A 461373-nucleotide genomic window follows, 5' to 3' on the forward strand; every position below is an offset into this window, starting at 1 on the left:
CTCGGCGAAGGGGAGCTGCGCGTCGCGGCCCTCCTGGAGGACATGCAGCGCCGCCGGGAACTTCCTGGAGTGCTCTGGCGCGACCCGCTCATCGGCAGCCGGGCCGGCGGCGTAGCCGACCCTCAGACCAGCGGGCAGATGCTCGGCCCAGACATCGACACCCTGCCGTACGTGAACCGGGCCTTCCTGCCGCAGGATCCCTACCGCGCCGCGCCCACCCCTGCTGACCGCCGCCTCGCCGCGAGCCGCGGAAGCGACTGGCTGACGGCCGGCGCCGCCCACGGGCACCTCGAGGCGAACATCGTCGGCAGCCGCGGCTGCCCGTACAACTGCACCTTCTGCGGGGCCGCCTTCAGCGCCAACCCCGATGTGAAGATCCGAGTCCGCTCCCCCAGGAACATCATCGGCGAGCTGGACTCCCTGCATGACCAGTACGGCGTGACCGCGTTCCGTTTCGTCGATGACCTGTTCCTCGGAGCGAAGCGGGTCATCGACGATCAGATGGCGGCCTTCACCCAGCACCGGATCGGCGAGCGGTACGTGTGGGACGCCACCGGCCGCATCAACGTCCTCGACCGCTGCACGGACCAGGAGCTGGGGACTCTCGTCGCCAACGGGCTGCGGGAGGTCGCCCTGGGGATCGAGTCCGGCAGCGACCGCATCCTCACCGCCATGGACAAGCGGATCGACGCCGAGATGACCGAACGCGTCGCCCGCCGCCTCGTTGCCCACGGCATCGGCGTGAAAGGCTACTTCATTCTCGGATTCCCCGGCGAGTCCCAAGAAGACCTCGACGCCACGGTCCGGCACATCCGCAACCTGTGGGCCATCGCCGACCAGCACCCCGGCGACATCCGGGCCAGCGTCTTCGAGTTCCGGCCCTACCCCGGCACCCCGGTATGGCAGACCCTCATCAAGAACGGCTACAACCCGGACGAACTCCTCGCCTACGGCGACGTGGACCTCACCCAGGACGGTGCCGACGAGTCCATGCGGCAGCGCGATGAATTCAACTTCTCCGTCGGTATCCAGTTCGGCGGGGTACCCCTCGACGTCGTACGCGGCACGCTCGCGCTGCTGACACGCGAACAGCACGAACGGAACCACAGCGGGCAGGAGGCCGCTGCATGACGGGCGAGCGTACGGGCTTCTTCGTCACCATCGACGGGCCCAGCGGCGTCGGGAAATCCACCACGGTCGCCGATCTGAACCGTCACCTCACACGGCAGGGCGTCGCTGCCCGGATGACCACCCAGCCGTCCGCCAGCGACCTGGGCCGATTCCTCCGCACGAACGCCGACCACCTCCACGGCCTGGCCCTGGCATGCCTGGTCGCGGCAAACCGGTACGAGCACATCGACACTGAAATCACCGCCGCGCTCCGCGCGGGTGAACTTCTCGTCTGCGACCGCTATGTGGCGTCCACGCTCGTTCTCCAGCAATTGGACGGGGTGCCGCTGGACTTCCTCATAGCCCTCAACCAGCATGCCGTGAAGCCAGACCTCGCCGTGATCCTCACGGCCACGCCCGGCCTGATCGCGGACCGCATCACCGAACGCGGGATCACCCACCGCTTCCACCGTGACCCCACCGCCCCAGGCCGGGAAGTCGAGCTCTACCGCGACGCCGCGGCGTTCCTCACGTCCTGGGGCGTCAACGTTCTCGTACTCGACACCAGCGCTGCCACACCATCGGAGGTGGCGAGCCGAATCGCCGACGCGATCCCACCGCTGCCACTACCGTCGGTGGCCTCAACCACCAACCCAACCCCCCAGGAAACATGAGCGAACAACCGGCACAGCCCATCATCGACACCCACGTCATCATCCGTGACGGCGACAAGATCCTCTTCTCTCAGCGGGGCGGCCCCTACGGCTACGGCCGATGGCACATGCCTTCGGGCAAACTCGACCACGGCGAAACACTGCCCACCGGTGCAGCCCGCGAACTGTTCGAGGAGACCGGCCTCACCGTTGACCCCGCCCACCTGCGTCTCGTGCACGTCGTGCACCACCGGCAGCACCAGCACGAGCGGATCGGTTTCTTCTTCGAGGCCACCGAGTGGGAGGGAGAACCCGTCAACAAGGAACCGGAGAAGTGCCTTGCACTCCAATGGTTCACCGTGCACGAGCTACCCGAGGACATCATCGAGTACCCGGCCGCCGGCCTTCACGGCTACCTGAACGGCACGGGCCCGCTGACCGAACACGGATGGCAGTAGATGTGGTGGCCGATGGCTGATGTGCTCCGGGCCGTTCACGAGGGGCGGTTCCTCCTCCCCGTTGGGCCGTTCGCTCTGCTCCTGGCAGATCACCGCCCCACAGATGGCTGACGTATCACCCTCAACATGTTCCTGCACCCCTCGCTTCGGCAGGGGCCTTCACTTCAGCTATTTCGGTGGCAGGGCAGGAGCGTGCTCTGGCGTCGGGCCGGTGCCCTCCGGCCGCCCCCGCGTCACAGAGCCTTGAGCCCCGCGGTCGTCGCCCTCGCCAGCGCCGCCAGGTAGCCCTTCGGCAGTTTCGGGTTGCGGATGATCACCGAGCGCCAGTACAGCGGGCCCGAGATCAGGTCGAGGGCCAGGTCGTGGTCGATGCCGGGGCGCACCTCGCCCCGCTCCTGTGCCGCCGTGACGATGCCCTTGGCGACCCCGTCCTGGCCCTCCCGCAGCGCCTTTCGCAGGGCCTCGGCGATGTCGGGGTTGCGGGCCGCCTCGGCCTGGAGGTCGGGGAGGATCTGCGAGGCGACGGGGTGGCGCAGGGCGCGTGAGGTGACCTCATAGAGCAGGCGGAGGTCGCCCTCGAGGGTGCCGGTGTCCGGTGCGGGCAGGCCCTGCACGGCGAGGGCGGAGACCAGGTCCAGGACCAGGTGCAGTTTGGAGCGCCAGCGGCGGTACACCGCGGTCTTGCCGACGCCCGCGCGGCGCGCGATGCCCTCGATGGACATCCGCGCGTAGCCGACGGCCGCGAGTTCCTCGAAGACGGCCGCCCGGATCGCCTCCGTCACGTCCTCGCGCAGTACGGCCGCCCCGGCGGGAGCCCTGCGGCGCGGACGCGGCTGGGGCTCCTCGGCGTTCGTCGTCATGCGGCCCAGCATAGGGCGTGACGACGATACGGACCCGTTCTGACGACAGTACGTACACCGATCCGGCACAGACAGGCATGGGCAGCCGCGGATCGAGTCCGGCCCGGACCTGGGCAGGACCTGGGCAGGACCTGGGCCGCCACGACGAAACGGTTGCGTTCCGACGCACATTCGCCCTACGCTCACGTTGCGACGATACGGTGCCGTCCCGACGTAGGTGAACGTGCGAAGACGCGCGGGGAAACACCGGGCGGGATCCGGCACCGCACCACCCCACCGTCATCCCACCCCACCCCACCCCCACCCCCACCCCCTAGCGAAAGCAGCGGATGTGAGTCAGGTCCTCCACACACCGCCTCCCGCACCGGTCCCCCCGGCCGCCGAGGACGACCTCCCGGCCCTCGCCGCCCGCCACGGCCTCACGGTCAGCGGCGCCCGCCCCACCCTGCCCGGCTACGTCCGCGAGCTGTGGGCGCGCCGGCACTTCATCCTCGCCTTCTCCCGGGCGAAGCTGACCGCGCAGTACAGCCAGGCGAAGCTGGGCCAGCTGTGGCAGGTGGCCACCCCGCTGCTGAACGCGGTCGTGTACTTCTTCATCTTCGGTCTGCTGCTGGGGGCCCGCAAAGGCATCCCCGGCGACATCTACGTGCCGTTCCTGGTGACCGGCGTGTTCGTGTTCACCTTCACGCAGAGCTCGGTGCTGGCGGGCGTGCGCGCCATCTCCGGCAACCTCGGCCTGGTACGGGCCCTGCACTTCCCGCGGGCCGCGCTGCCCGTCTCCTTCGCGCTGCAGCAGCTCCAGCAGCTGCTGTTCTCGATGATCGTCCTGGTCGTCGTGGTGATGGCGTTCGGCAGCATGCCCGCCCTGTCCTGGCTGCTGGTGCTGCCCGCGCTGCTGCTCCAGTTCGTCTTCAACACCGGACTCGCGCTGATCTTCGCCCGCCTGGGCAGCAGGACCCCCGACCTGGCCCAGCTGATGCCGTTCGTGCTGCGCACCTGGATGTACGCCTCGGGCGTCATGTTCAGCATCTCGGCCAGGCTCGCGGACAAGAACGTCCCCGGCTGGCTCGCCGACGTCCTGCAGTGGAACCCGGCCGCGGTCTACATGGACCTGGTCCGCTTCGCGATGATCGACGGCTACGGCTCCTCGTACCTGCCCCCGCACGTGTGGGCCTTCGCGGTGGGCTGGGCCCTGCTGGCCGGCGTGATCGGCTTCGTCTACTTCTGGAAGGCTGAGGAGACCTACGGCCGTGGCTGACAACACCGACGAGAAGATCCCCACCGTCATCGCCGACGGCGTCGACATCGTCTACCGGGTCAACGGCACCGGCGCCGGACGCGGCTCCGCCACCGCGGCCCTCAACCGCATCGTGCGCCGCCGCAAGACCGAGAAGGTGTCCGGCGTGCGCACGGTGCACGCGGTGCGCAACGTTTCCTTCGTCGCCCACCGGGGTGAGGCCATCGGCCTGATCGGCACCAACGGCTCCGGCAAGTCGACCCTGCTCAAGGCCGTCGCCGGACTGCTCCCGGTGGAGAACGGCCGGATCTACACCGACGGCCAGCCCTCCCTGCTCGGCGTCAACGCCGCCCTGATGAACGACCTGACGGGCGAGCGCAACGTCATGCTGGGCGGGCTCGCGATGGGCATGTCCCGCGGACAGGTCCAGGAGCGCTACCAGGAGATCGTCGACTTCTCCGGCATCAACGAGAAGGGCGACTTCATCACCCTGCCGATGCGCACCTACTCCTCCGGCATGGCCGCCCGACTGCGCTTCTCCATCGCCGCCGCGAAGGACCACGACGTCCTCCTCGTCGACGAGGCGCTGGCCACCGGCGACCGCTCCTTCCAGAAGCGCTCCGAGAGCCGCATCCGCGAGCTGCGCAAGCACGCCGGGACGGTGTTCCTGGTCAGCCACAGCAACAAGTCGATCCGCGACACCTGCGACCGCGTCCTGTGGCTGGAGCGCGGCGAGCTGCGCATGGACGGCCCGACGGACGAGGTGCTCAAGGAGTACGAGAAGTTCACCGGCGGCCCGGACAAGGCCCGCAAGCCGAAACCGAAGGCCGAGCCGAAACCCGCCCCGAAGCCGGACCCCGAACCCGGGCAGCCCGAAGCGAGGCCCCGAACCGATCCCGCGACCGGGCCCGAGCCCGCGACCGCTCCGAAGCCCGCCTGAGACCGGCACCGCAACGCCGCAGGGGCGCCCCGGACCGTGTGTCCGGGGCGCCCCTGCGGGTTGTGGGCCGTGCGCGTGCGCGCGGTGCCTTACGAGTGCGAGCGCAGCAGCGTCCGCATGGTCCGCATGGCCACCGACAGGTTCGCCAGGTCGAAGGTGTCCGAGCTCTGGATCTCGTCCAGGGTGGTGCGGGCCCGGCCGATGATGGCCTCGTTCTTCGCCTCCCACACCTTGAACCGCTGCTCCGGTGTCGACGTGCCGTTGCCCGCCGCCAGCACCTCGGCCGTGAGCGCCGCGTGCGCCGCGTACAGGTCCTCGCGGATCGCCGCGCGGGCCATGGACTGCCAGCGGTCGGCGCGGGGCAGGTCGCTGATCCTGTGCATCAGCTGGGTGATACGCAGCCGGTCGGCGAGGTCGTAGTACGCCTCGGCGACGTCCAGCGGCTCCTTGCCCGTGCGGTCGGCCACCGAGACGATGTCGATCGCCGCGAACACGGAGGAGAACCCGGCCACGCGGGTGGCGAGTTCCGCCGGGACACCGACGCCCGTCAGCTCGTCGTGGACCTTCTGGAACCACTCCAGGTCCGCGCCGCGCAGCAGCTTCGGCAGCTGCGACCAGACCAGCTCGACACGCTCGGCGAAGAACGTCACCGTCTCCTCGAGCTCCAGCGGCTGCGGCCGGTTGTTCAGCAGCCAGCGCGTGCCACGCTCCACCAGCCGGCGCGAGTGCAGCCTGATCCGGGTCTGGACGTCCGCCGCCACCTTGGTGTCGAGCTCCTCGACCCCGTCCCACACCGTGGCGGACCGGAAGATCGCGCGGGCCGCGGTCTGGGCCCGGACGATCTCCTCCAGCGACGCTCCGGTCTCCTCCCGCATCCGGTGCAGATACGTCGTACCGCCCGTGTTGACCGTGTCGTTGACCAGGACGGTCGTGGTGATCTCGCGGCGCAGCGGGTGTGCGTCGATCCGGTCGGGGAACTGCTCGCGCAGCGGGGCCGGGAAGTACGAGTGCAGCAGCCCCTTGAGGTACGGGTCGTCGGGCAGTGAGGTGCGCAGCAGCTCGTCGGCGACCGTGATCTTCGTGTACGCCATCAGGACGGCCGTCTCCGGGCCGGTCAGGCCCTGCCCGGCGCTCAGCCGCTCACGGATCTGGCGGTCGGTGGGCAGGAACTCCAGGGCCCGGTCGAGGTGGCCCTCGCGCACCAGGTACTTCATGAAGCGCTGCTGGGCGTGGAGCATGTCCTTGGACTGGGCCAGGGCGTTGGCGATCGCGGTGTTCTGCGCGTAGTTGGTGCGCAGCACCAGCCGGCCGATCTCGTCGGTCATCGAGGCGAGCAGCTTGTTGCGCTGCTTGACCGTCATGTCGCCGTTGGCGACCAGGGTGTTGAGCAGGACCTTGATGTTCACCTCGTGGTCGGAGGTGTCCACGCCGGCGCTGTTGTCGATGGCGTCGGTGTTGATCCGGCTGCCGTGCAGCGCGACCTCGATCCGGCCGAGCTGGGTCATGCCCAGGTTGCCGCCCTCGCCGACGACGTCGGCCCGCAGGTCCTTGCCGTCGACGCGGATGGGGTCGTTGGCCTTGTCGCCGACGTCGGCGTTGGACTCGCTCGACGCCTTGACGTACGTGCCGATGCCGCCGTTCCACAGCAGGTCCACCGGCGCCGTGAGGATCGCCTTCATCAGGTCCGTCGGGGTCATCTTGGTGACGCCGGAGTCGAGGCCGAGGGCCTCGCGGATCTGGGCGTTGACCGGGACGGACTTGGCGGTGCGCGGGAACACGCCGCCGCCGGCCGACAACAGGTCGGTGTTGTAGTCCGCCCAGGAACTGCGCGGCAGTTCGAACAGGCGGCGGCGCTCGGCGTGACCGGCGGCCGCGTCCGGGGTCGGGTCGATGAAGATGTGCCGGTGGTCGAAGGCGGCGACCAGACGGATGTGCTTGCTCAGCAGCATGCCGTTGCCGAACACGTCGCCGGACATGTCGCCGATGCCGACGACCGTGAAGTCCTGGGTCTGGGTGTCCACCCCCAGCTCCCGGAAGTGCCGCTTGACGGACTCCCAGGCGCCACGGGCGGTGATGCCCATGCCCTTGTGGTCGTATCCGGCGCTGCCGCCGGAGGCGAAGGCGTCACCGAGCCAGAAGTCGTAGGACTGGGCGACCTCGTTGGCCGTGTCCGAGAACCTGGCGGTGCCCTTGTCCGCCGCGACGACGAGATAGGTGTCGTCCCCGTCGTGCCGGACGACGTCGGCCGGGGGCACGACCTCGCCGGCCACCATGTTGTCGGTGATGTCGAGCAGCGCCGAGATGAACGTCTTGTACGCGGCGATACCCTCGGCCATCCAGGCGTCCCGGTCCACGGACGGGTCCGGCAGCTGCTTGGCGACGAAGCCGCCCTTGGCGCCGACCGGCACGATGACGGTGTTCTTCACCATCTGTGCCTTGACCAGGCCGAGGATCTCGGTGCGGAAGTCCTCCCGGCGGTCCGACCAGCGCAGGCCGCCGCGCGCGACCTTGCCGAACCGCAGGTGCACGCCCTCGACCCGCGGCGAGTACACCCAGATCTCGAACGCCGGCCGGGGCGCGGGCAGGTCGGGCATGGCCTGCGGGTCGAACTTCATGGAGACGTAGTCGTGCGGGCGGCCGCCGCTCGCCTCCTGGAAGAAGTTGGTGCGCAGCGTCGCCTTGATCACCGTGAGGAAGGAGCGCAGGATGCGGTCCTCGTCGAGCGAGACGACTTCGTCGAGGGCGGCGTCGAGCTCCTCCAGCAGGGCGTCCACCAGCTCGAAGCCGGCGCCCTGCCGCTCCGGCGACATCCGCGCCTCGAACAGGGAGACGAGCAGCCGGGTGGTGTGGACGTTGTTGCGGAGGGTGTCCTCCATGTAGTCCTGGCTGAAGGTGGAGCCCGCCTGACGCAGGTACTTGGCGTAGGCGCGCAGCACCACCGCCTGACGCCAGGTCAGCCCGGCCCCCAGCACCAGGGCGTTGAAGCCATCGTTCTCCGCCTTGCCGGTCCAGGTCGCCGCGAAGGCCTCCTGGAACCGCTCACGGGCGTCGTCGCCGAGGTGGTCGGCGACGACGGCGGCCTTGGGCAGCCGCAGTCCGAAGTCGTAGACCCAGGCCACGCTGCGGTCGGCGCGGCGCAGCTCGTAGGGCCGCTCGTCGACGACCTCGACACCCAGCCGCTGGAGCACGGGCAGCACGGCGGAGAGGGAGACGGCCTCGCCCTTGCGGTAGATCTTGAAGCGGCGCACCTCGGGGGCCGCGCCCACCGGCTCGTACAGGCTGAGCTCGAAGTTCTTCTCGTCGTCGAGCTGTTCGAGCCGGACCAGGTCGGCGACGGCGCTGCGCGGGGTGTGGTCGGCCTTGTACCCCTCGGTGAAGGAGCCCGCGTAGCGGCGCAGCAGTTCGGCGGCGCGTTCCTCGCCCAGTTCGGCGGTGAGCGCCTCGCCGAAGCCGTCGGCCCAGGAGCGGGCGGCCTCGACCAGCCGGGCCTCGATGCGCTCCCGGTCCTGGTCGGACAGCTGCGGCAGCTCGGTGCCCTGCGGGACGCGGACCACGAAGTGCAGCCGGGAGAGGATCGACTCGGTGTTCCAGGCGGTGAAGTCGACGCTGATGCCGTCGAGCTCCTCCTTGAGGATGTCGATGATCCTCAGCCGCACACCGGTGGTGTACCGGTCGCGGGGAAGGTAGACGAGGGCGGAGTAGTAGCGCCCGTACTCGTCCTGGCGCAGGTAGAGCCGCAGGCGGCGGCGCTCCTGGAGGTAGAGCACCGAGGTGGCGATGGCCCGGAGCTCGTCGGACGGGGTCTGGAAGAGCTCGTCGCGCGGGTAGGTCTCCAGGATCTGCAGCAGGTCGCGTCCGTCGTGGCTGTGCGGCGAGAAGCCGGCGCGCTCGAGGACCTCCTCGACCTTGCGGCGGATCACCGGGACCCGGCGGACGGACTCGGTGTAGGCGGCGGACGAGAACAGGCCGAGGAAGCGGCGCTCGCCGACGACATTGCCGTCCGCGTCGAACTTCTTGACGCCGATGTAGTCCAGGTACGACGGCCGGTGCACGGTGGCCCGGCTGTTGGCCTTGGTCAGGACGAGCAGCTTGTGCTCGCGCGCCTTGGCGCGGGCGTCGGCGGGCAGCCGTTCGAAGGACGGGCTGACCGGGTGGTCCTCGTCGGTGGCGTGGTGCGGGTCGGAGCGCAGTATGCCGAGACCGGTGCCGGGGACGGCGGCCAGCGAGTCGTCGTCGCGCAGCTGGTACTCGCGGTAGCCGAGGAAGGTGAAGTGGTCGTCGGCGAGCCAGCGCAGCAGCTCACGGGCCTCCTCGACCTGCTGCCCCGGCACATCCCCGGGGACGGGCTCGTCGGGCAGTCCTTCGGCCAGTTCGGTGGCGGCCTGCCGCATCTTGCCCCAGTCCTCGACGGCCTCACGGACGTCGGACAGGACGCGCAGCAGGTCGGCGGTGATCTGCTTGAGGTCGCCGCGGTCGCTCTCACGGTCGGTCTCGACGTGGATCCAGGACTCGACGTGGGCGTCGTGCGGGAGTTCGCCCCCGGCGGGCTCGGCGGACACCTCGACCAGCTTGCCGGTGAGGTCGCGGCGCACCACCACCTGCGGGTGGATCACGACGTGGATGCCGCGGCCCTGCCGGGTCAGCTCATTGGTGACGGAATCCACGAGGAAGGGCATGTCATCGGTGACCACCTCGATGACGGAGTGGCTGCACGTCCAGCCGTTCTCCTCGACGGTCGGGGTGTGGACCCGGACGTTGGCCGTGCCCTGGGGACGGTTCTCGGCCAGCCGGAGGTGCGAGAAGGCGGCTCCGAAGACGTCGACCGGGTCGCGGCCGACAAGGTCCTCCGGGGCGGTGTGCAGGTAGTAGCGCTGGAGGAACGCAAGCACGGTGTCCCGGTCGGGCATGCCCTTGTCCATCGTCCCGGTCGGCAGTTTCCCGCCGACCGGGCTGTTCTCAGCTACCCGGGCGGCCTTTTCGAGCAGCTCGGCCTTTGCTTCGTCCAGCTTGGTCTGCATTGTCCTCTGGCTCCTGTCGCGCGCCATTGCGTGACGTAGAAGGAAGTGCGGTCTCTGCGCCCGCGGTGCGGTGGCAGGACGCGGGGTGTCCGCTCCGTACCGACGTTATGCCGCAGGATGAGACGAGCGGGGGCTTCTCTGCCCATTCCGACGCGCCCGACGGGTGTGACGCTGCTCTCCGCGACGCCCGTACCCGGGGAATGCCGCGCGCCTCGGGGACCCTCCGGGTCCCGTCCCGCCCGCGAGGACCAGCGAGCGCCGCCCGGTCACGGATGTCGTCCGTGCTCTCCGGGCGCACAACGGGGACGACGAGGCCCCCGCAAGCTATCGCGCTGATCACGCCACCCAGGCTATCCCCCCTCGAGGGGGGCCCGTCATGAGCCGGATGTGTACAAAAGACGGGGTGGAACTTTGACGTTATACACAATGCGCGTGCAGCGACACCCGGTCACCCACCGTCCGTTTCCCGCCCATCGTCCGCCCTTCGCCGTGGCACCCGCCGCCCGGCTCAGGCCGGGCGGCTCAGGCCGGGCGGCTCAGGCCGGGCGGCTCAGGCCGCCAGGCGTTCCGCTTCCTCGACGGCCTGAGCCAGCGTGTCCACCACCGGCACCCCCACCGCTTCGAGGCTGGCTCTGCTGTGCGAGCCGCCGGTGTAGAGCACGGCTGACGCCCCCACGTGCCGCGCGGCCAGCGCGTCGTCGGCGGCGTCCCCGATCACCACCGTGCGGGCCGGGTCCACGCCGGTCAGCGCGTCGAGGTGCCGCACCATGTGCTCCGACTTGCCGCCACCGGACGGACCGGTCCGCCCGTCGACGCGCAGGAAGTGGGACTCGATGCCGAAACCCCGGACCAGGGGCACGAGGTCCTCGTGCCCGTACATGCTGAGGATCGACTGGCTGCGCCCCGCCGACGACCATCCGGCCAGCAGCTCCGCCACTCCCTCGGCGAGCGCGCACCGCACCCGGTGCTCGGTGTAGTACCGGTGGAAGGTCGCGTCCATCAGCTCCCACTCGGCCTCGGTGGGCATCCGTCCCAGCAGCCGCTCGTAGAACTTCGGCACCGGCACGCAGTACAGCTCCCGGTACCGCGCCGGAGTGAGCGGCTCCAGGCCGAGCTCGGCGAAGGACGCGTTCGTCGCCCCGATGACCGCGTCGACGTCGTGGAACAGCGTGCCGTTCCAGTCCCAGACGATGTGCGCGTCCCTGTGCATCCCCATGGGAAAAAAGTACCCGCCACCACTGACAACCGGGAGAACACCGGGTCGGCGCCGCACCCGACGGCCGGGAACGCGACATCGGCACCGGGCCCCGCCCCGGTCAGGTCAGGTCAGGTCAGGTCAGGTCAGGAGACCTCAGACCGTCGGCTCCAGCAGGTTCGGGATCTCCTGCGTGGCGTACCACAGCAGTTCGTGGTCCTCCGCCCTGTCCACGACGGACTGTGCGCCGTCGTCCCCGCCGTCCGCCGCGGGCAGCGCCTGCGCGGCCGACGCCACGTCCGGCTCCGCGTCCGCCGCGTCCACGTGCACCGCCGCCGCCCGAGACAGCCGCACGGTCCCGTCGACCCATAGCGCACCGGGGCCGGCCGGATCGGCCGAGACCGCCCCGTCGGGTACGTCCACGGCGACCACGACCCGGCGCCGCGGGGCACCGGCGTCCGCCGCCAGCAGCCGCAGCGAGGCCAGCGCGGCAAAGCCCAGCGCCGCGTACTCCTGGTCCTCGGCGAACTCGGAGGGGTACCACTCGCGCAACGCGGGCGTCACACCGTAGCCGGGGAGCCGCCCCGCGCCCAGTTCTCCCGTCCGGTACGCCTCGGCGAGACCGGAGAGGGTCAGGGGGACGTAGACGCGCATGTCGGCAGCTTTGACGCGCATGTCGGCCGCTTTCGTGGTCGGAGGTCCGCCGGGCATCGGGGAGCACCTCGAGGGGGTGGCCGCATCCGGCCGGGTGAGCCTTCAGGGTACGTGCGGCGTCCCCCATCGGGTTCCTGCCCACCCCCTTGACTGCGTCCACCCTGAGCCCGGAATTCACCCGGTACGCCCGCTCCGGGACAGGGCCGACCGGCCGCCATTCACTCGGATAAGTGAATCCTCCCGCCGCCCCGACACGGTTCACGGCGCCTTGCCGTCGCCCTCCGCCGCCCCGTACAAGATCCCCAACCACGAAGTTACCGCCTGGTATCGCCCCGGTCCCCCGGCCGGCGGCGACGCCCGGCCCGTCGAACGGGGTCACATGAACAAGGTCATGACCAGGGCTCAGCACCGCACCGGTACGCGTCCCCCCGGCCGCCGCGACACGCGCCGCCCGACCGGCACCACCCCTCCCCGCATCCCCGCGGGTGGCACCGCCCCCGCCACCCCGCCGCCGGGCGAGGGCCCTCCCTCCCTCTCGCCCCGCGCCGCCTCCACCCGCCCCACCGACAACCGCCCGTCGTCCTTCGCCCCGACAACCCCGGCGGTGCCCGGACGTCCTCGTCCGCTACCGCTGCCGCTGTCCGCCGAACCCGCGCGGGAAGCCTCCGTACGCGCCGCGAGGGCCGTCCCCGCCCGAGCCCCGCGTTCCACCGCGCCCCGGCCGCCGCACCTCACCGTCGTCCCCGCACCGCTCACCGCCCCCGCGCCGCTCATCCGTCCCGCATCTGCTCCGGCCGTCCCCCGGGTGCCCGCTCAGGCCCCCCGCCGGCCCGTTCCGCAGCCCCGCCCCACCGACCACTTCGCCGAGCTGCTCCTCGCCGTCCTGAGCGGTCAGCGGCCCGTCCACTCCATGCTCCGGCACACCGCGGGCCGCGCCTACGACGAGCTGGCGGACCTCGCCGAGCGCGGTCCGCTGCGCACCCGCGGCACCCGCCCGGTCGTGCGCGACATCGGCTACTACGTCCCCCGCGAGGGTGCCCTCGAGGTGTTCGCCCGGATCGGCGCGGGCGACAGGCTGCGGGCCATGGCCTTCCGTCTGGAACAGGGCCACGACCTGCGCTGGCGCTGCACCGCCGTGGAACTGGGCGGCCCCCGCCCACCCCACCCGCACGACCGCTGAGCCCCGCACCCCGCCACCGGGCCCGTACGTACAACCCCTACCGGCCTGTATGTCCCTACCGGCCTGTATGTCCCTGTCCGGGCCCTGTACGTCCCTACCGGCCCGCACGCCCTCACCCGGCCCGCACGCCCTCACCCGGCCCGCACGCCCTCACCCGGCCCGTACACCCCTACCGGCCCGTACGTCCCTACCGGCCCGTACACCCCTACCGGCCCGCACATCCCCACCCGGCCTGCATCCCTACCCGGCCTGCATCCCTACCGGCCCGCACATCCCACCGGGTCCCGTACGACGCCCGAGGGCCGGGCACCCCTGGGGTGCCCGGCCCTCGGCCCGTCTCCGTCGGCAGCTCACCGCTGCCGGCGGGACCGCGGTCACTTCTTGCGGCGACGTCCGCCCCGCGTCTGCTTGCGGCGCTCGGCGCGCGTGAGGCCGTCGGCCTCGGAGCGCACCGGCTCGTCCTCGGCGAACTCCCCCTCGACGGTGCCGCCCTCGCCGTCCACCGTCGGCGCGGAGAAGTGCAGGTTCCGCCGCTGCGGGGCGTCGAGCCCCTTGGCGCGGATCTCCGGCCGGGCACCCGCCTGCGCGGGCACCGCGTCCTGCGGGGCCTTGTCCAGCGACGGCGCCGCCTCCTCGACCGGGACCTCCTCGACCTGCTGCTCGACCTGGACCTCCAGGTTGAACAGGTAGCCGACGGACTCCTCCTTGATGCCGTCCATCATCGCGGTGAACATGTCGAAACCCTCACGCTGGTACTCGACCAGAGGGTCCTTCTGCGCCATCGCGCGCAGACCGATGCCCTCCTGGAGGTAGTCCATCTCGTAGAGGTGCTCACGCCACTTGCGGTCCAGGACCGACAGCACGACGCGGCGCTCCAGCTCACGCATGATCTCCGAGCCGAGCTGCGCCTCACGCTGCTCGTACTGCTCGCGGATGTCGCTCTTGACGGTGTCGCCGATGTACTCGGCCGTCAGCCCGGCCCGGTCGCCGGCCTCCTCCTCCAGCTCCTCGACGGTGATCCTGGTGGGGTAGAGCTGCTTGAAGGCGCCCCACAGCCGGTCCAGGTCCCAGTCCTCGGGGAAACCCTCGGCCGTCTCCGCCTGGACGTAGGCGTCGATGGTGTCGTCCATGAAGTGGTGGATCTGCTCCTGGAGGTCCTCGCCCTCCAGGACGCGGCGCCGCTCGCCGTAGATGACCTCGCGCTGACGGTTGAGGACCTCGTCGTACTTCAGGACGTTCTTACGGGTCTCGAAGTTCTGCGTCTCGACCTGCGACTGGGCCGACGCGATCGCGCGCGTGACCATCTTGTTCTCGATCGGCACGTCGTCCGGGACGTTCGCCATGGACATCACGCGCTCGACCATCTGGGCCTTGAACAGGCGCATCAGGTCATCGCCGAGCGACAGGTAGAAGCGGGACTCACCGGGGTCGCCCTGACGGCCGGAACGGCCGCGCAGCTGGTTGTCGATCCGCCGCGACTCGTGCCGCTCGGTGCCGAGCACGTAGAGCCCGCCGATCCGCTCGACCTCGTCCTTCTCGGCCTTGACCGCGTCCTCGGCCCGCACGAGCGCCTCCGGAAGGGCGTGCGCCCATTCCTCGATGTGCTCCTCGGGGTCGAGGCCACGCTGGCGCAGCTCCGCCTCGGCGAGGTCCTCGGGATTGCCGCCCAGTTTGATGTCCGTACCACGGCCGGCCATGTTGGTCGCCACGGTGACGGCGCCCCTGCGGCCGGCCTGGGCGACGATCGTCGCCTCACGGTCGTGGTGCTTGGCGTTCAGCACCTCGTGCTGGATGCCGCGCTTGCTGAGCTGCTGCGAGAGGTACTCCGACTTCTCCACCGAGGTGGTGCCGACCAGGATCGGCTGGCCCTTGCCGTGCTTCTCCTCGATGTCGTCGACGACGGCCTCGAACTTGGCGACCTCGGTGCGGTAGATCAGGTCCGCCTGGTCCTTGCGGACCATGGGCCGGTTGGTCGGGATGGGCACCACACCGAGCTTGTAGATCTGGTGGAACTCGGCGGCCTCGGTCATCGCCGTACCGGTCATGCCGGACAGACCGGGCTGTTCCTTGTCGTTGTGGTCGCGGCGCTTGTAGAGGCGGAAGAAGTTCTGGAGGGTGATGGTGGCGAGCGTCTGGTTCTCGTCCTTGATCGGCACCCCCTCCTTCGCCTCGATCGCCTGGTGCATGCCCTCGTTGTAGCGGCGGCCCGCGAGGATACGGCCGGTGTGCTCATCGACGATCATGACCTCGTCGTCGATGAGCACGTAGTCCTTGTCGTTCTTGAAGAGCTCCTTGGCCTTGATGGCGTTGTTCAGGTAGCCCACCAGCGGGGTGTTGACCGACTCGTAGAGGTTGTCGATGCCCAGCCAGTCCTCGACCTTGGCGACCCCGGACTCGTGGATGGCGACCGTGCGCTTCTTCTCGTCGACCTCGTAGTCGCCGGTCTCCTCGATGCCCTTGAGGGGGTTGCCGGGCTCTCCGCGCTTGAGGCGCTTGACCAGCTTGGCGAAGTCGCCGTACCACTTGGTGGCCTGGTCGGCCGGACCGGAGATGATCAGCGGCGTACGGGCCTCGTCGACGAGGATGGAGTCGACCTCGTCGACGATGGCGAAGTTGTGGCCGCGCTGGACCAGCTCGTCCTTGGACCACGCCATGTTGTCGCGCAGGTAGTCGAAGCCGAACTCGTTGTTCGTGCCGTAGGTGATGTCGCAGCCGTACTGCTCGCGGCGCTGGGCCGGCGTCATGTTGGCCAGGATGCAGCCGACGTCCAGGCCGAGGAACTTGTGGACGCGGCCCATCATCTCGGAGTCGCGCTCGGCCAGGTAGTCGTTGACCGTGATGATGTGGACGCCCTTGTCCGACAGGGCGTTCAGATAGGCGGGCAGGGTGCCGACGAGGGTCTTGCCCTCACCGGTCTTCATCTCCGCCACGTATCCCATGTGCAGGGCGGCGCCGCCCATGATCTGCACGTCGTAGTGCCGCTGGCCCAGGACGCGCTTGGCGGCCTCACGGACGGTGGCGAAGGCCTCGGGGAGCAGGTCGTCCAGGCTCTCACCGTCGGCGTACCGCTGCTTGTACTCATCAGTGAGGGCCCGCAGCTCGGCGTCGGAGAGGTCGATGAAGTCCTCTTCGATGGAGTTGACCTGGCCCGCGATGCGGTGCAGCTTGCGCAGGATCTTGCCTTCGCCTGCACGCATGATCTTGGAGAGGACGGACACGGGGGGTGGTCTCCTTGCCGGTCGGGCCTGGGACGGTCGGTTTCCATATTCATTGCTGAGCAACGGCCATCGTATGCGAGGACCCCACCGCGCCGGGAGGCCTGCCGTGACCGTGGCCGCGCACAGCGTCATATCTGTTTCACGGCCGCTTTCGAAGGAACAACGCGCGTGTCCCGCGGATGGTGCCGCTCCATCGCCGGATTGCGCGAAGAGTGACCCTTTCCTCACGTACGGCAAAGAGTTGGCGCCGATTCTCCTCCGTGAGCAGAATCGGCCGATGGACCCCGCCGCCCTCACCACCGACCGTCTTCTGCTGCGCGCAGTCGGCCCCCAGGACACCGACGCCGTGTACGCCGCCTGCCAGGATCCCGGCATCCAGCGCTGGACCACGGTTCCCTCCCCGTACCTTCCCGAGCACGCGCGGGGCTTCACGGAACAGATGTGTCCGGACGGCTGGACGAGCGGTTCGATGTTCACCTTCGGCGCCTTCCTCCCCTCCGGGGAGCTCACCGGCATGCTCGGCATCACCATGCGGTCCCTGGGAGTGGGCGAGATCGGCTACTGGGGCACCAAGAAGCACCGCGGCAACGGCTACATCACCGAGGCCTCCGTCGCCGTCTCCCGCTGGGCCTTCACGAAGATGTCGATCGACCGTGTGGAATGGCGCGCCGAGGTCGGCAACCGGGCCTCCCGCGCGGTGGCGGAACGGGCGGGCTTCGTCATCGAGGGCACCCTGCGCTCCTCGCTCAACAACAAGGGGGTGCTGCGCGACTGCTGGATCGGCTCCCTGCTCCCCTCCGACCTGGGCCTCCCGTCGACGGCTCCCTACCTGCCCGCCAAGGAGTGACGCCCTCCGGGCCGGCCCCCGGGCCGCTCCGGGCCGCTCCGGGCCGCTTCGGGCCGCTCCGGGCCGCTCCGGGCCGCTTCGGACCAGTCTCCAGGTCGCTCCGGTGCGGCTCTTGGAGCGCTCCGGTCCGGCCTCCCGGTCGGTTCCCGGACTTCCCCGGTCCGGCCTTCCGGACGGCCCTCGACCCCGATCAGGGGCGGCGAGGGGCGACTCGGGCGTCCCCGGACCGGTGCCCGCCCGGGGCCCGGTGCCGCTGCCCGGCGGATCGTTGCGGAGCCCCCGTCCGGACGAGCCGTCCGGACGGGCACCGCCGGCCGTCTCCGGCCGTGATCCGCCGGACAGCCCCGGCCCCCGCCGCCCCGGCCGTTGTCAGTGCCGCCCTCTATCGTGCGGACGTATGACGACCCTCCCTCGTCCTTCCACGGACCTCTCTGCAGCCGAGGCCCGCCGCATCGCCCTGCGGGCCCAGGGCTTCCTGGGCGCCCCCGACCGCCGCTCCGGCGTCCGGGGGGTTCTGCGTCATCTGGGTGCGGTGCAGCTCGACACCATCTCCGTCCTCGCCCGCTCCCACGAACTGATCCCCTACGCCCGTCTCGGCGCCGTCGGCCGGGCGACGGTCGAGGACGCGTACTGGAAGGCCGGGGCCGAGCCGCCGCGCGCGTTCGAGTACTGGTCGCACGCGGCCTGCCTGCTGCCGATCGAGGAGTGGCCGCACTTCGCCTTCCGCCGCCGCGCCTACCGCTCCCGCCCGCACTGGCACCACGATCTGCCCGACGGCGCCTACGACCAGGTCGTCAAGCAGCTCCGTGCCCAGGGCCCGCTCACGGCAACCGACCTTGGCGGCGCGAAGCGCACCAGCGAGTGGTGGGACTGGTCCGGCGCCAAGGTCGCCGTCGAGCGGGCCCTGATGTACGGCGAGGTGGTGTGCGTCGAGCGCCGGGGCTGGAAGCGGGTCTACGACCTCGCCGAGCGCGCGATCCCGGATGCCCTGCTGCACGACGAGCTGGACGATGCCGAGTGCCTGCGCCGTCTGGTGCGTCTGGCCGGCAGGTCACTCGGCGTCGGCACCCACGCGGACCTCGCCGACTACCACCGGCTCAAGGGGGAGCAGGTCGACGCGGTGATCGCCGACTCGGGCCTGGTGCCGGTCGCGGTCGAAGGCTGGTCCAAGCCGGCCTGGGCCGATCCGGAAGCCCTCGCCACGCCCCCGCGGGGACGCCACCGTACGACGCTGCTGTCTCCGTTCGACTCCCTGGTCTGGGAGCGGGCGCGCACCGAGCGGATCTTCGGCTTCACCCACCGCCTGGAGGCCTACGTGCCGAAGCCGAAGCGGGTGCACGGCTACTTCGCGATGCCCGTACTCGCCGGGGGCCGGCTCGTCGGCCGCGTCGACCCGGCCCGCGAGGGCCGCACCCTGGTGGCGAAGCAGATCACGCTGGACGGCCCCAAGGCGCTCCCCGCCGTCGCGCAGGCCCTGGTCGAGGCCGCGAGCTGGGTGGACTGCACGGACGTCCGCGTGGAGCGGGTCGACGCACCGGAGCTGCGCGAGCCGCTCACCGCTGAGCTGTCCCGCGCCCTCGCCTGACACCGCTCAGCGGATCTCGAGGATCTTCTCCCGCATCGCGTAGACCACCGCCTCCATCCTGGAGTGCAGCTGCAGCTTCTCCAGGATGTTGCGCACATGGTTCTTCACGGTGTTCTCGGAGATGAACAGCTCCTTGGCGATGTCCCGGTTGTTCATCCCCGTGGCGACGAGCTTGAGGACTTCGAGTTCACGGTCCGTCAGCCGGGGCGCGGGCACAAGCCGGCGCTCGTCGGTGCGCTGGATCATCGACTTGAACTCGGTGAGCAGCTTCGACGCCATGGACGGACTGATCTGCGACTGTCCGTCGGCCACCGCCCGGATGGCGGTGGCCACCTCGTCCGTGGAGATCTCCTTGAGGAGGTAACCGGTCGCGCCCGCCTTGATGGCGTCGTAGAGGTCGGCTTCCTCGTCGCTGATCGTCAGCATGATGATTTTCGCACTGGGGGCCACCTCCTTGATGGAGGTGCACGCCTCGATACCGCCCCTCTTGGGCATCCGCACATCCATCAGGACGATGTCCGGCAGCAGGTCGGCGGCCTTCTCCACCGCTTCCGCGCCGTCCCCCGCCTCGCCGACGACCTGGATGTCCTCCTCGGCCGCGAGCACGATCTCCAGGCCGCGGCGGAACAGCGCGTGGTCGTCCACCACGAGGACCCTGATCGGCTCCCGGTCCGGCTCCTTCACCGGCTCCCCGTACCTGGAGCCCGCGTCCGGCCCCATGCCGGTGCCGTCGTGGCCGGAGTCCTCTCCACGCATCGGTCCGAAGCTGTCCGCCATCGTTCCTCCCCCTGAAGGCTGTGGCCTGTGGTTCTGAGCCATCGCCAACGCAAGGCAACTGCCCACCGTTTGGGCCGTTGCCGCCATGATTCCATGCCCGGACGGCACCGGGGTGACAGCGCAGGGTGCGAAGCGGTCGCACAGCGGTGCCCCTGGGGGCGCACATGCGCGCACCAGGGGCACCGGTCCAACTGTGACCCGGCTCGGTCAGCCGCCGAGCGTTCCGCCCGCCTCGGGGGCATGCGGCTGCGTGACCATGGTGTCCGTGCTGAGGTGGATCACGCCGTAGTCGTAGGCGTGCCGTCGGTAGACGACACTGGGTTCCTTGGTCTCGGAGTCGACGAACAGATAGAAGTCGTGCCCGACCAGCTCCATCTCGTAGAGCGCCTGGTCCAGGGTCATGGGGGCAGCCACGTGGGTCTTCTCGCGGACGATGAGGGGCCCTTCGCCCTGCACCTCCAGCGAGCCGATCTTCTTGGTGGGGACGGCTTCCGAATTCCCTTCGGAGAGCTGTGCCCCCGTCCCGTTGAGTGTCGCCGCGTCGGGGACGTGGTCGGGGACCTCCGCTGCCGAGATCCTGCGCGCTCCGCGCCGCGAGTAACGCTTGTCGTGCTGCTTGCGCAGCCGGGCGTCCAGCTTCTCCGCTGCCAGGTCGAGCGCCGCGTACGGGTCACCCGCCGCCGCCTCTGCCCGGATCACCGGACCGCGGGAGTGGAGCGTGATCTCCACTCGGGCGCTGCGGTCGGCCTGTCGGGGGTTGGGCTCCTTGGACACCTCGACGTCCAGGCTGATCACCTTGCCGTCGAGCTTCTGGATCTTCTCCAGCTTCAGCTTCTCGGCCACGTGCTTCCGGAACCGCTCGGGCACCTCGGTCTTGCGGCCCTTGACGACGATGTCCACGCAGAACTCCGTTCCCGGATCACTCCGCCTCGGTGCGGAGCGTCTCCCTTTTGCACCAGGCTCCGGCCAGCCCCGGAACCTCGGACTCGGTGACTTCCGCCTCCTCCCCCATGGGCGAGATCTCCGGCCCACCGGCCCGGGTGATTATAAAAAACCCGCAGCACGGCATTCGGATTCAAGAGGTGTGGCCTGCGGCTTTCCCTCATGACCGAACATATCTCGCCCGGACGGATGTCGTCACCCTCTCCTACCGCGTACCTCCGTTCAGGTGAATTTACACTCTCACTACCTGCAACGATGCAAGTTCCCCATCAGTTCCGGTTTATTTCGAAAGAATCCGGTGAAGTCGCAACAACCGCAGCGCACTTCACGTCAATGGGCCGGTCGGCCCTGTCCGTACCCGTCGTACCCACTGACCGGCCGGGCCTCCGGCCCGCCCTCACGTGATCCGGTCTGTTTTGTTGTTCCCCTCTCCTTTCCCACCTTCCACCCCTGTACACGAGCGCGGGCGCCGAAATACTCGAATCGGCCCTGAGATCCGCTTGTGCCCGCACCTGCGCACCCACTTCCGTGCGTACCTCCGTACGGACCTCCGTACAGAGGTACGTACCCGTCCGCGGGCGCGGCCCGGCAGACATCGGGTGGTCCACCGCGTCCGCGGCCCACAGTGCGGTCCGCACCGCCCGCGCGGCCTCCGCCAGCGACGCCCCCGTGGTCATCAGGTCGTCCACGAGAACGACCTGCCCACCGCGCAACAACCGGCCACAGCCCGGCGCCACCGCCAGCGCGCCGGCGAGATTGGCCAGCCTCTGCCGGGCGTCGAGTCCCGACTGGTCGGCCACGTTCCGCCGCTGCCGCAGCGCGGGAAGCACCGAAGCGGGTACCCCTTGCCGCCGCAGCACACCCGCCGCCGCCCGGGCGATCCGCAGGGCCGGGTCATGGCCACGGGCCCGTACGGCCCGCCGCGCGGACGGCACGGGCACCAGCAGCACCGCGCCGCGGTCACCGTGGACCGGCCCCACAGGCCCACCCGGGCCCGGCCGCGCCGCCTCACGCAGCCCCGCACCCACCGCTCCCGCCAGGGCTTCGCCCAGCGGCCGGGTCAGGGCCAGGGCGCCGCGCTCCTTGTGGGCCAGCAGCACGGCGCGCACCTCGTCCGCATACCGGGCCGCGGCATGTGTCACCGGCAGACCGTCAGGCTCCGGCTCCGGCCGCACCCGACGAGGCGCGGCACCGCTCAACGCCGTACGGCACCGGGCGCACAGCACCGCACGGGGCCTGCCGCATCCACCGCACTCGGCCGGAAGCACCAGGTCGGAAAAGTCCTGCCACCAACCCCGCATGACCCCACTGTGCCAAGGCCCACCGCACCCGGCCACCCCTGTGGAAAACTCCACCCGGCACACCCGGCCGGCGCGTGCTCACCCCGGATAGACCGGCGCGGTCCCTTCCGTCACCTTCTGCCACTGGGCCCCCGACGGCAGCCGGACGATCCCGTCCACCGAGTGCGCCACCAGTGGCATCTGTTCGTCGGCGGACGCGGTGACCGCCTCGACTCCGGTCAGGGCGGCGGGCTGCGGAACCTCCGGTACGGAGCCGTCGACCTCGACGTACCGCATCTGCTCCACGCCTCCCTCCTCGCGCCCGACCACGACGAGCCGGCTGTCGCCGGTCCACGACATGGCGGTGACCTTCTCCAGCTCGGGCGTCGCGGGCCGCATCTGCAACACGGTGACGGTGGGCCGCGCGCCGGTCTTCTCGGCCGGCCCGGCCGGTCCCTCCCGGCCGTTCGTCCCGCTCCGCTCGATCCGTCCGATCATCAGGGAGCGCCGGTCGCCCTTCTCCACGACGAGCGCGATCCTGACCCCGTCGGCGGCCACCCGGACCGCCTGGATACGCCCGTCCAGGCCCGGAGTGCGCACCTCCAGCGGTTCGCCCGCACCGTCCTCGAGCAGGAACAGCCGCGGATCGGCGGGGTCGCGGTCGGCCGCCCACAGGCCGCCCTGCGCGTCCCAGCTGGGCGCGGTCAGCCGGTCGTCCTCGGACTTGCCCCGACTGCTCAGCACGGGCTCCCCGAGCGAACCGCCCGGCACGATCGATCCGACGTACAGCTTCCCCCCGTCGAACGCGACCCCGGCCGCCGTGCGTTCGTCCCGCGAGACGGCCACCGACCGCAGCGGGGTCCCGCCCTCGCCGAGCGCCCCGGGCACCGGGTACGGCTGGGTACCGTTGCCGCCGGCGGCAATCCGTACCAGCCCGTGCTCCTCGTCGAGGAAGTACAGGTAGTCGGGGCTGCTCAGCGAGCCCCGGTCGGCCACGGTCCCGGTGGTCTCCTGGCTCAGCGAGCACAGCTGCTTCCCGTCGGCCCGCAGCTCGACCTCCTCCACGGCGGGGCTGAGGTTGCGCAGCGTGAACAGCAGTTGGGCGGCCATCTCCTTGCACTGCCTGATGCCGGTGCCGGCCGCCTTGTCGTTGAGCGACACGGTCAGCTTGCCGCGGTCGTCCGCCGTCAGCGGTCCGGCGTCCTCGTGCAGCGCCACGCCCTCGGGAAAGCTCGACCTGACGACCGGGTCCAGCCAGGCCGTGGGACCGCCCAGGAGGGAACGCACCATCTGGGTGGTGGGCTCCACATGACTGCGGACGTACACCGGGTCGGCGACCGCCATCGGAGGCCCGTCCGCGGCGGCCCCCACGGCGCTGGAGGCAAAGTAGTACTTGCTGACGGACATGTAGTTGCGTTGAAAGTCCGACTTTCCCATGACGACGCCCTGCGGCACCCTGTCGATGCGCCACTGTCCGCTCTTCGCGTCCTGCGTGAGATGCACGAGCTTGTTGTACGGCCCGGTGGCGGACGCGTACGCCTGCCGCGCGTCCACGGTGGCGACCTTCTCGCCGGTCAGGGTGAAGGAGACCTCACCGGAATCCTCCCGGCCCGGCGGGTCCGCCTGCGTGCCCGGACCGTCCGCCAGCACCGTGGTGGACAGCTCGGGCCGCCATGCCTCCGCCGCCTCGGCGGTCAGATACTGGCGCGCCGTCCTGTAGTCCGGATCGTCACTCGTCAGCGCCTCGAGGAAGCCCTGCAGGATCTGTGGGGGCGACGCGTCCTTGCTCGGCGGCATCGCGAACACCCGCACCTGCGCGTCCTGCCGGGGCGTGGACTCCACGCCCCGCAGATCCCCGCTGTCGGGCATCGAGGCACACCCGGCCAGCAGCACCGCACCGCTGGTGGCGTACGCGATCATCCGTGCCGGCGTCCTTCGGCCGCGTCCTGCGCGCTCACCGCCCACGTGAAGTCCCCCCCTGCCCGTCCCCGAAGCCGTCGAGCCCTTCCAGACCGTCCACATCGTCCAGCTCATCCAGTTCGTCCACGTCCCCGGCAGTCCCACCGCCACCGGCATCGATCTCCGCGCCCGCGTCCGCACCCGCGTCGGCGGGCGCCGCGTCCCCGGCTGCCGGTCCCGCCGGCTCCTCCCGGGGTGTCGCGCCCGCGGCCGGCCGCGACACCACGCGCGCGCCGTTGCCGGGCAGCGCCGTCGGGTCGGCCGTGGGTGTCACGGCGGGCGACAGCGGGCCGAGCCGATCGCGGGCCGCGTGGGCCGAGCCCTGGGTGTCCGCGGGCGGCGCGGGCAAGGTGGCCCGCTTCTCGCCGTCCCCGCCGCCGCGCGACGCGCCGGCGTCCTCGAGTCCGCGGTTGCGCCGCGAGTCCCTGGGCTCCAGCGGTATCGGAGAGCCCCTCAGCGGCTCGTCCGCCGTCCGGGGCAGGGTCAGCCGGAACTGCGAGCCGCCGCCCGGCTCGCCCCATGCCTGGAGCCAGCCGCCGTGCAGTCGCGCGTCCTCCAGGGCGATGGACAGCCCCAGCCCGGTGCCGCCCGTGGTCCGCGCGCGTGCCGGGTCCGCCCGCCAGAAGCGGCTGAAGACCCGGGTCGCCTCACCGGGCTTGAGTCCGACGCCGTAGTCCCGCACCGCGATCGCGACCGCCCCGCCCGCCACGGCGAGCTTGACGACGACGTCCTTGCCGTCGCCGTGCTCCACGGCGTTGACGACGAGGTTGCGCAGGACGCGCTCCACCCGCCGGGCATCGACTTCAGCGATGACGGGCTGCTGGTCGCCGACCACCTTGATCTGCGTGCCCTTGCGCTCGGCGAGCGGTTCGGCCCCGCTGACCACGCGCCGTACGACGGCCCGCAGGTCGACCGGCTCCGCCTCCAGGGCGGCCGCGCCCGCGTCGAAGCGGCTGATCTCCAGCAGGTCCGAGAGCAGCGACTCGAACCGGTCGATCTGGTCGGCGAGCAGTTCGGCCGACCGCGCGGTCACCGGGTCGAAGTCCTCACGCGCCTCATGGATGACCTCCGCCGCCATCCGTACGGTCGTCAGCGGTGTCCGCAGTTCGTGGGATACGTCCGACACGAACCGGCGCTGCATCCGCGACAGGTCCTCGAGCTGGTTGATCTTCAGCTGCAGGTTCTGCGCCATTTTGTTGAAGGCCTCGCCGAGCCGCGCGATGTCGTCCTCGCCGGTGACCTTCATCCGTTCCTGGAGCCGCCCGGCGGACAGCCGCTCCGCGATACCGGCCGCCATCCGCACCGGTGTCACGACCTGTCGCACCACGAGCCAGGCGATGGCCCCGAGGAGGACGACGACGAACAGACCGGCGGTCGCCAGCGTGCCCTTGACCAGGCTCAGCGACTTCTCCTCCTGCGTCAGCGGGAAGAGGTAGTACAGCTGGTACGGATCACCGTTGGGGTCGTTGACCTGTTTGCCGATGACCAGGCCGGGCTGGGAGTCGGCGCCGTTGCTGTAGACGATCCGCGTGTACCGCTGCGCGGCCCCGGTGCCGATGTCGATCCGGTCCCGCAGATTGCCGGGTACGCTCTCCGCCGGATCGACGTGCCCCGAGGCCCGCGGACCGCGCCCGCCGCCGCTCTCGTCGCCCATGGGCAGGGTGACCACGTCGAAGGCGCCCTGGCCACCGCTGGAGAGCGACTCCACGAGGTCGCTCATCCACTGGATGACGCTCTGCGAGGACCGACCGTCCACCGTGGACGTGTCCTCGCCGGTGCCGCTCGCGGCCTCGTCGGCCTTCTGCTTGGCCACCGCGAACCCACCGGTGGCCTGACTCTGGGACGCCTTCACCTTGGCGTCCAGCAGGCCGTTGCGCACCTGGCCGATGACGACGAAGCCCAGCAGCAGGACCACGCCCAGCGACATCAGCAGCGTGGTGACGACGACCTTGAGCTGGATGTTGCGCCGCCACAGCCGCATGACGGGCAGCAGTGGCCGGCGCACCCAGCGCATGAGCAGGCGGATGACCGGGCTGCCCTGGACTCCGCCCTGGAGCAGCCCGCCCTCCCTGGGACGCCCCCAGCGCAAACGTCCCGGGGTACGGCCCTGGGACGTCCGGCCGACAGGCCGCTCCGGTCGGTCCCCGGACCGGCCGGAGCCCGAAGCGGCACTGTCCCCGGACATGTCAGCTCGGTCCTGCCTTGTAGCCGACGCCACGGACGGTCACCACGATCTCCGGCTTCTCCGGATCCTTCTCGACCTTGGAGCGCAACCGCTGGACATGGACGTTCACCAGCCGGGTGTCGGCCGCGTGGCGGTACCCCCAGACCTGCTCGAGGAGCACCTCACGCGTGAACACCTGCCAGGGCTTGCGGGCCAGCGCGACCAGCAGGTCGAACTCGAGCGGGGTCAGCGCGATCGACTGCCCCTCCCGCTTCACGGAGTGCCCGGCCACGTCGATCACCAGGTCGCCGATGGCGAGCTGTTCCGGCGTCGGCTCCTCCGACCTGCGCAGCCGCGCCCGGATGCGGGCGACCAGCTCCTTCGGCTTGAACGGCTTGACCATGTAGTCGTCGGCACCCGACTCCAGGCCCACCACGACATCGACAGTGTCGCTCTTCGCCGTGAGCATCACGATCGGCACCCCGGACTCCGCCCTGATCAGGCGGCACACCTCGATGCCGTCCCGGCCCGGCAGCATCAGATCCAGCAGCACCAGATCGGGCTTGGCCTCACGGAAGGCGGCCAGCGCCTTGTCACCGTCGGCTACGAAAAACGGCTCAAAACCTTCACCACGCAGCACAATGCCGAGCATCTCGGCCAGTGCGGTGTCGTCGTCGACGACAAGGACTCGTCCCTTCATAAACGACATCATCCCATTAGCTATTCGTGACCTGGCGTGACCTGGCACACAGTGTGGCCAGGGACTCTGCCGTCACGGGTGAGACGGCACCTTCCTCCGTGACGATCGCCGTGACCAGTTCCGGTGGTGTCACGTCGAACGCCGGGTTGTACGCCTGGGTCCCCAGGGGTGCCACAAGAATCCCGCCTCCCGCTTCGGTTCCGGCCATCGACACCTGCGGTGCCGTGACCTCGGTCACTTCATGGCCGGGGCGCTGCTCGACCTCGATGGACGCCCCGTCCGGTGTGCGGAGATCAACCGTCGTCACCGGTGCCACCACTATGAACGGCACGTGGTGGTACCGCGCGAGCACGGCGAGCGGATAACTCCCCACCTTGTTCGCCACCGAGCCGTCGGCCGCGATGCGGTCCGCCCCTATCAGTACCGCGTCCACCTCGCCCGCCGCGAACAGCGATCCCGCCGCACTGTCGGTGAGCAGCGTGTACGCCATGCCGCTGCGGGCGGCCTCGTATGCCGTCAGGCGAGCACCTTGCAGCAACGGGCGCGTTTCGTCCACCCACAGCCGCCTGAGCCGGCCCGCCCGGTGGGCGGTCAGCGCCACCGCGAACGCCGTGCCCTCACCGCCCGACACCAGCGAGCCGGTGTTGCAGTGGGTGAGGATCCGGTGCCCGCCGCCGGGCATCAGTTCGTCCAGCAGCGCCAGCCCGTGCCGGGCCATCCGGGCGCTGGCCTCGGCGTCCTCCCGGTGCAGCTGCCGTGCCGCGGCCAGCGCGGCCCCGGCCGCTTCCCGGAGATCTCCGCCGCGGGCGAGAACACCCCGGTGGGCATTCAGGGCCCGGCGCACCCCCACCCCGAGGTTCACCGCGGTGGGCCGGGCACCCTCCAGCGCGGCGGCCGCGTCGTCCACGTCGAAGCCCCGCACGGCGGCGAGGGCGACGCCGTACGCCCCGGCGATACCCAGCAGTGGCGCACCGCGCACGGCGAGTGAGCGGATCGCCTCCACGAGCGCGGGGGCGTCCGTGCAGACGAGTTCGACCTCCTCGGCCGGCAGCCTGGTCTGGTCGAGCAGCACCAGAACGGGTCCTTCCGGTGGCTCCTCCCAGCGGATCACCGGGATGTCGGTCGGCCGCTGGTGGTCGCCGCTGTGTGCGTACTGATCAGCCATGCGGCCAGTCTGCCCCCTGGAACGCCGACAATTGAAGGCACAGTCCTCACCTCGGCCGGTCCGACAGGTCCGTTGGGGAACACCCCATGACACGATGGCTGCGAACCTGCCGCCGCGACCGCGGACGGGCACCGTGAAGGAGCGACGATGAACGACACTCCGGGCTGGGCTTCGCCCGGATCCGCCCCCTCCGAAGGGCAGGGGCCCGGCACGTCCGGGTCTGCCGAGCCCGCAGAGCGCCCGAACGCCGAGCAGCCCGCCCCACAGGGTCAGGGCTGGTCGAAGGAGCAACCGCCGAGCCAGTGGTCCGCGCCCACCGGCCGGCCCGGCCCCACGGGCCCTGCGGACCCCTCCCAGGCTCCCCCGCCCCCACCGCCCACACCGGGCTGGGGCACCCCGCCCCCCGGCGGGCCCGGTTACGGCGGCGATTACGGCGGACCCGGCTACGGCGGACCCGGGGGATACGGCGGCGGTTACGGCAGTCCCGGCGGATACGGGTCCTGGGGAGGAGGCTGGGGCGGGCCCCCGCCCGCGGCCAAGCCCGGCGTGATCCCGCTCCGCCCGCTCGGCGTGGGCGAGATCCTCGACGGCGCGGTCTCCACCATGCGCGCCCACTGGCGCACGGTCCTCGGCATCTCGCTGACCGTCGCCGTCCTCACCGAGATCATCGTCGTCCTCGTCCAGGGATTCTTCCTGGACAGCCCCAGCTCCGCGGCCCTCAGCGACCCGTCCGCCAGCTTCGACGAGCTGACCGCCGCCATGGGCGACTCCCTGATCAACAGCGGGATCGTCTATGTCGTCACCTTGATCGGCACCATCGCCGCCACCGCCCTGCTCACCACCGTCACCAGCCGCGCCGTACTCGGCACGTCGGTCACCACCGCCGAAGCCTGGCGCGACGCCCGCCCCCAGATCCTGAGGCTGTTCGGCCTGATCTTCCTGCTGATGCTCATCACCACGTTCGTCGTCGCGGTGGGCGCGCTGCCGGGCATCGTCATGGCCGCCACCGTCGGCGGCGCGGGCGCGGTGGTGCTCACCGTTCTGGGCATCCTCGGCGCCGGCCTCGTCGCCCTGTGGCTGATGATCCGCTACTCGCTGGCCTCCGCGACGCTGATGCTGGAGAAGCAGGGCGTCCTGAAGGCACTGAGCCGGTCCGCGAAACTGGTGCGCGGCTCCTGGTGGCGGATCTTCGGCATCCAGCTGCTCGCGATGATCATCGCGGGCTTCGTCGCGTCGATCATCGTCATCCCCTTCACCGTGATCGCCATGACCGTCACCGACGGCGGCGTCACCGGTTTCCTCAACAGCGCCGGCGGCGACATCGGCTGGACGTTCCTCATCATCACCGGTGTCGGCGCGGTCGTCGGGGCCATGATCACGTACCCGATCCAGGCCGGCGTCACGGTGCTCCTCTACGTCGACCAGCGCATCCGCCGCGAGGCCCTCGACCTCGAACTGGGCCGCGCCGCCGGCGTCCAGGGCTACGGGCCCGGCACCGTCCCGGGGAGCTGACCGGGTGCACACCGCGGGGGGAGTGCTCACCATGCCCGTATCGGCGCAGACGCCGGCCGAAGCCGCCGGCAGCGCGGTCCGGGCGCTGCTGCGCGGTGACGGCGAGCCGCCCGTCACCATCCCGCGTGACCCCGCGCGGGAGGCGGCCCGGCGCGAACTGTCCAAGCAGATGTACCACGAGAACGACCCCAGCTGGTTCCAGCGGGCCCTGAACGCCTTCTGGGAATGGGTCGGCAAACTGTTCGACGCCGCCTCCACCGCGGCGCCCGGCGGTACGCTCGGGCTGATCGTCATCGTCGCCGCCGTGCTCGCCGTGCTGGGAGCCCTGTGGTGGCGCCTGGGGACCCCGCGCCGCGGGCCGGCCTCCGCTCCCGCCCTGTTCGACGACCGCCCCCGCAGCGCCGCCGAACACCGCACGGCCGCCGAGGCGCACGCCGTCCAGGGCCACTGGAACCAGGCCGTCCAGGAACGCATGCGTGCCGTGGTCCGTGCCCTGGAGGAACGCGCTCTGCTCGACATCCACCCCGGCCGCACCGCCGACGAGGCCGCCGCGGAAGCCGGCCGCGCCCTGCCCGCCCACACCGGCGGGCTGCACACCGCGGCCCGGAGCTTCGACGACGTGACATACGGCGGCCGCACCGCGACCGAAGAGTCGTACCGGCAGATCACCGAACTCGACCGCGACCTGGAACGGACCAAACCCCGGCTCCCGAGCACCGCCGCCGGTAACCGGAACCACGGCGACAGCACCACGGACGACAACACCCGCCAGGGAGCCGCCGGATGATGACCGAGGTACCGCTCCCCTCCACCTCGGCCTCGCCCACCGCACGCCAGGTGTGGGCCCGCTCCCGAGGTGTCGTCCTCGCACTCGCGCTGCTGGTCGTGGCGGCCGTCGTCATCGCCGTGGTCCGCTCCGACACCCACCACGGCGAACTCGACCCGCGCTCCGCCGACCCCCTCGGCAGCCGCGCGGTCGCCGAACTCCTGGCCGACCGCGGTGTGGACACACGCGTGGTCACCACCCTGGAAGAGGCGTCCGCCGCCGCGAAACCCGACACGACCCTCCTGGTCGCCGTCCCCGACCTCCTGACGCACCGCCAGCAGTCGCGACTGCACTCCACGTTCACCGACTCCGGCGGCCGCACCGTCCTGGTCTCCGCCGGCAGTACGTCCGTCGACCGGCTCGCCCCGGGCGTCGTCGCCGACCCGGCCACCAGCTTCGGCTCCACCCTCGACCCGGTCTGCACCCTGCCCGCCGCCCGCAGCGCGGGCGCCGCCGACACGGGCGGTATCCGCTACACCACCACCCACCTCGACGCCGACAAGTGCTACCCCAGCGAGCGCCTGGCCACCCTCGTACGCGTCCCGGCGGCCTCCGGAGCCGGCGACACGGTCCTCCTCGGCGCCCCCGACATCCTCCTCAACGACCGCCTCGACGAGCACGGCAACGCCTCGCTCGCCCTCCAGCTCCTCGGCTCCCGCCCCCATCTGGTCTGGTACCTCCCCTCACTCGCCGACACCTCCGCCGCCTCCGAAGAAGGCGAACGCGGCCTCTTCGACCTGCTCCCCTCCGGCTGGATCTGGGGCACCGCGCAGCTCTTCGTCGCGGCAGTCCTGGCCGCCCTGTGGCGGGCACGCCGGCTCGGTCCGCTCGTGCCCGAAAGGCTCCCCGTCGCGATCCGCGCCTCCGAAACCGTCGAAGGCCGCGCCCGCCTCTACCGCAAGGCGAACGCCCGCGACCGCGCGGCCACCGCTCTGCGCTCCACCACCCGCACCCGCCTCGCCCCCCTCGTAGGCGTCCCCGCGTCCCAGGCGCACACGCCCGAGGCCCTGCTTCCCGCCCTGTCCGCCCATCCCCACGGCGACGGGCAGTCGTCCCTGCACGATCTCCTGTTCGGCCCGCCACCCGGCGACGACACAGCCCTGACAGCCCTCGCCGACCGACTCGACGCCCTCGAAAGAGAGGTACGCCGTCCATGATGGACCCGACCACTGACAACGCCGCGCACACCGGGGACCCGGCCGCCGCCCGTGCCTCCCTGGAAGCATTGCGCGCCGAGATCGCCAAAGCCGTGGTCGGCCAGGACCCCGCTGTCACCGGCCTCGCCGTCGCCCTGCTGTGCCGCGGGCACGTCCTCCTCGAAGGCGTCCCCGGTGTCGCCAAGACCCTGCTCGTCCGCACCCTCGCCGCCGCTCTGGACCTCGACACCAAGCGCGTCCAGTTCACCCCCGACCTGATGCCGAGCGACGTCACCGGCTCCCTGGTCTACGACGCCCGCACCTCCGAGTTCTCCTTCCAGCCCGGCCCGGTCTTCACCAACCTCCTCCTCGCGGACGAGATCAACCGCACGCCCCCGAAGACCCAGGCGTCCCTTCTGGAGGCCATGGAGGAGCGCCAGGTCACCGTGGACGGCACCCCCCGTCCCCTCCCCGACCCCTTCCTGGTCGCCGCCACCCAGAACCCCGTGGAGTACGAGGGCACCTACCCCCTCCCCGAAGCCCAGCTCGACCGCTTCCTCCTCAAACTCACGATCCCGCTGCCCTCCCGGCAGGACGAGATCGACGTCCTCACCCGCCACGCCGAAGGCTTCAATCCCCAGGACCTGCGCGCCGCCGGTGTACGCCCCGTCGCGACCGCCGCCGACCTGGAAACGGCCCGCGCCGCAGTGGCGAAGACGACGGTCTCCTCCGAGATCACCGCCTACGTCGTCGACATCTGCCGCGCCACACGCGAGTCGCCGTCCCTCTCCCTCGGCGCCTCCCCCCGGGGAGCCACCGCCCTCCTGTCCACCGCCCGCGCCTGGGCCTGGCTGACGGGACGCGACTACGTCATCCCCGACGATGTGAAGGCCCTCGCTCTCCCCACTCTCCGCCACCGCGTACAGCTCCGGCCGGAGGCCGAGATGGAGGGCGTCACGACCGACTCGGTCATCAACGCGATCCTCACCCACGTCCCCGTCCCCCGCTGATGGCCCTCACCGGACGCGCCGCCCTCCTGGCGGCACTCGGCTCTCTCCCCGTCGGCCTCTGGGAACCGGGCTGGACGGGCCTCCTCGCCGTCAACGCCCCCCTGGCGGTGGCCTGTGCCTGCGACTTCGCCCTGGCCGCCCCCGTGCGCCGGCTCGGCCTCAGCCGCTCCGGCGACACCTCGGTACGCCTGGGCGACACCGCCGACATCACCCTGACGGTCACCAACACGTCCCGTCGCCCGCTCCGGGCCCGTATCCGTGACGCCTGGCCCCCCAGCAGCTGGCAGCCCGGCACCGAGGTGGCGGCCTCCCGCCACCGTCTCACGGTCCCCGCGGGCGAGCGCCGACGCATCACCACCCGGCTGCGGCCGACCCGCCGAGGCGACCGCCGGGCCGACCGCGTCACCGTCCGGTCCTACGGTCCGCTCGGCCTGTTCGCCCGCCAGGGCGCCCACGACATCCCCTGGACGGTCCGTGTGCTGCCGCCGTTCACCAGCCGCAAGCACCTGCCGTCCAAGCTGGCCCGCCTGCGCGAACTGGACGGCCGCACCAGCGTCCTCACCCGCGGCGAGGGCACGGAGTTCGACAGCCTGCGCGCCTACGTCCCCGGCGACGACACCCGTTCCATCGACTGGCGTGCCACGGCCCGCCAGTCCGCCGTAGCGGTTCGCACCTGGCGCCCCGAGCGCGACCGGCACATCCTGCTGGTCCTCGACACCGGCCGCACCTCCGCGGGCCGGGTCGGCGACGTCCCCCGACTGGACGCCTCCATGGACGCGGCGCTGCTCCTCGCAGCCCTCGCCTCCCGGGCCGGCGACCGCGTCGACCTCCTCGCCCACGACCGCCGCCTCCGCGCCCTCGTACAGGGCCGTTCGGCAGGCGATGTCCTTCCCTCCCTGGTCAATGCCATGGCCGCCCTCGAACCGGAGCTCGTCGAGACCGATGCCCGAAGCCTCACGGCCACGGCCCTGCGCACAGCCCCTCGCCGCTCCCTGATCGTCCTGTTCACGACGCTCGACGCGGCGCCCATCGAGGAGGGCCTGCTTCCCGTGCTGCCCCAGCTCACCCAGCGACACACGGTCCTACTCGCCTCGGTCGCCGACCCGCACCTGGCCCAGATGTCCAAGGCCCGCGGAAACCCCGACGCGGTGTACGAGGCAGCGGCAGCGGCCCAGGCCCAGACCGAACGTGACCGCACCTCGGAACAGCTCCGCCGCCACGGCGTCACGGTCGTCGAAGCGGCCCCGGACGACCTGGCACCGGCCCTGGCAGACGCCTACCTCGCCCTGAAGACAGCGGGACGCCTCTGAGGGAAGACAAAACAGAAAGGAAAAGGAAAGGGACCCAAGGGTCCTATGAACGCAGGAAAGCCCCGTGCCGGTGGCACGGGGCTTTCCCATTCAAGAATTGTTCGGCGGCGTCCTACTCTCCCACAGGGTCCCCCCTGCAGTACCATCGGCGCAATAAGGCTTAGCTTCCGGGTTCGGAATGTAACCGGGCGTTTCCCCTACGCTATGACCACCGAAACACTATGAAACAGACAACAACCGCACCACGCCAAGTACGTGGGGTCGTTCGTGGTTTCAGAACCAACACAGTGGACGCGAGCAACTGAGGACAAGCCCTCGGCCTATTAGTACCGGTCAACTCCACACGTTACCGTGCTTCCATATCCGGCCTATCAACCCAGTCGTCTACTGGGAGCCTTACCCCATCAAGTGGGTGGGAGTCCTCATCTCGAAGCAGGCTTCCCGCTTAGATGCTTTCAGCGGTTATCCCTCCCGAACGTAGCCAACCAGCCATGCCCTTGGCAGGACAACTGGCACACCAGAGGTTCGTCCGTCCCGGTCCTCTCGTACTAGGGACAGCCCTTCTCAAGACTCCTGCGCGCGCAGCGGATAGGGACCGAACTGTCTCACGACGTTCTAAACCCAGCTCGCGTACCGCTTTAATGGGCGAACAGCCCAACCCTTGGGACCGACTCCAGCCCCAGGATGCGACGAGCCGACATCGAGGTGCCAAACCATCCCGTCGATATGGACTCTTGGGGAAGATCAGCCTGTTATCCCCGGGGTACCTTTTATCCGTTGAGCGACGGCGCTTCCACAAGCCACCGCCGGATCACTAGTCCCGACTTTCGTCCCTGCTCGACCCGTCGGTCTCACAGTCAAGCTCCCTTGTGCACTTACACTCAACACCTGATTACCAACCAGGCTGAGGGAACCTTTGGGCGCCTCCGTTACTCTTTAGGAGGCAACCGCCCCAGTTAAACTACCCATCAGACACTGTCCCTGATCCGGATCACGGACCCAGGTTAGACATCCAGCACGACCAGACTGGTATTTCAACGACGACTCCCCCACCACTGGCGTGATGGGTTCACAGTCTCCCAGCTATCCTACACAAGCCGAACCGAACACCAATATCAAACTGTAGTAAAGGTCCCGGGGTCTTTCCGTCCTGCTGCGCGAAACGAGCATCTTTACTCGTAGTGCAATTTCACCGGGCCTATGGTTGAGACAGTCGAGAAGTCGTTACGCCATTCGTGCAGGTCGGAACTTACCCGACAAGGAATTTCGCTACCTTAGGATGGTTATAGTTACCACCGCCGTTTACTGGCGCTTAAGTTCTCAGCCTCGCCACCCCGAAGAGTGACTAACCGGTCCCCTTAACGTTCCAGCACCGGGCAGGCGTCAGTCCGTATACATCGCCTTACGGCTTCGCACGGACCTGTGTTTTTAGTAAACAGTCGCTTCTCGCTGGTCTCTGCGGCCACACCCAGCTCACCGAGTAAATCGGATCACCGGACATGGCCCCCCTTCTCCCGAAGTTACGGGGGCATTTTGCCGAGTTCCTTAACCATAGTTCACCCGAACGCCTCGGTATTCTCTACCTGACTACCTGAGTCGGTTTAGGGTACGGGCCGCCATGAAACTCGCTAGAGGCTTTTCTCGACAGCATAGGATCATCCACTTCGCCACAATCGGCTCGGCATCGGGTCTCACCCCCATGTCATCCGGATTTACCTGGATGACGGGCTACACCCTTACCCCGGGACTACCACCGCCCGGGCTGGACTACCTTCCTGCGTCACCCCATCACTCACCTACTACAAGTCTGGTCCGCCGGCTCCACCACTTTCCTTTCCCCGAAGGGTCCGGAACGGCTTCACGGGCTTAGCATCGCCTGATTCAATGTTTGACGCTTCACAGCGGGTACCGGAATATCAACCGGTTATCCATCGACTACGCCTGTCGGCCTCGCCTTAGGTCCCGACTTACCCTGGGCAGATCAGCTTGACCCAGGAACCCTTAGTCAATCGGCGCACACGTTTCTCACGTGTGTATCGCTACTCATGCCTGCATTCTCACTCGTCAACCGTCCACCACTGCCTTCCGGCGCGGCTTCACCCGGCAGACGACGCTCCCCTACCCATCACAGCGGGCGTTGGCCCTATAGCTGCAATGACACGACTTCGGCGGTACGCTTGAGCCCCGCTACATTGTCGGCGCGGAATCACTAGACCAGTGAGCTATTACGCACTCTTTCAAGGGTGGCTGCTTCTAAGCCAACCTCCTGGTTGTCTGTGCGACTCCACATCCTTTTCCACTTAGCGTACGCTTGGGGGCCTTAGTCGATGCTCTGGGCTGTTTCCCTCTCGACCATGGAGCTTATCCCCCACAGTCTCACTGCCGCGCTCTCACTTACCGGCATTCGGAGTTTGGCTAAGGTCAGTAACCCGGTAGGGCCCATCGCCTATCCAGTGCTCTACCTCCGGCAAGAAACACGCGACGCTGCACCTAAATGCATTTCGGGGAGAACCAGCTATCACGGAGTTTGATTGGCCTTTCACCCCTAACCACAGGTCATCCCCCAGGTTTTCAACCCTGGTGGGTTCGGTCCTCCACGAAGTCTTACCTCCGCTTCAACCTGCCCATGGCTAGATCACTCCGCTTCGGGTCTTGAGCATGCTACTGAGACGCCCTGTTCGGACTCGCTTTCGCTACGGCTTCCCCACCCGGGTTAACCTCGCAACACACCGCAAACTCGCAGGCTCATTCTTCAAAAGGCACGCAGTCACGAGAATGAGGCAAGCCTCATTCCGACGCTCCCACGGCTTGTAGGCACACGGTTTCAGGTACTATTTCACTCCGCTCCCGCGGTACTTTTCACCATTCCCTCACGGTACTATCCGCTATCGGTCACCAGGGAATATTTAGGCTTGGCGGGTGGTCCCGCCGGATTCACACGGGATTTCTCGGGCCCCGTGCTACTTGGGTGTCTCTCAAACGAGCCGTTGACGTTTCGGCTACGGGGGTCTTACCCTCTGCGCCGGACCTTTCGCATGTCCTTCGCCTACATCAACGGTTTCTGACTCGTCTCATGGCCGGCAGACCATGAAGAGAGATCCCACAACCCCGTAGGCGCAACCCCTGCCGGGTCTTGCACGCCTACGGTTTGGCCTCATCCGGTTTCGCTCGCCACTACTCCCGGAATCACGGTTGTTTTCTCTTCCTGCGGGTACTGAGATGTTTCACTTCCCCGCGTTCCCTCCGCATACCCTATGTGTTCAGGTATGGGTGACAGCCCATGACGACTGCCGGGTTTCCCCATTCGGACACCCCCGGATCAAAGTCTGGTTGACGACTCCCCGGGGACTATCGTGGCCTCCCACGTCCTTCATCGGTTCCTGGTGCCAAGGCATCCACCGTGCGCCCTTAAAAACTTGGCCACAGATGCTCGCGTCCACTGTGCAGTTCTCAAACAACGACCGACCACCCGTCACACACCGCTTGCGCGGTGCTGTACCGGGGTCGGCATCGAGGAGCGGGCCTTGCGGCCGTGCCCTCAGACACCCAACAGCGTGCCCGGCACCCCCTGGCGTCTCCTCCGCCGTTCCACGCCCCGAAGGGGCAGTACTGGAAGGAGAAGACGAGCGGGAGTGCCGAAATAATCAACGTTCCACCCATGAGCTGACCACCGCCGGACGGATGCCGGCGTAGTGGCTCTGGCCGCCTTGCGGCAGCTAGATGCTCCTTAGAAAGGAGGTGATCCAGCCGCACCTTCCGGTACGGCTACCTTGTTACGACTTCGTCCCAATCGCCAGTCCCACCTTCGACGGCTCCCTCCCCGCAAGGGGGTTGGGCCACCGGCTTCGGGTGTTACCGACTTTCGTGACGTGACGGGCGGTGTGTACAAGGCCCGGGAACGTATTCACCGCAGCAATGCTGATCTGCGATTACTAGCAACTCCGACTTCATGGGGTCGAGTTGCAGACCCCAATCCGAACTGAGACCGGCTTTTTGAGATTCGCTCCACCTTGCGGTATCGCAGCTCATTGTACCGGCCATTGTAGCACGTGTGCAGCCCAAGACATAAGGGGCATGATGACTTGACGTCGTCCCCACCTTCCTCCGAGTTGACCCCGGCGGTCTTCTGTGAGTCCCCATCACCCCCGAAGGGGCATGCTGGCAACACAGAACAAGGGTTGCGCTCGTTGCGGGACTTAACCCAACATCTCACGACACGAGCTGACGACAGCCATGCACCACCTGTACACCGACCACAAGGGGGCGCCTGTCTCCAGACGTTTCCGGTGTATGTCAAGCCTTGGTAAGGTTCTTCGCGTTGCGTCGAATTAAGCCACATGCTCCGCTGCTTGTGCGGGCCCCCGTCAATTCCTTTGAGTTTTAGCCTTGCGGCCGTACTCCCCAGGCGGGGAACTTAATGCGTTAGCTGCGGCACCGACGACGTGGAATGTCGCCAACACCTAGTTCCCACCGTTTACGGCGTGGACTACCAGGGTATCTAATCCTGTTCGCTCCCCACGCTTTCGCTCCTCAGCGTCAGTATCGGCCCAGAGATCCGCCTTCGCCACCGGTGTTCCTCCTGATATCTGCGCATTTCACCGCTACACCAGGAATTCCGATCTCCCCTACCGAACTCTAGCCTGCCCGTATCGACTGCAGACCCGGGGTTAAGCCCCGGGCTTTCACAACCGACGCGACAAGCCGCCTACGAGCTCTTTACGCCCAATAATTCCGGACAACGCTCGCGCCCTACGTATTACCGCGGCTGCTGGCACGTAGTTAGCCGGCGCTTCTTCTGCAGGTACCGTCACTTTCGCTTCTTCCCTGCTGAAAGAGGTTTACAACCCGAAGGCCGTCATCCCTCACGCGGCGTCGCTGCATCAGGCTTTCGCCCATTGTGCAATATTCCCCACTGCTGCCTCCCGTAGGAGTCTGGGCCGTGTCTCAGTCCCAGTGTGGCCGGTCGCCCTCTCAGGCCGGCTACCCGTCGTCGCCTTGGTGAGCCGTTACCTCACCAACAAGCTGATAGGCCGCGGGCTCATCCCTCACCGCCGGAGCTTTCAACCCCCGTCCATGCGGACGCGGATATTATCCGGTATTAGACCCCGTTTCCAGGGCTTGTCCCGAAGTGAGGGGCAGATTGCCCACGTGTTACTCACCCGTTCGCCACTAATCCCCACCGAAGTGGTTCATCGTTCGACTTGCATGTGTTAAGCACGCCGCCAGCGTTCGTCCTGAGCCAGGATCAAACTCTCCGTGAATGCTTTCCCGGCGGTGTCCGGTTAAGGACTGCCGGAAGAACACACACGAGAGCGGAACGGTCGGGCGGAATAGGCCCGGCCGTTCACAGCGTCCTCGCTGTGTTTTTTTCAAAGGAACCTCGCCCCGGCCGTGGGCCGGGAACGGGGTATCAACATAATCTGGCGTTGATTTTTGGCACGCTGTTGAGTTCTCAAGGAACGGACGCTTCCTTTGTACTCACCCTCTCGGGCTTTCCTCCGGGCGCTTCCCTTCGGTCTTGCGTTTCCGACTCTATCAGATCTTTGTGATCCGGTTTCCTCGGGGTTTCGCCTTCCGGGTTTCCGCTTTTCGCGTTTCCCTTTCCGGCGGCTCCGACTTTATCAGAAGTTTCGCACCGAACTTGCCGGTCGAATTTTTCCGATTTATCGGGAGGGGCTTCGTCGAAATCTGGGATCTCGAGAAGTAGTCAGATGTTCACGGTTGCCGTTGCGGGTCAGAACCCAGCTCCAGGCAACTGTTCAAATCTACCTCCCCACTCGGTCCGTGTCAACGGTTCCTGTGGGGCGAAGAGGAGACTAGCAGCTGAACGGAGCTCCACGCACATCAGGCCGCCGTCGGCACGGCGGTGCTGCGTTCGGCCGTCTCCAGGTCACCGGTCTCACCGGCCCTGGCCGCGCGTCCGCCCAGGACATAGACGTAGGCCAGGAAGGCCAGCTCCGCGACGACTCCGATGGTGATCCGGGCCCAGGTGGGGAGGCCGGACGGGGTGACGAAGCCTTCGATCGCACCGGAGACGAAGAGGACCAGTGCGAGGCCGATCGCCATGGCCAGTGCTGCCCGGCCTTCCTCCGCGAGAGCCCTGCGCCGCGGGCGTGGCCCGGGGTCGATGAGGGTCCACCCGAGGCGCAGGCCCGTGCCGGCTGCGACGAAGACCGCGGTCAGTTCGAGGAGGCCGTGGGGCAGGACCAGGCCGAGGAAGGTGTCCAGCCGGCCCGCGGAAGCCATCAGTCCGAAGCCGACGCCAAGGTTGAGCATGTTCGTGAAGAGGATCCAGATGACCGGCAGGCCCAGGAAGACGCCCAGGATCAGGCAGAGGGCGGCGGCCCACGCGTTGTTCGTCCAGACCTGGGCGGCGAACGAGGCCGCGGGGTTGCTGGAGTAGTACGTCTCGTACTGGCCGCCGGGGCGGGTGAGCTCGCGCAGCTCGGCAGGTGCGGCGATGGACGCCTGGACCTCGGGGTGGGTGCCGATCCACCAGCCGAGGAGAGCCGCGACGGCGGTGGACAGGAGTGCGGTGGGCACCCACCAGTGACGGGCCCGGTACACGGCGGCCGGGAAGCTGTGCGAGAGGAAGTGCGTGACGTCCCGCCAGGACGCGCGCCGTGCCCCTGTCACAGCGCCCCGCGCGCGGGCCACCAGCTGGCTGAGTCTGCCGGTCAGCTGGGGGTCGGGGGCCGCGGACCGGATCAGCGAGAGGTGGGTGGCCGTGCGTTGGTAGAGGAGGACGAGTTCGTCGGCCTCGGAGCCGGTCAGCCGGCGCCGTCGCCGCAGCAGGGCGTCGAGGCGGTCCCACTCCGCGCGGTGGGCGGAGACGAAGACGTCGAGGTCCATCGGTGTGTCTGCTCCTCGGCTGTTCGTCGGCTCCCGCCACGAGCTCTTCGGTCGTACGGAACGGCCGACTCGGCGGTACGGGATGATCGGCTGGTCGTACTGCGGTGCGATGCGCCATCAGCTTGGCAGACTGGCGGTGTTCCGGGCAGGGCAGGGGAAGGGCGTGCGAACGTGAGTGAGCTGGTGACGGGCGAGGCTGTGGCGTTGGAGCTGCGCCCCGCGAAGCTGCCCAGCAGGGCGCTGGCCGTGCTGCTCGATCTGGTCGCGGCGGTGACGGTCTATGTCGTGGTGACCATCGCACTGGTGGCTGCCACCGCTTCGCTGGACCAGGCGGCCCGGACGGCGATCTCCCTCACGGTCTTTCTGCTGTTGCTGGTGGGCGTGCCGATGGCGGTCGAGACGCTCAGCCATGGACGGTCGCTCGGGAAGATGGCGTGCGGGCTGCGGGTGGTGCGGGACGACGGTGGGCCGATCCGTTTCCGGCACGCGCTGGTGCGGGGCCTGATAGGTGTGATCGAGATCCTGATGACGATGGGCGTCGTCGCGTGCATCGCCTCGCTCGTGTCGTCGCGGGGGCGGCGGCTCGGAGACGTCTTCGCCGGGACCCTCGTCGTTCGGGAGAGACTGCCGGTCGGTCCCGTGAATTCGGTACCGCCGCCTCCGCCCTGGCTGGCCGGCCGGTTCTCGGGGCTCGATCTGTCCGCGGTGCCGGACGGACTGTGGCTCGCCGTGCGCCAGTACCTGACGCGGATGCGGCAGCTGGACCCGCAGGCGGGCCACGCGATGGCGGAGCGGCTGGCGGCGGACCTGGCGGACCGGACGGGGGCACCGGTACCGCAGGGCGTGCCGGCGGCTGCGTACCTGGCGGCGGTGGTGCAGGAGCGGCAGGCCCGGGACGCTCGGCGTGCCTTCGGGCACGGTACGAGTGGAGCGGGGGCCATGGCCGGCGGGTTGGTCGGCACCTCCGGACCGGCAGGTGCGTACGCTCCGCCGCCCGTCCGTCAGCCGGTTCCCCCGACCGCGTACCCCTCCATTCCCGCTGCCCCCTCCCACCCCACCGGTTCTTCGAGTCCTTCTGTTCCCTCTGCGCCCGGCGTTCCCGCCCCGCCCGCCGCGCCCGTGTCTCCCCCTCCGGCGGCCGAGGGCCCGTCGACCGGGTTCGTGCCGCCGGCGTAGGGCGCGTTCGGGGCGGTCGCCGGGGTTGTCGGTCAGCCGAGGGCCGAGGGGGGTGACTCGAGGTCCTCGAGTTCGATGCCGGGGGCCGCGAGGACCACGTCCCCGGAGAGGTGCACGGTGTGCTGCTCGCCGGTGTCCAGGGCTGTGACCTGGTATTCGTCCACGGTCAGAGGTCCGTTGTCAGTGGTGTGTGCTTCTCTTTCCACCAAGGTCCAGGACTGGTCCACGGTGAGCGGGGCGAGCACCGGATCCGTGAAGGCGACGAGCCGTACGCGGGTGGCCGGGGCGGAGGGGGTGAGGCGCAGGAGACGGGCGGTGGCGATGAGGAACGCGGGTGAGGAGCCGGTGAAGGCGTGGGCGCGCACATTGCCTTCGGTGGCGTGGGTTCCGGTGGGGTCGGTACGGACCCAGGTGACGCCGTCGAGGGCGGCGCCGCGGACCTGCCAGCTCGCGGCGTGCAGTTCGAGTCGGATGGGGCGGCCGAGTTCGTCGAGGGCGAGGTCGACCGAGCCCAGGTGATCGCCGGACGGGGCGGTGAGCCGGGAGACGTAGCGCCAGCCGGAGGGGCCGGGGGCGCATTGGAAGTGCTCTTCGGCGAGGGGGGTGTGATCGTGCGGATCGTGGAGCGAATAGCGGCCGCGGGGCATGGGGGTCCTGGGTCTTGACGGGCCGGCCCGGTCACTGGCCGGACAACGGGACAGGCCCCCGGCACGGGGGTGCGGGGGCCTGTCCCGGAGGGTCCTGCCGTCGGGGAGCGCGCCGGTTCACGGGCGTGCTCCCCTCGGCGGGAGTCTCGGCCCGGTGGGCGTCGACTCCTCGGGCGTCGGCTCAGTAGCGGTAGTGGTCCGACTTGTACGGGCCCTCGACCGTCACACCGATGTACGCGGCCTGCTCGGGGCGGAGGGTGGTCAGCTTCACGCCGAGTGCGTCGAGGTGCAGCCGGGCGACCTTCTCGTCCAGGTGCTTGGGCAGCACGTAGACGCCGGTCGGGTACTCGTCGGGCTTGGTGAACAGCTCGATCTGGGCCAGGGTCTGGTCCGCGAAGGAGTTGGACATCACGAACGACGGGTGGCCGGTGGCGTTGCCCAGGTTCAGCAGGCGGCCCTCGGAAAGAACGATGAGGACCTTGCCGTCGGGGTACGTCCAGGTGTGGACCTGCGGCTTGACCTCGTCCTTGACGATGCCGGGGGTCCCGGCGAGCCCGGCCATGTCGATCTCGTTGTCGAAGTGGCCGATGTTGCCGACGATGGCCTGGTGCTTCATCTTGGCCATGTCGGCGGCCATGATGATGTCCTTGTTGCCGGTCGTGGTGACGAAGATGTCGGCCTTGTCGACGACCTCGTCCAGCGTCGTGACCTGGTAGCCGTCCATCGCCGCCTGCAGCGCGCAGATCGGGTCGATCTCGGTGATGATCACGCGGGCGCCCTGGCCGCGCAGGGATTCCGCACAGCCCTTGCCGACGTCGCCGTAGCCGCAGACGACGGCGGTCTTGCCGCCGATCAGCGTGTCGGTGGCGCGGTTGAGGCCGTCGATCAGGGAGTGGCGGCAGCCGTACTTGTTGTCGAACTTCGACTTGGTGACGGCGTCGTTCACGTTGATCGCCGGGAACAGCAGGGTGCCGTCGCGGTGCATCTCGTACAGGCGGTGGACGCCGGTCGTCGTCTCCTCGGTCACGCCGCGGATCTCGGACGCCAGCTGGGTCCACTTCTGCGGGCTCTCGCTCACCGTGCGGGTGAGGAGTTCGAGGATGACGCGGTGCTCGTCGGACTCGGCGGTGTCGACCGAGGGGACCTTTCCGTCCTTCTCGTACTCGACGCCCTTGTGGACCAGGAGGGTGGCGTCACCGCCGTCGTCCAGGATCATGTTCGGGCCGCCGGTGGGGGTGCCGGGCCAGGTCAGCGCCTGCTCGGTGCACCACCAGTACTCCTCCAGCGTCTCGCCCTTCCAGGCGAAGACCGGGATGCCCTGCGGGTTCTCGGGCGTGCCGTCGGGGCCGACGGCGATGGCGGCCGCGGCGTGGTCCTGGGTGGAGAAGATGTTGCAGGACGCCCAGCGGACCTGAGCGCCGAGGGCGGTCAGGGTCTCGATGAGGACGGCGGTCTGCACGGTCATGTGCAGGGAGCCGGTGACACGGGCGCCGGCCAGGGGCTGGGCCTCGGCGTACTCCTTGCGGATCGCCATCAGGCCGGGCATCTCGTGCTCGGCGAGGGTGATCTCCTTGCGGCCGAAGGCGGCCAGGGAGAGATCGGCGACCTTGAAGTCCTGTCGGTTGTCGACAGTCGTCATGAAGAGCTGCTCCTCGGGATGTGGGTCGAGGTGGGTACGGCTGTTCTGCGCGGCGGCGGGCACAAGGGTGCCCTGGGAGGGCATGGACATGCCCTCGTGCGCGCAGCGCAGTCCGTCGGAGGCCCTCTCTCCCTCGGCCGGTCCGCAGGGGGACCGCCCGACCGCCATCAGCAGCGACGTCTGGCTCCGTCCCAAGCTACACCGACGGGCCCGGCCGCCCCCAGCCTGTCGCCGAACACATCGGGCCGAACACGGAGAGCAAGGAAACGGAGAGCAGGGAAACGGAGGGCAGGGAAACGGAGGGCACTGGACGGCGGTGAAACGCGACGACCACCGGGGCCGCGGTGGTCGTCACCGGTCGGTGGTCGTGGCCGGTCGGTGGTCGTGGCCGATCACAGGGTGCGCCGGCCGGTGGGGCCGGGCGGCTGCGGGCTCAGTGTTCCGTCAGGGCCGGGCCGCCCGGGGTGGCTGCGGCGTCGGCACCCTTGGCGGCCTCGGACTCGCGGTAGATGTCGGGCTCCAGGTAGATCACGCGGGCGATCGGCACGGCCTCGCGAATGCGGGACTCGGCGGCGTCGATGGCGGCGGCGATCTCCGTGGCCGTGCCGTCGTGGCGTACGGCGATCTTCGCGGCGACCAGCAGTTCCTCGGGACCGATGTGGAGGGTGCGCATGTGGATGATGCGGGTGACGGTGTCGCCGTCCACGGCGGCGGCCTCGATCTTGCGGGTCTCCTCGGCGCCCGCGGCCTCGCCGAGCAGGAGCGACTTCGTCTCGAGCGCGAGGACCACGGCGATCAGGATCAGCAGGACGCCGATGCAGAGGGTGCCGATGCCGTCCCAGACGCTGTCGCCGGTGAGGAGGGCCATGCCGACGCCGCCCAGGGCGAGGACGAGGCCGACGAGGGCGCCGAGGTCCTCCAGGAGGACGACCGGCAGCTCGGGGGCCTTGGCGTGGCGGACGAACTCCTTCCAGGAGCGGTCGCCGCGCACCGCGTTGGACTCCTTGATGGCGGTGCGGAAGGAGAAGGTCTCGGCGATGATCGCGAAGACCAGCACACCGACCGGCCAGTACCAGTGCGTCAGCTCGTGCGGGTTCTTGATCTTCTCGTAGCCCTCGTAGAGGGCGAACAGGCCGCCGACGGAGAACAGCACGATGGAGACGAGGAAGGCGTAGATGTAGCGCTCGCGGCCGTAGCCGAAGGGGTGTTGCGGGGTGGCCTGCCGCTGGGCCCGCTTGCCGCCGACCAGCAGCAGGGCCTGGTTGCCGGAGTCGGCGACGGAGTGCACGGATTCGGCGAGCATCGACGAGGAGCCGCTGAAGAGGAACGCCACGAACTTCGCTACCGCGATCGCTGCGTTGGCGACGAGTGCCGCAACGATCGCCTTTGTTCCGCCTGACGCGCTCATGTGTCCGCGTTGTCCCTTCGTACGCCGTTCACGGGCCCGGGCGGGCGCCTTGGTGCGCCGCCCGGGTGTTGTCCGTGCTGTAGCGGGGGGACATTGTTGCAGCCCGATCGGGCTGCGGGGGGTCGGATCGTCGTCGTCCGGCGGTCAGGCGACGACCGTCGCCCTGAACAGGGTTCCGGTACCGGACACTTCGGCCTTTTCGCCGGCGGGGACGAACACGGAGGTGCCCGGGGACAGTTCGTGCTCGCCCGCGCGTACGGAGCCGGCCGTGCAGAGCAGGATCTGGGGGGTGGCCAGGGTGAGGTCGTGGGCGGTGGTGCCGGCGGGCAGGACGTAGCGGGAGAGCCGGAACTCGTCGGTGGGGGTGTCGTAGAGCTCCTCGCCGTCCGGTGCGGCCTCCGGGCGCAGCACGCCCGGGTCGCGGGACTCGAAGCGGACGATGCGCAGGAGTTCGGGGACGTCGACGTGCTTGGGGGTCAGTCCGCAGCGCAGGACGTTGTCGGAGTTGGCCATGATCTCGACGCCGAGGCCGTTCAGGTAGGCGTGCGGGACGCCGGCGCCGAGGTAGAGGGCCTCGCCGGGCTGGAGCCGGACGTGGTTGAGGAGCATGGCGGCGATGACGCCGGGGTCGCCCGGGTAGTGGTGGGCGATGTCGGCGTACGGGGCGTGGTCGCCGCCGAGGCGGTCGCAGGCGGCGGCCGCCTCGGTGACGGTGCGGGCCATCTCGTCGCGGTCGGCGGTGAGGATCGCGGTGAGGACCTCGCGCAGGGCCGCTTCCTCGGGCCGGGCGTGCAGCAGGTCGACGTACGGCTTGAGGGAGTCCACGCCGAGGGCGTCGAGCAGTTCGGCGGCGCGCAGCGGGTCGCGGAAGCCGCAGAGGCCGTCGAAGTCGGTGAGGGCGCAGACCAGTTCGGGCTTGTGGTTGGCGTCCCTGTAGGTGCGGTGCGCGGCGTCGGCGGGGACGCCACGTCGTTCCTCGTCCGCGTAGCCGGCCTTCGCCTGCTCCAGGTCGGGGTGGACCTGGAGGGACAGCGGCCCGCCGGCGGCGAGGAGCTTGAGGAGGAAGGGCAGGCGCGGACCGAACTTCGCGACCGAGGCCGCGCCGAGTTCCCGCTCCGGGTCGGCGGCGATGACCTCGGCGAGGGTGCCCCGGCCGGTGCCCGAGGGCGCGCCGGGGTGGGCGCCCATCCACATCTCCGCCTGCGGCTCGCCGGTCGGTTCGACGCCGAGCAGCTCGGCGATGGCGGTGGTGGAACCCCAGGCGTAGGGGCGGATGGTGTTGTCGAGGCGATCCATCGGACCTCTTTCGAGGAAACCACCGGCTGCGGCCGGTGGGGGAATCGAATCCCTGGTGTGCGTCTCTGGTGTCCCGCGAGGGATCGGTTCGGGCTGGACCGCAGCCCTCGGGTCGGAAGCCCCCTTCCTTCGGGAGGGGAGCAAAGTCACGGGGTTCTCTCTGGATGTCCTTCGGCAGGTTCTCGTACGGAGGGCGGGCCGCCCGGGTCAGGCCGTCCACCTCTGAACGTCCGGGCGGGCCGCCCGGCAGGCCGCCCCGGGTCAGGCCGTCCCCGGGCAACCCGTCCCGGACATGATCAGGCTCTCGAGGTGAGCGCCAGGTAAACGGCGGCGAAATCCGTGACGGCGATCAGCTCGGCGAGGGTCTCCAGTTCACCGCCCTCCTCCGGTTCGAGTTCGCTGATCGGTGTGTCGTGGCCGAGGGCCAGCTCACGGGCGGCCGGGGCGGCGGTGAGGCCGCCGACCGGGCGGTCGCGGAGCAGCACCACGCGCGCGTGCAGGGCGGGGGCCTCCTCCACGCGGTCGCGGAAGAAGTCGTCCGGGTCGGCGCGGCCGGCGAGCGGGCCTGCCAGCAGGGTGCCGTGCGCGCTGAGCGCTTCGGGGAGTTCGGCGACGACGGCGGGAGTACCGGACAGTTCCGCGAGCGCGGCGGCGAAGCGGCGGCCCGCGGGGCCGGCCGAGGTGCCCTCGGTCCACACCACGGGCAGCGCGTCGGCGAGTTCGGACGCCAGGGTCTTGGCGGGGTTGCTGTAGGTGGCAATGGCCGGGCCGCAGCGTTCCGCGATGCGGTCGAGGCGGTCGGCGACCTTCTCCAGGACGTCCGGCGGGGCGGTGAGCAGGCCGGCGCGGTCCAGGATCGCGAGCAGTGGGGTGAGCAGCGCCCACAGAACTCCGGGGGCGGAGGCGGCGAGGGGTTCGTCCTGGTCGTGGGACATGGTCGCCATGGGGACGAACAGGCCGTGGGAGCCGTTGACCGCGTCGGCGAGCGGGGACCGGGCGGGGGCCACGGCGACGACGGTGCAGCCGCGGCGATAGGCCTGTTCGGTGAGCAGGGACAGGCCCGGCTCGGTGCCGTCCGGGGTGGCGATCAGGAGCAGGTCCACGGAACCGGTCCAGCCCGGCAGCTCCCAGCGCAGCGCGCCCGCGGCAGGTGCCACGCCGGTGGGCGCGAGCCGGGTGACGGGGCTGCCCGCGCCGGCGAGCGTGCCGAGGAGGTCGGCGGTCTGGGTGGCGGCCGCGCCGGGGCCCGCGATGAGGACGGCACGGGGACGGCCGTCGGGTTTGAGGTCGTGGACACCGGCTTCGGCCACATGCCGCGCGGCGGTACGGACACGGGCGCCCGCTTCGGCGGCGCCGCGGAGCAGCCCGCGGCGGTCGGCCTCGGCGAGGCCCTCCGGTGAGTCGAGCAGCGATTCGTCGAGCATGGGGCGGCTGCCTCCGATCGGCGGGGCGTCGTACGCGGAGCGTCTTACGCGGGGCGTCGGTACGCGAAGCGTCGTACGCGGGGCGGCGGGTCGCTGGTGCGCAGGGTCGCCGGGTCGTCGGTCAGGCGGGGTGACGGGCCTCGTCGACGAGGAGAACGGGGATGCCGTCGCGGACCGGGTACGCCAGGCCGCACTCCTGGCCGGTGCAGATCAGCTCGTTGTCCTGCTCCTCGAGGGAGGAGTGGCAGGCCGGGCAGGCGAGGATCTCCAGGAGGCCGGTTTCCAGCGGCATGGGGTGGGTTCCCTTCGGGGCGGGCGTATGCGGATGTGCCTGGTCAGGGTACCGCCGGTGGGGGCGTGGCGGGCGAGCAGCGGGTGTCGGGTCCGACGGGCCGGTCCGGCGGGGCGCGCGGTGGCCGTCGGCGTAACGACCTCACCCGCGACAGCGAGCGGGCTCCCGACGCCCTGCGGCTTCGCCTCCGGCGTCGTCGTCGGTCGCGATGGCTCCGCCATCACTCCCTCCTCCGCCCTGGAGGCGAAGCCGCATGACGCCGCTCGCCGATCCACTCCCCATCACGGGTGAGGTCGTAAGCCCTGGGCACGGCGTGGCGGTGCGCGCGACGGGCCGGTCCGCCCCGGCCGACGCACTCCATCGCACTCCGACGCACGGGGGGACGGGGGCGGGGGCGGGGGACGGCCGCAGGTCACACGCGGACCGGTCCTCGCGGCACCCGACGCCGGCGGGCGCGGGCGCCGTTGCGGGGTGCCGTACAGGCCGCTCAGCCGGCCGCGAGCGGTTCAGCCGGCGCGAGCGGATCAGCCTCGGATGACGGCCAGGGCCTCGTCGCGGATCCTGGTCATGGTGGCCCGGTCCCGGGCCTCCGCGTTCAGGCGGAGGAGGGGTTCCGTGTTGGAGGGGCGGACGTTGAACCACCAGTCGGCGGCGGTGACGGTGAGACCGTCCAGTTCGTCCAGGGTGATGCCGTCGCGGCCCTCGTAGGCGGCCCTGATCGCGGCGAGGCGGGCCGTCTGGTCGTCGACCGTGGAGTTGATCTCACCGGAGCCCACGTAGCGGTCGTACTGGTCGACCAGGGCGGACAGGGTGCCCTGCTGGCCGCCGAGGGCGGCGAGGACGTGCAGGGCGGCCAGCATGCCCGTGTCGGCGTTCCAGAAGTCGCGGAAGTAGTAGTGCGCCGAGTGCTCGCCGCCGAAGATCGCGCCGCTGGTGGCCATCTCGGCCTTGATGAAGGAGTGGCCCACGCGGGTGCGTACCGGTGTGCCGCCGTTCTCCTCGACGACCTCCGGCACCGACCAGGAGGTGATCAGGTTGTGGATGATCGTGCCCTTGCCGCCGTTGCGGGCGAGTTCGCGGCAGGCGACCAGGGCGGTGATCACGGACGGGGAGACCGGCTCGCCGCGCTCGTCGACGACGAAGCAGCGGTCGGCGTCGCCGTCGAAGGCGAGGCCGAGGTCGGCGCCCTCCTCGCGGACCCGCTGCTGCAGGTCGACGAGGTTGGCCGGGTCGAGCGGGTTGGCCTCGTGGTTGGGGAAGGTGCCGTCGAGTTCGAAGTACATCGGGACGACGGTGAGCGGCAGACCGGCCAGGACGGTGGGGACGGTGTGCCCGCCCATGCCGTTGCCCGCGTCGACGACGGCCTTCAAGGGCCGGACGGAGGTCAGGTCGACGAGGGAGCGCAGGTGTGCCGCGTAGTCGTCCAGCGTTTCGCGGCGGGTGACGGTTCCCGCCGTGGCGGCCGGCTCGGGGGCGCCCGACTCGCTCCACTTCTCGACGAGTTCGCGGATCTCCGTCAGGCCCGTGTCCTGGCCGACGGGCGCGGCGCCCGCGCGGCACAGCTTGATGCCGTTGTACCGGGCCGGGTTGTGCGAGGCGGTGAACATCGCGCCGGGCAGGTCCAGGGCGCCGGAGGCGTAGTAGAGCTGGTCCGTGGAACAGAGGCCGATCTCGGTCACGTCGACGCCCTGGGCCGCGGCGCCGCGGGCGAAGGCGCCCGACAGGCCGGGCGAGGAGGGCCGCATGTCGTGCCCGGTGACGATGGCGCTCGCCCCGGTCACGCGCGCGAAGGCGGCGCCGAAGAGCTCGGCCAGGGGCTCGTCCCACTGGTCGGGGACGACCCCGCGTACGTCGTACGCCTTGACGATCTGTGACAGATCAACAGCCACGGCCAGCCCTTCCGGAGGTCCTGTCGGTCACCACAAACTACCCGCAGAGGATGACACTCCGCTGCGGGCAGTCCCGTGGTGACCGGCCGGTTCGTGTCCGGTAGGCGGCCGCCTCGTGCCCGGTGGGCGGCTGGGCTCGCGCCCGGTGGGCGGCTGGGCTCGCGCCCGGTGGGCGGCTGGGCTCGCGCCCGGTGGGCGGCTGGGCTCGCGCCCGGTGGGCGGCTGGGCTCGCGCCCGGTGATGACCGGCCGCCTCGTGCCCGGTGGTGGACAGCCGGGCACGAGCCGGACGGTGGTGGACAGCCGGGCTCGCGGACGCCGCCTCGGGTCAGGGCAGCATCCACCCGAGTACGAAGGTGCTCTGTCCCACCACGATCAGGCACATGACGAGGAGCAGGCCGAGGCTCCAGGACAGCACCTTGCGCAGCAGGTCTCCTTCCTTGCCCGCCAGTCCGACGGCGGCGCAGGCGATGGTGAGGTTCTGCGGCGAGATCATCTTGCCGAGGACACCGCCCGAGCTGTTCGCGGCCGCCAGCAGCTCGGGCGACAGTCCGGACTCCCTCGCGGCGGTCACCTGGAGGGCGCCGAAGAGCGCGTTGGCCGAGGTGTCCGACCCGGTGACGGCGACGCCGAACCAGCCGAGGACGGGTGACAGGAAGGCGAGTCCGGCACCGGCGGCGGCCACGGAGTAGCCGATCGTCGCCGCCTGGCCGGAGAGGTTCATGACGTAGGCGAGCGCCAGTACCGAGGTCACCGTGAGGATCGCGAACCGCAGTTCGTACACGGTCGCGAGCCATTCCCTGACCGCCACGCGCGCGTGCAGGCCGAGCACGAACGCGGTGGCCACGCCGGCGAACAGGACGAGGGTGCCGCCGGTGGAGACGATGGGCCAGGTGAACACGTTGGCGCCGACCGGATCGCCGTTCGGCGCGGCGACGTCGAGGAGGGGCCAGTCGAACTTCCGGGTCGCCCCGGCCAGCCATTCCTTGATCGCCGGGATCTGCGCGACGGAGAAGATCACCACGATCAGCGCGTACGGGGCGTACGCCCGCACGACCTCGCGGCGCGGGTCGTCCTCGTCCAGTTCCTCGCTGCGGGCACCGGTCAGCACGGAGGTGCGTACGGCCTCGGAGGCGGGCACGCGCGAGTGCGGTACGGCGACCAGGGCGGCCGCACCGGCCATGGCCGCGGCGATGTCCGCGAGTTGCGCGGAGACGTAGTTGGAGGCGACGAACTGGGCGACGGCGAAGGCGACTCCGCAGGCCACCGCGGGAATCCAGGTGTCCCGCAGCCCGCGCCGCCCGTCCACCAGCCAGACCAGCACCAGCGGCACCACGAGGGCGAGCAGCGGGGTCTGGCGGCCGACGACGGACGCCACCGAGTCCAGCGGCAGGCCGGTCACCTGGGCGAGCGTGACGACCGGCGTGCCCATGGCCCCGAACGCCACCGGCGCGGTGTTGGCGACGAGCGCGACGACGGCGGCCCGGACCGGGTCGAAGCCGAGGGCCACGAGCATCACGGCGGAGATCGCGACGGGAGCCCCGAATCCGGCGAGCGCCTCCAGCAGTGCCCCGAAGCAGAAGGCGACGACCAGGGCCTGGATCCGCGGGTCGTCGGAGAGCCGTCCGAAGGAGCGGCGCAGGATGTCGAAGTGCTGGGTGCGGACCGTCATCCGGTACACCCACAGTGCGTTGACGACGATCCACATGATGGGGAAGAGGCCGAAGACGGCTCCCTGGACGGCGCTGGAGAGTGTCTGGTCCAGAGGCATGCGGTAGGCCAGGCAGGCCACCAGTACGGCACCCGATAAGCCGATCAGGCCCGCCAGGTGCGCTTTCATGCGCAGGCCGCCGAGCAGGACGAGGACGATCACGAGGGGCAGCGCCGCCACGAGGGCGGACAGACCGAGTGAGCCGGCGACGGGTTCCAGTTCCTGAACGTACACGGACGCGCCTCCTGGATTCCGCGATGCGGAAGAAGAATCTCGCTACGTCCTCGGAATGGTCGTGTCCTCGACAAGTGCGCGTCAATGGGCGTGCGGCACCTTACTCACGGGGCAGGTGGGGCGAGAGGGAGCAAGGGCCGGTGAACACGGACGACCGGCACAAGAGATCGACACGGACGACCGGCACGGACATGCGAACGGACGCACACGCGAAGACCGTTCAGGGCTCGGGCGTCAGGGCTGGAGCGCGGCTGCCGACGTCAGTTGTCGGGAGAGCGGAGCACGCGCAGGTGGCCGCGGCGCGCGACCTCCATCGGGTCCGCACCGCGCCCCGCACCGCCGGCCGACCGCTCCTGGGGGCGGGCCGCTTCACGCACCGCGTCCGCGAGCGCCTCGAGGTCGTCCCCGCTGGGCCGTGCCGGGGCCGAACTGTCGAGCAGACGGACGACCTCCCAGCCGCGCGGCGCGGTGAGGCGCTCGGAGTGCTCGGCACACAGGTCGTAGCAGTGGGGTTCGGCGTGGGTCGCGAGCGGGCCGAGGACCGCGGTCGAGTCCGCGTAGACGTACGTCAGCGTCGCAACGGCGGGACGGCCGCAAGCGGTGCGCGAACAGCGACGTACAGGGCTCACGATGTTGGACGGTACCGCACTCTTGAGCGGGCCGCGACGACTCCCCTCCTGCGCATTCCCCCGTGTCGTGGCCGGAAAGACCTCCTGCGTCCCTGTCGGCGCACCCTGTTCGACCTGCTCCGACGCCCGCGTTCGGAACGTGCACCGCCTTCCCTTCGGTCATCACTTGGTACAAAAACCGCCAAATACCTTGAGATCACCGGACCATGAAAGATATGGAATCGCGCCGAACCTTGGCCGGAACGGTCATGCGACGACATGCCGATCCGGACGGCCCGCCACCGTGCCCCGACGCCGTACGGAGCGGCGTCCCGGTGCCGTGCGGGAGCCGTCGTCCGGAGCCGGCGTCCGGAGCGGCGGGGAGCAGGATGCCGGGCCCGTGCGAGGCCGAGGCCCGGAAGCCGTGTGGGGGCCGGGCGCGTCGGACCGGCGGAGACTACGCTTCACCGTGATGGACACCCCTGTGACGCCCCGTGCCGCCGACCGCGGGCCCCGCCGTCGTGATCGCCACGGCCGGGGCATGCGCGGGCCGATCGCGCCGCCCCAGGTGCCGCTGGCCGCCAGCCGCGCGGAGACGTTCGCGGATCTGGTGCAGGATTCCGTGGAGCGGCTGGAGCGTCGGTGGCCGCAGCTGACCGACATCGACTTCCTCGTGCTGGAGGTCCCGCGCCTGGACGCGCCCGGAACGGGGTGGAGCGACGAGGCGGTGCCGCTGGGCGGCGCCGTGCCGGCCCACGAGGGACAGCCCGCGCGGGTCGTGGTCTACCGCCGGCCGGTGGAGATCCGCACCAAGGGACGCGACGAGCGGGCGGCGCTGGTCCACGAGGTCGTCGTGGAGCAGGTCGCCGAACTGCTCGGGCTGACGCCGGAGACCGTGGATCCCCGGTACGGCGAGGACTGATACGACGAGGCCCGGTACGACGAGGCCCGGTACGACGAGCACTGACACACCGGGGCCCGAGCGGCTGCCCCGGCGCCCGCCCAGGGTGAGCCCCCGTACGGGCGCCGGCGGTTCCAGCTCCCACCGGTTCCTACTTCTGCAGGACCGACAGGTCCTCCTTCGCCTGCGGTACCGCCACCATGCCCCGGTCGTCGGTAAGGGTCTGGACGGTGAAGGCGGGAACGCCGTCGTCCGGGGCGGTGAGGGTCCGGGAGGCGTAGACGGGGGCGTCGTCCGACTCGGGCTCGACCGTCAGCGCGTACGTGCCCTCGACGTCGTCCGGGACCGGGACCTCGATGTTCTGGGTGGTGCCCGCCTTGATCGTGTACGTCTCGGTCGCCGGCGTACCGCCCTCGCTGCCCGCGGACACCGTGACCTTGACCTTGGCGGCGCCCTCGGGCGCGGTCACGGCGAGGGTGCTGCCCTTGGCCGTGTTGTCGACGGACGTCGCCCGCAGGCCTACCTCCCGGGCCGCCGGGACGAAGGCCGACTCCTGATTGTCGCCCTTGCCGCGCAACACCCGGACGGCCGCCACGACGGGCACCGAGCGGTCCGTCGGCGTAAGGAGCAGGGAGCCCGCCTCGCCGCGCGTGACGTCACCGAGGTCGACGGCGGTCGTCATCCCGCCCTTCACATGCACCGTCTCGTTGCCGGCCGGTGTGATCGGCCCGGAGGGCGACGCGAGCTGCACCTTCAGGTCGGCGTCGACATTGCCGGGGGTGAAGACGACCAGGCGTACGGCGGTGGCGTCCTCGGGGATGCCGGGCAGGACCAGGCTGCCCGCCGGATCGGCCGACGCGGCCAGCCAGTCACCGCCGAGCGAGTTGTCCAGGGCCTGCACGGCCGCCCCGACCCGCCCGCTTCGGACGACGACGTGGACCGTCACATCGGTCTGCTCCTCGTCGGTGAGCGTGGACAGCAGCACCGGTTCGGAGGAGTGCGGCCCGACCGTGATGCCCTCCCCCACCTCGGTCTCGAGTACGCCGTCCTTGCCGTAGACCTCGATGTCCACGACGGCGGCGGAGTCGTCGGGGTTGGTCAGGTGGACGTAGTCGGTGCGCTCGGTCGCGGTACTCGCACCCGGGAACCAGAATTCCGTGTCCGGGGCGGTGCAGGTGACGCCCTGGAGGCCCCGGCCGGTGCCCGCGGCGACCTCGGTGGTCTGCTGCACGGTCCAGCCGGGAGCGAAGCGGCCCTCGGCGGTGCCGAGGAGCGCGGGTTCCTCGCCCCCGGAGGTCTCCGCGGTGACCGGCTCGCCCGGTTCCTTCTTGTGCTCCAGCACCGGCTTCTCGAGCTTCTCGGGCTTCTCGGACTCGGCGGCCTTCTCCTCACCGCCGTCCTTCCCGCTCTCCTTCTCGCCGTCCTCGCCGTCCTTCGTGCTCTCTTCCGCGGGCTGCCCCGCGGTGGCCGACCGGAGTTCGGCGCTGCCCTCGCCCTCCGTGCCCTTCGTGACGGGCGTGAAGGACGTGTACGTCGTCTCGGCGAGGTCGGAGCTGCTGGGCGTCGGACACAGCAGGCTCGAGCGTTCCACGGGCAGGCGGGCCGCCGCCGTCGCGACGCCGCCGTCCGCGGCCGTGGGGTCCGGCGCGGTCAGGACGGCGAAGCCGGTGACGGCGGCGAGTGCGGTGGTTCCCGCGATCAGGGACAGGGTGGTGCGGTTCACTGCTGACTCCCGTCGGGACGCTCACTGCCCGGCTGGGGGCGGTGCTGCTGCTCGGGGTCGTACGACGCGTCGTAGCCCTGTGCGTAGGTCTGGTCGTAGCCGTCGTAACCCTCGTAGCCCTGTCCGTACGCCGACGGGTCGTACGTCGCCGGGTCGTACTGCGGCTGCTGGGGCGTGCCGTCGTAGGCGTACGGGTCGTACTGGCCGCCCTGGTCGTACTGGCCATCCTGACCGCCCTGGCTGCCCTGGTACGGCTGTCCGTAGCCGTCCGTCGCGTACTGCTGTTGTTGCTGCTCCTGCTGCGACGGCTGCTGCTGTCCCTGCGGGTACGAGGGGGCGGCGGTGTAGGTGCCGTCGTACTCGGGGTTCGGGTTCGGGTTCGGAGCCGGAGCCGGAGCCGGGTAGCTCGACGCGTCCCATTCGTCGTAGGGCCGCTGCTGCGGGACGGCCACGGGCTCCGGCGGGGCGTCGAACCCGTCGGCCGCGCCGCCGTCCGTGCCCTCGGCCGCGCCGCCGTCCGTGCCCTCGGCCACGTCGCCGTCCGCACCCCGGTCCGTGCCCGCCTCCTCGGCGGCCGCGGCGGCCGCGGTTTCCGCCTCCGCCTCGGCCTGGGCCCGCAGGCGGCGGGCGCGGCGGCCGTCGCCGGCGAGTGCCTCGGCGGGGACGGCCTCTTCCTCGGGCAGGTCGTCGTCGATGTCGCGGCGCCGGCCGGGGAGCGCGAGCACGACGAGGACGACGGCGAGCAGCCCTTGCGCCCACAGCCAGGCGGTGTGGGTGAACGGCTCCTCGTAGGTGACGGCCAGTTGTCCGCCGGTGGCGGGGAGCTGGAAGCCCTGGGCCCAGCCGTCGACCGTGGTGCGGGTCAGCGGCTTGCCGTCGAGGGTGGCGGTCCAGCCGTCGGCCGTGGCGTCGGCCAGGCGCAGGACGCGCCCCTCGGCGCCGTCGGGGATCTCGGTACTGATCTCTACGGGTCCGGCGGCCACGGCCTGCGGCTCGCCCTCGCCGCCCTTGGCGGGGACGATGGTCGCGCGGGCCACGTTCTGGTCGACGCGCCACAGCGCGCCGCCCGCCTGCTGACTGAGCCTGGTCAGGCCGGGTGTGGCGTCCAGGACGCGGGTGACGTCGCGGGGCGCGCCCGGGTGGACGAGGACGTAGCGCACCGCGAATCCGCCGAGCTGGTCGGCCTGGTCGGCGCCGGAGCCGGCGACGAGGTTGGCGACGACCTTGTCGAGCCCGGTGTTCACGCCGGACGAGGCGGTGATCTCGGCGTCGCCCATGCGGGCACCGGAGCCGCGGACCAGCACGTAGTCGACGCGGGCGACGGAGTCGCTGTCCAGGACGAGGGTGCGGGCCTGGTCGCGGGTGCCGCTCTCCTCGGCGACGAACGCGGGCACCTGCACGGGATCGCGCCGCTCGAGCGGTCCGTCGGCGCCGCGGAGCACCCAGCCGGCGGCGGCCAGCAGGGGGCCGACCGCGCAGGCGAGGGCGATCAGCACGGCGACCGGCTGACGCCATCCGAAGCTCTGCTCGGCGACCCGCGAACGCGCACCGTCGGCGCCGAGCACGGCCGCGGCCAGCAGGGCGATGCCGTAGACGAGCGTCGCGGGCCCGGCCCAGGTGGAGCCGTTGGACAGGACCGCGAAGACGAGTCCGGCCAGGGCGGCCGCCCAGGCGGCGCGGATGGCGAGCAGACGCTCGGAGCGGAGCAGGGCCGCGAGGGCGGCGAGCACGATGCCGATGAGCACCGGCCCGCCGACCGCGCCGGGGCCGCCGGGGCTCGCGCCGAGCAGGTCGAGGGCGGAGGCGGCGGACGCGCCGTACTCCAGGCCCGCCTCCTGGAAGAAGCCGAACGGGAGCAGCGACAGCGACCAGGGGGCGAGGACCAGCAGCGGGGTGCCGAGCTGGGCCAGGAAGCGGAGCCCGTACGCCGGGAGGTCGGACCTGCGCAGGGCGAGGACGCCGAGGCCGAGGACCAGGGCGATGGGCCAGACGATCGGGGTGAACGCGGTGGCGAGGGTGAGCAGCAGCGCGTACGCCCAGGTCGCGCGCCAGCTGCCGCGGACGCCGGGGTCGTTGGTGAGCCCGCCGGCGGCGATGCCCGCGCGGGCGATCAGCGGCAGCAGGACGGCGAGGACCGCGGTGCCGATCCGGCCGCCGGCGAGGGCGCCGGTGACGGCGGGCAGGAAGGCGTAGGCGACGGCGGCCCAGGCGCGCAGCAGCCGGGACTCGACGAGCGGGCGGGAGGCGAAGTACGCGCTGAGGCCGGCCAGCGGCACCGAGCCGATGAGCAGGACCGTGACGGTGAGCCCGGTCGAACCGAGCATCAGGGTGGCCAGGGACGCCACGAGGGCGAGGTAGGGCGGTGCGGAGCCGGTGCCGCCGGCGCCCACCGCGTGCCAGGTGTCCGTGTACCGCGCCCACAGCTCACCGGAGCCTGCGGGGGCGGGCAGCAGGGCGCCGCCCGAGAGCGCGCCGCTGCCGAGGAGGGTGCGGCAGGCCGCGAGGGAGACGAGCAGCAGGAGCAGGAAGAGCACCGGGCCGGGTTTGCGGGCGATCCGCTTGAGCCGGACGAACTGCTCGACCTCGATGAAGTCGGCGTCGTCCCCGCCGGGTCCGGACTCGACGGCGCCGCCGTGCCGTCCGGCGCCGGTGGTGGCCTCGGGGTCGGAGCGGCCGACGAGGTCGCCCGCAACCTGTTCGACGGTGACGCGGATGGTCGCGCCGGGGGGCGGGAACAGTGCCCGCAGTTCGTCCTTGTCGATCTGTGGGCTGCCGCGGCGGCGGCGTCCGGCGAGGATGCGCTCGGGCCGCAGCAGGGTGCCCACGAGGCCGCGTATCTCGTCGACGGCCTGCCCCGGGACCTTGCCGACGAGATAGGCGAAGGTCCGCAGCACGGTGCCGAGGACGAGCCGCAGCAGTACCCAGGGCAGTGCGGCGGTACGGGTGTTGACGAGCAGGGTGTGGGCGGCGCCCGCCTTGTCCACCTTGTGCGGGGAGGCGGCGGTGCGGCCCACGCAGTCGACGGCGCGGCGCTCGCGGGAGGCGGCCTCGGCGTGCCGTACGACCGCGTCGGGGGCGACGAGGACCCGGTGGCCCGCCGTGTGTGCGCGCCAGCACAGGTCGACGTCGTCCCGCATCAGGGGCAGGTGCCGGTCGAATCCGCCGAGTTCGTCGAAGACGTCGCGGCGGATCAGCATGCCGGCGGTGGACACCGACAGGACGGACCGGACCTGGTCGTGCTGGCCCTGGTCCTGTTCGCGGCGGTCCAGGCCGGTCCAGCGGCGACCGGAGTTGGCGATGGAGACGCCGACCTCCAGCAGCTGCCGGCGGTCGTACCAGCCGCGGAGCTTGGGGCCGACGACGGCGACGTCGTCACGGCCGAGTTCGTGCTCGTTCTCCACGACGCCCAGCAGCCGGGCCAGCGCGTCGGGTTCGGGGGCGCAGTCGTCGTGCAGCAGCCACAGCCACTGCACCGGCTCTCCGTGCGGGAGGTCGGGCAGGTCGTACGCGTCGTCGTGCCAGCTGCGCGTGACCGGGTCCCAGCCGCTGGGCCGCTTCAGGTAGGGCAGGTCGTCCGGGGTGAGGTGCGGCGCCGCACGATGGCACTCCTCGACGGCCTGCCCGAAGCCGGTGCGCCGGGCGAGGTGCAGGACATGGTCGTCGCCGAGGGCTTCGGCGACCAGCAGGGCGGAATCGTCCGCGCTGCCGGTGTCGGCTCCCATGGCGAACTGGACGGGGCGTTCCTGGCCGAGTAGCCCGGCGAGCGCGTCGGGCAGCCAGCGGGCTCCGTCATGGGAGACGAGGACCGCGGTCACCACATGACGCGGGAACTCTGGTGCGGCAGCGGCGTCTTGACGGGCTGCCGGGTGACTGTGCACGGACATCGAGGTACGGGCCCCGGTTCAGTGGACTGTGGGGGACGCCCGTGCCCGGTGGGGGCGGCGTGGCGTCTCGGACGAGCAACCACACTATCGGCTGGACAACAAGGCGGTCCGCCGCCTGTGGACAACCCGTACCCGACGGACCGTAAGCACATATACCGGACCCACACGCATGACCGGGATGTGCGGCACATGCGCGGACAAGGCGCGCATGTGCCGCACACGGACGCATGGACGTCACGAGCAAGGCGCGCGTGCGGATGGACGCGTGCGAAGCGCCGGCTCTCGGACGGAGACCCCCTTCAGGCGGCGGCCTCCTCCAAGCGGCGGCCTTCTTCAGACTGCGGCCTTCTTCAGTCGGCGGCGCTCCCGCTCGGACAGGCCGCCCCAGATGCCGAAGCGTTCGTCGTTGGCGAGGGCGTATTCGAGGCACTCGGAGCGGACCTCACAGGAGAGGCAGACCTTCTTGGCCTCCCGGGTGGAACCACCCTTCTCGGGAAAGAAGGACTCGGGGTCGGTCTGGGCGCACAGCGCGCGCTCCTGCCAGCCGATTTCCTCGTCCGCGTCGTCGACCAGCAGTTGCTGCACCAGCTCCGTCATGTGCGCCCCTCGTCCGTCTTTCGCGTCCCCGTGATGCTGCCGTTACCGATCCCGGCCGAACGACACGAGTGAAATTACAAGTGTGCTGATCCGGGCGAGTCAAGCCGAGATCTGCTATTGGCTCCCTTATTCACTCTGCGGAACCAAGCCCAAGCCGAAAGTGTTCAAATCGCCATAAACGTTGACACCCGGGCGAGTCGCACGGGAGGCCCTCCCCGCGCAGACCGTTCACGGAGTGAGACGCCCGGTCGATCGATCCCGTTGACGCACCAACGCCACAGCGACCCGGATCACATTCGGATCACAGGAACGCAACGGCACTTGTGCTCTCGACCATGTGCGCCTTGTGTCCCTGGAATCACGTGAGCAAACCTTTCGCCCCGCAGTGAACCGGATGGGGTGAACCGTGCCCATAATCCGTGGGTCGAGTTGACACTGAAGGCATGAGCCGCTGTCCTTATGGGCATGCTCGCGAACTTGGCACTCACCTCGACCCGCTCCGCCGGGTACCTCGGTGCTGCCCGCGCTCGCTGTAGCTGTCGCTGTTCCGGTTGTTGAGCCCAACGCGCTCCTGCCCTTCGGGTCACCCTCGACCCGCCTCCTATTTCCTCCGCTCTCATCAGGGCGCTTCCCGCCGCCGTCCGTGACCCGGACACCCGCGGCACCTCGTCCCGGCAGGCCGGCTCCCCGCACGGTCCCGCTCGACGGCCTCCCCCTTGCTCCCCCTGTTTCCCGACCGCTTCTCCGCCGAGGAACCACCGCATCCATGAACAGCGACAGTGACCTCCAGATCGCCGGCGACATCCTCGAAGTACCGCACCTCCTGCAGACTCCGCGCGAGCACCCGGCCACCGTGTCCGAGTTCGTCGGCCTGGCCCGTTCCCTCGCCGCCGACCGGTCCCGGTGGGAGCACCTGGTGCGGTACGACGCGAGCAGCCGCTGGTACCACCGGCTCCTCTCGGCCCCCCGGGCTCTCGGCTCCGCCCGAGCGGAGGAGACTCCGGTCGGCTACGAGGTGTGGCTGCTGTCCTGGGTGCCCGGCCAGGGCAGCGGACTGCACGACCACGGCCGCTCCTCCGGTGTCCTGACCGTCCTGGACGGCGTCCTCACCGAGCGCACCGAACGCGGCACCCGCACGCTGACACCGGGCACGGAGCAGGTGTTCGCGCCGGGCTACGCACACGAGGTCGTCAATGCCACGCTGGAGCCGGCGGTCAGCCTGCACGTGTACTACCCGGGCCTGACCGAGATGCCGATGCACCCGGCCGCCCCGCACTGCGAGGCGCGGACGGAGCCCCGGACGCCGACCGCCTGACCCACTCCCCTGCGCGTCCCTTGCCCGGCCGCGTGCGTGACCTCTGCCTGACCCCGTCCACGACCCCGTGTGTGACCGGGCCACCCGACACGGTGCCGCGGCCCGCCCTGCGGCTGACAGACTGTTTCCCATGCGCATTGTGGTTCTGGCAGGCGGCATCGGCGGTGCCCGTTTCCTTCGCGGTCTGAAGCGGGCCGTGCCGGACGCGGACATCACGGTCATCGGCAACACCGGGGACGACATCCACCTCTTCGGACTGAAGGTCTGCCCGGACCTCGACACGGTGATGTACACCCTCGGCGGCGGCATCGACGAGGAGCGGGGCTGGGGGCGGACCGACGAGAGCTTCCGGCTCAAGGAGGAGCTCGCGGCGTACGGCGTCGGCCCGGGGTGGTTCGGGCTCGGCGACCGGGACTTCGCCACGCACATCGTGCGGACGCAGATGCTCGCCGCCGGCTATCCGCTGAGCGCGGTGACGGAGGCCCTCTGCGACCGCTGGCAGCCGGGCGTCCGGCTGATCCCGATGACCGACGACCGCGTGGAGACGCATGTCGCCGTCACCCTGCCCGACGGCGACCCGGCGGCGGGGTCCGGGGCGGGATCCGGGGCCGGGGAGACCCCGCCGGGCTCCGCGGCGGGCTCCGGTGTCCGCAAGGTGATCCACTTCCAGGAGTACTGGGTGCGGCTGCGGGCGTCGGTACCGGCCGAGGCCGTGGTGCCGGTCGGCGCGGAGCAGGCGAAGCCGGCGCCGGGTGTGCTGGAGGCGATCGCCGCCGCCGACGTGATCCTCTTCCCGCCGTCCAACCCGGTCGTCTCCATCGGCACGATCCTCGCCGTCCCCGGCATCCGGGAGGCGATCGCCGAGGCGGGCGTGCCGGTGGTCGGCCTGTCGCCGATCGTCGGCGACGCGCCCGTGCGCGGCATGGCCGACAAGGTGCTCGCGGCGGTCGGCGTCGAATCCACGGCGTGGGCGGTGGCCGAACACTACGGCTCGGGTCTGCTGGACGGCTGGCTGGTCGACACGGTCGACGCGACCGGTGTGGAGCGCATCGAGGAGGCGGGGATCCGCTGCCGGGCCGTGCCCCTGATGATGACCGACGTCGACGCCACCGCGCGGATGGCCCGGGAGGCGCTCGCGCTCGCGGAGGAGGTGCGGACGGTTTGAACGGCACGCGTGTGCACGACGACGGCGTACCCGCGGGTGGCGCGGCGTCCGACGGATACCGGGTGTGGGCCGTCGCGGGGCTGCCCGAGGTCCGGCGGGGGGACGACCTCGCGAAACTGATCGCGGCCGCGGAGCCGGGGCTGGCCGACGGGGACGTGCTGCTCGTCACCTCGAAGATCGTCTCCAAGGCGGAGGGCCGGATGCTGGAGGCCTCCGACCGGGAGGCCGCCATCGACGCGGAGACGGTACGGGTGGTGGCCCGGCGCGGCCCCCTGCGCATCGTCGAGAACCGGCAGGGCCTCGTCATGGCCGCGGCCGGGGTCGATGCCTCCAACACGCCCCCCGGCACGGTGCTGCTGCTCCCCGAGGATCCGGACGCGTCCGCGCGGGCGATCCGCGAGGGTCTGCGGGACGCCCTCGGCGTCACGGTCGGCGTACTCGTCACCGACACCTTCGGACGTCCCTGGCGGGCGGGTCTGACGGACGTCGCGATCGGCGCCGCGGGCGTCCACGTCCTGGACGACCTGCGCGGTGGGACGGACGCGTACGGCAATCCGCTGAGCGCCACCGTGGTCGCCACCGCCGACGAACTCGCCGCCGCGGGCGACCTGGTCAAGGGCAAGGCCGCAGGCCTGCCGGTGGCCGTCGTGCGCGGACTGTCCGCCCTGGTGGCGGCCGACGACGAGTACGACGAGCACGGCGGGGGCGCCCGGGCCCTGGTCCGCGACTCCCGCGACGACATGTTCCGCCTCGGCACGTCGGAGGCGGTACGGCAGGCGGTGACCCAGCGCCGCACGGTACGGGCCTTCACCGACGAGCCGGTCGACCCGGGGGCGGTGCGCCGCGCGGTGGCCGCGGCCGTGACGGCTCCGGCGCCGCACCACACCACCCCGTGGCGCTTCGTCCTGCTGGAGTCGCGGGAGTCCCGGACCCGGCTGCTCGACGCGATGCGGGACGCCTGGATCGCGGACCTGCGCCGGGACGGCAAGTCGGAGGAGTCCGTCGCCAAGCGGGTGCGCCGCGGCGACGTCCTGCGCAACGCGCCCTGCCTGGTCGTGCCCTGCCTGGTCATGGAGGGCTCGCACACCTACGGGGACGCCCGGCGGGACGGCGCGGAGCGGGAGATGTTCGTGGTCGCGACGGGTGCCGGCGTGCAGAACTTCCTGGTCGCGCTGGCCGGGGAGCGGCTGGGCTCGGCGTGGGTGTCGTCGACGATGTTCTGCCGGGACGTGGTCCGCGAGGTCCTGGACCTGCCCGCGGGCTGGGACCCGATGGGTGCGGTGGCGGTGGGCCACCCCGCCGGGGAACCGCGGCCGCGGCCGGAGCGGGACGCGGCCGCGTTCATCGCCGTGCGATGAGCCGGACAGTGACGAACCCGACAGTGACGAACCGGACAGCGGTGACCGGCCGGCGGTGAACCGGACAACCGTGAACCTGACAGCGGTGAACCGGACAGCGGTGAGCCGGAACGGACGCGCGGGGCGCCTACCCTCGTAGGAGCCTCGCCTTCCCCTACCTCCGCGCCGCTCACCCGCTTCCGCCCCTATCCCCGGGACCCCTCCGTGGCAGGACGTTTCGCTCCCCGACCCACCCCTCGACCCACCTCCCGGCCCGCTTCCCGCCCTGCTCGTACGACCGTGCGAGGCGGGCGGGCCGCCGACCCGGCGGAGGTGCCGCGGCAGGCACCGGCCCCGGCCGCCCCGTCGTCGGTCCGAACGTGGGTGCCGGACGGGCCGCTGGACCTCGGGCTGGTGCTCGGGCCGTTGCGGCGCGGGTCCGGGGACCCGACGTTTCGCGCGCTGCCTGACGGTTCCGTGTGGCGGACGAGCCTGACACCCGCCGGGCCGGGAACGCTGCGGGTGACGCGGCACGGCGGCGAGGTACGGGGCGAGGCGTGGGGAGCGGGGGCCGGGTGGTTCCTGGACCGGCTGCCGGACCTGCTCGGTGCCGCCGACGATCCGGCGGCGTTCGTCCCCCGGCACAAGCTGCTGGCGCTCACCCGGCACAAGCGGCCGGGACTGCGGCTGGCCCGGACCGGGCTGGTGCTGGAGTCGTTGATCCCGTCGGTCCTGGAGCAGAAGGTCACCACCGGTGAGGCGTACCGGGCGTGGCGGCTGCTGGTACGGAAGTACGGGGAGCCGGCCCCCGGGCCGGCTCCCGATCGGATGGCGGTCATGCCGTCGCCCAGGACCTGGGCGCTGATCCCCTCCTGGGAGTGGCACCGGGCCGGTGTCGACGACAAGCGGGCGTCCGCGGTGCTGCGGGCGGTGCGGGTCGCGGCGCGGCTGGAGGAGGCGGCGGGGATGGCCCCGGCGGCGGCGCGGGCACGGCTGGAGCTGGTGTCGGGCATCGGGCCGTGGACGTCGGCGGAGACGGTGCAGCGCAGTCATGGCGCGCCGGACGAGGTGACCACGGGGGATCTGCACCTGCCGGGCATCGTGGGGTGGGCGCTGGCCGGGGACCGTTACGCGGACGACGCGGCGATGCTGGACCTGCTGGAGCCGTATGCCGGTCAGCGGCACCGGGCCGCGCGGTTGATCCTGCTGAGCGGCAGAACGCCGGCGCGGCGGGCGCCGAAGATGCCGCGCTGGGACGTCGGACGGCTGTGAGGCCCGTGCCCTCCCGCCGTCCGCCTCCTCAGCCTCCAGGCCCCCAGCCGCCAGGCCCTCCCGCCGTCCGACTCCTCAGCCTCCGGGCCCCCAGCCGTTGGGCCCTTCCAGCCGTCCGAGTCCCTCCAGCCGCCAGGCCCCTCAGCCGCCAGGCCCTCCCGCCGTCCGAGCCCTCAGCCGTCCGAGCGCGCACCGGGTCTGTGGGCGGCCCGGTTTCGCACGGTCACTCGTCCGAGGAGAACCGCACCGACCCCGCCGGGATCCGCGCGTCGCACCAGACCCTGACCCCGTCCCGGAGTTCGTTGCGGGCGCCGACGACCGCGCCGTCGCCTATCACCGTCCCGGTGAGGACCGACCGCTCCCCCACCCGCGCGCGTGTGCCGATCAGCGAGTCGGTGACGACCGCGCCGGGTTCGATGACCGCACCCGGCAGGATCGTGCTGCCGAAGACGCGCGCGCCCTCCGCCACGAACGCGCCCTCGCCCACCACGGTCCCGCCCGCCAGCTTGGCGTCCGGTGCCACTCTCGCCGTCGGCAGGACCAGCCGGTCGCCGCAGCGTCCCGGGACCGCCGGGGACGGGGCACGGCCCAGCACCAGGTCCGCGGAGCCCCGTACGAAGGCCGCCGGGGTGCCGAGGTCCAGCCAGTACGTGGAGTCGACCAGGCCCTGAAGGTGGGCTCCGGCCGACAGCAGGTCCGGGAACGTCTCCCGCTCCACCGACACCGGCCGGCCCGTCGGGATCGTGTCGATGACGGAGCGGCGGAAGACGTACGCCCCCGCGTTGATCTGGTCGGTGACGATCTCCTCGGGTGCCTGGGGTTTCTCCAGGAACGCCAGGACGCGGCCCGTGTCGTCGGTGGGGACCAGGCCGTACGCCCTGGGGTCCGTCACCTTCGTCAGGTGCAGCGAGACGTCCGCGCCCGTCGTGCGATGGGTGCGCACCAGCGCCTGGATGTCCAGGCCCGTGAGGATGTCGCCGTTGAAGATCAGCACCGGTTCGTCCGGGCCGGAGTGCAGCCGGGAGGCGACGTTGCGGATGGCGCCGCCCGTGCCGAGTGGCTCCTCCTCCGTCACGTACTCGATGTGCAGCCCCAGCGACGAGCCGTCGCCGAAGTACGGTTCGAAGACCTCGGCCAGATAGGACGTGGCCAGGACGATGTGCTCGACGCCGGCCGCTCTGGCTCTCGCCAGTTGGTGCGTGAGGAAGGGCACCCCGGCCGCCCGGACCATGGGCTTCGGGGTGTGCACCGTGAGCGGGCGCAACCGGGTGCCCTTGCCGCCGACCAGGAGAATCGCTTCTGTCACCTGTCGTCTCTGCTTCCTGCCGGGACCGGCCGAACTGTTTTTCGGCCGGTCGGTGTATGCAGACCGTCGCACAGCGGTTCCGACGGCGGTGCCTCCGGCAGGAAGGAACGCGGCCCGGTGGTCCGCCCCCTCAGCGGCCCTGGTAACCGGCCGCCGCGGAGCGGGCGGTGCCGAGCTTGTCGTAGAGCTTCCCCCCTGGGCACAGGGTGTTGAACCCGTCCCGGTGACCGGAGATCACGTTCAGTCGTACCTTCGTGCCTTTTTCGTAGAGATTGCCACCACCGGACGTCAGGTATGTCTTCGCGCTCGGATCCATACCGTGCAGCCCGAGCTTCCACGCGGTGAGCTGGGCGACACCCGTCACCGCGACGGCAGGCGGATTCGTGGAGTCGAAGGTGCCGAGAACCGCCACGCCCATGGTGTTGCTGTTGAACCCCAGAGTGTGGGCGCCCAGCACCGGGTTGGCCACTCCCCCGGCACGCCCCTCGTAGATCTTGCCGCACTTGTCGACGAGGAAGTTGTAGCCGATGTCCCGCCAGCCCATGCTTCCCGTGTGGTAGCGGTAGATACCGCGGATGACCGAAGGAGCCTGCTCGCACGTGTAGTTGTTGCCGGTAGCGGTGTGGTGCACGAAGGCCGCGCCCACCTTGTCGGTGTACACAAAGCTCTTCTCCCGCAGGCTCTCGTCCGCACCCCATCCGCTGCGCGTGACGATGCCGGGGCGCGGTCCGATGTACGGCTCCGCCTGCGGCTTCCCGCCGCTGTTCGCCTCCTGCCCGGCCGCCTCGGCGCCGCGCAGAACGTGGTACTCCTCCTCCGTCTCCGCCCGGGTCAGCGCCGGGATCTCGGTGGCGCCCAAGGGGACGAGCTGGGCGTTGGCAGCGGAGGCGGCGGTCGCCTCGGCGCTCATCACACCGGTACGGGGAGCGTCCGCCGGGGTGCCCGCGGAGCCGTCGGCGGGTTCGCGACCGGGGTCCTCATCAGTGTTTCCGTCGGTGCTTTCGTCGGTGCTTTCGTCAGGGCTTCCGCCGGGGCCCTCGGCAGTGCCGCTCCCGGGCGGAGCGCCCTCCCCCGGGTCGACGAGTTCGAGGCGCATCCCGGACGGCAGCAGCGAGGTGGCCTCCTCGGCCTCTTTCCCGGCGCCTTCCTCGGCGGTGGAACCCGGGGACTCGGAACCCGCCTTCGGCTCCGGCTCCGAGTCGGGTCCGGCTTCCGCCCGGACCCGGATCTCCACACCGTCCGACGCGCCCACCCACAGCGGTGCGGTGGCGCCGCGGACCCGGCCCGAGGTGCGTTCGGCGGTCTCGGGGTCGGCCGCGTGGTCGGCGTTGTGGGTCTCGACGTCCTGCCAGCCGGACCAGGCTCCGCTGTCCGCCGCGCGGGCGCGGACCTGGACCTGGCCGTGGAGTTCGGCGGTGGGGTCGTCCCAGATGACGCCGACGAGGGAGAAGTGCCGTACGGACTGCGGGGTGAGGCCGAACACGGCGGCACCGGAGGCGCGGTCGGGGTCGAGGGGCCGCAGGGGCAGCGACTGGGTGCTGCCGGGGGTACCGGATCCGGTCGTCACCGCTGCGCGGGTGGCCGCCGGCACCGTCCCGCCCGGTCCCGCGGCCGCCGCGACGGCGGACGGGGCGAGGGGCAGGGCGAGTGCGGCCGCACAGGTGACGCCGATGGAGGAAGCGAGAGTTCTACGCATGCCCCTGAGCTTGGACATAGTCATACAAATCTGTCCATCGGGGAATTGACGAGCTGTCGGGATCCGTTCCCCCGAACCGGTGCTCCGTGCACTCGGTGCCCGCGGCCGTGCCCGCGTACGCTTGCGCGGGTGAACGCCACCGACCGCACCCCCGCCGACCTGCTGGGTTCCGCTCTCGCCGCGGACCCGGGACGCCCCCTGGTGACCTTCTACGACGACGCCACGGGCGAACGCGTCGAATTGTCCGTGGCCACCTTCGCCAATTGGGTGGCCAAGACCGCGAACCTGCTTCAGGACGAACTGGCCGCCGAGCCCGGTGACCGTGTGGCGCTACTGCTGCCCGCGCACTGGCAGACGGCCGTGTGGCTGCTGGCGTGCGCGTCGGTGGGCGTGGTCGCGGACGTGTCCGGCGACCCGGCGGCGGCCGAGGTCGTGGTGAGCGGGCCGGACGCGCTGGAGAGGGCGCGGGCCTGCTCGGGCGCACGGATCGCGCTGGCCCTCAGGCCGCTCGGCGGACGGTTCCCACAGCCTCCTGAGGGCTTCGCCGACTACGCCGTGGAGGTCCCGGGACAGGGCGACCGGTTCGCACCGTACGTGCCGGTCGACCCCGAGGCCCCGGCCCTGATCGTGGCGGGCCGGGAGTTCACCGGGGCCGAGGTGGTGCAGCGGGCCCGCGCGGAGGCGACGGAACTCGGACTGACCGGGCCGGCGTCGCGCATCCTGTCGGGGCTGTCGTACGACACCTGGGAGGGGCTCCGCGCAGGCCTGTACGGGCCGCTGGCGACCGGCGGCTCGGTGGTGCTGTGCCGGAACCTGGACCGGATCGGGGACGACGCCCTGGACAAGCGGGTGGAGAGCGAACGGGTCACCGTCATCGCCCGCTGACGGCCTGCCCGTCCCACCGCCACACACCCGCACCCACACCCACACCCACACCCACCGACGGAACCGGAACCGAAACGGGACCGGGCCGGGCCGGGCCGATCGCCCGAACCGAGCCCGCCGGACCGTCCCCCGTCCGGCACATCCCCTCCCCCGTTCGGCTCAGCAGCATCCGCCGCCGCCGCGCATCCGGGTCATCGTCGTATCAGCGGCGTGCCCGGCACGCGGCAGGCGGCGCCTGCCGGGCACGCCTGGCACCGCACGCCCTGATGCCCGTACGCCGTCCCGTATCTCCCTACGCCGTCCCGCGGTTCCGCGTGCCGCCGCAAGCCGTCCCGTACGCAGTGAGGGGGTGGACCCGGTCGTGAACGACACCGCAGGCGCGCCCCCCGCGGGCGGGGGCATCCTCGGGCCGGGGGCGGGAGCCTCGGCGAGCGGGGCGGGGCTGCCGCGGCGCAGACGGCGGCGATGGATGACCGGCGCCGGGCTCGGTGTCGCGGCACTGCTCGTCGTGACCGCCGGGGCCGGGCGGGCGGTGTACGTGAAGCTCGAGGGGAACCTCACCGCGGACGAGGCGGCCGCGGCCGAGCTCGCGCGGTTCGAGAGGGAGCGGCCCACGGCGCTGGTCGAGGAGGCCCGGAACATCCTGCTGATCGGCTCGGACTCGCGGTCCGGGAACGAGAACGGCCGTTACGGCCGGGACCCGGGGACGGAACGGTCCGACACCGTGATCCTGCTGCACCTGCCGGCGGGCCGGGGCAGCGCCACCGCGGTGTCCCTGCCCCGGGATCTGATGGTGGACGTGCCGGGCTGTCTGCGCCGGGACGGCACCCGCGCCGAGCCCGTGTTCACGATGTTCAACCAGGCATTCGAGCAGGGCGGCTCCGCCTGCGCCATCCGTACCGTGGAGAAACTCACCGGCATTCGCGTGGACCATCACATCGTCGTGGACTTCCACGGTTTCAAGGAGATGGTCGAGGCGGTCGACGGCGTCGAGGTGTGTCTGCGTGAACCCATTGACGACAAGGCGGCCGAACTGAAGCTGCCCGCGGGCCGGGTGACACTGAACGGGGAACAGGCCCTCGGCTATGTCCGCGCCCGCAAGTCTCTCGGTGACGGCAGCGATACGCACCGTATGGAACGTCAGCAGCGGTTCCTCGGAGCGCTCGTCAACAAGGTGAGCGGCAATGACGTTCTGCTGAATCCGGCCAAGCTGTATCCCGTTCTGCACGCGGCCACTTCGGCACTGACGACCGACCCGAAATTGGCGAGTCTGCGTGGTTTGTACGAACTCGCCCGCGGTCTCCGCGACATCCCCGCGGAACACGTGCAATTCCTCACCGCACCCCGGGAGCCGTACGCGAAAGACGCCAATCGGGACCAGCTTTCGCAGCCCGCGGCGGAGGAGCTGTTCGAGCGGCTGCACAGGGACGCGCCGGTCACAGTCACCCGAAGCACGGCGCGGAGTTCCGTCACGGAATCCGAGCCCGGCGCCCCACCCGGTAATTCGGACATTGCCGCCACGGAGAGTGACGAAAGGGTCACTCGGAATGAATCCGGGGAGCAGGCGGAGGAAGCCGCCGAAGCGGCTTCTCCCGCACCGACGTTCTCCGGAAACACAGCCGCCGAGGAGGCCTGCACGTAAAGCCGGCCCTCGGATGCCCCCGGATGACTCCCAGAGCTGAAGTCATGTCAACAGATATGAGCGAATTGCCCAGTTATATGGATGTGGAATACGCCACGGGCGTCGCCGAAGGCCGTTCCGTGCCGTTAGTGTGAGCGCTCCCGGTGCGCGCGTTCCTTGAGATTCACCCTGCAGTCGCGCACTGTGTGACCGACCGAGCGCCTGGGAGGGGAAAGGCGCCGCGTGGCACCGACGGAGGATTCAAACGACCGTGGACGCGCAAGGCCGTGGACGGGGCAACGACATCGACCCCGCAGACCAGTGGGTACTCAATCCGGACACCGGCGATTACGAGCTGCGACTGAACCATTCCGCACCGCAGCAGCCGATCCCCTCTCCCCGTGGACCCCGTGCCTCCGGCGCGGCTCCGGGGGGCGCGAATCCGGGCGGCGCGGCTCCGGGCAAAGGTTCCGGTGCCGACGCACCGCGCGGTCGTACCGGTGCTCCCGGGCGTACGGCGGAGCGGCCCGCCGGCCGCAGGGCGTCCGAGCGTGGGACACCTGAACGCGGGACACCCGAGCCTGGGACGCCTGAACGTGGGACACCCGAGCGTGAAGGGCCGCCGCGCAGACGCCGGGACGCACCCGAGGAACCGTCGGCGGGCCGGCGCGGACGCCGGCCGGTGAAGAAGAAGTCGAAGGCGAAGAAGGCCTTGCTGTGGACCGGCGGGACGATGGCGTTCGTGGTGCTCGCCACCGCCGTGGGCGGTTATCTGTATCTGGAGCACCTCAACCGCAACATCGACTCGATCCCCGACGACGGCGCGAGCACCGGTGGCTTCCAGAAGGACAGGGCCATCAACATCCTGCTGATCGGCACCGACAAGCGCACCGGCGCGGGCAACGAGGGCTACGGCGACAAGGGCAGCGCCGGGCACGCCGACACCACGCTCCTGCTGCACGTCTCCAAGGACCGCACGAACGCGACCGCGCTCAGCATCCCGCGCGACCTGATCGTCGACATCCCCGACTGCCCCACGACGATGGAGGACGGGACGGAGAAGACGATCCCGGGCTCCAGGGGCCGCTTCAACACCAGCCTCGGCCAGAGCGAGCGCACGCCGAGCTGCACCATGCGGACGGTCACCGAGCTGACCGGGATCACGCCGGACAACTTCATGGTGGCCGACTTCAACGCGATCAAGACGCTGACCACGGCGGTCGGCGGGGTCGACATCTGTGTCGCCAAGGACGTCGACGACCCGGACTCCAAGCTCCAGCTGACCGCCGGCCCCCACACCATCGAGGGCGAGGAGGCTCTGGCGTTCGTCCGCACTCGGCACGCGTGGGGCAACCAGGGCGACCTCGACCGCATCAAGGTGCAGCAGCAGTTCCTCGGCGCGCTGATGCGGCAGTTGAAGTCCAACGACACGCTCACCAGCCCGACGAAGATGGTCAAGCTCGCGGAGGCGGGTACCGAGGCGCTCACGGTCGACTCCCAGCTGGACAGCATCAACAAGCTGAAGGACCTCGGTCTGGAGCTGGGCAAACTCAACGTCAAGAACCTGGCGTTCATCACGCTGCCGGTGAAGGACAACCCCGTGGAGACGGTGAAGGCGACCGTCGTCGTGAATGACTCCCAGGCGCCGGAGATATTCGACCTGCTCAAGAACGACGTGTCGTTCACCGAGGTCAAGCAGCAGAAGAAGGAGGAGAAGGCCGCCGTCGCCGCCCGTCTCAAGGGCACCAAGGCACCGGCCTCGGACGTCCGGGTGCAGGTCCTCAACGGCGGCGGCCCGTCGGGCAGTGCCCAGGACACCGTCACCTGGCTCCAGCTCGACGAAGGCGTCAGCAAGTCGGAGAACGCCGGCAACGCCGACGAGACGCTCAAGAAGACCACCCTCGAGTACGCGCCCGACCAGGCCGACCAGGCCCGCCGCCTCGCCGACATCATGGGCCTGTCCGGCTCGGGAATGAAACCCGGTGAGAGCGTCACCAACTCACAGGGGCTGCCCACGATGACGCTGACCCTCGGCAAGGACTTCAAGGGTGCGGGCATCTCCCTCACCCCTCCGTCCAAGGCATCGGACGACATCAAGGAGTCCACGTCCACGGCGGACAAGGTCGAGTGCGCGCAGTGACGCGACGCGCGTCGCGCGGTGCGGCGCGGCGCGGTGCGGCGCCTTGCCGTGCCTTGCGGTGCGCGGGCGAAGCCTCCGCGGATACGCCGGGTGACCCGACGGGCAGGCCCGTCGGGTGCCCTGCGGGGCGTGTGACGGACCCGTACGCGGGGCGCCCGGACGGCGCGAGCCCTGCGGAGAACGGCGGCTCCATGCCGCCACTTCCCCACCCAATAAGGCGGTTTACCCCTTTTTGTGGACGAGGAATTCGTCACTGGGGCCCCGTCCCGCTCAGGTCGGCGGCTAGTGTGAACGCTCCAGTGCCCCGGCCGCGAGGACCGTTCTGGCGTCGCGGGCACGGTGGTGACCAGCACGCGCGGACACCCTCCGGAGGGGGGAGGGTGCCGTGTGGCCCCGACGGAGGATCGGACGAGCGTGGACGCGCAGAGCCGTGGGCGGGCGGACAATGTCGACCCCGCAGACCAATGGGTACTCAATCCGGCCACCGGTGAATACGAACTGCGACTGGGCCCTTCCGCACCGCAGTCGTATGTCCCCGGTCCCCGCAGAGGCTCCCCGTACACCGCGAACCACCCTGCCGGTCCCGGCGGCATGGGCCACCCGTACGGTGCCGTGCCCGGCGGCCCCACGCGGGCACCCGGCCGCGAGGTCCCGCCGCCGCGGCGGGACGGCGCCCCCGAGCCGCCACCCGGACGGCGCTCGGGCCGGTCGGGGCAGCGGAAGCCGAAGGCGAGGAAGGCCCTGCTGTGGACCGGCGGGACGATGGCGTTCGTGGTGCTCGCCACCGGCACGGCCGGCTACGTCTATCTGCGGCATCTCGAGGGCAACGTCAACACGACCGACGTCGGCGACGCGGGCTCGGGCGACTTCAGCAAGGACGAGGCCTTCAACATCCTCGTCCTCGGCACCGACAAGCGCACCGGCTCGGGCAACGACGGCTACGGGGACGCGGGCAGCGTGGGGCATGCCGACACCACGATCCTGCTGCACGTCTCCAAGGACCGCACGAACGCCACCGCGCTCAGCATCCCGCGCGACCTGATAGTCGACATCCCCGACTGTCCGACGAAACTGGAGGACGGGACGGAGAAGGTGATCCCGGGGCTGCCGGGCGCCCGCTTCAACCGGAGCCTCGGGGAGGGCGGCCGGGATCCGGGCTGCACGATGCGCACGGTGGAGGAGGTCACCGGCATCAAGCCCGACCACTTCATGATGGCCGACTTCAACGCGGTCAAGACCCTCACCTCGGCCGTCGACGGCGTCGATGTGTGCGTGGAACACGCGGTGAACGACAAGCAGTCGAAGCTGGAGCTGCCCGTGGGCACCTCGAAGGTGGCGGGCGAACAGGCCCTCGCCTTCGTCCGGACCCGGCACAGTTTCGGCAACGAGGGCGACCTCGACCGGATCAAGGTGCAGCAGCACTTCCTGGCCTCGCTGATGCGCAAGATGTCCTCCGGCGACACCCTCACCAGCCCCACGAAACTGGTGAAACTGGCCGAGGCCGCCACCAACGCGCTGACCGTGGACACCGGCATCGGCAACGTGAGCACGCTCAAGGACGTCGCCCTGGAGCTGAAGAAGGTACCGCCGAAGAACATCTCGTTCACCACGGTGCCGGTACGCGACAACCCCGCGGAGAAGGTGAAGGCCACCGTCGTCGTGGACGAGTCCAAGGCGCCGCGGCTGTTCGACGCGATCGTCGGCGACGTGTCGCTGACCGAGGTCGAGAAGAAGCGGGACAAGAAGAAGAAGGCCGCCGTCGCCGCCCGCCTGGAGGGCGCCAAGGCACCGGCCTCCGAGGTCCGGGTGCAGGTCTACAACGGCGGTGCCCCGGCCGGCAGTGCGCAGCAGATGCTCCGCCGACTCCAGGTCGAGGAGGGCGTCAGCAAGTCGGAGAACGCCGGCAACGCCGACAAGACGCTCAAGAAGACCACCCTCGAGTACGCGCCCGACCAGGCCGACCAGGCCCGCCGCCTCGCCGGCATCCTGGGCCTGTCCGGCTCGGGGATGAAACCCGGCGAGAGCGTCACCAACTCGCAGGGGCTGCCCGCGATGACGCTGACCCTCGGCGAGGACTTCACGGGTGCCGGCTCGCAGCTCGGCGGCTCCGCGGCAGGGCCCTTGGACGTGGAGAAGTCCACGGCCGACAAGGTCGAATGCGCGAGCTGAGGCTCGACCGGGCCGTGTTCGGGGACTCCTCAAAAGTTGTTGCCGTGGAATTGCGTTCCCAGGGCAACTGACAGGCCTGTCGTGCGTCTAACAAGAGCAGGACAGGCCAGTTCCATGAGGCGAGGAGTACCAAGGGGTGGCGAGGGCGACGGAAGTGACGCAGAGCGCCGCGCGGAAGACGCTCCGCGACGACCGGCGTGACGCGGGCCCGGACGACGCCCTCTCCGGCGTCCCGGACGACGACGGCGGGAACGCGGCGGGCGGTGATGACAGCGGCGGCATACCCGCGTCGGACGGTGACGACGACGGCATACCCGCGTCCGGCGATGGCGTGCCCGCCCCCGGTGGAGGCGGCCGTCGCCCGCGACGCCGGATGCTCAAGTGGGTCGCCGCGGTCCTCGCGCTACTCCTCCTCGGCGCGGCCGGGGCCGGCTACGTCTACTACCGGCACCTGAACGGCAACATCAAGCAGAACCCCCTGAACCTGGGGGACAACAAGGTCGCCGAGCCCACACCGAACGCCGCCGGGCAGACCCCGCTGAACATCCTGCTGATCGGCTCCGACGCCCGGGACAGCAAGGAGAACCAGGACCTCGGCGGCGCCCGCGAGACGTTCGGCGCGACACCGCTGGCCGATGTGCAGATGCTGCTGCACCTGTCCGCCGACCGGACCAACATGTCCGTGATCAGCATGCCCCGGGACACCCTCATCCAGATCCCGAAGTGCACCGACCCCGAGGACGGGACGGTGTACGAGGCGAGCAACGGGCGGACGCTGACCAACCAGAGCCTCGGGCACGGCGGTCCGGGCTGCACCGTGGCCACCTGGCAGGAGCTCACCGGCATCCACATCGACCACTTCATCATGGTCGACTTCGCCGGTGTGGTCGCCATGGCCGACGCCGTCGGCGGCGTCCCCGTGTGCGTGGACGCCAACATCCTCTCGCGCGACAGCCGGGGCCACGGCTCCGGGCTGAAGCTGCCCGAGGGCACCCACCCGGTCAAGGGCGAGCAGGCCCTGCAGTGGCTGCGTACGCGCTACGGCTTCGAGGACGGCAGCGACCTCGCCCGCGCCAAGGCCCAGCACATGTACATGAACTCGCTGGCCCGCGAGCTGCGCGAGAACGCCGGCCTGAGCAACCCCAACACGCTGCGCAGGCTGGCCGAGGAGGCCACCCGGGCGCTCACCGTCGACCCCGGCCTCGACACCGTCAAGAAGCTGTACGACCTCAGCAAGGAGCTGGGCGGGGTGGATCCGGCGCGCATCACCATGACCACGATGCCCAACCGGTACGTGGGTGCCCGGGTGGAGCCGACCGAGGACGCCGAGCAGCTGTTCCGGCTGGTCCGCGAGGACATCGCGCTGGACGGCAAGGACGAGAGGTCGGCACAGGCCGGGGCGGCGGCCGCGGAAGCGGCGCGGGAGGCCTCGGCCGCCGAACCGACCGACGCCGACGACAGGATCGCGGTCCAGGTCGTCAACGGCACCCGCACCGACACCCTCGGCGCGACGTCCGGCCGCGCGAGCGCCGTGGCCGGGCTGCTTCAGGAGAAGGGGTTCACGGGCGCGACCGCCGACACCGCCGGCTCCCTGAGCGAGCAGCTGACGCTGGTGCGCTACCCGAGCGCCGACCTGAGGGGCAACGCCCTGCGGGTCGCCGAGTCGCTGGGCGTTCCGGAGAGTTCGGTGCGCCAGTCCACCGGCGTCTCCGGTGTCACGCTCGTCGTCGGCGCCGACTGGCGTGAGGGGACGGCGTACAAGGCGCCCGAACAGGATTACACGATGCCCGAGTCGGTCAAGGCCAAGGCCCTCAACGGGGCGGACGACTCCGCATGCATGGAAGTCAACCCGAACTACACCTGGTCCTGACCACGATCACGTCACGCGTGGCGGAACGGGCTCCGACCGCCGCCTGCCCCTGCCCGACCTCGTCGAACCGGGCCGGGGCGGGCTGGGTCGGGCCGGGTCGATGAGGTCGGGCCGGACCCGTGAGGAGTCGGCGACGAGGCTCCGCTTCCCCTGGAACGCGCAGGTCGGAGCAGAGGTGGTTCGTCCTGTGGTGGTCATGGGGCGAGGGGCGTAGGACTGAAGGGCGGGGGCCGGTCCGCGGCCCCCGTCGTTTCCCTGGGAGGAATCATGACCCAGCAGTCTGCCGCCGCGACCCCCATGAGCAAGGAGATGCAGGACTGCGTCCAGGCGTGCATGGCCTGCCACAGCATGTGCGAGGAGACCATGAGCTCCTGTCTGCGGATGGGCGGCCGGGCCCCCGCGCAGGTCATGGGAGCCCTCATGGACTGCGCCGACATGACCCGCATGTGCGCCGACATGACGATGCGCCGCTCGCCGCTGGCCGCCGAGATGTGCGCGATGTGTGCCCAGGCCTGTGACCTGTGCGCCGAGGCGTGCATGTCCATGCCGGACGACGCGCAGATGATGCGTTGCGCGGAGTCCTGTCGCCGCTGCGCCGAGTCCTGCCGTGCCATGGCGGGCGCCACGATGTGACGCGCCGGATACCGGATACCGGATACGGTCGGGGGCACCCCGCGGGGTGCCCCCGGTCCTTCTCCCGCCCGCCCCGCCCGTCCGGCGCCGGTGTCGGCTCCGTGGGGCTCAGTTGCCCTTGACGGTGACCTTCTCGTCGTTGTTCAGCTGGTTCACCAGCTGCTTGACCTTCGCCTTGTCCCAGAGCAGGTTGCCGCCCGAGGAACCCGCGAGGGGCATGTTCAGGGAGGTGCCGTCACCGCCGCTGACGCCCTTCATCGCCCAGAACATGCCGGCCAGGTCGAACAGGCCCATGTCCTCGTCGACGATCAGCGAGTCCAGACCCGCGCCCATGGTCGGGTACAGCTTGAACGGGTTCAGGACCGTGCCCGGCGTCGCCACCTGACTCGCGAGGGCGGAGAGGAACTTCTGCTGGTTCTTCGTACGGTCCAGGTCGGAACCGGGCAGCGCGTACCGGGTGCGGACGAAGGCGAGGGCCTCCTCGCCGTTCAGCGTCTGCTTGCCCTTCTCGAAGTCGGCGCCGGACTTGGTGTCCTTGATGTCCTGCGGGATGTCCATCTCCACGCCGCCGACCGCGTCCACGATGTTCGCGAAGCCGGCGAAGCCGATCTCCACGTAGTGGTCGATGTGCAGGCCGGTGTTGAACTCGACCGTGCGGACCAGGAGTTCGGGCCCGTCCTCGGCGTAGGCGGCGTTCAGCTTCACCTGCCGGCCCGTGCCCTGGAACGTCTTGCCGGACTCGGAGCCCTTGAAGGTGGGTATCTCCACGTTCGAGTCGCGGGGCAGCGAGATCAGGGTGGGGCCGTTGCCGCCGGTGTGCAGGATCATCATGGAGTCCGTGCGCTTGCCCTCGGCGGACCCGGTGCGCAGCTTCTTCTTCTGCTCGTCGGTCAGCCCGGCCCGGCTGTCGGAGCCGACGATCAGGTAGTTGGTGCCCTCGCCCGCCTCCGGCCGGTCGAGCACGATGGACAGGTCGACCTCGCGGTTGAGCTTCGAGTCGGCCCAGAAGTAGGTGCCCACAGTCGTCACGATCAGCACGGCCGCGACCGTGATCGACGTCACCTTGATCCGGCGGCGCCAGTCCGGCGCGGGACGCGGGTAGCGGCCGTCGTCGCCCGGACCACCCGGACCGCCGGGACCGCCCGGACCACCTGGGCCGCCGCCCGGGGAGCCGTAGACCTGGCCCGTGTTGTAGTCGTCGTAGCCGCCGCCGTTCACGTACGACGGCTGCTGCGGCACCGAGCCGCCGTAGGCTCCCTGGCCGGGCGGGACCCCCGGACCGCGGCGGACCTGGCGCATGACGCGGGCGCTCTCGGGCTGTGCGCTCGCGCTCCCGCGTCCGTAGCGGGGGCCGCGGTTGTCGTTGGGCCGTGCCTCGGGCCATTCAGTCATGCGCAACAGTGTGCAGGTCCGGGCCGTGCGCCGTACCAGTCCTGGGGAAATAGGAGCAGCGCTGTTGCGAAGCTGACACAAATTCCCCGGCTGCCACCTCGGCATAAGGTGGAGGCCATGACAGATCAGGCTCCGGCCCCACTCACGGAGAGTCCCGACAGTCCAGACATCCCGGGCAAGCCCGTCTCGGCATCACGGACGACCCTCAGCCACATCATGACCCACAGCGACACCAATCTCCTGGGCACGGTGCACGGCGGCGTGATCATGAAACTCGTCGACGACGCGGCGGGCGCGGTCGCCGGACGGCACTCCGGCGGCCCCGCCGTCACCGCCTCGATGGACGAGATGGCCTTCCTCGAACCGGTCCGTGTCGGCGACCTGGTCCATGTGAAGGCACAGGTCAACTGGACCGGCCGGACGTCCATGGAGGTCGGCGTGCGGGTCCTGGCCGAGCGCTGGAACGAGTCCGCCCCGGCCACCCAGGTCGGCTCGGCGTATCTCGTCTTCGCGGCCGTCGACGCGGACGGCAAGCCGCGCCGCGTGCCGCCGGTGATATCGGAGAGCGAGCGGGACCGGCGCCGCAACCAGGAGGCCCAGATCCGCCGCACCCACCGCCTGGCCCGCCGCCGGGCGATCATGGAGCTGCGCGAGAAGCGTGCCGCGGACGGGATCGAGGACTGACAGACCCAGGACCGACAGACCCAGGACCGACAGCAAGAGCTTCCACCCGGCGCCCCTCGCGGCCCCGGCAGCCCCCGCGGTCCCCACGGCCGCCACCGGGCCCACCGGTCCCCACGGCCGCCACCGGGCCCACCGGGCCAGGATCCTTCCTCCGGATCGTGCCGGACCCCGTGAGCCCGGCACGATCCGAACATCGGGCCCCTGGCCCCGGGCCCTACGAGCAGCCCACCTCGTCGCCCCGCACCACCCCGAACTCGTCCTTCCCGGGGTCCTCGGCCCGGACCTTGCGGACCTTCTCGAAGTCGGTGCCGGCGATCACCCTCAGCGTGGCGCCCTGGCCCTTGACCGCGCGCAGTTCGCTGCCCGGCAGGGCGGCGGCGAGGGACTTCGCGGAGCGGTCCCAGCGGGGGTCGTAGGCGACGACGGTCCGCCGCACGGAGCGGTCCGCCGCGTTGACCGGAACCCGGGTGGTGCGGAAACCGGTGGCCGCGAGGGCCGCGTCCACGCGGCGGCCGAGGCCCTTCGCCTCCGTGCCGTTCTCGACCTGGACACGGATCTGCCGGGGGTCCACCGGCACGCGCCGGGCCGCGCCGGGCGACGGACGCGTGGAGAGCGGCTTGTCCTCGCGCAGCGCCTCGAAGATGTCCTCGGACTTCCCGGGGTCCCACTTCAACGTCGATCCGATGCCCTTGACCATGTGTCCCGTCTTCTCGAGCGGCACGGTGGTGAACTCGGAGGAGGCGGGCGAGAAATTCCGCATCGCCCGCCCCAGGTCCAGCAGTTCGCCGGTGCCGAAGCCCTTGTCGGCGCGGACCGAGCCGAGCACGGCACGGGTCACGTCCCGGAACTTCATCGGGTTCAGCAGAATCCCGGAGGACGTGGCCCGGTCCAGCAGGGCGGCCATGAAGTGCTGCTGCCGTTTCATCCGGCCGAGGTCGGCGGCGCCGTCGATGTGCCGGGCGCGCACGTACTGCAGGGCCTCGCCGCCCTCCAGGGTGTGCCGGCCCGCCGGCAGGTCGAGGCCGGTGTGACTGTCCTTCAGCGGTTCGGTGGTGCACAGTTCGACGCCGCCGACCACGTCCACGGCCTTCATGAAGCTGGTGAAATCGAGCTCCAGGTAGTGGTCGATCTTCACCCGGGTCATCTTCTCCACCGTGCGCACGGTCAACTGCGGTCCGCCCTCCGCATACGCCGCGTTGAGCTTGACGGGATGCCCCTCGTGTTCCTCGCCGCTCACCTGGTCGGTGTGCGCGGGCGTCATGGCGTACGAGTCGCGTGGCAGGCTGACGACGCCGGCGCGCTCCCGGTCCTCGGAGATGTGCACGATCATGATCGTGTCGGTGCAGTTGCAGGGCGCCCCGCCGAGCCGGTACTTCCGCCGCGCCTGAGCGTCGATCTTCTCGCGGCCGTCCGTGCCGACGAGCAGGATGTTCATGCCGTGGCCCGCCTCGGGGCGGTTCTTCATGTCCCGGAACGGGTCGACCCGGTCGATTCCCGCGTCGAGGCTGCTGACCACCGCGTGCCCGATCCCGGCCGAGGCGAGCACCAGGACCGACAGCGTGGTCACCGCCCGCGGGCCCCAGCGCGGTCTACGGCGTCCCGGTGGGCGCGGTCCGCCCTCCCGTGGGGGCTGAGGTCGGCGCTGCGGCGCGGTGCGGGGCCGGGGAGGCCGTGACGACGCGGGCAAGAGGGACACCTCCGGGCGAGGGCCGTGCAAGGGGACGCGAGAGGGGAGTGGGCGGACGGACACAGGGTCATGTCGCGCCGTACAGGTTCATACAGGGACATACATGGTCGTAAGCGAAATCGTGAGCACCGTAGGCCGATACGATCTGCGGCCCGGCGCAGCCGCACCCGGCACGCGCGTCGCTGTCCCCCGTTCGCGGTAACGTGAGGCCCCTATGAACGCCAATCCCGACGTGCGGCTCCCCGCCGTTTCCGTGATCATGCCCGTGCTCAACGAGGAGCGGCATCTGCGTGGCGCCGTCCACGCGATCCTCGCCCAGGAGTACGCCGGCGAGATGGAGGTCGTGATCGCCCTCGGTCCCTCCACGGACCGCACGGACGAGATCGCCGCCGAACTCGTGGCCGAGGACTCCCGGGTGCACACCGTGCCCAACCCGACCGGCCGCACCCCGGCCGCCCTCAACGCGGCGATCGGGGCCTCGCGCCATCCGGTCGTGGTCCGTGTCGACGGGCACGGAATCCTTTCGCCGGGCTACATCGCCACCGCGGTACGGCTCCTGGAGGAGACCGGCGCGCAGAACGTCGGCGGCATCATGCACGCCGAGGGCGAGAACGACTGGGAGCACGCGGTCGCCGCCGCGATGACGTCCCGGATAGGCGTCGGCAACGCCGCCTTCCACACCGGCGGCGCCGCGGCTCCCGCCGAGACCGTCTACCTCGGGGTGTTCCGGCGCGAGGCGCTGGAGCGGCAGGGCGGCTACAACGTGGAGTTCATCCGCGCCCAGGACTGGGAGCTGAACTTCCGTATCCGCGAGGCCGGCGGGCTGATCTGGTTCTCGCCGGAGCTGAAGGTGTCGTACCGGCCCCGGCCGAGCCTGCGGGCGCTGGCCAAGCAGTACAAGGACTACGGCCGTTGGCGGCACGTCGTCGCCCGCTACCACTCGGGTTCCATCAACCTGCGCTATCTGGCCCCGCCGGCCGCGGTGTGCGCGATCGTGGCCGGGATCCTGGTCGGCGGTCTGCTCACCCCGTGGGGTCTCGTCGTGCCCGGCGGCTACCTCGCGGCGATCGTGCTCGGCTCGATACCCGCGGGCAAGGGTCTGCCGCTGAAGGCACGGCTGCAGATCCCGGTGGCGCTGGCCACCATGCACATGTCGTGGGGCTGGGGCTTCCTGACCAGCCCGCGCTCGCTCGCGAAGAAGGTCATCGCCTCCCGCCGCCCCGCGGTCCCCGCGGACGCGACCACGGACGCGGACGCCGGCACCCCGGCCTCCTGACCCGCGCTCAGCAGCGCGCCAGGCCCCTCCCGGACGCGAAAAGACCGATGGGCGCCCGAGTACACGTACTCGGGCGCCCATCGGCTGTCCGCGCGCCAGGGGTCGGGGCTACGGAAGGTTCCTGGCCATCACGATCCGCTGAACTTGGTTCGTGCCCTCATAGATCTGGGTGATCTTCGCGTCGCGCATCATGCGCTCGACCGGGTAGTCGCGGGTGTAGCCGTAGCCGCCGAGGAGCTGGACGGCGTCGGTGGTGACCTCCATGGCGACGTCGGAGGCGAAGCACTTGGCGGCGGCACCCTGGAAGGTGAGGTCGGCGTCGCCGCGCTCGGACTTGGCGGCGGCGGCGTAGGTGAGCTGGCGGGCGGCCTCGACCTTCATGGCCATGTCGGCGAGCATGAACTGGATGCCCTGGAAGTCGGCGATCGGCTTGCCGAACTGCTTGCGCTCCTTGACGTAGCCCTTGGCGTAGTCGAGGGCGCCCTGGGCGATGCCGAGGGCCTGGGCGGCGATGGTGACGCGGGTGTGGTCGAGGGTCTGCATCGCGGTGGCGAAGCCGGTGCCCTCCTCGCCGATCATGCGGTCCGCCGGGATGCGGACGTTGTCCAGGTAGACCTCGCGGGTCGGGGAGCCCTTGATGCCGAGCTTCCTCTCGGGGGCGCCGAAGGAGACGCCCTCGTCGGACTTCTCGACGACGAAGGCGGAGATGCCCTTGGAGCGCTTGGTGGGGTCGGTGACCGCCATGACCGTGTAGTACTCGGACTCGCCGGCGTTGGTGATCCAGCGCTTCACACCGTTGAGGACGTAGTGGTCGCCGTCGCGGACCGCCTTGGTCTTCATGCCGGCCGCGTCGGAACCGGCGTCCGGCTCGGAGAGGCAGTACGAGAACATCCCGTCGCCCTTGGCGAGCGGGGTCAGGTACTTCTCCTTCAGCGCCTCGGAGCCGGAGAGGATCACCGGGAGGGAGCCGAGCTTGTTCACGGCGGGGATGAGGGAGGAGGACGCGCAGACGCGGGCCACTTCCTCGATCACGATGACGGTGGCGAGCGCGTCGGCGCCCGCGCCGCCGTACGCCTCGGGCACGTGGACGGCGTGCAGGTCGTTCGCGAGGAGCGCCTCGAGCGCCTCCTGCGGGAAGCGGGCCTCCTCGTCCACCGCCGCGGCGTACGGCGCGATCTTCGCCTCGGCCAGCGAGCGGACGGCGTCACGGAGCATGTCGTGCTCCTCGGACGGGCGGTACAGGTCGAAATCAGCCGATCCGGCCACGGTCTCTCACTCCAAAGACGACGAGGTGCGACGAGGTGCAACGCTCTGAATGATGCTCCGACGATGCTAACTACTGTTAAGTAACTCCTATTTTAGAACTCCTGCTCCCGCCGCCGTGCGTGAGTTTGGTGACAACGGAACGGCTGTGAGGCCGCAATGGACGGGAACGAGCGGGATCGCCCCGTGCGGCGTGCCCGAGGGCCCCGGATATGCTCAGCCCGCACTGGCTTCCGCATACCCCTGGAGCACGCATGGCCCTCAAGATCACCGTGATCGGCACCGGCTATCTCGGTGCGACCCACGCGGCGGCCATGGCGGAGCTCGGGTTCGAGGTGCTGGGCCTCGACGTCGTACCGGAGAAGATCGACATGCTCCGGCGGGGCGAGGTCCCGATGTACGAACCGGGGCTCGAGGAACTGCTGCGCCGGCACGTGGCGGGCATCGAGGGGTCCACCGGCCGACTCCGGTTCACCATGGACTGGGCGGAGGCCGGAGAGTTCGGCGACGTCCACTTCGTCTGCGTGAACACTCCGCAGCGGCACGGCGAGTACGCCTGCGACATGTCGTACGTCGACTCCGCGATCGCCTCGCTGGCCCCGCACCTCACCGGCCCCGCGCTGGTCGTCGGCAAGTCGACCGTGCCCGTGGGCTCGGCCGACCGGCTGGCCGCCTACCTGGCCGAGCACGCGCCGGCCGGCGAGGAAGCCGAGCTGGCCTGGAACCCGGAGTTCCTGCGCGAGGGCTTCGCCGTCCAGGACACGCTGCGCCCGGACCGGGTCGTGGTGGGGGTCAGGAGCGAGCGGGCCGAGAAGCTGCTGCGGGAGGTGTACGCGACGCCGGTCGCCGAGGGCACCCCGTTCGTGGTGACCGACTTCCCGACCGCGGAGCTGGTGAAGACCTCCGCGAACTCCTTCCTCGCCACCAAGATCTCCTTCATCAACGCCATGGCCGAGCTGTGCGAGGCCACGGGCGGGGACGTGGCCAGGCTGGCCGAGGCCATCGGGTACGACGACCGGATCGGCCCGAAGTTCCTGCGCGCCGGGATCGGCTTCGGCGGCGGGTGCCTGCCGAAGGACATCCGGGCGTTCATGGCGCGCGCCGGCGAGCTGGGCGCGGACCAGGCGCTGACGTTCCTGCGGGAGATCGACTCGATCAACATGCGCCAGCGCGGCCGGATGGTGGAGCTGACCCGGCAGGCGCTCGGCGGCGGGGCCTTCCTGGGCAAGCGGGTCGCGGTGCTGGGCGCCTCCTTCAAGCCGGACTCCGATGACGTACGGGACTCGCCGGCGTTGAACGTCGCGGGCCAGATACACCTCCAGGGCGGCCAGGTCACCGTGTACGACCCGAAGGGCATGGACAACGCCCGGCGCATCTTCCCCACCCTCGGGTACGCGGACTCCGCGCTCGACGCGGTGCGGGGCGCCGACGTGGTGCTGCACCTGACGGAGTGGCGGGAGTTCCGCGAGCTGGACCCGACGGCACTGGGCGAGGTCGCGGCCCAGCGGCTGGTCCTGGACGGGCGCAACGCGCTCGACGCCGAGGTCTGGCGCCGGGCCGGCTGGCGCTACCGCGCGATGGGACGTCCCACCGCCTGACAGGCTCCGCGAACGCGGGCACCGGGTGAGGCCGATCGGCGGGTGACGCCGGTTCGGCCGAGGCTCAGTCGGCCGAACCGGCGTCTGCCTGCATTCTGCACCACGGTGCGGGTCCGGTGAGGCAGCTGTGACGCCTACGACCGTCTCGGCTGCGGCTGCGGCACCGCCGCCCGCTCCGGTTCCTGCCGCGTCCCGGCCTGCTGCGTCCCGGCCCACTCCCGCTGCGGCTGCGGCTGCGGCTGCGGCTGCGGCTGCGGCTGCTTCGAGCGGTAGCGGCGCATCTTGGCGCGGGCTCCGCACACCTGCATGGAGCACCAGCGGCCGCGTCCCGCGGGGCTGCGGTCGTAGTACGCCCAGTGGCAGTCGGCGGCCTCGCAGGCCTTCAACCTGCTCCACGTACCCGCCGCGACCGCTTCCGCCACGGCCGCCGCGACCCGGGAGAGCAGAGGTCCCCGGTCGACCGGTGCGAGGGCGGCGGAGCCGTCCGCCGGGTCGACGGTGACCACCAGGGGGGCCTGTACGAGCAGCGTGCCGAGCGGGACGACCACGCGGTGCGGCGGATGGCCGGCGTGGGCGAGCAGGGCCGCGCGCAGCGCCTCGCGCAGGGCGCGCGCCGACTCGACGCCGGCCGTGTCGCCCGCCTCGTCGCCGGCCTCGTCATCCGCCGTGAGCCCGAAGCGGGCGCGGCCGTCCGCCGTGTCCAGCGTGTCGGCGCCCGTCTCCAGGTCGAGCGTGTTGACCAGGTCCTGGACCAGGGCCAGCCCTGCGGGTGCGGCCGATCTCTCACTCATGTCCGGACGGTACCTCTCACGTCCCCGTGCGTTTTCCCCTTGCGACGTTACCCCCTATGCGAAAGTATGCGGTAACGGTTACTGGTTACCCGCCTTTACGGGTAACCAGGGAATTCGAGGAGGAATTCATGTCTGTTGCCAAGGTGGGCGCCGTCGTCCTGGACTGCGCCGATCCGCGCGCGCTGGCCGGTTTCTACGCCGAGCTGGTCGGCGGCACGATCAAGGGCGAGGGCGACTGGGTGGACCTCCAGCTGCCCGGCGGACCGGCGCTCGCGTTCCAGGAGGCCCCCGGACACGTACCGCCGCGCTGGCCGGCGCCGGACCACTCGCAGCAGTTCCACCTGGACCTGACCGTCGAGGACCTGGACGCCGCCGAGAAGGAGGTGCTGGCACTCGGCGCGAAGCCGCTGGAGACGGAGGACCGCTCGCGGACCTTCCGGGTTTACGCGGACCCGGCGGGGCACCCCTTCTGTCTCTGCGCCTGCTGACCCGCGCCTGCTGACACCGGGAGGACCCATGGCCGCCGTGGCCCGTCTGCGCTCCGTCGTCCTCGACTGCCCCGAACCGCGCGAACTGGCCCGCTTCTACGCGGCCGTCGGGGGCGGCATGCCCGAGGAGGAGGACCCGGACCGGGTGGTGCTCCAGATCCCCGCGGGGCCCCACCTGGCCTTCCAGCGGGCGCCCGGGTACGGCCCGCCCGACTGGCCGCGGGCCGGCCACGGCTCGCAGCAGTTCCACCTCGACTTCGACGCGGGCGGCACCTGGGAGGAGGTCGACGAGGCCGAGCAGAAGGTGCTGGCGCTGGGGGCGCGGCTGCTGGACCGGGAGGACGGCGAGCGCAAGGACTTCCGGGTGTACGCCGATCCGGCAGGGCATCCGTTCTGCCTCTGCCGGATCGAGCAGCCGTAGCGTCGGCCCGTCTCAGCCGTACCGTCGGCCCGTCTCAGCCATTGCCGTTGCCGCTGCCGTCGAGGGATTCCAGGGTCGCGTTCGACGGGGCGGTGGTCGCCCGGAGCTCGCGGGCGGTGTCCTCGGCGGCGCCCAGCACCCGTACCGCGTTCTGCCAGGTCAGCTTGGCCAGATCGGTCCTGGACCAGCCGCGGTCGTGCAGTTCGGCGATGAGGTTCGGGTAGCCGGAGACGTCGCGCAGGCCGTCGGGGGTGAAGGCGGTGCCGTCGTAGTCGCCGCCGATGCCGAGGTGGTCGATGCCGGCGACCTCGCGCATGTGGTCCAGATGGTCGGCCACCGTGGACACGGTGGCGACCGGGCGCGGGCGGGCCTCCTCGAAGGCGGCGTGCACCTTCATCGCCTCCGCGGTGGTGTCCAGGTGGTGGAAACCGTGGGCGCGCATGTTGTCGTCGGCCTCGTTCGTCCAGTCGACGGCCGCCTGGAGCACGAACTTCGGTACGAACGTCACCATCGCGACACCGCCGTTGGCGGGCAGCCGTTCCAGCACGTCGTCCGGGATGTTGCGGGGGTGGTCGCAGACCGCGCGGGCCGAGGAGTGGGAGAAGATCACCGGCGCGGCCGTGGTGTCCAGCGCGTCCCGCATCGTCGTGGCGGCGACGTGCGAGAGGTCGACCAGCATGCCGAGCCGGTTCATCTCCCGGACCACCTCGCGGCCGAACGCCGACAGGCCGCCCACGCCGGGCTCGTCCGTCGCCGAGTCCGCCCAGGCCACGTTGTAGTTGTGGGTGAGGGTCAGGTAGCGCACCCCGAGCTCGTACAACCCGCGCAGGGTGCCGAGGGAGTTGGCGATGGAGTGGCCGCCCTCCGCTCCCATCAGGGAGGCGATACGGCCCTGTGCGCGTGCCGCCTCCATGTCGGCGGCGGTCAGCGCGGGCGCCAGGTCCTCGGGATGGCGGGCCAGCAGCCGGCGTACGCAGTCGATCTGCTCGAGGGTGGCCGGCACCGCGTCGGGCAGGTCCGCGCGGACGTACACCGACCAGAACTGCGCGCCGACGCCGCCGGCGCGCAGCCGCGGGATGTCGGTGTGCAGGTGGGCCGACTGGTCGGCGGTGATGTCCCGGGCGCCGAGGTCGTAGCGGACCTGCTCGCGCAGCGCCCACGGCAGGTCGTTGTGCCCGTCGACCACGGGGAACTCGGCCAGCAGCGCGCGGGCGGCCTCGAGGGACGCGGATTCGGAAGACGTCACGGGACTCACTTCCCGAAGCCGAAGCCGTTGCCGGAGCCTTCGGTCCTGGCGCGCAGCCGTTTGCCCTTCTCCGTGGCCTGGTCGTTCAGCTCCTGCTGGAACTCCCGCATCCGGCCCAGGAGCTCGTCGTCATGGGCGGCGAGCATGCGGACGGCGAGCAGTCCCGCGTTGCGGGCGCCCGCCACCGAGACGGTGGCGACCGGAACACCGGCCGGCATCTGCACGATGGAGAGCAGGCTGTCCATGCCGTCGAGGTGCTTCAGCGGCACGGGGACGCCGATGACGGGCAGCGGGGTGACCGAGGCGAGCATGCCGGGCAGATGCGCGGCGCCGCCCGCACCCGCGATGATCACCTTCAGCCCGCGGTCCGCGGCCTGCTCGCCGTACGCGATCATCTCGCGGGGCATGCGGTGCGCGGAGACGACGTCGACCTCGTGGCCGATCTCGAACTCGTCGAGGGCCTTGGCGGCGGCCTCCATGACGGGCCAGTCGGAGTCCGATCCCATGACGATGCCGACTACGGGGCTGGGGCTCATTCGGTGATCGTGCCTCTCAGGTAGCCGGCTGCGTGACGGGCGCGTTCCAGCACGTCGTCCAGGTCGTCGCCGTAGGTGTTGACGTGGCCCACCTTGCGGCCGGGCTTCACGTCCTTGCCGTACATGTGGATCTTCAGCCGGGGGTCGCGGGCCATGCAGTGCAGGTACGCGGAGTACATGTCGGGGTAGTCGCCGCCCAGGACGTTGACCATCACCGTCCACGGGGCGCGCGGGCGGGGGTCGCCGAGCGGGAGGTCGAGGACGGCGCGGACGTGGTTGGCGAACTGCGACGTGATCGCGCCGTCCATGGTCCAGTGGCCGGAGTTGTGCGGGCGCATGGCGAGCTCGTTGACGAGGATGCGGCCGTCGCGGGTCTGGAACAGCTCCACGGCGAGATGGCCGACGACGCCGAGTTCCTTGGCGATGTTGAGCGCCATCTCCTCCGCGCGCAGGGCGAGGTTCTCGTCGAGGCCGGGCGCGGGTGCGATGACCGTGTCGCAGACGCCGTTCACCTGCCGCGATTCGACGACCGGGTAGGCGACGGCCTGGCCGTGCGGGGAGCGGACCACGTTGGCGGCCAGCTCGCGCACGAAGTCGACCTTCTCCTCGGCCAGCACCGGGACCCCGGCCCGGAACGGCTCGGCGGCCTCCTCGGCGGAGCCGACGACCCACACGCCCTTGCCGTCGTAACCGCCGCGGACGGTCTTGAGGACGACCGGGAAGCCGCCCGCCCGTCGCCCGCCACCACCCTTGCCGGCGGGCACGTCGTGCCCGCCCCTCTCGAGCTCTGCCGCGAAGGCGGCCACGTCCGCGGGATCCGCGACGATGCGGTGCCGCGGACAGGGCACGCCGATCGCGTCGAGCCGGGCGCGCATCACGCCCTTGTCCTGGGCGTGCACCAGCGCCTCGGGGCCGGGGCGGACGGGGATGCCGTCCGCCTCCAGGGCCCGGAGGTGCTCGGTGGGCACGTGCTCGTGGTCGAAGGTGATCACGTCGCAGCCGCGGGCGAACGCGCGCAGCGTGTCCAGGTCGCGGTAGTCGCCGACGACGACATCGCCGACGACCTGCGCCGCGGAATCCTGCGGAGTGTCACTGAGGAGCTTGAACCTGATGCCGAGCGGGATGCCCGCCTCGTGTGTCATACGAGCGAGCTGGCCCCCGCCGACCATGCCGACTACCGGGAACGTCACTCCCCCAGGGTATCGGTCGAGCCATGGTGGCCGATTCCACGGCTGTTCCCGGCCTGCCCTCGACCGTTCCCGGACGGGTGTGCGACCCGGAGGTCCATTCGCGGGGAGATCGCGCGGACGGGTGGTTAGCATGGTCTGGTTGACGCCACCTCGGCGTCGCCTCGACGCCACTCCACGGACGGGGGCCGGCACGACCATGGGACGCGGTTCCTCGGGGTCTTCGACGGGCACCCCGGCCCCGCGCGGCTCCGTGCGGCAGCGCCTCGACCGGCTCGTCGGTGAAGCCGTGAAGTTCGGCGCGGTCGGCGGGGTGGGGCTGCTGGTCAATCTCCTCGTGTTCAACCTGGTCCGGCAGGTGACCGAGCTTCCGGTGGTGCGGGCGAGTGTCATCGCGACCGTCGTCGCGATCGTCTGCAACTACCTGGGGTTCCGCTACTTCACGTACCGGGACCGCGACAAGTCCGGACGCACCAAGGAGATGTCGCTGTTCCTGCTGTTCAGCGCGATCGGCCTGGTGATCGAGAACGGCCTGCTGTACACGGCGACCTACGGGTTCGGCTGGGACAGCCCGCTGCAGAGCAACATCTTCAAGTTCCTCGGCATCGGGGTCGCCACCCTGTTCCGGTTCTGGTCCTACCGCACGTGGGTGTTCCGTGCGCTGCCGGGGGCCGTGGCGGCGGGTGTGCCGGCGGCGGGTCCCGTCGCGGAGGGCGGGCGCGGGCCCGCGGGACCGCCCTCCCGGCAGCACGTGCCGTAGGCGCCGGGTCCCGGGCCTGGGCCGGCACCGGTACGTACGCCCTCGCACTCCCTGTTCACCACACCGCTCACGGCCCTGTTCACGGCCCCGTTCACCGCACCGTCTGGCGGTTGTCGTCCCGGGTTTTCTGCGGCGGCGTGCGGGACAGGAACAGGCCGAAGACCGCGGGCTCGGCCTGAAGCATCTCCAGCCGGCCACCGTCGGCCTCCGCGAGGTCGCGGGCGACCGCGAGGCCGATGCCGGTGGAGTTGTGGCCGCTGATCGCACGCTCGAAAATGCGGGCGCCCAGGTCGGCGGGGACTCCCGGGCCCTCGTCCGTGACCTCGATGACAGCCTGGTTCCCGGTGACCCGGGTGCGCAGGGCGACCGTGCCGCCCCCGTGCATGAGCGAGTTCTCGATCAATGCGGCCAGTACCTGGGCGACCGCACCCGGCGTCCCGACTGCGCGCAGATGCCTCTTGCCGGAGGTGACGATCGCGCGGCCGGCGCTGCGGTAGGCGGGGCGCCACTCCGCGAGCTGCTGCTGGATCACCTCGTCGAGGTCGAAGGTGACGGCCGAGCCGGTCCGCGGGTCGCGGGAGTTGGTCAGCAGCCGCTCCACCACGTCCGTCAGGCGCTCCACCTGCGCCAGCGCGATCGTCGCCTCCTCCTTCACCGTCTCGGGGTCGTCGGTGAGGGTGATCTCCTCGAGCCGCATGGACAGCGCGGTGAGCGGGGTGCGCAGCTGGTGGGAGGCGTCGGCGGCCAGCCGCCGTTCGGCGGTCAGCATGCGGCCGATGCGCTCGGCGGAGGAGTCCAGCACATCCGCGACCCGGTCCAGCTCGGGAACGCCGTATCGCCGGTGGCGGGGGCGCGGGTCGCCCGAGCCGAGGCGCTCGGCGGTCTCCGCGAGGTCGGTCAGCGGGGAGGCGAGCCGGTTGGCCTGGCGGACCGCCAGCAGTACCGCCGCGATCACCGCCAGCAGCGCCACCAGTCCGATGATCAGCAGGGTGCGGCCGACCTCACGGGTCACCGAGGAGCGCGGCTCCTGGACGGTGACCGTCTCGCCCTCCTCGCCGGACGCCGAGGCGCTGATGACATCGCCCTCCGGCCTGTCGCCGATCTCGATGGGCGCCCTGCCGGGCAGGCGTACGACGACGTAGCGGTCCTCGGCGACCTGGTCCCTGAGGACCGCCGCGGTGACCTTCTCCTCGACGAGCAGCCTGCTGTCGACGATGCTGGCGAGCCGTACCGCCTCGGACTCGACCCGTTCCCTGGCGCTTTCGGTGATCGTGCGGGTCTCCACGATCACCAGGGAGACGCCGAACACGGCGATCACGACGAGCACCACGGCGAGCGTGGACTGGATCAGTCGGCGGCGCATGTCCTCATATCCGAACCGGAATCACGATGTACGGGTGGGGGGGTCAGCTCTTCTCGAAGCGGAACCCCACGCCTCGTACGGTCGCGATGTAGCGGGGGTTGGCCGCGTCGTCGCCGAGCTTCTTGCGCAGCCAGGAGATGTGCATGTCGAGGGTCTTGGTGGAGGACCACCAGGTGGTGTCCCAGACCTCGCGCATCAGCTGATCGCGGGTGACGACCCGGCCCGCGTCCCGCACCAGGACCCGCAGCAGGTCGAACTCCTTGGCGGTGAGCTGGAGTTCCTCCTCGCCCATCCACGCCCGGTGCGACTCGACGTCGATGCGCACCCCGTGCGTCGCGGGCGGCTGCTGCGGTTCGGTGGCACCGCGCCGCAGCAGGGCCCGTACCCGGGCGAGCAGTTCGGCGAGGCGGAACGGCTTGGTGACGTAGTCGTCGGCGCCGGCGTCCAGACCGACCACGGTGTCGACCTCGTCGGCGCGCGCGGTGAGGATCAGGATCGGGACCGTGTGACCGTCGGAACGCAGCCGGCGGGCGACCTCCAGACCGTCCATGCCCGGCAGCCCGAGGTCCAGCACCACCAGGTCGACGCCGCCCTGCAGGCCTGCGTCGAGCGCGCTGGGTCCGTCCTCACGCACCTCCACCTCGTAGCCCTCCCGACGCAGGGCGCGGGCCAGCGGCTCCGAGATGGACGCGTCGTCCTCGGCGAGCAGTACACGGGTCATGGACTGATGGTAGTCCCGCACGGACGCGGCCCGGGGTGTGATCACCGGCACCGGTTCCTACCCGGCACACACCGGATTCTCACGTCCGGGGTCCGGGGTCCGGGGGGCCGTGCCTGAGGTGGGGGGGTGCGACTCCGGAGAAAACCTTCGATCGGGTGATCGCGGTTCCCCCGGAGCCTGTGATCCCTGTCTCAAGTCCTTCCATATCGGGCACTGTCCTGCCGTATGGTGAACCAACGCCTGTTGCACCACGGGGGCCTTTGGCGCATTTGACGCCGAAGGTCTCTTTCGTGTGCGGGCCGGTTTCCCGCCGGCCTGTCCCGGCCGGCCTCGCCGGCCCCGTAAGGAATGACCTGTGGCCGGGCCTCGGCGCGCATGGACGCGCGTAGAGGCGTGGATCCCGGTGGTCACCGTCCGCCGCTCCGTGATCCGGAGCGGATTCCCCAGGGGCGTGGGGCTGGACGGCAGGGCCTGCCGGTGCCGGCCAACCCCCCACCGGGCGCGTACGCACTGACAGGACGCGTCCCGACCAGCAAGGAACGACCATGGCGTCCAGCCTGACGAAGGACTCGGTCTCACCCGGCACCCCCGGTTCCGAGAAAACCTTCTTCGGCCACCCTCGCGGACTGGCCACACTCTTCATGACCGAGATGTGGGAGCGCTTCTCCTACTACGGCATGAGGGCCCTGCTCCCGCTGTACCTCGTCGCCCCTGGTGGCATGGGGATGAACGCCGGTACCGCGACGGCCGTCTACTCGGTGTACCTGTCGCTGGTGTACCTGCTCACGATGCCGGGCGGCTGGTTCGGCGACCGTGTGCTGGGCCCGCGCAAGACCGTCGCCCTCGCCGGCGCGATCATCATGTTCGGCCACCTGACCCTGGCCCTGCCTTCCGCCGGCACCTTCTACGCCGGTCTCGGCCTGGTCGCGCTCGGCTCCGGTCTACTGAAGGCCAACATCTCCACGATGGTCGGCCAGTTGTACGACGGTCCTGACGACCCGCGTCGCGACGGCGGCTTCACCATCTTCTACATGGGCATCAACCTCGGTGCCTTCTTCTCGCCGCTGATCATCGGCACCGTCGGTGAGGGCGTCAACTGGCATCTGGGCTTCGCGCTCGCCGCGGTCGGCATGGGGCTCGGTGTGCTCCAGTTCCTGCTGGGCAGCCGTCACCTCGCCGCGCACTCCAGCGTCGTGCCCAAGCCGCTGTCCGCCGCCGAGAAGTCCGCCACGCTGCGCAAGTCCGCCCTCTGGGCCGGCATCGCCGTCGTCGCGTACGCCGTCGTCGGCTTCTCGGGGAACTACACGCTGAACTGGATCCTGGTCCCGCTGACGCTGCTCGGCTTGATCATTCCGGTGCTGGTGCTGGTGCGGATCAAGCGCGACCGGGACCTGGACCGGGACGAGCAGTCGAAGATGTCCGCGTACATCTGGTTCTTCGTGGCCGCGGCCGTGTTCTGGATGATCTACGACCAGGGCGGTTCCACCCTGGCGCTCTTCGCCGACGCCTCGGCCGACAACAGCGTCTTCGGCTGGGAGTTCCCGGTCTCCTGGTACCAGTCGGTCAACCCGGTCCTGATCATGGCGCTGGCCCCGGTCTTCGCCTGGTTCTGGCTGGCGCTGAACCGGCGCGGCAAGGAGCCCAGCACGATCGTGAAGTTCGGCTCCGGTCTGGTGCTGGTCGGCGCGTCCTTCTTCCTGTTCCTCGCCCCGCTGTCGATCGCCGAGGGTGGTCACAAGGCGGCGGCGGCGTGGCTGGTGGCGATCTACTTCACGCAGACCGTCGGTGAGCTGCTGCTCTCCCCGGTCGGCCTGTCGGTCACCACGAAGATGGCGCCCGCGAAGTACGCCTCGCAGATGATGGGCGTCTGGTTCCTGGCCGTCACCGCCGGTACCGCCACGACCGGCCTGCTCTCCACCGCCGGCGTCGACCTGAACGGGTCGGGCGTGGTCGCGATGGAGGCGACCCTCGCCGTGGTCGCCGGTGTCGCGGTGTGGATGTACCGCAGCAAGGTCAAGGCGCTGATGGGCGAAGTCCGCTGACATCGTGCGCATGACGCCGTGAGTCCGTGACCCGGTCGGCTCGCCGCCGTCGCGGCCGCACTCACGGACCGGAGGGCCCCGCTTCCGTACGTACGCGCTGCTGTACGTACGGAAGCGGGGCCCTCCGGGCATTCTCGCGGCGGACACGGGTGGGCTCGCCGTGCGCACGGGCGGGGTGCGGAGCCCGCACCGGCGTCGGCTCCGATCGCGGGGCCCGAGGCCACCGGCGCCGGTCCCCTGGGGTGTACGCGGTACGCGGTACGCGGTCCGCGGTACGCGGTCCGCGGCCGCGCACACCGCGCACGGCCGGCGGCCCCGCGCGGAGCACGGCAACCGGTACGACCAGGAGGACCATGGCCCGCAAGAGGGTCCCTCTCCGGGGACGGGGCTCGGTCCAGGGGCGGGGCTCGGTCCGGGACCGGTTCCTCCCGCTGCGGGCCGTGGACGCCGTGGGACGTGGACACCGTGGGACGTTCCGGCCTGGAGGACGGGGCCCTCCACGAGGACGTACCGGTGTCACCGGCGCTACGTTCCCTGACGCCACATCGGATCCGACGGCCGGTCAAGGTGCGCCGGGGCGCGAGGAAGGAAAGACACGGTGCGCACCGGATCTCTCACGATCCGGTGCACGTGCGGTGGATGCGCGCTGCGCACGGTGGGTGCGCGCCGAGTGGAGTCGGGGAAGTCGGGGGTTCCGCCGGTCAGGCGGGCGCCCCGAGCTCCGCCCACACCGTCTTGCCCGCGACGCCCGGGGCACGGACGACGCCCCAGTCCAGGCAGAGCCGCTGGACGATGAACATGCCGTGCCCACCGGGCCGGCCCGCCCGGTGCGGGGTACGCGGTGCCGGCTGACCGGCGCCCCGGTCGGTGACCTCGAGCCGGATCACCTTGTTGTCGCAGACAATGCCCAACTGGTCCGGTCCCTCGGCGTGCAGGCAGGCGTTGGTGACCAGTTCGGACACGACGAGCAGGACGTCCTCGGCGGCGGCTCTCCGGTCGGCGGTGGCGGCGGGCAGCCAGCCCCACGCCTGCAGCGCCTGGCGGGTGAAGTCACGGGCGAGGGGAACGACGCCGCTCTGGTCCTCGAAGCTCAGCCGGCGGACCTGACGCCCTCCCGGTGAACCCGAGGGCCCCGACGCCTCCGACGGCCCCGTCGACGCGGACGCCACTGCGGACTGCGCCCCGGACGGCGGCACGGCCACGTCTCCCTGGGGCGCGCTCGCCGTCGGCGCGCCGCCCCCGGGCACCCCGGAAACGCCGCTGGGCTCCGGACCGCGGTCGCCCGGCGGGTAGGGCCGGGTGGTGCTCATCAGCGCTTCACCTCACCGATTCACCAGTTCACCATTTCAAAAAAATCCGTACTCATTCGGTCACGCCGTGGGGGTCGTCCGGTTCCCGGCATCCCCTTGAGCGTGGCAGCGGACACATTCCGCTTGTCTCCTGCCCGAGGCGGCCGAGGCAACACCCCCGCGTTCGCACAAGAAAGGCGTAACGATCCGGGAACAGCTCGAAAGAGGGTCCGCGGAAAGAACCGCGGGGCGACACAGCGCTCGGCGCAGCGGAAGGGGAGCGCCCGCCCCCCGGGCCCGCCGCGGGGTGGCGTCGCCTGCCCACACGGTCATCCGGAACCGTCGGTCAGAGCCGCCTCGAGGCTGTCATGGAGAGTGAATACCGCTTCCGCCCCGGTGATCTCGAACACACGCGCGACCACGGGCTGCATTCCCGCGAGATGCACTCCGCCCCCGGCGGCGTCGGCCTTCAGCCTGGCGCCGAGCAGCACGTTGAGCCCGGTGGAGTCACAGAACTCCAAGCCGGAGCAGTCGATGACAAGCCGCTTGAATCCCTTGGCGAGGCAGCTCTCCAGTGGCTCGCGCAACAGGTCGGCGGTGTGGTGATCCAACTCACCCGCCGGAGTCACGACGGCACTGGGGCCCTCTTCTCGCACCTCGACCAGAAGCCGGCCCGACTGTGCGCTGCCGACCGTCCCGCGGTCCATGCCGCCTCTCTCTCCCACCAGTCATGGCTACTACTGACGCTGTCGAACGTTACGCCTTCCGCGCTCACTTCGACAGCCGAACAATCAGCGGTAAATGGACATATGCCATCAGAGCTCACTTGCGGTGGGCTTGCGAAAACGGGTAGGGCTAGTAAGGACACGTACTCGACACGGCCGGCTTTGGAGGCGCCGCACACCGCAGTGCACGAAACGGCATCGGCAGCCATACGCCGAGAACGATGGAGGACATCATGTCACCCCGGCTCGACGCATCGCGTACCCAGAAAGCGACGTCGACACTCCCTCCGGAACATCTGGCTCCCATCGAGCAGGACGATGTGGGTGTGGTCCCGGACGACGATCTACTCGCCGGACTCCCGGAGATCCCCCCTTTTGACGAGGTGGGCCCGGTCGACGCGCGGGCGCTGTCCAAGACCCTCTTCGAGCGGCTGGAGTCGCTGGAGGAAGGCACCCACGAGTACGCGTACGTACGCAACACGCTCGTCGAACTGAACCTGGCCCTGGTCAAGTTCGCCGCCTCCCGCTTCCGCTCGCGCAGCGAGCCGATGGAAGACATCATCCAGGTCGGCACCATCGGTCTGATCAAGGCGATCGACCGCTTCGAGCTTTCGCGCGGTGTGGAGTTCCCCACCTTCGCGATGCCGACCATCATCGGTGAGATCAAGCGCTTCTTCCGGGACACCTCGTGGTCCGTGCGCGTACCGCGCCGGCTGCAGGAGCTGCGGCTCGACCTGGCCAAGGCCGGCGACGAGCTGGCCCAGCTGCTGGACCGGTCCCCGACGGTGGGCGAACTGGCCGAGCGTCTGGGCATCTCCAGGGACGAGGTCGTCGAGGGCATGGCGGCGTCGAACGCCTACACCGCTTCCTCGCTCGACGCCCAGCCGGAGGAGGACGACGCCGAGGGCTCGCTGTCGGACCGGATCGGTTACGAGGACCACGGCCTCGAAGGCATCGAGTACGTCGAGTCGTTGAAGCCGCTGATCGCCGAACTGCCGCCGCGCGACCGGAAGATCCTCTCGCTGCGCTTCGTGGCCTGCATGACCCAGTCCGAGATCGGTGAGGAACTGGGCATTTCACAGATGCATGTGTCACGGCTGCTGTCACGGACGCTGGTGCGGCTGCGCAAGGGGCTCACCATCGAGGAATGACGGACGCCCGCGTCCCGCGCCCTTCGCTCCGTCCCCCTGACGAACCGCACTCGGCGCCTCGCACGCCGCGCCCCGTACTCCGCCGACGCCGGAGGCCCTTCCCGGGCCCCGGGTTCCGGCCGAGCGCGGGGCGCACCGCGTTACCCGGGGTCACCCCTTTCCCCGCGGGCCTCCTTCCTCCACTATGGGCACGCCCAGACCGGCTGGTATGTCAGGACGACGGGTCCGACGGCCCGGGGCTAGGAGGCGGTGCATGGCTCGGGGCGACGGAGCCGTCGACGACGACGGGATCGGCGGCGGACACCCAGGTGCGCACACGGATGCGTCCGACATCCGGCTGACCGAGATGCTGCGCGCCGACACCTCGGCCGCGTACGCGGCACTTCAGGAACTCCGTGCCCGGCACGGCCCGCCCGTGCTCGCCTACGCCCGCCGGTGCACCACAGGCGATTCCAGCGCGCGTCAACTCGCCGCGCAGGCCTTCACCCACGCCGCCCGCGAGAGCGCCCGCGGCACCGATCCCGGTGGCCCCCTGCGCCATCAACTCCTGCTGCTGACCGTCCGGGTGGCGGCGACCTGGGCCGCCGACGGGCGGGCCGGCGGCCTGGACGCCGGACTGCACCTCGTGCTCAGCTCGTCCGGCCCCGACGGCCCGGTCCCGTCCATGCTCGCCGCGTTCCGGACACTGCCGTACCGGGCACAGGGCCTCATCTGGTACGGGATCGTGGACCAGGAGCCCGCGGACCGTACCGCGACGCTTCTCGGCCTCACCCGTCAGGACGTGGCCTACGACACCCCGTCCGCACTGCAGTCGCTGGGCCAGGCCTGTCTGCGGTCCCGGCTGGCCGCCTCGGACGACCCCCGGTGCGCCGACTTCCGCCGGCTCATCGAGGAGTCGGTACGGCCCGGCGGCCCCCGCGACAGCGCCGACCTGCACACCCACATGGCTCACTGCGGGCACTGCACCGCGGCGTACGAGGAACTGTGCGCCCTGCGGGACGAGCCGCGCACCACCCTGGCCGAGGGGCTGCTGCCGTGGGCGGGCACGGCGTACACCGCCCCCGCACCGGCACCGGCCGGGCCGTCCGCCGGCCCCGGCAGCGCGGTCGGGACGTGGCCGGTGTCCCGGCGCCTGGTGCTGGCCTCGACGGCACTCGGCGTGGCCGTGGTGCCGCTGCTGCTCCTGCTGTGGTCACCGGACGACACGCCGGCCGGGCACCCCTCGGAGTCGGTCCCCACCGTGGCGGTCCCGCCGCCGGTGACCGTGACGGCCGCGCCCTCGCCGTCCCCCACCGCGTCCGCGACGCGGTCCCCCTCACCGTCCCCTTCGAAGACTCCGGGGACCAGGGAGCCCAGCCCTTCCCACCCGCCACGCCCCACGCCGTCCCCCACACCCGTACATCCGCCGCCGGGCGGCACGTACGCGCAGGTGGTGAGTCTGGCATCGGGCCTGTGCCTGGACATCGACGGCGACCTGGAGAACCGCACGGACGTCGTCACGGCGGCCTGCGACTCCTCCCGCTCCCAGCGGTGGCGGGTCGACACGGAGCGCGGTGTGCTGCGGTCCTACGCCGACTCCGACTACTGCCTGGACAGCCGCGGCGCGGTGGGCCGGGGCGTCGGCATCTGGGAGTGCGACTCGGTGGACGGGCGCAATGGGCAGAACCTGCGCTTCGCCGTCGACGCCCGTGGGGTGATCCGCCCGGCCATCGCACCGGACCACGCGGTGTCGGCGTCCGGGGACGGCTCGGTGTCCCTGGGCAGGGAGGCGGGGCGGGCGGACCAGCGGTGGCGGGCCGGGGTGTGATCCTGCCGGTCAGAGCACGCGGACGCCGCGCCGCCACACTCCCGTGACCAGGGGGACGCCGGGGCGGTAGGCCAGGTGGACGTGGCTCGGTGCGTCGAGGAGGACGAGGTCGGCGCGGGCGCCGGGGGTGAGATGGCCGATGTCGGTGCGGCGCAGGGCCGCCGCACCGCCCGCGGTGGCCGACCAGAGCGCCTCGTCGGGCGTCATGCCCATGTCCCGCACGGCGAGCGCGATACAGAACGGCACCGAGGACGTGAAGGACGACCCCGGGTTGCAGTCCGTGGACAGCGCGACGGTGACGCCCGCGTCGAGCAGCCTGCGGGCGTCGGGCCAGGCGGCCCGGGTGGAGAACTCGGCGCCCGGCAGCAGGGTCGCGACCGTACGGCTGTCGGCCAGGGCGTCGACGTCCTGGTCGGTGAGGTGGGTGCAGTGGTCCGCGCTGGCCGCGTCGAGTTCGACGGCGAGCTGCACGCCGGGGCCGTGGGTGAGCTGGTTGGCGTGGATGCGCGGGTGCAGGCCCTTGGCCCGGCCCGCGGTGAGAACGGCGCGCGCCTGGTCGCCGTCGAAGGCTCCCCGCTCGCAGAAGACGTCGATCCAGCGGGCGTGCGGCGCACACGCGTCCAGCATCTCTCCGGTGACCAGGTCCACGTAGCCGGCCGGGTCGTCGGCGTACTCGGGGGCGACGACGTGGGCGCCGAGGTAGGTGACCTCGTCGGTGTGGCGGGCGGCCAGCCGCAGGGCGCGGGCCTCGTCCTCGGGGGTCAGGCCGTAGCCGGACTTGGTTTCGATGGTCGTGGTGCCCTGGCGCAGCGCCTCGGTGAGGAAACGGGTCAGGTTCGCCTCGAGTTCCGCGTCGCTCGCGGCCCGGGTGGCGGCGACGGTGGTGCGGATACCGCCCGCACTGTAGGGGCGGCCGGACATCCGGGCGTTGAACTCGTCGGTGCGGTCGCCCGCGAAGACCAGATGGGAGTGCGAGTCGACGAAGCCCGGGATCACCGTCCGGCCCGCGGCGTCGACCCGGTTGTCAGTGGCGGGTGCTTTGCTTGATTCACCGGCCCACACGATGCGGTCGCCGTCGATGACGACGGCCGCGTCCCGGACCTGCCCGAGCGGAGACGTATCACCGAGGGAGGGATCGTTGGTGATCAGCGTGGCGATGTTGACGATGGCGGTGCTGCTCATGGCGTCGCTGCTCACAACTTCCTCGTGGGTGGCGGGGGCGGGCGCGGTGTTGCGGCGGCCGGCGCTGTGCCGGCCGGCGTTCAGGTCCTCAGCGCCTCGACAGCGCGCGCGAGGGCGTGCGGCACATCGGGTACGAGGGTGTGCGCCCCGTCGCGTACGACATGTCGCCCCGCCACGATCGTGTGCCGTACGTCGGCCGCCGTCGCGGCGAATACGGCGGTCTCGGCGCCGAGCCGGTGCGGTGGCCCCGCTGTTCTGACCGACTCCAGTGTGAGGGTGGTCAGGTCGGCGAGGGCGCCGGGTTCGATGGTGCCCGCCCGGTCCCAGCCGAGGGCGGCGTGACCGCCGGCGGTAGCCGCCCGCAGCAGTGCGTTCGCCGTCCAGTGGCCGCGGGTGCGGGTACGCAGGCGCTCGTTCAGCTCCAGGGCGCGCGCCTCCTCCAACAGGTCGATGACGGCGTGGCTGTCCGAACCGAGGGAGAGCGGGGAGCCCCGGCGCTGGAGGGTGGCCGCGGGACCGATGCCGTCGGCCAGGTCGCGTTCCGTGGTGGGGCACATACAGGTGCCGGTGCCACTGCCGCCGATGAGCGCGATGTCCTGACCGGTGAGGTGCGTGTTGTGGATGCCGGTGGTGCGCGGTCCGAGCACACCGTGGTCGGCGAGAAGGCGGGCCGGGGTGCGGCCGTACGCCTCCTGGCATGCCTCGTTCTCGGCGGTCTGCTCCGACAGATGCACATGCAGTGGGGCCCGCCGCTCCTCTGCCCAGCGCACCACGGTCTCCAGCTCCCGGGCGGGCACGGCCCGTACGGAGTGGATGGTGGCACCGATCCGCGCGTGATCCCGTTCTTTGAGATCTGAACAGCGTTCGGCCCAGGCCTCGGCGGTGCCGTCGGAGAAGCGGCGCTGGTGAGCGGTGGGCGGCTCTCCGAAGCCGGCGGACAGGTAGGCGGTGTCGAGGAGGGTGATGCGGACACCGGCCTCGGCGGCGGCCGCGATGAGTGCCTCCCCCATGGCGTTGGGCTCGGTGTACGGGGTGCCGCCGGGGGCGTGGTGCAGGTAGTGGAACTCGCCGACGGCCGTGATGCCGGCGAGCGCCATCTCCGCGTACACGGCACGGGCGAGCCGGTGGTAGGTCTCGGGGGTCAGCCGGTCGGCGACCGAGTACATCACCTCGCGCCAGGTCCAGAAGGTGCCGGCACCGACCTGGACGGTGCCGCGCAGTGCGCGGTGGAAAGCGTGCGAGTGGGCGTTGGCCAGCCCGGGGAGGGTCAGCCCGCGCAGGATCTCCGCCCCGGGAGGCGGGACGGGGACGTCCGTGGTGACGGCGGTGATGCGGCCGTCACCACCGCCGTGGCCGTCGCCGTCACCACGGACACCGACGGCCACGGTCACGCCCGGCTCGACCCGGTCGCCGAGCCAGGCGTGCTCCAGCCAGAACGTCCGCCCGGAGGCCGCGGCGGGCACAGAGGGCGCAGTGGCCGTGGCGGGCACAGGGGGCGCAGTGGCCGTGGTGGTCCGGCCGGCCGTTGCGCTCGTTGTGGTGGTGCTGCCCTGTGTCACCTGTACACCAGTCCCTCCAGTACGTCGGCGAGTGCGGCCACCCCGGCCAGGCAGTCGTCCTCGGCCGCGTACTCGGCCGGGGAGTGTGAGACGCCCGTGGGGTTGCGCACGAACAGCATGGCGGTCGGAATGCTCGCGGAGAGGATCCCGGCGTCGTGTCCGGCCCCCGTGCCGAGGACGGGGACCCGGCCCGGTGCCGGGCCGGGTTCTTCGTCCCGGCGCAGGATGCGGGCGAGTTCGTCGCGCAGGGCGTGGTCGAAGTCGACGACGGGTGTGTGGGACTCCCGGACCACGTCCAGGTCCACGCCGTGGGCGGCGGCGTGGTCGCGGGCCGCTTTCTCCACCCCGGCGACCACGGTGTCCAGGCTCGTCCGGTCGGCGGCGCGGGAGTCGAGCCAGCCGCGCACCAGGGAGGGGATGGCGTTGACGCCGTTCGGCTCGACGGCGATCTTGCCGAAGGTGGCGACCGCACCGGCGAGTTCGGCCTCGCGGCGGGCGGCGAGGACGGTCTCGGCATACGGCAGCATGGGGTCACGTCGGTCGGCGAGACGGGTGGTGCCGGCGTGGTTGGCCTCGCCGCGGAAGTCGAACCGCCAGCGGCCGTGCGGCCAGATGGCACCGGCGATGCCGATCCGGTCGCCGGACAGGGCGAGGGCGCGGCCCTGTTCGACGTGCAGTTCGACGAAGGCGCCGATGCGGGCGAGCCGTTCGGGGTCGGCGCCGATGGCGTCGGGGTCGTGTCCGGCGGCCTCCATCGCCCGGGGCAGGGTGATCCCGTCGCCGTCGGTGAGGCGGTGTGCCCGGTCGCGGGTGAGCTGTCCGGCGGTGAGCCGCGATCCGACGCAGGCGAGTCCGAAGCGGGCGCCCTCCTCGTCGCCGAAGTTGACGATGCCGAGGGGACGGCCGAGCGGCGTTCCTCTACGGCGCAGTTCGTCGAGGGCGGCGAAGGCGGAAACCACTCCGAGGGGGCCGTCGAACGCTCCGCCGTCCGGCACGGAGTCCAGATGGGACCCGGTGACGACGGCGTCCCCGTCGGCGGGGTCCCCGAGCCAGGCCCACTGGTTCCCGTTCCGGTCCACGTCGAGCCGCAGTCCCCGCAGTGCGGCCTGCCCGGCGAACCAGGCCCGGCATTCGGCGTCGGCGCCGGTCCAGGCATAACGCCGGTAGCCGCCGGAGCCGGGATGGCGGCCGAGAGGGAGCAGGTCACGCCACATCGCCTGGAAGGTGGGAGGCGTGCAGGTCCCGGTCACGCGTCCTCACCCTCGCGCCCCCCGCGCTCCCCATGCCCCTCAGCCCTCTCAGATCCCTTGGGCTCCTCGGACCCCTCGGGCCCCTCACGCATGGGTACCCGTACGCCCCGCTCCGCCGCGACCGAGTCCGCGAGGTCGTAGCCGGCGTCCACGTGGCGGATGACGCCCATCCCGGGGTCGTTGGTCAGGACCCGCCGGATCTTCTCGCCGGCGAGCGCGGTGCCGTCGGCGACCGTCACCTGGCCCGCGTGCAGGGAGCGGCCCATGCCGACGCCGCCGCCGTGGTGGACGGACACCCAGGAGGCCCCGGACGCCACGTTCACCATGGCGTTGAGCAGCGGCCAGTCGGCGATCGCGTCGGACCCGTCGAGCATGCCCTCGGTCTCGCGGTACGGGGAGGCCACGGAGCCGCAGTCGAGGTGGTCGCGGCCGATGACGACGGGGGCCGACAGTTCCCCGGAGGCGACCATGTCGTTGAACCGCTCGCCGGCCCTGTCCCGCTCACCGTGTCCGAGCCAGCAGATGCGCGCGGGCAGGCCCTGGAAGCGGACCCGTTCCCGGGCCAGGCGCATCCAGCGGGCGAGGGACGCGTTCTGCGGGGACTCGGCCTCGGGGAAGAGGTCGAGGACGGCCCGGTCGGTCTTCGCGATGTCGGCGGGGTCGCCGGACAGGGCGGCCCAGCGGAAGGGGCCCCTGCCCTCGCAGAACAACGGGCGGATATAGGCGGGCACGAAGCCGGGAAAGGCGAAGGCCCGGTCGTATCCGGCGAGTTGCGCCTCACCGCGGAGGGAGTTGCCGTAGTCGAAGACCTCGGCCCCGGCGTCCATGAAGCCGACCATCGCCTCGACGTGCCGGGCCATGGACTCCCGGGCGCGGGCGGTGAAACCGGCCGGGTCCTCGGCGGCGGCGTCGGCCATGTCCTCGAAGGCGATTCCGGCCGGCAGGTAGGCCAGCGGGTCGTGGGCGGAGGTCTGGTCCGTGACGATGTCGACGGGGGCGTCCATGGCCAGCAGCCGCGGGACCACGTCGGCGGCGTTGCCGAGGACGCCGATGGACAGCGGGCGGCGGGCGTCACGGGCCTCGGTGGCCAGGCGGAGGGCGTGGTCGAGGGAGTCGGCCCGCACATCCAGGTAGCGGTGCTCGATGCGGCGGTCGATGGCGCGCGGATCGCAGTCGACGCAGATCGCGACGCCGTCGTTCATGGTGACGGCGAGCGGCTGGGCGCCGCCCATGCCGCCGAGTCCCGCGGTCAGGGTGACGGTCCCGGCAAGGGTGCCGCCGAACTTCTTCGCGGCGACGGCGGCGAACGTCTCGTAGGTGCCCTGGAGGATGCCCTGGGTGCCGATGTAGATCCAGGAGCCGGCGGTCATCTGCCCGTACATGGTCAGGCCGAGGGCCTCCAGGCGGCGGAACTCCTCCCAGTTGGCCCAGTCGCCGACGAGGTTGGAGTTGGCGATGAGGACACGCGGGGCCCATTCGTGGGTCTGCATGACGCCGACGGGGCGGCCGGACTGGACGAGCATCGTCTCGTCCTGCTTGAGGGTCCTCAGGGTGCGGACCATGGCGTCGAAGGAGCGCCAGTCGCGGGCCGCCTTGCCGGAGCCTCCGTAGACGACGAGCTGGTCGGGGTGCTCGGCGACCTCCGGGTCGAGGTTGTTCTGCAGCATGCGCAGGGCCGCTTCCTGGGGCCAGCCCAGGGTGCTCAGATCCGTTCCGCGCGGGGCGCGGACGGGGCCGCGGGGCGGCGCGGCGGGCCCGGTACGGGCCCGGTGGGAGGAGACGGGCGGGCGGGGTCCTGACATGGTCTGCCTCCTGGTGGCGAGCTCCCGCACTTACTACAGATATTCACACTTTCGCAGCCTGAATAGAGTCAGTCAATGCATGCGGCCGTGTCGGCGCGGAGTGCCGGACGGTGCTCGGCTGGAGACACGGGCGCCGACGCGGGTACAGGCATGGCATGGGAACTGAAACGGGAGACGACGGCGGGGCGCGGGAGACGGGTCACGGCGAGGACGACGGGCGGACAGCGGGAACGAGGCGGGCGGCCCGGCGGGACGCGGCGGTGCGGGCCGCCGTGGCACAGGGACTGCTCGGCCCCGGTCATCCCCTGGTGGCGCTGCTCGACGTCACGGGCATCCGGGAGTCGGCGGCCGAGCTGCGGGAGGCCTTCGCGGCGGTGACACCGTCCGGCACCCCCGTGCTGCACGCCTTCGCGGTGAAGGCGACCCCGCTGGTACCGGTGCTGCGGCTGCTGCACACGGAGGGCATCGGGGCCGAGGTCGCCAGCCGCGGCGAGCTGGCACTGGCACGGGCGGCGGGGGTGCCACCGAAGCACATCGTGCTGGACTCACCCGCCAAGACACCGGCCGAGCTGCGGGAGGCACTGGCGCTGGGCATCGCCGTCAACGCGGACAATCCGCAGGAGCTGGCACGTATCGACGCCCTGATGGCCGGCTCCCTGGCGCGGTCGGCCGGTCTCCCCTCCCCCCTCGGCATCCGGGTGAACCCGCAGGTCGGCGGGGGCACCATCGAGGCGCTGTCCACCGCCACGGCGACCTCGAAGTTCGGTGTGGCGCTGCGCGACGAGGGGGCGCGGGAATGGGTCGTACGGGCGTACCTCGACCGGCCGTGGCTGACCCGGCTGCACACGCACACCGGCTCCCAGGGCATCGCCCTGCCCCTGATGGCGAAGGGCGTGGCTCAGACGTACGCGCTGGCCGAGGAGATCAACCGGCGCGCGGGGCGGCAGCAGGTCGACACCGTCGACATCGGCGGCGGGCTGCCGGTCGACTTCACCTCCGACACGGCCGACCCGACGTACACGCGGTACGCGCGGCTGCTGAAGGAGACGGTACCCGGACTGTTCGACGGGCGGTACGGGCTGGTCACCGAGTTCGGGCGGTCACTGCTGGCGAAGCACGGCACGGTCGTCGCCCGGGTGGAGTACGCCAAGAGCGCCGGCGGACGGGCGGTCGCGGTGACGCACGCGGGCGTGCAGGTGGCGACGCGCACGGTGTACACGCCGGCCGCGTGGCCGCTCAGGATCGCCGCGTACGACGCCGCGGGGCGGCCCAAGGGAGGGCCGGCGGTGATGCAGGACGTGGCGGGGCCGGCCTGTTTCGCGGGCGACCTGCTCGCCCGCGAGATTCCGCTGCCGCTGCTGGAGCAGGACGACCACGTGGCGGCGCTGGACACCGGCGCGTACGCCTTCGCCCACCACTACGGGTACAACTCGCTCCCCCGCCCGGCCGTCCACGGCTTCATCGCACACCGCTCGAACGGCGCGGGCGACGGGGGCGACGGGGGCGACGGTGTCACCTTCGCGCTGGTGCGCCCGGCTCAGACCGCCGAGGAGATCGTGGCCGAATCGGGCGGCGCCCAAGCCGACGCCCTGATCCCGTGACCGACCGACCTTGATCGACCCCGCCCGCTCTCCGACCGACTCCGCTCGCCCCATGACCGATCCCGCTCGGCCCGACGCGGGCCGAGCAGACCGGGTCGGAGCGGACCGAACCGGACTGGACCGGAGTGAGGTGGGACAGGGCGAGGCGTGGCGGACCGGAGCAGGGCGGACCGGAGTGAGGTGGGGCAGGGCGAGGCGTGGCGGACCGGAGCGGGTCGGACCGGGCCTGACCCGTATCAGCCACGGTCTCACCAGGCCCGGTCAGGCCCTGCCAAGCCCGGCCCGGTCAGATCAGACCCGGCCCGGTCAGACCCGGTCAGGTCAGGGCCGAGGCCCGGCGGCGGGCGCCGCCCGGGGTCGCGTCGCCTGCCGCGATGCCGGTGGTCCGGTAGCCCTTGACCGCCTTGCCGGCCGGGCTGCTCGCACCGCCGCTCAACCAGTCGACGCGGACCCACAGCAGGGCCTCGCCGGCCTCCTCCAGGCGACCGATCCAGGACGCCTTCAGCCACAGGCCCACACCGCACCCGGCGAGCAGCAGACCACCCGCCGCGGGGACCGCGAACGCGCTGCCCAGGGCGGCGAGGAAGCCGAGCAGCAGCCACCAGCGGTGCCGACGGCGCCAGTTGCGCATGCTGACCGCCCGGTCCTGGAGCACGTCGTGCTTGCCCGCCCGCACCGCCGGCCGGGCCAGCTCGCGGTACCGCCCACGCCGTACGTACGCCACCACGGCGAGGGCCATGAGGAACAGCGCGGCACCGGCCGACACACCGATCCTGCGGCCGGTCAGTCCCGGCACCAGCACGCCGATGCCCGCCGCGAACACCCCCAGCCACCACAGCGGCGCGGCCCCGGCCCGTACGACCACGGCCACCCGAGCCAGCCCCTGTCCTCCGCGTCCTGCGCGCATCACGTCCAGCCTCCCGTCCCACTTCAGTGGAGCGTCCGTAGGGTCCGGGACGCAGATTATTGAATCCTCCCCTTCCTGAAGGGAAGGGGATTCCTGGCTCAGGCAGCCTCCCGGAGCAGCGCTCCGGGAGGTCTTGTGCCCTCGGCACCAGCCGGGTGGAGACCAGCCCGGACGAGCATGACGCGTGCGGAGTTCTTGTCCCGTGGGGCCACGGTTCCGCAGGCGGTGCAGGTATAGACGCGCTCACCCAGCGGCTGGGGGTCCCCCCACGCCTTGAAGGCAGTGGGGGAGCGTGCTTGGCTCTCGCATCGCAGTGCGCGCAGTCCATCGTGGTGTGCGCGGGGTGGACGAGACGGATGTCCCGTCCGTGCTTGCGGCCCATCTCGATCAGGGCGGTCTTGGTGGCGCCGATGGCGGCGTCGGCTGCCTTGCGGGCCATGGTGGTCTGGGCCAAAAACTTCGGGCGGAAGTCCTCGACCGCGATGACGTCGTGGTCGCGGACGACCCTTTTGGCCCACTTGCGCCCGGTGTCCGCACGCTGCCTCGCGACCTTCCTGTGGGCCTTCGCGCGCAGTTTTCGCGCCTCGCGATAGCCCTTCGATGCGGGCTCGCCCTTCTTCGGCCTGCGGCGGGCCATCATCCGGTCGTAGCGGGCCAGCCTGGTCCGGGCCTTCCTGCCGTGCTCGGCATGCGGCAGGTCGTGCGCGTCGGACGTGGTGGTCGCGGTCTCCTGCACGCCCCAGTCGATGCCCAGGACACGGCCGGTCTCCGGCAGGGGCTGGAGCTGGGCGGGGACGACGAACGAGCAGTACCAGTGCCCGAGGCCGTCCCGGTACAGGCGTACCGAGGACGGCTCGGCCGGCAGTTCCCGCGACCAGACCACCGTCAGGACGACGCCGCCCGCCAGGTGCAGCCGGCCGTCCTTCAACCGGAACCCGCGTTTGGTGTAGTTGAGGGTCGCCAGTGCCTCGCGTCTGGTCTTCCACTTCGGCATCCCGGCCCGGCGCGCCATGGGCAGGCGCTCCCTGATGTCCTTGTGCGCCTTGGCGCGGGAGCGGCCGAAGTCGCGGATGACCTGCTGCTGGGGAACCGACGAGCCCTCACGCAGCCACGGCGTACGGGCGCGGGCCTCGGTCAGCATCCTGTCGAGCCGGGCCGGGCCGCACGTGGCTTTCCGGCCGGTGGACTTGTTGTGCAGGTGCACGGCCCTGGACTTGGCGACGCATTCGTTCCACACCCAGCGGCACCGGTCCCACTCCGCCGCCAGGACGGTGCGGGCAGCGCACGACACGCGCAACCGGTAGGTGTACCGGGCATGCCCGGCCCCCGCATCCGCCCTCACCTGCACCATCTCGCCCCCTCACGGCCCCGCCCGGGGACACTCCGTCATCCCGAACCCTGCGAAGACCGTACGTACGACAGCCGCACAGACACACCCCGACCCCGCAGCCACCACCCCCACCAGCGACCACGGGCACACACGTTCGTATCACCTCGGCGACAGCGACACGGGGGCGCCGCGCCCGGACCGGATGCGGCGACGCTCCGCTTCGCGACACCGGATGCGATTCCTCCCCGCAAAAAAAGGTGACTCGAGGTGAGAGAAATCTGAGATACCACGCAAGGAACGGCACCCCGCCCCGCCGCCCCGGGTCCTGGCGTCATTCCACGAACAGGCCGCGCGTCGCCGCCTTCGTGTCGAACTCCTCCAGACGGGCCTGGGCGCCGGGCAGGCCGTCGCACATCGCCTCCAGCAGCACCCGGCCCAGCAGCATCGGCGCGCACGCCGTGTCGAAGGCGAGCCCGGTGCCGACGGCGGCGGGCAGCAGCAGGTCGGAGACCTTGGCGACCGGCGCAAAGGCGGAGTCGGCGACGGTGACCACGGTCAGTCCCGTCTCCTTGGCATGGGTGAGGGCGTCGACGACCTCCCGGGGATGCCGGGGCAGCGCGAAGCAGAGCAGCGCTGTGGCGCCGGCCGCGGCAGCGGCGTCGACGCGGTCGTGGAGCATGGTGCCGCCCTCGTTGAGCAGCCGTACGTCGGGGTGGACCTTGGCGGCGAAGTAGGCGAAGCCGTGGGCCTGTGCCGCCGCCGCGCGCAGCCCGAGCACGGGCAACGGCCGGCTGCCCGCGAGGATCCGCCCAGCCCGCCGCACGGGCTCCGGATCGGCGAGCACCTCGGCCAGGTGCCGCAGATTCTCGATCTCGGCCTCGACGGCCTGCTGGTACTCGTTGTACGACCCGGCGTCCGGCGCCGGCGGTCCGGAGGGTACGACCTCGCGCAGATGCCGTCGCATGGCCGGATAGCCGTCGAAGCCGAGGGCGACCGCGAACCGGGTCACGGAGGGCTGGCTGACCCCGGCCAGGTCGGCCAGTTCCACACTGGAGAGGAACGGCACGTCGGCCGCGCGCCGCACCATGCTGTGCGCGATGCGCCGCTGCGTCGGCGTCAGCCGGTGCCCCTCGAACAGCGCCTGCAGGCGCGCGGCAGGCCCCTCGGTGACACTCATGACGCGGCTCCCCCTCGACCTGATCACACGGCACTGATCACACAACCCTGATCACACGACCCTGATCGCATGGCGCCGGCCGCACGGCTGTCCACCCGGCCCATTCACCGACCGCGCTTCCTGCATGCCGTTATACAGGCGAACACCGGGCGCGCACGACCGGGACCGGGCAGGCCCCCGGCCGACAAGGGGGGCTATCCCCAGTGCAATGGGCGGCCGGGCTGCCTACCGTGGTCCGCATGACCGGAATGGATGCGCGGGACGCCGATCTGAAGAAGGAACTCAACGCCACCCTGCAGACCCGCAGGGAACTGGGCGACGAGTACGAGTCCGCGCTGGTCGACTCGTTCCTGGAGAAGGTCGACCAGCGCATCGACGGCGCGGTGGAGCGCCGGGTACGCCGACAGCTCGCCGAGCAGCAGATGACGGTGGCCCGGGACTCCCGGTCACCGAAGGCCACGGACACCTGGGGCGAGCGCTTCGGCTTCGGGATCGTCTCCCTGGTCCTGGCGATACCGCTGTCCGCCATCGGTGGTGGCGTGGCCCATCTGCCCGGCCTGCTGGTCGCCTGGCTGGGCATCGTCGGTGTGAACGCCGTCCAGGCGGCCCGCATCAACCCGGGCCTGTTCGGCCGCCACAGGCAGCAGCGGCAGGACGACGCCTGGGAGGACTGAGCACGAGGACTGAGTACGGAGGGCTGAACGCGGGAGGCCGGACCCGGAGGTCCGGACGCGGGAGGCCCGGCCGGGATCAACGCGGGGACCACCGCACCCCCGTTGCCGGGGGGCGGGACGACGGTGGTCCCCGCGTAGCGACGCGGGCCGGTCGGACCGGGCTGCGCGCCTGGCGTCCATGGAGGTCCGGGAGCCGCTCCGGAGGTCCTGTGACGCCGTTCCCTGTCGGCCGGGAAGGGGAGAGCCTCCCTCAGTGCTGAACACCTGGGAGGTACTCCCACCTGCCCCGCCGACAACGACCAATCTGCCGGACCGGTGTTAAGCGAGTGCTGCGCGCACGTGACACCCGCGTACCACTTCCGCGAAGTCCATGAAGATCACGTCACGGCCCGGCCCGGCTCCCGGCGCTCACGGCCTGCCCACCCGCCGTCGGCGGGCGTCAGCCGTCCGTCACGTCCCTCCCGCCACCCGCCCGCCACTTCCCACCGGTCAGTTCCCGCCGGTCAGTTCCCGCCCTTGGCGAGGAAGGAGAGCAGGTCCTGGCGGCTGACGACACCGGTCGGCTTGCCCTCGACCAGGACGATCGCCGCGTCGGCCTTGCCCAGCACGGCCATCAGGTCCGCGACCGGCTCACCGGAGCCGACCTGCGGCAGCGGAGCGGACATGTGCTTCTCCAGCGGGTCACCGAGCGAGGCCCTCTTGCTGAACAGCGCGTCCAGCAGTTCCCTTTCCACCACGGAGCCGACGACCTCGGCGGCCATCACGTCCGGGTGGCCGGCGCCCGGCTTGACGACCGGCATCTGCGACACGCCGTACTCGCGCAGCACCTCGATGGCCTCTCCGACCGTCTCGTCGGGGTGCATGTGCACGAGGGACGGGATGTGGCCGTGCTCCTTGTGGTCGAGGACGGCGCTGACGCGCGCGCTGGGGCCGGCGTCCTCGAGGAAGCCGTAGTCGGCCATCCACTCGTCGTTGAAGATCTTGCTGAGGTAGCCGCGTCCGCTGTCCGGGAGCAGCACCACCACGACGTCGTCCTCGCTGAGCCGCTCGGCCACCCGCAGCGCCGCGACCACGGCCATGCCGCAGGATCCTCCGACGAGCAGGCCCTCCTCCTTGGCGAGGCGCCGGGTCATCTGGAAGGAGTCCTTGTCGGACACGGGGACGATCTCGTCCGCGACGGTCCGGTCGTAGGCGGTCGGCCAGAAGTCCTCGCCGACGCCCTCCACCAGGTAGGGCCGTCCGGAGCCGCCGGAGTAGACGGAGCCCTCGGGGTCGGCGCCGATGACCTGGACGCGGCCGTCGCTGGCGTCCTTGAGGTAGCGCCCGGTCCCGGAGATGGTGCCGCCGGTGCCGACCCCGGCCACGAAGTGGGTGATCTTCCCCTCGGTCTGCTCCCACAGTTCCGGGCCGGTGGACTCGTAGTGGCTGAGCGGGTTGTTGGGGTTGGAGTACTGGTCCGGCTTCCAGGCCCCCGGCGTCTCACGGACCAGCCGGTCGGAGACGTTGTAGTACGAGTCGGGGTGCTCGGGGTCCACCGCGGTCGGGCAGACGACCACTTCGGCCCCGTACGCCCGCAGCACGCTGATCTTGTCCATGGAGACCTTGTCGGGGCACACGAAGATGCACTTGTACCCCTTCTGCTGGGCCACGATGGCCAGGCCGACGCCGGTGTTGCCGCTGGTCGGCTCGACGATGGTGCCGCCCGGCTGCAGCTCTCCGCTCTTCTCCGCCGCCTCGATCATGCGCAGGGCGATGCGGTCCTTCACCGAGCCGCCGGGGTTGAAGTACTCCACCTTGGCCAGGACGGTCGCCCCGATACCGTGGGTGACGTTGTTGAGCCTCACGAGCGGGGTGTTGCCGACGAGACTGATCATCGAGTCGTGGAATTGCACCGTTGTCTCCGGATGCTGCAAAAGATGTGGTTGACGTAGTGATGCCAGCGTAGAGCCTGCTCCGGGTACTGGGCCTGAGCCCGGCCCCCGGCGCCGTTCCTCCCGGATCGTTCACTCACCGCGAAGATTGGATCACGGTCCGTACGGGGCAAGCACTTGGTGTACGGCTGTGAGGCCTTACGGACGGCTGTGAGGTCGTACTGCTGTGCGGCCGCGAGGCGGTACCGCTGTACGGCTCGGAGGAGGTGGCGGCGAGGCATGACGAGGATGTCGAGGGCGAGGGTGGCCCGGCGGATCGCGGCCGGCGCCGCGTACGGCGGGGGCGGCATCGGCCTGGCCGGTGCGGCCGGCGTCGGGCTGCTGCTGGCCGAGGCCCGGCTGGCGCGACGCCGCGTGGGCAACGGCAGGAGCCCGCACGTACCGACCGCGGACGGCCTGTACGGCGCCGCCTACACGGTGCCCGGGCAGCCGGCGCTGCGGCTGACGATGCTGGGCGACTCCACGGCCGTCGGCCAGGGCGTGCACCGGGCCGGCCAGACCCCGGGCGCGCTGCTGGCCTCGGGGGTCGCGGCGGTCGCGGAGCGGCCGGTGGGGCTGAGCACGGTGGCGGTGCCCGGGGCCCGCTCCGACGATCTGGACCGGCAGGTGACGCGGGCCCTCGCGGATCCGTCCCGGGTGCCCGACATCTGCGTGATCATGATCGGCGCGAACGACGTCACGCACCGCGTGTCGCCCGCGCTCTCCGTCCGCCACCTGTCCGCGGCGGTGCGCCGGCTGCGTACGGCGGGGGCGGAGGTCGTCGTGGGCACCTGCCCCGACCTGGGCACGCTCGAACCGGTTCAGCAGCCCTTGCGCTGGCTGGCCCGGCGGGCTTCTCGGCAACTGGCGGCGGCCCAGACGATCGGCGCGGTCGAGCAGGGCGGGCGCACGGTGTCGCTGGGCGACCTGCTCGGCCCCGAGTTCGCCGCACATCCCCGTGAGCTCTTCGGCCCCGACAGCTACCACCCCTCCGTCGAGGGGTACGCCACGGCGGCCATGGCCGTCCTGCCGACGGTCTGCGCCGCCCTCGGTCTGTGGCCGGCCCAGGACGAGCGTCCCGACGCGGCGCGCCGCGAGGGCTTCCTCCCCGTCGCCCGAGCCGCGGCCGAGGCCGCCTCGGAGGCGGGCACCGAGGTCACCGCGGCCATGCCCACGGGCCCGAGGGGCCCCTGGGCCCTGCTCAAGCGCCGGAAGCGCCGCCGGGTGCGGGAGCCGGAGCCGCAGGCCGCGGAGTCCGGGGAGTCCCAGGCCCAAGCAAGCGCTTAGTAAGATGCGGCCAGTGTCACATCGCGCGCCCCGTGACCCCGCCACTACGTCCGGGTAACTTCCCAAGCAGCCCTGCCCGACCAACCGGTACGCCCTCCCGTCGCCCGACCACCACCCCGCGACGGGGCGCTGCGCGCCGCCCCTTCCCTCAGGAGCCGTAATGCCCGAAGCCGTGATCGTCTCCGCCGCCCGTTCCCCCATCGGCCGCGCCTTCAAGGGTTCCCTGAAGGATGTGCGCCCGGACGACCTGACCGCCTCGATCATCCAGGCCGCCCTCGCCAAGGTCCCCGAGCTGGACCCCAGGGACATCGACGACCTGATGCTCGGCTGCGGCCTCCCCGGCGGCGAGCAGGGCAACAACCTCGGCCGCGTCGTCGCCGTACAGATGGGGATGGACCACCTCCCCGGCTGCACCGTCACGCGCTACTGCTCCTCCTCCCTGCAGACCTCCCGCATGGCGCTGCACGCCATCAAGGCCGGCGAGGGCGACGTCTTCATCTCGGCCGGCGTCGAGACGGTCTCCCGGTTCACGAAGGGCAACTCCGACAGCCTGCCCGACACCCGCAACCCGTTCTTCGCCGAGGCCGAGGCCCGTACCGCCGCCGTCGCGGAGCAGGAGGGCACCACCTGGCACGACCCGCGCGAGGACGGCCTCGTCCCGGACGCCTACATCGCGATGGGCCAGACCGCCGAGAACCTCGCACGCGCCAAGGGCATCACCCGCCAGGACATGGACGAGTTCGGCGTCCGCTCGCAGAACCTGGCCGAGGAAGCCGTCAAGAACGGCTTCTGGGAGCGCGAGATCACCCCGGTGACGCTGCCCGACGGCACGGTCGTCACCAAGGACGACGGCCCGCGCGCCGGCGTCACCCTGGAGGGCGTCTCCGGCCTCAAGCCCGTCTTCCGCCCCGACGGCCTGGTCACCGCCGCCAACTGCTGCCCGCTCAACGACGGCGCCGCCGCACTCGTCGTCATGAGCGACACCAAGGCCCGCGAGCTGGGCCTGACCCCGCTCGCCCGGATCGTCTCCACCGGCGTGTCCGGCCTCTCTCCGGAGATCATGGGCCTCGGTCCGGTCGAGGCCTCCCGGCAGGCGCTGCGCCGCGCCGGCCTCACCATCGACGACATCGACCTGGCCGAGATCAACGAGGCGTTCGCCGCGCAGGTCATCCCCTCCTACCGCGAGCTCGGCATCCCGCTGGAGAAGCTGAACGTCAACGGCGGCGCCATCGCCGTCGGCCACCCCTTCGGCATGACCGGCGCCCGCATCACCGCCACGCTCATCAACTCCCTCCAGTTCCACGACAAGCAGTTCGGTCTGGAGACGATGTGCGTCGGCGGCGGCCAGGGCATGGCCATGGTCATCGAGCGCCTCAGCTGACTCCCTCGGCCGGACGCCGTCGCGATGCCGGGAAGCAGCCGGGAAGCAGCCGGGACGTAACCGGCAAGTAGCCGGAGCGGCACGGTCGGTGAAGCTGTGGCCCGGAACCCTTGCACCGCCGGGGTTCCGGGCCGTTCCGTGATCCAATCTCCCCCAGGATGTGACCTATCTCCCTCGCTTCGGAGATTCGCGCAGGTCAGGGCCCCACCTCCCCCCGGAATGGAAACCACACTCTGTCCGTTTCGTGACGTTACGCACTGACAGATGGTTAGTCCACCCTTCAAGCTGATGTAGGAAGTCGGGGGTCGACTTTGAACCGGGAGTACGTCAGTGAGCGCCATGCCGATCGCCCTGTTGGTCACCACGGCCGCAACCGGCGCCGTGGGCGTCGCCGTTCTGCGCAGCATTCTGGTGCTGCGCCGACAGGTCGCGGCCCTGCACGCCGAGCTGGTCAAGGACCGTGCCGCCGCCACGCGCGCGCTCCTGCCCGCCGCCCGCTCCGCCCACACGGACGAGATACGCGCGGCCGTGGCCGAGGCTCTCGCGGAGGAACGGGAACGGGAACTCGCCGAGGCGCGGGCGTTCTGGGCCGCCCAGGAGGCCCGTGACATCTCCGACGCGCCGTCCCTGCTGGGTCTGGCCGACAGCGAGCTGTTCATGCCGCGGCAGACCGATTTCGTGGGTCTGGAACCGATGGCCGACCCGGTGGCCGACACCGACGAGTACGCCTCCAAGGACTTCGTCCAGGGCGGTACGCCCACGGAGTCCCCGGAGCTGGCCGCGGCCCGCCGCCGGCACCCCTCTCACCCGGACTTCGTCCCGAACCCGTCACCGGTCGCGAACGACCACGAGCGCACCGTCTCCACGTTGGAGGAGCTGGCCTCCTCCGAGGTGGAGCTGACCGACGTCCGCCCCGGCCCGCTGGGCACCCTGGACGTCTACGTCTTCGCCGACGGCACGACGCTGTGCATGACTCCGGGGCACCGGGAGACCGCGGAGCGGCTGGCCGCGGCCCTGCGGGAGGGCCGGGCCCCGTTCCTGCTGGGTGGTTCCGGCGTCTCGGGCGCGTACACGCTGACCTTCGCCTGCGGCGAGGAGAACGTCTACATCCTGGCGGACCGCGTCATCGCGTCCCTCTGAGCCTTCCGCCCGAATCCTTCAGCCCGAAGCTTTCCCGCGGCCCTTCCGGGCGGTCCTTCCGCGCAGCCCTTCCAGGCGGTCCTTCCGGGCGGCCCTTCCGCGCGCCGGGCGTGTTCCTACACTCCGGCGCGTTTCTGCGCCTCCTCCACGAGCTGTAGCGCTTCTGCGACCTCTTCCTCGTTCTCCAGTACGAGTGCCAGGTCACGGCCGGCGACGGTGATCTGGTCGGCGGCGGCGAACATGCCCGCGTCGGGCATCTCGCGGGGCTCGGTGCCCGGCTCCTCCAGACGCTGGGTCCACACCGCCAGTTCCCTGGCCAGGGCGAGTGCCTCGGCGGCGGCTCCCCGTTGCAGCCTGCTCTGCGGCGCGGCCCGCAGGCGGTCGGCGAAATGATCCACGGCACGGGTGAGGGGCGTCGTATCAACCACGCGGTGAGCGTACGCGGCACGACGGGGCTGTTGCCAACGGACGAACGGTCGGGCACGGTGACCTGAAGGACCGGCTCACCCCCCTGCGCTGGAGGCCCGATGTCCCAATTCCTCTCCGAGGAGACCCATCGCAACATGCTCGCCCGCATCCCGCACTGCACCGGTCGTGAGGTCTCCGACTGGCTGCGCGCCGTCGAGGAGGAAGGCCCCTCCCTCTTCCGCTTCGAGGAGAGGGTCAGCCGGCTCCGCCACGAGTACGACCTGGCGTACGGCCACGCCAAGGCGATCATCCACGAGTACGACCTGAGAAGGGCCGCGCGCAACCCGCGCTGAGCCCGCGCCCCGCCCACGACGGCGGCCCACCACCCACTCCCGTCCACCACACCACCCGCCCTGCCCGCAGCACGGCGAAGGGCCCCGGGTGAACCCGGGGCCCTTGCGTGTGTCCGCGTGGATCGGACGCGTCGATCACCGACGCGCCGACCGGTCGCTAATCGCTGCTGCTGAAGATCGCGATGAGCCTCAGGAACTCCAGGTAGAGCCAGACCAGCGTCAGCGTGAGGCCGAAGGCGGCGAGCCAGGCCTCCTCGCGCGGGGCACCGTAGGCGAGGCCGTCCTCGACCTGCTTGAAGTCCAGGGCGAGGAAGCAGGCACCGAGGATGATGCCGATGACACCGAAGAGGATGCCGAGCGGACCGCTGCGGAAGCCGAGACCGTCACCGCCGCCGAGCACCGCGAACAGCATGTTCACGGCCATCAGCATGATGAAGCCGAGCGCGGCCGCCATCACGAAGCCGTAGAAACGGCGGTTGACGCGGATCCAGCCCGCCTTGTACGCCACCAGCACACCGACGAAGACCGCCATGGTGCCGAGCACGGCCTGCATGGCCGCACCATCGGCGATGCGGTTGTCGACGACACTGGAGATGACGCCGAGGAACACACCCTCGAACGCGGCGTACGTCAGGATCAGCGCGGGCGCGGCCTTGCGCTTGAAGGACTGCACGAGCCCCAGGACCATGGCGATCAGCGCGGCGCCGATGCCGATGCCGATGGACTGGGGAAGGTTGGTGTCGTCCACGGGCAGCAGGGCCCAGGCGAGCGCGGCGAAGACGATGAGTACGCCGAGCGTGGTGCCCGTGCGCATGACGACGTCGTCGATGGTCATCCGGCCGGCAGCGGCGGGCGCCTGCGGCGGCGCGCCGTGCTGCACGTCCTGCTGGCCGTACGGCTTCTGCGCGTAGGGGTTCTGCGCGTACGGGTTGCCGGTGGGCTGCGCGTACGGGTTGCCCTGCGTGGCGACAGCGGGACCCCCGGCCTGCGGCGCGGTGCTGAAGCCCGCGTAGCCGTTGTCGCGGCTGAACCCCCGTCGCGAGAAGACCGGGTTTCTGCTCCTCATTTCACTCCTCCATGGCCACACAACGCGGCCTTGGGCTCAAGAGTAATAGGTAGGCAAAGGAATGACCCCCCTGCCTGAGAAGGATCTTTCCCTCGTCGTGCTGCACAACACGCTACGCGGCCATGCGATTCCCCTCACCGCGGGGGACCGGACCATGACCTACCTGGGACCTGTCCGGAACCGGCCGGAGATCACCCCCAGCCGCCCTCGCTCCCGACGGCGTCCTCGCCGGCGCCTCGCCCGGCGCCTTCCTCGCCGCCCTCCTCGACGATCACATGCCGGCCGGAGACGTCGAGGACCGGTCCCGGTACCGGAATCCGCACGGGCGCCGCGCCGCTCCGGCCCTTTCCGTGGTCGCCCAGCACCAGCGCGGATCCCCAGCCCCACAGTCCGCCGTCGGTGTCGATGGCCAGGCCGGTGAAATCGAAGGACGCGATACGGCGAATCGGGGGAAGTCCGCGCACCCGGACCGGCTTCACCGGCTCCCTCACGAGAACGTCCCGGCCGTCCGGGAAGGGCTGGAGCACATCTGCGCCTGAGCCTCGTCGGGGCGAACGTTGCCTTTGATCCACTCCAGGCAGCGGGCCGCCCCAGTGATCGGCGTGGCGATCACCTCCGGGTTGTCCCACGGGTGCGCGTCGAGGAGATACCGCTCCAACCCCGGATACCGCTCGCGCGTCGTCGTGAGGAGAAGCCGCCACTCCTCACCCTCGCCGAACTCCCCGAGGTGCCAGAACACCGACGTGACGGGGCCGATGATCTGCGCCCCCGCGGCGAGCCGTGCCTTGACCGCCCCCTGGGCCAGGCCGACGGCGTTCTCACGGGCGGGCGTAGCGGTCGAGACCCGCACGTAGTCAGTCATGGCCGGGAGGCCAACAACCCCCGCCTCCGCGGGCGGTACCCGCAGGGCTGACCCGCAGGCAGGACGTCCACAGGCGCACGTGCCTCACGGCAGAACCCCCCTTGGCCGCCTGCTCGGTGAAGCGATACGGGCACAAGGGGTTCCCGCCGTCCGGCCGCCTCACCCGGCACGGGCCGACGCCACCGGGCGTGAACGCCTTCTCGTCCTGGGGGCGGAGGCAACCGCCGGAACAGGGGGTGCGCCAAAGAGGGTGCCCGGAGCCGGACTCGAACCGGCACGCCCCCAGCAGGGGCAGCGAGGTTTAAGCTCGCCGTGTCTGCATTCCACCATCCGGGCAGGCCATGGGCTCCGCGTCGGGCCCCCCGAGCCTATCGGGACCGCTCACCCGAACTGCGCGGCGGTGGGCCGATGTTGTCTGATTTTATTGGCGCCTGAGGGTGTATCAGGCCAGGGGAATCGCCATCAGCACATGCCAACAGCCCTCCGTGCGGGGACCCGCAGCGCATGCGGAATGACGGGATTTCACCGTCCGAACAAGGGCGCCCCACCCGTTCTTGCGATTTCGGATGTTCAGTGGGCTCCGCTCGGCCCGAAGGCGTCCCCCGGCTCGGCCCCGGATCCTCCCTCCCGGCCCGAGGGCGCCCCCTCCCTCCCGGCCCGAGGGAACCCCCTCGCTCCGGGCCCGAGGACACCCCTCCCTCCGGGTCCGCCGTCATCCGCAGGTATGACGGCGGACCCCGGGGTCCACCCCGAGTCGCCCTCCGGAACCGGAGCTGGGGGTGACTACACGGCCGCCGCCGGGCGGAACGATGGAGATCGTCCCGTTGCCATGAAACGCCGTACCGTCAGGAGCACCCATCCCGTGACCACCGCCCCCATCGCCGACCGGACCACCACCGTGGCCGCACGTGCCACGGAGCTGTCGAAGATCTACGGCCAGGGCGAGACCCAGGTGGTCGCCCTGGACCAGGTCTCCGTGGACTTCCGGCAGGCCGAGCTCACCGCGATCATGGGCCCCTCCGGCTCCGGCAAGTCCACGCTGATGCATTGCGTGGCCGGCCTCGACACCTTCTCGGCCGGTTCCGTGCGTATCGGTGACACCGAGCTGGGCTCCCTCAAGGACAAGCAGCTCACCAGGCTGCGCCGGGACAAGATCGGCTTCATCTTCCAGGCGTTCAACCTGCTGCCGACCCTGACCGCCCTGGAGAACATCACCCTCCCGATGGACATCGCGGGGCGCAAGCCGGACAAGCAGTGGCTCGACACCGTGATCCAGATGGTCGGACTGTCCGACCGGTTGAGCCACCGGCCGTCCCAGCTGTCCGGCGGCCAGCAGCAGCGGGTCGCCGTCGCGCGGGCGCTGGCCTCCAGGCCCGAGATCATCTTCGGTGACGAGCCCACCGGCAACCTCGACTCCCGTTCCGGCGCCGAGGTGCTCGGCTTCCTGCGCAACTCCGTACGCGATCTGGGGCAGACGGTGGTCATGGTGACCCACGACCCGGTCGCCGCGGCCTACGCGGACCGGGTGGTGTTCCTCGCGGACGGCAGGATCGTGGACGAACTGCACGGGCCGACGGCCGACTCGGTGCTCGACCGCATGAAGCAGTTCGACGCCAAGGGCCGCACCAGCTGAGCCGTCGCCTGCCGCGCTGCCACCGGCCGAGTTGCCGTCAGCACAAAACCGTCCCTCGACTCTTCTGGTGACGCGACCTCACTCCTGCTGACGCCCCACCCCCCGCCCGTACGACTGGACTCGAGAAAGCACCCATGTTCCGTACCGCCTTGCGCAATGTGTTCGCGCACAAGGCCCGGCTCCTGATGACCGTGCTCGCCGTGATGCTCGGCGTGGCCTTCGTGTCGGGGACCCTGGTCTTCACCAACACCATCTCCGGCGCCCTGCAGAAGAGCTCCGCCAAGGGCTTCGACCACGTCGACGTCGCCGTCACCGCCCAGTGGAAGGAGTCCGAGGGAGACCAGGTCGGCGAGCCCCACGAACTGACCTCGGCCATGGTCGAGGACAGCGCCCGGGCTCCCGGCGCCGCACAGGCCATCGGCGTCGTCATCGGGTTCACCGCCATGGCCGACGCGGACGGGAAGCTGATCGGCGAAGGCTTCGGGTCGCAAGGCGGCAACTACTGGGGCACCGACGACCCCCGCTACCCGCTGACCGAAGGGCACGCGCCGAAGGGCCCGGACGAGATCCTCATCGACTCCAGGACCGCGGAACGCGCCGGATACAAGGTCGGCGACACCGTACGGATGTCGGTCGACGGCCCCGTCCTCGAGCCGGTCGTCACCGGCATCTTCACCACCGACGACGGCAACGTCGCGGCCGGCGGCAGCCTCGCGCTGTTCGACACGGTGACCGCGCAGAAGCTGTTCGGCAAGGAGGGCACGTTCGACGAGATCGCCGTCAAGGCGAAGGACGGCGTCTCCGAGGCCGCGCTGAAGGCGGAGCTGGACAAGGCCCTGCCCGCCGGCGCCGTGGAGACCACCACCGGCACGCAGCTCGCCGACGACCAGGCGAGCATGATCGCCTCCTCGATGAGCGGGCTGAAGCAGGGCCTGCTGGTGTTCGCCGGCATCGCGCTGTTCGTCGGTACGTTCATCATCGCCAACACCTTCACCATGCTGGTCGCCCAGCGCACCCGGGAGCTGGCGCTGATGCGCGCGGTCGGCGCCTCCCGCCGGCAGGTCACCCGGTCGGTGCTGATCGAGGCGTTCGTGGTGGGCGCGGTCGCCGCCGTGGTCGGGCTGCTCACCGGTATCGCCATCGGGGCCGGGCTGCGTGCCCTGATGGGGACGTTCGAGGCGACCGTCCCCGCCGGCCCGCTGGTGGTCACGCCGGGCACCGTCGCCGCCGCGTTCGCGGTCGGCATCCTGATCACCATGCTCGCCGCGTGGCTGCCCGGCCGCCGGGCCGCGAAGATCCCGCCGGTGGCGGCGATGAACTCCGTGCATGCCAAGGCGACCACCAAGTCGCTCGTCCTGCGCAACACGCTGGGCGCGCTCTTCTCGGGCGCCGGTATCGCGGTGGTCCTCGTGGCCACGACGATGAGCGGCACGGACGGCCAGGCCCCCATGGGCATCGGTGCGGTCCTGCTGATCATCGGCGTGTTCATCCTGACCCCGCTGCTGTCCCGCCCGCTGATCGCCGTCGCGGCGCCGGTGCTGCGCGTCTTCGGGATGTCCGGGAAGCTGGCCCGGCAGAACGCGGTGCGCAACCCGCGCCGTACCGCCGCGACCGCGTCCGCGCTGATGATCGGGCTCACCCTGATCACCGGTATGACGGTGGTGGCGGGCAGCCTGCAGAACGCCATCGACAAGATGGCCACCTCCGCGATCAAGGCCGACTACGTGGTGTCGATGGCGAACGGCAACTGGCTGTCGCCGGACGTCGCGCGGACCCTGAAGCAGTCCGACGACGTCACCGCCAGCAGCCCGCTGCGCAACGCGCCCGCCCGCATCGACGGGCAGACGGAGTTCCTGACCGGCGTCGACGGCTCCTCGATCGGCGAGCTGACCGACTTCCCGGTCCGCGACGGCGCCTTCGAGGTGTCCGGCACACGGATCGTCGTCGACCACGAGACGGCCGAGGACTACGGCTGGAAGGCCGGTTCGGACTTCACCCTCACCTACGAGGACGGCAAGAAGCAGGAACTGACGGTCGCCGGGGTCTATGAGGGCAACGAGATGTTCCGCGGCATCATGCTCGACACCGCGACCCTCGCCCCGCACCAGTCGGACCCGATCGACATGCAGGTCATGGTGAAGACCTCCGGCGGTGCCTCCGACGCGGCGAAGGACGGGCTGGTGGAGGCCCTCGGCACCAACCCCGCCATCAAGGTGCAGGACAAGAAGGACATCTCCAACGAACTGGCGTCCATATTCACCCTGGTGCTGAACATGCTCTACGGGCTGCTGGCGATGGCCGTGCTCGTCGCCGTCCTCGGAGTCGTCAACACCCTGGCCATGTCGGTGTTCGAGCGGTCCCAGGAGATCGGCATGCTCCGCGCGATCGGCCTGGACCGCAAGGGCATCAAGCGGATGGTCCGCCTGGAGTCCCTGGTGATCTCCCTGTTCGGCGGGGTGCTCGGCATCGGCCTGGGCGTGTTCTTCGGCTGGGCGGCCGGGCAGCTGGTGGGCTCGAGGATGGCGACGTACGAACTGATCCTGCCCTGGGGCCGGATGGCGGTCTTCCTGCTGCTGGCCGGCGTCGTGGGTGTGCTCGCGGCTCTGTGGCCGGCCCGGCGGGCGGCACGGCTGAACATGCTCGAGGCGATCAAGGCGGAATAGCCGGTCGCAGCGGGTCGCAGCCGGCCGTGGTCAGGCGACGGCCGGACGACGGCCAGGGGTGGAGCAGTACGGGAGTGGGGCGCGGGCCCTGTTCCGACGACCGGGTCCGGCCGTCGGAACAGGGCCCGTCGTCGTGCCCGTCCTCATGCCCGTCGCCCTTCGGGGGCAGGGGCGACCGTCAGTTCCAGGTGCGGGCGCGCAGGGGCAGGCCGGAGGTGCCGGATTCGGGGGTCTTCACGGCCAGGACCTGGTTGACGCCGATGCGGTTGCGTTCGAAGGCGAGCGCGGAGGCGGCCATGTACAGGCGCCAGACGCGGGCCCGGCCCGGCCCGGCGAGCGTGGCGGCCCGGTCCCAGTCGGCCTCCAGGTTCGCCACCCAGCGGCGCAGGGTGAGGGCGTAGTGCTCGCGGATCGACTCGACGTCGCGCGTCTCGAAGCCGGCCCGCTCCAGCAGGGACACGGTGGTGCCCACGGGAGCGAGTTCGCCGTCGGGGAAGACGTAGGCGTCGATGAACGGGTTCAGTCCGTACTCCGCCTCGTCCCGATGCGGGCGGCGTGCGATCTGGTGGTTCAGCAGCCGCCCGCCGGGCCCCAGGAGACGGTGCAGGGCGATGGCGTACTCCAGATAGCGCGGAGAGCCGACGTGTTCGGCCATGCCGATCGAGGAGATCGCGTCGTAGGGGCCGTCCGTGACGTCACGGTAGTCCTGTACCCGGATCTCGACACGGTCGGTGAGCCCCTCGTCGGCGACGCGCTTACGGGCGTACGCGGCCTGCTCCTGGGAGAGCGTGACGCCGACGACGCTCACGCCGTACTCACGGGCGGCGTGGATCGCCATGGAGCCCCAGCCGCAGCCGACGTCGAGCAGCCGCTGACCGGACGTCAGCGCGAGCTTGCGGCAGACGAGTTCGAGCTTGTCGTGCTGGGCCTGCTCGAGGGTGGCCCGCGCGGACGGGGCGGGCCAGTAGGCGCAGGAGTACACCATGGACGGGCCGAGGACGATCTCGTAGAAGTCGTTGCCGACGTCGTAGTGGTGGCTGATGGCCCTCTTGTCGCTGCGCTTGGTGTGGAGGCCGCGGTGGGGCCTGCGGATCTCCTCCTGGGGCGGACCGGGCGGCAGCGGCGGGCCGGCCAGCGCGACGAGGCCGCGGACGGCCGCACGGACACCGGGGTCACGCAGGGACCGGGCGAGGGTGGGGGCGTCCTCGCCGCGCTGCCAGACGGGACCGGAGAGGAATTCGAGGACGGTGTACAGGTCGCCCTCGACCCCCAGGTCGCCGGACACCCAGGCGCGGGCGAGGCCGAGTTCGCCCGGTTTCCACAGCAGGTGGCGCACGGCACGGCGGTTGCGTACGACAAGGGCCGGGGCGTCCGGCGGACCGGCCTGCGAGCCGTCCCAGGCGCGGACGCGCAGCGGGAGCGGTGCGCCCAGCAACTGCTCGACAAGGCCCTTCAGCCGCGAAGCGGCGTCTCTCATGGTGTACACCTCCGATAGGGGCGTCCCCCGCTCGAGCGACGTCGAGAGCGTGGGAAGGCCAAATCCCGGAATGTCGTCACCACGTAAACACCTGCGGGGCACGCGGCAGTCCCGGCGCGCGTCATGACGGGGCAAAACGCCGAAAAGGCCACCCGCACCACGGATGGCGGGCGGCCCTTTCGGGAGCCGAGGACGGCCTGGCCGATGGCCTGGAGCCCGCCGTTCGGAGCAGGCGGGTCAGGCGGACCGGAGAGTCGGGCGGACCGGAGAGTCAGGCGACCGGAGAGTCGGGCGGACCGGAGGCCGCCCGGCCGTACGCGGGCCCCGGGGAGGGGCGGCGGCGGGTCGGGCGACCAGCGGTCGATCGGCCTGACGTCAGGATGCCTTGGCCTTCTCGGCCGGTTCCTTCTTGGCGGCCGCGGGCAGCGGCGCCGGCTTCGCGGCCTCGTAGAACTCGTCGCGCGGGGACTGGATCGCGCCCAGCGAGACGACCTCGCGCTTGAGGAACACGGCGAGCGTCCAGTCGGCGAAGACGCGGATCTTGCGGTTCCACGTGGGCATGGCCATACCGTGGTAGCCACGGTGCATGTACCAGGCGAGCCGGCCCTTGAGCTTGATCTTCATCTTGCCCATGACGATCATCGCCACGCCCTTGTGCAGGCCGAGGCCCGCCACGGCGCCCTTGTTGGCGTGGCTGTAGTCCTTCTGCGGGAAGCCCCGCATGCCGGAGATCACGTTGTCGCCGAGGACCTTGGCCTGGCGCAGCGCGTGCTGGGCGTTCGGCGGGCACCAGGCGTTCTCGTTGCCGGCCTTGCGGCCCACGAGGTCCGGTACCTGGGCGTTGTCGCCCGCGGCCCAGATGTAGTCGGTGCCGGTGACCTGGAGGGTCGGCCGGGTGTCCACGTGGCCGCGCGGGCCCAGCGGCAGGCCGAAGCGGGCCAGCGCCGGGTTCGGCTTGACGCCGGCCGTCCACACGATGGTGTGGGAGTCGACCTCGAGGCCGTTCTTCAGCACGACGTGGCCGTCGACGCAGGAGTCCATGGAAGTGGAGAGGTAGACCTCGACACCGCGGCCCTCGAGGTGCTCCTTGCCGTACGCGCCGAGCTTGGGACCCACCTCGGGGAGGATCTTGTCGGCGGCGTCGACGAGGATGAAGCGCATGTCCTCACGGGACACGTTCTTGTAGTACTTGGCCGCGTCCCGGGCCATGTCCTCGACCTCGCCGATGGTCTCCGCGCCCGCGAAGCCGCCACCGACGAAGACGAAGGTGAGCGCCTTGCGGCGGATCTCCTCGTCCGTGGTGGAGTCGGCCTTGTCGAGCTGTTCGAGGACGTGGTTGCGCAGGCCGATGGCCTCCTCGATGCCCTTCATGCCGATGCCCTGCTCGGCGAGGCCGGGGATCGGGAAGGTGCGGGAGACCGCGCCCATCGCGATGATCAGGTAGTCGAAGGGCAGCTCGTAGGCCTCGCCGACGAGCGGCGCGACCGTGGCGACCTTGCGGTCCTGGTCGATGGTGGTGACCCGGCCGGTGAGGACCTCCGCCTTGGGGAGCACGCGTCGCAGGGGGACGACGACGTGCCGCGGGGAGATGTTGCCGGCGGCGGCTTCGGGCAGGAAGGGCTGGTAGGTCATGTACGACCGCGGGTCGACGACGGTGACGGTCGCCTCGCCGTAACGCATCTTCTTCTGGATGCGCCGAGCTGCGTACAGGCCTACGTACCCACCGCCTACTACGAGGATCCTGGGACGCTCCGTGGTGCTCATGCCATCGAGTATCCCCCTGCCCCGGGAGGTGAGCTCGTGCGCCCCTTCACAAGCTCGGACAGTGGTTGTGTTACACTTCCGGGCTTTTGTGATCAAGTCCATGTCGGGCACCGGGAACCAGGGCCGCACGCGAGCCGTTGTCAATGCCGCGTGAGCTGCCTCTCTTCGATTCCGACGGCGCCGCGAGACCCCACACAGGGCCTCTGCGGCGACCTCCCGGACACCACCCGTCCACACCTTCTGAACACGTTCAAAGCAGCCCAGGGGGCCCGAAAGGGTCAACCGGACCCAGTTCTTCGACCTACCGGGGCAATTTCCTTGTGAAGAACTTCACGAACTTTTCCGCCGGCGGCCCGAGAAAGGGCCCGACAGGCCCTTGCGATCACCGCTCAAAGCACGTTCGCGCTGCTCAGCAGAGCACTACTCGTCGCTGGCGACGGACCAGGCGATGCCGTCCAGGATGTCGTGTTCGCTGACGACGACCTCCTGTGCTCCGGTGCGTTCCATGACGGCGAGGAGGACCAGGGCGCCCGCTCCGATGACGTCGACCCGGCCCGGGTGCATGGAGGGGATCTCCGCGCGTTCGGCGTGGGTGGCGTGGAGAAGCCGGCCGGTGATCTCGCGGACGCGTTCCAGGGTGACCCGGGAGTGGTGGATGGCCGCCGAGTCGTACGCGGGCAGGTCCTGCGCGATCGCCGACACCGTCGTGACCGAACCGGCCAGGCCGACCAGGGTGCGGGCCTCGCGCAGCGGGACCGTCCGCTCGGCCCGGTCGAGGGCGGCCTCGATGTCGGCCCGCATCGCCGCGATCCGTTCCTCGGTCGGCGGGTCCACCACCGCCCCGTCCGCCACCAGGTGCCGCTCGGTCATCCGTACGCAGCCCACGTCGACGGACCGGGCGGCCCGTACGCGGTCGTCGCCGACGACGAACTCGGTGGAGCCGCCGCCGATGTCCACGACCAGGAACGGGCGGTGCAGGTCCGCACGGCCCGTCAGTTCCTTGGTGGCGCCGGTGAAGGAGAACTCGGCCTCCTGGTCGCCGGTGATGACCTCGGGCTCCACGCCGAGGATGTCCAGCACCCCGCGCACGAACTCGTCCCGGTTCTCGGCGTCGCGGGAGGCGGAGGTGGCGACGAAGCGCAGGCGTTGCGCGCCGTGCTCCTTGATGGCCTCCGCGTACGCGCGGCAGGCGGCGAACGTCCGCTCCAGCGCTTCGGGGGCGAGCCGGCCCGTGCGGTCGACGTCCTGACCGAGCCGCACGATCGTCATGCGCCGGTCCAGGTCGGTCAGTTCACCGGTCACCGGATCGGCGTCGGCCACCAGGAGCCGGATGGAGTTGGTACCGCAGTCGATGGCGGCGACCCGGGTCACCGGCCGTCTCCCTCGATCGGCTTGACGGCGAAGTGGCCGTCGTCCGAGGCGTCCGCCTGCCACCCCTCGCCCGCGGGCGGCGTGACCGTCACACAGGCTCCCTTGCTCCACCACTCCGGCAGCATCGCGAGCGCCTCGTCGCCCAGCGGGTTGACCCCGGGGCCGGCGGCCAGCGAGTGGGCGACCAGGACGTGCAGGCACTTCACCCGGTCCGGCATCCCGCCGGCGCTCGGGAAGTTCTTCAGCTCCTCGATCTCGTCGCGGCGCCGGATGTAGTCCTCGTGCGCCGCGCGGTACGCGACCGCCAGCTCCGGGTCCGTCGCCAGCCGCTCCGTCATCTCCTTCATCACGCCGTTCGCCTCCAGCGTCCCGATCGCCGAGGCGGCCCGGGGGCAGGTGAGGTAGTACAGCGTCGGGAAGGGGGTGCCGTCGGGCAGCTTCGGCGCGGTCTCGACGACGTCCGGCTGCCCGCAGGGGCAACGGTGCGCGATGGCGCGCAGCCCGCGCGGGGGCCGGCCGAGCTGCTGCTTGAACGCCTCGACGTCCGCGTCGGTCGGTTCGGTGCGCGGGGTCGTGGGCGGGGGGGTATCCATATCTGTCTTTCTGCGGTTCTCAGCGGTTGCCTGCGCGGCCTCTGCGCGGTTCTCCGCACGGACGGGGGCCGTTGCCGTCGTGCTGCGGGACCGTTGCCATGGTGCGGGGCCGTGCGGGCCGGCCCCGCGGGTTCCGGTGAACCGCAGGGCACCAAGGCTACGGCCCCGGGCTCACCGCTCGGCCGCGTCGGACTTGTCGACGCCGTCCCAGACGTTCACGTACCAGGGGCGGCCTGCCGATCCGCGGTCGGCGCGCGGCTGCTCGGCCGCGCCCGGGTCGATCACGATGTAGCCGGTCTCGCCGGGCATGACGTAGTGCAGCCGTGCGCGGGCCTGCTGCTCGGCGTAGGCGTCGTCCTGCCAGCGCGCCTTCATGTCGCGCAGTTGCTCGACCCGGCGGCGGGTCTCGTCCTTCTCCTGCTGGAGGTCGGCGATGTCGGCGCGCTGGGACACGTACTGCCGCATGGGATAGGCGAGGGCCACGATCAGCGAGCAGACCACCAGGGCGAGCAGCGCGGCCCGGCCGGTCAGCCGGGAGCGGCGAGCCTGGCGTTTGGTCTGCGAGCGGTAGACCCGGGCGGCGGTCTGCTCGCCGATCAGCCGGATCCTGGTCGCGGTGGAGAACCGGTCCCGGTCCTTCACGGCCATGTCTCCGCCTCCCGTTCCCCTGTCATACGCGCGTACGTCCCCGGACACGGTACGGGACCGCGTCCGGGGACGTACGGACGACTGGCAGAGCCGCGTCGTCAGGCGTTGCGGAACCGCGGGAAGGCGCTGCGGCCCGCGTACACCGCGGCGTCGTCGAGGATCTCCTCGATGCGCAGCAGCTGGTTGTACTTGGCGACGCGCTCGGAGCGGGCCGGGGCGCCGGTCTTGATCTGGCCGCAGTTGGTGGCGACGGCCAGGTCGGCGATGGTGACGTCCTCGGTCTCACCGGAACGGTGCGACATCATGCACTTGAAGCCGTTGCGCTGGGCCAGCTCGACGGCGTCCAGGGTCTCGGTCAGCGAACCGATCTGGTTGACCTTGACCAGCAGGGCGTTGGCCGCGTCCTCCTCGATGCCGCGGGCCAGGCGCTCCGGGTTGGTGACGAACAGGTCGTCGCCGACGATCTGGACCTTGTCACCGAGCTTGTCGGTGAGGGCCTTCCAGCCGTCCCAGTCGTCCTCGAACAGCGGGTCCTCGATGGAGACCAGCGGGTACGCCTCGACCAGCTCGGCGTAGTACTCCGTCATCTCGGCGGCGGAGCGCTCCTTGCCCTCGAAGACGTACACGCCGTCCTTGTAGAACTCGGAGGCGGCGACGTCGAGCGCGAGGGCGATCTGCTCGCCCGGGGTGTAACCGGCTTCCTTGACGGCCTCGAGGATGAGGTCGAGGGCCTCGCGGTTGGAGCCGAGGTTCGGGGCGAAGCCGCCCTCGTCGCCGAGGCCGGTGGCCAGGCCCTTGCTCTTCAGGACCTTCTTCAGCGTGTGGTAGACCTCGGTGCCCCAGCGCAGGGCCTCGGAGAAGGACTCCGCGCCGATCGGGGCGATCATGAACTCCTGGATGTCCACATTGGAGTCCGCGTGCGAACCGCCGTTGAGGATGTTCATCATCGGCACCGGCAGCAGGTGCGCGTTGGGGCCGCCCAGGTAGCGGAAGAGGGGCAGGTCGCTGGCCTCGGAGGCGGCGTGGGCGACGGCCAGGGAGACGCCGAGGATGGCGTTGGCGCCGAGGGAGCCCTTGTTGTCGGTGGCGTCCAGGTCGAACATCGCCTGGTCGATCAGGCGCTGCTCGGTGGCGTCGTAGCCGACGAGCTCCGGGCCGATCTGCTCGATGACGGCCAGGACGGCCTTCTCGACGCCCTTGCCGTGGTAACGGTCGGGGTCGCCGTCGCGGAGTTCGATGGCCTCGAAGGCGCCGGTGGAGGCGCCGGACGGGACGGCGGCACGACCCGTGCTGCCGTCGTCGAGGCCGACCTCGACCTCGACCGTGGGGTTGCCTCGGGAGTCCAGGATTTCCCGGGCTACGACGACGTCGATGGACGGCACGAGCATCTCCTTCATGGATGTGACGTGGTTCAGCGGGGCCACGGGGCCCTGCGGACCCGAGCCTATCCGGCTCGGAGCGATCGGCCATCCGGTCGGCCGCTTCGCGGACAGAACCGAGAGTAAATTGTTTCCGAACGGAACAAAGGCGGTATCGGAAAACCGGGAGACGGAAAACCGCGAGACGGGGGCGGGAGGCCGGGAAACGGGGGCGGGAGCGGGAGGCCGGGAGACGGGCGGGAGGCCGGGAGACGGGAGGCCGGGTCCGGCACCGCGTACGGACCGGATCCGGCCTCGAACACGGAGAAGCCCCGCTCCGGCGCGTATGGGGGATACGCGCCGGAGCGGGGCAAGGACCCCGTGGGGGAGGAGCCGGACGTGCGGCCGCGCCTTACTTCAGGTGCAGCTGCTGACCCGGGTAGATGAGGTCGGCGTCCTCGACGATGTCGTCGTTCAGCTTGAACAGCTTGTCCCAGCCGCCCTTGACGTCGTGCTCCGAGGCGATCGAGCTGAGGGTGTCGCCCTTGGCGACCTTGTACTCGCCGTCGCCCTTCTCGACCTTCTCGCCGGTCGGGGTGGTGACGGTCTTCTTGGCGGCCGGACGCTCGTCGGAGCGGGAGGCCTTCTGCTCGGCGGAACGCTCGGGAGCGGCCTCGGTGCTCCGCTCCTGGGACTCCCGCTTCGGAGCCTCCTGCTTCGGGGCCTCCTGCGAGGAGCCGCTGTTCTGGCCGCCGGAGCTCTGGTTGCCCGAGCCCTGGTTGCCCGAGCCCTCGGCGGAACCGCCACCGCCGTGGGCGGCGTTGGACAGGCCCTTGCCGCAGACCGGCCAGGCACCCTTGCCCTGGCCCGCGAGGACCTTCTCGGCGATCTCGATCTGCTGGGCCTTGCTGGCCTGGTCGGCGGTGCCGGCGTACGTCGTGCCGCCGTAGCCGGCCCAGGTGGAGGCGGAGAACTGCAGACCGCCGTAGTAACCGTTGCCGGTGTTGATCGACCAGTTGCCGCCGGACTCGCACTGGGCGACCGAGTTCCACTCGGAGGCGGTTGCGGCGGAAGCATTGCCGGCCGCCATCAGCGGGGCGGCGACGGCGGCACCGGTGACGCCGGCGATGGCGATGACACGGGTGGCCTTGGACGGACGACGGTGCTTGCCCTTGCCGGAAAACAGCATGGTTGGATCCCCTCACCGACGCCTACGAGGTGAGCTGTCGGGTTCGGGCCGGTTGAGTTGCCCGGCCGCGTCCCTCCCGGGACGCGACTTCACCCCAAGCCGCATCCGGCTTTCTCCACCGGATCCGGCGCCTACCTTGGGTCCCCCGCTCCTGCCTACGGCGCATGACGCGACGGCTGTTCCCGTACCGCCACTGGCAGGATTCGGCGTGGTGGCGGCCGGGGCCCGCGATGGCGAGCGGTCACGACCGTAGACACGGGATCGGCAGATTATCAAAGACGATCAGGGCTTCTGAGACCTATCTCTCATCGCCTTTAAACCGGACATTCATCGCGAAACGTGACCCTCAACTGGCTTTGCCGGCGCGCTTTTTCGCGCGCCGACCCACCTGCCGCCCCGTCACCGCGCGACCGGCGCACGCCCGCCGCCCGCCGCCCGGTCGGGAGAGACTCCCGCGCCCGACTGCCGACCGAATGTCAGCCGTTGCCCGATCAGGACCCGAACCCGAGCGCCTGACTGGGAAGGATGAGGTTCGGGACGGCCGCGCCCACGACCTCGCCCTCTCCGTCGAAGGCGAGGAAGTCGGAGGCGGCCGAGGAGTCGCTCCCGGAGTTCGCGCCGGAGCCGCTCGACGGGGACGAGCCGTCAAGACCGCGTGAGAAACCGAGGCCGCCACGCGAGGCGTGCCGGCCGGAGGATCCGGCCTCACGGTCCTTACGCGCCTCCTCCTCGGCGCTGGCGCCGCGGTGACGGCCGCTGCCGGAACTCTCGCCGTCGGCCGATCCCGAAGCGCCGCCCTTTTGTCCCGACTTGCCCGATTCCTTACCCTTGCCCGAGGCCGAGGGAGACGAGGAGGCGGAGGCGGAAGAAGAAGCGTCGGGTTCGGCCGATCCGTCCGCGCCCTCCCCCTTCTCCTTGCCGTCCGCGGTGTCCTTCGCGTCCGACGAGGAGTCGGAGGACTGGGACGGCGACGGAGTGTCGGACCCTTCGGGACCGTACTTGTCCGACGAGTCGTCCTGCGTACCGGTGCCGACGTCGAGCACGGGCGAGTCCTGACCCAGGCCCCCCAGCAGCCCGCAGGCCCTCCACGCGTCGACACCCTGGTCGGCGAGGATCTTCTCGGCCACCGCTATCTGCTGGCCGCGGCTGGCCTGGTCGGCGCTGGTCGCGTAGTCGAGGCCGCCGTACTTCTCCCAGTCCTCCTGGGCCAACTGCAGGCCGCCGTAGTAACCGTTGCCGGAGTTCTGGCTCCAGGAGCCACCGGACTCGCACTCGGCGACCTTGTCCCAGGTCGGGCCGTCGGCCGCGCTGGCCGCGCCGGCGCCGAGGAGGGGGATCGCGATGGCCGAGCCGGTCACTCCGGCTGCGACGAGAAGAGCCGGAGCCTGGCGGGGGCGACGGTGACGACCGTTCCCGGAGAGCATGCGGAGACCTTTCGCAGACAACGGTTGCTCGCACGACGGTTCGAGCTGTGGTGCCGCAAGAACGAGACGCCGTGCTTGATGGGTGAACGTATCGGCAGTCGAACGCTTGTCACAAGTTCATGCCGCGCAGATCACATAAAGATCACAGAGGTGAGTGTGTGTCATCTTTACGCTGGTCCTGCCGGGGTTCGACGGACCGTGTCCACAACGGACCTGACGGTCACTTGCGCGAGGGCGAAAGGCATTCGGAGGCCGGCCCGGAGCGGACTCGGCGGCCATCCGGGGCATTTCGGAATGCGTGCCGAGCACGGCGCTCTGTAGGCGACATCACGTCGGCGGCGCGGTGAATCGCACCGGCAGTGTGCGCAGTCCGCGCATGATGAGACCGCCGCGCCAGCGCAGTTCGGCCGGGTCCGCCGCGAGTTCGAGGTCCGGCAGACGGGTCAGCAGCGTGGCGAGCGCGGTCTGGCCCTCCAGGCGGGCCAGGGGAGCGCCGAGGCAGTAGTGGATGCCGTGGCCGTATCCCAGATGCTGGTTGTCGCGCCGTGCGAGGTCGAGCGTGTCGGGGTCGGTGAACCGCTCCGGGTCCCGGTCCGCGGCGGCCAGGACGACGAGGACCGGGTCGCCGGCCGAGATGTGCTGCCCGCCGAGGGTGAGTGCCTCGGCGGCGAACCGCCAGGTGGCCAGCTCCACGGGCCCGTCGTAGCGCAGGAGTTCCTCCACTCCGGTCTCCAGCAGTTCGCGTTCTCCGGCGGCGAGGGACGTCTGCAGGCGCTCGCGCTGGTCGGGGTGGGTGAGCAGTGCGTAGGTGCCGTTGCCGATGAGGTTGACGGTGGTCTCGAAGCCCGCGAACAGCAGGATGAACGCCATGGCGGCGGCCTCGTTCTCGGTGAGGTGCTCACCGTGGTCGGAGGCGCGGATCAAGCCGGAGATGAGGTCCTCGCCGGGGGCGGGCTCGGCGGGCAGGGCCTCGCGCTTGCGGTGGATCAGGTCGGCCAGGTAGCCGCGCATCTTCTTCACCGACCGGGCGACCCCGCCCCGGGGCCCGCCCTGATGCCGGATCATCATGCCCGCCCAGTCCCGGAAGTCGTCCTGGTCCTCCCGGGGGACGCCGAGCAGGTCGCAGATGGCGTAGATGGGGAGCGGGAACGCGAACTCGTGGATGAGGTCGGCGGAGCCGCGCTCCGCGAACCGGTCGATGAGGCCGTCGGTGAGCTCCTGCACCCGGGACTCGAACTCGGCGACGCGGCGCGGTGTGAACGCCTTGCTGACCAGTTTGCGCAGCCGGGTGTGGTCCGGCGGGTCGATGTTGAGCAGATGCGTCATCAGCTCGGCCTTGCGCTCACCGGGGATGCCGGTCTTCCCCTTGGCGTGGGCGGGCCCGTCGTGGTGCGCCGGGTTCTTGGAGAGGCGGGGGTCGGCGAGGGTCTGCTTGGCGTCGGCGTAACGGGTCACCAGCCAGGCCTCCACCCCGCTGGGCAGCCGCGTCCGGTGCACGGGCGCGTGCTCCCTCAGCCAGGCGTACGCGGGGTAGGGGTCGCTCGCGAACTCCCAGGTGAAGAGTTCGGGGGCGCCGTTCTCGGGCTGGGACTGAAACTGGGGCTGGGGCTGGTCGTTCACCGCTCGACCGTATCCGGCGGCAGACGGGGAGATGCGCCCCGCTCCTCACGACAGGCACCCGGTGGCACACGGGCAGGGACATCTATTCCCCCACGCCCTCCGCGGCCCGTATCGCGTCCCGGTAGGTCCGGGCGGCCGCGCGCAGCGCCGCCTCCGGGTCGGCGCCCTCCGCCTCGGCCCGCACCGCGAGGCCGAGCAGTTCGTAGCCGATGCCCTCCGCCCGGGGCAGGGGGACATCCAGCCCGGCCGTGCGGACGCGGGAGGCGAGTTTGGCGGCGAGGGCCAGTCCCGGCTGGCCCAGCGGGATGCCCTCGGTGACCGAGGTGCGCCGCTTCTCGACCGCCTTGGTGCGCAGCCAGTGCGCCTTGACCTCCTCGGGGGTGGTCGCCGTCTCGTCGCCGAAGACGTGCGGGTGGCGGTGGACGAGCTTGGCGACGATGCCGCCGGCCACGTCGTCGACGGAGAAGGGATCCTCGGGGTGCTCCTCGGCGATCCGGGCGTGGAAGACGACCTGGAGGAGGACGTCACCCAGTTCCTCGCGCAGTTCGTCCCGGTCGCCCTCCTCGATCGCCTCGACGAGTTCGTACGCCTCCTCGATGCCGTACTTCGCCAGGCCCTTGTGGGTCTGCCGGGAGGACCAGGGGCACTCGGCACGGATGCGGTCCATGACCTGGACGAGGTCGAGCAGGCGGGCGCCCGGCAGATCGTAGGAGGCGGGGAGCAGTTCCAGCTCCGGCATCGGGACACGGCCGGAGCCGGCGAGGCGGGCCAGGCCGTCGGTCAGGGCGGGCTCGCCCTCGCCGGTCGCCACGACCACCACCGTCCGCCCGCCGGCGCAGGCGCCCACCAGGTCCTCGGCGGCCGGGGACGCCTCCTCGACCGGTATGCCCGCCTCGCGCAGATACGGCAGCTGCGGGTGGGCGCCGTCCGCGCACAGCACCTTGTCGGCCGCGTGCAGGATCTGCCAGGCGGGCCAGGACAGCAGGCCGGGCGCGACGCGGTGGCTGGTGGTGAGCAGGACGATGCGGCCGGTCGGAGCCGCGGAGGGGGCCGCGGGGCTGATTGCGTTCACGATCCGAAACTAACCCACGGCGCCGCCGGCCCCAGAAAGTTGTCCACAGGAGATCCGTCCCGGTGTGAAAGTACGCCCGACTCGTCAGACAACCGCCCGACTAGTCAAGCGACCGGCTGACTCGTCAGACAACCGCCCTGCTGATTCGTCAGACGACCGCCCGGCCCGTCAGGCGACCGGCTGGGCTCCGGCTGCCCCCGTGACCTCGCGTACCCACGGGGTCCCGGCGTCGACGCGGCTGCTCTTCTCGTCGTCCCAGGTGCCGTAGCGCGGGTTGAGGTCGACGTCGAGCTTCTTGCTCGCCTCGGACAGCGCCTGCCAGAACTCGGGCCTGCTGGTGTCGGTGCCGAGCCCCTGGGCAAGCTTCTGGGCCTGGAGCTGAAGGCGGAGGTTGTCGTCGAGCCGCTCCGGCGGGATGCCGTACTGCTGCAGCCAGGCCGATTCCAGGGCCTCGGCCCCGCCGGCCTGCTCCTCCAGACCGGACCGCATCCCCTGGATCTCCTTGGGGGTGACCCTCACACCGGCGTCGCTCGCGGCACGCTCCAGCACCCGGTCCAGGACCATGCTGTGCAGGGTGTCGCGGGTGAGACCGCCGGTGCGGGCGATGGCCTGCTCGTACTGGGCCTCGTCCGGCACCGCGTCCTGCTGGGCCGCGCGGATCTCGTTGACCCGGTTCTCCAGCTGCGACACCGTGATCCGCTGGCCGCCCACGACGGCCGCCGCGCCGGGATGCGCGTCGTTCCCGCAGGCGGTGAGCAGGGGGGCCGCTGCCGTGAGGGCGGCGGTGAGGAGGAGCGCGGTGCGACGACGGCGGTGCAAGGAAACCTCCTGGGGAAGCTTGTGCGGCGGTGCACAAAGTCCTGCGATGATCGATGGTAGGCAGCGGCCGGGCTCTGGCCAACCCATTCGACCAACGATTCACCGGGACTTCCGGCACCGCCGCGCGCCCACCGGCCCGGCCGAGCCCCGAAATGAGGGATCCCGCCCCGCTATCCGCGCACCTGTCCCAGCCACTGCAGGGTCCGGCGGATCTCACCGGCGAGCGGGTGGCCGGGACCCTGGGAGCGCTCCACGTCGTGCAGCAGCCGGGCCAGGGTCTCGTGGGCCGCGGGGCGGTCGCCGAGGGCGAGCAGGAGGTGGCCGATGCGGCGGCGGACGTCATGGGCGAGCTGCGGGTCGCCCGCGGCCACGTACTGGTTCTCGTAGTACGGCAGCAGCGCACGGTATTCGGAGAGCGCCGCCGTCGGCTGGCCGAGCTGCTCCAGGCACTGGGCGGCCTCGTAGCGGTGGCGCAGGGACTGCGGGTCGGCATGGCCCGCCTCGGTGGCGCGTTCGTCGGCGAGGCGGCGCAGTTCGGGCAGTGCGCGCCGGTACTGGCCGTCGTCCAGGAGCGTGGCCGCGTACTGCTTGCGCAGGGTGCGGACGACCGGGGAGTGCTCGCCGTGCTGTTCGGCGGCGGCGGGCAGGATGCCGCCGAGGATGTCCACGGCCTGGGTGATGCGGCCCTCCCCGAGCAGCCGCTTGACCTCGTCCACGGCGGCGGCGACGTCGGCCTTCTCCGCGACGGGCGCGGGCGGTGTGACGGGAGTGGGCTGGGGCGCGGGGGTACGCGCGCGGTCGGGCCAGGGGGCATGCGGGCGCAGGAAGGGACGGGTGGGGTCGAGGGGCGCCCCGGTGGGCGTACCCCGCGACGGCAGCAGCAGCGTCAGGTGCTCGTAGACCTCCTGGGCGGAGGCGGGGCGGTGCTGCGGGTCCTTGGCGAGCAGCCGCAGCACCAGCGCCTCCAGTGCCTCGGGGACCTCCGGGCGGACCTGGCGCACCGGCACCGGCGCCTCGTAGAGGTGCCGGTGCAGCACACCGAGCGCCGTCGAGCCCGCGAAGGGCACGTCGCCGCTGAGCAGTTCGTGCAGCAGCACACCGAGCGCGTACAGGTCCGTGTACGGGCCGACCGCGCCCCCCATCGCCTGTTCGGGGGCCATGTAGGCGGGCGAGCCGATGGGCGAACCGGTGTGCGTCAGGCGCGTGGTGTCACTGTCGATGACGGAGGCGACGCCCAGGTCGAGCACGGTGACCGTGCCGTCCTGCTTCACCATCACATTGCGCGGCTTGAGGTCGCGGTGGACGATCGGCACGGCGTGCACCGCGCTCAACGCGGCACACAGTTGCGCGGCCACCGACACGGCCCACTGCCACGGGTACGGGGAGTACTCGGCGAGGTGGTCGCCGAGGTCGGCGCCGTCGACGTACTGCATGACGAGGAACAGGTCACCGTCCTCGCTGCCCGCGTCGTGCACGGTGACCAGGCCCGGATGGTCGACCTGGGCCGTCACCCGGCACTCGCGCACGAAACGGCGGCGCAGTTCGTCGGCCTCCTGGCCGGCCATCTTGTCCGGGCGCAGGAGTTTCACCGCGACCCGCCGGTCCAGCCGCTTGTCGTAGGCCGTCCAGACCTGCCCCATGCCGCCCTGCCCGATGAGCGTGGACAGTTCGTAGCGGCCGGCGACGACACGTTTAGCCGTCACGCCCACCTGTCACCCCGGTCGTCGCCGTGGCCCTGGCCGCCGTCACTTCTGCGCAGGTAGTCGCTGAGCTCGTCGAGTTCGGCGCGCACCTGGTCGATACGGGCCGGCCCGGGGTGCTGCGGCGGCTGCGCCGGGGGTACGGAGGAGGCCGGTGTGTCGTGGTGCGGCACGGGCGTCGGAGGCGGCTGCACCACGGGCTGCGGTACGACCGTCTGCACGTACGGCGACGCGGACTGCGGGTAGCCGTACGGAAGGGGGGCGCCGCCCGGCGCGTGCATCGTCGTGGCGTAGGGCGACTGCGGGCCGTGCACCCCGTGCCGATACAGCAGGCGGTGGTGGCGGATGTCCACGGTCAGGTAGTACGCGGCGGCGCCGGCGCCCAGGCACAGGAGACAGAAGAGGGCGACATCGGTCCGGGTGTCCGTCTCCGGCAGCGAACCGATCACCATCAGGAAGAAGAGGGACAGCGGCAGACTCACCCAGGCCAGCAGCCAGTCGAGGAAGCGCCCGCGCAGGACCGCGACCCGGAACAGCGGCACGGAGGACAACAGTCCGCACGACAGGAAGCCGGCGGCGGCGATCAGCACGCGCAGGGTGATGACCGTTGCCGTGCTGCGGTGGGGCGGCGCCGCGCCGTGGCCGTACATGACTGCTCCTGGACCGGTGTGGCCGATGGGACGAGTGGTGCGGGTCCGCGAGTCTGCGCGGAGCAGAACGCGGTGGGGAGTCCGAGCGTATAGGCCGAGGGGGACAACCGGTCCCGGTGTGTACCGAACCGTTGTCGTCCCGGCGGCCCCGCACTCCCCCGCGCGGAGGGCGCGGGGGCCGCACGAGGTGATGGTCAGCCGCCGCACTGCCGCAGCATCATCTCCTTGTCGGCGGTGGTCACCGGCATCTCGTACTTGACAGCGACCTGGGCGAAGCGGACCGCGTACGCGCACCGGATCGGTTTACTGGGCGGCAGCCAGGCCGCGGGCCCGGAGTCGCTCTTGGAGGAGTTGGCGCCGCCGTCGACCGGGATGAGGTTGAGGGGGTCGTTCGCCAACTGCTCCCGTTTGGCCACGGACCAGCGGGAGGAACCCATCTGCCAGCTGTACGAGAGCGGTACCACGTGGTCTATCTGGACCTCGGCCGCCTTCGCCTTGCGCCACTCGATGGTCTTGGCGGTGTACGGGTCGGCCAGCGTCATGGCCACGACCACACAGTCGGAACCGGACCTGAACCGCAACTCCTGCCCGTCGCGCTGGAGGAGGTCGTTCCGTGTGTCGCATCCGTTCCTCGCGAGGGGGACGCCGTCGGCCGTGTCCTTCCAGGCATAGCCGAACTCGTCGCGGTCGTATCCGGTCCTCGGTCCGCGCCCCTTGGTCTTCACCGTCTCGATGAGTCCGCGTCCGCCGGCCCGGTCCGTCTCCCCGGTCAGCGGGGCGAGGCCCGGGTCGGTGCCGTCCGGGTTGTCCAGCGGGCTGACCGCCCGTCCGTCCGACACCTGTGCCGCGCCGCCGTCCTCGGTGGGAGAACCGCTCTCCTCCAGGGCTTCACAGCCGGCGAGGAGCAGCGCGGCGGCCAGCGTGGCGGCCGCGGGGCCGGTACGGCGCAGGGTTCCGGGTGCGCCGCCGCGGCGCACCCGCCCGCCGGCCGCTCCCGCACGTCCCGCTCCGCCCCGTGTCTCGCCCGCGGAGAACGTCGTCGAGTACCGCCTCACGGTGCCCCCTTTTTCCGTACCTTGCACCCGTCCCCGAACGGCCGGGATCTCACTGTCTCCACGGTAGCCAGCGAGAGGTACAGACCACACCCTCACAAAAGGGGCATTCGGCACGCGTTCCGCGTATGGTCGGTGCTGAGTCACCCGGGAAGGAGTTCTGGATGGGCATCTTCGACAAGTTCAAGAGCAGCCGCGCGGCACAGGACAAGGCGAAGAAGGCCTCCGACGCCGCGGAGAAGAAGATCAACGAGAGGACCGGCGGCAAGTACGAGGACCAGATCGACACCGGGCAGCGGCAGGCCGAGGAGCGGCTCGGCATGAAGCGGGACCAGGGCCGGGACCGGGGCCAGGACCGCCCCGGTCAGCCGTAACCCCCGGGTCCTCGTCCGGCTGCCGGACCGGAACACACCGGGAAACCCGGACGATCCGTCGTGTGCGGTCCGGCCCCGTGAGGGAGCCGGGAGCCCGCACGACGGCACCGCCGCACCGTACGTCACCACGACCCGACGTGACTCCGAGCCGGGAACCGCCCACGGACTCCCCTCCCCGTGGGCGGTTTCGCGCGTCCGGGCGGCCCCGGGCACGGCGGGACCGGCCGGGTCACGACCCCAAAATCGACGTCAGGAACTCCCCGACCCACGCCAGCAGCTCCCGGCCGACCAGCGGCTTCCCGCCCACCTTCGCGGTCTTCGGGCGGGGCACCAGCACCTGGTGCCCGGTCGGCTTGATGACCGTGCCGGGGTAGAGCCGCTTGAGGCGCAGCTCCTGGGACTCGCGCAGCTCCACCGGCGCGAACCGGATGTTGCCGCCCTGCAGGACGATCTCGCCGACACCGCACGCGCGGGCGAGCATCCGCAGCCCCGCCACCAGAAGCAGGTTCTCCACCGGTTCCGGCAACTTGCCGTAGCGGTCGACGAGTTCCTCGCGCACCGCCTTGACGTCCTCCTCCTTGTCGGCGGCGGCGATCGCACGGTACGCCTGGAGCCGCAGCCGCTCGCCGGGCGCGTACTCGTGCGGGACGTGCGCGTCGACGGGCAGCTCGATCCTGACCTCGAGCGGCGGCTCCTCCTGGAGCTCACCGGTCTCCAGCTGGCGCCGGTAGTCCGCGACGGCCTCGCCGACCATCCGGATGTACAGGTCGAAGCCGACGCCCGCGATGTGGCCCGACTGCTCACCGCCGAGCAGGTTTCCGGCGCCGCGGATCTCCAGGTCCTTCATCGCCACGTACATGCCCGCACCCATCTCGGTGTGCTGGGCGATCGTCGCGAGCCGCTCGTGCGCGGTCTCCGTCAGCGGCTTCTCCGGCGGGTACAGGAAGTACGCGTAACCGCGCTCCCGGCTGCGGCCGACCCGGCCGCGCAACTGGTGCAGCTGGCTCAGGCCGAAGTTGTCGCCGCGTTCCACGATCAGGGTGTTGGCGTTGGAGATGTCGATGCCGGACTCGACGATCGTCGTCGACACCAGCACGTCGAACTTCTTCTCCCAGAAGTCGACGACGACCTGCTCCAGCGCCGCCTCCGACATCTGCCCGTGGGCGGTCGCGATGCGCGCCTCGGGCACGATCTCGCGCAGCCGGGCCGCCGCGCGGTCGATCGACTCCACCCGGTTGTGGATGTAGAAGACCTGCCCCTCGCGCAGCAGTTCACGGCGGACGGCCGCGCCGATCTGCTTCTCCTCGTAGGGGCCGACGAAGGTGAGCACCGGGTGGCGCTCCTCCGGCGGCGTGGTGATCGTCGACATCTCGCGGATGCCGGTGACCGCCATCTCCAGGGTGCGCGGGATCGGGGTGGCGGACATGGTCAGCACGTCGACGTTGGCGCGCAGCTTCTTCAGCTGCTCCTTGTGCTCGACGCCGAACCGCTGCTCCTCGTCGACGATGACCAGACCCAGGTCCTTGAACTTCGTCTCCGAGGAGAACAGCCGGTGGGTGCCGATGACGACGTCCACCGAGCCCTCCCTCAGACCCTCCAGGACCGCCTTGGCCTCCGTGTCGGTCTGGAAACGGGACAGCGCCCGCACATTCACCGGGAACTGCGCGTACCGGTCGCCGAACGTGCCGAAGTGCTGCTGCACCAGCAGCGTCGTGGGGACGAGGACGGCGACCTGCTTGCCGTCCTGGACGGCCTTGAACGCGGCCCGCACCGCGATCTCCGTCTTGCCGTAGCCGACGTCGCCGCAGATCAGCCGGTCCATGGGGACCGTCTTCTCCATGTCCTCCTTGACCTCGGCGATGGTGGTGAGCTGGTCGGGCGTCTCCACGTACGGGAAGGCGTCCTCCAGCTCGCGCTGCCAGGGCGTGTCGCCGCCGAAGGCGTGCCCGGGGGCCGCCATGCGCGCGCTGTACAGCTTGATCAGGTCGGCGGCGATCTCCTTGACGGCCTTCTTGGCGCGGGCCTTCGTCTTGGTCCAGTCGGCGCCGCCGAGCCGGTGCAGGGTGGGCGCCTCACCGCCGACGTACTTGGTGATCTGCTCCAGCTGGTCGGTGGGGATGTAGAGGCGGTCGCCGGGCTGGCCGCGCTTGGCGGGGGCGTACTCCACCACCAGGTACTCGCGGGTCGCGCCCTGCACCGTGCGCTGGACCATCTCGATGTAGCGGCCGACGCCGTGCTGCTCGTGGACGATGTGGTCGCCCGGCTCCAGGGTGAGCGGGTCGATGGTCTTGCGGCGCCGGGCCGGCATCCGGGCGCCCTCGCGGCCGGACGCCTTCTGGCCGGTCAGGTCGGTCTCGGTGAGCACCGCGAGCCGGAGCACGGGGTCGACGAAGCCGTGGTCGATGCAGCCGCAGGCGACGTGCACGAGAGACGGGGCGATCTCACCGAGGTCGCCCGTCCCCGCCTTCCCCCCGGCCCCGGCCAGGCGGGCCGGAATGCCCTCGCCGCCGAGCACCTCCACGGTGCGGGAGGCCGGGCCGTGGCCCTCGGTGACGAACACCGTGCGCCAGCCGTCGGCGAGCCAGCCCTTGGTGTCGGCGAGCGCCCGCGCGGTGTCGCCCCGGTAGCTCTCCGGGGCGTGCATGCCGAGCTTGAGGGTGTCCGGACCCCCCGCCCCGCCGTCGTCGTCGGACGCGAACGTCTCGTCGGCGGCGAACGGCGACACCGACCACCACATCGTCCCCAGCTCGCGGGCCCGTTCACGGACGTCCGCGAGGGACCGCAGGGAGGCCGCGCCGACGTCGATGGGTGCCTCACCACCCTGGGCGGTGGCCGCCCAGGACGCCTGCAGGAACTCCTGCGAGGTCGCGACCAGGTCCGCCGCACGGGTCCGCACCCGCTCCGGGTCGCACACCACACCCATGCTGCCCTCGGGCAGGACGTCGAGCAGCAGTTCCATGTCGTCGACCAGGACCGGGGCGAGGGACTCCATGCCCTCGACCGCGATCCCCTCGGCGATCTTCCCGAGCAGCTCGCCCAGCTCCGGGTGCTGCTCGGCCAGCACCCGCGCGCGCTCCCGTACCTCCGCGGTGAGCAGCAGCTCCCGGCAGGGCGGCGCCCACAGACCGTGCTCGGCGATCTCCAGGGACCGCTGGTCGGCGACCTTGAAGTAGCGGATCTCCTCGACGTCGTCGCCCCAGAACTCCACCCGGAGGGGGTGTTCCTCGGTGGGCGGGAACACGTCGAGGATGCCGCCGCGTACGGCGAACTCGCCACGCTTCTCGACCAGTTCCACGCGCGCGTACGCGGCGGCGGCGAGCGCCTCGACGGTCTCGTTCAGGTCGGCGCTCCCCCCGGTCCGCAGCGCGACCGGCTCCAGCTCGCCCAGGCCCTTGACCTGCGGCTGGAGCACAGAACGTACGGGCGCGACGACGACCGACACCGGGCCCGTCTCCGGGTCGTCCGCGCGGGGGTGCGCCAGCCGGCGCAACACGGCCAGGCGGCGTCCCACGGTGTCGCTGCGAGGGCTGAGCCGCTCGTGCGGCAGCGTCTCCCAGGAGGGGTACTCCACGATCCCCTCCGGCGGGAGCATGGAGCGCAGGGCCGCCGCCAGGTCCTCCGCCTCCCGGCCGGTCGCCGTCACGGCCAGCACCGTACGGCCGGTCTCCCGGGCGAGGGCGGCGACCGCGAACGGGCGGGCGGCGGAGGGACCGACCAGATCGACGTGCATGCGGTTGCCGTCAGTGGCCGCCGAGATCGCTTCCGCGAGGGCGGTGTCCTTGACGACGGCGTCCAACAGACCGTGCAGGCTCATTCGGGGCGCTTCCATCCGGAGGTGTGCAACACGACAGGCCCGACACGCGCCGCGGGCCGGGGGTCTCCAGCGTACGACGCCCCGCCCCGGACACCGCGCCCCGCCGGGCGGCGGCCGGGGACGGCGTGGCCGGTGGACGGAGCACGGCCTCGGGCGGCGGGCGGTGACGGACAGCTCCCCTCGAACCGCCCGTGTCGCCCGTGTCGCTACAGCCGGTAGGTCGTTGATACCACCGTGACTACAGAAAGTTACGGAGACGTGCTGTTCTCATCGGCACGCCACAACGAACAGACACGCCTGGACGGACTCACCCGGGCCCTGGACCCTGTCTCCTTCCAAACCCTGCACGACCTCGGTGTCGGACCCGGCTGGCGCTGCCTCGACGTCGGAGCGGGGACCGGCACGGTCAGCTCCTGGCTGAGCCGGACCATCCACGGGCCGGTCACCGCGGTCGACCGCGACATCACGTTCCTGGCACGGAAGCGGTCCCACCTCGATGTCGTCCACGCGGACATCAACCACACCGACTTCCCTCCGGACGAGTTCGACCTCGTCCACGCCAGGCTGCTGATGATGCATCTGCGGCAGCGGGAGGAACTGCTGCCCCGCATGCTGTCCTGGGTGCGGCCGGGAGGGCTGCTGGTGCTCACCGACGGTGTCTCACTGCACCCCGAGCAGTACCACCATCCCGCCTACCGCGAGGTGATGACGGGGCACTTCCGCATGATGGCGAACGTGATCGGCAGCGACCTCCACTTCGCCTCCCGGTATCCGCAGATCCTCACGGATCTGGGACTGGCCAAGGTCGGTCTGCTCGCGCACCACCCGATCATCGGGATGAACCCGGGGTTCGCCACCTTCGTCGCGCACACCCTCGAGCAGTCCGAGAGCCATCTGCTGGCCGACGGGGTCTCCCAGGCGACGCTGGACGAGGCCGTCGCCCACGTGCGCCGGCCCGAGACCCGGGAGATGTTCATCGCGATGCTGACGGCGTGGGGACACAGACCGCACGCGGCCGACCGGTAGGCCCCCGCCCCTGTGTCACACCTATGTGCCCGTACCTCTGCGCCGCACCTCTGCGTCACGCTCCTGCGCTCCGCCCTGCGCTCCGTGTCGAGTCCTCCCGCATTCAGTGAAAGCAAGCCCCGTATCAGATGACCACAGTCCCTCCTTACGTTCCACCCCCCGGCCCCTCGCCCGGACTCGACCGGCGCATCACCGAGTTCACCTCTTCCTGCACACGCATGCTGCTGGCGAACGACGGCCTGACGACCGTCCTCCTCGAAGCGGCGGCGAAGGCTCCCCTGCACGTCCGGATCACCCACACCGCCCGGTTGTCCGCGCACGCCCTCGACGACTCCGGCTCCCGGAGCGCACTGGGGCTTGAGGCGGGTCGGCCGTGCCTGCTGCGCCGGACCCGGCTGGTCACCCCCGGCGGGGTGCCCGTCTCCGCCAACGTCGTGGTCGCCGCGGCCGGCCGCGACGCGGACGTGGACGCGGCGATGCTGGCCCCGCAGCCCCTGGGGTACGCGCTGGCCGGCCGGGGCTGCCGACTGGAGCGGCGTCTGCTGCATGTCGGCCACGCCGCCTGGCCCGAGGCACCGGACAGGACCTGCGCGTCCAAGACGTACGTGATGTACCACGCGGGCGGACCGCTGATCTTCGTACGGGAGACCTTCAACCCCGCCTACTTTCCCGCCGGCACGGACGGAGCGGCCCCCGCGCACGAGGCGTGCCCGGCGACCGACCCGGCCCGGCCGGGGCCTTGAAAAGGTCCGGCCTGCGGCCTGGTCTGCCCGGTCTACGGGGCCGGCAGGACCGGCGCGCGGGGCAGGACCGGCGCGCGGGGCCGGGCCGGACGCCGCCACGGAGACTGCGGCCGGCTCCGGCACCCGCACACACGAAGCCGCCCGGCGCCGGTGGCCCTCCTGGGCTTCCCGGCGCCGGGCGTTCCCCCGCAACCCCCGTGTGCGGTGGCCGGTCGCGGCCGCTTCGCCGGGTGGCCGCGCGAAGTCGCCGCCGGCCGCCCGGAGCCGCGGCTACTCCGTGGCGATCGCGTTCAGGACGTTCATCCGGCCCGCCCGGAACGCCGGGACCAGCGCCGCGAACAGCCCCACGAACGCCGAACCGATGAACACACCGATGATCGTCGGCCACGGGATCTCGAGGACCTTCAGGCCCTCCAGCTCGAGGAGCTGCTGGGCGGTGGCGCCCCAGCCCATGCCGAGTCCCAGACCCAGCAGGGCACCGAAGAGGGCGATGACGACCGACTCCAGACGGATCATGCGGCGCAGCTGGCGGCGGGAGAGGCCGATGGCCCGCATCAGGCCGATCTCCCTCGTCCGCTCGACCACCGACAGGGCCAGGGTGTTCACCACGCCCAGGATCGCGACGACGATCGCCAGGGCCAGCAGGCCGTAGATCATGTTCAGCAGCTGGCCGATCTGGTCCTTGAGCGCTTCCTTGTAGTCGGTCTGGTCGCGCACGGTGTACTGCGGATAGTCGTGCAGCGAGTCCTTCAGCGCCGTGTACGCGGCCTCCTGCTGCCCCTCCTTCGCCGTGGCGAAGAGCAGCGTGTCCAGCGGCATCCGGTCGGCCGGGACGTACTTCGCGAGGGTGTCGATCGACGTGTACATCGCACCCGCGTCGACCACGGCGTCACTGCTGGTGATCGCCCGGACGGTCAGTGTGCCGGTCGACCCGTCCCTGAACGCGATGTCGACCGTCGATCCGAGGCTGATGCCGTGGTCCTCGGCGAACTTCTCGTGGACGGACATCGAGTCGGGCCGGTAGGCGTCGGAGAGCTTCCCCTGCACCGTCTCGACCCGCAGGTCGGTGGCGTACGTCGGGTCGGCCGCCGTGATCGCCGTGTCCTCGAGCGTCTTGCCGTCGGGCGTGGTGAAGTCCGCCTCGGTCCACTTGTACTCGGTGACGCGCTCCAGCTCGGGGGTGTCCCGCACCGCCTTCACCGCCTGCGGGGTGATCAGCTGACCGCTGTCGGACTGGATGATGAAGTCCGTGCCGACGGTCTTGTCGAGCTCGTCGGTGGCGGAGGCCACCATGGACGAGCCGACCACCGACAGGCATGCCACCAGGGCCAGCCCGATCATCAACGCGGCGCCGGTGGCGCCGGTGCGGCGCGGGTTGCGCAGCGCGTTGCGCTCGGCCATCCGCCCCACGGGACCGAAGGCCCGCAGCACGACGACGCCCAGGACCCGGACCACACCGCTCGCGAGCAGCGGGCCGATGAGCACGAACCCGACCAGCGACAGCACCACACCCAGGCCCAGCCACATCGAGCCCTCCGTGGCCTTGTCCGCCACCGAGGTGAGGTACAGCGCGAACGCGCCGGCCGCGGTCAGGAGCGTGCCGATGCCGCCCCGGATCCAGCCGGCCCTGGCGTCCGCGGGCGCACCCGCGTCGCGCAGCGCGGCCATCGGGGAGATCTTCCCGGCCCGCCGCGCGGGCAGGTAGGCGGCCAGGACGGTGACGACGACACCGAGGAACAGTCCGATCGCCGGAGTCGTCCAGGCGACCGTGAGGTCGTCCGTGGACAGTTCCATGCCGATCGAGCCCATGAGCTTCATCAGCCCGACCGCGAGCCCGACACCCGCGGCCACCCCGAGCACCGAACCGACGACGCCGAGGAGCAGCGCCTCGATCAGCACCGAGCGGTTGACCTGCTTGCGGGAGGAGCCGATGGCCCGCATCAGGCCGATCTCCCGGGTGCGCTGGGCGACCAGCATGGAGAACGTGTTGATGATCAGGAAGATGCCGACGAGGAACGCGATCCCGGCGAAGCCGAGCATCGCGTACTTCATGACGCTCATGAAGCCCTCGACGTCCTGCTGCCCGGCCTCCGCGCTCTCCTCCGCGGTCAGCACCTTGTAGTCGCCGCCCAGAGCGGCCGTGACGTTCTTCTTCAGCTGTGCGTCACTGACGCCGTCGGCGGCCGTGGCGTTGACGTTGGTGAAGACGCCGCTCTCACCGAGGAGGGCCTGCTGGGCGGTCTTCGTGTCCAGGAAGAAGATCGCGGCACCGGGGTTGGTGACGGACCAGTCGGCGATGCCGGAGATCTTCGCGGTGTGCGTGCCGACCACGCTGATCACGCCGATCTCGTCACCGAGCTCCAGGCCGTGCTTGTCGGCGGTGTCGGCGTCGACGAGGATCTGGTCGGGGCCCTGGGGCTCCGCACCGGAGGTGATCTTCATGGTGCGGGCGTCGTTGGCGGTCCAGTTGCCGACGATGGTCGGCCCGCCGCTGGTGGGCGAGAGGCTCTCCTTGTCGGCGTCGACGACGGTCAGCGAGGTGGAGTGCAGCGCCCCCTCCGCCGACTTCACGCCCTCCACGTCCCGCACCTCGGCGAGTACGGAGGCCGGTACGGTCGGCGGCTTGCCGTTGTCGGAGGTGGTCTCGCCGCCGTCGGAAGCGTCCTTGGCGCTGACCGTGACGTCCGACGCCGTGGCCGCGAACAGCTTGTCGAACGTCGTGGACATCGTGTCCGTGAACACGAGCGTCCCGCACACGAACGCCACCGACAGCAGCACCGCCACCGCCGACAGCGCCATCCGCCCCTTGTGCGCGAAGAAGTTGCGCATCGAGGTCTTCAGCACGGTCATGACGTACGCCCCCGGGCGTCGAAGTCCTTCATGCGGTCCAGGACCTGCTCGGCCGTCGGCTTGTGCATCTCGTCGACGATGCGGCCGTCCGCGAGGTACAGCACCCGGTCCGCGTAGGAGGCGGCGACCGGGTCGTGCGTGACCATCACGATGGTCTGGCCCAGCTCGTCGACCGAGCGGCGCAGGAAGCCGAGCACCTCGGCACCCGCGCGCGAGTCGAGGTTTCCGGTCGGCTCGTCACCGAAGATGATCTCCGGCCGGGCCGCCAGCGCCCGCGCCACGGCGACGCGCTGCTGCTGCCCGCCGGACAGCTGGGTGGGCCGGTGCTTCAGCCGGTCGGACAGGCCGACGGTCTCCACCACCCGGTCCAGCCACGGCTGGTCCGGCTTACGGCCGGCGATGTCCATGGGAAGCGTGATGTTCTCGATGGCGTTGAGCGTCGGCAGCAGGTTGAACGCCTGGAAGATGAACCCGATCCGGTCCCGGCGCAGCCGCGTGAGCTTCTTGTCCTTCAGCCCGGTGATCTCGGTCTCGTCCAGGTAGATCTGCCCGCCGGTGACGGTGTCGAGCCCGGCCAGGCAGTGCATCAGCGTGGACTTGCCGGACCCCGACGGGCCCATGATCGCGGTGAACCGGCCGCGGGCGATGTCCACGTCGACGTGGTCCAGGGCGACGACGCGGGTCTCACCGGACCCGTACGCCTTCACGACCTGCCGCGCCCGCGCGGCAACGGCCGTACGCCCACCAGTTCCTTCGTGCTGGGGAATGGTCACAGCCGATGTCACGGTAAGTCTCCTATGTCGGTCAGCAGATGGGAAAGCGGTGCCCGTGCGACCGCCTCCATACCCGGTGGCCGCTTCGTGCGCGTTCGTTCGACGTGATGAAGTCTGGCGGCGGGGAAGGCCGAGCGCCCTGGTGTCCAGCGCAGTCTTCTCCTGGGGAAAACCCCACCCCCGATGGTGTGTTCCGCCGCCCCCCAGCGGCGTAAAGCCAGGTTAAGGACCGACCCCGCCCCTTCTCGTCCTCCGCCAGTACGAGCCCTCCCCGAGCCGTAGTACGGAGGTACCCCTAAGGGCTCTCCACCGTCAGGCGGAGCACTTCTCAGGGTCGCCTCGTCCTGAGGTCCCGGTCAGCTTCCACCCTCCCGCCGCGTGAGGGTCAAGTGCGGGGCCGGTCACCACCCTGGACAACCCGGCCTCGATGACCGTCCTCACCCGCGACGCCTTCGTCCACGTGGCGAACACCACCGTCGGCAACCGCCCGGGAGCGCGCCGCATCCGCCGCCGGCTCGCGCCCTGACACGGCGTCGGCCCCCGACGCGCGGTCGGGCCCGGCCGGGACACATCTGTCCGACCGGGCCCGGCTCCTCACCTCCGCGTGAGCGTCCGCGTCAACGGCGGCGGGTACTCACAGCAGTCCGTCCCACATCTGCTCCAGCAGCACCGACCACCAGCTCTCCGGCGAACCGAGCGCCGCGGGATCCAGCGCCGCCAGCTGCATCTGGAAGTCGACGGTCCAGCGGCCCGCCTGCTCCTGGTTCAACCCGAACCTCAGCCGCCACATCCGCCCCAGCAACGCCAGGCAGCGGGCGAACTCCGGCAGCCCCGTGTTCACGAACTGCGGCGGTACCGGCACCCCCCCCGGCCCCGCCTCCACCGGCACCGCGACGATGTTCGCCGTGCCGTACTGCACACAGACCGCCTTGCCGAAGTCGCTGCCCATGACGAGGTACGAGCCCGCGTCCAAGGCCGGCTGCACACCCCGCTCCGCGGCCAGCTCCGCCAGCGTCGGCACCGGACGCCCCGGCTGGGCCTGCGCCCAGAAGAACGGACCCATGTCCAGCGGCAGTCCGGCGACCACCAGCGTGTGCGCCACGACCGGCGGCACACCCTGCCGGGACACCGCCTGCTGCTCGAACCGGAACACCCCCGTCCCGAACGCCCCCGCCAGCTCCTGCCCGATGACCTCCGGCGGAACCGGCGGAACCGGATGCACCGGCGTCAGCGGCGCGCGCACCGGCGCCGGGCGGGCCGGCCCGTCCGCCACCTGATGCAACTCACCCTGATGAAGGAGCAGTTGCTGCATTCCCTGCTGACGGCTTGCCTGATCGGTGCCGTACGGCGCGATGTTCGTGATCCGTGCCTGCGGCCACTGCTCCCGGATCATCCGCGCACAGTACGCACCCGGAAGCTCGCACGACTCCAACTCCGTGTGCAGTTCCAGCACCTGGTCCGGCGGCACGTTCATCGCACGCAGCTCGTGGAAGATCTGCCACTCCGGGTGCGGCGTGCCCGGCGCCGAACGCCGGATCAACTGCTGCTCGGAACCGTCCTGCGCGCGGTAGCGCAGCACGGCCTGATAGCCGGGGCCGACCGTCGGCTGCCCGACCGGCTGCGGCGGATAGCCGTACGCCGACGGTCCGCCGAGCCCGGGTACGCCGAGCCCGGGTACGCCCGGCGGCACCGCACCCGGCATCCCGCCGGGCATCCCGGGTGGTCCGGGAAGCGGAGGCACACCCGGGCCACCGGGGGCCGCCGGCGGCGGCGGCACACCGGGCCCCCCGATCGCGGGGCCCCCCAGCACGGTCTCCGCGTGATGCACGGTGCCCCGCCCGCCCGCCGGAGCACCGGGAGCACCGGGAGCACCGGGAGCACCGGAAATACCGGGAATACCAGGGGCAGCCGGAGTCCCCGGGGCACCGGGGACACCAGGTGCACCGGGCGGGCCCGGAGGCTGGGGCGCACCGGCACCCGGCCGGCCGGGGCCGGCGAACATCGTCTGTGCGTGATGGACACCACCGGGCGGTGTACCCGGCGCGGGCGGAGCGCCGGGCGGAGGCGTCGGGGCACCGGGCGGGGGCGGGCCGCCCGTCGAACCTCCCGGGCCTGCCGGGCTGTCGAAACCGCCGATGCCGTTGGACCCCGGGGACGACATCATCTGCGTCGGTACGTACCCGCCCGCCGGAGCGCCCTGCCCGCCGGGGCCCGACGGGGGCGACGACGGAGGCGGCGGCGCACTCCCCGGGCGCACGCCCGGCGTACCCGGGGCACCGGGCGGAGGAGGCGTCGTCGGGCCCGAGGGGCGGCGCGGCGGAGCCGCCTTGCTGGTCGCGGCATCGGCGATGTCCGCGGCGCTCAATGCCGCCGGGGTCTGCGGCCCGCCCGGCGCACCATGCGGAGTCCGCGGCGCGTCCGCGTCCGGGAACGCCGGTGTCAGCGCCGTCGGCGGCAGCCGGCTGCCCCCCGACATCAGCGCCGTCGGAGCGTTCGAAGCCGATACCGGTGGAGGCGGCGTGTCGTCGTCGGACTGGCTCAGCGGCGGAGCGAAAACGGTGACCGGAAGCGGCACCGAACCGTCCTCGCCGGCGTCGGCGTTCGTGTCCGTACCGGCCCACGGTGTCGCCCCGTCCGGTCCACCCGGAGTGCCCGCGCCGGCCCCCGCCGGGGAGTCACCCCCGGCAGCAGGCCAGGCAGTACCACTCCCGGGCGCCACCGGCGCACCCGGCGCGCCCGGCACCGGGGCCCCGGAATCACCCGCACCGGAGCCGCCGGACGCACTGGACGCACTGGACGCACTGGACGCACTGGACGCACCCACCGAACCGGCCGTACCCGCCGAACCGCCCGACGTCTCCCCGCGCCGGTCCGGAATCCCCAGCCGGTCCGCCGCCTCCTGCAACCACTCCGGCGGACTCAGCAGGAACGACGTCTGATTCAGATCCACCCGCGCCGGAGCCGCCGGCGCCGGTTCGGCCGCCGCGTCCGTACGGGCGTACTCCTCCTCGTACCGGCGGATCACCTCGCCCACCGGCAGGGCGGGCCACAGCGTCGCCTCGCCACTGTCCCGGGCGATCACCAGCCGCTGCGCGCCGCCGTCCGAACGGGGCCCGTCCGCGCGGTCCTCCGCCCACACCACGAAGCCGAGGCCGAACTCCCGTACCCGCACCTCACGGTGCTGATACGACGGCACATCCCCGTTGACCCACTCCTCCGCACGCTCCTGCGCCTGCGCGAACGTCACCATCGCCGGACCTCACTCCCCCGCAACAACCGGAACGACCTGCGCGAAGCCGCCGTCCACCATCAGATTCGCCACCGTCTCCAGCTCCGGCGGCGACCCCGCCAGACGGGCCAGGAACGCGTCGAAGTCGTCCCCGCACGGCAGCAGCAGCCGCTCCACCCGCTCCGCCGGCGGCCACGACGGATCCACGTCCCGCGCGTCGTCGTAGGCGCAGAACCACACCGAACCCGTCCGGTCGCCCCGCACCTTCACCGCCAGCAGACCGCCCTGGACGAAACCGACGCCCAGATAGTCCTTGGTGAGGTGATCACGCAGACACTTGTTGACGTACACCAGGTCGTTGACCGCGGCCTCGTCCCGCACCGTGAAGAACGGCTGGTCGATCAGCAGGCCCAGTTCGGCGTCCAGCGCCGTACCCACCGGCGCGCAACCGCCCGCCGCCTTCAGGAACGACCGGTACGCGCCGGGCAGCCGGTAGCCGAGATCCTCCTCGACGTTCAGCACCTGGGCCTCGCTCACCGCCGGCCCCGACTTCGGCAGCCGGAAATGCGCCGGGCGCGTCTCCTGCAGCGGCCGCGTGCCCCGCTTCTCCTGATCCACGCCCGACGTCACCACACCACCGTGGTGCCGCAGCAGTGCCTTCACCTCGACCGGCACCAGCTCCAGCCGCCGCGACGCCACCGCGTGATGCCACGTCCAGCCGTGCGGCGTCGCCACCGCCGGCACCGTGCCCCACAGCTCATGACCGGTCGCCGCGAGCGCCGCGTTCGCCGACACGTAGTCCGTCAGCCGCAGCTCGTCGACACCGAATCCCTCCGGCGGCTCCGCGATCTCCACCGCCGCACGCGCGTACGGCGAGAAATCGGGGTAACCGCGCTCGTCCACCCGTACCCCTCTCGGGTGACGGGCCGCCCGCACCGGATCCGGGAAGTGCACGACCTGCCCGGAATAGGCCGCATTCGGCGGCACGGCTCTCTGCCCGAGCCGACCTGTCGTCATGGCGGTTGCCCCCTGCGGCACTCTGGACGGCCCGCACCGACCACCATCGGGTCGTTACGGAACGTATTCGACTGTCACGTCTGTTTCGACTGCTTACCGCCGCCCTTCCCGCCGACGCCCCGCACGCCGTTCGCACGGATCACCGCAGGAATCGCGACACCAACAGCCTATGCGGTACGACGGCAGCGGTCACCGGCCACCGGCCGCTCGCCCCTCCGGTTCCGTGACCAAACGTCACCCTCCCGTGACAGCACGCCCAAACCTGGGCGTGTCGCCGCGCCCCAGCTTCCCCATCAGCCACGCCATTTGGCACCCTGTGACCTTCCGGGGGATGCACAGGAGGGGAATGCGATCATGAACATGACTCAAACAGGGGCGCCGGCAGGTCACGCCGCCGACCCCCGCACCGGCGACCCCCGCATCGGCTGGAGCAGCACCGACACCGCCCGCACCCCCCTCCTCCGCCACCGCCGCGACGGCATCCTGCCCACCATCGCCGCCGCCCTCTCCGTCCGCGGCGCCACCCTCACCGGCACCGCCGCCCGCGGCGACACACCACCCGACCTGCACCCCCTCGTCCAGGACCTCCTCGACACCCTCACCAGCGGCCAACGCGACCGCTTCACCGGCCGCTGCGCCGAGACGATCCTCATCTCCCGGCACCTCACCACCGCCGACGCCACACGCAGCAAACGCGCCGCACGCAAACCCATGACCAACGGCGAAGCACGCAAAGCGCTCAAACACACCAAACTCACCGCCCGACACATCCGCGAGGACGGCGACCCCCTCCACGGCACCTACGCCGCACCCTGCCGCGCCTGCACCACCCTCGCCACCCATTTCGGCGTCCGCATCGTCAACCCCGGATGACCCCGGACAACCCCGAACCGGTGAGCGATTCCGTACACCCCACCCGTACCGACCCCTGACGCCCACCCGCCCCCGACCACCACCCGGCCGGCCACCCCCTCACCCTCCACCGGCCGCACCACCACGACGAACGAACGGCAGATGCGCACCGACCGCACCCCCTCTCCCAGCCACCCGGCCCCACCCGAGCCAGGGGGAACCTCACACCGCTTCCCCGAGCCCGTCGCCGCCGCCCTGCGCACCGCCGGCTGGCAACCGGGACGCTGGGACATCAAACAGGCCGAAGTCTGGGCCGACACCCTGCGCGACCACACCTCACCCGCAGGACACCGCCACACCGTCTTCCCCGCCGCCGTCGAGGCCTGGGCCGAATTCGGCGGACTCCACATCACCCCCACCACCCCCGGTCGCCAACTCGCCCCCGCCACCCTCCACCTCGACCCCCTCCACGGCCTCCACCTGGCCCGCACCCTCGGCGACCTCGGCCGCGCCCTCGACACCGACGTCTGCCCCCTCGGCGCCGACCCCGACACCCGCACCCTCGTCGCCATCGACACCGAAGGCCGCGTCTACGCCCTCGACCACACCGGCGACTGGTACCTCGGCCACCACATCGACCAGGGCCTCACCGCCCTCATCACCGGCACCGAACCCGCCCGCCTCACCGTGGGCTGACCGCACACCGGACACCACACGCCGGACGCCACACACCGGACACCCGGCCGGACACCGGATACCAGGCACCGGGCCGCAGGCGCCACCGGACACCACGCCCTCCGGCCGCCCTGCCCACCACCCCGCCCCCGACACCCCCTACGCCTACGACGCCGGAATCACCGCCGACACCCGGAAACCCCCCGCATCCGTCGGCCCCGACACGAACACCCCACCCAGCGCCGACACCCGCTCCTTCATCCCCACCAGCCCGTTCCCACCCGACGGCAACCGCGCCGACGCCCCGGCCTCCGGCGGCGGCTCGTTCTCCACCTGCATCGCGATCTCCGACACCCGATGCGCCAGCCGCACATACGCCTTCGCCCCCGGCGCGTGCTTGTGCACATTCGTCAGCGCCTCCTGCACCACCCGGTACGCCGTCGCCTCCACCTCCACCGCGTACGGCCGGTCCTCCCCCTCCACCGACAACACCACCACCATCCCCGCAGCCGCCGACTGCCCCACCAGCTCATCGATCTCCGACAGGCTCGGCCCCTCGCCCCCGGCCCCCCGAGCCTCGTCCACCGCCCGCGACGCCGCCGCGGCAGCCGCCGCACCCACCGCCGCCAACGGCACCGACGCCCCCGCGCCCCGCCCCGCGCCGTCCCCACCGGACCGCAGCACCCCGAGCATCTCCCGCAGCTCCGTCAACGCCTGCCGGCCCATGTCCCCCACCAGCGCGGCGTTCTTCACCGCCTTCTCCGGGTCCTTCCGCGCCACCGCCTGCAACGCCGCCGCGTGCACCACCATCAGACTCACCCGATGCGCGACCACGTCATGCATCTCCCGCGCGATCCGCGTCCGCTCCTCACCCCGCGCCCACTCGGCCCGCTCCTCGGCCCGCTCGGCCAGCAACTGGAGCTCCCGCTCCAGACTGTCCGCCCGCTCCCGCAGACTCTCCATCAACCGCCGCCGCGCCCCCACGTACAGCCCCAGCAGCACCGGCGGCGCGGTGAGCCCCAACGACGTCGTGACCGACGCGAACGGAAGGAACCAGTCCCCCAGGTCCAACTCCCCCCGCACCATGTCCTGCCGCACCCGCACCAACGTCACGATGAACGTCCCCACCAACGACATCCCCGCCAGCGACGCGATGATCCGGCGCGGCAACTCCGACGCCGCCAGCGTGTACAGACCCACCAGGCCCATCAGGAAACCCATCTGGGCCGGTGTGATCGCGATCACCACCAGCACCACGGCGATCGGCCAGTGCCGCCGCACCAGCAGCACCGAACCCGCCAGCACCCCGAACACCACACCCGCGGCCACCGGGATCCCCGCGTCCCGCGCGAACGGAATCCCCTCCAGCCCGCACTCCAGCGCGGACACCACCGCAAGGCCCACATCCAGCACCGCACTGCGGCGCCTGTCCCACCACCACGGCCCGCCACGGGCCGTCACATGGTCTTCCCCCGTCGTGGTCATGCCTCCCAGCCTACGGGCGCCCGGTGCCGGTTTTCCGGGGAGTTTCCCCGACCGACCCCCACCACGTTCCGTGACCCCTCAGCCGCGATACGCCCCGAAATCCCTCGAACTGCTGAACCGCACACCGTTCGACTCCGGAAGCAGGCATTCCGCCCGGACCGTATACATGTGACACACGCACCAGGCAAATACGCCGACTTCGACGGACTGCGGGAACAGGCGGTGGCGCTGCGGCGGGCGGGGCTGAGCCGACGCCAGATCCGCGACCGCCTCCACGTCGACAACAACGACATCCTCAACCGCCTCCTGCAGGGCGAGCCGGCCCCCGAGTGGACGAAGCGCCCGAACGCCAAGGACGACCTGAGGGACAGGGCGAGAGAACTCCGACTCCAGGGCTGGACCTACGACCGGATCCAGGTGGAGCTGGGCTGTTCCAAGGGTTCGATCTCACTGTGGGTGAGGGACCTTCCGAAGCCGGAACAGCGGGATCCGTCGGAGCAGGCAAAGCTCGCGGCGCAGAAGAGGTGGGAACACGAGCTGGCGATGCGGGATGCCGTGCGCGAACAGACCAAGGCGAGTGCGCGGCAGGAGATCGGACCTCTCACGGACCGGGAGCTCTTCCTGCTCGGTGTAGGGCTCTACTGGGCCGAGGGGGCGAAGGACAAGGTCTACAGCCGCCGCGAGTTCGTCCTCTTCGTCAACAGCGACCCCGACATGATCAAAGTGTTCCTCGCCTGGCTCGACCTGCTCCAGGTGGAACGAGAGCGTCTGCGCTTCCGCTTGATGATCCACGAGTCCGCCGATGTGGCAGCTGCCGAGCAGTACTGGGCAACTCTCGTGGGCACGAGCACTGCCCGCTTCGGTAAGACGACGCTCAAGAAGCACAATCCCAAGACGGTCCGTAAGAACGTGGGCGAGCACTATCGCGGTTGCTTGGTGATCAGCGTCCTGCAGAGCGCGGATCTGTACCGACGGATCGAGGGCTGGTGGAACGGAATCGTCCTTGGCAGCTCGCCGGGCTCCGGTAAGGTCTGATGCAGCGATCCGCCGTAGTGTAATTGGCAGCACGGCACCCTTTGGAGGTGTTCGGTCTAGGTTCGAGTCCTAGCGGCGGAGCTGCCAACGGGCCCCGACCTTCAGGTCGGGGCCCGCACTCATGCCCCCCCACCACCACCCCGGTATCCTGCGGATGTCCCCTCCCCCCTTACAGCCGAAGGGCATCCTTGTGAGCGCCAATCGCCCGGCAGCCGTCGTCGTTCTCGCAGCGGGTGAGGGCACCCGTATGAAGTCGGCCACCCCGAAGGTCCTGCACGACCTCTGTGGCCGTTCCCTGGTGGGTCATGTGCTGGCCGCCTCCGGTGAGCTGGAGCCGGAGAACCTGGTCGTCGTGGTGGGGCACGCCCGCGAGCAGGTGGCCGCGCACCTCGCCGGCATCGCCCCCGACGCCCGTACCGCGGTGCAGGCGGAGCAGAACGGCACCGGGCACGCGGTGCGGATGGGGCTGGAGGAGCTGGGCGGTTCCGTGGACGGGACCGTGGTCGTGGTCTGTGGTGACACCCCGCTGCTGACCGGTGAGACACTGCGCCGGCTTTCGGCCACGCACTCCGCCGACGGCAATGCGGTGACGGTGCTGACGGCCGAGGTGCCGGACGCGACGGGGTACGGGCGGATCGTGCGCGACGAGGCCTCCGGAGCCGTCACCGCGATCGTGGAGCACAAGGACGCGACCGAGGAGCAGCGCGCGGTCCGGGAGATCAATTCGGGTGTGTTCGCGTTCGACGGCCGGTTGCTGGCGGACGCGCTGAAGCGGGTGCGGACGGACAACAGTCAGGGTGAGGAGTACCTCACCGATGTCCTCGGCATCCTGCGTGAGGCGGGGCACCGGGTGGGTGCGTCGGTGGCAGTCGACCACCGGGAGATCGCGGGGATCAACAACCGGGTGCAGTTGTCTCAGGCCAGGCGGATTCTCAACGACCGGTTGCTGACCGCCGCCATGCTCTCCGGGGTGACCGTGATCGATCCCGCCACGACGTGGGTGGACGTCTCGGTGACGTTCGAGCAGGACGTGGTGGTGCATCCGGGGACGCAGTTGCACGGGTCGACGCATCTGGCCGAGGGCTGTGCGGTGGGTCCGAACGCGCGGCTGACGGATACCCGGGTGGGTGCCGGGGCGCGGGTGGACAACACGGTGTCGGTGGGTGCCGAGATCGGGCCGGAGGCCACCGTGGGGCCGTACGCGTATCTGCGTCCGGGGACGCGGCTGGGGCGCAAGGGCAAGATCGGCACGTACGTGGAGACGAAGAACGCGTCGATCGGCGAGGGGTCGAAGGTTCCGCATCTGTCGTATGTGGGGGATGCGACGATCGGCGATTTCTCGAACATCGGTGCGGCGAGTGTGTTCGTGAATTACGACGGACAGGACAAACATCACACGTCGGTCGGGTCGCACTGCCGGACGGGTTCGGACAACATGTTTGTGGCGCCTGTCACGGTCGGGGACGGCGCCTACACCGCTGCCGGTTCTGTGATCACGAAGGATGTGCCGCCCGGTTCGTTGGCTGTGGCCCGGGGGCAGCAGCGGAATATCGAGGGCTGGGTGGCTCGTAAGCGTCCGGGGAGTGCTGCCGCGAAGGCCGCGGAGGAGGCTGTCCGGGGGTCGGCCGAGGAGGGTTGACCGGAAAGCGGTGCGCCAGAGTCGTCGTATCGTGATAAGTGCACATCCGCATCCCGTCAGGTGAGATGACCTCTCGTATGCCTTCTGAGAGGTCTCCCGCCTTCGAGCCGCGAGTTTCTGCGACACCTCTGAGGAGATAGTGCTGTGACCGGGATCAAGACGACCGGCCAGAAGAAGATGATGTTCTTCTCCGGCCGGGCCCACCCCGAGCTTGCCGAGGAGGTCGCCCACCTGCTGGGTGTGGGGGTCGTTCCGACCAAGGCCTTCGACTTCGCCAACGGCGAGATCTACGTGCGGTACGAGGAGTCGGCCCGAGGTGCCGACTGTTTCCTCATCCAGAGCCACACTGCGCCGATCAACAAGTGGATCATGGAGCAGCTGATCATGATCGACGCGTTGAAGCGCGCGTCGGCGAGGTCGATCACTGTCATCGTGCCGTTCTACGGTTACGCGCGGCAGGACAAGAAGCACCGGGGGCGTGAACCGATTTCGGCGCGTCTGATCGCGGATCTGATGAAGACCGCGGGTGCGACCCGGGTGCTGACGGTGGATCTGCACACCGACCAGATCCAGGGTTTCTTCGACGGCCCGGTGGACCACCTGTTCGCGCTGCCGCTGCTGGCGGACTACGTGGGTGCGAAGGTGGACCGGGAGAAGCTGACGGTGGTGTCGCCGGACGCGGGCCGGGTGCGGGTGGCGGACCGTTGGTGCGACCGGCTGGGCGCGCCGCTGGCGATCGTGCACAAGCGGCGGGACAAGGACGTGGCGAATCGGGTCACGGTCCACGAGGTGGTCGGCGAGGTGAAGGGCCGTGTGTGCGTCCTGGTCGACGACATGATCGACACGGGTGGCACGATCTGCGCCGCGGCGGACGCGTTGTTCGCGCACGGTGCGGAGGACGTGATCGTGACGGCGACGCACGGTGTGCTGTCGGGTCCGGCGGCGGACCGGCTGAAGAACTCGCGGGTGAGTGAGTTCGTGTTCACGGACACGCTGCCGACTCCGGGTGAACTCAGCCCCGGTCTGGACAAGATCACGGTGCTGTCGATCGCGCCGACGATCGCGAGTGCGGTGCGTGAGGTGTTCGAGGACGGTTCGGTGACGAGCCTGTTCGACGAGCAGTAAGGGTTCTGCTCCGGGTTCTCCCTGCGTCCCGGCTGATCGTTTTGGGTACGGCCTCCCTGTCCGAGTAGACTGCTCCAGTTGCTCGGCGAGGGAGGCCGTACCGCTCCGTGAGGGGTGGAGTACGGCGGTCCGTTATCGACGCGCTCTTCGTAGCAGGCCGTTCGTGGCCGGGTGACTTTCCCCAAGCTCCATGGAGCGGGGGGTATCCCCAACGGTTTCTGACTTCGAGGAGTGGTGAGCATGTCCGAGGTGAAGATTCACGCGGAGACGCGCAGTGAGTTCGGCAAGGGCGCGGCGCGTCGTATCCGTCGCGACGGCAAGGTTCCGGGTGTGGTGTACGAGCACGGTATCGAGCCGCTGCACCTGACGCTGCCGGGCCACGAGCTGCTGCTGGCGCTGCGTACGCCGAACGTGCTGATCGATCTGGTCATCGACGGTGAGGGCAGCCAGCTGGCGATCCCGAAGGCCGTGCAGCGTGACGCGATCAAGGGTTTCCTGGAGCACGTCGACCTGCTGATGGTGAAGCGGGGCGAGCGGGTCACCGTCGAGATCCACGTGACCGCCGAGGGTGAACTGGCTCCGGGCGGCAACCTGCTGGAGCACGTCATTCCGACGCTGCCGATCGAGGCCGAGGCGACGAACATCCCGGACGGCGTGAGCGTCTCGGTGCAGGGCCTGTCGGCCGGCGCCACGATTCTCGCCAAGGACCTGGTGCTGCCGGCCGGTGCGAAGCTGGCGGTGGACGAGGACACCGTGGTGCTGCAGGTGCTGGCCGCGCAGGCCGAGGAGGCCGCGGAGGGTGCCGAGGACGAGGCCGCCCAGGCCTGATCCTTCTCGTAGTCTTCCTACGCGTCGGCCGCTGTTCCCGTGCGGGGGCAGCGGCCGACGTGTGTACGGGGACGAGCACGGGACGTGGACGTGGACGAAGGAGACAGGGACGTGACGACCGATGCGGCGGCTGTCTGGCTGATCGTGGGGCTGGGCAATCCGGGGCCGGAGTACGCCGGGAACCGGCACAACGTGGGGTTCATGGTGGCGGACCTGCTGGCGGAGCGGATCTCGGGCCGGTTCAAGCGGGCCGGGAAGGCTCAGGCGCAGGTGGTGGAGGGGCGGATCGGGCCGCCGGGTCCGGCCGGCCGACGGGTGATTCTGGCGAAGCCGACGTCGTTCATGAATCTGTCGGGCGGGCCGGTGAACGCGCTGCGGGAGTTCTACAAGGTTCCGGTGGCGCAGGTGGTGGCGGTCCATGACGAGCTGGACATCGACTACGGGACGCTGCGGCTGAAGCTGGGGGGCGGGGACAACGGCCACAACGGGCTGAAGTCGATGACGAAGGCGTTCGGTCCGGACTATCACCGGGTGCGGTTCGGGATCGGGCGGCCGCCGGGGCGGATGCAGGTGGCGGACTACGTGCTGCGGGACTTCTCGTCGGCGGAGCGCAAAGAGCTGGACTATTGCGTGGACCGGGCGGCGGACGCGGTGGAGTGTCTGGTGATCGACGGTCTGGAGCGGGCGCAGGGGACGTACAACTCCTGAGGGGTGCACGGCTCGAGGGCTCCCGGCTCCTGGGTGTGCAGCCGGCCCTGAGTGTGCAGCCGGCCCCTGAGTGCGTAGCCGGCTCCTGAGGTGCGTACGTCTTTCGAGTGGGTGTGGATCCCTCACAGAGTTGACCGACCGCAAGGGCATGGCCAAGGATCTCGGCCATGCCCTCAGCCGTCTCGTCCTCCCGGGGTTCGTCAGCCGCTCTGTGCTTCGGCCGGTTCACGGCGATGGGCGCGGTCACCGTGCTGATCCTGATCGCGGGTGTGTGGGCGTCGTGGGGCACGGCGCAGTACGTGATGCTGACGAAGGGGCGGGAGCGGGGCTCGGTCGCGGTGACGTCCTGTGCTGAGCACGCCTGCACGGGGGCGTACACGCCGGTGTCGCCCGGGTCGCAGCCGCGGGCGGAGGTCGTGCTGGAGAACAACGCGGCCGTGACGAAGGGGCGGACGTACACCGTCGTCATGAAGCCGGGCGGGGCCGAGGGGGTCCGTTCCGGTCCCGCCGGGATTCTCTACGCGTGGGTGCCGATGGGCGGGGCGTTGATGCTGGCGTCGGTGGTGGTGGCGGGCGGGCTGCTGCGGACGCGGATGGCGTGGGTGATGGGGTTGTCGGGGGTGGCGCTGGTGACGGCGGCGTTCCTGGTGGTGTGAGGCAGGACCCCCGCGGTTGTGGTGCGGAACGACGAAGGGTGCCCCCCGGGCCGGAGTACGGCCGGGGGGCACCCTTTGTCGTGGGCGGCTTCTAGGGCGTGTTGGTCAGCCGGTGTTGCGCAGGCCCGCCGCGACTCCGTTGACGGTGAGGAGGAGGGCTCGGGCGAGCAGCGGGTCGGGCTGGTCGCCGGCGGTGGCGGCGTCGCGCTGGCGCTTGAGCAGGGCGACCTGGAGGTAGGAGATGGGGTCGAGGTAGGCGTCGCGGATGGTGAAGGTCTGCTTGAGGACCGGGTCGGCGTCCAGGAGGCCGGGCTCGCCGGTGACGCGGAGCACTTCGGCGACGGTGAGTTCGTGCTCGGCCCTGATCGCGTCGAAGACGTGCTTGAGCTCGTCGGGGACAAGGGTGTCGACGTAGTGCTGGGCGATTCTGAGGTCGGTCTTGGCGAGGGTCATCTCGACGTTGGAGATGAAGTTGCGGAAGAAGTGCCACTGTTCGTGCATCTCGTCGAGCACGGTGTCGAGGCCGCTCTTGCGCAGGGCCTTGAGGCCGGAGCCGACGCCGTACCAGCCGGGGACGATCTGGCGGGACTGGGTCCAGCCGAACACCCAGGGGATGGCGCGCAGTCCGTCGAGGCCGGCGCCGGAGTCGGGCCTGCGGGAGGGGCGGGAGCCGAGGTGCAGGTCGGCGAGCTGGTCGACGGGGGTGGAGGCGAAGAAGTAGGCGGGGAGGTCGGGGTCCTCGACGAGCCGGCGGTAGGCGTCGTGGGCGGCGTCGGAGACGACGTCCATGGCGGCGTCCCAGCGGGCCAGGGCCTCGTCGGACTGGCGGGGTGCGGTGTGCAGGGCGGACGCCTGGAGGGTGGCGGCGACGGAGAGTTCGAGGTTTTCCCTGGCCAGGGCGGGGATGAGGTACTTGTCGGAGATGACCTCGCCCTGTTCGGTGACCTTGATCTCGCCTTCGAGGGTGCCCCAGGGCTGGGCGAGGATGGCGTCGTGGGTGGGGCCGCCGCCGCGGCCGACGGTGCCGCCGCGGCCGTGGAAGAGGCGCAGGCGTACGCCGTAGCGGTGGGCGACGTCGCGCAGTCGGCGCTGGGCGCGGTGGATCTCCCACTGGCTGGTGGTGATGCCGCCGAACTTGGAGGAGTCGGAGTAGCCGAGCATGACTTCCTGGACGTCGTCCCGCAGCGCGACGAGGCGCCGGTAGGACGGGTCGGAGAGCATGTCCTCGAGGATGGTGTCGGCGGCCTTCAGTTCGTCCGTCGTCTCCAGCAGCGGGACGATGCCGATCTTCGCCCAGCCGGCGTGCAGGTCGATCAGCCCGGCCTCCCGCGCGAGGACGGTGGCGGCGAAGACGTCGTCGGCGCCCTGGCACATGGAGATGACGTAGGACTCGATGACCTCGGGGCCGAAGATCTCCAGGGCCCGCTTGACGGTCTGGAAGACGCCGAGGGTCTTCTCGCCGGCCGCGTCGACGGGTGCGGGGGTGGGGGCGAGGGGCCTGCGCGAGCGGAGTTCCTTGGCGAGAAGCTTGGTGCGGTAGTCGCGGGGCATGTCGGTGTAGCGCCAGGATTCCTCGCCGAGCCGGTCGAACAGCTGGCCGAGGGCGTGGTGGTGGGCGTCGGCGTGTTCGCGTACGTCCATGGTGGCGAGCTGGAGGCCGAAGGCGGCGAGGGTGCGGATGGTGCGGGCGAGGCGGCCGTCGGCGAAGAGGGCGCCGCGGTGCTCGCGCAGGGAGCTCTGGATGATCCGCAGGTCGGCGAGGAGTTCGCCGGTGCCGAGGTAGTCGCGGCCCTTCTGGTGGGGGGTGTCCTGGGCGAGGCGCTGCTTGGTGTTCTCGAGCTTCTGCCGGATGCAGGTGGCCTTGAGCCGGTAGGGCTCCTCGGCGTTGAGGCGCTTGTAGCGGGGGCTGATCTCGGGGAGGGCGTCCAGGTCGGCCTTCAGGGAGCTCAGGAGCTCCTCGGTGGCGCCGGCGTAGCGGATGGAGTTGGAGAGGAATCCGCGGAGTTCGTCGATCATCTCCAGGGCGTCGTTGATGCCGTGTTCGTGCTGGAGGATGAGGACGTCCCAGGTCACCTGGGGGGTGACGTTGGGGTTGCCGTCGCGGTCGCCGCCGATCCAGGTGCCGAAGGTGAGGGGGCGGGTGTCGTCGGGGAGGGTGACGCCGACGCGTTCGAGTTCGGCGGTGAGGTCCTCGAGGACGTCGCCGACGGCGCCCGCGTGCAGCTCGTCGAGGTAGTAGATGGCGTTGCGGGCCTCGTCGGCGGGTTCGGGGCGTACGACGCGCAGTTCGTCGGTCTGCCAGACGAGGTCGATGTTCTCGGCGAGGCGGGTGTCGAGGCGGCGCCGATCGCTCTCGATGACGGGGGTGTCGAGGAGGGCGGCGATGCGGCGCAGCTTGTTGAGGACGGAGCGGCGGGCGGCCTCGGTGGGGTGCGCGGTGAAGACCGGGCGGACGTTGAGGTGCCGCACGGTTTCGCGCAGGTGCTCGGGGTCGGCGTCCTTGAGGCGGTCGGCGGTGCGGGCGAGCAGTCCGCCTTCTGCGGCGCGGTGGGCGCGGAGCTCACGGCCGCGGTGCACCTGTTCGGTGACGTTCGCCAGGTGGAAGTAGGTGGAGAAGGCGCGGACCAGTTTGGCGGCGGTCTCGAGTTCGGTGCCGCGCAGCAGTTCGGCCGCGGCCTCGCCGTCCTCGCGGGTGAGTCGGCGGACCTTTTCGACGAGGTCGAGGAGTTCGGGGCCGTCCTGGCGGACGAGGGTCTCTCCGAGGAGATCACCCAGCCGGCGGATGTCGGCCCGTAGTTCGCTGCTCGTGGTAGCCGTGGACACGGCCTGGTCGTCGGCACTGCTCACAGGTGCGGCTCCTTGCAGTGTGGAAGCTGGTCTGGAGGGCCCGGACGGCGTCTGTGGGCGGCTGGGCGCCGCATACGGGCCGGGTATCCGGGAAGTAGGTACTCAGAGCGGACCGCGCTGTCCGACCGGTTCCCAGGATAGGTGTCGGCCGGGAAGCGCGAGTTCGTGGGCTCTTGCCGCCGGGCCGCGCACTGCCATACTTACGATGCCGTAGGTTACGGTCCCGTAGGAAACGCTGCTCGGTTCCGGCGGCCCGGCACCACCTTCACCCCTCATACCCCACAAGGGACACGCATGACCTCACGCCCTGATGTCATCGACGAAGCCTCGGAGAAACCGCCGCCCTCCGGCGCCGATACCGCGGCCGCGCCCTCCGGTGCCGGCACCGGCTCCGATACCGCGGCCGTCCCCTCCGCCACGCTGGGCGGGGAGCGCAAGCGTTCGATCGAGCAGATCGCGCTGCTGGCCTTCATCATCGTTCCGTTCCTGGCCGTGCTGGCGGCGGTGCCGCTGGCCTGGGGCTGGGGGGTGAGCTGGCTGGATCTCGGCCTGCTGGTGTTCTTCTACTTCCTGGGCTGCCATGGCATCACCATCGGCTTCCACCGTCATTTCACGCACGGTTCGTTCAAGGCGAAGCGTCCGTTGAAGATCGCTCTGGCGGTGGCGGGTTCGATGGCGGTGGAGGGTCCGCTGGTGCGCTGGGTGGCGGACCACCGCAAGCATCACAAGTTCTCGGACGCCGAGGGCGACCCGCATTCGCCGTGGCGGTACGGGGAGTCGCTGCCGGCGCTGCTGAAGGGCCTGTGGTGGGCTCATCTCGGCTGGATGTTCGACGAGGAACAGACTCCGCAGGACAAGTACGCGCCGGATCTGATCAAGGACCGGACACTGCGTGCGATCTCCCGCCAGTTCGTGCTGTGGGCGGGGGTGTCGCTGGCGCTGCCGGCGCTGATCGGCGGTCTGGTGACGATGTCCTGGTGGGGCGCGTTCACGGGCTTCTTCTGGGGGTCACTCGTCCGGGTGGCGTTGCTGCACCATGTGACGTGGTCGATCAACTCGATCTGTCACGCGGTGGGCAAGCGGCCGTTCAAGTCGCGGGACCGTTCGGGCAATGTGTGGTGGCTGGCGGTGCTGTCCTGCGGCGAGTCCTGGCACAACCTGCATCACGCCGACCCGACGTCCGCGCGGCACGGCGTGGAGCGGGGGCAGATCGATTCGAGCGCCCGGCTGATCCGCTGGTTCGAGATGCTGGGCTGGGCGTACGACGTGCGCTGGCCGTCACGCTCGCGTATCGATTCGCGCCGTGAGACCGGGGAAGGCCGCTCCCGGCGCGGGCGGGAGACGGCTGAGGCGGCATGATGGTCGCTGTGGCGACCGACTCCAGCAGCACCTCGAGCAATGACAAGCCGCGGCGCGCCCGCCGCACCCGGATGACCGGCGCGGAGCGCCGTCAGCAGCTGTTGGAGATCGGCCGCACCTTGTTCGCCGAGAAGGGCTTCGAGGGCACGTCGGTGGAGGAGATCGCGGCGAAGGCCGGGGTCTCCAAGCCGGTGGTGTACGAGCACTTCGGCGGCAAGGAGGGCCTGTACGCGGTGGTGGTGGACCGTGAGATGCGGCGTCTGCTGGACATGGTGACGGGTTCACTGACCGCGGGGCATCCGCGGGAGCTGTGCGAGCAGGCGGCGTTCGCGCTGCTGGACTACATCGAGGAGTACACGGACGGGTTCCGCATCCTGGTCCGGGACTCCCCGATCCCCCAGTCGACGGGTTCCTTCGCCTCCCTCATCTCGGACATCGCCACCCAGGTGGAGGACATCCTAGGCCGCGAGTTCAAGAGCCGCGGGTTCGATTCCAAGCTGGCTCCGCTGTACGCGCAGGCGCTGGTCGGGATGGTGGCGCTGACCGGCCAGTGGTGGCTGGACGTCCGCAAGCCGAGGAAGTCGGAGGTGGCCGCGCACCTGGTCAACCTGGCCTGGCACGGCCTGGACGGCCTGGAGCAGAAGCCTCGGCTGATCGGGCACCGGAAGAACTGAAACCGGCGGACCGGCGAACCCGCCGCATGGAATCATCCGGGCATGAACGAAATTCCGGTCAATGAGGCCGCCCCGCGGCTGGAGGAACTGGTCCGCGGGCTGTCCGGCAGCCGCGAGCCCCTCGCGCTCGCCGACGGGGCCGGGGCGGTCGCCCTCCTCGTCGCGCCCCGGGTGATTCAGGACCTGGAGGACGCCCTGGCCGTCGCGGGCCGCCGGCTCCGGGAGGCCGGGAAGGCTCCCGGGGGAGGGCACGGCCGTCAGGCGGCCGGCCCCAGGAACTCCAGGCGGTTGCCGACAGGGTCCTCGGAGTAGAAGCGGCGGTGGCCCGGGAGCGTGTCGTCCCAGGTGACGGGCGCACCGCGGTCCCGCAGCCGGGTGGCGTACGCCTCGATCGCGGTGACCCCGATGCCGGGGTGGGCCTTCTTCGCGGGCCGGAACCCGCTCTCGATCCCCAGGTGCAGTTGGACCCCGCCTGCCTGGAACCAGCAGCCGCCGCGTGCGGCCAGTGCGGGCGGCTTCGGGATCTCCACCATGCCGAGGACATCGACGTAGTACGCGCGCAGCCGCTCCTCGCTGCCGGGCGGCGCGGCGAGCTGGACGTGGTCGAGACCGGTGATCATCGGGTCTCCTCCTGCCGCATGCGGGCCACCGCGAAGATCCGGCGGAACGGGAACGGGGTGCCGTGCGGGCCCGCCGGGTAGGCGGTGCGCAGGGCGGTGCGGTACTCGTCGACGAAGGCGTCGCGCGCGCCGGGGTCGTCGGCGAGGGCGGTGAGGAGGGGCCGCAGGCCGGTGCCCTTGACCCAGTCCAGGACGGGGTCCTCGCCCTGGAGGAGATGGACGTACGTCGTCTCCCACACGTCGGCGGTGCAGCCGAGGCCGGTCAGTCGCTCCAGGTACGCCTCCGGACGGAGCACGGCGTCGGCGTGCCGCAGGACACCGCCGAGGCGTCCGTCCCAGCGCGGGGAGTGGGCGAGTTCGCGCAGGAGGACGTGGCTGGGGGCGTCGAAGTTGCCGGGCACCTGGAAGGCGAGGGTGCCGCCGGGGGCGAGTCCGGCGATCCAGTCCGCGAACCGGTCCGCGTGTCCGGGGATCCACTGCAGAGCGGCGTTGCTGACGATCAGGTCGTACGGCCGGCCGGGCTCGGGCGTCCAGATGCGGACGTCGGCGTGGGCGAAGTCGATCCGGCCGCCGTCGGGAACCGGGCTCTCGTGGTCGGCGCGGGCCCGGTCGAGCATCTCGGGCGAGTTGTCGTAGCCGGTGATGCGGGCACGCGGCCAGCGCTCGGCGAGCAGCGCGGTGACGTTGCCCGCGCCGCAGCCGAGGTCGGCGAGGCGGGGCGGGTCGCCGGGGAGGCCGGGGACGCGGGCGAGGAGGTCGAGGAAGGGCCGGGTCCGGTGACCGGCGTGACGCAGGTACTGGGCGGGGTCCCACCGGGGATCGGTGACAGCGGACATGGAGCCTCCTGGAGTCGGCCGACGGGTACCCAGCGTCCCGCCCCAGCTAGCTCGACGTCAAGAAAGTTGACATCAAGAGACTTCACGTCGACACAACCACTACACTGATCGTCATGGAGGACGAGGTCGATCGGCTGGTCGCAGCATGGCGCCGGGAGCGCCCGGACCTCGACGTGGAACCGCTCGAGGTGCTCAGCCGGGTGAGCAGGCTCGCCCGGCATCTGGACCGGGCCCGCAGACTGGCCTTCGCCGAGCACGGGCTGGAGCCCTGGGAGTTCGACGTCCTGACCGCGCTGCGCCGCGCGGGCGCCCCCTACCAGCTCTCGCCGGGGCAGCTCCTCACCCAGACGCTGGTCACCTCGGGCACGATGACCAACCGCATCGACCGCCTGACCAAGAAGAATCTGGTGGAGCGCCTGCCCGACCCCAACGACCGGCGTGGCGTCCTGGTCCGGCTCACGGACGAGGGCCGCGACCGCGGGGACAAGGCGCTGGCCGGGCTGCTGGCGCAGGAACGGGCGATCCTCGCCGAGCTCTCCCGCGCCCAGCGCGGCGAACTGGCAGGTCTGCTACGCCAGTTGACTGCCCCGTTCGACAACATCCCCGGTTAGGTCGGCCGGTCCGACACCCGCCCGCCGGGCCAGGGCGACGGCGGCGAGGGTGGAGTGCACGCCCAGCTTGCCGAGCACGTTCTGCATGTGCGTACGGACGGTGTGCGGGGACAGGTACAGGCGCTCGGCGACGGCCTTGCGCCCCAGGCCCGCGACCATGCACCGCAGCACCTCCCGCTCGCGCGGGGTCAGGGACTCCACGAGCCGTTCGCTCTCGGTGCGGTGCTTGCGGGCGGCGGTGAGTTCGCGCAGAACGCCGGTGAGCAGGGCGGGCGGCAGATGCGTCTCGTCGCGCAGTACGCCCCGGATGACGGCGAGCAGCCGGCTCAGCGAGCAGTCCTTGGCGACCCAGCCGCCCGCACCGGCCTGGAGGGCGAGCGCGGCACGGCGCGCGTCGTCCTTCTCGGCGAGCACCACGATCCGTACCCGCGGCTGGACCGAGCGCACCCCGGTGACCAGGGACATCCCGTCGACGATGCCGTCCTCGTCGCCCGCTCGCGCCGGTACGGCGGAGGGACCGGACGGCGTTGTGCCGCCCAGGTCGGCGTCGACCAGTAAGACGTCGAACCGCCGCCCCTCGGCGGCCGCCCGCTCCAGGCACCGCAGTGCGGCCGGTCCGCTGCCCGCCGCGGACACCTCGACGTCCGGCTCGGCGGCCAGGGCTGCGGCGAGCGACTCGGCGAAGATGCGATGGTCGTCGACGACCAGCACTCGGATACGTTGCACGAAACCCCCTTCCCCATGCTCTCTGCAGAGCAGGGGACTACCCCGTCGCCGGAAGACGACACCGACACCTGTACGGGTACGACGCCGGAGCCCGGTTCCGGACCGCCGGAACCAGACCGGGACCCGGCCGGAACCACCGAAACCATCGATCCCGGGGCGGGCCGCCGGAGCCGCCCGGCCGCCGCCGCGCGTCACCAGCACCCCGCCCCGGACCGCGTACCCGAGTGTCTCGCCCCCTGAACGGCGCCGGCCCCCACCGGCGCTGTTCATCAGAGTACGGACGAGGGCCGGGAGTGGAAGGCTATTTGCAGAACTGGCGCTCCTGCGCGTTTATGGTGAGCCCCATGTTTCGTCTTGAGACGGAAGTCGACAAGGACCGACGTGATCTGCTCCGCAGGCGGCTGCGGGACACCAACACGGCGGCGTCCCCGGTGCTGCGCGCCCTGCGCGGCACCCCGCAGGAACGCGAGTCCCCTTTGCACGTGTGGGCATCGGATACGGCCGGTGCTCTGGCGGGCGGCCTGGTCGGCCACACCTGGACGACCTGGCTGCACGTGACGTACCTGTGGGTCGACGAACGCCACCGCGGAGCGGGCCTGGGCACCCTCCTGCTCACAGAGGCGGAACGCCTCGCCACGGCCCGCGGCTGCCGCTCCTCCCGCGTGGAGACCTGGGACTTCCAGGCCCCGAGGTTCTACCGGCGGCACGGCTACGAGGTGGTCTGCGTGATCCCGGACTACCCGCCGGGGATCACGGAGTACACCTTGACGAAGCGGCTGGCCTGAACGGATCGCCGCCACCCGGAGCTACAGCCTTTCTCGCCCGGCCTCATACGAGCCGCCCCGAGCACCTGGCGAGCCCACATCAACGGCCATCTCGGCCCAGACCGTCAGACCTTCGCCCGTTCGCAGGCTTCCCCACCGGGCGGCCAGCGCATCCGTGATCAGCAGACCGCGTCCGTTCTCCTGCTCGCCCCTCGGCACCTCGGGCACCACTGCCGCGCCGCTCTCCCCCTCGTCGGTCACGCCGACCGCGGCGGCTTCGGCGGTCAGACCGCACGTGACCGTGATGGTGCGGCTGTCGGTGTGCTCCAGGGCATTCGCGACCAGCTCCCCGGTGATCAGCTCCAGATCGTCCACGGCTTCCGGCGACAGGCCCCACTGCTGGACGGTGTCCCGCACATGACGTCGGGCGGCCCGGGCGGAGGCGAGGTCCTGGCCGGGGAACGTGCGCAAGCTGTAAGCACGGAGGCCGGGCAGGACGAACGCCGGCACGTGATCGGCCGCTCCGGGAAGCCGACGGCGCCGCGACTCGGCCACCACCAGCACATCCGCCAGCGCGTCGGCCAACTGACCGGCGAGCAGCCCGAGAGCGTTGCTGGACATTCCTCCCGCCACCAGCAGGTCCCGCGTCCGGCCGAGAAGCCGGCCCGCGAGACTCGTCTGCATGCTCTCCATCCGGTCGGCGAGCCGGGAGGCGGGACCGTCCCCCTCCGTGAGCAGGAGGCAGGGCCGGTCATGAGCATCGGTCCGGGGCAGGAGCCGCACCTGAGCCGCTCCCTCGTTCATGATGTGACCCCCAGGCCGACGTTGACACGAGGGGCACCCTGGGAGCTGGTGAAGTCATCGCCCAGTCGTCCCCAGATCGTGGGCGCGGGAGCAGACTGACGCGGCACACCCTGGCCTGCCCGGCGCCGTCTCCGAAGCGCCGCCCGTTCCCTGGGTCCGCGCGAAGAGTGCAACGGTCGTACCCGGGTGGTGTGTGTGATCCGTCGTCGCACGAGATCTCCTTTGACGAAAGTCAGCCAGCAGGCGCTGACACGCGCATCAGGACCCTCACCAGCCGACCCTCAGCGCCCATTACCTTCACCGAAGACGATGGTATTGAATTTCAATGATTGATACTCAATGACCTTTCTCTCCCTCGACCGAGTGAACTTCCTGATGTCAGTGCCAGCCAGCACGCCGCTCCGTACGCTCTCCATGCCCGCACCACAGCCAGGCACCAGGGTGACGAAGAGCGAATGGGAGAAATTGGTGACCCCACGAGGATCAGCGGGCCCTGCCGGGCGGATGCAGATCGCCCGCGGCCTCAAGGCGCTGCGTACCGGCGCCGACCTGACGCAGTCCGAAGTCGCCAAACGGGCGGGGGTCTCCGTCGGGACCGTCAACCGGTATGAGACATGGCAGGACAAGGCCCGGCTCAGGATTCCCACGGTGAGAGCCATCGCCGACTCATGCGGTGCCACACCGGAAGAGTCGGGGGCTCTGATCGAACTCGTCCGCAATCAGGACAGTGGCTGGTGGATGGACCATCCCGCTGTGCCCGAGGTCATGGACCCCCTGATGTCCTTCGAGGACGTCGCCGATTACGAGCACGTCTTCGCCAACGCCCTGGTACCGGGCCTGCTCCAGACGCCGCGATACGCGCTCGCCCTTCACCAGGCGCAGGACGTACGCACGGAGCCCGACGTGATCGCGAGCAAGGTGGATGCGCGCATCAAGCGCCAGGCCGTACTGGACCGCTCCCCCGCGCTGCACCTGTGGGTGGTACTGGACGACGCCGTCCTCAGACGGCGCGTCGGTGGTGTGGAGGTCATGGCGGAGCAGATCGATCATCTGATCGCCGTGGCGCGGTGTCCCCATGTGGACATCCAAGTGCTCCAGTTCACCGCCGGCGCCCACGCCGCCGGGTCAGGAGGCCACTTCCTGCTCCTTGGTCGCGACAACGCGGACGACCCTCCCAGCAGCATGAACGTGGTCTACCTGGAGCTCCACAAGCGAGGGCTCTATCTCGACGCACCGGCCGATGTGCAGAACTACAAACTCATGTTTGACTACCTGCGATCGCAGGCGGCCAACACGTCGGCGAGTCTCGAACTGTTGACCGCAGCACGACAGGAGCTGACCCGATGAACGAAAGAGCAACCACAGCTCAGCTCGGCGCAGCGCCATGGTTCAAAAGCAGCTTCAGCGCGGCGGACAACGAATGCGTCGAGGTGGCCCACACTCGCACGCAGGTGGGCATACGCGACTCCAAAGTCACCACGCACGATGGCTTCGTGGTGGGTACCGACGCGTTCACCGGATTCATCGACGGACTCAAGGACAGCGTCAACCGTTGATGACATGACTCCCGTCCAACACCGTGGGGGTGGTGTCGGCGTCACTCTGTCCGTCCTCAGTGAAGCGGAGGCTTCTCAGGACTGCTGCCATGACCGGGGCGTAGCACTCTTCCCAGTGGTCGACGTTCGGGGTGGAGAAGGCAATCAGGCACATGCGCCGCCCCTCTCCGTCTGCCTCTTCCGGGACCGGGATCATGGCATGGAACTGGGCGGTGAGTACGTCAACAGCCTCACCGGTCGGTGAGAAAACTGGCGAGAGCGTATAGAGCTGACCCCCTGTGAATACGGCTGCCGGACCGCACGGGGTGTCGATGACCGAGCCGGCCCACTCCGGTCCTCGTGACTCCAGTACGCCCCGCAGAGTTCCACGGGCCGCCGTAGCCGGGTCGCTCCCATAAGGGAAGTCGACGACGGCAACTGCCAACGAGCCCAAGGAGAGGGCGCCCTGGAACATGTGGAGGCAGTCAGCCGCGTACACGACGCCGACCTCCTTGAGGAAACAGGAGACCTGTTGCAACGCCCGGGCCATCTCGCCAAGTTTCTCTTGGTCGAGGTCACCCGTCATCGACGGTCGTGCGTAGCGTCTGTTCAGCTCGGTCCAGGCGGTCTCGAAGTCAGCACCGATGGGGATGTCCTCGAAGTCGACCGGGACAGAGAAGTCGACACGGATCACGAGCCGCTCCTTCCGGGGCTGTCCCGCCCGTCGCCTCGGACCGGCGGGGGAGGGGCAGGGGGCGGTGGTGGACCCCACTGCTGGGACCGCTGCTGGTTGAAGCAGGTCACCTTTTGCCGGTTGTACTCGTACCAGTTCCTCATCCAGCGGGGCGTCAGGATCGCGACGACGCCCATGAGGGCTGCTGCCACCAGCAGGGCGATCGCGCCGCCGAGCGCCTCGCGTACCACCCACGCCAACAAGAGGAAGGCAATGCCGAGGAAGGACGCGATAATGACCAGCCCCCGCGATCCGTGCGTTTCGTAGGCAGTCATGTTCTGCCGCGCCGAAGCCGCCTCCATCGGAGCGATCTGCCTGCCGGGGACGGGCGGTATCCCGACGGGGGGCCGTGCCTGGGGGAACAGGGGCCCTCCGGCACGGATTCTGTCCCATGTGTGCTGGGCACGTTGGCGGACGTCGGGGGAGTCATCGCGCAGATAGATCATGCGCCATTGCCCCCGGGTGATGACCTCCCTCCCGTGAAGCGTGTATCCCAACTCGAAGGCGATCGCCGCGATCCTGTCGCCCTGCGCCACTTCGCGGCCCCTCAACGTGATCTCCACGGTGCCTCGCCCGTCGAAGTACGCGAGGATCTGTTCATCCTTCATGAGAACCTTCACTTCTCCTGTTGCGCAACACGGTCCTTCTCTCTCCCAGCCTTCCAGGCGTTCTCGAACCCCACGAGGAGGAATCCGCCTCCGCCAGGCATGACAAGTTCAGCCTTCTGACGGTCGTTCTGTGGGGCGAAGTAGCCCAGTGCCGTCGGATCGGCGATGAAGGAAGCAACGGTGTCCACCAACCCAAAATTGGCAGAGGCATCGGCGACACGGCTTCCGGCGACAACCGCGGTCACCCCCTTGAACGCGAGTCCAAACGGGAGGGTTCCCAGCACGTCCTGCGCGAGAGTTCGGTTGGAGACCACCTCCTCACCTCCCACTGCACGGGCCGTGCCATGAAGCGCAAGGGCCCCAGCGGCGAAGCCGCCCGACACCATGCCCACCGTTCCCGCTGCCACGGCGAGAGGCGGAAAGAACACGCTAAGACCGAGCATCACAAGCGAGATCGCGCCTAGCGCAGCACTCACAGTCGCCAGTACGTCTCCGAGGGCTGCGATGGTGTAAGCGTGGTCCGCGAGCCACTTGACCGCTTCGGCCACCGCCGCGCTGACGGCCTCGGCAATGAGGTCGTCGAGCTTACCGAGGACTTTCCCGATGTCGACAATGGCGTCGCCCAGTTTGTCCAGCAAACCCGGCTCGTTCGGCGCGATGTTCATCGCCTTGTCGAGGCGCCGTGCGACGGTTCGACCTTCCAGGTCGTAGTCAGTGGCCAGCTTCCGGGCCTGGGCGCGGATCCGTTCGAGGTCGGATTCCGCTGTACTGGCCGCCAGTTGTGCCGCGGAACGGTCCTTCTCTGCCTTCTCCTGCTTGCGGGCCTCCGCGTCGTCCTTCGGCGGCAGGTCAAGCAGTGGTTTGGGCGGCAGCCCGGACAGCCGGTCCTTCGCCGCGCGCAGGGCGTCCTGCGCGTCCTGCGCCCGGCTCTCCAAGACCTCTGCCTTGCGTTGCCAGGTCGGCATCTCGTCGGCCCAGCCCGTCAACGCCCCCGCAGCCTTGCCGAAGGATCGTTTCGCCTTGTCGACTTTGGGCCGGAAGTCGTCATCGAACTGTTCACGGAATGCGTCTGCGTGACGTCCCTTCCAATCACCGTCTCCGGTGCTGTGCAGGACGTCGGATATATCGTCCAGCGCCTTGGCTGTGCGCTGTACGATGTTCGCCACGTGCTTAGCGGCGTGGGGGTCGCCCGGGCAGGGCACGAATTCCAGAGCCGGGTACTTTTCCTTCAGCGGTGAGGTCTGCGTGGGCGAGGTCCACGAGAACGGGTCACTCACGCGTGCCCCTCCCGCGCCTTGCGCAGTTCCTTGGCCAGAGTTTCGTCCATTTCCTCGAATGCCTTCTGCATCTTGTCGAGGGCCTTGACCGCCGCACCGGAGTACTTCTTGATCTGTTTGACTCCGTAGGACCACTCGTCCCCGAAATCATTCATACGTGACGCCAGCGTGTCCACGCCCATGGAAGCGCCGTCGACTTCTTCCATCTCCCGACCTGGTCGCTCCATGATCTCGCCGATGCGCTCGATATTGCCGCGCACGCGCTTGAGCACATCGAAGTCGATGTAGATGTCGCTCATCATTTCCCCGTTCCCCGGCCTCTGGTTCAGCGGTTGATGGACTGGATCTCCTGAACCGCCATGTCCTGAGTCGTTTCGAAGGTGCCGTCCGGCAGGTCGCCTTGAGCGCCGCCGGAGCCTTCCCAGGAGATCTCCCAAGTGATCGATGCCTTCAAGCGGTACGGCTCGCCGTTCGTGGCGCGTAGGTACCTGATGCCGCACGGCGGCGTCCTGTCGATTTCGCTCTTGGCGTACGGCGTGCCGATGGAGCCGTCCCGGTTGATCTCACAGTCACCGGACACCGGGTACGTCTCGGCGTCTTCGGTGCCGGGGTCCAGGCGTAGGGCGACCGGCTTGGCCGTCGTCTCGGCCCACACTCCAGTGTTCGGCAGTTCGGCCCGCACCAGAACTTCCTTGAAGGTTCCCTTGTCCAGCCAAACCCAGGTCGGCAGGTTCACAATAGACCTTGCCGCGGGCTTCAGTTCGATCCTGGTCCCTGGAACCTCGATCCTGTCGTAGGCGTAGGCAGCGAGGATGTCCGGGGTGGGTGCGTGGTCGTCCGGGAGGGTGTTTGCGTCCTGCCAGAACAGGTTGCGCTCGCAGTCGTAGGAGTCGATGTCGTTCTGTCGACTCTCGTTGATCACTCCACGCCAGAAGTAGCCGTCCTCGCCCAGATTGAAATCCCTGTAGCCCTCTCCGTCTGCCTGCCCCTCACCCTTCTCATAGTGGTCGACCATGAGGCCCTTGCCCCAACTGAGCGTCGGGGTGACAGGAACCAGGTTCCCGCCCTCCTTCAGCCGTTCCACAGCGCCCTTCAACTGTTCGGGGGTGGCTACGGGTTCATACCAACACGCCGGAGGCTCCCAGTTGGGATCCACGGGGGCGAACGCCCTCGCAGATGCTCCGGAGCCACCGCCCGAGAGCTGTGTGATCTTGATGCCAGAGGCTCCGGCCTCAGCAGTAAGTGAGCTACCGGAGGCGCTACCGGAGGGACCCCTGGACGGCGTACTAGGAGCCATGTCATCCGCCTCCCCATAGCCATAAGCCTCGGTGATCGGCACCGTCAGTACTACGGCTGTCAGTGACGCAAGAACCAACCCTCTGTTTGTCCTCTTCACTTCCCGCATGCCCCGCGTTCGGTCTCAACCGACCTGGTCTTCCACAGCCCTTGGGAGGTCTTCTGCAGCGTGGTGCGGTACTGAAGGTACGGGTTGACGTCAGCGGGGGTGCCCACGACCTTGCCGGTCGCACGGTTCTTGGTCGAGGCCTTGCCTTCGTTCACGCAGTAGAACAGGACACCCAGTCCCTGGCCGTTCACACGAACCTGTGCGTCGAAGATGTCGACCTTGCCGACCAGGCTGTCGTCGGTCTTGATGAAACCGTTGATCCAGGCACGGGCCGATTCCAGTGCGGAACCTTCGTTGTAGAAGGACACATAGTCGGCGTCGGGGTCCGCCTCGATGACCGCCGCGTGACTGGCACGCAGCGCTTCCTGACCGTCATCCAGGATCGCCTGCAGCTTTGGATCGGAGTTCGCCCAGTCCTCGAAGGTCATCGCGAAGGTCGAGGGGAGCGGGATCTCCGGTCGCTCGATTCCGCGTGCCGCAGTCGTGGGGGAAGGACTGGCTGTTGCCTTGCCGCCACCGGTGTCCACTCCCTTGATGTCGTCCGGCGACGCGTCATCGTCTCCTCCGGAGCCGCAGGCTGTGAGGAACAGAGCCGCGCAAGCGGTGAACGCGGCTGTCACGAGCCGGGCGGAGCGGTTCACTGGGGACTCCCGTCAAGATGGCATGCACAAGCAAACCAACGCTATCCACACTGCGAGCGGGGCACCAAGTGGATCCTGTCCAAGATCCGGCCAACGTGTACGTGGGTGAACGGCTTTGCTGGCCGGCACCCCCTCGGGCCGGAGGTCGGGCGAGACCCGCCGAAGTCCGGACAGGCGCTTCCCGGATACGGAGTGGAACGCCCGGGGCACCGTGAATTCGACACCATCCAGGGGCCCCGATCGCCATGACCGCACAGTCGGCGGACTTCGGCCCGCCCCAGTTCCCGCCCATGCGCACCATGGGCGAGCTTCGCGCGGCCCTCACCATGAGTCACGGCTTCCCCGCCGATGCCAACGGCTTCGAGGCCGAACTCGCCCGCGAGATCAACCATGCCGATCCCGACGGTCTCAACGGGGTGGCCCGGCCAGCCGAGGAGTTTCGCGGTCGGATCGTCGCGCGTCAGGACCCCGGCTGCGACTCCTCGGTTTCCGCTGCCGTCGCCGGGATTCGGGCTGCTCGAGGGACCGCTCGGTGGCCGGGGAAGTCTCCGCCTACGCCGTGCGGGTCACCTCATCGATGGATCTCGTCTGCTGTGACTCCCAGGAGCGTCGGCTCAGATCGTGAGATCTGGCTGAGCCGCCGGCGGCAGGTGAGGGCTGCGGCCACGCCGCGAGAAGCAGCGGCAGCAGCGGTGCGTCACCTGCCCTCCGAACTCGGCCCTGTCGTATTCGGGGCCGAGCAGACCGAGGATCGATACGGACCCGATTCATAAACCCGGTTGAGCGGCGGCACCGAATTGCCGGGGGCGGGATCGGTCAGAACGCGTCGAGCGCTTCCGAGGTGATGTCGATGTCGATGTCGTACGGCGCACCGAGCTTGAGCAGTTCACGCCGGGTACCGGTCAGGTCGTAGGCCTTGGTCACCGGGTCGAGTTCGTAGACCCGGACGACCGGGTGCCGGTCCGCGCCGCCCGTCTCGACCAGCCAGAAGTGCGGGATGCCCGCAGCGGCGTACTTGCGCGGCTTGGTGTCGCGGTGACGGGCCTCTGAATCCGGGGAGATCACTTCGACGGCGAGCAGGACGTCCGCGGCCTGGAAACGGGTCTGTTCCCCGCCGGTGACGGCCTCGGCGCGCACGACGGAGATGTCGGGTTCCGGTCCGTTGCGGCGGTCCAGGACGATGGTCATCTCCCGGACGGCCTTCATGTCCTTGGGGACCGTGCGGCGCAGCCCGGCCGTCAAAAGGTCGATCATGGTGCTGTGGAAATACCGCTGCGGACTCACGAAAACCAGGCTCCCGTCGATCAGCTCGGTGTGCGGCGGGAGGTCGGGCAACGTGTACAGGTCGTCCACGGTGTATCCGTCCCGGGGCGGCCCCGGCCAGCGGCAGCCGGGCTCGGCGGTCGGCTCGGCAAGGGGCTCGGCGGTCATGGTTCCTCCCATGGGTGGGATTCTCGGCCTGCCCGTCCACGGTAGCCGCCGGTTTCGTTGATCGTCGTCACAAAGGGTGACGACAGAGGCCGCGGGGCGCTCCTCGGACGGGATCGCACCCTGATGGCCTCGTGGATCCTCTCCGTGCGCACCGTCGGCGAGCTGCGTGCCGCCCTCGTCATGGGCTACGGCTTCCCCGGCGATGCCGACGACTGCCAGGCCGAGCCGGCCGGTGAGGTCAACCGTGCCGACCCCGCCGGCCTCTCCGGCGTCGTCCGCCTCGTCGAGGAATCCCGCGGCCGGGTCATGGCCCGGCAGGGCTCGGCTTTCGACACCGCTGCAGCCGCAGCCGTCGCCGAGATTCAAACGGCCCGCAGGACTGCCCGGACGTCCCTCCGCCCGAACCCGGCCTGATCCGCGTCGCTCTCGTGTCGCCTGTGCGCTTCACGGGCGGTGACGCCGGGGCTTGACCGGCACCACCGGCCCGCTTCAGCGCACCCGCCGCGCCCCCGCCGAAGGCACCGCCTCGAAGACGCGGGGGGTCTTGAAGCCTGCCGCCGCGAAGGCGTTCTCCACCGCCTTGGTGATGGCGTCCACGTCGGTCGCCTCGGCCAGGACGATGGCCGAGCCGCCGAAGCCGCCGCCGGTCATGCGGGCGCCGAGGGCGCCGGCGACGACGGCCGTGTCGACGACCAGGTCGAGTTCGGGGCAGGAGACGCGGAAGTCGTCGCGCAGGGAGGCGTGGCCGGCGGTGAGGACGGGGCCGATGGCGCGGGTGTCGCCGGATTCCAGGAGGGCGACGACCTGGTCCACCCGCGTGTCCTCCGTCACCACGTGGCGGACCAGGCGGCGGACCTCCTCCTCGTCGCCCAGCCGCTCCAGCGCCGCGTCGAGTCCGGCGTGCGGGACGTCCCGCAGGGCGTCGACGCCCAGCAGGGCCGCGCCCTGCTCGCAGCCGGCGCGGCGTTTGCCGTACTCGCCCTCGCTGTGGCTGTGCTTGACCCGGGTGTCGACGACCAGCAGGCGCATGCCCTCGGCGGCCAGGTCGAAGGGGATCTGCCGCTGGGAGAGGTCACGGGTGTCGAGGAACAGGGCATGGCCGCTCTCGCAGCAGGCGGACGCCGTCTGGTCCATGATGCCGACGGGGGCGCCGACGTACATGTTCTCCGCGCGCTGGCACAGGCGGGCCAGTTGCCAACCGCGCAGGCCCAGTGCGTACAGGTCGTTGAGGGCGAGGGCGACGACGATCTCCAGGGCCGCCGAGGAGGACAGGCCGGCGCCGGCCGGGACCGTCGAGGCGAGGTGGATGTCGGCGCCGGTCACGGCGTGGCCGGCCTCGCGCAGGGCCCAGACGACGCCCGCCGGGTAGGCGGTCCAGTTCTTGTCCGTGCCGGGGGTGAGGGAGTCGACCGTGACCTCCACGACGGGTGCGGCCACGTCGGCGGAGTGCAGGCGCAGGACGCCGTCGTCGCGCCGGGAGACCGCCGCGACCACGGTGTGCGGCAGGGCGAACGGCATGACGAAGCCGTCGTTGTAGTCGGTGTGCTCACCGATGAGGTTGACCCGGCCCGGTGCCGCCCAGACGCCCTGCGGTTCGGCTCCGTACAGCTCCCGGAATCGCTCGCCGACCACTCCCGCGGCCGCCTCGTCGGCGATGGACTCGCTCATGCCCTGCCCCTGACTCTTCGTCATCCTGAATGTCCTGCTACTGCTCGGCCTGCTACTGCTACTGCTTGTTCTGCTGCTGCCCCTGCTGCTGCCCCTGCTGCTGCCGCTGCTGCTGCCGCTGCTGCTGCCGCTGCGCGAACTCCCACGCGTCCGCGACGATCCCGGCGAGGTCCGAGCGGGACGGCTTCCAGCCCAGTTTCTCGTGGGCCGCGGCGGCCGACGCCACCAGGACCGCCGGATCGCCGCCCCGGCGGGGGGCCACGGCCTCGGGGATCGGATGGCCGGTGACCCGGCGGACCGTCTCGACGACCTCGCGGACCGAGAAGCCGTTGCCGTTGCCGAGGTTGCAGATGAGGTGTTCGCCGGGCGTCGCCGCGGTCAGGGCCAGCAGGTGGGCCTCGGCCAGGTCGGCGACGTGGATGTAGTCGCGGACGCAGGTGCCGTCCGGCGTCGGGTAGTCGTCGCCGTAGACGTTGATCGCGTCGCGGCGGCCCTGGGCGACCTGGAGGACGAGCGGGATCAGGTGGGACTCGGGGTCGTGCCGTTCACCGCAGTGGCCGTACGCGCCGGCCACGTTGAAGTAGCGCAGGGAGACCGCGCCCAGGCCGTGGGCCGCCGCCTCGCCGGTGATCATGTGGTCGACGGCGAGCTTGGAGGCGCCGTAGGGGTTGGTGGGGCGGGTCGGGGCGGACTCGACGATCGGGACCTGTTCGGGCTCGCCGTAGGTGGCCGCGGTGGAGGAGAAGACCAGCCGGCGCACGCCCGCCTCGCGCATGGCGCCGAGCAGGGCCATGGTGCCGCCGACGTTGTTGTCCCAGTACTTCTCGGGCTTCACGACCGACTCGCCGACCTGGGAGAACGCGGCGAAGTGCAGGACGCCGTCGAAGGAGGGGTCGAGCCAGGTGGCGGCGTCCCGGATGTCGCCCTCGACGAAGGAGGCACCGGCCGGGACGGCCTCGCGCACGCCGGTGGAGAGGTTGTCGAGGACGACGACCTCGTGGCCGGCCTCCAGCAGATGCTGGGCGACGACGCTGCCGACATAGCCCGCGCCGCCGGTGACCAGGTACTTCCCGCTCATGAACTCGCTACCTCTCGCAGTCGCTCGGCCGCGCGTTCCGGCGGCACGTCGTTGATGAACACGTTCATGCCGGACTCGGAACCCGCGAGGAACTTCAGCTTGCCGGATGTACGGCGAATGGTGAAAAGCTCGAGGTGGAGCGCGAAGTCGTCGCGCGTGACCCCGTCGAACTCCTCCAGCGTGCCGAACGGGGCCTGGTGCCAGGCCGCGATGTACGGGGTCGCGGACTCGCCCGCGGTGTCCTCCCCTCCGTCCCGCCCGTCGAAGATCCGGTCGAACCGCCGCAACAGTTCCAGGTAGACCTGGGGAAACTCGGTGCGTGCCGCCTCGTCGAGCCCGAGCAGGTCGGGCACCCGGCGCCGGGGATACAGGTGGACCTCGTAGGGCCAGTGCGCGGCGTACGGCACGTAGGCGACCCAGTGGTCGCTCTCCAGGACGATCCGCTCCCCGGCCAGTTCCTCCGCCAGGACGGTGTCGAACAGATTTGCCCCGCCGGTTGCCTCCTTGTGTGCGGCCATCTGGCGGAGCATCAGGGAGGTGCGGGGGGTGGTGAAGGGGTAAGCGTAGATCTGCCCGTGCGGGTGCTGGAGGGTGACGCCGATCTCGGCCCCCCGGTTCTCAAAACAGAACACCTGTTCAACGGAGGGCAGATGGGACAGTTCCGACGTCCTGTCCGTCCACGCGTCCAGGACCAGGCGTGCCTGCTCCTCGTTCAGGGAGCCGAAGGAGGCGTTGTGGTCGGAGGTGAAGCAGACGACCTCGCAGCGGCCGGAGTCGCCGGCCAGGGAGGGGAAGCGGTTCTCGAAGACCACGACGTCGTACGAGGAGTCCGGGATCTCGCTGAGCCGGTCGCCCTCGGAGGGGCACAGGGGGCATTCACCGGCCGGCGGATGGTAGGTGCGGCCCTGACGGTGGGAGGCGATGGCCACGGAGTCGCCGAGCAGCGGATCGCGGCGGATCTCGGACGTCGTGACGGTGGTGTCCAGCGGGCGGCGGTCGGCCGCGTCGCGCACGGTGTCGTCACTGAGGTCGTAGTAGATGAGTTCGCGACCGTCGGCCAGTCGGGTCGAGGTCTTCTTCACGCCGGACGCTCCATTCGAGCCGTTCACTGCACAGTCTTCACTTCACGGTCTTCACTTCATGGTTTTCACTGCATCATCTTCACCCTGTTTCAACATAACCCAACACACCAAAACACAACTCACCAGGACCGTCAACATCACCATCAAACAAAAAGCGTCAGCGGGCGTGTTCGATCAGTGAAATCGGAGGCATAGATTCCGCGACGTATCGGTTCGCGCAACGAAGCGAGTACTCATGCAGACCCCCACACATCTGCCTGCACCGTTCACCCCACACCTCACTTCCCCCACCGGTCCCATTGGCCCCACCGATCCCACCGGCCCGCTCCACCTCGCCGCCGAGCTGCGGCTCCCCACCAACTGGCTCGACTACCTGATCCTCGGGATCTACTTCGTCGTCGTCCTCGGCATCGGCTTCGCGGCCCGCCGGTCGGTGAAGACCAGCCTCGACTTCTTCCTGTCCGGCCGCTCCCTGCCCGCCTGGGTCACCGGTCTGGCCTTCGTCGCCGCCAACCTGGGCGCCACCGAGATCCTGGGCATGGCCGCCAACAGCGCGCAGTACGGCGTCTACACCACGCACTGGTACTGGCTCGGCGCCATCCCGGCGATGGTCTTCCTCGGCCTGGTGATGATGCCGTTCTACTACGGCTCCAAGGTCCGCTCGGTCCCCGAGTTCCTGCTGCTGCGCTTCGACAAGGCGGCCCACCTGCTCAGCTCGGTCCTGTTCGCCTGCGCGGCCATCCTCATCGCCGGCGTCAACCTCTACGCGCTGGCGATCGTGGTCGAGGCGCTGCTGGGCTGGCCGCAGTGGGTGGCCATCGTGGTCGCCGGCTTCTTCGTCCTCGCCTACATCACCCTCGGCGGTCTCTCCTCGGCCATCTACAACGAGGTGCTGCAGTTCTTCGTCATCCTCGCCGCGCTCATCCCGATCACCGTGCTCGGGCTGAGGAGTGTCGGCGGCTGGGACGGGCTGTCGGACTCCCTGACCGAGTCCCGCGGCGCCGACTTCATGACGGCCTGGGGCGGCACCGGCATCGGCAGCGACAACCCGCTCGGCGCCAACTGGCTGACCATCGTCCTCGGCCTCGGCTTCGTCCTGTCCTTCGGCTACTGGACGACCAACTTCGCCGAGGTGCAGCGTGCCCTGTCCGCGAAGAACCTCTCCGCGGCCCAGCGCACCCCGCTCATCGCCGCGTACCCGAAGATCTTCATCGTCTTCCTGGTGATGATCCCGGGCCTGGTCGCGGCCGTCCTGGTGCCCAAGATCGGCACCGCGGACTCGGATCTCCAGTACAACGACGCCATCCCCTACCTCATGTCCCAGCTGCTGCCCAACGGTGTCCTGGGCATCGCGGTGACCGGTCTGCTGGCCGCGTTCATGGCGGGCATGGCTGCCAACATCTCGTCCTTCAACACGGTGTTCACCACCGACATCTGGGCGCGGTACGTGGTGAAGGACCGCGAGGACGGGTACTACGTCGGCTTCGGCCGGCTGATCACCGTGGTCGGGGTCATGGCGTCGATCGGCACGGCCTTCCTGGCCTCGTCGTTCTCGAACATCATGAGCTACCTCCAGACGCTGTTCTCCTTCTTCAACGTGCCGATGTTCGTGGTCTTCATCATCGGCATGTTCTGGAAGCGGGCGTCGATGAAGTCCGGCTTCTGGGGGCTGATCGCCGGCACCACCGCCGCGATGGTCAACTACTTCGTCCTCTACAAGCAGGGCATCGTCGGCATCCCCACCGACCAGGGCGCCAACTTCGTCTCCGCGATCGCGGGCTTCGTCGCCGGCGCGGTGGTCATGGTCGTGGTGACGCTGTTCACCGCGCCCAAGCCGGCCGAGGACCTCCAGGGCCTGGTCTACGGCACCACCTCGCCCGGCATGGCCGAGCCGCCCGCCGCGGGCGACGACGCCTGGTACCGCAAGCCCGCGCTGCTCGGCTGGGGTGCGGTGATCCTGGCGGCCGCCTGCTACATCCCGTTCTCGTTCTGACCGCGGGAGGATTGAGAGACCATGTCCGACCACCACTCCGCATCCCCGTCCGGCTCCGGCTCCGACCCCCACTCAGGTTCCTCGTCCGGAGGCGACCCCGCGCGCCGCTCGGCCCACTACTCGGACAAAGAGCTCCAGGAGGAGGTCTCCGAACTGGAGACCAAGTCCGCGACCGCCGCCCGCCTCTTCGACATCCGCCGCCTCATCGGAGGGCTGTTCGTGGTGTACGGCGTCATCATCACGATCGCGGGCATCACCGCGTCCGACGCGGACATCGACAGGGCCGAGGGCCTCAACATCAACCTGTGGACCGGCCTGAGCATGCTGGCCCTGGGCCTGTTCTTCCTCGTCTGGCTGAAGCTGCGGCCCATCGCTCCCCCACTCCTGCCCCCGGACGCCACGGACGCGGTACAGGAGCGACAGCAAGGCGACTGAGCACACGGCGGGGCGGCTGATCACCCGTGCGCGGCGGGACGTCCGGGGACGCGCGGCGCGGCGGGGCGGGGAGGTCCGCGGTACCGGCGGCACAGGCACAGGCACCGGCACCGGCACCACGGGCGTCCCGCCCCGTGAGGGCCCTCACCCGCCCTCACTCCTCGGGCGACACCGTCCCTCCCACCGGGCCCGCCCGGTCCAGCAGCCCCGTCCGGGCAGCCAGCGCCGCGGCCTCCAGCCGGGAGCCCACGCCGAGTTTCATCAGGACGCGCTGTACATGCGTCCGCGCCGTGGACGGTGCTATGCCCATGCCCGCCGCGATCAGCCGGGTGTCCTCTCCCTCGGCGACCCTGACCAGGACCTCCACCTCCCGCGGGGTCAGCATCCGCAGCAGCCGCTGGCCCTCGTCGTCCGGCTGGACCGCCGGGTTCAGCAGTTCCCCGAACGCGCCCTGCAGCAGTTGCGGCGCCACCGCCGCCTCCCCCGCCCGCGCCTTCATGATCGCCCGTTCGACGCCCTCGATGCGTTCGTCGTGCCGCACATAGCCGGACGCGCCCGCCGCGAACGCCGCCGCGATCCCCCGGGGACTGGGCACCGGGCCCAGCACCAGCACCGCCACCTGCGGCCGTTCCCGCTTGATCTTCACCACCGGGTCGAAGATCCCGGGCTCCGCCGGTGCCGCCGTCCCCAGCAGGCACACCTCCGGCGCTCTGCTGATCACCAGGTCCGCCGCCCCCGCCACCGGTGCCGCCGCGGCCAGCACCCGGTGCCCCCGCAGCTTCAACGCCGAGGCCAACGCCTCCGCGAGCAGCCGGTGGTCGTCGACCACCATCAACCGCACGCCCATCGATCATCCCCCCCAAAAAAAACCGCGAGCGCACCCCCGTGCGCCGCCTCCCCGTCCGGTCCCGGAAGCTACACGCTTGTTCGACGTCGCGCTCCCCCTACCGGCGAGAATCGCCCCGGAACGCCGAAATTCTCGTATTCGTCAACCATGGACATCCGATGAGCGGTACGCGTACGGCCCCGCCCCTGAACAGGGGCGGGGCCGTACGAACGGGCCTCACGAGCGGACCGGGGAACGCACCGGAAGCGGACCGGAGCGAACCGAAGCGGTCCCGAGCAGGCCGAAGAGCGATCAGCCGGTGCCGAACGCGATCGCCAGGTACTCCTTGTCGCCCGAGGACAACTCGCTGGCGTACACGTCCGACATGTACAGCCGGCCCTGCGCGTACAGGATCTCGGCGTGCTGGGGCAACATCCGCGCCTCCACGTCCCGCACGGACTTCGTCGCCGGGTTCTCCATCAGCTTGGTCTCCTTGAAGGAACCGCCGTCGATGCTCACGACCTGCCCGCCCTTGTCGTAGGGCGGACGCTTGTACGCGATGACGTTGTCGCCGTCCATCCGCAGCGGGACGATCGTGTAGTCCTCGCCCGCGTCGGCGCGCTGGCCGGTCTGCTTGCCGGTGGACAGGTCGAAGGCGACGATCTCGTTGGTCCGGCTGTACCCGTCGCCGGAGCCCTCGTGCTCCTCGGTCGCGATGTACAGCCGGTCCTTGCCGACGGCCAGTCCACTGCAGTGCTCGATCTTGGTGATGCCGTCGCAGCGGGCGGCGAAATCCTCGCCGGGCGCGGAGATGCGGGACCGCAGTTCGCCGCTCTTGTTGTCGATGGAGAAGAAGTCCGAGATGCCGCTGCCGTCACCGGCGGAGTCGCCGACGTCGGCGGCCACGACCAGCGGGTCGGTGGACACCACGGCCGCGTAGTCGATGCCCTCGGACATCTTGTACTCCGAGATCACCTTCCCGTCCTTCGGGTCGATGGTCTGGATGTGCAGCTGCCGCTGGTCGTACGAACCGCACTTGCGCACCGCGACCATCTTCGGGCCGCCGCCGTAGCCGGAGTCGTAGCAGGTGTCGGACGTCTTGGGCGCCCACAGGGCCTTGCCGGAGGTGATGTCCCAGGCGGCGCCACCGCTGGTGCTGGCCGCCGCGACGGTGTTCCCGCTGACGGTGATGTTGTTGAAGCTGATCTCCTGGGTGCCGGTCTTGGCCGTTTCGGACCACAGCTTCTCGCCGGTGGCGAGGTCGAAGGCCGCGACCCGCGTGCAGCTCTGCGGTTCGGTCTTGGTCGGCATCTTCGGCTTGTAGATGATCGCCGTCCTGCCGTCCTCGGTGGCGTGGTCGCTGGCCTCGCACACCGGTCCGGGCAGGTCGAGCGTCCACAGCTCGCTGCCCTTGGCGGCGTCGTAGCCGACGACCTCGGCGATGCCGCTCTTGGCGTACACCTTGTCGGTCGTCCAGGAGCCGGAGGTGACGATGGTCGTGGCGTCCTTCGGGACCTTCGGCGCCGGTACCTGGAAGAGGACCTTGGCGGAGGGGTCGGCCGGGGCCTTCTCGTCGCCGCCGGTGGTCTCGTCGCCGCCGGAGCCGCCGCCCTCGGCACCCTTCGTGCCGCCGCTGTCGCCGGAGTTCGCGGTGTTCTTCTTGTCGTCGTCACCGCTGGACGAGGAGTACCAGACACCGGTGCCGACGATCAGGCCGATGGCCACGACCGCGGCGACGATGATCGCCAGCGTCGCGTTGACCTTCCGCCCGCCGCCGGGCTGACCCGGCTGCGGCTGCATCGGCATGGTCGGGTGCGGATAGCCATAGGGCTGGCCGTACGGTTGCTGGCCGTAGGACGGCTGTCCGTACGGCTGCTGCGGCTGGCCGTACGCACCGGTCTGGCCCGGCTGCGGCTGCATCGGCATGGTCGGGTGCGGATAGCCATAGGGCTGGCCGTACGGTTGCTGGCCGTAGGACGGCTGTCCGTACGGCTGCTGCGGCTGGCCGTACGCACCGGTCTGGCCCGGCTGCGGCTGGCCCGGGTATCCGTAACCGGCCGGAGGCTGCTGCGGATATCCGTACCCGGGCGGCGTCTGTGGACCGCCCGGCGCGGGAACGGCCGGCGGCGGGGTCTGCGGGGCCGGCTGGGGCGCCTGCTGCGGCGGCTGGGGGGCCTGCGGGTAGCCGTAGCCCGGCTCCGGGGTCTTGCTGAGATCGGGGCCGCCCGGTGCGGACGGGGGCTGCTGCGCCGGCGGCTGCTCGGGCCGGGACGGCTCGGACGGCGGACCGAAGCCAGGCTGGGCCTGCGGGGCCGCGGGGGCCTGATGCGGCTGCTCAGGCTGGGACGACTGCTCAGGCTGGGACGACTGCTCGGGCCGGGACGGCTGCTCGGGCGGCGGACCGAAGCCAGGCTGGTCGGGCGGCTGGGGCGGCTGCGTCATGACGTGAGTACCTCGAAGAACTCGAAGACGGGGACGGGCGGCGGGGAAGGGACCGGAGGGGCGGGGACGCCGGCCGACGGGGGTCGGCGTCCCTCGCCACTGCTGCGCGCCTCACTTGCCGTAGGCGAGCATCAGCTTTTCCTTCGCGTCGTCATTGCCGGTCAGCCGGGTGGTCGAGAGGTAGAAGCGGTCGTCGACCCAGTCGATGGACTTGCTGAAGAAACCCCTCTCGATGGCCGCGGTGCCCTGCGGGTTCTGCAGCAGTGTGACCGGCTTGTGGCTGCTGCCCGTGGTCGCGATGGACACGATCCGCCCGCCCCCGTCGTACGACGGCTCCACGTAGGCGATGAGCTTGCCGCCCTCGACCTTCATGGGCACCATCGAGTTCGCCACGGGGGACTTCACCCGCCACTTCTCCTTGCCGGTGGCGAGACTGACCGCGACGATCTCGTTGGCCCCGGTGGTCGCTTTGGTGGGCAGGTAGAGGGTGTCCCCGTCGACGGCGACGCCCTCGCAGCCCTGGAGGTCACGGGCGAGGATGGCCCAGCCGCACTGGGCGGAGAAGTCCTCGTCGACGGAGACCTGGGAGCGGATCGAGCCACTGGAGCCCAGCGTGGAGATGTTCCACGCCTTCTTGTCCTTGTTGGTGCTGTAGATGACCACCGGGTCGACGGAGTAGGCGCGCTCGACGCGCCAGCCCTTGTCGAACTTCTGGGTCCACTTGACCTTGCCGGTCTTCGGGTCGAGCTCCTGGACCTCGTCGTGCTCGTTGTTGCCGCCCGCACCGCAAGACGCGACCTGGATCAGCCGCTCACCGCCCGCGAACCCGGCGGGGAAACAGGCTTCGCCGTACTTCCTCTTGTCGTACATCTTGTCGCCGGACGTCATGTCGAACGCGGTGCCGGACTGTGAGCGGCCGACCATCAGCGTGTTGCCGCTGAGGGTCATCTCGATGGAGATCACGGAGTCGAACAGCGCGCCGTCGTCGACCTTCTTCGTCCAGCCCTTCTCGCCGGTGCCGAGGTCGACGAGCTGGAGCTGGTTGCACTTGGCGCGGTCGCTGCTGCCGCTCATGTACGCGATGACGACCTTGTCGTCGGACGTCTTCTCCGAGGTGACCGCGCAGATCTTCTGCGGGAAGACCAAGGGCTCCCAGGTCGGCTTGCCGTCGGCGACGTTGTAGGCGGAGAGCTCCTTGTAGGCCGCCTTCACCGCCGTCTTGCCGGTGATCCACATGCCGGGGGCGTCGGCTCCGGAACCGGGCGCGTCGGGCGCCTCCTTGTACCAGAGCACCTTGGACTCGCCGGACTTGCGGCCCTCGTTGAGGTCCTCGGGGCCGGAGTCGCCGTCGCCGCTGCCGTCACCCGGGTTGACCGGGGCACCGGAGGGCTGGGGCTCGGGGTCGTCTCCGGTCTGCTGGGCGACGGGCTTCTTGTCCTTCTCCTCGTCGCCGCCGGAGACCGCCCACACGGTGGTGCCGAGGGCTATCAGCACCGCCGTCGCGGCACCGATGATCACGGCGGACTTGCCCTTGAAGGGGCTGCGGGAGCCGGGTCCCGGCGGCGGGGTGCCGGGCGCGCCCGGGAACTGCGGCTGCGGGTAGCCGTACCCCGGCTGCTGCCCGTACGGGCCCGGCTGCTGCCCGTACGGGCCGGGCTGCTGCGGCCGACCGCCGTAGGGGCCGGAGGCGTACGGCCCGGAGGCGTACGGTCCCGGCGGCTGTCCGTACGGTCCCGGCTGCGACTGCGGCTGCGGCTGTCCGTACGGCCCCGGCTGCGACTGCGGCTGCGGCTGCGGCTGCGGCTGTCCGTACGGCCCCGGCTGCGACGGAGGCGGGGTCTGCTGCGGAGGCGGGGTCTGCTGCGGGTAGCCGTACCCCGGCTGCGGAGGTCCGGACGGCGGGCCCTGCGGGTGCGGCGGGGGCGGAGCCCCGAAACCACCGCCCGGGGCGGGTGGATCCTGTGGTGCTCCGAAGCCATCCTGCGGCGGCTGACTGGGCGGCTGAGCCATCAGCGCGTTCCCCCCTTGCTCACTGATTTTTAGCCACACCCTGAGGTACGTGGTGCTCCCAGAGTCGTCTTGAGGCGGTTCTTAAAGTGCCCAGACGGGGTCTTTCTATCACCCGGTGCCGTCAGAGCACCGGGCCCTGTCCACCGCTGTTCCCAAGGGAGAACCCGCCTGTGATGCCCTCGTTACGCGCCTCCACGCCCCCTTCACACCCCGCACGCCCCGCGCACGAACCCGTACGGGGGCGTGCGCGGGGCGTGCGGGGTACCTGTGCGGGGATGCGCACAGCGGTGCGCGTGGGGACGCGGGAGGGGGCAGGGGTACGGCGCGGCCGGGGTCAGGCGTCCTCGGCGAGTTCCAGCCACCGCAGTTCGAGCGCGTCCCGCTGACCGGCCGTCTCCCGCAGTTCGGCGTCGAGTTGGGCCACCTTGGCGAAGTCCGTGGCGTTCTCGGCGATCGCGGCGTGCAGCTTGGCCTCCTTCTCGGAAGCCTTGTCGAGCTGCCGTTCGATCTTCTGCAGTTCCTTCTTGGCGGCGCGCACGTCGGCGGCGCTCTTCTCGGGGGCGGCGTCCGCGGCCGGCTTCGCCGACGAGGACGGGGCGGCGGACGTGACGGCCGCCTCCTCCATCTTCTTGCGCCGCTCCAGGTACTCGTCGATCCCGCGCGGCAGCATCCGCAGGGCTCCGTCGCCGAGCAGGGCGAACACCCGGTCGGTGGTGCGCTCGACGAAGAACCGGTCGTGGGAGATGACGATCATCGAGCCGGGCCAGCCGTCGAGGACGTCCTCGAGCTGGGTGAGGGTCTCGATGTCGAGGTCGTTGGTGGGCTCGTCGAGGAAGAGGACGTTGGGTTCGTCCATGAGCAGCCGCAGCAGCTGGAGCCGCCGCCGCTCACCGCCGGAGAGGTCGCCGACGGGCGTCCACTGCTTGTCCTTGTTGAAGCCGAACGTCTCGCACAGCTGCCCGGCGGTCATCTCCCGCCCCGTGCCGAGGTCGACGCGCTCGCGGACCGCCTGCACGGCCTGGATCACCCGCCAGGTGGGGTCGAGTTCGGCGACCTCCTGGGAGAGGTAGGCGAGTCTGACCGTCTTGCCGACGTGGATCCGCCCCGCCGTGGGCTGGGTCTCGCCCTCGCTGCGGGCGGCCTCGGTCAGGGCCCGCAGCAGGGACGTCTTCCCGGCGCCGTTGACGCCGACCAGACCGAACCGGTCACCGGGGCCGAGCTGCCAGGTGAGGTGCTTGATCAGCACCTTGGGCCCTGCCTGGACGGTGACGTCCTCCAGGTCGAAGACCGTCTTGCCGAGCCGGGAGGAGGCGAACTTCATCAGCTCGCTGCTGTCCCGGGGCGGCGGAACGTCCTTGATCAGCTCGTTGGCGGCCTCGACTCGGAAGCGCGGCTTGGACGTCCGCGCGGGTGCCCCGCGGCGCAGCCAGGCCAGCTCCTTGCGGACCAGGTTCTGCCGCTTGGCCTCCTCGGTGGCGGCGATGCGCTCCCGTTCGGCGCGGGCGAAGACGTAGTCGGTGTAACCGCCCTCGTACTCGTACACGTCACCGCGCTGCACGTCCCACATGCGGGTGCAGACCTGGTCCAGGAACCAGCGGTCGTGGGTGACGCAGACGAGCGCGGAGCGCCGCTCCCGCAGGTGTCGGGCGAGCCAGGCGATGCCCTCGACGTCGAGGTGGTTGGTGGGCTCGTCGAGGACGACCAGGTCCTGCTCCTCGATGAGCAGCTTGGCGAGCGCGATCCGGCGCCGCTCGCCACCGGACAGCGGTCCGATGACGGTGTCCAGGCCCTTGGGGAACCCCGGCAGGTCCAGGCCGCCGAACAGCCCCGTCAGGACGTCCCTGACCTTGGCGTTGCCCGCCCACTCGTGGTCGGCCATGTCGCCGATGACCTCGTGCCGGACCGTGGCCTGCGGGTCGAGGGAGTCGTGCTGGGTCAGCACGCCGAGGCGCAGCCCACCGGAGTGCGTGACCCGCCCGGTGTCCGCCTCCTCCAGTTTGGCGAGCATCCGGATCAGGGTGGTCTTACCGTCGCCGTTGCGCCCGACGACACCGATGCGGTCCCCCTCCGAGACACCCAGGGAGATGCCGTCGAGGAGGGCACGGGTGCCGTACACCTTGCTGACGTTCTCGACATTGACCAGATTGACGGCCATTTCTCTCCTGACTGGGGGGTGGATCAGCTTTCAAGCGTAGGGCGTCCCCGAGGGCGGTCGGGGCGCGAGGGGGCAGTCACTCTTTGTGATGACGTGATCGGAAACGGGCGGCTACCGTAGGGGGCAGGCAGCAGAATCCCGTCCATGGGAGGAACCATGACCGCCGAGTCCGTGAAGCAGCACTGCCACTGGCGCGTGCCGCCCAGGGACGGCTACACCGTGGACGACCTGTTCACACTGCCCGATCTCCCGCCGCACACCGAGCTGATCGACGGGAGCCTCGTACTCGTGAGTCCGCAGCGCAATTTCCACGCAGACGTGATCGACCTGCTGGTCAGCGGCCTCCGGCGAAGCGTGCCGAAGAAGTTCAGGGTGAAGCGGGAGATGACCATCATCCTCGACCGGCGCAACGGCCCGGAGCCCGATGTGAGCGTCGTCCTGACCGATGCGGTCAGCGGACCGGACCAGACGAGCTATCGGGCTCAGGACGTACTGCTGGCTGTCGAAGTCGTGTCCCCGGACTCGGAGTCACGCGACCGCACGACCAAACCCCAGAAGTACGCGGCTGCCGGCATCCCCAGCTTCTGGCGCGTTGAGCGCGATGGAAGCGGCCGCAGTCCGCTGGTCCACGTCTACGAACTGGACCAGCTCACTCACGCGTATGTGCACATGGGCATGCACCGCGACCGGATCAAGGTCGACAAGCCCTACGCCATCGACATCGACCTCACCGCCGTCGACGAGCTCTGAGCCGGACCCCCTTCACCTCACCGTCGCCCCCGGCACCGGCCCCGCCGCCGTACGTACGGTGCGGCAGGTGCCGGATGCCCTCAGCGTGTCCGCGATCGCCTCCGCCGCCTCCGTGTCCCGGGCGAGGAAGGCCGTGGTCGGCCCGGACCCCGAGACCAGGGCGGCGAGGGCGCCGGCGCCGCGCCCGGCGGCCAGGGTGCCGGCGAGTTCCGGGAACAATGACAGCGCCGCCGGCTGGAGATCGTTGGAGACGGTCGCGGCGAGCGCGTCGGGGTCGCCCTTGGCGAGGGCGTCGAGCAGGTCCTGCGAGGCCACGGGCCCGGGGATGTCCCGGCCCTCCGCGAGCCGGTCGAACTCCCGGAAGACCGCCGGGGTGGACAGCCCGCGCGCGGCCGTCGCGAACACCCAGTGGAAGGTGCCGCCGACCTCCAGCTCCGTCAGTCTCTCGCCCCGCCCGGTGCCCAGTGCCGCCCCGCCCACCAGCGCGAACGGCACGTCGCTGCCCAGTTCGGCGCAGATGTCGAGCAGTTCCTGCCGCGAGGCGCCGGTCCCCCACAGCGCGTCGCAGGCCAGCAGGGCGCCGGCGCCGTCGGCGCTGCCGCCCGCCATGCCGCCGGCGACGGGGATGTCCTTGGTGATGTGCAGGTGCACGTCGGCGTTCCGGCCGTACCGCCCGGCGAGCGCGAGGGCGGCGCGGGCGGCGAGGTTCGTACGGTCCAGGGGCACCTCGGCGGCGTCCGGACCCTCACAGGTGACGCGCAGCCCGTCCGGCGACGGCGCCGCGGTGATCTCGTCGTGAAGGCCGACCGCGAGGAAGACGTTGGCCAGGTCGTGGAAGCCGTCGGGGCGGGCCGCGCCGACGGCGAGCTGGACGTTGACCTTGGCGGGCACGCGGACGGTGACACTCACGCGACGGGCTCCTCGGGTTCCTCGGACTGCTTGTGCTGCTCGGACTGCTCGGACTGCTGGTGCTGCTGGTGCTCGGCGATGCGCGCGAACTCCTCGACGGTCAGGGACTCGCCGCGGGCCTGCGGCGACACCCCGGCGGCGACCAGTGCGGTCTCCGCCGCCGCGGCCGAGCCCGCCCATCCGGCGAGGGCGGCCCGCAGGGTCTTGCGGCGCTGGGCGAAGGCCGCGTCGACGACGGCGAAGACCTCGCGCCGGGTGGCGGTGGTCTTCAGCGGCTCGCTCCGGCGGACGAGGGAGACCAGCCCGCTGTCGACATTGGGGGCCGGCCAGAACACTCTCCGCCCGATGGCGCCGGCCCGCTTGACCTCGGCGTACCAGTTGGCCTTGACCGAGGGCACGCCGTACACCTTCGAGCCGGGCGGGGCGGCGAGCCGGTCGGCTACCTCGGCCTGGACCATGACGAGGGTGCGCTCGATGCTCGGGAAGGTCTCGAGCATGTGCAGCAGCACCGGGACGGCCACGTTGTAGGGCAGGTTGGCGACCAGCGCGGTCGGGGCGGGGCCGGGCAGCTCGGTGACCCGCATCGCGTCGGAGTGGACCAGCGCGAACCGGCCGGCCCGCTCCGGCATCCGGGCCGCGACGGTCGCGGGCAGCGCGGCGGCGAGGACGTCGTCGATCTCGACGGCGGTGACCCGGTCGGCGGCCTCCAGCAGCGCCAGGGTGAGCGAGCCGAGCCCCGGCCCGACCTCGACGACCACGTCGTCCGGGCGGACCTCGGCGGTGCGCACGATACGGCGGACCGTGTTCGCGTCGATCACGAAGTTCTGGCCGCGCTGCTTGGTGGGCCGTACGCCGAGCGCGGCCGCGAGTTCGCGGACGTCGGCGGGGCCCAGGAGGGCGTCGGGGGTGGGGCTCGTCACGGGGACAAGGGTACGGGGCGCGGGACCCCGCACAGGTCACGCCTGTGGATAACCGAAGGCCCGTGCCGTGTTCGCCGCGAGGGCCGTGGCGAGGGTGTCCTCGTCCGTGCCGCGTACGGCCGCCATGGCGCGCACGGTGACCGGCACCAGGTACGGGGCGTTGGGCCGGCCGCGGTAGGGCGCCGGCGTCAGGAACGGGGCGTCGGTCTCCACCAGGACGAGCTCCGGCGGGGCGACGACGAGGGCGTCGCGCAGGTGCTGGGCGTTCTTGAAGGTGACGTTGCCGGCGAACGACATGAAGTACCCGGCGCGGGCGCAGATCTCCGCCATCGCGGCGTCCCCCGAGTAGCAGTGGAAGACGGTGCGTTCCGGTGCGCCCTCCTCCTTGAGTACGCGCAGCACGTCGGCGTGGGCGTCGCGGTCGTGGATCACCAGGGCCTTGCCGTGCCGCTTGGCGATCTCGATGTGGGCGCGGAAGGACCGCTCCTGCGCCTCCTTGCCCTCGGGCCCGGTGCGGAAGTAGTCGAGTCCGGTCTCGCCGACGCCCTTGACCTGGGGCAGCGCGGCCAGCCGGTCGATCTCGGCGAGCGCCTCGTCCAGGGCCGCGCCCCCGCCCGCCTCCCGCGCGCCCTGCCTCGACCAGCCGTCAGGGTCTCCGTGCACGATGCGCGGGGCCTCGTTCGGGTGCAGCGCGACGGTCGCGTGCACGCTGTCGTACGCGGCGGCCGTCTCCGCGGCCCAGCGCGAGCCCGCGAGGTCGCAGCCGACCTGCACCACGGTCGTCACGCCCACGGACGCGGCCTTGGAGAGCCCTTCCTCCACCGTGCCGGACTGCATGTCGAGGTGGGTGTGCGAGTCCGCGACCGGCACCCGCAGGGGCGCCGGGAGCGGCGGGGCCGCGTTCTTGCCGGAGGTGTCCGAGGTGGTCCCGGTGGCGGTGTCGCGGGCGTTCGAAGACATGCCCCGATCCTACGGACAGCCGGGAGACGGCATCCCTCGGCCGGGAGCGGTCACGTCTTCCGGCGGAAGGGGTGCATGAGGTCGGCCGGATGCCAGTGCCGGTCGCCGGGCTCGGTGTGGGCCGCGTCCAGCGCCGTGGTGACCCGGCCGGCCCGCATGATCCGTACGACATGGCCGTCGCAGCGGAGGCACGTCGGACGGCTCAGCGGGGAGGGCACGATCCGGCCGTTCGCCAGGTAGCGCACGACGTCGTGGCCGTCGGTGTCCTTGTGGTGCTCTATCTCGTACGACTGCTCCCAGCCGTACCCGCAGCGCATGCAGGCGAAGGAGTACGACTCCCTGACGACGGCGCCGGCGTCGGCGTCGGCGCGCGCTCCGGGCCCCTCTGCGATCTCGGTCATCCCGACTCCTGTCGGTCCACGGACGGTCCACGGACATACCTGGAGGCAACGGAGCGTTCCCGCCCCGTTCCTCGCTTCCAGTGGACTCCTCCGCGAGCGGAAACGCACCGGGTCCGACGAGCTATTTGGTGCCGATTTGGGCGTTCCCTTGCCGATACCACCCGGGCTCTTTACCCATGCCTGCCCTACGCGCCCCGAAGGGGCGCGGGACCGTGTCGATCCGCGGCTCCACGACTCCGCCGCGTGGGCGCGCCCGGCCCCTCACACCACCGTCGGCCCACGGCGAAGCCGACCGCCGACGGCGCCACCCGGCCCCGTCCGCCCCCGCTGCCCGGCCCCGTTCACCCCTCCGAGCGTTTCGCCGCCACCACGGCGTCGAAGACCTCCCGCTTGGGCACTCCCGCCTCCACGGCGACCGCCACGATGGCCTCCTTGCGCCGCTCCCCCGCCTCCTCGCGCACCCGTACCCGGCGTACCAGCTCGGCGGCGTCCACTTCCTCGGGCCCGTGGTCCGGGGCGCCCTCGACGACGACGGTGATCTCCCCGCGTACGCCCTCGGCCGCCCACGCGGCCAGCTCGGCCAGCGGGCCGCGCCTGACCTCCTCGTACGTCTTGGTCAGCTCACGGCAGACGGCGGCGCGGCGTCCGGTGCCGAACACCTCGGCCATCGCGGCGAGCGTGGCGTCGAGCCGGTGCGGGGACTCGAAGTAGACGAGGGTGCGCCGCTCCTTGGCGACCTCCCGCAGCCGCCCCAGCCGTTCCCCGGCCTTGCGGGGCAGGAACCCCTCGAAGCAGAACCGGTCGACGGGGAGCCCGGACAGGGCGAGCGCGGTGAGCACGGCGGACGGTCCGGGCACGGCGGTGACCTTGATGTCCCGCTCGACGGCGGCGGCGACCAGCCGGTATCCGGGGTCGGACACGGAGGGCATGCCTGCGTCCGTGACCAGCAGAACACGGGCGCCGCCCGCCAGTTCCTCGACCAGTTCGGGCGTACGGGCGGACTCGTTGCCCTCGAAGTAGGAGACCACCCGTCCCTTGGGCGTGACGCCGAGCGCCTGGGTCAGCCGCCGCAGCCGCCGGGTGTCCTCGGCGGCGACGACGTCGGCGCCGGCCAGCTCCTCGGCGAGCCGGGGCGGTGCGTCGGAGACGTCGCCGATGGGGGTGCCTGCGAGTACGAGGATTCCGGTCACGCCCTCATCCTCCCAGCACCGGCGCCCCCTCAAGAACGGCACGCGCCCGCGGCCGGTCGCACCTGGGGCATACCCGCCCCCACGGCCCCCGCGGCCGGTCACACCTGGGGCATACCGGGCCCATACCTCCCATGCGCGGGACTCCCACAGGGCCATTCCCTACGATGGCGCGGTGACGAGTACCGCGTCCTCCACGGACACCCGGCAGGAACAGCCGCCACAGGACCAGCAACCGTCGTGGCAGCAGCGGCTCCGCCGTTTCGGCTACACGGTGAGGCCCGGGGGCGACGTCCGCGACCGCTTGGTCCCGCCGTACACGAAGCCGGCCGGCAGACTGTGGACGGCGCTCGGGGTGCCGCCGACGCTCGGCGAGCGGATCACACGCTGGTCGGGCTGGGGCGGTCCGCTGCTGGTCACACTGCTGGCGGGGGTCCTGCGCTTCTGGAACCTGGGCAGCCCCAAAAAGGTGATATTCGACGAGACGTACTACGCGAAGGACGCGTGGGCGCTGGTCCGGCGCGGCTTCGAGGTCAACTGGGACAAGGCCGCGGACAAGCAGATCCTCTCCTCCGGCGGTGACGTCTCCGTCCCGATCGAAGCGGCGTACGTGGTGCATCCGCCGGTCGGGAAGTACGTCATCGGGCTGGGCGAGCTGATGTTCGGGTTCGACCCGTTCGGCTGGCGGTTCATGACGGCCCTGCTGGGCACGCTCTCGGTCCTGATGCTGTGCCGGATCGGCCGGCGCCTGTTCCGCTCGACGTTCCTCGGCTGCCTGGCGGGCGCGCTGATGGCGGTGGACGGCCTGCACTTCGTGATGAGCCGCACCGCGCTGCTCGACGGGGTGCTGATGTTCTTCGTGGTGGCGGCCTTCGGCTGTCTGGTCGTCGACCGGGACCGGGCGCGGGAGAAGCTCGCGGCCGCGTTGCCCGTGGGCACCGACGGCAGGACCCTGCCGGACGCGCACATCGCCGAGTCCGCGCGGCTGGGCCTGCGGCCGTGGCGGCTGGCGGCGGGGCTGATGCTGGGCCTGGCGTTCGCCACGAAGTGGAACGGCCTGTACATCATGGCCGCGTTCTGTGTGATGGCGGTGCTCTGGGACGTCGGCTCCCGCCGGACCGCCGGTGCCCACCACCCCGTGCGGGCCGTGGTGAAGCGCGACCTGGGCTGGGCGTTCCTGTCCACGGTGCCGGTCGCCCTGGCGACGTACCTCGCCTCCTGGACCGGCTGGTTCCTCTCCGCGGACGACGGCAGCGGCGGTTACTACCGCGACTGGGCCGTGACCGACGGCAAGGACAGCGCCTGGTCGTGGCTGTTCCCCGACGGGTGGCGCAGCTTCTGGCACTACGAGAACCAGGTGTACGAGTTCCACGTCGGCCTGTCCTCGCCGCACACCTACGAGTCCAATCCGTGGAGCTGGATCGTCGCGGGCCGCCCGGTCTCGTTCGACTACGACTCCCCGGCACCCGGCACGGACGGCTGCCCGGCCGACGCGGCCGAGAAGTGCGCCCGCGAGGTGCTGGCCCTGGGCACGCCCCTGCTGTGGTGGGTGGGCTGCTTCGCGCTCCTCTACGTCCTGTGGCGCTGGTTCTTCCGCCGCGACTGGCGGGCGGGCGCCATCGCCTGCGGCATCGTGGCCGGCTATCTGCCCTGGTTCTTCTACCAGGAGCGCACGATCTTCTACTTCTACTCCGTCGTCTTCCTCCCCTTCCTGTGCCTGGCGGTGGCGATGCTCCTGGGCGCGCTCATCGGCCCACCCCGCGCCGACGAAACCCGCCGCGTGGCGGGCGCCACGGCCGCGGGCGTCCTGACCCTCCTGATCGTCTGGAACTTCATCTACTTCTGGCCCGTCTACACCGGCACCGCCATCCCGATCGACGACTGGCGGGCGCGGATGTGGCTGGACACGTGGGTCTGACACGCTTGCCGCGGAGGTGGAGCCGTGGCCATGGCACCGTTGGATCCCGAGGACCTGCTCCCCGGCGAACGGCACGTCCGGCGCAAGAACGCCAACGCCGTCATCGACGTCCGGGAGGCAGGACTGTCCCGGTTCGCCTTCGACGGACTGATGTGGTCGGTGGGGATGCGCGGGAAGGAGGCCATCGGCGGTCGTCTCCACCTGACGAACCACCGGCTCGTGTTCAGGTCCCACGCCTTCAACCGTGTGCGGGGCACGTTCAGTGTGTTCCTGCCATGCGTCGAGAAGATCCGGAACACGTCGTCCGGCATCACCCGCCAGGTCACGGTGTCCACGGCGATGCAGGACTTCACGTTCGTCGCCTGGGGCGTTCCCGCACTCATCGACACCATCGACCGGTACCGCGCCGGGTTCGACGACGCGTACCTCCCCGAGCTGGCCGGCCTCGTTCTGGCTGAGCCCTGGAAGATCGGTGACGGCCTGCAGCGCTCCGGCCGTCATGAGCCCTTCGGCGCCGCCCTGGGCTTCGCACACGGCCGGGGTGACGACTTCGCGGCGATCGCGGCGGCCCTCGCCCAAGGAATCGACCCCGGTCCGCCCAGACCGAGGTGACCGGGGCCCTCCAGGTCATCGACCTCCTGACCCGCACCGCCGGCCCGCACCCGCCCCGGTCCTGACCCGCCGAGGGGCTCGCCGACTCCCACATCGATGCCGACGCCGATGCTTGCGACCGGCTCGCTGGACTGGCTGCGCGCGGCACTCGGCGAGAAGCCGAGCTGAGGAGAGGAAGCGATACGGGGCGGGAGCGCGTTGGGCGCCCCAGGACATGAACTCCCCGTCCACTGTTCAGGGTTGTGCCGGTCGTGGAGGGTGACGGTCGGGCTCGATCTCCTTTCGGACAACAAAGGGAAACAGTCGCCCCTGCCGTCACTCCTTGTGCGTAGAGTGCTCACTCGCCGAACTTTCTGAACACGTTCAGAAGACGTGGGGGTCCGGCGGGGGAGGGGAAGCGCCCGATGGGCAAGGGGGTCAAGACCGCCGTCATCGGCGGTGTGTTCGCGGTGATGGTGGGCGGGGCGGGGTACGGGGTCTACAACATCGTGTCGGCGGTGAACGGCGACGGGGGCGGCGGCGGTTCGGACGCGGCCGTGACGAAGAAGTCCGGGCCGCCGGACAAGGGGGAGGTCGAGAAGGCGAGCGGGACGTTCTTCGCGGCCTGGGAGAAGGGGCAGGCGGAACAGGCGGCGTCGTACACGAACAACGCCGAGAGCGCCGCCCCGCTGCTGGCGGCCTACGGCGAGGACGCCCGCATAGCCGACGTCGAGATCACTCCCGGCACGCCTACCGGCACCACCGTGCCGTTCCGTGTGAAGGCGACCGTCTCGTACGACGGGAAGTCCGAACCGCTCGCCTACAAGAGCGAGTTGACCGTCGTGCGTGGGCAGACCACCGGGCGGGCCCTGGTCGACTGGGAGCCGTCCGTCGTCCACCCGGAACTCAAGGACGGCGACACCCTCGTCACCGGGGAGGCCGCGCAGCCGCCGATCGAGGCCGTGGGCCGGGACGGCACGGTGCTGACGGAGGAGAAGTACCCCTCGCTCGGCCCGATCCTGGACACCCTGCGCGAGAAGTACGGCGACAAGGCGGGCGGCGCCCCCGGCATCGAGCTGGCCATCCGGCACGCGGACGGCTCCGCGGACGGGGCGGGCGCCGCCGACTCCACGCTGGTGACGCTCGCGAAGGGCAAGCCCGGCAAGCTGCGGACGACGCTCAGCGCGAGCGTGCAGGCGGCCGCCGAGAAGGCGGTGAAGGAGTTCGCCGAGTCGTCGGTGGTGGCCGTACAGCCGAGCACCGGCGAGGTGCTGGCCGTGGCCAACCACCGCGAGGACGGGTTCGACGCGGCGTTCCAGGGCCGGGTCGCCCCCGGCTCCACCATGAAGATCATCACCGCGGCCATGCTCATCGACAACGGCGTGGCCTCGATGGACGGTCCGGCGCCCTGCCCGTCCACCGCGACCTGGCAGAGCCAGACCTTCGAGAACATCACCGGCATGGAGCCGAACGAGGGCGCCACCCTCGCCAACAGCTTCCTGCGTTCCTGCAACACGGCCTTCATCAAGCTCATCGACGAGGACCCGCTGACCGATGGCTCGCTCACCCAGGAGGCGCAGGAGCGGTTCGGGCTCGGCCGGGACGACTGGGCGACCGGCGTCGTCTCCTTCGACGGCAGCGTCCCCGCCGTCAGCGGCCCGGACCGCGCGGCGAACGCCATCGGCCAGGGCCAGGTGCAGATGAACCCGCTGAACATGGCGTCGGTGACGGCCACCGCCATCACCGGTACCTTCCGCCAGCCGTACCTCGTCTCCCCGGAGCTCGACGGCCGGCAGCTGGCGCAGGCGAAGGGTCTGCCGGCGGGCACCGCGAGCCAGTTGAAGCAGATGATGCGTCTGACGGCCACCCAGGGCACCGCCGCGCAGGCCATGTCCGGTCTCGGCGGCGACATCGGTGCGAAGACCGGCTCCGCCGAGGTCGACGGCAACGCCACCTCCGACAGCTGGTTCACCGGCTTCCGGGGCGACGTCGCGGCGGCGGCCATGACCCAGCAGGGCGGCCACGGCGGCGACGCGGCCGGTCCGATTGTCGCAGATGTGCTACGAGCGGGCGGCTGAGCGCGACGCGCGGAGGGCGGGACTCTAGGCTGGGGGCCGTCATCGGCCTGGGAACATCGACACCCATCGGTCCGGTATGACCATGTGACGACATGACTACATGGCAGCATGACGGTACGGCCGGCGGCTCGGCGGACTTTGCGGAGGATCGAACAGCAGTGGGCAACAGAAGGCGCGTCGCCGAGCGACGGAAGACCAACCCCGCCGTGCTCGGCGGAGTGATCGCCGTCGTCGTCGGGGGCGCCGGACTCGGTGCCTACGCGCTGTTCGGGGGCGGGTCCGGAACCGGGGACGACACCGGGACCTCGGCCACCCAGCAGGCCAAGGCCAAGAGCGGCCCGCTGTCCGCCGCCGAGGTCACCGCCGCGGCCGACCGTTTCCTCACCGCCTGGCAGCAGGGCAAGGTGAGCGAGGCCGCCGACGCCACCGACGACCCCGAGGCGGCCACCGCCCTGCTCACCGGCTACGCCAAGGACGCCCGCGTCGAGAAGGTCGCCCTCACCGCCGGCACCCGCACCGGCGCCGAGGTCCCGTTCTCCGTCAAGGGCACGGTGGCGTACGAGGAGATCGCCGAGCCACTGGCGTACGACAGCAGGCTGACCGTCGTACGCCGGGACGAGGACGGCGAACCGCGCGTCGCGTGGCAGCCCGCGGTCGTGCACCCCGACCTCAAGGACGGCGACAAACTGGTCACGGGCGAGACGGACACCCCGCCGATCAAGGCACTGGACCGGGACGGCGGCGAGCTGACCACCAAGACCTACCCGTCCCTGGGCCCGGTCCTCGACGGGCTGCGCGAGAAGTACGGGAAGACGGCGGGCGGCAAGGCCGGCATCGAGCTGCGGGTCGTCCGCGGCGAGGCGTCCAAGAAGGCGGAGGCCTCCGACAAGACCGTGCTGGAGCTGAGCGAGGGCGTCCCCGGCACGGTGAAGACCACACTGGACCCGGCCCTCCAGGCGGCGGCCGAGGAGCAGGTGGCCAAGAAGGCCAAGTCGTCGGTGGCGGTGATGCGCGCGTCGACCGGTGAGATCCTCGCCGCCGCGAACTCCTCGCGCGGGTTCAACGTCGCGTTCCAGGGCTCACTGGCCCCGGGTTCGACGATGAAGGTCCTCACCGCCTCGCTGCTGATCGAGAAGGACCTCGCGTCCATCGACGAGAAGCACCCTTGTCCGAAGTACTCCAGCTACGGCGGCTGGAAGTTCCAGAACCTCGACAAGTTCGAGATCAAGGGCGGCACCTTCCGCGACAGCTTCGGCGCCTCCTGCAACACCGCCTTCATCAGCCAGGCGTCCGAGCTGAAGGACGACGACCTGACCAAGCAGGCCCAGCAGGTCTTCGGGCTCTCACGCGACGACTGGCAGATCGGCGTCCCGTCCTTCGACGGCTCGGTGCCGGTGCAGAAGGACGCCCCCATGGCCGCCTCCCTGATCGGACAGGGCGGCGTGCGGATGAACCCGCTGAACATGGCGTCGGTGTCGGCGACCGTCAAGGCGGGAGAGTTCCACCAGCCGTACCTGGTGTCGCCGGAGGTGGACGGCCGGAAGCTGGCCACCGCCTCGCGCACCATGTCGGCCGGGACGGCGACGCAGTTGCGGCAGCTGATGTCGTACACGGCGACCAGCGGCACCGCGGCGAAGGCGATGGCCGGGGTCAGTGGCGACAAGGGCGCGAAGACCGGCTCGGCCGAGGTCGACGGGCAGAAGAAGCCCAACGGCTGGTTCACCGCGTACCGCGGGGACCTCGCGGCGGCGGGCGTCGTGCAGGCAGGCGGCCACGGCGGCTCCACGGCGGGCCCGATCGTGGCGAGCCTGCTGAAGCTCGGCGACTGATCCGGGGACCCCGGGATCACTCAGGGACCGATCCCGGACCACTCCCGGACCGATCCCGGACCACTCCGGGACCGCTCACGGACCGCTCACGGACCGATCCGGGATCAGCGGGGCCGTCCGTCAGTGCGGGACCGGTTCGGTGGCTGCCGCGGTCGCGTACATGCGTCGCAGGAACCGCGTCAGGGCCTTCGTCTCGAACTGCACCATCGTCACCCCCTGCGCCGAGTGGAACTCCACGATCGTCTGCACCCGGCCGCACGGCCACACCCGCACGTCACCGCGGTCCATGGGGGTGCGCAGCCCATGTTCGAGCAGGTCACGGGGCAGGGTCCACTCGCTGGTGGGGGTACCGGTCAGCCTCACCCGCACGATCCGGGGGTCGCGCTCGGGGTCGTAGCTCAGCCTGACCGGCACCGCTCCCCGGTCCATGGCCTGGGGGGCGTCCGCGTCCGTGACGATCTGGGCGCGTGCGTACTGCTCGACTACGTTCATGAGTGGCCCCTTACGGTGCTCTACCTGTACGAAAGCCGTATACCCACCCTTCCTCCAATGTCGCACGGATTCCGAAATCCGACTCTCCGTACGGGCGCGGTCACAGATGCGGGAGCGGACGTGAGCGCGGTCAAGGGTGCGCCAAGACGAACTCCTCGCTCTTGCGACAGGGTTGCAGGAGCGGGCATCATCGAACAGTGCATGTCCCTGATGGATTCATCACCGCCCCCGTGTCCGCCGCCGCCGCGGTGGTCGCCGCCGGTGCCGTAGCCGTGAGCCTGCGCGGCGCACGCCGCGAACTCGGGAGCGAGCGGGCGGCACCGCTGGCCGGCCTCGTGGCGGCGTTCGTCTTCGCCGTGCAGATGCTGAACTTCCCGGTCGCGGGAGGCACCAGCGGTCATCTGCTCGGCGGTGCGCTCGCCGCGATACTCGTGGGCCCCTACACAGGGGTCCTGTGCGTCTCCGTCGTCCTGCTGATGCAGGCGATCCTCTTCGCCGACGGCGGCCTGACCGCAATCGGCGTGAACATCATCTGCATGGCGATCGTCACGACGGTCGTCGCTTACGCCGTGTTCCGCGGGCTGGTGAAGGTGCTGCCGCGTACCCGCCGCTCGGTGACCGCCGCGTCCTTCGTCGCCGCCCTGGTCTCCGTCCCGGCCTCCGCGATCGCCTTCACACTGCTCTACGCGATCGGTGGCACCGCCGACGTCCCGATCGGCAAGGTCGCCGCCGCCATGGTGGGCGTGCACCTGCTGATCGGGCTCGGTGAGGCCGTGATCACGGCGCTGACCGTCGGCGCCGTCCTCTCCGTACGCCCGGACCTGGTGTACGGGGCACGCGGACTGGAGCGGGGGCTCAAGCTGCGGGTGAACGGCGAACTGGTCGACGCCCCGGAGCCCGAGCCGTCCTCCGTTCCGGTGACCGCCCGGTCCCCGCGCAGGGTCTGGATCACCGGTCTGGTCGCCTCACTGGTCCTCGCCGGAGGTGTCAGCTTCTACGCCTCCGGCTATCCGGACGGCCTGGAGAAGGTCGCCACCGACCACGGCATCGACGAGAAGGCCGAGGAGCACGACGCCGCCGACTCCCCGCTCGCCGACTACGGCGTCAAGAACGTCGAGGACGCCCGGCTCTCCGGCGGCCTCGCGGGCGTGATCGGTGTCGGTGTCACGGTCGTCGCGGGCACCGGGGTCTTCCGGGTGGTCCGTCGGCGGCGCTCGGGCGAGACGTCCGAAACGGCCCCGCCCGCGCACACGACCACCAACCGCAACACCGACAGCAACAGCAACAGCAACAGCAACAGCAACAGCTGATAATGAGCGTCTGACATGGGCAGCGGCCACGTCCACCGGCTGTACCGGCACGCGCACTCCCCCGTGCACGCGCTGCCCCCGCACACCAAACTCGCCGCGGTCCTCGCTTTCGTGGTGGTCGTGGTGTCCACCCCGCGCGAGGCGATGTGGGCGTTCGGGGCCTACGCGGTGCTGCTCGGCCTGGTCGCGTACGCGGCCCGCGTTCCGGCCGGGTTCCTGCTGGGGCGGCTGCTGATCGAGGTGCCGTTCGTCGCCTTCGCGGTGCTCATGCCGTTCGTCGCGGAGGGCGAGCGGGTCGAGGTCCTCGGTCTGTCCCTGAGCGTCAACGGGCTGTGGGGTGCCTGGAACGTGCTGGCCAAGGGCACCCTGGGTGTCGCCGCCTCCGTCCTGCTCGCCGCCACGACCGAGCTGCGCGAGCTGCTGCTGGGCCTGCAGCGCCTGAGGCTGCCGCCGCTCCTGGTGCAGATCGCCTCGTTCATGATCCGCTACGGCGATGTCGTCACGGACGAAATGCGGCGCATGTCGGTCGCCCGCCGGTCCCGCGGTTTCGAGGCGCGGGGCCTGAGGCACTGGGGCGTGCTGGCGAAGTCGGCGGGCGCGCTCTTCATCCGTTCCTACGAACGCGGTGAGCGGGTGCACCTGGCCATGATCAGCCGCGGCTACGCCGGTTCGATGCCCGTCATCGACGAAGTGACCGTCTCCCGGGTTCAGTGGTCGTACGCACTGGCCCTCCCGTCCGCCGCCCTGGTCGTCTGCGTGCTGGGGTGGGTGCTGTGATGGGGCCCGTGACAGCGACTCCTCCCCCTCCTCCCACGTCCTCTGCTCCTTCTCTGGAAGTCTCCGGGCTCGCCTTCGCCTACCCGGACGGCCACCAGGCCCTCTTCGGCGTCGCCTTCTCGATCGCGCGCGGCGAACGGGTGGCGCTGCTCGGCCCGAACGGCGCGGGCAAGACGACGCTCGTGCTGCACCTCAACGGCATCCTGACCGGCGGTACCGGCACGGTGAGGGTGGCCGGGCTACCGGTGGGCCGGGAGCACATGGCCGAGATCCGGCGCCGGGTCGGCATCGTCTTCCAGGACCCGGACGACCAACTCTTCATGCCCACGGTGCGGGAGGACGTGGCGTTCGGCCCCGCGGCGGCCGGGCTCCGGGGCGCCGAGCTGGAGGAACGGGTGGGCCGGGCGCTGGCCCTGGTCGGCATGGACGGGTTCGAGAACCGGCCGCCGCACCATCTCTCCTACGGGCAGCGGCGCCGGGTGGCCGTGGCGACGGTGCTGGCGATGGAACCGGAGATCCTGGTCCTGGACGAGCCGTCCTCCAACCTGGACCCCGCCTCCCGCCGTGAACTGGCCGACATCCTGCGCTCGCTGGACGTGACCGTCCTGATGGTCACGCATGATCTGCCGTACGCCCTGGAGTTGTGCCCGCGCGCCCTGATCCTCAGCGACGGCGTCATCGCCGCGGACGGCCCAACCGCCGGCCTGCTCGCCGACGATGCCCTGATGCGCGCACACCGCCTGGAACTGCCTTTCGGCTTCGACCCACGGTCGGTGGCGGCCACGCCCGGCCGTCCGTGACACGCGGCCATCCGCGACTCCCGGTCATCCTTGACGCCCGGGCGTTCGCGACTCCCGGCCGTCCGTGACAATGGGCGCGTGACGAACGAGGAGACCGAGGGCTCGCTGCTGCTGGACGAACAGTTGTGCTTCGCGCTGTACGCCGCCCAGCGCACGGTGACAGCCGCGTACCGCCCGCTCCTCGACGAGCTGGGCCTGACGTATCCGCAGTATCTGGTGCTGCTGGTGCTGTGGGAGCGGGATGAGACGACGGTCAAGGAGCTGGCGTCGGCCCTGCGTCTCGACTACGGCACGATGTCACCCCTGCTGAAACGGCTGGAGGGCGCGGGTCTGGTCCGCCGAGAACGGGCGGCGCACGACGAGCGCTCGGTGCTGATCGCGTGCACCGGACGCGCGGAGGAACTGCGGGAGCGCGCGGCCCGGGTGCCCGGCGCGTTGCTCGCGGCGACCGGGCTCAAGGGTGCTGAGGTCGTGAGACTGCGTGAGGAGCTGCGGCAACTGGCCCGGCGGGCGGAGGCGGCGGCGGAGCGGTCCCGCTGACCATAAGTTACCCCCAGTAACTACCCCCTGACGACAGCGACTTACTACCGGCCAGTACCTTGTGCACGATGTATTTGCGCACACCCGATCCGGGGAAGGCCCAGCCATGACTGACGACACCGCTGTCGCCACCGACACCCGCCCGACGAAGATCATGTACGTCGCCGAGGCCACCGCGCACGGCGGCCGGGACGGCTATGTCACCAGCCAGGACGGCCACCTCGACCTGAAGGTCGCGATGCCCCCCGTGCTGGGCGGCGACGGCAACGGCACCAACCCGGAGCAGCTGTTCGCGGCCGGTTTCAGCTCCTGCTTCCACAACGCGCTCATCCTCGTAGGCAACCGCGCCGGCTACGACCTCACTGGCTCCACGGTCGCCGCGAAGGTCGGCATCGGCCCCAACAAGCAGCGCGGCTACGGCATCGCGGTCGCCCTGAGCGTCTCCCTCCCGGTCCTCGACCCCGACCTCGCGACCAAGCTGGTGGACGCGGCCCACCAGGTCTGCCCGTACTCCAACGCCACGCGCGGCAACATCGACGTAACGATCGTGCTCGGCTAGCACGGCCCAGGAATCGCAGGCGGACGGCAGCGGTTGCACCCACTGTTGCAGGCGCGTGAGAAGGGACCGACGGACGTGGGCGTGGATGTGCACGGCACAGTGGCCGAGGGCTTCGAACCGGTCCGGGAAGCGTTCGTCCGGAACTTCGAGACGCTCGGGGACCGGGGCGCGGCCGTCACCGTGTACCGGGACGGGCAGCGGGTCGTCGATCTGTGGGCCGGCGCGAAAGATGTCGACGGCGGTGCCGACGGCGTCGGCACCGAGCCGTGGGAGCGGGGCACGGCCCAGGTCGTCCGCTCGGCGACCAAGGGCGTCGCCGCCGCCGTACCCCTGCTGCTCCACCAGTACGGCGAGCTGGATCTGGACGCGCCCGTCGGCCACTACTGGCCCGAGTTCAAGGCCCAGGGCAAGGAACGGGTGCTCGTCCGGCACCTCCTGAACCACCGGGCCGGGCTCCCTCTCCTCGACCGCCCGCTCACTCCGCGGGAGGCGCTCGACCCGCTGCGGGGCGCCGAGGCCGTCGCCGCCCAGGCACCCGTGTGGGAGCCGGGCACGGACCACGGCTACCACGCCCTCACCTACGGCTGGCTGCTGGACGAGCTGGTACGGCGGGTGTCGGGTCGGGGCACCGGTGAGTGGATCGCGGAGCGGATCGCCGCTCCCCTGGGGCTGGACTTCTGGCTGGGCCTGCCGGACGCGGAAGCCGGCCGGGTGGGCAGGGTCGGCCCGGTCGAGGGGGCCGAGCCGTCCGGCGTGCTGCGCGCCCGTCCCAAGCGCTCGGTCACCGAGGCCTACGACGACCCCGCCTCCGTCACCCGCCGGGCCTTCGCCGCGATCGACCCGTTCCCGGACCACAATGACCCGGAGTTCCGCGCGGTGCCCCACCCCGCGGCCAACGGCATCGCGACGGCGGACGGACTGGCCCGCTTCTACGCCTCGCTCATCGGGCAGGTCGACGGCGTACGCCTCTTCGACGCGGCCACCGTCGAACGCGCCCGCGCCGAGGAGTCGGCGGGTCCGGACCGCGTCCTGATCGTCGGCACCCGCTTCGGCCTCGGCTACATGCTGCACGGCAGCGCGTCGCCCTTCCTGGCCCCGGGCTCCTTCGGCCACCCCGGCCGCGGCGGTTCCCTCGGCTTCGCCGACCCGGAGACGGGCATCGCCTTCGGCTACGTCACCAACGGTTTCCGCGCCACCGTGACCTCGGACCCTCGCGCCCAGGCACTGGTACGGGCGGTGCGCTCCGTCGTCCTCGGTTAGAGCCGGGGCGTCGCTCGTACGCCGTCGCTCAGGCGCCGTCGACCGTACACCGTCACTCAGATGCCGTCGCTCAGGCGTGGATCGGGTGCGAAGTGCGGCCCGACACCTCGTCGATCTCGTCGTGCGCCTTGCTCAGCAACTGCATCGCGATCTCGTTGAGCGCCCTGGCACCGGCGACCTCCTCCCCCACCCTGGGCTGGTTCTCGTCGATCCGGTGCCGGCTCGCGTGCCCGTGGCCCCGTACCTCGGTCCCGTCGGGCAAGCGCACCATCGCCGCCGCCCGCGTGTGCTGGTCGTCCTCCATGAACTCCATCTCGACGTGCCACCCCACGGTGGTATGCATGGTGTGCGTCATGACGGTCACCTCCGGAAGTCCTGATTCCAGGGTGCCCCTCTCTCTGCCCGACCGCACCCGGCCGGGGCCGCCGCATCCCGTGCGCTCCGGGGTCGCCTCTTCCTGGAAACCGTGAGCACTTTCCCGGAAAGTGCTCACGGCCCGCTCATCCGAGGCCACTTCGGACAGCGCGGCCCCCTGTGCTCACACCGCCGCCCCTGTCCCGAGCGCAGCAGCAACCCGATCCCGACGACCAGCAGCCCGGCCCCGAGACACACGAAAAACCGAACGGTTCTCGGAAGAGCAGCACCTCGCTGCCCCCGGATGACCGACGGTTCCCGCAGGGCGGTGACAGGGGCGAGGGCTGCGGAGCCGTCGGGGGGCGGGGGCGCTGTCGTCACGTGGGGCGCGATGGCTGCCTGGCTGCGGGGCCGGCGGCCCCGTCGGCCCGGCCAGTGGGCGCACAAGGAAGCCGGTGAGGGCCCCGTCCCCACGGGGTCCTCACCGGCCGGTTCTGCGGACCGGTACGGGTGTCAGGCCTGGGCCCGGACCAGTTCCCGCTCTCCGTCCGTCTCCGGCTCGGCCTGCGTCCGCAGGCCCTCGCCCTCGACGTCCACGTTGGGCAGCACACGGTCCAGCCACTTCGGGAGCCACCAGGCCTTGTCGCCCAGCAGCGCGAGGACCGCCGGGACGATCGCCATACGGACGACGAACGCGTCGAAGAGGACGGCCACCGCGAGACCGAAGCCGATCATCCTGACCATCGACTCGCCGGAGCCGATGAAGCCGGCGAAGACCGCCATCATGATGACCGCCGCGGCGGTCACCACACGCGCGCTGTACCGGAACCCGGTCACCACGGCCTGCTGGGGCTTCTCCCCGTGGACGTAGGCCTCCCGCATCCGGGTCACGAGGAACACCTCGTAGTCCATGGCCAGTCCGAAGACCACGCCGACCATGAAGATCGGCATCATCGACATGACCGGGCCGGTCTCCTCCACGCCCATCAGGCCGGACAGCCAGCCCCACTGGAAGACCGCGACCACGGCGCCCAGGGCCGCCATCACGGAGAGCAGGAAGCCGAGGGCCGCCTTCAGCGGGACCAGGATCGAGCGGAAGACCACGATCAGGAGGAGGAAGGCCAGGCCCACGACCAGGATCAGGTACGGCACCAGCGCGTCGTTGAGCTTCTGCGACACGTCGATGTTCATCGCCGTGACGCCGGTGACCAGGACGTCGGCGTCGGTGTCGGCCTTGACGTCCGCCCCCGCGTCCCGGATGTCGTGCACCAGGTCCTCCGTTGCCACCGAGGAGGGCTTGGAGCCGGGGATGACGGTGATCGTCGCGGTGTCGCCGGCCTCGTTGGGGGCCGCCGGGGCGACGGCGACGACGTCGTCGAGGGCCTTGATGTCGTCGCCGGTCTGCCGGAAGACGGCCTGCGGGTCGTCGCTCTTCTTCGCGTCGACCACGACGACCAGCGGACCGTTGAAGCCGGGGCCGAAGCCCTCGGAGAGCAGGTCGTAGGCGCGGCGCTGGGTGGTGGACGTCGACTGCGCGCCGTCGTCGGGCAGGCCCAGTTCCAGGGAGGCCGCGGGGATGGCCGCCGCGCCCAGGCCGATGACGCCGAGCAGCAGGACGGCCACGGGACGGCGGACGACGAAGCCGGCCCAACGGGTGCCCATGTTCGGGCGCTGCGGCTTCTTCTCGGCGCGGCCTCCGCCGAGCAGCTTGCTCTTCTCACCGGCCGGGCGGACCCGGCGGCCCGCGTAGCCGAGCAGGGCCGGGACCAGGGTGAGGGCGATCAGGACGGCGATGGCGACGGTGCCGGCGGCGGCGATGCCCATCTTGGTCAGCATCGGGATGTTGACGACCGAGAGGCCGACCAGGGCGATGACGACGGTGAGGCCCGCGAAGACGACCGCGGAGCCGGCCGTGCCGACGGCCCGGCCCGCCGCTTCCTCGCGTTCCCGGCCCTCGGCCAGTTCGGCACGGTAGCGGGAGACGACGAACAGCGCGTAGTCGATGCCGACCGCGAGGCCGATCATCGAGGCCAGGATGGATGTGGTGGAGCCCAGGTCCAGGGTGTAGGCCAGCGCGCTGATGGTCGAGACGCCGATACCGACGCCGATGACCGCGGTGAGCAGCGGCAGACCGGCCGCGAGGAGGGAACCGAAGGTGATGACGAGGACGACGGCGGCGATGCCGATGCCGATGATCTCGGCGGGACCGGTCTCCGGGACGGCCTGCAGCGCGTCACCGCCGATCTCCACGGTCAGCCCGGCGTCGCGGGCGTCCTCTGCGGCGCCTTCCAGCGCGTCGCGCGAGGTGTCCTCCAGCTCCATGCCGGAGACCTTGTAGCTCACCGAGGCGTAGGCGACGGTGCCGTCCTTGCTGACACCTCCGCCCTGGTACGGGTCGGTGACGTGGGCGACCTCGGAGCCGTCGGAGAGTTCCTCGACGGTCTGCTGGACGGTCGCCTTGTTGCCGGCGTCGGTCATCTTCTCGCCGGCGGGTGCCTTGAAGACGACACGCGCGGTCGCCCCGTCGGCACTGGTGCCGGGGAAGCGCTCCTCGAGCACGTCGAAGGCCTTCTGGGCCTCGGTGCCGGGGATGGAGAACGCGGTGTTGCCAGCGGCGGGTGCGCCGGCCGCGCCGATGCCCGCGAGCGCCAGCAGCGCCACCCAGAAGAGGGCTGTGAAGTGCCGTCGCCTGAAGGCGAAACGGCCGAGTCGGTAGAGCAAAGTGGCCACGTGGGAGTACTCCCGGTCAGGTCGTGGATTCTTCAGGGCAGGGGAGATCAGCCCGACGACGTGAGCGGTGTCGACCGTCAGGTGGGGGTGATGGGAAGGGTGGTGCTGAGGTGGGGATGGTGCGGAGAGGTACGGGTGGTGCGGGTGGTGCGGGTGGTGATCGCCGACCGTCGGGTGTGCCGGTCAGCGAGGGGACACGCCGAGGGCGGGGAGCACCACGGCGTCGATGTACGAGATGAGGAACTCCCGCGTGGGCGGCAGGTCGTCGATCAGCGTCCGCGTGGCGAACGCGCCGACGAGCATGTGCACCATGTAGTCCAACGCCGGGTTGTCCGCCGGGACCTCGCCGCGCTCGATCGCGCGCCGGACGATCCTCTGGAACTCATCGACCTCGGGTTCCACAAGCAGGTCCTTGAAGGCCCGCCGCAGGTCGTCGTTCATGTGCACCGCCATGGCGAGCGCCCGCATCAGGGCGGCGTTCTGCTCCATGACGCAGTCGTCCTCGCGGCCGATGATGCTGTGCAGGTCGCCCCGCAGGGAACCGGTGTCGACGTCGCCGATGCTGCCGGGTTTCTGGCTCCGCATGGCTCTGACCACCAGCTCGGCCTTGCCGCCCCACTGGCGGTAGAGGGTGGCCTTGCTGGACCGGGTGCGGGCGGCCACGGCGTCCATGGTGAGGGCGTCGTACCCGACCTCGCGGAGCAGGTCGAGCACGGCCGCGTACAGCTCGGCCTCGCGCTCGGGGGTGATCCGGCTGCGCCGCACGGTCGCGACCTCGGTCATCCCGCTCACCTTCCCGCTCCTTGGTCCCTGTCGGAAGTACCACCGCGTCACACGACACGCGTCAGTACACATAATGCCGCACGTCCGCCGTCGCCTACGCGGTTTCGCATGCGACCTCGTGCGCGGATTCGTACATGACGAATGTACCCAAGACCTTATGAGAACGAAACGGTTTCGTACGTGTGTTGGATCACGTCCGAAGATGTGCCCCGCCCTCGCACGAGTTGCTGCGGTCCGCCCCCCGGAAAAGCATGGAAGGGTGAGCTATCTTCGCCTGCCCCACCTCAACGGTGACCTGCTGTGCTTCGTGGCCGAGGACGACCTCTGGCTCGCCCCGCTCGACGCGCCGGGCGGCCGGGCCTGGCGGCTCACCGTCGACCGCGCCAAACTCGGCCACCCCCGCTTCTCCCCCGACGGCCGCCACATCGCGTACACGAGCTGGCGCAGCCTCGCCCCCGAGGTCCACCTGGTCCCGGTGGACGGCGGCCCCGGGCGCCGGCTCACCTACTGGGGCACCTCCGACACCCGGGTCTGCGGCTGGGCCCCTCCGAACGGGGACGTGGGCGCAGAGATCCTCGCCGTCGCCTCGCACAGCGAGCCGTTCTCGTACTTCACCTGGTCCTACAAGCTCTCCCCCGACGGCAGTCCGGGCCGCAAACTGCCCTGGGGCCCGGTGACCGACCTCCAGGTCGCCGACATCGGCGGGGAACGGCAGACCTTGCTGCTCACCGGCACCCCACCGCACGAACCGGCCTCCTGGAAGCGGTACCGAGGAGGGGCGACGGGCAGGCTGTGGCTGCACGGACGACGACTGCTCGACGGGACGACGGACGGGACGGGCGGAACAGACGGGACGGACGAGGCCGTCGAGGGGGCCGGCGGCATCGACGGGCATCTTCACTCCCCGATGTTCGTCGGCGACCGGGTCGCCTTCCTCTCCGACCACGAGGGCGTCGGCAACCTGTACTCCGTGGCGTACGACGGCTCCGACCTGCGCCGTCACACCGATCACGACGCGTTCTACGCCCGTCACGCGTCCAGTGACGGCAACCGGGTCGTCTACCAGTGCGCCGGTGACCTGTGGATCGTCGACGACCTGTCCCCGGGCTCCGCGCCGCGCCGACTCGACGTCACGCTGAGCGGGCCGCGCGCGGGGCGGCGGCGCTACCAGGTGCCCGCCGCCCACCACCTGAACGGCATCTCCGTAGACGAGACGGGCCGGGCCAGCGCCGTCGTCGTACGCGGCAGCCTGTACTGGCTCACCCACCGCGACGGCCCCGCCCGCACCCTCGCCGACACCCCGGGCGTACGAGTACGGCTGCCGGAGATGCTCGGCGCGGGCGGCCAAGTGGCGTACGTGACGGACGCCGACGGCGAGGACGCCATCGAGATCGCCTCCCTGCCCCGGGCCAGCGGTCACCGCCCCGCACGGCGGCTGGCCTCGGGGAGGCTGGGCCGGGTGCTGGAGATGGTCGCCGACCCGGACGGCGGGCGGCTGGCCGTCGCCTCCCACGACGGACGCTTGCTCCTCGTCGACACCGGCGGGGAGGCCCAGGAGGGGGAAGAGGGGGAGGAGGAGCGGGCAGCGGCGGAGACGGAGGCCGAGGAGGAGACGGAGGCCGAGAACTCCGGGAGTGGTGAGGGCGGTGGCTCCGGGAACCGTGAGGGCGGTGGCTCCGGCAAGGGTGCCGACGGCGAAACGGCCCCCGGCCACCGGGTCACCGAGCTGATCCGGTCCGTCAACGGCCCCGTGCGCGACCTAGCGTTCTCCCCCGACGGCGGGTGGCTCACCTGGTCGCATCCCGGCATCGGGCGGTCGCTGCGGCAGATCAAACTGGCCCGGATGAAGGACCGGCTGGTCATCGACGTCACCAACGGCCGCTTCGAGGACGAGAATCCGGTCTTCACCCGGGACGGCCGCTACCTGGCCTTCCTGTCCTGGCGCGGCTTCGACCCGGTGTACGACGTGCACACCGGCGACCTGTCCTTCCCCCTGGGATGCCGCCCCTACCTGGTACCGCTGTCGTCGGCGACCCTCTCCCCCTTCGCCCTCAGTCCCGAGGGCCGGCCGGCCGCCGGAGGTCTCGACCCGGTGGAGGCCGACGACACCGAGGACCTCGCCGACAGCGGCGCGGTGACCGTCGAGACCGAGGGCCTGGAGAACAGGGTCACCCCCTTCCCGGTCGCCGCCTCCAAGTACTCGGCGCTGCACCCGGTCGCGGGCGGCGGGCTGGTCTGGCTGCGCTGGCCGATCTCGGGAGCCCTCGGCGAGACCTTCGCCAACCCGGACGACACCAGCGGCCGGCCGACGCTGGAGCACTTCGCCATCAGCAGGGCGAAGAAGTCCGAACTCGTCGAGCACCTCGACTTCTTCGCGGTCAGCGGCGACGGCACCCGGCTGGTCGTCGCGGACGAGGGCGAGCCGCGCGCGGTGCCCGCGACCGAGCCGGGCGACAGTGACTCCACCGTGTGGATCGACGTCCGCCGCATCCTGCACGAGGCCGACCCGGGGGCCGAGTGGCGGCAGGCGTACGAGGAGGCAGGGCGGCTGACCCGGTCCTACTTCTGGGAATCCGGCATGTGCGGCATCGACTGGGACGCGGTGCTCGCCCAGTACCGCCCACTGGTCGAACGGGTCGCCTCACCCGACGAGTTCGCGGACCTGCTGCGTGAACTCCTCGGCGAACTCGGCACCTCCCACGCCTACGTCACCGCCGCCCGCCGCAACGAGGGCCCGCCGCACTACCAGCGCCGTCAGGGCTTCCTCGGCGCCAATCTCGTGCCCCGCGAGCATGGTTGGACGGTCCGGCGGATCCTCCCCGGCGACTCCTCGGACTCCAGGGCCCGCTCCCCGCTGGCCGGCACCGGCATCCGCGCGGGCGCCGTCCTCACCCACGTCGACGGCCGCCCGGTGGACCCGGTCACCGGGCCCTACCCGCTGCTCGCGGGGGCGGGCGGCACAACGGTGGAGCTGACGTTCACCCCGGCCGAGGGCACCGGTCCGCCCCGCAGGGTCGCCGTGGTCCCGCTGATCGACGAGCGCCCGCTGCGCTACCAGGACTGGGTGGCCAAACGGCGTGCGGTGGTGCGGGAGTTGAGCGGTGGCCGGTGCGGCTATCTGCACATCCCCGACATGGGGGGCTCGGGCTGGGCCCAGTTCAACCGCGACCTGCGCATGGAGGTGTCCCGCCCGGCCCTGATCGTGGACGTGCGCGGCAACGCCGGCGGCCACATCAGCGAACTCGTCGTGGAGACACTGACCCGCACCATCCTCGGCTGGGACCTCACCCGCGACGCCCAGCCCGTGTCGTACGCGGCCAACGCCCCGCGCGGACCGGTGGTGGCCCTCGCGGACGAGGCGACCAGCTCCGACGGCGACATGATCACGGCCGCGTTCAAGCTGCTGGGGCTGGGGCCGGTGGTCGGGCAGCGCACCTGGGGCGGAGTGGTCGGCATGACCGGCCGGCACCGACTGGGGGACGGCACGGTGATCACGGTGCCGATGAACGCGGCCTGGTTCGACGCGTACGGATGGTCCGTGGAGAACAAGGGCGTCGCCCCCGACCTGGAGGCGCTGCGCACCCCGCTGGACTGGGCGGAGGGCCGGTACGCCGTACTGGACGACGCGGTCCGACTGGCCCTGGAACTCCTGGAGTCCGAACCTCCGGCCACACCCCCGACCTACAGCGACGTCCCCGACCGCTCCCGCCCGAAGCTGCCGCCGAGGGCCACATGAGAAGGGGCACCTCCCGGGGGAGACGCCCCTTCCCGCTTCAGTACGTCACCACGTCACGTCAGGCGTCGTAGTCCTGGTGACGGCGTTCCTCGGACTCCTGCTGCCGCCGACGCTGCGGGTCGTCCGCCCGACGCTGCGGGTCGGGCGCGTCCTCCTGGCGGCCGCGGCCGCGCTTCTGGGACTGCTCCCCTGCCTCGCCCATCTTCTGCTTGGCCTGGTCCTTCATCTGCTCCGCCTTGTTCTGGAACTGGTCCTTCATACCCATGTGGGTTCACTCCCGTTGGGGTGTGGGGGCTGTTGCTCCACCAGATTCACACGGGCGGTCACCCTGTGCATGTCGATCAGTCACGCAGCGTACTCCGGGGTCGTTCCCGCAGGTCCCGGCGCTGCTCCCGCCCGATCCGGCGCCGTTGCGAGCCCGGTCCGGTGTCGTTCGTCGGCGTTGCCTCCGGCTCCGACCAGCCCCGTCCGCATGCCGGCGAACCGGTCCGCGAACCGCCGCACCTCCCGCTGTCCGACGGTGCCGATCACGCCCGGCAGGTAACCCCGTACGCCCTGCGTCCCCCGCAGCCACCACTGCCCGTACACATGGCTGGAGCGCCGCTCGATCCCGGCCACCATCCGGTCCACCGCGGGACCCAGCGGGTACGTCTTGTTCGTCGGCCACGGCAGTCGCCGCCGGAGTTCCCGCATCACCTCGTCCTGGTCGGCGCCGCGCACCATGTCCGTGTCGGTCCACGACAGATAGCCGACGCCGACCCGCACCCCCAGGTGTCCGACCTCGGCCCGCAGACTGTGCGCGTACGCCTCCACACCGGACTTGGACGCGCAGTACGCGGTCATCATCGGCGCCGGGGCGATCGCGGCGAGCGAGGCGACCTGGAGCAGGTAGCCGCGGCTCTCGGTCAGCATCGGCAGGAACGCGCGGGCGGTGACCGCCGAGCCGATCAGGTTGACCTCTATGACGCGCCGCCAGGACTCCGGGTCGGAGTCGGCGAACGGACCGCCGTTGGCCACACCGGCGTTGGCGACCACGATGTCGACGCGTCCGAACCGCTCCTTCACCTCCGCCGCGATCCGGGCCATCGCCTCGTGGTCGGTGACGTCGGCGTGCCAGTGGTCGCTGTCGCTGTACAGCCGCGCCGACACCTGCTTGAGCGCGTCCGGTTCCAGCCCGACCAGGGCCACCCTCACCCCGCGCGCGGACAGCTTGCGGGCGAGCAACTCCCCCACCCCGCGGGCCGCTCCGGTGACGACGGCGACCTGCCCTTCGAGACGGCCCCTGCTCGTGCGCTGTCCACTCATGCGCTCTCCTCGGCGGGTACGACGGGTACAACGGGTGCGGCGGGTACGACGGATGTGACGGATGTGACGGGTGCGGCGGGTGCCACGCGTACGACGGGTGCCACGGGCGCCGCGGCCCCGGCTCGTGGGGTGCGGCCGTGACCACACCGGTCGTAGGCGATCACCCGTTGGTCAGGGGTGAGTTCGCGGATCCGGGCCGTCCGGAAGTCGGTCGAGCAGGCCCGGCCGTGGGCGACGAGGACGACCGCGGGCGCCCCGCCGGGTCCGTGCGACGTGACGTGCGGCCGGGTGCCGTCGGCGGAGACCGCGGCGAGTTCGCGGGCGGGGACGGGCGGGGCGTGGGGCCCGGCGGAAACATGCGCCGGCCGGCTCACGCGGCCGCCTCGGTGCTCCCGTGGGGCGCGGCGGCCTTCTTCCCGGACACCGCCCGCAGGACGGCGTACTCGGCGAGGTCCACGCGCCGGGTGGCCCGCCGGAACTCGGCGGTCGTGCCCGGCCAGACGGTGGTGTTGCGGCCGTTGGCGTCCAGGTACCAACTGGTGCAGCCGCCGGTGTTCCACACCGTGCGCTTCATCCGCTCCTGCACCCGGTGGTTCCAGACGCGGACGGCGCTCCTGCGTGCGTCGAGGGCGACCCGGCCGCCGAGGACGTCGAGTTGGCGGAGGTAGTCGGCCAGGTAGTTCAGCTGGGACTCGATCATGAAGATCATGGAGGAGTTCCCGAGGCCGGTGTTGGGCCCGATGAGCGTCATGAAGTTGGGGAACCCGGCGGCCGAGGCGCCGCGCAGCGCCTCCATGCCGCCCGCCCAGGTCTCGGCGAGGGTCTTGCCCTCCGCGCCGACGACCCGTTCGGCGATGGGCATGTCGGTGACGTGGAATCCGGTCCCGAAGACGATGACGTCGGCCTCGGCCCCGGTACCGTCGGCCGCCACGACCGTGGATCCCCGGACCTCGCTCAGGCCGCCGTCGACGACTTCCACGTTGGGCTGCGCGAGCGCCGGATAGTACGTGCTGGACAGCAGGATGCGCTTGCAGCCGATGCGGTAGTCGGGGGTGAGCCGGGCGCGCAGGGCCGGGTCCTTGATGGCGCGGGCCATGTGGCGCTTGGCCACCCGCTCCACGAAGCCCAGCTCGCCCGGGTGCTTGGTGAACGCCTGGACCTGCAACTCCCGCACGCCCCACAGCAGTCCGCGGCGCAGCTGGGTGGTGAAGGGCAGTGCCCGGTGCAGGGCCCGTTCGGCGCCGCCGATGGGGCGGTCGACGCGGGGCAGCACCCAGGGCGGGGTGCGCTGGAAGAGGGTCAGCCGGGAGACCTGCGGCTGGACGGCCGGCACGATCTGGATGGCCGACGCGCCCGTGCCGACCATGGCGACCCGCTTGCCACGCAGGTCGTGGTCGTGGTCCCAGCGGGCGGAGTGGAAGACCTTGCCGGGGAAGGTGTCGAGCCCCGGGATGTCGGGGGTCTTCGGGTCGGACAGCGGCCCGGTCGCGGAGACGACCACATCCGCGCTGAGGCTGCCGCTGCTGGTCTCGATGTCCCAGCGCAGCCGCTCCGTGTCCCACACCATCCGCTTCACCTCCGAGTCGAAGCGGATGTGCGGGCGCAGTCCGAAGACGTCGGTGACGTGCTCGAGGTAGGCGCGGATGTGCTCCTGCCCGGAGAAGGAGCGCGGCCAGTCGGGGTGGGGCGCGAAGGAGAACGAGTACAGATGGGACGGCACGTCGCACGCGCACCCCGGATAGCTGTTGTCCCGCCAGGTGCCGCCGACGCTGCCGGCCCGCTCCAGGACGACGAAGTCGGTGATCCCCTCGCGCCTCAGCCGCACGGCGGCTCCCAGCCCGCCGAACCCGGACCCCACCACCGCGACCCGTACGTGCTCGTGCTCGTGCTCGTGCTCGTGCTCGTGTTCGTGCTCGTGCTCGGCCATCCCGAAGCCTCCAGCCCTTGCGCACCGCCGAGAACCTTGCCAGTGACCACTGGCGCAATGGGGAGAGTAGGACAGTCACCTACTGATGGGTAGGGGGCGCGCAAGGAAAGTTACCGCTGGTACGCCCTCGGCGGCCGCACTCGCCGCGCACCCGTGAGTCCGACAGCAGGCTCTAGGCTGCTGCCGTGGCAGAGGAAGCGGAACCCCAGGGCGAGCGGCGCGAGTACCGCAGGGAGGAGCTGGCCCGCCTGGCCGGCATCACCGTGCGCACGCTGCGCTTCTACCGCGAACGCAAACTGATACCGCCACCCCGCCGCGAAGGCCGCATAGCCTGGTACGACGACCACCACCTGGCCCGGCTGAACACGATCACGGCGCTGCTGGAACGCGGCCACACCCTGAACGGCATAGCGGAACTGGCCGAGGCCTTCGACCACGGCCGCGACGTCGGGGAGCTCCTCGGCATGGACACCCCCACCGAGGAAACCCCCGTCCGCCTCACCCCCGAGGAACTCGCCGACTACTTCGCCGACGACGTCACCCCGGAGAACCTGGCCGCCGCGATGGACCTCGGCTACCTCGGCATCGACGGCGAGGAGATCGTCCACATCAGCCGCCGCCTGCTGGACGTCTCGTCCGCCCTGGTCCGCGAGGGCATCCCGCTCGCGGAGGTGCTGCGCGCGGGCCGGGAGGTCCGCACCCACACCGAGGCCATGGCCGGCCTCTTCGCCGAGCTGATCCTGCGCCACGCCCCCGAGGAGGCCGTGCACCGCCTGCGCCCCCTGGCCCGCAGCGTGGTCGACGCGGAACTCTCCCTGTCGATGGACCGCCGGCTGAACAAGCAGAGCTGACCGCGGGCAGGACCGACCACGGGCGGGCCCGGCCCGCGGACGGTCAGTCGCCGGCCAGCTCTTCCTGCCAGAGGGAGCTGGCGTAGTAGTGGTTGTCGTACCGCTCGGAACTGGCCTTGATGTCCTCGACGGTGGCCTCCCCCTGATACACACGCTCCAACAGACGGTAGTAGTCGAAGCGGTCCATACCGGGAGTGAAGGCGACCAGCACGTCGGCCTCCTCCCCCCGGGCCGGAGCGAAGGCGTGCGGCAGCCGCTGCGGCACCGTCACGAAGTCGCCGGTCTCCAGGGTGACGATCCGGTCGCCCAGCAGCACCCGCAGGCTGCCGCCGAGCACGAAGAACATCTCGGTCGCCTTGGTGTGGAAGTGGGCGGGGGCGCCCGGAGAACCCTTGCGCAGACTGGCCCGATTGGCTGTCAGCGCCCCCTGGGTCTGGCCGGAGTCGGCGAGCAGCGTGATGAGACTGGTGGGCCCGTCCTGCAACGTCTCGGCGGAACCGGCACGGACGAGGACGGGGTGGGCGGGGTGGGCGGACGCGTTCATGAGGTTCTCCTCGGGTGCGATCGGGGCGGTGGAACTGCGGGGAGCGGGCCCGCGCGGGTCACCCCGGGCCGTATCCGACCCCCGGCCCCGCGCCGGTCCCCCGTCCCTCATGACCACCACGCTATGCACTCGAAAGACCCTGTGTAGGGTGCATTTCCGTGGCTGATTCATGGGTCAATCCGGCCGAACGCATCGGCAGTGACCTGCACTTGGACCTGCGCCTGAACATGGCCAAGGGCGGTGGCCGCCGTGCCGCGCTCGGTCGCGCGCTGCGCGAGGCGATCGGGGACGGACGACTGACGCCGGGCACCCGGCTCCCTCCTTACCGGTCGCTCGCCGCCGACCTCGGGCTGGCCCGCAACACCGTCGCCGAGACCTACGCCGAACTCGTCGCCGAGGGCTGGCTGGTCGCCCGGCAGGGATCGGGGACGCGGGTGGCGCCCAGAGCGAAGCCGGCCGGTTCCCCGCGGGTGCCCGAACCGACGCCGGCACGCCCCCGGCCGCCCGCCCACAATCTGCGGCAGGGCCTGCCGGACGCCGCCTCCTTCCCCCGTACCGCCTGGCTGGCCGCCGCGCGGCGGGCACTGAACGCGGCGCCCAACGACGCGTTCGGACCCGGCGACCCTCGCGGCCGGCCCGAGCTGCGACGTGCCCTGGCCGCATACCTGTCCCGCGCGCGAGGCGTACGCACCGACCCCGAGAGGATCGTGGTGTGCTCCGGTTTCGCGTCCGCCCTGCGGCTCCTCTTCGGCGGGAAGGTGCTGCGCGGCCCCCTGGCGGTGGAGTCCTACGGACTGCCGTTCCACCGGTCGGTCCTGCGGGACGCGCGCGTTCGGACCGTGCCTCTGACACTGGACGAACAAGGAGCGCGCACCGCGGAACTGTTCGTACTGAAGGGTGTACGGGCGGCGCTGCTCACCCCCGCCCACCAGTTCCCCACGGGAGGACCGCTCCACCCCGAGCGGCGGGCCGCCGCCGTGGACTGGGCGCGCGGCAGCGGGGGCGTGCTGCTGGAGGACGACTACGACGGGGAGTTCCGCTACGACCGGGAGACGGTGGGCGCCGTCCAGGGTCTCGATCCGCAGCGTGTCGTGTACCTGGGCTCGCTCAGCAAGAGCCTCTCCCCCGCTCTGAGACTGGGGTGGATGGTGCTGCCGGACCACCTGGTGGAACCCGTACTGCGCGTCAAGGGCGAACGTGAGGCGTGGTCCGGTGTCACGGACCAGTTGACACTCGCCGACTTCATCGAGTCGGGCCATTACGACCGGCACATCCGCCGGACCCGGCAGCGTTACCGGGACCGCAGGGGCCGTCTCGTCGCGCTTCTCGCCCGCCGGGCGCCGCACATCACGCTCACCGGCGTCGCCGCCGGGCTGCACGCGGTGCTGGGCCTGCCGCCCGGCACCGAACGCTCGGTGACCAAGGCCGCGGCCCGGGAGCGCATCGCCGTGGACGGGCTCGCCGGCTTCCGGCACCCGGCCGCCACCATGCCCGCGCACGACGGCCTGGTCGTCGGCTACGCCGCACCCCCCGACCACGCTTTCGGGGCGGCGCTCGACGCCCTCTGCCGGATTCTGCCCCCGCCGCCCGCCGGGGGCTGACGGCCACCCGGGCGGGAAGGCGCACGGTCCCCCGGCAGTGCTCGGGTCGTGCGGCCCCGGATGCCGAGGGTGAAGATCGGGCCGAAGGAGACGGACGCCTTGAAAGCCCCCGGCCGGAGTTCGTCCCGGCATCCGGGGCACGGGGTGACGCGGCCGGAGCCGGCGGCGCGAGTCGGGGCGGTGGCGTGCCGCTCCTGTCCCGAGCGGCTCGACGAGAGCGCCGACCGGTGACCACGCGTCGCCCGGCCGCGCGAATCCGTTCAGTCCCGCGGCCGGAAGACCACCGTCACCGGCGCGTGGTCCGACCAGCGCTCGGTATGGGTGGCCGCCCGCTCGACGTAGCCCTTGACCGCGCGGGCGGCGAGCCCGGGAGTGGCCACGGCGAGGTCGATCCTCCAACCCGCGTCATTGTCGAAAGCCCGCCCCCGGTACGACCACCACGAGTAGGGCCCCTCGACGTCCGGATGCAGCGCCCGTACGACGTCCACGTATCCGCCGTCGGCCGGGTCGAGGACCCGCCCCAGCCACTCCCGCTCCTCGGGCAGGAACCCGGAGTTCTTGGTGTTGCCGCGCCAGTTCTTCAGGTCGGCCTGCTCGTGTGCGATGTTCCAGTCCCCGCACACCACGACCTCGCGGCCGTCGGCGGCGGCCCGCTCCCGCAGGCCCTTCAGATAGGCGAGGAACTCCCCCATGAAGCGGATCTTCTCGTCCTGCCGCTCGGTGCCGACCTCGCCGGAGGGCAGGTACAGGGACGCGACGGTGACCCCGGGGAGGTCCACCTCCACGTACCGCCCGCTGCCGTCGAACTCGGCCGACCCGAATCCGACCTGGACGCGGTCGGGCGTACGGCGCGTATACAGCGAGACCCCGGCGCGCCCCTTCGCGGCGGCAGGCGCGTGCACCACATGCCACCCCTCAGGCTCCCGGACCGACTCGGGCAGTTGCTGCGGCTCCGCGCGCACCTCCTGCAGGCACACCGCATCGGCGGAGGTCAGGTCGAGCCACTCCACGAAGCCCTTCTTGGCGGCGGCGCGCAGTCCGTTGACGTTGACGGAGGTCACAGTGAGCATCAGGGCACGATACCGGCACACTGGACGGGGTCCGAAAAACGGATCCTCCACCCCTCCCGGATTGATATACCTTACTGCGCATGAATATCCGCCACGTCCCCTATGACCACCCCGACGCAGTCAAGCTGAACGACGAGGTCCAGGCCGAGTACGACGTCCGCTACGGCGACGGCGGCGACGCCACCCCCATGGACCCCGCCGACTTCCGGCCGCCGAACGGCGTCTACCTGATCGCCTACGACGAGCACGAGACCCCCGTCGCCTCCGGCGGCTGGCGCGTCCAGAACGCCAACGGCGAGGGCAACCGCGACGGGGACGCGGAACTGAAGCGGATGTACGTGATCGAGCAGATGCGCGGCCGGGGCCTGGCCCGCCGCGTCCTCGCCGCCCTGGAGGACGACGCCCGCGCGGCCGGCCGCCTGCGCATGGTCCTGGAAACCGGCACCGAGCAGCCGGAAGCCATCGCCCTGTACACCTCCAGCGGCTACGAGCCCTGCGAGAAGTTCGGCTACTACCGCTTCCACGACAACAGCCGCTGCTACGCGAAGGCGCTGTAGACCCTCACCCGGAGGAGCAGCGCGGGACGGAAACGAGCCGCCCTGTCGGCTCAGCGGGGCGGGGCGCTGACGAAAGAGCGGGGGCGCCGGTCAGGGCGGCTGCCCGGCGAAGCCCGGCGGTCACCCGGGCCCCGCACACACCCTGTCCGTCCTGCCGGCTCGGCGAGACGGATCGGGTGGGGATGTGCAGGGCCGCGAGCGACGCCCAGGGGGCCGGTCGCCACCTGACGCGATCAGCTTCGGACCGTCGCCAGTGACCGTCGATCATTGCCAGAAGACCTCTTCCACGATGATCTGGGGGTCCTCGGTGCGCGGCACGAAGCTGTAACGCAGCCAGCCGTGCCCGTGGTCGAAGTGGAAGATACGAGAACCCTTCGGAAGATCGGACCGCGCCGGCAGGACCTTCATACCTGCGGGAAGATCCGCATCCGCGTCAATTCCCCGGTAGTAGGGATCCCTCGCCGTGACCAGTTCGGCGCGTGCCGCGTCGACGGTCTTCCGCACCTGCTCGGGCAGGGCATCGCGGGCAGCCTGGGCCTTGAGGCCGTCCAGTCCATCTGCCAGGGCGATCCCATGAGCCCGTCGTCGGTCACAGGCCGGGCTCCAGCCGCTGTGCCTCGTACCGCAGGTGGGAGGCCTCTTCGAGAAGCGCCTTCGCCTCGGCAAGGTCGGTGGCCTCTGCCGCGCGGTGATGCAGATCAGCCATGTGCGCGTCGAGCTTCGGGTCCCGGGCAATCGCGTACTCACCCCACCAGCGGGCCATGAACGCGGGCACAGTACTGATGTCGTACGCGTCCGCGACGGCCCACTTCCAGTGGTCGTCGAAGTCCGGAAGAAGCTGGGGGGTGTGCTGGGCGATGGCAGCACGCAGTGCCTTCGGGTTCCGCTCGGGCATGGGCGGAACGACCGGCGTGGGTTCCGGGGCGTGTGCGGTCATGACCGGACGTACTCCTTTTTGCTCCTTCGGCGCACCGGGCCTACGACGACAGTCCGTCTCGTCGGGCCGAATGACCCGTTCGTCCCCGAGGCCCGGACGCCGGGCCAGGTACCCGGCACGGGGGCTCATGAGCATGCTCCCGAATCGCGGTCACCGGTCCCGTTGCCGGTCTCATGACCGGTGGCGTCGTCCTCCACGTCGTCGGCATCGTCGTCGGCCGTGGGCAGGCGTCGGCCGCGGGACTCCGCCACGCGCAGCGCGTCGGCCAGGCACTCGACCAGCCGGATCGCGGTGTAGCGGACCTCGGCGTTCGGGGTCAGGACATCGTCCAGCGCCCGGCGGGCGGAGCGGAGAACGTCCAGCCCGTCCGCGAGCTGCCGGGCCTCCGTCGCGTCGGCGAACCGGGACACGATCCCGCCGTCCTCACCGGGCACGAGGAAGCAGGGCTTGCCTTCCGCCGACAGCCAGGGCAGCAGCCGGAGCGCGGTGAGCGAGTTCATCACGCGGCCACCTTCCGCGCGCCGACGGTGTACTGGCCGAGGTCGAGGTCGGCACCGAAGCCGGCGGCGAGTACGACGACCCGGCGACGGTGCCGCCGAAGCGCCTGCTCCTGCTCGTGGGCGGCGAGGTAGGGGCGGACGAGGCGGGAGGCGGCGCCGTCGAGGGGGAGGTGACGGCAGTACGGGGAGCGGAGGAGGGGGAGGCGGGGTGCGAGGGCGGTGAGGTGCGGGGTGCGTGGGGTGTGGTGCGCTGGGCGCTGGGCGCGGTGGCGGGGGGCGCCTGCGCGGCGGGTTCCGGTACCGGGGCCGAAGAGAAGGCTCAGCCGATGGACGATGCGGTGGATAAGGTTGCGCATGTTGACGCTCCTTGTAAGCGTTGGCCGCGCCCCGGGAGGTCTAGCCACCTCGCCGGGGTTTTGTCGTTTCCGACCATACCCGCAACTGCGTCCCCCTGCACCCTGCTTCGTCCCACTGCGTCCCGACGCGGTGGGACGCGTTCTGACCCTGCAAGGTGCGCGAGGGTGCATCACCGTGGTGGGATGACTGACCTCCCGCGCTACGAGTACGTAAAGCTCGCGGATGCCATCGCTGCCGACATCTCATCCGGCAAGCTGCCGCAGGGAGCGGCGCTGCCCGGCGAGCGAGCCATGACAGACCTGTACGGCGTGAGCATCGGCACCGTGCGGCGCGCGATCGTCGAACTGCGGAAACGGGGCCTCGTCGCGACGCTGCCCGCAAAGGGGACGTACGTCATCGGGCAACCCGACACAGCCGGGAACGAGGACGGGACCGCCGACTGACGGTCCCGTCCTGTTTCTCCGTATCGCCGCTCGGCGGCCTCGGCCTGCTCACCCCGTCCGACGACGGCGGTTTCTCAGCCGAGCCGCAGGATGCGTGGGAAGGCCGGGACGCTGGGAGTGTCAGTGGAGCGCTGTTGAATGTGCCCCATGACCGTTCGTGATCTGTTGCCCCTGCTGCCCGACCCCGTCGTTCTTTCTGCCCGGTGTCGGGCGTTCGCGCTGCTCGACAGCATCATTGACGCCTCTGCTCCTACGCACTCGTTCGCGTCCGGCTGGCGGGAGGGCGTCGATCTGGCCTCCATGGACAACGGTTCCGGCGATCAGTACGCAGTCGTGTTCGACCCGGAGGGGGTCTTCCTCTACGGGTTCGACCACGAGTGCGATGCCACTCCGTGGCGGGAAGAGCCCCGTGCTCACTGGCCCGGTCTGCTCGACGGATTGCCGGACTCGCTCGCGCACTACGCAATGGCTCCGGAGTTTCGGTTCGACGGGTTCTTCGACGCGACGGTATGCGCATGGCGTGAGGCAGATGCCGTCGTGTGGCAGTGCGGGCGGGTTGAGTTCGACGCCGACGAATCGGACGGCGCCGACTGGCTCTTCGACCTCCTCGCCGATGGCAGCACGGAGGCGTACGTAAGTTTCGCCGAGGACTACTACGAGAGGTCCGTCGACCCGGAAGCCGTGAGAGCAGTGCTGGCCGGTGCCCCGCTGACGCGGAGAACGGTCACGTCGCTTTCCGTCACTGCGGACTTTGAATCGGTTGCCACGCGAGCCCGGGTGCTCGGATACACGATCCGGGACGAACCGACGCTGTGACCGTATGGGGCGTCCAGAGGGCTGCCGAACTGCGACGACCACCCGTCCGCCATGGGCTGATGATGCCGGTCGCTCATTCGGCCCGGGCTCGGTAGGCGTCCAAGAGCCGGAAGAACTCCTCGACCGGAGTTGAGCCAACAGAGGTGTTGCGTTCGATCTCTGCAGCCCAGCCGAGCGAGCTGGACATGCCGTGGTGCTCGTGGAGCCAGCGGGTGAAGTCGTCTTCGGGCCAGGGGGTGTTCACAAGTGGGTCTGACCAGCAGCGGAGAAGCAGCCTGAAGATCACTTCCCAGATCGTCAGAGATCGTTTCCCAGCCAACAGCCTCGCTGAGAAAGCTGTCGACCTCCATTAGCTGGTGACGTCATCGGTGTCCCGGTCCTCGACGCGACCTGATTCTCCCAGGGCGGGGGCTGCTACCTGTGTCCGCGCGCGACCACCAAGGAGGCAGCCGACCGCGGCGATCGCCGCTGCAGTTCCGGCTACCAGCAGCAGGGCGCGGTGGTCCACGAGGGCAAGTAGGGCCGCTCCGACGGCCAGGGCAATGGCATTGGGGGCAAAGAGAAGGGTGTTGGCGGTGGCTGCCACTCTGCCCACGAGCTGGCCCGGCGTCTCGCGTTGGACGGCCGTCATGGCTGCGATCAGCACGCAGGGCAGCCCCGCGCCGATCATCGCGCTGGCAAGCAGGACTACTGGCACCGAGGGGACAACGCGCAGAGCGACGCCCACCGCGAACAGCATGATCCCGGCTGCGGCGAAGACGCGTTCGGGCATCCGCCGCAGCAGAGCACCGGCGAACAGCCCGATGACCACGGAGCCGATGCCCTGCACGGCGTAGAGGACCCCGGCGAAGGCGGGCGGACGGTGAAGACCAGCATCGACCACCGCATAGACCGACGCTCCGTTCAGCCCGGCCACGCCCATAGTTGCGGCCCCGGCCAGCACCAGCCGCCACAGAACCGGGTGGTGTCGCAGATAACGGATTCCCTCGGCGGCCTGGACGCTCCATCGTTGGGCTTCAGCCGGGCGGGGCGCGGGTTCTGACACACGTATGAGGGCGAAAGCTATCGCGGCAAGCACGAAGGTGACCGCGTCCAGCAGGGCCACTGCTGTGCCGCCGAACTGGACGAATAGAAGCGCGCCCAGAAGCGGGGCGACGAGTTTCATGCCCTCGTTCGCCGTCATCCGAAGGCCGTTGAAGTCTCCGCGTAGTGTCTCCGGTACAGCGGTCGCTACCAGTGCGGCCTCCGCCGCATCCAGCAGTACCGAGCTGGTGCCGTACACGATCAGTACAGCAAACAGAATCCAGATCTGGTCGCTGGAACGGACGGTGAGAAGCGGCAGTAGCACCGCGGCCATGCCGAGATTGGTCCAGATCAGCAACGGTCGCCGGCGCGCCCGGTCAGCCAGTGTGCCGATCAGCGGGCCGAACAGAATGGGCGCCCATACGCAGAAGGTCGTCAGGGCAGCCAAACTGTCCGACCCGGTGAGCGACTTGGTCCACACACCGGCTGCCAGGGCCATAGCAGAGCTACCGAAGCCCGAGACCACCACACCGCTCAGGTAAAACACCACATTGCGGTCGCGTAAGACCCGCCCTCCGCCCCAGTCCATCCCCTTGCCCCTTCCACCGCCACGAAGACCCAGGCGCACCCCCGCCCGGCGTATGGAAAGCATTCTGCCCGCAAGCACCAGGGCGGAGGCAGGCCGTGCCCGTAGCGGTGAGCCTTTGACCGAGCAAGAGGCCCGCCGTGGTGGGCGGGAGTTGTCCGTCTGCGGTTCGCTGCGGGCTCAAGGCGATCGCGGGCGGTCGATTGGGGGCATTTGCGGTCACCTTCTGCGATCTTGCTATGGCCGCCCCTACGTTTAGCTGGGGCTCGGAGTGCCGTCGGGCTCGGGGATCGGCAAGCGAAGGCGAGGCCGGGATGACGCCACTGTTCGAGCGTCTGGATCAGGAAGAGGCGGTTGTTCGTGGCGAGTTGGATGCTCTGCGCGAGAAGGTCGCGGCGACTGAGAAGCGGCTGGCTCATCTGACGATCACTCGGGAGACGCTGTTGTCTCTGGGCGCCGAGGAGCACGTCAACCAGGATGACGGTACGCAATGGCCGCCGGAGGGCCCCGCAGCCGAGCCGATGCCGAATGGCCTTGCCCCCGATCCCCAACCCGCCGATGCGGAAGTACCTGCCAGTGGGCCCGTTTCGGCCGGCCCGTTGGAGTGGGAAGTGGCGCGAGAGCGGATGTTGGTGCTGCTTGCGGGGGCGGGTCGGGCGATGAAGGTGCAGGACATTGCGTCGGCGATCGGCGAGGACGTCTCGGCGATGTCGAAGGGGCGGCGGGTGGAGACGACCAGGTCCCGGCTGAAGCGTCTGGTGAAGGACGGCCGCGTCACTGAAGGTCCAACGGCCTGGTTCACGATCTCTCCGGTCGGCGCCGGTAACGAGCGGCAGGAGGATCCTCGGGGGTGAACCGGGGCCGCGAGCGCGCGGCAGGAGAGGGTGGCACCGCCGAGGGATTACCCATCGACTCGGCGGTGCCGGGTGCGTGAGCGCCGTCTGACAGGTGGCTCCCGCGTTTCGAGGGTAGTTGAGGCAGTCTCCTCTCGATGCGCGGAGCCACGAACTTCGTCATGCCCGGTCGCTGTTTGGCGTCTTTGGGCGTGGATCGAGGCTCAATGCGTTCTCTTTCGATCGATGTTGGTGCCGTCCGGCCACAGGGTGGTGCCGGTGAAGTGGGCAAGGCGGGCGACGGTGGCCACGTCCGGCCAGGACCGTCCCGCGACGAGGTCGGCAATGGCCTGCCTGTTCACTCCAGAGCCGACGGCGGTCGCGCGCAGACTCAGGCCCTGGTCGTTCAGGACCAGGGCGAGGGCACGTGCGATGAGGCGGACCGCTTCGGCGGCCACGTCGGCGCTCGGCTGTTCGGGCCAGGCTTTCGGATCGTCGGTCAGCTCCCGGGGGGAGCGTGCGCGGGCGCGTCCGCCGACCATGCGCGCACCATCCTGCCCGTTGAAGTTGATCAGCTGTGGAATGGCTGCTTGTCCAGCCGGTATGTATGGACCGTGGTCCTCGATCCCGCTACGTCCGTGAAGATCACTCGCTATCGGCCCAAGAACGCTCCACCTGCCTGGGCCGAGGTCGCTCCGCTGGTGCGGTCGGTCGTTGCCGCAGCTGTGACGGCCGTTCCCTATGACGTGGAGCGGGTGCTGCATGTGGTCGGCAGGCTGGCGTTGTGGGCCGAGGCGGCGGGGCTCGAACGATCCGCGGACGCATGGCTGCGCAATGAGGTGATCGACGCGTTCGTGCTCTCGCGAGTGGGAGAGATCGAGGGGTCGTCGGTACGGACGTACCGGACGTGGCTTCTGCGCGTACGTGATGCCCTCGCCTGGAGTGAGCGCGGGGAGGCGCCCCCGGCACGAATGCACGCGGACACAAGCCCGCACCAGCCGTACTGCGCGGCCGAGTTGGCGGGGCTGCGGCACTGGGCCACTCATCTGCCCCGTCAGCAGCGGACCGACGCGCTCGCGTTGCTGGGGCTGGGTGCCGGTCTGGGTCTGATGCCGAAGGAGGTCGCGGCCAGCCGAGGTCTCGATCTGTGTCGTCCGAGCCTGGGCGGACCGCTGCTGCACCGGGGCGTCGAGCGGCTGGTCCCACTGGTCGCCAGGGCAGCTTGGGACACAATCCTGGGGGAGCTGGCAGAAACGGCGGGCGCCGGCTATCTGTTCCGGCCGAGGCGGACCGTCGAGTACGCCAAGAACCTGATCGGCTCCTGGTCCCTGATCCACCGACCGCCGCAGGAACTTCCCGCGGTATCGGTGGGCCGACTGCGGGCGACGTGGATCGTCGAGCTGATGCGCGCGCATATCGATCACCAGCTGATCGCCCAGGCGGCCGGGCTCGCTTCCGCCGCGTCTCTGGCCCGCTGGCAGCACCTGGTCCCACCCGTGGACGAGCTGACTGCGGCCCGGCTCTTGCGAGGCCCGGAGGCGAGGTGACCAAACCCCGGGCCTGGCGAAGCCCGGAAAAGATCAAGCAGTGCCGGCCTCGACCGGTCACCGACGCACCGATGGAGATCCCTGACTCCAAGGTCGGACAACTTGATGCGCTCCTGCACGAGTGCGGAGTCCTCCATCTGATCGACACCGAGCTGGGAAATCGGCCAGGCCCGAAAGGGCTCCCCGTGCGGACCGTGCTGGTGGGATTGTTGCTGTCCCTGCACTATCACCAGAGCGCCAGCCTCGCGGTTGTCTCCCGGGTGCTCCTCGATGAGCTGCGGGCCCCTGCGCGCTCCTGGCTCGGCGTTCCGGAGGGCAGTCGTGCCGATGACCACGCCAGGATCGCGTTCTCCCGTCGTATCTACCGCTCCTTCGACCGGCTGACCACAGTCCTCGACCCTCACCGCTGCGACCGGCGCAGCCGCCTGCCGGCCGAAGAGGCCAGTGCTGTCGCTGTCGCCTGGGAAGATGCGGACGCCGAGCGCAAGCGTCGGCGGGAGCTGTTGCAGGAGATCAGTGACCGTCTGGTGCTGGTCACCGTCCGCGCCGCCCACCGCCGGGGCCTGCTCAAGGGATGGCAGGGCGATATCGGAGCCGACACCACTCCGGTTCCTGCCTGGCACCAGCCGCCTCGCGAACGGCGGGGCCTCGCATCCGTCGAGCTCACCGCCGGCTGGCACTACTGCGGGGGCGCTGAGGAAGGGGTCTTCGGACACTCCGCCAGTCTTCTGGTCGCTGCCAGCCGACGACATCGCGCTGGTCACCCGCAGGCCGGTGAGCGCGTCAGCCGCCACCCGCAACTGGCGCTCGGCCTTGTCCTGGACACCCCGGGCAAGCGCATCGGCCCGAACGCGGTCCACTCTCTGACCCAGCTTGCCCAGTTCGGCTTCCCGACAGGGCTGCTGGCCGCTGACCGGGCCTACACCGACCAGATGACCGAGCACTTCGCCCAGCCGGTCCGCACCCTGGGCTACCAGCTGGTTCTCGACTACAAACAGCAAAACCGTGGCGTCCAGGGCACCCACCAAGGCGCCCTTCTCGTCGACGGATCCCTCGCCTGCCCCGCCATGCCGCCCGCACTGGCCCACGCAACCACAGGGCTCAACGACAAGGCCGTACGCGACCTCGATGACGGCACCGAGCTCAGCGAGCGGATCGCGGGCCGGGAACCGTACTACCTCAAGCTCAAGGAGACCGCCGACGAGCGGGGCGCGGTCAGGCTCCAGTGCCCGGCCAGCGGGCCCTCGCCCGCCGTGGTGTGTCCCCGCTTCAACCAGGTCCACCCCGTCCCGGCACCACGGCCGGCCGTGGTCGACCTCACCGACAAGCGGGCCACCGCCGCACACACTGCGGCCAAACCCACCATCCCGATCCCTCAAGGTGAACGACTGCGACCCCTGCCCCAGGACGAGCTGCCGCGGATCTGCCAGAAGCCCACGATCACTGTCCGCCCCGGCGCCCTCGGCAAGCTCGACAAGTTCCGCCAGGACCGGCACTACCTCCACCCCACCTGGCAGGACGCCTACCGGCCCGAGCGAGCGAACATCGAGGGCCTCAACGGCAGGGCCAAGAGCCACGGCATCGATATCTCCGACCCCACGAAGCGGCTCGCCCACGGGCGGGTCGCGCAGACCATCCTGCTGGCGCTGATGATCTGCAGCATCAACCTGCACATCCTCTTCAGCTGGCAGCAGACTTCTCGAACACAAGCGAACCGGACGACCCACGGAGTCGCCGCGCTCGCCGGATCGGCATCCACGCCCCCCGACGCGGCCGGGCTGCCGCCGCCCACAGGGCCGGAGACCCGCGAGACCATCTGAGACCCCATCACCACACGCCGGGATCAAGCACGCCCGCCGACAGCCCAGAAACGCCTCACGCACCCGAACCACCCCGCAACATCAGGCCGACGACCGCCCGGCACCGCCTCCGACACCGATCGCGTTCGGACACTGCCTCGAACAGACCCCGGAAACGCCAAGATCCCGCCCGATCAATCAGATCGGACGGGATCTTGTGAACTCTTCCTGAGCTAACTCAAGAACAGTCGTGCGGTGGACCTGTGGGGATTTGAACCCCAGACCCCCTCGATGCGAACGAGGTGCGCTACCAGACTGCGCCACAGGCCCTTGCAACGAGAGAAACCTTAGCATCCCGATCGGGGTGCTCGGAAATCCGTTGCGGGTGGGGGCCACCTGTGGTTTCGGAAGGTCATTCGTTGGCGGCGCGGGGGCGGTCGCCGTCCTCGTACTGGTCGAACAGCGGGGTGCGGCCGTGCTCGCGCGCCCGGCGGGCCGAGGCCGCCGTGGGGGTCCCCCCGCGCGAGCGCTTTCGGGCGTGGGGGAGGGCGTCGGTGCGCTCGTCGCCCTCGGCCCGCTCCTCCGTACCGCCCTGAGCTCCTTCGGGCTCCGCGTCGTCGGCGGAGCCCGCCGCCTCCTCCGGACCCGGGGCCATGGAGCTCGAGCGGGCCGAGCTCCAGGCGTCCGGGGCGCCGAGGTCCACGTCGCTGGTGGCGCGCGGGGCGACCGGGGCGGTCACGTACGTGGGCAGCGGGACCGGGACCGGGTCCCAGCTGTCGCCGCCCTGGCCGGGACGCCGCTGGCGTTCGCGCTGCTGGTCGACCCACTCGGCGTGGTCGGTCTGCTCCACGAGCGCCCGCCGGTCGGCGGCGAGCGCCAGGAGGCCGGGGTCGGTCTCCTGGGCCGGTTCGACGGCCGGCTCGAAGCCCTGTCCGGGGCCCTCCGGTTCGTCGGTGTCCACGTCGTCGACGCCCGCGCGGCGGCGCGGCTGGCGCTCGCGCAGTCGCTGCGCCGCGACCTCCGCCTGGCGGCGGTCCATCTGGTACGCGAACCGGCGGTGCTCCTGGGAGCGCAGGTGCGCGATGTAGACGCTCAGCAGCACGGCCGGCACTCCGGGCGCCCACAGGAACGCGAGTCCGCCGATGGCCGCGACGACCGCGCCGAGCGTGAAGGCGACGAAGAGCAGGGTGGTGGTGCGCCGGCGGCGCGCGAGCACCTTCGAGCGCCGGGCGCGCGCCGCGGAGGCCTGTTCCGACCGGGACTGCTGGGCGGTGAGCGAGGGCGGGGGCGGGGTCGGGAGCGGCCCGGGGTGCTGAGGCTGCGCCCGTCGGGGGGCCCGTTCGCGGCGGGCGGACGGGACGCGCTCGCGCGCGGGACCGGGTTCGGGGCCTGGACCGGGTTCGGAACCGGGGCCGGGGCCGCGCCGGTCCGGCCGCCGGGCGGGCTGCTCCGGTACGGGTACCTGTACCTGCGGACGGGTCCGGGACACGGCGAAGGCCCGGACGTCCACCGAATCGGTGACCGCGTCCGGGTCGTGGACGCTCCGCTCCTCCTCGTCGGTGGAGCGCGCCCGCAGGTCCTTGGCGTACCGGCGCTCCATTCCCGCCCGTCCGGACAACAGTCGGATGGCGGTGCTGAAGCGTTCCGTCGGACGGGCTTCGTTCAGCTCGTCCTGCCTACGGAGCCACATCGGCACCAAGTAGGCGGCCCAGGCCCCGACGATGACTGCGTAGATGAGGCCGCTGCTGCTCACGCCTCCCACGGTAGAGGGGTTTGAGTGGGGCCATCCGCCAATTGAGCCGGTGTGTCGCACGATCCGGCTGATATCTCGAACTTTTTTTGACCGATACGATCAGCAGACCGCTCGAGACGCGAAATTCCCTGCCTTCACGGGCTTCGGACGGTCATCAGGCGATGGAATTCGAACATTTATTCAATTACCGGGGCTGTGCGGGATTCCGGGGTGGCGCCGCTCGTCCTCCGGCCGCTCGCGCCGGGAGCGTTCCCGCTGCCAGCGGCCGAGCAGCCCCTCGGGCACTTCCTCCGCGGTGAGCGCGAAGACGAGATGGTCGCGCCAGGCTCCGTCGATGTGCAGATAACGCGGGCGCAGCCCCTCCGCGCGGAATCCGAGTTTCTCCACGACCCGCCGGCTGGGCCCGTTCTCGGGGCGAATGCACACCTCGACGCGGTGCAGCCCGACCGTACGGAAACAGTGGTCCACGGCCATCGCCACGGCGGCCGGCATCACTCCGCGGCCGGCCACCGCCTCGTCCACCCAGTAGCCGACGTGCCCCGAGCACATCGATCCCCAGGTGATCCCGGCGACCGTCAGCTGGCCGACCAGACGCCCTTGGTACTCGATGACGAACGGCAGCATGCGGCCCGCGTGCGCCTCGGCCCTCAGATGACGGACCATCTGGCGGTAGGTCGGCCGGTGCACGACCGGACCGGCGGGGGTGGGCGGCGGGATGGTCGCCTCCCAGGGCCGCAGCCAGTCACGGTTGCGGCGGTTGACCTCGCGCCAGGCCCGCTGGTCGCGCATCTTTATGGGCCGGAGGACGACGTCGCCGACCGCCAGCTCCACGGGCCATGCCGCGCCGTTCAGCTCGCACCCCCGCCGTCGGCCCCCGGGCCGGGGTGGTCACCGCCGCGCAACTGGTCGACGGCGTGCTTCAGCAGCGGCTCCAGGACGGCGAGACCGTCCTTCACCCCGCCCCTGGACCCCGGAAGGTTGACGATCAGGGTCCCGCCGCCCGCGACCCCCGCGATGCCCCGGGAGAGGGCGGCCGTCGGCACCTTGTCCCGGCCGTACGCCCTGATGGCCTCCGCGATGCCGGGCACCTCGTGGCCGATCACCGCGCGGGTCGCCTCGGGGGTGCGGTCGGTGGGCGAGATGCCGGTGCCGCCGGTGGTCACGATGACGTCGTACCCGGCCTCCGTGCCCGCGCGCAGCGCGGCCTCCACCGGGTCGCCGTCCGGGACCACCTGAGGGCCGTCGACGGCGAAGCCGAAGCGCCGCAGGCCCTCGGCGATCAGCGGGCCGCCCGTGTCCTCGTACACGCCGGCGGCGGCCCGGTTGGAGGCGGTGACCACCAGGGCGCTGTACGGCGCGAGCGGCGCGCCGCCCGCGGATGCGTCGAGTGTCATGCCCTGCTCCAGTCGCCCGACTTGCCGCCCGTCTTCTCCTCCACCCGCACGTCCGTGATGACCGCCTTCTTGTCGACCGCCTTCACCATGTCGATCACGGTGAGCGCGGCGACCGAGACCGCGGTGAGCGCCTCCATCTCGACGCCCGTACGGTCCGTCGTCCGCACGGTGGCCGTGATCTCCACGGCGTCGTCCGCGACCGACAGGTCCAGTTTCACACCGGACACCGCCAAGGGGTGGCACAGCGGGATCAGGTCGGGGGTGCGTTTGGCTCCCATGATGCCCGCGATCCGCGCGGTGGCCAGGGCGTCCCCCTTGGGGACCCCTTCGCCGCGCAGCAGTTCGACCACGCGGGGTGAGACCAGGACGCGGCCGGTGGCGCGGGCGGTGCGCGCGGTCACGTCCTTGCCGGAGACGTCGACCATACGGGCGGCGCCCGCCTCGTCGAGATGCGTCAGGCGGCCCGGCGTACGGTCCTGGGTTCCGTCCCGGACTCCGTCCTGCGTACGGTCCTGGGTTCCGTCCTGCGTACGGTCGTCCTGCGCTGGAGGTCCGGGGGTGTCCCCCCGGGAAGGCACGGTCATGAGTGTGGCGCTCCCGGTCCGGGCCCGCCGCGGTGCGGCGCACGGGCCTGCTGTGCGCGACACGGTACCGCCAACCCGCGCGGGTCAGCCGAGCAGGATCACCTCGACGTCGGTGCCGGGGGCGACGGACTCGACGTCCTCGGGGACGACGATCAGCGCGTTCGCCTGCGCGAGGGCGGCCACCAGGTGGGATCCGGCACCGCCGACCGGGGTCACCTCGCCGTCGGCGTACCGGCCGCGCAGGAACTGGCGGCGGCCCTTCGGCGAGGTCAGTGCCCCGCCCGCGGTGAGGGTGACGCGCTTCCTCGGCCGGTGGACGTCCGTGAGGCCCATCAGGGTGCGGATGGCGGGGCGGGCGAACAGCTCGAAGGAGACGTACGAGGAGACCGGGTTGCCGGGGAGGGCCAGCAGCGGGGTGTGCTCGGGGCCGATGGAGCCGAAGCCCTGCGGCTTGCCGGGCTGCATGGCGAGCTTGCGGAAGTCGATGCCGCTGCCCGGTTCGTCCTCGTCGCCGACGGACGACAGCGCCTCCCTGACGACGTCGTACGCCCCGACGCTGACGCCGCCGGTGGTGACCACCAGGTCGGCGCGCACCAGCTGGTCCTCGATGGTGCCGCGCAGGGTGTCGGCGTCGTCGGCGACGGCGCCCACCCGGTAGGCGATGGCGCCGGCGTCGCGGGCGCAGGCGGTGAGGGAGAAGCTGTTGGAGTCGTAGATCTGACCGGCTCTCAGCTCCTCGTCGGGCTGGACGAGTTCGCTGCCGGTGGAGAGCACCACCACGCGCGGACGCGGATGCACCCGTACGGAGCCGCGGCCGATCGCTGCCAGGAGGGAGATCTGGGGCGGACCGAGGACCGTACCGGCCTCCAGGGCGCGGTCGCCGGCCCGTACGTCGCTGCCCTTGGCCCGCACGTGCGCGCGGGCCCCGGCCGGGCGGTACACGAGCACCTGCCCGGTGGCGCCCTCGGGGGACAGGCCGCCGGCCCGCATCCCGGTGACCGGGCCCTCGCCGAGCCCACCGTCGGTCCACTCGACGGGGACGACGGTCTCGGCGCCGGGCGGGAGCGGGGCACCGGTCATGATGCGTACGGCCTGGCCGGGACCGACCCGGAGCAGGTCGGCCTGGCCGGCCGCGACGTCGCCGACGACCTCGAGGGCCGCCGGGTACTTCTCGCTCGCGCCCGCGACATCCGCGACCCGTACCGCGTACCCGTCCATGGAGCTGTTGTCGAACGGCGGCAGTGACACCGGCACCGTGACGTCCTCGACCAGGACGCAGCCCTGGGCGTCGAGGAGCTGCAGCTCGATGGGTTCCAGGGGGCGGACGGTGGCGAGGATGTCGTCCAGGTGCTCGTCCACCGACCAGAGGTGGTCCGGGCCTGCGGTGCGGGGCGCGGCGGTGCTCAAGGCTGCTGCATCTCCTCGGTGACGTAACGGCGGAGCCAGGTCCGGAAGTCCGGGCCCAGGTCCTCACGTTCGCACGCGAGTCGGACAATGGCACGCAGGTAGTCGCCCCGGTCGCCGGTGTCATAGCGGCGGCCCTTGAAGACCACGCCGTGCACCGGGCCGCCGACCGTTTCGTCGGCCGCGAGCTGCTGGAGGGCGTCGGTGAGCTGGATCTCGCCGCCGCGGCCCGGCTCGGTCTTGCGCAGTACGTCGAAGACGTGCGGGTCGAGGACGTAGCGGCCGATGATGGCGTAGTTGGAGGGGGCGTCGGCGGGGTCGGGCTTCTCGACGAGGCCGCTCACCCGGACGACGTCGGAGTCCGCGGTGGTCTCGACGGCGGCGGACCCGTAGAGGTGGATCTGCTCCGGGGCGACCTCCATGAGCGCGACGACGCTGCCGCCGTGCTGCTCCTGGACCTCGATCATGCGCCGGAGCAGGGGGTCGCGCGGGTCGATCAGGTCGTCACCGAGGAGGACGGCGAAGGGCTCGTCGCCGACGTGCGGGGCGGCGCACAGGACGGCGTGACCGAGGCCCTTGGGGTCGCCCTGGCGAACGTAGTGCATCGTCGCGAGGTCGCTGGATTCCTGGACCCGCGCGAGGCGGGCGGCGTCGCCCTTCTTGTCGAGGGCGGACTCCAGTTCGTAATTGCGGTCGAAATGGTCCTCCAGGGGGCGTTTGTTGCGTCCCGTCACCATGAGGACGTCGTCGAGACCTGCGGCGGCGGCCTCTTCGACCACGTACTGGATCGCCGGCTTGTCGACGACCGGAAGCATCTCTTTGGGAGTGGCCTTGGTGGCCGGCAGGAACCGGGTACCGAGGCCTGCTGCGGGGATGACAGCCTTGGTGAGCCGAGGGTGCGACTGAATCATGCCCGCCACCATATCCGCTGCCTTCGCAGGGAATATGAGGCTCCGCATATTTAATGCTCATATGAGCATATTGAGACGATACGGGGACAGGGTTGAGACGGAACGAACGCGCGGACGATCGTGACAAGCGGGCGTTGCGACGGGAAATCCTCCTGGCGAGGGGAAGGTTGACGGCGGATGACGTACGGGAGTCCGCGACCGCGTTGGCCGGCCGTGCGCTCGGGCTGCCCGAACTGTCGCACGCGCGCACGGTGGCGGCGTACGTCTCCGTGGGGAGTGAACCCGGCACGCCCGCGCTCCTGGACGCACTGCACGCCCGGGGCGTACGCGTACTGCTGCCGGCCCTGCTCCCCGACAACGACCTGGACTGGGGCCAGTACGCGGGCGAGGAGTCCCTCGCGCGCGTGCGGCACGGCGGCGGGCGGATGACGCTGCTCGAGCCGTCCGGGGAACGCCTCGGGCCGGACGCCGTGACCGGGGCGGACGCGGTGCTGTTGCCGGGCCTGGCCGTGGACGCGCGTGGGATGCGGCTGGGGCGCGGCGGGGGCTCGTACGACCGGGTGCTGGCCCGGCTGGAACGCGCGGACGCGCACCCGGCGCTGGTGGTGCTGCTGTACGACACGGAGGTCGTGGAACGGGTTCCCGAGGAGCCCCACGACCGTCCGGTGCACGCGGCGGTGACACCGTCGGGGGTACGGCGGTTCGGCCGAGCAGACCCACGGGAAGCGGTCTCCACGTAAGAGCGGACCACGTGAAAGCGGCCTCCACGCGTGCGTGGAGGCCGCTTTCACGTATCGAACGAGCGGTCGGCTCAGTTCCCGTTCACGGCTTGAGCAGCAGGGTGTCCTCGGTGCTCTTCTCGACCGCCTTCTCCGAGTGGGCCCACTCGAGCAGTTCGCCGTCGGCCCACTTGTCCGTCTGGTCGACGTAGTGGGCGTTGTAGGCGTGGCCGGAGGCGCCGGTGAGGTTGATCCACCGCGACTTGTCGAGGTCGCCCAGGTTGACCACCATGCGCATCGACGGCACCCACACCACGCCGTAGCCGCCGGCGGCGTTCCAGCCGGTGGCGTTGACCGTGGCCTCGCCGCCGCCGAGCTTCCAGGGGCCCCGGTTGAGGGCGTACTGCACGAAGCCGGGACCGGCGGTGCCCAGGGTCTGGTTCTTCAGGAACAGGCGGTGCAGCCGGCCCCAGCTCCAGGTGTCGATGTCCTTGCCGAGCTTGGCGGTGAGTTCCCACCGCGCGTCGACCATGGCGCGCCGGAACAGCTCGTCACGGTTCTCCGCGCCCTCGCGGGGGCCGGACTCGGGAGTCGTCCACCAGTCGCTGTCCTCGTCCTCCATCAGCGTGCGGACCACCTCGAACCAGCGGTCGCCGCCGTCGGGCTGGGCCTGGTCCGCCTCGCGCACACCGCACTCGCGGACCTTGACGCGCTCCTCGGCGGGGCCGGTCGGGTCGACCGGGTCGACCCACAGGCACTGGCCCTTGACCCGTACTTCCTTGGGCAGCTTGTGGCCGAAGGCGAGCTTGAGGGTGTTGCGCCAGACGGAGTTGAAGTAGGCGGCCGCCGCCGAGTCGGCGTCCTGGGTGTAGTCCCAGCCCTCCAGCAGCTTCTGCGCCTCGCGGACGGCCGGGTCCTTGACGTCGATCTTGAGCAGTTCGGGCACGAGCAGCTTGGCTATGGCGCTGCTGTTGTCGAGCTGCATCTGCCGCATGTCGTCGGTGGAGATCTTTCCACCGTCCTTGATCTTCGACTGGATCAGATCGTTGATCCGCTGGCTGCGGGCACCGTAGCCCCAGTCGGTGGTCAGGGTGTACGGGTACGCGTCGGGATCGACCACGGCCTGGTTGGCGGTGACGATGTAGCCGCGGTCGGGGTCGAACTCGTAGGGCAGTTCGTCCTGCTCGATCCAGCCGGTCCACTCGTACGCGGGGTTCCAGCCGGGTGCCGGGATGGAACCGTCGTGGCCCTCCGCGCGAAGGGGGATCCTGCCGGGCAGCGTGTAGCCGATGTGGCCCTCGGTGTCCGCGTAGACGAGGTTCTGCGAGGGCACCTCGAACAGGGCGGCCGCCTCGCGGAAGCCGTTCCAGTCCTTCGCGCGGTTGATCGCGAAGACGGAGTCCATGGTGCGTCCGGCGTCCAGCGCGGTCCAGCGCAGGGAGACGCCGTAGCCGTCGCCCCGGTCGGGTGCGGCGGATTCGACGGTGGCCTTCTTGCCGGTCCGCACCAGGTCCTTGGACCGGTCGGAGAGCAGCGGGCCGTTGTTGGTCTCCCGGACGACGATCTTCCGCGGTTCGCCGCCGGCGACCTTGATGGTCTCCTCGCGGGACGTGAACGGGACCACCTTGCCGCCGTACTGGTAGCCCTCGCCGGTGATCTTCTCCAGGTAGAGGTCGGTGACGTCGACCCCGGAGTTGGTCAGGCCCCAGGCGATGTCCGCGTTGTGGCCGATTATCACGCCGGGCAGGCCCGCGAAGGTGTAGCCGGAGACGTCGTACTGGCACTTCTCGGAGACGCTGCGGCAGTGCAGGCCCATCTGGTACCAGACGGACGGCAGTGCGGGCGACAGGTGCGGATCGTTGGCCAGCAGCGGCTCACCGGTGATGGTGTGGTCGCCGGAGACGACCCAGGAGTTGGAGCCGATGCCGTCGCCGTTGACACCGACGGCGGTCGGCAGGTCCTGCAGAACCTGCTGGAGACCCGTCAGCTGGCCCTCCAGACCGCTCCCGGTGCCGGCGGTGCCGCCTGCGGTGCCGGCGGTTCCGTCCGCCGTGCCCGCTCCGGACGCGCCCTCCACGCCGGTGCCGGGGTCCACCGTGCCGGTGCCCGTACCCGTACCCGGGTCGGTGCCGGTACCCGTGCCGCTCTCCCCGCCGCCCGACTCGTAGGTCCTGGTGAGCTCGTTGTACTGGCCCTCCTGCACCACCGGCTTGTTCCGGCTGTACGGGTACGCCGGGTACAGGTCGGCGATCTGCTCCGGGCCCAGGCGGCTGGTCATCAGGGCGCGGTCGATCTCGTCCTGCATGTTGCCGCGCAGGTCCCAGGCCATCGCCTTCAGCCAGGCCAGGGAGTCCACCGGCGTCCACGCGCCGGGCTTGTAGTCGTTGGTGAAGCCCAGCGCCGCGTACTCCAGGGAGATGCCGGCGCCGTCCTTGCCCTCCAGATACGCGTTGACGCCCTTGGCGTAGGCGTCGAGGTACTTCTTCGTCGCGGGGGAGAGCTTCTTCTCGTACTCCTCCTTCGCGACCCGGTCCCAGCCCAGGGTGCGCAGGAACTCGTCGGTCTCGACCTGGCTCTTGCCGAACATCTCCGACAGACGCCCGGAGGTCATGTGCCGGCGGACGTCCATCTCGTAGAACCGGTCCTGCGCCTGGACGTAGCCCTGCGCCATGAACAGGTCCTCGTCGGAGGAGGCGTAGATCTGCGGGATCCCGTAGCCGTCACGCTTGACGTCGACGGGGCCCGACAGGCCTTCGAGGCTGATCGAGCCCTTGGTCTGCGGGAAGGAGGCACGCACGGTGCTGACCGACCAGTACGCCCCGTAGACGACACCGCCGATCAGTGCCAGCACCAGGACGAACACGACCAGTCGGGCTTTGCGCCCCTTTTTCCTGCCGGACTTGCCGGGCTGCTGACCCGTGGAGGCGGTGGTATTGGGGGGCATCGCTGTCCTTGCTGTCCTTACGCGAGCGGCAGGGCGGGCTGTGCTTTTAACTGAGCGCTGGGGCAACGATAGGCGCAGGGCCCTCCGCCACTTGACGCGGAGTCGGGTACCAGCGCGGACTGACGTTCGATGATGCCAGGGGTACGCGTCAAGAAAACGTCAAGAGTTAGGTAAGGTAACGAAGCAGTTGCCGTGAACGCGCCGGTCACCCGGGCCCCGGAGGGGAGCTCGGGCGCACCGCGCGGGTGCCAGTGAAGGGAACGTCCACGACTGTCCACCACCTCAACCAGCTCCTGCTCGTCTGCTCGCTGGTCCTGCTCGTCGCCGTCGCGGCGGTCCGGATCTCCTCGCGCAGCGGGCTCCCCAGCCTGCTCGTCTATCTGGGCATCGGCGTCGCCATGGGCCAGGACGGCCTCGGTGACATCCAGTTCGACAACGCCGAGCTGACGCAGGTCATCGGATACGCGGCCCTGGTCGTGATTCTGGCCGAGGGCGGCCTGGGCACCAAGTGGACGGAGATCAGACCCGCCCTGCCCGCCTCCGCCGCCCTCGCCACCGTCGGTGTCGCGGCGAGCGTCGGCGTCACCGCGACGGCCGCGCACTTCCTGATCGGGCTGGAGTGGCAACAGGCGCTCATCATCGGCGCGGTGGTGTCCTCGACCGACGCGGCGGCCGTCTTCTCCGTACTGCGGCGCATTCCGCTCCCCTCGCGGGTGACGGGCACATTGGAGGCCGAGTCCGGCTTCAACGACGCTCCCGTGGTCATCCTGGTGCTCGCCTTCTCCACGGCCGGCCCGATCGAGCACTGGTACGTCCTGCTCGGCGAGATCGCCCTGGAACTGGCCATCGGCGCCGTCATCGGACTCGCGGTGGGCTGGCTGGGTTCCCTGGGGCTCAGGCACGTGGCACTGTCTGCCTCCGGCCTCTACCCGATCGCCGTCATGGCCATCGCCGTCACCGCGTACGCCGCGGGCGCCATGGCCCACGGCAGCGGCTTCCTCGCCGTCTATCTCGCCTCGATGGTGCTGGGCAACGCCAAGCTGCCGCACTGGCCCGCCACGCGCGGATTCGCCGAAGGGCTCGGCTGGCTCGCGCAGATCGGCATGTTCGTCCTGCTCGGCCTGCTGGTCTCCCCGCACGAACTGGGCGACGACATCATGCCCGCACTGATCATCGGGCTGGTGCTGACCGTGGTGGCCCGCCCGCTGAGCGTCTTCCTGAGTCTGGCGCCGTTCCGGGTGCCCTGGCAGGAGCAGGCGCTGATGTCGTGGGCGGGACTGCGCGGCGCCGTGCCCATCATCCTGGCGACGATTCCGATGGTGGAGGGCGTCACCGGCAGCCGGTCGATCTTCAACGTCGTCTTCATCCTGGTCGTCGTCTACACCCTCGTCCAAGGGCCGACGCTGCCGTGGCTGGCCCGCAAGCTGCGCCTCGGCGAGGACGCGGAGGCCGCCGACCTGGGCATCGAGTCGGCGCCCCTGGAACGGCTGCGCGGACACCTGCTGTCGGTCGGCATCCCGGAGGGGTCGCGGATGCACGGTGTGGAGGTCGGCGAACTGCGGCTGCCGAAGGGGGCGGCCGTCACGCTCGTCGTGCGCGGGGGCACCTCGTTCGTTCCGGGGCCGACGACAATGCTGCGTCGCGGGGACGAACTCCTCGTCGTCGCCACCGACCCGGTCCGGGACGCCGCCGAAAGCCGCCTCCGCGCGGTGGGCCGCGGCGGCAAACTGGCCGGCTGGCTGGGGACGGACGAGGCACGGCCCGGGGGGTGACCGGACGGGCGGAACCGGGGGCCGACACGTCACTTCCGGCGTCGTTCGCGTCGCCTTTCACACCGACTCCCCCATCGCCTCTCGCGCTGCGGTGTGCGGGTCGGGTCGGGTCGGGTCGGGTCGGGTCACGATCCACCATTCACAGGGACACAGCCTCCCTGCGCCCACTTTCACAGGGTCACAAGCGCCTGACACCTGTGGATATCTGGAAGCGCCTGTACCATGCGAACGGTACCCAGATCGAACCAACTCTGCCTGACGCAGAGCTGGCGCGACCGTATGGCGGCCGGCACGCCCTGAGCTGTGGCACCGGCATCTACCGCAGTCAGCGCAAGAGGACAGCTCTCGGCGCGCCCGACACCAAGGGCCACGCGCCACCAGGCGGCAGAAAGGCACGGGCCGTGGCATCCACGGTCACCACGTCGAAGGACTCTGCGGCCACCTCCCGTCCGGGATACGGCCGACTGCTGCGCACACGCGGCGCCTGGACGTTCCTGCTCCCCGGCTTCGCGGCACGCCAGCCGTTCGCGATGCTCACCCTCTCCATCGTGCTGCTGGTGCAGCACACCACCGGTTCGTACGGTGTGGCCGGCGCCGTCGCGGCGGTCACCGGTGTCTCCATGGCCGTGTTCGCGCCCTACAGCGGCCGGCTCGCCGACCGCTACGGACAGCGCGCCGTCCTCGTCCCCGGCGTCCTGGTGCACACCCTGTCCGGACTGGCCCTGACCGCGCTGGCGCTGAACGGCGCCCCCCTGTGGGCGTTGTTCGCCGCCGCTGTGCCCACCGGCGCCTCGGTGCCCCAGGTCGGGCCCATGGTGCGTGCCCGCTGGGGCGTGAAGCTCAAGAACTCCCCGCTGATGACCACGGCGGCGGCCTTCGAATCCGTCACCGACGAGCTGACCTTCGTCGTCGGACCGCTGCTGGCCACCGCCCTGTGCACGGCCGTGGACCCGGCGGCGGGCCTGCTGACCGAGGCGGCGCTGACCCTGGTCGGCGGCCTGCTGTTCGCCGCGCAGAAGGGCACGCAGCCCGAGGTGGCCACCCGCGGGCACGCGCGCGTGGAACACGTTTCCGCACTCCGCGTCCCCGGGGTGCGCGTCCTGATCGTCATCTTCCTGGGCATCGGATCCGTCTTCGGCGGTATGCAGGTGTCACTGGCCGCGTACACCCAGTCGATCGGCGAACCCGGACTGAACGGCGTCCTGTACGGCGTCTTCGCCGCGGGAAACATGCTCTCCGGCATCGCCTGCGGCGCCATCGCCTGGAAGGCCGCCCCCGAGCGGCGCCTGGTCATCGGGTACGCGGCGCTCGCGGTGACCGCCTCCGCCCTGTGGACCGCCCACTCCGCGCTGCTCCTCGGTGGGCTCGGCCTCCTGGTCGGCATGTGCATCGCGCCCGCCCTGATCACCGGATACACACTGGTGGACGACCTGGTCCCGGCCGGTGCCCGCACCGAGGCCTTCACCTGGCTGACCGGCGCGGTGGCACTCGGCCAGGCGGCCGCGGTCACGGTCTCCGGGCAGTTGGAGGACCGCCTCTGGGCCGGTGCCGGGTTCCTGGTGCCGATGGGCGGAACGGTGCTCGCCCTGGTGACACTGCTGGCCCTTCGGACACGGCTGGAACCGCCCCGGGCGACCCTCGAGGTCACGCGCGGCGCGGCCCGGCGCGATCCCGTCGCGATCGGTGAGCAGTGAGCAGTGCGACGTGCGACGTGATCAGTGAGATGTGACGCACTCGCAGACCGCCGTACAGGCCGCCGCACAGGCCCGTCGGGTTTGCCCAGGCACACTCGAGGAGCCGTGACGACACCGCCGATCCGGCTCCCCGCCTGGGAAGCCACGCCGCGAAGCGCGTCCGGGACACGTGCCGAGTACGTACGGAGGCCCGTCCTCATGAGAGTCACGCTCCGGCCACCGCCCGTGGTGGGGTGACGCGCGTTACGCCGATCACTTGCGGCACGGGTTACCATTGACGATCGTTAGCACTCATCGAGTGAGAGTGCCAGGAGGAAGACAGTGCCCACCTATCAGTACCAGTGCACCGAGTGCGGCGAGGGCCTCGAGGCGGTGCAGAAGTTCACCGATGACGCTCTGACCGAGTGCCCGAACTGCCAGGGGCGCCTGAAGAAGGTGTTCTCGGCGGTCGGCATTGTCTTCAAGGGCTCCGGCTTCTACCGCAACGACAGCCGTGGCTCCTCGTCGAGCAGCACCCCGGCGTCGAAGACGTCCGGTTCGTCGACGAGCTCCACCTCGGACTCCTCGTCCTCGTCTTCTTCCTCATCCTCCTCGGGCTCCGGCTCGTCGTCCGGGTCCGGCAGTTCCAGCAGCACCGCCGGCAGCACCGCTGCCTGAGGCCGAATCCTTACGGGGCCCTGTCGTCGTCGGACGACGGGGTCCTCGGCGTTTCCGGGGCCGGTTAGGGTGCGGAGCATGGCGAACAAGGCGAGCGTCGAGATCGGCGTGATCGGCGGCTCCGGTTTCTACTCCTTCCTCGACAACGTGACCGAGGTCCAGGTGGACACCCCGTACGGGGCGCCCAGCGATTCCCTCTTCCTCGGTGAACTGGCCGGCCGACGGGTCGCCTTCCTCCCCCGGCACGGACGCGGCCACCATCTGCCGCCGCACCGGATCAACTACCGGGCCAACCTGTGGGCGCTCAGGTCGGTCGGCGCGCGCCAGGTGCTCGGGCCGTGCGCGGTGGGCGGACTGCGACCCGAGCACGGGCCGGGGACACTGCTGGTCCCGGACCAGCTCGTGGACCGTACGAAGTCCCGAGCGGGCACCTATTTCGACGGGCTGCCGCGGCCCGACGGCACCGTGCCGAACGTCGCGCACGTGTCGCTCGCCGACCCTTACTGCCCCACCGGCCGGGCCGCCGCCCTGAAGTCGGCGCGTGGTCGGGACTGGGAGCCGGTGGACGGCGGCACGCTGGTCGTGGTCGAGGGGCCGCGCTTCTCCACCCGCGCCGAGTCGTTGTGGCACCGGGCACAGGGCTGGTCGGTGGTGGGCATGACCGGCCACCCCGAGGCGGCGCTCGCCCGTGAGCTGGAGCTCTGCTACACGTCCCTGGCCCTGGTCACCGACCTCGACGCCGGTGCCGAGACCGGCGAGGGCGTCTCGCACGACGAGGTGCTGCGGGTGTTCGCGGACAACGTGGACCGGCTGCGGAACGTGCTCTTCGACGCGGTGGCGGCGCTGCCTGCAACCGAGGAGCGGGACTGCCTGTGCGCCTCCGCGCTGGGCGGGATGGATCCGGGGTTCGCGCTGCCGTAGGGCTGCCGCCGCAGGGGTCGCGGCGCACGGTCGGGTCGCGGCGCACGGTCGGGTCGCGGCGCACGGTCGGGTCGCGGCGCACGGTCGGGTGAGGGAGTTTTCCCCAGGCCGTGGTCTGTCCACAGGCTTCGGCGGAGAACGGCGGGAAGCCTCATCGTGGGGTCCGCAAGCCGATCCCTCGTCGCAGGTGGTGCTCCCGTGTCGTTTCCGCCGTCGTTCCTTCCCCCGTCCCTGCGTCAGCCCTCGCTCCAGCCCCTTCCCTCCTCCTCCCGTTCCACCTTCCATTCCTCCTCCCACTTCCCCGCCCCCTCCCCGACTCCCTCGGCTTCTCCCTCCCGCCCCGCCGCAGTTCCGTACCCACCCGGGGCCGGTGTCCCCCCGCAGTGCGAGGTGCCGCACTTCGCACCGGTGCGGGTGCCTGGCGGACTGTTGCGGTCGGCCCGGTCGGCCCGGCACCGGAGGCGGGTGGCGGCGGTCGGTCTCGCCGTCACGGCAGTGGCACTGGTGGCGGCGGGCGGCCCCCGGGAGGCAGACCGGTCGCGCGGTCGTCCCGAGGGCACTTCGAGCGCGTACGCCGGGCCGGCGGCGTCCACGGGAGACCGTGTCGCACGGGCCCGGCGCGCGGGAGCCCGTGTCACAGCGCCGGTGCGGATCGCCGACGCCGCCACCGTGCGGCTGCTGCGGCCGGGCGACCGGGTCGATGTCATCGCCGCCGAGGAGCGGGCGACAGGCGGTGAGGCCCGTGTGGTCGCGCGTGGGGCGCGGGTCACCGAGGTTCCGAAGCCCCTGGAGGACATGGGCACGGGCGGGGCCCTGGTGGTGCTGTCGGTTCCGCGGGCCGCCGCGGCCGACCTCGTCGGCGCGAGCACCACGGCACGGCTGGCGGTGACCCTGTGGTGAGCGGTTCCTTCTCCGCCGATTTCGCGAGTGTCGTGTCAAGCACCTTGTTCGAGGGACCCAAGTGGACGGTTCGGCGGGGCGCTGACATAGGTTGCGGAGCGTTCGATTCCCCACGTCACACGTACGAGATGGAGCCCCGGGTTGAGCGAGAAGAACGAAACCAGCGTCTTGCAGGGCTTCAAGGCCTTCCTGATGCGTGGGAACGTCATCGACCTGGCCGTCGCCGTGGTCATCGGCGCCGCCTTCACCAACATCGTCAACGCGGTGGTGAAGGGTGTGATCAACCCGCTGGTCGGCGCCTTCGGCACGCAGAACCTGGACAGCTACAGCTCCTGCCTGAAGGGCTCCTGCAAGGGCACCGGCGACGCTGCGACGGGCGTCATGATCCTGTGGGGTTCGGTCCTCGGCGCGACGCTCCAGTTCGTGATCACGGCTGCGGTCGTCTACTTCCTGATGGTGATGCCGATGGCCCGGTATCTGGCCCGGGTCGAGGCCCGCAGGAAGGCGAAGGAAGGCACGCAGGAGATCATCGAGATCTCCGAGCTCGAGGTGCTCAAGGAGATCCGCGACGAGCTGGTCGCGCAGCGCGGCTCGGGTCGTGGCCAGGGCCAGGGACCGGAGTACGGCGAGCGATAGCCGGCACCGGCCCGCACGGCTCCCGGGTCAGATGTGGTGGGGCGGCTTCTCGTCGAGGAAGCGTTTCAGGTCCGCCGCACTGTCGCCGGACGGGCGGTCGCCCCACCCCCGGTCCGTGTCGTCCGTGGACTGCTGGTCCAGCGGGTCGTCGAAGACCAGCGCGGGCTTCGGTTCGCGCGGCCGGGGATCGGGGGCAGTGCTCATACGACCAGGGTACGGCTCCTGTGGAACCTGCCCCCGACAGCGGCTGCTCCCGCTCCCGCTCCCGCTCCTGCTCCTGCTCCCTGGTGGCGGCTCCTTGCTCCGGCGGTGACCGCGCGAGACTGACGCCATGACTGTTGACGCTCTGACCGATGTGGCCGGTGTGCGCGTGGGGCACGCGACCCGTACCGGAGACGGCCTGCTCACCGGCACCACGGTGGTGCTCGCGCCCGAGGGCGGGGCCGTGGCCGCCGTGGATGTGCGTGGCGGCGGTCCCGGTACGAAGGAGACCGACGCGCTCGATCCCCGCAACCTCGTGCAGCGGGTCGAGGCGGTCGTCCTGACCGGGGGCAGTGCCTACGGACTTGACGCGGCGTCCGGGGTGATGGCCTGGCTGGAGGAGCGGGGGCGCGGGGTGCGCGTCGGTCCGGATCCCGCACACGTGGTGCCGGTGGTGCCGGCCGCCTGCGTCTTCGACCTGGGCCGGGGCGGGGACTTCCGGGCCCGGCCGGACGCGGCCACGGGACGCACGGCGGTCGAGGCGGCAGCGGCGACCGCGCCGGGGGAACGGGTGCCGGAGGGGTGTGTGGGCGCCGGTACAGGGGCCGTGGTCGGAGCGGTGAAGGGCGGCATCGGCACCGCGAGCACGATGCTGGACTCGGGGATCACGGTGGCCGCGCTGGTCGTGGCCAATGCGGCGGGCTCGGCACTGGACCCGGAAACGGGGACGCTGTACGGCGAGTTGTTCCGGGGCGGCCGGGCACTCCATCCCGATCCGGAGGTGCACGAGGCGGCGCTCCGGCGGCTCGCCGGCCTCGCGGAGCGGAACGGGCCGCAGCCCCTCAACACCACGCTCGCGGTGGTCGCCACCGACGCGGACCTGTCCAAGGCGCAGGCTCAGAAGCTGGCCGGCACCGCGCACGACGGCATCGCGCGGGCGGTGCGGCCGGTGCATCTGCTCAACGACGGGGACACGGTGTTCGCCCTCGCCACCGGCGCCCACCCGCTCGACACCGCGAACCCTCTCGCCCTGAACGAGATCCTCGCTGCGGGCGCCGACTTGGTGACCCGCGCGATCGTACGGGCCCTGCGCGCGGCCGATTCGGTGGACGGACCGGGCGGAGTCTGGCCGTCGTACGAGGAGCTGTACGGATAGCTGCACGGGGAAGCCGTATGGGTAGTTGTACGGATAGTTGTACGGGTAGTTGTATGACGAACCGGAGAGGGAGGCGTGGGGCGCCCCGGCCAGGGAAGCGTAGGGGGAGTCGGGCAGGGCAGCGAGGGCGCCCGGTGAGCGGAGGGAGCCGACCGCTGAGCGGACTGCGTGATCAGCGTCCGCCGACCCGGCCAGGAGCACCAGAAGCACCAGGAGCGGCGTCTGAGCAGGGGATACGAGGGTCCACCGGGGACGGACGGGAATTCTTCGCGCGGTCGGTTCGTTGTGACGCCGTACGTTTTCTCAGTTCCCGGACATGATGTCCGCCCGAGGGGCTACGGTATGCACCCACAAGGTGACATGCAGCGACGCCGGGAGAAGCCTTGAGCGTTCCGTACGAGACGGCAGCGTACGAACCAGCCGACTCGCCCGAGTCTCCTGAGGAGCATCTCGCGCGACTGCTCGGCCGCGCCCTGAACTCCTTCGAGCTGCCCGACGAGGCAATACGCCTGCTCGACTGTGCGCTGGCGCACGACAGTTCGCTGCACTCCGCGCACCACAGTGCGGGCCTGCACCGTGAGACGTACCGGCACACCTGGCTGCTCGCCGACGGCTCGGCGCTCACACTCTGGGAGCTGGTCCACAACACGGCCCCGGGCAGCGAGCCCCAGCACGAGGTGTATGCGGACGAGGAGGAACTGGGCGTCGCCACCGCCCGGCTGTCGCTGCCGCCGGAGACCCCGGACTTCGAACTGCCGGTGGTGGTGCAGTTGTCCCGGATCCCCGCACCCCCGCCCGCCTACGCCCCCGACGCTTCGGCGGATCACGCGCGCCGCTTACTGCGCCGGGCGGAGAACACCGACCGTCCGGGGCCTCGGACGGCCGCGCTGCTGTCCACGGCATCCGCCCACCAGATCACCCAGGCCTTCGGTCGCCCGTCCGCCGCGGGCGGGCCGGGGCGGACGGGGCCGTCCTTCTCGCTGTACGAGCACGCGTTCCTGCTGCGTGACGGTGCGGAGGTCTCCCTCTGGGAGGTGGAGCACACGGCCACGCCCGACGGGCGGCACATGTGCGAGGTGTACGTCACCGAGGAGGCCGCCCGGGACGCGATGGAACGGCGCGCGACCCAGGTTCCCTGAGCGGAGCCAAGCCATCCGATCCGCCGTCATCACTCTTCCCGGCCACTGGCGAAGCCCCGCATCAGGAGGGCGAACGCCTCACGCTCGGCCGGAGTGAGCCGTACCTGCTCCGGCCGGGGACCCGTTCGCCGCTGGGGCGGAATCGTCCGGAGGGCCCGCAACTCCTGCGGCCCCGGACCATCACGCCCCGGATGCGGCCCCGGATTCCGATCCGGCTTTTGATCCGGCTTTTGATCCGGCTTTTGATCCGGGCGGGGGCCGACGTCCTCATCCCGCCGTCCCGGCCCCCTGGCCCCCCAGTACGCTCCCGCTCGGGCCAGCGTCCGCACCCGCGTCCGCACCCGCAAACCGACGCCACTCCCCCGCACCCGCCTGCGGTCCCGCCGCAGGACACCGGCCAGGCCCGCCGTGCAGGCCGCGGCCACCAGAGTGAGGGCGGTGGCGCCCGTCACTCTCAAGATCGAGTCGTGCTCAGGCATGGACTCAGTACACATCACGGCCCGGGACTTTGGTCCCGGACCGTGATGAACGTGATCTATATCGCAGTTGACTCATTTGCCTGCGAAAGTCCCACATATACCCATTGGGGGAGTTCGCCGTCGCTGCCGTCTTCCGTCGGTACCGTCCTTCGTCGTTGCCGACGTTCAGGTTGTCGGCTCCCGGGTTGTCGGCTCCCGTGTCACGCGGCGACCGGCTGCTTCGATTCCGCCGCCGAGGCCGCCGAGGCCTCGCCGTTGGTCGCGCCGGGCGCTCCCGGAACCGGCTTGCGCAGGCCCTTCAGGATGATCACCAGGGCTGCCGTGACACAGACGCCCGCCGCGATGGCGACCAGGTAGAGCAGCGGGTTGCCGATCAGCGGGACCACGAAGATGCCGCCGTGCGGAGCGCGCAGGGTGGCGCCGAAGGCCATCGACAGGGCTCCGGTGACCGCGCCGCCCACCATCGAGGCGGGGATCACGCGCAGCGGGTCGGCCGCCGCGAACGGGATCGCGCCCTCGGAGATGAAGGAGGCGCCCAGGACCCAGGCGGCCTTGCCGTTCTCCCGCTCGGTCCGGTTGAAGAGCTTGCCGCGGACCGTGGTGGCCAGGGCCATCGCCAGCGGCGGGACCATGCCGGCCGCCATCACCGCGGCCATGATCTTCATCGCGGAGTCGCTGGGGCTCGCGACCGCGATACCGGCCGCGGCGAAGGTGTACGCGACCTTGTTGACGGGGCCGCCGAGGTCGAAGCACATCATCAGGCCGAGCAGGGTGCCGAGCAGGATGGCATTGGTGCCGGTGAGGCCGTTCAGCCAGTCGGTCATGGCGTTCTGCGCCCCGGCGATCGGCTTGCCGATCACCACGAACATCAGGAAGCCGACCACCGCCGAGGAGATCAGCGGGATCACCACCACCGGCATGATGCCGCGCAACCCCACCGGGATACGCACCCGCTGGATCGCCAGCACGACCGCACCGGCGATCAGACCGGCCGCGAGACCGCCGAGGAACCCGGCGTTGATGGTGAGGGAGATCGAACCACCGACGAAGCCGGGCACGAGTCCGGGCCGGTCGGCCATGCCGTACGCGATGTAGCCGGCCAGGACCGGGACGAGGAACCCGAAGGCGACGCCGCCGATCTGGAAGAGCAGGGCGCCCCAGCTGTCGGCCTGGGTCCACGCGAAGTGTTCCATCACCGACGGCGCCTGGTTGATCTCATAGCCGCCGATCGCGAAGCCGAGGGCGATGAGGAGACCGCCCGCCGCGACGAACGGGACCATGTAACTGACGCCGGACATGAGCCACTTGCGCAGCTTGGTGCCGTAGCCCTCGCCGGGTTCGCCGGTGCGGTCCACGGGTGTGTCGCCCGATGTGGCAGCGGCGGTGGCCTCACCGCGCTCGGCCTTCCCGCGGACCTCGGTGATCAGCTCGGCGGGGCGGTTGATGCCCGCCTTGACCCCGGTGTCGACGGTCGGCTTGCCGGCGAAGCGTTCCTTCTCCCGGACGGGCACGTCGTGGGCGAAGATCACGCCGTCCGCCGCCGCGATCACGGCCGGGTCGAGCCGGGTGAAGCCCCCCGAGCCCTGCGGCTCGACCGCGATCTCGATGCCCGCTTCCCGGCCGGCGTTCTCCAGCGCCTCCGCCGCCATGTACGTATGGGCGATGCCCGTGGGGCAGGAGGTGACGGCGACGATCCGGAAGGGACGCGCGCCCTCACCGGACGCGCCCGCGTCCGGGGTGTCTTCGCCCGTGGTGGCCGTGCCGGTGGTGCCCGTGGTGGCTGTGCCGGTAGTGCCGGTAGTGCCCGTGGGGGCGCCGGCGGAGGCCGCCGCCGGCGCCTCCACGGAGTCCGTGGAGTTTGTGGTGCTGTCGGAGGCCCCCGAGCCGGCCGTGTCCGCCGTGGCGGCCCCGGCCCCTTCGGCCGTCGGCCGCTCGTCCCCGCGGATGAGCGCCGCGGCGCCCTCGGCGTCGCCGACCGCCCGGAGCCCGTCGGTGAACTCGGCGTTCATCAGCTTCCGCGCCAGCGAGGAAAGGATCGTCAGATGAGCGTCGTCCGCGCCGGCCGGGGCTGCGATCAGGAAGATCAGGTCGGCGGGCCCGTCCGCGGCGCCGAAGTCGATCCCGGCGGTGCTGCGCCCGAAGCCCAGCGTCGGCTCGGTGACGTGCTCGCTGCGGCAGTGCGGGATGCCGATACCGCCGTCGAGGCCGGTCGGCATCTGGGCCTCACGGGCGGCCACGTCGGCGAGGAAGCCCTCCAGGTCGGTCACCCGGCCCAGGGTCACCATCCGCTCGGCGAGGGCTCGCGCCGCCGCTTCCTTGGTGTCTGCGGACAGGTCGAGGTCGACCAGATCCGCGGTGATCATCTCGCTCATCGCGGGCTCCTTTGCACGCGTATCGCCCTTGATGTGGGGTGGGCGGAAGGGGGAACGGGGACGGTGCTGCGGTGGGGGTCTGTGGGGTCTGAAAGGGTTGCGAAGGTCACGAGGGTCGCGAGGAGCGGAGCGGTACGAACATCGGTGCTCATGCGACCGGCTCCTTCAATACTCGGTCCACCGGCACCTTCGCCGTGATCGTCACCGCGGCCGGGTCCAGGTCTCCCGGCGTGGGCATCACGCTGCCGGGGGTCTGAACGGCCGCCGCTCCGTGGGCGAGCGCCGAAGCGAGCGCCTCCGGACCGCGCCCGCCGGCGATGAGGAATCCGGCAAGCGAGGAGTCGCCCGCACCCACGTTGCTACGGACGACGCCCACCCGGGCGGTGCCGAACCAGGCGCCGTGCTCGTCGACGAGCAGCTGGCCGTCGGCGCCCAGGCTGGCGAGCACGGTCCGGGCGCCCATCCCGCGCAGTTCCTCGGCCGCCTTCACCGCGTCGCCCACGGTGATCAGCCGACACCCGACGGCCTCGGCGAGTTCCTCGGCGTTCGGCTTCACCACGTCGGGCCGCTCGCGCAGCGCCGCGGCCAGCGCGGGCCCGGAGGTGTCCAGGGCGATGCGTACGCCCGCGGTGTGCGCCCGCTCGACCAGATCGGCGTACCAGGAGGGTGCGAGGCCGCGCGGCAGGCTGCCGCAGCAGGCGATCCAGTCGGCGCCCCGCGACTGCCGGTGGACGGTCTCCAGGAGCAGCTCCTGCTCGTCCGCGGTCAGCTCCGGGCCCGGCGCGTTGATCTTCGTCAGGACGCCGTCCGCCTCGGCGAGCGCGATGTTGGACCGGGTGGCCCCGGCCACCGCCACCGGCGCGACCTCGATGCCCTGCGCGTCCAGCAGTTCGGCGACCACGGCACCCGGTGCACCGCCCAGGGGAAGCACGGCGACGGTGCGCCGGCCGGCCGCGGCGACGGCGCGGGAGACGTTGACACCCTTGCCGCCCGGGTCCATGCGTTCGCCGGTGGCCCGGTTGACCTCGCCGCGCTCCAGCGCGGGCACCTCGTACGTACGGTCCAGGGACGGGTTGGGGGTGACGGTGAGGATCATGCACGCACTACTTCCGTGCCGCCGCGCTCGATCGCGAGGGCGTCTTCGGGGCTCAGCCCGCTGTCGGTGATCAGCAGGTCCACGTCGTTCAGGCCGCCGAAGCGGGCGAAGTGCTCCTGGCCGTGCTTGGAGGAGTCGGCGAGCAGCACCACACGGCGGGCGGCTGCCATGGCCGCGCGCTTCACCGCCGCCTCGGCGAGGTCGGGGGTGGTCAGGCCATGTCCGGTGGAGAAGCCGTTCGCCGCGACGAACAGCACGTCCGCACGGATCTCGCCGTACGCGCGCAGCGCCCAGGCATCCACGGCGGCCCGCGTGCGGTGCCGTACGCGGCCCCCGACCAGGTGCAGCTGGATACCGGGGTGGTCGGCCAGCCGGGCAGCGATGGGCAGGCTGTGGGTGACGACGGTGAGCGAGGACTCCACCGGCAGGGCGGCGGCGAACAACGCCGCCGTCGAACCGGCGTCGACGATCATCGTGCCCCCGTTCGGAATCTCAGCGAGGGCGGCCCCGGCGATGCGGTCCTTCTCACCGGCGGCCGTGGTCTCGCGCTCGGCGAGGTCCGGCTCGAAGTCCAGGCGTCCGACCGGGATGGCCCCGCCGTGCACCCTGCGGACCACACCCGCGCGGTCGAGGGCCTTCAGGTCCCGGCGGATCGTCTCCGCCGTCACCTGGAACTGCTCGGCCAGCGAGACCACATCCACCCGGCCGCCGTCCCGGGCGAGCCGCAGAATCTCCTGCTGCCTCTCTGGTGCGTACATGTCCACTCACCTCCGAAGGATGCCCGAACGTGTGGCTTTCCTTGAATGTTACGACGAGCACCCCGGAAAGTAAACAAGAACGGGCCCAATCGGGCATGAACGGACGTCGGGCCGCAGTCGACGTCCCTTCCCTCCAGCGCGCCTACCAATACGACCGGTACGACCGGCATGACCGGTACGACCGGGATTCAAAGGGAAAGGCATGAATTCAAGTAGGACACGAGTTCGACCCGCCCCTTCCCGCCATCGGCGAGTCCGCCGACTTCGGCGACTCGGGCACCCCGGGCGGCTCGGGCACCCCGGGCGGCTCGGGCGGCATGAGGAGGGGCCGCTGCCGCCCAGCCCTCGACGGCCGCGCGTACGGCGGCGGCGGCAAAGCGCGGCCGAGTGCCCACGGCAACACTGCCGACCCGCTCGGCACCGCCGGCGCGCTACCTGTGTCGTCCACGTGCGCTGCGCGGTCGGCATGCTCGGCATCGTTGTCGTCGGCCGCCGTGCCGACGGGCACCCGTGCCGCCAGGGCCTCCGCCGACGCGCGTTCCGACGCCTGGCAGGCCTCCGCCCACACCCTGCGCGGGTGAGGAGTTCGAGTGGGCCAGCCGGATCAGGGTGCGTGTCCGCGCCCGGGAATCCGACGACATCTCCGCCCCCGGCCTCAGCGTGGACCGCACGGTCGTCCTTCCAGGGCCTGCGGTACGGACGTCCCGGGCGGCGCCGCCCACACGGCTTCCCCCAGCGCCGGGCGCCGGCCTCGTAGAGCGGGACGACGGCTTCTTCCTTGGCTGCGAAGTACCGGCAAGAGGTGCGCGGGGCGATGCCCGCCGCCTGTGCGACGCCCTCGGCCCGGGTGACTCTCAGCCCTTGGCGGGCGAAGAGACCGGCTGCCGCGCGGGCGATCTCTTCGTCCGGGTCTCTGCTTTGCGACGCTCGGTCAACGAGACAGGAGGAAACGGCGGGGTGCTGCTGCTCAAGCCCGGCGCGGTATGCCCATGTGGCACAATCTGCCATCTGGCGGGCCACCCCGGGGTTCAGGTTCGGGGTGGCCCGCTTTCCTGTCCCGCACAAGGGAAAACCGGGTCCGGCACCCGGGGGGAGGGTGCCGGACCCGGCTTGGGAAGTCCCGGCGCCGGGGGGTGGTGCGACGGGACGTGGTTCAGGAGAGTCGTCCAGGAGGCCGAGGCCCGGAGATCTTCCGACGGAGATCTCCCGTCCCCGGATCTCGGGACCCGAACTCCCGCGCTCTGCATTCTTGTTCCCTGGCTCAGCGGATTGAAGCGGTGTCAGGACGTCATGTTTGCGCCGTATTTCGCCGCCCGGCGTCCCCAAGGGCCCTGCACCGGCCCCGCATCGGCTCTACGCCGCCGCGTCGAACCCGGTGTCGCGGGCCAGCTTCTTCAGTTCCATCAGCGCGTGCTTCTCTATCTGGCGGATCCGCTCGCGGGTCAGGCCGTGCTGCTTGCCGACCTCCGTCAGGGTGCGCTCCCTGCCGTCATCGATGCCGTACCGCATCTTGATGATGGAGGCCGTGCGCTGGTCGAGGCGGCTGATGAGGTCGTCCAGCTCCTCACTGCGCAGCAGCGTCAGCACCGACTGCTCCGGCGACACCGCCGAGGTGTCCTCGAGGAGGTCGCCGAACTGGGTCTCGCCCTCGTCGTCCACCGGCATGTTCAGGGAGACCGGGTCGCGGGCCCAGTCGAGCACGTCCGTCACCCGCTCCGGCGTGGAACCGAGCTCGGCGGCGATCTCACCGGGCTCCGGGTCCCGCCCGTGCTCACGGTTGAACTCGCGCTGCACGCGCCGGATCCGGCCCAGCTCCTCCACCAGGTGGACGGGCAGGCGGATGGTGCGGGACTGGTCGGCTATCGACCGCGTGATGGCCTGACGGATCCACCAGGTGGCGTAGGTCGAGAACTTGAAGCCCTTGCGGTAGTCGAACTTCTCGACCGCGCGCACCAGGCCGGCGTTGCCCTCCTGGATCAGGTCGAGCAGGGGCAGGCCGCTGCGGGGGTAGCGGCGGGCCACCGCGACAACCAGGCGGAGGTTGGAACGGATGAAGACGTCCTTGGCGAGCTCGCTCGCGTCGTACAGCTCCTGGAGCTCCTCGGTGGTGGCCCCCACCTTGTTCCCCTCAGTGCCTTCGAGGATCTGCCGCGCGAACACACCCGCTTCGATGATCTGGGACAGCTCGACTTCCTTGGCCGCGTCGAGCAGCGGTGTGCGCGCGATTTCATCGAGGTACATACCGACCAGGTCACGGTCGGCGATCTCGCCACGATGGGCGCGAACACTGCTTGCCGAGTCGGCCGTCTCGCCGGAGGCGGACTTACGACGGGCGACGGCACGGGTTGCCATGCTTGCTCCCTTAAGGTGATGAGGTCGGCGGGCGGTTCTGCGGATGCCCGGCACGTACGTCAGGTCCAGGGTCTCGATCTCTCACTTCGAACTCTGCTCGGGTGCCCGGCATCTGTTGGAAACAACGACTGGAATCCGGACAGAATTCCCCACCCGACCCTCGAATTTTCTGATCATGCAGTACCCTGTCGAGCCACAGGGGGACGAGATGACGTCGGACCATGCGAAGGCCCAGGTCAGACCGGGGGCCGAGGGCGATCTGACAGCACTCACCGATCTGTACAACCGGTACGTGCGTGAGACGGCCATCACGTTCGACACCGCGGTCCTCACCCCTGAGGAACGCCGCCCCTGGCTGCTCTCCCACCCTGTAGACGGCCCGTACCGTCTGATGGTTGCCACGGCCGCGACCGCGACCGGCCGCTCCGAGCGGATTCTGGGCTACGCCACGTCCAGCCCTTTCCGGGCGAAGCCCGCCTACGCGACATCGGTGGAGACAACGGTCTACGTCGCCCCGGACGCCGGCGGCCGCGGGATCGGCACTCTGCTCTACACGGCCCTGTTCGAGGCCCTGGCGGGCGAGGACCTGCACCGCGCCTACGCGGGAATCGCCCAGCCGAACGAGGCATCCACCCGGCTGCACCAGCGCCTCGGCTTCCGGCACACGGGCACGTACCGCGAGGTGGGCCGCAAGTTCGGCCGCTACTGGGACGTGGCCTGGTACGAGAAGGAGCTGTAGCCGGCGGCCACCAGGTACCACGGTCGGGTGCCGGGTGCCGGGGCGACCGTCGAAGGCAGGATGCCGGGTGCCGGGCGCCGGAGCGACCGTCGAAGGCAGGATGCCGGGCGCCGGATGCCGGAGCGACCGTCGAAGGCCGGGCTCGCAAGGGCCTACGACCGTCGACCGTCAGGGGTCCGCGCACGGGGCCGGGCGCAGGCCCCAGCTCCGGATCCGGCTCCGGCGTTCTCAGCCGAACTGCACCGACCGCTTGGCCAGCCCCAGCCAGAACCCGTCGATCACCGACTTCTGCGTGTCCAGATCACCGGCGGCGTCCGCCGCGCCCATGGTCACGAAGAGCGGTGCGAAGTGCTCGGTACGCGGATGGGCGAGCATGCCCGCCGGGGACTTGCGGGTGAAGTCGAGCAGCCCGTCCACGTCACCTGCGTCCAGTGCCCGGTGCCCCCAGTCGTCGAACTCGGTCGACCACCTGGGGATGCCGCCCTGCCGCAGTGCGGCCAGGTTGTGGGTGAAGAACCCGGAGCCGACGATCAGTACGCCCTCGTCGCGCAGCGGTGCCAGCTTGCGTCCGATGTCCATGAGCTTCACCGGGTCCAGGGTCGGCATGGACACCTGGAGCACCGGGATGTCGGCCTCGGGGAACATCTCGACCAGCGGGACGTAGGCGCCGTGGTCCAGCCCCCGGTCGGGAACGTCCTGGACCGGGATGCCGGGGGCGCGCAGCAGCTTGCGTACGGAGTCGGCGAGCGCGGGAGCGCCGGGAGCGCCGTACTTCACCTGGTAGTAGTGCTCGGGGAAGCCCCAGAAGTCGTAGACGAGGGGGACCGTCTCGGTGGCGCCGAGGGCGAGCGGGGCCTCCTCCCAGTGGGCGGAGACGACGAGGATCGCCTTCGGGCGGGGCAGGCCGGCGGACCAGGCGGCCAGCTCACCGGGCCAGATGGGGTCGTCGGCCAGGGGCGGGGCGCCATGGCTGAGGTACAGCGCGGGCATGCGTTCCTGAGTGGCGGCGGTCACGGCTGCGACTCCTTCCGGCGGTCGGTGCGGATCTGATCCGGCTGGTGGGCGGTTGAAGTTTTTACTTGAAACCTCAACCTCTAACCCTGACCCTAGCGCAACTTTGTTTAACATTCAAGAAGGAGGGCTTTACAGTGGGGTACATGACGACGGCACCCACTTCCGCAGCGGCACCGGGTTCGGCATCCGGACCGGCAGGCACCGACGAACCCCGTTGGCTCAGCGCCGAGGAACAGCGCGTCTGGCGCTCGTACATCGAGGCCAGCACTCTCCTGGAGGATCACCTCGACCGCCAGCTCCAGCGGGACGCGGGCATGCCGCACCTCTACTACAGCCTGCTGGTCAAGCTCGCCGAGGCGCCGGAACGGCGGCTGCGCATGACCGAGCTGGCGATGCTGGCGAAGATCACCCGCTCCCGGCTCTCGCACGCCGTGGCCCGCCTGGAGAAGAGCGGCTGGGTGCGTCGCGAGAACTGTCCGTCCGACAAGCGGGGCCAGTTCGCCGTACTGACCGACGAAGGGTTCGAGGTGCTGCGCCGGAACGCGCCGGGCCATGTGGAGGCCGTGCGGCAGGCGTTCCTCGACCGGCTCACCCCCGGACAGCAGAAGACCCTCGGCGAGATCATGGAGATCGTCGCCGCGGGTCTGCAGCCCAGCGAAGCGGGTGCGGACCTGCCCTGGCTCCGCTGAGCGCGGAACCGGGGCAGGTCCTGGAAGCCGTACGGACGGGGCGTCCCCTCCCCCTCCGTACGGGTGGCCCGAAGGTACTGACCGGTGAGGGCCGGTGGTGGCCCGCCGGTGAGGGCCGGCGGTGGCCGGTGGGCGGTGAAGGCCGCGTGGCAGGCCGTCAGTGGGCGACGACCGGCACCACCACGTCCTCCTCGGCGCTTCCGGCGACCCTGGAACCCTCCTCGGAGGAGCCGGTGACCGTGCCCCCCGGGCGGCCGGCGTTGACGAGGGTCAGGGCGATGGCCGCGGCCAGGAAGAGGATCCCCACGGCGAACCAGATCGCGCTGGTGTAGCCCTGCACCATGCCTTCGAGCTGAACCAGCTGCTGCTGGGACCGGCTCGCGGCGCCGCCGATGTGGTCGGCGATGTAGGACGTGGTGGCCGAGGCCGCGATCGTGTTCAGCAGGGCCGTACCGATCGCGCCGCCCACCTGCTGCGAGGTGTTGACCATCGCGGAGGCGACGCCGGAGTCCCGGGGCTCGACGCCCAGGGTGGCCAGCGACATGGCCGGCATGAACGCCGTACCCATGCCGAGACCGAGCAGCAGCATGCCGGGCAGCATCACGGCGGCGTAGGAAGTGTCGACCTCCAGCCGGGTCAGCATCAGCATGCCGAGGGCGGCGACCAGGAAGCCGGGGCCCATCAGCAGCCGGGGCGGGACCCGGGTCATCAGCCGGGCACCGATCTGGGTGGAACCCGTGATCATGCCCGCGATCATCGGCAGGAAGGCGAACCCGGTCTTCACCGGCGAGTAGTCCTGGACGATCTGCAGGTAGTACGTGAGGAAGAGGAACAGGCCGAACATCGCGATGATCGCCAGGCCCAGCGAGAGGTAGACCCCGCCGCGGTTGCGTTCGGTGACCACACGCAGGGGCAGCAGCGGCGCCTTGACCCGGGACTCGACCAGGACGAACGCCAGGAGCAGGACGGCCGACGCGACGAACATACCGACCGTCAGCGAGTCGCTCCAGCCCTCGGACTCGGCACGGGTGAAGCCGTAGACGAGGGCGACCAGACCGAGGGTGGACAGCACCACGCCGGGCACGTCCAGCGGCGAACGGTTACGGCCGCCGCGCGGTTCACGGATGACGAAGTACGCGCCGAGCGCGGCGACGACGGCGAACGGGATGTTCACGAAGAACGTCCAGCGCCAGTTCAGATACTCGGTGAGGAAGCCGCCGAGGATCAGGCCGACGGCGCCACCGCCACCGGCGATCGCACCGTAGATGCCGAACGCCTTGGCGCGTTCCTTGCCATCGGTGAACATCACCGCGAGCAGGGACAGCGCGGCCGGCGCGAGCAGCGCGCCGAACACGCCCTGCAGGGCGCGCGCGCCGAACATCATGACCTCGTTGGTGGCCGCGCCGCCCAGCGCGGAGGCCGCCGCGAAGCCGCCCAGACCGAGCACGAACGCCCGCTTACGGCCCCACAGGTCGGCTATGCGCCCGCCGAAGAGCAGCAGTCCGCCGAAGGCGAGGGCGTAGGCCGTGACGACCCACTGCCGGTTGCCGTCGGAGATGCCCAGGTCCTGCTGGGCGGAGGGCAGGGCGATGTTCACGATGGTGGCGTCCAGGACGACCATCAGCTGGGCGAGCGCGATGAAGACGAGCGCCTTCCAGCGGTTGGTATCCGGTATACCGGGGGCTTTTGAGGCTGTTTCAGACATGAGGGTACCCACTTCGGGACTTCGGTATTTCATGACGGAAAAATTCGTGGTTTGCGATGAAAAAACGATGTCGTGAGGGAACGGCTCACCCTGGGGACGGCCGCCTGGCCGGCTACTGAAGTCGTTGCTGAGGTAGTTGCTGAAGTGGTTCGGGCCGGATCGAAATCTGAATCGGGATCGGGATCGGGATCGGGATCGGGATCTTGGTCAGGGATCGTTCAGCTCGCGCGCAGGTCCTCCACGGTGACGGTCGCACCCGGCAGGGAACTGGGGGCCGGGGCCCGCATCCCGTCCAGGAACAGCTGAAGATGACGGTGGACGAACCGGTCTGCGCTCAGGCAGCCCGTACCGGCCGGCGGCCGGCTGAGCTGGGCGATACCGATGAGCAGATCACCGAACCCCACGTCGTCACGGAGCTGACCGGCCGCCCTCGCCCGGTCCATGATCTGCGCGACGAGCGTGTCGACCCGTACACGTGCGGCCTCCAGGTCGGGGTGGTGCTGGTCGAAGGCGCTGGAGAGCATCGGGCACAGCGCGCTGATCCGCTCCTCTGCGGCCGTGTGCGCGAACCGCTCCAACGCCTCGAAGGCATCCCCGGTCTCGGCGAGCGCCTGTTCGGCCGCCTCCGACGTGCGGTCCATCACGGAGCACACGACCTCGCGCACCAGCGCTTCACGATCGGGGAAGTTGCGGTACACCGTGGCATTGCCCACGCCGGCCCGGCGGGCGACCTCGTCGAACGGCACGTCGGCGCCGAACTCGACGAACATCTCCCGGGCGGCGGTGACGATCCGTTCCCGGTTGCGCAGGGCATCGGCGCGGGGCCTGGACGCCTTGGGCGATACGGAAGCGGCGGTCTGCACGATGCACTCCTAGGTCACTGTTACTGCTGCTGTTGCTGCTGTTGCTGTTGCTGTTGCTGTTACATCTGCTGTCGTGATCCGGGGAAGGAGTCCCCGTTTCGCGCGAACACAGGCCTAAACGGGGAAGCAGTCCCCGGTTATTTCCCTCCACCGGAGGCTTCTCATGTGACCTGCGTCACATTCTCCGCGTGCCTGCCGGACCGCTCGCACGATCGGCCCCTCCAACGCGCGCCCGTGCCCCCCTCAACGGAAGGTGATCAAAAGGGTGCAGCCGGGGACCGGCGGCTGCCGTGTGAAGCGGAGGTCTCCCGGATGCAGCCTCAGTCGACCAGCAGCCGGATATCCCCGCGTCGACTGGCCGCTCTGACGTCCGTGACCGTCCTGACCCTCGCCCTCGCCCCCTCGGCCGGCAACGCCCGCCTCTCCCCGCACCTGTCGGCCTCCGGTGCCGGACCGAGCGCCCTGTCCCGCTCCTCCGCGCACGGTCCCTGCCTGATCGGCAGCACTCGCGAGGTCCAGATGTCGGAGGGGATCCCCACGATCGCCGGCTACGCCCCCTCCACCGGCACCGTCCGCGCCCTCACCCTCATGGTCGACTTCTCGGACGCCCCCGGCGAGGGCAAGGCCCTCGACCGCTACCGGGAGTTCTTCCCGCAGACCCAGGAGTGGTTCCGCACCAGCTCGTACGGCCGTCTCGACTACCGCCCCGAAATTCCGATCCCGGGCTGGCTGCGGATGCCCAAGTCGTTCCGGGAGTACGGCATAGAGCGCGGCGCCCCGTTCGACCCCGGCTACCGCAAGCTGGTCGACGACATCGTGGCGGCGGCGGACCCGACGGTGGACTTCCGGTCGTACGACCTGGTGAACGTGCTGATGACCCCGAACGCGGGCCCCTCCGCCCTGGACACCGTCCTGTCGGTCACCTTCGCGGGCAACCCGGAGGCCCCGACCGCGGACGGCGTCCCGGTCGCCAACGCGTCGTTCGTCTACTCCCGTCAGGACGACGGCTCCGGATCCCTGGACCGCACCGGCTACCGGGTCCTCCCGCACGAGAACGGCCACGTCTTCGGCCTGCCCGACCTCTACACCGCCGAGGGCGGCGGAGCCGTGGGCCACTGGGACATCATGAGCGAGGACTGGGGCGCCAACAACGACCTGCTCGGCTGGCACAAGTGGAAAATAGGCTGGCTGGACCCACGCCAGGTGCACTGCGCGGCGGGCACGGGCACACGGGAGTACACCCTGACGCCGCTGGCCGAGCCGGGCGGCCCGAAGCTCGTCTTCCTCCCCCTGGACGCGCGTTCCGGATACGCCCTCGAGTTCCGCACCCGCGCCGGCAACGACGAGGCGGTGTGCCGGCCCGGCATCCTCGTCTACAAGGTCGACGCGGACGTCGACACCGGCATGGGGCCGGTCACGGTCTACGACTCCCGTCAGGAAAGCGGCGGTTGCACCCGCAGCCCCAACATCCACGCGGAACTCTCCGACGCCCCCTTCACTCCCGGCCAGACGTTCATCGACCGCGAGGCGGGGATCCGCGTCAAGGTCCTGGAGCCGGCCACCCCGGGCTCGGGCTCGGGCTCGGAAATACCGGAGTACCGCGTACGGATCACCCGGACCTGAGTCCGGCGACCGGGGCCGCCACGGATACCGGTGAGCCAGGCGCAGTTGACCACTCCACAGACCGGTGATCCGGCCAACTCACGCACGGGCTGGACAGCTTCACCGGTAGCGGAACCGGCGGCACCGAGTTCCGTTCGGAGCACGACCTTCACTACCTTCACGGCCTTCACGGCCTTCACGGCACGAGATCCCGCAGCCGTCGTTGCCACCAGGACTGACACCAAGGCAGCCACATAAGGCAGTTCGGCCCCAGGGGCACCAACTGTGGCCGGTATGCGGCCAACCGATCCCGAGTCCTTTTTCCCCTGCCTAGCCTGCACAACGATCGGCGGGCCCGGCCCGTCGTGTGTCGTGACGGACCGGTATGGAGGATTCCTTGAACTGGCGAAGACTGAGACTGGACGCGGCCGTGGCCGGCACCACGCTGGTACTGGCGCTGGCCGTCTTACCCACTGCTTCCGCCGCCACCCACTCCCCCTCCACGAACGAGTACAGCGCGGGCCCGGCTCCGGGTCAGCGCGCCCCGGGCAGCAGCTCGGTCACCTTGCTCACCGGGGACCAGGTGATGCTCGACGCCAAGGGATCCGTGTCCGCCGTGGTCCGCGCGCAGGGGCGCGAGAACATACCGGTACGCGTGTTCCAGCGGGGCACAGCGACGATGGTGGTGCCGCTGGACGTCCAGCCGCTGCTCGACGACGGGACCGTGGATGCCGGCCTGTTCGACGTCGCCGAACTCTCGCATCGGGCCTACAGGTCCTTCGACGGAATCCCCCTGATCGTCAGCTACGAGGGGGATGCGAAACCGAGCGCCAAGGTGCCGAGGAACGAGGACGGCGTTCGGGTACGCGCCCGGTTCGACACGCTGCGGGCGGAGGCACTGACGGTGCCTCATGAACATACCGAGTCGCTGTGGAAGACGCTCACCGACCGCGGACCGTCGAACGCGATGTCCCTGACGGCGGCTCCGGGGATCCGGTCCGTCTCCCTGGACCGGGTGAGGCAGGCCACCCTGGACAAGAGTGTCCGGCAAGTCGGCGCCGACCAGGCGTGGCAGGCGGGGTACGACGGAAAGGGAACGACGATCGCCGTGCTCGACACCGGGATCGAAGCCGATCACGGTGACTTCGACGGAAAGGTCCGGGACACGGCGAACTTCACCGACGAGGGAACCGGTGACACCGTCGGCCACGGCACCCACGTGGCGTCCACGGCCGCCGGTACCGGCGCGCGCTCGGGTGGTGTCCACCGTGGTGTGGCACCGGCCGCCGACCTCCTGGTGGGCAAGGTCCTCGGAGAGTTCGGCGCTCTCGACTCCTGGATCATCGAGGGGATGGAGTGGGCCGTCGCGCAGGGGGCCGACATCGTCAGCATGAGCCTGGGCGGGCCGGCGTCCACCGCCTACGACCCCCTGGTGGAGACACTCGACAAGCTGTCGAAGGACAACGGCACACTCTTCGTCGTGGCCGCGGGCAACGACGGGCCGACCGGGGGGACCGTGGGCTCGCCGGGCATTGCCCCGTCGGCACTGACCGTCGGCGCGGTCGACGACGAGGACAAGGTCGCCCGCTTCTCTTCGGTGGGGCCGAGCCCGGTCGACGGGGCGTTGAAGCCGGACCTGTCGGCTCCGGGCGTTCAGATCGCGGCGGCAGCGGCCGCGGGCAGTGAGATGGAGCTGACGGGCACACCCGTCGCGGACGGGTATGTGGCCCTCGACGGGACGTCCATGGCCACTCCGCATGTGGCGGGCGCCGCCGCTCTGCTCCTGCAGAAGCACCCCGACTGGACCGGGGAACAGCTCAAGCGGGCCCTGATGGCCTCCGCCGCCGAGGTCGAGGCCGCTCCCGTCCGGACCGGCACCGGCAGGCTGGACGTTCCCGGTGCCCTCCACCAGACCGTCACGGCTGACGCCAACACCCTCGACTTCGGCAGCGTCACGCACGCTGACGCCCGTGCCGACCGCATCACCAGGACGGTCACCTACCGCAACAGCGGCCCGACCGATCTCACTCTGGACCTGGACCTCTCCACGACCGCGACGGGCGGCGGCAGCGGCCCCGGGAAGCTGTTCTCCCTCGGCGCGAAGTCGGTGACCGTCCCCGCCCTGGGCAGCGCGACGGTCGACGTCACCGCCGATCCCACCACGCTGGCCGAGGCCGGCCCCGGCGACTACGGCATCGTCGTCACCGGAACCGCCAAATCCACCGGAACCGCCGGTGACCAGCGGATCCGCACCGCAGGCAGTCTCGCGGTCGAAGCCGAGAAGGCAGACATCACCCTGCGGATCACCGGGGCCGACGGCGAACCCGCCGACGACGCGCGAGCGTTCGTCGTGAGCGAGACCGACGGATTCAACGCACTCAGCAAGGACGGCACGGTCCGCGGAAGCGTCGAGCACGGCGACTACCTCATCGAGGTCGTCTCGCCCGACCTGTACGGCAGCAGCAGCGGCACGAGGATCGACTGGGCGATGGTGCCAAGGCTGACCGTCGACGGCCCTACGGAGCTGAAGGTGGACCTTCGCGAGACGAAGCGGCTGGACTTCACCGCCCCCCACCCCGACGCCCGGCTCGAGGAGCTGGCCACCACCTACCACTCGCCCGGACTCAGCAACTGGTCCTGGTACTTCGGCGCTCCCGAAGAAGGCGTCCACTCCCTGTCGATGACCGACAGCCCGTCCGACAGCCCGTCCAGCAGCCCGTCCGACACGTCGTTCCGCCTCGCGCTGCACTCCTACCACTCGGGGCCCGGCAACCGGCGCTACCACGGCTATCGCGAGGTCCGAGGAGGCTTCCCCACCGGCCTGGTCAACCGTCCCGGACTCGGGGACATGGCCCGGGTCACCGCTGCCACGGGCACCCGCGCACAGGGGGCCGACGGCTGGATGGGCGCCGCTCCCGAGAGCTTCGGGCTGGGCGTGGGCGCCGCGGTGCGCCTGCCGGCCGAGACCACCCTGTGGCTCCAGTCCGGCACGTCCTGGAGCCTGTCGAGCCTGCAGTACGACACCGAGGACTCCCCCGTGCAGGCCTCGAACCACCGCTCCGAGGTGTACGCCCCGGGCAAGAGGTTCGCGCGCACGCTCAACGTAGGTGTCTTCGGCCCCGTCTTCCACCAGGACGCCGGCTTCTTCCAGTCCGGTCATCTGCTCGAAGGGACGCTCTCCCTCTTCGCTCCCGGCACCGCCGAGTCCGGCTGGGCGGAGTCCGGCCCGGGCAGCACCCGCGTCTATCGCGACGGCGAACTCGTCCGCGACCTGAAGGTGCCCGTGCAGGGTCTCGCCTTCGGAATCGGCGACGAGCGGGCCGAGTACCGCATCGTCTCCTCGGCCTCCCGGAACGAGCTGGGATACACGGACGTCTCCCGCGAGGTCACGGTCGACTACACGTTCATGGCCGGGCCCACCGCCGGCGAGGCATGGGAACCGGTCGCCGGCCCGCTGGCCGTGCGCTACTCCCCCGAACTCACCGTGGACAACACCGCGCCCGGAGGCAAGGAGAACTTCCGTGTCCCGGTGACGGTCCAGGGAGGCACGGCCAGGTCGCTGAAGATCGAGACGTCCACCGACGGCGGGACCCACTGGACCACCGTCCACGACGGGGTGGGAGACATCACCGACGTCACGGTCCACAACCCGCCCGCCCACGGCACGGTGTCACTGCGCGCCACGGCAGTCGACGCCGACGGCAACCGCAGTGTCCAGACCATTCTCGACGCCTACCCGACCCACTGAACCGCCCTTCCCCGCCGTGCGCCGTCAGGACGCACGGCGGGGAAGGGCGTACCCCCGGCCCCTCGACCGGGCCCCGGCCCCCGGCCTCTGAATCCCTGACCTCGCATCCCGCATCCCGGATCCCGGATCCCGGATGTCCATCCGCTCGACCGCCTGCCGCAGCCGGTGCAGGCCCCTGGCGGTATGGCTCTTGACCGTGCCCGTCGACATGCCGAGTGCGCGTGCGGTCCGTTCCACACTCCAGTCGCCCCAGAAACGCAGGACCAGAACGGCCCGGCAGCGCGGCGGCACGGTCATCAGCGCCGCCCGCAGCATGAGACTCAGGTCCGTCCCGGACGCGGGGTCCCGGCTCGTACCGGGTTCCGGCACCTCGCGCACGGGCTCCTCACCGGCCCCGGCACGACGGCGGTGAGTGGTGTCGGCACGGGCGAGGAGGACACGCGCGTACGTGACCGCCGTACTCCGGTATCGCACGGTGCCCCAGACGGCATACAGCTCCAGCAGAGCCGTCTGGGTCAGATCCTGTGCGTCGTGCCAATTCCCGCACAGGGCATAGGCACTTCGTCCCAGCTCCTGCTGCCGTTGGTGGACGAACTGCCGGAACTCCCGCTCCAGGACCGTGTCCACCATCGGCCGTCAGCCGTGTTCGAGCGTCGCGTACACGATGAGGTTGTCCACCGTGTGCCCCTGCGCGTCATAGGCGCCGTCGCAGGTGATCAGGCGCAGGACGCGGTCGTCGGTGACGCCGTACACCTTCTCCGTGGGAAAGGCCTTCTTGTCGACGGCTTCCTTCGCGGTGACGGTGAAGTGCCGGGTGGTGCCGCCGTCGAGGCGTACGGCTATGCCGGTGCCGGGACGGACGGTGTGCAGGTCGTGGAAGACCGCCCGGCCGTGGCGGGTCTCGTTGTGGCCGATGATGACGGCCGCTCCGGGCTCACCGGGCACGGCACCCCCGGTGTACCAGCCGGCCGTCATGCCCTTCTCGGCCGGCGGGACCTCGACGGTGCCGTCCGGGTTGAGGCCGAGCGACAGCAGCGAGCTGTCCACGTCCAGCGACGGGATGGACACCCGTACGGGCACCCCGCTCGTGGTGGTGACGTCGGCGGACTCGGAGGGCGACACGCCGTTCCTGCCCGCCTCCGTGGCCGAGGCAGAGGAGGTGGAGGTGGTGGAGGAGGAGGGTGTGGTGGCCGGGGCACAGGCGGTGAGCAGGGCGGCATGGGTGACGAGCAGCACGGCCACCGCCGTACGGGTGTTCATGCGGCGCATGGGGCTTCCGGTTTCTCCTGCGGCGGCGCCCGCTGAGCGGGCGCCGCCTGGACACGGGGAGGTGGTCAGTGCTGCGTGGAACGGCGCCGGTACACCACGATGCCCGCGCCGGCGAGCAGGGCCACGGCGCCGGCCATGGAGCCGAGGGCGACGGGCGTGTTGCTGCTGCCGGTCCCGGGGCTCTCTCCGGCGGCGACGCCGCCGCGCGGCAGCACCGTTGCGTCATCGCCCAGTTTCCCGGTTTCCTCGACCCGGCGCTTACTCTCCTCCTCGGCCTCCGGCACGGCCGGCGTGGGCTCGGCCACGTCGGCCCGGTCCTCCGCCGGCACGGGGGCGGCGTCTCCCGGCGCGGGGGCGGCTTCTTCCGGCGCGGGGGCGACCGGCGTGGAGGCGGCGACCGCCGGAGTGGTGGCCGTCGTGGTCGCGGCGAGGGCGACGCCGGCCGGGGCGAGCACCCCGGCGGCCAGGGCTCCCGCCACGAGGGCAGTACGCAAGGACGAACGGTAGGTCATGGTGCCTCTCCGATGTCTGATCGATCGTGCGGTGGAATCGAGCGACAGACTGGCGCACCGTTGTCAAGAAGTTGTCAGTTCCCTGTGCGCATCGCATCAGGGAACATCAGGGCCGGCCCGCACCCTCCTCCCGGGGCACGGGGAGCCGCAGGGCGAAGACGGAACCTGAGCCCGGTGCACTGGTCACCGTCACCGAACCGCCGTGGGCCTCCGCGAGCTTGCGCACGATGGCGAGGCCCAGGCCGCTGCCTCCGGTGCGGCGGTTGCGGGACTTGTCCGCACGCCAGAAGCGGTCGAAGAGGTGGGGCAGGTCGGCCGGATCGATGCCGCTGCCCGTGTCGGCGACCTCCACGACCACGGTGCGGCCGGTGCCGGTGCCGATGCCGATGCCCCTGTCGGCACCGGTGCGGGCGTCGTCGGTGCGGTGTTCGTCGGTACGGGCGCGGAGCGTGACCGTACCGCCCTCTCCGGTGTGCCGGATCGCGTTGGAGACGAGGTTGGCGACGGCCTGCCGCAACCGCACCGGGTCCGCAGACAGGGACGGCACCCGGGCCGCCGGGTCCTCGACCAGGAGCGTGACGCCCGCCGCGTCCGCGCGGAGCTGGTGGGCCGTGGCGACCTGGTGCAGCACGTCCCGCACCCGCAGCGGTTCCGGGTTCAGGCGCAGCGCCCCGGCGTCCGCCGCGGCCAGGTCCTGCAGGTCGTCGATGATGTGCTGCAGTTGTACGGCTTCCTCCAGGAGGGAGTCGACAAAGGCGGGGTCGGCTTCGGCCACTCCGTCCTGGGCCGCCTCCAGCCAGCCGCGGATGGTGCTGAGCGGGGTGCGCAGTTCGTGGGCGACGTCGCTCACCATGGCCTTGCGCTGCCGCTCCATGCGTTCGCGGTGGGCCGCCATCTGGTTGAAGGCCTCGGCCAGCCGTCCGATCTCGTTGTCCGTGGTCACCGGAACGGGTTGGATGTCGCGGCCGTCGCGAAGCCGCTGGGCCGCTCCCGTCAGCGCCCGCAACGGGCTTACCAGCCGGATTCCGGCGAAGATCGACGCACCGACGGTCAGAGCCAGGACCAGCGCGGCGACTCCGGCGATCTTCGCGGTGTTGACGGGTGACAGGTCGAGGCCGGGCACGGTCCGGCCGCCGGTGTCCCCGATGAACAGCAGAGCGGGCGGGGCGACATAGGAGGCGAGCTGTTCGCGGCGGGCCGTGCCCACGCAGGAGTCCACCTCGTCGTCCGCGGGGACGGCTTCCGCGGGAACGACTTCCGCGGGGACGGGTGCGGGGTCGGTGGTGTCCCGGCCGTCGTCGGACAAGGGCGGGCCCGGACGCCAGGTCAGGTCCAGGAACAGACTGACCTCGGTGTCGTGTTCGCGACGCCGCAGGCATTCGTTGGTCAGCCGGTTCAGCTCCTTGAGCGCCACGGCCTCGGTCCGTGTGGGCTCGGTCAGAGGCGGCACCACGCAACTGGAGTACTGCGTGAGGTCGCCGTCGGATCCCTTGACCTCGATGCCGGAGCGTCCGCTCGGGCTCACCACGATCTCCGCGGTGATTCCGCTCGACCGCAGACACGACAGGCTGCGGGCGGCGTCCTCGCGCAGTGCCATCCGCTCGGCGGCGGGCACACGGAACGGGCCCACCGCCCGTGCGTCGATCCGGTCCGTGGCCCGGCGCGATGCCGCGGTCCCCGGAGTGGCCTGCCCGTCCCCGGTCAGCGAGGTTTCCACGGACAGCGGGTCGACGGTCGCCGACTCGCGCGCGGCGAGGGACGTCCGGTCCCGCGGCCCCGCCGATTCCGCGAGGGGCCGGCGCTGCGGTGTGGTCAGGGTGATGCGCCGCCCCGACTCCCGGGCGAGCTCGCGTACGGTCGGCTGCACCCCGTCCCAGTCCGGGTGCGTGGCCGCGTACCCCAGCAGGGTGCTGTAGATCCGCGTGTCGTCCGCGAGGTTCTGCCCCTCCTCCTGTCTGATCGCCACGGACGTGGTCTGCACGGCGAGCCATGCGGTCGCGGCCACGGAGCACGTCGCGACCAGCGCGCTCACGCCCAGGAACCGGCCGAGCAGGCTCCGTCGCAACGGCGGCCTGCGGCTGCCACGCCCTCCACGCCGGTCCGTGGCCCGTTCACGCGCCCGGTCCGGCGCCCTTCTACGCCGGGGCACTGCCGGTCCGTCGGGCCGGGTCGGTCAGCTTGTAGCCGACCCCGAACACCGTGAGCAGTCGTACGGGGCGGCGCGGAGCGGGCTCGATCTTCTTGCGGAGATTCATGATGTGCATGTCCACCGTGCGGTCGCTGATGTACTTGTCGAAGCCGTGCAGTTCGGCAAGGAGCCGCCGGCGCTCGAAGACCCGGTCGGGCTCCGCGGCCAGCGCCGCCAGCAGCCGGAACTCGCTCGGGGTGCACACCACGGGCCTGCCCTCGACGCTGATCTCGTGCCGCAGGGGGTCGAGTGCGAGCGTGCCGACGGTGAGCACGTCGGAGTCCCGCGCACCAGAGCCCTGCCCGCCCGGATCCTGCGCTCCCCCGTCCGCCGTACCCGGTGGGCCGGCCCACCGGGTACGGCGGAGCAGCGTGCGGACCCGGGCCATCAGCTCACGCGGGCTGTACGGCTTGGTGACGTAGTCGTCGGCGCCCAGGTCGAGGCCGAGGAGCAGATCGTCCTCCGTGGTGCGGGCCGTCAGCATCAGGACCGGCACCTCACGGGCCTCGGCGCGCAGCACCCGCAGCACGTCCAGGCCGTCGGTCCGCGGCATCATCACGTCGAGAACGAGCAGGTCCGGCGCCGCACGGCGGACTTCCTCCAGGGCGGCGCGACCGTCCCCCACGACCGTGACGCGGTGACCCTCCCGTTCCAGATAGCGGCGGATCAACTCCGCCTGTTTCCCGTCGTCCTCGGCTACTACGACATGTGCGCACACCTGTTTGATCCTAGGGCCCCGGGCCGGCGTCCCGCCCCGTTACGCCGTACCCCGAGGCACCACGACGCACCACGACGCACCATGACGGATCACAGGACGCATCACCGGACGCCACGAGCCACCAAAAGACACCATGTCGCGCCCCGTCGCGCCGCGACTCGCCTCCCACTCTTTTTTCGCTCGTCCAGAGTGCCCCGAGGCGCTCCAGGACCTCGTTACGCGCCAGTACACCCCCTTCCCGGACGGCCCGAGGAGCCGAATCGGCGCCCCCCGCCGCCGAGCGCAGACAGGAAACGGGCACGGTTTCGGGCACACCGGGTCGGGATCATGCTCGGTCTCTGGCCTGAAAACACCCCTGCCTGCGGGAACGGGCACAGCGAATCGGGCACATACGGTCATGGATCGTGTGGCGTTTTACCTGTTCATAACCGTGTGCGTACCCCGTAAATAGTCCGCATGAGTCCGAACGGACCGGACTCAGTGGGGCGCGAACGCGCCACACACAAACGGACCGACCGGGTGTCGGCCTGAGTCGCGCAATGGGGGTGTCACCGTGGACGCCGAAGAACGCCGCCGCTCCATCCTGGAGGTGACGCGCCGTACCGGCGCGGTGGATGTCGCGAGGACCGCCGCCGAACTGAGCATCTCCAAGGAAACCGTTCGGCGGGACCTGAACCTGCTGGCCGCCCACGGGCTGGTGCGCCGGACCCACGGCGGCGCCCACCCCGTCGAGAGCTCCGGCTTCGAGACGACCCTCTCCTACCGCACCACCAGCCAGGTCAAGGAGAAGAAGCGGATCGCCGCCGCGGCCGTGGACCTGCTCGGTGACGCGAAGACGGTGTACATCGACGAGGGCTTCACCCCGCAGCTCATCGCCGCCGCCCTCCCCCGCGACCGGCCGCTGACCGTGATCACCTCGTCCCTCGCCGCGGCCGGCACCCTGGCCTCCGTCGAGAACATCACCGTGCTGCTGCTCGGTGGCCGCATCCGCGGCGCCACCCTGGCGACCGTCGATCACTGGGCCACCCACACGCTGTCCGACCTCGTCATCGACCTGGCCTACGTCGGCGCGAACGGCATCTCCCGCCAATGGGGGCTCACCACTCCGAACCCCGCGGTGAGCGATGTGAAGACGCACGTCATGACCGTGTCCCGGCGCCGGATCTTCTCCGGCGTCCACAGCAAGTTCGGAGCGACCAGTTTCTGCCGGTTCGCCGGGATCGGGGACCTGGAGGCGATCGTCACCGACACCGGGCTTCCCGCCTCCGAAGCCCATCGCTACGTCCTCCTGGGGCCGCAGGTCATCCGGGTCTGACCGACCGCTCCCCCGCCCCACAACCGCCACGCCACTGCCCCGTCACCGCCGCACCACTGCCCCGACTCCCGCCCCCACCACTGCCCCGATTCCGGCCCCACCACCACCGCTACACCCGATACACCTCACCACCACCGCTTCACCACGCACTCGCCCGACCGGGCGCGGGTCTCCCCCGCTCTCGAACGAACACCTCTGGAGCCAACCATGCCCAACCAGAAAACCACCCGGGTCCGCAGAAGCACCCGCGCCGTGCTGGTCGCCGTCTCCGCGGGCTCACTGCTGGCCGCGTGCAGCGGGGCCGGCGGGTCGAGTCCGGAAGCCGGCGGCGAGAGCATCAACGTCCTCATGGTCGGCAACCCTCAGATGGAGGACATAGCGAAGCTGACGAAGGACACGTTCACCAAGGACACCGGCATCAAGGTCAACTTCACGATCCTTCCCGAGAACGAACTGCGCGACAAGGTCACCCAGGACATCGCCACCCAGGCCGGCCAGTACGACGTTGCCACCATCGGCGCCTACGAGGTGCCCATCTGGAACAAGAACGGCTGGCTGCAGGAGCTGAGCTCCTACGCCGACAAGGACACCGCCTTCGACAAGAAGGACCTGCTCAACCCCATGGTCCAGTCGCTGTCCGGTGAGGACGAGAAGCTGTACGCGCTTCCGTTCTACGGCGAGTCGTCCTTCCTCATGTACAACAAGGAGGTCATGGAGGAGAAGGGCATCACCGTGCCCGAGCGGCCGACCTGGGAGCAGGTCGCCGACATCGCCGCCAAGGCCGACGGAGCACGCCCCGGCATGAAGGGCATCTGTCTGCGCGGCCTGGCCGGCTGGGGCGAGCTCGGCGCGTCGCTGTCCACGGTGGTCAACACCTTCGGCGGCACCTGGTTCGACAAGGACTGGAACGCCCAGGTCGACAGCCCCGAGTTCAAGAAGGCGACCGACTTCTACGTCAACCTCGTCAAGAAGCACGGCCAGGCGGGCGCGGCGCAGTCCGGGTTCACCGAGTGCCTCAACGCGATGAGCCAGGGCAAGGTCGCCATGTGGTACGACGCGACCAGCGCGGCCGGTTCGCTGGAGGACGCCAGCTCCAGCAAGATCGCGGGCAAGGTCGGCTACGCCTACGCGCCGGTGAACAAGACGGACAGCTCCGGCTGGCTGTGGACCTGGGCGTGGGCGATGCCGAAGACCACCAAGAAGGCCGACGCCGCGTCGAAGTTCATGCTCTGGGCGTCCGGCAAGGACTACGAGAAGCTCGTCGGCGAGAAGCTGGGCTGGTCGCGCGTCCCGGCCGGCAAGCGGGCCAGCACCTACGAGATCCCCGAGTACAAGGAAGCGGCCTCGGCCTTCGGTGACATCACCCTCAAGTCCATCGAGCAGGCGGACCCGACGAACCCCGGTGTGCAGCCGCGGCCCACGGTCGGCGTCCAGTTCGTGGCCGTGCCCGAGTTCCAGGACCTCGGCACCAAGGTGACGCAGGACATCTCCGCGGCCATCGCCGGCAAGACCAGCGTGGACGAGGCCCTGACCAACGGCCAGAAGCTCGCGGAGGAAGTCGCCAAGAACTACCGGTGACCCGCCGGTCGGTGACCACCACCAGGTGACCACCGGTCGGTGACCCGGTGACCACGCCGGTGCCCCCTCGCCCGTCGGACACCGGTGCGCCGGCGCACCGACAGACAGAGTCCGCCGGCGCACGACGCCCACCGTCGCACGACGTCCGATATCCGGCATCCGGCATCCGGCAGAGCACGCGTCCGGCACGTACACCGCCCGCCCGCGCCGGCCGAGGACCCCCGTACATCCGTATCCCGTACGAGGGCCTTCGGCCGGTGCACCGGGCACCGCTTCCCCATACCCGGCCGCAACCGGCCGGCTCAAGGACCCCTCATGACCACGCTCACTCCCGCACCCAACGCGGTGCGCAAAGACCCCCCGCACCGGCCGGGCAGGCGCGAATCGCTGAACAAGTGGCGGCGCCGCGTACCGCTGCTGCCGGCGCTGATCTTCACGATCATCGTCACGCAGCTGCCGTTCGTGGCCACGCTCGTGATCTCCACCTTCCAGTGGAACATCCTCAAGCCGGGCGAACGGCACTTCACCGGCCTGTCCAACTACGCCTTCGTCTTCACCGACGAGCGGCTGCGCGCGGCGGTCCTGAACACCATCCTGCTCACCGCGTCGGTGGTGATCATCAGCGTGCTCCTCGGACTGGGCCTGGCGATGCTCCTCGACCGCCGCTTCCCCGGCCGGGGCCTGGCCCGCACCCTGCTCATCACGCCGTTCCTGGTCATGCCGGTCGCCGCCGCACTGCTGTGGAAGCACGCCATCTACAACCCCGACTACGGCCTCCTCAACGGCACCCTGAACGCCGTCTACCGCCTCTTCGGAGCCGAGAACGGACCCACCATCGACTGGCTGTCGAACTCGGCGATGCCCGCCGTGATCGTCGCGCTGGTGTGGCAGTGGACGCCGTTCATGATGCTCATCCTGCTGGCCGGTCTCCAGGCCCAGCCCGGCGACGTACTGGAGGCCGCCCGGGTCGACGGCGCCTCGGCGCGGCAGACCTTCCTCCACATCACCCTGCCCCACCTGCGGCAGTACATCGAACTGGGCGTCCTGCTCGGGACCATCTACGTCGTGCAGACCTTCGACGCGGTCTTCACCATCACCCAGGGCGGCCCCGGCTCGCAGACCACGAACCTCCCCTACGAGATCTACCTGACCATGTTCCGCAAGTACGAGTACGGCGAGGCGGCCGCCGCCGGCGTGGTCGTGGTGATCGGCGCCATCGTCATCGCCACGTTCGCCCTGCGCACCATCGCGTCCCTGTTCCGTGAGGAGGTCTCCCGGTGACCACCACCCAGACGGCACCGGCCGCCGCCCCCGCGGCCGGGCCCAAGAAGTTCCGCCGCAAGAACACCGAGGGCGACCAGGGCTCGCCGCGGCTGACCCCGGTGTGGACCTTCGTCGCCTGGCTCGCCACGCTGGCCTTCTTCGCGCCGGTGGCCTGGATGGTGCTGACCAGCTTCCACCAGGAGGCCGACGCCGCCACCAACCCGCCCAGTCTGCTCGCGCCCTTCACCCTGGACCAGTACGAACTGCTGCTGGGCCGCGACATCACGCCGTTCCTGCTCAACTCGGCCATGGCGAGCGTCTTTTCGACCCTGCTCGTGCTCGCCCTCTCGATCCCGGCGGCCTACGCGCTGTCCATCAAGCCGGTCGAGAAGTGGACCGACGTGATGTTCTTCTTCCTGTCGACGAAGTTCCTGCCCGTCATCGCGGCGCTGCTGCCGGTGTACCTGATCGTCAAGGACGCCGGGATGCTGGACAACGTCTGGACGTTGGTCGTCCTCTACACCGCGATGAACCTGCCGATCGCGGTGTGGATGATGCGCTCCTTCCTCGCCGAAGTACCCAAGGAGATCCTGGAGGCCGCCGAGGTCGACGGCGCCGGACTGCCCACGGTGCTGCTGCGCATCGTCGGCCCCGTCGCCGTGCCCGGGATCGCCGCCACCGCGCTGATCTGCTTCATCTTCAGCTGGAACGAGTTCCTGTTCGCCGTCAACCTCACCGCCACCAAAGCCTCCACCGCCCCGGTGTTCCTCGTCGGGTTCATCACCAACGAGGGGCTCTTCCTCGCCCGTCTGTGCGCCGCCGCCACCCTGGTGTCCCTGCCCGTCCTCATCGCCGGCTGGGCCGCCCAGGACAAGCTGGTCCGCGGTCTGTCCCTAGGAGCAGTCAAGTGAAAGCCGCCCTCATCGAAGCCCCCGGCAAGGTCATCGTCACCACGGTGCCCGACCCCACCCCAGGACCGCGCGACGTGGTGGTCGAGGTCGCGGCCTGCGGGCTGTGCGGCACCGATCTGCACATCCTCCAGGGCGAGTTCGCACCCAAGCTGCCCATCGTCCCCGGCCACGAGTTCGCCGGCGAGGTGGTCGGCATCGGCTCCCAGGTCACCGAGGTGTCGCTCGGCGACCAGGTCGCCGTGGACCCCTCCCTGTACTGCTACGAGTGCCGCCACTGCCGCAACGGCCACAACAACATGTGCGAGCGCTGGGCCGCGATCGGCGTCACCACGGCGGGCGGGGCCGCCCAGTACGCGGTGGCCCCGGTGGCGAACTGCGTCAAACTGCCCGAACACGTCCGCACCCAGGACGCGGCCCTGATCGAGCCCCTCTCCTGCGCGGTCCGCGGCTACGACGTCCTGCAGTCCCGCCTCGGCGCACACGTCCTGATCTACGGCTCCGGAACCATGGGCCTGATGATGCTGGAACTGGCCAAGCGGACCGGCGCGGCGAGTGTGGACATGGTGGACCTCAACCCGGCCCGTCTGGAGACCGCCCGGCAGCTGGGCGTCTCCGCCTCGGCGGCGGACCCGGACGAACTGGACCGCCCCCAGGGCTGGGACCTCGTCATCGACGCCACGGGCAACGCGGCGGCGATCCAGGACGGCCTGGAGCGCGTGTCCAAGGCGGGCACCTTCCTGCAGTTCGGCGTCGCCGACTACGCGACCCGCGTGACGATCGACCCGTACCGCATCTACAACCAGGAGATCACCATCACCGGCTCGATGGCCGTCCTGCACAGCTTCGAACGCGCCGCGGACCTCTTCGCCACCGGAGTGCTCGACCCGGACATCTTCATCAGCCACCGCCTCCCCCTCGACACCTACCCCGAGGCCCTGGCCCAGTTCGCCTCCGGCCAGGGCCGCAAAATCATCATCACCCCCTGACGCGGGTGGGGAGGGGGCCGGGCGGGCGCCCGCCCGGCCCCCTGCCCTTATACCGACGACTCTCACCGTCACGTATCCGCTACGCTGTCCCTGGTCGGTCATTGGTACGCCGCGCCGCGCGACCGAGCAAGACCGCGGAGCACCCCGCACCATGTCCGACCAGTGGGCTTGCCCCCTCACAGGGGACGCCTTCGCCTTCGTAGCTCAGGGGATAGAGCACCGCTCTCCTAAAGCGGGTGTCGCAGGTTCGAATCCTGCCGGGGGCACCAGCCAAAAGGCCCCGGACCGATCATGGTCCGGGGCCTTTGACATCTACTTCTGACATCAACGCGGGCGGTCACTCACAACCGGCCGCCGCTTGAGCAGCCGATCCATGTGGCTGATGGCCTCGCGCTGAGTGTCCTGCACGACGTGCGTGTACACGTCCATGGTGATGCTGATCTGACTGTGCCCGAGGATCTCCATCACGACGCGAGGCGCGACCCCGGCCGCCGTGAGGAGAGTCGCGGTGCCGTGCCGGGCGTCGTGCAGCCGGATCACGCGGAGGCCGGCGGACTCAGCGACACGGGTGAAGGAGCGGTAGACGTTCCGCGGCTCGACCTGGCGACCGGTGCGGGTGGTGAAGACGTAGCCCGATTCATGCCACTGCTCCCCCGCTTTAACGCGAGCGGCGGACTGGCGCATCCGGTGCCGGCGCAGCGGGGCGATGCAGAGCGCGGGCAAAGGGACGACGCGTCGACGGCGGCTCTTGGGATCGTCGTCGTACAGGACACCACGGCGGCGCTGCGTCTGTTGGCGGACGTAGAGGACACGGCTTTCGAGGTCGAGGTCAGACCAGCGGAGACCGATGATCTCTCCCCGGCGGAGCCCCATGGCGATGGCGAGCACGAAGGCCGCGTACAGCGGGTCCTTGCGGGAGGCCGCTAGGAAGTCGAGTGTCTCGTCGAGGGTCCAGGGCTTCAGTTCGCGGTTGTCGGTGCGGGGCAGCTCGAAGAGCTTGGCAACGTTGCGCGTGATCAGTTCCTCGCGGCAGGCGGAGGAGAGCGCCGATCGCAGGACGCGGTGGGATTCCTTGGCGGTCGCCGCGGTCGTCTCCTTCTCCAGGCGGACGAGGAAGCGGCGCACGTCGGCGACGCCGAGGGATTCGAGCCGCTTGGCGCCGAGCAGGGGCACCAGGTAGAGCCGGACGTGTGCCTCGTACTTGTCGTACGTGCTGAGCTTCCGCCGAGGCTTGATGACGTTGTCCAGCCAGTACGGCAGCCACTCGGAGAGCTTGGCCGAGCGGGTGGGCACGGGCACGCCCTGGTCGACCTTGGCGAGCAGCTCCCGGCGCTTGGCGTCGCACTCGGCCCAGGTCTTGCCGTAGGCGAACTTGCGGGCACGGGTGCCGTCCGGCTGAAGGACGTAGACCGCGCACTGATAGCGGCCGTCCTTGCGCTTGGTGATGGTGCCCGCACCGTTCGGATTGCGCTTGCGCTGGCCGGCCATCAGGCAGCCTCCTCGATCCGGTCAAGGATGAAGTCACGTACGGCATCGGTGGGGATCCGGCGGGCACCATCGATCTTGATCGAGACCAGGCGACGCGAGCGGATCAGGTCGTAGACCTTGGAGCGTCCGACCTTGAGCCGCGTCATGACTTCCGGCACGGTCAGCAGATCAGGTGCTGCGGTGGTCATGCTGCGGCTCCTTCCTGGGCGATCTGGTCACGTAGGGCTTCGCGGGCGGTTTCACGGTTGAGCTGGAGGTCTCGGGCGGTGGTGGCCGCGAGGGCGGATTCACCGGGGGTGTGGCCGTGTCCGGCGTACTGCCAGTCGGTCAGGACGAGGACGGTCTCCGGCTCGCGGTCGTCCAGGCGGAAGGCGGCGGCATCCTGTGCGGCGCGGTAGTCGGCGCGTGCCTGGCGGAGGGCACCGAGGGTGGTGGAATAGCGGCGGGACTTTGAGGAAAAGTGGCCGCGAAAGCCGAGCATGTGAGCCCAGGCCCACAGCCGCCGGTCGGGATAGAGCGGGTCGAGGGCGCGGCATGCGGTGATCAGGCGGCGGGTGTGGTCGGGCACGCCGTGGCGGTCGAGTTCGGCGAGTTCACCGATGCGGCGGTCCAGGGTGCCGGTGTTCTCGGCTGCCTTGGTCGCGTACTTGGCGACGTACGAGGCAACCGCCTGCTCTGTAATGTCGGAGCCGTCCCCGAACGCCTTCACCGGCCGGACGTCGAGCTGTGCCCCCCAGCGGAACGACCGGGCGGGCTGGTCCCCGGCGGCCGGGACCGAGACCGACGTATAGGAGTGCGCCGCAGCCGCATGGATCGCGTCGGCGAGGAGATCGACCGTGGCCCAGGCGGGTGGCGGCGACTCAGCGCCCTCGGGTCCGTCGATGCGGATCACGGCGTGGAGGTGCAGGGCGCCACGCTTCTGGAATTCGGCGACCTTGCCGTACGAGACGCGGATTCGGTCAGCGAGTTCCCGGGGGGAAAGGCTGGCACGGGCGGCGAGTTCACGGCGCAGTCGTGTGGTGAAGCGCTGCCAGAGCTGTCCGGCGTGGTTGTTGAACAGGACGGATCCGGCGTAGTCGTACGTGGCCGGGTCCAGGGCGGTGCCCAGCTCCGGGGCGTCCGGGGCGTGTTGGGTGCCGCAGCGGCAGACGCCTCGGTCGGGCCGGTTGTGGACCGGGCCGAAGGACGGGGCGGTGAGGGTGGCGAAGACCCGCGGGTGGTCGCGGACGGTGGCGGGGATGTCGCGGCGGTCGTCACCGGCCAGGCCGGCACGGATGAGGTGATAGGTGTCGCCCGCGTACGTCCAGGCGCAGGAGGGGCAGCGGGAGGCCCGGCGGTTGCCGCAGGCGAGGCGGAGACGTCCGCCGGGCTCACCGGCGGTGGAGTAGTGGTGCAGGGTCTCGCCGGTGGTCTTGTCCTTGTGGAGGACCCAGCCGGTCAGGTGGATCGGGTCGGCGCAGCCGCCGGTACGGCGGATCTGGTCCTCCCAGCGCGCGTAGTCGGAGGCCGAGGCCACCCTCAGCAGGTCGCCGAGGGTGGTCGGGTCGAGCAGCGGCTCAGGCACGGGCGAGGCGCGATGCGCCATGCTGGGTTCTTCCTTCCGGTTGTGAGATCGGACAGGGACGGCTCCCGGGCGGCGGATGCTTGGCGGTATCGAGGCCGCCCGGGGGCCGGTCAGCGACGCTTGGCGTCGGCGTTGACGAGCGAGCGGATCACCAGGGCGCAGACGGCGACCGAGGCGCCGGTGATGGCGACCGCCAGGAGCATGGAGACCAGGACGGCGCCGACGACCAGGACGACGGCGGTGCCGCCGCCGACGAGGGCGAGCGCGGTGCCGGGGGTGAGTTGCACCGTGGGCCGGGGCGGTGCCGGTGCGACCGGAGCGGGCGGCGGTGCCTGAGTGCTCGGGATGACGGCGGTCGGCTCGATCGCCACGGTCGGCGAGGCCTGGAGGGTGGGTGTGGGGTTGGTCGGGACCTTCGGGCGAAGCATCGGTGTTCTCCTTTCGGGGCGGGCGACGTGGTGGCGGACTACTTGGTGAAGCTGTCGATGACGGGGGCAAGCACGCTGTCGGCGAGCAGGAAGCCGCCGAGGAGGAGTACGGCGATGAGCCACCAGGGCGGGCGGATGAGCTTGACGCCGAGGTAGCCGACGACCAGCAGGGCGAGCCAGAGCGGAACGTCCATGGGTCGGCCTCCTAGCGAGCGCGGCAGCGGTGGGTGCGGGCGGCGAGCTGTGCGGCGGAACGGCTGGAGTAGTCGGCGGACCAGCCGCAGTCGTCGGCGCTGCACACGGCGGCGTGCTTGGTCCGGCCGTGGCGGTCGCGGTGGGTGCCGATCTGCACGGGACCGATCCGCATCACGGAGTGGAAGAAGTCGCGGGCGGGCATGTCAGTCGGTCTCCTCTCGGGTCAGGGCCGGGTCGGGGAAGGTGGCGCGGATACCGGCGGCGGTGGCCGGGTCGGGGGTGCGCTGGGCGGCTTCCTCGGCGAGCAGGTGGGCGAGGTAGGGGCGGTTCGCGGCGGTCATCTCGCGGGCGCTGTCGAGGTAGTCGGCGGCGGTCAGGTCGGCCGGGTCACGGGTCATCGGCCGTTTCTCCCTTCCTGGTCAGGTGAGTTGGGCGGCGATGGCGTCGGCCAGGTGCGGCGGGACGCCGAGGCGGGTGCGGAGGGTGTCGGTGTCGATCGGGGCACCGGTGCGGGCGTGGTGGTCGTCGGCGACCTTGCGGGCGTGGTCGACCAGCGCGGCCGGGACCGGTACGGCCGGGGGCGGTTCGGCGGTGGGCAGGGCCGGGGGTTCATCGGGTACGGGGGCCGCGACAGGTTCGGGCACCGGGTCCGGCTCAGCAGCGGCGGCCGGTTCGGGCTGCACCTGGGGTGCCGGGTCCGGATCCGGGGCGGAGGACGCTGGCGGTGGCGACGAGGGGCCCGCGGATGAGTGGGCGAGGAGGGTGCCGCCCATGAAGGCCAGGGCGGGCCAGGCGGCGACGAGGATGCGCAGCCAGGCCGGGACGTCATTGAGGTCGAGGAGTCCGGCGGTGGCGACGTTGGCGCCGAGCGAGGCGACCAGGGCGATGAGGAACCAGCACCAGGCCAGCCGGGACGGCCCGTCGGTACGCAGCCGGCGCCAGGCGGCGACCAGGAGCAGGCCTACGGAGACGGGGTAGGCCCAGGCTTTCCAGCCGTCCTGTCCGGCAGCGGCGGCGAGGTCGTGCAGGTGGGCGAAGGACAGTGCCCCGGCAATGACGGCCTGGACGAGTACGGCGTCGATGCGGAGAGCGGGGCGGGCCATCACGGCTCCTTCCTGTGATGAGGCATGGCGGGGGTAGGGACGTGGCGCGAAGGGTGGTCGCGCTGACCGTGGCAGCGGGGGTGGGTCAGGCGGTGGCGGGGGCTGTCTTGGACAGCGGCACACGGGCCGACGGCAGCGGGGCGACCGCGGGCCGGAACGCGGCCAGGGCGGGCACGTCAGGGGTGCGGTCGGCGTGCTTGTTGCAGGTGTTCACGGCCTGGCGCAGCGAGGTGTGCGGGGCGCGGATGCGGTGCCAGCCGCCGGTGGAGTCCCCGGCGATGGCGATGCCGCGCGTCTCGGCGGGGATCTGGATGGCGGCCAGGACGGCATCCGGGGCGATGTCGCCGAAGGCCATGTTCGCGCTGGTCTCGTCGTTGACGCGGTGCGCGGTACGGCCGGTGAGCTGGGCGCGGAGCATGGTGATGCCCTTGCCGAGTTCGGAGCCGAAGCGCTGCCCGCAGATCTCCAGGTAGACGCCGGCCGCGCGGCCGAGCTGGGCCAGGCGAACCAGGGCGGTGATGATCCGGTCCCGGCGCTTCTCCTCCTCCTTACTGGCGAACAGCGCGAGTTCGGCCACCTCGTCGACCAGGACCACGACCGGCACCGGCCGCAGGTCTTCGGGCAGGTCCCAGATGTCGGCGGCGATCTCGGCATCCGGCACGTCAGCGGTGATCCGCTGCTCGGCCCGGATGAGCCGATACACCTCCCCCATGTGGGACACCAGCGCCTCCAGCAGCTCCAGCGCGGTATCCGGGTTGTCGGCCAGCGCGGAGAACCGGCGGGCCAGGGGGAACAGCTCCACCCCCTGTTTGCAGTCGATGCCGACCAGCGCGACGTGTTGCGGGGCAAGGCCGGCGACGAGGTTGCGCTGATAGACGGACTTGCCGGACTCCGTGGCCCCGAGGGTCAGGCCGTGCGGCACGGCCCGGTAGTCGCGGTAGTGGACAGAGCCGTCCTCCCGCAAAGCCACCGGGACCCGCATCGGACGGGCCTCGGTCTCGGCGGGCATCTGCACCCGCTTGAGCACGTCGTATCCGGTCATCCGGATCTCGACGACACCCGAGCGCAGCTCACGGGAGGTGACGCCGTACATCCCGAAGGAGTGGCGCAGCCGGTCCGTGGCGGCGGCGACATCGAAGGCATCCTGACCGGGTCGGAGCTTGAGCCGGAGGACCAGGCCGGTGCGGGTGGGCCGCAGGCGCAGGATGCGCAGTGAACGGGACTCCGGCACCGGACGGTTGGCCATCCGGGCCAGCGCCAGACGCCAGCGCGAGGGCGGGACCGTCAGGCCGCAGGCGTCCATGACCGAGGCGTAGCGGACCAGGACCCGCAACACGGCGAGGGCGACCCCGAAGGTCAGCCAGTACCAGGCGGGGCGCCGCCACCGCAGGAGACCCGCAGCGACGACGACCAGCAACAGCAGCAGTAAGACCGTCGGCCATGCCATGGCTCAGGCCGCCTTGGGGGCCGAGCCCGCAGCGGCCAGCGAGGTGACGGCAACCGCGCGAAAGGCGATCCCGTGCCGCTTCTGGCCGTTGAACTCGTTCTCCCACGGCCGGGCGATCAGCCCCGTGAGCGCGACCGGGGTACCCATGACCAGCTCGCCGGAGATGCCGGTCTCGGGGACGGTGATGGAAAGGATCTCCACCTCGTCGTTGGCCGCGAACATCACGTCGACCGTCATCAGCTTGACGCCGGTCTCCATGTCGGTGGCGATCTCACCGGTACGACGGTCCTTCACCTTCGGCTGCGGGGTCTTGGCCCTCTCTGTCAGCCTTGGGTGAGACGTCCCGCTTCGGCGGGTTAGCCTGAGAGGGCACGACAGGAGAACCACCCCCTCATGACCAGCAGCAAGTCCGCCGGATCCGACCCGGCTCCCCGGCCGAAGCGCCGCACTTTCAGCCCGGAGTACAAGCTGCGGATCGTGGCCGAGTACGACGCCGCCCCGCAGAACGAGAAGGGCGCGGTCCTGCGCCGCGAGCGGCTGTACCACTCGCATGTGAAGGAGTGGCGGGCAGCGCGGGATGCCGGGGCTCTGGAGAAGCTGGTCGACCAGCGTACCGGCCCGGCGAGGCCGAAGAAGTCTGCCGCCGAGGCGGAGAACGAGAAACTGCGCCGCCAGGTGGAGCGTCTGGAGAAGGAACTGGCGCGGAACAAGGCCGCGCTGGAGGTTATGGGAAAAGCTTCCGCGCTCTTGGAAATGATCTCCGAGGGCGCGGACTGAACGCTGCCGTCACCCCGGTGGCCGATGACGCGTTCACCGGCGTCGAGGGCGTGCTGGGTGTGACTGCGGCGTGCCGGCTGACCGGCCGCTCGCGGGCCACCCACTACCGCCGGCTGCGTCCGGCGCCACCACGCCGGCCCCGCAAGCCGCAGGTCCAGCCCTCGGCCCTGACGGCCGAAGAACGGTCTGCGGTACTGGAGTTGATGAACAGCGACGAGTACGCCGAACTGGCGCCCGCGCAGATCTGGGCCCGCGAGCTGGATGCCGGGCGCTACCACTGCTCGGTCTCCACGATGTACCGGATCCTGCGCGAGAAGGGCCAGTCCGGCGAGCGCCGAAGACAGGCCACCCACCCCGCCCAGGCGGTGCCCGAACTGGTGGCCACCGCCCCGTCGCAGGTGTTCACCTGGGACATCACCAAGGCGGCCGGACCGGCAAAGGGCATCTGGTATCACGCCTACGTCATCATCGACATCTTCAGCCGCTACATCGTCGGCCACACCGTCGAGGCCGCTGAATCGGCCGAACGGGCCGAGGAGTTGATCCGCGAGACCATCGTCCGCAACGGGATCGTGCCCGAGACCGTGCACGCCGACCGCGGCACCTCGATGACGAGCAAGAAGGTCTCCCAGCTGCTGATCGACCTCGGGGTGACAAGGTCGCACTCGCGGCCGAAGGTCTCCAACGACAACCCCTACAGCGAGGCCCAGTTCAAGACCACGAAGTACATGTCGGACTATCCCGAACGGTTCGACTCGCTGGCCCACGCCCGCGAATGGTTCGACGCCTTCATCGCGTACTACAACCACGAGCACCGGCACTCGGGCATCGGCTGGCACACACCCGCCTCCGTCCACTTCGGGACCGCCGAGGAGGTCCGCGACCAGCGCGCGGTCACCCTCGCCGAGGCATACGCCCGCCACCCCGAACGCTTCGGCCGCCGCCCCCGACCACCCGAGATACCCCAGACGGCCTGGATCAACGACCCGTCCAAGCGCCGCGAACCCGCACCACAAACCTCATAGCATCACGACCGTCTCACTGGACTTGAAATCTTCCGCTCCGCCGGGCGCGCTTCCCGGCTCCGCTGCGGGCGACGCTCCTGCCTCCGGCCCGCTCCGCCCGCGCTGCGCCGACGCGGGCCCACTGGTGGATAGGGCCGGTGGCCATGAGTCGATCACCGCATAGAGCGGCCCACGGCCAAGACGATGGTTGCGGACGCTGCCCCCTCCGGAACAACGAAGAGACCACCCATCCGGCCGGGGTGGTCTCTTCGTTCCAGGGCCTGTCCGACGGGTCGCGTCACCGACCCCGCACCCGACAGCACTGTCACCCGAATGGCCCAACATGACGTGCCACCCACATGGGTGAACATCAAGCTGATTAGTGCCCCAACCGAGGCAATCCGTGAAAGGCGAACCAAATGCGCATTCGACGAATCCTCGCCGCAGTCATCGCCACGGCAGCCCTCGCCGGACTCGGCCTCACAGGCGCTGCCACCGCCACCGCCGGCAGCGTCACCTCGCCCGGCAGCGTCACCCCGGGTGAGTGCACGGACGGCGGCGGAACGATCGATCGGTCGACGCCCGTGCTCCCGACCTGCAGGGGCGGTATGTACGACGGGCAGACGGTCGACTAAACCCCACTAGGGCCTGTTGCGAAAGTGGATCGGCGCCCCGCAGCCACGCGCTGCGGGGCGCTCCCTCGCGAGCGTAGCCGGGAGAGTCGCAGGGACTGTGCCGACCCGTCGGGCACGCCAGGTCCGAGTCGGCCCGGAAGCACGCGGCGGGCGGGAGCTCCCGAACGCCGTCGCGCGCGAGCGCAGCGAGCTGCCAAGGTTTGCGCGGCCGTAGGCCGCACCTCTGTTACTGAGGCAAGAAGCCGGGGGTTCCTTGCCCAAGCTCGCGGAGGCGAGCGAGGTAGTCCGCCTCCGGCGGGGGACCGGCCGGCACCGGGATGGAGGGGGCACCGTTCCCGACCGCGGGCCCGTAGTGGCGTGCGCGGGGAGCTCCCATCCCGACCACCACCGACCCAGGCAAAGCCGAGCAGACGCGGCCCCTGGCGTCCAGGTCGTTCGTACAGTGGCGCGCTCCACCTGGACGCCAGGGACCACGCCCGCTCCACGGTGTGTGGGTCGACGGCGGACGGGATGGGAGCCGGGGTGAGTGGTGGGCTGAGGAGGATGATGCCGCCATGTCAGATGAATCGAGACGCCCGCTCAGCGAGCTCCGTGAAGGCGAAACAGTCCGCGCCACGATCACTAGCCACCAGCCATGGGGACTCACGGCGGCGCTCAACGAATACGAACCCGTAGGTGCTTCGCTAGACATGATTCGCCGCGGCAGCGAACCTGGAGTACAGCGACTCGCCCAGAAGCTGCCTCCTGTAGGGGCGACCGTTGACCTCGTCATAGGCAAAGTGCGTACGTGGCACCACAAGCCATGGATATGGGTGGACCTCACCGCAACCGGCCATGACGAAGGCTGAGCGTGCGGCGGCTGACATCAGCGACTGACACCAACAAGCACGGATACCAACGACCGACGCCGGACCCCAATGAACGATCGACCAAGGCACAGAAGCGGTTGGTCGACGTTGACAGACCCCCGCGATCGACCTGGTACGGATGAGCACAGATCTCAAAGTCTCGGCCTGGTACGGGCGACGTCCTCACTGTCGGACGGCGCTCGTCGCCTTGTCACCCTCGACTGTGTCTACAAGCCTGGGATGGGGGGTGCACTCAAGCCCTGCGAACGGGCATAGTGAACCAACCAGCCCTTGGATGTTATTTCAATTGATCGTCGCCGCTGATCATCGTCATCCTTACTGCTAATCACCAGGCTATACCGCTCGAGCTCCACAACGTTTTTTCGCATATGCGCTCGATCATTGAAACCGAATTGCTCAAAGTCGCTTGGAGAACAAGTCCCCCCGAAAGCCGCCAAGTCTTCTAGAAGTTTTCGCGTGCGAGGCTGCAATTTGGCACTAGTCTCATGCTTGATTGCAAGATCCTCAATCCACTTAGTGAAGGCTTCGGAGATTTCCACCTCTGATCTAGAGAGGAAGAATTCTGACTCGTTATCTTGCTAGAAACTTTGAGCATGTCGTAGCGAGTCTCGAAGATTGTTGTGAGCCACTTCATATACATGCTCGAACGACAACGCCGAAACGGGGGCCTTGCTCGTCGACCTTACAGAATAATGCCGTAGCCGAGTATCGATCAGGTTCGAAATATGCTCGTCTGCGACAGGGGTGATCTCGATGGGGTCGGAGAGTACGCCATTCAAGCGAGAGGTTGCGGCAACGCTCCGAGCGATACCCCGAGCCCCACAAAGCACCCACCGCATCCCGCTCAGTTGCAATACAGGGTCGCGGATCTCTTCGAGAAGGCGACGGGCCGCATTCGACGTCTCTAGAAGCTCCAGATTGTCAATGACCCCCACCAGACCGCCCGTTCCTTCAGGGAATGCATCTCGTAGCCACGTTCGGATTGTGGCCCGGAAGCCAGCATTGGAGAAGCCTGAAGAACTATTAGCGGCAGTACTCCCTGTCACCCCGCCGCCACCAAACGGCGATGACAGAGTGAAGCCGCGCCCCTTTAGCACCGGAGATTCCAGCCATGCCTTGATTTCCTTCGTGCGCGGGACCTTGCGATCGGCCCGCCTCAGAATCTCCTCACCATCGAGGAAGGCGCGAGCGATAGCGAAGTAACAATCGCTGATGAACTCGGACGCGTCCTCCTTGATCTGCAACGGTTCGGGAAGGGACAAATAAAGCTGGGGAGTCTTTCTTTCCAGGAATCGTTCCGTCGCTACCCAGGCCGCCACTGCGACAAGACTGGTCTTTCCGACTCCGTTCGGCCCCTCAAGGAAAACATGCGTGTCGCCTTCTTCAATCCTCCGCAATAAAGCCCTTAGCTCAACATCTCGGCCGACAAGCAACTCTCGGCCAGCTGCGCTTGACGGAAGCGGCTTAACGACGTAAGGGTTGCTGCCGAAACCCAGCTCAGACCAAAAACTCATATGACCCTCCCGAGCACCCCATGCTACAAGTAGGGCACACTCCGTGTCAGGTGATGACCAAAGCCTGTGATTTCACGCTTGCGAGGGTGGAAGGACTCAGCGGAAGGCCCGATGCGATATTCGAGCCGTCTCTAGACCGTCCAAGGTCAGCCGACACCGACCAACAACGACAGAAGCCCACGGCATCTGAGCTGGTCAGAGCCGTGGGCTTCTTCAGTCCCGCTGGTCAGCGGGGCCGGTGATCAGTGGACCGGCTGTCCAGGCGGTGACCCCGGCTGGTCGCCACGCGGAGCGTGTCCCTCAGGGCTCCGGTCAGGTTCTTCGCCAGAAGCCGCATGTCGTCCGGGGCCGTGTCGGCGGCGAGCATGTCGATCGCTTGGTCCAGTAGTTCGGTTGCCGTGCCGAGTTGTACTGACTCGATGTTGTCGGCCAGGCGGGACATGTAGCCGCCGCTGTCATCGGTGCTGAGGAAGCACGGCTTGCCGTCGGGCCCCGTCCAGGGCAGGAGCCGCAGTTCGTTTGACGTCGTCATGCTTTCGTCGGCCTCTCGTCGATCACGTAGTGAGTGGTGAACACCGCGTCGGCGCGGTCTCCCGGGAGCACCAGGAGGGCCGCCTCGACCACGCGTCCAGCGGTGTCGGCCGTCTGGCGTGTGACGGCGAGGACCGCCAAGGCAGAGCTGATCCGGAGAGTGGACGCCTCCTCCGGTGTCGGGAGGCGAACGCTGATCTCCTCCCGGACCTCAGCCGGCGGCGGGCGGAGTTCCGTCAGTCGCGTCACCACCGCCTCGTACGGGAGTGGCTCGCGGAGCACGGCGGCCGGCGCCAGGTCGCAGGGGACGTAGATGCGCGCCAGGCTGTGAGGTCTCTCGTCCTCATGGCCGAGACAGGAAATCTCAGTCAGAGGGCTGCCGGTCGGCATCTTCAGCAGGGCCGCGAGATGCCCGCGGGCCCGCACCCTGGTGGTGTGGACAGTAACGCTCAGGGGTGCAAGATCCATGCTGTGCGCGTCCGGGGTTCGCCTCCCGCCGACGTACGTGATCCTTTGGAGCGGACGACGGACGAAGTTCCCCTTGCCGTGGGTCTTCTCAACGAGGCCTTCCGCCTGGAGTACGGCGAGGGCATTCCGCAGCGTCGGTGTGCTGACCATGTATTGCGCGGCCAAATGCACCTCAGAAGGCAGGCGTTCACCGGGCTTGAGCCGACCGGTGACGATCCGGTCCCGGAGGTCATCGGCGATGGCGTCGCGTCGCGAGGGCACGGGCGGGATCACCGCCTCTCACTCTCACGAGCCGCAGGGCGACGAGCCGGGTCCCCGTGTGGATGGTCAGCAACTCGCCCGAGTCGAACACGAGTCGTTTGGCTCCGCCGGGCAATTGGAAGAGGTCGGTCACCCGGCACTGCTGGCCCCCAACCTGAATGACGTCGCCGCGCTGCACGTTGGTCGAGGTGATCTCGACAGGGGAGAGCACCGCGCCGCTGAGTGCCGGCCCCCTCACCGTGCCGCCTCTGTCGGTACTGGGCACTTGGCAATGGTGTGGCACGAGCAGTCGCAGGCTTCATAGATCACCGGCACGTCGACCGGTGCAGTGACCGGGGACGACTCCGCGCAGGCGTGGCGTGTGCCGATGCGGCAGGAGGTCGACCGGTAGGAGCCGGGCCCGGGTTGGGTGCTGCGGGGTTGTTGGCGGGAAGGCATCAGCGGTCACCCGCCGAGGCGTACCAAGGGCCGGCGAGGGGAGCGCAGCTCACGGCCACCGAGCGGTGCCGTGCTCGCGCCTCACTGGCCAGTACGTACGGGCGGACGAGCGCCGTCTCCTCGCCCACGAGGATGCCCATGTGCTCGCGGTGCCGACGCAGGAACAGCACTGCACCGTAAGCGACTTCCGGGGACACAGCCACCGGCCGCGCAGGCGTTTCGGAGCGGCGGTGCCGACCCTTGTAGAGGTACCGCTCCCTGAAGCACGAGACAGTACGGCGGATACGATTGAACACGGTGTTCAGCCCCTATCGCTGATGACCCGGTCCCCCGACATCGCCCGTCGCGGGGACCGTTTTGTGTACGACCACCCAGAGGGTGCGGTCGTTCGAACTGGTGGCGAGGAGGCCGAAGCGGTCGGCATCGGCCACCGCTTCCAGGACCTCCCGCCATGACTCCGCGGAGAGTGGTTCCGGCACCTCCGCCTCGATGGCCGTGCAGTCGTCGCGCTCCTCCACGCGCGTGGCGAGCCCGACGGCCGATAACCGGGCTGCGATGGCCTCCGCGCGCACCTTGGAAGCAGGCACAGGGCAGCCCTTCGGTTAATGGCGATCACTTTAAGTGAAGCTAGTTAACTAGATTAGAGCTAGTGGACTAGATTTTCCATATGCCTGAGCAACCGCCCTATCTCCGCATCGCCGACGAGCTGCGGCAGCGGATCGCGGAGCACGCGTGGGAGCCGGGGGACCGACTTCCCTCCCGCGCTCAGATCGGCCAGGAGTACGGCGTCGGCGACAACGTGGTCCGCCGGGCGCAGGAGTTGCTGATCTCCCAAGGTGTGCTCGAAGGCCGCGCCGGTTCCGGCACCTACGTCGCCGAGCCTCGGCAGCGCGTACGAGTGGTCCGGTCATCGGCGCGTGAACAGCCCAGCGGCTCCCCGTTCCGTACGGACATGAAGGCCGTGGGCAGGCAAGGCGACTGGGAAAGCCGGACCGAGGCCAAGGTTCCTGCACCGGCGGAGGTCGCGGCGCGGCTCGGCATCGCCGAGGGGGAGCCGTGCGTCCGGACCGCGTACGAGTTCCTCGCCGACGGCCGGCCGGTACAGCTGTCGACGAGCTGGGAGCCGTACGACCTCACCGCCGGCACGCTCGTCGTCCTCCCCGAGGGAGGGCCGCACGCCGGGGCAGGGGTCGTGAACCGCATGGCGGAGATCGGCATCACCGTCAGCCACGCCGTGGAGCAGCCGGAGCCGAGGCAGGCGACCACCGAGGAGGCCTCACTCCTGGGCGTTCAGAAGGGCGCACTCGTCACGCACATCCGGCGGACGTACTACAGCGACCAGGGGCAGCCCGTGGAGACCGCGGACATCGTGGTCCCCGCCGCACTCTGCGAGATCGTCTACGAGATTCCGATCTCTCGATAGCCGTCCGCACGTATCCCTTCCGCACCCCTTGCGTGCCCGTTCGAGCGGGCAACCGCAGGGAACGGCGGGGAGCCACAAGGGCCGGGCATGCGAAGGCCCCCGACCAACTACCCAGGTCAGGGGCCGTTCGGCATTGCTCTCAGAGCGGAGGCGGTGGGAATTGAACCCATGGTGACATCGCTGCCGCGACGGTTCTCAAGATTGATAAATGGGAGACTCACCCATTACGACTCCATCAACCTGTGGTTCAGCTACTCACAAGACGATCACCGTGCAATCGTGCCGCTCGCCGCCAATCGCAAGCCGTACACCGTTCCAGCCAAACGTGCGGTGACGCGTCCTTGGCCTTGTTCTCGGGCATGTCCGCAAAGTTGCGTCGGTCTCGCACCCTTCCACACGGCTTGTCGGCTGAGTGGTACACGGTGAGATCAGGACCCGGCGTCTTCCGGACCAGACAGGGCAAATTCACGTCGCTGTTACCCAGCTCAGCGATCTTGCGGTTGACTTCTCGCACCTTCAGATCGACCACCACTCGAAGGTGCCGCACCTCCTTTTAGTGATCATCGAGCAACTTCAGTTTCTGTAGGCGCAGTTCGTTGATCTTTTCTTGCGTGCTCACGGATCACCCTCCCCTGAACAACTATTCAAGTCCGTAGCACTTTTTAGCGCGTCAGCACCTGCCTCAGCGAGCGCTCGCATGATCTCTAGAGAAGATCTGCCATTTTGCCGCGTAGCCCGCACTATGTGTGGTAGAGGCAAGGCCGACAAGGCGTTAAGGATTCGGCGTGCACCACAAGCGCACCAGACCGAGCGGGGAACAGCGGAGAATCACGGCGAAAGGCGCCGAGGCCGACGAGGCGGCACCCATACCGTTCACGCAGGTCAGCGGCCGAGTCAGCTGCAAATGATCACAGCTTCCCAAGCTGAGGGCCCAGTCGCTCAGACTCAACCTCTACTCCTCTCCGCCCATGCAGCTGCTCAGCACACCGTTTTGACCGACGCAGCCGAGGCGATGATGCCTCCATGAGTAGCTGGGGAGAGCTAGCGGGCGAGACGACCAGTGCACTGATAGGGACCTTGGCCGGCGGAGCAATCGCGGTGTACGTGGCACGTTGGCAAACCGCTAAGTCCATCGAGGCTCAAGGTTCACTTGCCGCTTCGCAGCAGGTTGCCAGTGCAGCGTTGACACGTAGTCAATGGACTCAGCAGCGCTCTGCCGAAGCTGCTCAGCGGCTGTTGGAACGAATCGCAGCACTCTACGCATGGCTACCGTCACTTCCGGACGTGGCTTTGGATGAGCCACGGTTGAGTGTGGAGGCTCGCGAGCGGTGCGCGGAAGCCCTCGAATCCGTCCGCCACGGCATGCAAACGGACCTTCTGTCCATCGAGGACGATCAGGTCCGGGCACGCTTCAGAACTCTGGTGAAGTTGGGCTTCGATGTCGCATGGCGAGGCATAGGGCAAGGAAACAGTGCTCGCCAGATCCGTGACGTACGTGGGTACCTTCGCTACGTGCAGCTCACTCTGGAGGCAGTCATCGACGGAAGCCCTGTACCCAATCACTGTGAGCCGCCCGTACTTGATCGGAGTGACGGCGACGCCTGGGTGCCTCCGCACGTGCCCTGGCACTGGCAGGACCCAGCCGACGGCAGTTGAGCCACTGACAGGGCCGTCTACGGGCGTCCGTGATCAAGCTAAACGGTATTGCCTGACATCTACGGCTGACATCAACGACGGCAGACGGCAGCGGCTCTGCACAGTCATAGGTGTCGGTTCAAGCGCCACTACAGCCGTCCTGTGTAGGCGCGCGGCAGAACTCCTAAAGCGGGTGTCGCAGGTTCGAATCCTGCCGGGGGCACAGAGAAAAGGGCCAGCTCAGGAGGGTTTCCTACCGGGCTGGCCCTTCGCCGTGTCCGGGGTCGTGGGCATCTCGCACATTCCTGCACTTCGGAACCGGTTTCTTTGAGAAGAGCAGGCCACGCTACGCAGAACATGACATACTTGAAGTATGGCAACCCGGAAGATCACCATCACCGTGCCGGAAGAACTGGTGGAATCGATCAAGGAGCGCGTCGACGCACGCGGGGTGTCCGGCTACATCGCGGCCGCCGCCGCTCATCAGGACGCGATGGACCGGCTGCGCGAGTTGGCCGACCGTCTCGAGGAAGAGCACGGCGCCGTGACGGACGACGAGCAGCAGGCAGCGCTGGATCGCATCGCCGCCATCGACGGCTGGCATGACGAAGAGCGGTCGGCTTCGGGCGAGGCCGCGTGAGCCGCACCGTCCGAGCGAAGTTGCCCCGGCCACGGCAGCGCGTCTTCGTGTTCGACTCCGAGGCTCTCTCCAAGGCGGTCCAGGGCGATCGGCAGATGGCTGCGCTGCTCAAGACGGCCCCTCGGCTCGACATCCCGATCGTCACCTCGGCCCTCACCACCTTGGAGGCATGGGACCCGCGCGAAGCGTCGAGGCAGGCGCTGTGGAACTGGACGCTGTCCCGGATCCGCGTCGTACACACGGACGACCAGGTGATCGCCATGGCGCGCGACATGCTGAAGACAGCCGGCCTGCACGGGCACAAGTACGCCATCGACGCCGTTCTGGCGGCTGTGGCCGGGCGGGAAGCCGCACAGGGGGCCCAGGCAACCGTCTTCACCTCCGACACCGACGACATGAATCAACTCCTCGCGGGCCACTCCGTGCGAGTCGAGAAGGTCTGACGGGACGCCCGCACCTCACTCCGACCGCTCGCCGGGCCCCCAAGCAACCCATGGCCTTCGCCGGACAGCGTCCACCGGCACGTATTCAGCACACATGAGGACGGGAAGCACCGTGAACACGTGAGAACCGCTGAGGAGTCCTTCCCCTGGTCAGACACCCTGCGGCCCACGTCTCCGCAGGGCACAGCCTCACCCAGGGAAAACTCCTAAAGCGGGTGTCGCAGGTTCGAATCCTGCCGGGGGCACAACGCATTACCGCCCTGACCTGCATCGGAGCATCAGAAATGCCCCTCGGAGTAGATCTCCGAGGGGCATTTTCACCTTCCATGGGAACGTATGGGAACGCGCTGTCAAGCAGCATCCTCCGTGGGAACCTCGCCGTCTTCCGAGGGAACGTCAGGCCTCTCCTCCGGTTCCTGGGTGACGTCCCACCGCGCTGGTGAGCTGCGTGGAACCAAAGCAGGGGGCCTCGGCTTGGGCTTCCTCGGACTGCGGCAGTACCGAGGTGTACGTGTCAGCGGTCAGCGGTCAGCGAGTAGGAGGAGTGCCCCAGCAGTTTCTGGATGGCCTTCATGTGCAGGCCGGCGGCCAGAGACAGGGGCGCCGCGCAGTGCCGCAGGTCGTGCAGCCAGAGCCGCCCCGGACCCGAACCCTGCCGCCGCGGCGTTCCTTTCGGCGATCGACGCGGGCGAGTTGGAGAGGCATGTGCTGTCCCGGCACGGCCGCCGTCACTGTGCCGCCTCGCCAGTGCCCCGGCTATCAGCTATGCCCATCAGCTTGGTCAGCTGGGTCAGGCCGTCGACAGTTGCGTCGTGGTAGGCGTAGCTGTAGGTCGGGGTATTGAGCGCGAGTGTGAGGAACAATTCCACCCTGCCTCCGAGCTGGAGGACGACGTGGCCCAGGCCGACCACTTCGGAGGCGATGTCGCCGAAGCAGTGGACGCCGAGCAGCTTGCGATCATCGGCGCGGAAGATCAGTTTCAGCAGCCCGCCGTGTCCGGCGATCGCCCCGCGCGGGGTAACGGCCAGGTCGCAGCGGCCCACCGCGTAGGGGATGCCGGTGGCCTGGATCTGTTCTTCGGTCGCCCCGACGCCGGCGACTTCGGGTAGGCCGTAGACGGCGCTGCTGGTGGTCTGGTCGATCTCCACGCCGAAGACGAGTCCGCAGGCGTGGGCTGCTGCTGCGCGTCCTTGCTGCATGGCGTTGGAGGCGAGCCCTGGTTTGACCACGTCGCCGGCCGCGTAGATCCCTGGAGCGGTCGTCCGGTAGTAGCGGTCGACGACGATCCGGCCGCGGGCGTCGAGGCGCACGCCGGCCGGTTCGAGGCCGAGGCCTTCTGTGTTGGGGGCGCGGCCGGCGGCGAACAAAACGGCGTCCCCGGCCAGGACGGTGCCGGTCGAGAGCCTGACAGTCAGCCGGCCGTCGACGCGACTCACCTTGTTTGCGCCGGCGCCCAAGACCAGCTGGACTCCGCGCCGCCGGAACTCGTCGGCCGCCAGCCCGGCCAGTTCGCCGTCGATGTTCGGCAGCAGGCGATCGGAATTGCTGATGAGTGTGGCCGGGATGCCCAGCGCGGTGAACACGGTGGCGAACTCGACGCCGATGGGGCCGCCGCCAACGATGACGATGTCTTTCGGGACGGTGCGAAGCGAGTAGATCGTGTCGGAGTCGTAGACGTCCGGATCGTCGAAGGGAATGCCCGGGTAGTGCATCGGGCGTGACCCCGTCGCTATCAGGACCGCGTGCGCCGTGACCTCGCGCGCCAGTCCGTCGGGTGAGGTGATGTGGACGGTACGGTCCGCGTCGAGTCGGGCTGTTCCCTGGAGGTAGGCGATGCCGCGTGCGGCGAGCCGGTGTGCGACGGCTTCCTGCAGCACGTCGCGCACATGCTCGATTCTGGCGCCGAGGGTGGGCATCACCGCCTCCAGGGGCGCTGCCGCCCGGACGCCGTAGACCTCCTCCTGGCGGTAGCCGGTCAGGTAGAGCGCGGCTTCGCGCAGGGCCTTGGTGGGCGCGCCGCCGGTGGTCGTGACCACCCCGCCGGGCGTGTTCCGCTCGACGATGAGCACCTTGCGCCCGAAGACGGCCGCGAGCTCGGCCGCGACCTCCCCGGCCGGGCCGGCGCCGATCACCACCAGGTCGTAGCTGTCGTCCATGGCTGCATTTCCAGTCCTACGTGTCGGGGTCAGCAAGCCATGAGTCGGCCGGCCATGAGTCGGTCGGAATGACGCGGTGGGGCAGGGCCAGTGCGCGGGTTGCCCGGTGCGCGTGATTCCGCGAGACCAGCTGGAGCCCTTTTGGCCGATCGCCACCCACGGTGAGCCAGAAGTCGGCGGCGTGATCGACGAAGGCCTCCGGATGGCGCAGGACCAGCTCGTCGTAGCGGGCCGCCGCGCTGATGCGCCATTGCTCGGCCTCGTGAGGGTGGCCGGCGTCGCTGAGGACGCCGACAAGGCCGGCCGCGTACTCGGGGTCGTCGCTGGACAGCGCCAGGGGGCGCAGGCTGTCGATGGCGGCGTCACGGGCACCCAGGGCCGCGTCGACCTCGGCGAGGTGGCCCATTGCCGGGGCGTAAGCCGGCACCCGGCCCACGGCGGCGTCGAACCAGGCACGGGCGGCGGGAAGGTTCCGCTCGCCGAGCCACATCAGTCCGCGCCGGAAGTCGAGCTCGGCGACGGGGAACGGCGAGACACCCCGATAGCGGCGTCGCGCCTCGATGAACAGGTGCTCCGCCTGGGCGACTTTCCCGCGCTCGGCCTGGAGCACGGCCAGCGCACTCAACGTCGTGAAGTCGGGCCGGCGTTCTGCTGCGGTCCGGCGCAGCACGAGGGCCTCGGCGTAGTACGCGACCGCCTGGAGGATCGCCGCCTGCTCCGCGTCCAGCGTGGCCTGGTCCGAACCGCGTCGCCTTGCGGCGTCGAGGTCGGCCAGTGCCTCGGCGAAGCGGTGGAAGGTGGCTTGTGTCCTGGCTTGGGCGAGCCAGGACACATCGTCGTCCGGCGCGGCGCGTACCAGCTGCTCGGCCAGCTCCGCGGCGCGTTCGTAGTCGGCGATACGGCCCAGCACCTGCCCGCGCAGGATGAGCAGGTCGACCAGGAGGGCCTGTCCGGTCACCTCCGCAGGTGCCGCTGTCGTCTGCCCTGATCGTGGCCCATGGAGCCCCGCCACCAGACTGTCGATCTGGGCCTGCAGGTTCGCCACGGCGATGACCCCGCTGGTGGTGGCCGGTCGGCGGTCGTCCTCGGTCAGCCCGGTGATGATGCTGCCTCCTTCGGTGGCGCCGACAGCGCGGCGAAGACGGTCTTCAGATCCGGCGGATTCGGGTTGGGGGGAACCAGGTAGGGAAACGTGCGGGACACCGGCTGGGTCGGCTGGTCGACGCCGTCGCTGATCCGCGGTCCGTCGAGGCCGCCGACCAGCAGGGTGTAGAGCGTGTCGATGATGTCGTCCTCGGGCGACCGGCCGCCGCAGGTGGTGTGCGGGCGGCCCGTGAGCACGGCGCGCTCGATCTCGAGGTCGCTGCCGTCGGAGAACGGCTTGGACGTGTCGACGACGAGGAAGTCCGCCAGCAGCAACTCGGTCAGGGGGTGGACGCCCTGATCGTCGAGCGGCCAGTCGGTCTTGCCGTCCAGCCGGTCGAAGAAGGCCAAATTGGCGCTCAACCGGGCGCGGTAGGCTCCGACGTAGTCCTGGCTCAGGTTGAAGGCGTCCTCCGCGTTGTAGAGGTCGCGGATCTCGAGATCGCGGTTGACGGGATCGAACTTCGAGCTCCGCATGATGACGTTCTTGATCTCCGGTCGGCCCATGCGCTCCAGCCGGACCGGGTGACCGTGGGAGGTCGCGGTCTCGCCGACGACGGCCATCAGCGGGCCGGTGTCGCTGCCGAGCACCGTGGCGATGTCGAGTTCGAGGACGATGGCCAGCACGTTCATGCCGTCCAGGGAGTTGGCGGCCCTGGCCTTGAACGCCAACTGCTCCTGCGCCTCGGTGGCCAGCACGCCTGCCAGGTCGATGAAGAACGGATCGAGCCGCGCACCGGCGAAGATCCGCACACCGCGCGTCTCGGTCGGCTGCTCCTCGCCGACCCGGAACGGGATCTCCGCCCCGCCAGGCGTGGTGCACGTGCCGGCCTGCACCACGGTGCCGGGGCCGTCGTGCGGGGACGGAACGGCGAAGCGGAAGTCGAAGGTGTACTCGTCAGCGCCGGCCACGAACGCCGGTGTGCCGCCGGCCGCCGTGGCCGTCACCGGCCGGAGGCGGAAGCGGTAGCTGAGCGCGTCGGAGAACAGGGCCGTGGGTGCGGCAGCCGGGAATACGTCCAGGACGAGCACCAGATGACCGGGCTGTTCCGGGCTGGGGAAGGCGTACACGTCGGTGATGTCGGATGCGGGGTCAGCAAGGGCCCGCGGGCCGGAGAAGTGGTCTGCCACGATGAACCTCCTGGTCTCAGGTGTCGAGTTCGGCGAGCCAGCGCAGCGCCCGGAGGCCGGGCATGAAGCAGTACTCTCCGCCCCGGTTGACGACGAAGTCGGGCAGCCCCCGGAGGCGGCGGCGGATCGGGCGCTGCGGGATGGTGAACTCACCACCGTCCTGCACACCGATCAACGGGTCCCGCTCGGCGGGCGCGCCGATGAACTTGCCGTCGTGCACCCACTGCTTCTGGACGAACTCGAACTGCCGGGCCAGGTGCGCGCCGACGAAGGCGAACATCAGGCCGCGTTCGGCACCGTCGTCCTCCAGCACGCCAGGGGGCAGCGACGGGCCGTAGTTGGTGCCGCGCCGGATCATGCGGTGCAGGCGCACCTGACCGGTGATGACCGAGTCGCGGGCGTTCATCCGTCGGGCGTGCGCGCCGACCGGGCACTTCAGGCCCCGCGGGTCGTCGCCGTACAGGAACGCGTTGTTGCGCGTGGGATCGCCGCCCAGCTCGGGGTTGTCCTTGTCCGGGGACAGGGCGAGTGGCGCGCCACTGGGCCAGCGGCCGACGAACTTGGCCGCGAGCCACGTGGCCTCGGTGTCCGCGGCGTTGTCACGCAGGTACCGGCGGAAGGCCGCCACGCGCTGGTGCAGCTTGCGGAAGGCCACGTACGTGCCGTTGTGGCCCAGCACCTCGGGCTGCGGCATCGGGGGCAGCTCGCCGTTCTCGTCCTCGTAGCCCAGGACGAACTCGCCCGCCTTCAGCGGTGCCTCGTGCGGGTTGCTGCCGAGGATGTTGGTGCCCTCCACGGTCGGCTCGCTGATGCTGTCCTTGAAGCCGAACTGCTCGCGCCCGTCCGGCGGCACGTGTACGTCAAGTTGCCAGATGGGCGAGACGCCGGGCAGGTCGCGGACCGCGTCCTGTGCCAGGACGACCAGGGCCTCCATGAGGGCGGTGTCCCGCGCCAGCGCGGCCACCACGAGGTGGACGTCCTTCGAGCCCAGCGGCGCCTCCCAGTGCTCCGGTGCGTTCTCCCCGACGTCGCCGATCTCGGCCGCGCGAGCGGCCATGCCCTGCTGGAACTCGGACGGGAAGGTGGCCAGTGACTCCGCCGGCACGCCGATCGCCTCGAGCCCGGCGAAGCTGAGCCCCACCCCGAGCGAGACCGGCCTGCCCGGGTCGAACGAGGACACCGGCTCCAGAAGGGGGATCAGCCGCCTCAGCAGTTCCCGCGCCGCGTGCCGGTCATCGATGCGCAGGGCCAGATACGCGCCCGCGTACGGGTTGGGCCGGGGCATCAGGGTGGCGGCCTGGATGTCGCCAAGTTCGAGCGCGGCGCCCGTGTCGGTGGTCATGGTGCTCCCTCAGCAGTCGTTGACAGCACTGTCCAGTGGGCTCGCGGGGGCGGCGGCGCCATCCCCACGGGACCGCAGGCGGGCTCAGTCGGCGGCCATTTCGAGCAGCGGCTCCAGCGCCGGGTGCTGGAGCGCCTCCGCGGCGCGAGGGTCGTCGAGCACCTGCTGGAAGGCCTCCTGCAGACGCTGGGCCTTGACGATCTGCGGCATCGTCCAGGCGCTCAACTGGTTGAAGTACCCGGTGGCGGGGCTCTGCACCGACTGGACGATCGCCTTGAGTCCGCCGACGGTCCGCTTCATCTGCGCCTCGATGTCGGGGTTGTCCAGGCGGAACTTCTCGACCCCGCCGGACGATTCGACCCACGCCGAGACGTCCGTGTACTGGGCGGTGTGCTGCAACCAGTCCAGGAAGTGCTCGACGCCGATCTGGACGAAATCATCGAAGTAGGGGTCCCAGTCGTTCTCGAAGGTCGTGGCCCACATCAGCCGTTGCCCGTTGTCGAAGATCACGTGGCGGCTGTCCCGCAGGCCGGTGTGGATGTTCTTGTCAGGGGGGATTTGGTGGAGCACGTCGGCGAACCGCTGAGTCGCCGCGCGCAGCTCGTCCTCGTGGCCGGGCAGGACGTTCCAGTACGTGGCCAGCTCGGAGATCACTCCGTCGCTGAGCCCCTTCCCCGACTTCACATTGGTCGTGGTTGTCATGTCTTCCTCCTGTACGAGCCGGGCGACCCGTCGCGTTGATCCCGAGAGATGTTGTGACCTCGGTGGACTCCTGATCGGGATGTCGACCGCCCCACGAAACGCACGTCTTGCCGCGGACCGCAGGATCCGCGCCGCCGACCCCGCGGGTCCGCCGGCCGGTTCAGTCGGCGGCCATTTCGAGCAGCGGCTTCAGCGCCGGGTGCTGGAGCGCCTCCGCGGCGCGAGGGTCGTCGAGCACCTGCTGGAATGCCTGCTGCAGGGCCAGCGCCTTCAAGACCTGCTTCACCGTCGGCTCGGGATAGGCGCAAACAAAGTTGCCCGCCACCACCGTGTGCTCCTTGAACCACTCCTTGATGTGGGGGGACTTGACGCCCGGGTAACCCTGCACGTGCCCCCAGGTCTCGTCGAAGGCCCGGCCGATGTCCGTGCGGGCGAAGTCGTCGATGTACACATCCCACGGTCCATCGAAGCTGCTGGCGAACATGAGCCGCGTGTCACCGTCCAGGAGGACGAACCGGGCCTCGTGCAGCGTGCCGATCTCCTTGATGGCCTGCTGGATGTGCGGGTCCGACCTGTGCCGCTCCAGGGTGTCGCGCAGCGCCTCTTCGCGCCCCGGGATGACGTCCCCGATGGCGAGGAACTCCGACCTCGGTCCCACCTTCAGTCCCGCCCGGTACTCGTTGATCGTGCTTGTCATGGCTCTCTCCTGTGTGCGCTGTGTCACCTCTCGCGTTGACGCGAGAGGACAGAAGTGCCGTCGGCGGCCTGCTGAGCTCGATGACGACGTTGCGTGAACCGCCGGCCGCCTCACGGATAGAGCGCCAGTCACCCCGGACCCCACCGGCAGCCTCGGCGCAGGTCACCTCCGCCCATCCCGCGACGTCATCGGCTTCGACCTCAGCGGCCGCTCGGCACAGTCCCGCCACCAACGACGCTAGGGCGCGGCAGACGACGTGGAATCCCCGAAATCCTTAGTCCACCGCTCCGGGCGGGTGTCGCTTCCGGGGCCGCCGGCCGACCCGATCGGGCTTCCCGGATCCGACGACGACGCTCGATGGCAGGCCGCGGGATCAGCGGCGTCCACCGAGGAGGAGACGGTCGGAGGCGGGGATCGGGTGGAAGACGTCGGAACCCTAGTCGAGGACACGGTGGGCGAGCTGGGTGCGGGAGGTCACCCCGAGCTTCCGGAACACCTTGCGCAGGTGGTACTCCACGGTGCTGGGGCTGACGAACAGCTGCGCGGCGATCTCCCGGTTCGCCTCTCCTCGGCTCACCAGGGCGGCGATCTGCGCCTCCTGGGGGGTGAGCTCCTCGGGGGTCCCCAGCTCCCGCTTCCGGGCGCACTCGCCCGTGGCGCGCAGTTCCACGCGCGCCCGCTCGGCGAAGCCATGGAGGCCCATGCCGTCGAACATGTCGTGCGCGGTGCGCAGCTGGTCGCGTGCCTCCCGACGCCGACGCTGGCGGCGCAGCCACTCGCCGTAGAGGAGGTGGGCGCGGGCGAGCTGGGGAGCGGCTCGGGTCCGGCCGAGCAGCGGGAGCGCGTCCTCGTACTCCTGCCGGGCCTCGGCCGGGGTGGCCAGCAGGGCCCGGGAGCGGGCGAGCAACCCGAGGGCGAGGGGAGTGCCGGTCGCGGTCGCGCGGTCCTCCAGACGATGGAGTGCGCGTTCTGCCAGGTCTCGCCGACCGGCGCGGACGGCTGCCTCTACCAGGTCGGGCAGTGCCTGGGTCCCGACGAGCGGCGTGTCGTCGGTGTACGCCGCATCCAGGCATCCGATGGCGGAGCCGTAGTTGCCGAGGCTGATCTCCAGCACGCCGAGGAAATAGGCCGCCATGGCCATCTCACCGGCGGCGCCCCTGCCCGGGGCCTCCCGTGCGACCGCCGCCGCGGTCGCACGCGCTTCCGCCTCGCGGCCGCTCAGGCTGAGGGTGAGCAGCGTGTGCGCGCCCGTGGGAGGGACGATGGCGGGATTGCCGGTCATCTCCGCCAGTTCGTGCGCCTCCGCCTCCGCGGCCCGGGCCGCGGCCAGCCGTCCGGCGGGCCCGTCGACATAGGCGCTCCGGAAGGCGAGCGCGCCGGCCAGCCTGGCCAAGGCGCCGCTCGCGCGAGCCCGGTCGATCCAGTCAGTGGTCAGCCGCTCCACCGAGGCGTCGTCCAACAGATCGGCGGCCGCGACGGCGGCCAGTTCCAGTCGTTGGAGCGCGACGTCGGGGTCCACCTCGTCCACGAGGAAGGCCTGGATCGCGCGGCGCAACGCCGGCATGGCCGCCGCATAACCACCGGTCACCCGTGCGGTGTAGCCCTGGAGCAGCAGATTGGCTGCCGAGTCCGGAAGGTCGCCCGTAGGTGGCAGATTCCGCGCCGTTCGGGCGTTCTCGCACAGGAGGGAGGCGCTGGGCGCCCACCCGGCGAACACCGCGGCCTCCAGTGCGCAGAGCAGCGCGTCCCTCGCGGCGCACGGGTCGAGCGGCCGCAATCGCCGTGCCGCACAGGCCAGGACGGAGGCGGACTCGGCCACCTGTCCGCGGTGGAACCGGATCCTTCCCTTCAGCTCGGTCGCCTGCGCGGTCGACAGCGGATCGTGCAGACCCGTGGCGGCCTCGGCCAGCAGGGCCTCGGCCCGGTCGACCGCCCCCGCGACCACGTGGGCCTGTGCTGCCGACAGTCGGCGCTCGGCCCGCCGCTCCTCGTCGGGGGTCAGCAACGCCGCGCGCTCCAGGAGCGCAGCCGCGGCGGCGTAGCCACCACGGCTCCTGGCCCGGTCCGCTGCCGCCACCAGCTGATCCGCGACCCCGTCGTCGGGCCTGGCGGTGGCCGCGGCCAGGTGCCAGGCCCGGGGAGCCGGATCGCGCTGCGGATCGCAGGCCGCCGCGAGGGCCCGGTGGGCCTCCCGCCGCCGACCCGGGGCCACGGCGTGGTAGACCGCCGAGCGGACGAGCGGGTGGGAGAACCGCACCTCCGGCCAGAAGGCCACCATTCCCGCGGCCTCCGCGGGCACCGCGGCGGCCTCCGGGATGCCCAGCGCGGCGGCCGCGTGCCACAGCCGATCGCCGCGGCCCGGCTGCTCCGCCGCCGCCAGCAACAGCAGCGTCTGTGTGTCCGTGGGAAGTTTCCGCACGCGGCGCCCGAACAGGTCTTCGAGCTCGTGGCCGACGGGCAGCGGCTCGGGCAGCGGTACCTGTCCGCGCAGTTGCTCCGGGGTCAGCTCGGCCGTGGCCTCGACAATGGCCAGGGGGTTGCCACCGGTCCCGGCGACGATGCGCTCCGCCACTCCGGCCTCGGTGGGCCGGCCGCCCGCGGTCGCCAGCAGCTCGTGCGCGTCCGGCTCCGGCAGGCCGGCGAGCCGAAGACCCGGCAACGCCTGCAGATGGGGGTCCGGCTCCGTGGTTTCCCGGATCGCGAACAGCATCCCGACTTTGTCGGCCAGCAGCCGGCGGGCCACGAAGCCGAAAACGTCGGCGGACTCGTCGTCCAGCCACTGCGCGTCGTCGATCACGCACAGGACCGGCCGGACCTCGGCGGCGTCTGCCAGCAGCGTCAGCACGGCCAGACCGACCAGGAACGGATCGGCCGGCGGCCCGCTCACCAGCCCGAAGGCCACGCCCAGCGCCCGCCGCTGCGGCCCGGGCAGCCGGTCCACGCTGTGCAGGAAGGGGCCGAGCAACTGGTGGACGGCGGCAAAGCCCAGGGCCATCTCCGACTCGACCGCCACCGTCCGGACGATCTGCAGGTCCGCGGCACGCTCGACCGCGTAGTCGAGCAACGCCGACTTCCCCACTCCAGGCTCCCCGCGGAGGACCAGCGCGCCGCTCATCCCGGCCCGCACGCTGTCAAGCTCTTGGTGGAGCGCCTGCTTCTCCGCGCGACGGTCAATCAACCGCACTTAACGACCGTAATCCTCATCGCCCTTTCGTGCAGCTTCCCGACCGACGGCATCCACGACCCCCACCGGAGCGCCGACACGACACGCCACCACTCCCACGTGATCACCGACCCTATGCCCGACCAGCGGAAACGCGGTCCTCAAGTCCGGAAAGACAACAACTTCCCAAAAGGACAAGCTCAGTGGCCCCATGTTGGGCTGACCGGCTGGTCAACCGTCAACCGTTGCCCCCTGCTCGCAGTGCTCCCGGGCGCCCGGGCACGCGCTCCGGCGGGATCCCCGGCCGGTCCTTCGGCAGCAGCACACGCAGGGCACCCGGCCGAATTCCACACATGACGGGGAGAGGGAGCGTCACCGCTTCGCCGTCGATCCCCGCGTCCAGGTGCCGCACGTCACCGTGCAACGTGATACCGGAAGCCGACCAGAGGACAGCCCCTTCACCTGCCGGACCAAGACCGCGCTTGTGTCGTCGCAGTTCGCTGCGCAGGTGCCGGAGGAGATCCGGAGGCGTCTCCGTCGGGCGCTTGAGGACGATGCCGCCCAGCATTCCTGTGCTGAGCGCAAAGCGACGCCCCAGCCAGCGCGGTGTGGCCAGGTGGTAGGGGTTGTTGGAGATCAGCACCACCTGCGGGAACTCGACGGTCCCCCATGGGGTGTCCACGCAGGCCTCGACCCACTGCTTGCCCTTGAGGTAATCGGGTGCCACCGCAGCGAAAGCGCGCTTCTTGTCCTCCCGGTACCCGGGCTCCAGCAGGGCGTCGGCGTACATGCCGAAAGAGACGTTGTTGACGAAGACGCGCGGGCCGAGCACCCCCAGGTCCACCCGTGCGGGCTCACCGTCGACCAGGGCGCCCAGCGCCTGCGCCGGATCGCGGACGTCGAGGCCCAGGTCCCGGGCGAAGTGGTTGCGGGTGCCCGCCGGAACCACCACCAGCGACCGGCCCGCGTCGGCGGCCACCGCGGCGACCGCCGATACAGTGCCGTCGCCGCCCGCGACTCCCAGCACCTGTGCCCCCTGCTGGACGGCGTTCCTCGCGAGCGACGCTGCGTCCTCATCCGCGCTGGTCATCCAGACCTGGGCGCCTATGTCCTCGGCCCGCTGGACCAGACCGTAACGAGCAGGCTTACCACCGCCCGAGCGCGGATTCGTCACGATCACTACCCGGGCACGCGTCCGAGCGCCGGCCATCACCGCACCCACTTTCGCCGCTGAGGCCGGCCTTCGACCGACCGATTGAAGCCGTAGGACCAGGCTGGCAGATCCCGCGCCCTCTTCGCTGGCCGGGAACGACCGCTCGGCGCCTTTCCCTGCCCTGGGCACGCCACCAGATCGGAGCTGGTTCTCCAGCCGGATCGATAGCTGTGCCGGCGCCAGACGGAAGAGCTGGTCGTCTGATGGCACGGGCACGTCCTCGCCGGGAGCGGCGGCAGCCGGCGGAGGGCCTGACCAGCGGTGGAGGGCGCCGATGAGCTTTGCGTGCCGCAGACACCCGGTACGGCGGGCGCTGCACAAGCGGGGTGCCGGAGCCTTTGCCGTGATCAGTGTTGGGGATGTGGCTCGGAGTGGAACAGAGGACGCCGCCGCCGCTTGGCAGCAGTGCCTGAAGCGAGGCGGCCGATTTCGATCCGCATCTTGATGGCGTGGAATACCTCAACCACCCCAAGAACTAGGGCCATGACGCCCACCGCCAAGGTGAGCGCGGCAATCGAGGTGAACGGTGAGACGATCAGCACGACGCCCGCCAGCATGCTCATGATCCCGAAGAACAGCATCCAGCCACGCGCCGGCATGGCCGGGGCGGAGGAAGCCGTGGCCGTCATCATGATGCCGCGCAGCAGCCAGCTGAAGCCGATCCACAGGGCAAGCAGCAGGACCGACTGCAGGGTGCCCCGGAAGCAGATCAGCCCGAGCAGGACGGAGAGCGCCCCCGTGATGAAATGCAGTGCCCGAAGATGACCGGGAACGTGAGTGCCGAAGGCGGCGACCAACTGGAAGACCCCGGTGACCAGCAGGTAGATGCCGAAGAGCACGCCGACGACCTGCAACGTCTCTTTCGGCCAGGCAAAAATCACGACCCCCAGGGCGATAGTGGCCAGGCCCATGGTGAGAAGGATCTGCCAACTCAGGTTCGCCAGGGCACTCGGCTTTCCCATCGCAGAGGTGTCTCGTGGCTCCGCGCCGTGCGGAGAGTTGATATCCGAGGAACCGGAGGGATGCGTCATGGTGTCTCCTCCTTCCGGGAACGACGTGGCCGAATTTGATGTACTTCCATCGTCACCCGTCCAGCCCCGTATCGCTCGGTCAGAACGCAGGTTCGCTCGTGCCACATCGGTGCCCCCGGACTTGCCCGTTGGCCGGCTCCCTCCGGGCGGTGTCATAGCCTCGAAGCAACAGTGCAGGTGAGAAGGGTTGCTCGTGGCAGTGCGGAGACCGTTGACGCTCGAGGAGCGTGAGGAGATCGCGGTCGGCCGCGCCCGGGACGAAGGGGTGCGGGAGATTGCGCGGCGGATCGGCCGGGACCCGTCGGTGGTCAGCCGGGAGATACGCCGGAACAGTTCGCGGCGCGGTTACCGGGCCTCGACCGCGGACCGTCGGGCCGCACAGCGACGTCGGCGCCCTCAACGGCAGGTGCTGAACACCGACTTGGTTCTGCGGGAGCGCGTCCTGGCGGACCTGCGGTACAGGCGGACACCGAACCAGATCGCGGGGCGTTTGAAACTCGAGTCCGCAGACGCGAGTGTGGCCCTCATGGAAGGCTCGCTCCCGGCCGGCGGGAAAACGATCTCGCACGAGGCCGTCTACACGTGGATCTACGCGCTGCCCAAGGGCGAGCTCGCCCGCCTGGGCGTGATGCTGCCCAGCCGCCGCACCGCCCGCGGCCCCCGCCGCTGCCTCGGCTACCTCACCCCACAGGAAGCCTTCCAGCGAGCCCTGACCGAAGATGTTGCTTCAACGAATTGACACCGCCGTGGCCAGTCAGCCGCGTGCGAATTCGAGGAGGTCGGCGTTGAACCGTTCCGCGAACTCGGGAACCATCGACAAGCCGTGCGGAGCACCCGGGTAGACCTTGAAGGTCACGTCCTTGACGAGCTTCGACGATTTATTCGCAGATGCCACAATGGGAACGATCTGATCGTCGTCGCCGTGAATGATCAGCGTGGGGATGTCGAACTTTTTGAGATCCTCAGTGAGGTCGGTCTCGGAGAACGCCTTGATGCAGTCGTAGGCGCCCTTGATGCCCACCGTCATGCTCCAGAGCCAGAACGCGTCGCGGGTCCCCTGCGAGACGGTCGATCCTTCGCGGTTGGCGCCGTAGAAGGGAGTACTGAGGTCCTTGTAGAACTGGGAACGGTCCGTCAGCACGCCTTTTCGGAGCTCGTCGAAGACGTCGATCGGCAGCCCCTCCGGGTTCGCTTCCGTCTTGAGCATCAACGGGGGGATCGCGCCGAGGAGAACCGCCTTGGTAACGCGACTCGAGCCGTGTCGGCCGATGTAGCGTGTGACCTCTCCTCCACCGGTCGAGTGACCGACCAGGATGACGTTATGAAGGTCGAGGGCCTCGATGACCGAGGCCAGATCTTCAGCGTACGTGTCGAGGTCGTTCCCCTCCCAGGGCTGGCCCGAGCGTCCACCCCCGCGCCGGTCGTGGGCCACAACCCGGAAGCCGTTGTCCGCCATCAGCTCCAGCTGCGGATCCCACGCGTCCGCGGTCAGTGGCCAGCCGTGGGAAAAGACCACCGGTGGGCCCGACCCCCAGTCCTTGAAGTAGATCTGCGTGCCGTCCTTGGCCGTGGCAAAGGCCATAATTGCCTCTCTAGCAATTGTCCGGAACTCCGCATTTCACGGGAATTCAGTGCCCGAGCCGCACTTGGAATGTCACACCACGACCAGCAGCGGACGCACATGGGGGGGGCGACGGAGAGGTCGGCAGCGGAAGGCGGCTGATGAGCACGTAGTGAGTCCCACCCTACTCGGGAAGCTCCGCTTCAGCTCATCGGGCAGGCCACAGCGATCACCCCGCCCGCAGTTCGCATCGTAAACACCCGCTGTCCAGGACCCGGGGGGAACTTCAGTGAGGGCATACCCGCTGACCTGGCCGCGGGACGCGTGCTGCCCGGCCTCGCCTCTGAACCTCGACGCCACTCTGATCACCTGGCGCTCCGAGAGGGGCCCGGAGCCCGAAACGGAACCCGGATACCCGGGAACGCGTGTACGAAAAGACCTCGCTGCACGTGACTGGAGGTGACAGGATGCCTTCAACCAGCCTGTCAAAGGCCTGAGTTGGGGGAAGTTCATGAGGAACGGGAGCTACAGACGTGCCACGGCGCTGGCCTTGGGCGCGACGCTGCTGGCCGCACTGCCGCCCGCCGCGACCGCTCATGCCACGGACAGCGCAGCCGCCCAGGCCACGGCGGAGGCGGCCCGCACCGTGGATGCCGAGACCACCCATGACTTCGCCGCTCTCGCGGATGCCGTACTGACCAGACGGACCTCCGCGCTCCTGGACGGATCTCAGGCCACCCGCCGTGCCGGCGCGGTGTTGCCACTGAAGGGCGGCGTGCACGTCACCAGCAGTCTGGCCCGCACGGAGGACACGGCGACCGAGGTACTGCGTGACCGCAGGGCGCGACTCGCCGACCTGGACGAGGCGTACACGGCGGCCGAGACCGAGATCGACGTGGACAGGGTGCGGGTGACCGGCGACCGGGCGACTGCCCAGGTCACCGAGACGACGATGCTCACGTACAAGAAGATCCAGGGCGACGAGCCGCCGACCACCGGCTTTCAGGCCAGGCACGAGCTGACCTTCGTCGCCGCGCCGGACGGCACGTGGGAGCTGACCGGATTCACGCCTCTCGACGAGGAAGGGCCGGCCGCGGTCAACTCGGTGGCGGAAACCGCCGGGGACAGCGGGCCCACGTTCACCGGCATGGCCGAGGACCCGATCGACGAGGGCGGCGAGCCTGAAACCGACGGCCCCGCGCCCCAGGAGAGCCAGGCGGGCACCACCCAGCCCACCGTCCAGGCCCAGGCCAAGGTCAGCGCCACCGCGAGCTACAACTACACCGCCATGGCGAAGTACGCGGAGAAGTACTGGAAGAACTACAACACCAACTACCGCAAGTTCAACGACGTCGGGGGCGACTGCACGAACTTCATCAGCCAGGCGCTGCGGGCCGGCGGCTGGAAAAACGACACAGGTTGGTACAAGAGCTACAAGAACTGGTGGTACAACTCCTCGAACCAGACGACGTCCTGGATCAACGTCAACTACTGGGCGTCCTTCGCTCTGCACAGCGACCGGGCCTACAACCTGGACAACGTGTACAAGCTGGGGATCGGGGACATCCTCCAGATGGACTTCAGCGGCAACAGGTCCAAGGACCACTCCATGATCACCACGTACAAGAGCGGCGGAGTGCCCTACCTCACCTACCACTCGACCAACACCTACCGGAAGTCGGTGAAGAGCCTTGTGGCGCAGTACCCGCGCGCGACCTACTACGCCTTCCGCACCTGACGGAAGCGGACACCGCTCGTGGCGGCGTCGCGCCGGGCTGCTCATGGCGGTGCTCTGCGCGATAGCGCTCACCGCATGCGGCGGCGGGGACGGCTCTGCGTCCGCGAAACCCGACCTGGCGGACCAGGACCGTTTCCTGCACGACTACGTACGGTTCCTCAACCGCTCGGACGAGGGCGGGCTGGCCGGGCTGCTCGACGCCCATCCCCAGGGCTCCAAGGACGCCCGCGCCCGGATCAAGGCGTACGGCGGACAGGACTGGGACGTCCGGTGGACGCGCACCTCTGACTTCGAGGGCGTATGGAAAGTGGACGTGTCCGGCACCGCAGGTGTCAAGCGCCGACCCGTCCGCGTCACCGAGACCATCATCTGGGAGAAGGCGCGGTGGGTGATGGCCCCGCTCCCGGGTGTCGTACCGACCCCACCCGACGCGGCGGGGACCGAACCGCCCGGGTGAGCGCATCAGAGCCCGGCCGTTTCGCCTGAGCGGCGTCCGGTCTTGAACAAAACAGCGAATGTACCTCCTGACCTGGGGCGGCCGGGCTTGTCCAAGGCTTCTGTCGTTCCAGCAGGAAGACACTTTCTGCGTACACACCATCGCCCGGCCCCCAGGCTCGTCGTCTCGGCCGACGCCCACGGAGTGGTCAGCCACGCAGGATCGCGTGCCCACGCTTGCCTTCTTCGCCGGGCTGTTCGCGCTTCGGTCACCGCAGACTGCAAGAGACGGCCAAGCGAAGGCACCCGCCAGGCGCAAGTGCGCATCGTGCACGTCACCGACCGAACACACCATGGGTGAGTCGGCGGAACCAGCCTCGAAGATGCCGGCACAGCGGGCCACCGGACGGAAAGTCCGTGAACGTCTCCCGGCTCATCGCCGTGCAGGAGGACCGTCCACAAACTTTCCGTCCGGTGGCCGGGATAGGTCGTGAGCAGGGAGTGAAGGGCTTCGCGCCCCAGTCCCTGCCGCTGTCAGTTATCGCTGACCCAGACGTCCAGGATTCGTCCCGTACGGCACTGCGGGCAGAACCGGAAGCGCAACCGCCCGATCTCTGCTTGCCTCGGGTCGAGGAGAACGATCTCGAACAGCCGTCCACGGCGCTGAGGGACGATGCGGCTGAGCTGCCGCGCCCGACTGCCCGCGCACCGACACTCCAAGACCGGGTCTCCCGCGCATCCATGACCCCACGCCCTACCCATCGGCCCGAGCTCCGGCAATACCGTCGTCCCCACGGGGCCAAAGAGTGCAGGAGGAATTTCCGGCGTTCCTGCACGGCTGCATCACCCCAGCCTGACACGCGCCACGTGTGCCGCGCGTGAGCTTCCCGCGACAGACATGTGGCTCCCAGATCGTGTGGTCACACGACATCCGGCCAGTCACCCGCGCCCGGAGTTGTCGGCGGTCGCTGAACCTGGACCCCTTTGGGGTCGGTGACTTTGGCGGCCGTCGCCATCGCCCTCGGTATCGCCTACGACCGCGCGTTCCCGCACCGCCAGCAGGACGGCATGCACCCGAACTCCGCCGCTCGCCGACGGTGACGGCCGCCTGTCGAGAGATCCGGACCCCTTGGGCACAAGGGGAAGAGCCCGAGCGGAAGAAGCCCCGCTCCTGGCCCGGACACCCTTCCACCACGCAGGCGGTCGTGCATGCTCGTGAGAAATGAGTGACGGCGCCCATACTGCCGGGTGTCGGAAAGCAGCCGCACCGGCCGTCTGCTGTGTCCGGCAGATGAGGCGTCGCGTCAGGAGGGGCGCCGACACTGCTGGTCAGAGCTCTGGATGCGTGAGCGGACGGAGCGGCACCCACTGTCAGGAAGCAAGGCCGGGCGTCAGGCCGGGTGCTGCTGACCTGCACGGACAGCAGCACCCGGCACAAAAGAACACCACCGGTCAAGGATTCGATCCCACTCCTCAAGCGGGTGTCGCAGGTTCGAATCCTGCCGGGGGCACAGAAGTAAGGGCCGGCTCGAAGGGCTTGATCCTCCGAACCGGCCCTACGGCATGATCTCGTCCGTGCCACGCTCGCACCACGAAGTCCGTTGAGCCCCCACCCACACGGCGCGCCCCGGCGTCAGCCGTCGTGGGGCACCCTCGGGCGGGTGACCGGTACGACGGTGAGGAGGTCGTCCAGCCCTTTGAAGTCGTCGGGGTTGGTGGTGAAGAGGGGAAGGTCCTCGGCCACGGCGATGGCGGCGATCATCAAGTCGGCCACCCGGCGACGCGGCTTGCGGCCCGCGCTGATCACCGCGGCGCAGATGCGGCCGTAAATACGGGCCGCGTCGGCGTCGAAGGGGATGGGGTCGAACTCGTTCTCGGCGCGTTGCAGGACGTCGAGCCTGCGGGCGCGTTCGGCGTGTTCGTCGTAGCCGCTCTGTTCGTCGTTGCGACGGACCTCGTGCGGGCCGGCGGACAACTCGGCCAGGGTGATGGCGGTGATCGCCATTTCGTCCGGTAGTTCCTCGGGGGCCACCCACCGGCGCAGAATCATGATGTTGGTGTCGAGGAGTCCCTGCGCGTACGTCGAGCGGTCAGCGGGCATAGGGATCGTCCGGGTAGGTGTCGGCCGTGGCGTCCTGGTCGGCGCGGAAGGTGTCGAGGTCGATGTCGGGGGCGGTCCTGGACATCGCGGCGAACTCCTGGCGGGAGACGAACCGACGGCGTCGCCGCAGAGGAACGAGCTCACCGATCGGGTGTCCGTCACGGGTGACGGTGAACGACTGGCCGCCCTGTATGGCGTCCATGATCTCTCGGGACCGGTTGCGCAGATCCCGCTGGGTGATTTCGGGCTGAACGCTCATACCGACCACGGTAGCACCCGGTGCTACCGGGTAGCACTTCACGCCGAAGGCTCGCGCCGACAAGCCTTCGACCGTGAACGCGGTGAGCGACCAGGGCAGGCCGGCAGTCGTCACGGGCAGCCCCCGCTGGAACAGATTCAGCACACATGAGGCCGGGAAACCCCACGAACATACGAGAACCACGGAGGGGTGTTTTCCCAGGCCAGACACCCCAAGACCGACGTTTTCGCAGGTCACAGCCCTGCCCAGGGAAAACTCCTAAAGCGGGTGTCGCAGGTTCGAATCCTGCCGGGGGCACAGAGAAACACCTGGTCAGAGGCCCTTCCGTCCGGCGGACGGGAGGGTCTCTGCGCTTGCAGCACACATATGGCAGTGGGTGAGCTCAAGGACGCGTCCGGCGTGCCGCTCGGAAGGCCGGGCGCACGTCTGGGGTGGAAGACGACCACCCATCTCACCAAGGGCCGGCTCTTCGTGCTCGGCGAGCGGGGAGTGTCCGCTGAGATCGAACAGCGGGCCGCGGATGCCGCCGCGGCCGTGGCCCGAGCGTGGCGCGACCGGCACTGAGCACGCTGCCGGCCTGATGCGAGGAAAGCCGGAGGCGTCGTCCCGGCTCTACGCGGTGGCGTGACTCCCCCAGGTTGTCACCACTGCCAGTCCCTCCGGGGCCGTCACCTCCACCGAGCCGTCCGCCGTCAGCGTGACGTCCAGCCGCCCGCCGCCGACTTGGAGCCCCGTCACCGTCAGCGGGGCGTGTCTCCCGGCGAAGGTGGGGGCCACGGTGACCGTGCCGGCCGGGACGTCCGCATCCAGGCCGAGGACCGAGCGCAGTACCAGGACCGAGGAGCGGCTGCCCACGCCTGGGGTCGGCAGGACGCCGGGTAGGGGGCTGGGTACGGGCCCGCCTCCCTGCCGTGGCCGGCGAAGAGTTCGGGCAGGCGGGCGTCGAATGCCGTCGACGCTGTCAGTAGGCCCTCTGCCGGTGATGCGGCGGCGTCGGGGAAGCCTGCCCCGGTCAGGCCGTGAAGGGCGATCGCGGTGTCGTACGGCCGTGACGGTTCGGCGGCGGTGCAGGGCGCGGGCCGGGTCCACCGCCACCTCGTCGAGGCCCCGCAGGAGCGACCGGAATTCCGCCCGGTTCGCTCCCCTCGGCCCGCCGTCGACCGGAGCGAGGGTGATGCCTTCGGTTGCGACGGTCAGCTGGGCCGACGCCCTGCGGTCACCGTGGTAGAAACCGGCGGCACCCCCGTCGAGCCGCCCGTCCGCGCGGGAGATCGCCGGACTCGGCGCGCACAGGGTGAGGACCGCGTCGCACAGGAACGGCAGCAGGCCCTCGCTCGCAGAGGCGGCCGCCGGGGCGTTGGCGGTGGGTGGTCCACAACAGCAGTACCTCTCGGGAACTCGGGAAGCGGCTCAGCCCTTGACGGCTGAGCTGGCGACACCCTGGACGAACCAGCGCTGGAAGAAGGCGAAGACGATCAGGACGGGCAGGACGAGCAGGACGCCGAAGGCGAGAATCTGGCCCCAGTCCGGGGGCAGCTGGGCCTGGAAGACGCTCATCTCCAGCGGCAGCGGGCGTACCGAGGGGTCGGAGACCATCAGGACCGGCCAGAGGAAGGAGCCCCACTGGATGAGGAAGGTCAGGATCGCCACGGACGCGAAGGCCGGCTTCGACATCGGGACGATGATCGCGAAGAAGGTGCGCCAGGGGCCCGCGCCGTCGAGACGGGCGGCTTCCTCGATACTCGGCGGGATCGAGCGGAAGAACGTGTGGAACTGGTAGACCGAGAAGGCGTTGGCGATGAACGGGATCGCCTGGATGAACAGCGTGTTGCGCTGGTCGTTGAACATGTAGAAGAGCGGGACGGCCACCGACTCGAACGGGACCAGCAGCAGCAGCAGGACGAGGGTGAAGACGGCGTTCCGGCCACGCCACTTCAGCCGTGACAGGCCGTACGCCGCCATCGAGTTGATGAACAGGCCGCCCGTCACCACGACGAACGACAGCAGCAGCGAGATGCCCATGAAGCGCCAGAAGTAGCCGGTGCTGTCGGAGTTGAGGCTGTCGAGGACGGCCGTGTAGTTGTCGAAGGACAGGTGGGTCGGGAGGAAGCCGGACAGGCCGTTCAGGACTTCGTCGGACGGCTTGAGGCTGCCCATGAACAGGTAGATCACCGGCAGCGCGAAGATGAAGGCCAGCACGCTCAGGACGGCGTAGTCGAGGAAGCGGCGCAGGGGTGTGCGGGTGAGGCCCGTGTGGATGCTCATGGTCAGTCCTCAGTCCTCGTTGTCGGGCCGGACGACGCGGCGCTGGATGAGGGTCAGGACGACGACGATCAGGAAGAAGACGACGGTGATCGCGGACGCCTGGCCGACGTTGTTCTGGTCGAAGGCGGTGGTGACGGCCTGGTACATCACGGTGCGGGCGGCGTCCTCGTTGAGGCCGCCGCCCTTGACGAGGACGTACACCTGGTCGAAGACCCGGAAGGAGAGCACCGAGGTGAGCATGGCGACGAAGACGAGGGTTCCGCGGATGCCGGGCAGGGTGACGTGGCGGAACTGCTGCCAGCGGCTCGCGCGGTCGAGTTCGGCGGCTTCGTAGAGCTCGCCCGGGATCTGCTGGAGGCCGGCGAGTAGGATGACCATCTGGAAGCCGACTCCCTGCCAGACGGACAGCACGATGATCGAGGCCATCGCGGTGGCGGAGTCGCCGAGCCAGTCGAAGGCGCCCCAGTTGCCGAAACTCACCGCGTGCAGCGCGGAGTTGAGCATGCCCTGGTCGCTGCGGGCGAGGATGAGCCGCCAGATCACGGCGACCAGCGCCATCGGGAAGACGACCGGCATGAAGAAGAGGGACCGGAACAGGCCGATCGCCTTGAGCTTGCGGTTGAGCAGGATCGCCAGCCCGAGTGCCAGCGCCGTCTGCACGGGGACGACGACCACGGCGAAGGTCAGGTTGTTCAGCAGGGCCCGCAGGAACGGGCCGGACAGGTCGGGGTCGGTGAACAGTCGGCGGTACTGCTCCAGGCCGAAGAAGGCCGGCGCGAGCGGAGAGCCGAGGCGGACGTTGTAGAAGGAGAGGACGACGGCGTAGCCGAACGGGACGCCGACGAAGGCGACGAGTCCGGCGACGGCAGGCGTGGACATGAGCAGTCCGTGCAGCCAGTCGCGGTTCTTGCGCACGGGGCGCGCCGGACGCGCCGGACGCGCGGGCTTTTCGGCGGTCACGGGTGGGGCCTTCTCCCGGGCGTGGGGCGCGGCGTGTGCCGGTTCTGCGGATGTCACGGATGGGTCCTGTTCCCGGCGGGGGCGGGCACGGCGTGCGCGGGCCCGCCCCCGGCCGATGGTCCTACGGGATCTCGTAGCCGGCGTTGTCGGAGAAGTCCTGGTCGATGGCGCGGGCGGCCTTGGACAGGGCGCTCTTCGGGTCGGCGCCTCCGTAGACCGAGTTGAGGGCCTCGCTGAACTTGGCGGTGATGGTGGGGTATCCGGCGGTCACCGGGCGCGTGACGGCGACGCAGGACTTGGTGATGTCGCTGTCGCCGCAGGGCTTGGCGAGCTGGTCGGCGAAGAGCTGGAGCGGGCCGCTCTGCTTGTACAGGGGGGACGCGGCGAGCGCCGTCTTGGTGGCGGGCGGGGCGCCGTTGGCCGTCGTCATCGCGGTGACGTTGGTGTCGTTGAGGAGGTAGTCCATGAAGGCGCCGGCGGCCTTGGCGTTCTTGGTGTCGGCGCCGATGCCCCAGGCCCAGGATCCCTGGCCGGTCTTGGGGCCGTTGCCGAAGTCGGGCAGCGGCAGGACGACGAGGTCGTCACCGAGGGCCTTGCTGTAGGTGGGGTACATCCAGTGGCCGACCCAGCTCAGGGCGACGCGGCCCTTGGCGAAGGCGTTGCCGTCGGTGTTGGGGTCGACGTACGTCTTCCAGGACTGGACGGTCTTCAGCGCCGAGACCGCCGCCGGAGTGTCGAGGGCGCCCTCCGCCTTGCCGTCCTTGAGCAGCGAGCCTCCGGCCGACCAGACGACGGGGGCGAAGCCGTAGGCGCCCCACTCGGTGGCGAGACCGTTGTTCTCCTGGATGTCGAGGGTCTTGCCGTCGGAGTCCTTGGCCTTCAGCGTCTTGAGCGCGTCCGTGAACTGCTCCGCGGTCCAGCCGTCGGACAGGCTGGTCGGGTACTTCACGCCGGCCGCGTCCAGCAGCTTCTTGTTGCCGTAGATCCCGAGGCCGGAGTCGTACATGCCCAGGCCGTAGTGCTTGCCGCCGATCTCGCCCTGGGACTTGCTCGCGTCGGTGGCGTTGGCCATCGTCTTGGCGGAGACGTGGTCGTCGATGGGGGCGAGCTTCTTGTTGTAGACGAAGTTCGCCATGGTCGGGCCGTCGAACTCCATCACGTCCGGCAGTTCGGAGGCGCTGGTGGCGGTGATTGTCTTGGTGTAGTCGTTGCCGGGTATCAGCTTCAGCTCGACCTTGATGTCGCTCTGCGAGGAGTTGAAGGACTTCACCGCGGCCTGCACGGCGGCGTCCTCGCTCTTCTGGCTCTGGTGGGCCCAGACACTGATGGTGCCCTTGCCGCTGCCGCCCTCCGCGGACGCGTCGGTGCCGCCGCCCCCGCCGCAGGCGGCCAGTGCCGCCAGGGGCAGGGCGAGAGCCAGGCCCGTACAGGCTGTGCGGCGGTACCTTCTGCTGGTCGAACTCATGGTTTATGTCTCCGTGCTGTGGCGAGGGTTCGAGGTGCGGGAGTGCTTTCGAGGCGTGGGGGTGTGGGGCTCGAGGGGTGTCAGTGAGGTCCGCGCGGACGGGGCGGGGCGGTGGTCTCGCGCAGGACGAGGCGGATGGGCATCCGGACATGCCCTGCGGGTTCGGTGTCGGGTTCGTCGAGCTGGCGCAGCAGGAGCCGCGCGGCCTCGGCGCCCTGCTCGGCGACTGGCTGGGCAACGGTGGTCAGGCCGACCACGTCGGCGAGTTCGTGGTCGTCGAAGCCGACGACGGACACGTCGTCCGGGACCTTCAGCCGGTGGCGGCGCAGGGCGCGCAGCGCGCCCATCGCCATCTCGTCGGACTGCGCGAACACAGCGGTCGGCGGGCGGGAGGCGGCCAGCAGTTCGGTCATGGCCCGCTCGCCGCCGTCGACGGTGTAGTCACCGTCCGCCTCCAGGGCCGCATCGTGCTCGATCCCGGCGTCGGCCAGGACGTCCAGGTAGGCGTTGCGGCGCTCGATGGGGGTGGTCCAGTGCAGCGGCCCGCTGGACCCGCTGATCATGCCGATGCGGCGGTGGCCGAGGTTCACCAGATGCCGTACGGCGCTCTCGGTGCCGGCCCGGTCGTCTATCCCGACGACGGTGAACCCGGGCCGGGTGCCGCCGACCGTGGTGGCCAACGGCACCCCCAGTGAGCGCAGCGCGGCCGACTCCTCATCGTCAGGAATGAGGAGGGACAGCACCGCGTCCACTCGCTTGCGGACCGGCAGCCTCGTGAAGAAACGCTTGCGCGTTTCCGGCGAGCCCAGGTTGTACAGCAGCACGTCGTACCCGGCGGCGCTGAACACCTTCTCGGCCGCGTCCAGCACGGTGCCGAAGAACCAGCGGCCCACATAGGGGACCAGCACCCCGATGGTGTAGGTGCGGCCGCTGGCCAGGCTGGAAGCGGAACGGGACGCGGTGTAGCCGAGCTGGGCGGCGGCGGCCGCGATCCGGTCCCGTACCTCGTCGGACACGCCCTGCCGGCCGCGCAGGGCGCGGGACACGGTGGACGCGGAGACGCCGACCGCCTGAGCGACGTCGTTGATGCTGGCCGTCACGGCGCAGTTCCTCCCGTTGGTTTCACGTCGGTGTGAGCTGTGGGGTGACGTGACCGTAAACCCGCCCATCTTGTTGCGCAAGCGTTTGCGCTCATATTTACTTGGGATGATTCCAAAGAGAGTCCGTTTTTATCGATGGTCAGCGCATGCGTTTGAGCGCTGTGAGCCGACAGGAACTGCGCATGCGATACGCCCCGCCCGGCCTCTGCGTGAACGACTTCGCCCTGCTGCGGGACGAGGACGGCACGTACACGGTGCTGCACCTGCAGGGGCCCTGGACAGCCGAGTTCGACCACCTGCGGATGGAGACCTCCTACGGCCGGGCCACCTCCACCGACCTGGTCGACTGGCAGCCGCAGGGCACCGCCTTCGGGGTCGGCCTGCCCGGCCGCTTCGACCAGCAGGCGGTGTGGACCATGCACCCCGTCCGGCACGGCGACGGAATGGCGATGTTCTACACGGGCGTGAGCGGACTGACGGCAGGCGGCTGGCCGTTGCAGTCGGTCGGGCTGGCGTACTCCGACCGCACCGACGGCACCGGCTGGCAACGCCACGGCACCGCACCGGTCGTCGAGGCGGACTCGCGCTGGTACCGCACCGGCGAACAGATGGCCTGGCGCGACCCCTTCGTTGTACGCGACGACGAGTCGGACTGCTGGGTGATGGTCGTCTGCGCCAGCGACGCCTCCCTCCCGGTCGAGGCCGGCGGATGCGTCGCCTGGGCCACCTCCGACGACCTGGAGCACTGGACCGTCCACCCGCCGCTCATCTCACCCGGCGACGTCGACGAACTGGAGTGCCCGGTCCTGGAACGCCTCGACGACGGCAGCTGGCTCCTGCTCGGCTCCATCGGCGCGACCCGCGGCTTCGAGTCGTGGACCGCTCCCAGCCTGCGGGGCCCCTGGACCCGGCGCGGCCCACTCGGTCCGACCGGTTCCTACGCCCCCCGGATCATCTCCGCCCCCGACGGCTCCCGCGTCGTGCTGCACACCACGCCCCGTCAGGTCGGCCTCACCGACACCGGTGACCGCTGCCGCGGCATGCTGGCCCAGCCGAAGCGCCTGGTCGTTCCCGCGGACGGAGCACCGCGCCTGGAGTGGTGGCCCGGTCTGGACGCGTGGCTCGGCAAGGAGACCGACGTGCCCGTCCTGCACGCGGTCGGCGGCCTCGGTATATCCGGGCCCGTCGAGATCACCCTGCGCACCCGTACCGACGAAGGCGGACAGCCCGCCCTCACCGTCGGCTGTGACGGCAAGAACCTGTGGATGACCGGCCCGGACGGCGCTCGGCTCGGCGAGACCGTCCTGACCGAGCCCGCCGCGAGCCTGCGGATCCTCGCTATCGGGGAGTACGTCGAGGTCTACGCCGACGGTGTTTTCGCCCTGACCACTCTGTGCTATTCAGGCCACCCCGCCACGTGGACAGCCTTCGCTGAAGGACGTACCCGCACGATCCCCGTCCGCCCGATCCGCCTTCCCGCCCCCGACCGCGACGACGCCTCGGCCGTCTGGCCCGGTCCGTCGCCCCGCTGAGCGGCGGCAACTGACCCTGCGTCACGGCGTGGTCACCAGGCCCTTCGGCGGAACGGATTCAGCGCACATGAGGTCGGGAAAACCCGTGACCACGTGAGAACCACGGAGGAATTGTTTCCCGGCCGGCCACCCTGCGGCCAACATCTCCGCAGGTTTAGGTGCTCGGCGCGATCTCGGCGTCGGTGTCCTTCAGTGCCGCGCAGATCGGCTGGACGCCGAATTCCTCTTTGTACTGGTCGATGTAGGCGACCTTCATCGCAGTGGACGGTCCAGCTCCGCCGCGAAGAAAGCCGACGCGGACTTCAGGATCGAGTTGGCTCGCCTCAACTCCTTGACTTCACGCTTGAGTTCAGCGATCCGGGCCGCGTCCTGGCTCGTCGTCCCGGGCTGCAGGCCCTCGTCGGTCTCGGCGCGCTTGACCCAGGTCCTCAACGCCTCGGGGTGGACATCGAGCTGGTCGGCGATGCGCTTCCCGGCGCCATTGCGTGCCGCAGGGTCCTTGCGGGCCTCGACGGCCATCCGTGTCGCACGCTCACGCAGCTCGTCGGAGTACTTCCGGGGTGCAGCAATGATCGGGATCCTTCCGGGTCTTTGATGTCTCCATCAAAGACCCGGGGCGGTTCAGTCGACGCGCTCCCGGTGCTGGAGGAGGACGGCAGTCTGGGCGGGGTCCTGACGGCATTCGACATCGGCGGGATGGCCGCCGATCGAGCGGTCGGCCTTTTCGCAGGCGCGCGCCTTGAACGCCTCTCCTCCGGTGATGGCGATGAGATCCGCGTACTCCTGAAGGAGCGCCTCGACCTCCTCGTTGGGCCGGACCACGTCTCACAGTCCAGGAACCGACCTGTCCGGCATGCCGGTTGAGGGCATGCCCGGCGGTACCGCGACCGGACGGAGGCGGTCGCACCCTGAAGTGCCCTCCATGTCTCCAGGCCCCTCCGGCGCGCGAAGCCGTCGGCTCGAGGGTGTACTGGAGGTCAGGAGGATGCGCTCAGCGAGAGGTCCGAGGCGAGCGCTGTCAACGACGACGTGGTGCGCGCACAGTGCATCAATCCCGATGAGCCGGCGGGGTCCGAGCCCGTGACCCGGAACTCCTTCCCACAGGTGGTGGTGTTTCCTTCGCGCCGATCCGTTGCACTACCAGGGGGATCGGGATCTGTGCGCTCGCGTCGGACGACGGTACGGCGGCCGGCGGTACGGCGGGCGGCGGTACGGCGGCCGGCGGTACGGCGGGCGGCGGTACGGCGGCCGGCGGTACGGCGGGCGGCGGTGAGACGGGCGGCGGTGAGACGGGCGGCGGTGAGACGGAGCGGTGGCCGGAGTGGGACGGCTGTCTTTCGGGTGACGGCTCGAGCAGGGGAGAGCGCTATGAGGGCGACGTTCGTTCTGGGACGGATCGCAGGAGTCCGGATCGGCGTGCACTGGAGCGTGCTGCTCATCTTCGGCATCATCGCGTTCGGCCTGTCGCAGGGCCGCCTCCCGGAGACGCATCCGGGGCGGGCCTGGGCGCTGTACTGGGCGGCCGGCCTCTGTACCGCCCTGGTCTTCTTCGCCTCCCTGCTCGCACATGAGCTGGCGCACGCCGTCGTGGCCCGGCGCAACGGCGTCGAAGTGGACGACATCGTGCTGTGGCTGCTGGGCGGAGCGGCCCGGCTCAGGACCGAGGCGTCCAGCCCCGGCGCGGAGCTGAGGATCGCCGGCGTCGGCCCCCTCGTCAGCCTCCTGCTGGGCGGGCTCTTCGCACTCGGTGCCTGGCTGCTCGACCTGGTGTCCGCGTCCGGGATCGTGGTGGAGATGGTGGCGTGGCTGGCAGGCATCAACGTGCTGCTCGCGATCTTCAACTCGCTGCCCGCCGCCCCGCTCGACGGCGGCAGGCTGCTGCGCGCGTTCCTGTGGTGGCGCACGGGGGACCGGCTGCGGGCGACAGCCGGCGCGACCGCGGCGGGGAGGGTCCTCGGGTGGCTGCTGGTGGTCCTCGGGCTGATCGCGTTCATGCGGACCGGCGCGTTCGGCGGTCTGTGGCTGACGCTGATCGGCTGGTTCCTCATCGCGGCCGCCACCGCCGAGGGACGGCAGGCCCAGCTGCGCGGGGTGCTCGCCGGTGTCCCCGTCCGGGACGCCATGACGCCCGAACCTCTCACGGTTCCCGCGGACACCACGGTCACGGACTTCCTCACCAGCGCGCGCTACCGCTACCGGCACTCGGCGTTCCCGGTGATCGACGACGGGGTCCCGGTCGGGCTGGTGACTCTCGACAGCGCCAGAAAGGTGCCGCAGGCCGAGGACCGCCCCGTGACGGTGAGGGAGGTGATGATGCCACTGTCGCAGACCACCGTGGTCGGGCCGGACAGCCCGCTGGCGGATCTGCTGCCGCGCATGGAGCCGGGCGCCGAGCACCGGGTCCTGGTCGTGGATGACGGCAGGCTCGCCGGAATCGTCTCGCTCTCGGACGTCAGCCGAACGGTGACCTGGCTGATGCGTACCGACCCTGGGCGGCGCGATGGTCCGTGACCGCGGGCCGGCACCTGAGCGGGCCGTGTCACAAGGCGCCGTATCGCTCATGCCGCGCACTGCGACGATTCGCGACTGCTTGTTGGTCGGGGCGTGGCAAGTCGGAAGCCGCCGGTCCCGAACGAGGCCGGCAGGACAACCGCGTCCGCGGGCTATGCGGATCTACGAGCCGGGCTGCGTCGTGCACTGGCGCGCAGCGAGGAGGCGTCCGCGCGGCGTCTGGGCTTCGCGGCTGCGGCCGGCCAGGGTGATGGGCTTCTCCACCCGCCGACGAGGGCGGAGGCTCGCGGCGGGGACCTCGCCGCGGTCGTCACTTCGGCGCGTGTGCGAGGGCCGAAGACTGGCGCTCGTCAGAGGCGACCGTCGTCCCCGGCCCGACCAACCTGACCCAACCCGAATCGAAACGGCTCCGGCAGCGCGGCTGGTGGCTGGTGGCTGGTGGCTGCCGTGACGCGCGCACTCCGCTGCGGACGTCGCACACCTCGGGTGCCTGACCACGTGCGCGGATGCCCGAACGCAGCGCACCGCGTTGAGCCGGGCCGGGCGGATTCTCCGGACTGGTGCTCGGCTCGGTCAGCCAGGGCCGCATGCTCCATGCACCTTGCCCGGTCGTCATCGTGCCGCAGCCTGCCGGAGACGGTGCCGCCTGACCGTCCTGCGACGGCAGTACCCGTCGGTGCGGCGGATACGTCAGCCCACCCGGACACAGCGATCTGGGCTTGTCCGTCCCTTCCCTCGGCGCGCGCGGGCCGGCCACACCGTCGATTCACGTGCTGCGGAGCGCCTGTCCGGCCTCGGGTGGCCTCCGGCGGCGGCTGGTCGGACGTGGGCGTGCCGCCACAGCTTCGACGAAGCGGCCGGCCTAGTTGTCGGGGAGGCTTCGCGCGAGGTCGGCTTCGCTCCCCCGGGCCGGTGCATCAGCCGTCCTCCTCGGGTCGCCGTCGGCGGCCGGACCGGGGCGGGTCGCGTGGCGATGCGCATCTGTTCGCTGCGCGGGCGAGGATGGAGGTATGGGGCGGGTGTCGCCCGCCGTGTTCCTCCGGGACGAGGAGGTCGGGTCGTGTTCTTCAGAGATCGTCGTGATGCCGGCCGGCAACTGGCCGCCCGGCTGGGCCATCTGCAGGGGACCGAGGTGGTGGTGCTGGGGCTGCCCCGTGGAGGGGTGCCCGTCGCCGCCGAGGTCGCGGGGGCGCTCGGCGCGCCGCTCGATGTCTGCCTGGTGCGCAAGCTGGGCGTGCCGTTCCAGCCGGAGCTGGGGATGGGAGCGATCGGCGAGGGCGGCGTGCGTGTGATCAACGATGCCGTGGTGCGCACCGCGCGTATCACCCCGGATGAACTTGCCCAGGTCGAGGCCCGTGAGCGGGAAGTGCTGGAGAGCCGCGCCCGGCGCTACCGAGCAGGGCGGGAGCCGGTTGGCACAGAGGGCCGCACGGTGTTGGTGGTCGACGACGGGGTGGCCACGGGGTCCACGGCGCGTGCGGCCTGCCAGATCGCCCGTGCCAGGGGAGCGGCACGGATCGTGCTCGCCGTCCCCGTGGCACCGCACGACTGGACCGCACGGCTCGGCGAGGACGCCGACGAACTGGTATGCCTGCACACCCCGTGGGACTTCTATGCGATCGGGCAGTTCTACGCCGACTTCTCCCAGACCGACGACGATGAGGTCGTCGCCTGTCTGGAAGAAGCCGTGGCCCGTCTGCTGAGCACCCGCCGGACTGAGCCGCCTCACGCGGTGCCGGAGGACCCGGAGGTGGATGTGCAGGCCGGTGGGATGGTGCTGCGCGGGCAGCTGACGTTGCCCGAGAGCGCGGCCGGGGTGGTGCTGTTCGCGCACGGCAGCGGCAGCAGCCGGCACAGCCCGCGCAACCGGTTCGTCGCGCTCGGGCTGAACCGGGCCGGGCTCGGCACTCTCCTGTTCGACCTGCTCACCGAGGAGGAAGAGACAGACAGGGCCAACGTGTTCGACTCAGGTCTGCTGGCCCGGCGGCTGACGGACGCCACCGGCTGGTTGCGCGGTCGGCCGGAGACCCAGGGGCTGGCTGTCGGCTACTTCGGTGCGAGCACCGGCGCGGCCGCCGCGTTGTGGGCGGCCGCCGAGCCCGGCGCGCGGATCGCCGCAGTCGTCTCCAGGGGCGGCAGGCCCGACCTGGCCGGGCCACGGCTGCCGGCGGTGAACGCGCCCACGCTGCTGATCGTCGGGGGCCACGACGAGTTGGTGCTCGACCTCAACCGCGATGCACAGGCCCGGCTGCGCTGCGAGAGCCGGCTCGCGGTCGTCCCCGGCGCGACCCACCTCTTCGAGGAACCCGGTGCCCTGGAGAAGGTCACCGATCTGGCCCGTGACTGGTTCACCGACCACATGGCCCCGGTCCCGCATGCGGCGCGCTGAGTCTGGAACGCGTGCTCCGGTTACGGGCGGGTGCTCGAGCGCAGCGGCACGATCCCTCTGATGACAGGCGAGCACCTCGTCACCGACCTCTTCCTGGAGGGCAGCCCTCGCGCCTGCCGGAGTTCCCGCGTCAGTACCCACGCCCGGGAGGGCGATGTCCGGTACGGATTCGACTACCGACAGCGCACACCACGCCACCATGACGGCGCGCGGCGCCTCGGTGCGTCGACCGGTGACATCTGGTTCGCCTTCCCCCGCAGCAGTACCGGGACCTGGCTGCCGTTTCGCTGAGGTGCCCCCGCTGTGCGGGAGAGGCTGACTAGCTGGTCAGAGCGACGCAAGCAGCCGTTTCACCGGCAGACACATGCCTCCACGGAACGGATTCAGCACACATGAGGCCGGGAAACCACGTGAACTCGCGAGAACTACGGAAGGGTACTTCCCCAGGCCAGACACCCTGCAGCCGACGTCTCCGCAGGTCACAGCCCCGCCCATGGAAAACTCCTGAAGCGGGTGTCGCAGGTTCGAATCCTGCCGGGGGCACAGAGAAAAAGCAGGTCGAATGCCCTGTCGCCCGAGTGGGCGGCAGGGCATCCGGTCTCGCACCACATGTATGTGAGGGGCGCCTCAACCTACAGTTGCTGCTCCCATGGATTGACGACCAGAGCCCCGGTTCGGGCCAGGTGTTTGATGTTGCGGGTGGCGACCGTCCACCCGTTGGCCAGGGCGGTGGCAGCGATCAGGGCGTCCGGTGGGTCGATGCCGGCGCCCGCAGCCTTGAGCGCCTTGTGAACGGTCAGGTAGGCAGCCGCTTCCGACTCGCCGATCGGCGCGATGCGGTCGTGGTATTCGTTCCGTACAGCAGCGAGGGATCGGGCGTAGCGCGCCTGTCGTACGGGATCCGGGGCGGCGGCCACGCCGGCCTCGATCTCGGCCACAGTGATCACACTCAGGAAGCGGTCGGGCCGGGCCGTGGACCGGAACCAGGCCAGGACGCGCGGGTCAGGCGTGGCCCGGGTCGTGAGTTCGGCGACCACGTTGGTGTCGAACAGGTAGATCACTCGGCGTCCGTCTGCTCGTCGTAGGAGCGCGCGCCGAACTCCAGGCCCTCGAACGGCCGGGAGAGCAGGAACTCCTCGAAACCGTCGTTACTCAATGCCACCCAACGGTGAAGCATCTCGGGCAGCGCCTCGATCTCCGTGTCGGCGAGCTCCGCATCGAAATGCCGCCGCTGGTCCTCCGGCAGGGACTCCCGAATGTCACGGATGGTCCGCAGCGGATGCGACGACGAGGACGGTGGGTGAGGCACACCGCCAGGAGCTGTGGTCATCGGCATCCCCTCCACTTGATCAGAACCGTGTGCTGCCGGTGGTCTCAGGCTACGGGTTCCCGCCCACCCGCTCACAGCCTTGTCACCGGAGCCGGCATCCGCCCGGATCCAGAACCTCACCCTCAGCTCGTGGACCGACCAGAACAGATTCCGGCTCGGCGGCATGGAGGACGACGGACCGTACTTCCTGAACTTCGCGTACTGAACTTCGCGTACGGCACCGGCTTCGCCTACCTCAGTCCCGACCGGTCGGAGGGCCGCTTCAGCCGGGAGGCAGCCTGAAGACGTACATCACCGTCTCGGTTCCCATCCCGTTCAACCCCGTTCACAGCCGTTCGGACGAGATCCGGAGCCGTCACCACGCGGACAGCCGGCCGCCGTGAACGCAGGTGAAACGCCCTGCACAAAACCCAAGGCGCCACCAACGCGGTGGGAAGACGTGCCGAAGACGTGCCGGGGTGCACCGAGGCGGGCGCAGGGCAGCGCTGATGTCAGACTCTGAGGAGAGGGTGCCGGTTCGCGGACTGTGTACACGGGAGTGAACCCGGCTGCGTGGTCCTGGCCACCGTCGAGGCAGGTGAGATTCCCCGGCGCCGTCCGGACAGCTACCGCGGGCTGCTGGCTGCTGGCTGCTGGCTGCTGGCTGCTGGCTGCTGGCTGCTGGCTGCTGGCTGCTGCGGGAGAACGCCTACGCCGTCTACCTCCTCCGTCCCCACGACCACACCCCCGACACCAGCGAGAACGAACCGCCATGACCACCTGGACCACCCGCCCCGAGACCACCGCCGACATCCCCGCCATCCGCGACATCAACCTCGCCGCCTTCCCCACCGCGGTCGAGGCCGACATCGTCGACGCACTGCGCGCCGACCCGAAGGCGTGGATCGACGGACTGTCCATCATCACCACTGCCTCCGACGGAATCCCGGTCGGATACGCCCTGCTCACCCGCTGCCACGTCGACAGTCACCCCGCCCTCGCCCTGGCCCCGTGCGCGGTACTGCCCTCCGCCCAGCGCACCGGCGCCGGCTCCGCCGCCATCCGCGCCGCCCTGGACGCAGCCCGGGCCATGGGAGAGAACCTCGTCGTCGTCCTGGGCCACGCCGACTACTACCCGCGGTTCGGCTTCACCCCCGCCTCTCGCTTCGGTGTCCGCGCCCCCTTCGAGGTACCCGACGAGGCCATGATGGCCATGGCCCTCGACGACACCCGCCCCGTCCCCACCGGCTCCATCCAGTACCCCGCCGCGTTCGGCGTCTGACACCACTTGCGGTGCCCACGACTCGTCCTCCCGGGCACCACGGCCGCGCGTCTGCCGGTTGGCCGGGGAGGAAGCGACGGCCGTCGAGCGGCGAGCATGGCACCGTCGGCCAGAAGACGCCCGGTAGCACCGGGTGGCACTTCACGGCGAAGGCTTGCGCCGGTGAGCCTTCGGCCGTGAACGCGGTGAGCGACCGGGGCGGGCCGGTGGCCGTCACGCGCTGTCGCTCGCTGCCGGGACGGCGTGTCGTGGGTGATCGTGGGTGACGAACACCGCCGTGGGCCCGGCGGCAGGGGGCGGTACAAGGGCAGGTGAACGGGCCGACGGCTCGGTGCGTCGCGCGACCGGGCGGGAAGGCTGGGATACTGGGGGACGGAGCGCTGCCCGTGATGTGGTATTGACGGAGTAGGGGCGGTGAGCGCCGTGCCTGAGACCTACGAGAACGCTCAAGAACCGATCGTTCCGGATGTTCCCGTTGTTCCGGATGTTCCCATCGTCCCGGATGTTCCGTGCGCCGATCCTCTGGGAGACCCGTTCCTGCGCACCCGGTTCGCCCTCCCCGCGAGACCCGCCGCGTTCCTGCGGCGGCAGCGGCTCGTCGACCACCTCGGCCAAGCTCTCGGGACGCCGTTGACACTGGTCAACGGCGCGGCCGGGGCCGGCAAGACCCTGCTGGCCGCCGACTGGGCCGCCGGGCTGCGGTCACCGGTCGCCTGGCTCACCGTCGAAGCGGGGGACCGGCGTCCCGGGGTGTTCTGGGCGTACGTCCTTCAGACGCTGCGCGCCTGCGGTGCGCCGGCATCCGACGCGGTCGGGGCCCCCGCGGACGCTTCCGGGGTGGACCGCAGGCTGCTGACAGCGCTCGCCGCCGAGCTGAACGATCGCGACCGGCCCGTGGTCCTCGTGCTCGACGAGTACGACTGCATGACCGCTCCGGAGATCACGGAGCAACTGGCGTTCGTCCTGCACCACGCCGGGCGGGGTCTGCGCCTCGTCCTCGTCACCCGCACCGAACCTCTGCTTCCGCTGCACCGTTACCGGGCGGCCGGCGAACTGACGGAGATCCGCGCCGCCGAACTGGCCTTCACCCCCGAGGAGGCCGTCGCGCTGCTGGAGCTGCACGGTCTGAGCCTTCCGGTCCACGCCGCGCGGGCCCTGGTGGACCGCACCCGGGGCTGGGCCGCCGGCCTGCGCCTGTCCGCCCTGGCCGCTCGGGAGAGCGCCGACCCCGAGCTCTACCTGAAGGAGTTCGAGGCGGACCGCAGTACGGTCGCGGACTTCCTGCTGGCCGAGGTCCTCAAGGGTCAGACGCAGGAGACACAGGACCTCCTGCTGCGCGTCAGCGTCCTGAAGCGTTTCTGTCCCGGTCTGGCCGACGCACTGACCCTGCGGAGCGATGCCGAGCCCCTTCTCGCCGGACTGCACCGCGAGAACGCGTTCGTCGAGCATCTCGGGCACTCGTGGTACCAGCTCCACCCGCTGTTCGGGGAGATCCTCCGGGCCCATCTGCGCGTACGCCTGCCCGGGCTGGAGCCGGAACTCCACCGGCGGGCCGCGCGGTGGCTGCGTCGTTCCGGATTCCTGCCGGAGGCACTCGCCCACAGCGCCGCCGCGGACGACTGGAATTTCGCCGCCGGTGCCCTCATAGACGACTTGGCGATCGGCCGGCTCTTCACCGGCCCGCGCTCGGACGACCTGGCCCAGTTGTTCTCCTCCATGGGGCCCGAGGCCAGAAGCCCCGCGGCGGACCTCGTGCGCGCCGCCCACGACCTGTCCCGGTGCGATCTCGATCGTGGTCGGGCACACCTGCGCCACGCCGAGGAGCGACTGGCGGACGACGTGCCCGGCCCGGTGGACGACGTGCCCGGCCCGGCGGCCGCCCGGCTGAGCTGTGCGCTGCTCGAGGCACTGGCCGCCCGGCTGGCCGGATGTCCTTCACGGGTCGAAAAGGCCGCCGAAGCGGCCGATGAACTGCGGTGGGAAGTCCCGGCACACCTTCTGGACGAGCATCCCGAACTCACCGCTCTCCTGCTGACCCATCTGGGCTCGGCACGCCTGTGGGCCGGGCGTTTCGAGGACGCGCGCGCTGTCCTGACCACCGTGGCCGGCACCCCCGGCGGAGCCTCCACCGTGCTGCCCCGGGAGGAGTCGATGGGGCACCTGGCCCTGCTCGACTATCTGAACGGCTGGCCCGGCCGGGCGGAACGCAAGGCACTGGCGGCGCTGTCCGAGGCGGAGCGGGCCGACCCGCTCCGGCCGTCCGGCTCCGGCATCGGCTCCAGCTCCGGCATCGGCATCGGCTCCGGCTCCGGCATCGGACGGCTGGTTCTGGCCGCCGTGGCTGTCGACCGCCATGAACTGGGCCGGGCCCAGGCCCTCCTCGACGAGACGGCCCAGCTCCCTTCGGCGACGCGCGACCCGGTGACGGCGGCAGGGCGAGCCCTCGCCACAGCCCGCCTCCTGCTGGTCAGGGGCAAGACACGAGCCGCCGTCGAGGCGGCGGACCCGGCCGTCTCCACCGCCGTGGCCTCACCCTGGGCGGCAAGCCATGAAATGCTCGTCGCCTCCGCCGCCCACCTGGCCGAAGGACGGCCGGACAGAGCCGCCGAGGTGCTCCAGGGAGTCTCCGGCGACCAGCCGGTGTGTGCCGTGGAGGCCGCGGCGATCCAGCTCGCCGCAGGGCGTCCCGGGGCCGCCGTCGACCTGCTCGACAGCATCCGCGCCAAGGACCGGACCGGTCCGGCGGTGACCGTGGGGGCAGCACTGGTCAGGGCGCGGGTCGCGGAGGAGGCGGGGGACACCGCCACCGCCCACAGGCTCGTGGCACAGGCTCTCCTCGGCGCCCGGCAGGAGCGGCTGCGGCGTCCGTTCCTCGATGCCGGAGCGTGGATCCGGCCTCTTCTGGCCACGGCTCCGTTGCACGCGCTGGCGGCGGGCTGGCTCACGCCCGGCCCGCCGCGACGCGGTGAGCAGCCCCGGACGGAGCCGTTGCCTCCGCTGCTCGTCGCGGCGGAACTGAGCGGACGCGAGCACGACGTCCTGGAGCGACTGGCCCGGATGATGTCGACCGAGGAGATCGCCGCCGACCTCTACCTGTCGGTGAACACGGTGAAGACCCACCTCAAGAGCGTCTACCGGAAACTGGCGGTGAACCGGCGCAACGAAGCGGTGCGCCGCGCGCGCGAACTCCGGCTGATCCGGTGAACGCGCGTCGGTGAGAGAGGCGGCGCCCGTCCTCCCACCGGCGGGACGTCACGAGGCTCAGCCCTTCCCACCGGCAGGACGTCACAGGGCTCAGCCCTTCCCCCGTGGCGGGTGAGGCACGGGGCGCGTGCTTCGGATGTGATGGGAGGGGCGATGGAAGGAGCGGCGGGGCGTGCGCCGGCCCGCGGCCGGCCGACCCCACCGGCGTACCGGCCGACTCGGCGAGGTGGACACCGTGAAGCACTGGAGGGCCCTGATCGTCCTCGGTACGGCCCAGTTCCTGATGGTCCTGGACACCTCCGTCATGAACGTCTCCATCAGTCAGCTGGTCGAGGACTTCGACACCGAGGTCACCGCCATCCAGGCCGTCATCACGCTGTACGCGCTGGTCATGGCCGCGTTCATGATCATCGGCGGTAGGTTCGGGGACATCCTGGGGCGTCGCCGCATGTTCCTTCTGGGGCTGGTCGTCTACGGCGTGGGGTCGGCCCTGACCGCTGTGGCGCCCACGCTGTGGGTCCTCACGCTGGGCTGGTCCGTCATCGAGGGGCTCGGAGCCGCCATGGTGCTGCCGGCCATGGTCGCCCTCGTCGCGGAGTCGTACCGCGGGAAGGACCGGGCTGTCGCCTACGCGGTCATCGGCGGGCTCGCCGGCGCCGGGATCGCGGTCGGCCCACTGCTGGGCGGCTGGGTGACGACGTATCTCACCTGGCGGCTGGTCTTCGCCGGCGAGGTCGTGGTCGTCGTGGCCGTCCTGCTGTGCCGTCGGGTGATCGCGACGCCCGTCCGGACCGGCTCGCCTCCCCGGCTGGACGGCGTCGGTGCCGTGCTCTCGGCGGCCGGACTGGGTCTGGGCGTGTTCGGCGTGCTGCAGAGCAGCACGTGGGGATGGGTGCAGCCCCGGAATCCTCCCTTCACCGTGTTCGGCTTCGCCCCGACGCTGTTCGTCGTCGGCGCCGGAGTGGCCACCCTGGCCCTCTTCCGGTACTGGGAGCGGCGTCGTGACGATCGAGGCGCCGACCCCCTTGTGCATCTGTCCCTGTTGGGCAGGCCCGTGCTGCGGTCCGGCCTGCTGATGCTGCTGAGCCAGAACCTCATCCTGCTGGGACTGTTCTTCACCATCCCGCTGTACTTGCAGGTGGTTCAGGGGTTCGACGCCTTCCAGACAGGGCTGCGCCTGCTCCCGGTGTCCGCCACCATGCTCGTGACCTCCCTGTGCGCGTCCTCGCTGGGACCGGTGGTGGGGCCGCGCCGGGTGGTCCGGCTGGCCCTGGTGATCCTGACGGCGGCCATCGTGTGGCTGCTGGCCACCATCGACCCGGTCATCGACGACGCGCAGTTCGCCGGTGCCATGGCCCTGCTGGGCGTGGGCGTCGGCCTGCTCGCCTCGCAGTTGGGCAACGTCGTCCAGTCCAGCGTCGGCGACGAGGAACGCAGTGAGGCCGGAGGGCTTCAGTTCACGGCGCAGAATCTGGGCTCGGCGCTGGGCACCGCTCTCATCGGGTCGATCCTCATCGGTGCGCTGGCCCACGTCCTCACCACGCAGGTGGCGGACAACCCGCGGCTGTCGGAGGAGACCCGTGAGCAGGCCGGTGTCGCTCTCCAGGCCGGAGTCACCTTCGTCTCCACCGATCAGGTGCGCTCGGCGGCCGAGCGTGCCGGGTTGCCGCCGTCCGAGGTCGACGCCGTCGCGGACTCCTACGCCTCCGCGCAGCTGGGCGGTCTGAAGGCGGCGATCCTGGCCACCGGCGGCATCGCGCTCGCCAGTTTCCTGGTCACACCGCACCTCCCGACCGCCCGGGGAAGCCGTCCGCGACAGCCGGATGCCGACGCTCCGGCCGGAGCGACCGGAGCGATGCGCTGAGTCCGGAGGGAGTCACCGGTGTCCAGAGCAAGGACCGGCCCGGCCACGGCCCGCAGAGCGCGCCGTGCCGCGCACCGAGCCCGCGCGGACTACACGGGCGGCGTCTACGGATCCATGCTCGCGGCCTCCGTGGTGATCGGCGCCGGCTCCCTGGGCTCGTTCCCCCGCGCCGAGCTGGTGCTGTTGCTGCTGCTCACCGGCGTGGTGTTCTGGATCGCGCACGTGCATGCCCAGCTGTTCGGGGCGCGCCTGGCACAACAGACGCCCGACCGCCGGGTCGTGCTGCACGTGTGCCGCGACGAGTGGCCGATCGTCAAGGCCGCCGTCCCGCCGGCCGCCGCGGTGGCCGTCAGCCCGCTCCTGGGCCTGGATGTGCAAGGTGCCTTCTGGCTGGCTCTCTCCGTCGCCGTGGCCGGCCAGGTGGGCTGGTCCGTGGCAGCGGCTCGCCACGCCGGTGCTTCGCGGCGGCTTGTGGCCGTCACCGCTTCGGTCAACCTGTTGCTCGGTCTGCTGATCATCTCCTTCAAGATCGTTCTGAAGCACTGAATCGTTCTGGAGCACTGATCCGTGGCGTCCGTCGTCCGGCGGCGGGTCACCTGTACCAGGTGAGGCCCGAAACGGCACGGAGGCGGATGATCGCAGGTAAGGACGCCGTCCGCCTGTCCCAGGAAGTCCGTGGGAGGACAGCTCGTGCGCTACGAGATCCGAATCGAGGGACACCTGTCGGAAACGCTGGCCAAAGCCTTCCCGGAGCTGGGCCACGTCGTGATGTCCGGCCAGACCGTTCTGTTCGGCCCCGTCGTGGACGAGGCGCACCTGTACGGGCTGCTGGCGCGCTGCCGGTCACTGGGACTGCGTGTCGTGGAGATGCGGCAGCTGCCGGAGTGACGGGACCCGGCGGTGTGCGACACCGGATCAGCCTCCGGAGGGCCGTGAAGCAGATCGGAGCCGCTCCGGTCCGGGCCGGCCGGAGCGGCCCGGAGCGGCCCGGAGCGGCCCGGAGCGGCGGGTGGCTTCCAGCGCCTCGAAGTCCCGCTCGTTCCGGTCGGCACAGGCCGGTCGGCACAGGCCGGTCAGCGCAGGCCGGTCGGCGCAGGACTGGGCGAACTCGGTGAGCGCGCGTCGGAACGGTCGCCGCCGCCCAGGTGGGCGGCGAGGGCGGGGGAATCGCCCGAGCGGGCGTGGGCCCGTGCCGGGGATGCCCCGCACAACCGGACGAAGGGGAAGCCGACCCGGCCCCGTGGTCTTCTCCGTTCGGCCGGAAGGCCGAGGGGACAGGCGCCCGGAGATTCCCACCCCCGCCGCCACGTCGGCGCCGACGGATCACCCGTGGTGGGTGAACCCGGCACCCGGTGACAGGCGTGATCCTGGAGCGATCAGGTCCCTTGCACAACGTCCCTTCACATCCCGCCCCGAAGGCGGTCCTGGAGCGACCGCTCGCTCACGCGAGGAGGAGCCATGACCATGCCGCGTGGTCCGGCATCGCGCACCGGAGAAGAGCACCGACCCGACGGGACGGGCCCCGGCCCGGGAGGCGACTCCACATACGTACTCGCGCGGCTCGGCCGTTCATGGACCTGGCTCCTCGGCTCTGCCGTCTCGACACTGGTACCGGGCGTCCTGGTACTGGTCTGGCCGGAGGGGACCCTGCACGTCCTGGCCGTCCTCGTCGGCCTGTACCTGCTGGTGACCGGGGCGTTCCGGTTCGTGGCCGTCTTCGGCCGGGAGGAGCACGGTGAACGGATCCCAGGGTTGCTCCTGGCCGTGCTGTACGTCCTGGCCGGGGTGCTGTGCCTGCGAAACCCGCTGCAGACCGTCGCCGCGCTCTCGCTGATCGTCGGCGTCGTCTGGCTCGTGTCCGGCATCCTCACCCTCTACACGGCCATCGCCGCCCAGGACCTGCCGCACCGCGGCGTCGTCCTGGGCGTCGCGGTGCTCGGCATCGTCGCGGGGATCGTGGTGCTCGCCCTGCCGGCGGAGTCGGCCCGCGCCCTGACCCGGCTGCTCGGCCTGTGGCTCGTCCTGCTCGGCCTGGCCGAGGCGGTGGTCGCTCTCGCATGGCGGGCCGCGCTCCGCAAGACACACACCAGAGGGCCGCACGCTCCCGCCGGGGCGGCCTGACACCGCTCCCGGACTTGTGCGGGCGCCTCCCCCTCCGGTCCTCCCGGGCGGCGACCGTCGCGGCCGTCCTCCCGGCCTTCCTCCCGGGCGGCGACCGTCGCGGCCGGGGCGGCGCCCCCACGGAGAGGAGCACCCATGAACCCGGCCGCGACCCCGGATCCGCCGGACTCCGGCGGATCCGGGAACCCGAAATACGTCATCACCGCCGAGGAACGAGCGGAATACGAGCGACTGCGCCGCCACACGGCCGTGCGACACCGGCGGATACGCCTGGCGAGCTCCTCGGTCCTCCTTCTGCTGACCCTGCTGCTCGCTCCCCTGGCCGTCGTCGCGGCCTGGGTCCAGGACACGGTCTCCGACACCGACAGGTACGTGGAGACCGTCGCGCCGCTGGCGTCCGAGCCGCCCGTGCAGGAGGCCGTGATCAACCGGCTCACGGACCGTGTGGTGGAGAACGTGGACGTCGCGGCGGTGACGGACTCGCTGGCCGAGGCCCTCCAGGACGCCGGGACGTCACCCCGCGTCGTGGAGGGGGCCGAGTCCCTGGAGGTCCCGCTGCGCAACGCGGTCAGGACCGTCGTGGACCGCACTGTCAGCGGCGTGATCACCAGCGATGCCTTCCAGCATGCCTGGGAGGGCGCCAACCGGCGGTCGCACGCCGCGGTGGTGACCATGCTCACCGGTGACGGCACGGGTGCCGTGCGCGCCGAGGGCGACACCGTTCAGCTGCATGTGGGAGAGGTCGTCGACCAGGTGCGGGAGCGGCTCGTCGACGCGGGCTTCGAGAAGGCGGCCGCCATCCCGGACACCGACCGGACGATCACCCTGTTCCAGGGCGAGGAACTGAGCAAGGCGCAGGACACGATGCGGCTGCTGGACGTCCTCGGCATGTGGCTGCCCGTCCTGACCGTCGTACTCGCCGCGCTCGCCGTGTGGACCGCCCCGGCACACCGCGTGATGCTGATGATCACTGCGACGGGTACCGGTGTGATGATGATGGGGCTGCTCCTCGTACTGGCCGTGGTCCGACGGGTCTACCTGGACTCGGTTCCGCCCGCGGCGCTGCCGCCCGACGCGGCGGCGGCGATCTACGACACGTTCGTCCGCTTCCTGCGTGACAGCACGCGCACCCTGCTGATCGTCTCGGTGATCACGGCGCTGGTGGCGTACCTGTACGGTCCCGGACGCCCTGCCCGTGTCGTCCGCACGACGGCGCGACGGGGCACGACGGCCACCGGCCGGGCGCTGCGCCGCGCCGGAGTGCGCACCGGGTCCACCGGACACCGGCTGGCGGACCACCAGGCGTGGACCACCGGCGGCGCCTTCGCGGCCGGGGCGCTGGCGCTGGTGCTCTGGAACCACCCCACGGTCGGAGCGGTGGCGCTCGTCGTCGGCATCGTCCTGGCGGTCCTGGCGGTCCTGGCGGTCCTCTCGGCCACCGCTCCCCGTGGCCACGGGGAGTCCGGCCCTTGATCCGATGATCCGAAAGCGCGAACCCGTTGACCCGAAGGCGGGAACCCGTCCGCCGAGGGCGGCCTCACCCGGTGCGCACACTCACCCGCGCCGGGTGAGGCCGCCCGGTCCTTGCCGTGGGCACGCTGAAGACGGCACAGAGCTGAAGACGGCACAGAGCCGCTACCGGGCGAGCGCCCGGGACGGAGGACGGACATGAGCGCACAGACCTACCTGGCGTACGACTACCCGCTGCTGAGCGCTTTCTGGACCATGTTCTGGTTCTTCCTGTGGATCATGTGGTTCGTCCTGCTCTTCCGGATCATCACCGACATCTTCCGCGACGACCGGCTGAGCGGCTGGGCGAAGACCGGCTGGCTGGTGTTCTGCATCGTCCTGCCCTTCCTGGGCGTGTTCGTCTACGTGATCGCCCGCGGCAAGAACATGGGCCGCCGAGAGGTCTCCCAGGCACGCGCGCAGCAGGAGGAGTTCAACGCCTACATCAGGAAGACCGCGACCGACGGCCGGTCCAGCAGCGTCGACGAGCTCGCCAGGCTGTCCGAGATCCGCGCCCACGGCGACATCACGGACGAGGAGTTCCGCAGGGCGAAGGAACTGGTCCTGACCGGCCACGGTCCGGCGGAGCACTAGGCCCCCCACCCCCCGCACCCCCAGTCGTCGAGCACCCGCACACCACGAAACGAGGCGCAGGATGAGCGCGACGCACACCGGGCCGGTACACACGGCGAGGCAGGAATGGGCGACCGGCCTGACCGTCTTCGCGGCCGTGATGCTCTTCCTCGTCGGCCTGCTCGACCTCCTCCGGGGCATCATGGCCATCGCCGAGGACGACGTCTTCGTCACGACACCCCACTACGTGTTCGAGTTCGACCTGACCAGCTGGGGCTGGATCCACCTCGTTCTGGGCGTGATCGCCGTGATCGTCAGCATCGGACTGCTCCGGACCGCGACATGGGCGCGCGTCACCGGTGTGGCCATCGCCGGACTCGTCATCATCGCCAACTTCCTCTCCATGCCGTACTACCCGTTGTGGTCGGTCGTGATGATCGCCATCTCGGGCTTCATCATCTGGGCCCTGTGCGTGGTCGAGCGCGGCAACCTCTCCGACCTGTCGGGGGAGCGCACACCGCGCGACGGGTGAGGCAGCCCCGGCACCGCGCGGACGGCATTGGCAGGACAGGGCCGACGCGTGCCCGGGAGCGCGAGGAGAAGGGCCGACAGGTGGAACGGCACAGAGGTGACACGAGGGGGCCGGACCGGGCAGGGGCCGCGACCGCACGCGAAGGCGGTGCCGGACGGGCCCGCCTCGCCCTGCTCGCCCTCCTGGGAAGCATCCTGGTGCCGCTCGTCGCCGCCGGCCTGCGGAGCGTGCTGTGGGTACTGGTCGGCATCGCGGGGCTCGCGCTCACCGCCGTCGGCGTGTGGTGGGTCCTGGCCCACACGGGTGCGCTCCGCGTCCTCGGGGCGGTCCTGTCGGTGGCGGCCCCGGTCACCGTGCTCGCCCTGTACGCCGCGTTCGGCATGCTGGGGCCGGCTCTGTTGTCCCTGGCCCTGTGGGCGCTGGCCGTCACGGCGGCACGTACGGCCCCGGCACCCGGTCGCACCCTCTCCGGACAGGCTGTCGCCGAGGACCCCCACGCCCCCTGGATCCTCATGAATCCGCGCTCCGGCGGCGGCAAGGTGGACCGTTTCCATCTGGTGGAGAAGGCGCGGGCGGCGGGCTGCAAGGTGGTCCTGCTCGGCGAGGGCCTGCCGGGCCAGAACGTCGCCGAGCTGGCCCGGCAGGCCGTCGCCGAGGGAGCCGACCTGCTGGCGGTGGCGGGAGGCGACGGCACCCAGGCACTGGTGGCCGAGGTCGCGGCGCGCCACGACCTGCCCTTCGTGGTCGTCCCCGCGGGCACCCGCAACCACTTCGCCCTCGACCTCGGCCTCGACCGCGACGACCCGGCCGCAGCTCTGCAAGCCCTGACCGACGGCGTCGAACTCCGCGTCGACCTCGGGTACGCCGCGGACCGGGTCTTCGTCAACAACGCCTCGTTCGGAACGTACGCGTCCGTCGTCACCGACCCCGCGTACCGGGATGCCAAGGCCCGCACGACCCTGCGTGCCCTCCCCGGCCTCCTCACCGGCGAGGCCGCGCTCAGGTTGCGGATACGGGCCGGCCGCACACGCGTCGACGGGCTCCAGGCCCTGCTCGTCAGCAACAACCCCTACGGACGTGCCGTCGACGCGGCCCGTCCGGGGCGCAGGGAGCGGCTGGACTCGGGGCTTCTCGGCCTGGTGTGCGTGCGGGTCGGCACCACCGCCGAGGCGGCGCGCATCGTGCGCGGTCCGCGCTCCGGGGAGCTCGTCCGGCTGAACGCCGGGGAAGTCGTCGTCGAAGCCGGCACGGACACCCTCCCGGTCGGCATCGACGGAGAACACGTCGTCCTGCCGTCACCCGTCGTGTGCCGCAGCGCGCCCGGTGCACTCCGGGTCCGCGTGCCGCGCAGCCGCCCGCACACGCTGCGGGGCGGCGGAGCGACGGCCGACTGGCCGCGCGTGGCACGGTTGGCGCTGGGCAGTCTGTTCCCGGCCCGAGGACAGCACCGGATTTCCGGCCCAGGGCCGGCTCGTGGCGGCCGCGACGGCTGACTCGGTGTTCGAAGGGGTTTGATTCCTCCGAACCGCCCCTACCAGCCGTGCACCCCTACGCTTTCGCCCGACCCGACGCACGCTCCCGCCTCTCCTATCGCCGCGAATACGACCACGCCGGGAAAGGCACGACCGGCCGCTGCGCCCGCACGGCGCCCTCGGTGGCGCGCCATGTAAGGAGAGAGGACGCTGGACGCGAGGGCACTCCTAGGGAGAGACATCCCATGACCCGGACCAAAGATCCCAAGGCTCGTACGCCGTTCCTTTCCCGTCCCGGCGTCCGCCGCCTCGTACCGTTCGTTCTGATCACCGCGATCGCTCTCGTCTTCATCTTCGAGAACCGCGCGAGTGTCGAGATCCGCCTTCTCGTTCCGATGGTGACCATGCCTCTGTGGGGCGCCCTCCTCATCGCCTGGGGCCTCGGCATGCTCGCCTGTCTCTTCACCGTGCGTCGACGGTCGAACCGGCGCTGACGACAGCCGGGGCAGGTCCCCGCGCCGTCTCGCTTTCCGCCGCTCCGAACCACGACCCGAACCACGATCCGGAACCGGTGGGCGACGGCTGGGCTCCACGGCCCGTTTCCAGCGTCTTCCGGCCGTCCCCGCACCGCGGTCGGCAGGCGTGGCGGGTGCGGTCCAGTGTGCTCGTGGTGCTCGTGGTGCTCATGGTCGGCCTCGAGGGATTCGTCGCCGCCGTCGCGGCGGCCGGTATCCGTACGTGCCACGATGCCGGCATGCGGGTCATCGTGGTGGGCGCGGGGCAGGTCGGTCACACCGTGGTGAAGTCGCTCGCCGAGACGCCCGAGTGCGCGGTGATCGACATCGACGAGACGCGTCTGGAGGCCGTGTCGCACGCCTACGACGTTCAGCCCCGCAGCGAGCCCTGTCGTCGCCTCCATGGGGACACGTTCAAGGAGTGACGAGGAGCACGCCGCGGAGGACTACAGGGTGCGCACGGGCTCCGGTACGGGTGGTACGTGGGCAGGTATCCGCTCCGACTGCTGCGGTCCGGGCGTGGCGGGGGCGAACAGCCAGCCGGTGGACGGCCGGGTCAGCGGACGGACCAGGTGGCGCACCGGCGGGGAACCGAGCACCATCGTCAGCAGAACCGCGCACAGCACCAGGCCGACGATCTCGACCGGGGTGTTCACCCGTGATATCCAGCCCAGTTCCCGGAACGGCAAGATGACCAGCGGGTGCAGTAGGTAGATCGTGAACCCGCCGGCGCCCAACGTGCTGATCAGTGGCAGCCGCCGCCGGGGCATCAGCCGCAGCAGACAGAGCACCAGGGCCGCGGCCGAGGCCAGCACCAGCAGTCGGACGACCCAGGCCCATTCCAGGCTCAGCGGGTCGGCGGCGGAGTAAGAATGGCGCATGGAAAGCCAGTTGCCCTTGATGTCCCTGTGCCACAGCCACCCCACGACGCAGGAGGCAAGGATCCCGGCGACCGCCACGAACAGGCTCCAGCGGCTGGTGAACCAGGTGTTCAGGGAGCCCTGGCCGATCCGCCAGCCGAGATAGAACAGTGGAAGGTAGACAAGCGTGCGGCTCGCCGAGAAGGCCAGCCCGAACTCCTCGATATACCCCACGGCGAGGGCGACGCCCGTGGTGACGAGCAGTGGGTGACGTAGCTGGACCACCAACGGCAGGAGCAGCCGCCAGAAGAAGAGGGACATCAGGAACCACAGAGTCCACGGCAGTTGGACGACATGCACGATGAACTCGTCGCCCAGCCAGTACTTCTCCAGCGAGTAGAGCAAGCTGAACGCGAGTGCGGGCAGCACGATGCTCTGCAGCAGGGTACGCAGGGAACGGGGGCCGAGCGGCCCCGCGTTGCTGAACACACCGGCCAACATGACGAAGGCAGGCACCCGGAAGGCCCAGCTGGCGATGTGGAAGGAGTGCAGCACGTCTTCTCGCGCCAGGAGGCTGCCGCCGGTGTGCAGAATCACGATCAGCAAGGCGGAGAGGAACCGGGTGTTGTCCCACCACGGATTCCTGGCCCGGTCCACTCCGCCGACGCGGTTGGTGGAGACAGTGGTGACACGTCTCGGGAGTGGCTTGTCCATCATGGCGGCGGGCTCCTGACAGCGGCTCTGCAGTGGAAATGGCCGCCGCACCGGTGCTCGACTTGACGGGGCTGAGCACACCGTGCCGATCTTCGTCAAGGGCCCGGTTGCCGGCTCAGGTTCATACGGTGAACTCCACATGTACACCAGAAGCCCCAACGCACCTCTCGCCGGCGTCCCCGCCGCACTGCCCGTCCCGTCCGTGTTCTCGGTTCTGCGGAGTCCACCCACCAGCGGGATCACGAAGGGATTCAGCAACGGGTTCGGGCCGGACGGGACGGAGAGCCGCTGAACCGGTCGCAAGAATCGAGGGACACGGAGACCGGGCACAGCAGGGCGCCGGCCGTCACGGCGGCACGTACGGCCCCGGCACCCGGTCGCGCCCTCTCCGGACAGGCTGTCGTCAAGGAGCCCCGCGCCCCCTGGATCCTCATGAATCCGCGCTCCGGCGGCGGCAAGGCAGGCTGTTTCCAGCCGACGGAGAAGGGCCGGGCGGCGGGCTGCCGGGGCAAGTCCCTGCGCCGTCCCGCTTTCCGACGGCCCTCGCCAGAACGGGTTCAGCACACATGAGGCCGGGGAACCTCGTGAGCACGTGCGAACCACTGAGGCGTGTTCTCCCCGGCCAGACACCCCCAGGTTGACGTTTCCGCAGGTCTCAGCCCCGCCCGGGGGAAGTCCCCCGAAGCGGGTTTCGCGGGTTCCGATCCTGCCGGGGCACAGAGAAAAAGGGCCGGTTCAGGAGGGTCTCCTCCCAGGCCGGCCCTTCGTCGTTCCGGGCGCCGCGCCACGCACGTGCCATTACGTCCGCTCGGCGCCCTCTCCGGAGGAGCCCGATGCCGCTCCCCCACCGCCCCGGACCATGGCACCGAGCCGGTCGGCGACGGCCCGGTCACGGTCACTGGTCATGTGCTGGTGGATCAGCGCGGCCCGTGGGCTGCTGTGGCCCGTCCGCCTCATCGACCGTCGTGTGCCGGTCCCGGCCGTGGAGGCCGACGTGTCGCCCGTGCACCGTACATGTGGAAGTGCGCGGTGTTGCCCGAAGACGGTTGTCCCGGGCCGCCGCGGCCTCGTCGGTCAGCAGGCGCCGGCCGGTTCGGAGGTCTGGCAGACATTGTTGATGAACTTGTTGTCCTTACCCTTGTCGTCGCGGGTGGCCAGGTCCGCCGGGAGGTTTCCCAGCACGAGGTTGTCGCGGACGACGTTCCGGTCGTTGGAGACGCCGTCCATGCTGCCGAACACGACGATCCCGCCGGAATACGGCGAGTCACCCACGTTGCCGCGGACCACGTTCTGCGTCACCAGCGCCTTCTCCGTACCGACGAGGACGATGCCGACCCCCTGGAGGTGGGGCAGGCGCGCGGCGGCGGGGCAGTACGTGTTGTTCTCGTAGACCGCGTTGCGGCGGATGGTCAGGTCGCCCGCCGTGCGCGGCAGCACGACGAAGACACCTGCGCAGTTCTCGGTGATGACGTTGTGCTCGACGGTGAGATTCCCGAGTCGGCGGGTGGTCATGCCGATCCGGTTGCCCGTCAGGCGGTTGCCGCTGATCACCGTGCCACGGGTGTCGAAGGTCTTGCTCTCCGCGTCGGCCTCGAACACGTTGGCGGTGTAGAGTCCGGCGTCGCCGTTGCCGCTTGCGGTGTTGTAGCGGAGCGAGGCGCGGGTGGAGCGATCCTGCGCGATGCCCCACCGGCCGTTGTCCCGGGCGGTCACCCGGTGGACTTTCAGTTGGTCGGTGCGCGTGGCCGAGACACCGTTCTTCTTGAACCCTTCGACGGTCAGCGACTGGACCCTCACCCCGGTGACGGGGTGCTCGTCCGTGCCGGTGACACAGATGCCGTCCCCCGCCTCGGCGCACGCACTCCGCGCCTCCTCGTCCTTCCCGGGCGCGATCACGGTCTGCTCACCCGCGCCCCGGAGGGTCAGCGGCTTGGTGATCGTGACGCTTCCGCGGTAGGTGCCCCGCGTCAGGACGATGGTGGCTCCGGGTGCGGCCGCGTCGACGGCCTTCTGGATGGACTGGCCCGGATGAACCACTCTCTCGGGTCCGCTGCGGGCGGAGGCGGCCGGAGCGAGGGCACCCATCCCGATGACGAGGGGTGCGATGGCGCAACCGAGGCATGTGACCTGGTATTTCCTCATGAGCCCGACGCTATGGGCCACTCCCGCGACATCGCCACTCTTAGCGACCATATGGATATGAAAAGTCACCGATCGGACTTATTTCCCGGCGCCGCAGGGCGTACAGCTATTCACCTCATGGCTTCAGCTGTCTCCTGCCACCCGACGGGGCGGCCGTGGACGTGCGCGGGGACGACACGACGTCCCACTGGAGTGTCGGCGCCCGTCCGCCGGATCACGCCGGCGCCGGCCCCCGCGCCTCCGCGCCTCCGGCATGATCCGCCGGACAGACCTCAAGGAACGAGGGCCTGGCTCAGGTCGGGGTAGCAGGTGATGAGTTCGTCGACGCGGACGAGTCGCAGGACGCGCAGTACGGGGACGGTGGGTGCGGCGAGTCGGATCCAGCCGTCGGCCGCGGTGACGTTCTTGTAGGCGACGATGAGGGTGTTGATGCCGCTGGAGTCCATGAAGGTGACCCCGCTCATGTCGACGACCACGCGGGGCCGGTCGGCAGTGAGTGTGTTCAGGGCCTGCCGCAGTGGTTCGCAGGTGTGGTGGTCGATCTCCCCGGTCAGGTGGAGCACGCGGACGCCGTCGATGGCGGCGGTCACGACCGACAGTCCGCCGCGCCGTCCGGCTTGTTCGCTGTCCGGTACTGATTCCTCGGCCATGTCGGTGATACTTGCACACCAGACCTTCCGCCCGAAGCGCTCCCCACGGCCGAAGCGATGCACCGGCGCCGGGAAAAAGAGCCCGGCAGGGGCGCACGCAGGGCGTGTACCGGCGCGAGTTCGGGTATGCGCGGAGGTGTGAGCCGGGAAGCGAAGGCGGTTGGATGGAACCCGTGCCTACGGACGAGGACGGATCCGCGCTGGACCGGCCGGCTCCACAGACCACAGTGGCCCTGGACGAGGAGGGCACGTCCATCGCCCAGGCCCGCCACCTCGCCGCGGACTTCCTCGCCCGGGTACAGGCCGAGCACGGCCTGCACGTCCCGCAGCGCGCTCTGGACCTGACACAGCTGGTGGTCAGCGAGCTGGTCACCAACGCACGCAAGTACGCGCCGGGCCCCGTTCTGATGGACCTGCGCATCGCGGGCGACACGGTCGAGGTGGTGGTGTGGGACTCCGAACCGGCACTGCCGACGGCCCGGGCCACCGACGCCGGGCGGGTGGGGCAGCACGGGCTGGAGATCGTCATGGCCGTCGCGCGGAGTCTCGTGGTCCAGCGCGAGCCCGGCGGCAAACGCGTCACCGCCCGCATCGCCCTGCTCGACGACCCGGCCGACAGCATCGCCGGGCGGGGCCCCGCCTGACGGTTCCACAGCGCTCAGGGTGGTCTCCCGGCGCACCGATGCCACACCGGCCGCCTTCACCGGTCCGGACCGTCGCCCTCGTGGTCGGAGTCCGGGCCGGGGCCGGGGATTCACGGACCAGCGGGGTCTGGACGACATTATATCTGCATCCGCGGAGTGAGAGTTTTACGGAACCGTGCGGGCAGTTTCTTTGCAGTAACGATCGGAGTGGAATTCCTCAACCCACACGGACCGCCGCAACGTGCTACTGTCTATCTCAGTTGCAGTTGTGGTTCCCGAAATTCCAAGTTCTTCTCAGTCGGCTTCTTCGCCACTGGAAGTGCCTTTTGGCACCGGTTCTTTTTCCGGCGGGGTGATCATCGCGGCGACACGGCATCCGTACAGTGCGGGTGCCGACTCACTGCCCCGAAGGAGACAAAACATGGCTACTGGCACCGTGAAGTGGTTCAACGCTGAAAAGGGCTTCGGCTTCATCGAGCAGGACGGTGGCGGCGCTGACGTGTTCGCCCACTACTCGAACATCGCCGCCCAGGGCTTCCGCGAGCTGCTCGAAGGCCAGAAGGTCAGCTTCGACATCGCGCAGGGCCAGAAGGGCCCGACGGCCGAGAACATCGTTCCCGCCTGACGTCGGCGCACACGTACAGCTGGGGCCCGCATCCTTCGGGGTGCGGGCCCCAGCTGTACGCACTTTACGTACTTTCCGCAGTGGTTTCGCCTGCGGGACGACTCTGAGGAATCCGCGGACTTACGCACTATGGATTCCCCCTCGGGGATGCCAGAACATCCTCTCTCGATCACATCATGGCGCACGATTCATCTTCGTGTTCCATTCGGCCCGTTCTTGCAATTCTCCGCGCTGTTCACTGCTGCGGGAATTCCTTGATATGTGCCGTATCAAGGAAGGTCTCGCAATGAACCGCACACGCACGAACGACCGCTTCGGCCGCACTCGGAACGGCGGCGGCGCCCCCGCGAAGAACGGCAACCGGTTCGGCTCGTCGTCCCCGAACCGCTCCGGCGGACCGGCCCGTTCCAACGGTCACGGTCGCCGCCCCGCCGCGTTGCAGGGCGAGTTCGCCCTCCCGAAGACGATCACCCCGGCACTGCCCGCCGTGGAGAGCTTCGCCGATCTCGACATGCCCAAGGAACTGCTGGCCTCGCTCGGTTCGCAGGGCATGACCGTCCCGTTCCCGATCCAGGCCGCGACGTTGCCGAACTCCCTCGCCGGCCGTGACGTCCTCGGCCGGGGGCGCACCGGTTCCGGCAAGACCCTCGCCTTCGGGCTGGCCCTGCTGGCCCGTACGGCCGGGCAGCGCGCGGAGCCCGGGCAGCCGCTGGGGCTGATCCTCGTACCGACGCGTGAGCTGGCCCAGCAGGTCACCGACGCGCTGGCGCCGTACGCCCGCTCCGTGAAGCTGCGCCTGGCGACGGTCGTGGGAGGGATGCCGATCAGCAGGCAGGCCGGCGCGCTGCGCCGTGGCGTCGAGCTCGTCGTCGCCACCCCCGGACGTCTCAAGGACCTCATCGAACGCGGCGACTGCCGACTGGACCAGGTGTCCGTCACCGTCCTCGACGAAGCGGACCAGATGGCCGACATGGGCTTCATGCCGCAGGTCACCGCCCTGCTCGACCAGGTCCGTCCCGAGGGGCAGCGCATGCTGTTCTCCGCCACGCTCGACCGCAACGTCGATCTGCTCGTGCGCCGCTACCTGAGCGACCCCGTCGTGCACTCCGTCGATCCGTCGGCCGGCGCGGTCACGACGATGGAGCACCACGTGCTCCATGTCCACGGCGCCGACAAGCACGCGGCCATCACCGAGATCGCCGCACGCGACGGCCGCGTGATCATGTTCCTGGACACCAAGCACGCCGTGGACCGCCTCACCGAGCACCTTCTGAACAGCGGGGTGCGGGCCGCCTCCCTGCACGGGGGCAAGTCGCAGCCGCAGCGCACCCGCACGCTGACGCAGTTCAAGAACGGGCACGTCAACGTGCTGGTGGCGACCAACGTCGCCGCGCGCGGCATTCACGTCGACAGCCTCGACCTCGTCGTCAACGTCGACCCTCCGACCGACCACAAGGACTACCTCCACCGCGGCGGCCGCACGGCCCGCGCCGGGGAGTCGGGCAGCGTCGTCACCCTGGTCACCCCGAACCAGCGCCGCGCCATGACCCGCCTCATGGAAATGGCCGGCATCGCCCCGCAGACCACCCAGGTCCGCGCGGGCGCGGAGGCCCTGCACCGCATCACCGGCGCCCAGGCCCCCTCCGGCGTCCCGGTCGTCATCACCGCACCGGTGGTCGAACGCCCCAAGCGCGGCGCCACCTCACGCGGCCGGCGTCGCTCCGTGCCGGCGGCCCGGCGCGCGCCCGCACGGCGGTCCGTCTCCGACGCGGCAGCCTGAGAAACCCGGAAGCCGGGTCCCGGGACCCAGAAGCCGGGTCCCGGGACCCAGAAGCCGGGTCCCGGTCTCCAGAACCCGGAACCGTCCTGATCAGGAAGCTGAACCATCTCTGCAGGAGGCACCTCTTGACGCTGGTCCAGACGCATTCCCGCTCGACGAGCGCCGGCACCGCGCACAGGACGGTTGCCGATGTCATGGACACGGCCGGGCCCCAGGTCTGGAACGACATGACCGTCGAGGTGGCGCTGTCCGTCATGGCCGCCGCCCGCACGGGTCACCTCGTCGTCTGTGACGAGGACGGCCGGTGCACCGACCTGGTCACCCGGGCCCGGCTCACCTCCGTACGGGACGGTTCCGGATACACCGACCGGGTCCGCCTGCGTGACATCTCCGACGACGGCGGGCTCTTCGCCTCGCCGCTGACCACGGTGGCCGAGGCCGAGCACGCGATGCGGCACCGGCGGCTCGGGATCCTGCCCGTGGTCGACGCCCACGGCAACGCCCTGGGCGTCCTCGCCCTCTCCCACTGAACCGCCTTACCCCGGTCGCCCCCTTCTTTTCCCCTCTTCCCCTTGTGAGGCATCGTGCGTTGTGTCATTGCCCGCTTTCCGTTCGAGCTCACCAAGGCCGGCGTGCTGGAATCGCTGAAGGGCGTCAAGCCCGAGCCGGTCACCGGCGACTCCGTGATCATCGGGCGCCGTCACTACCCCGCCAAGCAGGTCGGTCAGGTCATCACCCGCCAGGACCGCCGTGACTTCAGCAGCGGCGAAGTCCTCCGGGCCATGGCTCAGCTCGGCTTCACCTGCCGCACCGTCTCCGAGGCCGCGGAGACCACGGAGACGGCGGCCGCGAGGATCGTCGACCCGCTCCAGCGGGCTTCCGCGATGCTTGGCGCCCCCATGTCCATCTGACCGACGGGAGGAGCCGCGAGCCCCGGTACGGGGCAGCGGTGAGGGCGCAGGGGGCGCCCGGTGAGCCGCGGCATGCGCGACCGGCACATCGTGCGCGGATCATTCGGTGGCACTCGGCTGCCGGTCCGAAGGCCGACACGGCAGCACCGGCCACGCGGCTTTTCCGGCTGCCGCCCCGGGCCGGACTGCGACGCCCGGCCTGATCGGCTATCGGCCACGGGCCCGGTAGGGCTACCGTCCGCTGTGAGGTAGAGGTACAGGTCAGGCGTCCGCCTTGTGGCCGGCCACGACATCACCGCGTCGCAGTTCGTCGTTGATGCGCTGGGCCTCTTCGAGCTGGTCCTCCAGAATGATGATGCGGCAAGCCGCCTCGATGGAAGTCCCCTGGTCAACCATCTCCCGGGCTCGGGCGGCGATACGCAACTGATAGCGGGAGTAGCGGCGGTGGCCGCCCTCGGAGCGCAGAGGCGTGATCAACCGGGCTTCGCCCAGGGCCCGCAGGAAAGCGGGCGTGGTACCGAGCATCTCCGCTGCTCGTCCCATGGTGTAAGCGGGGTAGTCGTCGTCATCGATGCGGTCGAGCGGTGTGTCTGCGGTCATCTGCACCTCTAATGGGGGAATGCGTCGAGGGGCCTTGGTGCCGTACGGCACCAAGGCCCCGAGGGATTTGTAACACCATCGACCGGCTTACTGCGAGGCCGGCCCTCTGTTTCCGCACCGGCCCCCGACGGGGGGCGGAGAGTGCGGGGATCGCGGATGAGTGACCGTGGGACCACCTTCCGTTCCGGGGCCTGCGGTACCCGAGCGAACCGTTCTCGCCCGGGCGATCCTGATGGCGTCCGCCTCCTTTTCTCTTCCTTCTGTCCAACCTCTTGATACTGCGGGTCCTGCGTACTGTCGGCGGCCCTCACGAGGCCACCGGGCCCGGCGATCAGCGAGGGGACCCAAAGCCTACTCCGGCCCCACCACTCCACCGCCGTGCCACAACCTTTGTTCCGCGCGGGCAGTTCATGCCTGCCGCGCCTTACCGACTTCCTGGCTACAGCAGACACGTTAACCCCCTCGCGGGCGCATGTCTACATCAGCCATGACAGGTTTCAGTCCGTGCGAGTGAAAGGTTCCACACCGCTGCCCCTCTGCCGCAGCCGCCCGGCCGGGGCCCCGCACCCACGTCACCAGGTTGATCCCGGCCCTCACCGCCGAGTTCGCCGGCCACAACGGTCTTCACCCCACGGACGTCCACGCGCTGCTCCACCGGCTGGACACCTCCCGGACGGGCGTGAGTGCCGGCCCGGCGGCTCGACGCACGGCTGGGAGTGAACTCGGCATCGACCACGGCCCTGGCCGACCGGCTGGAGCGCGGGAGGACGGGAGCGCGGGGGACTCGTACGCCGGGGCGGGAGGGCACCAGGGCCGTCGACGGGTGCTGCTGTCCGTGCAGGACGAGGCCGTCACTCCGCGCCGCTCGCGCCCATCCGGAGCCACGGAGCAGGCCGCTTCGCCATCGAGCCCCCCAGCCCGGGGCCCGATGGCTGCCGGGCCATGGCACGGGAGACATCTTTCCTGGTCATGGGTATCGGCGAGGTTGACGAGGTGGGCGTCATGGGAGTGGGCCGGCGCATCGGCTCGTGGGCGTCAGAACACCTCCTCGGCTTCGTCACGCAGCGCCGACAGCGCACGCCGCGCGGCCACCGTGTCCGGCAGCACGGCGACCAGCAGGGGGCCGCCCGCGGCCGGTTCCTCGATCAGTGTCCGGCGGATCCACTCCATGCCTTCCTTGAGCTCGGCGTACGCGTCCGCCGTCCCGCCGCTGCGGGTGAAGTCGCCGAGTGCCGACCGATGCATCGCGTCGATCAGCGCGGAGAGCGCCACCGGCAGGAACGCCGGACCGTCCGCGGGCAGCCGGTCCCGCAGATACGCCCGTGTCAGGGCGACATAGCGCTCGTTCTCGAGCACCTCACGCCTGCGCAACTCGGGCACGATCCGGGTCAGCCGGTAGCGCTGGAGCACCAGCTCGGGCCTGCTCAGGAAGTCGAGCATCACCACCTCGGTGGCCGCGATGACGACGTCCACCGGCGATCGGTTCCCGGTCGGCTTCACCAGGTGGCGCGCCAGCAGCTCCAGCCGCGCGGAGTGATCGGGGAAGGCCAGCTCGTCCTTGCCGTCGAAGTGCCGGAACACCGTACGCCGCGACACCTGCGACGCGTCCGCGACGGCCTCCACGGTGACGCTCTCGTACCCCTGGAACTGGTGGCGGGCTCCGAACTGGTCGACCTGCTGCACCGCCACGGGCTGCGCGGACGCCTCGGCAGCGGCGAACGCCCGTTGCCCGACCGGCGAACGGCACCGGACAGCGAGACCGGCGGCGACACCGACAGCGACACCGACGCAAACACGGACGCGGACGCGGACGACCACAACGTGTTGGGCATGTACTGGTCGGGCAGCGTCGCCCTGGACGTGTGCGCCCTCGTCTGCCACGGCAACCGGGTCCTGGACGACGACCACTTCGTCTTCTACAACAATCCCCGCACACCCGATGGCATGGTGCGCACGCTCGTCCCCGTCGCGCCGGACAGAGCCGCCGTCCAGGTCTCCTTCGACGCCCTGCCGGCACACGCCGACCGTCTCGTCGTCATCGCCGCAGTCGACCCTGTCGCCAACCCCGCGGCCGACCTGTCCGGCTTCACCGACGCCGGCATCCGACTGCTGGACTCCGAGGGCTCCCCACTCGGCCAACTACATGTCTCCGACGGCCGCCCGGACGAAACCGCCCTCGTACTGGGGTCCTTCCGCCGCCGCTCGAACGGTGACTGGGACTTCGTCACCGGAGGCAGGGGATACCGGGGCGGCTTGGAGGAACTGGTCCGGGATTACGGTGTCGACGTGGAATAGCTCCGCCGTCGAGCGGCCCCTGCCCGCACAGACCGTCAGCGCAGGCCGGGTGCCGCCCCGGCGGTCGCCTCCGCGGCGGACTACGTCGACGTGAAGTAACCCTCGGGAGGGTCATCTGTCCTCCAGCAAGCGCGGAAGGCCCGGGCCGGAGACCCTTCGGCCCGCGTGATCCCCTTCGAACCGGAGGAGTTCGCGGACATCACGGCCGACATGGTGTACCCGGGCGGAACCGTCCCGAGGTTGGACACTGTGCTGCGCGACGGCCCTCACGGCACCGTCTTCGTGGATTCCGAAGCACAACTCGGAGTGTTCCGAACACTTTTCCGTAGAGTGGAAGCAGTGTCACTCGATCCCGAGCGTTCGCATGACCTTGTTCACGGACTGACCAAGGAGTTGTGAGACGCCCGGTGATCACTCCCGACAGCTGGCGGAAGTCCTCCTACTCGGGCAGCGGCGACGGCAACGCCTGCGTGGAAATCGCGGAGGCGGACACCTGCACAGCCATCCGCGACTCGAAGGACCCGACTCGTGCCGTCCTCTCCGTCTCTGCTCCGGTGTTCGCCGCCTTCGTCGGCGGCCTGAAGGTCCAACCGGGGCCTCCGGTGTAGCAACAGGCGCTCTGCTACGCGGTGAAGTGGCTGGAACAGGTGCTTCGGTCGCTGGGTTTGACGTCAACCAGGGTGAGATCCGGTCACGTTCACCTACGTTGGCCCCACTGGTCACGCTCATCACAGGAGGCTCAGCCGTGTCGGAGGACACCACCCAGGACAGTGCCGGTTTCGAGACACGTGCCCGGATCGACACGACGAAGCCGCACTCGGCGCGGTTCTGGAACTACTTCGTCGGGGGCAAGGACAACTACGAGGTCGACCGGGAGATCGGGGACCAGATCAAGGACATCTTCCCCGGGCTGGTCGACGTGGCCCACACCAGCCGGCGGTTCCTGGGGCGGGCTGTCACGCACCTGGCCGGGCAGCAGGGGATACGGCAGTTCCTGGACGTCGGTACGGGGCTGCCGACCGCCGACAACACGCACCAGGTGGCGCAGCGCGTCGCTCCGGACGCGCGGATCGTGTACGTCGACAACGACCCGATCGTGCTGACCCACGCCAACGCCCTGCTGACCAGCACCCCCGAGGGCCGCACCGACTACCTGGACGCCGACCTCTACGACCCCGAGTCCGTCCTGCGGGCCGCCGCCGGGACGCTGGACCTGTCCCGGCCCGTCGCCCTGATGATCCTCAACACGCTCGGCCATGTCGCCGACTACGAGCAGGCACGTGAACTGGTGCGCCGGCTCATGGCGGGGCTCCCCTCGGGCAGCCACCTCGTGATCAGCGACAGTACGGCGACGAGCGAGGGCATGATCGCGGCCTCGAACGCGTACAACTCGAGCGGCGCCGTGCCGTACTACGTGCGCGAGGTCGAGGAGATCGCCGGGTTCTTCGACGGCCTCGCACTGGTGGAGCCCGGAGTCGTACGGGTCCCGGAGTGGCGGCCCGAGGCCGGCACGCCGGGCGAGGACGGCGAGAAGACCGTGGACGCCTACTGCGGAGTGGCACGCAAGGCGTAGGCAGACGGAAGGGAAGGGGAGCCGATGCACATCGGCTCCCCTTCGTCGTGGCCGCTCGGGGCCGTCCATGCGGTAGGTGCGGGCGGGCGGCCGCAGAGGTCGCCTGTCGAGGCCGGTCGCGGGAGCGTCGCGTTGTGTAGGCGTCGCGTATGCCACTCCTTGTTATGCCTTGTCACGTGCCGGAGCTAGCATCCGGGTATGACGACTGTAGAGACCAACGGTTCTTCTCCCCTCGATGTTGAGATCGGTGCCCTGAGCGGCGGTTCCGCCGGGCTGGCGCAGTATGCGGGCCAGGTCGTGCTCGTCGTGAACGTGGCCTCCAAGTGCGGGCTGACCCCGCAGTACGCCGGGCTGGAGCGCCTGCACGAGCAGTACGCGGCGAAGGGCTTCACGCTGCTCGGCGTGCCCTGCAACCAGTTCATGGGGCAGGAGCCGGGCACCTCGGAGGAGATCGCCGAGTTCTGCTCCGCGACGTACGGGGTGACCTTCCCGATGACCGAGAAGGTCGAGGTCAACGGGGAGGGCCGGCACCCGCTGTACGAGCGGCTGGTCGGCTTCGCCGACTCCGAGGGGCACAGCGGGGACATCCGCTGGAACTTCGAGAAGTTCCTGATCGGGCGGGACGGCAAGGTCGTCGCCCGTTTCTCGCCGCAGACCGAGCCGGAGGCGGCGGAGCTCGTGGCGGCGGTCGAGGGCGCGCTCGGCTAGCCGGACGGACCTTCCTCGAGTGGCGCTCCCTCGATCGCGGCGGTCCCGGGTCCGTCGAGGCGTTGACCTTGCCCCTGGGGCAGGGACGAGCGTTCGTGCCGTCGGGCGGAAGAGCTGCCCGACGGCGGAGGAGGGCGCGGTGGACGAGGAACTGCTCGGGATCGGCGCGTTCGCGGCGCGGGCGCGGTTGTCGGCCAAGGCGTTGCGGTTGTACGACCGGCTGGGGCTGCTGGCTCCGGCTCGGGTCGACGAGGCCACCGGGTACCGGTTCTACCGGTCGGGCCAGGTCGAGCGGGCCCGGACGGTGGCGCTGTTGCGGCAGCTGGACATGCCGCTCGCCCGGATCGCCGAGGTTCTCGACGCGGACGACGGTGCGGCCGCGGCCGACCGGCTCGCCGCCTACTGGGCGGACGTCGAGGCGCGGGTCGCCGGGCAGCGGACACTCGCCGCATTCCTTCGTGGACGACTCTCCGGGAGGAGTTCCGAGATGTACGGGAAGTTCGTGGTCGAGACGGTGGACGTGCCGCGGCAGGTGCTGGTCACCGAGACGCGGCACACGCTGGCGGACGAGTTGCCGGCGTGGATCGGGTCGGCGCTGGGGCGGCTGGAGGGGGCCGCGTCCGCGTGCGGGGGCGTGGCCGGGGTGCCTTTCGTCGCCTATCACTCCGAGGTGTCGATGGAGAGCGACGGTCCGGCCGAGGCGTGCGTGCCGGTCGCCGACGAGGCGGCGGCCCGGGCCTGGGCCGGGGCGCAGGGGCGGGCCCGGCAGACGGCGGTGCGGGTGGAGCCGGCCCAACGGCTGGCCCGCACCCGGATCACCAAGGCGCAGGTGGCTCATCCGCAGATCCTGGCCGCGTTCGAGGCTGTGGAGCAGTGGATGGCGGCCGAGGGGCTGACGGCCGCGGGGCCCTGCCGGGAGGTGTACTTCGCGGACTGGGACGCCGCGGGGGCCGAGGATCCGGTGTGCGACGTGGCGTTCCCGGTGCGGTGAGGCGGCACGGTGGGAGCTGCGCGATGAGGACTGCGCGGTGAGCACTGCGCAATAAGCACTGCGCGATGAGAGCGGCGCGGTAGCGAAGCCACCGAGGCCGCAGATGGGGGGCGTGGGTGTGGGCCGAGCCCTCTCGGCAAGGACGGCGATCTCGTCGAGAGGGCTCTTCGATCGTGCTGGGGAGGGGCGGGGCCGGGCTTGCGGTGGGTGCCGCCTACAGGTGGCCCGTCGTGGCGGGGCTGCCGGCGGCCCTCTGCCTGCCTCTGTTGTCCGCCCCCCTGGTTACCCGTCCCCCGTGCGGTTGTGGCCTTCTCAGGCCTTCACCGAGGCCACGAAAACGCTCCACGCGTCCGTGGGGAAGGCCAGTTTCGGACCCTCGGGGATCTTGGTGTCCCCGAGTTCCAGTGCTTCCTCGATGGTCGACCTGACCATCACGCACGCGCCGTTGTTGTTGGTGTAGGAGGACGTCGTCCACGTTTCCGTGGCGCCCAGACGAATTGCCATGTTCGCTCCGTAGCCAGTTGCCGAGTTGCTGTCACCGGGCTGCGCGTTCCAGCAGGGACCCGCAGAACGGATTGCGCCAACCTTCACTGACGGCTGGCGTGATCGACGCTACTCGCCACCTTCTTCCCTCGGAGCAGCCATTCACTCGACCGGGTGGCATATTCCAGGAGAGACCTCCAACGAGGCATGTCAGCGGTGTACAGTGCCGCCCCCTTTGCCTGCCGGAGAGCTGTGATCGTCCTCCCGGGACGTCAGCGCGCGTACTCCTTCGCGACCCGTTCGACCAGTTGGCGGGACTGCTCCACGTTCAGGGACTGGGCCCGCAGGTGCTCGTACATCACGGTGTACTTCTGCACGTCGTGCGGCTTCTCCAGGTACAGGTCGCTGGTCACGCCCTCGATGTACACGACGCTCGAATCGGCCGCGTCCGCGAACTCCAGGATGGAGTACTGGCCGTTGATGCCCGAGTGCGCGCCCACCTCGAACGGCAGCACCTGCACGGTGATGTGCGGCTGCTGCGACAGCTCCATGACGTGCTCGAGCTGTTCACGCATGACCTGCCGGCTCCCGACGACCCGGCGCAGCGACGCCTCGTCCAGGACCACCCACAGTCGCAGTGGGTCCGTCTCGGCGTCGATGCGGCTCTGCCGGCGCAGGCGCACCTCGACGCGCTTTTCGTTCTCCTGCTCCGACGCCTCCGGCGAACCGCCCCGGATGATGGCCTCCGCGTACGCCCCGGTCTGCAACAGGCCGGTGATGATCTGGGGTTCGTAGACCCTGAGTGACTCCGCGTCCGTCTCCAGGCCGATGTAGACGCTGTACGGGATGTCGCCGAAGGCGTGCCACCAGCCCTGCTGGCGCGAGTCCTTGGCCATCTGCATCAGCGAATCGACGATCCGCTGGTCCTCGACCTCGTAAACGCCGCAGAGGTCGCGGACGTCACGCTGGCTGATGCTGCGCCGGCCGTTCTCCAGCCGACTGATCTTCGACTGCGACACCAGCAGTCGTTCCGCCACCTCCTCCGCCGTCATGCCCTTGAGCTCACGGAGCCTGCGCAGCTCCTGGCCCAGCCGGCGTCGTCTGACGGTGGGATTGACATTGGACGCCACGGGACGTGCACCTCCGGCTGCGTGCCTCGTACTTACTCGTACTTGCCACTTTGCGTATCTGGTGTTGAGCAGACTGCCACCAAGGTGCTTCCCGCCGCTGGAGAACAGCGGATATCCAGCGGTTACACCCAAACTCCAGCAGCTCCCCACCCCTGTTCGTGGGGGGCGAGGGCGGCGGTGGCACAGAGCGGTGCGGAGTCCGTACGGTGACCGTTTTCCGGCACGCCGAGCGGGGCGGAGAGAATGCGCGCATTCTCTCCGCCCCGCTCGGACAGCGGCTCCCGTGACCGGGTCTGCGGTGCCGTGGCCCGTCAGTGGCCCTAATGGGCCACGGCGCGCGCCATGGATCCGTGGCTCGGTTGGGCCGGAACGCCACGGGCGGGCTCCGGTCCGCCCCTGCCGCCGGCGGTGGCGGCCTGACGGCCTCCTGCCGGGGCCGGGTTACGGCGTGGCTGGGCCGCCACACCGTTCTGCACGTCCATCACGGCATGCGCCACCAGGCCGCCCATCGGGTCGTGCCTGATCAGGTCCCGCAACCGGGAACGTGAGGAGCGACCCTCGTTCCCCGGGTACAGGTGCTTGCCCAGACCCACGGCATGCGCCAGCGCGGCGAGCGCCGCGGTCCGTGGGTCCGGTGGCACGCCGGTACGGATCGCGGAGTCCAGCCGGGCCCTGATCTCCCGGCTGATCTCGTTGTCCGTCGCCTGATAGCGAGTCGTCGGCAACACCCCGCACATCTGGCCGGCCACGGCATGCACCATGCCGCACCGCTCCAGATACGAGAGGTAGGTCTGGCGGAGCCCAAGACGCGGCCCGCCAATCCAGTTGACCGCCCGGACCGGAGCGCCGCGCCTTCGCAGCAACTCCAACGCGCAGTCCAATGTCGGATCTCCAGTCGGCCGTGGTACCACCACGGCGATACGATCCCCGTCTGGGGCTATCCGTCCGGCCAGCGCCAGCTCCACTAGCTGTGCTCCGGCCAGACCGAGGTCGAGCGACTGCGGCTGTGCGGTGGTACCCGTGGTCGGGTCCAACGCCAGCAGCAGAAGCTCTTCCGGAAGTGTTCTGCGGCTCCTGCCCATCCATGCCTCCCCGCGTGGATGAATGACAGGGTGACCCCTCTCACATTGGTCTGTCGAGAGCACGTGGCTGCTTTGTTAGGGAACCGATAGGTATGTCGTTCTCGTCTACCACCTGGGGGAAGTCCACGCACAGGACACTGGTAGATGGTTCGGGCAGCGCCGTGAAGCGCTGTCGTGGGTGGCGGAACGGTTTCACGGTTCGGTTGGCGCACGCGCGACGCGCGGCGCAAGGAGGAGGCATCGGTGGCGGGCGAGTCCCCCGACAGGTCGAAGCAGCGCGAGTCGTCGGCAGAACCGACGCCGGGGAGCGCGGGTCCGGTTCCCGAGGCCAGGAGCGGGGGAGGCGCCGCCGGCAAGCAGGACCCCCGACTGGCGGTGACCCAGGACACTTCGGCATCGTCGACGGCTTCGGCTTCGGCTTCGGCTTCGGCTTCGGCTTCGGCTTCGGCTTCAGCCACGTCATCGAAGGCCACGGCCTCCGCGAGCGATCGCGGGGGCGTGGACACGGCCACCCGGGTGCTGTCGGTGCGTGACGCGCAGACCGACGACGAGGAGGCCGAGGACTCCGCCGAGGCCGAGGCCGAGGCCGATTCCGCGGGCTCCGACTCCGCGGAATCGGAGCCCGCGGACCCGGACCCCGAGTCCGGATCCACGGACGGGACGACCGGCGGGCGTGACGATTCCGCTACGGACAGTGGCGATCAGCTGCATGCCGCCGTCACGGCGTGGGTACGGTCCGCCGAGGAGGTGGATCAGGACGAGGACGGCGAGGACTCCAAGGGCTCCAAGGGCGCCCAGGAGGCCGAGGAGGCCTCCGACGGCGCCGCGGGTACCGAGAGCGGCCCGGAGGACGGCAAGGACGGCAGCGCGAGCCGGGACGAGGGCTCCAGCGGGGCTTCCGAGGGCGGGTCGGCCGACGAGACCGGTACGACCGAGGAATCCGACGGGGCCGAGAAGTCCGACAAGGCCGGGAAGTCCGACGGAGCCGACAGGGAGGACGAACCCGGGAGCGCGCACGACACCGACGCCGACACCGACTCGGACGCCGAGGCCGCGACTGAAGCCGACGCCGAGCCGGAGGCCGACGCCGGCACAACCCCCGAGGACGACAGCGACAGCGGCGCCACGGACGCGAGCCCCGAGCCGCAGCCCGCGGGCGAGGACGAGGGCAAGGGCAAGGGCGCGAAGGCCACCGCCGAGCCGAGCGCGGACAAGGCCGACGGCACCGACGACGGTGAGGGCACCGGTGTCGCCGAGCCCTCCACCGATCAGCCCACCGCCGTCTTCAAGGCCCCGCGCCCCTCCGCGCCCGCCGTCGACCAGCCCACCACCATGCTCAAGCTGGGCGACGCGGCCAAGAACACGGACGAGGCGGACGGAACCGCCAAGGCCGACAAGGGCGAGAGGGTCGACGGCTCCGGTTCCAAGGCCGGGGGCAAGTCCGCCCCCGAGGCCGCACCCGAGGCCGCACCCGACGCGGACCCCAGGTCCGCCCCCGAGCGCGTCGGCACGTTCGTGCCGCTCAAGGACCCGGACGCTCCCGAGACCCGTAAGCCTTCGAAGCGTGTGGACTCCGCCACCACCTCGCTGCGGCTGCCGCCCTCGGCTCAGGCACGGCCCGCCGCACCCCCGGCCGAGGGCACCCGTGCCGTCCCGCAGGTCGGGCCGGAGCTGACGCGGCAGCAGCCGCTGCCGCCCAAGCCGCCACTGGACCTGCTGGCCGAGCTGACCAACACCCCGCCGCCGCCGGACACCCCGCTGCGCACGACCCTGCGGCGGGTCAAGGTCTGGACGCCGCTGGTCGCTCTCCTGGTGATCGTCTTCGCAGTCGTGCAGAACATGCGCGCGCTTCCCGCACCCACGCTCGAACTGACCGCCGAGGACACGTTCACCTTCGACGGCGGCAAGGTCGACATCCCGTGGCCGGCCTCCGGGCAGGCCGCGCTGGACGTCCAGGGCATCGGCACCTTCGGCTCCTCCGGTGAGCAGAAGCCCCTGCCGATCGCCAGTGTCGCCAAGGTCATGACCACGTATCTGATCCTGCGCGACCACCCGCTCAAGAGCGGCGCCGAGGGTCCGATGATCAAGATCGACGATGCCGCGGAGAAGCAGTCCGGCGCCAAGGACGAGTCGACCGTCCTCGTGACCTCCGGTGACGAGTTCTCGCAGCGGGAGGCCCTGGAGGCCGTGCTGATCGCGTCCGCGAACAACGTGGCGCGGCTGGTCGCCCGTTGGGACGCGGGGTCCGAGGAGGCGTTCGTCGAGAAGATGAACAAGGCCGCGAAGGACCTCGGCATGACGAACACGACGTACACGGACCCCTCGGGTCTGAACAACACCACGGTGAGTACGGCCGTGGACCAGGTGAAGCTGGGCAGGGCCGCGATGAAGCAGCCCGCCTTCCGCGAGATCGCCGCGATGATGTCGTACGACGACTACAAGGGTGAGAACCACTCCAACTGGAACCAGTTGGTGGGGAGCAACGGCGTCGTCGGCATCAAGACCGGCACCACCACCTCGGCGCTGGGCAACCTCACCTTCGCCGCGAAGAAGGACGTCGACGGCGAGGTCCGGACCATCGTCGGTGCCGTGGTGCGCCAGCCCGCGGGCGGCGCCGACAACTCGATCCTGGCCGGGGCGCTCTCCGCGGGCGACCGGCTGATCCGGGCGGCGCAGGATGCGCTGGAATCGACGACGGTACTGAAGAAGGGCACTGTCGTCGGATACGTGGACGACGGGCTGGGCGGCCGTACGCCCGTCGCCCTCACCGAGGACGTCAGGGCCGTCGGCTGGCCGGGGCTGAAGGTGAAGCTGACGTTCACCGGCGGGGAGCTGCCGCACCGGGCGAAGGCCGGTACGGAGGTGGGCTCGCTCACCGTGGGCGACGGCACGGACAGCGGCGCCGTCAAGGTCCCGGTCGCCCTCCAGGAGGACCTCGTGGAGCCGGGCTTCACGGACAAGTTGACGCGTCTGGGCTGACCGTCGGAGCACGGTGGGCAGCGCGCCCCGCCGACCGGTGCCCACCGCGGGCGACGGTCGGCGGGGCGCGTGCTAGCGTCACGAAACAGGCAGGTCGCCGGTGACCGCGCCGTTACCGTGAGCAGAAGACGCGCTACGACGACGCGCACACGAAGACGTCATACGGGGAGTGCCTTCAGGTGGCCACAGCGGAGCCGACACGCGCCGACGACGCCGAGCCGGGACCGGAGTCCGGCCCGCGAATACCCCTGCCGGGAGCGGACAGCCGGCCGCCGGGCGCGGGCACACCCGAAGCACCGTCCTCTCCCCTCGTCTCCTCAGCGGCCCCCGGCGCCTCGGCCCGCGACTCCCGCCCCAAGGCCGTCGTCCTCGCGGTGCGCGCCCGGATGCTGCGGCATCCGGTACTGTCCGTCACCGCGCTCGCCGGCGTCCTGCACATCGTCTGGTTCTTCACGTTCGCGAACAGTGGTGGCGACCTCGCGGCGCAGGACGCCTGGGCCGAGTTCGTCGGCCGGCACCCCGACTCCGCGTACAACATGGCCTGGTACGGCGGGATGCACGCGGTGTCGTACAGCGTGGTGTCGCCGTACCTGATGGCGGTGCTCGGCGTACGGACGACGATGATGCTCGCGGGGACGGTGTCGGCCGCGCTGCTGACGATGCTCCTCATCCGCAGTCGGGCTGTGCGCAATCCGCTGTGGGCCGCGCTCGCGGGGGTGTTCGGGCTGCTGGGCAACGCGGCGTCGGGTCGGGTGACGTTCGGGCTGGGCATGATGTTCGGGCTGGCCGCGGTCGCCGTCGTGTTCTGCTGGCCGTACCGCTGGCGCTACAAACGCTGGGCGAAGGCCCTGTGCGCGGCGCCGCTGGCGGCGCTGGCCACCATGTCCTCGCCGGTCGCGGGCCTGTTCGTGGGGCTGGTGGCGGTGGCGCTGTTCCTGCAGAAGCGCCGGCCGGGGGCGTGGGCGCTGGGGCTGGGCCCGACCGCGGTGGTGGTGGTGTCGGCCTGGATGTTCCCCTTCTCGGGCACCCAGCCGATGGGGTTCGGTTCGGTGGTCCTCCCGCTGGTGTTCTCGGTCCTGGTGTGCGCCCTGGTGCCCCGCGAGTGGATCACGGTCCGGATCACGGCCGCGGTGTACGGGCTGGGCATACTGCTGGTCTGGCTGGTGAGTTCGCAGATCGGTTCCAACATGACGCGGCTGTCGATGCTGTTCGCCGGGGTGGCACTGGTGGCCGCCCTGCCGTTCGCGGTGCCGAAGAGCCGCAAGTGGTACGCGATCGTCGTCGCGTTCGTCGCGTTCGTCGGGTGGATCGGCTTCAAGTCGGTCGACGACGTCGTGAACACGACGCCCGCCGCGTCCTGGGCGCGTGAGCTGGCGCCGCTGGTGAACGAACTCCAGGAGGTCGGCGCCGACAAGGGCCGGGTGGAGGTCGTCCCGGCGCGTTCGCACCGCGAGGCCTCGGCGCTCGCGCCGTACGTCAACCTGGCGCGGGGCTGGAACCGGCAGGCCGACATGGAGCGCAACCCGCTCTTCTACGACGACACCCTCAACTCGGCGAACTACCACGAGTGGCTCAAGCGCTGGGCCGTGCACTTCGTGGTGCTGCCGAAGGACACGCCGGACGGTGACGGCGGCGAGCGGGAGCGGGAACTGGTGCAGCGGGGGCTGCCGTACCTCCAGCAGATCTGGGGCGACGCCAACTGGCAGCTGTTCGCGGTGCGGGGCCCGTCCTCGCTGGCCGAGCCGAACGCGGTCGTGGAGCGGGCCAGCCAGAGCGAGATGACGATGCGGGTCGAGAAGGCGGGCCGGGTCGTCGTGCGCATCCCGTACTCGCCGTGGCTGAGCGTCGTCGACGCGGAGGGCAACAAGCTGGAGGGGCCTCGGGAGACGGAGGAGTCCAGGAACCGTTCCGACGACGGCGGGGCCTCGGACAACGGGCCGAAGACGTACGACAACCTCAACGGCTGCCTGATGGAGACCGAGGAGGACGAGAACGGCGACAAGTGGACGGTGCTGCTCGCGCCGGAGCCGGGCACCTACCGGCTGGCGGCGCCGTACGGCGTACCGCGGGGCACGCCGTGCCCGGAGGAGCTGCACTGACCGCGGCGGCCGACCCTTGTCACCGACCGCCGACCGCAACCGCCGAACGGACCTGAACGGCTGCCCGGCCGAACGGACCGACGCGGCGCCCCGGCCGTCTTGACCCTCCAGGCCGACCCAGCCGACCCGGCCGTCTTGACCGTCATGGCCGTCCCGGGCCTCGCGGCCCCGTGACCATCCCGCCCCTCGCGGCCTCATGACCCCCGCGGCTCTCGCGCCCCCCGCGGCCCTCCCGTCCCTGCGACCCCGCGCCCCTCGTGCCCCCATGACCCTCGTGACTCCCCGTGACCCCCGCGACCCCCGCGGCCCTCCGCTAAGTGTTCAACTTCCTGAACGTCGGTCACCAGCATGAACATTTTTGCGTGCTCTTGACTCTCCGCTTTCTTGTCGTGCCCACGCCTGCGCGCTCACGATGAGCGGGCACTTCGCACCCTGCCGCAGGCGCACCTCGGACCCACCGCACACTTACCCCGCTCGGGCGAAGTGCCAACCAGATGAGCGGAGTTCACAAGGCGGACCCCGGAAGGGGGGACATGAACAGTCTCGACTGGGCGGTGCTCATCGGCTACTTCGCGGTGATGATCGCCATCGGTGTCTGGTCGCACAAGCGGGTGGACAACGTCAGCGACTTCTTCACGGCCGGCGGCAAGATGCCCTGGTGGCTCTCCGGCATCTCCCACCACATGTCGGGTTACAGCGCGGTGATGTTCACCGGCTACGCCGGCATCGCGTACACCTACGGTGTGACGTCCTTCGTCACCTGGTCCTTCCCCATCGCCCTCGGCATCGCCATCGGGTCGAAACTGTTCGCCCCGCGGATCAACCGGCTGCGCTCCCGGCTCCATGTGGCGTCCCCGCTGGAGTACCTCAAGAACCGCTACGACCTGAAGACCCAACAGGCGCTGGCCTGGTCCGGCATGCTGCTGAAGATCGTGGACGTGGCCGCGAAATGGGCGGCGATCGCCACCCTGCTGGCGGTGTTCACCGGCGTCTCGCTCAACGAGGGCATCCTCATCACCGGCGTGGTCACGGCGATCTACTGCACCATCGGCGGCCTGTGGGCGGACGCGCTGACGGAGTTGGGGCAGTTCGTCATCCAGCTCCTGGCCGGTATCGCCATGTTCATCGCGGTGGTGTCCGAACTCGGAGACCACGGCGGCTTCTTCGGCGTGTGGGACGAGCCCGAGCTCCAGGGACACGCGGAGCCGCTGGTCGGGCCGTACGGCACGGTCTTCCTGCTGGCGTTCCTCTTCATCAAGCTGTTCGAGTACAACGGCGGCATGCTCAACCAGGCCCAGCGGTACATGGCCACGGCCACGCCCCGCGAGGCGGAGCGCTCGGCACGGCTCTCGGCGGCGCTGTGGCTGGTCTGGCCGCTGGTGCTGTTCTTCCCGATGTGGATGTCGCCGCTGCTCGTGGAGTCCCAGAAGGCGGACGGTTCCGACTCGTACGCCCTGATGACCGAACAACTGCTGCCGCACGGCCTGTTGGGACTGGTCATCGTGGGTTTCTTCTCCCACACGATGGCGATGTGCTCCTCGGACGCCAACGCCATCGCGGCCGTGTTCACCCGGGACGTCGCCCCGGTGCTGTCCGCGAGGGCACGGCGGTGGAACGACCGGTCGGGGCTGGTCGCGGCCCGGGTGACGACCGTGGTCTTCCTCGGCCTGTCCATGGCGGTGGCGACACAGGTCGACTCACCGACGTTCAAGGACATCATCACCGTGGTCATCAAGTGGGTGGCCGGTCTGATGGGCCCGATCGCCATTCCGATGATGCTGGGTCTGCTGCGTCCGTTCCGCCGCTCGGGCCCGACCGCGGCGCTCTCCAGCTGGTTCATGGGCCTGCTGGCCTTCTGGCTGGTGAACTACCCGATCAACTGGGCCGTCGAGGGGGGTGTGCCCCTGGAGTACCAGGTCTCGATCCCGCTCGCCGTCTCACTGATCCTGTACGTCCTGATCGGCTACGCGAAACCGGAGGACACTCCGGAGCGCATGGCGGTCATCGAACGCATCAACACCGACGGCGACGACGGCTCCGCCGCGGCGGCGGTACCGGCCCCGGCGAAGGCCCCGGACGTGGCATCCACCCGGACACCGGACAATCCCTGACCCCGGGCGTTCCACGGGTCACCCGGTCAGGGCGCCTCCCGCGCCACGCGGGTAGCGCGCCAGCCAGGCCGGGGACGAGCCGGCCGGGCCGTGCAGGGCGGGACCCTGGGTCATCTCCATGGCGAAGTCGTCGGCGAGTTCCAGGATCGTGGGACGGCCCTCCAGTTCGGCCAGCCAGGCCGGCGGGAGGGCCGTTTCGCCATGCAGGGCCCCCAGCAGCCCGCCGGTCAGCGCACCGGCCGCCGCGCTGGGCCCGTCCATGTTGACGGCGAGGCACAGCCCGTGCCGTACGTCCTCCCCCACCAGCGCGCAGTACACGGCGACGGCGACGAGCCCCTCGGCCGTACCCGCCCCGGTGAGCCCGGTGATCCGCTCCGGCGTGGGCATCCCCTGCCGTACGGCCCCCAGCGCCTGCTGCAGGGCGTCCGTCACCGGCTGGTGCCCCGGCCGTGCGGCCAGCAGCGCGAGCGCCCGCTGCACCGCCGTGTCGAGGTTCTCGCCCCGGGCCAGCCCGTGCACGATCGCCGCGTACCCGCCGGCCGCGAGGTAGGCGGCCGGCCCGCCGTGGGTCTGTGCCGCGCACTCCACGGCGATCTGGGCGACGAGCTGCGGCTCCCAGCCGACGAGCAGCCCGAAGGGCGCCGAGCGGGCCGCCGCCTCGGGGCCCTCCTCGGCGGGGTTCTTGGGCGCCTCGGGCGTGCCCATGGTGTCGTCCCCGAGTCCGGCCAGCAGCGCGCGGGCCGGGGCGCGGCGGGCGTAGAGCCACTCCTCGCGCGCGAGCCACCCGTCCTCCTTGCGGCGCTCGTCGGGCCCCCAGTCCCGCTGGGTCGTGGCCCAGCGCAGGTACGCGCGGTGCAGATCGGTCGGCGGGTGCCAGGCACCGGTGTCGCGCCGCACCTGGGCGCGGATGAGGCCGTCCACGGAGAACAGGGTCATCTGGGTGAGATGGGTGACGGCGCCGCGCCGGCCGTGGGCGGGGGCGGGTCCGGTGATCCCGGCGGCGCCGTGCGTCTGCCGGATCGCGTCGATGCCCTGCCCGTCCACGGGCGCGCCCAGCGCGTCCCCGAGGGCCACGCCGAGCAGCGTCCCGCGCACCCGGCTGCGGAAGTCCTGTTGCTCGCGGCGCCCCCAGACGGGCCCGGAAGTCGCATCCACCCAGACCTCCCGGACACCGTGCGTACGTGCGACGCCAAGCACTGTATGCGAACAGGGACGGTCGGTTCAGGGCACGGAGAGGTATGAGAGCGGTGACCGAAGTGACCGACCTGACCACACCTGGTCACCTACGTCCGGCCTCGTAACGGCGCTCAGGGCTGAGTGCGCCAGGCGGGCGTCGGGTCGTGTTCCGAACCGTGCCCGTGCGGGAGAGGGGGTGCGGAATCGTGTCGGGCCACGGGCCGCCACACAGGGGGGAGGAATCCGCCATGTCCACCACCGCTCCACACGGCGCGCGAGCATGACGAGGGGCGACGCCATCAATTGACTTCGGAATACGTTCCGAAGTACCGTTTCTGTATGCCCACTCCCACGGTCGCCTTCTCAGAGCTCTCGAAGAACTCGAGACGTGTCGCCGAAACGCTCGACCGGGCCCACCGCGTGCACATCACACGTCGGGACGGCGAGGACCTCTACCTGACCACAGCTCGTCATGATCAACAGCGCGAGGAAACCGCGGACGTCACGGCCCGCCTCCTCTCCGCTCTCGTGCGCAGCGATGCCGGCGAGCGGGCCATACAGCGCGCGCTCCCCTCGGTCTTCCCCTGGGTCCGTCACCTGTCCACGGAAGAACTACGGCAGCTCGTGACCGACCTCATCGACGCCACGCACGACATCGCCCAGCTGGACATCCACGGCGAACTCCACCGCGTCATCGTCGAATGGCGCGCAACGGCCCGCATCCTCGCCGACCCCGAACTCACCGCACAGCTCACCCGCCGACTGCCGGACGAGGACCATGGCGAGGTGACCGCGCCGTGACCCCGAAGCGCGGTGACGGCGTCGCCCCACCTTCTGTGGGCAAGGAATGGCACCTGCGATTCGCTACGAACGAGGCAGCGAAGGGATGGGGCGAGCTGGGGGCGGAGCCGCCGGGAAACACACGTCGCTGCTTCGGGGCCCTGCGCACCGATCCGTTGTCCCGAGCCGACCTCGATCGTCAGCACCGCCTGCGTGGCCGACTGGCCACGGGCAACCTCCGCGGCCAGGACCTGGCTCAGTGGGAGTACGAGGTGACGGCAGGCGGCCGGGTTCGCTACCTCATTGACGAAGAGCGGCGGACGGTCCACCTCGTGTACGCGTCCACTCGACACCCCAAGGACACCGACTGATCGTCCCCGGTGCCGCCGGACCGGCCGAGGTCCGCCGCTACTCGACGACCCGGACCGTCGTGCCCGTGGTGCCGAAGGTCCACAGGGCCTCGCCGTCGGCCTTGGCCACGCGGATGCCGCCGGTGCTGCGTCCTTCGGCGGGCGGGGGCGAGGAGCCGTCGACGGCGTTGGAGAAGGCGATGGAGACGCCGGACTTCGCGGTGAAGTACATGATGTGCTCGATGTCCACGCCGTCGCTGCCGGTGGTGGCCTCGGTGCGGGTGCCGATCGTGTACGTACCGGGGTCGGGGGCGACCGTGCCCGGCCAGACCTCGAAGGAGCGGCGGGGGGCGTCGCTGGCGTCGACCAGCCACACCTGCCGGGTGTCGAGGGAGTAGACGATGCGGCGGCCGGTGCCGGAGCCGTCCGGGACGGCCGACGCGTCCGCCCCCGTTCCCGTCCCCGTTTCCTTCTCCTTCGGTTCGGCGGACGGTTTCGCGTCCGCCGTGGCCGACGCGCTCGGGCGGCTCGTGGAGGCGGTGGGCTTCGTCCCCTGGTCCGCCTGGACGGCCAGGACCGCCACTACGGCTATCGCCCCCGTGGTCAGCCCGGTCACCCAGGCCCACGAAGGAAGACGGGCAGGCACCGGTACGCATCTCCTAGGTGTGGCGGAGTTCCGCCCCCTCGAACCGGGGGCCAGATCATCGTACTGCCCGGTCTGCCTCGGCTCCCCCCTCGAGAGCCCCGTTCCCGTCCGCCTCCGCTCACTCCCGGCCTCGGTCCAGCACCGGCAGCAGTTCCGGCAGGTGGCCGTCCGAGGCGCGGGCCGCTTGCTGCCGTTCCTCGGAGACCTCGCCGTACAGGGTGGTACGGGGCCTGGCCGGGCGGCCCGCCGCCTCCGCCACCGCGATCAGGTCCTTGACGGACTTGTACGAACCGTAGGAGGAGCCCGCCATGCGGGAGATGGTCTCCTCCATGAGGGTGCCGCCGAGGTCGTTGGCGCCGGAGCGGAGCATCTCCGCCGCGCCCTCCGCGCCCAGTTTCACCCAGCTGGTCTGGATGTGGGGGATGTGCGGGTGGAGCAGGAGGCGGGCCATCGCCGTGACCGCGCGGTTGTCGCGGCTCGTCGGGCCGGGGCGGGCGATGCCGGCCAGGTAGACGGGGGCGTTGGTGTGGATGAAGGGGAGGGTGACGAACTCCGTGAAGCCGCCGGTGCGCTGCTGGATGCCGGCCAGGGTGCGCAGGTGCCCGAGCCAGTGGCGGGGCTGGTCGACGTGGCCGTACATCATCGTCGAGGAGGAGCGGATGCCCAGGTCGTGGGCGGTTTCGATGACCTCGATCCAGGTGGCCGCCGGCAGTTTGCCCTTGGTCAGGATCCAGCGGACCTCGTCGTCGAGGATCTCCGCAGCCGTGCCGGGGACGGTGTCCAGGCCGGCCTCCTTGGCGGCGGTCAGCCATTCGCGGATCGACAGGCCGGTGCGGGTGGCGCCGTTGACCACCTCCATCGGGGAGAAGGCGTGCACATGCATGCCGGGGACGCGTTCCTTCACCGCCTTCGCGATGTCGAAGTACGCCGTGCCGGGCAGGTCGGGGTGGATGCCGCCCTGCATACAGACCTCCACCGCGCCCACGTCCCACGCCTGCTGGGCGCGGTCGGCCACCTGGTCCAGGGAGAGCGTGTAGGCGTCGGCGTCCGTGCGGCGCTGCGCGAAGGCACAGAAACGGCAGCCGGTGTAACAGACGTTGGTGAAGTTGATGTTGCGGGTGACGATGTAGGTGACGTCGTCGCCGACCGCCGCCTTCCGCACGTCGTCCGCGATCCGGCACAGGGCGTCCAGCGCCGGCCCGTCGGCGTGCAGGAGGGCGAGGGCCTCGTCGTCGGTCAGCCGGGTCGGGTCGTCGGCCGCCGTCGCCAGGGCCTGGCGTACGTCGGTGTCGATGCGCTCGGGCCGCATGCCGGGGACGGCGGCCTCGCGCAGGGCGCCCCAGTCGCCGTACACCTCGTCGAAGTCGTCGCGGCGGTCGGTGGTGCGGCCCTCGGTGTCGATGGTGCGGTGCAGGTCGGTACGGCCGGTGGCGGTGAACGCCTCGTCCGGTTCCTGCCAGGGCAGCCCCTCCGGGAGGACACCGGAGCGCGCCAGGCCCGTGGCCGGGTCGGCGAGCGCCGCCACGTGCGGGCGCAGCCGCGGGTCCAGCCAGGGCTCGCCGCGCCGGACGAACTCCGGGTAGACGCAGAGACGTTCCCTCAGTTCGAAGCCGGCCGCGCGGGACCGTTCGACGAGTTCGTCGATCTGCGGCCAGGGACGTTCGGGGTTCACGTGGTCGATGGTGAGCGGGGAGACACCGCCCCAGTCGTCGATGCCGGCCGCGATCAGCCGCTCGTACTCGGAGTCGACGAGGTTGGGCGGGGCCTGGATGCAGGCGGTGGGGCCGAGGACGTGCCGGGCGACGGCGACCGCGGCGATCAGCGCGTCGAGTTCCGCGTCCGGCATGCCGCGCATCGCGGTGTCCGGCTTGGCGCGGAAGTTCTGGATGATCAGTTCCTGGATGCCGTGATGGGCCCGGGAGATCTTCCGCAGCGCGAAGAGGGACTCGGCGCGCTCCTCGTACGTCTCCCCGATACCGATGAGGATGCCCGAGGTGAAGGGGACCGAGGAGCGGCCGGCGTCCTCCAGGACGCGCAGGCGGACGGCGGGTTCCTTGTCCGGCGAGCCGTGGTGCGGGCCGCCGGGCTCGGACCACAGGCGGGTCGCGGTGGTCTCCAGCATCATGCCCATGGACGGTGCGACCGGCTTGAGGCGCTGGAAGTCGGTCCAGGTCAGCACGCCCGGATTCAGGTGGGGCAGCAGGCCCGTCTCCTCCAGGATGCGGATGGAGATGGCGCGGACGTACGCGATCGTGTCGTCGTAGCCGTGCGCGTCGAGCCACTCGCGCGCCTCGGGCCAGCGGTCCTCGGGCTTGTCGCCGAGGGTGATGAGGGCTTCCTTGCAGCCGGCGGCGGCGCCCTTGCGGGCGACGTCGAGCACCTCGTCCGGCGACATGAACATCCCGTGCCCGGCGCGGCGCAGCTTGCCCGGCACGGTGACGAACGTGCAGTAGTGGCACTTGTCCCGGCACAGCCGGGTCAGCGGGACGAAGACGCTCTTCGAGTACGTGATCACTCCGGGCCGGCCCGCGGCCAGGAGGCCCGCGTCCCGGACCCGGGCGGCCGAGGCGCACAGGTCCTCCAACTGCTCACCGCGCGCCTGGAGCAGGACCGCCGCCTCGGCTACGTCGAGGGAGACACCGTCCCGTGCTCGTCTGAGGGCGCGGCGCAGGGAGTTCTCGGTCGGGCCGGTTCCGGAGGTCACGGATGCCGAAGTCGTCATTCCTCGAGGATACGTTCGGTGTGATCAGGGCAAAGAGGGGCCGTGCGGAGCAGCCCGAAGGTACTCCTCGGACGTCGTCGACGAACGTCGTCGACCAGCCCCGTCATCGGGCGTCACCATCGGGCATCGCCATCGGGCATCGCCATCGGGCATCGCCATCAGGCGTCACCATCAGGCATCGCCATCAGCCGTCGTCACCGGGCGTCGTCACCGGCCGTCGACGAACGGCTGGTACGCGTCCAGTGCCCGCAGGACCCCCGCCTCCCCCTCCGGCGGCAGCTGCACCACGACCTCCTCGATCCCCAGTCCGGCGTAGTGGGCGAGCTTGTCCGGGGTGGGCCGGACCGCGTACGGGACGACCTGGAGGGCGCCGGGGTCGCGGCCGGCGTCGGCCCAGGCGGCGCGCAGCGCGGGCAGGGACTCGGACAGGCCGCGTCCGCCGATCGGCAGCCAGCCGTCGGCGTACGCGCAGATGTGCGTGAACAGTTTCGGCCCGGCCGCCCCGCCGACCAGGGTGCGCGGTCCGACGACCGGGCCGCGCGGCTTCTGGACCGGCTTGGGGTGCGCGAAGCTGGCCCGGACGCTGCCGAACTCGCCTTCGTGCGCGGTCGGTTCCTCCGACCAGAGGGCCTGCATCAGGCCCATCCGGTCCCGGACCAGCTCACGCCGCGTCCGCCATCGCACCCCGTGGTCGGCGGCCTCCTCGACGTTCCAGCCGAAGCCGACCCCGAGGGTGAACCGGCCGCCGGAGAGGTGGTCGAGGGTCGCGATCTGCTTGGCCAGGTCGATCGGGTCGTGCTGCGCGGCAAGCGTGATGCCGGTACCGATGCCGAGCCGCTCGGTGACGGCCGCGGCCTGCCCGAGCGCGACGAACGGGTCCAGGGTGCGGGTGTACTCCCGGGGCAGCTCGCCACCCGCCGGGTACGGGGTGGTCCGCTCGACGGGAATGTGCGTGTGCTCGGGCAGATACAGCCCGGCGTATCCGCGCTGCTCCAGCTCGGGGGCGAGCCGGGTGGGGGTGATCGTCTCGTCGGTGAGGAAGATCGTGACGGCGATGCGCATGGGCGGCCTTTCGTACGCGGACGACGAAGCCATCAATACCCGGGCCCGGCCCGTCTGTCCATACCGACCGGTCGGAACAGGACCCGTGGAGGGAAGGGCCGCAAGAACGGACGCCGGACGGCGGATGCCGAGCGGCGGACCGCCCTGCCGCGGCCGTCTCCTTCGGCGGGGCTCGGACGACGCGGGGCACCGCGGTGTCGGCCTGACGTTCAGTCAATAATGTGTGATTGAAGGGCAGAACGGGCCTGGGTGCCCGTTGCGGGTGACGGGCCCGCGCAACGCCCGCGCCATGCCCGTGCGCACGGGTGCGCAGAAGGTGTGAGGGCCTTGTGGAGCGGGCGCGCGCCCGTGTGATCGCCGTCTCGCACGGCTGCCGCATCCGTCACGGACAAGGCAGACTGGCGTGGTTGTTGAGGATGCATAGGGGGACTGCATGGACGGTGCACCGCGAGTGCCGGAACAGCGGCGTCCCGGTTCGCCGGCGGAGCCGTCGACATCGCCGAAGTCACCTGCGGGACCGGGGCCGTTGGAGTCACCGGAGCCGTCGGTGCCGCGCTTCGGCGTGCTCGGCCCGGTGCGCGCCTGGCGTGACGGCGAGCCCGTCTCCACCGGAAGTCCGCAGCAACGCGCCCTGCTAGCCGCCCTGTTGCTCCGCGGGGGCCGTACGGCGACGGCGGCCGAGCTGATCGACGCCCTGTGGGGCGAGGAGCCCCCCTCGCAGGCCCTGGCCGCGGTCCGTACGTACGCGTCCCGGCTGCGGAAGGCGCTGGGGCCGGGCGTCCTGGTCAGCGAGTCCGGCGGGTACGCGGTGCGCGGGACGGGCGAGGACGCGCTGGACGTCGCGGTGGCGCAGGGGCTGGCCGCCGATGCCGAGCGGGCGAGGAACGGCGGGGACCTGTGCGGGGCCCGTACGCTCCTGGACCGCGCCCTCGCGCTGTGGGACGGCGAGACGCTGGCGGGCGTACCGGGCCCGTACGCCCGGGCGCAGCGGGTGCGGCTGGAGGAGTGGCGGCTCCAGCTCTCCGAGACGCGGCTGGACATGGACCTGGAGCAGGGCTGCCACGCGGAGGCCGTCTCGGAACTGACGGCGCTCACGGCGGCGCACCCGCTGCGCGAACGCCTGCGCGAGCTGTTGATGCTGGCGCTGTACCGCAGCGGACGCCAGGCGGAGGCGCTGGCGGTGTACGCGGACACCCGACGCCTGCTCGCCGACGAGCTGGGCGTGGACCCGCGCCCCGGCCTCCAGGAGCTCCAGCAGCGCATCCTGCGGGCGGACCCCCGGCTGACGGAGCCCTCCTCCCCCGCGCCGCCCGAACCGGCGGCCGCCCCGGTCCGGCCCGCCCAGCTTCCGGCCACCGTGTCCGACTTCACCGGTCGTTCGTCCTTCGTACGCGAACTCGGCGCGATCCTCGCCTCGGCCGAGGGCCGGGTGATGGCGGTGTCTGCGGTGGCCGGGATAGGCGGCGTCGGCAAGACGACCCTCGCCGTGCACGTGGCCCATCAGGCGCGGACCGTTTTCCCCGACGGCCAGCTGTACGTCGACCTCCAGGGCGCGGGCGCCCGGGCGGCCGAGCCGGAGACGGTGCTCGGCGTCTTCCTGCGCGCCCTGGGTACGGCGGACTCGGCGATCCCGGACTCCCTGGAGGAGCGGGCCGCGCTGTACCGGTCGGTGCTGGACGGACGCCGGGTCCTGGTGCTGCTGGACAACGCCCGCGACGCGGCACAGGTGCGTCCGCTGCTGCCCGGCACCCACGGGTGCGCGGCGCTGATCACGGCGCGGGTGCGGATGGTGGACCTGGCCGGCGCCCATCTGGTCGACCTGGACGTGCTGTCCCCCGACGAGGCGCTGGCGCTCTTCACGAAGATCGTCGGCGAGGAGCGGGTCGCCTCGGAGCGGCAGGCCGCCCTGGACGTGGTCGCGGCGTGCGGCTTCCTGCCGCTGGCGATCCGCATCGCGGCGTCCCGGCTGGCGGCCCGCCGCACCTGGACGGTCTCGGCCCTCGCGGCCAAGCTGGCGGACAAGCGCCGCCGCCTGGACGAACTCCAGGCGGGCGACCTCGCCGTCAAGGCCACCTTCGAGCTGGGCTACGGGCAACTGGAACCGGCCCAGGCCCGCGCCTTCCGGCTCCTGGGCCTGGCGGACGGCCCGGACATCTCGCTCGCCGCCGCGGCGGCGGTCCTCGGTCTTCCACCGGAGGACACGGAGGACCTCCTGGAGTGCCTGGTGGACACCTCTCTGCTGGAATCGGCGGCCCCCGGCCGCTACCGCTTCCACGACCTGGTGCGCCTCTACGCGCGTGCGTGCGCGGAACGGGACGAGTGGCCGCCGAGCGAGCGGGAGGCGGCACTGTCGCGGTTGCTGGACTTCTACCTGGCCACGGCGGCACAGGTCTTCGCGATGGAGCGGCCGGGTGACCGGCTCATCGATCACCTCGAGCCGACTCGGTACGAAGGGCTGCGGTTCGGCGACCGGCAGGACGCGCTCGACTGGCTGTACTCGGAAGCCGGCTCCCTCCTCTCGAGCGCACGGCAGGCTTTCCGGGGCGGCATGCTCCGCCGGGGCGTGGACCTGTTGTGGGCTGCCAAGGATCTGGGCGAATCGGGGGCGAACTCGAAGCAGTACGAATCGGCCGCGGTCGCCGCCAAGGAGGCGGCACGGTCGGCGGAAGACCGCCGGGCCGAGGGCAGGGCACGCACGGCACTGATCAACGTGCATCTCGTCGCCGGCCGGTACGACGAAGCCGAGAAAGAGGCGAGCCGGGCCGTGGAGCTGGCACGGGCGGTCGGGGACTTCATCCCCCTCTACTGGGCCAGCAACGACCGGGGGATCATCGCGTTGCTCCAAGGGCGCAACGACGACGCGGAGACCCACCTCCTGACCGCCATCGACGGATCGAGGAACGACGGAAACGCCGCCCTCGAGGCGAGCGCCCTGTGCAACCTCTCCCGCGTTCGTCTCGCCATGGGAAACACCTCGCACGCCATAGGGCTCGCGCAGGAGGGCATCCGCATCTACGACCGGCTGGGCCTGACACTCCGCCTCGCGAACGCCCGGTACGCGCTGGGGCTGGCGTACACCTCGGCCGGGCGCGCTTCCGAGGCGCTCACGGAACTGACCGAGGCGCTGAGAACGTTCCGGGCGAACCGGCAACGGCTCTGGGAAGGAACGGCCCACTTCCGCATCGCCCAGGCATACCTCGCCGCGCACCTGCCCGCCAACGCGGCACAACACGCCGAGCAGGCACTCGCCGTCGGCTGCATCGGGGGCGACCGGACACGGGCCAACGTGCTGACGACTCTCGGCGAAGCCCTCGACGCGCTGGGGCAGGCGGATCGCGCACGCGCCTGCTGGCGAGAGGCCCTGTCCTGGTACGAGGAGACCGGTGCCACGGAGGCCGAGGAAATCCGGGCACGACTCAGCACGGCGTCCGCGGCCTGAGAGCCCTCTCGCCGGGCGTTCATCGGATGTTTATGCCTCACTGCGAGGCTGAGCGCGCTGATCCGCCGCGTCGGGGGGCGGGCGGGTCGGCCGGGCGTACCGCCTGAGGTGACAGCCCGAACCGTCCCTGTCCGTCGGCCCGCGGGGGAACCGCCGGACAGGGACGCCCAGAACTTCACTCGGACACGGGGAGAAACCGCAGCATGAGCGACGCCGAGAAGAACCGGAACGAAGAGATCACCACGCTGGACAACCACGCGCCCGCCCCTCCGGCGGACAGGGGGATCACCCCGCTGGACAACCACGCACCGGTCCCGCCGGCCGACGGGGAGATCACCCCGCTGGACAACCACGCGCCCGCCCCGCCCGCCCGGGACCGCGACGGCACATAGCCGTCCTCCCGCACGGAGATCGGCCGCGACGGCGCGGAGGGGGAGCCGTCGCGGCCTCCGTGTGTCCGCCGGAATTTCCGGTCACACCCTGGCGTGCACCGTTCGAAGCACTCGAACGATCGGCTCTGCCCGTCCTGACGTCACTTCCTGTACGGATCCGCTCTCCACGGCGGGAGTCCCGATGACCCGTACCAGGAAGGTCCTCGCCACCGTCACCCTGGTCCTCGGTGGAGCCTGTCCTCCCGTCGGGTCCGAGTGACCGTCAGGCCCGAGTGACCGTCGGGTGCGAGTGACCGTCGGGTCCGCCCGCTTCCTTGCCGGTGGCTGCGACGCACTCCGACCGCTGTGGGGAAGCATCTGAGGGAACTCTCCCCTCACCACCGCCGACAGGTCACCACGGCGACCACGCTCCTCCCGTGGAACCCGCTCGGCGCCCGTCACGTCGTACGCGCCGTCCCCGTCCCCTTCTCCGCGTCCAGGGCGTAGACGCAACGGTCCTTGCTGCAGGCGTAGACGACCCCGTCCCGGACGACCGGGGAGCCGGTGATCTCTCCGCCGGTCGCGAGTTTCCATCTCAGCCGGCCGTCGTCGGCTTTCAGGGTGTAGAGGAGATGGTCGGTGGAACCGAAGTGGATCCGGCCCTCGGCGACCGCGGGGGCGCCCACGATGTCGCCGCCGGCCTGGAAGCGCCACTTGGGCGTGCCGGTGACGGCGTCCAGGGTGTAGAGGCCCTTTCCGCTGCCGACGTGGACGTGCCCGGCGGCGACCAGGACCGGCTGCACCGAGGAGCGGGCCTCGGTGGCGATGCGCCAGCGGTCGCGGCCGTCGGTGGCGTCGAGGGCGTAGACCGTACCGAGGTAGTCGGCGAGGTACACGCCGCCGCCGGTGACGGCCGGGCCGGGGACGAAGACGGGCGGCGAGAGGAAGACCGCGGGGGCCTCGAAGTGCCAGCGGACGTGTCCGCCGGCGATGTCCAGGGCGAGGACGCGGGTGCCGGCGGAGACGTACACGTACCCGTCGGGCGCGGGGGTCAGACGGATGGGGACGCCTCCGCAGGAGGCCGCGTCGCCGATGGGGTACGACCAGCGCTCGTCGCCCGTGCGCGCGTCCAGGGCGCGCAGGCGGGCGTCCTGCCAGACGTAGACCGTGCCGTCGTGGACGGCGGGGCCGGCCTCCGGGGACTCGAAGTCGGTCTGGCAGCCGGTGGTCTCCCACAGCTTCTGGCCGGTGGACGCCTCCCACCCCTGCACGCCGCCGCCGCGGGTGCCGGTGACGACGGTGCCGCGGTCGGCCTGGAGGGAGTACACCCAGGCGTCCGTGGGCAGCCGCCACAGGTCGCCGCCCTCACGCGCGTCCAGGGCGAACAGGGTCGGGCCGTCGGAGGCGTGGATGCGGCCGTCGGCGACCGCCATCGACCAGGCGACGTCCCGGGTCTTGAACCGGCGCCGTCCGGTGGCCACGTCGAGGGCGTGCACCTCGAAGGAGGTGACGTAGACGAGGTCACCGGCGACGGACGGGGTGCCCCAGACGTCGTTGGACATCCGGAAGCGCCACGGCCGCCAGCCGCTGGGCTGTTCCGGCGCCGCGGCGGGTGCCCCGGCCGGGGCGGGGTCGGCGCCGTTGGCGCCGGGGCGGAGTGCGGTCCAGGAGCCGGCGAGGGCGGCCTCCGGTGGAGGCGACTTGACGGCGGCGGCGCGCATGTCCGCGACGCGCGGGCCGGGGCCGATGGACACCACGGCACCGGCCAGCCGGACCGGGCCCGGGTCGGGGGCACCGACCGGCACCGGCGGAAGCGGCGGGACGACGGGGTCGTGCGGGGGCGGGGGCGGCACCGGGGGCAGCGCCGGAGGCCGGGCACCGCCGGCACTGCGGCCGCCGGCGGGGGCGGGCCGGGCGGGCGGACGGCCGTTGCGACGGCCCTCGATCAGGTTCACCGCCCGTTCGGGCAGCCACGCGGAGGCCGTACCGCTGTCGTCGGAGCCGGAGCCGAACAGGTGCGGGGCGAGCTGGGACTGGAGGTCGGCGGGGCTGGGCCGGCCCGGGGCCTCCATCTGCATGCACGAGTCGATCAGCGGGCGCAGCTCGTCCGGGAGACCGTCCAGGTCCGGGCCCTCGCGCAGCAGCATGAAGACCGTCTCGACCGGGTTCGCGCCGTGGAACGGGGCGTGTCCGGTGGCCGCGAAGACCAGGGTGGAACCGAGGGAGAACACATCGCTGGCGCCGGTGACGCTGCGGGAGTCCTTGGCCTGCTCGGGAGACATGTAGGCGGGGGTGCCGACGGCGACGTTCGTCATCGTCAGACGGGTGTTCGACACACCGGAGGCGATCCCGAAGTCGATCACCCGCGGACCGTCCTCGACGACGAGGACGTTCGACGGCTTGAGGTCGCGGTGGACGAGCCCGGCGCCGTGGATGGAGTGCAGCGCCTCCGCCACCCCGGCCGCCAGCCAGCGCACCGCCTGGGCCGGCATCGGCCCGCACTCGTTCACTATTTCCTCGAGAGAGGGCGCGGGAACGTACGCGGTCGCCAGCCACGGCACGGCGGCGCGCGGATCGGCGTCCACCACGGCCGCGGTGTAGAAACCGGAGACCGCGCGGGCCGCCTCCACCTCGCGGGTGAAACGGACGCGGAACAACTGGTCCTCGGCCAGCTCGGTGCGGACCGTCTTGATCGCCACGCGCCGGCCGGACGCCGAGCGCGCGAGATAGACCAGCCCCATGCCGCCGGCACCCAGCCGTCCCAGCACCTCGAACGGCCCAATGCGCCGCGGATCGTGCTGCGTCAGCTGATCCACCACTTTGCCTGCCACCTCCCCGTACGAATCGCGCCACCACCTGTGCGCGACCGAAGTGCAGCGTCTCACCACCGCGGCCCCGTGGCGGCACGCACCCTGATTCTTCCTGTCCGGGGCGCTGGTTGCGAACCCAACGACATAGGGGGTGTCTAGTCTTATATACAAATCAATGGGGTGGACAGGGGGCAGGGCGGACGACCGGTGGGACCGCAGGAGTGTCCGGGAGGACGGCCGGCGGGGGACCGAAGGACCGTGCCGGGGTGGCCCGACGGGCATCCGGAGGAGTCGGGACGGGCGGCACGAGGGCCTCCCGGGGCGGGGCGGCCGTCGCCAGGCGGACGAACGCGTCGGGGCCGCTCAACGGGACAGCAGGGCGAAGGAAGCACCCTGGTTGTCGCTGACCACGGCCACCGTGCCGTACGACGTCCCGAAGGGCGGCACCTGGACGCGGCCGCCGAGCCGGGTCACGTCCGCCATCGTGGCCTCGAGGTCCTCGACGGCGAAGTGGACGAGGAAGTGGGGCGGCATCTCGGCCGGGAAGACGTCGGAGACCGGGGCGCGGCCGAAGTCGGGCTCGGCGCCCTTCCCGAACAGGGCGTCGTGGAAGAGGGCTCCGTAGAAGGTGTTGGCCGCCTCGGTGTCGCGGGTGTAGAGCTCGACCCAGGCGAAGGCGCCCCGCTCGCGCCGGCGGCCGAAACCGGGACGCTCCCCGGGCTGCCACAGGGAGAAGACGGCACCCTCGGGGTCCGTGACGAGCGCGGTGACGCCGAGCTCGCCGACCGCGCGCGGCGCGGAGACGAGCTGCCCGCCCGCCGCGAGGATCCGCCGGCACAGCGCTTCGGCGTCGGGGGTCATGAAGGACACCGTCCACACTGTGGGGAGCCGGCCGTCCGTCTTGTGCGCGAGGGACGCCACCGGCCTGCCGCCGAGCAGCGCCCGCACGGTCCCCAGGGGCGGCGAGGGCTGCACGGACAGCGCGGGCCGGGAGGCCGGGGCGGGCCACTCGGGCTGCTCCGGCTGGTCTTCGAACATCCAATCGAACAATTCGCCGTAGAACCGCTTGCCCGCCTCCACGTCGGGAAGCTGCGCGTCCACCCAGCACGGGGTGCCCTCTGTGTACTCCGATGCCCTGTTTTCGGCCATGCCGCCAAAGTAGCGGTGCCGCACGCACCGCGCAGACCAGGCACACCAGGCACAGCCGACCCTCGCACCCCATTTGCAGTCGGCCGAATCGCGCTCCCATCACCCCTCGGTAAGCTGACGTCATGACAGGACAAGTGCGTACCGTCGACGGCCGCGTGGCCGGCCGGCGAGGGCAGGCGACCCGGCAGAAGCTGCTCGACTGCCTCAGCGAGATGCTCAGCTCCTCCCCCTACCGGGATGTCAAAGTCATCGATGTCGCCCGCAAGGCGGGGACTTCGCCCGCGACCTTCTACCAGTACTTCCCGGACGTCGAGGGTGCGGTTCTGGAGATCGCGGAGCAAATGGCCGCCGACGGGGCCGGGTTGGCGGAACTGCTCGAGGGACGCTCCTGGGTCGGCAAGGCCGGCTGGCAGACGGCGCAGGAACTCGTCGACGGCTTCATGGACTTCTGGAAGCGCAACGACGCGATCCTGCGCGTCGTCGACCTCGGTGCCGCCGAGGGCGACAAGCGCTTCTACAAGCTCCGTATGAAGATTCTCAACTCGGTGAACAACTCCCTGGCGGACGCCGTCGCCGAGTTGCAGGCCAAGGGCCGGATCGACAAGGACGTGAACCCCGCCGCGGTGGCCGGTTCCCTGGTCACCATGCTGGCGGCCGTCGCCTCGCACCAGAAGGGTTTCACCTCCTGGGGCGTGAAGCAGGCCGAACTCAAGCCCAATCTGGCTCTGTTGGTACACCTGGGTGTCACCGGCAAGAAACCGACCAAGTAAGGCGAGGCATCCCACGACCCATCCCCGCTCGCACGACTTTCCGCGTCCTGTCTGACAGGCGGTGGCTCACTCCGGTGAGCCACCGCCTGTCGCGCGTTCCGGCCACCCGCCCCTGCCTGACGGCCAGTCATATCGGTGACAGCGGCTCCGCGGGGGCCCATGGGGGAGGCGGGAGCGGAGGCGGGAGCCGGGAGCGGAGGCGATGGGTCCATACCGGCGAAAAGGGAACACGTCCGCGAGTGCTCTCGTTGAGCACTCCGTGCGGACAGGACCGCGCAAGCGCATGCCCGAGTGACACCCGGCAGCCACAGCCGCCGGCAAGCCGCAGACGCCGCAGAGATCGCAGGAGGAACCGGAATGGCCCTGACCCACGAAGAGCGCGAACAGTTCCTGGCCGAGCCCCATGTCGCCGCGATCGCCGTTGACGCGGGGGCCGGGCGCGCACCCCTCACCGTGCCGATCTGGTACCAGTACACGCCCGGGGGAGACGTATGGATCATGACGGGGCTGGACTCCCGCAAGAACCGGCTGATCGACGAAGCGGGCCGGTTCTCCCTCATGGCCGACCGCCTCGACCCCACCATCCGCTACGTGTCGGTCGAGGGACCGGTCGTCGAGACCACCCCCGCGACCATCGAGCAGCTCCGGGAGCTGGCCTCCCGCTACCTCCCGGCCGACAAGGTCGAGGGCTATGTCGCCTTCGCGTGGAAGGAGCACGGCGAGCAGGTCGTCCTGCGCATGCGGCCCGAGCGCTGGGTCTCCTCCGACCTCGGATCCGTGTGAGAGCGACCCGTACGAGGACCCGACCGAGGACCCGCACGGCGGTCCGCACGATGAGACGCACGACGGTCCGCGCTGCGAGGCACACGGCGAGGCGGCGGGCGGGAACAATCGGGGCATGGGAACCGATCTTCACGAGTTGCTGACATCGCTGCGGGTGTGGGACCCGGAGCTCACCGAGCTGCCGGTGCTCGACCCGGACACCGCCCCCGCCGAACCGCTGCCGCTGTTCGCGCGGTGGTTCGCCGAGACGGTGGCGGCCGGGCAGCCCGAACCGCACACCATGTCCCTGGCCACGGCGGACTCGGAAGGGCTGCCCGACGTCCGGATCGTGATGCTGCACGGTGCGGACGCGGGCGGCTGGTCCTTCGCGACCCACGCCCACAGCCGCAAGGGCGGCCACCTCGCCGCCCGCCCGTATGCCGCGCTGGCCTTCTACTGGCCGGTGCTGGGCCGCCAGGTCCGGGTCCGCGGGCCCGTCGTCACCGCCCCGGCCGAGGAGGCACGGGCCGATCTGCGCGCCCGCTCGGCCGGGGCGCTGGCCTCAGCTCTCACCGGCCGCCAGAGCGAGGCCCTCGGCTCCCCCGAGGAGCTGACCCGCGCCTCGGAGGCCGCCTGGGAGCTGGCCCGGCGGGAGCCGGACACCCCGGCCCCGTCCTGGACCCTGTACCGCCTGCGCCCGGACGAGGTGGAGTTCTTCCAGGGCGACGCCCTCCGCCGTCACACCCGCTTGCGCTACCGCCGGTCCCCGCGGCAGGGGTGGGCCAGGGAACTGCTCTGGCCCTGAGGGCGGCGGCAACGGCGGCGCGGGCGGGCAGGCGGCACCCGCCCATGACGCAGGCCGCTCCCACCGGAAGCCGACGGTGCGTCGATTCGGTGGACCGGAGGGCATCGCGCACGACGCTCCCTCCACATCCGGGCGCCCTACGCCACCGGTCCCACCCCGACTCCTACAGACGTGATCAATCCGCAACCAATTCCGGTCTTGACCGAGACCCATCAACCATGGGTGAGATTACGCTCGCGCACATGGCCGACTCCACCACGCCCCCGAGCCCTCCGGCACCGCACCAGAAGGACCGTCCCGTCTATGTCGTCGGCGGTGGTCCCGGCGGGCTCTCCGTCGCGTACGCGCTGCGCGCCCGGGGCGTACGGGCGGTCGTCCTCGAACGGTCCGACGGCGTGGGGGCGTCCTGGCGGCGCCACTACGACCGGCTGCGGCTGCACACCACCCGGCGCCTGTCCGCGCTGCCCGGTCTGCCGATACCACGCCGGTTCGGGCGCTGGCTCACCCGTGACGACCTGGTCCGGTACCTGGAGAAGTACGCCGAGCACCACCGGCTGGAGATCGTCACCGGGGTCGAGGTCTCCCGCGTCGAGCGCACCGCGGACGGCACCGGCTGGCTGCTGCACGCCACCGGGGGCCGCGAACTGACCGGTGCCGCGGTCGTGATCGCCACCGGCCTCAACCACACACCCCGGCTGCCGGACTGGCCAGGCCGGGACGCTCGCGCCGGCGAGTTCCTGCACGCCTCCGAGTACCGCGACGCACAGCCCTTCGCCGGCCGGGACGTCCTCGTCGCGGGGATCGGCAACACAGGCGCCGACATCGCCGTCGACCTGGTGAAGGGCGGGGCCCGTCGGGTGCGGGTGGCGGTCCGTACCGTCCCGCACATCGTGCGCCGTTCGACCGCGGGCTGGCCCGCGCAGCGCTCGGCCGTCCTGGTGCGCCGGCTGCCGGTCGGGCTCGTCGACCGGCTGAGCCGGGCACAGGCCAGGGTCGCCCTGCCGGACCTCTCGGCCCAGGGCCTGCCGCGCCCCGACAGCGGCCTCTACAGCAGGGTGCTGGAGGGCGCCATCCCCATGCAGGACGTCGGTCTGGTCGACGCCGTCCGCAAGGGAACGGTGGAGATCGTGGCCGCCGTGGAGGGGTTCGAGGACGGCGAGGTCGTCCTCGCCGACGGCAACCGGATCGCCCCGGACGCGGTGATCGCGGCCACCGGGTACGTTCCCGCCCTGGAGGGCCTCGTCGGCCACCTCGGCGTTCTCGACGGCCGGGGCAGACCCGTCGCCCGCGGCGCCGGCACCCCGCCCGACGCGCCCGGCCTGTACTTCACCGGCTTCACCAACCCCATCACCGGGAACCTCCGTGAACTGGCCATCGACGCGGAGAAGATCGCCAAGGCGCTGACCCGCCGCGGGGCACCGGGAATCTCACGGCTCCCGGAGTGACGACGGCCGGGACCGGTTCCGGCACCGGTCCCGGCTCCCCCGCCCGGCACCCGGCATCTATCAGCCGGCACCTGTCAGCCCACAGCGAGCCCCGGCGCATGCGGCTGCCCGCGGGGTGCCCACGCCGCCACGCACAGGGCGCCGGAGGCGTAGGCCGGAGCGAGCTCAGAGTCGGAGTCGGAGTCGGAGTCGGAGTCGGAAAAGTTATCCACAGCCTGTGGATGGACCCGCCCCCGATCACGGTGCAGTGCCGACGTGATCGGGGGCGGCGATGGTGGCGGCGGCGATGGCGCGGCGCCGCCCGTCCCGAGCGCGACGGCACCGCACCGCCTTCCGACTCCGGCGCTCCCGCCCGGCTCCCCTCGGCCACGAGGAAAGCGGCACCGGAATGGCGACCCACACTCGCCGAGGGCTCCCGTCGTCGAAGTCCTCGCCGTCCCCTCGCGGCGAATCGCTGATGACCAGAGTGATCACACGGTGACGTCACGTCAACGCCGATTCACGCAGCGATGGGCGGGTTTATGAGATATGCCCGGTTATTCGGCGCCGCGCACGGGAGCACGCCCGGCGCACCGGCTCACACCCCGACTCGCACGGCCGTCCCGCCGTGCATCGGTGCACCTGCGCGTGCACACAACCGCGCACCCGCGCATCCGCGCACTGGAACCCCCTGGGACCCCCGGCAGCCTCGGCGCCCTCGGCAGCCCGGACCGCCGGCGCCCTATACCGCCTCGTACGCGAAGCCGCCCCAGGCCGGGGCGGCGGCCCGCGCCGCCGCGCAGCGGTCGAGTTCGCACCAGATGCGCTTGCCGGCACCGTCGGTACTCCAGCCCCAGCGGTCGGCCAGACCGTCGACAAGGGCGAGGCCGCGCCCGCCGGTGGCGTCGCCGTCCACGCAGCGCGGCGCCGGCGCCCTGTCGCTCTGGTCGGCCACCTCGAGGCGGATGGTGGCCTCCCCGGCCGTCGCACCCAGCAGGGAGAGTCTCAGTACGGCCGGACAGCCGGTGTGCACCACGGCGTTGGTGACAAGCTCCGAGACGAGCAGGATCAGCGTCTCGGCGAGCGGCTCGTCGGCCGCTATTCCCGAGCCGGCCAGACGCGAGCGGGTCCACCGACGGGCCCGTCCCACCTCAGCAGGGTCGGGCCGGATCTCCAGCTGCACTTGAAGCACCTGCACCGCTCACACCATCCGAACCGGCGGACACTTGGACTCGCGCCTCACGAGGGCCACGATCGTAGCCATTCTCTGCATGGCCTGGACAACGGCCTGGACGAGGGTCACGGAACGTGAATCCCTTATGGGCCAGCATGGTTGACGTACAGTCACGCCAACAAGCGCTTCGGGCATATTCCAGCGCGAAGGAGTACCCGTGCGGCATACTGTGCGACGCCCGCCCCGGCAAGTCGAACAGGCGGTGCCGGACGGCCCGGTAGCGCGGCGAACGGCGGCAGGCACCGGCCGGTCCGGACTCGCCTCGGGGGCAACTCCGGTGCGGTGCGTGCTCACAACCACTCGCATCCCACACAAGGTACCGGAGCGGACAGCCGACTCCGGGCCGTGACGAGTCACGCGTAGGACACAACCCGGTCTCAACGCTCCGTGATACCCGGATGCCACAATCCTCGACATTCGCGCGGAGCGATCCACGACGCTGAAGACAGGGAACGGGGCAGGCCGCTCCGGCGAGCGGTTCGACAGCGAGCAACTCGTCACTCCCCGCGTCCCCTCCGGTACGCCGGGTCCGTCACCAGACGCGTTTGAGGTGCGGATGCACATCCGCCCCTCAGGAGAAGCCCGAGCCTCCGCGTACCCGGAGACGGTCGTGGGCGCCACGTGGACAGCGGCAGGGCGGTCTCCGCGCGGCCCGGCATTCCGGCACACGGGCGGGCCACTGCCCGGCAGGCCCCGATCGGCCGGCCGAACCGTTCACGGGTCCGGGCGTGTTGCGCCACCGGCCCGCACGCGCGTATGGCGGTGCCCGGTCGGTCGACCGCGGTGCGGAGCGCTGCGACAGGATCGGCGTCCAACCCCGTCCCGGCCGTCACAGACCCGTGACGGCCAGGACGGGGCCGCGAGCCGCGGCCGGGAGCGGTACGGAGGCCGGTGGTCCCGGGAAGCCGGAGCAGGAGCCGGAGCCGACTCCGGAGCCGGTGACCGCGTACCCGCGCGGGAGGGCTGTCGGTGCCCGAGCCGCCGGAGCGGCTGAAGGTGGTCGACGCCCTCCCGCGCGGCGAGACCCCGCGGAAGGCGCTCAAAAGCAAGCCGCGAAGCCTCTGGAGCGCTACTCGGGGACGGTGAAGTAGCGGGCGAAGGCGCCCACGATCTCTTCCTCGCCGATCCTGCCGTCGTCGTCCGTGTCCAGCGTGGCGGCGGCGGACTCCGCCGGCCCTTCGGGGACGCCGAGCACCTTCAGGACGCGGGCGGTCTCCTCGATGCCCACCGCGCCGTCGCCGCCGGCCACGGCGAGGGTCGCCTGCAGGAAGGGGCGGGCGATCTCGGCGAACCGGTCCGGGTTGTCCCGCAGGCGCTTGACCGCGCCGTTCACGAACTCCTCGCGGGTGACGCGCTGGTCACCGTCACGGTCGGCGATGCCCGCCATGCCCTGCCAGAAGGCCTCCGCGCCGCCGTACAGGGCCTGGCCCTTGTCGGACCGGGCCCGGGTGCCGAACTCGGCCAGCAGCGCCTTGGCCGCTCCGCTGAAGTCCTCGCGGTCGATGTAGCCGTTGCCGTCCTGGTCGAAGATGGCGAAGCGGGACGCGATCCTGCGCTCGTATTCGCTGGTGACCATGTCTCTTTCAGGCCGCCTTAGTCAGTGGGTTCCCAGTGGGGTCGTCTCGCCCGGAGCGTACGACGTGCGGCGTCCTTCGTGAGCCCGGAAACGACGCTTGTACCAAGAACGGGAGAACTCCGGGACAACCATGTGGTCCGCGCGAGCACCCGCGGGGTGCGCGCGTCGGCCGCCCGCACGGGCCGCCGAAGGCCCCGGGACCGGTTCAGGCCGACAGCGGGCGCGAGTCCCCGTCCACCGCGGACGGGACGTCCGGGTGGACGTCGAAGAGACGGCGCACCCCGAGCGCGCCGAGCACCCGGTTGACGTGGCTGCCGTCGGCGGCTCCCTGGGCGGGAAGGATCAGCCGCAGACTGCCCTGGCAGGAGCGGAGCAGCCGGCGGGTGGCGATGAGCACTCCCACGCCGCTGGAGTCGCAGAACCACACCTCGGAGAGATCGAGGACAAGGCTGTGTCTGCCGTCGGCCACGACGTCGTGCACGCGCTGGCGCAGCACCGGTGAGGTCATCAGGTCCAGTTCGCCCGACACCCGGAGCACGGCCCAATCGCCCTGCTCCCCGTCGGTCACGTTGAAGGCCACCACCACGCCCTTCGTTCGCCGAAACGGAAGAAACTCCTACGCTTCTCTGCAGCGCGCCTGCCCACCGGCCGTGCCCTGAAACACGACTCGAGAAACCGTAACCGAACAAAAAAGGCTTGTTTCAGTCTCTTCCGCTCTCATTCGATCGGTTCCGATCGGCGACGGGCTGGGTAGGCAGGCCACCGGACCGCATCCGACGTTCACGCCGGCGACCTTTTACCACCTGGGACCCGGCGGGGGCGCACTTTGCCGCAAAGGGGCGTGCGCGCGTACGTGCCGACTACATTCGTCAAGCCGGCGGGCACCCGCCGGACCGGGCAGGACCGCCCCGGGACGTGGAAGGAACAGGGGTGAAGGGGCCGCATGACGCAACGGAACGCACCGCCCCGCTGGGACCGCACAATGCAGCAGCGGCTCACCCGTGGAGAGGCCGCCGCACTCGGTGAGCTCTACGACCGGTTCGCCTCCCTCGTGCACGGCCTCGCCCACCGCGTCCTCGGCGACGAGAACGCGGCGGACACCGTCACGCGCGACGTCTTCGCCCACGTATGGGAGCACCCGGACGCCTACGACCCCCACCAGGGCCCGCTGCGCACGTGGATCGCCACGCTGGCCCACGGGCTGGCCGTCGAGCGGCTGCGCGCCGCCGGGACCGCCGCGCTCGCCCGCGGCGGCGCCGGCAGCACGGAGGATCTGGAGCACCAGGTGCGCCACGCCTCGGTGGCCGCCCGCGCGGACTACATCGTGCACGCCATGCCGGTACCGCTGCGGGCCGCCCTGGAGCTGGCGTACTTCCAGCGCAGGGACTACCAGCAGACCGCCGCCGACCTCGGCGTCACCGAGGACGAGGCCCGCCGCCGCCTCCGACTGGGCCTCCAGCTGCTGGCCACGGCCCACGAAGCCGAGGCCCCGGGCGCCCCGCCCGGAATCGGGGGCGCGGCGTGAGCCACGACCGTTTCGAGCCGTACGCCGGCCATGACCGCGCCGGCCATGACCGCGAGGAGCACGAGGGAGGCGGGGAGCGCCACGAGGACACGGATGCGGACGCGATGATGCGCACGGGCCCGGACGCGATGATGCGCACGGGCCCGGGAAACGGGGCGGACGGTACGCGCGAGCGGGGCATTCCGGGCGGACCCGATGGCGGCAGGAGCAGACCGGCCGACGGTACGGACCCCGTCACCGGCCCCGACCGCGAGGCCGGTGACGGTCGCTTCGCCCGCAGACCGCCGCCCCGCGCCTCCGTCGAGGACACGGACACGGGCACGGGCATGGACACCGGCCAGTCCCTGCCCGCACCGGCACCGGCACCCGCACCGGCACCGATGCCCGCGCCGTTGATACTGGAGCACCGGGTACTGAAGTCGTTGCTGGGCGCGTGGGCACTGGCCGCCTGCTCGCCGGAGGAGACGGCGGCCGTCGAGGAGCACCTCGGCGAGTGCGGGGCCTGCGCCGACGAGGCGCTGCGTCTGCGGGACGCCGTCGGGCTGTTGCAGCGGCCCGAGAGCCTCGATCTGGACCCGGGGCTGCGCACCCGCGTCCTGGAGTCCTGCCTCAAGCGGCGGCCGCCGCGCATCCCCGTGCCGGACTGGGCCTGCGCCTACGACGCCGAGACGGCGCGGCTGGACGCGCTGCTCCAGGACTTCGGCGACACCGAGTGGCACGCGCCCGTGCGGCTGCGCTGGTACGAGGCCGACGAGGCGGCCACCCGCCGCACCACCGTCGCCGGGGTCATCGCGCATCTGCTGGCGGTCGACGGGCTGGTCGCGGCCGCCCTCGGCCTGCCCGACCCGCTCGGCGATCTCGCGGACCTCGCGCCCGGGCGGGCCACCCCGTCGGCCCGCACCGAGGCGTTCTGGCGCGGAGCCCACCACCCGCCGACCCGCTCCGTGCGGGCGCCCTGGCGCGCGCAGACCCACGACCTGGTGCGGACGGTGTCCTTCACCGGCAGCAGGGCGGGGCGGATGCCGGTCTCGTACGGCGGCTACGAGCTGCCGCTGCACGACGCGATGCTGGACCGCGCCTTCGAATGCTGGGTGCACGGGGAGGACATCGCCGAGGCGGTGGACTATCCGTACGAGCCGCCGACCGGACGGCATCTGCACGGCATGGTCGACCTGGCCGCGCGGATGCTGCCTGCCGTCCTCGAAGCACGCCGGCAGGCCGGGCAGGAGGTCTCCACCGAGCGGCGGCTGGTCGCGGCCGGTGCGCCGGGGCGGAGCCTGCGGCTGGAGATCGAGGGGTCCGGCGGCGGGGAGTGGCTGATCCCGCTGGACTCCCCGGCGGCCAAGGGGTCCGCGGAGCACGAGGTGGCCCACATAGCGCTCGACGGCTCGGAGTTCTGCCGTCTGGCCGCGGGCCACGTCTCTCCGCAGGAGGCGGCCGCCGGGCAGGTCGGGGACAAGGCCGCCATCCGGGACGTCCTGCTGGCGGCGGCCTCGATGAGCCGGATCTAGGGCGTGTTTCGAACGTAGCGCCGGCCGCCCGGAGGGCGGGCCCCGCGGTGTCATGGGGGTCCCCCCTGCTCGAGCGGAGCCGAGAGCTTGGGGGAGCCTGCGATCGCACGGCGGAGGGTCGCCCGCGTACCGGGCGTACGCGGGCGATCCGGACAACGCGGCTGGGGGTCCCCCTGCTCGAAGAGCTTGGGGGAGTGCGTGCCGGACGCCGCGGGGCAGGCGGGACTCTCGAAACACACGCCCGAGGGCCTCTTGTTCGGATCAGGCGGGCTCACGGGGTCCGGCACCGCACCTCGCCGTGTTGCCGCCGGTCCCCAGAGTTCCTTCCCCGAACTCCCGGCTCCTCCCCCGGCTACCGCTGGGGGTGCCTCCAGGGCCCCGCTCCCTGATCCGGCCCGATGCGAACTAAAGACCCCGGAATCCGGAACCTGCCGGATCCGGAACCCGCCCGGGCCCCTGCCGCGCGTCCCGGGCCCGTCCCTGTACCCCCTGTGCCCCCGCGTCCCCTGTGCCGCCCGTGTCCCGACGGCTCAGGCGAAGACCACCGTCCGCCGCCCGTTCAGCAGGATGCGACGCTCCGCGTGCCACTTCACGGCGCGGGCCAGCGCCTGGCACTCCACGTCCCGGCCGATGGCGACGAGCTGGTCGGGGGTGACGTCGTGCCCCACCCGCTCCACCTCCTGCTCGATGATCGGGCCCTCGTCGAGGTCGGCGGTGACGTAGTGCGCGGTGGCACCGATCAGCTTCACCCCCCGGGCGTGCGCCTGGTGGTACGGCTTCGCGCCCTTGAAGCTCGGCAGGAAGGAGTGGTGGATGTTGATGATCTGCCCGGAGAGCTGCTTGCACAGGTCGTCCGAGAGGACCTGCATGTAGCGGGCGAGGACGACGAGTTCGACGCCCTCCTCGCGCACGAGTTCCAGCAGCTTCGCCTCTGCCTGTGCCTTGGTGTCCTTCGTCACCGGAATGTGGTGGAAGGGGACGTTGTACGAAGCCACCAGTTCGGCGAAATCGGTGTGATTGGACACCACACCGGCGATCTCCACCGGCAGCGCGCCGATCCGGGCGCGGAACAGCAGGTCGTTCAGACAGTGGCCGAACCTGCTGACCATCAGGACGATGCGCATCTTCTCGTCGCCCCGGCTTATCCGCCAGTCCATCTGGAAGGCGTCACCGATCGCCGTGAAGCTCGCCCGCAGCTTCTCCACGGTCACGGGGGCATCCGCGGAGAAGTGGACCCGCATGAAGAACAGCCCGGTGTCGTGGTCGCCGAACTGCTGACTGTCCTCGATGTTGCAACCGGTCATGAACAGGTAGCTCGACACGGCGTGCACGATGCCCTGCTTGTCAGGGCAGGACAGGGTCAGAACGTACTGGTCGGCCGGGGCCTCTGCTCGGCTGGGCTGCTCACTCATGCGGAAAAGGGTCCCATACTGCGGCTCCCGGCCGGAGAGCCGTTCCGCTACGCGGACCGGGTCAGGACGCTCAGCACCTCGAGGGTCTGCGGCGGAGTGTCGGGGTCCTCCCCGTCACTGGTCGCCAGCCGCACATGCGCGTCGCGCGCGGCACGTACCGCGTCCGGCCATCCCTCGTGCGCGAGGTAGGCGGTGACGGGCGCGTCCGGACCGACCTGGTGCATGATCCGCAGCACGCGCAGCACCGCGGTGTCCACGAGCGCCGCCTCCTGGGAGTCGCGGAAGACCGTGCCCACGTACTTCTCGGCGGACCAGTTGTCCAGCCAGGTGTCCTCGACCAGCCGGTAGACCGCGTCGGTGACGTCGCCGTAGCCGTCCACACCGGCCAGCCAGACACCGTGCTGGAACCCGGGGTCGGAAAGCATGTGCAGCGCGGAGCGCACATTGCTGCGCCAGCGCCACCATGGCATGTCGTTGAGTGGCATGCCGCCCATGGTGAAGGAGCGACGGCTTCGACGGGAAGAGTTCTCCGAACCTTGCACGGTCATCGATCGTACGTTTCCTTTTCGCCGCCGGTCACACGGGACCCGTCAATTCACCTCTACGTCACTGTCTGTCGACCCTGGGTCACCCCACCGTTGACGATGTGGGGGAACCGTGTGTGAACATGACCGGCAGTCCGCGCAACCGCAGCCGCCTCCGCAGCGGCTTCCTCCCCCGCCGTAACTCCCGGCCGCTCGGAGCCGGCGCCCTGGCCTCGGGCGCGCTGGCCGCGACGATCCTGGTCACCGGGTGCGGAGTCGTCCCCGGCCCGGGAGGCGGCAGCGACGAACCGATCACCGTCATGACCTGGGCACCCGAGAAGACCAGCGCCACCAACAAGCCGGGGATGCCCGCTTTCGCCCAGGCGTACGCCCGCTGGGTGAACGCCGAGGGCGGCATCAACGGCCGCGAGCTCAACGTGATCACCTGCAACGAGCACAACGACAGCGTGGCCGCCTCGCGGTGCGCCCGGACCGCCGTCAAGGAGAACGCGGTCGCGGTCGTCGGCTCGTACAGCCAGCACGCCGACGCCTTCCTGCCGACCCTCGAGGGCGCCGGCATCCCGTACATAGGCGGCTACGGCATCACCACCGACGAGTTCACCAGCCCGCTGTCCTATCCCGTCAACGGCGGCCAGCCGGCGCTGCTGGCGGGCCTCGGCCGTGCCCTCGCCGATGCCTGCGGGCCGGTCACCCTGATCCGCCCCGACACCATCGCGGGCGACCAACTGCCCCCGCTGCTCGACTCGGGCCTGTCCGCGGGCGACCACGAACCGGCCGCGGACCAGCGGGCGGAGGAGGAGGCCACCGAGTACGGCGGGCAGGCGCAGCGGGCCCTGGAGAACAGCACCACCGACCCGGAGGCGGAAGGCTGCGTGGTGCCCGCCCTCGGGGACCGCACCAGCACCTTCATGGACTCCTTCCGGCGCGCCCGCGCCGACCACCCGGACGTGCGCACCGCGACCGTACTGGGCAGCGTCGACCAGACGACGATCAACACGACCGGCGGGGCGTCCAGCCCGTACGAGGGGTCGTACGTCACCGGCTGGTATCCGGCGTCGAGCGACAGTCTCTGGGAGCCGATGAAGGACGTGATCAAGAAGGAGGCGTTCGGCGACAACCGGATCGACCCCGCCGACGCCGGCGTGCAGACCACCTGGATCGCCTACACGGTGTTCAAGCAGGTCGTCGATTCGCTCGGCGACGGCGAGGTGAGCGCCGACACCGTGACCCGGACACTGAACGGCGGCCTGAAGGTCGACACGGGCGGGCTCACCCCCACCCTGCGCTGGCAGTTCCAGGACAAGCTGGCCGCCGTCGGCTTCCCCCGACTGGTCAACGCCAACGTGACCTTCCAGGAGGTCAAGGACGGCCGGCTCGTGGCCGGCCGCGACGGTTTCATCGACGTGACGGACACGCTGCACAACACCGACCTGACCTGACGCGGCGGGACGCGAGCCGCCCGCCACCGCCGCTCCGCCGTCCTCGTCGTTCTCCGTCGGCCCCGCTCCGGATCCGGCACCGGTCGCCCGGGCCGGACTCCGGATCCGGCACCGGTCACAGGTCGGTCGGCTGCCGTTCGGTCAGGCTGTGCTGCTTGGCGATCGTGTTCCACAGCTGGGCGGCCTTGGTCTTCTCGGCGGTCGCGGTACCGCTGTCCTTGTTGGCCGCCTGGGTCTCCCCGGTCGTGCGGGCCTGGCCCTTCCGGCAGCCCTTCTTGCCCGCCGTCTGGTCGGCCCAGGCCGCGTAGTGGTTGTCGGCCGACGCCGACGCCTGCCACGCCTTGGTGAGTGCGTCGGTGAGCGCCGCGTGGTCGGGCAGCTTGTCCACCGACAACCGGGAGAGGTCGGTGACCAGCTGGTTACGCTGCCCGGCCGCTTCCCGCAGGTCCTGGGCCGCCTGCTGGAGATCCTTGCAGGCCTTCACCTTCTCCACCGCGCTGATCACCGTGGACCGGCTGTCGCCGCTGTGGGCCAGCAGCTTGTCCAGCTCGACGGCCTGCTCCTGGACCGGGTCGACGGACGGCTCGGCGGACGGCTCGGCCGACGGCGCCTCGCTCGCGGGCCCGGTGGCGGAGACCGGCTGCTTCTTGCCGTCGTCCTCGCCCCCGCCGCCGAGCAGCGCGCCCGCGCCGACGCCGAGGACTACGAGTCCGACGCCGACCGCCGCGATCAGCGGCACCTTCGACCCCGTACGGCCACCCCGGCCGCCCCGGCTCCCGGCGTTGCTCTCGCGGGCGGCACGGCGACCGCCGCCGCCCTGCCCGCCCTGCCCGCCCTGTCCGGCCTGCGGGTAGGCGGGCTGCGGGTGCTCGATGCGGGGCATCTGCTGAGTGGACCCGGCCGGGCTCTCGTCGCCGCCCGAGGTGCGGAAAAGGTTGTCGAACTCGGCGGGGGGCTGTCGGTCGCCTTCGCCGGTGGGGGCACCGGGCGCGACTCCGTACGGCGCGCCCTGGGGCCGGTCGGTCACCGGGGCCATGAACTGGGTGGCTTCGGCATCGGGGTTGCCCGCGGGCGCCGGCGGTCCGCCGGCCCGGCCCTGCGCGGGCGGGCCCGGGTACCGGGTCGCCTCGGAGTGATGTGCGGCGGGCATCTCGGGAGGCAGTGCTCCCGGGCCCACCGGGGGTATGAACTGCGTCGCGCCCTCGTCCATGGGCGCGGCGGGCACCGGCGGCAGGAACTGGGTGGCCCCCTCCGTCCCGCCGGGCAGCGCGCCCGCGCCGCCGGAGCCGTACGCGCCGGTGTGGGCGCCGTACCCGGAGCCGTGCTGCGGCGGCATCGGAGCGCTCCCGCCCTGCTGCCCGTAGCCGTCCGGTCCTCCGGCCGCCGAGCCGTAGGCGGCACCACCGTGCTGTCCGCCGTAGCCGGGGTCCTGGCCGGTGGCCTGCGGCGGCACCGGGGCGGACGGGCCGCCGGTGCCCGGGCCGTACGAGGAGTGGGGGCCGTGGGCCGGGGCCTGGGCGCCCTCGGGCGGCAGCGGGCCCGGACCCTGCTGTCCCGCGGCCGGTCCCTGCGCGCCCCAGGAGGCCGGCTCCTGCGTGCCCCACTGCTGGGCGGGCGGGGACTGCCACTCCTGGCCGGACGGCGGCGGGGACTGCGCGGGCGGCTGCTGCTGCTCGGGCCCCCATGACGTGCCCCAGGTCTGGCCGCCGGGCGGCGCCGAGGCGGGCTCCCGCCCGCCCGGCGCGACCGGACCGGCCGCGGCACCCGTCATGCCCGGCAGCAAGGGCTCGCCGCCGTCGGAGGGCAGCACGATGCCTTCGCGCGCGGGCCGCGCCGCGGGCTCCTCGCCCTGTCCACTCTGCGTCACCGGGACTCCTACCCATGGGGGACCTTGCGGATCGTCGGCTCACGCTACCGGGTCCCCGGAGCCCGGTGCCACGCAGCACAGGACGTGACCTCATGCCCTGTGAGCGCGGTAACAAAACCGGATCACCGCACGCTGTTCATGTCACCTCTCCCACTCCGCTCCCGTATCAACTCCGCATCGCCCGCACGTTCACTCGGAATCACCCGAAATGTTCACCACCCGCCGTCCGCCACCGAGTTCACCCGACGCCCGGAATCCTGATCACACCACGCCCCTGCCGCGCCCGGCCGTCGCGCTGTCGCGGTGTCGTTCCCACGTCGCCGCGGTGTCGTGCTCACGCCGCCACGGGCAGGGCCATGCGCGCGCCGAACTCCCTTACCACCGGCTCCTCCTGATAGGGCTCCAGTCGCTGCTGGAAGTCCTCCAGGTACTCGGCGCCCCGGTGGGACCTGAGCCCGTCCAGCAGTTCCACCGCCTTCAGACCCGTGCTGCAGGCCTGTTCCACCTCCCGCTGCTGCACCTGCGCCGTGGCGAGCAGGACATAGCCGATCGCCCGGCGCCGCACCCGCGACCCGGGATGCCCGGCCAGCGCCTCGCGCGCACACCGCGCGGCGGCCTCGGCCTGCCCCAGGTCCCGATGGCAGTGCGCCAACTCGTCGGCCAGATAGGCCTCGTCGAAATGGGTGATCCACACGGGGTCGTCCCCCGAGGCCGGGTCGGCCGCCTCCATGGCGCCGATCGCACGCCCGGCCGCTTCCTGCGCGGCGTGCGCGTCACCCATCAGCGCGTGTCCGCGCGCCTCCGCCGCACGGAACATCGCCTCCGCGCGGGGTGTCGTCCGCCCTCGCGCGCCTTCCTGCGCGGCACGCGCCAACTGCGCGATCTCGCGCGGGTTTCCGAGCTGCACGGCCAGATGGCTCATGGAGGCGGCGAGCACGTACCCGCCGTACCCGCGGTCGCCGGCCGCCTGGGCCAGCCGCAGCGCCTGGATGTAGTAGCGCTGGGCGAGGCCCGGCTGTCCGGTGTCGACGGCCATGTACCCGGCCAGTTCGGTCAACCGGGCGACCGCCGCGAACAACTCGCGCCCGACGGCCTCCCGGTACGAGCCGGCGAGCAGCCCGGAGACCACGCTGTTGAGGTAGTGCACGACGACCGGACGCACATGCCCACTGCCGTACTGGTGGTCCAGGTCCACCAGGGACTGCGTCATGGCCCGCACGGCTTCCACGTCGGACCGCCCGACCCGCGGCCCCGCTGAGCGCGCCACCTGCGGGTCGGGGGCGGAGATCAGCCAGTCCCGGCTCGGCTCCACCAGCGCGGACGCGGCGACGGAGGAGCCGGACAGGAAGTCCCGCCGGCCCACGTCGCTGCGCCACAGCTCACAGACCTGCTCTATGGCCCCCAGTACCGTCGGCGAGAACTGGAGACCGACACCCGACGCGAGGTTCTTGCCGTTGGCCATGCCGATCTCGTCGATCGTGACCGTACGGCCCAGCTTGCGCCCGAGTGCCTCCGCGATGATCGCCGGTGCCCGGCCCCGCGGCTGCTGTCCGCGCAGCCAGCGGGCCACCGACGTCTTGTCGTACCGCAGGTCGAGGCCGTGCTCGGCGCCGCACAGGTTGACTCTGCGGGCCAGCCCGGCGTTGGAGCATCCGGCTTCCTGGATGAGCGCCTGCAGCCGTTCGTTCGGCTGCCGCGCGACGAGAGGCCTTGCGGCCATGGCGTACCCCCTGAGGCTGCGGTGCCTGCCCACGCACCGAGTTGACGTGTCTTCGGCGGCCGGACCCGCCCATCCCCTGACAACTCCCCTCGTGAAGGGACGAAAGTTCCGGCCGTGAAGATCAATGCCCCGCCGAGGTGCCGAAGATGCGAGGCATGTACTAATTGCCGAGGTAACGGCGGATGCCGGCCCCGTTCTGGCTACCCACCCTTGGCTACCCACCCGCAAAGACCGATCCTCCTGCGCGCCCCCGCACATGCGCCCATGCGCCCCGGCCGGGGAGCGAGTGCCCCTCTCGCGCCGGGGCGCGGGCGTAACCCCTGGTGGCGGACGTAGTTGTGTTCATCGTGGAAGAGACGATCCCGGGCACCGATGCCGGACAGATCCCGAAGCAGCGCGGGGAAACCCTGCTGGACACCGCGGTTCGCTATACCGAGGAGCGCCACTGGGACGTGTTCCCGGGCACGTGGCTGGAGGCCGTCGACGGGGTGCACCGCTGCTCGTGCGGTGTCGTCGAGTGCCCGGCGCCCGGCGCACACCCGGCGCGCTCCGACTGGGCGGGCCAGGCGACCGGCAGCACGACGGCCGTCCGCCGCATGTGGCAGACGTGGCCGACAGCCTCGATCCTGCTGCCCACCGGCCACTCCTTCGACACGATCTCCGTCCCCGAGACGGCCGGATTCCTGGCGCTGGCCCGGATGGAGCGGATGGAACTGGCGCTCGGTCCGGTGACCCTGACGCCCGCCCGGCGCATGGAGTTCTTCGTGCTCCCCGGTGCCGCGGCGAAGGTGCCGGGCCTGGTCCGCTCCCTGGGCTGGTCGCTGTCCCCGCTCGATCTGTCCGTGCGGGGCGAGGGTGCGTACGTGGCGGCGCCGCCCACGCGGTTCGGGTCCAGGGGAGCCGTGCAGTGGGCCAGCAGGCCGACACCGGCGAACCGGTGGCTGCCGGATGCCACGGAGCTGATCTCGCCGCTGGCGTACGCGTGCGGCCGGGACCGGCAGGACCGCCGGGAGCGCCGGGAGCTGCGGGACCAGCGGGACCAGCAGGAGCGCCGGGAGCTGCGGGACCAGCGGGAGCGCCGGGAGTTGCGGGAGCGGTAGGAACGGCGAAGGCGGTGGAGGCGGTGGGGCACGCGTCGGGAGAGGATCTCGGCCGCACGGCCCGTCCCCCCGCCGGAGGGGCCCCCGTGGGGCGCCTCGTTCGGCCTCGCCCGACGGATCCCCCCGCAGAGTGGGGAGGCGACCGTGCGCAACCTTTCCTCGACCGGTTACTGCCCGCGGGACCTACCGGTACGGCCGTGGAACGCGGCCTCCGCTATGGATCTCCTCACAGTGGGCCGGGCTTCGGTCCGGTGGTGAAACGATTCCGGAAAGGACAACCGGCAGGTCGTACGGTTCACCGCGAACGCCCGCTGGAGGATCACGGCCGGCGGCGACCTGTCCCTGCCGGAATCGGCGACGTGCGGGTCACGTGGTCCCGCGGTCTTCCCTCCGTACCGTCCATCGCCCACCGTGACCGTGACCGTGATCAGGACGCGGCCGGCAGGTACTTCGCGTCGTCCCCGTGGGCGGGACCGGGCCCGTCGCGCCGCCCGGGACCTCATCCCGTGGCCGGCATCGACCTGGGCCCCGGGCCCGGGGCTCAGGCGTCCTGGAGGGCGTCCAGGAACGGTTCGATGGCGGCGCGCCAGGCGTCGGGCTGGTCGTAGTGGACGAGGTGACCGGCGTCGGCCACCTCCGCGTACCGGCCGCGGGGCAGGACCCGGACCATCTCCTGGGCCTCCGCGCGGCCCAGTTCACCGTCGAGGCCGCGGACCACCAGGGCCGGGCACCGCACCTGGGCCAGCTCCTCCCAGTGCGCGTCGTACACCCAGGTCTCGCGGGAGCGGAGCATCTGGCCGAAGTCGAAGACCGGCCGCCAGCCGTCCGGGGACTCGGCCATCACCTCGGCGTAGAACTCACCGCGGGCCGGGTTCGGCCGCTCCACCCAGGGGTCGTCCTCGCCGAACCACTTGCGGACGTCGGCGAGGGTGGCGAACGGAACGGGCCAGGCCTCGAACCACTGGGCCCACTCGTGCTGCGAGGCGGCCCCGAGCGCGGAGGCCCGCATGTCACAGATGATCAGCCCGCGCACCAGATCGGGTCGTTTGGCGGCCAGTTGCCAGGCGGTCAGGGCGCCCATGGCGTGGCCGATGAGGACGGCCGGGCCGAGGCCCAGCTGCTCGAGGGCGGTTTCGGTGTCGTCGACGTAGGCGTCACGGGTGAACGAGGCCTGCGGGGGCTTGTCGCTGCGGCCGTGGCCGCGCTGGTCCAGGGCGACCGCCCGGTACCGCTCGGAGAGCCGGCGGGCGGTGGACGCCCAGTGCGAGGCACGGCCCATGAGCCCGTGGAGTAACAGCACGCTCGGGGCTCCGCTCCCGGTGGTGTGCTCCGTCGGGTCGCTGCCGGTCTTGGGCGGATCGCCGAACTCCCAGGCGGCGAGACGTACACCGTCCGCCCCCGTCACATCGATGCGTCGCGCCATCGTCTTGGCACCCCCAGCTCGCTGCTTGCCGTGCTGCTTGCCCTGCCTGCTGTCGCCGCCCACACGCTATCGAATGCGCTTTCGAGAAGGCGGTTCCAGCCGTCAACACCCCTCATACGAGTGACCCGGCACGGGGATTGATCGCCGCGGCCGGGGGGAGATCTCCAACGGGAGGCGGACCTCTCGGGGAAATTGGTCCGCAGGGAATGACCCTGGGAGCTCGGGGCTCCGGGTCAGCACAGGGGAGGACAGGCCCCGGCGCCGTGCGGCGCCGGGGCTCCTCACGTGGTCACGGCACATCCTCCCGCCCCTCCCCGGCCGGGTGACAGCACGGTCGACCCGGCCAAGAGCCCCTCAGGTCATATGCCTCACGCGACAGCCTCGCACGCGAACCGGGTGAGCGCTGCGCTTCGGCGCACTCGGCCCGGATTCGGCGCGATCGCACCGGCGTCACGACGCTTCCGGATCAACTCCCCTTCACAGCAACCGAGTTGACAGGAAAAGAACGCGTGTCCACGGCGCCGGCACACCACCGGCACCGTGCCGACGCCCACCCCTGCCCGGCCGCCGTCCACCGGCCGGACCCGGAACTACGGCTTGGCGACGAACACATGGGAGGCGACGTCCCTCGCCAGCTCGGCCACCTCACCGCTGCTGCCCACCAGCACACCGCCCGCCGACTCCGTCACGCTGACCACCGAACCGGGCTGGACACCCGCCCGGCGCAGCGTGTACATCAGCTGCGCGTCCGTCTGGATCGGCTCGCCGATACGGCGCACCACGACCGTCTTGCCCTCGGGACCCGGGTCGAGATCGGCCAGGGACACCATGCCCTCGTCCAGGAACGGGTCGGCGCCGTCCTTCTCGCCCAGCTCCTCCAGGCCCGGGATCGGGTTGCCGTAGGGCGACTCGGTGGGATGCCGCAGCAGCTCCAGCACGCGGCGCTCGACGGCCTCGCTCATCACGTGCTCCCAGCGGCAGGCCTCGGCGTGCACCTGCTCCCACTCCAGGCCGATCACGTCGACGAGCAGACACTCGGCGAGGCGGTGCTTGCGCATCACACGGGTGGCGAGCCGGCGGCCCTCGTCGGTGAACTCCAGATGCCGGTCGGCGGCGACGGACACCAGGCCGTCACGCTCCATGCGGGCCACCGTCTGGCTGACCGTCGGCCCGCTCTGGTCGAGCCGCTCCGCGATCCTGGCGCGCATGGGGACCACGCCTTCCTCCTCCAGCTCGAGGATGGTGCGGAGATACATCTCCGTGGTGTCGATCAGTCCGGACATACGTGCCCCTCGATGAGATCTGCGATTGGCTCTGCCGGAGGCTGGACGGCTCACCGGCGCATGCGCTGGCCCTGAACTCAATTCTGACGCATGGCGCCGACAACCGAGCCGCACCGTGGAGCGAAAGGTATGCACGGAGTGGTACACGGTTGGTACGGGGCCGCCGCGGAGGGCTCCCCCGGCCCCTCGGGCCGCCATATTGACAGGGTACTGGTCCGGACCGCACGGTGATCGGCAGCAGTCCACCCCGAAGGGATGCCGCATGAGCGACCGCACGCCGGCCGGCCGGTTCCTCGATGCCGCGATCGGCCTGCTGCACCGGGTCCGCGACGAGGAGGCCGACTCCGTCGCGGCCGCGGGCGCCCTGCTCGCCGACACGGTCGCGGACGGCGGACGCCTCTTCGCCTTCGGCGCCGGCCACTCCTCGCTCGCCGCGCAGGACATCGTCTACCGCGCGGGTGGACTCGCCCTGATGAACCTGCTCGCCGTCCCGGGCGTCGTCGGCGTCGACGTGATGCCGGCCACCCTCGGCTCGGCCCTCGAACGCGTCGACGGGCTCGCGAGCGCCGTGCTCGACTCGTCCCCGGCCCGCGCGGGCGACGCGCTGGTGATCGTCTCCCTGTCCGGGCGCAACGCGCTCCCCGTGGAGATGGCCATGAACGCCCGCGCCCTGGGTCTGAAGGTCATCGGCGTGACCTCGGTGGCGTACGCGACGGAGACGACGTCCCGGCACGTGTCGGGGACGTACCTCAAGGACCACTGCGATCTCGTCCTGGACTCCAAGATCGCGGTCGGCGACGCGGAGCTGGCCCTGGACCACGTCCCCGCCCCCTTCGCCCCCGCCTCCACCGTCGTCACCACGGCTCTCCTCCAGGCGGTCATGGCCACCGCGGCCGCCACCCTGGCCGACCGCGGCATCGAGCCGCCCCTCCTGCGCTCCGGCAACGTCGACGGCGGCCACGACTGGAACGGCCGCATCCTGGAGCAGTACGGAGACCGGATCTTCTACCGGCACTGAGCCCCGCCGCCCCTTCGGGCACCCGGCCGCCGTCGCCACCGCGCCGCCGTCACCCGGACCGCCGTCGCCGTTGCGCCGCCGTCACTCCGGCCACCGGGCCGGTTTCACTCCCGTTGCCCGGCCGCCCCCATCAGATCCAGGGCCGCAGCGATGCGGTGGGCCACGTCCTCCGCGTACATCGCGTCGGGGCGTTCGAAGGCGTTGCGTCCCGGGCCCCGCAGAAACGTCACGGCACCGAGCGTCCGGCCCCGGCTGCGCAGCACCGTGCACAGGGCGTGCGCCGCGTCCTCCGGCCACTGCCGGGACACCGCCCACACCCGCGCCTCCTGGGCCGGCGCCTCCCCCGCGTCGGCCCGTACGGAACCGGCCCGCTCGACGCACCGCAGGGCGGGATGGCCCTGGCTGTACAGCACCGGCAGACCTGCCTGCCCGGCGAGCCTGCTCGGTCCCGGCGCCCCGGACGGAGTGGCCGCGATCCGCACCAGGCGGACCCCGCCGGCGCTCTCCACGTCACCCGCGCCCCCGTCGGCCACCCGGTCGATCAGCGCGTGGTCGGCGAATCCGGCGAGCGCGAAGTCCAGGTGGACGGTGACGGCCTCCGCCGGGTCCTCGCACTCGGCCGCCGCCCGCGCCGCCCGGTGCAGTTGCTGCGCCCGGAAGCGCACCAGCGACGCCTCCTGCTCGCTCTGCCGGAGCTCGGTCACGTCCTGGAACAGCCAGCCCACGCCGAGCGGCACCGGCTCCTCCGCCAGCGGCGACGCCAGCCGTACGAAGCCGCACCGCCAGCACCGCCGCCGCTCGCCCTCCGGCTCCCGCACACTCACCCAGATCTCGGCGGGCGCGGGCGGAGCGCCCTGGGCCAGCACATGGGTCAGCGCGCTCTCCAGCTCCTCCACACCCTGCGACAACAGCTCCCCGAGCGGCCGTCCCAGCACGGAGGTGCGCCCGGTGCCGAGCGCCTTCGCCGCGTGCGCGTTCACCACGGCGGGCCGCAGATCGGCGTCGACGAGGACGACACCCCAGCTCGCCTCCTCCAGCAGCGCCTCACTCAGCGCGATCGACCGCTCCAGGTCGATCTGCGTGTGCACCTCGCTGAACGCGCAGTACACACCCGCCGGTTTCCCGTCGGGTCCGCGTACGGCCGCGGACTGCGTCCGCACCAGTACCCGGCCGCCGTCCTTGGTCAGCAGCGCGAACTCGTGCACCTGCCGGCCCGAGGCGTCCATGGCGGACATCAGCCGCCCCTCGACCTCCGCGGCGTCCGCGCCGCGCACCGCCCATCCGGCGAAGCCCTGCCGTCCCACGGCCTCGGCCGCGGTCCAGCCGAGAATGCGCTCCGCCTCGCGGTTCCAGTGCGTCACCACCGCGTCCGCGTCGAAGGCGCACAGGGCGGCGTCCATGCCGTCCAACAACGCGGCCAGCAGATCGGAACCGTCCGGACTCTCCCGCCCGGGCTCGTCGGGCCCCAGTTCGTCGGTGGTCCCACCATGCCGGGAAGCACTCATCCGGACACCCCCTGCAGCTGCGTCCTCCGTACGGCACGTCGGTCCGCCCACTTGTCATCATTCAACGTGAACGTGACTCAGCGCACACCGGGTTCCCGCAACATCGAGAAAATCGTTGTATGCCACCGGCATTCCGCACGCGGTCACGCCCGGCCCGCCCGCCGCCCTCGCCCCTGTCTCAGCCGCCGCCGTGCGGCCTCCCTCCGCTCCCCCGCCGGGCGTCCACCTCGATCTCGATCCGCATCCGGGGGTCGGCGAGCTCGCACACCTGCATGGTGGCCGCGGGCCGGACCTCGCCGAAGCGGCGCCTGAGCACGGGCCAGCACGGCTCGAAGTCCTCCCGCGCGGGCAGCAGATAGCGCACCCGCAGCACGTCGGCGAAGGTGCATCCCGCCTCGTCCAGGGCCGCTTCGATGTTCCGCAGGCACTGTTCGGCCTGCTCGACCACGCCGTCGGGGATCGTCATGGTCGCGTAGTCGAACCCGGTGGTCCCGGACACGTACACCCGGTCTCCGTCCACCACGGCCCGCGCGTAGCCGATCCGCTCCTCGAACTCCGACCCGCTCACGATCGCCCGCCGCCCCGTGTCTCCCATCCGCCGCACGGTAGGTGACCAGGAGCGACACGTCCAACGGTCAATATCTCGAAAAACCGGTTGATCGGACGGCGGGGTGGTTCCTAGAGTGGCGGTATTCCGGAAAGGAGGTGGTTCGGCAGATGTATTCATACCGGACGGAAGAGGTGGCTGCGGGCCAGTAGCCCGTCGCCGTACTCGGTTCGGCGCCGGACCAGCGTGTGCGTGATGCACGCGACCGGCCCAATCCACGCAGTCGCCCGACCCGCGAGCCGCCGGTACGTCCGGCCGGCCCTCCTCCGGAGGACCAGGCTCGCGGGTCGTCTGCGTTTCGGGGAGCCCCGGACCATCGGAATCCGGGCTCCCGTCGGGCTCCGAGGGCTCAGGCCCGGTCGGCGATGTCCGCGTAGCCCTCGATCTCCTTCGGGTCGCGGCTGCCGGGGCCCATGTAGCGGGCGGAGGGGCGGACCAGGCGGCCGGTGCGCTTCTGCTCGAGGATGTGGGCCGACCAGCCCGCGGTACGGGCACAGGTGAACATCGACGTGAACATGTGGGCCGGCACCTCGGCGAAGTCCAGGACGATGGCGGCCCAGAACTCGACGTTGGTGGCCAGGACGCGGTCGGGACGGCGGGCGTGGAGCTCGGCCAGGGCGGCCTTCTCCAGTGCCTCGGCGACCTCGAAGCGCGGGGCCCCGAGATCGCGCGCGGTGCGGCGCAGCACGCGGGCGCGGGGGTCCTCGGCACGGTAGACGCGGTGGCCGAAGCCCATGAGGCGCTCACCCCGGTCGAGGACCCGCTTCACATACGCCTCGGCGTCCCCGGTGCGTTCGATCTCCTCGATCATGCCGAGGACGCGCGAGGGCGCACCGCCGTGCAGGGGCCCCGACATGGCGCCGACGGCACCCGAGAGGGCCGCGGCCACGTCCGCGCCGGTGGAGGCGATGACGCGGGCCGTGAAGGTGGAGGCGTTCATGCCGTGCTCGGCGGCGGAGGTCCAGTACGCGTCGACGGCGGCGACGTGCTTGGGGTCGGGTTCGCCGCGCCAGCGGATCATGAAGCGTTCGACGACGGAGTCCGCCTTGTCGATCTCGCTCTGCGGGACCATGGGCCGGCCCTGGCCGCGCGCGGACTGGGCGACGTAGGAGAGGGCCATGACGGCGGCGCGCGCGAGGTCGTCGCGGGCCTGCCCGGCATCGATGTCGAGGAGCGGTTTCAGGCCCCAGACGGGGGCCAGCATGGCGAGCGCGGACTGGACGTCCACACGGACGTCACCGGAGTGGACGGGGATCGGGAAGGGCTCGGCGGGCGGCAGGCCGGGGTTGAAGGCACCGTCGACGAGAAGGCCCCAGACGTTCCCGAAGGAGACGTGCCCGACCAGATTCTCGATGTCGACGCCCCGGTACCGGAGGGCGCTGCCCTCCTTGTCCGGTTCGGCGATCTCCGTCTCGAACGCGACGACTCCTTCGAGCCCGGGTACGAAGTCGGACATCAGGCGGCTCCTCATGATGTGGGCGACGGGTGATGGTGCGGGTGGGACGACCACGCGTCGGCCGGTCGGTGGGTCGATCGGTCGGTAACCGGTCGGTCTGTCGAGGTGGGTGCGCGTCCGAAGGCTCCGCGGTCGTCATCACGAGGACTCGCGGTCCGGGACGTCACCCCTGTGATGCCCGGCTGGCAGCCAGCCAATCGGACCACTGCCCAGCACGATATCCCTGAGTGCCATTTTTGGGGAGGGTTCGCGGCACTCAGTGCCACACTGTCGCGGGCGGGCCTCCCTCCGGACCTCTCCTCCCGACCCGCGGACACCCTGCCCGCACCCTCCTCGCATACGGCAGGATGACGGCGTGACCGACCGAGACGCTGTCCCCCTCGATCTCGCCTCGATGCGCAAGCAGTACCGGGCCGAGGGGCTTTCCGAGACCGGCCTGGCCGCCACCCCCGTCGAGCAGTTCGCACGCTGGTTCGGGCAGGCGGCGACGGACGGCGGCCTCTTCGAGCCGAACGCGATGATCGTGTCCACGGCGGACACCCGGGGCCGGCCCAGCTCCCGCACGGTGCTGCTGAAGCACTTCGACGAGCGGGGGTTCGTGTTCTACACGAACTACGACTCCCGCAAGGGGCGCGAGCTGACCGGGAACCCGTACGTCTCGCTGCTGTTCCCGTGGCATCCGATGGCCCGGCAGGTCATCGTCACCGGAGTCGCGCGGCGCACCGGCCGGGACGAGACGGCCGCCTACTTCCGCACCCGGCCGCACGGCTCGCAGCTGGGCGCGTGGGCGAGCGGCCAGTCGTCGGTCCTGGCGGACCGTACGGACCTGGACGCGGCGTACGCGGAGCTGGCGACCCGGTATCCGGAGGGCGAGCAGGTGCCGGTCCCGCCGCACTGGGGCGGCTTCCGGGTGGCGCCGCGGGAGGTGGAGTTCTGGCAGGGCCGGGAGAACCGACTGCACGACCGCCTGCGGTACGTGGTCCGGCCGGACGGCGGCTGGCGGGTGGAACGGCTCAGTCCGTGAGCCTTCGGCCCAGTACCCCGTCCAGCAGGGCCGCCCACTGCCGTACCACCCGTTCGCGCCGGGCCGCGTCGTCGGTGAGGAGGGTGGCGAGGCCCAGGCCGCGGGCCATGTCCAGGAGGCCCTGGACGGTCTCGCGGACGCCGGGACGGGTCTCGTCGGCGGCGAGGAGTTCCACGGCGACGCGGTGGCTCTCGCGGCCGATGCGGGATTCCAGTTCGGTCACGCGGGGCCGCAGCTGTTCCTCGTTGGAGGCGGCGACCCACAGGTGGAGGGCGGCGCGGAACAGAGGCCCGGTGTAGAGGTCGATCAGGGCGGTGACCACCGCACGGCGGTCGCCGGCGGCGGTGCCGTCGGGGAAGAGGGCACGCAGGGCGGTGGAGCGTTCCTCGGCCACGTACTCCACGGCGGCCGTGAAGAGGTCCTCCCGGGTCGGGAAGTGGTGCTGGGCCGCACCCCGGGAGACGCCCGCGCGTTCGGCGACGACGAGGACCGTGGAGCCCGCCCACCCGTGTTCCGCGAGGCAGGCCACGGCGGCTTCCAGGAGGCGCTGCCGGGTGACCCGGCTGCGGTCCTGCTTGGGGACGCGTTCGGCACGGCCGGCGCGTTCGGCACGGTCGCCGAGAGCGCCGCGTTCACTGCGGTCACCGAGAGCGCCGCGTTCACTGCGGTCGGTCGTGCTCACACCGTCCATTCCGGATCCCGTCGTTCGAGGAAGGCCGTCATCCCCTCGCGCGCGGTGGCGGAGGCGAAGAGGCGGGCCGAGAGCGCGGTCAGGTCGGCGGCGTCCCGGTCGAAGGTCTCCAGCACCCTAGCCGTGAGCAGCCGTTTCGTCTCGGCCAGGGCCTCGGGGGCGGCTCGGCGCAAACCGTCGAGAACGGGGGCGAGGACCTCGTCGACGTCCTCGCCGCAGGCGGTGAGCAGGCCGATGCGGGCGGCTTCGACGGCGTCGAGGCGCTCCCCGGTGAGGTAGTAGCGGGCGAGCGCGCGCGGGTCGGTGCGGGGCAGCAGCGGCAGGGAGATGACGGCGGGGGCGACGCCGATGCGGACCTCGGTGAAGGCGAACGTGGCCGTGTCCGAGGCGGCGGCGATGTCGCAGGCGCCGAGCAGTCCCAGACCGCCCGCGCGGACGTGCCCGGTGACCCGCGCGACGACCGGTTTCGGGAGTTCGACGATCCGGCGCAGCAGGCCGGTCAGTGCCTCCGGAGCCGGCGGGTCGCGCAGGTCGGCGCCCGCGCTGAAGGTGTTCCCGGTGTGCGTGAGCACGACCACGCGGACACCGCCGTCCCGGCCGGCGTCGGTGAGCGCGTCGGCCAGTTCGGCGACGAGGGCGGCGGACAGGGCGTTGCGGCGCTCGGGGGCGTCGAGACTGAGGGTCTCGACGCCCCGCGCGCGCGTGCGGCCGATCAGGGTCACGAGAGCTCCTTGTGCTGCGCCCTGAGTTCGCGGCGCAGGATCTTCCCGGAGGCCGCGCGGGGGACGGCGTCGAGGAACGTGACCTGGCGGACCCGCTTGTACGGGGCGACGTGTTCGGCGACGTGCATCATGACCTCGCTCTTTGTGAGTCCGGGGGCGGCGGCGCTGATGACGTGATTCAGGGAGCTGAGGTCGTACTCGGTGACCAGGGGGTGCTTGGCGAGGGCCTGCACGATGGGCGGAGCCACGTACAGGCCGGTGATGCGGTGGTTCTGGATGGCCGCCAGGAACATCTCCAGGTCGAAGCGCGAGAGGATGACGACGGTGGCGCCCATGCGCAGGGGTGCGTTCATCAGGGCCGTGAGGCCGTAGATTTGACATCCTCCCCCTCTTGAAAGAGGGGGATTCCGACCCGGGCGGGTCGAGGTTCACGGGCGCTCGAGCGGCCGGTGGCCGCTGTCACCCCTCCGGCACCGGCTGCCCGCCGGGGGCGGGGGATCCCGCCCTGTCCTGCCGCGACGTTGACCGCTGCGTTCTCATCCGCGTTGCAACTGAACCCGCAGGACACGCAGACGAACTCGGCTTGGCTCTTGCGCGAGTCCTTCGCGATCCATCCGCAGGCACTGCACCGCAGCGACGTGTACGGGGCGGGCACGTCCTCGACCCGGCCCGGCGCCTTCTCCCCGGTCCGGCGGCGCAGCAGGCCCCAGCCCTGGGCGAGGACCGCCCGGTTCAGCCCGGCCTTCTGCCGCACCCGTGTACCAGGTTGTTCGATGGTTCCCTTCGCCGAGCGGGTCATGGTCGTGATGTTCAGCTTCTCGAACCGGATCAGACGGTAGGTGCGGGCGAGCATGGTGGAGGTCTTCTCGCACCAGTCCTTGCGCCGGTCCGCCTCCCGGGCCTTGATCCTGGCGACCTTGGCGTGCTCGGCGGCCTTGGCCTCGCTGCCCTTCGGCGCGCGGGCCGCGCGGCGCTGGTGCTTGCGGACCCGGGCCCGCTCGCGGGTGGTGAGCCGCGGGCAGTTCAGCCTTTGCCCGTCGGAGAGGGCGGCGGTGATCGTCACACCCCGGTCGATACCGACGATCCCGTCCGTGCTGGGCGCCTCGACCGGTTCGGGGATGATCGCGAAGGCGATGTGCCACTGCTGGTTGCGGAAGGTGACCCGGAACGTCTTCGCGGCGGGCAGCCCGGTGCGGGTGAGGCGGAAGCGGACCCAGCCGCAGCCGGGCACCTTCACCCGCGCCCAGCGCCGGTTGAGTTTCTGCACCACCACCGAGCGGCCCATGACCTGCCTGCCCTGGGAGTTCAGCCTCGGCGAACCGTCCGGATGGGACTCCGGCACGCGGTCGGTGCCGATCACCCGGAAGCCCTCATGCACATGCTTCCTGCGCCAGGTCGGCTCGCCGAACCCGGAGGCGAACCGGGCGTTCTTAGCCCTGGCGAAGTCCTGCAGCGCCTGCTGCTGCACGTCCGCGTTCCCGGCACGCAGCCACGCATTGTCCCGCCGGGCCTCGGTGAGCTGGCGGCACTGCTCGGCGAACCCGGGAGCGGACCTGCGGCCCCACTTCCAGTGCGCGTGCTGCTCGACGGCCAGGTTCCACACGTACCGGGCGTGCGCGCAGTGCCCGAGCATGACGCCCGCCTGCTCACCCGTCGGGTACATCCGGAAACGTGACATGCCGCCCAACCTAGCTCCGTCCCTCGCTCGCCTCTTCGCTTCCCACCAGGCTCACTCGAACGAGCGACCGACCCCCGCCACCGCCCCCGGCCACGCACCATCGCCCCCCTGCCCTGACCGAGCCCGCCACCGTCCTCTTCCGGGACGCCGGATCGCCCCGAAGGCGATGCGACTCCTCCTGCCCAGCTCCGCGGGAACGGGCATGCATCCCGGCCCCGAAGGACCGGGCACCCTGCCCGGCAAGAGAGGTGGAAGAACGGCAGCACGGCGAGGATGCGGTCGCCGGGTCCGGTGGTGATCAGCGGTTCGAGCTGGGCGAGGTTGGTGGCGATCTGACGGTGTGTGAGCATCACCCCCTTGGGGGTGCCGGTGGTGCCGGAGGAGTACGGCAGGGCGGCGACGTCCTCGGCGGGGTCGATGGCGACCTGCGGTTCGGGGGCGGTGGAGGCCAGCATGTCGATCAGCGAGCGGTGGCCGGGCGCGCTGTCGCAGACGAGGATCTCCTCGACGCCGCCCGCGAGTTCGGCCGCCCTGCGCGCGGTCCGGAGCAGCGGGGACACGGTGACGATCCAGCGTGCCCCGGAGTCCGCCAGCTGCTTGCCGACCTCCTCCGCGGTGGCGAGCGGGTGGACGGTGGTGACCGACGCGCCCGCGCGGGTGGCCGCGTAGAAGGCGAGCGGGAAGGCGATCGTGTTGGGGCTGTGCAGGGCGAGCACGTCGCCCTTGCGCACGCCCGTCTCGGCGAGAGCGGCGGCGACGCGCCGGTGGAACCGGTCCACCTGCTCGTAGGTGAGGGTGGTGCCGTCGGTGCCGTCGATGAGTGCCGGGGTGCTCCCGAACTCGGCGGCGCGCGCGAGCACTGCGTCGTGGATGGGGAGATCGACGGGTGGAACGTCTGCGTACTCGCTGCGGAACATGGTTCCTCCTCGCACGACGCTGTGCCGGTTCGGTACGACTCGGTACTCCTGGAGATGCCGTGACGCCTCTCAGTACTACTGGTTGCCGCCTGCTTCAGCACTACTTGGCGCTGCCCGGCGCTGCCCGGTGCTGCGCGGAACCACTGGCACTCCTGGTCCCGACCGGTGAAAGCCCCGCCTTTCAGTACGACTTGGGCAGGCCCAGGGTCTGGTGGGAGACGTAGTTCAGGATCATTTCCCGGCTCACCGGGGCGATCCGGGAGACCCTCGCTGCGGTCACCAGCGAGGCGAGGCCGAACTCGCGCGTGAGGCCGTTCCCGCCGAGGGTGTGCACGGCCTGGTCGACGGCCTTCACACAGGCCTCGGCGGCGGCGTACTTGGCCATGTTGGCGGCCTCGCCCGCGCCCACGTCGTCGCCGGCGTCGTAGAGGTGGGCGGCCTTCTGCATCATCAGGCGGGCCAGTTCGAGCTCGATGTGCGCCTGCGCGAGAGGGTGCGCGATGGCCTGGTGCGCGCCGATGGGCGCCTTCCACACCGTGCGTTCCCGCGCGTACTCGACGGCCTTGGCCAGGGCGTAGCGGCCCATGCCGATCGCGAAGGCGGCCGTCATGATCCGCTCGGGGTTGAGCCCGGCGAACAGCTGGAGCAGGCCCGTGTCCTCTCCCCCACCGACGAGGGCGCCGGCGGGCAGCCGTACGTCGTCGAGGGTCAGCTCGAACTGCTTCTCGGCGGCGCTGAGCTCCATGTCTATCTTCCGGCGGTGGAAGCCCTCGGTGTCGCGCGGGACGATGAACAGGCACGGCTTGAGGTTCCCCGTGCGGCCCTCTTCGGCGGACACGGTCTCGGTGCGGCCGACGATGAGGGTGGCGTCGGCGACGTCGACGCAGGAGACGAACACCTTGCGGCCGGTGAGCAGCCAGTCCCCGGTGTCGGGGTCGCGGCGCGCGGTGGTCGTGATGCGGTGCGAGTTGGAACCGGCGTCGGGTTCGGTGATCCCGAACGCCATGGTGCGGGTGCCGTCGGCGAGGCCCGGCAGCCACTCCCGTTTCTGTGCCTCGGTGCCGAAGCGGGCGATGACCGTGCCGCAGATGGCGGGCGAGACGACCAGCAGCAGGAGCGGGCAGCCGGCGGCGCCGAGCTCCTCGAGGACGATGGAGAGTTCGGCGACACCGCCGCCGCCACCGCCGTACTCCTCGGGCAGGTTGACGCCTAGGTAGCCGAGCTTGCCGGCGTCCGCCCAGAGTTCGGCGGCGGGCACACCTTCTTCGACGGTCCGGGTGAAGTAGGCGCGGCCGTAGCGGTTGCCGAGGGCGGAGACGGCCGCACGGAGGGCCTTGTGCTCTTCGGATTCGATGACGGGCATGAGCGCTCCTAGGGGAAGGGCTTCGCGTCAGGTGCAAGCGGTTCTCACGGCGGGGTCGCAGGTGCATGCAAACTGTGCTCTCGGCGGGGTCGCAGGTGGAACTGTGCTCGCGGCGGGGTCTCTCGGGTGCGAGCCGTTTCCGCGGCGGGCCTCAGGTGGAGGGTGTGTCCGCGGCGGGGGGCCGGTCGGGGTCCACGACGGCCAGGAGGGCGCCGACCTCCACCTGTTGTCCCTCGGCCGCGTGCAGGGCGCTCAGTGTTCCGGTGACCGGCGCGGAGATCCTGTGCTGCATCTTCATCGCCTCCAGCCAGAGCAGGGGCTCTCCGGCCTGTACGGAGGCGCCGGCGGCCAGTCCGTCCGCGACCCGTACGACCGTGCCCGGCATCGGGGCCAGCAGGGAGCCCGGCGCGAGCTGGGCGGTGGGGTCGGGGAAGCGGGGCAGGGCGGTGAGGGCGGTGCCGTCGACCCACACCCGGTCGCCGTACCGGGCGACCTCGAACCGGCGTCGGACGCCGTCCACGTCGAGCACGACGAGACCGGGATCGGCGTGCACCACCTGGACCCCGCCGGCTCCGTCGGCCCCACCGGCCCCACCGGCCCTGCCGACCCCACCGGCCCCGTCGGCGGCGAGCCCGTCCCGGGTGTGCCGGTAGCGTGCCTCGTGCTCCTCGCCGGCCAGGGCGTACCGCTTGACCTGCGGCTGCGAGGGCAGGTTGCGCCAGCCGCCGAACCGGGAGCGGCCGTGGGCGTCGGCGAGGGCGGCGACGAGCGGGGCGTACGGGTCGGGGGCCGGTTCGGTCAGCGCGGGCAGATGGCGGTCGTAGAAGCCGGTGTCCATGCGGCCTTCCGCGAACTCCGGGTGCCGCAGGGAGCGGACGAGCAGGTCCCGGTTGGTGACGGGGCCGTGGATCGCGGCCCGTTCCAGGGCGGAGGCCAGTCTGCGGACCGCCTCCGCGCGGGTGGGCGCGTGGGCGACGACCTTGGCAATCATGGGGTCGTAGTGGACGCCGATGTCGTCGCCGTCGGTGAACCCGGTGTCCAGGCGGACCGCGCCGGGAACGGCGAGGCGGTGCAGGCGGCCGGTCTGCGGTGCCCAGTCGTGGGCGGGGTCCTCGGCGTACAGGCGGGCCTCCACGGCGTGCCCGCGCGCGGAGGGCGGGTCACCGTCGAGCCGGTGTCCCTCGGCGACACGAATCTGTTCGGCGACGAGGTCGAGGCCGAACACGGCCTCCGTGACCGGGTGTTCCACCTGCAGCCGGGTGTTCATCTCCAGGAAGTGCGCCCGGCCCCCGGCAACGAGGAACTCGACGGTTCCGGCGCCGGTGTAGCCGACCGCGCGGGCGGCGCGCACGGCGAGCGCGTGGAGTTCGCCGGTGAGTTCCGCGGTCAGTCCGGGTGCCGGGGACTCCTCGATGACCTTCTGGTGGCGGCGCTGCAGGGAGCAGTCCCGGGTGCCGAGCGCCCACACCGTGCCGTGCGTGTCGGCGAGGACCTGCACCTCCACATGGCGCCCGCCCTCCACATAGGGCTCGACGAACACCTCGCCGTCGCCGAAGGCGCTCGCGGCCTCCGCGCGCGCGGCGGCCAGTTCGGCGTCCAGGTCGGCGAGGCGGCGTACTACGCGCATCCCGCGTCCGCCGCCGCCCGCGGCCGCCTTCACCAGCACCGGCAGGTCGGCCTCGGTGACCTCGCGCAGGGGTGCGATGCCCATGAGTTCCTTGGCGCGCGTCTTGGACGCCATCGCCTCGATCGCCTCCGGGGGCGGCCCGATCCACACCAGGCCGGCGTCTTGGACGGCGCGCGCGAAGCCGGCGTTCTCGGAGAGGAAGCCGTAGCCGGGGTGCACGGCGTCCGCGCCGGCCGCGAGCGCGGCCTTCACGACGAGGTCGCCGCGCAGGTACGTGTCGGCGGGCGCCGCTCCCGGAAGGCGTACGGACGCGTCCGCCACGCGCGCGTGCAGCGCGTTCCGGTCGGCGTCCGAGTGCACGGCCACCGTCCGGATGCCCAGTTCGCCGCAGGTACGGACGATCCGGCAGGCGATCTCGCCACGGTTGGCGACGAGGACAGTACTGATCACCATGTTCCCCTCACATCCGGAAGACGCCGAAGCCACCGCGCACGCCCTCGTAGGGCGCCGTGTGGACGGCCGACAGGCACAGGCCGAGGACGGTGCGGGTGTCGCGCGGGTCGATGACGCCGTCGTCGTACAGCCGCCCCGACAGGAACATGGGCAGCGACTCGGACTCGATCTGCTGCTCGACCATGGCGCGCAGTGCCGCGTCCGCCTCGTCGTCGTAGGGCCGGCCCTTCGCCGCCGCCGACTGCCGGGCGACGATGGACAGCACCCCGGCGAGCTGCTGCGGGCCCATGACGGCGGACTTGGCGCCGGGCCAGGCGAACAGGAACCGCGGATCGTACGCCCGTCCGCACATGCCGTAGTGCCCGGCGCCGTACGAGGCGCCCATGAGGACCGACAGGTGGGGGACCCTCGAGTTGCTGACGGCGTTGATCATCATGGCGCCGTGCTTGATGATGCCGCCCTGTTCGTACTCCTTGCCGACCATGTAGCCGGTGGTGTTGTGCAGGAAGAGCAGCGGGATGTCGCGCTGGTTGGCGAGCTGGATGAACTGGGCGGCCTTCTGCGACTCCTCGCTGAACAGCACCCCCCGCGCGTTGGCGAGGATGCCCACGGGATAGCCGTGCAGGGCGGCCCAGCCGGTGGTCAGGCTGGTCCCGTAGAGCGGTTTGAACTCGTCGAAGTCGGAGCCGTCGACGATCCGCGCGATCACCTCGCGCGGGTCGAAGGGGATCTTCAGGTCGCCGGGGACGATGCCCAGCAGTTCGTCCGGGTCGTACTTCGGCGGCTCGGCCGGTCCCGGGTCGGGGTAGGCCTTGCGGTGGTTGAGACGGGCCACGACCCGGCGGGCCTGTCGCAGGGCGTCCGGTTCGTCGACGGCGAAGTAGTCGGCGAGGCCCGAGACGCGCGCGTGCATCTCCGCGCCGCCCAGGGACTCGTCGTCGCTCTCCTCCCCGGTGGCCATCTTCACCAGCGGCGGACCGCCGAGGAACACCTTCGCCCGCTCCTTGACCATGATCACGTGGTCGGACATGCCGGGGATGTACGCGCCCCCGGCGGTGGAGTTGCCGAAGACGACGGCGACGGTCGGGATGCCGGCCGCCGACAGCCTGGTCAGGTCCCGGAAGATCGCCCCGCCGGGGATGAAGATCTCCTTCTGCGAGGGCAGGTCGGCGCCGCCGGACTCCACCAGGCTGATGAACGGCAGCCGGTTGGCGAGCGCGATGTCGTTCGCCCTCAGGGCCTTCTTCAGGCTCCACGGGTTGCTGGCACCGCCGCGCACCGTCGGGTCGTTGGCGGTGATCAGGCACTCCACGCCCTCGACGACACCGATCCCGGTGACCAGGGAGGCGCCGACCGTGTACTCGCTGCCCCAGGCGGCCAGCGGGGACAGTTCCAGGAAGGGGGTGTCGGGGTCGAGGAGCAGTTCGATGCGTTCGCGGGCGAGCAGCTTGCCCCGCCCGCGGTGCCGCTCGACGTATTTCTCGCCGCCGCCCGCCAGCGCCTTGGCGTGTTCGGTGTCGAGGGCGGCGAGCTTGCCGAGCATGGCCTCGCGGTGGGCCCGGTGGTCGGGGCCCGCCGTGTCCAGGGCGGATCGGAGGACGGTCACCGGAGGACCTCCGGGGCGTCCGGGGCGTCCGGGGTGCCCGGGGTGTCCGGGGCGGATGCGAGGACGGTCACAGGAGGGCCTCCGGGATGTCCAGGTGGCGGGAGCGCAGCCATTCGCCGAGCGCCTTGGCCTGCGGGTCGAAACGGGCCTGCGCGGCGACGCCCTCGCCGAGGAGGGACTCGACGACGAAGTTCAGGGCGCGCAGGCGGGGCAGTACGTGCCGGGTGACGGGCAGTGCGGCGGCCTCGGGGATCAGCTCCCGGAACCGTTCGACGGTCAGCTCGTGCGCGAGCCATCGCCAGGCGTCGTCGTCCCGCGCCCACACCCCGACGTTGGCGTTCCCGCCCTTGTCCCCGCTGCGGGCACCGGCGATCAGTCCGAGGGGGGCGCGTCGGGCCGGGCCGGGTTCCAGGGGCTCCGGCACCTCCGGCGGCTCCGGCTCCGGCACGTCCGCGAGGGCGGCGGTGTCGTGAGGCGGGCCCACAGGGATGCGACGGCCGTCGTGGAGGACGGCCACATGGTCGACGGAGCCATGGGGGACGTACACATCCTCGAACACCCCATAGGGGGCGCCCTTCCCCGGTGGCGCCATCACATGGAATCCGGGGTAACTGGCCAGCGCCAGCTCGATGGCGGCCCCGCTCAACGACCGCCCGACCGCCTCCTGCCCCGGGTCGCGTACGACGAGCCGCAGCAGCGCGCTCGCGGTCTCCTCCGTGTCCGCGTCGGGCCGGTCGGTACGCACGAGGTCCCAGCGCGTCTCGGCGGGCGGCGACGTGGCGAGCGCGCCGGTCATCTGCTCCTTCACGAGGTCCGCCTTGGCCTCGACGTCGAGGCCGGTGAGGACGAACACGACCTCGTTGCGGAATCCGCCGAGCCGGTTGAGCCCGACCTTGAGCGTGGGCGGCGGCGCCTCTCCGCGCACCCCGTCGATCCGTACCCGGTCGGGTCCGTCCTGGGTGAGCCGCACGGTGTCGAGCCGGGCGGTGACGTCCGGCCCGGCGTACCGGGCGCCGCCGGTCTCGTAGAGCAGTTGCGCGGTGACGGTGCCGGCGTCGACGAAGCCGCCGGTACCGGGGTGCTTGGTGATGACGCTGCTGCCGTCCTCGCGCAGTTCGGCGAGCGGGAAGCCGGGCCGCAGGAGGTCGCCGGGGGGCCGCTCGCCGAAGAAGGCGTAGTTGCCGCCGGTGGCCTGGGTTCCGCACTCCAGCACATGCCCGGCGACGACGGCCCCCGCAAGCCGGTCGTACTCCGTCTCCGCCCATCCGAAGTGCGCGGCGGCCGGCCCGGTGACCAGGGCGGCGTCGGTGACCCGCCCGGTCACGACGACGTCGGCGCCCTCGCGCAGGCAGGCCGCGATGCCGAAGCCGCCGAGGTAGGCGTGCGCGGCGAGGCTGCCGGGGTACCGCGCGGTGAGGTCGTCGCCCTCGACGTGCGCGACCCGCACCGGGACGCCGAGCCGCCCGGCCAGCTCCCGTACGGCACCGGCGAGCCCCGCCGGGTTGAGCCCGCCGGCGTTGGCGACGATCTTGACGCCCCGCTCGTGGGCGAGGCCGAGGCACTCCTCCAGTTGCCGCAGGAAGGTGCGGGCGTACCCGGCGGAGGGGTCCTTGAGCCGGTCGCGGGCGAGGATGAGCATGGTCAGCTCGGCGAGGTAGTCGCCGGTGAGGACGTCGAGCTCACCGCCGGTGAGCATCTCGCGCAGGGCGTCGAAGCGGTCCCCGTAGAACCCGGAGGCGTTCCCGATCCGCAGGGGCGCCGTCACGGGGTGTCCCCCTCGCCGTCCTCGCCCTCCCCCTTCGGCGGGCGTCCGCCTCCGGGTGGCCCGGCGAAGGCCTGGGCGATGTCGAGCCAGCGGTCGGCGTCGGGCCCGTCGGCGGTGAGGGCGAGGTCGGCGCGGTGGGCGCGCTGGGTGACCAGGAGGCAGAAGTCGAGTGCGGGCCCGCTGACGCGCTGCGGGGCGTCGACGGGGCCGTAGCTCCACAGTTCACCCCCCGGCGCGACGAGTTCGACGCGGAAGGGGTCGGCGGGCGGGGTGAGCCCGTGCGCCCCGTAGGCGAAGTCCCGGGTCCGCACCCCGAGCCAGGCCACATGCCTCAGCCGGTCGGTGGGTGGCCGCAACACACCGATCGCGTCCGCGATGTCGAGCCCGTGGGCCCAGGTCTCCATGAGCCGGGCCGTCGCCATGGAGGCCGCCGACATGGGCGGTCCGTACCAGGGAAAGCGCGTGCCGGGGGGCGCGGACCGCAACCCCTTCTCCAGCGCCGCCCGTCCCTCGCGCCACCGCGCGAGCAGTTCGGCGGGCGCGAGCCGCGCGTACTCCTCGGCGCCTTCGTCGACGAAGGTGTGCGGGGCGGCGAGCGCCTGCTCCACCAGCCCCTGGAACCCTTCCGCGTCCGTGACGGCGAGCAGCGCGGAACGGTCGGTCCAGGCGAGGTGGGCGACCTGATGGGCGACGCTCCACCCGGCGGCGGGCGTCGCGAGCCCCCACTCCTTCGGCCCGAGCCCGGCCACGAGCCGGTCGACCTCCTCGCTCTCCTCACGCAGATCGTCGATCACGGGCGTCGGATCGGACACGATGGCGCTCCCCTCGGGGCACGGGCACGGCGGTGTGCGGCGCGATGTGGTGTGGAGCATGGCAGGGGCACTCATAACAATCAAGCACGCTTGCATGATTTATCGCAGGAGGTACGGGCCGCCCGCCGCTCCGGCGCTCCGCCGCTCCGGGCCCGGAATCCGCCGCGGATCGTTGATTCCCACGGACGGGAGGCGCGCACTACTGGGACGATCTTCGCGTACCCGACGAACTGGGGGGCTTCTCATGCACGATCTCGCGGACTCGATCGAATCATGGAACAACTCGCCGCCGCATGGCGCGTCATGGTGCTCGACAGGAACCCGGATGCAAACGTCCGCGACCTCCCGGGCGTCGCCGTCCGCTGGGCCGACTGCCGGTTCCCCTTCTGGAACTGCGTCACGCTGACCGACGACGACACGGACTCCGGACTCGTGAAGCAGCGCCTGAACGAGGCGGCGGAGATCATGCGGTCGAAGAGGAGTCCGGGTTTCCTGTGGGTCTTCGAGGATCTCCTCGACGACGAGGCGCGCGCAGCGCTCGATCCGGCGGCCGAGCAAGCGGGCCTCGTGCACGCCTTCCCCGGTACCGGCATGGCGGGAGACCTGCTGCCGGTTCCCGAGCCGGCCCACCCCGACCTGACGTTCTCGCGGTGAAGCCGCCACCTCATGTGCCGGGCCACGCAAAAACATATGAGTCCCATCCCGAAAGCGGGATGGGACTCATGTCCGAGCGCCGGGCAGGCCTTGCACCTGCATCTCCCCGCAGGAAGCGGGGCGTCTTTCCTTGGACCACCGACGCACGACCGGCAACCGGAAACTCCGGCGACCAGCTCAAGATCAAGTCTACCGTAACCCTCCGGCCGGACACACCCGGCCCCTTCCACCCCGCACGCCGGCACTTCGCCCCCTCCGCGCCCCGGGGGCTCCTCTCCCGAAGAAGGGGCTCAGGCGGACCGCTCCGGGAGTGTCCTCGCCCGCCCCCGCCCCACCTGTGTCCGTACCGCCCCCATGCTCGCCGCGATGACCAGGGCGATGGCGGCGGCCTCGGTGAGGGTGAGGGCCTGGCTGAGGATGAGGAAGCCGGCCGCCGCGGCGATGGCCGGTTCCAGGCTCATCAGGATGGCGAAGGTGGAGGCGGGCAGTCGGCGCAGGGCGAGGAGTTCCAGGGTGTACGGGAGGACGGAGGAGAGCACCGCGACCGCCGCGCCCAGGGCGAGAGTCGTCGGCTCGACGAGCTTCGTACCGGACTCGGCGATGCCCAGCGGCAGGAACACCAGCGCCGCCACGCCCATGGCGAGGGCGAGCCCGTCGGCCTGCGGGAAGCGGCGGCCCGTCCGCGCGCTGAAGACGATGTAGGCCGCCCACATGACGCCGGCCCCCAGGGCGAAGACGACACCCAGGGGGTCGAGGCTGCCGAAGCTTCCGCCGCCGAGCAGGACGACACCGGCCAGGGCGAGTCCCGCCCACAGGAAGTTGACGGCCCGCCGGGAGGCCAGGACGGAGAGGGCGAGCGGGCCGAGGACCTCCAGGGTGACCGCCGTGCCGAGGGGGATGCGGGCGACGGACTGGTAGAAGAGGCCGTTCATCCCGGCCATCGCGAGCCCGAAGACGATCACCGTGGTCCAGTCGGCGCGCGAGTGTCCCCGCAGCCGGGGCCGGCACACCACCAGCAGCACGATCGCGGCCACCAGCAGGCGCAGCGTCACGACGCCGAGCGCACCGGCCCGTGGCATCAGCGTCACCGCGAGGGCGCCGCCGAACTGGACGGATATCCCGCCCGCCAGGACCAGTCCGACCGGCCCCAGGGATCCGCGCCCGCGCGGGGCGCCCACCGCCTCCGGCGCATGTCCCGGAGCCGCCCCGGGTACGGCGGCCGGGGCGGACGGGGTGGCAGCACTGGACGTCGTCACGGCGCCTTCCTCGGGCTGGGAGAAGGAAGCGGAGGCCCCCTCGGCAACGGTGCATCGCGGTGGACTTTCCGGTCCAGGGTATGACCTCGGTCAGCACCGTGATGCTTCTACGTACCTGACGATGAGTCCCCCGCCCCGCCCGGGTCAATTTCGTCCGTCATACGGACCGAGCACCTCCGGGAGATCCGTCGCTCTCCGGTCCCCCCGGTCGAAGGACGGGCCGGGGACGGGCCGGGGACGGGCCGGGAAGAGGAAGTCACTCGGAGACGGCGACGTAACGGGCGCCCTCGTCCTCCTCGACGTCCTTCTCCTGTTCGGACAGATCCACCCGCACGCCCGCCGGTTCGAGGGCTTCCCGGACCCGCAGCATCATGGCGTCGCTGAGGTAGTGGTGGTGCAGGTCGAGGAAGCGCAGGTGGCTGAGCGGCTGCCCGCTCAGCAGGGCCGCGGCACCCTCGTCGCCGAGCGCGCCCATCGACAGCCTCAGGGATGCGAGCCGGGCCACGACCGGGGCGTGGGCCACGGCGGCCGCGATCTCGTCCTGGAACTGGCTGTTCTGCAGCCCCAGGTGGCGCAGGGAGGGCAGCCGCTCACCGGTGAGCAGCGGCCGGAGGTCCTCCAGGGTGGTGTCGCAGCCGTAGTACTCGTCGCCCAGCCACAGCTCCAGGCACTCCAGGGACGGCAGGTCGGACGCGGCCACGTTGCGCGTGACCGAGGCGGGCAGCCCGCCGGTCTCGAAGCGCAGGGTGCGCAGTCCTTCATGGCGGACGACGGGGAACTCGAGACCGTTGCCGCCGCGCACACCGAGCTCCCGCAGCCGGGGGTATGCCTCCAGCACGGGAGCGACATCGGACTGTTCCATCCAGGAGATCTCGCTCTCCTCGAAGTGGACGTCACCGAGGAACAGCGCTTCCAGGCCGGTCAGCCGGGGGCTCGCCTCGACGAGCATGTCGATCGTCTCGGCCGGCCAGCCATCGGATCCGTACCACGCGGAGCCGATGACGAGCGCGCGCACCCGCTCCAGCGGCACGGTCTCGGTGAAGCGCTTCCAGTACTCGTCCGAATCCTCGTCCCCGCCGTACAGGCCGCTCCGCATGCGCCACGCCACGGAAGCGGGATCGGCCGGCAGGGTGCAACCGGAGGACTCCTGCGGGAAGGTCAGGACGGGAAGCCCGTGGAAATTGTTCAAGTGATCTGCGAACAAGGGTGTTGAGGCACATCAGCTGGGAAATCCACTGCGGGTCCTCGGGTGTCGGCGACTGGGGTGCGCACAGTTCTAGCAGCAGTCGGTGACACCGGCCGGAGAGGTCCGGTTCGAGAGGACATGGCAGGGGCGCCGGAGCTGTCGGAGGTGTCGGAGGTGTCGGCAGGCGAAGGGCGGGCACCGGGACGGGTACCGTCCCCACCAGGGAAGCCCTGTCCGCCCCGCTCCTACCTCCCGAGGCCCCGTGCGACGACTCATTGCCCGTCTCTGGCGACTCCTGCGCCCCGTCCAGAGCCGCCTCATGTGGTTCCTGAACGCCAAGTTCGTGGTCGGGGTGACCGGCGTCGTGCGCGACGACGAGGAGAGGGTGCTGCTGCTCCAGCACCGGATGTGGCCACCGGGCCGTCAGTGGGGCCTGCCGAGCGGCTTCGCGCACAAGGACGAGGACTTCCGGCAGACCGTGGTGCGCGAGGTCAAGGAGGAGACCGGCCTCGACGTGGAGGCGGGCCGCCTCGTGATGCTGAACAGCGGTTTCCGCACCCGCCGCCTGGAAGTGGCCTACGAGGCCCGGCTGCTGGGCGGCGAGCTGCGCCTGGACCCCTTCGAGATCCTGGAGGCCCGCTGGTGCCGCCCGGACGACCTCCCCGAGGACATCCAGCCGGTGTGCGGGCCGCTGATACGGGGCGAGACGGTCCCCTGAGGCACCGCCCCGGGGCTCCGGTAGCTCGGGCCCGCTACTTGCCGGGTTCGCCCCCTGCGGTTCGAGACCCCTCGTTGCATCACTCACCCGCCATGTAGTACTTCTTATACATGAGCGAGCAGGTGCACAACAGACTGGCCATGGTGCGTGCCGAGCGGAAGGTGTCACGGCAGGGCCTGGCCGAGGCGGTGGGAGCGCATTACCAGACCATCGGCTATATCGAGCGGGGGCAGTACAACCCGAGCCTCGACCTGGCGTTGAAGATCGCGCGGTTCTTCGAGCTTCCGGTGGAGGCCCTGTTCTCGCTCGAGCCGTTCCGGCCGCTCACGGATGAGATCTACGGGAGGAAGCCTTCATGACCACCACACCGCTGACGCGCTACGACCACGGCATGCTGCGGCTCATGAACGACCGCCACGGCCGCCCGCTGTACGCCACGGCCGCCCGCCGGCGCCTGGTCGTCGCCGCGCACCTGCTGCTGACTACGGCCATCGGCGGGCTCATGGCCTACCCCTACCTCGCGGAGGGGGAACCGGTCTGGTCCCTCGCCGTCATGGCGGTGCTGCTGCTGCCGTGGATGGTCGCGACCGGGGCGATCAACGCGGCCACCCGTGGTCTGCTCGAACTGCGTGAACGAGCGCTGGACGAACGCCAGTCCGCCGAACGCGCCCGGGTGCGGGCCCGCGCCCACCGGGTGATGACCCTCCTCCTCGCCGCCACCGCGGTCGTCCTGCTGATCGTGGGTGCGGCCGACGGCAGCGCTCCCACGGCGTACGCGGCACCGGTACTCATCGCGGTCCTCGTGGCGCACTGGCTGATGCCGTTGTGGGTGGCCGGCCTGATGGCCCAGGACGAGCCGGCCGAGGACGACAGCCTCACGGCCTGACAAGTGGGCCGCGCCCGGCCGGCAACGGATCGCTCGGAAGCGCCATGGAGAGGCCGACCTGCTCGGACGCTCAAGGGCTCAAGGGCTCAAGGGCTCAAGGGCTCAAGGGCTCAGGGACGCAAGGGCGCAAGGGCCGACGGGAGAAGCCTTGGCCACGGAAGCGTGAAACGGTGACGCAACCGGGCGACGTCCTGGCCGGGGATGCGCCGAACCGGCGGCGGCCCCGCCCGGGCGCCCTGCGGGTGGTGGAGAACCGGAAGCAACGGCTGCGGGGGCTCGTCCGAGCGCGTCGCGGACATGAGGACGGTGACTGCTCACGGTTTCTCAGTCCAGGGCCTCCGCCAGTACCTCCGCCAGGTGCCTGCCCCGCACTCCCGCCAGTTGTTCCAGCTGCGTCCGGCAGGAGAAGCCGTCGGCCAGGACGACCGCCCCGTCCGGCGCCTGCCTCACCGCCGGCAGGAGCTGGTCCTCCGCGCAGGCCGTGGACACCTCGTAATGGCCCTCCTCGAAGCCGAAGTTGCCCGCGAGTCCGCAGCAGCCGCCGCTCAGTTCGCCGGTGAGGCCCGCCGCCGTGCGCAGACGGTGATCGGCCGCGTCGCCGAGGACCGCGTGCTGGTGGCAGTGGGTCTGTCCGGTGACCGGGCGGTCCAGTGCGGGCGGGGCCCAGTGCGGCGCGTACTGCTCCAGGGTCTCCGCGAAGGTGCGAACCCTCGCGGCGAGTTGCGCCGCGCGGGGGTCGTCGTGCAGCAGTTCCGGCGCGTCCGTGCGCAGGGCCGCCGCGCAGCTCGGTTCGAGGACGACGACCGGGGCGTCGGTGGCCAGGACCGGTTCCATCAGGTCGAGGGTGCGGCGCAGCACCGCGCGGGCGTGGTCGAGCTGGCCCGTGGAGATGTAGGTGAGGCCGCAGCAGACCCGGCTCCGACGGGCCGTCAGCAGCCGTGCCGCCGAACGTGAGCGGCCGTCCCCCACCGGGCGCCCGTCCAGTCGCAGCGTCGGCGGCAGGACCACCCGCAGGCCCGCCGCCTCCAGAACCCGTACGGCGGCCTGTCCCACGGAGGGCGAGAGGTGTTCGGTGAAGGTGTCCGGCCACAGAACCACCAGGTCACCGACCCCGGCTCCGCCCCCGGAGCCGGGACCGGGGTCGGGACCGGGACCGGGGTCGGGACCGGGACCGGGGTCGGAGCCGGTCCCGTCGCCGCTTCCGGCACCGGCGGGCACGGCGGCGCTCCGCCCCCGCCACCACCGCGTGAACGTCTCCCCCGCCACCCGCGGGATCTCCCGCTCCTCCGCGATCCCGCCCAGCCGTTTCGCCACCCGGGCGAGCGGGCGCACCGAGGCCAGGCCGTTGACCAGCCCCGCCGACCTCGTCCGTGCCACCCAGCCCAGCCACACCGGCAGCCGGCCCATCGCGTAGTGGGCGGCGGGACGGCGGCGGCCGGCGTAGTGGTGGTGGAGGAACTCCGCCTTGTAGGTGGCCATGTCGACCCCGACCGGGCAGTCCGAGCGGCAGCCCTTGCAGGACAGGCACAGGTCCAGGGCGTCCCGTACCTCCGTGGAGCGCCAGCCGTCGGTCACCAGCTCGCCGGCGAGCATCTCGTGCAGCAGGCGGGCGCGGCCGCGCGTGGAGTGCTCCTCCTCGCCCGTCGCCCGGAAGGAGGGGCACATCACCGCCGGCCCCGGCACCGACGTCGTACGGCACTTGGCGACGCCCACGCAGCGGCGGACGGCCGCCGAGAAGTCGCCGCCGTCGGACGGGTAGCCGAAGACGACGTCCACCGGTTCGCGCGGCAGGACGGAGAAGCGGAGGTTCGCGTCCAGGGGCGCGGGGCGCACCAGCATCCCCGGGTTGAGCAGGTCGTCCGGGTCCCAGACGCCCTTCACGCGCTCGAAGAGGGCCACCATGTCCGGGCCGTACATGCGCGGCAGCAGTTCGGCGCGCGCCTGTCCGTCGCCGTGTTCGCCGGAGAGCGAGCCGCCGTGCGCGACGACCAGGTCGGCCAGTTCTTCGGAGAAGCGGCGGAAGCGGGCGATGCCCGGCCCGGTCAGCAGGTCGAAGTCGATCCGGACGTGGATGCAGCCGTCGCCGAAGTGCCCGTACGGGGCGCCGCGCAGTCCGTGTTCGGCCAGCAGGTTCCGGAAGTCCCGCAGGTACGCGCCGAGCCGGGCGGGCGGTACCGCGCAGTCCTCCCAGCCGGGCCAGGCCTCGGTCCCGTCCGGCATCCGGGTCGCCGTGCCGGACGCGTCCTCCCGGATCCGCCACAGCGTCCGCTGCCGGGCGGGGTCGGTGACCACCAGGGCGTCCAGGACGTCCGCCGCGCGGACGATCGTCTCCGCACGCGCGCGTGCCTCCCCCTCCGTGTCCCCGCCGGTCTCCACGAACAGCCAGGCCCCTCCGCGCGGGAGATCCGCCGCGGACGGCACCAGGTCGGCCGCCATGCCCTCCACGGTCAGCGGCCCGTGCTCCAGCAGTCCGGCCGCCGCCTCGGCGGCCCCGGCCTCGTCGGCGTACGCCAGCACGGCGAGCGCACACGCGCGGGGCGCCCGTACGAGGTCCACGACCGCCTCCGTCAGCACGCCCAGGGTGCCTTCCGAGCCGCAGAAGGAGCGGGCGACGTCGGCGCCCTTCTCGGGCAGCAGGGCGTCCAGGGCGTATCCGGAGATACGGCGGGGCAGTTCGGGGAAGCCGGTGCGCAGGCGGGCGAGTTCGCCCTCGGCCAGTTCCCGCAGTCCCGCCGGGGCCCCGGCCCACGCCTGTCCCAGCGGCAGCCGCTCACCGCGCGGGGTGAGCACCGACAGGTGCCGCACGCTGTCCGCCGTCGTGCCCCAGGCGACGGAGTGGGAGCCGCAGGAGTTGTTGCCGATCATGCCGCCGAGGGTGCAGCGGCCGTGGGTGGAGGGGTCGGGGCCGAAGCGCAGCCCGTGCGGGGCGGCGGCCTCCTGGAGCCGGTCGAGGACGAGACCGGGCTGCACGACGGCCGTGCGGGCCTCGGGATCGAGGGAGAGCAGGCGGTTCATGTGCCGGGTGAAGTCGAGCACCACACCGGTTCCGGTGGCCTGTCCCGCGATCGACGTGCCGCCGCCGCGCGGCACCACGGGGACGCCGTACGTCCGGCAGACCGACAGCGCCGCCGCCACGTCGTCGGCGTCCCGGGGAGCCACCACGCCGAGCGGTACCCGGCGGTAGTTGGAGGCGTCCATGGTCGTCAGCGCCCGCGCGGTGGTGCCGAAATCCACCTCGCCGCGCACGGCCGCCCGCAGCCCTGCCCGCAGTTCCCGCAGATCCGTCATGTTCTCAGGATGCCTCGGGGACCGGCGGGGCGCCGCCGGCCGTGCCCGCCCCGTGCCCGGCCGCGCCCGCCCCGTGCCCGGCCGCGTCCCCGCGCGGCACCCGTCCCCGCGCGGCACCCGTCCCCGCGCGGCACCCGTCCCCGCGCGGCACCCGCTTGGCTCCCTCCCGAAAACCGGAACCGGATTCTTCCCAAGCCGATCACAAACTCTCATATAGTGAGCGCGAGTTGAGCGCAGTTGTCGGACCTCGCTCCAAAAGCGACCCCGGAACCGGGTCCGGCGACCCCATCGAACCGCCCGAGCGCCGCATGGACGACGGCACCGGGCGGACCCGACCGAGGACCGACCGAGGACCTGATTGATGACCTCCCCCCTGCTCCCCGGCGAACGCCCCACCCCCCGCAGCCTGTTGCCCGTTCCCCTGATCACCCTGGTGCTCTCCGCGGTCGGGGTCGTCACCGCGGTGCTGCTGGGACCGGAACCCGCACGCGGCGCCGTCGGGACGACCGGGACGGTGGCGGCCCTGCTGCTGTGTGCGGCCGTCACCTGGGCCACCCACTCCGTCCTGTCCGCGCGGGCGCTCCGCAGGCGGCTGGAGACGGCCAACCTGGACGTCGACCGGCTGATCCAGGAACGCACCCGGCAGGCGGAGGAGGCCCGCCGCCAGCACGAGCGGCTGACCGGCGAACTCACCCGGGAACGGGCCCGCCTGTCGGCCGAGCTGGACCAGGAGCGGGCCCGCCTCGCCCAGTCCCTGGCGGCGGAACGCGATCGCCTCAACGAACAACACGCCATCACCACCGAACGGTTGGCGCAGGAACACACCGCCGAACGGGCCCGGCTCATCGACGACCACACCGCCGAACGGGCCCGGCTCACCGAGCAGCACGCCGCCGAGATCGCCCGCCTCACGGACGACCACACGGCCTCGCTCGCCCGGATCGCCGACGAGCACGCCTCCGCACTCTCCCGGATCGCCGACGAGCACGCCGGGGAACTGCGCCGACGCGACGAGGAACACGCCTCCCGCACCAGCACGTTGGACCAGGAGCACACCGCCGAGCGCGACCGGCTCGGCCAGGTGCGCGACCGGCTGAGCGAGGAACGGGACCGGCTGTCCCGGGACCGGGACCGGCACATCGACGAGAACGCCCGGCTGGCCGTCCGGCTGCGCGAGTCCAACAGCTCCCGCGCGGCGGCGCTTTCCGCGACCGCCAACGTCGCCGGCCGTATGCAGGCCCTGTCCACCGGCATGCTCGCGGACCTGCGCGCGATGGAGGAGAAGCATCACGACGAGGAGGTCCTCGCGGATCTCCTCCACCTCGACCACCGCACCGCGCAGGCGGGCAGGCTCGCCGACTCCGTCGCCATCCTCACCGGCGCCCGTTCGGGCCGTCGTTGGGCCAGGCCGATCGGCATGGAGTCGATCCTGCGCGGCGCCATGGGCCGGATCAGCGGCTACCAGCGCATCCGCGTCCACTCCGCGAGCGACATCGCCGTCGCCGGGCACGCCGCCGAGGGCGTGATGCACGCGGTCGCCGAACTCCTCGACAACGCGGCCAACTTCTCGCCGCCGACCGCCGAGGTGCACGTCTACGTCGAGGAGGTGCCGGCCGGGGTCATCGTGTCCGTCGAGGACAGCGGGCTCGTCATGGGTGAGGCCCAGCTGCGGCGCGCCGAGCGGGCGGTCTCCGGTGAGGCCACCGAGCTCGGCGGCCTCACCGGTACCCGGCTCGGACTCGCCGTGGTGGGCCGGCTGGCCCGGCGGTACGGCCTCACGGTCTCCTACCGGCCCTCGGCCCGCGGCGGCACGGGCGTCCTCATACTCGTCCCGCAGGACATCCTCGTACCGCCGGACGCTTCCAGGACGCCGTCCGCCGTCGCCGCCGCCCCGTCCTCCCGCTCCTCGTCCGTCCCGGCCGCACCGGCGGCTCCCACCACGACACCGGCGCGGTCCGCGCCGTCCGCGCCGTCCGCTTCGGCCGGACCGTCCGGAGAGACCGTGCCGGGCGGGAAGACAGCCGGAAAGACGACCGGGAAGACCCCGGCGACGGCGCCGGACGAACCGTCGGGATCGATGCTGCCCCGCCGTCGCGGCAACCGCCCGGCCGACAGCACAGCCGACAGCGCGGCCGAGAGCACTAGCGGCGGCACGGCCCCGGAGCCGAGCCGCGGCATCCCGTCCGGCGCGATCCCGGCACCACGGAACCCGGCCCCGCGCACCACCTCCGGCACGACGCCCACGGTGAGGACCACGGACCACTCGTACGCGGCGTCCCGCGCCGGAGCCGACGGCCTCGACCCCGACCCGGTGCCCGCGCACGATTCCGCCGGCCGGGGCACGGAAACGCCCCCGCTGAACCTCCCCCGCCGCCGTCGCGGCCGGACCCTGGCCGAGGCCGAGCGCACCCGCGACACCAGCCGTGCCGACGCCCCGCCCATGGCCCCGCCCACCGCCGAGGAGACGAAGGCCCGCGCGGCCCGCTTCAGCAGCTTCCGCCAGGCCGTACGCGCCACCGCCGCGGAACCGGCCCCGGACCTCGCGACAGACCCCGTGACAGACCCCGCGACAGACGCGACTGCAGACCCCACGACAGACAACACGGCCGCAGGCCCGACCGCAGACGCGGCCGCAGGCCCCGGAGATACCGCGGGCACCCCGAACGGGGACGCCGAAGCGATCACCTCCACCCCCACCCCCACTCCCGCAACACCGGAAGGCGACACCACCTCATGACCGGCACGACGACCGCCGACGAGAAGCTCACCTGGCTGATAGAGGGCCTGCTGGAGCGCACCCCGGGCGCGCGGCACGCGCTCGTGCTGTCCAGGGACGGCCTGAAACTGTGCCGCACCCCCGAACTCTCCGCCGACCAGGCCGACCAGCTCGCCGCGATCGCCGCGGGCATCCAGTCGCTGTCGCACGGCGCGTCCGTGGAGTTCGGCGACGGCAGCGGAGGCGTCCGCTCGGCGATGACCGAGTTCTACGGGGGCGTGCTGTTCATCGTGGAGGCCGGCCAGGGCGCGCACCTGGCCGTGGTCACCAGTGAGGACGCCGACGCCGGGCTCATCGGGCACAACATGAGCGAGCTCGTGGAGCAGCTCGGGGAGCACCTGACCGCTCCGCCGCGCTCCGCATGAGCAGGCCGGGCAGGGACGACTCCCCGGACCGCCTCTACACCCTCACCGGCGGGCGCAGCCGGTCCGGGCCCGACAACCCCTTCGACCTGGTCACGCTGGTCGTCGCCGAGTGCGATCCGGTGCCCGGCATGCAGTCCGAGCACGCCGCGATCCTGCGGCTGACCGAACGACCCACGGCGGTCGTGGAGATCGCGGCCGAGCTGAGACTGCCGGTGAGCATCACCCGCATCCTGCTCGCCGACCTCCAGGCGTCGGGCCGCGTCAGCGCCCGGCACCCGCGCAAGACCGCCGTACCCGACCCCGACATCCTGGAGCAGGTGCTCGTTGGACTCCGCAACCTCTGACACGCGTACACCACTGGGCGCGTCGGCCGACAACGGCCTCAAGATCGTGGTCGTGGGCGGCTTCGGCGCCGGCAAGACGACAATGGTCCGCTCGGTGAGCGAGATACGTCCCCTCAACACCGAGGAGACGATGACCCAGGCCGGCGAGGCCGTCGACGACCTCAGCGGGGTGCACGGCAAGACCTCGACGACCGTGGCCTTCGACTTCGGCCGCATCACCCTGGACAGCCACAACGTGCTGTACCTGTTCGGGGCGCCCGGCCAGGAACGCTTCTGGTTCCTGTGGGACCGGCTGTTCTCCGGCACCCTGGGCGCGGTCGTCCTGGTCGACACCCGGCGCATCGACGACTCCTGGTACGCCATCGACCGGCTGGAGAAGCACGGCACGCCGTTCATCGTGGCCTGCAACGACTTCGGCGGCCCCACCTTCGCGCCGGAACAGGTCCGTGAGGCCCTCGACCTCGATCCGCACGTCCCGCTGGTCACCTGTGACGCGCGTTCCCGGGAGTCCAGCAAGCTGGTGCTGATCACACTGGTGGAGCACATCCAGACCCTCTACGCCGACCCGGCCCGAGCCCCCCGTCAGGAGCTGGTGTGAGCCCCGCTTCCGCTCCCCACCCCGTCCACTTCAGCGGGCCCCTGCTCCAGGACGACCCGGCAGGGGTGTACCGGGAGCTGCGGCGCGACCACGGCAGCGTGGTCCCGGTGATCCTGGACGGCGACGTACCGGCCTGGCTGGTGCTCGGCTACCGCGAGCTGCACCAGGTCACCGGAGACCCGGTGCTGTTCAGCCGCGATTCCGACCTGTGGAACCAGTGGGAGAACATCCCCGACGACTGGCCGCTGCTGCCGATGATCGGCCGTAAACAGCCGTCGATCCTCTACACCGTCGGCGAGCGGCACCGCGAGCGGGCCGGGATGCTGGTCAACGCGCTGGAAGCGGTGGACCCGTTCGAACTGCGCGGCTACGCCGAGAAGTTCGCCGACGAGCTGATCGACGGCATCTCCCCCCAGGGCGCGGCCGACATCGTCAACGAGTTCGCCACGCTGCTGCCCGTACGCGTACTGGCCCGGCTCTACGGCTTCTCCGACGAGCAGGGGCCGGCGCTCGTCACCGCCCTCAACGACATGATCGACGGGCGGGAGCGGGCGCTGGCCGGCCAGAACCACCTGTTCACGTCGATGACCGAACTGGTCACCGCGCGCAGGAAGGAGCCCGCCGACGACGTGGCGTCGCGGATGCTCGCCGACACCTCCGGGTTCACCGACGAGGAGATCGTCCAGGACCTGATGGTGATGATGGCGGCCGGACACCAGCCGACCGCCGACTGGATCGGCAACTCCCTGCACCTGATGCTGACGGACCAGCGGTTCGCCGCCTCCCTGTTCGGCGGCCGCAACAGCGTCGCCGAGGCGATGAACGAGGTGCTGTGGGAGGACACTCCCACCCAGAACGTGGCCGGCCGCTGGGCCTCCCGCGACACCCAGCTGGGCGGGCGCCGCGTCCGCGCCGGCGACATGCTGCTCCTCGGCCTCCAGGGCGCCAACTCCGATCCGCAGGTACGGACCGACAGCTCGGCCCTGACCGGCGGCAACAGCGCGCACTTCTCCTTCGGCCACGGGGAGCACCGCTGCCCGTTCCCGGCCCAGGAGATCGCCGAGGTGATCGCACGGACCGGCATCGAGGTCGTCCTGGACCGCCTGCCGGACATCGACCTGGCGGTGCCGGCCCCGTCCCTGTCCCGCCGCCCGTCACCGTGGCTGCGCGGCATGTCCGCACTCCCGGTCACCTTCACACCCACTCCCGCCCTTGGAGGCTCCCTCACATGACGGCTGGTACGGACACACAGACGCCCGCGCCCGGCACCGAGGGCAATCCCATCCCCCTGGACCCGTTCGTCTCCGACCTGGACGCGGAGAGCGCGGCACTGCGCGCCGCGGGACCGCTCGCACGCGTGGTCCTGCCGGGCGACGTGCCGGTGTGGGCGGTCACGCACCACGCCGAGGCCAAGAAGCTGCTCACCGACCCGCGTCTGGTGAAGGACATCAACGTCTGGGGCGCCTGGCAGCGCGGCGAGATCGCCCCCGACTGGCCGCTGATCGGGCTGGCCAACCCGCCCCGCTCCATGCTCACCGTGGACGGCGCCGACCACCGCCGGCTGCGCACCCTGGTCGCGCAGGCGCTCACCGTGCGCCGGGTGGAGCGGATGCGTGAGCGGATCACGGAGCTGACCGAGGGCCTGCTGGACCGGGTGGCCGAGGCGCAGGGCGAGACGGTCGACCTGAAGGCACTGTTCGCCTACCCCCTGCCGATGTACGTGATCGCCGACCTGATGGGGCTGGCGGAGGAACGGCTGCCGCGCCTGAAGGAACTATTCGAGAAGTTCTTCTCGACGCAGACCCCGCCCGAGGAGGTCATCGCGACGCTGACCGAGCTGGCCGGGATCATGGCCGAGACGGTCGCGCACAAGCGCGAGAACCCGGGCGACGACCTGACCTCCGCGCTCATCCAGGCGTCGGAGAACGGCGACCGTCTCACGGACGAGGAGATCGTCGCCACGCTCCAGCTGATGGTGGCGGCCGGCCACGAGACGACGATCTCCCTCATCGTCAACGCGGTGCTCGGCCTCTCCCTCCACCCCGAGCAGCGCGAGCTGGTGCTGTCCGGCGAGGTGGACTGGTCGGCGGTGGTCGAGGAGACGCTGCGGCACTCCACGCCCACCTCCCACGTACTGGTCCGGTTCGCCACCGAGGACGTACCGGTCGGCGACACCGTCCTGCCGGCCGGGGAGGCGCTGATCGTGTCGTACGCCGCGATCGGCCGGGACGAGCAGGCGCACGGCCCGAGCGCCGGCGACTTCGACATCACCCGCGAGAGTGCCAACCGGCACATCTCCTTCGGCCACGGCCCGCACGTGTGCCCCGGCGCGGCACTGTCCCGCCTGGAGGCGGGCGTGGCCCTGCCGGCCCTGTACGCGCGCTTCCCGAAGCTGGACCTGGCGGTCCCGGCGGACGAGCTGCGCAACAAGCCGGTGGTCACGCAGAACGACCTGTACGAGCTGCCGGTGACCCTGGGCTGACGTACGAAGACCGGCCCGAACGGCCGGGCGGAAGGGCCTTCCCCCTCCGCCCGGCCGTTCGACCGCTCCCGCGGCCCGCGCCTCGTCCGCGTCTCAGCCGACGGACGATGTTTCACCAGGGTTTCCCCGAGCCGCTAGGCTCCGGGGTTGTGGCTGAGATCCGGATTCCTGCTGACATCAAGCCCGCCGACGGTCGTTTCGGCGCGGGCCCCTCCAAGGTGCGGACGGAAGCGCTGGACGCGCTGGCCGCGACCGGCACCTCCCTGCTGGGCACCTCCCACCGCCAGGCCCCGGTGAAGAACCTGGTCGGCGAAGTGCGCGAGGGCATCCGTGAGCTGTTCCGGCTCCCCGAGGGCTACGAGGTCGTCCTCGGCAACGGCGGCTCCACCGCCTTCTGGGACATCGCGACCCACGGCCTGATCGAGAACAAGTCGCAGCACCTCACCTTCGGCGAGTTCAGCTCCAAGTTCGCCAAGGCCGCCAAGCTCGCCCCGTGGCTCGCCGACCCGACCGTGATCGCGGCCGACCCGGGCACGCACCCCGAGGCGACCGCCGAGGCCGGTGTGGACGTCTACGCCTTCACGCACAACGAGACCTCCACCGGCGTCGCCATGCCGATCAAGCGGGTGCCCGGCGCCGACGAGGGCTCCCTCGTCCTGGTGGACGCGACGAGCGGCGCGGGCGGCCTGCCCGTCGACATCGCCGAGACGGACGTCTACTACTTCGCCCCGCAGAAGTCCTTCGCCTCCGACGGCGGCCTGTGGATCGGCGTGTTCTCCCCGGCCGCGATCGAGCGCGCCGAGCGCGTCCACGCCTCCGGCCGGCACGTCCCGGAGTTCTTCTCGCTCCCCACGGCGATCGACAACTCCCGCAAGAACCAGACGTACAACACCCCGGCGCTGGCCACCGTGTTCCTGCTGAACGAGCAGCTGAAGTGGCTCAACGGCCAGGGCGGCCTCGACTTCGCGACCGGCCGCACCAAGGACTCCTCGACCCGCCTGTACGGCTGGGCCGAGGAGTCGAAGTTCGCGACCCCGTTCGTCACCGACCCGGCGAAGCGCTCCCAGGTCATCGGCACCATCGACTTCACCGACGAGATCGACGCCGCCGCGATCGCCAAGGTGCTGCGCGCCAACGGCATCGTCGACACCGAGCCCTACCGCAAGCTCGGCCGCAACCAGCTCCGCGTCGCGATGTTCCCGGCCATCGACCCGGCGGACGTCGAGGCACTGACGAAGTGCGTCGACTACGTCATCGAGAAGCTGTAGTCGCTCCCCCGTACGACAACGAAAGGGCGCCCGGCGGTGATCCGCCGGGCGCCCTTTCGTGCGTGCGGTGCTTACGCGAACTGCCGCAGAAACGCGGCCCAGCTCTCACGGGAGACGGTGAGAAGGGGTCCGCCTTCACGCCGCTTGCTGTCTCGGACGGCTCGGCCGTGGTCGGCCGTGTCGGCGATCTCCACGCATTCGCCCTGTTGACTGGAGTACGACGACTTCCGGAAGAGGCCCACTATTTCGGTCACCATCGGCTCTCCTAGATGCTCTGCAGTACGTCTCGGATGAGCTTCGCGCTCGCGTCCGGTGCCAGTGCCGTCGATCGTAGGAGTCCGTACGAACCCGCGTAAACAGCCAGGTCGTCCGGAGACTCGATAACAGACGTACTCATCAGATCGTCCATGGTCACCGCCTCGATCGCCGACTCCGAATCGAAGCTGAACGCGGAGAAGGCCGAGGCGGCGGCCGCCAGTGTTCCAGCACTGAACGGCAGAACCTGCACGGTGATGTTCTCGCGTTCCCCGGCTTCAAGGAGCGCCGACAACTGTTCTCGGTGAACGTCCGCACCCACCAGGGGGTACATGACGACCGCTTCCCAGATGACAGCGGTGTACCGGGCCCCGCCCTCCGCGATCTTCTCCTGCCGCCGCCTCCGCACCTCCACCAACCGGGCGGCCTGCTCAGGGTCAAGCCGGGTAGGACCGCCCGCGATGACCGCCTCCGCGTAGGCCGGGGTCTGCAACAGTCCCGGAACCAGCGCCGGTTGCCATTGCCGGATGTGAATCGCGTCGTCCTCCAGCGCGATGTGGTCGATGTAGTCCGAGCGGAGGTGCGCGGCGTGCTCCAGCCACCAGCCCCGGTTCTTGGAGTGCTTGGCCAAGTCCTCCAGTTTGGCGCGCACTTCCGCTTCCATGACGCCGTACGCGTCCAGCAGGAGCCGCACCTCGATGACGCGGGGCGTGGCATGCCCGCTCTCCATACGGCTGATCCTGGCCTGACTCGACGCAATGATCTCGGCGGCCTGCGGCTGATCCAGCTTCGCGGCCTGCCGGTACTGCCTGAGTGCCGTCCCCAGTCGCCTGCTGCGCACCGTCGGCCGTCCACCTGTGGGCATGGGCCCTCCCCTCTCCGGCGGAAACCATGTCACATCACGACTCAACTCCATGTTGACATCACACGATTGAATGATACTTACGAATACATTCCTCGATTTTCATTGCAAAGATCCCGAATCCACCTCTAGCTTCACCTCATGCCCTCAACCGAAACCTTCCGCATCCCCAAGCACAGGCGACACGTGTCAGTGGCTCGGCGGCGTTTACGCGAAGCCCTCGCGGACTGGGCCGTCGCCGAGGAACTCACGGAGACCGTCGTCCTGCTGGCGAGCGAGCTGGTCACGAACGCCGTGCTCCACTGCCGTGTCTCCTGCGCGCAGGTCCGGGTCACCCTCACCCTGGACGGAGCCGAACTGGTCCTCGGGGTCACCGACCCCGACCGGGACCGGCTCCCCCGGCCGCACCGCCCGGCCCTCGGCGAGGAAGGCGGACGCGGACTGGCCCTCGTTACGGCATTGGCCGACACGTGGGGATGCCGGCAGGGGCCGTACACGAAGTGCGTGTGGGCCCGCTTCACGCTCACGGAGACGGCGAGGGCCCATGCTCCGGCGACTTCTTGACGCGCTCGCCCGTCGATGCTCCCGGAGCGCGCCGCTGAAAAAGGTGAACGACCGAGACCCTGTACGGGAGGTCCGAACACCGGACCCCTACGTGTGGCGGCTGCCGAACCCGCACGACGTCCGCTGGGGACGCTGGGGACGCTGGGTCAAACGCTGCCGTGCGGCGGGCCGCTACCTGCCGTTTCCGGCGGAGGAGGCATGCTGGGCAACTCCGGCCCAGCGGCCGGCACCCACGTGGCACACCGACGACGACGTGGTGCGGCCGTACGTCCTCAGACCTTGATGCCCCGGCGCACGCGGGCGATCACTTGCTGGGCCTCGGTACCGAAGACGGCCGACTCGGCGAGGGTGTCCCAGACCCGTCGATAGAGAGTGATCGTTTCAGCATCGTCGAGCCATAGTTCGGCGTGCCAGTCCTCGATGACGACCAGGCGATCGTCCAGCATGCAGAAGGAGTTCGCAGGTGGGAGGCGTAGCGCACTGTTCAAGGGCACGATCCCGAGATGGACCGTGTCCATCCCCACCAGGCCGAGCAGCCGGTCCAGCTGTGCCACCAAGACGTCCGGCGGACACATCTGAGCCCACAGGGCTCCCTCCCACATGAGCAGCTTCAGCTGCTTACCTGGGCGGTAGAGCCACTCCTGCCGCTTCATGCGAGCTCGCACCGCTTCCTCGGTGTCTCGCGGGGAGCACCGGAGGTCCGTGTAGCGCTCGAAGACGTGGCGCGCGTAGTCGGCGGTCTGGACCATGCCGCTGACGGTGCTGCTCTCCCACATGAGCAGGGTCCGGGATTCCCCCACGAGGGTGTTCCACGTCTCCTGGACAGGGCTGTGGCCTGCCGCAAGCTGGCGCCGCCAGGAGCGGATATGACTTTCGAAGCCCTTCAGCCGCGCGCGCAGTTCCGAAAAGGCAGCGGGCTGCCCCACGGCCTCGGCCCACGCCCGCAGATCGTCATCCGTCGGCGTCTGCCTGCCGTTCTCCAGTTTACTGACCTTCGACTGCGACCACCCCAGCCGCTGGGCCAGTTCCGTACCGGTGAGCCGGCCGTCAGGGCACTCGGCGCGCAACTCCCTGAGCTTTCGACCCAGTTCCTCGCGCGCCCTTTGATAGTCCGTGCTCACCGGTACCTGCTCAAACTCCTACGCGTGGCTGCGCGTCTCGGCCATGAACTGCTTCCACGGTACGGCGTGGTGCCAAGCAGCATCCCGGATCATGCAGCAGCGCACCACCTCAGCGGGCTCCGTGATCAGATCCACATGGGTGAGCTCGTCGTCCTCATCGAATCGCAGGAGCGCGATCAGACGGCTGTCGAACAACCAGAAGTCCTCGGCGGGAAGCCGGAGTCGATCGGCATCGGCTCGCCACATATTGCGGATGTCCTCGCCGAAGCCGATGTTCCCTTTAGCGCTGCTGAGGAGGTAACGCTGGCCGAGAGTGGCGGGATGATCCACAATGCGCACCCGTTCCATGCGCTTGCCCTGCGCGGTCTGCGCACGGATCGTGTCACGGAACCACCTGACCTCTGTGGCGTCCGCCCAGTCCTCGCCGACCTCCCCAGTGTCGACAAAGCGCTTCCAGCGGTCGTTCGTCTCGTCGCTCGCGTACCGCCGTCGGGTCTCCAACCGCCAGGCGGTGTGCTCGAATTTGCCGAACAGGCCGCCGAACTCGTCCAGGCAGAAGACCACCTTCGGCTCGCCATGCTCGGGTATGACCTCGCCGTCGGCGATCGCGTAGAGGTGCTCGACGCGGGCCTTCTTGGCCGCGTAGTCGGGGTCGCGGGAGGTCTTCCAGGTCTTTATGCGTTGAAACGAGACGCCCTCCTCGCGGAGCAGGACCCGCAGGCCCTCGTGGCTGATGTCGTCGACCACCCCCTCGGCAACCAGGAAGTCGGCCAGCTTGGCCAGGCTCCAGGTCGAAAACGGCAGGCCGTGCTCGGCCGGCTTGGACTTGGCGATCTTCTTGATCTCCCGGCGCTCCGCAAACGTGAAAGTCCTGGGCCGACCTCCCTTGTACTTCGGGTAGAGCGAGTCGAACCCGTCCGCGTTGAAGTTGTGGATCACATCCCGGACCCGGTCGTCGCTGGTGAACGTCACCTCGGCGATCTTTGCCACGGACACGCCCTGCGCGGACAGCAGCACCATCTGTGCCCGCCGCCAGGTCACCACCGAGCCGTTGCCCCTGCGGATGATCCGCAGCAGGCGCTGCCCCTCATCACTGTCGATCTCGCGTACCCGTACTGGCTCTGCCACCCGCACAGTCTCTCGGGAAGAGGAGGCGCGGGTTCAGAACGGGCGAGGTGCCTGACGTGGGTGTCAGGTCAACATCTCCCGAAGCCAGGACCTTTCGGCGCAGCTGGTGGCTCGGGCGATGGTCAGCATGCCGCGCCGGTAGGGGTCGTCGGTGTCGTCAGCGCCCAGTAGGCGGTCGCCGTCGTGGAAGAAGCTCGCGGGCTGTTCCAGGAATTCCAGCCGTCGACGCAGTACAGCGTGCTGATCAGCGGTGTCGGGCAGGTGGGAAAGGAAGGCCAGGACTGTGAAGTACCTGGTGCTGTCGCTGATGTCCAGGCCATGGGCATCCCGCAGTCGGCGCAGCAACTCGCGGCGCCCGGCATCGGTCAGGCTCAGAGTGTGCCGCTGAGCCGCCGAGGCGCCCGGTTCAGTCCGCCGGTCGAGTAGCCCGGCGCTGACCAGCCTGCTGATCGCCGGGTAGAGGCTGCCGTCGCTGACCGGTCGGGCATGGCCGGACAAGTGCGCTATCCGATGCCGCAGTTGATAGCCGTGCAGAGGCCCCTCGGCCAGGAATCCCAGAATCGCGAGTTCGAGCATGCTGCTACTCTCACACATCGAAACGAGATACCTCGAACCGATATAGGAGGCGGGGGGGATGGCATACACCAAGGAATGGGTCACCGAGCGGGCACGCAACGCCTACGAGCGCGGCCGGGCATCGTTCGACGTACGACCCGAACGAACAACGCTGCTGGTCATCGACATGCAAGACGAATTCGTCCGGCCCGGCTGGAGTCCCTACTGGGTGCCCGCGGCCACCCGGATGGCGCCCCGACTGCGCCGACTGGTCGAAGAATGCCGGGCCGCCTCCGTCCCGGTGATCTGGACCATCTTCGACGACACTCACCTCGGACTGGACCGACCGCACGCCTTGCGGTTCCTCCCGCATGCCGACACCGACTGGCGCCGGCCGGGCCCTGCCGAGGTGTGGGCCTCGATGGGCCGCCACCCCGACGAGGCCGTGATCCGCAAGCCCTCTTACGGGGCGTTTTACGACACCCCGCTCGATACGATGCTGCGCAACCTCGGCCGCGACACCGTCATCGTCACGGGAACACTCACCAACTACTGCTGTGGCACCACGGCCCGGCAGGCATACGAACGCGGCTACAAGGTCGTCTTCGGATCCGACGTCACGGCCACCGACGACGAGTCACGACAAGAGCCCGAACTCGCTGTCCTACGCAAAGGTTTTGCCCTCGTGCTGACCGCAGAACAGATCACCAACCGACTGACCGGGGCCACCCCAGCATCAGAGGACGAGGAGCGGGCGAACGTTACCTGATGCGGCACTAGAAACGCAGAAACCCCCGGCATGCCGGGGGCCTACGAGAGCAAGATCCTTTGAGTGCTCCCAGAGAACACATAGGACCTTGCCCATCGACTATCGCACCATCCAAGCCGGACAGCAAGCCATCCAGCCACCGCGCGGGCACTTGACCGAAAGTTCCCCATTCAAGAGAGCCACTTTCCCAGTGGAGCCGGAAAGCCGCAGGTCGCAGCAGTAGCTGCTCATACAGGCAGCGGGTCAGCCACGAGCGAACCACGCCTCCTTTGGCGGCGACCCAGGGCGTTCGAAAAAGCGCGCTCACAGCCTGACGGACCCGCCGAGGGAATGTCCACGAACTCCGAGTAACTGTGGGAGAGCGACCAAGCGTATTCTCCGGTTTGCGTGAATCCACCCACCTGGAACTCCCATGCCCCCTGGGACAAGTCGTGTGGCCGGCACAGGGGTCCGGCACTGTGCCGGACCCCTGTGCCGGCCCTCCTCCTCAGGCGCCGCTCACGTCGCCGTGCAGCTCACGCTCGGCACGCTTCCGCCACCCGGCGTGCCCCCGAAGCCGAAGCTCGTCGAACCGCCCGCCGCGAGCGCCCCGTTGTGACCGGCATTGAGGGCGGTGACCGTCGCCCCGGACTGGGTGTGGGAGGCGTTCCACATACTGGTGACGCGCTGGGTCCCGCTCCAGGTCCATGTCACCTTCCAGGACGTCAGCGGCACGGTCCCGGTGTTGGTGACCTTCACGTCGGCGTTGAAGCCGCCGCCCCAGTCGCTGCTGACGGTGTAGGCGGCGGCGCACTCGGCGGTGTCGCCGGGGTCACCCGGATCTCCGGGGTCGCCCGGATCACCAGGGTCACCGGGGTCGCCCGCCGCGAACCCCGGGGCCTTGATGTCCGCGAGGTAGCCGTCCTTCACCGTGTCCACGGTCGTCCAGTCGTCCTTCAGGATGCCGCCGGTGTCACCGGAGTTGGGGTTCCAGGACCAGAAGGTCCAGTGGAAGCTGTCTCCCCCGTACTGCGCCGTGGACCGCAGATACGAGACCAGTACGGACAGCCACCGCTGGTCCACGCCCGACTGGAGCGTCGTGCCGAACTCGCCGAGCCAGACCGGGGCGATGTTCTGCTTGAAGACGTAGCCCCAGTACTTGTCCCAGATCCCGGGCATATTGGCGGGGAAGGACGGATCGCTGAACCAGGGCTGTTGGCCCACGCTGGTGGCGTAGTCGTGCGCGGAGTAGACGAGCCGGCCGGGTACGTCCAGGCGGACCGGGTGGTCGGCGACGCCCATCAGGTTGCCGCCCCACCAGCCGTTGACCCCGTTGTACGACTGCACGCCCTCGACGAAGATCAGCAGCTCGGGGTTGACGGACAGCACCGCGTTGCCGGCCCGTTCGGCGGCCAGCCGCCAGTCCCGTGCCGTGTCGCCGCAGCCCCAGCAGGCGGGGTCGCGGGGCTCGTTGTGCGGGTCGATGCCGATGACGGTCGAGTCGCCCTTGTAACGGGCCGCGAGGGCCTTGAGATTGGTGATCCAGGTCGATTCGGGCACCGCGTCGGTGTACCAGAGCGCGGACTGGGCTGCCGCGTCGGGACGGTGTCGGTCGAGCACGATCTTCAGGCCCGCCTGCCCCGCGTGCGCCACGATCCGGTCCAGCACCTGGAGCGAGGTCAGGCCCCGCAGGTCGGTGTTGATGCCGTCGTGGTTGATGCTGTCGGGCAGGGCGCCCGGCTTGAGGATGTCGTCGCTGTAGGGGACGCGGACGGTGTTGTAGCCGAGGGACTTGATCTGGTCGAGCATGGCCTTGTAGTCGCGGGCCCACAGGCCGTGGGCCACCCGGACGTCGGTCTCGAAGCCGAACCAGTTGATGCCGGCGATGCGTACGGGCTGCCCGGAGGCGTCCAGGATGCGTCGGCCCTCGGTGTGCCAGTACCCTTCGCCCGCCATGACGGAACGTGCCGTACCGTCGCGTGCCGCGCCGTCGCCCGGCTCCGCCGCACCGGCCGGCTGAACGCCCGCCAGCGGTAGCAGGAACGCCGCCACGGCCACGCACAGCGCTCTTCGCAAACTGCGGAACATGTCGCTGCTTCCTCTCGGAGGGCGGGCCCGGAACGAGTGGGAGCGCTCCCACTACCCCGCGTCCTCCATGCAAGCCATGTCGCATGAACACGTCAAGGAGGCGGACGGCATTCACACCCCGGACACCGTCCGCCTCCTGCCGCATCAGCCGCTCACCGACTCACCGACTCACCGACTCAGCTTCTGGAACCTCCGTACCGCGAGCGGCAGGAAGATCGCCGTCAGGACCAGCGGCCACACCCCGGCCATCAGCAGCGCGTGCTGCTCGACCCAGGAGTCGCCGCCGCCGACCGGCGTGCCGAACAGCTCACGGGTGGCCGCGGCCGTGGACGAGATCGGGTTCCAGGCGGCGAGCCGGCCCAGCCAGTCGGGCATGAGCTGCGGGGCCACGAAGATGCTGGAGATCATCGTCAGCGGGAAGGCGACCGCGAACAGCCCGCCCGCCGCCTCCGGGTTGGGCACCAGGAGCCCGAGCCAGACCCCGAGCCAGATGAGCGCGAACCGCAGCCACAGCAGCAGGCCGAACGCCGCGAGGAAGTTCCAGCCACCCTCCGGTCGCCAGCCCATGGCCAGCGCGGTGAGCACGAGGATCCCCAACTCGGCGCAGGCGACGACCAGATCGGTCACCCCGCGCCCGGCCACCACCGCGGACGGCGCCATCGGCATCGAGCGGAACCGGTCGATCACGCCCTTGGTGGCGTCGTACACCACGATGGTCGCGGTGTTGATGAAGCCGAACGCCATCGTCATCACGAACATCCCGGGCATCAGGAAGTCCCTGTAATCCCCGCCGCCGGGTACCGTCATCGCGCTGCCGAAGACATAGCCGTACAGCAGCACCGACAGGATCGGGAAGCCCAACTGCCAGGCGATGTTGACGGGCTGGCGCCGGTAGTGGGTCAGCCCGCGGCGGACGATGTTCCAGCAGTCGGCGAGCGCCCAGTAGGCGCGGCCGCGCGCGACGGGCGCGGTGGTCGAGCCGTTCGGGTCCGCCGGGCCTGCCTGATCCGCCGGGTCGGTCAGGTCGACGGCGCTCACGCGGCAGCCTCCTTCGTCTGCGAAACGTCCGTGCGGTGGCCGGTGAGGCGCAGGAAGACGTCGTCGAGGCTGGGTCTGCGCAGCCCGATGTCCTCGACCCGTACCCCCTCGTCCTGGAGGGTGCGCGCCACCTCGGTCAGCGCGGCCACGCGGTCCGTGACCGGGGCGTGCACGCGCAACTCGCTCTCGTCCGACTCGGGTTCGCCGTCGGTGACCCGGGCGACCACCTTCACCGCCCGTGGGATGTCGGTCCGGTCGGCGACGACGACCTCGATGCGGTCGCCGCCGACGAGGCTCTTCAGCCCGTCCGGGGTGTCGTCCGCGATGGCCCGGCCCTGGTCGATGACGGTGATGCGGGAGGCCAGTTTGTCGGCCTCCTCCAGGTACTGCGTGGTCAGCAGCACCGTCGTGCCGTCCGCGACCAACGCCCTTACGGAGTCCCAGACCTCGTTGCGGCTGCGGGGATCGAGCCCCGTCGTCGGCTCGTCCAGGAAGAGCACGGCCGGCGCGAGGATCATGGAGGCGGCGAGGTCCAGGCGCCGCCGCATCCCTCCGCTGTAGCCGCCGACGCCCTTGCCGGCGGCGTCGCTCAGGTCGAACCGCTCCAGCAGTTCGGTGGCCCGTGACCGGGCCCGTTTTCCGCCCAGGTGGAACAGCCGCCCGAACATCTCGAGGTTCTGACGTCCGGTGAGCACCTCGTCCACGGCCGCGTACTGCCCCGTGAGCCCGATTCTCGCCCGCACCTCGCGCGCCTGCCGCGAGACGTCGAGGCCGGCCACCGTGGCCCGTCCCCCGTCGAGCCGGACCAGCGTCGACAGGATGCGCACGGCGGTGGTCTTCCCGGCGCCGTTCGGCCCCAGCAGGCCGTGCACGGTGCCCGTACGGACGGCGAGGTCGAAGCCGTCAAGGGCGCGCTTCTCGCCGTACCGCTTGTCCAGCCCTTCGGCCCGCACCGCGTAGTCGCCGCCCCCGCCGGGCCCGCCATAGCCGCCGCCGGGTCCGTCGCCCTTGTCATGGCCTTCGTTCATGGGTCCCCCTTCCACTTAACTGGGTACACCGTACTCGATTACGCGTACGGTGTACCCAGTTTTTTCGCGCGGATCTAGACTGGCCCCATGACGAGCGGTGGGCAGACCAGCGGCAGGGAGACGAGCGGGAGCGGTGACATCACCCGCACCCTCGACCTGCTGTGGGGCACGGGCCGGCGGCCGAGCCGCGGGCCGAAACCCGGCCTGACGCTGGAGCGGATCGTGGAGGCCGCCGTCGAGCTCGCGGACCGGGAGGGGATCGGCGCGCTCTCGATGCGCCGGATCGCCGCGGAACTCGGCACCGGCACGATGTCCCTGTACCGCTACGTCCCCGGGAAGGCCGAGCTGCTCGACCTGATGCTGGACCGCGTCCAGCGCACCTCCGAGGACCCCGGCGACTTCGGCGACGGCCACTGGCGCTCGACCCTGGAGGTCCTGGGCCGCGCCGCCCTCGCTCTGTACCGCCGCCACCCGTGGCTGCTGGAGGTCAACCAGTCCCGGCCGATCCTCGGACCCAGCGCGCTCGACGGCATGGAGAAAGTGATGTCCCGGATCAAGCCGATGGGCCTGTCCGATCCCGAACTGCTGTCGGTGATCGTCATGATCGAGGGGTACGTCGTCGGCGCGGCGCGCACCCAGCTGTACCAGCAGGAGGTCGAGCACACCTCCGGGCTGACGGACGCGGAGTTCTGGGAGGCCCAGCGGCCTGCGCTGGAGAAGGCCATGGCCAGCGGACGCTATCCCGTCATGGCCGGCCTCGCCGAGGACACCTTCAGCTCCGACTTCGACCACTTCGAGTTCGGACTGCAACGCATCCTGGACGGCTTGGAGCTGTTCGTGACCGCCCGCACCGCGGAAACCGCTCCGGCGTCCGCCCCGTCATCCATTCCGGCGTCCATTCCGGCGTCCGCCCCGTCGTCCGCCCCCGCAGCCGGGCCGGACCGCTCGGCCGGACCGGACCGCTCGGCTCCGCCGGACCGCTCAGCTCCGCCGGACCGCTCGGCTCCGCCGGACCGCTCAGCTCCGCCGGAACAGCCGTCGTAGCCCGAGCAGGAGGGCTCCCACGACGACCACGCCGATCACCCCGATCTTGAGCCCGTCACCACCGGCGCCGTCCCCGTCCTCACCGGCGGCCGAGTCGCCGCCCGCGGACGACTCCCCGCCCTCGCCACCGGCGCCGCCCCCGGGTACCTCCCGGGACTCGACCGGGCTCTGCTCGCCCTCGCTCCCGTACATCAGCCGGGAGCCGTCCGCGGAGTAGCTGACGGACTCGCCCTGTCCCGCGAGCGGCACGCTGAGCCGCCCCTTGCGCTCGATCTTCCCGTCCGTCGCGTCGTCCCACGCGTACTGGATGCCGCCGAAGTACGACCGTACGGCGAGCTGCCGGCCGTCGGGCGAGAAGGCGGCGTCGGTGGCCCACAGGTCGACGGGGGCGACCGGCCGGAAGACGTTGCCGCCCGAGGCGGAGAGTTCGGCGGGCCCCTCGTAGAGGTGTCCGCCCTCCTCCTTCTTGTCGACGATGTAGACGCGCCCGCTCTTCGGGTGCACGACGAGGGACTCGGCGTCACGGGCCCCGTCGGAGTACGTCACGACGTACTGCGTGGCCCGCACGGTCTGGTCCCGCAGTTCCTTCGGCTCGGGCAGCTCGTAGATCCACACGTGCGGCCAGGTGCCGCCGAGGTTGTCACCGATGTCCCCGACGAAGATCCGGTCGTCCGGCCCGATGGAGATCGCCTCGACGTCCCGGGGGGTACCGATCCCGGTGAGGGTGATCCGGGCGACGGTCTCGCCGGTCGCGCTGTCGACGGCGTAGAGGTAGGGGCCGTCGTCGCTGTCGTTGTGGGTCCAGTAGACGCCCGGGTGGAGCCGGGAGGCGGCGAGCCCGCTGGACTCGGTGATCCGCGGGTCCTGGATCGTGAAGGAGTCGTTCCCCGCACCCGCGTCGTCGCCGTCGGCGGCCGCGGCGGGCGCGCCGAGCGCGCCCACGAGCAGGACCGGAGCGGCGAACAGGGCGGCGGCGGCCGCGGCGAGCGGGGCGAGGGGTCGGCGCATGCCCCAAGAGTGCCATCACGGCGCGCAGTTCACGGTGGGTGGTCGGACTCACATCGCGGTGGCGGGGCGGATCGACGATGATGACCGGATGCTCAGGTTCATGCCCGTCGGCGACTCGATGACCATCGGGGGCGCGGGTGAACACACCTGGCGCTACCGACTGTGGCAGCACCTGTGCGCGGAGTACGGCGGCCCCTTCACCCTCGTCGGCCCGCGCGAGACGCTGCACGACCCGCAGACGGACTCCCCTACCTCGTACGCCTACGCCGACCCGGACTTCCCGCGCGGGCACCTGGCCGGCTGGGGCGAGGGCTGGCACCACATGGTGCCGCTGATCGGCGAGTCCGTCCGGACCCTGCGCGCCGACGTGCTCCTGGTCTCCCTGGGCCTGATCGACCTCGGCTTCTACACGAACCCCGAGCAGACCGCGGACAACGTCCGCGCCTTCGTCGCGGCGGCACGCTCGGCCAACCGGCGCGTGCGTCTGGTCGTGCTCCCGGTCATACCCAACATCCGCGCGGAGGTCGATCCGGGCTTCGCCGCCCAGGTCGCCCGCTTCAACGACCTCCTGGCGAAGACGGCCGTCGACCTGGACACCCCGGACTCCCCCGTCCTCCTGGCCGCGCTTCCGCCGGAGTACGACATCCACGCCGACACCTACGACGGCACCCACCCCAACGCGAACGGCGAACACAAGATCGCCGAGGCCTTCGCGGAGGCGTTGTACCGGGGCTGGGAACTGGGCGGTCCCTACGAGGCGGCAGCATAGGGGGGCCTGTCCTGGGAAACCCCGGAGGGGGCCAGGGAGACCCGGGGAAGCCCTGGGCGTCGTCTTCAGCGGTGGCCTCGTCGCTCGCCGCCCGCCCTCTCGCCGCCCCGCCCGCCACTTAGCCCGCCCTCATCGCTCGTCCTCCAGGTCGAAGCAGACGGCGCGGGCCCGATCCAAGGTCGGGACGGTGGCCGACGGTCAGGCGGTCAGGCGGTCAGGCGCCGTACGAGGGTGACGAGGTGGTCGGTACGGTCCCGCTCCGGCATATGCGCTTTCTCCCGTGTCCCGGTCACCGTGCGTATCGTTGTACCGCGCGGCTGCACTCGTCCACGGGGCAGCCGGGGAGGAGCGCCACGATGACCGTCGTAGACGACAGGATCGCCATGGCCGACGCCAACACGCAGCGCTTGGACGAGTGGTTCGAGCGGCTGGAGCGGATGCCCGTCCCCGAAGGATTCAGGGTCGAGATCGTCGGGGGCAACGTCCATATGACACCGCAACGGGACACCCACTGGGGGATCATCCGGCGGATCATCCGGGCCGTCGAGGACAGGTTCGGCATGGACGTCACCGTGTTCTCGGACGTCCGTATCGACTTCCCCGGGCATGGGAACGGCTTCTGCCCGGATGTCGCGGTGCTCCGGGAGGGGGCCCGGAAGGACGCCGAAGGCCACTGGCGGTATCAAGACATCGAATTCATCGTCGAAGTCATCTCCGAGGGCACGGCCGCCAACGACTACGGCCCGAAGAAGGCCGCCTACGCGACCGCCGAGGTCCCGCTCTACGTCATCGCCGACCCCTACCAGGCCCGGTGCTACGTCTACACCCGCCCCAAGAACGGCGACTACGTCACGCGGACGAAGGTGGACTTCGGCGACACCCTCGACCTGACCGGGACCGTCGCGGACCTGAAGCTCGGCACCGACGGCTTCCCCCGCGACTGACCCCGGGTCCCCTCCGCCTCCCCGTCCCCCTCCTCGTTCCCGTCCCCGCTTGCCTGGAGGGCACTCCAGGTCGTTGGCTGGTGGTCATGGAGTACACACAGCTCGGACGCACGGGACTGAAGGTCGGCCGGCTCGTCCTCGGGACGATGAACTTCGGTCCGCAGACCGACGAGGCCGACAGCCACGCCATCATGGACGCGGCGCTGGACGCCGGGATCAACCTCTTCGACACCGCCAATGTCTATGGGTGGGGCGAGAACAAGGGCCGTACCGAGGAGATCATCGGCAACTGGTTCGCCCAGGGCGGCGAGCGGCGCGACAAGGTCGTGCTCGCCACCAAGGTGTACGCGAACATGGCCGCCGACGGCGAGGCGTGGCCCAACCACGACAAGCTGTCCGCCCTGAACATCCGGCGGGCCGTGGACGCCTCGCTGAAGCGGCTGCGGACGGACCACATCGACCTGTACCAGTTCCACCACATCGACCGCGACACGTCGTTCGACGAGATCTGGCAGGCCGTCGACGTCCTGGTCCAGCAGGGCAAGATCCTCTACGCGGGGTCGTCCAACTTCCCCGGCTACAAGATCGCCCAGGCGAACGAGACCGCGGCCCGGCGCGGCGGGACCATCGGCCTGGTCAGCGAGCAGTGCCTCTACAACCTCGCCGAGCGCCGCGCCGAGATGGAGGTCATCCCGGCCGCGCGGGACTACGGGCTCGGGGTCATCCCCTGGTCGCCGCTGAACGGCGGACTGCTGGGCGGCGTGATCAAGAAGGAGGTCCAGGGCGGGCGCCGGGCCGCCGGCCGGGCCGCCGAGGCCCTCGCCGACCCGGCCGGCCGCGCGCGGATCCAGGCGTACGAGGACCTGCTCGACAAGCACGGCATCGAGCCCGGCGAGGCCGCGCTGGCCTGGCTGCTCACCCGGCCCGGGGTGACCGGCCCGATCGTCGGGCCGCGCACCGCCGAGCAGCTGGCATCGGCACTGCGGGCGGTCGAGCTGGAACTGGGCGAGGAACTGCTGGCCTCGCTGGACGAGATCTTCCCCGGCCCGGGGCCGTCCCCGGAGGCCTTCGCCTGGTAGGACGGACAAAACGGGTAGGACGGGTGGAACACGGCCCGCTCCGGCGCCGGGCACGACAGGCGCCGGAGCGGGCCGACGTCCGCGCGGGCCGACGTCCGCGCGGGCCCGTGTCGGAGCAGGCCGGCGGTGGCGGCGCGGCTAACCGAGCGCCGACGCCAGCGCCACCACGACGAACATCAATACGAGCGCACCGGCCATGATCCGGTTCCGGGTTTTCGGGTCCACGCCCTCGAGCCTAACCGGCCGCCCCGGTCGGGCAGCGCGCGACCACCTCGTAACGGGGCTGCTCGCCCGGTACACCCGACCTCGGCAGGTGGCTGCGCACCAGCGCGAGCTCGCCCACGGTCCAAGCGCGGCTGCGGAACCCGGCCAGCGCTTCCAGGTACGGCTGTGTGTCGATAGCCGTGCCGCTGCGGGCCAGCGTCAGGTGGGCCTTGTAGCGGCGGTGCTCCTCCCTCTCCACGCCGGCCTTCCGCCCCGCCGCCTCCGCGCGCTCGGCGAGCAGGCGCAGGGTGCGCAGGTCACCGTCCGCCCCGGCCCACAACGCCCTCCCGTGCCCGAACTGGCCGCCACCGCCCAGGGCCAGCCCGAACGGCTCGGTGCGGGCCGCCGCCCGCTCCAGGCGCGCCGTCAGCCCGGGTACGAGAGCGTCGTCGACCTCGCCGTAGAAGGCGACGGTGAAGTGCCATCCCGCACGGCCTGTCCAGCGCAAGTCCTCCGCCCCGGGCAGCCCCCGCAACACCTCGACCGCGACGGCAAGCTCCTGGGACACGTCCTCGGGCGGCAGCACGGCGGCGAAGAGTCTCATGCGTCCAGTCTCACCGGCGAACACATGTACACCCACACGTGTCTTGGTCACCGTACGTATCGTTGTCATGCGCGGCCGCACCCGTTCCGGGTGTGGCCGGGGAGGAACACCACCGATGACCGAGTGCACCGGCGAACTCACACTCGACATGATGTTCGGGTGGCTGGAGAAGATGCCCGTCCCCGAGGGATACAAGGCCGAGATCGTCGGGGGCCACATCCTCCTGACACCCCAGCGGGACACCCACTGGGACATCACCATCGACATCCTTGAGCACGTGCGCGCCAAGTACCCGCGCACGTGCCTGTGGTCCGATGTCCGCATGGACTACCCGGGGCGTCTCAACGGGTTCGCCTCCGACGTGGTCGCTTTCACCGAAGGCACCCGCCGCGACATCGAGTTCGTCGCTGAAGTGATCTCCGGGGAGACCGCGGCCAACGACTACGGTCCGAAGAAGGACACCTACGCCGCCGTCGGCGTCCCCGTGTACCTGATCGTGGACCCGTACACCGGCGAGTGGCACCTGCACACCCTGCCGAAGGACGGCACCTACCACGGTGCCGTCACCTTCGGCTTCGGCGAGGAGATCGACCTGACCGGGACGGTCGTCGGCCTCGTCCTCAGGACCGACGAGTTCCCCCGCGACTGACCGGTCCCGCCGCGCCGGAGGCGATCCCCGCCGGCACGGGCGCCGCCGCCCCCGCCGGCACGGGCGCCGCCGCTACGCCGTTCGAGCCGGCTCCTCCTGACGCCCGCGGCACGAACCGCATCCTCGGATGTCCGTCGTTCCAGCCGACCGACAGGCGCAGGTTGCCGACGCGGGCCAGGATCAGGCCGATCACGGCGGCGGCGAGGGCCGCGATGGCGCCGCCCGTCGCCAGGCCCACCCGGGCACCGTAGGTGTCGGTCATCCAGCCGACGATCGGGGCGCCGACGGGCGCGCCGCCGAGGAAGACCATCATGTACAGGGCCATGACGCGGCCGCGCACGGCCGGGTCGGTGGCCATCTGGATGCTGGTGTTGGTGGTGACGTTGACCGTCATGGCGAACAGGCCGATCGGGATCATGAGCAGGGCGAACAGCCACAGGGTGGGTGCCCCGGCCGCCACGATCTCCAGTGCGCCGAAGGCCACCGCCGCCATGATCAGCAGCCGCAGACGGGCCGTGCCGCGCCGGGCGGCGAGCAGGGCGCCGGCCAGGGAACCGACCGCCATCAGCGTGTTGAACAGGCTGTAGACGCCCGCTCCCCCGTCGAAGACGTCGTCGGCGAAGGCCGAGAGGTAGACGGGGAAGTTGAAGGCGAAGGTGCCGATGAACCCCACCAGGACGATGGGCCAGAGCAGCTCGGGCCGGCCCGCGACATAACGCAGTCCTTCCCGCAGTTGCCCCTTGCCGCGCGGGGACGGCGTGACGGAGTGCAGTTCGCGGGCCCGCATCATCAGCAGGCCGGCGATCGGCGCGATGAAGGACACGCCGTTGAGGAAGAACGCCCAGCCCGTGCCGACGCCGGTGATCAGCAAGCCCGCGACGGCGGGGCCGACCAGCCGGGCGGACTGGAAGTTGGCGGAGTTCAGGCTGACCGCGTTCTGCAGCCGGCCGGAGCCGACGAGTTCCGCGACGAAGGACTGGCGGGCCGGGTTGTCGACCACCGTGGCCAGACCGGTGACGAAGGCGGCGACGTAGACGTGCCAGACCTCGACCTGCCCGGTGAGGGTGAGGGCGGCGAGCGCCAGCGAGGTGAGGGCCATCGCCGACTGGGTGACGAGCAGCGTGGGGCGCTTGCGCAGGCGGTCGACGAGGACGCCGCCGTACAGGCCGAACAGCAGCATCGGCAGGAACTGCAGGGCCGTGGTGATGCCGACGGCGGCCGAGGAGGCGGTGAGGGTGAGCACCAGCCAGTCCTGGGCGATGCGCTGCATCCAGGTGCCGATGTTGGAGACGACCTGGCCGAGGAAGAACAGGCGGTAGTTCCTGATCTTCAGCGAGGAGAACATCCCATCGGACCTGCGGGGGGCCCGGTCCGGCGCTTCGGGGTCGGTCGGGGTGTCGTCGGTGTCAGGTGCGGGGGCGGAATCTGCTCCGGATCCCGTACTCAAAGTTCGCCTCCTAGCGGCAACTGCTGGGTTTCCTGGCTAAGTTTTCTGGCTGGGTTCTCTAGAGGTGCGCGAGCTTCTCCAGGACGGGGGCGGCGGCACGGAGCTTCGCCCACTCGTCCTCGTCGAGCTGCTCGGTCAGGGTGGAGAGGAAGACGTTCCGCCTGCGGCGGCTTTCCTCCAGCATCGCCTCCGCCTGTTCGGTCTGCGTGACGACCTTCTGGCGCCGGTCGTCCGGATGCGGCTCCAGCCGGACCAGTCCCTTGGCCTCCAGCAGCGCCACGATGCGGGTCATCGAGGGCGGCTGGACGTGTTCCTTGCGGGCGAGTTCGCCCGGGGTGGCCCGGCCGCACCGGGCGAGGGTGCCCAGCACCGACATCTCGGTGGGGCTGAGCGACTCGTCGACGCGCTGGTGCTTGAGCCGACGGGACAGACGCATCACGGCGGATCGGAGGGCGTTCACGGCGGCTACGTCGTCGCCCTGGCTGAGGTCTGGCATGTTATTTAGCGTAACTCATTACTCTCGCTAAAGGACTACCCGCGTCGAGCCCACCTACCGCCGGCGCCCGTGACCTCGGCCACTCACCCACGGAATCGCCCGGCCGGATCACTCGGTCGAATCACTCGTACGAGTGATTCCGGCGTGGATGCGGGCACGCCGGGCCGGGATGTGCGGCAACCCTCATGCCCATGGGGACCGATGTACTCAGCCTGCGCATGGACCACGAGCTGCTCGAGCGGCTCCGGCAACATGCCGCCAGACGCGGAATGAGCGTCCAGGACTATGTCGTCCAGACGCTCATTCGCGATGACTTCGACCAGCGGTTCCAGACCGCCGTCGAGGAGACGGAGAAGTTCTACGACGTCACTTGAACCTTGACGCCGAGCGGTGACACCGAGCCGTGACGCTTCTCCCGCCGAGCCGGGCCGGGCCGGATCAGGCCGGCCCGGGTCGGATCAGGTCAGGCCCAGCGCCGGCATCAGGTAGTAGAAGGCGAAGACCGCCGACACCACGTACAACGGCACCGGCACCTCCTTGCCGCGCCCGGCCGCCAGGCGCAGCACCACGAAGGTGATGAAGCCCATGCCGATGCCGTTGGTGATCGAGTAGGTGAACGGCATCATCACCATGGTCACGAAGGCCGGGATGGCGATGGTGTGGTCCGCCCAGTCGATCTCCTTGATCGAGCCCGCCAGGATCAGGAAACCGACCGCGAGCAGCGCCGGGGTCGCCGCCTGCGACGGGACCATGGTGGCGACGGGTGTGAGGAACAGCGCGACGGCGAAGAGCGCCCCGGTGACGACGTTGGCGAAGCCGGTGCGCGCGCCCTCGCCGACACCGGCGGTGGACTCCACGAAGGCGGTGGTGGCGGAGGCGGAGCTGGCGCCACCCGCGGCGACCGCGACACCGTCGATGAACAGGACCTTGTTGATGCCGGGCATCTGGCCCTCGCCGTCGGTCAGCTTGGCCTCGTCGGAGATCCCCATGATCGTGCCCATCGCGTCGAAGAAGCACGACAGCAGCACGGTGAAGACGAACAGGACGCCGGTCAGCACGCCGACCTTACCGAAACCGCCGAACAGGCTGACCTCGCCGATCAGGCCGAAGTCGGGGGTGGCGAACGGGTTGCCGGGCCAGGTCGGGGTCGTCAGGCCCCAGGAGGGGATGTCGGCCACGGCGTTGATGATCACGCCGAGAACGGTCATCGCGACGATCGAGATGAGGATCGCGCCGGGCACCTTGCGCACGATCAGCGCGAGGGTGAGCAGCGCGCCGAGGATGAAGACGAGGACCGGCCAGCCGGTGAGGTGACCGTTGCTGCCGAGCTGCATCGGCACGGTGGTGTGCGCGGCGTCCGGGATGCGGGAGATGAAACCGGAGTCGACGAGGCCGATCAGCATGATGAACAGGCCGATACCGATGGCGATGGCCTTGCGCAGACCGTGCGGGACGGCGTTCATCACGCGCTCGCGCAGACCGGTGGCGACCAGCAGCATGACGATGAAACCGGCCAGTACCACCATCCCCATGGCGTCCGGCCAGGACATGCGCGGGGCGAGCTGGAGCGCGACGACCGAGTTCACGCCGAGACCGGCGGCCAGCGCGATCGGCACGTTGCCGATGACACCCATGAGCAGCGTGGTGAACGCCGCCGTCAGGGCGGTCGCGGTGACCAGCTGACCGTTGTCGAGCTGGTTGCCGTACAGGTCCTTCGAGCTGCCCAGGATGATCGGGTTCAGCACGATGATGTAGGCCATCGCGAAGAAGGTGGCGAACCCGCCACGAATCTCGCGGGGCAGGGAGCTGCCCCGCTCGGAGATCTTGAAGTAGCGGTCCAGTGCGCCGGAGCCGGGGCTGGACCCCGGCTGATCGGGCATCGGAGCCTTGGCGGGGGCCGACGTGGACATGCGGAAACCTCATCACCGGTGGACCCTGTTCAAAGTCCTTTGGTGTTTTCTACGAACAGAAGTGGCCAGAGACAAACGAATTCAGTATGAACATATAACAAGACTCCCGCTATCTCCGCGCGTAGACGAGCCAGGGTGGCGTGACGCGGACGCGGCGGACGTCGCACCCCCGCTCCTCGTAAGCTGTCCGCATGGCCGCTTTCTTCTCGGGTCTCTCCGACATCGTCAAGGGGAACCCCCAGCACGAGGCACCGGAGCCCCTCGAGGGCCCCGTGGTCGCCACCATCGTCGGCGGCACGATCCTCTGGTTCGCCCTCTTCCTGATGCAGCTGCCGTTCTACGGCTGGTTCGACGACCGCGGCCACACCTGGTGGCTGTGGACCTGCCTGGCCGGCGGCGGGCTCGGCTTCATCGGCATCTGGTACGTCCGCCGGCGCGACGCGGCGATCAAGCGCACGCAGGCGGCACAGGGGGCACAGACCGTGGACCCCATGGATGCCATGGACACTGTGGAGGCCGCGGAAGCCGCCTCCGGGATCCCTGAGGCGGAATCCCTCCGCGGCGCCTCCCCCGCACCCTCGGCCGACTGACGGCCCGGCCGGTGGGCCGTCAGGCCGACCGGCCGCGATTCCCGTACTACCACGGGCCCATACCCGCCCCTACCCAGGTCGGATCTTCGACGCATCCGGTGGGTGGGGCCCGTCCGGCCCCCGTACCGTCATCCGCATGACCCCTCTCGACGCGGACACGCGGGCCGGCGCCGCGCATCCTGCCCCCCTGACATCGCCGGTGACCGGTCTGACCTCCGCCCAGGTGGCGGAGCGGGTGGCCCTCGGGCAGGTCAACGACGTGCCGGTGCGCAGCAGCCGGTCGCTGACCGAGATCGTCCGCGCGAACGTCCTCACCCGGTTCAACGCGATCATCGGCGTCCTCTGGGTGATCATGCTGGGCGTCGCGCCCATCCAGGACAGCCTGTTCGGCTTCGTGATCCTCGCCAACACCGGGATCGGCATCATCCAGGAGTGGCGGGCGAAGAAGACCCTGGACTCCCTGGCCGTGATCGGCGAGGCCCGGCCGACGGTGCGCCGGGACGGGGTGAGCGCCGGGATCGGCACCTCGCAGATCGTGCTGGACGACCTGATCGAGATCGGGCCGGGTGACAAGGTCGTCGTCGACGGGGTGTGCGCGCAGGCCGACTCGCTGGAGATCGACGAGTCACTGCTCACCGGCGAGGCCGACCCCGTGGTCAAGCAGCCCGGGGACCAGGTCATGTCCGGAAGCTTCGTGGTCGCGGGCGGCGGCTCCTTCCAGGCGACCAGGGTGGGGCGCGAGGCGTACGCGGCGCAGCTCGCCGAGGAGGCTTCCCGGTTCACGCTGGTCCACTCCGAGCTGCGCTCGGGCATCTCCACGATCCTCAAGTACGTTACGTGGATGATGATCCCGACCGCGACCGGGCTGATCGTCAGCCAGCTGTTCGTCAAGGACGACGAGCTGAAGAACTCCATCGCCCGCACGGTCGGCGGGATCGTTCCGATGGTGCCCGAGGGGCTGGTGCTGCTCACCTCGGTGGCCTTCGCGATCGGGGTCGTCCGGCTGGGCCGCAAGCAGTGCCTGGTACAGGAGCTGCCCGCCATCGAGGGGCTGGCCCGCGTCGACACGGTCTGCCTGGACAAGACCGGCACCCTCACCGAGGGCGGCATGGACGTCACCGAGCTGCACCTGCTCGACACCGGCACAGGTACGGGCACGGGCAGGGGCGCAAACACCGGCACCGGCACCGGCACCGGCACCGGCGCGGCGTACGTCCGGGACGTGCTCGGTGCCCTCGGCGTCTCCGATCCGCGGCCGAACGCCTCGCTCCGGGCGATCGCCGATGCCTACCCCGCCCCCGGTGACTGGCGGCGCGCCGACGCCCTGCCCTTCTCCTCCGCCCGCAAGTACAGCGGTGCCGCCTTCACCGAGGGCGACGAGACCGCCTCCACCTGGCTGCTCGGCGCCCCCGACGTCCTGCTCGACGCCGACGACCCTGCCCTGGCCCGCACGGGGCGGCTGAACGAGCAGGGCCTGCGGGTGCTGCTCCTCGCCCGTACCGAGCGGCCCCTGGACGACCCCGAGGTCGCCGTCGGTGTCCGCCCCACCGCGCTGGTGGTGCTGGAGCAGCGGCTGCGGCCGGACGCGGCGGACACGCTGGCGTACTTCGCCGAGCAGGACGTCGACGCCAAGGTCATCTCCGGCGACAACGCGGTGTCGGTCGGCGCGGTCGCCGGGAAGCTCGGGCTGACGGGGACCGTCGTCGACGCACGCGGGCTGCCCTCCGAGCCGGAGAAGATGGCCGGGGCGCTCGACGAGGGCACCGTGTTCGGACGGGTCACCCCGCAGCAGAAGCGGGACATGGTGGGCGCGCTCCAGTCCCGCGGGCACACGGTCGCGATGACCGGCGACGGGGTCAACGACGTGCTGGCCCTGAAGGACGCCGACATCGGGGTGGCGATGGGCTCCGGTTCGGAGGCGACCCGGGCCGTCGCACAGATCGTGCTGCTCGACAACAGTTTCGCCGCGCTGCCGTCGGTGGTGGCCGAGGGGCGGCGGGTGATCGGCAACATCACCCGGGTCGCGACGCTGTTCCTGGTGAAGACCGTCTACTCGGTGCTGCTCGCGGTGCTGGTGGTCTGCTCGCAGGTGGAGTACCCGTTCCTGCCGCGCCATCTGACGCTGCTGTCCACGCTCACCATCGGCGTCCCGGCGTTCTTCCTGGCCCTGGCCCCGAACAAGGAGCGGGCGCGGCCGCACTTCGTACGGCGGGTCATGCGGTACGCGATCCCGGGCGGTGTACTGGCCGCGCTGGCGACCTTCGCCACCTACCTGCTCGCCCGCCACCACTACAGCGGTGAGGGAGCGCTGGACGCGGAGACGAGCGCGGCGACGCTGACGCTGTTCCTGATCTCGATGTGGGTGCTGGCGATCATCGCCCGCCCGTACACGTGGTGGCGGGTCGGGCTGGTGGCGACGATGGGCGCCGGTTTCCTGCTGGTGCTGGTCGTGCCGTGGCTCCAGGAGTTCTTCGCGCTGAAGCTGGTCGGGATGACGATGCCGTGGGTCGCGGTCGGCATCGCGGTGGCGGCGGCGGCCGTCCTGGAGGTTCTGTGGAGGTGGGTCGACCGCCGTTTCCCCGCGTAGGGCCTGTCCGGCGGATCACGTCCTGACGCCCGGCCCGGCGGGCGGACGCCGGCCTCGTACGGACGCGGCCCCACGCCTCAGGGAGGCGTGGGGCCGCGTGACCGGTCGTCCGGGGTGATTTACTTCACGTCGATGAAGTCTCCGGCGGCGTTGACGGCCGGGGTGGTCGTGGTGCCCGCGAAGGAGTACCGGTAGTAGCCGTCGACGGAGGCCTTGACCGTGGTCTTCAGGCTGCCAGCCGAGCCGCTCTTGATGGTCTTGACGGTGGTGTAGGTGCTGGAGCTCTTCTTACGGAACTGCAGCTTCACCGACTGGTTGGTGTAGCCGGCGTACTTCTTGGTCTCCCAGTTGGCGCGTGAGAGCGTGCCGGTGACGGTGATCGTCTTCCCCTTCTTCACCGGCTCGGGGGAGGCGTTGACGGTCAGCTTGGAGGCGCGCTGCACGGAGAAGGTCTTGGCCTTCTCCTTCTCCATGTAGTCGCCGTCCTTGGCCGCGGCGACGATCCACACCTTCCAGGTGCCGGCGACCGAGTTGATGAGGTTGTCCAACTGCTTCAGGGTGAAGGTGGCCTTGCAGGTCGACTTGGTGGCGTTGACCTTGGTGCACTTGGCAAGGTTGTCACTGCTGTCGGGGATGGCCCCGCTCTCGGGCTTCTGGATGGACGCGCCGCGGTACAGGATGGGCTGGGCCCAGTCGATGCCCGAGTTGTCGGTGGCGGTGAAGGTGAGAGTGACCTTCTTGGCGGCCGTGGGGCCGACGACGACGGCCTTGCCTCCGTTGACCACCACATCGGAGATCTTCGTGTCCCCGAAGGAGTCGTCGGCCTGCGCGGCCGGTACGGCGAGGGCGGACAGGGCCAGGGCACCGGAGACTACGGCGACGGTGGCGCGAATACGCATGCGTTCTCCACGTGGAGAAAGGGGCCCCGTGGTCGACGTTTTTTTGGGTACGTCACCCAACGGCTCGTCGTCACGTCCGGGACCCGAGTGACCATGGAGTCTGTTGACTCACATGGTCAGATACGTGGTGTCACCGAATGGTTGTACGAGAATGGAAAACATGTGTAGGAATTTTCAAGATCATCGACTTGACCGAAGCGCCATCCCCCTCCCCCTCCTTTCCCACCTCCCCCTCCTCCCTCTCCTCCCCCACCGGTCCGCCACGGCCAGGGGCCGCACCGGGGCGGTGAGTCCCTGATGATCCTGCGCAAGAACAAGTCCGGGGACTCCCAGTCCCAGTCGCGGAGGAGCGAGCTGGGAGCCCAGCTCTCCACCCCGGTCCGCACCTTCATGGCGACCGAGGCGGGCAGCGCGGGCCTGCTCCTGGTGGCGGTGGCGGTGGCCCTGGTCTGGGCGAACTCGCCCTGGTCGGAGGCGTACACCTCCCTCTGGCACACCGACCTGTCCCTCTCCCTCGGCAACGCCGAGCTGTCGATGGACCTGGGGCACTGGGTCAACGACGGACTGATGGCCCTGTTCTTCTTCGTCAT

The 461373-nt window shown here is 70.7% G+C and carries 391 protein-coding genes, 5 tRNA genes, 3 rRNA genes, 11 pseudogenes, 1 riboswitch and 1 other annotated feature (2 of these 412 running past the window's edge); of the genes and pseudogenes, 182 read left to right on the forward strand and 228 right to left on the reverse strand.

The annotated features are described in order from the left end of the window. The 3 genes in view from V4Y04_RS14220 to V4Y04_RS14230 are tightly spaced (each overlapping or abutting the next) and all read left to right on the forward strand, a layout consistent with a single transcriptional unit that may run on beyond the window. Positions 1-1131 carry the 3' portion of a B12-binding domain-containing radical SAM protein gene (locus tag V4Y04_RS14220; protein ID WP_332428199.1) on the forward strand. Its footprint begins 411 nt before the window's first position, so 1131 of the gene's 1542 nt are visible here — the last part of the coding sequence; its start codon lies beyond the left edge, outside the window; the stop codon is at positions 1129-1131. Further along, positions 1128-1784 carry a dTMP kinase gene (gene tmk, locus V4Y04_RS14225; RefSeq protein ID WP_332428201.1) on the forward strand — a complete coding sequence of 219 codons (657 nt, stop codon included), beginning with the start codon at positions 1128-1130 and terminating at the stop codon, positions 1782-1784. The genes V4Y04_RS14220 and tmk overlap by 4 nt, the downstream gene beginning before the upstream one ends. Then, complete coding sequence (locus V4Y04_RS14230) at positions 1781-2221, forward strand: NUDIX hydrolase (protein ID WP_332428202.1); 441 nt, start codon at positions 1781-1783, stop codon at positions 2219-2221. The genes tmk and V4Y04_RS14230 overlap by 4 nt, the downstream gene beginning before the upstream one ends. Positions 2222-2454: 233 nt before the next feature. On the opposite strand, the gene V4Y04_RS14235 is transcribed toward V4Y04_RS14230, so the two are convergent. Further along, entirely contained in the window at positions 2455-3081 is a 627-nt protein-coding gene (locus tag V4Y04_RS14235) for a TetR/AcrR family transcriptional regulator (protein ID WP_332428204.1), read from the reverse strand. A 331-nt stretch (positions 3082-3412) separates the two neighbouring features. On the opposite strand from V4Y04_RS14235, the gene V4Y04_RS14240 reads away from it, so the two are divergent. Both V4Y04_RS14240 and V4Y04_RS14245 read left to right on the forward strand, forming a co-directional pair. Continuing rightward, complete coding sequence (locus tag V4Y04_RS14240) at positions 3413-4339, forward strand: ABC transporter permease (RefSeq protein WP_332428205.1); 927 nt, start codon at positions 3413-3415, stop codon at positions 4337-4339. After that, the gene (locus V4Y04_RS14245; RefSeq protein WP_332428206.1) at positions 4332-5258 is read left to right on the forward strand and encodes an ABC transporter ATP-binding protein; all 927 of its coding nucleotides are present in this window, start codon (positions 4332-4334) and stop codon (positions 5256-5258) included. The genes V4Y04_RS14240 and V4Y04_RS14245 overlap by 8 nt, the downstream gene beginning before the upstream one ends. 89 nt (positions 5259-5347) lie before the next feature. On the opposite strand, the gene V4Y04_RS14250 is transcribed toward V4Y04_RS14245, so the two are convergent. The 3 genes from V4Y04_RS14250 to V4Y04_RS14260 form a co-directional block, all read right to left on the reverse strand. Continuing rightward, on the reverse strand, positions 5348-10276 hold the full coding sequence (locus tag V4Y04_RS14250) for an NAD-glutamate dehydrogenase (RefSeq protein ID WP_332428208.1): 4929 nt from the start codon (positions 10274-10276) through the stop codon (positions 5348-5350). A gap of 550 nt (positions 10277-10826) precedes the next feature. Continuing rightward, positions 10827-11492: an HAD family hydrolase gene (locus tag V4Y04_RS14255; RefSeq protein ID WP_332428209.1), complete on the reverse strand. Its 666-nt coding sequence runs from the start codon at positions 11490-11492 to the stop codon at positions 10827-10829. Positions 11493-11627: 135 nt separating this feature from the next. Beyond that, a complete protein-coding gene (locus V4Y04_RS14260; RefSeq protein ID WP_332432837.1) occupies positions 11628-12125 on the reverse strand; it encodes a DUF6912 family protein in 498 nt (165 codons plus the stop codon). A 379-nt stretch (positions 12126-12504) separates the two neighbouring features. On the opposite strand from V4Y04_RS14260, the gene V4Y04_RS14265 reads away from it, so the two are divergent. Beyond that, positions 12505-13305 carry an Rv3235 family protein gene (locus V4Y04_RS14265; protein WP_332428210.1) on the forward strand — a complete coding sequence of 267 codons (801 nt, stop codon included), beginning with the start codon at positions 12505-12507 and terminating at the stop codon, positions 13303-13305. A gap of 374 nt (positions 13306-13679) precedes the next feature. Here the strand turns inward: V4Y04_RS14265 and secA are convergent, their stop codons facing one another. Continuing rightward, positions 13680-16523 carry a preprotein translocase subunit SecA gene (secA, locus tag V4Y04_RS14270; RefSeq protein WP_332428211.1) on the reverse strand — a complete coding sequence of 948 codons (2844 nt, stop codon included), beginning with the start codon at positions 16521-16523 and terminating at the stop codon, positions 13680-13682. A 277-nt stretch (positions 16524-16800) separates the two neighbouring features. Between secA and V4Y04_RS14275 the strand changes: the two genes are divergently transcribed. Together V4Y04_RS14275 and V4Y04_RS14280 are read left to right on the forward strand one after the other, a co-directional pair. Then, complete coding sequence (locus V4Y04_RS14275; protein ID WP_332428212.1) at positions 16801-17370, forward strand: GNAT family N-acetyltransferase; 570 nt, start codon at positions 16801-16803, stop codon at positions 17368-17370. A gap of 397 nt (positions 17371-17767) precedes the next feature. Continuing rightward, positions 17768-18955 carry a winged helix-turn-helix domain-containing protein gene (locus tag V4Y04_RS14280; RefSeq protein ID WP_332428213.1) on the forward strand — a complete coding sequence of 396 codons (1188 nt, stop codon included), beginning with the start codon at positions 17768-17770 and terminating at the stop codon, positions 18953-18955. A gap of 6 nt (positions 18956-18961) precedes the next feature. On the opposite strand, the gene V4Y04_RS14285 is transcribed toward V4Y04_RS14280, so the two are convergent. The 7 genes from V4Y04_RS14285 to mtnA all read right to left on the reverse strand — a co-directional run bounded on the left by V4Y04_RS14285 (position 18962) and on the right by mtnA (position 27942). Then, positions 18962-19732, reverse strand: coding sequence for a response regulator transcription factor (locus V4Y04_RS14285; RefSeq protein WP_332428214.1), 771 nt, complete (start codon positions 19730-19732; stop codon positions 18962-18964). A 207-nt stretch (positions 19733-19939) separates the two neighbouring features. Continuing rightward, complete coding sequence (gene hpf, locus V4Y04_RS14290; protein ID WP_332428215.1) at positions 19940-20632, reverse strand: ribosome hibernation-promoting factor, HPF/YfiA family; 693 nt, start codon at positions 20630-20632, stop codon at positions 19940-19942. A 311-nt stretch (positions 20633-20943) separates the two neighbouring features. Beyond that, positions 20944-21975, reverse strand: coding sequence for a ComF family protein (locus V4Y04_RS14295; RefSeq protein WP_332428217.1), 1032 nt, complete (start codon positions 21973-21975; stop codon positions 20944-20946). A gap of 78 nt (positions 21976-22053) precedes the next feature. After that, positions 22054-23919, reverse strand: a complete 1866-nt coding sequence (locus tag V4Y04_RS14300) for an LpqB family beta-propeller domain-containing protein (RefSeq protein WP_332428219.1) — start codon at positions 23917-23919, stop codon at positions 22054-22056. Continuing rightward, entirely contained in the window at positions 23909-26098 is a 2190-nt protein-coding gene (mtrB, locus tag V4Y04_RS14305) for an MtrAB system histidine kinase MtrB (RefSeq protein WP_332428220.1), read from the reverse strand. The genes V4Y04_RS14300 and mtrB overlap by 11 nt, the downstream gene beginning before the upstream one ends. Before the next feature lies 1 nt (position 26099). Then, complete coding sequence (gene mtrA / locus V4Y04_RS14310; protein ID WP_332428221.1) at positions 26100-26789, reverse strand: two-component system response regulator MtrA; 690 nt, start codon at positions 26787-26789, stop codon at positions 26100-26102. Between the two features lie 4 nt (positions 26790-26793). Further along, positions 26794-27942 carry an S-methyl-5-thioribose-1-phosphate isomerase gene (gene mtnA / locus V4Y04_RS14315; protein ID WP_332428223.1) on the reverse strand — a complete coding sequence of 383 codons (1149 nt, stop codon included), beginning with the start codon at positions 27940-27942 and terminating at the stop codon, positions 26794-26796. Between the two features lie 147 nt (positions 27943-28089). Between mtnA and V4Y04_RS14320 the strand changes: the two genes are divergently transcribed. From V4Y04_RS14320 to V4Y04_RS14340, 5 genes are read left to right on the forward strand one after another with little or no spacing between them, the layout of a single operon-like run. After that, complete coding sequence (locus V4Y04_RS14320; protein ID WP_332428224.1) at positions 28090-29454, forward strand: DUF7544 domain-containing protein; 1365 nt, start codon at positions 28090-28092, stop codon at positions 29452-29454. A 31-nt stretch (positions 29455-29485) separates the two neighbouring features. Beyond that, complete coding sequence (locus V4Y04_RS14325) at positions 29486-30241, forward strand: DUF4129 domain-containing protein (RefSeq protein WP_332428225.1); 756 nt, start codon at positions 29486-29488, stop codon at positions 30239-30241. Further along, on the forward strand, positions 30238-31437 hold the full coding sequence (locus V4Y04_RS14330; protein WP_332428227.1) for a DUF4350 domain-containing protein: 1200 nt from the start codon (positions 30238-30240) through the stop codon (positions 31435-31437). The genes V4Y04_RS14325 and V4Y04_RS14330 overlap by 4 nt, the downstream gene beginning before the upstream one ends. After that, entirely contained in the window at positions 31437-32426 is a 990-nt protein-coding gene (locus V4Y04_RS14335; RefSeq protein ID WP_332428228.1) for an AAA family ATPase, read from the forward strand. The genes V4Y04_RS14330 and V4Y04_RS14335 overlap by 1 nt, the downstream gene beginning before the upstream one ends. Beyond that, a complete protein-coding gene (locus tag V4Y04_RS14340) occupies positions 32426-33736 on the forward strand; it encodes a DUF58 domain-containing protein (protein ID WP_332428230.1) in 1311 nt (436 codons plus the stop codon). Before V4Y04_RS14335 ends, V4Y04_RS14340 begins: the two co-directional genes overlap by 1 nt. A gap of 99 nt (positions 33737-33835) precedes the next feature. Here V4Y04_RS14340 and rrf read toward each other — a convergent pair. From rrf to V4Y04_RS14360, 4 genes are all read right to left on the reverse strand, one after another. Continuing rightward, positions 33836-33952, reverse strand: a 5S ribosomal RNA gene (gene rrf / locus V4Y04_RS14345). 87 nt (positions 33953-34039) lie between these two features. Then, positions 34040-37158, reverse strand: a 23S ribosomal RNA gene (locus V4Y04_RS14350). A gap of 309 nt (positions 37159-37467) precedes the next feature. Next, a 16S ribosomal RNA gene (locus V4Y04_RS14355) occupies positions 37468-38997 on the reverse strand. The 16S, 23S and 5S rRNA genes sit together here, the layout of an rRNA operon. A gap of 583 nt (positions 38998-39580) precedes the next feature. Beyond that, positions 39581-40588 (reverse strand): stage II sporulation protein M, encoded by a 1008-nt coding sequence (locus V4Y04_RS14360; RefSeq protein ID WP_332428231.1) that lies wholly within the window; start codon positions 40586-40588, stop codon positions 39581-39583. 171 nt (positions 40589-40759) lie between these two features. Between V4Y04_RS14360 and V4Y04_RS14365 the strand changes: the two genes are divergently transcribed. Further along, positions 40760-41764: an RDD family protein gene (locus V4Y04_RS14365; protein WP_332428232.1), complete on the forward strand. Its 1005-nt coding sequence runs from the start codon at positions 40760-40762 to the stop codon at positions 41762-41764. A 32-nt stretch (positions 41765-41796) separates the two neighbouring features. On the opposite strand, the gene V4Y04_RS14370 is transcribed toward V4Y04_RS14365, so the two are convergent. From V4Y04_RS14370 to V4Y04_RS14410, 9 genes are all read right to left on the reverse strand, one after another. Further along, positions 41797-42411 carry a hypothetical protein gene (locus V4Y04_RS14370; protein ID WP_332428233.1) on the reverse strand — a complete coding sequence of 205 codons (615 nt, stop codon included), beginning with the start codon at positions 42409-42411 and terminating at the stop codon, positions 41797-41799. Between the two features lie 181 nt (positions 42412-42592). Then, positions 42593-44050, reverse strand: coding sequence for an adenosylhomocysteinase (gene ahcY / locus V4Y04_RS14375; protein WP_332432838.1), 1458 nt, complete (start codon positions 44048-44050; stop codon positions 42593-42595). A 433-nt stretch (positions 44051-44483) separates the two neighbouring features. Further along, entirely contained in the window at positions 44484-45458 is a 975-nt protein-coding gene (locus V4Y04_RS14380; protein WP_332428234.1) for a cation diffusion facilitator family transporter, read from the reverse strand. Between the two features lie 144 nt (positions 45459-45602). Further along, the gene (gene manA, locus V4Y04_RS14385) at positions 45603-46754 is read right to left on the reverse strand and encodes a mannose-6-phosphate isomerase, class I (RefSeq protein WP_332428235.1); all 1152 of its coding nucleotides are present in this window, start codon (positions 46752-46754) and stop codon (positions 45603-45605) included. A gap of 296 nt (positions 46755-47050) precedes the next feature. Continuing rightward, positions 47051-48178: an SIS domain-containing protein gene (locus V4Y04_RS14390; RefSeq protein ID WP_332428236.1), complete on the reverse strand. Its 1128-nt coding sequence runs from the start codon at positions 48176-48178 to the stop codon at positions 47051-47053. 121 nt (positions 48179-48299) lie between these two features. After that, positions 48300-48470, reverse strand: a complete 171-nt coding sequence (locus tag V4Y04_RS14395; protein WP_332428237.1) for a Trm112 family protein — start codon at positions 48468-48470, stop codon at positions 48300-48302. 524 nt (positions 48471-48994) lie between these two features. Next, positions 48995-50359, reverse strand: a complete 1365-nt coding sequence (locus V4Y04_RS14400; protein ID WP_332428238.1) for a phosphomannomutase/phosphoglucomutase — start codon at positions 50357-50359, stop codon at positions 48995-48997. 327 nt (positions 50360-50686) lie between these two features. Further along, the gene (locus tag V4Y04_RS14405) at positions 50687-52303 is read right to left on the reverse strand and encodes an L-lactate permease (RefSeq protein ID WP_332428239.1); all 1617 of its coding nucleotides are present in this window, start codon (positions 52301-52303) and stop codon (positions 50687-50689) included. A 260-nt stretch (positions 52304-52563) separates the two neighbouring features. Continuing rightward, positions 52564-52935, reverse strand: coding sequence for a DUF3499 domain-containing protein (locus V4Y04_RS14410; protein ID WP_332432839.1), 372 nt, complete (start codon positions 52933-52935; stop codon positions 52564-52566). 448 nt (positions 52936-53383) lie between these two features. On the opposite strand from V4Y04_RS14410, the gene V4Y04_RS14415 reads away from it, so the two are divergent. Beyond that, positions 53384-53833, forward strand: a complete 450-nt coding sequence (locus V4Y04_RS14415) for a metallopeptidase family protein (RefSeq protein ID WP_332428240.1) — start codon at positions 53384-53386, stop codon at positions 53831-53833. 130 nt (positions 53834-53963) lie between these two features. Here V4Y04_RS14415 and V4Y04_RS14420 read toward each other — a convergent pair whose 3' ends face one another. From V4Y04_RS14420 to V4Y04_RS14430, 3 genes are all read right to left on the reverse strand, one after another. Next, positions 53964-55535, reverse strand: coding sequence for a DUF5719 family protein (locus V4Y04_RS14420; RefSeq protein ID WP_332428241.1), 1572 nt, complete (start codon positions 55533-55535; stop codon positions 53964-53966). Beyond that, a complete protein-coding gene (locus V4Y04_RS14425; protein WP_443080014.1) occupies positions 55532-59419 on the reverse strand; it encodes a glycosyltransferase in 3888 nt (1295 codons plus the stop codon). The genes V4Y04_RS14420 and V4Y04_RS14425 overlap by 4 nt, the downstream gene beginning before the upstream one ends. Positions 59420-59752: 333 nt before the next feature. Continuing rightward, entirely contained in the window at positions 59753-60016 is a 264-nt protein-coding gene (locus V4Y04_RS14430) for a WhiB family transcriptional regulator (protein ID WP_332428242.1), read from the reverse strand. A 766-nt stretch (positions 60017-60782) separates the two neighbouring features. Here V4Y04_RS14430 and V4Y04_RS14435 point away from each other — a divergent pair. The 4 genes from V4Y04_RS14435 to V4Y04_RS14450 all read left to right on the forward strand — a co-directional run bounded on the left by V4Y04_RS14435 (position 60783) and on the right by V4Y04_RS14450 (position 65105). Next, entirely contained in the window at positions 60783-61331 is a 549-nt protein-coding gene (locus tag V4Y04_RS14435) for a cysteine dioxygenase (protein ID WP_332428243.1), read from the forward strand. A 130-nt stretch (positions 61332-61461) separates the two neighbouring features. Then, positions 61462-62496, forward strand: coding sequence for a 2-phospho-L-lactate transferase (locus tag V4Y04_RS14440; protein ID WP_332428244.1), 1035 nt, complete (start codon positions 61462-61464; stop codon positions 62494-62496). Further along, a complete protein-coding gene (locus V4Y04_RS14445) occupies positions 62493-63854 on the forward strand; it encodes a coenzyme F420-0:L-glutamate ligase (protein WP_332428245.1) in 1362 nt (453 codons plus the stop codon). Before V4Y04_RS14440 ends, V4Y04_RS14445 begins: the two co-directional genes overlap by 4 nt. A 204-nt stretch (positions 63855-64058) precedes the next feature. Next, on the forward strand, positions 64059-65105 hold the full coding sequence (locus V4Y04_RS14450; protein ID WP_443080015.1) for a DNA-3-methyladenine glycosylase family protein: 1047 nt from the start codon (positions 64059-64061) through the stop codon (positions 65103-65105). A gap of 223 nt (positions 65106-65328) precedes the next feature. Here the strand turns inward: V4Y04_RS14450 and V4Y04_RS14455 are convergent, their stop codons facing one another. Together V4Y04_RS14455 and V4Y04_RS14460 are read right to left on the reverse strand one after the other, a co-directional pair. Beyond that, the gene (locus V4Y04_RS14455) at positions 65329-66411 is read right to left on the reverse strand and encodes an NDP-sugar synthase (protein ID WP_332428247.1); all 1083 of its coding nucleotides are present in this window, start codon (positions 66409-66411) and stop codon (positions 65329-65331) included. 130 nt (positions 66412-66541) lie between these two features. Next, positions 66542-68107, reverse strand: a complete 1566-nt coding sequence (locus V4Y04_RS14460; protein WP_332428248.1) for a peptidoglycan recognition protein family protein — start codon at positions 68105-68107, stop codon at positions 66542-66544. Between the two features lie 129 nt (positions 68108-68236). Here V4Y04_RS14460 and V4Y04_RS14465 point away from each other — a divergent pair, with 129 nt between their 5' ends. The 6 genes from V4Y04_RS14465 (at position 68237) to V4Y04_RS14490 (ending at position 77425) form a co-directional block, all read left to right on the forward strand. Continuing rightward, entirely contained in the window at positions 68237-68992 is a 756-nt protein-coding gene (locus tag V4Y04_RS14465; RefSeq protein WP_332428249.1) for a TIGR03089 family protein, read from the forward strand. A gap of 361 nt (positions 68993-69353) precedes the next feature. Continuing rightward, complete coding sequence (locus V4Y04_RS14470) at positions 69354-70634, forward strand: LCP family protein (protein WP_443080016.1); 1281 nt, start codon at positions 69354-69356, stop codon at positions 70632-70634. Positions 70635-70884: 250 nt separating this feature from the next. Further along, a complete protein-coding gene (locus V4Y04_RS14475) occupies positions 70885-72753 on the forward strand; it encodes an LCP family protein (protein WP_332428251.1) in 1869 nt (622 codons plus the stop codon). 414 nt (positions 72754-73167) lie between these two features. After that, positions 73168-74922 (forward strand): LCP family protein, encoded by a 1755-nt coding sequence (locus V4Y04_RS14480; protein WP_332428252.1) that lies wholly within the window; start codon positions 73168-73170, stop codon positions 74920-74922. A 154-nt stretch (positions 74923-75076) separates the two neighbouring features. Continuing rightward, complete coding sequence (locus tag V4Y04_RS14485) at positions 75077-76792, forward strand: LCP family protein (RefSeq protein WP_443080177.1); 1716 nt, start codon at positions 75077-75079, stop codon at positions 76790-76792. Between the two features lie 267 nt (positions 76793-77059). Continuing rightward, positions 77060-77425 carry a four-helix bundle copper-binding protein gene (locus V4Y04_RS14490; protein WP_332428253.1) on the forward strand — a complete coding sequence of 122 codons (366 nt, stop codon included), beginning with the start codon at positions 77060-77062 and terminating at the stop codon, positions 77423-77425. A gap of 108 nt (positions 77426-77533) precedes the next feature. Here the strand turns inward: V4Y04_RS14490 and V4Y04_RS14495 are convergent, their stop codons facing one another. After that, positions 77534-78817 (reverse strand): LCP family protein, encoded by a 1284-nt coding sequence (locus V4Y04_RS14495; RefSeq protein ID WP_332428255.1) that lies wholly within the window; start codon positions 78815-78817, stop codon positions 77534-77536. A 117-nt stretch (positions 78818-78934) separates the two neighbouring features. On the opposite strand from V4Y04_RS14495, the gene V4Y04_RS14500 reads away from it, so the two are divergent. Beyond that, positions 78935-79501 (forward strand): acyl-CoA thioesterase, encoded by a 567-nt coding sequence (locus V4Y04_RS14500; RefSeq protein ID WP_332428256.1) that lies wholly within the window; start codon positions 78935-78937, stop codon positions 79499-79501. A gap of 214 nt (positions 79502-79715) precedes the next feature. On the opposite strand, the gene V4Y04_RS14505 is transcribed toward V4Y04_RS14500, so the two are convergent. Beyond that, positions 79716-81188 (reverse strand): LCP family protein, encoded by a 1473-nt coding sequence (locus V4Y04_RS14505; RefSeq protein ID WP_332428258.1) that lies wholly within the window; start codon positions 81186-81188, stop codon positions 79716-79718. Positions 81189-81402: 214 nt separating this feature from the next. Between V4Y04_RS14505 and V4Y04_RS14510 the strand changes: the two genes are divergently transcribed. Beyond that, on the forward strand, positions 81403-82464 hold the full coding sequence (locus V4Y04_RS14510) for a glycosyltransferase family 2 protein (protein ID WP_332428259.1): 1062 nt from the start codon (positions 81403-81405) through the stop codon (positions 82462-82464). Between the two features lie 108 nt (positions 82465-82572). On the opposite strand, the gene V4Y04_RS14515 is transcribed toward V4Y04_RS14510, so the two are convergent. After that, positions 82573-83730, reverse strand: coding sequence for an acyl-CoA dehydrogenase (locus V4Y04_RS14515; RefSeq protein WP_332428260.1), 1158 nt, complete (start codon positions 83728-83730; stop codon positions 82573-82575). 251 nt (positions 83731-83981) lie between these two features. On the opposite strand from V4Y04_RS14515, the gene V4Y04_RS14520 reads away from it, so the two are divergent. Then, the gene (locus V4Y04_RS14520) at positions 83982-85325 is read left to right on the forward strand and encodes a UDP-glucose dehydrogenase family protein (RefSeq protein WP_332428261.1); all 1344 of its coding nucleotides are present in this window, start codon (positions 83982-83984) and stop codon (positions 85323-85325) included. 257 nt (positions 85326-85582) lie between these two features. Here V4Y04_RS14520 and V4Y04_RS14525 read toward each other — a convergent pair. Continuing rightward, positions 85583-86116 (reverse strand): annotated as a pseudogene (locus V4Y04_RS14525) (CGNR zinc finger domain-containing protein); the annotation flags it as partial. A gap of 128 nt (positions 86117-86244) precedes the next feature. On the opposite strand from V4Y04_RS14525, the gene V4Y04_RS14530 reads away from it, so the two are divergent. Next, the gene (locus V4Y04_RS14530; RefSeq protein WP_332428262.1) at positions 86245-86604 is read left to right on the forward strand and encodes a VOC family protein; all 360 of its coding nucleotides are present in this window, start codon (positions 86245-86247) and stop codon (positions 86602-86604) included. Positions 86605-86632: 28 nt separating this feature from the next. Continuing rightward, the gene (locus V4Y04_RS14535; RefSeq protein WP_332428263.1) at positions 86633-87025 is read left to right on the forward strand and encodes a VOC family protein; all 393 of its coding nucleotides are present in this window, start codon (positions 86633-86635) and stop codon (positions 87023-87025) included. A 34-nt stretch (positions 87026-87059) separates the two neighbouring features. Here V4Y04_RS14535 and V4Y04_RS14540 read toward each other — a convergent pair whose 3' ends face one another. The 3 genes from V4Y04_RS14540 to V4Y04_RS14550 are packed head-to-tail and all read right to left on the reverse strand — an operon-like array spanning position 87060 to position 89997. Then, on the reverse strand, positions 87060-88271 hold the full coding sequence (locus tag V4Y04_RS14540; protein WP_443080017.1) for a dipeptidase: 1212 nt from the start codon (positions 88269-88271) through the stop codon (positions 87060-87062). Positions 88272-88276: 5 nt separating this feature from the next. Beyond that, entirely contained in the window at positions 88277-88807 is a 531-nt protein-coding gene (purE, locus tag V4Y04_RS14545; RefSeq protein ID WP_332428266.1) for a 5-(carboxyamino)imidazole ribonucleotide mutase, read from the reverse strand. Continuing rightward, complete coding sequence (locus tag V4Y04_RS14550; protein ID WP_332428267.1) at positions 88804-89997, reverse strand: 5-(carboxyamino)imidazole ribonucleotide synthase; 1194 nt, start codon at positions 89995-89997, stop codon at positions 88804-88806. The genes purE and V4Y04_RS14550 overlap by 4 nt, the downstream gene beginning before the upstream one ends. A gap of 196 nt (positions 89998-90193) precedes the next feature. Between V4Y04_RS14550 and V4Y04_RS14555 the strand changes: the two genes are divergently transcribed. Further along, on the forward strand, positions 90194-90754 hold the full coding sequence (locus V4Y04_RS14555; RefSeq protein WP_332432843.1) for a GtrA family protein: 561 nt from the start codon (positions 90194-90196) through the stop codon (positions 90752-90754). Positions 90755-90845: 91 nt separating this feature from the next. On the opposite strand, the gene V4Y04_RS14560 is transcribed toward V4Y04_RS14555, so the two are convergent. After that, a complete protein-coding gene (locus tag V4Y04_RS14560; protein ID WP_332428268.1) occupies positions 90846-92117 on the reverse strand; it encodes an ATP-binding protein in 1272 nt (423 codons plus the stop codon). A 43-nt stretch (positions 92118-92160) separates the two neighbouring features. Then, positions 92161-92838 carry a response regulator transcription factor gene (locus V4Y04_RS14565; protein WP_055592785.1) on the reverse strand — a complete coding sequence of 226 codons (678 nt, stop codon included), beginning with the start codon at positions 92836-92838 and terminating at the stop codon, positions 92161-92163. Positions 92839-93383: 545 nt separating this feature from the next. Here V4Y04_RS14565 and V4Y04_RS14570 point away from each other — a divergent pair. Beyond that, a complete protein-coding gene (locus tag V4Y04_RS14570) occupies positions 93384-94880 on the forward strand; it encodes an oligopeptide:H+ symporter (RefSeq protein ID WP_332428270.1) in 1497 nt (498 codons plus the stop codon). Between the two features lie 701 nt (positions 94881-95581). On the opposite strand, the gene V4Y04_RS14575 is transcribed toward V4Y04_RS14570, so the two are convergent. Both V4Y04_RS14575 and V4Y04_RS14580 read right to left on the reverse strand, forming a co-directional pair. Then, entirely contained in the window at positions 95582-96190 is a 609-nt protein-coding gene (locus V4Y04_RS14575) for an ATP-binding protein (protein WP_332428271.1), read from the reverse strand. 308 nt (positions 96191-96498) lie between these two features. Beyond that, a complete protein-coding gene (locus V4Y04_RS14580; protein ID WP_332432844.1) occupies positions 96499-96876 on the reverse strand; it encodes an STAS domain-containing protein in 378 nt (125 codons plus the stop codon). Between the two features lie 239 nt (positions 96877-97115). Here V4Y04_RS14580 and V4Y04_RS14585 point away from each other — a divergent pair, with 239 nt between their 5' ends. Both V4Y04_RS14585 and V4Y04_RS14590 read left to right on the forward strand, forming a co-directional pair. After that, complete coding sequence (locus tag V4Y04_RS14585; RefSeq protein WP_332428272.1) at positions 97116-98045, forward strand: RNA polymerase sigma factor SigF; 930 nt, start codon at positions 97116-97118, stop codon at positions 98043-98045. Between the two features lie 253 nt (positions 98046-98298). Beyond that, a complete protein-coding gene (locus tag V4Y04_RS14590; protein ID WP_332428273.1) occupies positions 98299-99852 on the forward strand; it encodes an RICIN domain-containing protein in 1554 nt (517 codons plus the stop codon). A 9-nt stretch (positions 99853-99861) separates the two neighbouring features. Here the strand turns inward: V4Y04_RS14590 and hutI are convergent, their stop codons facing one another. The 4 genes from hutI to hutU form a co-directional block, all read right to left on the reverse strand. Further along, entirely contained in the window at positions 99862-101034 is a 1173-nt protein-coding gene (hutI, locus tag V4Y04_RS14595; protein WP_332432845.1) for an imidazolonepropionase, read from the reverse strand. Between the two features lie 80 nt (positions 101035-101114). Continuing rightward, positions 101115-102497 (reverse strand): formimidoylglutamate deiminase, encoded by a 1383-nt coding sequence (locus V4Y04_RS14600; RefSeq protein ID WP_332428275.1) that lies wholly within the window; start codon positions 102495-102497, stop codon positions 101115-101117. A 92-nt stretch (positions 102498-102589) separates the two neighbouring features. Next, positions 102590-103807, reverse strand: a complete 1218-nt coding sequence (locus V4Y04_RS14605) for an allantoate amidohydrolase (RefSeq protein ID WP_332432846.1) — start codon at positions 103805-103807, stop codon at positions 102590-102592. 32 nt (positions 103808-103839) lie between these two features. Further along, the gene (gene hutU, locus V4Y04_RS14610; RefSeq protein ID WP_332428276.1) at positions 103840-105645 is read right to left on the reverse strand and encodes a urocanate hydratase; all 1806 of its coding nucleotides are present in this window, start codon (positions 105643-105645) and stop codon (positions 103840-103842) included. Positions 105646-105800: 155 nt separating this feature from the next. On the opposite strand from hutU, the gene V4Y04_RS14615 reads away from it, so the two are divergent. Further along, positions 105801-107246 (forward strand): diaminopimelate decarboxylase, encoded by a 1446-nt coding sequence (locus tag V4Y04_RS14615; RefSeq protein WP_332428277.1) that lies wholly within the window; start codon positions 105801-105803, stop codon positions 107244-107246. Positions 107247-107562: 316 nt separating this feature from the next. On the opposite strand, the gene V4Y04_RS14620 is transcribed toward V4Y04_RS14615, so the two are convergent. The 3 genes and pseudogenes from V4Y04_RS14620 to V4Y04_RS14630 form a co-directional block, all read right to left on the reverse strand. Further along, positions 107563-108153 (reverse strand): hypothetical protein, encoded by a 591-nt coding sequence (locus tag V4Y04_RS14620; RefSeq protein ID WP_332428278.1) that lies wholly within the window; start codon positions 108151-108153, stop codon positions 107563-107565. 98 nt (positions 108154-108251) lie between these two features. Beyond that, a pseudogene (locus tag V4Y04_RS14625) lies at positions 108252-109504 on the reverse strand (RNA-guided endonuclease InsQ/TnpB family protein). 310 nt (positions 109505-109814) lie between these two features. Beyond that, positions 109815-110660, reverse strand: a complete 846-nt coding sequence (locus V4Y04_RS14630) for a MurR/RpiR family transcriptional regulator (protein ID WP_332428279.1) — start codon at positions 110658-110660, stop codon at positions 109815-109817. Positions 110661-110899: 239 nt separating this feature from the next. Here V4Y04_RS14630 and V4Y04_RS14635 point away from each other — a divergent pair, with 239 nt between their 5' ends. Next, the gene (locus tag V4Y04_RS14635) at positions 110900-111334 is read left to right on the forward strand and encodes a hypothetical protein (protein ID WP_332428280.1); all 435 of its coding nucleotides are present in this window, start codon (positions 110900-110902) and stop codon (positions 111332-111334) included. Between the two features lie 503 nt (positions 111335-111837). Here V4Y04_RS14635 and V4Y04_RS14640 read toward each other — a convergent pair. Then, positions 111838-113226, reverse strand: a complete 1389-nt coding sequence (locus V4Y04_RS14640; protein WP_332428281.1) for a cystathionine beta-synthase — start codon at positions 113224-113226, stop codon at positions 111838-111840. 258 nt (positions 113227-113484) lie between these two features. Between V4Y04_RS14640 and V4Y04_RS14645 the strand changes: the two genes are divergently transcribed. From V4Y04_RS14645 to V4Y04_RS14655, 3 genes are all read left to right on the forward strand, one after another. Continuing rightward, positions 113485-114531 (forward strand): SGNH/GDSL hydrolase family protein, encoded by a 1047-nt coding sequence (locus V4Y04_RS14645; RefSeq protein WP_332428282.1) that lies wholly within the window; start codon positions 113485-113487, stop codon positions 114529-114531. 160 nt (positions 114532-114691) lie between these two features. Continuing rightward, positions 114692-115912 (forward strand): acetyl-CoA C-acetyltransferase, encoded by a 1221-nt coding sequence (locus V4Y04_RS14650; RefSeq protein ID WP_332428284.1) that lies wholly within the window; start codon positions 114692-114694, stop codon positions 115910-115912. Positions 115913-116242: 330 nt separating this feature from the next. Continuing rightward, positions 116243-117052 (forward strand): hypothetical protein, encoded by an 810-nt coding sequence (locus V4Y04_RS14655; RefSeq protein ID WP_332428285.1) that lies wholly within the window; start codon positions 116243-116245, stop codon positions 117050-117052. Between the two features lie 116 nt (positions 117053-117168). On the opposite strand, the gene V4Y04_RS14660 is transcribed toward V4Y04_RS14655, so the two are convergent. After that, positions 117169-117480: a hypothetical protein gene (locus tag V4Y04_RS14660; RefSeq protein ID WP_332428286.1), complete on the reverse strand. Its 312-nt coding sequence runs from the start codon at positions 117478-117480 to the stop codon at positions 117169-117171. A gap of 99 nt (positions 117481-117579) precedes the next feature. Between V4Y04_RS14660 and V4Y04_RS14665 the strand changes: the two genes are divergently transcribed. Continuing rightward, the gene (locus V4Y04_RS14665; RefSeq protein WP_332428288.1) at positions 117580-117813 is read left to right on the forward strand and encodes a DUF4287 domain-containing protein; all 234 of its coding nucleotides are present in this window, start codon (positions 117580-117582) and stop codon (positions 117811-117813) included. Between the two features lie 157 nt (positions 117814-117970). Here V4Y04_RS14665 and V4Y04_RS14670 read toward each other — a convergent pair whose 3' ends face one another. From V4Y04_RS14670 to V4Y04_RS14685, 4 genes are all read right to left on the reverse strand, one after another. Then, on the reverse strand, positions 117971-118879 hold the full coding sequence (locus tag V4Y04_RS14670) for a Bax inhibitor-1/YccA family protein (protein ID WP_332428289.1): 909 nt from the start codon (positions 118877-118879) through the stop codon (positions 117971-117973). 191 nt (positions 118880-119070) lie between these two features. Next, entirely contained in the window at positions 119071-119370 is a 300-nt protein-coding gene (locus V4Y04_RS14675) for a hypothetical protein (protein WP_332428291.1), read from the reverse strand. Beyond that, positions 119367-119741 carry a divalent-cation tolerance protein CutA gene (gene cutA / locus V4Y04_RS14680; protein ID WP_332428292.1) on the reverse strand — a complete coding sequence of 125 codons (375 nt, stop codon included), beginning with the start codon at positions 119739-119741 and terminating at the stop codon, positions 119367-119369. The genes V4Y04_RS14675 and cutA overlap by 4 nt, the downstream gene beginning before the upstream one ends. 251 nt (positions 119742-119992) lie before the next feature. Then, positions 119993-120077, reverse strand: a tRNA-Leu gene (locus V4Y04_RS14685). Positions 120078-120603: 526 nt separating this feature from the next. Here V4Y04_RS14685 and V4Y04_RS14690 point away from each other — a divergent pair. Beyond that, entirely contained in the window at positions 120604-121374 is a 771-nt protein-coding gene (locus tag V4Y04_RS14690; protein ID WP_332428294.1) for an ABC transporter ATP-binding protein, read from the forward strand. A gap of 134 nt (positions 121375-121508) precedes the next feature. Further along, positions 121509-124037: an ABC transporter permease gene (locus V4Y04_RS14695; RefSeq protein WP_332428295.1), complete on the forward strand. Its 2529-nt coding sequence runs from the start codon at positions 121509-121511 to the stop codon at positions 124035-124037. A 178-nt stretch (positions 124038-124215) separates the two neighbouring features. Here V4Y04_RS14695 and V4Y04_RS14700 read toward each other — a convergent pair whose 3' ends face one another. The 14 genes from V4Y04_RS14700 to V4Y04_RS14765 form a co-directional block, all read right to left on the reverse strand. Continuing rightward, entirely contained in the window at positions 124216-125514 is a 1299-nt protein-coding gene (locus V4Y04_RS14700; protein ID WP_332428296.1) for a cyclopropane-fatty-acyl-phospholipid synthase family protein, read from the reverse strand. A gap of 375 nt (positions 125515-125889) precedes the next feature. Next, positions 125890-127278 carry an NAD(P)/FAD-dependent oxidoreductase gene (locus V4Y04_RS14705; protein WP_332428297.1) on the reverse strand — a complete coding sequence of 463 codons (1389 nt, stop codon included), beginning with the start codon at positions 127276-127278 and terminating at the stop codon, positions 125890-125892. A 420-nt stretch (positions 127279-127698) separates the two neighbouring features. Continuing rightward, positions 127699-128649: a Ppx/GppA phosphatase family protein gene (locus V4Y04_RS14710; protein WP_332428298.1), complete on the reverse strand. Its 951-nt coding sequence runs from the start codon at positions 128647-128649 to the stop codon at positions 127699-127701. Then, a complete protein-coding gene (locus V4Y04_RS14715) occupies positions 128646-129242 on the reverse strand; it encodes a DUF501 domain-containing protein (protein ID WP_332428299.1) in 597 nt (198 codons plus the stop codon). Before V4Y04_RS14715 ends, V4Y04_RS14710 begins: the two co-directional genes overlap by 4 nt. A 171-nt stretch (positions 129243-129413) precedes the next feature. Continuing rightward, the gene (locus V4Y04_RS14720; protein ID WP_332428301.1) at positions 129414-129890 is read right to left on the reverse strand and encodes an FtsB family cell division protein; all 477 of its coding nucleotides are present in this window, start codon (positions 129888-129890) and stop codon (positions 129414-129416) included. Between the two features lie 98 nt (positions 129891-129988). After that, complete coding sequence (gene eno, locus V4Y04_RS14725; protein WP_332428302.1) at positions 129989-131272, reverse strand: phosphopyruvate hydratase; 1284 nt, start codon at positions 131270-131272, stop codon at positions 129989-129991. Between the two features lie 388 nt (positions 131273-131660). Beyond that, entirely contained in the window at positions 131661-132437 is a 777-nt protein-coding gene (locus V4Y04_RS14730) for a transglycosylase family protein (protein ID WP_332428303.1), read from the reverse strand. A gap of 4 nt (positions 132438-132441) precedes the next feature. After that, a riboswitch (cyclic di-AMP (ydaO/yuaA leader) is annotated at positions 132442-132610 on the reverse strand. 318 nt (positions 132611-132928) lie between these two features. Next, positions 132929-133861: a transglycosylase family protein gene (locus tag V4Y04_RS14735; RefSeq protein ID WP_332428304.1), complete on the reverse strand. Its 933-nt coding sequence runs from the start codon at positions 133859-133861 to the stop codon at positions 132929-132931. A 327-nt stretch (positions 133862-134188) separates the two neighbouring features. Continuing rightward, on the reverse strand, positions 134189-135481 hold the full coding sequence (locus tag V4Y04_RS14740) for a cytochrome P450 family protein (RefSeq protein ID WP_332428305.1): 1293 nt from the start codon (positions 135479-135481) through the stop codon (positions 134189-134191). Positions 135482-135563: 82 nt separating this feature from the next. Continuing rightward, entirely contained in the window at positions 135564-136553 is a 990-nt protein-coding gene (locus tag V4Y04_RS14745; RefSeq protein WP_332428307.1) for a nucleoside triphosphate pyrophosphohydrolase, read from the reverse strand. Between the two features lie 168 nt (positions 136554-136721). Then, complete coding sequence (locus tag V4Y04_RS14750; protein ID WP_332428309.1) at positions 136722-137372, reverse strand: SurA N-terminal domain-containing protein; 651 nt, start codon at positions 137370-137372, stop codon at positions 136722-136724. Between the two features lie 170 nt (positions 137373-137542). Then, on the reverse strand, positions 137543-139039 hold the full coding sequence (locus V4Y04_RS14755; protein WP_332432847.1) for a serine/threonine-protein kinase: 1497 nt from the start codon (positions 139037-139039) through the stop codon (positions 137543-137545). A gap of 32 nt (positions 139040-139071) precedes the next feature. Further along, positions 139072-139722 (reverse strand): hypothetical protein, encoded by a 651-nt coding sequence (locus tag V4Y04_RS14760; protein ID WP_332428311.1) that lies wholly within the window; start codon positions 139720-139722, stop codon positions 139072-139074. Between the two features lie 194 nt (positions 139723-139916). Next, positions 139917-140672 carry an HNH endonuclease family protein gene (locus V4Y04_RS14765; RefSeq protein ID WP_332432848.1) on the reverse strand — a complete coding sequence of 252 codons (756 nt, stop codon included), beginning with the start codon at positions 140670-140672 and terminating at the stop codon, positions 139917-139919. Between the two features lie 266 nt (positions 140673-140938). On the opposite strand from V4Y04_RS14765, the gene V4Y04_RS14770 reads away from it, so the two are divergent. Beyond that, complete coding sequence (locus V4Y04_RS14770; protein WP_332428313.1) at positions 140939-141148, forward strand: antitoxin; 210 nt, start codon at positions 140939-140941, stop codon at positions 141146-141148. Between the two features lie 229 nt (positions 141149-141377). On the opposite strand, the gene mfd is transcribed toward V4Y04_RS14770, so the two are convergent. Beyond that, positions 141378-144962, reverse strand: a complete 3585-nt coding sequence (mfd, locus tag V4Y04_RS14775) for a transcription-repair coupling factor (protein WP_332428315.1) — start codon at positions 144960-144962, stop codon at positions 141378-141380. A 234-nt stretch (positions 144963-145196) separates the two neighbouring features. On the opposite strand from mfd, the gene V4Y04_RS14780 reads away from it, so the two are divergent. Further along, positions 145197-145988 (forward strand): class I SAM-dependent methyltransferase, encoded by a 792-nt coding sequence (locus V4Y04_RS14780; protein WP_332428316.1) that lies wholly within the window; start codon positions 145197-145199, stop codon positions 145986-145988. 218 nt (positions 145989-146206) lie between these two features. Further along, complete coding sequence (locus V4Y04_RS14785; protein ID WP_332428318.1) at positions 146207-146731, forward strand: hypothetical protein; 525 nt, start codon at positions 146207-146209, stop codon at positions 146729-146731. Positions 146732-147001: 270 nt separating this feature from the next. On the opposite strand, the gene V4Y04_RS14790 is transcribed toward V4Y04_RS14785, so the two are convergent. The 4 genes from V4Y04_RS14790 to V4Y04_RS14805 all read right to left on the reverse strand — a co-directional run bounded on the left by V4Y04_RS14790 (position 147002) and on the right by V4Y04_RS14805 (position 154600). Beyond that, positions 147002-149581, reverse strand: coding sequence for an ABC transporter permease (locus V4Y04_RS14790; RefSeq protein WP_332428319.1), 2580 nt, complete (start codon positions 149579-149581; stop codon positions 147002-147004). Then, positions 149578-150366: an ABC transporter ATP-binding protein gene (locus V4Y04_RS14795; RefSeq protein ID WP_332428320.1), complete on the reverse strand. Its 789-nt coding sequence runs from the start codon at positions 150364-150366 to the stop codon at positions 149578-149580. Before V4Y04_RS14795 ends, V4Y04_RS14790 begins: the two co-directional genes overlap by 4 nt. A 622-nt stretch (positions 150367-150988) precedes the next feature. Continuing rightward, positions 150989-153604 carry an SUKH-4 family immunity protein gene (locus V4Y04_RS14800; protein ID WP_332428321.1) on the reverse strand — a complete coding sequence of 872 codons (2616 nt, stop codon included), beginning with the start codon at positions 153602-153604 and terminating at the stop codon, positions 150989-150991. 9 nt (positions 153605-153613) lie between these two features. Next, positions 153614-154600 (reverse strand): SMI1/KNR4 family protein, encoded by a 987-nt coding sequence (locus V4Y04_RS14805; RefSeq protein WP_332428323.1) that lies wholly within the window; start codon positions 154598-154600, stop codon positions 153614-153616. 354 nt (positions 154601-154954) lie between these two features. Here V4Y04_RS14805 and V4Y04_RS14810 point away from each other — a divergent pair, with 354 nt between their 5' ends. Both V4Y04_RS14810 and V4Y04_RS14815 read left to right on the forward strand, forming a co-directional pair. Next, the gene (locus tag V4Y04_RS14810) at positions 154955-155473 is read left to right on the forward strand and encodes a YwqJ-related putative deaminase (RefSeq protein ID WP_332428325.1); all 519 of its coding nucleotides are present in this window, start codon (positions 154955-154957) and stop codon (positions 155471-155473) included. Positions 155474-155614: 141 nt separating this feature from the next. Further along, complete coding sequence (locus tag V4Y04_RS14815; RefSeq protein ID WP_332428327.1) at positions 155615-156148, forward strand: SUKH-3 domain-containing protein; 534 nt, start codon at positions 155615-155617, stop codon at positions 156146-156148. A 144-nt stretch (positions 156149-156292) separates the two neighbouring features. On the opposite strand, the gene V4Y04_RS14820 is transcribed toward V4Y04_RS14815, so the two are convergent. Continuing rightward, positions 156293-157612 carry a sensor histidine kinase gene (locus V4Y04_RS14820; RefSeq protein ID WP_332428328.1) on the reverse strand — a complete coding sequence of 440 codons (1320 nt, stop codon included), beginning with the start codon at positions 157610-157612 and terminating at the stop codon, positions 156293-156295. Between the two features lie 168 nt (positions 157613-157780). On the opposite strand from V4Y04_RS14820, the gene V4Y04_RS14825 reads away from it, so the two are divergent. From V4Y04_RS14825 to V4Y04_RS14855, 7 genes are all read left to right on the forward strand, one after another. Then, positions 157781-158647: a hypothetical protein gene (locus V4Y04_RS14825; RefSeq protein WP_332428329.1), complete on the forward strand. Its 867-nt coding sequence runs from the start codon at positions 157781-157783 to the stop codon at positions 158645-158647. 8 nt (positions 158648-158655) lie between these two features. Beyond that, a tRNA-Gln gene (locus V4Y04_RS14830) sits at positions 158656-158728 on the forward strand. Between the two features lie 109 nt (positions 158729-158837). Further along, positions 158838-160286, forward strand: coding sequence for a bifunctional UDP-N-acetylglucosamine diphosphorylase/glucosamine-1-phosphate N-acetyltransferase GlmU (gene glmU / locus V4Y04_RS14835; protein WP_332428330.1), 1449 nt, complete (start codon positions 158838-158840; stop codon positions 160284-160286). A 144-nt stretch (positions 160287-160430) separates the two neighbouring features. Then, positions 160431-161411, forward strand: a complete 981-nt coding sequence (locus V4Y04_RS14840; RefSeq protein WP_332428332.1) for a ribose-phosphate diphosphokinase — start codon at positions 160431-160433, stop codon at positions 161409-161411. A 240-nt stretch (positions 161412-161651) separates the two neighbouring features. Next, positions 161652-162239, forward strand: coding sequence for a 50S ribosomal protein L25/general stress protein Ctc (locus V4Y04_RS14845; protein ID WP_332428333.1), 588 nt, complete (start codon positions 161652-161654; stop codon positions 162237-162239). Positions 162240-162350: 111 nt separating this feature from the next. After that, positions 162351-162947, forward strand: a complete 597-nt coding sequence (gene pth / locus V4Y04_RS14850) for an aminoacyl-tRNA hydrolase (RefSeq protein ID WP_332428334.1) — start codon at positions 162351-162353, stop codon at positions 162945-162947. A 167-nt stretch (positions 162948-163114) separates the two neighbouring features. Further along, the gene (locus V4Y04_RS14855) at positions 163115-163603 is read left to right on the forward strand and encodes a hypothetical protein (protein WP_332428336.1); all 489 of its coding nucleotides are present in this window, start codon (positions 163115-163117) and stop codon (positions 163601-163603) included. Positions 163604-163708: 105 nt separating this feature from the next. On the opposite strand, the gene ppc is transcribed toward V4Y04_RS14855, so the two are convergent. Continuing rightward, positions 163709-166450: a phosphoenolpyruvate carboxylase gene (gene ppc, locus V4Y04_RS14860; RefSeq protein ID WP_332428338.1), complete on the reverse strand. Its 2742-nt coding sequence runs from the start codon at positions 166448-166450 to the stop codon at positions 163709-163711. A gap of 294 nt (positions 166451-166744) precedes the next feature. On the opposite strand from ppc, the gene V4Y04_RS14865 reads away from it, so the two are divergent. Genes V4Y04_RS14865 through V4Y04_RS14875 form a run of 3 tightly spaced genes read left to right on the forward strand, consistent with a single transcriptional unit; the run spans position 166745 to position 168795 of the window. Further along, positions 166745-167809: an acyl-CoA desaturase gene (locus V4Y04_RS14865; RefSeq protein WP_332428339.1), complete on the forward strand. Its 1065-nt coding sequence runs from the start codon at positions 166745-166747 to the stop codon at positions 167807-167809. Further along, complete coding sequence (locus V4Y04_RS14870; RefSeq protein WP_332428340.1) at positions 167806-168483, forward strand: TetR/AcrR family transcriptional regulator; 678 nt, start codon at positions 167806-167808, stop codon at positions 168481-168483. The genes V4Y04_RS14865 and V4Y04_RS14870 overlap by 4 nt, the downstream gene beginning before the upstream one ends. A 42-nt stretch (positions 168484-168525) precedes the next feature. Beyond that, entirely contained in the window at positions 168526-168795 is a 270-nt protein-coding gene (locus V4Y04_RS14875) for a type II toxin-antitoxin system prevent-host-death family antitoxin (protein ID WP_332428341.1), read from the forward strand. Here the strand turns inward: V4Y04_RS14875 and V4Y04_RS14880 are convergent. Further along, complete coding sequence (locus V4Y04_RS14880) at positions 168741-169103, reverse strand: VOC family protein (RefSeq protein ID WP_332428343.1); 363 nt, start codon at positions 169101-169103, stop codon at positions 168741-168743. The genes V4Y04_RS14875 and V4Y04_RS14880 overlap by 55 nt on opposite strands. After that, positions 169100-169939 carry a trans-aconitate 2-methyltransferase gene (locus tag V4Y04_RS14885; RefSeq protein WP_332428345.1) on the reverse strand — a complete coding sequence of 280 codons (840 nt, stop codon included), beginning with the start codon at positions 169937-169939 and terminating at the stop codon, positions 169100-169102. Before V4Y04_RS14885 ends, V4Y04_RS14880 begins: the two co-directional genes overlap by 4 nt. 113 nt (positions 169940-170052) lie before the next feature. Between V4Y04_RS14885 and V4Y04_RS14890 the strand changes: the two genes are divergently transcribed. Next, the gene (locus V4Y04_RS14890; RefSeq protein WP_332428346.1) at positions 170053-170550 is read left to right on the forward strand and encodes a MarR family winged helix-turn-helix transcriptional regulator; all 498 of its coding nucleotides are present in this window, start codon (positions 170053-170055) and stop codon (positions 170548-170550) included. On the opposite strand, the gene V4Y04_RS14895 is transcribed toward V4Y04_RS14890, so the two are convergent. Further along, on the reverse strand, positions 170509-171276 hold the full coding sequence (locus V4Y04_RS14895; protein ID WP_332428347.1) for a response regulator transcription factor: 768 nt from the start codon (positions 171274-171276) through the stop codon (positions 170509-170511). The two genes, V4Y04_RS14890 and V4Y04_RS14895, sit on opposite strands and share 42 nt — an antisense overlap. 344 nt (positions 171277-171620) lie before the next feature. Here V4Y04_RS14895 and V4Y04_RS14900 point away from each other — a divergent pair, with 344 nt between their 5' ends. Continuing rightward, entirely contained in the window at positions 171621-172061 is a 441-nt protein-coding gene (locus V4Y04_RS14900) for a GNAT family N-acetyltransferase (protein ID WP_332428349.1), read from the forward strand. Between the two features lie 21 nt (positions 172062-172082). On the opposite strand, the gene V4Y04_RS14905 is transcribed toward V4Y04_RS14900, so the two are convergent. After that, positions 172083-172844 carry an ATP-binding protein gene (locus tag V4Y04_RS14905; protein WP_332428350.1) on the reverse strand — a complete coding sequence of 254 codons (762 nt, stop codon included), beginning with the start codon at positions 172842-172844 and terminating at the stop codon, positions 172083-172085. A gap of 504 nt (positions 172845-173348) precedes the next feature. Here V4Y04_RS14905 and V4Y04_RS14910 point away from each other — a divergent pair. After that, positions 173349-174191 carry a helix-turn-helix domain-containing protein gene (locus tag V4Y04_RS14910; protein WP_055627660.1) on the forward strand — a complete coding sequence of 281 codons (843 nt, stop codon included), beginning with the start codon at positions 173349-173351 and terminating at the stop codon, positions 174189-174191. Further along, positions 174188-174400: a DUF397 domain-containing protein gene (locus tag V4Y04_RS14915; RefSeq protein WP_079047848.1), complete on the forward strand. Its 213-nt coding sequence runs from the start codon at positions 174188-174190 to the stop codon at positions 174398-174400. The genes V4Y04_RS14910 and V4Y04_RS14915 overlap by 4 nt, the downstream gene beginning before the upstream one ends. On the opposite strand, the gene V4Y04_RS14920 is transcribed toward V4Y04_RS14915, so the two are convergent. The 7 genes from V4Y04_RS14920 to V4Y04_RS14950 form a co-directional block, all read right to left on the reverse strand. Further along, positions 174390-175073 carry a hypothetical protein gene (locus V4Y04_RS14920; protein WP_332428356.1) on the reverse strand — a complete coding sequence of 228 codons (684 nt, stop codon included), beginning with the start codon at positions 175071-175073 and terminating at the stop codon, positions 174390-174392. The two genes, V4Y04_RS14915 and V4Y04_RS14920, sit on opposite strands and share 11 nt — an antisense overlap. Continuing rightward, the gene (locus tag V4Y04_RS14925; protein ID WP_332428357.1) at positions 175070-175720 is read right to left on the reverse strand and encodes a hypothetical protein; all 651 of its coding nucleotides are present in this window, start codon (positions 175718-175720) and stop codon (positions 175070-175072) included. Before V4Y04_RS14925 ends, V4Y04_RS14920 begins: the two co-directional genes overlap by 4 nt. 8 nt (positions 175721-175728) lie before the next feature. Continuing rightward, entirely contained in the window at positions 175729-176997 is a 1269-nt protein-coding gene (locus V4Y04_RS14930) for a putative T7SS-secreted protein (RefSeq protein WP_332428359.1), read from the reverse strand. Then, positions 176994-177296 carry a hypothetical protein gene (locus tag V4Y04_RS14935; protein ID WP_332428361.1) on the reverse strand — a complete coding sequence of 101 codons (303 nt, stop codon included), beginning with the start codon at positions 177294-177296 and terminating at the stop codon, positions 176994-176996. Before V4Y04_RS14935 ends, V4Y04_RS14930 begins: the two co-directional genes overlap by 4 nt. 26 nt (positions 177297-177322) lie before the next feature. Continuing rightward, entirely contained in the window at positions 177323-178402 is a 1080-nt protein-coding gene (locus V4Y04_RS14940; RefSeq protein WP_332428363.1) for a hypothetical protein, read from the reverse strand. Then, positions 178390-179043, reverse strand: coding sequence for a hypothetical protein (locus V4Y04_RS14945; protein WP_332428364.1), 654 nt, complete (start codon positions 179041-179043; stop codon positions 178390-178392). Before V4Y04_RS14945 ends, V4Y04_RS14940 begins: the two co-directional genes overlap by 13 nt. 816 nt (positions 179044-179859) lie before the next feature. Beyond that, complete coding sequence (locus V4Y04_RS14950; protein ID WP_443080018.1) at positions 179860-180486, reverse strand: Uma2 family endonuclease; 627 nt, start codon at positions 180484-180486, stop codon at positions 179860-179862. A gap of 111 nt (positions 180487-180597) precedes the next feature. Here V4Y04_RS14950 and V4Y04_RS14955 point away from each other — a divergent pair, with 111 nt between their 5' ends. Continuing rightward, positions 180598-180888: a hypothetical protein gene (locus V4Y04_RS14955; protein WP_332428366.1), complete on the forward strand. Its 291-nt coding sequence runs from the start codon at positions 180598-180600 to the stop codon at positions 180886-180888. Positions 180889-180963: 75 nt separating this feature from the next. On the opposite strand, the gene galK is transcribed toward V4Y04_RS14955, so the two are convergent. Genes galK through galT form a run of 3 tightly spaced genes read right to left on the reverse strand, consistent with a single transcriptional unit; the run spans position 180964 to position 184302 of the window. Beyond that, positions 180964-182142, reverse strand: a complete 1179-nt coding sequence (gene galK / locus V4Y04_RS14960; protein ID WP_332432850.1) for a galactokinase — start codon at positions 182140-182142, stop codon at positions 180964-180966. 58 nt (positions 182143-182200) lie between these two features. Beyond that, positions 182201-183220, reverse strand: a complete 1020-nt coding sequence (gene galE / locus V4Y04_RS14965) for a UDP-glucose 4-epimerase GalE (RefSeq protein ID WP_332428367.1) — start codon at positions 183218-183220, stop codon at positions 182201-182203. Continuing rightward, positions 183217-184302, reverse strand: a complete 1086-nt coding sequence (gene galT, locus V4Y04_RS14970) for a galactose-1-phosphate uridylyltransferase (RefSeq protein ID WP_332428368.1) — start codon at positions 184300-184302, stop codon at positions 183217-183219. The genes galE and galT overlap by 4 nt, the downstream gene beginning before the upstream one ends. 235 nt (positions 184303-184537) lie before the next feature. Here galT and V4Y04_RS14975 point away from each other — a divergent pair, with 235 nt between their 5' ends. Beyond that, the gene (locus tag V4Y04_RS14975) at positions 184538-186295 is read left to right on the forward strand and encodes a sodium:solute symporter family protein (protein ID WP_332428369.1); all 1758 of its coding nucleotides are present in this window, start codon (positions 184538-184540) and stop codon (positions 186293-186295) included. 21 nt (positions 186296-186316) lie between these two features. Beyond that, a complete protein-coding gene (locus V4Y04_RS14980) occupies positions 186317-186730 on the forward strand; it encodes a hypothetical protein (RefSeq protein ID WP_443080019.1) in 414 nt (137 codons plus the stop codon). 154 nt (positions 186731-186884) lie between these two features. On the opposite strand, the gene V4Y04_RS14985 is transcribed toward V4Y04_RS14980, so the two are convergent. The 4 genes from V4Y04_RS14985 to V4Y04_RS15000 all read right to left on the reverse strand — a co-directional run bounded on the left by V4Y04_RS14985 (position 186885) and on the right by V4Y04_RS15000 (position 194163). Further along, positions 186885-187577: a helix-turn-helix transcriptional regulator gene (locus V4Y04_RS14985; protein WP_332428370.1), complete on the reverse strand. Its 693-nt coding sequence runs from the start codon at positions 187575-187577 to the stop codon at positions 186885-186887. 291 nt (positions 187578-187868) lie between these two features. After that, a complete protein-coding gene (locus V4Y04_RS14990; protein WP_332428371.1) occupies positions 187869-189998 on the reverse strand; it encodes an outer membrane protein assembly factor BamB family protein in 2130 nt (709 codons plus the stop codon). Between the two features lie 111 nt (positions 189999-190109). Further along, positions 190110-192008, reverse strand: coding sequence for an outer membrane protein assembly factor BamB family protein (locus V4Y04_RS14995; protein WP_332428373.1), 1899 nt, complete (start codon positions 192006-192008; stop codon positions 190110-190112). Between the two features lie 334 nt (positions 192009-192342). Continuing rightward, on the reverse strand, positions 192343-194163 hold the full coding sequence (locus tag V4Y04_RS15000) for an ABC-F family ATP-binding cassette domain-containing protein (RefSeq protein ID WP_332428375.1): 1821 nt from the start codon (positions 194161-194163) through the stop codon (positions 192343-192345). Between the two features lie 144 nt (positions 194164-194307). Between V4Y04_RS15000 and V4Y04_RS15005 the strand changes: the two genes are divergently transcribed. After that, entirely contained in the window at positions 194308-194913 is a 606-nt protein-coding gene (locus tag V4Y04_RS15005; RefSeq protein WP_332428377.1) for a Uma2 family endonuclease, read from the forward strand. A 12-nt stretch (positions 194914-194925) separates the two neighbouring features. Here V4Y04_RS15005 and V4Y04_RS15010 read toward each other — a convergent pair whose 3' ends face one another. From V4Y04_RS15010 to rsmI, 5 genes are all read right to left on the reverse strand, one after another. Continuing rightward, the gene (locus V4Y04_RS15010; RefSeq protein ID WP_332428379.1) at positions 194926-195822 is read right to left on the reverse strand and encodes a 4-(cytidine 5'-diphospho)-2-C-methyl-D-erythritol kinase; all 897 of its coding nucleotides are present in this window, start codon (positions 195820-195822) and stop codon (positions 194926-194928) included. Continuing rightward, complete coding sequence (gene rsmA, locus V4Y04_RS15015) at positions 195819-196742, reverse strand: 16S rRNA (adenine(1518)-N(6)/adenine(1519)-N(6))-dimethyltransferase RsmA (RefSeq protein ID WP_332428382.1); 924 nt, start codon at positions 196740-196742, stop codon at positions 195819-195821. Before rsmA ends, V4Y04_RS15010 begins: the two co-directional genes overlap by 4 nt. 36 nt (positions 196743-196778) lie before the next feature. Further along, positions 196779-197702, reverse strand: a complete 924-nt coding sequence (locus V4Y04_RS15020) for a TatD family hydrolase (RefSeq protein ID WP_332428385.1) — start codon at positions 197700-197702, stop codon at positions 196779-196781. Between the two features lie 50 nt (positions 197703-197752). After that, positions 197753-198103, reverse strand: coding sequence for a hypothetical protein (locus tag V4Y04_RS15025; RefSeq protein WP_332428386.1), 351 nt, complete (start codon positions 198101-198103; stop codon positions 197753-197755). Between the two features lie 341 nt (positions 198104-198444). Then, complete coding sequence (gene rsmI / locus V4Y04_RS15030) at positions 198445-199293, reverse strand: 16S rRNA (cytidine(1402)-2'-O)-methyltransferase (RefSeq protein ID WP_332428388.1); 849 nt, start codon at positions 199291-199293, stop codon at positions 198445-198447. A gap of 172 nt (positions 199294-199465) precedes the next feature. Between rsmI and V4Y04_RS15035 the strand changes: the two genes are divergently transcribed. From V4Y04_RS15035 to V4Y04_RS15050, 4 genes are all read left to right on the forward strand, one after another. Next, a complete protein-coding gene (locus V4Y04_RS15035; RefSeq protein ID WP_332428389.1) occupies positions 199466-201208 on the forward strand; it encodes a dolichyl-phosphate-mannose--protein mannosyltransferase in 1743 nt (580 codons plus the stop codon). A 30-nt stretch (positions 201209-201238) separates the two neighbouring features. Next, positions 201239-201820 (forward strand): hypothetical protein, encoded by a 582-nt coding sequence (locus tag V4Y04_RS15040; protein ID WP_332428390.1) that lies wholly within the window; start codon positions 201239-201241, stop codon positions 201818-201820. A gap of 404 nt (positions 201821-202224) precedes the next feature. Beyond that, on the forward strand, positions 202225-203877 hold the full coding sequence (locus V4Y04_RS15045; RefSeq protein ID WP_332428392.1) for a penicillin-binding transpeptidase domain-containing protein: 1653 nt from the start codon (positions 202225-202227) through the stop codon (positions 203875-203877). Positions 203878-204035: 158 nt separating this feature from the next. Continuing rightward, a complete protein-coding gene (locus V4Y04_RS15050) occupies positions 204036-205706 on the forward strand; it encodes a penicillin-binding transpeptidase domain-containing protein (protein WP_332428394.1) in 1671 nt (556 codons plus the stop codon). 120 nt (positions 205707-205826) lie between these two features. Here V4Y04_RS15050 and V4Y04_RS15055 read toward each other — a convergent pair whose 3' ends face one another. Beyond that, positions 205827-206198: an SsgA family sporulation/cell division regulator gene (locus tag V4Y04_RS15055; RefSeq protein WP_332428396.1), complete on the reverse strand. Its 372-nt coding sequence runs from the start codon at positions 206196-206198 to the stop codon at positions 205827-205829. Between the two features lie 197 nt (positions 206199-206395). On the opposite strand from V4Y04_RS15055, the gene V4Y04_RS15060 reads away from it, so the two are divergent. From V4Y04_RS15060 to V4Y04_RS15085, 6 genes are all read left to right on the forward strand, one after another. Beyond that, on the forward strand, positions 206396-207508 hold the full coding sequence (locus tag V4Y04_RS15060) for an energy-coupling factor ABC transporter permease (RefSeq protein WP_332428398.1): 1113 nt from the start codon (positions 206396-206398) through the stop codon (positions 207506-207508). Positions 207509-207523: 15 nt separating this feature from the next. After that, positions 207524-208285 (forward strand): cobalt ECF transporter T component CbiQ, encoded by a 762-nt coding sequence (cbiQ, locus tag V4Y04_RS15065; RefSeq protein WP_332428399.1) that lies wholly within the window; start codon positions 207524-207526, stop codon positions 208283-208285. After that, the gene (locus tag V4Y04_RS15070) at positions 208285-209085 is read left to right on the forward strand and encodes an energy-coupling factor ABC transporter ATP-binding protein (protein ID WP_332428400.1); all 801 of its coding nucleotides are present in this window, start codon (positions 208285-208287) and stop codon (positions 209083-209085) included. The genes cbiQ and V4Y04_RS15070 overlap by 1 nt, the downstream gene beginning before the upstream one ends. A gap of 78 nt (positions 209086-209163) precedes the next feature. After that, complete coding sequence (locus tag V4Y04_RS15075; protein WP_332428401.1) at positions 209164-209625, forward strand: MarR family winged helix-turn-helix transcriptional regulator; 462 nt, start codon at positions 209164-209166, stop codon at positions 209623-209625. Positions 209626-209731: 106 nt separating this feature from the next. Beyond that, a complete protein-coding gene (locus tag V4Y04_RS15080) occupies positions 209732-210184 on the forward strand; it encodes an organic hydroperoxide resistance protein (protein ID WP_332428402.1) in 453 nt (150 codons plus the stop codon). Positions 210185-210265: 81 nt separating this feature from the next. Beyond that, a complete protein-coding gene (locus V4Y04_RS15085) occupies positions 210266-211444 on the forward strand; it encodes a serine hydrolase domain-containing protein (RefSeq protein ID WP_332432852.1) in 1179 nt (392 codons plus the stop codon). 70 nt (positions 211445-211514) lie between these two features. On the opposite strand, the gene V4Y04_RS15090 is transcribed toward V4Y04_RS15085, so the two are convergent. From V4Y04_RS15090 to V4Y04_RS15100, 3 genes are all read right to left on the reverse strand, one after another. Continuing rightward, entirely contained in the window at positions 211515-211799 is a 285-nt protein-coding gene (locus V4Y04_RS15090) for a DUF1876 domain-containing protein (RefSeq protein ID WP_332428403.1), read from the reverse strand. A gap of 512 nt (positions 211800-212311) precedes the next feature. Further along, on the reverse strand, positions 212312-214528 hold the full coding sequence (locus V4Y04_RS15095; RefSeq protein ID WP_332428405.1) for an MMPL family transporter: 2217 nt from the start codon (positions 214526-214528) through the stop codon (positions 212312-212314). 183 nt (positions 214529-214711) lie between these two features. Continuing rightward, complete coding sequence (locus V4Y04_RS15100) at positions 214712-215311, reverse strand: TetR/AcrR family transcriptional regulator (protein ID WP_332432853.1); 600 nt, start codon at positions 215309-215311, stop codon at positions 214712-214714. A gap of 259 nt (positions 215312-215570) precedes the next feature. Between V4Y04_RS15100 and V4Y04_RS15105 the strand changes: the two genes are divergently transcribed. Next, positions 215571-219047 (forward strand): S41 family peptidase, encoded by a 3477-nt coding sequence (locus V4Y04_RS15105; protein ID WP_332428407.1) that lies wholly within the window; start codon positions 215571-215573, stop codon positions 219045-219047. A 58-nt stretch (positions 219048-219105) separates the two neighbouring features. Here V4Y04_RS15105 and V4Y04_RS15110 read toward each other — a convergent pair whose 3' ends face one another. From V4Y04_RS15110 to V4Y04_RS15125, 4 genes and pseudogenes are all read right to left on the reverse strand, one after another. Continuing rightward, a complete protein-coding gene (locus tag V4Y04_RS15110) occupies positions 219106-219312 on the reverse strand; it encodes a hypothetical protein (protein ID WP_332428409.1) in 207 nt (68 codons plus the stop codon). A gap of 80 nt (positions 219313-219392) precedes the next feature. Then, entirely contained in the window at positions 219393-220352 is a 960-nt protein-coding gene (locus tag V4Y04_RS15115) for an SDR family oxidoreductase (RefSeq protein WP_332428411.1), read from the reverse strand. Between the two features lie 107 nt (positions 220353-220459). Beyond that, positions 220460-220726, reverse strand: a pseudogene (locus V4Y04_RS15120) (alpha/beta fold hydrolase); the annotation flags it as partial. Then, entirely contained in the window at positions 220723-222279 is a 1557-nt protein-coding gene (locus tag V4Y04_RS15125; RefSeq protein WP_332428413.1) for a flavin-containing monooxygenase, read from the reverse strand. The gene V4Y04_RS15125 and the pseudogene V4Y04_RS15120, both read right to left, overlap by 4 nt. A gap of 185 nt (positions 222280-222464) precedes the next feature. On the opposite strand from V4Y04_RS15125, the gene V4Y04_RS15130 reads away from it, so the two are divergent. Continuing rightward, the gene (locus V4Y04_RS15130) at positions 222465-223130 is read left to right on the forward strand and encodes a MerR family transcriptional regulator (RefSeq protein WP_332428414.1); all 666 of its coding nucleotides are present in this window, start codon (positions 222465-222467) and stop codon (positions 223128-223130) included. Between the two features lie 43 nt (positions 223131-223173). Here the strand turns inward: V4Y04_RS15130 and V4Y04_RS15135 are convergent, their stop codons facing one another. Continuing rightward, positions 223174-223674: a cupin domain-containing protein gene (locus V4Y04_RS15135; RefSeq protein WP_332428415.1), complete on the reverse strand. Its 501-nt coding sequence runs from the start codon at positions 223672-223674 to the stop codon at positions 223174-223176. Positions 223675-223832: 158 nt separating this feature from the next. Here V4Y04_RS15135 and pdxR point away from each other — a divergent pair, with 158 nt between their 5' ends. Next, a complete protein-coding gene (gene pdxR / locus V4Y04_RS15140; RefSeq protein WP_332428416.1) occupies positions 223833-225275 on the forward strand; it encodes a MocR-like pyridoxine biosynthesis transcription factor PdxR in 1443 nt (480 codons plus the stop codon). Positions 225276-225535: 260 nt separating this feature from the next. Here the strand turns inward: pdxR and V4Y04_RS15145 are convergent, their stop codons facing one another. Then, positions 225536-226345: an exodeoxyribonuclease III gene (locus V4Y04_RS15145; RefSeq protein WP_332428418.1), complete on the reverse strand. Its 810-nt coding sequence runs from the start codon at positions 226343-226345 to the stop codon at positions 225536-225538. 80 nt (positions 226346-226425) lie between these two features. On the opposite strand from V4Y04_RS15145, the gene V4Y04_RS15150 reads away from it, so the two are divergent. Next, positions 226426-226902, forward strand: coding sequence for a GNAT family N-acetyltransferase (locus tag V4Y04_RS15150; RefSeq protein WP_332428420.1), 477 nt, complete (start codon positions 226426-226428; stop codon positions 226900-226902). A 264-nt stretch (positions 226903-227166) separates the two neighbouring features. On the opposite strand, the gene V4Y04_RS15155 is transcribed toward V4Y04_RS15150, so the two are convergent. From V4Y04_RS15155 to V4Y04_RS15170, 4 genes are all read right to left on the reverse strand, one after another. Next, the gene (locus tag V4Y04_RS15155; protein WP_332428422.1) at positions 227167-227406 is read right to left on the reverse strand and encodes a hypothetical protein; all 240 of its coding nucleotides are present in this window, start codon (positions 227404-227406) and stop codon (positions 227167-227169) included. A gap of 85 nt (positions 227407-227491) precedes the next feature. Continuing rightward, positions 227492-227839, reverse strand: a complete 348-nt coding sequence (locus tag V4Y04_RS15160) for a hypothetical protein (RefSeq protein ID WP_055630532.1) — start codon at positions 227837-227839, stop codon at positions 227492-227494. Between the two features lie 125 nt (positions 227840-227964). After that, a complete protein-coding gene (locus tag V4Y04_RS15165) occupies positions 227965-228339 on the reverse strand; it encodes a hypothetical protein (protein ID WP_332428425.1) in 375 nt (124 codons plus the stop codon). Next, the gene (locus tag V4Y04_RS15170; RefSeq protein ID WP_332428427.1) at positions 228339-228695 is read right to left on the reverse strand and encodes a hypothetical protein; all 357 of its coding nucleotides are present in this window, start codon (positions 228693-228695) and stop codon (positions 228339-228341) included. The genes V4Y04_RS15165 and V4Y04_RS15170 overlap by 1 nt, the downstream gene beginning before the upstream one ends. Before the next feature lie 183 nt (positions 228696-228878). Here V4Y04_RS15170 and V4Y04_RS15175 point away from each other — a divergent pair, with 183 nt between their 5' ends. Both V4Y04_RS15175 and V4Y04_RS15180 read left to right on the forward strand, forming a co-directional pair. Further along, positions 228879-229139, forward strand: a complete 261-nt coding sequence (locus V4Y04_RS15175) for a winged helix-turn-helix domain-containing protein (RefSeq protein ID WP_332428428.1) — start codon at positions 228879-228881, stop codon at positions 229137-229139. Positions 229140-229286: 147 nt separating this feature from the next. After that, positions 229287-229955, forward strand: coding sequence for a hypothetical protein (locus V4Y04_RS15180; RefSeq protein ID WP_332428429.1), 669 nt, complete (start codon positions 229287-229289; stop codon positions 229953-229955). A gap of 73 nt (positions 229956-230028) precedes the next feature. On the opposite strand, the gene V4Y04_RS15185 is transcribed toward V4Y04_RS15180, so the two are convergent. Continuing rightward, entirely contained in the window at positions 230029-230199 is a 171-nt protein-coding gene (locus V4Y04_RS15185; RefSeq protein ID WP_332428430.1) for a hypothetical protein, read from the reverse strand. Between the two features lie 105 nt (positions 230200-230304). Beyond that, positions 230305-231567 carry an MFS transporter gene (locus tag V4Y04_RS15190; RefSeq protein WP_332428431.1) on the reverse strand — a complete coding sequence of 421 codons (1263 nt, stop codon included), beginning with the start codon at positions 231565-231567 and terminating at the stop codon, positions 230305-230307. A 311-nt stretch (positions 231568-231878) separates the two neighbouring features. On the opposite strand from V4Y04_RS15190, the gene V4Y04_RS15195 reads away from it, so the two are divergent. Beyond that, a complete protein-coding gene (locus V4Y04_RS15195; RefSeq protein ID WP_332428432.1) occupies positions 231879-232418 on the forward strand; it encodes a hypothetical protein in 540 nt (179 codons plus the stop codon). Between the two features lie 203 nt (positions 232419-232621). On the opposite strand, the gene V4Y04_RS15200 is transcribed toward V4Y04_RS15195, so the two are convergent. After that, positions 232622-232939 (reverse strand): helix-turn-helix domain-containing protein, encoded by a 318-nt coding sequence (locus V4Y04_RS15200; protein WP_332428433.1) that lies wholly within the window; start codon positions 232937-232939, stop codon positions 232622-232624. Between the two features lie 96 nt (positions 232940-233035). Here V4Y04_RS15200 and V4Y04_RS15205 point away from each other — a divergent pair, with 96 nt between their 5' ends. Together V4Y04_RS15205 and V4Y04_RS15210 are read left to right on the forward strand one after the other, a co-directional pair. Continuing rightward, positions 233036-233944, forward strand: coding sequence for a hypothetical protein (locus V4Y04_RS15205; protein WP_332428435.1), 909 nt, complete (start codon positions 233036-233038; stop codon positions 233942-233944). A 71-nt stretch (positions 233945-234015) separates the two neighbouring features. Next, positions 234016-235764 (forward strand): hypothetical protein, encoded by a 1749-nt coding sequence (locus V4Y04_RS15210; RefSeq protein WP_332428437.1) that lies wholly within the window; start codon positions 234016-234018, stop codon positions 235762-235764. 235 nt (positions 235765-235999) lie between these two features. Here the strand turns inward: V4Y04_RS15210 and V4Y04_RS15215 are convergent. From V4Y04_RS15215 to galU, 7 genes are all read right to left on the reverse strand, one after another. Next, positions 236000-236073: transfer RNA gene (locus tag V4Y04_RS15215), tRNA-Ala, on the reverse strand. 82 nt (positions 236074-236155) lie between these two features. Continuing rightward, a complete protein-coding gene (gene sepX, locus V4Y04_RS15220) occupies positions 236156-237496 on the reverse strand; it encodes a divisome protein SepX/GlpR (protein WP_332428439.1) in 1341 nt (446 codons plus the stop codon). Between the two features lie 180 nt (positions 237497-237676). Then, the gene (locus V4Y04_RS15225) at positions 237677-238327 is read right to left on the reverse strand and encodes a GNAT family N-acetyltransferase (RefSeq protein ID WP_332428441.1); all 651 of its coding nucleotides are present in this window, start codon (positions 238325-238327) and stop codon (positions 237677-237679) included. Between the two features lie 17 nt (positions 238328-238344). Further along, positions 238345-238890, reverse strand: coding sequence for a MogA/MoaB family molybdenum cofactor biosynthesis protein (locus tag V4Y04_RS15230; RefSeq protein ID WP_332428444.1), 546 nt, complete (start codon positions 238888-238890; stop codon positions 238345-238347). Further along, a complete protein-coding gene (gene moaC, locus V4Y04_RS15235) occupies positions 238887-239474 on the reverse strand; it encodes a cyclic pyranopterin monophosphate synthase MoaC (protein ID WP_332428446.1) in 588 nt (195 codons plus the stop codon). The genes V4Y04_RS15230 and moaC overlap by 4 nt, the downstream gene beginning before the upstream one ends. A gap of 84 nt (positions 239475-239558) precedes the next feature. Beyond that, complete coding sequence (gene glp, locus V4Y04_RS15240; RefSeq protein ID WP_332428447.1) at positions 239559-240881, reverse strand: molybdotransferase-like divisome protein Glp; 1323 nt, start codon at positions 240879-240881, stop codon at positions 239559-239561. Beyond that, positions 240878-241789 (reverse strand): UTP--glucose-1-phosphate uridylyltransferase GalU, encoded by a 912-nt coding sequence (gene galU / locus V4Y04_RS15245; protein WP_332428449.1) that lies wholly within the window; start codon positions 241787-241789, stop codon positions 240878-240880. Before galU ends, glp begins: the two co-directional genes overlap by 4 nt. Before the next feature lie 92 nt (positions 241790-241881). Between galU and V4Y04_RS15250 the strand changes: the two genes are divergently transcribed. Further along, complete coding sequence (locus V4Y04_RS15250; protein WP_332428452.1) at positions 241882-242529, forward strand: 5-formyltetrahydrofolate cyclo-ligase; 648 nt, start codon at positions 241882-241884, stop codon at positions 242527-242529. An 82-nt stretch (positions 242530-242611) separates the two neighbouring features. Here the strand turns inward: V4Y04_RS15250 and V4Y04_RS15255 are convergent, their stop codons facing one another. Continuing rightward, positions 242612-245452 (reverse strand): penicillin acylase family protein, encoded by a 2841-nt coding sequence (locus V4Y04_RS15255; RefSeq protein WP_332428454.1) that lies wholly within the window; start codon positions 245450-245452, stop codon positions 242612-242614. 245 nt (positions 245453-245697) lie between these two features. On the opposite strand from V4Y04_RS15255, the gene V4Y04_RS15260 reads away from it, so the two are divergent. The 6 genes from V4Y04_RS15260 to mscL all read left to right on the forward strand — a co-directional run bounded on the left by V4Y04_RS15260 (position 245698) and on the right by mscL (position 252032). Further along, positions 245698-247224 carry a potassium/proton antiporter gene (locus V4Y04_RS15260; protein WP_443080020.1) on the forward strand — a complete coding sequence of 509 codons (1527 nt, stop codon included), beginning with the start codon at positions 245698-245700 and terminating at the stop codon, positions 247222-247224. Positions 247225-247625: 401 nt separating this feature from the next. Next, a complete protein-coding gene (locus V4Y04_RS15265) occupies positions 247626-248918 on the forward strand; it encodes an MFS transporter (RefSeq protein ID WP_332428457.1) in 1293 nt (430 codons plus the stop codon). A 321-nt stretch (positions 248919-249239) separates the two neighbouring features. After that, complete coding sequence (locus V4Y04_RS15270; protein ID WP_332428458.1) at positions 249240-249575, forward strand: FmdB family zinc ribbon protein; 336 nt, start codon at positions 249240-249242, stop codon at positions 249573-249575. Between the two features lie 78 nt (positions 249576-249653). After that, positions 249654-250496: an S-methyl-5'-thioadenosine phosphorylase gene (locus tag V4Y04_RS15275; protein WP_332428459.1), complete on the forward strand. Its 843-nt coding sequence runs from the start codon at positions 249654-249656 to the stop codon at positions 250494-250496. Between the two features lie 390 nt (positions 250497-250886). Beyond that, positions 250887-251396 carry a hypothetical protein gene (locus V4Y04_RS15280; protein WP_332428461.1) on the forward strand — a complete coding sequence of 170 codons (510 nt, stop codon included), beginning with the start codon at positions 250887-250889 and terminating at the stop codon, positions 251394-251396. Between the two features lie 141 nt (positions 251397-251537). Beyond that, positions 251538-252032, forward strand: a complete 495-nt coding sequence (mscL, locus tag V4Y04_RS15285) for a large conductance mechanosensitive channel protein MscL (protein WP_332428463.1) — start codon at positions 251538-251540, stop codon at positions 252030-252032. Between the two features lie 27 nt (positions 252033-252059). On the opposite strand, the gene V4Y04_RS15290 is transcribed toward mscL, so the two are convergent. Continuing rightward, positions 252060-252236 carry a hypothetical protein gene (locus V4Y04_RS15290; RefSeq protein WP_332428465.1) on the reverse strand — a complete coding sequence of 59 codons (177 nt, stop codon included), beginning with the start codon at positions 252234-252236 and terminating at the stop codon, positions 252060-252062. A 127-nt stretch (positions 252237-252363) separates the two neighbouring features. On the opposite strand from V4Y04_RS15290, the gene V4Y04_RS15295 reads away from it, so the two are divergent. Both V4Y04_RS15295 and V4Y04_RS15300 read left to right on the forward strand, forming a co-directional pair. Then, a complete protein-coding gene (locus tag V4Y04_RS15295) occupies positions 252364-253389 on the forward strand; it encodes a P1 family peptidase (protein WP_332428467.1) in 1026 nt (341 codons plus the stop codon). A gap of 383 nt (positions 253390-253772) precedes the next feature. After that, positions 253773-254528: a DUF6227 family protein gene (locus tag V4Y04_RS15300; protein WP_332428468.1), complete on the forward strand. Its 756-nt coding sequence runs from the start codon at positions 253773-253775 to the stop codon at positions 254526-254528. A gap of 679 nt (positions 254529-255207) precedes the next feature. Here the strand turns inward: V4Y04_RS15300 and V4Y04_RS15305 are convergent. From V4Y04_RS15305 to V4Y04_RS15325, 4 genes are all read right to left on the reverse strand, one after another. Continuing rightward, a complete protein-coding gene (locus V4Y04_RS15305; RefSeq protein WP_332428469.1) occupies positions 255208-257379 on the reverse strand; it encodes a PTS fructose transporter subunit IIABC in 2172 nt (723 codons plus the stop codon). A 148-nt stretch (positions 257380-257527) separates the two neighbouring features. Then, on the reverse strand, positions 257528-258475 hold the full coding sequence (gene pfkB, locus V4Y04_RS15310; protein WP_332428470.1) for a 1-phosphofructokinase: 948 nt from the start codon (positions 258473-258475) through the stop codon (positions 257528-257530). Then, the gene (locus V4Y04_RS15315; RefSeq protein WP_332428471.1) at positions 258472-259233 is read right to left on the reverse strand and encodes a DeoR/GlpR family DNA-binding transcription regulator; all 762 of its coding nucleotides are present in this window, start codon (positions 259231-259233) and stop codon (positions 258472-258474) included. Before V4Y04_RS15315 ends, pfkB begins: the two co-directional genes overlap by 4 nt. Positions 259234-260586: 1353 nt before the next feature. Then, positions 260587-261585 (reverse strand): sigma-70 family RNA polymerase sigma factor, encoded by a 999-nt coding sequence (locus tag V4Y04_RS15325; RefSeq protein ID WP_332428474.1) that lies wholly within the window; start codon positions 261583-261585, stop codon positions 260587-260589. A gap of 208 nt (positions 261586-261793) precedes the next feature. Here V4Y04_RS15325 and V4Y04_RS15330 point away from each other — a divergent pair, with 208 nt between their 5' ends. Next, positions 261794-262324, forward strand: coding sequence for a GNAT family N-acetyltransferase (locus V4Y04_RS15330; protein ID WP_332428476.1), 531 nt, complete (start codon positions 261794-261796; stop codon positions 262322-262324). Between the two features lie 228 nt (positions 262325-262552). On the opposite strand, the gene V4Y04_RS15335 is transcribed toward V4Y04_RS15330, so the two are convergent. Then, on the reverse strand, positions 262553-263314 hold the full coding sequence (locus V4Y04_RS15335; protein WP_332432854.1) for a dioxygenase family protein: 762 nt from the start codon (positions 263312-263314) through the stop codon (positions 262553-262555). 167 nt (positions 263315-263481) lie between these two features. Here V4Y04_RS15335 and V4Y04_RS15340 point away from each other — a divergent pair, with 167 nt between their 5' ends. Continuing rightward, positions 263482-264027 (forward strand): MarR family winged helix-turn-helix transcriptional regulator, encoded by a 546-nt coding sequence (locus V4Y04_RS15340; protein WP_332428478.1) that lies wholly within the window; start codon positions 263482-263484, stop codon positions 264025-264027. Between the two features lie 157 nt (positions 264028-264184). Here the strand turns inward: V4Y04_RS15340 and V4Y04_RS15345 are convergent, their stop codons facing one another. Continuing rightward, a complete protein-coding gene (locus V4Y04_RS15345; protein ID WP_332428480.1) occupies positions 264185-265732 on the reverse strand; it encodes an MFS transporter in 1548 nt (515 codons plus the stop codon). Positions 265733-265950: 218 nt separating this feature from the next. Further along, positions 265951-266595 (reverse strand): TetR/AcrR family transcriptional regulator, encoded by a 645-nt coding sequence (locus tag V4Y04_RS15350; protein ID WP_332428482.1) that lies wholly within the window; start codon positions 266593-266595, stop codon positions 265951-265953. Between the two features lie 312 nt (positions 266596-266907). Between V4Y04_RS15350 and V4Y04_RS15355 the strand changes: the two genes are divergently transcribed. Together V4Y04_RS15355 and V4Y04_RS15360 are read left to right on the forward strand one after the other, a co-directional pair. Continuing rightward, on the forward strand, positions 266908-268218 hold the full coding sequence (locus tag V4Y04_RS15355) for a M6 family metalloprotease domain-containing protein (protein WP_332428483.1): 1311 nt from the start codon (positions 266908-266910) through the stop codon (positions 268216-268218). 376 nt (positions 268219-268594) lie between these two features. Next, on the forward strand, positions 268595-271945 hold the full coding sequence (locus tag V4Y04_RS15360) for a S8 family peptidase (RefSeq protein ID WP_332428485.1): 3351 nt from the start codon (positions 268595-268597) through the stop codon (positions 271943-271945). A gap of 24 nt (positions 271946-271969) precedes the next feature. Here V4Y04_RS15360 and V4Y04_RS15365 read toward each other — a convergent pair whose 3' ends face one another. The 5 genes from V4Y04_RS15365 to V4Y04_RS15385 form a co-directional block, all read right to left on the reverse strand. Further along, on the reverse strand, positions 271970-272575 hold the full coding sequence (locus V4Y04_RS15365; protein ID WP_332428487.1) for a SigE family RNA polymerase sigma factor: 606 nt from the start codon (positions 272573-272575) through the stop codon (positions 271970-271972). A gap of 6 nt (positions 272576-272581) precedes the next feature. Next, a complete protein-coding gene (locus tag V4Y04_RS15370; protein ID WP_332428489.1) occupies positions 272582-273214 on the reverse strand; it encodes a class F sortase in 633 nt (210 codons plus the stop codon). 65 nt (positions 273215-273279) lie between these two features. Further along, positions 273280-273708 carry an LPXTG cell wall anchor domain-containing protein gene (locus V4Y04_RS15375; RefSeq protein ID WP_332428491.1) on the reverse strand — a complete coding sequence of 143 codons (429 nt, stop codon included), beginning with the start codon at positions 273706-273708 and terminating at the stop codon, positions 273280-273282. Between the two features lie 124 nt (positions 273709-273832). Then, complete coding sequence (locus V4Y04_RS15380) at positions 273833-275875, reverse strand: sensor histidine kinase (RefSeq protein WP_443080022.1); 2043 nt, start codon at positions 275873-275875, stop codon at positions 273833-273835. Continuing rightward, positions 275862-276632: a response regulator transcription factor gene (locus V4Y04_RS15385; RefSeq protein ID WP_332428493.1), complete on the reverse strand. Its 771-nt coding sequence runs from the start codon at positions 276630-276632 to the stop codon at positions 275862-275864. Before V4Y04_RS15385 ends, V4Y04_RS15380 begins: the two co-directional genes overlap by 14 nt. Positions 276633-277185: 553 nt before the next feature. Between V4Y04_RS15385 and V4Y04_RS15390 the strand changes: the two genes are divergently transcribed. The 6 genes from V4Y04_RS15390 to V4Y04_RS15415 all read left to right on the forward strand — a co-directional run bounded on the left by V4Y04_RS15390 (position 277186) and on the right by V4Y04_RS15415 (position 282954). Beyond that, the gene (locus V4Y04_RS15390) at positions 277186-277947 is read left to right on the forward strand and encodes a DeoR/GlpR family DNA-binding transcription regulator (RefSeq protein ID WP_332428494.1); all 762 of its coding nucleotides are present in this window, start codon (positions 277186-277188) and stop codon (positions 277945-277947) included. A 207-nt stretch (positions 277948-278154) separates the two neighbouring features. Continuing rightward, positions 278155-279525, forward strand: a complete 1371-nt coding sequence (locus V4Y04_RS15395; RefSeq protein WP_332428495.1) for an ABC transporter substrate-binding protein — start codon at positions 278155-278157, stop codon at positions 279523-279525. Positions 279526-279840: 315 nt separating this feature from the next. Next, a complete protein-coding gene (locus V4Y04_RS15400; protein ID WP_332428496.1) occupies positions 279841-280806 on the forward strand; it encodes a carbohydrate ABC transporter permease in 966 nt (321 codons plus the stop codon). A gap of 92 nt (positions 280807-280898) precedes the next feature. Continuing rightward, on the forward strand, positions 280899-281699 hold the full coding sequence (locus tag V4Y04_RS15405) for a carbohydrate ABC transporter permease (RefSeq protein ID WP_332432855.1): 801 nt from the start codon (positions 280899-280901) through the stop codon (positions 281697-281699). Next, a complete protein-coding gene (locus V4Y04_RS15410; RefSeq protein ID WP_332428497.1) occupies positions 281696-282685 on the forward strand; it encodes a zinc-dependent alcohol dehydrogenase family protein in 990 nt (329 codons plus the stop codon). The genes V4Y04_RS15405 and V4Y04_RS15410 overlap by 4 nt, the downstream gene beginning before the upstream one ends. Positions 282686-282878: 193 nt before the next feature. After that, a tRNA-Arg gene (locus V4Y04_RS15415) sits at positions 282879-282954 on the forward strand. 55 nt (positions 282955-283009) lie between these two features. Here the strand turns inward: V4Y04_RS15415 and V4Y04_RS15420 are convergent. The 10 genes from V4Y04_RS15420 to V4Y04_RS15465 form a co-directional block, all read right to left on the reverse strand. Next, positions 283010-284173 carry a tyrosine-type recombinase/integrase gene (locus V4Y04_RS15420; protein ID WP_332428499.1) on the reverse strand — a complete coding sequence of 388 codons (1164 nt, stop codon included), beginning with the start codon at positions 284171-284173 and terminating at the stop codon, positions 283010-283012. Next, positions 284173-284361, reverse strand: a complete 189-nt coding sequence (locus V4Y04_RS15425; protein ID WP_332428500.1) for a helix-turn-helix domain-containing protein — start codon at positions 284359-284361, stop codon at positions 284173-284175. The genes V4Y04_RS15420 and V4Y04_RS15425 overlap by 1 nt, the downstream gene beginning before the upstream one ends. Next, on the reverse strand, positions 284358-285737 hold the full coding sequence (gene repSA, locus V4Y04_RS15430) for a replication initiator protein RepSA (RefSeq protein ID WP_332432856.1): 1380 nt from the start codon (positions 285735-285737) through the stop codon (positions 284358-284360). The genes V4Y04_RS15425 and repSA overlap by 4 nt, the downstream gene beginning before the upstream one ends. 110 nt (positions 285738-285847) lie before the next feature. Next, positions 285848-286165, reverse strand: coding sequence for a SpdD-like protein (locus V4Y04_RS15435; protein ID WP_332428502.1), 318 nt, complete (start codon positions 286163-286165; stop codon positions 285848-285850). 38 nt (positions 286166-286203) lie between these two features. After that, entirely contained in the window at positions 286204-286359 is a 156-nt protein-coding gene (locus V4Y04_RS15440; RefSeq protein WP_332428503.1) for a hypothetical protein, read from the reverse strand. A gap of 11 nt (positions 286360-286370) precedes the next feature. Continuing rightward, positions 286371-286562: a mobile element transfer protein gene (locus V4Y04_RS15445; RefSeq protein ID WP_332428504.1), complete on the reverse strand. Its 192-nt coding sequence runs from the start codon at positions 286560-286562 to the stop codon at positions 286371-286373. A gap of 1 nt (position 286563) precedes the next feature. Next, positions 286564-286758 carry a hypothetical protein gene (locus V4Y04_RS15450; RefSeq protein ID WP_332428505.1) on the reverse strand — a complete coding sequence of 65 codons (195 nt, stop codon included), beginning with the start codon at positions 286756-286758 and terminating at the stop codon, positions 286564-286566. Positions 286759-286779: 21 nt separating this feature from the next. Further along, the gene (locus V4Y04_RS15455; RefSeq protein ID WP_332428506.1) at positions 286780-287463 is read right to left on the reverse strand and encodes a DUF2637 domain-containing protein; all 684 of its coding nucleotides are present in this window, start codon (positions 287461-287463) and stop codon (positions 286780-286782) included. 85 nt (positions 287464-287548) lie between these two features. After that, the gene (locus V4Y04_RS15460; protein WP_332428507.1) at positions 287549-288910 is read right to left on the reverse strand and encodes an FtsK/SpoIIIE domain-containing protein; all 1362 of its coding nucleotides are present in this window, start codon (positions 288908-288910) and stop codon (positions 287549-287551) included. Positions 288911-288913: 3 nt separating this feature from the next. Next, on the reverse strand, positions 288914-289237 hold the full coding sequence (locus tag V4Y04_RS15465) for an SCO3933 family regulatory protein (RefSeq protein ID WP_332432857.1): 324 nt from the start codon (positions 289235-289237) through the stop codon (positions 288914-288916). 66 nt (positions 289238-289303) lie between these two features. Here V4Y04_RS15465 and V4Y04_RS15470 point away from each other — a divergent pair, with 66 nt between their 5' ends. The 3 genes from V4Y04_RS15470 to V4Y04_RS15480 all read left to right on the forward strand — a co-directional run bounded on the left by V4Y04_RS15470 (position 289304) and on the right by V4Y04_RS15480 (position 291326). Continuing rightward, complete coding sequence (locus tag V4Y04_RS15470) at positions 289304-289687, forward strand: transposase (RefSeq protein ID WP_109383656.1); 384 nt, start codon at positions 289304-289306, stop codon at positions 289685-289687. Between the two features lie 59 nt (positions 289688-289746). Continuing rightward, positions 289747-290712 (forward strand): IS3 family transposase, encoded by a 966-nt coding sequence (locus tag V4Y04_RS15475; RefSeq protein WP_443080163.1) that lies wholly within the window; start codon positions 289747-289749, stop codon positions 290710-290712. Positions 290713-291110: 398 nt separating this feature from the next. Further along, the gene (locus V4Y04_RS15480) at positions 291111-291326 is read left to right on the forward strand and encodes a hypothetical protein (RefSeq protein WP_065000148.1); all 216 of its coding nucleotides are present in this window, start codon (positions 291111-291113) and stop codon (positions 291324-291326) included. 1447 nt (positions 291327-292773) lie between these two features. Here V4Y04_RS15480 and V4Y04_RS15485 read toward each other — a convergent pair. The 6 genes from V4Y04_RS15485 to V4Y04_RS15510 form a co-directional block, all read right to left on the reverse strand. Continuing rightward, a complete protein-coding gene (locus V4Y04_RS15485) occupies positions 292774-293709 on the reverse strand; it encodes an AAA family ATPase (protein WP_332428510.1) in 936 nt (311 codons plus the stop codon). A 226-nt stretch (positions 293710-293935) separates the two neighbouring features. Further along, positions 293936-294241, reverse strand: coding sequence for a hypothetical protein (locus V4Y04_RS15490; protein ID WP_332428511.1), 306 nt, complete (start codon positions 294239-294241; stop codon positions 293936-293938). Beyond that, the gene (locus V4Y04_RS15495; protein WP_332428513.1) at positions 294238-294981 is read right to left on the reverse strand and encodes a GntR family transcriptional regulator; all 744 of its coding nucleotides are present in this window, start codon (positions 294979-294981) and stop codon (positions 294238-294240) included. Before V4Y04_RS15495 ends, V4Y04_RS15490 begins: the two co-directional genes overlap by 4 nt. Then, on the reverse strand, positions 294938-295234 hold the full coding sequence (locus tag V4Y04_RS15500) for a hypothetical protein (RefSeq protein WP_443080023.1): 297 nt from the start codon (positions 295232-295234) through the stop codon (positions 294938-294940). The genes V4Y04_RS15495 and V4Y04_RS15500 overlap by 44 nt, the downstream gene beginning before the upstream one ends. Positions 295235-295406: 172 nt before the next feature. Beyond that, positions 295407-295577 carry a hypothetical protein gene (locus tag V4Y04_RS15505; protein WP_332428514.1) on the reverse strand — a complete coding sequence of 57 codons (171 nt, stop codon included), beginning with the start codon at positions 295575-295577 and terminating at the stop codon, positions 295407-295409. Between the two features lie 138 nt (positions 295578-295715). Further along, positions 295716-295994 carry a hypothetical protein gene (locus tag V4Y04_RS15510; RefSeq protein WP_332428515.1) on the reverse strand — a complete coding sequence of 93 codons (279 nt, stop codon included), beginning with the start codon at positions 295992-295994 and terminating at the stop codon, positions 295716-295718. Positions 295995-296074: 80 nt separating this feature from the next. Between V4Y04_RS15510 and V4Y04_RS15515 the strand changes: the two genes are divergently transcribed. From V4Y04_RS15515 to V4Y04_RS15525, 3 genes are all read left to right on the forward strand, one after another. After that, positions 296075-296830 carry a GntR family transcriptional regulator gene (locus tag V4Y04_RS15515; protein WP_332428517.1) on the forward strand — a complete coding sequence of 252 codons (756 nt, stop codon included), beginning with the start codon at positions 296075-296077 and terminating at the stop codon, positions 296828-296830. Between the two features lie 2008 nt (positions 296831-298838). Next, positions 298839-299105 carry a hypothetical protein gene (locus V4Y04_RS15520; RefSeq protein ID WP_332428518.1) on the forward strand — a complete coding sequence of 89 codons (267 nt, stop codon included), beginning with the start codon at positions 298839-298841 and terminating at the stop codon, positions 299103-299105. Next, complete coding sequence (locus V4Y04_RS15525) at positions 299102-299548, forward strand: hypothetical protein (protein ID WP_332428519.1); 447 nt, start codon at positions 299102-299104, stop codon at positions 299546-299548. The genes V4Y04_RS15520 and V4Y04_RS15525 overlap by 4 nt, the downstream gene beginning before the upstream one ends. A gap of 728 nt (positions 299549-300276) precedes the next feature. Here V4Y04_RS15525 and V4Y04_RS15530 read toward each other — a convergent pair. From V4Y04_RS15530 to V4Y04_RS15570, 9 genes are all read right to left on the reverse strand, one after another. Then, complete coding sequence (locus tag V4Y04_RS15530) at positions 300277-301704, reverse strand: FAD-dependent oxidoreductase (protein ID WP_332428520.1); 1428 nt, start codon at positions 301702-301704, stop codon at positions 300277-300279. A 16-nt stretch (positions 301705-301720) separates the two neighbouring features. Next, complete coding sequence (locus V4Y04_RS15535) at positions 301721-302749, reverse strand: hypothetical protein (RefSeq protein ID WP_332428522.1); 1029 nt, start codon at positions 302747-302749, stop codon at positions 301721-301723. A gap of 44 nt (positions 302750-302793) precedes the next feature. Next, positions 302794-303978 (reverse strand): DUF4331 family protein, encoded by a 1185-nt coding sequence (locus V4Y04_RS15540; protein WP_332428523.1) that lies wholly within the window; start codon positions 303976-303978, stop codon positions 302794-302796. A 16-nt stretch (positions 303979-303994) separates the two neighbouring features. Then, positions 303995-305320 carry a Dyp-type peroxidase gene (locus V4Y04_RS15545; protein ID WP_332428524.1) on the reverse strand — a complete coding sequence of 442 codons (1326 nt, stop codon included), beginning with the start codon at positions 305318-305320 and terminating at the stop codon, positions 303995-303997. A gap of 84 nt (positions 305321-305404) precedes the next feature. Beyond that, the gene (locus tag V4Y04_RS15550; protein ID WP_332428526.1) at positions 305405-306022 is read right to left on the reverse strand and encodes a hypothetical protein; all 618 of its coding nucleotides are present in this window, start codon (positions 306020-306022) and stop codon (positions 305405-305407) included. Between the two features lie 160 nt (positions 306023-306182). Then, positions 306183-306719 carry a hypothetical protein gene (locus V4Y04_RS15555; RefSeq protein WP_332428527.1) on the reverse strand — a complete coding sequence of 179 codons (537 nt, stop codon included), beginning with the start codon at positions 306717-306719 and terminating at the stop codon, positions 306183-306185. 436 nt (positions 306720-307155) lie between these two features. After that, a complete protein-coding gene (locus V4Y04_RS15560) occupies positions 307156-309903 on the reverse strand; it encodes a helix-turn-helix transcriptional regulator (protein ID WP_332428529.1) in 2748 nt (915 codons plus the stop codon). Between the two features lie 217 nt (positions 309904-310120). Beyond that, the gene (locus tag V4Y04_RS15565) at positions 310121-311092 is read right to left on the reverse strand and encodes a diacylglycerol/lipid kinase family protein (protein WP_332428530.1); all 972 of its coding nucleotides are present in this window, start codon (positions 311090-311092) and stop codon (positions 310121-310123) included. A 350-nt stretch (positions 311093-311442) separates the two neighbouring features. After that, the gene (locus V4Y04_RS15570; RefSeq protein ID WP_332428532.1) at positions 311443-312126 is read right to left on the reverse strand and encodes an HdeD family acid-resistance protein; all 684 of its coding nucleotides are present in this window, start codon (positions 312124-312126) and stop codon (positions 311443-311445) included. Between the two features lie 193 nt (positions 312127-312319). Between V4Y04_RS15570 and V4Y04_RS15575 the strand changes: the two genes are divergently transcribed. Beyond that, positions 312320-312865, forward strand: a complete 546-nt coding sequence (locus V4Y04_RS15575; RefSeq protein ID WP_332428534.1) for a helix-turn-helix domain-containing protein — start codon at positions 312320-312322, stop codon at positions 312863-312865. 15 nt (positions 312866-312880) lie between these two features. On the opposite strand, the gene V4Y04_RS15580 is transcribed toward V4Y04_RS15575, so the two are convergent. After that, positions 312881-313708, reverse strand: a complete 828-nt coding sequence (locus tag V4Y04_RS15580) for an alpha/beta fold hydrolase (protein ID WP_332428535.1) — start codon at positions 313706-313708, stop codon at positions 312881-312883. Positions 313709-314198: 490 nt separating this feature from the next. Here V4Y04_RS15580 and V4Y04_RS15585 point away from each other — a divergent pair, with 490 nt between their 5' ends. Together V4Y04_RS15585 and V4Y04_RS15590 are read left to right on the forward strand one after the other, a co-directional pair. Further along, positions 314199-315425 (forward strand): amidase domain-containing protein, encoded by a 1227-nt coding sequence (locus tag V4Y04_RS15585; protein WP_332428536.1) that lies wholly within the window; start codon positions 314199-314201, stop codon positions 315423-315425. A gap of 49 nt (positions 315426-315474) precedes the next feature. Continuing rightward, positions 315475-315882, forward strand: a complete 408-nt coding sequence (locus tag V4Y04_RS15590; RefSeq protein ID WP_332428537.1) for a hypothetical protein — start codon at positions 315475-315477, stop codon at positions 315880-315882. A 1611-nt stretch (positions 315883-317493) separates the two neighbouring features. Here the strand turns inward: V4Y04_RS15590 and V4Y04_RS15595 are convergent. Beyond that, positions 317494-317961 carry a type II toxin-antitoxin system VapC family toxin gene (locus V4Y04_RS15595; protein ID WP_332428539.1) on the reverse strand — a complete coding sequence of 156 codons (468 nt, stop codon included), beginning with the start codon at positions 317959-317961 and terminating at the stop codon, positions 317494-317496. Continuing rightward, positions 317951-318220 (reverse strand): type II toxin-antitoxin system Phd/YefM family antitoxin, encoded by a 270-nt coding sequence (locus V4Y04_RS15600; RefSeq protein ID WP_332428540.1) that lies wholly within the window; start codon positions 318218-318220, stop codon positions 317951-317953. The genes V4Y04_RS15595 and V4Y04_RS15600 overlap by 11 nt, the downstream gene beginning before the upstream one ends. A 366-nt stretch (positions 318221-318586) precedes the next feature. On the opposite strand from V4Y04_RS15600, the gene V4Y04_RS15605 reads away from it, so the two are divergent. Continuing rightward, positions 318587-318784 carry a hypothetical protein gene (locus V4Y04_RS15605; RefSeq protein WP_332428541.1) on the forward strand — a complete coding sequence of 66 codons (198 nt, stop codon included), beginning with the start codon at positions 318587-318589 and terminating at the stop codon, positions 318782-318784. 48 nt (positions 318785-318832) lie between these two features. Here V4Y04_RS15605 and V4Y04_RS15610 read toward each other — a convergent pair whose 3' ends face one another. The 5 genes from V4Y04_RS15610 to V4Y04_RS15630 form a co-directional block, all read right to left on the reverse strand. Beyond that, positions 318833-319075 (reverse strand): hypothetical protein, encoded by a 243-nt coding sequence (locus V4Y04_RS15610; RefSeq protein WP_332428542.1) that lies wholly within the window; start codon positions 319073-319075, stop codon positions 318833-318835. A 555-nt stretch (positions 319076-319630) separates the two neighbouring features. Then, complete coding sequence (locus V4Y04_RS15615; protein ID WP_332428544.1) at positions 319631-320485, reverse strand: carbohydrate ABC transporter permease; 855 nt, start codon at positions 320483-320485, stop codon at positions 319631-319633. 9 nt (positions 320486-320494) lie between these two features. Further along, a complete protein-coding gene (locus V4Y04_RS15620; RefSeq protein WP_332428545.1) occupies positions 320495-321502 on the reverse strand; it encodes a carbohydrate ABC transporter permease in 1008 nt (335 codons plus the stop codon). Positions 321503-321566: 64 nt separating this feature from the next. Next, complete coding sequence (locus tag V4Y04_RS15625; protein ID WP_332428546.1) at positions 321567-322910, reverse strand: ABC transporter substrate-binding protein; 1344 nt, start codon at positions 322908-322910, stop codon at positions 321567-321569. A gap of 80 nt (positions 322911-322990) precedes the next feature. Continuing rightward, positions 322991-324010, reverse strand: coding sequence for a LacI family DNA-binding transcriptional regulator (locus V4Y04_RS15630; RefSeq protein ID WP_332428548.1), 1020 nt, complete (start codon positions 324008-324010; stop codon positions 322991-322993). Positions 324011-324156: 146 nt separating this feature from the next. On the opposite strand from V4Y04_RS15630, the gene V4Y04_RS15635 reads away from it, so the two are divergent. Continuing rightward, positions 324157-325542: a mucin-1 gene (locus V4Y04_RS15635; RefSeq protein ID WP_332428550.1), complete on the forward strand. Its 1386-nt coding sequence runs from the start codon at positions 324157-324159 to the stop codon at positions 325540-325542. A 163-nt stretch (positions 325543-325705) separates the two neighbouring features. Next, positions 325706-325834 (reverse strand) — a sequence feature (AL1L pseudoknot). Here V4Y04_RS15635 and V4Y04_RS15640 read toward each other — a convergent pair. Then, positions 325795-326121, reverse strand: a complete 327-nt coding sequence (locus V4Y04_RS15640) for a transposase (protein ID WP_332432859.1) — start codon at positions 326119-326121, stop codon at positions 325795-325797. (Overlaps the previous feature by 40 nt.) A gap of 105 nt (positions 326122-326226) precedes the next feature. Continuing rightward, positions 326227-326364 (reverse strand): annotated as a pseudogene (locus tag V4Y04_RS15645) (helix-hairpin-helix domain-containing protein); the annotation flags it as partial. 546 nt (positions 326365-326910) lie between these two features. Between V4Y04_RS15645 and V4Y04_RS15650 the strand changes: the two are divergent. From V4Y04_RS15650 to V4Y04_RS15670, 5 genes and pseudogenes are all read left to right on the forward strand, one after another. Further along, a complete protein-coding gene (locus tag V4Y04_RS15650) occupies positions 326911-328053 on the forward strand; it encodes a site-2 protease family protein (RefSeq protein ID WP_332428553.1) in 1143 nt (380 codons plus the stop codon). 551 nt (positions 328054-328604) lie between these two features. After that, positions 328605-328703 (forward strand): annotated as a pseudogene (locus tag V4Y04_RS15655) (universal stress protein); the annotation flags it as partial. Positions 328704-329113: 410 nt separating this feature from the next. Beyond that, the gene (locus V4Y04_RS15660) at positions 329114-330442 is read left to right on the forward strand and encodes a phosphoribosyltransferase family protein (protein ID WP_332428554.1); all 1329 of its coding nucleotides are present in this window, start codon (positions 329114-329116) and stop codon (positions 330440-330442) included. Positions 330443-330502: 60 nt separating this feature from the next. After that, positions 330503-330733: a hypothetical protein gene (locus tag V4Y04_RS15665; RefSeq protein WP_332428556.1), complete on the forward strand. Its 231-nt coding sequence runs from the start codon at positions 330503-330505 to the stop codon at positions 330731-330733. A gap of 177 nt (positions 330734-330910) precedes the next feature. Continuing rightward, positions 330911-330985, forward strand: a tRNA-OTHER gene (locus V4Y04_RS15670). An 89-nt stretch (positions 330986-331074) separates the two neighbouring features. Here the strand turns inward: V4Y04_RS15670 and V4Y04_RS15675 are convergent. After that, positions 331075-331503, reverse strand: a complete 429-nt coding sequence (locus tag V4Y04_RS15675; RefSeq protein WP_332428557.1) for a type II toxin-antitoxin system VapC family toxin — start codon at positions 331501-331503, stop codon at positions 331075-331077. Continuing rightward, positions 331500-331772 carry a hypothetical protein gene (locus tag V4Y04_RS15680; protein WP_332428559.1) on the reverse strand — a complete coding sequence of 91 codons (273 nt, stop codon included), beginning with the start codon at positions 331770-331772 and terminating at the stop codon, positions 331500-331502. Before V4Y04_RS15680 ends, V4Y04_RS15675 begins: the two co-directional genes overlap by 4 nt. Before the next feature lie 79 nt (positions 331773-331851). On the opposite strand from V4Y04_RS15680, the gene V4Y04_RS15685 reads away from it, so the two are divergent. The 6 genes from V4Y04_RS15685 (at position 331852) to V4Y04_RS15710 (ending at position 338989) form a co-directional block, all read left to right on the forward strand. Next, entirely contained in the window at positions 331852-331977 is a 126-nt protein-coding gene (locus V4Y04_RS15685) for a hypothetical protein (RefSeq protein WP_332428560.1), read from the forward strand. A gap of 546 nt (positions 331978-332523) precedes the next feature. Then, positions 332524-333033 (forward strand): GNAT family N-acetyltransferase, encoded by a 510-nt coding sequence (locus V4Y04_RS15690; RefSeq protein WP_332428562.1) that lies wholly within the window; start codon positions 332524-332526, stop codon positions 333031-333033. 456 nt (positions 333034-333489) lie between these two features. After that, positions 333490-336237, forward strand: a complete 2748-nt coding sequence (locus tag V4Y04_RS15695) for a LuxR C-terminal-related transcriptional regulator (RefSeq protein ID WP_332432860.1) — start codon at positions 333490-333492, stop codon at positions 336235-336237. 235 nt (positions 336238-336472) lie between these two features. After that, positions 336473-338101 (forward strand): MFS transporter, encoded by a 1629-nt coding sequence (locus V4Y04_RS15700; protein ID WP_443080024.1) that lies wholly within the window; start codon positions 336473-336475, stop codon positions 338099-338101. An 18-nt stretch (positions 338102-338119) separates the two neighbouring features. Then, complete coding sequence (locus tag V4Y04_RS15705; protein WP_332428564.1) at positions 338120-338647, forward strand: hypothetical protein; 528 nt, start codon at positions 338120-338122, stop codon at positions 338645-338647. Positions 338648-338791: 144 nt separating this feature from the next. Then, positions 338792-338989 (forward strand): hypothetical protein, encoded by a 198-nt coding sequence (locus V4Y04_RS15710; protein WP_332432861.1) that lies wholly within the window; start codon positions 338792-338794, stop codon positions 338987-338989. A gap of 27 nt (positions 338990-339016) precedes the next feature. Here V4Y04_RS15710 and V4Y04_RS15715 read toward each other — a convergent pair. Beyond that, positions 339017-339321, reverse strand: a pseudogene (locus V4Y04_RS15715) (DUF2252 family protein); the annotation flags it as partial. Between the two features lie 238 nt (positions 339322-339559). On the opposite strand from V4Y04_RS15715, the gene V4Y04_RS15720 reads away from it, so the two are divergent. The 7 genes from V4Y04_RS15720 to V4Y04_RS15750 all read left to right on the forward strand — a co-directional run bounded on the left by V4Y04_RS15720 (position 339560) and on the right by V4Y04_RS15750 (position 345248). Continuing rightward, positions 339560-340222, forward strand: coding sequence for an HdeD family acid-resistance protein (locus V4Y04_RS15720; protein WP_332428566.1), 663 nt, complete (start codon positions 339560-339562; stop codon positions 340220-340222). Positions 340223-340357: 135 nt separating this feature from the next. Continuing rightward, entirely contained in the window at positions 340358-341695 is a 1338-nt protein-coding gene (locus tag V4Y04_RS15725) for a hypothetical protein (RefSeq protein ID WP_332428568.1), read from the forward strand. A gap of 195 nt (positions 341696-341890) precedes the next feature. Continuing rightward, positions 341891-342325, forward strand: coding sequence for an SHOCT domain-containing protein (locus V4Y04_RS15730; RefSeq protein ID WP_332428570.1), 435 nt, complete (start codon positions 341891-341893; stop codon positions 342323-342325). A 61-nt stretch (positions 342326-342386) separates the two neighbouring features. Beyond that, positions 342387-342836 carry a DUF7144 family membrane protein gene (locus tag V4Y04_RS15735; protein ID WP_332428572.1) on the forward strand — a complete coding sequence of 150 codons (450 nt, stop codon included), beginning with the start codon at positions 342387-342389 and terminating at the stop codon, positions 342834-342836. An 80-nt stretch (positions 342837-342916) separates the two neighbouring features. Further along, entirely contained in the window at positions 342917-344329 is a 1413-nt protein-coding gene (locus V4Y04_RS15740; RefSeq protein ID WP_332428574.1) for a diacylglycerol/lipid kinase family protein, read from the forward strand. A gap of 224 nt (positions 344330-344553) precedes the next feature. Next, the gene (locus tag V4Y04_RS15745) at positions 344554-344802 is read left to right on the forward strand and encodes a hypothetical protein (RefSeq protein WP_332428576.1); all 249 of its coding nucleotides are present in this window, start codon (positions 344554-344556) and stop codon (positions 344800-344802) included. Positions 344803-344957: 155 nt separating this feature from the next. Further along, positions 344958-345248: an NAD-binding protein gene (locus V4Y04_RS15750; RefSeq protein ID WP_332428578.1), complete on the forward strand. Its 291-nt coding sequence runs from the start codon at positions 344958-344960 to the stop codon at positions 345246-345248. A 21-nt stretch (positions 345249-345269) separates the two neighbouring features. Here V4Y04_RS15750 and V4Y04_RS15755 read toward each other — a convergent pair whose 3' ends face one another. The 3 genes from V4Y04_RS15755 to V4Y04_RS15765 form a co-directional block, all read right to left on the reverse strand. Further along, positions 345270-346400 carry an acyltransferase family protein gene (locus V4Y04_RS15755; protein WP_332428580.1) on the reverse strand — a complete coding sequence of 377 codons (1131 nt, stop codon included), beginning with the start codon at positions 346398-346400 and terminating at the stop codon, positions 345270-345272. Positions 346401-347471: 1071 nt separating this feature from the next. After that, complete coding sequence (locus V4Y04_RS15760) at positions 347472-348539, reverse strand: right-handed parallel beta-helix repeat-containing protein (protein WP_332428582.1); 1068 nt, start codon at positions 348537-348539, stop codon at positions 347472-347474. A gap of 272 nt (positions 348540-348811) precedes the next feature. Then, the gene (locus V4Y04_RS15765; RefSeq protein WP_332428584.1) at positions 348812-349189 is read right to left on the reverse strand and encodes an STAS domain-containing protein; all 378 of its coding nucleotides are present in this window, start codon (positions 349187-349189) and stop codon (positions 348812-348814) included. A gap of 164 nt (positions 349190-349353) precedes the next feature. On the opposite strand from V4Y04_RS15765, the gene V4Y04_RS15770 reads away from it, so the two are divergent. The 5 genes from V4Y04_RS15770 to V4Y04_RS15790 all read left to right on the forward strand — a co-directional run bounded on the left by V4Y04_RS15770 (position 349354) and on the right by V4Y04_RS15790 (position 353149). Then, positions 349354-349833, forward strand: coding sequence for an ATP-binding protein (locus V4Y04_RS15770; RefSeq protein WP_332428586.1), 480 nt, complete (start codon positions 349354-349356; stop codon positions 349831-349833). A gap of 421 nt (positions 349834-350254) precedes the next feature. Then, complete coding sequence (locus tag V4Y04_RS15775; protein WP_004986771.1) at positions 350255-350458, forward strand: cold-shock protein; 204 nt, start codon at positions 350255-350257, stop codon at positions 350456-350458. Positions 350459-350744: 286 nt separating this feature from the next. Next, a complete protein-coding gene (locus V4Y04_RS15780) occupies positions 350745-352238 on the forward strand; it encodes a DEAD/DEAH box helicase (protein WP_332428618.1) in 1494 nt (497 codons plus the stop codon). A 125-nt stretch (positions 352239-352363) separates the two neighbouring features. Then, on the forward strand, positions 352364-352768 hold the full coding sequence (locus V4Y04_RS15785) for a CBS domain-containing protein (RefSeq protein ID WP_332428619.1): 405 nt from the start codon (positions 352364-352366) through the stop codon (positions 352766-352768). Between the two features lie 54 nt (positions 352769-352822). After that, positions 352823-353149 carry an SCO5918 family protein gene (locus V4Y04_RS15790; protein ID WP_332428620.1) on the forward strand — a complete coding sequence of 109 codons (327 nt, stop codon included), beginning with the start codon at positions 352823-352825 and terminating at the stop codon, positions 353147-353149. Positions 353150-353410: 261 nt separating this feature from the next. On the opposite strand, the gene V4Y04_RS15795 is transcribed toward V4Y04_RS15790, so the two are convergent. Both V4Y04_RS15795 and V4Y04_RS15800 read right to left on the reverse strand, forming a co-directional pair. Beyond that, positions 353411-353749, reverse strand: a complete 339-nt coding sequence (locus V4Y04_RS15795) for a MerR family transcriptional regulator (protein ID WP_332428621.1) — start codon at positions 353747-353749, stop codon at positions 353411-353413. A gap of 1035 nt (positions 353750-354784) precedes the next feature. Next, on the reverse strand, positions 354785-355438 hold the full coding sequence (locus V4Y04_RS15800) for a TetR/AcrR family transcriptional regulator (protein ID WP_443080025.1): 654 nt from the start codon (positions 355436-355438) through the stop codon (positions 354785-354787). Between V4Y04_RS15800 and V4Y04_RS15805 the strand changes: the two are divergent. From V4Y04_RS15805 to V4Y04_RS15830, 6 genes and pseudogenes are all read left to right on the forward strand, one after another. After that, a pseudogene (locus V4Y04_RS15805) lies at positions 355388-356044 on the forward strand (TerD family protein); the annotation flags it as partial. The gene V4Y04_RS15800 and the pseudogene V4Y04_RS15805 overlap by 51 nt on opposite strands. A gap of 156 nt (positions 356045-356200) precedes the next feature. Further along, positions 356201-356443 (forward strand): annotated as a pseudogene (locus V4Y04_RS15810) (Scr1 family TA system antitoxin-like transcriptional regulator); the annotation flags it as partial. 8 nt (positions 356444-356451) lie between these two features. Continuing rightward, entirely contained in the window at positions 356452-356652 is a 201-nt protein-coding gene (locus V4Y04_RS15815; protein ID WP_332428622.1) for a DUF397 domain-containing protein, read from the forward strand. A gap of 137 nt (positions 356653-356789) precedes the next feature. Then, positions 356790-357617 (forward strand): SAM-dependent methyltransferase, encoded by an 828-nt coding sequence (locus V4Y04_RS15820; RefSeq protein ID WP_332428623.1) that lies wholly within the window; start codon positions 356790-356792, stop codon positions 357615-357617. Between the two features lie 198 nt (positions 357618-357815). Further along, a complete protein-coding gene (locus tag V4Y04_RS15825; RefSeq protein WP_332428625.1) occupies positions 357816-358325 on the forward strand; it encodes a glutathione peroxidase in 510 nt (169 codons plus the stop codon). Between the two features lie 139 nt (positions 358326-358464). Further along, positions 358465-359316: a MerR family transcriptional regulator gene (locus V4Y04_RS15830; RefSeq protein WP_332428627.1), complete on the forward strand. Its 852-nt coding sequence runs from the start codon at positions 358465-358467 to the stop codon at positions 359314-359316. Positions 359317-359628: 312 nt separating this feature from the next. On the opposite strand, the gene V4Y04_RS15835 is transcribed toward V4Y04_RS15830, so the two are convergent. From V4Y04_RS15835 to V4Y04_RS15845, 3 genes are all read right to left on the reverse strand, one after another. Next, positions 359629-359820, reverse strand: a complete 192-nt coding sequence (locus V4Y04_RS15835; protein ID WP_332428628.1) for a DUF397 domain-containing protein — start codon at positions 359818-359820, stop codon at positions 359629-359631. A gap of 251 nt (positions 359821-360071) precedes the next feature. After that, positions 360072-360929 (reverse strand): helix-turn-helix domain-containing protein, encoded by an 858-nt coding sequence (locus V4Y04_RS15840; RefSeq protein ID WP_332428630.1) that lies wholly within the window; start codon positions 360927-360929, stop codon positions 360072-360074. A 320-nt stretch (positions 360930-361249) separates the two neighbouring features. Further along, positions 361250-362011, reverse strand: a complete 762-nt coding sequence (locus V4Y04_RS15845; RefSeq protein ID WP_332428631.1) for a GOLPH3/VPS74 family protein — start codon at positions 362009-362011, stop codon at positions 361250-361252. A 243-nt stretch (positions 362012-362254) separates the two neighbouring features. On the opposite strand from V4Y04_RS15845, the gene V4Y04_RS15850 reads away from it, so the two are divergent. From V4Y04_RS15850 to V4Y04_RS15860, 3 genes are all read left to right on the forward strand, one after another. Continuing rightward, the gene (locus tag V4Y04_RS15850; RefSeq protein ID WP_332428633.1) at positions 362255-364990 is read left to right on the forward strand and encodes a D-alanyl-D-alanine carboxypeptidase; all 2736 of its coding nucleotides are present in this window, start codon (positions 362255-362257) and stop codon (positions 364988-364990) included. Between the two features lie 179 nt (positions 364991-365169). After that, the gene (locus tag V4Y04_RS15855; protein WP_332428635.1) at positions 365170-367089 is read left to right on the forward strand and encodes an MFS transporter; all 1920 of its coding nucleotides are present in this window, start codon (positions 365170-365172) and stop codon (positions 367087-367089) included. A gap of 533 nt (positions 367090-367622) precedes the next feature. Continuing rightward, on the forward strand, positions 367623-369200 hold the full coding sequence (locus tag V4Y04_RS15860; RefSeq protein WP_332428637.1) for a sodium:solute symporter family protein: 1578 nt from the start codon (positions 367623-367625) through the stop codon (positions 369198-369200). Positions 369201-369218: 18 nt separating this feature from the next. On the opposite strand, the gene V4Y04_RS15865 is transcribed toward V4Y04_RS15860, so the two are convergent. Next, complete coding sequence (locus V4Y04_RS15865; protein ID WP_332428638.1) at positions 369219-370355, reverse strand: ADP-ribosylglycohydrolase family protein; 1137 nt, start codon at positions 370353-370355, stop codon at positions 369219-369221. 360 nt (positions 370356-370715) lie between these two features. Between V4Y04_RS15865 and V4Y04_RS15870 the strand changes: the two genes are divergently transcribed. Together V4Y04_RS15870 and V4Y04_RS15875 are read left to right on the forward strand one after the other, a co-directional pair. Beyond that, entirely contained in the window at positions 370716-371177 is a 462-nt protein-coding gene (locus tag V4Y04_RS15870; RefSeq protein ID WP_332428639.1) for a prevent-host-death family protein, read from the forward strand. Next, the gene (locus V4Y04_RS15875) at positions 371174-371527 is read left to right on the forward strand and encodes a hypothetical protein (RefSeq protein WP_332428641.1); all 354 of its coding nucleotides are present in this window, start codon (positions 371174-371176) and stop codon (positions 371525-371527) included. Before V4Y04_RS15870 ends, V4Y04_RS15875 begins: the two co-directional genes overlap by 4 nt. A 37-nt stretch (positions 371528-371564) precedes the next feature. On the opposite strand, the gene V4Y04_RS15880 is transcribed toward V4Y04_RS15875, so the two are convergent. The 3 genes from V4Y04_RS15880 to V4Y04_RS15890 all read right to left on the reverse strand — a co-directional run bounded on the left by V4Y04_RS15880 (position 371565) and on the right by V4Y04_RS15890 (position 375936). Beyond that, positions 371565-372152: a hypothetical protein gene (locus V4Y04_RS15880; protein ID WP_332428642.1), complete on the reverse strand. Its 588-nt coding sequence runs from the start codon at positions 372150-372152 to the stop codon at positions 371565-371567. Positions 372153-372270: 118 nt separating this feature from the next. Next, complete coding sequence (locus tag V4Y04_RS15885) at positions 372271-374874, reverse strand: bifunctional FO biosynthesis protein CofGH (RefSeq protein WP_332428643.1); 2604 nt, start codon at positions 374872-374874, stop codon at positions 372271-372273. Positions 374875-375081: 207 nt separating this feature from the next. Further along, complete coding sequence (locus tag V4Y04_RS15890) at positions 375082-375936, reverse strand: LLM class F420-dependent oxidoreductase (protein WP_332428644.1); 855 nt, start codon at positions 375934-375936, stop codon at positions 375082-375084. A 433-nt stretch (positions 375937-376369) separates the two neighbouring features. On the opposite strand from V4Y04_RS15890, the gene V4Y04_RS15895 reads away from it, so the two are divergent. Further along, a complete protein-coding gene (locus tag V4Y04_RS15895; protein ID WP_332428646.1) occupies positions 376370-379375 on the forward strand; it encodes an AfsR/SARP family transcriptional regulator in 3006 nt (1001 codons plus the stop codon). Between the two features lie 203 nt (positions 379376-379578). Beyond that, complete coding sequence (locus V4Y04_RS15900; protein WP_332428648.1) at positions 379579-379767, forward strand: sigma-like protein; 189 nt, start codon at positions 379579-379581, stop codon at positions 379765-379767. Between the two features lie 437 nt (positions 379768-380204). Here the strand turns inward: V4Y04_RS15900 and V4Y04_RS15905 are convergent, their stop codons facing one another. Beyond that, positions 380205-382565, reverse strand: a complete 2361-nt coding sequence (locus V4Y04_RS15905) for a serine/threonine-protein kinase (protein WP_332428650.1) — start codon at positions 382563-382565, stop codon at positions 380205-380207. Between the two features lie 354 nt (positions 382566-382919). Beyond that, the gene (locus V4Y04_RS15910) at positions 382920-383705 is read right to left on the reverse strand and encodes a VOC family protein (protein ID WP_332428652.1); all 786 of its coding nucleotides are present in this window, start codon (positions 383703-383705) and stop codon (positions 382920-382922) included. Between the two features lie 134 nt (positions 383706-383839). On the opposite strand from V4Y04_RS15910, the gene V4Y04_RS15915 reads away from it, so the two are divergent. From V4Y04_RS15915 to V4Y04_RS15930, 4 genes are all read left to right on the forward strand, one after another. Beyond that, complete coding sequence (locus V4Y04_RS15915) at positions 383840-384475, forward strand: TetR family transcriptional regulator (RefSeq protein WP_332432862.1); 636 nt, start codon at positions 383840-383842, stop codon at positions 384473-384475. Positions 384476-384832: 357 nt separating this feature from the next. Then, entirely contained in the window at positions 384833-385258 is a 426-nt protein-coding gene (locus V4Y04_RS15920) for a pyridoxamine 5'-phosphate oxidase family protein (protein ID WP_332428653.1), read from the forward strand. Between the two features lie 115 nt (positions 385259-385373). Continuing rightward, the gene (locus V4Y04_RS15925) at positions 385374-386042 is read left to right on the forward strand and encodes a pyridoxal 5'-phosphate synthase (RefSeq protein WP_332428654.1); all 669 of its coding nucleotides are present in this window, start codon (positions 385374-385376) and stop codon (positions 386040-386042) included. Between the two features lie 242 nt (positions 386043-386284). Continuing rightward, positions 386285-387487: a flavin-containing monooxygenase gene (locus V4Y04_RS15930; RefSeq protein ID WP_332432863.1), complete on the forward strand. Its 1203-nt coding sequence runs from the start codon at positions 386285-386287 to the stop codon at positions 387485-387487. A gap of 721 nt (positions 387488-388208) precedes the next feature. Here V4Y04_RS15930 and V4Y04_RS15935 read toward each other — a convergent pair. The 3 genes from V4Y04_RS15935 to V4Y04_RS15945 all read right to left on the reverse strand — a co-directional run bounded on the left by V4Y04_RS15935 (position 388209) and on the right by V4Y04_RS15945 (position 390862). Beyond that, complete coding sequence (locus V4Y04_RS15935; RefSeq protein ID WP_332428655.1) at positions 388209-388649, reverse strand: ATP-binding protein; 441 nt, start codon at positions 388647-388649, stop codon at positions 388209-388211. A 1120-nt stretch (positions 388650-389769) separates the two neighbouring features. Next, on the reverse strand, positions 389770-390276 hold the full coding sequence (locus V4Y04_RS15940) for an EF-hand domain-containing protein (protein ID WP_332428657.1): 507 nt from the start codon (positions 390274-390276) through the stop codon (positions 389770-389772). A 205-nt stretch (positions 390277-390481) separates the two neighbouring features. Beyond that, on the reverse strand, positions 390482-390862 hold the full coding sequence (locus tag V4Y04_RS15945; RefSeq protein WP_332428659.1) for an STAS domain-containing protein: 381 nt from the start codon (positions 390860-390862) through the stop codon (positions 390482-390484). Between the two features lie 357 nt (positions 390863-391219). Here V4Y04_RS15945 and V4Y04_RS15950 point away from each other — a divergent pair, with 357 nt between their 5' ends. Then, positions 391220-391801, forward strand: coding sequence for a sigma-70 family RNA polymerase sigma factor (locus V4Y04_RS15950; RefSeq protein WP_332428660.1), 582 nt, complete (start codon positions 391220-391222; stop codon positions 391799-391801). A gap of 131 nt (positions 391802-391932) precedes the next feature. Continuing rightward, positions 391933-393312 carry a maleylpyruvate isomerase N-terminal domain-containing protein gene (locus tag V4Y04_RS15955; protein ID WP_443080178.1) on the forward strand — a complete coding sequence of 460 codons (1380 nt, stop codon included), beginning with the start codon at positions 391933-391935 and terminating at the stop codon, positions 393310-393312. A gap of 530 nt (positions 393313-393842) precedes the next feature. On the opposite strand, the gene purU is transcribed toward V4Y04_RS15955, so the two are convergent. Both purU and V4Y04_RS15965 read right to left on the reverse strand, forming a co-directional pair. After that, positions 393843-394724, reverse strand: coding sequence for a formyltetrahydrofolate deformylase (purU, locus tag V4Y04_RS15960; RefSeq protein WP_332428662.1), 882 nt, complete (start codon positions 394722-394724; stop codon positions 393843-393845). 47 nt (positions 394725-394771) lie between these two features. After that, on the reverse strand, positions 394772-395272 hold the full coding sequence (locus V4Y04_RS15965) for an SCO4402 family protein (protein WP_332428664.1): 501 nt from the start codon (positions 395270-395272) through the stop codon (positions 394772-394774). Positions 395273-395391: 119 nt separating this feature from the next. Between V4Y04_RS15965 and V4Y04_RS15970 the strand changes: the two genes are divergently transcribed. Then, positions 395392-396708: an ABC transporter substrate-binding protein gene (locus V4Y04_RS15970; RefSeq protein ID WP_332428666.1), complete on the forward strand. Its 1317-nt coding sequence runs from the start codon at positions 395392-395394 to the stop codon at positions 396706-396708. A 115-nt stretch (positions 396709-396823) separates the two neighbouring features. On the opposite strand, the gene V4Y04_RS15975 is transcribed toward V4Y04_RS15970, so the two are convergent. Next, a complete protein-coding gene (locus tag V4Y04_RS15975) occupies positions 396824-398575 on the reverse strand; it encodes a hypothetical protein (RefSeq protein WP_332428667.1) in 1752 nt (583 codons plus the stop codon). Positions 398576-398909: 334 nt separating this feature from the next. Then, entirely contained in the window at positions 398910-400295 is a 1386-nt protein-coding gene (locus V4Y04_RS15980; RefSeq protein WP_332428668.1) for a transcriptional regulator, read from the reverse strand. Between the two features lie 338 nt (positions 400296-400633). Here V4Y04_RS15980 and V4Y04_RS15985 point away from each other — a divergent pair, with 338 nt between their 5' ends. Beyond that, positions 400634-401395 carry a bifunctional DNA primase/polymerase gene (locus V4Y04_RS15985; RefSeq protein WP_332428670.1) on the forward strand — a complete coding sequence of 254 codons (762 nt, stop codon included), beginning with the start codon at positions 400634-400636 and terminating at the stop codon, positions 401393-401395. A 541-nt stretch (positions 401396-401936) separates the two neighbouring features. Here the strand turns inward: V4Y04_RS15985 and V4Y04_RS15990 are convergent. Continuing rightward, positions 401937-402818 carry an alpha/beta fold hydrolase gene (locus V4Y04_RS15990; protein ID WP_332432865.1) on the reverse strand — a complete coding sequence of 294 codons (882 nt, stop codon included), beginning with the start codon at positions 402816-402818 and terminating at the stop codon, positions 401937-401939. A gap of 590 nt (positions 402819-403408) precedes the next feature. Further along, positions 403409-404101: a metal-dependent transcriptional regulator gene (locus V4Y04_RS15995; protein WP_332428672.1), complete on the reverse strand. Its 693-nt coding sequence runs from the start codon at positions 404099-404101 to the stop codon at positions 403409-403411. Positions 404102-404363: 262 nt separating this feature from the next. Here V4Y04_RS15995 and V4Y04_RS16000 point away from each other — a divergent pair, with 262 nt between their 5' ends. Then, positions 404364-405119: an SIS domain-containing protein gene (locus V4Y04_RS16000; RefSeq protein WP_332428673.1), complete on the forward strand. Its 756-nt coding sequence runs from the start codon at positions 404364-404366 to the stop codon at positions 405117-405119. 104 nt (positions 405120-405223) lie between these two features. On the opposite strand, the gene V4Y04_RS16005 is transcribed toward V4Y04_RS16000, so the two are convergent. The 3 genes from V4Y04_RS16005 to V4Y04_RS16015 all read right to left on the reverse strand — a co-directional run bounded on the left by V4Y04_RS16005 (position 405224) and on the right by V4Y04_RS16015 (position 408687). Next, positions 405224-406624 carry a PAS domain-containing protein gene (locus V4Y04_RS16005; RefSeq protein WP_332428675.1) on the reverse strand — a complete coding sequence of 467 codons (1401 nt, stop codon included), beginning with the start codon at positions 406622-406624 and terminating at the stop codon, positions 405224-405226. A gap of 178 nt (positions 406625-406802) precedes the next feature. After that, complete coding sequence (locus V4Y04_RS16010) at positions 406803-407219, reverse strand: RidA family protein (RefSeq protein ID WP_332428677.1); 417 nt, start codon at positions 407217-407219, stop codon at positions 406803-406805. Between the two features lie 361 nt (positions 407220-407580). Then, the gene (locus V4Y04_RS16015; RefSeq protein ID WP_332428678.1) at positions 407581-408687 is read right to left on the reverse strand and encodes a citrate synthase 2; all 1107 of its coding nucleotides are present in this window, start codon (positions 408685-408687) and stop codon (positions 407581-407583) included. Between the two features lie 355 nt (positions 408688-409042). Between V4Y04_RS16015 and pdxH the strand changes: the two genes are divergently transcribed. Beyond that, positions 409043-409711, forward strand: a complete 669-nt coding sequence (gene pdxH, locus V4Y04_RS16020; protein WP_332428680.1) for a pyridoxamine 5'-phosphate oxidase — start codon at positions 409043-409045, stop codon at positions 409709-409711. Here the strand turns inward: pdxH and V4Y04_RS16025 are convergent. The 11 genes and pseudogenes from V4Y04_RS16025 to V4Y04_RS16070 all read right to left on the reverse strand — a co-directional run bounded on the left by V4Y04_RS16025 (position 409701) and on the right by V4Y04_RS16070 (position 421345). After that, complete coding sequence (locus V4Y04_RS16025; protein WP_332428681.1) at positions 409701-410402, reverse strand: TetR/AcrR family transcriptional regulator; 702 nt, start codon at positions 410400-410402, stop codon at positions 409701-409703. The two genes, pdxH and V4Y04_RS16025, sit on opposite strands and share 11 nt — an antisense overlap. Next, a complete protein-coding gene (locus V4Y04_RS16030) occupies positions 410390-411124 on the reverse strand; it encodes an enoyl-CoA hydratase family protein (RefSeq protein WP_332428683.1) in 735 nt (244 codons plus the stop codon). The genes V4Y04_RS16025 and V4Y04_RS16030 overlap by 13 nt, the downstream gene beginning before the upstream one ends. Continuing rightward, positions 411121-411255 (reverse strand): hypothetical protein, encoded by a 135-nt coding sequence (locus V4Y04_RS37760; protein WP_443080179.1) that lies wholly within the window; start codon positions 411253-411255, stop codon positions 411121-411123. Before V4Y04_RS37760 ends, V4Y04_RS16030 begins: the two co-directional genes overlap by 4 nt. A 21-nt stretch (positions 411256-411276) precedes the next feature. Then, positions 411277-411498 (reverse strand): annotated as a pseudogene (locus V4Y04_RS37765) (AMP-binding protein); the annotation flags it as partial. Further along, the gene (locus V4Y04_RS16040) at positions 411477-412802 is read right to left on the reverse strand and encodes an RNA-guided endonuclease InsQ/TnpB family protein (RefSeq protein WP_332428685.1); all 1326 of its coding nucleotides are present in this window, start codon (positions 412800-412802) and stop codon (positions 411477-411479) included. The gene V4Y04_RS16040 and the pseudogene V4Y04_RS37765, both read right to left, overlap by 22 nt. A 188-nt stretch (positions 412803-412990) precedes the next feature. Then, positions 412991-413719: pseudogene (locus V4Y04_RS16045) on the reverse strand (AMP-binding protein); the annotation flags it as partial. A 181-nt stretch (positions 413720-413900) separates the two neighbouring features. Then, the gene (locus tag V4Y04_RS16050) at positions 413901-415082 is read right to left on the reverse strand and encodes an acyl-CoA dehydrogenase family protein (protein WP_332428687.1); all 1182 of its coding nucleotides are present in this window, start codon (positions 415080-415082) and stop codon (positions 413901-413903) included. Positions 415083-415233: 151 nt separating this feature from the next. After that, a complete protein-coding gene (locus tag V4Y04_RS16055; protein ID WP_332432866.1) occupies positions 415234-417159 on the reverse strand; it encodes an acetyl/propionyl/methylcrotonyl-CoA carboxylase subunit alpha in 1926 nt (641 codons plus the stop codon). 10 nt (positions 417160-417169) lie between these two features. Then, positions 417170-418768, reverse strand: coding sequence for an acyl-CoA carboxylase subunit beta (locus V4Y04_RS16060; protein WP_332428688.1), 1599 nt, complete (start codon positions 418766-418768; stop codon positions 417170-417172). A gap of 67 nt (positions 418769-418835) precedes the next feature. Further along, entirely contained in the window at positions 418836-420533 is a 1698-nt protein-coding gene (locus V4Y04_RS16065; RefSeq protein ID WP_332428690.1) for an acyclic terpene utilization AtuA family protein, read from the reverse strand. Beyond that, positions 420530-421345, reverse strand: a complete 816-nt coding sequence (locus V4Y04_RS16070; protein ID WP_332428691.1) for a TIGR03084 family metal-binding protein — start codon at positions 421343-421345, stop codon at positions 420530-420532. Before V4Y04_RS16070 ends, V4Y04_RS16065 begins: the two co-directional genes overlap by 4 nt. Before the next feature lie 244 nt (positions 421346-421589). Between V4Y04_RS16070 and V4Y04_RS16075 the strand changes: the two are divergent. After that, a pseudogene (locus tag V4Y04_RS16075) lies at positions 421590-421996 on the forward strand (GNAT family N-acetyltransferase); the annotation flags it as partial. Between the two features lie 293 nt (positions 421997-422289). On the opposite strand, the gene V4Y04_RS16080 reads toward V4Y04_RS16075, so the two are convergent. Further along, positions 422290-423255 carry an EamA family transporter gene (locus V4Y04_RS16080; RefSeq protein WP_332428692.1) on the reverse strand — a complete coding sequence of 322 codons (966 nt, stop codon included), beginning with the start codon at positions 423253-423255 and terminating at the stop codon, positions 422290-422292. A gap of 256 nt (positions 423256-423511) precedes the next feature. Continuing rightward, a complete protein-coding gene (locus V4Y04_RS16085; RefSeq protein ID WP_332428694.1) occupies positions 423512-424444 on the reverse strand; it encodes an STM4015 family protein in 933 nt (310 codons plus the stop codon). A gap of 259 nt (positions 424445-424703) precedes the next feature. Between V4Y04_RS16085 and V4Y04_RS16090 the strand changes: the two genes are divergently transcribed. The 3 genes from V4Y04_RS16090 (at position 424704) to V4Y04_RS16100 (ending at position 426045) form a co-directional block, all read left to right on the forward strand. Then, positions 424704-425159, forward strand: coding sequence for an NUDIX hydrolase (locus V4Y04_RS16090; protein WP_332428696.1), 456 nt, complete (start codon positions 424704-424706; stop codon positions 425157-425159). A gap of 110 nt (positions 425160-425269) precedes the next feature. Beyond that, positions 425270-425518, forward strand: coding sequence for a helix-turn-helix transcriptional regulator (locus V4Y04_RS16095; RefSeq protein ID WP_332428698.1), 249 nt, complete (start codon positions 425270-425272; stop codon positions 425516-425518). Further along, the gene (locus V4Y04_RS16100) at positions 425515-426045 is read left to right on the forward strand and encodes a hypothetical protein (protein WP_332428699.1); all 531 of its coding nucleotides are present in this window, start codon (positions 425515-425517) and stop codon (positions 426043-426045) included. Before V4Y04_RS16095 ends, V4Y04_RS16100 begins: the two co-directional genes overlap by 4 nt. Before the next feature lie 324 nt (positions 426046-426369). Here the strand turns inward: V4Y04_RS16100 and V4Y04_RS16105 are convergent, their stop codons facing one another. Further along, on the reverse strand, positions 426370-429333 hold the full coding sequence (locus V4Y04_RS16105) for an FAD-binding and (Fe-S)-binding domain-containing protein (protein ID WP_332428700.1): 2964 nt from the start codon (positions 429331-429333) through the stop codon (positions 426370-426372). Positions 429334-429694: 361 nt separating this feature from the next. Here V4Y04_RS16105 and V4Y04_RS16110 point away from each other — a divergent pair, with 361 nt between their 5' ends. The 7 genes from V4Y04_RS16110 to serC all read left to right on the forward strand — a co-directional run bounded on the left by V4Y04_RS16110 (position 429695) and on the right by serC (position 437166). Next, positions 429695-432070, forward strand: coding sequence for an ATP-binding protein (locus V4Y04_RS16110; RefSeq protein ID WP_332428701.1), 2376 nt, complete (start codon positions 429695-429697; stop codon positions 432068-432070). Further along, entirely contained in the window at positions 432067-432474 is a 408-nt protein-coding gene (locus V4Y04_RS16115; protein WP_055596893.1) for a roadblock/LC7 domain-containing protein, read from the forward strand. The genes V4Y04_RS16110 and V4Y04_RS16115 overlap by 4 nt, the downstream gene beginning before the upstream one ends. Beyond that, the gene (locus V4Y04_RS16120) at positions 432471-432818 is read left to right on the forward strand and encodes a DUF742 domain-containing protein (RefSeq protein WP_332428703.1); all 348 of its coding nucleotides are present in this window, start codon (positions 432471-432473) and stop codon (positions 432816-432818) included. The genes V4Y04_RS16115 and V4Y04_RS16120 overlap by 4 nt, the downstream gene beginning before the upstream one ends. Next, positions 432799-433416: a GTP-binding protein gene (locus V4Y04_RS16125; protein ID WP_332428704.1), complete on the forward strand. Its 618-nt coding sequence runs from the start codon at positions 432799-432801 to the stop codon at positions 433414-433416. The genes V4Y04_RS16120 and V4Y04_RS16125 overlap by 20 nt, the downstream gene beginning before the upstream one ends. Continuing rightward, a complete protein-coding gene (locus tag V4Y04_RS16130; protein WP_332428706.1) occupies positions 433413-434648 on the forward strand; it encodes a cytochrome P450 in 1236 nt (411 codons plus the stop codon). Before V4Y04_RS16125 ends, V4Y04_RS16130 begins: the two co-directional genes overlap by 4 nt. Then, positions 434645-435898: a cytochrome P450 family protein gene (locus V4Y04_RS16135; protein ID WP_332428708.1), complete on the forward strand. Its 1254-nt coding sequence runs from the start codon at positions 434645-434647 to the stop codon at positions 435896-435898. The genes V4Y04_RS16130 and V4Y04_RS16135 overlap by 4 nt, the downstream gene beginning before the upstream one ends. Before the next feature lie 149 nt (positions 435899-436047). Beyond that, positions 436048-437166, forward strand: a complete 1119-nt coding sequence (gene serC / locus V4Y04_RS16140; RefSeq protein WP_332428709.1) for a phosphoserine transaminase — start codon at positions 436048-436050, stop codon at positions 437164-437166. 71 nt (positions 437167-437237) lie between these two features. On the opposite strand, the gene V4Y04_RS16145 is transcribed toward serC, so the two are convergent. Together V4Y04_RS16145 and V4Y04_RS16150 are read right to left on the reverse strand one after the other, a co-directional pair. After that, positions 437238-437420, reverse strand: a complete 183-nt coding sequence (locus tag V4Y04_RS16145) for a DUF397 domain-containing protein (RefSeq protein ID WP_332432867.1) — start codon at positions 437418-437420, stop codon at positions 437238-437240. Positions 437421-437431: 11 nt separating this feature from the next. Further along, positions 437432-438286, reverse strand: coding sequence for a helix-turn-helix domain-containing protein (locus V4Y04_RS16150; protein ID WP_332428710.1), 855 nt, complete (start codon positions 438284-438286; stop codon positions 437432-437434). A gap of 138 nt (positions 438287-438424) precedes the next feature. On the opposite strand from V4Y04_RS16150, the gene V4Y04_RS16155 reads away from it, so the two are divergent. Continuing rightward, the gene (locus V4Y04_RS16155) at positions 438425-438847 is read left to right on the forward strand and encodes an ATP-binding protein (protein ID WP_332428711.1); all 423 of its coding nucleotides are present in this window, start codon (positions 438425-438427) and stop codon (positions 438845-438847) included. A 272-nt stretch (positions 438848-439119) separates the two neighbouring features. Here the strand turns inward: V4Y04_RS16155 and V4Y04_RS16160 are convergent, their stop codons facing one another. From V4Y04_RS16160 to V4Y04_RS16170, 3 genes are all read right to left on the reverse strand, one after another. Continuing rightward, the gene (locus tag V4Y04_RS16160) at positions 439120-439968 is read right to left on the reverse strand and encodes a helix-turn-helix domain-containing protein (RefSeq protein ID WP_332428713.1); all 849 of its coding nucleotides are present in this window, start codon (positions 439966-439968) and stop codon (positions 439120-439122) included. 18 nt (positions 439969-439986) lie between these two features. Next, on the reverse strand, positions 439987-441096 hold the full coding sequence (locus tag V4Y04_RS16165; RefSeq protein ID WP_332428714.1) for a DUF6879 family protein: 1110 nt from the start codon (positions 441094-441096) through the stop codon (positions 439987-439989). Positions 441097-441159: 63 nt separating this feature from the next. After that, positions 441160-441672 carry a PadR family transcriptional regulator gene (locus V4Y04_RS16170; protein ID WP_332428715.1) on the reverse strand — a complete coding sequence of 171 codons (513 nt, stop codon included), beginning with the start codon at positions 441670-441672 and terminating at the stop codon, positions 441160-441162. A gap of 58 nt (positions 441673-441730) precedes the next feature. Between V4Y04_RS16170 and V4Y04_RS16175 the strand changes: the two genes are divergently transcribed. Continuing rightward, complete coding sequence (locus V4Y04_RS16175; protein WP_332428717.1) at positions 441731-442420, forward strand: cysteine hydrolase family protein; 690 nt, start codon at positions 441731-441733, stop codon at positions 442418-442420. A 498-nt stretch (positions 442421-442918) separates the two neighbouring features. On the opposite strand, the gene V4Y04_RS16180 is transcribed toward V4Y04_RS16175, so the two are convergent. From V4Y04_RS16180 to V4Y04_RS16190, 3 genes are all read right to left on the reverse strand, one after another. Beyond that, on the reverse strand, positions 442919-444487 hold the full coding sequence (locus V4Y04_RS16180; RefSeq protein ID WP_332428718.1) for a cellulase family glycosylhydrolase: 1569 nt from the start codon (positions 444485-444487) through the stop codon (positions 442919-442921). A 168-nt stretch (positions 444488-444655) separates the two neighbouring features. Further along, entirely contained in the window at positions 444656-445525 is an 870-nt protein-coding gene (locus V4Y04_RS16185; RefSeq protein ID WP_332428719.1) for an ABC transporter permease, read from the reverse strand. Beyond that, the gene (locus tag V4Y04_RS16190) at positions 445522-446553 is read right to left on the reverse strand and encodes an ATP-binding cassette domain-containing protein (protein ID WP_332428721.1); all 1032 of its coding nucleotides are present in this window, start codon (positions 446551-446553) and stop codon (positions 445522-445524) included. Before V4Y04_RS16190 ends, V4Y04_RS16185 begins: the two co-directional genes overlap by 4 nt. 87 nt (positions 446554-446640) lie before the next feature. Here V4Y04_RS16190 and V4Y04_RS16195 point away from each other — a divergent pair, with 87 nt between their 5' ends. Then, positions 446641-447597 carry a TetR/AcrR family transcriptional regulator gene (locus V4Y04_RS16195; RefSeq protein ID WP_332428722.1) on the forward strand — a complete coding sequence of 319 codons (957 nt, stop codon included), beginning with the start codon at positions 446641-446643 and terminating at the stop codon, positions 447595-447597. On the opposite strand, the gene V4Y04_RS16200 is transcribed toward V4Y04_RS16195, so the two are convergent. Beyond that, entirely contained in the window at positions 447571-448605 is a 1035-nt protein-coding gene (locus tag V4Y04_RS16200) for a WD40 repeat domain-containing protein (RefSeq protein ID WP_332428723.1), read from the reverse strand. The two genes, V4Y04_RS16195 and V4Y04_RS16200, sit on opposite strands and share 27 nt — an antisense overlap. Positions 448606-448693: 88 nt before the next feature. Here V4Y04_RS16200 and V4Y04_RS16205 point away from each other — a divergent pair, with 88 nt between their 5' ends. From V4Y04_RS16205 to V4Y04_RS16215, 3 genes are all read left to right on the forward strand, one after another. Continuing rightward, the gene (locus V4Y04_RS16205; protein WP_332428724.1) at positions 448694-449374 is read left to right on the forward strand and encodes an SGNH/GDSL hydrolase family protein; all 681 of its coding nucleotides are present in this window, start codon (positions 448694-448696) and stop codon (positions 449372-449374) included. Between the two features lie 356 nt (positions 449375-449730). Next, entirely contained in the window at positions 449731-450318 is a 588-nt protein-coding gene (locus V4Y04_RS16210; protein WP_332428726.1) for a Uma2 family endonuclease, read from the forward strand. Between the two features lie 86 nt (positions 450319-450404). Further along, a complete protein-coding gene (locus V4Y04_RS16215; protein ID WP_332428727.1) occupies positions 450405-451397 on the forward strand; it encodes an aldo/keto reductase in 993 nt (330 codons plus the stop codon). Between the two features lie 235 nt (positions 451398-451632). Here V4Y04_RS16215 and thpR read toward each other — a convergent pair whose 3' ends face one another. Further along, positions 451633-452205: an RNA 2',3'-cyclic phosphodiesterase gene (gene thpR / locus V4Y04_RS16220; protein WP_332428728.1), complete on the reverse strand. Its 573-nt coding sequence runs from the start codon at positions 452203-452205 to the stop codon at positions 451633-451635. 115 nt (positions 452206-452320) lie between these two features. Here thpR and V4Y04_RS16225 point away from each other — a divergent pair, with 115 nt between their 5' ends. After that, positions 452321-452854 carry a Uma2 family endonuclease gene (locus V4Y04_RS16225; RefSeq protein ID WP_332428730.1) on the forward strand — a complete coding sequence of 178 codons (534 nt, stop codon included), beginning with the start codon at positions 452321-452323 and terminating at the stop codon, positions 452852-452854. On the opposite strand, the gene V4Y04_RS16230 is transcribed toward V4Y04_RS16225, so the two are convergent. Next, the gene (locus V4Y04_RS16230; RefSeq protein WP_332428732.1) at positions 452826-454301 is read right to left on the reverse strand and encodes an MFS transporter; all 1476 of its coding nucleotides are present in this window, start codon (positions 454299-454301) and stop codon (positions 452826-452828) included. The two genes, V4Y04_RS16225 and V4Y04_RS16230, sit on opposite strands and share 29 nt — an antisense overlap. 58 nt (positions 454302-454359) lie before the next feature. Continuing rightward, the gene (locus V4Y04_RS16235; RefSeq protein WP_332428734.1) at positions 454360-454797 is read right to left on the reverse strand and encodes a MarR family winged helix-turn-helix transcriptional regulator; all 438 of its coding nucleotides are present in this window, start codon (positions 454795-454797) and stop codon (positions 454360-454362) included. Positions 454798-454988: 191 nt separating this feature from the next. On the opposite strand from V4Y04_RS16235, the gene V4Y04_RS16240 reads away from it, so the two are divergent. Continuing rightward, a complete protein-coding gene (locus tag V4Y04_RS16240) occupies positions 454989-455171 on the forward strand; it encodes a ribbon-helix-helix protein, CopG family (RefSeq protein ID WP_332428735.1) in 183 nt (60 codons plus the stop codon). An 84-nt stretch (positions 455172-455255) separates the two neighbouring features. Here V4Y04_RS16240 and V4Y04_RS16245 read toward each other — a convergent pair whose 3' ends face one another. Continuing rightward, on the reverse strand, positions 455256-456707 hold the full coding sequence (locus V4Y04_RS16245; RefSeq protein ID WP_332428736.1) for an NCS2 family permease: 1452 nt from the start codon (positions 456705-456707) through the stop codon (positions 455256-455258). Positions 456708-456898: 191 nt separating this feature from the next. Here V4Y04_RS16245 and V4Y04_RS16250 point away from each other — a divergent pair, with 191 nt between their 5' ends. Both V4Y04_RS16250 and V4Y04_RS16255 read left to right on the forward strand, forming a co-directional pair. Next, positions 456899-457297 (forward strand): DUF2530 domain-containing protein, encoded by a 399-nt coding sequence (locus V4Y04_RS16250; RefSeq protein WP_443080026.1) that lies wholly within the window; start codon positions 456899-456901, stop codon positions 457295-457297. A gap of 136 nt (positions 457298-457433) precedes the next feature. Further along, complete coding sequence (locus V4Y04_RS16255; RefSeq protein WP_332428737.1) at positions 457434-459884, forward strand: HAD-IC family P-type ATPase; 2451 nt, start codon at positions 457434-457436, stop codon at positions 459882-459884. 119 nt (positions 459885-460003) lie between these two features. Here the strand turns inward: V4Y04_RS16255 and V4Y04_RS16260 are convergent, their stop codons facing one another. After that, a complete protein-coding gene (locus V4Y04_RS16260; protein ID WP_332428739.1) occupies positions 460004-460783 on the reverse strand; it encodes a calcium-binding protein in 780 nt (259 codons plus the stop codon). Between the two features lie 297 nt (positions 460784-461080). Between V4Y04_RS16260 and nhaA the strand changes: the two genes are divergently transcribed. Then, positions 461081-461373, forward strand: the 5' end (the start) of a protein-coding gene (nhaA, locus tag V4Y04_RS16265) for a Na+/H+ antiporter NhaA (protein ID WP_332428741.1). It continues 1603 nt past the right edge of the window; the window shows 293 of its 1896 coding nt (coding positions 1-293); its start codon is at positions 461081-461083; its stop codon lies beyond the right edge, outside the window.

The organism is Streptomyces sp. P9-A2 (genome assembly GCF_036634175.1).
GTDB classification, from domain to species: domain Bacteria; phylum Actinomycetota; class Actinomycetes; order Streptomycetales; family Streptomycetaceae; genus Streptomyces; species Streptomyces pratens.

Excerpts from the sequence above, each read along its gene's own strand:
- tmk (WP_332428201.1), top strand. The coding sequence starts at position 1,128 with ATGACGGGCGAGCGTACGGGCTTCTTCGTCACCATCGACGGGCCCAGC.
- V4Y04_RS14230 (WP_332428202.1), top strand. The coding sequence starts at position 1,781 with ATGAGCGAACAACCGGCACAGCCCATCATCGACACCCACGTCATCATC.
- V4Y04_RS14235 (WP_332428204.1), bottom strand. The coding sequence starts at position 3,081 with ATGACGACGAACGCCGAGGAGCCCCAGCCGCGTCCGCGCCGCAGGGCT.
- V4Y04_RS14250 (WP_332428208.1), bottom strand. The coding sequence starts at position 10,276 with ATGCAGACCAAGCTGGACGAAGCAAAGGCCGAGCTGCTCGAAAAGGCC.
- V4Y04_RS14255 (WP_332428209.1), bottom strand. The coding sequence starts at position 11,492 with ATGGGGATGCACAGGGACGCGCACATCGTCTGGGACTGGAACGGCACG.
- V4Y04_RS14260 (WP_332432837.1), bottom strand. The coding sequence starts at position 12,125 with ATGCGCGTCTACGTCCCCCTGACCCTCTCCGGTCTCGCCGAGGCGTAC.
- V4Y04_RS14265 (WP_332428210.1), top strand. The coding sequence starts at position 12,505 with ATGAACAAGGTCATGACCAGGGCTCAGCACCGCACCGGTACGCGTCCC.
- V4Y04_RS14275 (WP_332428212.1), top strand. The coding sequence starts at position 16,801 with ATGGACCCCGCCGCCCTCACCACCGACCGTCTTCTGCTGCGCGCAGTC.
- V4Y04_RS14280 (WP_332428213.1), top strand. The coding sequence starts at position 17,768 with ATGACGACCCTCCCTCGTCCTTCCACGGACCTCTCTGCAGCCGAGGCC.
- V4Y04_RS14285 (WP_332428214.1), bottom strand. The coding sequence starts at position 19,732 with ATGGCGGACAGCTTCGGACCGATGCGTGGAGAGGACTCCGGCCACGAC.
- V4Y04_RS14295 (WP_332428217.1), bottom strand. The coding sequence starts at position 21,975 with ATGCGGGGTTGGTGGCAGGACTTTTCCGACCTGGTGCTTCCGGCCGAG.
- mtrB (WP_332428220.1), bottom strand. The coding sequence starts at position 26,098 with ATGTCCGGGGACAGTGCCGCTTCGGGCTCCGGCCGGTCCGGGGACCGA.
- mtrA (WP_332428221.1), bottom strand. The coding sequence starts at position 26,789 with ATGATGTCGTTTATGAAGGGACGAGTCCTTGTCGTCGACGACGACACC.
- mtnA (WP_332428223.1), bottom strand. The coding sequence starts at position 27,942 with ATGGCTGATCAGTACGCACACAGCGGCGACCACCAGCGGCCGACCGAC.
- V4Y04_RS14320 (WP_332428224.1), top strand. The coding sequence starts at position 28,090 with ATGAACGACACTCCGGGCTGGGCTTCGCCCGGATCCGCCCCCTCCGAA.
- V4Y04_RS14325 (WP_332428225.1), top strand. The coding sequence starts at position 29,486 with ATGCCCGTATCGGCGCAGACGCCGGCCGAAGCCGCCGGCAGCGCGGTC.
- V4Y04_RS14330 (WP_332428227.1), top strand. The coding sequence starts at position 30,238 with ATGATGACCGAGGTACCGCTCCCCTCCACCTCGGCCTCGCCCACCGCA.
- V4Y04_RS14335 (WP_332428228.1), top strand. The coding sequence starts at position 31,437 with ATGGACCCGACCACTGACAACGCCGCGCACACCGGGGACCCGGCCGCC.
- V4Y04_RS14340 (WP_332428230.1), top strand. The coding sequence starts at position 32,426 with ATGGCCCTCACCGGACGCGCCGCCCTCCTGGCGGCACTCGGCTCTCTC.
- V4Y04_RS14360 (WP_332428231.1), bottom strand. The coding sequence starts at position 40,588 with ATGGACCTCGACGTCTTCGTCTCCGCCCACCGCGCGGAGTGGGACCGC.
- V4Y04_RS14370 (WP_332428233.1), bottom strand. The coding sequence starts at position 42,411 with ATGCCCCGCGGCCGCTATTCGCTCCACGATCCGCACGATCACACCCCC.
- ahcY (WP_332432838.1), bottom strand. The coding sequence starts at position 44,050 with ATGACGACTGTCGACAACCGACAGGACTTCAAGGTCGCCGATCTCTCC.
- V4Y04_RS14380 (WP_332428234.1), bottom strand. The coding sequence starts at position 45,458 with ATGAGCGCGTCAGGCGGAACAAAGGCGATCGTTGCGGCACTCGTCGCC.
- manA (WP_332428235.1), bottom strand. The coding sequence starts at position 46,754 with ATGGATCGCCTCGACAACACCATCCGCCCCTACGCCTGGGGTTCCACC.
- V4Y04_RS14390 (WP_332428236.1), bottom strand. The coding sequence starts at position 48,178 with ATGCTCGACGAATCGCTGCTCGACTCACCGGAGGGCCTCGCCGAGGCC.
- V4Y04_RS14395 (WP_332428237.1), bottom strand. The coding sequence starts at position 48,470 with ATGCCGCTGGAAACCGGCCTCCTGGAGATCCTCGCCTGCCCGGCCTGC.
- V4Y04_RS14415 (WP_332428240.1), top strand. The coding sequence starts at position 53,384 with ATGGACACCCCTGTGACGCCCCGTGCCGCCGACCGCGGGCCCCGCCGT.
- V4Y04_RS14425 (WP_443080014.1), bottom strand. The coding sequence starts at position 59,419 with ATGTCCGTGCACAGTCACCCGGCAGCCCGTCAAGACGCCGCTGCCGCA.
- V4Y04_RS14430 (WP_332428242.1), bottom strand. The coding sequence starts at position 60,016 with ATGACGGAGCTGGTGCAGCAACTGCTGGTCGACGACGCGGACGAGGAA.
- V4Y04_RS14435 (WP_332428243.1), top strand. The coding sequence starts at position 60,783 with ATGAACAGCGACAGTGACCTCCAGATCGCCGGCGACATCCTCGAAGTA.
- V4Y04_RS14440 (WP_332428244.1), top strand. The coding sequence starts at position 61,462 with ATGCGCATTGTGGTTCTGGCAGGCGGCATCGGCGGTGCCCGTTTCCTT.
- V4Y04_RS14460 (WP_332428248.1), bottom strand. The coding sequence starts at position 68,107 with ATGCGTAGAACTCTCGCTTCCTCCATCGGCGTCACCTGTGCGGCCGCA.
- V4Y04_RS14490 (WP_332428253.1), top strand. The coding sequence starts at position 77,060 with ATGACCCAGCAGTCTGCCGCCGCGACCCCCATGAGCAAGGAGATGCAG.
- V4Y04_RS14495 (WP_332428255.1), bottom strand. The coding sequence starts at position 78,817 with ATGACTGAATGGCCCGAGGCACGGCCCAACGACAACCGCGGCCCCCGC.
- V4Y04_RS14500 (WP_332428256.1), top strand. The coding sequence starts at position 78,935 with ATGACAGATCAGGCTCCGGCCCCACTCACGGAGAGTCCCGACAGTCCA.
- V4Y04_RS14510 (WP_332428259.1), top strand. The coding sequence starts at position 81,403 with ATGAACGCCAATCCCGACGTGCGGCTCCCCGCCGTTTCCGTGATCATG.
- V4Y04_RS14520 (WP_332428261.1), top strand. The coding sequence starts at position 83,982 with ATGGCCCTCAAGATCACCGTGATCGGCACCGGCTATCTCGGTGCGACC.
- V4Y04_RS14530 (WP_332428262.1), top strand. The coding sequence starts at position 86,245 with ATGTCTGTTGCCAAGGTGGGCGCCGTCGTCCTGGACTGCGCCGATCCG.
- V4Y04_RS14535 (WP_332428263.1), top strand. The coding sequence starts at position 86,633 with ATGGCCGCCGTGGCCCGTCTGCGCTCCGTCGTCCTCGACTGCCCCGAA.
- purE (WP_332428266.1), bottom strand. The coding sequence starts at position 88,807 with ATGAGCCCCAGCCCCGTAGTCGGCATCGTCATGGGATCGGACTCCGAC.
- V4Y04_RS14555 (WP_332432843.1), top strand. The coding sequence starts at position 90,194 with ATGGGACGCGGTTCCTCGGGGTCTTCGACGGGCACCCCGGCCCCGCGC.
- V4Y04_RS14560 (WP_332428268.1), bottom strand. The coding sequence starts at position 92,117 with ATGCGCCGCCGACTGATCCAGTCCACGCTCGCCGTGGTGCTCGTCGTG.
- V4Y04_RS14565 (WP_055592785.1), bottom strand. The coding sequence starts at position 92,838 with ATGACCCGTGTACTGCTCGCCGAGGACGACGCGTCCATCTCGGAGCCG.
- V4Y04_RS14570 (WP_332428270.1), top strand. The coding sequence starts at position 93,384 with ATGGCGTCCAGCCTGACGAAGGACTCGGTCTCACCCGGCACCCCCGGT.
- V4Y04_RS14575 (WP_332428271.1), bottom strand. The coding sequence starts at position 96,190 with ATGAGCACCACCCGGCCCTACCCGCCGGGCGACCGCGGTCCGGAGCCC.
- V4Y04_RS14580 (WP_332432844.1), bottom strand. The coding sequence starts at position 96,876 with ATGGACCGCGGGACGGTCGGCAGCGCACAGTCGGGCCGGCTTCTGGTC.
- V4Y04_RS14585 (WP_332428272.1), top strand. The coding sequence starts at position 97,116 with ATGGAGGACATCATGTCACCCCGGCTCGACGCATCGCGTACCCAGAAA.
- V4Y04_RS14590 (WP_332428273.1), top strand. The coding sequence starts at position 98,299 with ATGGCTCGGGGCGACGGAGCCGTCGACGACGACGGGATCGGCGGCGGA.
- hutI (WP_332432845.1), bottom strand. The coding sequence starts at position 101,034 with ATGAGCAGCACCGCCATCGTCAACATCGCCACGCTGATCACCAACGAT.
- V4Y04_RS14605 (WP_332432846.1), bottom strand. The coding sequence starts at position 103,807 with ATGTGGCGTGACCTGCTCCCTCTCGGCCGCCATCCCGGCTCCGGCGGC.
- hutU (WP_332428276.1), bottom strand. The coding sequence starts at position 105,645 with ATGTCAGGACCCCGCCCGCCCGTCTCCTCCCACCGGGCCCGTACCGGG.
- V4Y04_RS14615 (WP_332428277.1), top strand. The coding sequence starts at position 105,801 with ATGGGAACTGAAACGGGAGACGACGGCGGGGCGCGGGAGACGGGTCAC.
- V4Y04_RS14620 (WP_332428278.1), bottom strand. The coding sequence starts at position 108,153 with ATGCGCGCAGGACGCGGAGGACAGGGGCTGGCTCGGGTGGCCGTGGTC.
- V4Y04_RS14630 (WP_332428279.1), bottom strand. The coding sequence starts at position 110,660 with ATGAGTGTCACCGAGGGGCCTGCCGCGCGCCTGCAGGCGCTGTTCGAG.
- V4Y04_RS14635 (WP_332428280.1), top strand. The coding sequence starts at position 110,900 with ATGACCGGAATGGATGCGCGGGACGCCGATCTGAAGAAGGAACTCAAC.
- V4Y04_RS14645 (WP_332428282.1), top strand. The coding sequence starts at position 113,485 with ATGACGAGGATGTCGAGGGCGAGGGTGGCCCGGCGGATCGCGGCCGGC.
- V4Y04_RS14650 (WP_332428284.1), top strand. The coding sequence starts at position 114,692 with ATGCCCGAAGCCGTGATCGTCTCCGCCGCCCGTTCCCCCATCGGCCGC.
- V4Y04_RS14665 (WP_332428288.1), top strand. The coding sequence starts at position 117,580 with ATGTCCCAATTCCTCTCCGAGGAGACCCATCGCAACATGCTCGCCCGC.
- V4Y04_RS14670 (WP_332428289.1), bottom strand. The coding sequence starts at position 118,879 with ATGAGGAGCAGAAACCCGGTCTTCTCGCGACGGGGGTTCAGCCGCGAC.
- cutA (WP_332428292.1), bottom strand. The coding sequence starts at position 119,741 with ATGACTGACTACGTGCGGGTCTCGACCGCTACGCCCGCCCGTGAGAAC.
- V4Y04_RS14695 (WP_332428295.1), top strand. The coding sequence starts at position 121,509 with ATGTTCCGTACCGCCTTGCGCAATGTGTTCGCGCACAAGGCCCGGCTC.
- V4Y04_RS14700 (WP_332428296.1), bottom strand. The coding sequence starts at position 125,514 with ATGAGAGACGCCGCTTCGCGGCTGAAGGGCCTTGTCGAGCAGTTGCTG.
- V4Y04_RS14705 (WP_332428297.1), bottom strand. The coding sequence starts at position 127,278 with ATGAGCACCACGGAGCGTCCCAGGATCCTCGTAGTAGGCGGTGGGTAC.
- V4Y04_RS14715 (WP_332428299.1), bottom strand. The coding sequence starts at position 129,242 with ATGGATACCCCCCCGCCCACGACCCCGCGCACCGAACCGACCGACGCG.
- V4Y04_RS14720 (WP_332428301.1), bottom strand. The coding sequence starts at position 129,890 with ATGGCCGTGAAGGACCGGGACCGGTTCTCCACCGCGACCAGGATCCGG.
- V4Y04_RS14730 (WP_332428303.1), bottom strand. The coding sequence starts at position 132,437 with ATGCTGTTTTCCGGCAAGGGCAAGCACCGTCGTCCGTCCAAGGCCACC.
- V4Y04_RS14735 (WP_332428304.1), bottom strand. The coding sequence starts at position 133,861 with ATGCTCTCCGGGAACGGTCGTCACCGTCGCCCCCGCCAGGCTCCGGCT.
- V4Y04_RS14760 (WP_332428311.1), bottom strand. The coding sequence starts at position 139,722 with ATGTACGGCCACGGCGCGGCGCCGCCCCACCGCAGCACGGCAACGGTC.
- V4Y04_RS14770 (WP_332428313.1), top strand. The coding sequence starts at position 140,939 with ATGGGCATCTTCGACAAGTTCAAGAGCAGCCGCGCGGCACAGGACAAG.
- mfd (WP_332428315.1), bottom strand. The coding sequence starts at position 144,962 with ATGAGCCTGCACGGTCTGTTGGACGCCGTCGTCAAGGACACCGCCCTC.
- V4Y04_RS14785 (WP_332428318.1), top strand. The coding sequence starts at position 146,207 with ATGCTGCTGGCGAACGACGGCCTGACGACCGTCCTCCTCGAAGCGGCG.
- V4Y04_RS14790 (WP_332428319.1), bottom strand. The coding sequence starts at position 149,581 with ATGACCGTGCTGAAGACCTCGATGCGCAACTTCTTCGCGCACAAGGGG.
- V4Y04_RS14800 (WP_332428321.1), bottom strand. The coding sequence starts at position 153,604 with ATGGTGACGTTCGCGCAGGCGCAGGAGCGTGCGGAGGAGTGGGTCAAC.
- V4Y04_RS14805 (WP_332428323.1), bottom strand. The coding sequence starts at position 154,600 with ATGACGACAGGTCGGCTCGGGCAGAGAGCCGTGCCGCCGAATGCGGCC.
- V4Y04_RS14810 (WP_332428325.1), top strand. The coding sequence starts at position 154,955 with ATGAACATGACTCAAACAGGGGCGCCGGCAGGTCACGCCGCCGACCCC.
- V4Y04_RS14815 (WP_332428327.1), top strand. The coding sequence starts at position 155,615 with ATGCGCACCGACCGCACCCCCTCTCCCAGCCACCCGGCCCCACCCGAG.
- V4Y04_RS14820 (WP_332428328.1), bottom strand. The coding sequence starts at position 157,612 with ATGACCACGACGGGGGAAGACCATGTGACGGCCCGTGGCGGGCCGTGG.
- V4Y04_RS14845 (WP_332428333.1), top strand. The coding sequence starts at position 161,652 with ATGTCCGAGGTGAAGATTCACGCGGAGACGCGCAGTGAGTTCGGCAAG.
- V4Y04_RS14855 (WP_332428336.1), top strand. The coding sequence starts at position 163,115 with ATGCCCTCAGCCGTCTCGTCCTCCCGGGGTTCGTCAGCCGCTCTGTGC.
- V4Y04_RS14865 (WP_332428339.1), top strand. The coding sequence starts at position 166,745 with ATGACCTCACGCCCTGATGTCATCGACGAAGCCTCGGAGAAACCGCCG.
- V4Y04_RS14870 (WP_332428340.1), top strand. The coding sequence starts at position 167,806 with ATGATGGTCGCTGTGGCGACCGACTCCAGCAGCACCTCGAGCAATGAC.
- V4Y04_RS14875 (WP_332428341.1), top strand. The coding sequence starts at position 168,526 with ATGAACGAAATTCCGGTCAATGAGGCCGCCCCGCGGCTGGAGGAACTG.
- V4Y04_RS14880 (WP_332428343.1), bottom strand. The coding sequence starts at position 169,103 with ATGATCACCGGTCTCGACCACGTCCAGCTCGCCGCGCCGCCCGGCAGC.
- V4Y04_RS14885 (WP_332428345.1), bottom strand. The coding sequence starts at position 169,939 with ATGTCCGCTGTCACCGATCCCCGGTGGGACCCCGCCCAGTACCTGCGT.
- V4Y04_RS14890 (WP_332428346.1), top strand. The coding sequence starts at position 170,053 with ATGGAGGACGAGGTCGATCGGCTGGTCGCAGCATGGCGCCGGGAGCGC.
- V4Y04_RS14900 (WP_332428349.1), top strand. The coding sequence starts at position 171,621 with ATGTTTCGTCTTGAGACGGAAGTCGACAAGGACCGACGTGATCTGCTC.
- V4Y04_RS14905 (WP_332428350.1), bottom strand. The coding sequence starts at position 172,844 with ATGAACGAGGGAGCGGCTCAGGTGCGGCTCCTGCCCCGGACCGATGCT.
- V4Y04_RS14910 (WP_055627660.1), top strand. The coding sequence starts at position 173,349 with ATGCAGATCGCCCGCGGCCTCAAGGCGCTGCGTACCGGCGCCGACCTG.
- V4Y04_RS14915 (WP_079047848.1), top strand. The coding sequence starts at position 174,188 with ATGAACGAAAGAGCAACCACAGCTCAGCTCGGCGCAGCGCCATGGTTC.
- V4Y04_RS14925 (WP_332428357.1), bottom strand. The coding sequence starts at position 175,720 with ATGAAGGATGAACAGATCCTCGCGTACTTCGACGGGCGAGGCACCGTG.
- V4Y04_RS14935 (WP_332428361.1), bottom strand. The coding sequence starts at position 177,296 with ATGAGCGACATCTACATCGACTTCGATGTGCTCAAGCGCGTGCGCGGC.
- V4Y04_RS14940 (WP_332428363.1), bottom strand. The coding sequence starts at position 178,402 with ATGCGGGAAGTGAAGAGGACAAACAGAGGGTTGGTTCTTGCGTCACTG.
- V4Y04_RS14950 (WP_443080018.1), bottom strand. The coding sequence starts at position 180,486 with ATGGGAGGAACCATGACCGCCGAGCCCCTTGCCGAGCCGACCGCCGAG.
- V4Y04_RS14955 (WP_332428366.1), top strand. The coding sequence starts at position 180,598 with ATGGCCTCGTGGATCCTCTCCGTGCGCACCGTCGGCGAGCTGCGTGCC.
- galK (WP_332432850.1), bottom strand. The coding sequence starts at position 182,142 with ATGAGCGAGTCCATCGCCGACGAGGCGGCCGCGGGAGTGGTCGGCGAG.
- galE (WP_332428367.1), bottom strand. The coding sequence starts at position 183,220 with ATGAGCGGGAAGTACCTGGTCACCGGCGGCGCGGGCTATGTCGGCAGC.
- V4Y04_RS14975 (WP_332428369.1), top strand. The coding sequence starts at position 184,538 with ATGCAGACCCCCACACATCTGCCTGCACCGTTCACCCCACACCTCACT.
- V4Y04_RS14980 (WP_443080019.1), top strand. The coding sequence starts at position 186,317 with ATGTCCGACCACCACTCCGCATCCCCGTCCGGCTCCGGCTCCGACCCC.
- V4Y04_RS14985 (WP_332428370.1), bottom strand. The coding sequence starts at position 187,577 with ATGGGCGTGCGGTTGATGGTGGTCGACGACCACCGGCTGCTCGCGGAG.
- V4Y04_RS14990 (WP_332428371.1), bottom strand. The coding sequence starts at position 189,998 with ATGACGCAGCCGCCCCAGCCGCCCGACCAGCCTGGCTTCGGTCCGCCG.
- V4Y04_RS14995 (WP_332428373.1), bottom strand. The coding sequence starts at position 192,008 with ATGGCTCAGCCGCCCAGTCAGCCGCCGCAGGATGGCTTCGGAGCACCA.
- V4Y04_RS15000 (WP_332428375.1), bottom strand. The coding sequence starts at position 194,163 with ATGGCCGTCAATCTGGTCAATGTCGAGAACGTCAGCAAGGTGTACGGC.
- V4Y04_RS15005 (WP_332428377.1), top strand. The coding sequence starts at position 194,308 with ATGGGAGGAACCATGACCGCCGAGTCCGTGAAGCAGCACTGCCACTGG.
- V4Y04_RS15020 (WP_332428385.1), bottom strand. The coding sequence starts at position 197,702 with ATGTCTTCGAACGCCCGCGACACCGCCACCGGGACCACCTCGGACACC.
- V4Y04_RS15025 (WP_332428386.1), bottom strand. The coding sequence starts at position 198,103 with ATGACCGAGATCGCAGAGGGGCCCGGAGCGCGCGCCGACGCCGACGCC.
- V4Y04_RS15040 (WP_332428390.1), top strand. The coding sequence starts at position 201,239 with ATGGCACCGTTGGATCCCGAGGACCTGCTCCCCGGCGAACGGCACGTC.
- V4Y04_RS15045 (WP_332428392.1), top strand. The coding sequence starts at position 202,225 with ATGGGCAAGGGGGTCAAGACCGCCGTCATCGGCGGTGTGTTCGCGGTG.
- V4Y04_RS15055 (WP_332428396.1), bottom strand. The coding sequence starts at position 206,198 with ATGAACGTAGTCGAGCAGTACGCACGCGCCCAGATCGTCACGGACGCG.
- cbiQ (WP_332428399.1), top strand. The coding sequence starts at position 207,524 with ATGGGCAGCGGCCACGTCCACCGGCTGTACCGGCACGCGCACTCCCCC.
- V4Y04_RS15070 (WP_332428400.1), top strand. The coding sequence starts at position 208,285 with ATGGGGCCCGTGACAGCGACTCCTCCCCCTCCTCCCACGTCCTCTGCT.
- V4Y04_RS15080 (WP_332428402.1), top strand. The coding sequence starts at position 209,732 with ATGACTGACGACACCGCTGTCGCCACCGACACCCGCCCGACGAAGATC.
- V4Y04_RS15090 (WP_332428403.1), bottom strand. The coding sequence starts at position 211,799 with ATGACGCACACCATGCATACCACCGTGGGGTGGCACGTCGAGATGGAG.
- V4Y04_RS15100 (WP_332432853.1), bottom strand. The coding sequence starts at position 215,311 with ATGACCGAGGTCGCGACCGTGCGGCGCAGCCGGATCACCCCCGAGCGC.
- V4Y04_RS15110 (WP_332428409.1), bottom strand. The coding sequence starts at position 219,312 with ATGGGTATGAAGGACCAGTTCCAGAACAAGGCGGAGCAGATGAAGGAC.
- V4Y04_RS15115 (WP_332428411.1), bottom strand. The coding sequence starts at position 220,352 with ATGAGTGGACAGCGCACGAGCAGGGGCCGTCTCGAAGGGCAGGTCGCC.
- V4Y04_RS15125 (WP_332428413.1), bottom strand. The coding sequence starts at position 222,279 with ATGGCCGAGCACGAGCACGAACACGAGCACGAGCACGAGCACGAGCAC.
- V4Y04_RS15135 (WP_332428415.1), bottom strand. The coding sequence starts at position 223,674 with ATGAACGCGTCCGCCCACCCCGCCCACCCCGTCCTCGTCCGTGCCGGT.
- V4Y04_RS15145 (WP_332428418.1), bottom strand. The coding sequence starts at position 226,345 with ATGCTCACTGTGACCTCCGTCAACGTCAACGGACTGCGCGCCGCCGCC.
- V4Y04_RS15150 (WP_332428420.1), top strand. The coding sequence starts at position 226,426 with ATGAATATCCGCCACGTCCCCTATGACCACCCCGACGCAGTCAAGCTG.
- V4Y04_RS15160 (WP_055630532.1), bottom strand. The coding sequence starts at position 227,839 with ATGACCGCACACGCCCCGGAACCCACGCCGGTCGTTCCGCCCATGCCC.
- V4Y04_RS15165 (WP_332428425.1), bottom strand. The coding sequence starts at position 228,339 with ATGAACTCGCTCACCGCGCTCCGGCTGCTGCCCTGGCTGTCGGCGGAA.
- V4Y04_RS15170 (WP_332428427.1), bottom strand. The coding sequence starts at position 228,695 with ATGCGCAACCTTATCCACCGCATCGTCCATCGGCTGAGCCTTCTCTTC.
- V4Y04_RS15175 (WP_332428428.1), top strand. The coding sequence starts at position 228,879 with ATGACTGACCTCCCGCGCTACGAGTACGTAAAGCTCGCGGATGCCATC.
- V4Y04_RS15180 (WP_332428429.1), top strand. The coding sequence starts at position 229,287 with ATGACCGTTCGTGATCTGTTGCCCCTGCTGCCCGACCCCGTCGTTCTT.
- V4Y04_RS15190 (WP_332428431.1), bottom strand. The coding sequence starts at position 231,567 with ATGGACTGGGGCGGAGGGCGGGTCTTACGCGACCGCAATGTGGTGTTT.
- V4Y04_RS15195 (WP_332428432.1), top strand. The coding sequence starts at position 231,879 with ATGACGCCACTGTTCGAGCGTCTGGATCAGGAAGAGGCGGTTGTTCGT.
- V4Y04_RS15200 (WP_332428433.1), bottom strand. The coding sequence starts at position 232,939 with ATGGTCGGCGGACGCGCCCGCGCACGCTCCCCCCGGGAGCTGACCGAC.
- V4Y04_RS15210 (WP_332428437.1), top strand. The coding sequence starts at position 234,016 with ATGGAGATCCCTGACTCCAAGGTCGGACAACTTGATGCGCTCCTGCAC.
- V4Y04_RS15230 (WP_332428444.1), bottom strand. The coding sequence starts at position 238,890 with ATGACACTCGACGCATCCGCGGGCGGCGCGCCGCTCGCGCCGTACAGC.
- moaC (WP_332428446.1), bottom strand. The coding sequence starts at position 239,474 with ATGACCGTGCCTTCCCGGGGGGACACCCCCGGACCTCCAGCGCAGGAC.
- galU (WP_332428449.1), bottom strand. The coding sequence starts at position 241,789 with ATGATTCAGTCGCACCCTCGGCTCACCAAGGCTGTCATCCCCGCAGCA.
- V4Y04_RS15255 (WP_332428454.1), bottom strand. The coding sequence starts at position 245,452 with ATGCCCCCCAATACCACCGCCTCCACGGGTCAGCAGCCCGGCAAGTCC.
- V4Y04_RS15275 (WP_332428459.1), top strand. The coding sequence starts at position 249,654 with ATGGCGAACAAGGCGAGCGTCGAGATCGGCGTGATCGGCGGCTCCGGT.
- V4Y04_RS15290 (WP_332428465.1), bottom strand. The coding sequence starts at position 252,236 with ATGAGCACTGCCCCCGATCCCCGGCCGCGCGAACCGAAGCCCGCGCTG.
- V4Y04_RS15295 (WP_332428467.1), top strand. The coding sequence starts at position 252,364 with ATGACTGTTGACGCTCTGACCGATGTGGCCGGTGTGCGCGTGGGGCAC.
- V4Y04_RS15305 (WP_332428469.1), bottom strand. The coding sequence starts at position 257,379 with ATGAGCGAGATGATCACCGCGGATCTGGTCGACCTCGACCTGTCCGCA.
- pfkB (WP_332428470.1), bottom strand. The coding sequence starts at position 258,475 with ATGATCCTCACCGTCACCCCCAACCCGTCCCTGGACCGTACGTACGAG.
- V4Y04_RS15315 (WP_332428471.1), bottom strand. The coding sequence starts at position 259,233 with ATGTACGCACCAGAGAGGCAGCAGGAGATTCTGCGGCTCGCCCGGGAC.
- V4Y04_RS15325 (WP_332428474.1), bottom strand. The coding sequence starts at position 261,585 with ATGGCAACCCGTGCCGTCGCCCGTCGTAAGTCCGCCTCCGGCGAGACG.
- V4Y04_RS15330 (WP_332428476.1), top strand. The coding sequence starts at position 261,794 with ATGACGTCGGACCATGCGAAGGCCCAGGTCAGACCGGGGGCCGAGGGC.
- V4Y04_RS15335 (WP_332432854.1), bottom strand. The coding sequence starts at position 263,314 with ATGCCCGCGCTGTACCTCAGCCATGGCGCCCCGCCCCTGGCCGACGAC.
- V4Y04_RS15340 (WP_332428478.1), top strand. The coding sequence starts at position 263,482 with ATGACGACGGCACCCACTTCCGCAGCGGCACCGGGTTCGGCATCCGGA.
- V4Y04_RS15345 (WP_332428480.1), bottom strand. The coding sequence starts at position 265,732 with ATGTCTGAAACAGCCTCAAAAGCCCCCGGTATACCGGATACCAACCGC.
- V4Y04_RS15355 (WP_332428483.1), top strand. The coding sequence starts at position 266,908 with ATGCAGCCTCAGTCGACCAGCAGCCGGATATCCCCGCGTCGACTGGCC.
- V4Y04_RS15365 (WP_332428487.1), bottom strand. The coding sequence starts at position 272,575 with ATGGTGGACACGGTCCTGGAGCGGGAGTTCCGGCAGTTCGTCCACCAA.
- V4Y04_RS15370 (WP_332428489.1), bottom strand. The coding sequence starts at position 273,214 with ATGCGCCGCATGAACACCCGTACGGCGGTGGCCGTGCTGCTCGTCACC.
- V4Y04_RS15395 (WP_332428495.1), top strand. The coding sequence starts at position 278,155 with ATGCCCAACCAGAAAACCACCCGGGTCCGCAGAAGCACCCGCGCCGTG.
- V4Y04_RS15400 (WP_332428496.1), top strand. The coding sequence starts at position 279,841 with ATGACCACGCTCACTCCCGCACCCAACGCGGTGCGCAAAGACCCCCCG.
- V4Y04_RS15420 (WP_332428499.1), bottom strand. The coding sequence starts at position 284,173 with ATGGCCGGCCAGCGCAAGCGCAATCCGAACGGTGCGGGCACCATCACC.
- V4Y04_RS15425 (WP_332428500.1), bottom strand. The coding sequence starts at position 284,361 with ATGACCACCGCAGCACCTGATCTGCTGACCGTGCCGGAAGTCATGACG.
- V4Y04_RS15435 (WP_332428502.1), bottom strand. The coding sequence starts at position 286,165 with ATGCTTCGCCCGAAGGTCCCGACCAACCCCACACCCACCCTCCAGGCC.
- V4Y04_RS15440 (WP_332428503.1), bottom strand. The coding sequence starts at position 286,359 with ATGGACGTTCCGCTCTGGCTCGCCCTGCTGGTCGTCGGCTACCTCGGC.
- V4Y04_RS15445 (WP_332428504.1), bottom strand. The coding sequence starts at position 286,562 with ATGCCCGCCCGCGACTTCTTCCACTCCGTGATGCGGATCGGTCCCGTG.
- V4Y04_RS15450 (WP_332428505.1), bottom strand. The coding sequence starts at position 286,758 with ATGACCCGTGACCCGGCCGACCTGACCGCCGCCGACTACCTCGACAGC.
- V4Y04_RS15455 (WP_332428506.1), bottom strand. The coding sequence starts at position 287,463 with ATGGCCCGCCCCGCTCTCCGCATCGACGCCGTACTCGTCCAGGCCGTC.
- V4Y04_RS15460 (WP_332428507.1), bottom strand. The coding sequence starts at position 288,910 with ATGGCATGGCCGACGGTCTTACTGCTGCTGTTGCTGGTCGTCGTCGCT.
- V4Y04_RS15470 (WP_109383656.1), top strand. The coding sequence starts at position 289,304 with ATGACCAGCAGCAAGTCCGCCGGATCCGACCCGGCTCCCCGGCCGAAG.
- V4Y04_RS15480 (WP_065000148.1), top strand. The coding sequence starts at position 291,111 with ATGCGCATTCGACGAATCCTCGCCGCAGTCATCGCCACGGCAGCCCTC.
- V4Y04_RS15485 (WP_332428510.1), bottom strand. The coding sequence starts at position 293,709 with ATGAGTTTTTGGTCTGAGCTGGGTTTCGGCAGCAACCCTTACGTCGTT.
- V4Y04_RS15490 (WP_332428511.1), bottom strand. The coding sequence starts at position 294,241 with ATGACGACGTCAAACGAACTGCGGCTCCTGCCCTGGACGGGGCCCGAC.
- V4Y04_RS15515 (WP_332428517.1), top strand. The coding sequence starts at position 296,075 with ATGCCTGAGCAACCGCCCTATCTCCGCATCGCCGACGAGCTGCGGCAG.
- V4Y04_RS15520 (WP_332428518.1), top strand. The coding sequence starts at position 298,839 with ATGGCAACCCGGAAGATCACCATCACCGTGCCGGAAGAACTGGTGGAA.
- V4Y04_RS15530 (WP_332428520.1), bottom strand. The coding sequence starts at position 301,704 with ATGGACGACAGCTACGACCTGGTGGTGATCGGCGCCGGCCCGGCCGGG.
- V4Y04_RS15545 (WP_332428524.1), bottom strand. The coding sequence starts at position 305,320 with ATGACCACCGACACGGGCGCCGCGCTCGAACTTGGCGACATCCAGGCC.
- V4Y04_RS15550 (WP_332428526.1), bottom strand. The coding sequence starts at position 306,022 with ATGACAACCACGACCAATGTGAAGTCGGGGAAGGGGCTCAGCGACGGA.
- V4Y04_RS15555 (WP_332428527.1), bottom strand. The coding sequence starts at position 306,719 with ATGACAAGCACGATCAACGAGTACCGGGCGGGACTGAAGGTGGGACCG.
- V4Y04_RS15565 (WP_332428530.1), bottom strand. The coding sequence starts at position 311,092 with ATGGCCGGCGCTCGGACGCGTGCCCGGGTAGTGATCGTGACGAATCCG.
- V4Y04_RS15570 (WP_332428532.1), bottom strand. The coding sequence starts at position 312,126 with ATGACGCATCCCTCCGGTTCCTCGGATATCAACTCTCCGCACGGCGCG.
- V4Y04_RS15580 (WP_332428535.1), bottom strand. The coding sequence starts at position 313,708 with ATGGCCTTTGCCACGGCCAAGGACGGCACGCAGATCTACTTCAAGGAC.
- V4Y04_RS15585 (WP_332428536.1), top strand. The coding sequence starts at position 314,199 with ATGAGGAACGGGAGCTACAGACGTGCCACGGCGCTGGCCTTGGGCGCG.
- V4Y04_RS15595 (WP_332428539.1), bottom strand. The coding sequence starts at position 317,961 with ATGCCCGCTGACCGCTCGACGTACGCGCAGGGACTCCTCGACACCAAC.
- V4Y04_RS15600 (WP_332428540.1), bottom strand. The coding sequence starts at position 318,220 with ATGAGCGTTCAGCCCGAAATCACCCAGCGGGATCTGCGCAACCGGTCC.
- V4Y04_RS15605 (WP_332428541.1), top strand. The coding sequence starts at position 318,587 with ATGGCAGTGGGTGAGCTCAAGGACGCGTCCGGCGTGCCGCTCGGAAGG.
- V4Y04_RS15615 (WP_332428544.1), bottom strand. The coding sequence starts at position 320,485 with ATGAGCATCCACACGGGCCTCACCCGCACACCCCTGCGCCGCTTCCTC.
- V4Y04_RS15625 (WP_332428546.1), bottom strand. The coding sequence starts at position 322,910 with ATGAGTTCGACCAGCAGAAGGTACCGCCGCACAGCCTGTACGGGCCTG.
- V4Y04_RS15635 (WP_332428550.1), top strand. The coding sequence starts at position 324,157 with ATGCGTTTGAGCGCTGTGAGCCGACAGGAACTGCGCATGCGATACGCC.
- V4Y04_RS15650 (WP_332428553.1), top strand. The coding sequence starts at position 326,911 with ATGAGGGCGACGTTCGTTCTGGGACGGATCGCAGGAGTCCGGATCGGC.
- V4Y04_RS15665 (WP_332428556.1), top strand. The coding sequence starts at position 330,503 with ATGACAGGCGAGCACCTCGTCACCGACCTCTTCCTGGAGGGCAGCCCT.
- V4Y04_RS15680 (WP_332428559.1), bottom strand. The coding sequence starts at position 331,772 with ATGACCACAGCTCCTGGCGGTGTGCCTCACCCACCGTCCTCGTCGTCG.
- V4Y04_RS15690 (WP_332428562.1), top strand. The coding sequence starts at position 332,524 with ATGACCACCTGGACCACCCGCCCCGAGACCACCGCCGACATCCCCGCC.
- V4Y04_RS15720 (WP_332428566.1), top strand. The coding sequence starts at position 339,560 with ATGACCATGCCGCGTGGTCCGGCATCGCGCACCGGAGAAGAGCACCGA.
- V4Y04_RS15725 (WP_332428568.1), top strand. The coding sequence starts at position 340,358 with ATGAACCCGGCCGCGACCCCGGATCCGCCGGACTCCGGCGGATCCGGG.
- V4Y04_RS15730 (WP_332428570.1), top strand. The coding sequence starts at position 341,891 with ATGAGCGCACAGACCTACCTGGCGTACGACTACCCGCTGCTGAGCGCT.
- V4Y04_RS15735 (WP_332428572.1), top strand. The coding sequence starts at position 342,387 with ATGAGCGCGACGCACACCGGGCCGGTACACACGGCGAGGCAGGAATGG.
- V4Y04_RS15745 (WP_332428576.1), top strand. The coding sequence starts at position 344,554 with ATGACCCGGACCAAAGATCCCAAGGCTCGTACGCCGTTCCTTTCCCGT.
- V4Y04_RS15755 (WP_332428580.1), bottom strand. The coding sequence starts at position 346,400 with ATGATGGACAAGCCACTCCCGAGACGTGTCACCACTGTCTCCACCAAC.
- V4Y04_RS15760 (WP_332428582.1), bottom strand. The coding sequence starts at position 348,539 with ATGAGGAAATACCAGGTCACATGCCTCGGTTGCGCCATCGCACCCCTC.
- V4Y04_RS15765 (WP_332428584.1), bottom strand. The coding sequence starts at position 349,189 with ATGGCCGAGGAATCAGTACCGGACAGCGAACAAGCCGGACGGCGCGGC.
- V4Y04_RS15770 (WP_332428586.1), top strand. The coding sequence starts at position 349,354 with ATGGAACCCGTGCCTACGGACGAGGACGGATCCGCGCTGGACCGGCCG.
- V4Y04_RS15775 (WP_004986771.1), top strand. The coding sequence starts at position 350,255 with ATGGCTACTGGCACCGTGAAGTGGTTCAACGCTGAAAAGGGCTTCGGC.
- V4Y04_RS15780 (WP_332428618.1), top strand. The coding sequence starts at position 350,745 with ATGAACCGCACACGCACGAACGACCGCTTCGGCCGCACTCGGAACGGC.
- V4Y04_RS15795 (WP_332428621.1), bottom strand. The coding sequence starts at position 353,749 with ATGACCGCAGACACACCGCTCGACCGCATCGATGACGACGACTACCCC.
- V4Y04_RS15825 (WP_332428625.1), top strand. The coding sequence starts at position 357,816 with ATGACGACTGTAGAGACCAACGGTTCTTCTCCCCTCGATGTTGAGATC.
- V4Y04_RS15835 (WP_332428628.1), bottom strand. The coding sequence starts at position 359,820 with ATGGCAATTCGTCTGGGCGCCACGGAAACGTGGACGACGTCCTCCTAC.
- V4Y04_RS15845 (WP_332428631.1), bottom strand. The coding sequence starts at position 362,011 with ATGGGCAGGAGCCGCAGAACACTTCCGGAAGAGCTTCTGCTGCTGGCG.
- V4Y04_RS15860 (WP_332428637.1), top strand. The coding sequence starts at position 367,623 with ATGAACAGTCTCGACTGGGCGGTGCTCATCGGCTACTTCGCGGTGATG.
- V4Y04_RS15870 (WP_332428639.1), top strand. The coding sequence starts at position 370,716 with ATGCCCACTCCCACGGTCGCCTTCTCAGAGCTCTCGAAGAACTCGAGA.
- V4Y04_RS15885 (WP_332428643.1), bottom strand. The coding sequence starts at position 374,874 with ATGACGACTTCGGCATCCGTGACCTCCGGAACCGGCCCGACCGAGAAC.
- V4Y04_RS15890 (WP_332428644.1), bottom strand. The coding sequence starts at position 375,936 with ATGCGCATCGCCGTCACGATCTTCCTCACCGACGAGACGATCACCCCC.
- V4Y04_RS15895 (WP_332428646.1), top strand. The coding sequence starts at position 376,370 with ATGGACGGTGCACCGCGAGTGCCGGAACAGCGGCGTCCCGGTTCGCCG.
- V4Y04_RS15900 (WP_332428648.1), top strand. The coding sequence starts at position 379,579 with ATGAGCGACGCCGAGAAGAACCGGAACGAAGAGATCACCACGCTGGAC.
- V4Y04_RS15910 (WP_332428652.1), bottom strand. The coding sequence starts at position 383,705 with ATGGCCGAAAACAGGGCATCGGAGTACACAGAGGGCACCCCGTGCTGG.
- V4Y04_RS15920 (WP_332428653.1), top strand. The coding sequence starts at position 384,833 with ATGGCCCTGACCCACGAAGAGCGCGAACAGTTCCTGGCCGAGCCCCAT.
- V4Y04_RS15925 (WP_332428654.1), top strand. The coding sequence starts at position 385,374 with ATGGGAACCGATCTTCACGAGTTGCTGACATCGCTGCGGGTGTGGGAC.
- V4Y04_RS15930 (WP_332432863.1), top strand. The coding sequence starts at position 386,285 with ATGGCCGACTCCACCACGCCCCCGAGCCCTCCGGCACCGCACCAGAAG.
- V4Y04_RS15940 (WP_332428657.1), bottom strand. The coding sequence starts at position 390,276 with ATGGTCACCAGCGAATACGAGCGCAGGATCGCGTCCCGCTTCGCCATC.
- V4Y04_RS15950 (WP_332428660.1), top strand. The coding sequence starts at position 391,220 with ATGACGCAACGGAACGCACCGCCCCGCTGGGACCGCACAATGCAGCAG.
- V4Y04_RS15955 (WP_443080178.1), top strand. The coding sequence starts at position 391,933 with ATGCGCACGGGCCCGGGAAACGGGGCGGACGGTACGCGCGAGCGGGGC.
- purU (WP_332428662.1), bottom strand. The coding sequence starts at position 394,724 with ATGAGTGAGCAGCCCAGCCGAGCAGAGGCCCCGGCCGACCAGTACGTT.
- V4Y04_RS15965 (WP_332428664.1), bottom strand. The coding sequence starts at position 395,272 with ATGACCGTGCAAGGTTCGGAGAACTCTTCCCGTCGAAGCCGTCGCTCC.
- V4Y04_RS15970 (WP_332428666.1), top strand. The coding sequence starts at position 395,392 with ATGACCGGCAGTCCGCGCAACCGCAGCCGCCTCCGCAGCGGCTTCCTC.
- V4Y04_RS15980 (WP_332428668.1), bottom strand. The coding sequence starts at position 400,295 with ATGGCCGCAAGGCCTCTCGTCGCGCGGCAGCCGAACGAACGGCTGCAG.
- V4Y04_RS15990 (WP_332432865.1), bottom strand. The coding sequence starts at position 402,818 with ATGGCGCGACGCATCGATGTGACGGGGGCGGACGGTGTACGTCTCGCC.
- V4Y04_RS15995 (WP_332428672.1), bottom strand. The coding sequence starts at position 404,101 with ATGTCCGGACTGATCGACACCACGGAGATGTATCTCCGCACCATCCTC.
- V4Y04_RS16000 (WP_332428673.1), top strand. The coding sequence starts at position 404,364 with ATGAGCGACCGCACGCCGGCCGGCCGGTTCCTCGATGCCGCGATCGGC.
- V4Y04_RS16005 (WP_332428675.1), bottom strand. The coding sequence starts at position 406,624 with ATGAGTGCTTCCCGGCATGGTGGGACCACCGACGAACTGGGGCCCGAC.
- V4Y04_RS16010 (WP_332428677.1), bottom strand. The coding sequence starts at position 407,219 with ATGGGAGACACGGGGCGGCGGGCGATCGTGAGCGGGTCGGAGTTCGAG.
- V4Y04_RS16015 (WP_332428678.1), bottom strand. The coding sequence starts at position 408,687 with ATGTCCGACTTCGTACCCGGGCTCGAAGGAGTCGTCGCGTTCGAGACG.
- V4Y04_RS16025 (WP_332428681.1), bottom strand. The coding sequence starts at position 410,402 with ATGGACGGTGTGAGCACGACCGACCGCAGTGAACGCGGCGCTCTCGGT.
- V4Y04_RS37760 (WP_443080179.1), bottom strand. The coding sequence starts at position 411,255 with ATGATGCACGTCGCCGAACACGTCGCCCCGTACAAGCGGGTCCGCCAG.
- V4Y04_RS16040 (WP_332428685.1), bottom strand. The coding sequence starts at position 412,802 with ATGTCACGTTTCCGGATGTACCCGACGGGTGAGCAGGCGGGCGTCATG.
- V4Y04_RS16050 (WP_332428687.1), bottom strand. The coding sequence starts at position 415,082 with ATGCCCGTCATCGAATCCGAAGAGCACAAGGCCCTCCGTGCGGCCGTC.
- V4Y04_RS16095 (WP_332428698.1), top strand. The coding sequence starts at position 425,270 with ATGAGCGAGCAGGTGCACAACAGACTGGCCATGGTGCGTGCCGAGCGG.
- V4Y04_RS16100 (WP_332428699.1), top strand. The coding sequence starts at position 425,515 with ATGACCACCACACCGCTGACGCGCTACGACCACGGCATGCTGCGGCTC.
- V4Y04_RS16105 (WP_332428700.1), bottom strand. The coding sequence starts at position 429,333 with ATGACGGATCTGCGGGAACTGCGGGCAGGGCTGCGGGCGGCCGTGCGC.
- V4Y04_RS16110 (WP_332428701.1), top strand. The coding sequence starts at position 429,695 with ATGACCTCCCCCCTGCTCCCCGGCGAACGCCCCACCCCCCGCAGCCTG.
- V4Y04_RS16115 (WP_055596893.1), top strand. The coding sequence starts at position 432,067 with ATGACCGGCACGACGACCGCCGACGAGAAGCTCACCTGGCTGATAGAG.
- V4Y04_RS16120 (WP_332428703.1), top strand. The coding sequence starts at position 432,471 with ATGAGCAGGCCGGGCAGGGACGACTCCCCGGACCGCCTCTACACCCTC.
- V4Y04_RS16135 (WP_332428708.1), top strand. The coding sequence starts at position 434,645 with ATGACGGCTGGTACGGACACACAGACGCCCGCGCCCGGCACCGAGGGC.
- V4Y04_RS16150 (WP_332428710.1), bottom strand. The coding sequence starts at position 438,286 with ATGCCCACAGGTGGACGGCCGACGGTGCGCAGCAGGCGACTGGGGACG.
- V4Y04_RS16155 (WP_332428711.1), top strand. The coding sequence starts at position 438,425 with ATGCCCTCAACCGAAACCTTCCGCATCCCCAAGCACAGGCGACACGTG.
- V4Y04_RS16170 (WP_332428715.1), bottom strand. The coding sequence starts at position 441,672 with ATGCTCGAACTCGCGATTCTGGGATTCCTGGCCGAGGGGCCTCTGCAC.
- V4Y04_RS16175 (WP_332428717.1), top strand. The coding sequence starts at position 441,731 with ATGGCATACACCAAGGAATGGGTCACCGAGCGGGCACGCAACGCCTAC.
- V4Y04_RS16180 (WP_332428718.1), bottom strand. The coding sequence starts at position 444,487 with ATGTTCCGCAGTTTGCGAAGAGCGCTGTGCGTGGCCGTGGCGGCGTTC.
- V4Y04_RS16190 (WP_332428721.1), bottom strand. The coding sequence starts at position 446,553 with ATGAACGAAGGCCATGACAAGGGCGACGGACCCGGCGGCGGCTATGGC.
- V4Y04_RS16195 (WP_332428722.1), top strand. The coding sequence starts at position 446,641 with ATGACGAGCGGTGGGCAGACCAGCGGCAGGGAGACGAGCGGGAGCGGT.
- V4Y04_RS16200 (WP_332428723.1), bottom strand. The coding sequence starts at position 448,605 with ATGCGCCGACCCCTCGCCCCGCTCGCCGCGGCCGCCGCCGCCCTGTTC.
- V4Y04_RS16205 (WP_332428724.1), top strand. The coding sequence starts at position 448,694 with ATGCTCAGGTTCATGCCCGTCGGCGACTCGATGACCATCGGGGGCGCG.
- V4Y04_RS16210 (WP_332428726.1), top strand. The coding sequence starts at position 449,731 with ATGACCGTCGTAGACGACAGGATCGCCATGGCCGACGCCAACACGCAG.
- V4Y04_RS16215 (WP_332428727.1), top strand. The coding sequence starts at position 450,405 with ATGGAGTACACACAGCTCGGACGCACGGGACTGAAGGTCGGCCGGCTC.
- thpR (WP_332428728.1), bottom strand. The coding sequence starts at position 452,205 with ATGAGACTCTTCGCCGCCGTGCTGCCGCCCGAGGACGTGTCCCAGGAG.
- V4Y04_RS16225 (WP_332428730.1), top strand. The coding sequence starts at position 452,321 with ATGACCGAGTGCACCGGCGAACTCACACTCGACATGATGTTCGGGTGG.
- V4Y04_RS16235 (WP_332428734.1), bottom strand. The coding sequence starts at position 454,797 with ATGCCAGACCTCAGCCAGGGCGACGACGTAGCCGCCGTGAACGCCCTC.
- V4Y04_RS16240 (WP_332428735.1), top strand. The coding sequence starts at position 454,989 with ATGGGGACCGATGTACTCAGCCTGCGCATGGACCACGAGCTGCTCGAG.
- V4Y04_RS16245 (WP_332428736.1), bottom strand. The coding sequence starts at position 456,707 with ATGTCCACGTCGGCCCCCGCCAAGGCTCCGATGCCCGATCAGCCGGGG.
- V4Y04_RS16250 (WP_443080026.1), top strand. The coding sequence starts at position 456,899 with ATGGCCGCTTTCTTCTCGGGTCTCTCCGACATCGTCAAGGGGAACCCC.
- V4Y04_RS16255 (WP_332428737.1), top strand. The coding sequence starts at position 457,434 with ATGACCCCTCTCGACGCGGACACGCGGGCCGGCGCCGCGCATCCTGCC.
- V4Y04_RS16260 (WP_332428739.1), bottom strand. The coding sequence starts at position 460,783 with ATGCGTATTCGCGCCACCGTCGCCGTAGTCTCCGGTGCCCTGGCCCTG.